Source organism: Streptomyces sp. S465 (assembly GCF_026898115.1).
Taxonomy (GTDB): Bacteria; Actinomycetota; Actinomycetes; order Streptomycetales; family Streptomycetaceae; genus Streptomyces; species Streptomyces luomodiensis.
Genome location: NZ_CP114036.1, coordinates 3,371,944 through 3,833,316 on the forward strand (window position 1 = coordinate 3,371,944; position 461,373 = coordinate 3,833,316).

General features: G+C 72.0%; 329 protein-coding genes, 6 tRNA genes, 1 other RNA gene and 6 pseudogenes (1 of these 342 only partly in view). 133 read left to right on the plus strand and 209 right to left on the minus strand.

Translation table 11 applies throughout. The features are described 5' to 3' along the window. From N6H00_RS14520 to N6H00_RS14570, 11 genes are all read right to left on the minus strand, one after another. Positions 1 to 2,527, minus strand: the start of a protein-coding gene (locus tag N6H00_RS14520) for a type I polyketide synthase (RefSeq protein WP_268972091.1). 19,898 nt of this gene lie to the left of the window's left edge; only the first 2,527 of its 22,425 coding nucleotides appear in the window; its start codon is at positions 2,525 to 2,527; its stop codon lies beyond the left edge, outside the window. A gap of 56 nt (positions 2,528 to 2,583) precedes the next feature. Further along, positions 2,584 to 12,213 (minus strand): type I polyketide synthase, encoded by a 9,630-nt coding sequence (locus tag N6H00_RS14525; protein ID WP_268972092.1) that lies wholly within the window; start codon positions 12,211 to 12,213, stop codon positions 2,584 to 2,586. 65 nt (positions 12,214 to 12,278) lie between these two features. Continuing rightward, positions 12,279 to 28,499: a type I polyketide synthase gene (locus N6H00_RS14530; protein WP_268972093.1), complete on the minus strand. Its 16,221-nt coding sequence runs from the start codon at positions 28,497 to 28,499 to the stop codon at positions 12,279 to 12,281. A 51-nt stretch (positions 28,500 to 28,550) separates the two neighbouring features. After that, positions 28,551 to 44,141, minus strand: coding sequence for a type I polyketide synthase (locus N6H00_RS14535; RefSeq protein ID WP_268972094.1), 15,591 nt, complete (start codon positions 44,139 to 44,141; stop codon positions 28,551 to 28,553). Positions 44,142 to 44,401: 260 nt separating this feature from the next. Beyond that, the gene (locus N6H00_RS14540) at positions 44,402 to 49,366 is read right to left on the minus strand and encodes a type I polyketide synthase (RefSeq protein ID WP_443073213.1); all 4,965 of its coding nucleotides are present in this window, start codon (positions 49,364 to 49,366) and stop codon (positions 44,402 to 44,404) included. Between the two features lie 100 nt (positions 49,367 to 49,466). Next, complete coding sequence (locus N6H00_RS14545) at positions 49,467 to 69,677, minus strand: type I polyketide synthase (protein WP_443072950.1); 20,211 nt, start codon at positions 69,675 to 69,677, stop codon at positions 49,467 to 49,469. A 26-nt stretch (positions 69,678 to 69,703) separates the two neighbouring features. Continuing rightward, positions 69,704 to 80,956 carry a type I polyketide synthase gene (locus N6H00_RS14550; RefSeq protein WP_443073214.1) on the minus strand — a complete coding sequence of 3,751 codons (11,253 nt, stop codon included), beginning with the start codon at positions 80,954 to 80,956 and terminating at the stop codon, positions 69,704 to 69,706. A 26-nt stretch (positions 80,957 to 80,982) separates the two neighbouring features. Continuing rightward, complete coding sequence (locus tag N6H00_RS14555; RefSeq protein ID WP_268972097.1) at positions 80,983 to 110,100, minus strand: type I polyketide synthase; 29,118 nt, start codon at positions 110,098 to 110,100, stop codon at positions 80,983 to 80,985. A gap of 349 nt (positions 110,101 to 110,449) precedes the next feature. After that, entirely contained in the window at positions 110,450 to 111,991 is a 1,542-nt protein-coding gene (locus N6H00_RS14560) for a PH domain-containing protein (RefSeq protein WP_268972099.1), read from the minus strand. Continuing rightward, positions 111,988 to 112,488 carry a PH domain-containing protein gene (locus N6H00_RS14565; RefSeq protein WP_268972100.1) on the minus strand — a complete coding sequence of 167 codons (501 nt, stop codon included), beginning with the start codon at positions 112,486 to 112,488 and terminating at the stop codon, positions 111,988 to 111,990. Before N6H00_RS14565 ends, N6H00_RS14560 begins: the two co-directional genes overlap by 4 nt. Positions 112,489 to 112,555: 67 nt before the next feature. Further along, entirely contained in the window at positions 112,556 to 113,110 is a 555-nt protein-coding gene (locus N6H00_RS14570) for a hypothetical protein (RefSeq protein ID WP_268972102.1), read from the minus strand. A 191-nt stretch (positions 113,111 to 113,301) separates the two neighbouring features. Between N6H00_RS14570 and N6H00_RS14575 the strand changes: the two genes are divergently transcribed. Then, complete coding sequence (locus tag N6H00_RS14575) at positions 113,302 to 114,546, plus strand: sensor histidine kinase (RefSeq protein WP_268972103.1); 1,245 nt, start codon at positions 113,302 to 113,304, stop codon at positions 114,544 to 114,546. Continuing rightward, complete coding sequence (locus tag N6H00_RS14580) at positions 114,539 to 115,189, plus strand: response regulator transcription factor (RefSeq protein ID WP_268972104.1); 651 nt, start codon at positions 114,539 to 114,541, stop codon at positions 115,187 to 115,189. The genes N6H00_RS14575 and N6H00_RS14580 overlap by 8 nt, the downstream gene beginning before the upstream one ends. 34 nt (positions 115,190 to 115,223) lie before the next feature. Here the strand turns inward: N6H00_RS14580 and N6H00_RS14585 are convergent, their stop codons facing one another. The 9 genes from N6H00_RS14585 to iolC form a co-directional block, all read right to left on the minus strand. Next, the gene (locus N6H00_RS14585) at positions 115,224 to 118,037 is read right to left on the minus strand and encodes a helix-turn-helix transcriptional regulator (RefSeq protein ID WP_268972105.1); all 2,814 of its coding nucleotides are present in this window, start codon (positions 118,035 to 118,037) and stop codon (positions 115,224 to 115,226) included. A 104-nt stretch (positions 118,038 to 118,141) separates the two neighbouring features. Further along, positions 118,142 to 118,903 (minus strand): thioesterase II family protein, encoded by a 762-nt coding sequence (locus N6H00_RS14590; protein WP_268972106.1) that lies wholly within the window; start codon positions 118,901 to 118,903, stop codon positions 118,142 to 118,144. A gap of 117 nt (positions 118,904 to 119,020) precedes the next feature. Continuing rightward, positions 119,021 to 121,123, minus strand: a complete 2,103-nt coding sequence (locus N6H00_RS14595) for an FUSC family protein (RefSeq protein WP_268972107.1) — start codon at positions 121,121 to 121,123, stop codon at positions 119,021 to 119,023. A gap of 81 nt (positions 121,124 to 121,204) precedes the next feature. Next, the gene (locus N6H00_RS14600) at positions 121,205 to 121,660 is read right to left on the minus strand and encodes a hypothetical protein (RefSeq protein ID WP_268972108.1); all 456 of its coding nucleotides are present in this window, start codon (positions 121,658 to 121,660) and stop codon (positions 121,205 to 121,207) included. Positions 121,661 to 121,907: 247 nt separating this feature from the next. Beyond that, positions 121,908 to 123,404 carry a CoA-acylating methylmalonate-semialdehyde dehydrogenase gene (locus N6H00_RS14605; protein ID WP_268972109.1) on the minus strand — a complete coding sequence of 499 codons (1,497 nt, stop codon included), beginning with the start codon at positions 123,402 to 123,404 and terminating at the stop codon, positions 121,908 to 121,910. A gap of 52 nt (positions 123,405 to 123,456) precedes the next feature. Continuing rightward, positions 123,457 to 125,343: a 3D-(3,5/4)-trihydroxycyclohexane-1,2-dione acylhydrolase (decyclizing) gene (gene iolD, locus N6H00_RS14610; protein WP_268972110.1), complete on the minus strand. Its 1,887-nt coding sequence runs from the start codon at positions 125,341 to 125,343 to the stop codon at positions 123,457 to 123,459. Then, a complete protein-coding gene (iolB, locus tag N6H00_RS14615) occupies positions 125,340 to 126,245 on the minus strand; it encodes a 5-deoxy-glucuronate isomerase (protein WP_268972111.1) in 906 nt (301 codons plus the stop codon). Before iolB ends, iolD begins: the two co-directional genes overlap by 4 nt. A 27-nt stretch (positions 126,246 to 126,272) precedes the next feature. Continuing rightward, entirely contained in the window at positions 126,273 to 127,160 is an 888-nt protein-coding gene (locus N6H00_RS14620) for a Cgl0159 family (beta/alpha)8-fold protein (protein ID WP_268972112.1), read from the minus strand. 87 nt (positions 127,161 to 127,247) lie between these two features. Beyond that, positions 127,248 to 128,195 carry a 5-dehydro-2-deoxygluconokinase gene (gene iolC, locus N6H00_RS14625; protein ID WP_268972113.1) on the minus strand — a complete coding sequence of 316 codons (948 nt, stop codon included), beginning with the start codon at positions 128,193 to 128,195 and terminating at the stop codon, positions 127,248 to 127,250. Between the two features lie 389 nt (positions 128,196 to 128,584). Between iolC and N6H00_RS14630 the strand changes: the two genes are divergently transcribed. The 5 genes from N6H00_RS14630 to N6H00_RS14650 all read left to right on the plus strand — a co-directional run bounded on the left by N6H00_RS14630 (position 128,585) and on the right by N6H00_RS14650 (position 133,965). Next, positions 128,585 to 129,505: a sugar phosphate isomerase/epimerase family protein gene (locus N6H00_RS14630; protein ID WP_268972114.1), complete on the plus strand. Its 921-nt coding sequence runs from the start codon at positions 128,585 to 128,587 to the stop codon at positions 129,503 to 129,505. Positions 129,506 to 129,560: 55 nt separating this feature from the next. Further along, positions 129,561 to 130,580, plus strand: coding sequence for a Gfo/Idh/MocA family protein (locus tag N6H00_RS14635; RefSeq protein ID WP_268972115.1), 1,020 nt, complete (start codon positions 129,561 to 129,563; stop codon positions 130,578 to 130,580). Positions 130,581 to 130,810: 230 nt separating this feature from the next. Continuing rightward, positions 130,811 to 131,020 (plus strand): helix-turn-helix transcriptional regulator, encoded by a 210-nt coding sequence (locus tag N6H00_RS14640; protein ID WP_268972116.1) that lies wholly within the window; start codon positions 130,811 to 130,813, stop codon positions 131,018 to 131,020. A gap of 284 nt (positions 131,021 to 131,304) precedes the next feature. Next, entirely contained in the window at positions 131,305 to 131,571 is a 267-nt protein-coding gene (locus tag N6H00_RS14645; RefSeq protein WP_311039866.1) for a heavy-metal-associated domain-containing protein, read from the plus strand. 81 nt (positions 131,572 to 131,652) lie between these two features. Then, entirely contained in the window at positions 131,653 to 133,965 is a 2,313-nt protein-coding gene (locus N6H00_RS14650) for a heavy metal translocating P-type ATPase (RefSeq protein ID WP_268972118.1), read from the plus strand. Positions 133,966 to 134,593: 628 nt separating this feature from the next. Here the strand turns inward: N6H00_RS14650 and N6H00_RS14655 are convergent. Beyond that, positions 134,594 to 135,883, minus strand: a complete 1,290-nt coding sequence (locus N6H00_RS14655) for a citrate synthase (protein WP_268972119.1) — start codon at positions 135,881 to 135,883, stop codon at positions 134,594 to 134,596. Between the two features lie 151 nt (positions 135,884 to 136,034). Next, positions 136,035 to 138,278 (minus strand): SF1B family DNA helicase RecD2, encoded by a 2,244-nt coding sequence (gene recD2, locus N6H00_RS14660; RefSeq protein WP_268972120.1) that lies wholly within the window; start codon positions 138,276 to 138,278, stop codon positions 136,035 to 136,037. A gap of 187 nt (positions 138,279 to 138,465) precedes the next feature. On the opposite strand from recD2, the gene N6H00_RS14665 reads away from it, so the two are divergent. The 7 genes from N6H00_RS14665 (at position 138,466) to N6H00_RS14695 (ending at position 145,883) form a co-directional block, all read left to right on the plus strand. Then, positions 138,466 to 139,482 carry a LacI family DNA-binding transcriptional regulator gene (locus tag N6H00_RS14665; RefSeq protein ID WP_268972121.1) on the plus strand — a complete coding sequence of 339 codons (1,017 nt, stop codon included), beginning with the start codon at positions 138,466 to 138,468 and terminating at the stop codon, positions 139,480 to 139,482. Further along, a complete protein-coding gene (locus N6H00_RS14670) occupies positions 139,479 to 141,059 on the plus strand; it encodes a sugar ABC transporter ATP-binding protein (protein WP_268972123.1) in 1,581 nt (526 codons plus the stop codon). Before N6H00_RS14665 ends, N6H00_RS14670 begins: the two co-directional genes overlap by 4 nt. Further along, on the plus strand, positions 141,049 to 142,998 hold the full coding sequence (locus N6H00_RS14675) for an ABC transporter permease/substrate-binding protein (RefSeq protein WP_268972125.1): 1,950 nt from the start codon (positions 141,049 to 141,051) through the stop codon (positions 142,996 to 142,998). Before N6H00_RS14670 ends, N6H00_RS14675 begins: the two co-directional genes overlap by 11 nt. A gap of 76 nt (positions 142,999 to 143,074) precedes the next feature. Beyond that, complete coding sequence (locus N6H00_RS14680) at positions 143,075 to 144,013, plus strand: ribokinase (protein WP_268972127.1); 939 nt, start codon at positions 143,075 to 143,077, stop codon at positions 144,011 to 144,013. Between the two features lie 375 nt (positions 144,014 to 144,388). After that, entirely contained in the window at positions 144,389 to 144,823 is a 435-nt protein-coding gene (locus tag N6H00_RS14685; RefSeq protein ID WP_268972129.1) for a hypothetical protein, read from the plus strand. A gap of 71 nt (positions 144,824 to 144,894) precedes the next feature. After that, on the plus strand, positions 144,895 to 145,527 hold the full coding sequence (locus N6H00_RS14690) for a SigE family RNA polymerase sigma factor (RefSeq protein WP_268972131.1): 633 nt from the start codon (positions 144,895 to 144,897) through the stop codon (positions 145,525 to 145,527). After that, entirely contained in the window at positions 145,524 to 145,883 is a 360-nt protein-coding gene (locus N6H00_RS14695) for a hypothetical protein (RefSeq protein WP_268972132.1), read from the plus strand. The genes N6H00_RS14690 and N6H00_RS14695 overlap by 4 nt, the downstream gene beginning before the upstream one ends. Before the next feature lie 26 nt (positions 145,884 to 145,909). Here the strand turns inward: N6H00_RS14695 and N6H00_RS14700 are convergent. After that, positions 145,910 to 146,358, minus strand: a pseudogene (locus N6H00_RS14700) (VOC family protein). Between the two features lie 46 nt (positions 146,359 to 146,404). Between N6H00_RS14700 and N6H00_RS14705 the strand changes: the two are divergent. Next, a complete protein-coding gene (locus tag N6H00_RS14705) occupies positions 146,405 to 147,016 on the plus strand; it encodes a CGNR zinc finger domain-containing protein (RefSeq protein ID WP_268972133.1) in 612 nt (203 codons plus the stop codon). Positions 147,017 to 147,128: 112 nt separating this feature from the next. Here the strand turns inward: N6H00_RS14705 and N6H00_RS14710 are convergent, their stop codons facing one another. From N6H00_RS14710 to N6H00_RS14760, 11 genes are all read right to left on the minus strand, one after another. Next, on the minus strand, positions 147,129 to 147,959 hold the full coding sequence (locus N6H00_RS14710; protein ID WP_268972134.1) for a sugar phosphate isomerase/epimerase family protein: 831 nt from the start codon (positions 147,957 to 147,959) through the stop codon (positions 147,129 to 147,131). Then, positions 147,956 to 149,125, minus strand: coding sequence for a dihydrodipicolinate synthase family protein (locus tag N6H00_RS14715; protein WP_268972135.1), 1,170 nt, complete (start codon positions 149,123 to 149,125; stop codon positions 147,956 to 147,958). The genes N6H00_RS14710 and N6H00_RS14715 overlap by 4 nt, the downstream gene beginning before the upstream one ends. Continuing rightward, positions 149,122 to 150,321 carry a Gfo/Idh/MocA family protein gene (locus N6H00_RS14720; protein WP_443072952.1) on the minus strand — a complete coding sequence of 400 codons (1,200 nt, stop codon included), beginning with the start codon at positions 150,319 to 150,321 and terminating at the stop codon, positions 149,122 to 149,124. The genes N6H00_RS14715 and N6H00_RS14720 overlap by 4 nt, the downstream gene beginning before the upstream one ends. Positions 150,322 to 150,411: 90 nt before the next feature. Continuing rightward, positions 150,412 to 152,223: a twin-arginine translocation signal domain-containing protein gene (locus N6H00_RS14725; protein WP_268972137.1), complete on the minus strand. Its 1,812-nt coding sequence runs from the start codon at positions 152,221 to 152,223 to the stop codon at positions 150,412 to 150,414. After that, the gene (locus tag N6H00_RS14730) at positions 152,220 to 152,804 is read right to left on the minus strand and encodes a hypothetical protein (RefSeq protein ID WP_268972138.1); all 585 of its coding nucleotides are present in this window, start codon (positions 152,802 to 152,804) and stop codon (positions 152,220 to 152,222) included. The genes N6H00_RS14725 and N6H00_RS14730 overlap by 4 nt, the downstream gene beginning before the upstream one ends. Before the next feature lie 2 nt (positions 152,805 to 152,806). Next, the gene (locus N6H00_RS14735) at positions 152,807 to 153,682 is read right to left on the minus strand and encodes a carbohydrate ABC transporter permease (protein WP_268972139.1); all 876 of its coding nucleotides are present in this window, start codon (positions 153,680 to 153,682) and stop codon (positions 152,807 to 152,809) included. After that, positions 153,679 to 154,641, minus strand: coding sequence for a carbohydrate ABC transporter permease (locus N6H00_RS14740; protein WP_268972140.1), 963 nt, complete (start codon positions 154,639 to 154,641; stop codon positions 153,679 to 153,681). Before N6H00_RS14740 ends, N6H00_RS14735 begins: the two co-directional genes overlap by 4 nt. Further along, positions 154,638 to 155,927, minus strand: a complete 1,290-nt coding sequence (locus N6H00_RS14745; RefSeq protein ID WP_268972141.1) for an ABC transporter substrate-binding protein — start codon at positions 155,925 to 155,927, stop codon at positions 154,638 to 154,640. Before N6H00_RS14745 ends, N6H00_RS14740 begins: the two co-directional genes overlap by 4 nt. Positions 155,928 to 156,049: 122 nt before the next feature. Further along, on the minus strand, positions 156,050 to 156,790 hold the full coding sequence (locus tag N6H00_RS14750; RefSeq protein ID WP_443073215.1) for a cupin: 741 nt from the start codon (positions 156,788 to 156,790) through the stop codon (positions 156,050 to 156,052). A 23-nt stretch (positions 156,791 to 156,813) separates the two neighbouring features. Further along, on the minus strand, positions 156,814 to 157,770 hold the full coding sequence (locus N6H00_RS14755) for a PmoA family protein (RefSeq protein WP_268972143.1): 957 nt from the start codon (positions 157,768 to 157,770) through the stop codon (positions 156,814 to 156,816). 7 nt (positions 157,771 to 157,777) lie between these two features. Continuing rightward, on the minus strand, positions 157,778 to 158,935 hold the full coding sequence (locus tag N6H00_RS14760; RefSeq protein WP_268972144.1) for a Gfo/Idh/MocA family protein: 1,158 nt from the start codon (positions 158,933 to 158,935) through the stop codon (positions 157,778 to 157,780). 206 nt (positions 158,936 to 159,141) lie between these two features. Here N6H00_RS14760 and N6H00_RS14765 point away from each other — a divergent pair, with 206 nt between their 5' ends. Beyond that, complete coding sequence (locus N6H00_RS14765; RefSeq protein WP_268972145.1) at positions 159,142 to 160,200, plus strand: LacI family DNA-binding transcriptional regulator; 1,059 nt, start codon at positions 159,142 to 159,144, stop codon at positions 160,198 to 160,200. Between the two features lie 147 nt (positions 160,201 to 160,347). Further along, complete coding sequence (locus tag N6H00_RS14770; RefSeq protein ID WP_268972146.1) at positions 160,348 to 161,298, plus strand: bifunctional helix-turn-helix transcriptional regulator/GNAT family N-acetyltransferase; 951 nt, start codon at positions 160,348 to 160,350, stop codon at positions 161,296 to 161,298. Positions 161,299 to 161,386: 88 nt separating this feature from the next. Here N6H00_RS14770 and N6H00_RS14775 read toward each other — a convergent pair whose 3' ends face one another. Further along, the gene (locus tag N6H00_RS14775; protein WP_268972147.1) at positions 161,387 to 162,094 is read right to left on the minus strand and encodes a lytic polysaccharide monooxygenase auxiliary activity family 9 protein; all 708 of its coding nucleotides are present in this window, start codon (positions 162,092 to 162,094) and stop codon (positions 161,387 to 161,389) included. 230 nt (positions 162,095 to 162,324) lie between these two features. Between N6H00_RS14775 and N6H00_RS14780 the strand changes: the two genes are divergently transcribed. From N6H00_RS14780 to N6H00_RS14795, 4 genes are all read left to right on the plus strand, one after another. Next, the gene (locus N6H00_RS14780) at positions 162,325 to 163,479 is read left to right on the plus strand and encodes a methyltransferase (RefSeq protein WP_443072953.1); all 1,155 of its coding nucleotides are present in this window, start codon (positions 162,325 to 162,327) and stop codon (positions 163,477 to 163,479) included. A gap of 186 nt (positions 163,480 to 163,665) precedes the next feature. Then, complete coding sequence (locus N6H00_RS14785) at positions 163,666 to 164,271, plus strand: DUF5980 family protein (protein WP_268972148.1); 606 nt, start codon at positions 163,666 to 163,668, stop codon at positions 164,269 to 164,271. A 499-nt stretch (positions 164,272 to 164,770) separates the two neighbouring features. Then, positions 164,771 to 165,568: a sugar phosphate isomerase/epimerase family protein gene (locus N6H00_RS14790; protein WP_268972149.1), complete on the plus strand. Its 798-nt coding sequence runs from the start codon at positions 164,771 to 164,773 to the stop codon at positions 165,566 to 165,568. A gap of 83 nt (positions 165,569 to 165,651) precedes the next feature. Then, positions 165,652 to 166,566 carry a LysR family transcriptional regulator gene (locus N6H00_RS14795; RefSeq protein WP_268972150.1) on the plus strand — a complete coding sequence of 305 codons (915 nt, stop codon included), beginning with the start codon at positions 165,652 to 165,654 and terminating at the stop codon, positions 166,564 to 166,566. A 147-nt stretch (positions 166,567 to 166,713) separates the two neighbouring features. Here N6H00_RS14795 and N6H00_RS14800 read toward each other — a convergent pair whose 3' ends face one another. Together N6H00_RS14800 and N6H00_RS14805 are read right to left on the minus strand one after the other, a co-directional pair. Next, entirely contained in the window at positions 166,714 to 167,313 is a 600-nt protein-coding gene (locus tag N6H00_RS14800; RefSeq protein WP_268972151.1) for an NAD(P)H-dependent oxidoreductase, read from the minus strand. Between the two features lie 112 nt (positions 167,314 to 167,425). After that, on the minus strand, positions 167,426 to 168,262 hold the full coding sequence (locus tag N6H00_RS14805) for an NAD(P)H-binding protein (RefSeq protein WP_268972152.1): 837 nt from the start codon (positions 168,260 to 168,262) through the stop codon (positions 167,426 to 167,428). Between the two features lie 90 nt (positions 168,263 to 168,352). On the opposite strand from N6H00_RS14805, the gene N6H00_RS14810 reads away from it, so the two are divergent. The 3 genes and pseudogenes from N6H00_RS14810 (at position 168,353) to N6H00_RS14815 (ending at position 172,009) form a co-directional block, all read left to right on the plus strand. Continuing rightward, positions 168,353 to 169,297 carry an AraC family transcriptional regulator gene (locus tag N6H00_RS14810; RefSeq protein ID WP_268972153.1) on the plus strand — a complete coding sequence of 315 codons (945 nt, stop codon included), beginning with the start codon at positions 168,353 to 168,355 and terminating at the stop codon, positions 169,295 to 169,297. Between the two features lie 157 nt (positions 169,298 to 169,454). After that, a pseudogene (locus tag N6H00_RS40520) lies at positions 169,455 to 169,595 on the plus strand (DUF7848 domain-containing protein); the annotation flags it as partial. Between the two features lie 491 nt (positions 169,596 to 170,086). After that, positions 170,087 to 172,009: a glycoside hydrolase family 3 protein gene (locus N6H00_RS14815; RefSeq protein WP_268972154.1), complete on the plus strand. Its 1,923-nt coding sequence runs from the start codon at positions 170,087 to 170,089 to the stop codon at positions 172,007 to 172,009. A 50-nt stretch (positions 172,010 to 172,059) separates the two neighbouring features. Here the strand turns inward: N6H00_RS14815 and N6H00_RS14820 are convergent, their stop codons facing one another. Then, on the minus strand, positions 172,060 to 173,463 hold the full coding sequence (locus N6H00_RS14820) for a S28 family serine protease (protein ID WP_268972155.1): 1,404 nt from the start codon (positions 173,461 to 173,463) through the stop codon (positions 172,060 to 172,062). 183 nt (positions 173,464 to 173,646) lie between these two features. Between N6H00_RS14820 and N6H00_RS14825 the strand changes: the two genes are divergently transcribed. Then, entirely contained in the window at positions 173,647 to 174,090 is a 444-nt protein-coding gene (locus N6H00_RS14825) for a hypothetical protein (protein ID WP_030841670.1), read from the plus strand. A gap of 271 nt (positions 174,091 to 174,361) precedes the next feature. Here the strand turns inward: N6H00_RS14825 and N6H00_RS14830 are convergent, their stop codons facing one another. The 5 genes from N6H00_RS14830 to N6H00_RS14850 all read right to left on the minus strand — a co-directional run bounded on the left by N6H00_RS14830 (position 174,362) and on the right by N6H00_RS14850 (position 183,385). Next, positions 174,362 to 178,873 carry an ABC transporter transmembrane domain-containing protein gene (locus N6H00_RS14830; RefSeq protein WP_268976969.1) on the minus strand — a complete coding sequence of 1,504 codons (4,512 nt, stop codon included), beginning with the start codon at positions 178,871 to 178,873 and terminating at the stop codon, positions 174,362 to 174,364. Positions 178,874 to 179,190: 317 nt separating this feature from the next. Continuing rightward, positions 179,191 to 179,865 (minus strand): response regulator, encoded by a 675-nt coding sequence (locus N6H00_RS14835; RefSeq protein ID WP_268972157.1) that lies wholly within the window; start codon positions 179,863 to 179,865, stop codon positions 179,191 to 179,193. After that, positions 179,862 to 181,235: a sensor histidine kinase gene (locus tag N6H00_RS14840; RefSeq protein ID WP_268972158.1), complete on the minus strand. Its 1,374-nt coding sequence runs from the start codon at positions 181,233 to 181,235 to the stop codon at positions 179,862 to 179,864. The genes N6H00_RS14835 and N6H00_RS14840 overlap by 4 nt, the downstream gene beginning before the upstream one ends. Before the next feature lie 10 nt (positions 181,236 to 181,245). Next, entirely contained in the window at positions 181,246 to 182,469 is a 1,224-nt protein-coding gene (locus tag N6H00_RS14845; RefSeq protein WP_268972159.1) for an acyltransferase family protein, read from the minus strand. Next, the gene (locus tag N6H00_RS14850; RefSeq protein WP_268972160.1) at positions 182,462 to 183,385 is read right to left on the minus strand and encodes an alpha/beta hydrolase; all 924 of its coding nucleotides are present in this window, start codon (positions 183,383 to 183,385) and stop codon (positions 182,462 to 182,464) included. The genes N6H00_RS14845 and N6H00_RS14850 overlap by 8 nt, the downstream gene beginning before the upstream one ends. Before the next feature lie 227 nt (positions 183,386 to 183,612). Here N6H00_RS14850 and N6H00_RS14855 point away from each other — a divergent pair. Next, positions 183,613 to 183,990, plus strand: a pseudogene (locus N6H00_RS14855) (ATP-binding protein); the annotation flags it as partial. An 85-nt stretch (positions 183,991 to 184,075) separates the two neighbouring features. Next, positions 184,076 to 184,867: an N-acetyltransferase gene (locus N6H00_RS14860; protein WP_268976970.1), complete on the plus strand. Its 792-nt coding sequence runs from the start codon at positions 184,076 to 184,078 to the stop codon at positions 184,865 to 184,867. Here N6H00_RS14860 and N6H00_RS14865 read toward each other — a convergent pair. The 4 genes from N6H00_RS14865 to N6H00_RS14880 form a co-directional block, all read right to left on the minus strand. Then, on the minus strand, positions 184,849 to 185,481 hold the full coding sequence (locus tag N6H00_RS14865; RefSeq protein WP_268972161.1) for an SRPBCC family protein: 633 nt from the start codon (positions 185,479 to 185,481) through the stop codon (positions 184,849 to 184,851). The two genes, N6H00_RS14860 and N6H00_RS14865, sit on opposite strands and share 19 nt — an antisense overlap. 3 nt (positions 185,482 to 185,484) lie before the next feature. Continuing rightward, positions 185,485 to 185,862, minus strand: a complete 378-nt coding sequence (locus tag N6H00_RS14870; protein WP_268972162.1) for an ArsR/SmtB family transcription factor — start codon at positions 185,860 to 185,862, stop codon at positions 185,485 to 185,487. 84 nt (positions 185,863 to 185,946) lie between these two features. After that, the gene (locus N6H00_RS14875; RefSeq protein WP_268972163.1) at positions 185,947 to 186,618 is read right to left on the minus strand and encodes a LuxR C-terminal-related transcriptional regulator; all 672 of its coding nucleotides are present in this window, start codon (positions 186,616 to 186,618) and stop codon (positions 185,947 to 185,949) included. 108 nt (positions 186,619 to 186,726) lie between these two features. Next, on the minus strand, positions 186,727 to 187,044 hold the full coding sequence (locus N6H00_RS14880) for a hypothetical protein (RefSeq protein WP_268972164.1): 318 nt from the start codon (positions 187,042 to 187,044) through the stop codon (positions 186,727 to 186,729). Between the two features lie 124 nt (positions 187,045 to 187,168). Between N6H00_RS14880 and N6H00_RS14885 the strand changes: the two genes are divergently transcribed. Continuing rightward, positions 187,169 to 187,969, plus strand: coding sequence for a phosphatase (locus N6H00_RS14885; RefSeq protein ID WP_268972165.1), 801 nt, complete (start codon positions 187,169 to 187,171; stop codon positions 187,967 to 187,969). Positions 187,970 to 188,484: 515 nt separating this feature from the next. On the opposite strand, the gene N6H00_RS14890 is transcribed toward N6H00_RS14885, so the two are convergent. Genes N6H00_RS14890 through N6H00_RS14900 form a run of 3 tightly spaced genes read right to left on the minus strand, consistent with a single transcriptional unit; the run spans position 188,485 to position 191,299 of the window. After that, positions 188,485 to 189,378, minus strand: coding sequence for an acyl-CoA thioesterase (locus N6H00_RS14890; RefSeq protein WP_268972166.1), 894 nt, complete (start codon positions 189,376 to 189,378; stop codon positions 188,485 to 188,487). Between the two features lie 59 nt (positions 189,379 to 189,437). Beyond that, positions 189,438 to 190,595 (minus strand): acyl-CoA dehydrogenase family protein, encoded by a 1,158-nt coding sequence (locus N6H00_RS14895; protein WP_268972167.1) that lies wholly within the window; start codon positions 190,593 to 190,595, stop codon positions 189,438 to 189,440. A 59-nt stretch (positions 190,596 to 190,654) separates the two neighbouring features. Next, positions 190,655 to 191,299, minus strand: a complete 645-nt coding sequence (locus N6H00_RS14900; RefSeq protein ID WP_268972168.1) for an SACE_7040 family transcriptional regulator — start codon at positions 191,297 to 191,299, stop codon at positions 190,655 to 190,657. A gap of 140 nt (positions 191,300 to 191,439) precedes the next feature. Here N6H00_RS14900 and N6H00_RS14905 point away from each other — a divergent pair, with 140 nt between their 5' ends. The 4 genes from N6H00_RS14905 to N6H00_RS14920 all read left to right on the plus strand — a co-directional run bounded on the left by N6H00_RS14905 (position 191,440) and on the right by N6H00_RS14920 (position 197,536). Beyond that, positions 191,440 to 193,092 (plus strand): carboxyl transferase domain-containing protein, encoded by a 1,653-nt coding sequence (locus N6H00_RS14905; protein ID WP_268972169.1) that lies wholly within the window; start codon positions 191,440 to 191,442, stop codon positions 193,090 to 193,092. Positions 193,093 to 193,169: 77 nt separating this feature from the next. Then, positions 193,170 to 195,434 carry an ATP-binding protein gene (locus tag N6H00_RS14910; protein WP_268976971.1) on the plus strand — a complete coding sequence of 755 codons (2,265 nt, stop codon included), beginning with the start codon at positions 193,170 to 193,172 and terminating at the stop codon, positions 195,432 to 195,434. After that, complete coding sequence (locus N6H00_RS14915; RefSeq protein ID WP_268972170.1) at positions 195,434 to 196,366, plus strand: hydroxymethylglutaryl-CoA lyase; 933 nt, start codon at positions 195,434 to 195,436, stop codon at positions 196,364 to 196,366. Before N6H00_RS14910 ends, N6H00_RS14915 begins: the two co-directional genes overlap by 1 nt. A gap of 3 nt (positions 196,367 to 196,369) precedes the next feature. Then, positions 196,370 to 197,536, plus strand: coding sequence for an acyl-CoA dehydrogenase family protein (locus N6H00_RS14920; protein WP_268972171.1), 1,167 nt, complete (start codon positions 196,370 to 196,372; stop codon positions 197,534 to 197,536). A gap of 366 nt (positions 197,537 to 197,902) precedes the next feature. On the opposite strand, the gene N6H00_RS14925 is transcribed toward N6H00_RS14920, so the two are convergent. Continuing rightward, positions 197,903 to 199,618, minus strand: a complete 1,716-nt coding sequence (locus tag N6H00_RS14925) for a beta-N-acetylhexosaminidase (RefSeq protein WP_443072954.1) — start codon at positions 199,616 to 199,618, stop codon at positions 197,903 to 197,905. A 205-nt stretch (positions 199,619 to 199,823) separates the two neighbouring features. Between N6H00_RS14925 and N6H00_RS14930 the strand changes: the two genes are divergently transcribed. Both N6H00_RS14930 and glmS read left to right on the plus strand, forming a co-directional pair. After that, a complete protein-coding gene (locus N6H00_RS14930; protein ID WP_268972173.1) occupies positions 199,824 to 200,099 on the plus strand; it encodes a hypothetical protein in 276 nt (91 codons plus the stop codon). 123 nt (positions 200,100 to 200,222) lie between these two features. Further along, positions 200,223 to 202,064, plus strand: a complete 1,842-nt coding sequence (glmS, locus tag N6H00_RS14935; protein WP_268972174.1) for a glutamine--fructose-6-phosphate transaminase (isomerizing) — start codon at positions 200,223 to 200,225, stop codon at positions 202,062 to 202,064. Positions 202,065 to 202,617: 553 nt separating this feature from the next. On the opposite strand, the gene N6H00_RS14940 is transcribed toward glmS, so the two are convergent. After that, positions 202,618 to 203,139, minus strand: coding sequence for a universal stress protein (locus N6H00_RS14940; protein ID WP_257632792.1), 522 nt, complete (start codon positions 203,137 to 203,139; stop codon positions 202,618 to 202,620). A gap of 521 nt (positions 203,140 to 203,660) precedes the next feature. Here N6H00_RS14940 and N6H00_RS14945 point away from each other — a divergent pair. From N6H00_RS14945 to N6H00_RS15000, 12 genes are all read left to right on the plus strand, one after another. Beyond that, positions 203,661 to 204,044 (plus strand): hypothetical protein, encoded by a 384-nt coding sequence (locus tag N6H00_RS14945; protein WP_329618532.1) that lies wholly within the window; start codon positions 203,661 to 203,663, stop codon positions 204,042 to 204,044. Positions 204,045 to 204,593: 549 nt separating this feature from the next. Beyond that, complete coding sequence (locus N6H00_RS14950; protein WP_268972175.1) at positions 204,594 to 205,925, plus strand: helix-turn-helix domain-containing protein; 1,332 nt, start codon at positions 204,594 to 204,596, stop codon at positions 205,923 to 205,925. 5 nt (positions 205,926 to 205,930) lie between these two features. Then, complete coding sequence (orn, locus tag N6H00_RS14955; RefSeq protein ID WP_268972176.1) at positions 205,931 to 206,539, plus strand: oligoribonuclease; 609 nt, start codon at positions 205,931 to 205,933, stop codon at positions 206,537 to 206,539. Between the two features lie 96 nt (positions 206,540 to 206,635). Next, positions 206,636 to 206,708: transfer RNA gene (locus N6H00_RS14960), tRNA-His, on the plus strand. Positions 206,709 to 207,454: 746 nt separating this feature from the next. Beyond that, entirely contained in the window at positions 207,455 to 208,705 is a 1,251-nt protein-coding gene (locus tag N6H00_RS14965; protein ID WP_268972177.1) for a helix-turn-helix domain-containing protein, read from the plus strand. Between the two features lie 96 nt (positions 208,706 to 208,801). Then, positions 208,802 to 209,404, plus strand: coding sequence for a hypothetical protein (locus N6H00_RS14970; protein WP_268972178.1), 603 nt, complete (start codon positions 208,802 to 208,804; stop codon positions 209,402 to 209,404). Beyond that, positions 209,401 to 210,282: a Scr1 family TA system antitoxin-like transcriptional regulator gene (locus N6H00_RS14975; protein WP_268972179.1), complete on the plus strand. Its 882-nt coding sequence runs from the start codon at positions 209,401 to 209,403 to the stop codon at positions 210,280 to 210,282. Before N6H00_RS14970 ends, N6H00_RS14975 begins: the two co-directional genes overlap by 4 nt. Then, positions 210,279 to 210,452, plus strand: coding sequence for a hypothetical protein (locus N6H00_RS14980; RefSeq protein WP_268972180.1), 174 nt, complete (start codon positions 210,279 to 210,281; stop codon positions 210,450 to 210,452). Before N6H00_RS14975 ends, N6H00_RS14980 begins: the two co-directional genes overlap by 4 nt. Further along, positions 210,449 to 210,592 (plus strand): hypothetical protein, encoded by a 144-nt coding sequence (locus N6H00_RS14985; protein WP_268972182.1) that lies wholly within the window; start codon positions 210,449 to 210,451, stop codon positions 210,590 to 210,592. Before N6H00_RS14980 ends, N6H00_RS14985 begins: the two co-directional genes overlap by 4 nt. Positions 210,593 to 210,853: 261 nt before the next feature. Continuing rightward, complete coding sequence (locus tag N6H00_RS14990) at positions 210,854 to 210,982, plus strand: hypothetical protein (RefSeq protein ID WP_268972184.1); 129 nt, start codon at positions 210,854 to 210,856, stop codon at positions 210,980 to 210,982. A 94-nt stretch (positions 210,983 to 211,076) separates the two neighbouring features. Next, positions 211,077 to 211,559, plus strand: a complete 483-nt coding sequence (locus N6H00_RS14995) for a hypothetical protein (RefSeq protein WP_268972185.1) — start codon at positions 211,077 to 211,079, stop codon at positions 211,557 to 211,559. A gap of 313 nt (positions 211,560 to 211,872) precedes the next feature. Continuing rightward, the gene (locus tag N6H00_RS15000) at positions 211,873 to 212,490 is read left to right on the plus strand and encodes a DUF4352 domain-containing protein (RefSeq protein ID WP_268972186.1); all 618 of its coding nucleotides are present in this window, start codon (positions 211,873 to 211,875) and stop codon (positions 212,488 to 212,490) included. A 15-nt stretch (positions 212,491 to 212,505) separates the two neighbouring features. Here the strand turns inward: N6H00_RS15000 and N6H00_RS15005 are convergent, their stop codons facing one another. From N6H00_RS15005 to N6H00_RS15015, 3 genes are read right to left on the minus strand one after another with little or no spacing between them, the layout of a single operon-like run. Continuing rightward, on the minus strand, positions 212,506 to 212,871 hold the full coding sequence (locus tag N6H00_RS15005) for a hypothetical protein (RefSeq protein ID WP_268972188.1): 366 nt from the start codon (positions 212,869 to 212,871) through the stop codon (positions 212,506 to 212,508). Positions 212,872 to 212,899: 28 nt separating this feature from the next. Continuing rightward, the gene (locus tag N6H00_RS15010) at positions 212,900 to 213,277 is read right to left on the minus strand and encodes a MerR family transcriptional regulator (protein ID WP_268972189.1); all 378 of its coding nucleotides are present in this window, start codon (positions 213,275 to 213,277) and stop codon (positions 212,900 to 212,902) included. Positions 213,278 to 213,308: 31 nt separating this feature from the next. Beyond that, a complete protein-coding gene (locus tag N6H00_RS15015; RefSeq protein WP_268972190.1) occupies positions 213,309 to 213,653 on the minus strand; it encodes a helix-turn-helix transcriptional regulator in 345 nt (114 codons plus the stop codon). 109 nt (positions 213,654 to 213,762) lie between these two features. Between N6H00_RS15015 and N6H00_RS15020 the strand changes: the two genes are divergently transcribed. After that, on the plus strand, positions 213,763 to 214,203 hold the full coding sequence (locus N6H00_RS15020; RefSeq protein ID WP_268972191.1) for an STAS domain-containing protein: 441 nt from the start codon (positions 213,763 to 213,765) through the stop codon (positions 214,201 to 214,203). A 25-nt stretch (positions 214,204 to 214,228) separates the two neighbouring features. Here the strand turns inward: N6H00_RS15020 and N6H00_RS15025 are convergent, their stop codons facing one another. Next, on the minus strand, positions 214,229 to 215,008 hold the full coding sequence (locus tag N6H00_RS15025; protein ID WP_268972192.1) for a Clp protease N-terminal domain-containing protein: 780 nt from the start codon (positions 215,006 to 215,008) through the stop codon (positions 214,229 to 214,231). Positions 215,009 to 215,094: 86 nt separating this feature from the next. Here N6H00_RS15025 and N6H00_RS15030 point away from each other — a divergent pair, with 86 nt between their 5' ends. Beyond that, positions 215,095 to 215,577 carry a MaoC family dehydratase gene (locus N6H00_RS15030; protein WP_268972193.1) on the plus strand — a complete coding sequence of 161 codons (483 nt, stop codon included), beginning with the start codon at positions 215,095 to 215,097 and terminating at the stop codon, positions 215,575 to 215,577. A gap of 14 nt (positions 215,578 to 215,591) precedes the next feature. Here the strand turns inward: N6H00_RS15030 and N6H00_RS15035 are convergent, their stop codons facing one another. Then, a complete protein-coding gene (locus N6H00_RS15035; RefSeq protein ID WP_268972194.1) occupies positions 215,592 to 215,852 on the minus strand; it encodes a hypothetical protein in 261 nt (86 codons plus the stop codon). A gap of 317 nt (positions 215,853 to 216,169) precedes the next feature. Here N6H00_RS15035 and N6H00_RS15040 point away from each other — a divergent pair, with 317 nt between their 5' ends. Beyond that, on the plus strand, positions 216,170 to 217,720 hold the full coding sequence (locus tag N6H00_RS15040) for a N,N-dimethylformamidase beta subunit family domain-containing protein (RefSeq protein ID WP_268976973.1): 1,551 nt from the start codon (positions 216,170 to 216,172) through the stop codon (positions 217,718 to 217,720). An 82-nt stretch (positions 217,721 to 217,802) separates the two neighbouring features. On the opposite strand, the gene N6H00_RS15045 is transcribed toward N6H00_RS15040, so the two are convergent. Then, positions 217,803 to 220,691 (minus strand): glycoside hydrolase family 48 protein, encoded by a 2,889-nt coding sequence (locus N6H00_RS15045; protein WP_443073216.1) that lies wholly within the window; start codon positions 220,689 to 220,691, stop codon positions 217,803 to 217,805. Positions 220,692 to 221,000: 309 nt separating this feature from the next. On the opposite strand from N6H00_RS15045, the gene N6H00_RS15050 reads away from it, so the two are divergent. Further along, on the plus strand, positions 221,001 to 222,188 hold the full coding sequence (locus N6H00_RS15050) for a glycoside hydrolase family 5 protein (protein WP_268972196.1): 1,188 nt from the start codon (positions 221,001 to 221,003) through the stop codon (positions 222,186 to 222,188). Next, positions 222,185 to 223,552 carry a glycoside hydrolase family 6 protein gene (locus N6H00_RS15055; RefSeq protein WP_443072956.1) on the plus strand — a complete coding sequence of 456 codons (1,368 nt, stop codon included), beginning with the start codon at positions 222,185 to 222,187 and terminating at the stop codon, positions 223,550 to 223,552. The genes N6H00_RS15050 and N6H00_RS15055 overlap by 4 nt, the downstream gene beginning before the upstream one ends. A 119-nt stretch (positions 223,553 to 223,671) precedes the next feature. Here N6H00_RS15055 and N6H00_RS15060 read toward each other — a convergent pair whose 3' ends face one another. Then, a complete protein-coding gene (locus tag N6H00_RS15060) occupies positions 223,672 to 224,730 on the minus strand; it encodes a LacI family DNA-binding transcriptional regulator (protein WP_268972197.1) in 1,059 nt (352 codons plus the stop codon). A gap of 279 nt (positions 224,731 to 225,009) precedes the next feature. Between N6H00_RS15060 and N6H00_RS15065 the strand changes: the two genes are divergently transcribed. From N6H00_RS15065 to qcrB, 5 genes are all read left to right on the plus strand, one after another. After that, positions 225,010 to 226,341 carry an ABC transporter substrate-binding protein gene (locus N6H00_RS15065; protein ID WP_268972198.1) on the plus strand — a complete coding sequence of 444 codons (1,332 nt, stop codon included), beginning with the start codon at positions 225,010 to 225,012 and terminating at the stop codon, positions 226,339 to 226,341. A 5-nt stretch (positions 226,342 to 226,346) separates the two neighbouring features. Beyond that, positions 226,347 to 227,363: a carbohydrate ABC transporter permease gene (locus tag N6H00_RS15070; protein WP_268972199.1), complete on the plus strand. Its 1,017-nt coding sequence runs from the start codon at positions 226,347 to 226,349 to the stop codon at positions 227,361 to 227,363. A gap of 17 nt (positions 227,364 to 227,380) precedes the next feature. After that, positions 227,381 to 228,292 (plus strand): carbohydrate ABC transporter permease, encoded by a 912-nt coding sequence (locus N6H00_RS15075; RefSeq protein ID WP_268972200.1) that lies wholly within the window; start codon positions 227,381 to 227,383, stop codon positions 228,290 to 228,292. A gap of 127 nt (positions 228,293 to 228,419) precedes the next feature. After that, positions 228,420 to 229,823 (plus strand): GH1 family beta-glucosidase, encoded by a 1,404-nt coding sequence (locus N6H00_RS15080; protein WP_268972201.1) that lies wholly within the window; start codon positions 228,420 to 228,422, stop codon positions 229,821 to 229,823. Between the two features lie 179 nt (positions 229,824 to 230,002). Beyond that, positions 230,003 to 231,685 (plus strand): cytochrome bc1 complex cytochrome b subunit, encoded by a 1,683-nt coding sequence (gene qcrB, locus N6H00_RS15085; RefSeq protein ID WP_268972202.1) that lies wholly within the window; start codon positions 230,003 to 230,005, stop codon positions 231,683 to 231,685. A 179-nt stretch (positions 231,686 to 231,864) separates the two neighbouring features. Here qcrB and N6H00_RS15090 read toward each other — a convergent pair. The 3 genes and pseudogenes from N6H00_RS15090 to N6H00_RS15100 form a co-directional block, all read right to left on the minus strand. Next, positions 231,865 to 232,764 (minus strand): annotated as a pseudogene (locus N6H00_RS15090) (chitinase); the annotation flags it as partial. Positions 232,765 to 233,040: 276 nt separating this feature from the next. Further along, positions 233,041 to 234,489, minus strand: coding sequence for a sensor histidine kinase (locus N6H00_RS15095; RefSeq protein WP_268972203.1), 1,449 nt, complete (start codon positions 234,487 to 234,489; stop codon positions 233,041 to 233,043). Next, complete coding sequence (locus tag N6H00_RS15100; RefSeq protein ID WP_268972204.1) at positions 234,486 to 235,199, minus strand: response regulator transcription factor; 714 nt, start codon at positions 235,197 to 235,199, stop codon at positions 234,486 to 234,488. The genes N6H00_RS15095 and N6H00_RS15100 overlap by 4 nt, the downstream gene beginning before the upstream one ends. A 42-nt stretch (positions 235,200 to 235,241) precedes the next feature. On the opposite strand from N6H00_RS15100, the gene N6H00_RS15105 reads away from it, so the two are divergent. Continuing rightward, entirely contained in the window at positions 235,242 to 235,817 is a 576-nt protein-coding gene (locus N6H00_RS15105; protein ID WP_268972205.1) for a hypothetical protein, read from the plus strand. A 26-nt stretch (positions 235,818 to 235,843) separates the two neighbouring features. Here N6H00_RS15105 and N6H00_RS15110 read toward each other — a convergent pair whose 3' ends face one another. Further along, entirely contained in the window at positions 235,844 to 236,734 is an 891-nt protein-coding gene (locus tag N6H00_RS15110; RefSeq protein ID WP_268972206.1) for a spermidine synthase, read from the minus strand. Between the two features lie 252 nt (positions 236,735 to 236,986). Further along, positions 236,987 to 237,469 carry a hypothetical protein gene (locus N6H00_RS15115; RefSeq protein ID WP_268972207.1) on the minus strand — a complete coding sequence of 161 codons (483 nt, stop codon included), beginning with the start codon at positions 237,467 to 237,469 and terminating at the stop codon, positions 236,987 to 236,989. 189 nt (positions 237,470 to 237,658) lie between these two features. On the opposite strand from N6H00_RS15115, the gene N6H00_RS15120 reads away from it, so the two are divergent. Then, on the plus strand, positions 237,659 to 239,101 hold the full coding sequence (locus tag N6H00_RS15120) for a tetratricopeptide repeat protein (protein WP_268972208.1): 1,443 nt from the start codon (positions 237,659 to 237,661) through the stop codon (positions 239,099 to 239,101). Positions 239,102 to 239,116: 15 nt separating this feature from the next. Here the strand turns inward: N6H00_RS15120 and N6H00_RS15125 are convergent, their stop codons facing one another. Beyond that, positions 239,117 to 239,710 carry a histidine phosphatase family protein gene (locus N6H00_RS15125; protein ID WP_268972209.1) on the minus strand — a complete coding sequence of 198 codons (594 nt, stop codon included), beginning with the start codon at positions 239,708 to 239,710 and terminating at the stop codon, positions 239,117 to 239,119. 309 nt (positions 239,711 to 240,019) lie between these two features. Between N6H00_RS15125 and N6H00_RS15130 the strand changes: the two genes are divergently transcribed. The 8 genes and pseudogenes from N6H00_RS15130 (at position 240,020) to N6H00_RS15165 (ending at position 247,207) form a co-directional block, all read left to right on the plus strand. Continuing rightward, the gene (locus N6H00_RS15130; RefSeq protein ID WP_268972210.1) at positions 240,020 to 241,045 is read left to right on the plus strand and encodes a phosphatase PAP2 family protein; all 1,026 of its coding nucleotides are present in this window, start codon (positions 240,020 to 240,022) and stop codon (positions 241,043 to 241,045) included. Positions 241,046 to 241,076: 31 nt separating this feature from the next. After that, a pseudogene (locus N6H00_RS15135) lies at positions 241,077 to 241,640 on the plus strand (hypothetical protein); the annotation flags it as partial. A gap of 516 nt (positions 241,641 to 242,156) precedes the next feature. After that, positions 242,157 to 242,702, plus strand: a pseudogene (locus tag N6H00_RS15140) (hypothetical protein); the annotation flags it as partial. Continuing rightward, positions 242,693 to 244,372: a hypothetical protein gene (locus N6H00_RS15145; protein WP_268972211.1), complete on the plus strand. Its 1,680-nt coding sequence runs from the start codon at positions 242,693 to 242,695 to the stop codon at positions 244,370 to 244,372. The pseudogene N6H00_RS15140 and the gene N6H00_RS15145, both read left to right, overlap by 10 nt. Further along, entirely contained in the window at positions 244,372 to 245,754 is a 1,383-nt protein-coding gene (locus N6H00_RS15150; protein WP_268976975.1) for an AAA domain-containing protein, read from the plus strand. Before N6H00_RS15145 ends, N6H00_RS15150 begins: the two co-directional genes overlap by 1 nt. A gap of 194 nt (positions 245,755 to 245,948) precedes the next feature. Beyond that, entirely contained in the window at positions 245,949 to 246,314 is a 366-nt protein-coding gene (locus N6H00_RS15155; RefSeq protein WP_268972212.1) for a hypothetical protein, read from the plus strand. Between the two features lie 115 nt (positions 246,315 to 246,429). Then, the gene (locus N6H00_RS15160; RefSeq protein WP_268972213.1) at positions 246,430 to 247,077 is read left to right on the plus strand and encodes a bifunctional DNA primase/polymerase; all 648 of its coding nucleotides are present in this window, start codon (positions 246,430 to 246,432) and stop codon (positions 247,075 to 247,077) included. A 56-nt stretch (positions 247,078 to 247,133) separates the two neighbouring features. Next, positions 247,134 to 247,207 (plus strand) — tRNA-Lys (locus N6H00_RS15165). Between the two features lie 80 nt (positions 247,208 to 247,287). On the opposite strand, the gene N6H00_RS15170 is transcribed toward N6H00_RS15165, so the two are convergent. The 5 genes from N6H00_RS15170 to N6H00_RS15190 form a co-directional block, all read right to left on the minus strand. Next, on the minus strand, positions 247,288 to 248,637 hold the full coding sequence (locus N6H00_RS15170) for a nucleotide disphospho-sugar-binding domain-containing protein (RefSeq protein ID WP_268972214.1): 1,350 nt from the start codon (positions 248,635 to 248,637) through the stop codon (positions 247,288 to 247,290). Positions 248,638 to 248,800: 163 nt separating this feature from the next. Next, a complete protein-coding gene (locus tag N6H00_RS15175) occupies positions 248,801 to 249,508 on the minus strand; it encodes an SDR family NAD(P)-dependent oxidoreductase (RefSeq protein ID WP_268972215.1) in 708 nt (235 codons plus the stop codon). Between the two features lie 103 nt (positions 249,509 to 249,611). Then, positions 249,612 to 250,562, minus strand: a complete 951-nt coding sequence (locus N6H00_RS15180) for a GlxA family transcriptional regulator (RefSeq protein WP_268972216.1) — start codon at positions 250,560 to 250,562, stop codon at positions 249,612 to 249,614. A gap of 84 nt (positions 250,563 to 250,646) precedes the next feature. Further along, positions 250,647 to 251,879 (minus strand): FAD-dependent monooxygenase, encoded by a 1,233-nt coding sequence (locus tag N6H00_RS15185; RefSeq protein WP_268972217.1) that lies wholly within the window; start codon positions 251,877 to 251,879, stop codon positions 250,647 to 250,649. 352 nt (positions 251,880 to 252,231) lie between these two features. Beyond that, positions 252,232 to 253,056: an AfsR/SARP family transcriptional regulator gene (locus N6H00_RS15190; RefSeq protein WP_268972218.1), complete on the minus strand. Its 825-nt coding sequence runs from the start codon at positions 253,054 to 253,056 to the stop codon at positions 252,232 to 252,234. Between the two features lie 183 nt (positions 253,057 to 253,239). On the opposite strand from N6H00_RS15190, the gene N6H00_RS15195 reads away from it, so the two are divergent. The 3 genes from N6H00_RS15195 to N6H00_RS15205 all read left to right on the plus strand — a co-directional run bounded on the left by N6H00_RS15195 (position 253,240) and on the right by N6H00_RS15205 (position 257,212). Continuing rightward, positions 253,240 to 253,449: a hypothetical protein gene (locus N6H00_RS15195; RefSeq protein ID WP_268972219.1), complete on the plus strand. Its 210-nt coding sequence runs from the start codon at positions 253,240 to 253,242 to the stop codon at positions 253,447 to 253,449. 7 nt (positions 253,450 to 253,456) lie between these two features. Beyond that, the gene (locus tag N6H00_RS15200; protein ID WP_268972220.1) at positions 253,457 to 255,826 is read left to right on the plus strand and encodes a TOMM precursor leader peptide-binding protein; all 2,370 of its coding nucleotides are present in this window, start codon (positions 253,457 to 253,459) and stop codon (positions 255,824 to 255,826) included. A gap of 138 nt (positions 255,827 to 255,964) precedes the next feature. Beyond that, positions 255,965 to 257,212: a sensor histidine kinase gene (locus N6H00_RS15205; protein WP_268972221.1), complete on the plus strand. Its 1,248-nt coding sequence runs from the start codon at positions 255,965 to 255,967 to the stop codon at positions 257,210 to 257,212. 28 nt (positions 257,213 to 257,240) lie between these two features. Here the strand turns inward: N6H00_RS15205 and N6H00_RS15210 are convergent, their stop codons facing one another. Both N6H00_RS15210 and N6H00_RS15215 read right to left on the minus strand, forming a co-directional pair. Beyond that, the gene (locus N6H00_RS15210) at positions 257,241 to 257,846 is read right to left on the minus strand and encodes a response regulator transcription factor (protein WP_268972222.1); all 606 of its coding nucleotides are present in this window, start codon (positions 257,844 to 257,846) and stop codon (positions 257,241 to 257,243) included. Positions 257,847 to 257,972: 126 nt separating this feature from the next. Further along, positions 257,973 to 259,241 carry a M6 family metalloprotease domain-containing protein gene (locus N6H00_RS15215; protein WP_268972223.1) on the minus strand — a complete coding sequence of 423 codons (1,269 nt, stop codon included), beginning with the start codon at positions 259,239 to 259,241 and terminating at the stop codon, positions 257,973 to 257,975. 369 nt (positions 259,242 to 259,610) lie between these two features. Here N6H00_RS15215 and N6H00_RS15220 point away from each other — a divergent pair, with 369 nt between their 5' ends. Then, positions 259,611 to 261,479: a putative bifunctional diguanylate cyclase/phosphodiesterase gene (locus N6H00_RS15220; protein WP_443072958.1), complete on the plus strand. Its 1,869-nt coding sequence runs from the start codon at positions 259,611 to 259,613 to the stop codon at positions 261,477 to 261,479. On the opposite strand, the gene N6H00_RS15225 is transcribed toward N6H00_RS15220, so the two are convergent. From N6H00_RS15225 to N6H00_RS15250, 6 genes are all read right to left on the minus strand, one after another. Further along, positions 261,476 to 262,654: an LLM class flavin-dependent oxidoreductase gene (locus N6H00_RS15225; protein WP_268972224.1), complete on the minus strand. Its 1,179-nt coding sequence runs from the start codon at positions 262,652 to 262,654 to the stop codon at positions 261,476 to 261,478. The genes N6H00_RS15220 and N6H00_RS15225 overlap by 4 nt on opposite strands. Before the next feature lie 271 nt (positions 262,655 to 262,925). Next, the gene (locus tag N6H00_RS15230) at positions 262,926 to 264,794 is read right to left on the minus strand and encodes a phospholipase C (protein WP_268972225.1); all 1,869 of its coding nucleotides are present in this window, start codon (positions 264,792 to 264,794) and stop codon (positions 262,926 to 262,928) included. A 164-nt stretch (positions 264,795 to 264,958) separates the two neighbouring features. Next, positions 264,959 to 266,179 (minus strand): iron uptake transporter deferrochelatase/peroxidase subunit, encoded by a 1,221-nt coding sequence (gene efeB / locus N6H00_RS15235; protein WP_268972226.1) that lies wholly within the window; start codon positions 266,177 to 266,179, stop codon positions 264,959 to 264,961. Continuing rightward, on the minus strand, positions 266,176 to 267,417 hold the full coding sequence (locus N6H00_RS15240) for an EfeM/EfeO family lipoprotein (protein WP_268972227.1): 1,242 nt from the start codon (positions 267,415 to 267,417) through the stop codon (positions 266,176 to 266,178). Before N6H00_RS15240 ends, efeB begins: the two co-directional genes overlap by 4 nt. A gap of 189 nt (positions 267,418 to 267,606) precedes the next feature. Continuing rightward, positions 267,607 to 268,353, minus strand: coding sequence for a maleate cis-trans isomerase family protein (locus N6H00_RS15245; protein WP_268972228.1), 747 nt, complete (start codon positions 268,351 to 268,353; stop codon positions 267,607 to 267,609). Positions 268,354 to 268,460: 107 nt separating this feature from the next. Beyond that, a complete protein-coding gene (locus tag N6H00_RS15250; RefSeq protein ID WP_268972229.1) occupies positions 268,461 to 269,447 on the minus strand; it encodes a maleate cis-trans isomerase family protein in 987 nt (328 codons plus the stop codon). A 207-nt stretch (positions 269,448 to 269,654) separates the two neighbouring features. On the opposite strand from N6H00_RS15250, the gene N6H00_RS15255 reads away from it, so the two are divergent. Together N6H00_RS15255 and N6H00_RS15260 are read left to right on the plus strand one after the other, a co-directional pair. Continuing rightward, a complete protein-coding gene (locus N6H00_RS15255; RefSeq protein WP_268972230.1) occupies positions 269,655 to 270,602 on the plus strand; it encodes a D-2-hydroxyacid dehydrogenase in 948 nt (315 codons plus the stop codon). A gap of 25 nt (positions 270,603 to 270,627) precedes the next feature. After that, complete coding sequence (locus tag N6H00_RS15260) at positions 270,628 to 272,040, plus strand: amidase (RefSeq protein WP_268972232.1); 1,413 nt, start codon at positions 270,628 to 270,630, stop codon at positions 272,038 to 272,040. A gap of 859 nt (positions 272,041 to 272,899) precedes the next feature. On the opposite strand, the gene N6H00_RS15265 is transcribed toward N6H00_RS15260, so the two are convergent. Then, the gene (locus tag N6H00_RS15265) at positions 272,900 to 273,409 is read right to left on the minus strand and encodes a DUF3830 family protein (protein ID WP_268972233.1); all 510 of its coding nucleotides are present in this window, start codon (positions 273,407 to 273,409) and stop codon (positions 272,900 to 272,902) included. A gap of 120 nt (positions 273,410 to 273,529) precedes the next feature. On the opposite strand from N6H00_RS15265, the gene ehuB reads away from it, so the two are divergent. The 7 genes from ehuB (at position 273,530) to N6H00_RS15300 (ending at position 278,532) form a co-directional block, all read left to right on the plus strand. After that, positions 273,530 to 274,453: an ectoine/hydroxyectoine ABC transporter substrate-binding protein EhuB gene (gene ehuB / locus N6H00_RS15270; protein ID WP_268972234.1), complete on the plus strand. Its 924-nt coding sequence runs from the start codon at positions 273,530 to 273,532 to the stop codon at positions 274,451 to 274,453. Then, positions 274,450 to 275,202: an ectoine/hydroxyectoine ABC transporter permease subunit EhuC gene (gene ehuC, locus N6H00_RS15275; protein WP_268972235.1), complete on the plus strand. Its 753-nt coding sequence runs from the start codon at positions 274,450 to 274,452 to the stop codon at positions 275,200 to 275,202. The genes ehuB and ehuC overlap by 4 nt, the downstream gene beginning before the upstream one ends. Beyond that, complete coding sequence (gene ehuD, locus N6H00_RS15280; protein ID WP_268972236.1) at positions 275,199 to 275,849, plus strand: ectoine/hydroxyectoine ABC transporter permease subunit EhuD; 651 nt, start codon at positions 275,199 to 275,201, stop codon at positions 275,847 to 275,849. Before ehuC ends, ehuD begins: the two co-directional genes overlap by 4 nt. A 22-nt stretch (positions 275,850 to 275,871) precedes the next feature. Continuing rightward, on the plus strand, positions 275,872 to 276,642 hold the full coding sequence (ehuA, locus tag N6H00_RS15285) for an ectoine/hydroxyectoine ABC transporter ATP-binding protein EhuA (RefSeq protein ID WP_311039878.1): 771 nt from the start codon (positions 275,872 to 275,874) through the stop codon (positions 276,640 to 276,642). A gap of 214 nt (positions 276,643 to 276,856) precedes the next feature. Next, positions 276,857 to 277,618, plus strand: a complete 762-nt coding sequence (locus tag N6H00_RS15290) for an IclR family transcriptional regulator (RefSeq protein WP_268972237.1) — start codon at positions 276,857 to 276,859, stop codon at positions 277,616 to 277,618. A 97-nt stretch (positions 277,619 to 277,715) separates the two neighbouring features. Then, positions 277,716 to 277,792 (plus strand) — tRNA-Lys (locus N6H00_RS15295). Between the two features lie 158 nt (positions 277,793 to 277,950). Beyond that, positions 277,951 to 278,532, plus strand: a complete 582-nt coding sequence (locus N6H00_RS15300) for a Uma2 family endonuclease (protein ID WP_268972239.1) — start codon at positions 277,951 to 277,953, stop codon at positions 278,530 to 278,532. On the opposite strand, the gene N6H00_RS15305 is transcribed toward N6H00_RS15300, so the two are convergent. Together N6H00_RS15305 and N6H00_RS15310 are read right to left on the minus strand one after the other, a co-directional pair. Further along, entirely contained in the window at positions 278,520 to 278,744 is a 225-nt protein-coding gene (locus tag N6H00_RS15305; protein ID WP_268972241.1) for a DUF2277 domain-containing protein, read from the minus strand. The genes N6H00_RS15300 and N6H00_RS15305 overlap by 13 nt on opposite strands. Positions 278,745 to 278,850: 106 nt before the next feature. Further along, positions 278,851 to 279,765, minus strand: coding sequence for a 4'-phosphopantetheinyl transferase superfamily protein (locus tag N6H00_RS15310; RefSeq protein ID WP_268972242.1), 915 nt, complete (start codon positions 279,763 to 279,765; stop codon positions 278,851 to 278,853). A gap of 277 nt (positions 279,766 to 280,042) precedes the next feature. Here N6H00_RS15310 and N6H00_RS15315 point away from each other — a divergent pair, with 277 nt between their 5' ends. Further along, a complete protein-coding gene (locus N6H00_RS15315; protein ID WP_268972244.1) occupies positions 280,043 to 280,954 on the plus strand; it encodes an alpha/beta hydrolase in 912 nt (303 codons plus the stop codon). A 67-nt stretch (positions 280,955 to 281,021) separates the two neighbouring features. Here the strand turns inward: N6H00_RS15315 and N6H00_RS15320 are convergent, their stop codons facing one another. From N6H00_RS15320 to N6H00_RS15420, 21 genes are all read right to left on the minus strand, one after another. Continuing rightward, positions 281,022 to 282,776: an acetyl/propionyl/methylcrotonyl-CoA carboxylase subunit alpha gene (locus N6H00_RS15320; protein WP_268972246.1), complete on the minus strand. Its 1,755-nt coding sequence runs from the start codon at positions 282,774 to 282,776 to the stop codon at positions 281,022 to 281,024. Between the two features lie 55 nt (positions 282,777 to 282,831). Continuing rightward, the gene (locus N6H00_RS15325; protein WP_268972247.1) at positions 282,832 to 283,761 is read right to left on the minus strand and encodes an alpha/beta hydrolase; all 930 of its coding nucleotides are present in this window, start codon (positions 283,759 to 283,761) and stop codon (positions 282,832 to 282,834) included. Between the two features lie 134 nt (positions 283,762 to 283,895). Further along, positions 283,896 to 284,639 (minus strand): 2-hydroxychromene-2-carboxylate isomerase, encoded by a 744-nt coding sequence (locus tag N6H00_RS15330; protein WP_268972248.1) that lies wholly within the window; start codon positions 284,637 to 284,639, stop codon positions 283,896 to 283,898. A 21-nt stretch (positions 284,640 to 284,660) separates the two neighbouring features. Next, complete coding sequence (gene fabG, locus N6H00_RS15335; protein ID WP_268976978.1) at positions 284,661 to 285,404, minus strand: 3-oxoacyl-ACP reductase FabG; 744 nt, start codon at positions 285,402 to 285,404, stop codon at positions 284,661 to 284,663. A 78-nt stretch (positions 285,405 to 285,482) separates the two neighbouring features. Next, complete coding sequence (locus N6H00_RS15340; protein WP_268972249.1) at positions 285,483 to 286,049, minus strand: 3-hydroxyacyl-ACP dehydratase FabZ family protein; 567 nt, start codon at positions 286,047 to 286,049, stop codon at positions 285,483 to 285,485. Next, positions 286,046 to 286,456, minus strand: a complete 411-nt coding sequence (locus tag N6H00_RS15345) for a 3-hydroxyacyl-ACP dehydratase (protein WP_268972250.1) — start codon at positions 286,454 to 286,456, stop codon at positions 286,046 to 286,048. Before N6H00_RS15345 ends, N6H00_RS15340 begins: the two co-directional genes overlap by 4 nt. A gap of 1 nt (position 286,457) precedes the next feature. Beyond that, entirely contained in the window at positions 286,458 to 286,712 is a 255-nt protein-coding gene (locus tag N6H00_RS15350) for an acyl carrier protein (protein ID WP_268972251.1), read from the minus strand. Between the two features lie 35 nt (positions 286,713 to 286,747). Then, positions 286,748 to 287,782, minus strand: coding sequence for an ACP S-malonyltransferase (locus N6H00_RS15355; RefSeq protein WP_268972252.1), 1,035 nt, complete (start codon positions 287,780 to 287,782; stop codon positions 286,748 to 286,750). Between the two features lie 38 nt (positions 287,783 to 287,820). After that, complete coding sequence (locus tag N6H00_RS15360) at positions 287,821 to 288,966, minus strand: beta-ketoacyl synthase N-terminal-like domain-containing protein (protein ID WP_268972253.1); 1,146 nt, start codon at positions 288,964 to 288,966, stop codon at positions 287,821 to 287,823. A gap of 50 nt (positions 288,967 to 289,016) precedes the next feature. Beyond that, complete coding sequence (locus N6H00_RS15365; protein ID WP_268972254.1) at positions 289,017 to 289,412, minus strand: hypothetical protein; 396 nt, start codon at positions 289,410 to 289,412, stop codon at positions 289,017 to 289,019. A gap of 3 nt (positions 289,413 to 289,415) precedes the next feature. Further along, positions 289,416 to 289,823 (minus strand): hypothetical protein, encoded by a 408-nt coding sequence (locus N6H00_RS15370; RefSeq protein WP_268972255.1) that lies wholly within the window; start codon positions 289,821 to 289,823, stop codon positions 289,416 to 289,418. Beyond that, a complete protein-coding gene (locus tag N6H00_RS15375) occupies positions 289,823 to 290,149 on the minus strand; it encodes a hypothetical protein (protein WP_268972256.1) in 327 nt (108 codons plus the stop codon). Before N6H00_RS15375 ends, N6H00_RS15370 begins: the two co-directional genes overlap by 1 nt. Further along, positions 290,146 to 290,937 (minus strand): SDR family oxidoreductase, encoded by a 792-nt coding sequence (locus tag N6H00_RS15380; RefSeq protein WP_268972257.1) that lies wholly within the window; start codon positions 290,935 to 290,937, stop codon positions 290,146 to 290,148. The genes N6H00_RS15375 and N6H00_RS15380 overlap by 4 nt, the downstream gene beginning before the upstream one ends. A 25-nt stretch (positions 290,938 to 290,962) precedes the next feature. Continuing rightward, the gene (locus N6H00_RS15385) at positions 290,963 to 292,162 is read right to left on the minus strand and encodes a beta-ketoacyl synthase N-terminal-like domain-containing protein (RefSeq protein WP_268972258.1); all 1,200 of its coding nucleotides are present in this window, start codon (positions 292,160 to 292,162) and stop codon (positions 290,963 to 290,965) included. Further along, positions 292,159 to 293,430 (minus strand): beta-ketoacyl synthase N-terminal-like domain-containing protein, encoded by a 1,272-nt coding sequence (locus N6H00_RS15390; protein ID WP_268972259.1) that lies wholly within the window; start codon positions 293,428 to 293,430, stop codon positions 292,159 to 292,161. Before N6H00_RS15390 ends, N6H00_RS15385 begins: the two co-directional genes overlap by 4 nt. After that, positions 293,430 to 294,431, minus strand: coding sequence for a thioesterase family protein (locus N6H00_RS15395; protein ID WP_268972260.1), 1,002 nt, complete (start codon positions 294,429 to 294,431; stop codon positions 293,430 to 293,432). The genes N6H00_RS15390 and N6H00_RS15395 overlap by 1 nt, the downstream gene beginning before the upstream one ends. Beyond that, the gene (locus tag N6H00_RS15400; RefSeq protein WP_268972261.1) at positions 294,428 to 295,960 is read right to left on the minus strand and encodes a beta-ketoacyl synthase N-terminal-like domain-containing protein; all 1,533 of its coding nucleotides are present in this window, start codon (positions 295,958 to 295,960) and stop codon (positions 294,428 to 294,430) included. The genes N6H00_RS15395 and N6H00_RS15400 overlap by 4 nt, the downstream gene beginning before the upstream one ends. Before the next feature lie 113 nt (positions 295,961 to 296,073). Next, positions 296,074 to 297,219, minus strand: coding sequence for a beta-ketoacyl synthase N-terminal-like domain-containing protein (locus tag N6H00_RS15405; protein WP_268972262.1), 1,146 nt, complete (start codon positions 297,217 to 297,219; stop codon positions 296,074 to 296,076). Then, positions 297,216 to 298,457 carry a beta-ketoacyl-[acyl-carrier-protein] synthase family protein gene (locus N6H00_RS15410; RefSeq protein WP_268972263.1) on the minus strand — a complete coding sequence of 414 codons (1,242 nt, stop codon included), beginning with the start codon at positions 298,455 to 298,457 and terminating at the stop codon, positions 297,216 to 297,218. Before N6H00_RS15410 ends, N6H00_RS15405 begins: the two co-directional genes overlap by 4 nt. 39 nt (positions 298,458 to 298,496) lie before the next feature. Further along, entirely contained in the window at positions 298,497 to 298,748 is a 252-nt protein-coding gene (locus N6H00_RS15415) for an acyl carrier protein (RefSeq protein ID WP_268972264.1), read from the minus strand. A gap of 275 nt (positions 298,749 to 299,023) precedes the next feature. After that, positions 299,024 to 299,791, minus strand: coding sequence for a helix-turn-helix transcriptional regulator (locus tag N6H00_RS15420; RefSeq protein WP_268972265.1), 768 nt, complete (start codon positions 299,789 to 299,791; stop codon positions 299,024 to 299,026). A 332-nt stretch (positions 299,792 to 300,123) separates the two neighbouring features. Here N6H00_RS15420 and N6H00_RS15425 point away from each other — a divergent pair, with 332 nt between their 5' ends. Together N6H00_RS15425 and N6H00_RS15430 are read left to right on the plus strand one after the other, a co-directional pair. Beyond that, positions 300,124 to 301,689 (plus strand): MFS transporter, encoded by a 1,566-nt coding sequence (locus N6H00_RS15425; RefSeq protein ID WP_268972266.1) that lies wholly within the window; start codon positions 300,124 to 300,126, stop codon positions 301,687 to 301,689. A 75-nt stretch (positions 301,690 to 301,764) separates the two neighbouring features. Then, complete coding sequence (locus N6H00_RS15430) at positions 301,765 to 302,781, plus strand: zinc-dependent alcohol dehydrogenase (RefSeq protein WP_268972267.1); 1,017 nt, start codon at positions 301,765 to 301,767, stop codon at positions 302,779 to 302,781. A 138-nt stretch (positions 302,782 to 302,919) separates the two neighbouring features. Here N6H00_RS15430 and N6H00_RS15435 read toward each other — a convergent pair whose 3' ends face one another. From N6H00_RS15435 to N6H00_RS15460, 6 genes are all read right to left on the minus strand, one after another. Next, positions 302,920 to 303,969, minus strand: a complete 1,050-nt coding sequence (locus N6H00_RS15435; protein WP_268972268.1) for an ABC transporter substrate-binding protein — start codon at positions 303,967 to 303,969, stop codon at positions 302,920 to 302,922. Positions 303,970 to 303,997: 28 nt separating this feature from the next. Next, positions 303,998 to 304,549, minus strand: a complete 552-nt coding sequence (locus N6H00_RS15440; protein ID WP_432280746.1) for an ABC transporter permease — start codon at positions 304,547 to 304,549, stop codon at positions 303,998 to 304,000. A 500-nt stretch (positions 304,550 to 305,049) separates the two neighbouring features. Further along, positions 305,050 to 305,979, minus strand: a complete 930-nt coding sequence (locus tag N6H00_RS15445; protein ID WP_268972269.1) for a DNA-binding response regulator — start codon at positions 305,977 to 305,979, stop codon at positions 305,050 to 305,052. Positions 305,980 to 306,032: 53 nt separating this feature from the next. Beyond that, positions 306,033 to 306,818: a helix-turn-helix transcriptional regulator gene (locus tag N6H00_RS15450; protein ID WP_268972270.1), complete on the minus strand. Its 786-nt coding sequence runs from the start codon at positions 306,816 to 306,818 to the stop codon at positions 306,033 to 306,035. A 437-nt stretch (positions 306,819 to 307,255) separates the two neighbouring features. Next, on the minus strand, positions 307,256 to 307,657 hold the full coding sequence (locus tag N6H00_RS15455; RefSeq protein WP_268972271.1) for a hypothetical protein: 402 nt from the start codon (positions 307,655 to 307,657) through the stop codon (positions 307,256 to 307,258). A gap of 49 nt (positions 307,658 to 307,706) precedes the next feature. Next, complete coding sequence (locus N6H00_RS15460; RefSeq protein WP_268972272.1) at positions 307,707 to 308,108, minus strand: ATP-binding protein; 402 nt, start codon at positions 308,106 to 308,108, stop codon at positions 307,707 to 307,709. 154 nt (positions 308,109 to 308,262) lie between these two features. Between N6H00_RS15460 and N6H00_RS15465 the strand changes: the two genes are divergently transcribed. Together N6H00_RS15465 and N6H00_RS15470 are read left to right on the plus strand one after the other, a co-directional pair. After that, a complete protein-coding gene (locus tag N6H00_RS15465) occupies positions 308,263 to 309,147 on the plus strand; it encodes a DUF5753 domain-containing protein (RefSeq protein WP_268972273.1) in 885 nt (294 codons plus the stop codon). Positions 309,148 to 309,179: 32 nt separating this feature from the next. Next, positions 309,180 to 309,389: a DUF397 domain-containing protein gene (locus N6H00_RS15470; RefSeq protein ID WP_268972274.1), complete on the plus strand. Its 210-nt coding sequence runs from the start codon at positions 309,180 to 309,182 to the stop codon at positions 309,387 to 309,389. 75 nt (positions 309,390 to 309,464) lie between these two features. Here the strand turns inward: N6H00_RS15470 and N6H00_RS15475 are convergent, their stop codons facing one another. Beyond that, positions 309,465 to 310,058, minus strand: coding sequence for a lytic polysaccharide monooxygenase auxiliary activity family 9 protein (locus tag N6H00_RS15475; RefSeq protein WP_268972275.1), 594 nt, complete (start codon positions 310,056 to 310,058; stop codon positions 309,465 to 309,467). Between the two features lie 164 nt (positions 310,059 to 310,222). Between N6H00_RS15475 and N6H00_RS15480 the strand changes: the two genes are divergently transcribed. Further along, a tRNA-Lys gene (locus N6H00_RS15480) sits at positions 310,223 to 310,296 on the plus strand. A gap of 152 nt (positions 310,297 to 310,448) precedes the next feature. Here N6H00_RS15480 and N6H00_RS15485 read toward each other — a convergent pair. Then, positions 310,449 to 311,045, minus strand: a complete 597-nt coding sequence (locus N6H00_RS15485) for a choice-of-anchor C family protein (protein WP_268972276.1) — start codon at positions 311,043 to 311,045, stop codon at positions 310,449 to 310,451. 572 nt (positions 311,046 to 311,617) lie between these two features. Further along, positions 311,618 to 312,052 (minus strand): ATP-binding protein, encoded by a 435-nt coding sequence (locus tag N6H00_RS15490; protein WP_268972277.1) that lies wholly within the window; start codon positions 312,050 to 312,052, stop codon positions 311,618 to 311,620. Between the two features lie 114 nt (positions 312,053 to 312,166). On the opposite strand from N6H00_RS15490, the gene N6H00_RS15495 reads away from it, so the two are divergent. The 4 genes from N6H00_RS15495 to N6H00_RS15510 all read left to right on the plus strand — a co-directional run bounded on the left by N6H00_RS15495 (position 312,167) and on the right by N6H00_RS15510 (position 316,106). Further along, on the plus strand, positions 312,167 to 312,994 hold the full coding sequence (locus N6H00_RS15495) for a helix-turn-helix domain-containing protein (RefSeq protein WP_268972278.1): 828 nt from the start codon (positions 312,167 to 312,169) through the stop codon (positions 312,992 to 312,994). After that, positions 312,991 to 313,311 carry a DUF397 domain-containing protein gene (locus N6H00_RS15500; protein ID WP_268972279.1) on the plus strand — a complete coding sequence of 107 codons (321 nt, stop codon included), beginning with the start codon at positions 312,991 to 312,993 and terminating at the stop codon, positions 313,309 to 313,311. Before N6H00_RS15495 ends, N6H00_RS15500 begins: the two co-directional genes overlap by 4 nt. Positions 313,312 to 313,362: 51 nt before the next feature. Then, on the plus strand, positions 313,363 to 314,046 hold the full coding sequence (locus N6H00_RS15505) for a FadR/GntR family transcriptional regulator (protein WP_268976980.1): 684 nt from the start codon (positions 313,363 to 313,365) through the stop codon (positions 314,044 to 314,046). Between the two features lie 119 nt (positions 314,047 to 314,165). Then, positions 314,166 to 316,106, plus strand: coding sequence for a kelch motif-containing protein (locus tag N6H00_RS15510; RefSeq protein WP_268972280.1), 1,941 nt, complete (start codon positions 314,166 to 314,168; stop codon positions 316,104 to 316,106). A gap of 38 nt (positions 316,107 to 316,144) precedes the next feature. On the opposite strand, the gene N6H00_RS15515 is transcribed toward N6H00_RS15510, so the two are convergent. The 4 genes from N6H00_RS15515 to N6H00_RS15530 form a co-directional block, all read right to left on the minus strand. Next, positions 316,145 to 317,173, minus strand: a complete 1,029-nt coding sequence (locus N6H00_RS15515) for a glycoside hydrolase family 6 protein (RefSeq protein WP_268972281.1) — start codon at positions 317,171 to 317,173, stop codon at positions 316,145 to 316,147. 9 nt (positions 317,174 to 317,182) lie between these two features. Beyond that, the gene (locus tag N6H00_RS15520; protein ID WP_268972283.1) at positions 317,183 to 317,887 is read right to left on the minus strand and encodes a class F sortase; all 705 of its coding nucleotides are present in this window, start codon (positions 317,885 to 317,887) and stop codon (positions 317,183 to 317,185) included. 5 nt (positions 317,888 to 317,892) lie between these two features. Then, the gene (locus N6H00_RS15525; protein ID WP_268972284.1) at positions 317,893 to 318,420 is read right to left on the minus strand and encodes a hypothetical protein; all 528 of its coding nucleotides are present in this window, start codon (positions 318,418 to 318,420) and stop codon (positions 317,893 to 317,895) included. Between the two features lie 97 nt (positions 318,421 to 318,517). Beyond that, positions 318,518 to 319,300 carry an HAD-IIA family hydrolase gene (locus N6H00_RS15530; protein ID WP_268972285.1) on the minus strand — a complete coding sequence of 261 codons (783 nt, stop codon included), beginning with the start codon at positions 319,298 to 319,300 and terminating at the stop codon, positions 318,518 to 318,520. A gap of 263 nt (positions 319,301 to 319,563) precedes the next feature. On the opposite strand from N6H00_RS15530, the gene N6H00_RS15535 reads away from it, so the two are divergent. Continuing rightward, a complete protein-coding gene (locus N6H00_RS15535; protein ID WP_268972286.1) occupies positions 319,564 to 319,752 on the plus strand; it encodes an antitoxin in 189 nt (62 codons plus the stop codon). A 9-nt stretch (positions 319,753 to 319,761) separates the two neighbouring features. On the opposite strand, the gene N6H00_RS15540 is transcribed toward N6H00_RS15535, so the two are convergent. After that, complete coding sequence (locus N6H00_RS15540; RefSeq protein WP_268972287.1) at positions 319,762 to 321,375, minus strand: hypothetical protein; 1,614 nt, start codon at positions 321,373 to 321,375, stop codon at positions 319,762 to 319,764. 119 nt (positions 321,376 to 321,494) lie between these two features. Next, entirely contained in the window at positions 321,495 to 322,610 is a 1,116-nt protein-coding gene (locus N6H00_RS15545) for an ROK family transcriptional regulator (protein WP_268976982.1), read from the minus strand. Between the two features lie 67 nt (positions 322,611 to 322,677). On the opposite strand from N6H00_RS15545, the gene N6H00_RS15550 reads away from it, so the two are divergent. Both N6H00_RS15550 and N6H00_RS15555 read left to right on the plus strand, forming a co-directional pair. Then, a complete protein-coding gene (locus N6H00_RS15550; protein ID WP_268972288.1) occupies positions 322,678 to 323,805 on the plus strand; it encodes a Gfo/Idh/MocA family protein in 1,128 nt (375 codons plus the stop codon). Continuing rightward, positions 323,802 to 324,284: a heme-degrading domain-containing protein gene (locus N6H00_RS15555; protein ID WP_268972290.1), complete on the plus strand. Its 483-nt coding sequence runs from the start codon at positions 323,802 to 323,804 to the stop codon at positions 324,282 to 324,284. The genes N6H00_RS15550 and N6H00_RS15555 overlap by 4 nt, the downstream gene beginning before the upstream one ends. 97 nt (positions 324,285 to 324,381) lie before the next feature. Here N6H00_RS15555 and N6H00_RS15560 read toward each other — a convergent pair whose 3' ends face one another. The 5 genes from N6H00_RS15560 to N6H00_RS15580 form a co-directional block, all read right to left on the minus strand. Then, a complete protein-coding gene (locus N6H00_RS15560; protein WP_268972292.1) occupies positions 324,382 to 325,248 on the minus strand; it encodes a fumarylacetoacetate hydrolase family protein in 867 nt (288 codons plus the stop codon). 133 nt (positions 325,249 to 325,381) lie between these two features. Continuing rightward, a complete protein-coding gene (locus N6H00_RS15565; protein ID WP_268972294.1) occupies positions 325,382 to 326,056 on the minus strand; it encodes a YidC/Oxa1 family membrane protein insertase in 675 nt (224 codons plus the stop codon). Between the two features lie 177 nt (positions 326,057 to 326,233). Next, positions 326,234 to 326,554, minus strand: coding sequence for a DUF6412 domain-containing protein (locus N6H00_RS15570; RefSeq protein WP_268972295.1), 321 nt, complete (start codon positions 326,552 to 326,554; stop codon positions 326,234 to 326,236). A gap of 49 nt (positions 326,555 to 326,603) precedes the next feature. Continuing rightward, the gene (locus N6H00_RS15575) at positions 326,604 to 327,398 is read right to left on the minus strand and encodes a class E sortase (protein ID WP_268972296.1); all 795 of its coding nucleotides are present in this window, start codon (positions 327,396 to 327,398) and stop codon (positions 326,604 to 326,606) included. Positions 327,399 to 327,577: 179 nt separating this feature from the next. Continuing rightward, the gene (locus tag N6H00_RS15580; RefSeq protein ID WP_268972297.1) at positions 327,578 to 328,933 is read right to left on the minus strand and encodes a DUF445 domain-containing protein; all 1,356 of its coding nucleotides are present in this window, start codon (positions 328,931 to 328,933) and stop codon (positions 327,578 to 327,580) included. A gap of 231 nt (positions 328,934 to 329,164) precedes the next feature. On the opposite strand from N6H00_RS15580, the gene N6H00_RS15585 reads away from it, so the two are divergent. Further along, positions 329,165 to 330,487 carry an SGNH/GDSL hydrolase family protein gene (locus tag N6H00_RS15585; protein ID WP_268972298.1) on the plus strand — a complete coding sequence of 441 codons (1,323 nt, stop codon included), beginning with the start codon at positions 329,165 to 329,167 and terminating at the stop codon, positions 330,485 to 330,487. A 75-nt stretch (positions 330,488 to 330,562) separates the two neighbouring features. On the opposite strand, the gene N6H00_RS15590 is transcribed toward N6H00_RS15585, so the two are convergent. The 4 genes from N6H00_RS15590 to N6H00_RS15605 form a co-directional block, all read right to left on the minus strand. Continuing rightward, positions 330,563 to 331,390: a DUF1707 SHOCT-like domain-containing protein gene (locus N6H00_RS15590; protein WP_268972299.1), complete on the minus strand. Its 828-nt coding sequence runs from the start codon at positions 331,388 to 331,390 to the stop codon at positions 330,563 to 330,565. A 38-nt stretch (positions 331,391 to 331,428) separates the two neighbouring features. Next, positions 331,429 to 332,382 (minus strand): ABC transporter ATP-binding protein, encoded by a 954-nt coding sequence (locus N6H00_RS15595; protein ID WP_268976983.1) that lies wholly within the window; start codon positions 332,380 to 332,382, stop codon positions 331,429 to 331,431. Between the two features lie 77 nt (positions 332,383 to 332,459). Next, positions 332,460 to 333,224, minus strand: coding sequence for an ABC transporter permease (locus tag N6H00_RS15600; RefSeq protein WP_329618685.1), 765 nt, complete (start codon positions 333,222 to 333,224; stop codon positions 332,460 to 332,462). A gap of 46 nt (positions 333,225 to 333,270) precedes the next feature. Further along, positions 333,271 to 334,071, minus strand: coding sequence for an ABC transporter permease (locus tag N6H00_RS15605; protein WP_268972301.1), 801 nt, complete (start codon positions 334,069 to 334,071; stop codon positions 333,271 to 333,273). A 277-nt stretch (positions 334,072 to 334,348) separates the two neighbouring features. On the opposite strand from N6H00_RS15605, the gene N6H00_RS15610 reads away from it, so the two are divergent. Then, on the plus strand, positions 334,349 to 336,649 hold the full coding sequence (locus N6H00_RS15610; protein WP_268972302.1) for a transglycosylase domain-containing protein: 2,301 nt from the start codon (positions 334,349 to 334,351) through the stop codon (positions 336,647 to 336,649). 100 nt (positions 336,650 to 336,749) lie between these two features. On the opposite strand, the gene N6H00_RS15615 is transcribed toward N6H00_RS15610, so the two are convergent. Both N6H00_RS15615 and N6H00_RS15620 read right to left on the minus strand, forming a co-directional pair. Then, positions 336,750 to 337,052 carry a GroES family chaperonin gene (locus tag N6H00_RS15615; RefSeq protein ID WP_051886695.1) on the minus strand — a complete coding sequence of 101 codons (303 nt, stop codon included), beginning with the start codon at positions 337,050 to 337,052 and terminating at the stop codon, positions 336,750 to 336,752. Positions 337,053 to 337,248: 196 nt separating this feature from the next. After that, positions 337,249 to 337,611: a DUF3618 domain-containing protein gene (locus N6H00_RS15620; protein ID WP_268972303.1), complete on the minus strand. Its 363-nt coding sequence runs from the start codon at positions 337,609 to 337,611 to the stop codon at positions 337,249 to 337,251. A 139-nt stretch (positions 337,612 to 337,750) separates the two neighbouring features. On the opposite strand from N6H00_RS15620, the gene bcp reads away from it, so the two are divergent. The 4 genes from bcp (at position 337,751) to N6H00_RS15640 (ending at position 339,933) form a co-directional block, all read left to right on the plus strand. After that, positions 337,751 to 338,218, plus strand: a complete 468-nt coding sequence (gene bcp / locus N6H00_RS15625; RefSeq protein ID WP_268972304.1) for a thioredoxin-dependent thiol peroxidase — start codon at positions 337,751 to 337,753, stop codon at positions 338,216 to 338,218. 132 nt (positions 338,219 to 338,350) lie between these two features. After that, complete coding sequence (locus N6H00_RS15630) at positions 338,351 to 338,977, plus strand: HNH endonuclease signature motif containing protein (RefSeq protein ID WP_268972305.1); 627 nt, start codon at positions 338,351 to 338,353, stop codon at positions 338,975 to 338,977. After that, complete coding sequence (locus tag N6H00_RS15635; RefSeq protein ID WP_443072960.1) at positions 338,974 to 339,828, plus strand: HNH endonuclease signature motif containing protein; 855 nt, start codon at positions 338,974 to 338,976, stop codon at positions 339,826 to 339,828. The genes N6H00_RS15630 and N6H00_RS15635 overlap by 4 nt, the downstream gene beginning before the upstream one ends. Positions 339,829 to 339,858: 30 nt before the next feature. Next, positions 339,859 to 339,933: transfer RNA gene (locus tag N6H00_RS15640), tRNA-Leu, on the plus strand. A gap of 43 nt (positions 339,934 to 339,976) precedes the next feature. On the opposite strand, the gene rdgB is transcribed toward N6H00_RS15640, so the two are convergent. From rdgB to N6H00_RS15660, 4 genes are all read right to left on the minus strand, one after another. After that, positions 339,977 to 340,612 (minus strand): RdgB/HAM1 family non-canonical purine NTP pyrophosphatase, encoded by a 636-nt coding sequence (gene rdgB, locus N6H00_RS15645; RefSeq protein WP_268972306.1) that lies wholly within the window; start codon positions 340,610 to 340,612, stop codon positions 339,977 to 339,979. A gap of 46 nt (positions 340,613 to 340,658) precedes the next feature. Then, complete coding sequence (locus N6H00_RS15650) at positions 340,659 to 341,054, minus strand: hypothetical protein (protein WP_268972307.1); 396 nt, start codon at positions 341,052 to 341,054, stop codon at positions 340,659 to 340,661. A gap of 90 nt (positions 341,055 to 341,144) precedes the next feature. After that, the gene (gene rph, locus N6H00_RS15655) at positions 341,145 to 341,876 is read right to left on the minus strand and encodes a ribonuclease PH (RefSeq protein WP_268972308.1); all 732 of its coding nucleotides are present in this window, start codon (positions 341,874 to 341,876) and stop codon (positions 341,145 to 341,147) included. A gap of 164 nt (positions 341,877 to 342,040) precedes the next feature. Then, entirely contained in the window at positions 342,041 to 342,313 is a 273-nt protein-coding gene (locus tag N6H00_RS15660; RefSeq protein WP_268972309.1) for a PTS glucose/sucrose transporter subunit IIB, read from the minus strand. Between the two features lie 192 nt (positions 342,314 to 342,505). Between N6H00_RS15660 and N6H00_RS15665 the strand changes: the two genes are divergently transcribed. Then, positions 342,506 to 343,756, plus strand: a complete 1,251-nt coding sequence (locus N6H00_RS15665; protein WP_268972310.1) for a PTS transporter subunit EIIC — start codon at positions 342,506 to 342,508, stop codon at positions 343,754 to 343,756. Between the two features lie 68 nt (positions 343,757 to 343,824). Here N6H00_RS15665 and N6H00_RS15670 read toward each other — a convergent pair whose 3' ends face one another. The 8 genes from N6H00_RS15670 to clpS all read right to left on the minus strand — a co-directional run bounded on the left by N6H00_RS15670 (position 343,825) and on the right by clpS (position 349,359). Continuing rightward, entirely contained in the window at positions 343,825 to 344,577 is a 753-nt protein-coding gene (locus N6H00_RS15670; RefSeq protein ID WP_268972311.1) for an MBL fold metallo-hydrolase, read from the minus strand. A 191-nt stretch (positions 344,578 to 344,768) separates the two neighbouring features. Further along, positions 344,769 to 345,719, minus strand: coding sequence for a PLP-dependent cysteine synthase family protein (locus N6H00_RS15675; protein WP_268972312.1), 951 nt, complete (start codon positions 345,717 to 345,719; stop codon positions 344,769 to 344,771). Continuing rightward, positions 345,719 to 345,997: a MoaD/ThiS family protein gene (locus tag N6H00_RS15680; protein ID WP_268972313.1), complete on the minus strand. Its 279-nt coding sequence runs from the start codon at positions 345,995 to 345,997 to the stop codon at positions 345,719 to 345,721. The genes N6H00_RS15675 and N6H00_RS15680 overlap by 1 nt, the downstream gene beginning before the upstream one ends. Positions 345,998 to 346,090: 93 nt before the next feature. After that, complete coding sequence (locus N6H00_RS40155; protein WP_311035950.1) at positions 346,091 to 346,207, minus strand: putative leader peptide; 117 nt, start codon at positions 346,205 to 346,207, stop codon at positions 346,091 to 346,093. A gap of 101 nt (positions 346,208 to 346,308) precedes the next feature. Further along, the gene (locus N6H00_RS15685) at positions 346,309 to 346,734 is read right to left on the minus strand and encodes a M67 family metallopeptidase (RefSeq protein ID WP_268972314.1); all 426 of its coding nucleotides are present in this window, start codon (positions 346,732 to 346,734) and stop codon (positions 346,309 to 346,311) included. 80 nt (positions 346,735 to 346,814) lie between these two features. Further along, complete coding sequence (locus tag N6H00_RS15690) at positions 346,815 to 348,227, minus strand: amino acid permease (RefSeq protein WP_268972315.1); 1,413 nt, start codon at positions 348,225 to 348,227, stop codon at positions 346,815 to 346,817. Between the two features lie 209 nt (positions 348,228 to 348,436). After that, complete coding sequence (locus N6H00_RS15695) at positions 348,437 to 349,048, minus strand: DUF2017 domain-containing protein (RefSeq protein ID WP_268972316.1); 612 nt, start codon at positions 349,046 to 349,048, stop codon at positions 348,437 to 348,439. Beyond that, on the minus strand, positions 349,048 to 349,359 hold the full coding sequence (gene clpS, locus N6H00_RS15700) for an ATP-dependent Clp protease adapter ClpS (protein ID WP_268972317.1): 312 nt from the start codon (positions 349,357 to 349,359) through the stop codon (positions 349,048 to 349,050). Before clpS ends, N6H00_RS15695 begins: the two co-directional genes overlap by 1 nt. Before the next feature lie 83 nt (positions 349,360 to 349,442). On the opposite strand from clpS, the gene N6H00_RS15705 reads away from it, so the two are divergent. Together N6H00_RS15705 and N6H00_RS15710 are read left to right on the plus strand one after the other, a co-directional pair. Next, positions 349,443 to 350,777, plus strand: coding sequence for a nicotinate phosphoribosyltransferase (locus N6H00_RS15705; protein WP_268972318.1), 1,335 nt, complete (start codon positions 349,443 to 349,445; stop codon positions 350,775 to 350,777). A gap of 129 nt (positions 350,778 to 350,906) precedes the next feature. Next, a complete protein-coding gene (locus N6H00_RS15710; protein ID WP_268972319.1) occupies positions 350,907 to 351,491 on the plus strand; it encodes an isochorismatase family protein in 585 nt (194 codons plus the stop codon). Between the two features lie 49 nt (positions 351,492 to 351,540). On the opposite strand, the gene N6H00_RS15715 is transcribed toward N6H00_RS15710, so the two are convergent. Next, complete coding sequence (locus N6H00_RS15715) at positions 351,541 to 351,855, minus strand: hypothetical protein (protein WP_268972320.1); 315 nt, start codon at positions 351,853 to 351,855, stop codon at positions 351,541 to 351,543. Positions 351,856 to 351,990: 135 nt separating this feature from the next. Continuing rightward, the gene (locus N6H00_RS15720; RefSeq protein ID WP_268972321.1) at positions 351,991 to 354,378 is read right to left on the minus strand and encodes an immune inhibitor A domain-containing protein; all 2,388 of its coding nucleotides are present in this window, start codon (positions 354,376 to 354,378) and stop codon (positions 351,991 to 351,993) included. A gap of 349 nt (positions 354,379 to 354,727) precedes the next feature. Here N6H00_RS15720 and N6H00_RS15725 point away from each other — a divergent pair, with 349 nt between their 5' ends. Further along, positions 354,728 to 355,009, plus strand: coding sequence for a hypothetical protein (locus N6H00_RS15725; protein WP_268972322.1), 282 nt, complete (start codon positions 354,728 to 354,730; stop codon positions 355,007 to 355,009). Here the strand turns inward: N6H00_RS15725 and N6H00_RS15730 are convergent. The 3 genes from N6H00_RS15730 to N6H00_RS15740 all read right to left on the minus strand — a co-directional run bounded on the left by N6H00_RS15730 (position 354,995) and on the right by N6H00_RS15740 (position 358,123). After that, positions 354,995 to 355,501, minus strand: a complete 507-nt coding sequence (locus tag N6H00_RS15730; RefSeq protein WP_268972323.1) for an RDD family protein — start codon at positions 355,499 to 355,501, stop codon at positions 354,995 to 354,997. The two genes, N6H00_RS15725 and N6H00_RS15730, sit on opposite strands and share 15 nt — an antisense overlap. Before the next feature lie 216 nt (positions 355,502 to 355,717). Further along, complete coding sequence (locus tag N6H00_RS15735; RefSeq protein WP_268972324.1) at positions 355,718 to 356,311, minus strand: RDD family protein; 594 nt, start codon at positions 356,309 to 356,311, stop codon at positions 355,718 to 355,720. A 120-nt stretch (positions 356,312 to 356,431) separates the two neighbouring features. Further along, positions 356,432 to 358,123 (minus strand): RDD family protein, encoded by a 1,692-nt coding sequence (locus tag N6H00_RS15740; RefSeq protein ID WP_268972325.1) that lies wholly within the window; start codon positions 358,121 to 358,123, stop codon positions 356,432 to 356,434. Positions 358,124 to 358,157: 34 nt separating this feature from the next. On the opposite strand from N6H00_RS15740, the gene N6H00_RS15745 reads away from it, so the two are divergent. Further along, entirely contained in the window at positions 358,158 to 358,511 is a 354-nt protein-coding gene (locus N6H00_RS15745; protein WP_268972326.1) for a hypothetical protein, read from the plus strand. A 72-nt stretch (positions 358,512 to 358,583) separates the two neighbouring features. Here N6H00_RS15745 and N6H00_RS15750 read toward each other — a convergent pair whose 3' ends face one another. The 3 genes from N6H00_RS15750 to N6H00_RS15760 all read right to left on the minus strand — a co-directional run bounded on the left by N6H00_RS15750 (position 358,584) and on the right by N6H00_RS15760 (position 362,976). After that, positions 358,584 to 360,482 (minus strand): propionyl-CoA synthetase, encoded by a 1,899-nt coding sequence (locus N6H00_RS15750; protein ID WP_268972327.1) that lies wholly within the window; start codon positions 360,480 to 360,482, stop codon positions 358,584 to 358,586. Positions 360,483 to 360,720: 238 nt separating this feature from the next. Next, positions 360,721 to 361,443 carry a creatininase family protein gene (locus N6H00_RS15755; protein ID WP_268972328.1) on the minus strand — a complete coding sequence of 241 codons (723 nt, stop codon included), beginning with the start codon at positions 361,441 to 361,443 and terminating at the stop codon, positions 360,721 to 360,723. A 69-nt stretch (positions 361,444 to 361,512) separates the two neighbouring features. After that, the gene (locus N6H00_RS15760; protein WP_268972329.1) at positions 361,513 to 362,976 is read right to left on the minus strand and encodes an MFS transporter; all 1,464 of its coding nucleotides are present in this window, start codon (positions 362,974 to 362,976) and stop codon (positions 361,513 to 361,515) included. 159 nt (positions 362,977 to 363,135) lie between these two features. Between N6H00_RS15760 and N6H00_RS15765 the strand changes: the two genes are divergently transcribed. The 3 genes from N6H00_RS15765 (at position 363,136) to N6H00_RS15775 (ending at position 366,167) form a co-directional block, all read left to right on the plus strand. Then, positions 363,136 to 363,789 carry a TetR/AcrR family transcriptional regulator gene (locus N6H00_RS15765; protein WP_268972330.1) on the plus strand — a complete coding sequence of 218 codons (654 nt, stop codon included), beginning with the start codon at positions 363,136 to 363,138 and terminating at the stop codon, positions 363,787 to 363,789. Between the two features lie 337 nt (positions 363,790 to 364,126). Next, complete coding sequence (locus N6H00_RS15770; RefSeq protein ID WP_268972331.1) at positions 364,127 to 365,116, plus strand: helix-turn-helix transcriptional regulator; 990 nt, start codon at positions 364,127 to 364,129, stop codon at positions 365,114 to 365,116. A gap of 1 nt (position 365,117) precedes the next feature. Next, positions 365,118 to 366,167, plus strand: a complete 1,050-nt coding sequence (locus tag N6H00_RS15775; RefSeq protein WP_268972332.1) for an NAD(P)-dependent alcohol dehydrogenase — start codon at positions 365,118 to 365,120, stop codon at positions 366,165 to 366,167. A gap of 123 nt (positions 366,168 to 366,290) precedes the next feature. On the opposite strand, the gene N6H00_RS15780 is transcribed toward N6H00_RS15775, so the two are convergent. From N6H00_RS15780 to hppD, 3 genes are all read right to left on the minus strand, one after another. Then, positions 366,291 to 367,658, minus strand: coding sequence for an FAD-binding oxidoreductase (locus N6H00_RS15780; RefSeq protein WP_268972333.1), 1,368 nt, complete (start codon positions 367,656 to 367,658; stop codon positions 366,291 to 366,293). 156 nt (positions 367,659 to 367,814) lie between these two features. Next, positions 367,815 to 368,852, minus strand: a complete 1,038-nt coding sequence (locus tag N6H00_RS15785) for a phage baseplate protein (RefSeq protein ID WP_268972334.1) — start codon at positions 368,850 to 368,852, stop codon at positions 367,815 to 367,817. A 204-nt stretch (positions 368,853 to 369,056) separates the two neighbouring features. Then, complete coding sequence (hppD, locus tag N6H00_RS15790) at positions 369,057 to 370,205, minus strand: 4-hydroxyphenylpyruvate dioxygenase (RefSeq protein ID WP_268972335.1); 1,149 nt, start codon at positions 370,203 to 370,205, stop codon at positions 369,057 to 369,059. A 134-nt stretch (positions 370,206 to 370,339) separates the two neighbouring features. On the opposite strand from hppD, the gene N6H00_RS15795 reads away from it, so the two are divergent. The 4 genes from N6H00_RS15795 (at position 370,340) to N6H00_RS15810 (ending at position 373,048) form a co-directional block, all read left to right on the plus strand. After that, entirely contained in the window at positions 370,340 to 370,807 is a 468-nt protein-coding gene (locus N6H00_RS15795; RefSeq protein WP_268972336.1) for an Lrp/AsnC family transcriptional regulator, read from the plus strand. 70 nt (positions 370,808 to 370,877) lie between these two features. Continuing rightward, entirely contained in the window at positions 370,878 to 371,474 is a 597-nt protein-coding gene (locus N6H00_RS15800; RefSeq protein WP_268972337.1) for an ArsR/SmtB family transcription factor, read from the plus strand. Positions 371,475 to 371,496: 22 nt separating this feature from the next. Continuing rightward, positions 371,497 to 371,715, plus strand: coding sequence for a hypothetical protein (locus tag N6H00_RS15805; RefSeq protein WP_268972338.1), 219 nt, complete (start codon positions 371,497 to 371,499; stop codon positions 371,713 to 371,715). Position 371,716: 1 nt separating this feature from the next. Further along, positions 371,717 to 373,048, plus strand: coding sequence for an MFS transporter (locus tag N6H00_RS15810; protein ID WP_268972339.1), 1,332 nt, complete (start codon positions 371,717 to 371,719; stop codon positions 373,046 to 373,048). Here N6H00_RS15810 and N6H00_RS15815 read toward each other — a convergent pair. The 9 genes from N6H00_RS15815 to N6H00_RS15855 all read right to left on the minus strand — a co-directional run bounded on the left by N6H00_RS15815 (position 372,987) and on the right by N6H00_RS15855 (position 382,098). Further along, complete coding sequence (locus tag N6H00_RS15815) at positions 372,987 to 373,772, minus strand: S16 family serine protease (protein WP_268972340.1); 786 nt, start codon at positions 373,770 to 373,772, stop codon at positions 372,987 to 372,989. The two genes, N6H00_RS15810 and N6H00_RS15815, sit on opposite strands and share 62 nt — an antisense overlap. A gap of 443 nt (positions 373,773 to 374,215) precedes the next feature. Beyond that, on the minus strand, positions 374,216 to 374,857 hold the full coding sequence (locus N6H00_RS15820) for an IclR family transcriptional regulator (RefSeq protein ID WP_268972341.1): 642 nt from the start codon (positions 374,855 to 374,857) through the stop codon (positions 374,216 to 374,218). 352 nt (positions 374,858 to 375,209) lie between these two features. After that, the gene (locus tag N6H00_RS15825) at positions 375,210 to 377,006 is read right to left on the minus strand and encodes a DEAD/DEAH box helicase (protein WP_268972342.1); all 1,797 of its coding nucleotides are present in this window, start codon (positions 377,004 to 377,006) and stop codon (positions 375,210 to 375,212) included. Between the two features lie 110 nt (positions 377,007 to 377,116). Beyond that, positions 377,117 to 377,491, minus strand: a complete 375-nt coding sequence (locus tag N6H00_RS15830; RefSeq protein ID WP_268972343.1) for a type II toxin-antitoxin system death-on-curing family toxin — start codon at positions 377,489 to 377,491, stop codon at positions 377,117 to 377,119. Then, on the minus strand, positions 377,491 to 377,688 hold the full coding sequence (locus N6H00_RS15835) for an Arc family DNA-binding protein (protein WP_268972344.1): 198 nt from the start codon (positions 377,686 to 377,688) through the stop codon (positions 377,491 to 377,493). The genes N6H00_RS15830 and N6H00_RS15835 overlap by 1 nt, the downstream gene beginning before the upstream one ends. 33 nt (positions 377,689 to 377,721) lie before the next feature. Continuing rightward, positions 377,722 to 379,173, minus strand: a complete 1,452-nt coding sequence (locus N6H00_RS15840) for an MFS transporter (RefSeq protein ID WP_268972345.1) — start codon at positions 379,171 to 379,173, stop codon at positions 377,722 to 377,724. A 281-nt stretch (positions 379,174 to 379,454) separates the two neighbouring features. Then, positions 379,455 to 380,504, minus strand: a complete 1,050-nt coding sequence (locus tag N6H00_RS15845; protein WP_443073217.1) for a YeiH family protein — start codon at positions 380,502 to 380,504, stop codon at positions 379,455 to 379,457. Positions 380,505 to 380,506: 2 nt separating this feature from the next. Next, positions 380,507 to 381,076, minus strand: a complete 570-nt coding sequence (locus N6H00_RS15850) for a cysteine dioxygenase family protein (RefSeq protein ID WP_268972346.1) — start codon at positions 381,074 to 381,076, stop codon at positions 380,507 to 380,509. 116 nt (positions 381,077 to 381,192) lie between these two features. Further along, entirely contained in the window at positions 381,193 to 382,098 is a 906-nt protein-coding gene (locus N6H00_RS15855; RefSeq protein ID WP_268972347.1) for a LysR family transcriptional regulator, read from the minus strand. A gap of 180 nt (positions 382,099 to 382,278) precedes the next feature. Here N6H00_RS15855 and N6H00_RS15860 point away from each other — a divergent pair, with 180 nt between their 5' ends. Next, positions 382,279 to 383,157, plus strand: a complete 879-nt coding sequence (locus N6H00_RS15860) for an alpha/beta fold hydrolase (RefSeq protein ID WP_268972348.1) — start codon at positions 382,279 to 382,281, stop codon at positions 383,155 to 383,157. A gap of 166 nt (positions 383,158 to 383,323) precedes the next feature. Beyond that, a tRNA-Cys gene (locus N6H00_RS15865) sits at positions 383,324 to 383,398 on the plus strand. Positions 383,399 to 383,555: 157 nt separating this feature from the next. Here N6H00_RS15865 and N6H00_RS15870 read toward each other — a convergent pair. The 16 genes from N6H00_RS15870 to N6H00_RS15945 form a co-directional block, all read right to left on the minus strand. Beyond that, entirely contained in the window at positions 383,556 to 384,419 is an 864-nt protein-coding gene (locus tag N6H00_RS15870) for a DUF6551 family protein (protein ID WP_268972349.1), read from the minus strand. A gap of 166 nt (positions 384,420 to 384,585) precedes the next feature. After that, positions 384,586 to 385,845 carry a tyrosine-type recombinase/integrase gene (locus N6H00_RS15875; protein ID WP_268972350.1) on the minus strand — a complete coding sequence of 420 codons (1,260 nt, stop codon included), beginning with the start codon at positions 385,843 to 385,845 and terminating at the stop codon, positions 384,586 to 384,588. A gap of 83 nt (positions 385,846 to 385,928) precedes the next feature. Then, entirely contained in the window at positions 385,929 to 386,156 is a 228-nt protein-coding gene (locus N6H00_RS15880) for a helix-turn-helix domain-containing protein (protein ID WP_268972351.1), read from the minus strand. Between the two features lie 624 nt (positions 386,157 to 386,780). Further along, positions 386,781 to 387,728 carry a hypothetical protein gene (locus N6H00_RS15885; protein WP_268972352.1) on the minus strand — a complete coding sequence of 316 codons (948 nt, stop codon included), beginning with the start codon at positions 387,726 to 387,728 and terminating at the stop codon, positions 386,781 to 386,783. A gap of 183 nt (positions 387,729 to 387,911) precedes the next feature. After that, positions 387,912 to 389,390, minus strand: a complete 1,479-nt coding sequence (locus N6H00_RS15890; RefSeq protein ID WP_268976986.1) for an ATP-binding protein — start codon at positions 389,388 to 389,390, stop codon at positions 387,912 to 387,914. 2 nt (positions 389,391 to 389,392) lie between these two features. Beyond that, positions 389,393 to 390,286: a bifunctional DNA primase/polymerase gene (locus N6H00_RS15895; protein ID WP_268972353.1), complete on the minus strand. Its 894-nt coding sequence runs from the start codon at positions 390,284 to 390,286 to the stop codon at positions 389,393 to 389,395. 89 nt (positions 390,287 to 390,375) lie between these two features. Next, on the minus strand, positions 390,376 to 390,852 hold the full coding sequence (locus N6H00_RS15900) for a hypothetical protein (RefSeq protein WP_268972354.1): 477 nt from the start codon (positions 390,850 to 390,852) through the stop codon (positions 390,376 to 390,378). A gap of 13 nt (positions 390,853 to 390,865) precedes the next feature. Continuing rightward, positions 390,866 to 391,060 carry a hypothetical protein gene (locus N6H00_RS15905; protein WP_268972355.1) on the minus strand — a complete coding sequence of 65 codons (195 nt, stop codon included), beginning with the start codon at positions 391,058 to 391,060 and terminating at the stop codon, positions 390,866 to 390,868. Beyond that, positions 391,057 to 391,332: a hypothetical protein gene (locus tag N6H00_RS15910; protein WP_268972356.1), complete on the minus strand. Its 276-nt coding sequence runs from the start codon at positions 391,330 to 391,332 to the stop codon at positions 391,057 to 391,059. Before N6H00_RS15910 ends, N6H00_RS15905 begins: the two co-directional genes overlap by 4 nt. Before the next feature lie 141 nt (positions 391,333 to 391,473). Next, a complete protein-coding gene (locus N6H00_RS15915) occupies positions 391,474 to 393,648 on the minus strand; it encodes a cell division protein FtsK (RefSeq protein ID WP_268972357.1) in 2,175 nt (724 codons plus the stop codon). Positions 393,649 to 393,782: 134 nt separating this feature from the next. Further along, positions 393,783 to 394,166: an RRQRL motif-containing zinc-binding protein gene (locus tag N6H00_RS15920; protein ID WP_268972358.1), complete on the minus strand. Its 384-nt coding sequence runs from the start codon at positions 394,164 to 394,166 to the stop codon at positions 393,783 to 393,785. Continuing rightward, complete coding sequence (locus N6H00_RS15925) at positions 394,163 to 395,290, minus strand: conjugal transfer protein (protein ID WP_268972359.1); 1,128 nt, start codon at positions 395,288 to 395,290, stop codon at positions 394,163 to 394,165. Before N6H00_RS15925 ends, N6H00_RS15920 begins: the two co-directional genes overlap by 4 nt. Then, positions 395,290 to 395,952, minus strand: a complete 663-nt coding sequence (locus N6H00_RS15930; RefSeq protein WP_268972360.1) for a GGDEF domain-containing protein — start codon at positions 395,950 to 395,952, stop codon at positions 395,290 to 395,292. The genes N6H00_RS15925 and N6H00_RS15930 overlap by 1 nt, the downstream gene beginning before the upstream one ends. Continuing rightward, complete coding sequence (locus tag N6H00_RS15935) at positions 395,949 to 396,239, minus strand: hypothetical protein (protein ID WP_268976987.1); 291 nt, start codon at positions 396,237 to 396,239, stop codon at positions 395,949 to 395,951. Before N6H00_RS15935 ends, N6H00_RS15930 begins: the two co-directional genes overlap by 4 nt. A 91-nt stretch (positions 396,240 to 396,330) precedes the next feature. Next, the gene (locus N6H00_RS15940) at positions 396,331 to 396,780 is read right to left on the minus strand and encodes a DUF3307 domain-containing protein (RefSeq protein ID WP_268972361.1); all 450 of its coding nucleotides are present in this window, start codon (positions 396,778 to 396,780) and stop codon (positions 396,331 to 396,333) included. A 47-nt stretch (positions 396,781 to 396,827) separates the two neighbouring features. Continuing rightward, on the minus strand, positions 396,828 to 397,640 hold the full coding sequence (locus N6H00_RS15945) for a DUF4097 family beta strand repeat-containing protein (RefSeq protein ID WP_268972362.1): 813 nt from the start codon (positions 397,638 to 397,640) through the stop codon (positions 396,828 to 396,830). 477 nt (positions 397,641 to 398,117) lie between these two features. Between N6H00_RS15945 and N6H00_RS15950 the strand changes: the two genes are divergently transcribed. The 3 genes from N6H00_RS15950 to N6H00_RS15960 all read left to right on the plus strand — a co-directional run bounded on the left by N6H00_RS15950 (position 398,118) and on the right by N6H00_RS15960 (position 404,653). Further along, on the plus strand, positions 398,118 to 398,984 hold the full coding sequence (locus N6H00_RS15950) for a winged helix-turn-helix domain-containing protein (RefSeq protein ID WP_268972363.1): 867 nt from the start codon (positions 398,118 to 398,120) through the stop codon (positions 398,982 to 398,984). Beyond that, positions 398,974 to 399,669 (plus strand): HAD family hydrolase, encoded by a 696-nt coding sequence (locus N6H00_RS15955; protein WP_268972364.1) that lies wholly within the window; start codon positions 398,974 to 398,976, stop codon positions 399,667 to 399,669. The genes N6H00_RS15950 and N6H00_RS15955 overlap by 11 nt, the downstream gene beginning before the upstream one ends. Positions 399,670 to 400,285: 616 nt before the next feature. Continuing rightward, positions 400,286 to 404,653, plus strand: a complete 4,368-nt coding sequence (locus tag N6H00_RS15960) for an amino acid adenylation domain-containing protein (RefSeq protein WP_268972365.1) — start codon at positions 400,286 to 400,288, stop codon at positions 404,651 to 404,653. 63 nt (positions 404,654 to 404,716) lie between these two features. On the opposite strand, the gene N6H00_RS15965 is transcribed toward N6H00_RS15960, so the two are convergent. From N6H00_RS15965 to N6H00_RS16010, 10 genes are all read right to left on the minus strand, one after another. Then, on the minus strand, positions 404,717 to 407,038 hold the full coding sequence (locus tag N6H00_RS15965) for a xanthine dehydrogenase family protein molybdopterin-binding subunit (RefSeq protein ID WP_268972366.1): 2,322 nt from the start codon (positions 407,036 to 407,038) through the stop codon (positions 404,717 to 404,719). Further along, positions 407,035 to 409,395 (minus strand): 2Fe-2S iron-sulfur cluster-binding protein, encoded by a 2,361-nt coding sequence (locus N6H00_RS15970; protein ID WP_268972368.1) that lies wholly within the window; start codon positions 409,393 to 409,395, stop codon positions 407,035 to 407,037. The genes N6H00_RS15965 and N6H00_RS15970 overlap by 4 nt, the downstream gene beginning before the upstream one ends. Continuing rightward, on the minus strand, positions 409,392 to 410,291 hold the full coding sequence (locus N6H00_RS15975) for an FAD binding domain-containing protein (RefSeq protein WP_268972370.1): 900 nt from the start codon (positions 410,289 to 410,291) through the stop codon (positions 409,392 to 409,394). The genes N6H00_RS15970 and N6H00_RS15975 overlap by 4 nt, the downstream gene beginning before the upstream one ends. A gap of 276 nt (positions 410,292 to 410,567) precedes the next feature. Further along, the gene (locus N6H00_RS15980) at positions 410,568 to 412,223 is read right to left on the minus strand and encodes a beta-N-acetylhexosaminidase (protein ID WP_268972372.1); all 1,656 of its coding nucleotides are present in this window, start codon (positions 412,221 to 412,223) and stop codon (positions 410,568 to 410,570) included. Positions 412,224 to 412,228: 5 nt separating this feature from the next. After that, the gene (locus N6H00_RS15985) at positions 412,229 to 413,098 is read right to left on the minus strand and encodes a carbohydrate ABC transporter permease (protein ID WP_268972373.1); all 870 of its coding nucleotides are present in this window, start codon (positions 413,096 to 413,098) and stop codon (positions 412,229 to 412,231) included. Next, complete coding sequence (locus N6H00_RS15990) at positions 413,095 to 414,093, minus strand: carbohydrate ABC transporter permease (RefSeq protein WP_268972375.1); 999 nt, start codon at positions 414,091 to 414,093, stop codon at positions 413,095 to 413,097. The genes N6H00_RS15985 and N6H00_RS15990 overlap by 4 nt, the downstream gene beginning before the upstream one ends. Then, positions 414,090 to 415,427 (minus strand): extracellular solute-binding protein, encoded by a 1,338-nt coding sequence (locus N6H00_RS15995; RefSeq protein WP_268972377.1) that lies wholly within the window; start codon positions 415,425 to 415,427, stop codon positions 414,090 to 414,092. Before N6H00_RS15995 ends, N6H00_RS15990 begins: the two co-directional genes overlap by 4 nt. A 132-nt stretch (positions 415,428 to 415,559) precedes the next feature. After that, on the minus strand, positions 415,560 to 415,970 hold the full coding sequence (locus N6H00_RS16000; protein ID WP_268972378.1) for a hypothetical protein: 411 nt from the start codon (positions 415,968 to 415,970) through the stop codon (positions 415,560 to 415,562). Positions 415,971 to 416,104: 134 nt separating this feature from the next. Next, the gene (locus N6H00_RS16005; protein WP_075200572.1) at positions 416,105 to 416,392 is read right to left on the minus strand and encodes a DUF3039 domain-containing protein; all 288 of its coding nucleotides are present in this window, start codon (positions 416,390 to 416,392) and stop codon (positions 416,105 to 416,107) included. A 21-nt stretch (positions 416,393 to 416,413) separates the two neighbouring features. After that, positions 416,414 to 417,001, minus strand: coding sequence for a YqgE/AlgH family protein (locus tag N6H00_RS16010; RefSeq protein ID WP_268972379.1), 588 nt, complete (start codon positions 416,999 to 417,001; stop codon positions 416,414 to 416,416). A gap of 255 nt (positions 417,002 to 417,256) precedes the next feature. On the opposite strand from N6H00_RS16010, the gene murA reads away from it, so the two are divergent. Further along, on the plus strand, positions 417,257 to 418,600 hold the full coding sequence (gene murA, locus N6H00_RS16015; protein WP_268972380.1) for a UDP-N-acetylglucosamine 1-carboxyvinyltransferase: 1,344 nt from the start codon (positions 417,257 to 417,259) through the stop codon (positions 418,598 to 418,600). A 206-nt stretch (positions 418,601 to 418,806) separates the two neighbouring features. On the opposite strand, the gene N6H00_RS16020 is transcribed toward murA, so the two are convergent. After that, the gene (locus tag N6H00_RS16020) at positions 418,807 to 419,088 is read right to left on the minus strand and encodes an HU family DNA-binding protein (RefSeq protein ID WP_030835861.1); all 282 of its coding nucleotides are present in this window, start codon (positions 419,086 to 419,088) and stop codon (positions 418,807 to 418,809) included. 255 nt (positions 419,089 to 419,343) lie between these two features. Continuing rightward, the gene (locus tag N6H00_RS16025) at positions 419,344 to 420,765 is read right to left on the minus strand and encodes an NAD-dependent malic enzyme (RefSeq protein WP_268972381.1); all 1,422 of its coding nucleotides are present in this window, start codon (positions 420,763 to 420,765) and stop codon (positions 419,344 to 419,346) included. Between the two features lie 268 nt (positions 420,766 to 421,033). Between N6H00_RS16025 and N6H00_RS16030 the strand changes: the two genes are divergently transcribed. Further along, a complete protein-coding gene (locus N6H00_RS16030; RefSeq protein ID WP_020870916.1) occupies positions 421,034 to 421,243 on the plus strand; it encodes a cold-shock protein in 210 nt (69 codons plus the stop codon). An 854-nt stretch (positions 421,244 to 422,097) separates the two neighbouring features. Here N6H00_RS16030 and N6H00_RS16035 read toward each other — a convergent pair. The 6 genes from N6H00_RS16035 to N6H00_RS16060 form a co-directional block, all read right to left on the minus strand. Continuing rightward, a complete protein-coding gene (locus tag N6H00_RS16035; RefSeq protein WP_443072962.1) occupies positions 422,098 to 424,653 on the minus strand; it encodes a HelD family protein in 2,556 nt (851 codons plus the stop codon). Between the two features lie 62 nt (positions 424,654 to 424,715). Then, positions 424,716 to 425,576, minus strand: a complete 861-nt coding sequence (locus N6H00_RS16040) for an anti-sigma factor family protein (protein WP_268972383.1) — start codon at positions 425,574 to 425,576, stop codon at positions 424,716 to 424,718. Then, entirely contained in the window at positions 425,573 to 426,121 is a 549-nt protein-coding gene (locus N6H00_RS16045; RefSeq protein ID WP_268972384.1) for a sigma-70 family RNA polymerase sigma factor, read from the minus strand. The genes N6H00_RS16040 and N6H00_RS16045 overlap by 4 nt, the downstream gene beginning before the upstream one ends. A 253-nt stretch (positions 426,122 to 426,374) precedes the next feature. Further along, positions 426,375 to 426,992: a CGNR zinc finger domain-containing protein gene (locus N6H00_RS16050; protein ID WP_268972385.1), complete on the minus strand. Its 618-nt coding sequence runs from the start codon at positions 426,990 to 426,992 to the stop codon at positions 426,375 to 426,377. A gap of 724 nt (positions 426,993 to 427,716) precedes the next feature. After that, the gene (locus N6H00_RS16055) at positions 427,717 to 428,883 is read right to left on the minus strand and encodes a uroporphyrinogen-III synthase (RefSeq protein ID WP_268972386.1); all 1,167 of its coding nucleotides are present in this window, start codon (positions 428,881 to 428,883) and stop codon (positions 427,717 to 427,719) included. 157 nt (positions 428,884 to 429,040) lie between these two features. Then, positions 429,041 to 430,438 carry a nitrate/nitrite transporter gene (locus N6H00_RS16060; protein ID WP_268972387.1) on the minus strand — a complete coding sequence of 466 codons (1,398 nt, stop codon included), beginning with the start codon at positions 430,436 to 430,438 and terminating at the stop codon, positions 429,041 to 429,043. Between the two features lie 221 nt (positions 430,439 to 430,659). On the opposite strand from N6H00_RS16060, the gene N6H00_RS16065 reads away from it, so the two are divergent. Further along, a complete protein-coding gene (locus tag N6H00_RS16065; RefSeq protein WP_268972388.1) occupies positions 430,660 to 431,028 on the plus strand; it encodes a hypothetical protein in 369 nt (122 codons plus the stop codon). Further along, a complete protein-coding gene (locus tag N6H00_RS16070) occupies positions 431,025 to 431,309 on the plus strand; it encodes a hypothetical protein (protein ID WP_268972389.1) in 285 nt (94 codons plus the stop codon). Before N6H00_RS16065 ends, N6H00_RS16070 begins: the two co-directional genes overlap by 4 nt. Here N6H00_RS16070 and N6H00_RS16075 read toward each other — a convergent pair. After that, positions 431,275 to 432,273, minus strand: a complete 999-nt coding sequence (locus N6H00_RS16075) for a LysR family transcriptional regulator (RefSeq protein ID WP_268972391.1) — start codon at positions 432,271 to 432,273, stop codon at positions 431,275 to 431,277. The genes N6H00_RS16070 and N6H00_RS16075 overlap by 35 nt on opposite strands. Positions 432,274 to 432,367: 94 nt before the next feature. On the opposite strand from N6H00_RS16075, the gene N6H00_RS16080 reads away from it, so the two are divergent. Beyond that, complete coding sequence (locus N6H00_RS16080) at positions 432,368 to 433,645, plus strand: MFS transporter (protein ID WP_268976989.1); 1,278 nt, start codon at positions 432,368 to 432,370, stop codon at positions 433,643 to 433,645. A gap of 12 nt (positions 433,646 to 433,657) precedes the next feature. On the opposite strand, the gene N6H00_RS16085 is transcribed toward N6H00_RS16080, so the two are convergent. Continuing rightward, positions 433,658 to 434,551, minus strand: coding sequence for an alpha/beta fold hydrolase (locus N6H00_RS16085; protein WP_268972392.1), 894 nt, complete (start codon positions 434,549 to 434,551; stop codon positions 433,658 to 433,660). 90 nt (positions 434,552 to 434,641) lie between these two features. On the opposite strand from N6H00_RS16085, the gene N6H00_RS16090 reads away from it, so the two are divergent. The 5 genes from N6H00_RS16090 to yicI all read left to right on the plus strand — a co-directional run bounded on the left by N6H00_RS16090 (position 434,642) and on the right by yicI (position 441,048). Next, positions 434,642 to 435,535: a LysR family transcriptional regulator gene (locus tag N6H00_RS16090; RefSeq protein WP_268972393.1), complete on the plus strand. Its 894-nt coding sequence runs from the start codon at positions 434,642 to 434,644 to the stop codon at positions 435,533 to 435,535. Positions 435,536 to 435,703: 168 nt separating this feature from the next. After that, entirely contained in the window at positions 435,704 to 437,008 is a 1,305-nt protein-coding gene (locus tag N6H00_RS16095) for an ABC transporter substrate-binding protein (protein ID WP_268972394.1), read from the plus strand. Beyond that, a complete protein-coding gene (locus N6H00_RS16100; RefSeq protein ID WP_268972395.1) occupies positions 437,005 to 437,919 on the plus strand; it encodes a carbohydrate ABC transporter permease in 915 nt (304 codons plus the stop codon). Before N6H00_RS16095 ends, N6H00_RS16100 begins: the two co-directional genes overlap by 4 nt. Before the next feature lie 71 nt (positions 437,920 to 437,990). After that, the gene (locus tag N6H00_RS16105; RefSeq protein WP_268976990.1) at positions 437,991 to 438,755 is read left to right on the plus strand and encodes a carbohydrate ABC transporter permease; all 765 of its coding nucleotides are present in this window, start codon (positions 437,991 to 437,993) and stop codon (positions 438,753 to 438,755) included. Between the two features lie 13 nt (positions 438,756 to 438,768). After that, the gene (yicI, locus tag N6H00_RS16110) at positions 438,769 to 441,048 is read left to right on the plus strand and encodes an alpha-xylosidase (protein ID WP_268972396.1); all 2,280 of its coding nucleotides are present in this window, start codon (positions 438,769 to 438,771) and stop codon (positions 441,046 to 441,048) included. Positions 441,049 to 441,272: 224 nt separating this feature from the next. Here yicI and dacB read toward each other — a convergent pair whose 3' ends face one another. Beyond that, complete coding sequence (dacB, locus tag N6H00_RS16115; protein WP_268972398.1) at positions 441,273 to 442,847, minus strand: D-alanyl-D-alanine carboxypeptidase/D-alanyl-D-alanine endopeptidase; 1,575 nt, start codon at positions 442,845 to 442,847, stop codon at positions 441,273 to 441,275. A 125-nt stretch (positions 442,848 to 442,972) separates the two neighbouring features. On the opposite strand from dacB, the gene N6H00_RS16120 reads away from it, so the two are divergent. Continuing rightward, positions 442,973 to 443,374 (plus strand): DUF3592 domain-containing protein, encoded by a 402-nt coding sequence (locus N6H00_RS16120; RefSeq protein ID WP_268972400.1) that lies wholly within the window; start codon positions 442,973 to 442,975, stop codon positions 443,372 to 443,374. 39 nt (positions 443,375 to 443,413) lie between these two features. Here N6H00_RS16120 and N6H00_RS16125 read toward each other — a convergent pair whose 3' ends face one another. Continuing rightward, positions 443,414 to 444,103: a TetR/AcrR family transcriptional regulator gene (locus N6H00_RS16125; RefSeq protein WP_268972401.1), complete on the minus strand. Its 690-nt coding sequence runs from the start codon at positions 444,101 to 444,103 to the stop codon at positions 443,414 to 443,416. Positions 444,104 to 444,201: 98 nt separating this feature from the next. On the opposite strand from N6H00_RS16125, the gene N6H00_RS16130 reads away from it, so the two are divergent. Then, entirely contained in the window at positions 444,202 to 445,128 is a 927-nt protein-coding gene (locus N6H00_RS16130) for a zinc-binding dehydrogenase (protein WP_268972402.1), read from the plus strand. 21 nt (positions 445,129 to 445,149) lie between these two features. Here N6H00_RS16130 and N6H00_RS16135 read toward each other — a convergent pair whose 3' ends face one another. Both N6H00_RS16135 and N6H00_RS16140 read right to left on the minus strand, forming a co-directional pair. Then, on the minus strand, positions 445,150 to 445,677 hold the full coding sequence (locus tag N6H00_RS16135) for a GNAT family N-acetyltransferase (RefSeq protein ID WP_268972403.1): 528 nt from the start codon (positions 445,675 to 445,677) through the stop codon (positions 445,150 to 445,152). After that, entirely contained in the window at positions 445,674 to 446,552 is an 879-nt protein-coding gene (locus tag N6H00_RS16140; RefSeq protein WP_268972404.1) for a hypothetical protein, read from the minus strand. The genes N6H00_RS16135 and N6H00_RS16140 overlap by 4 nt, the downstream gene beginning before the upstream one ends. A 585-nt stretch (positions 446,553 to 447,137) precedes the next feature. Here N6H00_RS16140 and N6H00_RS16145 point away from each other — a divergent pair. The 5 genes from N6H00_RS16145 (at position 447,138) to N6H00_RS16165 (ending at position 450,648) form a co-directional block, all read left to right on the plus strand. Beyond that, a complete protein-coding gene (locus tag N6H00_RS16145) occupies positions 447,138 to 447,596 on the plus strand; it encodes an ATP-binding protein (protein WP_268972405.1) in 459 nt (152 codons plus the stop codon). Positions 447,597 to 447,766: 170 nt separating this feature from the next. Next, on the plus strand, positions 447,767 to 448,033 hold the full coding sequence (tgmA, locus tag N6H00_RS16150; protein ID WP_268972406.1) for a putative ATP-grasp-modified RiPP: 267 nt from the start codon (positions 447,767 to 447,769) through the stop codon (positions 448,031 to 448,033). Positions 448,034 to 448,041: 8 nt separating this feature from the next. Then, on the plus strand, positions 448,042 to 449,031 hold the full coding sequence (tgmB, locus tag N6H00_RS16155; RefSeq protein WP_268972407.1) for an ATP-grasp ribosomal peptide maturase: 990 nt from the start codon (positions 448,042 to 448,044) through the stop codon (positions 449,029 to 449,031). Beyond that, positions 449,009 to 450,184 carry an ATP-grasp peptide maturase system methyltransferase gene (tgmC, locus tag N6H00_RS16160; protein ID WP_268972408.1) on the plus strand — a complete coding sequence of 392 codons (1,176 nt, stop codon included), beginning with the start codon at positions 449,009 to 449,011 and terminating at the stop codon, positions 450,182 to 450,184. Before tgmB ends, tgmC begins: the two co-directional genes overlap by 23 nt. A 26-nt stretch (positions 450,185 to 450,210) precedes the next feature. Next, positions 450,211 to 450,648, plus strand: a complete 438-nt coding sequence (locus N6H00_RS16165) for an NUDIX hydrolase (RefSeq protein ID WP_268972409.1) — start codon at positions 450,211 to 450,213, stop codon at positions 450,646 to 450,648. A gap of 64 nt (positions 450,649 to 450,712) precedes the next feature. On the opposite strand, the gene ssrA is transcribed toward N6H00_RS16165, so the two are convergent. The 5 genes from ssrA to ftsE all read right to left on the minus strand — a co-directional run bounded on the left by ssrA (position 450,713) and on the right by ftsE (position 454,585). Next, positions 450,713 to 451,082: a transfer-messenger RNA gene (ssrA, locus tag N6H00_RS16170) on the minus strand. 114 nt (positions 451,083 to 451,196) lie between these two features. Beyond that, positions 451,197 to 451,676 (minus strand): SsrA-binding protein SmpB, encoded by a 480-nt coding sequence (gene smpB, locus N6H00_RS16175; RefSeq protein WP_268972410.1) that lies wholly within the window; start codon positions 451,674 to 451,676, stop codon positions 451,197 to 451,199. Positions 451,677 to 451,694: 18 nt separating this feature from the next. Further along, positions 451,695 to 452,906: a S41 family peptidase gene (locus N6H00_RS16180; RefSeq protein WP_268972411.1), complete on the minus strand. Its 1,212-nt coding sequence runs from the start codon at positions 452,904 to 452,906 to the stop codon at positions 451,695 to 451,697. Positions 452,907 to 452,974: 68 nt separating this feature from the next. Further along, the gene (gene ftsX / locus N6H00_RS16185; protein WP_268972412.1) at positions 452,975 to 453,886 is read right to left on the minus strand and encodes a permease-like cell division protein FtsX; all 912 of its coding nucleotides are present in this window, start codon (positions 453,884 to 453,886) and stop codon (positions 452,975 to 452,977) included. 9 nt (positions 453,887 to 453,895) lie between these two features. Then, positions 453,896 to 454,585, minus strand: coding sequence for a cell division ATP-binding protein FtsE (ftsE, locus tag N6H00_RS16190; RefSeq protein WP_030835764.1), 690 nt, complete (start codon positions 454,583 to 454,585; stop codon positions 453,896 to 453,898). 330 nt (positions 454,586 to 454,915) lie between these two features. Between ftsE and N6H00_RS16195 the strand changes: the two genes are divergently transcribed. Then, positions 454,916 to 455,110, plus strand: coding sequence for a hypothetical protein (locus tag N6H00_RS16195; protein ID WP_268972413.1), 195 nt, complete (start codon positions 454,916 to 454,918; stop codon positions 455,108 to 455,110). 149 nt (positions 455,111 to 455,259) lie between these two features. Here N6H00_RS16195 and N6H00_RS16200 read toward each other — a convergent pair whose 3' ends face one another. The 4 genes from N6H00_RS16200 to N6H00_RS16215 all read right to left on the minus strand — a co-directional run bounded on the left by N6H00_RS16200 (position 455,260) and on the right by N6H00_RS16215 (position 460,752). Next, positions 455,260 to 455,946 carry an LPXTG cell wall anchor domain-containing protein gene (locus N6H00_RS16200; RefSeq protein ID WP_268972414.1) on the minus strand — a complete coding sequence of 229 codons (687 nt, stop codon included), beginning with the start codon at positions 455,944 to 455,946 and terminating at the stop codon, positions 455,260 to 455,262. A gap of 288 nt (positions 455,947 to 456,234) precedes the next feature. Next, positions 456,235 to 457,347 (minus strand): peptide chain release factor 2, encoded by a 1,113-nt coding sequence (gene prfB / locus N6H00_RS16205; RefSeq protein WP_268972415.1) that lies wholly within the window; start codon positions 457,345 to 457,347, stop codon positions 456,235 to 456,237. Between the two features lie 40 nt (positions 457,348 to 457,387). After that, positions 457,388 to 458,731, minus strand: a complete 1,344-nt coding sequence (locus N6H00_RS16210) for a serine/threonine-protein kinase (protein ID WP_268972416.1) — start codon at positions 458,729 to 458,731, stop codon at positions 457,388 to 457,390. Between the two features lie 335 nt (positions 458,732 to 459,066). After that, the gene (locus tag N6H00_RS16215) at positions 459,067 to 460,752 is read right to left on the minus strand and encodes a serine/threonine-protein kinase (protein WP_268972417.1); all 1,686 of its coding nucleotides are present in this window, start codon (positions 460,750 to 460,752) and stop codon (positions 459,067 to 459,069) included. Positions 460,753 to 461,373: the final 621 nt, after the last annotated feature.

The following is a 461,373-nucleotide window of genomic DNA, read 5'->3' on the forward strand; positions in this document are numbered from 1 at the left end:
CGTCGGGGCCGAGCTCCACATAGGTGCCGACGTCGTACTCCTCGAGCCGGCGGATGCCGTCGGTGAAGCGGACCGCCTCACGTACGTGCCGGACCCAGTAGTCGGGCGAGCAGATCTCGTCGGCGGAGACCGATCCGCCGGTCAGGTTGGAGATGATGGGGATGACCGGCGGGGCGTAGCTCACCTGCCGGGCGACCTCGCGGAAGGCGTCCAGCATGCCGTCCATGCGCGGCGAGTGGAACGCGTGGCTCACCGTCAGCCGCTTGGTCTTGCGGCCCTGTGCCTCGAACGACGCCGCGATCGCGGCAGCGGCGTCCTCGTCACCCGCGATGACGACCGACGTCGGCCCGTTGAGCGCGGCGATGGACACCCGCTCGGTGAGCAGCGGCGCCACCTCGTCCTCGGACGCCTGGACGGCGATCATCGCGCCACCGGCCGGCAGCTCCTGCATCAGCCGGCCACGCGCCGCCACCAGCGTCGCCGCGTCCGCGAGCGAGAGCACACCGGCCACATGCGCGGCGGCCAGTTCGCCGATCGAGTGGCCGACGAGGAAGTCGGGCCGCACGCCCCAGGTTTCCAGCAGCCGGAACAGCGCCACTTCGAGGGCGAACAGCGCGGGCTGGGTGTAGCCGGTCCGGTCCAGCGCCTCGGCGTCGTCGCCGAACATCACCTCGCGCAGCGGCCGCTGAAGGTGCTGGTCGAGCTCGGCGCACACCTCGTCCAGGGCGCGGGCGAAGGCCGGGACAGCCGCGTACAGCTCACGGCCCATCCCGGTGCGCTGGCTGCCCTGGCCGGTGAAGAGGAACGCCACCTTGCCCTCGCCGACCTCGCCCCGGACGACCCCGCCCGCGGGGCCGTCCTCGGCGAGTTCGGCCAGTCCGCGCAGCAGTTCCTCCCGGCCGCCCTCGCCGGCGAGGACCACGGCCCGGTGGTCGAGTGCGGCGCGGGTGGTGGCCAGCGAGTAGGCCAGGTCGACGAGGTTCAGGTCCGGGTCGTCCTGGACCCGGGCGGTGAGCCGTTCGGCCTGGGCGCGCAGCGCCGGTGCGCTCTGCCCGGACACCGGCACCGGCACCAGACCGCCGAGCCCGGTCCACTCCGAGGGTGTGGCGTCGCCGTCGGTGGCCCGCGGTTCGCGGTCCTCGGCGGGCGCCTGCTCGATGACGGTGTGCGCGTTGGTACCGCTCACGCCGAAGGAGGAGATGCCCGCGCGGCGCGGCTGGCCGGTCTCCGGCCACGGGGTGTTCTCGGTGAGCAGGGAGACCGCGCCCGCCGTCCAGTCCACGTCCCGGGAGGGCGCGTCGACGTGCAGCGTCCTGGGCAGGACGCCGTGCTCGATGGCCTTGACCATCTTGATGATGCCGGCGACACCGGCGGCGGCCTGGGTGTGCCCGAAGTTGGACTTGATGGAGCCGAGCCACAGCGGGCGGCCCTCGGGCCGGTTCTGCCCGTACGTGGCGAGCAGGGCCTGGGCCTCGATGGGGTCGCCGAGGCTGGTGCCGGTGCCGTGCGCCTCGACGGCGTCCACCTGGGCCGGGGTGAGCCGGGCGTCGGTGAGCGCCTGGCGGATGACGCGCTGCTGGGACGGTCCGTTGGGCGCCGTCAGACCGTTGGACGCGCCGTCCTGGTTGATGGCCGAGCCACGGACGATCGCCAGCACCTTGTGGCCGTGCCGGCGGGCGTCCGACAGCCGCTCGACGAGCAGCATGCCGACGCCCTCGCCCCAGCCGGTGCCGTCCGCGCCGTCCGCGAACGCCTTGCAGCGGCCGTCGGGCGCCAGGCCCCGCTGCCGGCTGAAGTTGATGAACGCGCGCGGGCTGTTCATCACCGTGACACCGCCGGTGAGCGCCAGCGAGCACTCGCCGCCTCGCAGCGACTGGATGGCCAGGTGCAGCGCCACCAGCGACGACGAGCACGCCGTGTCGACGGTGAGCGCCGGGCCCTCCAGGCCGAAGGTGTAGGAGAGGCGGCCGGAGATGACGCTGGCGGCGTTGCCGGTGAGCAGGTACTGCTCGACGCCCTGCGGCAGCCGGTGCAGCAGCTCCGGGTAGTCCTGGCCGTTGGTGCCGATGAAGACACCGGCCTTGCTGCCGCGCAGCGTGGCCGGGTCGATCCCGGCCCGCTCGAACACCTCCCAGGAGGTCTCCAGCAGCAGCCGCTGCTGCGGGTCCATGCCGAGGGTCTCGCGCGGGCTGATCCCGAAGAACGCCGCGTCGAACTCGCCCGCGGCGTCGAGGAACCCGCCCTTGTCGGTGTAGCTGGTGCCCTGCTGGTCGGGGTCGTCGGCGAAGAGCGACTCGATGTCCCAGCCACGGTCCGTAGGGAAGTCCGCGATGGCGTCGCCGCCCGCCGCCACGAGCTCCCACAGCTCCTCCGGAGACGTGACGCCTCCGGGGAACCGGCAGCTCATGCCGACGATCGCGATCGGCTCAGGCTCCTGCGACTCGACCTCGCGAAGACGCTGGCGCGTCTGGTGCAGATCGGCAGTTACCCGCTTGAGGTAGTCGAGGATCTTGTCCTGATCCGCCATTGGAGTCTCACCCATGCTTCTCGTCACAAACCTTGCGCCCGCGGACCCATCGATCCTTAGATTCCGAGTTCTTTGTCGATGAAGGCGAAGACCTCGTCGGGCGTCGCCTCCTGCAACTTCTCCGTCACGGTCCCGCCGTCGCCGTCGGCCGCCTCGGCATCGGCCGTACGGGGCTCCGCCCACCGCGCCGCGAGGTCCCGCAGCCGGGCCGCGATGTCGCCCCGCGTCGCGCTGTCGGGGTCGAGGACGGACAGCGCGGACTCCAGCGCGTCGAGCTCGGCGAGCCCGGGGGCCGCGGCCGTACCGCCGTCGCCCACGATCCGGCCGCACAGGAACTCGGCGAGCGCCGCCGGGGTCGGGTAGTCGAAGACCAGCGTGGCGGGCAGCTTCTGCCCGGTGGCGGCGGTCAGCCGGTTGCGCAGCTCCAGCGCGATGAGCGAGTCGAAGCCCAGCTCCTTGAACGCCCGCCCCGCGCCGACCTCGTCGGTCGAGGGGTGGCCGAGCGCGGCGGCCGCGTTGCTGCGCACGACCTCCAGGACCACCAGGGACTGTTCGGCCCGGGAGATCCCGGCCAGCCGCGCCCGCAGCGCGTCCGCCGGGGAGCCGTCCGTGGCCGCGCCGGGCTCGCCGGCCGGGCCTCCGGCCGCCCGCAGCCGCCGGACCTCCGGCAGGTCGGCGATGAACGGGCTGGGGCGGACCGCCGTGTAGCCGTGGACGAAGCGGTCCCACTGGATGTCGGCGACGGCCACCACCGTGTCGGCGTGGTCCAGCGCCTGCCGCAGGGCGGTGATCGCCGCGTGCGGCGCCATCGCCGGGACACCGCCCCGGTCCAGCCGCTCCCCGATGGCCCCGTCGGCGGCCAGCCCCGTCTCGCCCCAGCGGCCCCAGGCCACCGAGGTGGCGGGCAGACCGTCGGCGCGGCGCTGCTCGGCCAGCGCGTCGAGATAGGCGTTGGCCGCCGCGTAGTTGCCCTGCCCGGCGTCGCCGAGGGTGCCCGCGATGCCGGAGAACAGCACGAACGCGGACAGGTCCAGCTCGCGGGTCAGCTCGTGCAGATGGCGGGCCGCGTCGGCCTTGGGGCCGAGGACGGTCGCGAACCGCTCCGGGGTGAGCGCGTCCAGGACGCCGTCGTCCAGGACGCCCGCGGCGTGCATGACCGCGGTGAGCGGCTGGTCGGCCGGGATGGCGGCCAGCAGCGTCTCGACCGCCTTGCGGTCGGCCACATCGCACGCGGCGACGGTGACCTTCGCGCCCAGCTCGGTCAGCTCCGCCTGGAGCTCGGCCGCGCCCGGGGCCTTGAGGCCACGGCGGCTGGTGAGCACCAGATGCTCGGCACCCTGGCCGGCCAGCCAGCGCGCCACATGGGCACCCAGTGCGCCCGTACCACCGGTGACCAGCGTCGTACCGGACGGCTGCCACGACCGTACGGCGGGCGCGCCGGCCAGCGGGGCGTGCGCGAGCCTGCGGGCGAACACGCCCGCCGCGCGCACCGCGAGCTGGTCCTCGCCGTCGCTCCCGGCGAGCACTCCGGCGAGCCGGGCCAGCGCCCGCTCGTCGGGCGCGCCGGGCAGGTCGACCAGGCCGCCCCAGCGCTCCGGGTACTCCAGGGCGGCGGTCCGGCCGAGGCCCCAGACGAGCGCCTGCCCGGGGGACGCCAGCCGGTCCGCACGGCTCACGGAGACCGCGCCCCGGGTGGCGCACCACAGCGGCGCCTCCACCCCGGCGTCGCCCAGCGCCTGGATCAGCGCGGCGGAACCGGTCAGCCCGGCGCTGACCCCGTCGGTACCGGGGGCGGTGCCCTCGTCGAGGGCGAGCAGCGACAGCACACCCGAGACGGTTCCGGCGTCGGTCAGCTCCTCGCGCACCAGACGGGTCAGCGACGCGCGGTCCGCCTCGACGGCGGCCGGGGTGATCTGCCGCACCTGGGCGCCGCGTTCGGTGAGCATCCGCACCGCGCCGAGCGTCCAGTCGTCGGTGGCGGCGGACTCGGGTACGGCCAGCAGCCAGGTGCCGGACAGCCGGGGGGCCTGGCGCTCGGTCAGGGAGGTCCAGGTCACGCGGTAGCGCCAGCCGTCCACCGTGGACCGCTCACGGGCCTGCTTGCGCCAGGACGCCAGACCGGGCAGGACGGCGCCGAGCGAGGACCGCTCACCGTCGTCCTCGAACGCGAGGGTGTCGGCCAGCGACTCCAGGTCCTCGCGCTCGACGGCCTCCCAGAAGCGGGCGTCGACGGCGTCGGACGGCGTGCCCGACTCGTCGGCCAGGGCGTCGGCGGCCTGCGGCCAGTAGCTCTGCTGCTGGAAGGCGTACGTGGGCAGCTCGACGCGGGCCGCGCCCGTACCGTCGTACACCGCCTGCCAGTCGACGCCGACGCCCCGCGTCCACGCCTCGCCCAGCGAGACCCAGAACCGGTCCAGGCCACCCTCGTCACGGCGCAGCGAACCGATCGCGGCCGCTTCCCGGCCCGCGCTCTCGGCGGTCTCCTGCACACCCATCGTCAGCACCGGGTGGGCGCTGGACTCGATGAAGACACCGAAGCCCTCGTCCAGCAGCCGCCGGACCGCGCCCTCCAGCTCCACCGTGCGCCGCAGGTTGGTGAACCAGTACTCGGCGTCCAGCTCCGGACCCTCGACCCACTCCCCCGTCACCGTCGACAGGAACGGCACCTCGGCGGCCTTCGGCTGCACCGGCGCCAGCAGCTCCAGCAACTCGTCGCGGAGCAACTCCACCTGCGCGGAGTGCGAGGCGTAGTCCACCGGCACCCGACGCGCGCGCACGTCGTCCGCCTCACACGCGGCGACCAGCTCATCCAGCGCGGTCGGCTCACCCGACACCACCACCGACGACGGGCCGTTGACGGCGGCGACGGAGATCCGCTCCTCACCCCACGGCGCGATCCGCTCCCGCACCTGGGCCACCGGAAGCGCCACCGACACCATGCCGCCCTTACCCGCCAGCACCCGCCCAATCGCCTGACTACGCAACGCCACCACCCGGGCCGCGTCCTTCAAGGACAGAATCCCCGCCACACACGCCGCCGCGATCTCACCCTGCGAATGACCGACCACGGCCGCCGGCCGCACACCCAGCGAACGCCACAGCTCCGCCAGCGACACCATCACGGAGAACAACACCGGCTGAACGACGTCCACCCGCTCCAGTGACGGTGCGCCCTCCGCCTCGCGCAGCACATCCACCAACGACCAGTCGGTGAACTCTGCGAGCGCGGCGGCACACTCATCAATACGGGCAGCGAACACCGGTGAAGCATCCAACAGCTCCACGGCCATGCCTACCCATTGTGACCCCTGTCCTGGGAACACGAATGCGGCCTTGCCCCCGATTGAGGCCCCCTGCACCAGGTTGGGCAGGACCTGCCCCCTAGCGAGGGCGTCCAAACCACGGGCGAAATCGTCCCGGTCGCCGCCGACCAGCACCGCGCGCTGCTCGAAGGCGGCGCGGGTGGTGGCCAGCGAGTGGCCGATGTCCAGCGGGCGCTGGGCCGGTTCGGCGTCGAGGTGGGCCAGCAGCTTGGCGGCCTGGGCGCGCAGCGCCGCCTCGCTCTTACCGGATACCACCCACGGCAGCGTGCCGAGCCGCCGGGTCACCGGCTCGCTCTCCGTCTGCTCCTCGGCGGGGGCCTGCTCCAGGATGGCGTGCGCGTTGGTGCCGCTGAAACCGAACGAGGACACCGCGGCCCGCCGCGGACGGCCCGTCTCCGGCCACTCCCGCGCCTCGGTCAGCAGCTCGACGCCGCCCGCCGACCAGTCCACGTGCGGGGTGGGCTCGACGATGTGCAGCGACTCCGGCAGCACACCGTGACGCAGCGCGAGCACGAGCTTCATCACCCCGGCGACACCGGCGGCCGCCTGCGCGTGGCCGATGTTGGACTTGATGGAGCCGAGCAACAGCGGCTGTCCCTCGGGCCGGTCCTGGCCGTAGGTGGCGAGCAGCGCCTGCGCCTCGATCGGGTCACCCAGCGTGGTGCCCGTGCCGTGCGCCTCGACCACGTCCACCTCGGCCGCCGACAGCCGCGCGTTGGCGAGGGCCTGCCGGATGACGCGCTGCTGGGACGGGCCGTTGGGCGCCGTCAGACCGTTGGACGCACCGTCCTGGTTGATCGCCGAGCCGCGCACGACCGCCAGCACCGGGTGGCCGTTGCGACGTGCGTCCGACAGCCGCTCGACCAGCAGGAGCCCTACGCCCTCGGCCGGGCTGAAGCCGTCCGCGTCCGAGGAGAACGCCTTGCTGCGGCCGTCGGAGGACAGTCCGCGCTGGCGGCTGAACTCGATGAAGGTGCCCGGGGTGGCCATCACGGTGACCCCGCCCGCGAGGGCGAGCGAGCATTCGCCCTGGCGCAGCGACTGGACGGCCAGGTGCAGCGCCACCAGCGACGCCGAGCAGGCGGTGTCGACGGTGACCGCCGGGCCCTCCAGGCCGAAGGTGTAGGAGAGGCGGCCGGAGACGACGCTCGCGGCGCTGCCGGTGGCCAGGTGGCCCTCGTAGCCGTCGGTGGCGCTGCGCATGAGGATGGAGTAGTCGGAGCCGTTGGTGCCGACGAAGACACCGGACGGGCTGCCGTGCAGCGTGGCCGGGTCGATACCGGCCCGCTCGAACGCCTCCCAGGAGGTTTCCAGCAGCAGCCGCTGCTGCGGGTCCATCGCCATGGCCTCACGCGGTGAGATCCCGAAGAAAGCGGGGTCGAAGTCGGCCGCCCCGGTGAGGAATCCGCCCTCGCGGGTGTAGCTGGTGCCCTGCGCGTCCGGGTCCGGGTTGTAGAGGGACTCGATGTCCCAGCCGCGGTCGCCCGGGAACTCCGACAGCGCGTCACCGCCGGAGGCGAGCAGCTGCCACAGCTCCTCGGGGGTGCGCACCCCGCCCGGGAAGCGGCAGCTCATGGAGACGATGGCGATCGGCTCGTCGTCGGCGAGCGCCGCCGCGGTCGGCAGCGCGGCCACGGCGGCCGGCTGCCCGCCGGAGATCTCGCCGCGCAGGTGGCGCGCGAGCGCCGTGGGGGTGGGGTAGTCGAAGATCAGCGTCGGCGGCAGCTTCAGCCCGCTGGCGGCGCTGAGCCGGTTGCGCAGTTCGACGGCGGTGAGGGAGTCGAAGCCCAGCTCCTTGAAGGCCCGGCCCGCCTCGACCTCCTCGGCGCCCGCGTAGCCCAGGACGGCCGCGACGGCGGTGCGGACCAGCTCCAGCACCAGCCGCTCCTGCTCGGCCTCCGGCGCCCCGGCGAGCTGCCGCACCAGCGCGGCGGCCGCGCCCGCGCCGTCCGCCTCCGCGTCGCCCGCCATGTCCTTGAGGACGTCCCGCGCCTCGGGCAGGTCGCGCAGCAGCGGGCGGGAGCGGCCGGAGGTGAAGGCGAGGACGAAGCGCTTCCACTCCATGTCGACGACGGTCAGCACCGACTCGTCGCGGTCCAGCGCGTGCTGGAGCGCGGTGACGGCCGACCGCGGCGCCATCTCGATGACGCCGTGGCGGCGCATCCGGTCGCCGACGCCGCCCTCGGCCATCCCGCCCTCGCCCCACGGGCCCCACGCCAGCGAGGTGGCGGGCAGGCCCTGGGCGCGCCGGTACTCGGCGAAGGCGTCCAGGAAGGCGTTGCCCGGGGCGTAGTTGCCCTGGCCGGGGGCGCCGAAGGTGGCCGCGAAGGAGGAGAACAGCACGAACGCGGACAGGTCCAGGTCCCGGGTGAGCTCGTGCAGATGGCGGGTGGCGTCGACCTTGACCTTCAGTACCCGGTCCACCTGGTCCGGGGTCAGGCCCTCGATCACACCGTCGTCCAGCACGGCGGCCGTGTGGACGACGGCCGTCAGCGGGTGCTCGGCGGGGATGTCCGCGAGCAGCGCCTCGACCTGGGCGCGGTCGGCCACATCGCAGGCCGCGATGGTGACCGTGGCGCCCAGCTCGGTCAGTTCCGCCTGGAGTTCGGCCGCGCCCGGGGCCTGGAGGCCACGGCGGCTGGTGAGCACCAGACGCTCGGCGCCGTTACCGGCCAGCCAGCGCGCCACATGGGCGCCCAGCGCGCCCGTACCACCGGTGACCAGCGTGGTACCGGACGGCTGCCACGACCGTACGGCGGGCGTGGCGGCCAGCGGGGCGCGCACCAGACGGCGTACGAGCAGTCCGGTGGCGCGGATCGCCACCTGGTCCTCCTCCTCGGCCCCGGCGAGCACGGCCACCAGCCGGGCCAGCGCCCGCTCGTCGGGCGCGGCGGGCAGGTCGACCAGACCGCCCCAGCGCTCGCCGTGCTCCAGCGCGGCCACCCGGCCCAGGCCCCAGACCAGCGCCTGTTCGGGGGACTCCAGGGCGTCCGTACGGCCCACGGAGACCGCGCCCCGGGTGGCGGACCACAGCGGCGCGCCGATCTCCACGTCACCCAGCGCCTGCACCAGCGCGAGCTGCGCCGCCACCCCGGCCGGGACGGAGGGGTGGCGGGGGTGCGGATGGCCGTCGAGGGCCAGCAGCGACAGCACCCCGGCGAACGGGATGCCGTCGGTGTCCGCGAGCGCGGTGCGCAGCCGCTCGGCCAGCTCCTCCCGGCCGTCGGTGCCGGTGTCCACGGCGATCCGCCGCACGTCGGCGCCGCGTTCGGCGAGCACCCCGGCCACGGCGTCCGTCCAGGTGTCCTCGGTGCCCGAAGTGTCCCCGGTGGCCGGCGCGACGACGAGCCAGCCGCCGGACAGCCGCGCGGGCTGCCCGTCGGCGAGCGGCTTCCAGGTGACGCGGTACCGCCAGCCGTCCACGACGGACTGCTCACGGCTCTGCTTGCGCCAGGACGCCAGGGCGGGCAGCAGCGCGCTGACCCGCTCATCGCCGTCGACGTCCAGCTCGGCGGCAAGCGCCTGCCAGTCCTCGCGCTCCACGGCCTCCCAGAAGCGGGCCTCGACGGGATCGGCGGCGGGCGCGGCGGTGGCGGGGGCGCCCGCCTCGAGCCAGTAGCGCTGGTGCTGGAAGGCGTACGTGGGCAGCTCGCACCGTCGCGCGCCGGTGCCCTCGAACACCCCGGCCCAGTCCACGGTGGCGCCCCGCGTCCACGCCTCGCCGACGGAGGCCCAGAACCGGTCCAGCCCGCCCTCGTCACGGCGCAGCGAACCGATCGCGGCCGCCTCCATACCGGCGTCCTCGGCGGTCTCCTGCACACCCATCGTCAACACCGGATGCGCACTGGACTCGATGAACACACCGAAACCCTCGTCCAGCAACCGCCGGACCGCGCCCTCCAGCTCCACCGTGCGCCGCAGATTGGTGAACCAGTACTCGGCGCCCAGCTCCGGACCCTCGACCCACTCCCCCGTCACCGTCGACAGGAACGGCACCTCGGCGGCCTTGGGCTGTACGGGCGCCAGCAGCTCCAGCAGCTCGTCGCGGAGCAGCTCCACCTGGGCCGAGTGCGAGGCGTAGTCCACCGGCACCCGACGCGCGCGGACCTCATCCGCCTCGCACGCGGCGACCAGCTCATCCAGCGCGGTCGGCTCACCCGACACCACCACCGACGAGGGGCCGTTGACGGCGGCGACCGAGATCCGCTCCTCACCCCACGGCGCGATCCGCTCCCGCACCTGGGCCACCGGAAGCGCCACCGACACCATGCCGCCCTTACCCGCCAGCACCCGGCCAATGGCCTGGCTGCGCAGCGCCACCACACGCGCCGCGTCCTTCAAGGACAGGATGCCTGCCACGCACGCCGCCGCGATCTCACCCTGTGAGTGACCGATCACCGCCGCCGGGGCGACCCCGAGCGAACGCCACAGCTCCGCCAGCGACACCATCACCGCGAACAACACCGGCTGGACCACATCCACCCGCTCCAGCGACGGCGCACCCTCCGCACCCCGCAGCACATCCACCAACGACCAGTCGGTGAACTCCCCCAACGCCGCCGCACACTCCTCGATCCGCGCCGCGAAAACGGGCGAGGCATCCATCAGCCCCACCGCCATACCGGCCCACTGCGACCCCTGCCCCGGGAAGACGAACGCCGTCCGGCCGCCGACGACGGAGCCCTGGGCGACGCCCGCCGCCATACCGCCCTCGGCCAGGGCGGTCAGCCCGGCCAGCAGTGCGTCGCGGTCGTGGCCGCGCACCACGGCGCGGTGGTCCAGCTGGGCGCGGGTGGTGGCCAGCGAGAGGCCCACATCGACCGGGCGCGGGCCGGGACCGGCCTCCAGGTGGGCCAGCAGCCGCCGCGCCTGGGCGCGCAGCGCCGCCGCGCTCTTGCCCGACACCGTCCACGGCACCACGTCCAGCCGCTTGGCCGGGGCCGGTTCCCCGGTGGCTTCCGCGTCGGCCTCGTCGGCGGGTGCCTGCTCGATGATGGTGTGCGCGTTGGTGCCGCTGAACCCGAACGAGGACACCGCCGCCCGGCGCGGGTGGTCGGTCTCCGGCCACGGCGTGGTGTCCGCGAGCAGCGACACCGCGCCCGCCGACCAGTCCACGTGCGGGGTCGGCTCGTCGATGTGCAGCGTCTTGGGCAGCACACCGTGGCGGATGGCCATGACCATCTTGATGACCCCGGCGACACCGGCCGCGGCCTGGGTGTGGCCGATGTTGGACTTGATGGAGCCGAGCAGCAGCGGCCGGTCCTCGGTGTGCTCCTGGCCGTAGGTGGCCAGCAGCGCCTGCGCCTCGATCGGGTCGCCCAGCGTCGTCCCCGTGCCGTGTGCCTCGACGACGTCCACGTCGGCCGCGGAGAGCCGGCCGTTGGTGAGCGCCTGGTGGATGACGCGCTGCTGGGACGGGCCGTTGGGCGCCGTCAGACCGTTGGAGGCGCCGTCCTGGTTGATCGCCGAGCCACGGACGATGGCCAGCACCGGGTGGCCGTTGCGGCGCGCGTCCGACAGCCGCTCCACCAGCAGCATGCCGACGCCCTCGCCCCAGCCGGTGCCGTCGGCGGCGGCGGCGAAGGGCTTGCAGCGGCCGTCGGCGGCGAGTCCGCGCTGCCGGCTGAACTCGGTGAACGTCGAGGGCGTGGCCATCACGGTGACACCGCCCGCGAGCGCGAGCGAGCATTCACCGTTGCGCAGCGCCTGCACCGCCATGTGCAGGGTGACCAGCGAGGACGAGCAGGCGGTGTCGACGGTGACCGCCGGGCCCTCCAGGCCGAAGGTGTACGACACCCGGCCGGAGGCGATGCTGCCGGAGCTTCCGGTGCCGAGGAAGCCCTCGACGCCCTCGGGCACGGAGTCGAGCCGCGAGGTGTAGTCGTGGTACATGACGCCCGCGAACACACCGGTCCGGCTGCCGCGCAGCCCGGTCGGGTCGATCCCGGCCCGCTCGAACGCCTCCCAGGACGTCTCCAGCAGCAGCCGCTGCTGCGGGTCCATCGCCATGGCCTCACGCGGCGAGATCCCGAAGAGCGTGGGGTCGAAGCCGCCCGCGTCGTAGAGGAATCCGCCCTCGCTCACATAGCTGGCGCCCGCCTGGTCGGGGTCGGCGTCGTAGAGCGACTCGATGTCCCAGCCGCGGTCCGTCGGGAAGCCGGAGATCGCGTCCTCGCCGCCCAGGACGAGCCGCCACAGCTCCTCGGGGGTGCGGACACCGCCCGGGTAGCGGCAGCTCATCGCGACGATCGCGATCGGCTCCTGGTGCCGCTCCTCGACCTCGCGCAGCTGCCGACGGGCCTGGCGCAGGTCGGCGGTGGCCCGCTTGAGGTAGTCGCGGAGCTTGTCCTCGTTATTCACCATTGCGTCGGCTCCTTGCGAAGAGGGAGGTGGTGCTCATGAGTTCCATGGGTTCAGAACGCTCCCGTTCAGGAGGAGCCGAGTTCGTCGTCGAGCAGGTCGAAGAGCTCATCGTCGGTCGCGGTTTCGAGGTCGTGGTCGTCGGTGTCGCCGTCGGCGGTCGCGTCCTGGGCGTCGTTCCACTTCGCCAGGAGCGCCTGGAGGCGCATGGTGATCCTGGAGCGGGTGACGCTGTCGTCCGCGGCCACCGCCAGGGCGGCTTCCAGGCGGTCGAGTTCGCCGAACACCGACGGGCCGCCGTCGTCCCCGTGCGGGAGTTCCGCGCGCAGATGGCCGGCCAGGGCGTCGGGGGTCGGGTAGTCGAAGATCAGCGTGGCGGGCAGCCGGAGTCCGGTGGCCGCGCCGAGCCGGTTGCGGAGCTCCACGGCGGTCAGCGAGTCGAAGCCCAGTTCCTTGAAGGCCGCGCCGGGTTCGATCGCCGCCGCGCTGCCGTAGCCGAGCACGGTGGCCACCTGGCCGCAGACCAGGTTGGTCAGGAAGCGGTCCCGTTCGGCCGCGGACATGCCCGCGAGCCGCTCGGCGAGCCCCGCCGCCTCGTCCGCCCCGCCGCCACCGGCCGCGGCCCGCCGCACGGGGGTGCGGATCAGCCCGCGCAGCAGTGGCACGACCCCGGCCATGGACTGGGCGCGCAGGGTGGCGAGGTCCAGGGCGGCGGGGATCAGCACCGCGGGTCCGGCCAGGCCGGACACGTCGAACAGGGCCAGGCCCTCGGCGTTGCTCAGCGCGCCCATGCTGCCGCGGCTCATCCGCTGCCGGTCGGCGGTCGCGAGGGTCGCGGCCATGCCGCCCTCGTCCTCCCACAGGCCCCAGGCCAGGGAGACGGCGGGCAGGCCCTGGGCGCGGCGGTGCTGGGCGAGGGCGTCCAGGAAGGCGTTGGCCGCCGCGTAGTTGCCCTGCCCCGGGTTGCCGAAGACACCGGCCGCCGAGGAGAACAGCACGAACTCGGCCAGGTCCAGGCCGCGGGTCAGCTCGTGCAGATGCCACGCCGCGTCCACCTTCGGACGCAGCACCTGATCCACGCGCTCGGCGGTGAGCGATTCCACGACCCCGTCGTCGAGCACACCCGCCGCGTGGATCACGGCGGTGAGGGGATGCGCGGCGGGGACGGACGCGATGACCCGGGCCAGCGCGTCCCGGTCGGCCGCGTCGCACGCCGCCCAGGTGACCTCGGCGCCCAACGCGCCCAGCTCGGCGGCCAGTTCGGCGGCGCCCGCCGCCTCCGCGCCACGGCGGCTGGTCAGCAGCAGCCTCCGGGCGCCGCGCTCGGTCACCAGGTGGCGGGCCAGCAGCCCGCCCAGGGTGCCGGACGCGCCGGTGACCAGCACGGTGCCCGCCGGGTCGAGGCCGGGCACGGCCGCCGCGTCCAGGGCCGCCACCCGGGCGAGGCGCGGTGCGTGGACGGCCCCGGCGCGCACGGCCAGCTGGGGCTCGTCCGTCCGCAGCGCCGCCACCAGGGCGGGGAGCCAGCCGTGGACGGCGCCGTGGACCGGGTCGCCGTCCGTGTCCGCCAGATCCACCAGGACGAACCGGCCCGGGTGCTCGGCCTGCGCCGACCGCACCAGACCCCAGGCCGCCGCGTGCGTCAGATCGTCCACACCCTCGGCCCCGGCGTCCTCGCCCGTGGCCACGGCCACGGCGCCACGGGTGAGGAGAACGAGCCGGGAGTCGGCGAACCGCTCCTCGGCGATCCACTCCTGGACCAGCGCCAGCGTCCGCCGGACCACGGCGTGCGCGGCGCCCACGGTGTCCCCGGGCGTGCCCAGGTCGGGCAGGCACGGCACGAGCACCACATCGGGCGCGATCCCCTCGGCCTCGACCGCCTCGGCGAGCGCGGACAGGTCCGGGTAGGTCTCGGCCTCGATACCGGTGTCCGCGTCCGTCAGCGCGGCCGTGATCTTCAGATCACCGCCGCCGGTGCCGTCCAGGACGGCCCACAGGACGGTGTCCTCCGGCCGCTCCCGCTCCGTGGACGTGGGCAGGGCGGGCGTGGGCAACGCGGCCCAGTCGAGGCGGTACAGCGCCTCGTGGTGTGCGGTACGGGCGGCGGCCGCGAACTGCTCGGCGTCCAGCGGCCGGAGCGCGAGCGAGCCGACCGACACCACCGGGGCACCGGCCTCATCGGCGATCTCCAGCGCCACCGCGCCGCCCTGCCCGGCCGGGGAGACCCGCACCCGCAGCGCGGTCGCGCCGACCGCGTGCAGCCGTACGGCGTCCCACGAGAACGGCAGCCGGGCCTGTCCCGCCTCTTCGGCCGGGAAGAACCCGCCGAGGGCCACCGTGTGCAGCGCGGCGTCCAGCAGCGCCGGGTGCAGCCCGTACGCACGGGCCTCGCCCTGCCGCTCCTCGTCCAGCGCCACCTCCGCGAACACCTCGTCGCCGCGCCGCCAGGCGGCCCGCAGCCCCTGGAACACCGGCCCGTAGGCGAGGCCGAGCGCGGCGAAGCCGTCGTACAGCCCGGCCACGTCGAGCGGTTCGACATCGGCCGCCCCGGTGCCGGCCGGGGGCCACTCCGTCAGGCCGGTTGCGGTGGCTGCTCCAGTGGCTGCTCCAGTGGCCGTGAGCACACCGGAGGCGTGCCGGATCCACGGCTCGTCGGCGGCGTCCTCCAGCCGCGAGTAGACGGTCAGCGCGCGCTGCCCGTCGGGGCCGGGCTCGGCCACGGCAACCCGCAGCTGCACCCCGCCACGCTCGGGCAGGACCAGGGGCGCTTCGAGCGTCAGCTCCTCCAGCAGATCGCACCCGACCTGGTCACCGGCCCGGACCGCCAGCTCCACCAGGGCCGTACCGGGCAGCAGCACGGTGTCCATGACGGCGTGGTCGGCCAGCCACGGGTGCGTACGGAGCGAGAGCCGGCCCGTGAAGAGGAAGCCCTCGGAGTCGGGCAGATCCACCGCCGCGCCCAGCAGCGGATGATCAGCCGAGCCGAGACCGGCCGAGGCCACGTCGCCGACGGCTCCGGCGGGAGCCTCCAGCCAGTAACGCTCCCGCTGGAAGGCGTAGGTCGGCAGGTCGACGCGGTGGGCACCGGTCCCGGCGAAGTACCCGGCCCAGTCCGGCGTGACGCCACGGACGTGGAGGGCGGCGAGAGCGGTGGTGACGGCCTCGGCCTCGGGACGGTCCTTGCGCAGCGCGGTGGCGAAGCCCACGGCCTCGGGAGCCTCGACACACTCCTGGACCATCGCGGTGAGAACACCGTCAGGACCGAGTTCGAGATAGGTGGTCACACCCTGAGCCTCAAGGGCACGCACACCATCGAGGAAACGGACCGCTTCGCGGACGTGACGCACCCAGAAACCAGGGCTGGCGATCTCCTCAGCGGAGACGACATCGCCGGTCAGGTTGGACACGATCGGAATACGCGGAGCCTCGTACGACAGCCCCTCGGCCACCTCACGGAACGCCTCCAGCATCCCGTCCATACGCGGCGAGTGGAACGCGTGGCTCACCGTCAGCCGCTTGGTCTTACGGCCCTGCGCCTCGAAGCCCGCCGCGATCTCCACCGCCGCGTCCTCATCACCCGCGATGACCACCGACGTCGGCCCGTTGAGCGCGGCAATGCTCACACTGTCCGTGAGCAGCGGCGCCACCTCGTCCTCGGACGCCTGCACCGCGATCATCGCGCCACCCGCAGGCAGGGCCTGCATCAGACGGCCACGCGCCGCCACCAGCTTCGCCGCGTCCGCCAGCGACAGCACACCCGCCACATGCGCCGCCGCCAGCTCACCAATCGAATGCCCCGACAGGAAATCGGGACGCACACCCCACGCCTCCACCAGCCGGAACAGCGCCACCTCCACCGCGAACAACGCGGGCTGGGTGAACCCCGTCCGGCCCAGCGCCTCGGCATCCTCGCCGAACAGGACCTCCCGAAGCGGCCGTTCGAGGTGCGCGTCCAGCGCATCGCACACCGCGTCGAACGCCTCCGCGAACACCGGATAGGCGTCATACAGCTCACGCCCCATCCCGAGCCGCTGGCTGCCCTGCCCCGTGAACAGGAACGCCACCTTGCCGTCGGCCACCGAGCCCCGCACCAGCCCCGCCGCCGACTCACCACGCGCCAGCGCCTCAAGACCCGCGACCAACCCGGCCCGGTCCCCGCCCACGACCACCGCGCGATGATCCAGCGCGGCACGCGTCGTCGCCAGCGAGAACGCCACATCGGTCGGCGACAGCTCCGGCCGCCGCTCCAGGTCGGCGAGCAGCCGCACGGCCTGCGCCCGCAGAGCGTCAGCGCTCTTGCCGGACACCGCCCACGGCAGCACGGACGGCTGAACGGCCGGAAGAGCGGCGATCTCCGCCGGTTCGACGGCCGGGGCCTGCTCGATGATGGTGTGCGCGTTCGTCCCGCTGAAGCCGAACGACGAGACAGCGGCCCGCCGGGGACGACCCGTCTCCGGCCACTCCACCGACTCCCGCAACAACGACACCGCACCCGCGGACCAGTCAATGTGCGGCGACGGCTCCTGTGCGTGCAACGTACGGGGCAACACCCCATGCCGCATCGCCATCACCATCTTGATGATGCCCGCGACACCGGCAGCCGCCTGCGTATGACCCATGTTCGACTTGATCGAACCCAACAGCAACGGCTGCTCGGCGTCCCGCTCCTGACCGTACGTAGCCATGAGCGCCTGCGCCTCGATCGGGTCACCGAGACTGGTGCCGGTGCCGTGCGCCTCCACCACGTCCACCTCGGACGCCGGCACACCCGCGTTCGCCAGCGCCTGACGGATCACCCGCTGCTGCGACGGACCGTTCGGCGCCGTCAGACCGTTCGACGCACCATCCTGATTGATCGCGGAACCACGCACCACCGCCAGCACCGGATGCCCGTTCTTCCGCGCGTCCGACAGCCGCTCCACCAGCAGCACGCCCGCACCCTCGGACCAGCCCGTACCGTCCGCGTCCGCCGAGAACGCCTTGCACCGGCCATCCGCCGCAAGCCCGCGCTGACGGCTGAACTCCACAAACGGCGCCGGAGTCGCCATCACCGTCACACCGCCCGCGAGCGCCAGCGAGCACTCACCGTTCCGCAACGCCTGAACCGCGAGGTGCAACGCCACCAACGACGACGAACACGCCGTGTCCACCGTAATCGTCGGTCCCTCGAGACCGAACGTGTACGCCAGCCGCCCCGAGATCACACTCGCCGCGTTGCCGGTGCCGACGAATCCCTCCACGCCTTCCGGAAGCGCCGGCAGGGAGGAGGCGTAGTCGTGGTACATGACGCCGGCGAAGACACCGGTACGGCTGCCGCGCAGCGCACCCGGGTCGATCCCGGCCCGCTCGAACGCCTCCCACGACGTCTCCAGCAGCAACCGCTGCTGCGGGTCCATCGCCAGCGCCTCACGCGGCGAAATACCGAAGAAGGCCGGGTCGAAGTGGCCGGCCCGGTCGACGAAGCCGCCCTCGCGGGAGTACGAGGTGCCCGGGTGGTCGGGATCCGGGTGGTAGAGCCCGTCCAGGTCCCAGCCTCGGTCGGTGGGGAACTCCGAGATCACGTCCCGGCCCTCCACGACCAGCCGCCACAGGTCCTCCGGCGTCTCCACCCCGCCCGGATAACGGCAGCCCAGCCCCACGATCGCGATCGGCTCGTCATCAGCGGCGGCCACCACCACCGGCCCGGCCACCTCAGCAGCCGCGCCCACGACCTCCGCACGCAGGAACTCCGCCAACACCACCGGCGTCGGATAGTCGAAGACCAGCGTCGCGGGCAGCCGCACCTCAGCGGCCGCGCCCAGGGCGTTCCGCAGCTCCACCGCCGTCAGAGAGTCAATGCCCAGCTCGCGGAAGGAGCGGTCGGGGTCGACCGTCCCGGGGCCGGCGTATCCGAGCACCGTCGCGACGTTCGTACGGACCAGGTCCAGCACGACGTCGAGTTGTTCGGCCTGGCTGAGCCCGGCCAGCCGCCGCGCCAGCGCGCCCGACGCCGCCGCGCCCTCCGCCGTACGCCGCGCCGGAGTCCGCACGAGCCCCCGGAACAGCGGGGACAGCGCACCGCTGCCCGCTTGCGCCCGGAGCGCGGCCATGTCCAGCGACATGGGCACCAGCAGCGCCTCGCCGAGACGCCCCGCGGCGTCGAACAGTTCCAGCCCCTCGGCGGCGGAGAGCGCGAGGACACCGCCCCGGCTCATCCGGGACACATCCGCGCCGTCCAGCTCGCCCGTCATCGCGCTGGAGTCCGCCCACAGGCCCCAGGCCAACGAGGTACCGGGCAGCCCGAGCCCTGTACGGTGCTGGGCGAGGGCGTCCAGGAAGGCGTTGGCGGCGGCGTAGTTGCCCTGCCCCGCGTTGCCGAAGACACCGGCGGCGGACGAGAAGAGCACGAACGCCGACAGGTCCAGCTCACGGGTCAGCTCATGCAGGTGCCACGCCGCGTCCACCTTCGGACGCAGCACCCGCGCCAGCCGCTCCGGCGTCAGCGAACCGATCACACCGTCGTCCAGCACACCGGCCGTGTGCACCACGCCCGTCAGCGGACGCTCCGCCGGAATCGACCCCAGCACCTCGGCCAGCGCGGCACGATCGGCCACATCACACGCCGCCCAGCGCACCTCGGCACCCAGCTCGGCCAGCTCGGCACCCAGCTCGACCGCACCCGGCGCCCGCTCACCACGGCGGCTCACCAGCAGCAGATGCCGCACCCCACGCTCCGCCACCAGATGGCGCGCCAGCAGACCGCCCAGCGTGCCACTCGCCCCGGTCACCAGCACCGTGCCCTCGGCGTCGAACTCCGGCACGTCCTGGCCGGAGTCCGCGGCGGCGGCCCGCGCGAGGCGCGGCACCCGTACCTCGCCCGCGCGCAGCGCGAGCTGCGACTCGTCCGAGGCGAGCGCGGCGGACAGCGTGCGGAAGGACTCGTCCCGGCCGTCGAGGTCGACGAGCACGAGGCGCTCCGGGTTCTCCGACTGCGCCGAGCGCAGCAGACCCCACACCGCCGCCTGGGCCGGTTCGTCCAGCGGCTCGTCCGCACCGGCGGCCACGGCACCCGAGGTCAGCACGACCAGGCGCGCGTCGGCGAACCGCTCATCCGCCAGCCACGCCTGGACCAGCGTCAGCGCCTCGGCGGTGGCCCGGTGCGCCGCGTCCGACACGTCCGCGTCACCCGCGACGGCGGGCGATACGAACACCAGCTCGGGCGTCTCGGTGCCCGCCGCGACCGCTTCGGCCAGCGCGGCCAGATCCGGGTACGTCGCGATGTCGGCGCCGACCGCACCGAGGCCGAGGTCGCCCGAGCCGAGCGCCGCCCAGCGGGCGGTCGGCACGGGGGCTGGGGACACGGTGGCGGGCAGGTCAACCCACTCCAGGCGGAAGAGGGAGTCCTGACGCCCGCCCCGCGCGCCGCTGATCTGCTCGGCCGACACCGGCCGCAGCACCAGCGAATCCACCGACAGCACGGCACGCCCCGCACCATCGGCCACCGCCAGCGACACCGCGTCCGCGCCAGCGCCCGACAGACGCACCCGCAGCACCGAAGCACCCACCGCGTGCAGCGACACCCCGGACCACGAGAACGGCAACCGCGCCCCGTCCTCGCCCTCGACCAGACCACCCAGCCCCACCGCGTGCAGAGCCGAGTCCAGCAGCGCCGGATGCAGACCGAACGAACCCGCCTCGGACCGCGCGTTCTCCGGCAGCTCCAGCTCGGCGAAGACCTCGTCACCCACCCGCCACGCGGACGTCAGCCCCTGGAACACCGGACCATAGACAAGCCCGAGCCCTGCCATCCCCTCATACAGCCCATCGATCCCGACCGGCGTCGCGCCCGCCGGAGGCCACACCCCCAGATCGAACGACGCCGCAGGCGCACCCTGCGCCAGCACACCCGAGGCGTGACGCAGCCACGCCTCATCGGCAGCCGCACCCTCCAACCGCGAATACACCTCGACCGCACGACGACCAGCGTCGTCCGGCGCACCCACCGACAGCTGAAGCTGAACACCGCCCACCTCCGGAAGCACCAGCGGCGCCTCCAGCGTCAGCTCCTCCAGCAGATCACAACCGACCTGGTCACCCGCACGAACCGCCAGCTCGACGAAGGCCGTACCCGGCAGCAGCACCGAACCCAGCACGGTGTGCTCCGCCAACCACGGATGCGTGTCGAGTCCCAGTCGGCCCGTGAGCAGCAGCCCCTCGCCACCGGCCAGTGGCACGGCGGCCCCGACCAGCGGATGGTCGACGGTCGCCAGCCCCAGCCCGGCCGTACCGCCCACGCCGGCGGCCGGAAGCTCGGGCCAGTAGCGCGCGTACTGGAAGGCGTACGTCGGCAGCTCGACCCGAGCCGCGCCCGTACCGGCGAAGACGGCCTCCCAGTCCACCGCCACCCCACGGACATGCGCCCGCGCGAGAGCGGTGGTCAGCGCCTCGGCCTCGGGACGGTCCTTGCGCAGCGCCGCCACGAACCCGGCGTCCTCGCCCGTCACGCACTCCTGCGCCATCGCGGTGAGCACACCGTCCGGGCCCAGCTCGACGAACGTGGAGACGCCCTGGGCCTCGAGGGTCCGCACACCATCGAGGAACCGGACCGCCTCGCGGACGTGCCGCACCCAGAAGCCGGCCGTGGCAATCTCCTCGGCGGAGACCACGGCACCGGTCAGGTTCGACACGATCGGGATACGCGGGGCCTCGTACGACAGCCCCTGCGCGACCTCGCGGAAGGCGTCCAGCATCCCGTCCATGCGCGGCGAGTGGAACGCGTGGCTCACCGTGAGCCGCTTGGTCTTACGGCCCCGCTCCTCGAACGACGCGGCGATCTCCACAGCCGCGTCCTCATCACCCGCGATGACGACCGAGGTGGGCCCGTTGAGCGCGGCAATGCTGACCCGCTCGGTCAGCAGCGGCGTGACCTCGTCCTCCGACGCCTGGACGGCGATCATCGCGCCACCGGCCGGAAGCTCCTGCATCAACCGCCCACGGGCGGCCACCAGCGTCGCCGCGTCCGCCAGCGACAGCACACCCGCCACATGCGCGGCGGTCAGCTCACCAATGGAGTGCCCCGACAGGAAGTCCGCCTTCAGACCCCACGCCTCGACCAGCCGGAACAGCGCCACCTCGACCGCGAACAGCGCGGGCTGGGTGAACCCGGTCCGGTCCAGCGCCTCGGCGTCGTCCCCGAACAGCACATCCCGCAGCGGCCGCTCCAGATGCGCGTCCAGCTCGGCACACACGGCATCCAATGCCTCGGCGAACACCGGGTAGGCGTCATACAGCTCACGCCCCATCCCCAGCCGCTGGCTGCCCTGCCCCGTGAACAGGAACGCCACCTTGCCACCGGCCACCGAACCCTCGACCAGTCCCGGCGCACCACGCCCCTCGGCCAACGCGCCCAGACCGGCCACCAGCCCAGCCCGGTCCCCGGCCACCACCACCGCACGGCGGTCGAAGGCCGACCGGCCGGTCGCCAGCGAGTAGCCCACGTCCACCGGACGCAGCTCGGGCCGGTCCGCCACATGCGCCACCAGCCGCTCGGCCTGCGCACGCAGCGCGGCCACACCCCGCCCCGACAGCACCCACGGCACCACGGCCGGAGCCACCCCAGGAGCCGAAGCGGCCGCCACGGGCTCGGAAGCCTCCGGCGCCTGCTCGATGATCGTGTGCACATTGGTGCCGCTGATGCCGAACGACGAGACACCCGCGCGGCGCGGGCGGCCGGTCTCCGGCCAGGCCATCTGCTCCGTCAGCAGCGACACCGCGCCCGCCGACCAGTCCACATGCGGCGACGGCTGCTCCGCGTGCAGGGTCTTCGGAAGCACTCCGTGCCGCATGGCGAGGACCATCTTCATCACGCCCGCGACACCGGCCGCGGCCTGGGTGTGGCCCATGTTCGACTTGATGGAGCCCAGCAGCAGCGGCCGCTCCGCGTCCCGTTCCTGGCCGTACGTGGCCAGCAGCGCCTGTGCCTCGATCGGGTCGCCCAGCGTGGTGCCGGTGCCGTGCGCCTCGACCGCGTCCACGTCGCCGACCGAGAGCCCGGCGGCGGCGAGGGCCTGGCGGATGACGCGCTGCTGGGACGGTCCGTTGGGCGCCGTCAGACCGTTCGACGCGCCGTCCTGGTTGACGGCCGAGCCGCGCACCACGGCCAGCACCGGGTGGCCGTTCCGACGCGCGTCCGAGAGCCGCTCGACGAGCAGCATGCCCGCGCCCTCGGCCCAGCCCGTACCGTCCGCCGAGGCCGCGAACGCCTTGCAGCGGCCGTCGGCGGACAGGCCGCCCTGGCGGCTGAAGCCGATGAAGGTGCCGGGGGTCGCCATCACCGTGACACCGCCGGCCAGCGCCATGGTGCACTCGCCCGCGCGCAGCGCCTGCATCGCCCAGTGCAGCGCCACCAGCGACGACGAGCACGCCGTGTCGACCGTGACGGCCGGGCCCTCCAGGCCGAGGGCGTACGCGACGCGGCCCGAGGCGATGGAGCCCGTGCTGCCGGAGCCGATGGCGCCCTCGCCACCGCCGTCCGGGGCCTGCTCCACGAGCGTGGCGTAGTCGTGGTACATGACGCCCGCGAACACACCGGTACGGCTGCCGCGCAGCGTGGTCGGGTCGATCCCGGCCCGCTCGATCGCCTCCCACGAGGTCTCCAGCAGCAGCCGCTGCTGCGGATCGGTGGCGAGGGCCTCGCGCGGCGAGATGCCGAAGAAGGTGGGGTCGAAGTCGGCGGCGTCGTGCAGGAAACCGCCTTCGCGGGTGTACGAGGTGCCGGGGTGCTCCGGGTCCGGGTGGTAGAGCGCGTCCAGGTCCCAGCCACGGTCCACGGGGAAGCCGGAGATCGCGTCCTGGCCGGTGGACAGCAGCCGCCACAGGTCCTCGGGGGTCCGCACCCCGCCGGGGAAGCGGCAGCTCATCGCGACGATGGCGATCGGCTCGTCGTCGGCCGCGCCCACGGCCTGGACCGGCAGGCCCGACTGGGCGCGGGTGCCGGCCAGTTCGTCCCGGAGGTGTTCGGCCAGGACGAGGGAGGTCGGGTAGTCGAAGACCAGGGTGGCGGGGAGCCGCATCCCGGTGACCGCGTTCATCCGGTTGCGCAGCTCGACGGCGGTCAGCGAGTCGAAGCCCAGGTCGCGGAAGGCGCGGTCGGGGTCCACGGAGTCGGCGGTGCCATAGCCCAGGACGGCGGCGACCTGGGTACGGACCAGTTCCAGCAGTGTCCGGAGCTGCTCGGCCCCGCTCAGGCGGGCCAGCCGCTGCGCCAGGGCGCCCGTTCCGGCCGAACCCTCCGCCGTACGCCGTGCCGGGACCCGCACCAGTCCGGACATCAGCGGCGCCACCACACCGGTGGCCGCCGCCTCGGCCCGTGCCGCCGCCAGGTCGAGCCGCACCGGTACGAGCAGCGCCTCGCCGGCCCGTCCGGCCGCGTCGAACAGTTCCTTGCCCTCGTCGGTGGAGAGCGCGGCGACCCCGCCCCGGTTCATCCGGGACACATCGGCCTGGTCCAGCTCACCGGCCATACCGCCGGATTCGGCGGCCCACAGGCCCCAGGCCAGCGAGGTGCCGGGCAGCCCGCTCGCCGTGCGGTGCTGGGCGAGGGCGTCCAGGTAGGCGTTGGCGGCGGCGTAGTTGCCCTGCCCGGCGGCGCCGAAGACACCGGCGGCGGACGAGAAGAGCACGAACGCCGACAGGTCCAGCTCACGGGTCAGCTCGTGCAGGTGCCAGGCCGCGTCCGCCTTCGGACGCAGCACCCGCGCCAGCCGCTCCGGCGTCAGCGAACCGATCACACCGTCGTCCAGCACACCAGCGGTGTGCACCACGCCCGTCAGCGGACGCTCCGCCGGAATCGACCCCAGCACCTCGGCCAGCGCGGCACGATCGGCCACATCACACGCCGCCCAGCGCACCTCGGCACCCAGCTCGGCCAGCTCGGCACCCAGCTCGGCCGCGCCCGGCGCCCGCTCGCCACGGCGGCTCACCAGCAGCAGATGCCGCACCCCACGCTCCGCCACCAGATGGCGGGCGAACAGACCGCCCAGCGTGCCGCTCGCCCCGGTCACCAGCACCGTGCCCTCGGCGTCGAACTCCGGTGCCGGCCGGTCGGCCTCCGCCACGGCCCGCGCCAGGCGCGGTGCCCGCAGCACCCCGTCCCGCACGGCCACCTGCGGTTCGCCCGACGCCAGCGCGTCCGGCACCGCCGTCAGCGAATCGGCGGCGCCGTCCACGTCGATCAGGACGAACCGGCCGGGGTTCTCCGACTCGGCGGAGCGCAGCAGGCCCCATACGGCGGCATGGGCCAGATCGGCCACCGGCTCGTCCGTACCGGCGGCCACGGCACCCGAGGTCAGCACGGCCAGGCGGGCATCCGCGAACCGGTCGTCCGCCAGCCACGCCTGGACCAGCGCCAGCGCCTCGCCGGTGGCCCGGTGGACGGCGGCGGGACCGCCGTCGCCTCCGGGAGCGAACCCGACCACCACGTCGTCCGGCAGCGCGACGTCACCGGACTCGACCGCCGTGGCCAGCGCGGCCAGGTCGGCGTAGGTGTCGAACCGCTGCCCGGTCGACGCCAGGCCGAGGGCGTCCGACCCCAGCAGCGCCCAGCGTCCCGCCGTGCCCTGGGCGGACACCTCGGCCCAGTCGAGCCGGAACAGCGACTCCTGGCGGCCACCCCGCGCGCCGTGGATCTGCTCGGCCGACACCGGCCGCAGCACCAGCGAATCCACCGACAGCACGGCACGCCCCGCACCATCGGCCACCGCCAGCGACACCGCGTCCGCGCCAACGCCCGACAGACGCACCCGCAGCACCGAAGCACCCACCGCGTGCAGCGACACCCCGGACCACGAGAACGGCAGCCGAGCGCCCTCGCCCTCGATCAGACCGCCGAGCCCCACCGCGTGCAGAGCCGAGTCCAGCAGCGCCGGATGCAGACCGAACGAACCCGCCTCGGACCGCGCGTCCTCCGGCAGCTCCAGCTCCGCGTACACCTCGTCGCCCAGCCGCCAGGCGGACGTCAGCCCCTGGAACACCGGACCGTACGCCAGCCCCGCCTCGGCCAGGCCCGCGTACAGGCCCTCGACCGGCAGCGCCGACGCCCCCTCCGGAGGCCACACACCCAGGTCGAACGAGGCCGCGGGCGCACCCTGTGCCAGCACACCCGAGGCATGCCGCACCCAGGGTTCGTCGACCGCCGCGTCCTCGAACCGCGAGTACACCGTCAGCGAGCGGCGCCCCGAACCGTCCGGCGCGCCCACCGACAGCTGGAGCTGGACACCGCCCACCTCCGGAAGCACCAGCGGCGCCTCCAGCGTCAGCTCCTCCAGCACATCGCAGCCGACCTGGTCACCGGCGCGGATCGCCAGCTCCACGAAGGCCGTGCCGGGCAGCAGCACCGACCCGGCCACCGCGTGGTCGGCCAGCCACGGATGGGTGTCCAGGGCGAGCCGGCCGGTGTAGAGGAAGCCGTCGGAGTCGGCGAGCGCCACCGCGGCGCCCAGCAGGGGGTGGTCGGCCGCGCCGAGCCCGGCGGACGCCATGTCGCCCGTCCAGTAGCCGGTGTCGAGCCAGTACGTCTCGCGCTGGAAGGCGTAGAGCGGAAGGTCCGTGCGCGCCGTGTCCGTTCCGGCGAACACCGCCGTCCAGTCCGGGGACACACCGTGGACGTGGGCCCCGGCGATGGCGGCGGCCAGGCTCTGGAGCTCCGGGCGGCCGGAGCGCAGCGCGGAGACAAGGGTGGCGTCGTCACGGGTCAGGCAGTCCTGGGCCATGGCGGTGAGCACACCGTCCGGGCCCAGCTCGATGAACGTGGTGACGTTGCGCTCCTCCAGGGTGCGCACACCGTCGAGGAAGCGCACGGCCTCGCGGACGTGGCGCACCCAGAAGTCGGCGCTGGTGATCTCCTCGGCGGACACCACGGCACCGGTCAGGTTCGACACGATCGGAATCTTCGGGGCCTCGTACGAAAGACCCCGCGCCACCTGACGGAACGCCTCCAGCATCCCGTCCATGCGCGGCGAGTGGAACGCGTGGCTCACCGTCAGCCGCTTGGTCTTACGACCCTGCGCCTCGAACGACGCGGCGATCTCCAGAGCCGCGTCCTCGTCACCCGCGATGACGACCGAGGTCGGGCCGTTGACGGCGGCGATGCTCACCCGCTCGGTCAGCAGCGGCGCCACCTCGTCCTCCGACGCCTGCACCGCGATCATCGCGCCACCCGCCGGAAGCTCCTGCATCAGCCGGCCACGCGCGGCCACCAGCTTCGCCGCGTCCGCTAGCGAGAGCACACCCGCCACATGCGCGGCGGCCAGCTCACCGATCGAATGGCCCGAGAGGAAGTCGGGCCGCAGCCCCCACGCCTCCACCAGCCGGAACAGCGCCACCTCCACCGCGAACAACGCGGGCTGGGTGAAACCGGTCCGGTCCAGCGCCTCGGCGTCCTCGCCGAACAAAACGTCCCGAAGCGGCCGTTCGAGATGCGGGTCCAGCTCCGCGCAGACCGCGTCCAGCGCCTCGGCGAACACCGGATAGGCGTCGTACAGCTCACGGCCCATCCCCAGCCGCTGGCTCCCCTGCCCCGTGAACAGGAAAGCCACCTTGCCACCGGCGGTCTTCCCCTCGACCAGCCCGGTCGCGGGCTCCTCGCGGGAGAGGGCGTCCAGGGCGCGTATCAGGCCCTCGCGGTCGTCGGCGACGACGGCCGCCCGGTGCTCGAAGGCCGCCCGGCCGGTGGCCAGCGAGAAGGCGACGTCGGTGAGGCGCACCTCGGGGTGGGCGTCGAGGTGGGCGCGCAGGTTCGCGGCCTGGGCGCGCAGCGCGGGGCGGCTCTTGGCCGCCACGGTCCACAGCGGCAGGGCGGCGGCGCGGGCCTGGGCCGGGGTGCCGTCGTCGGCCGTCCGGTCGGCCGGTGCCGCCTCCGGCTCGGGGGCCTGCTCCAGGATGGTGTGGGCGTTGGTGCCGCTGATGCCGAACGAGGACACGGCGGCCCGGCGCGGCTGGCCGGTGTCGGGCCAGGCCCGCTGCTCGGTGAGCAGGGAGACGGCGCCGGCCGACCAGTCGACGTTGGGGGTGGGCCGGTCGACGTGCAGGGTCTGCGGCAGCACCCCGTGCCGCATCGCCATGACCATCTTGATGATGCCCGCCACTCCGGCGGCGGCCTGGGTGTGGCCGATGTTGGACTTGATGGAGCCCAGCCACAGGGGCTGGTCCTCGGTGTGGTTGCGCCCGTAGGTGGCCAGCAGGGCCTGGGCCTCGATGGGGTCGCCGAGGGTGGTGCCGGTGCCGTGCGCCTCGACCACGTCGATCTGTCCGGCGGAGAGCCGGGCGGCGGCCAGGGCCTGGCGGATGACGCGCTGCTGCGAGGGGCCGTTGGGCGCGGTCAGGCCGCTGCTGGCGCCGTCCTGGTTGATGGCGGAGCCGCGCACCACGGCCAGCACCTGGTGGCCGTTCTTCCTCGCGTCCGACAGCCGTTCGAGCAGCAGCATGCCCGCGCCCTCGCCCCAGCCGGTGCCGTCGGCGGCGGCCGCGAAGGACTTGCAGCGGCCGTCCGCCGCGAGCCCGCGCTGGCGGCTGAACTCGGTGAAGGTCCCGGGGGTGGACATGACCGTGACCCCGCCGGCCAGCGCCAGCGAGCACTCCCGGCGGCGCAGCGCCTGTACGGCGAAGTGCAGGGCGACCAGGGAGGACGAGCAGGCCGTGTCGATGGTGACGGCCGGCCCTTCCAGCCCGAAGGTGTAGGCGACCCGGCCGGAGGCGATGGACCCGGAGCTGCCGTTGCCGAGGAAGCCCTCGACGTCCTCGGGCGCGGAGAACAGCCGGGAGGCGTAGTCGTGGTACATGACGCCCGCGAACACACCGGTCTGGCTGCCCTGGAGCGTGGTCGGGTCGATGCCCGCGCGCTCGAACGCCTCCCAGGAGGTCTCCAGCAGCAGCCGCTGCTGCGGGTCCATGGCGAGGGCCTCGCGCGGCGAGATGCCGAAGAACGCCGGGTCGAAGTCGGCCGCGTCGTGCAGGAAGCCGCCCTCGTGGACGTACGGCTCCTGGCCGCTGTCCGGGTCCGGCTCGAAGAGGACGTCGGTGGCCCAGCCGCGGTTGGTGGGGTACGGCGTGGCCGCGTCACCGCCGCGGGCGACGAGCTGCCACAGCTCCTCGGGGGTGCGGACCCCGCCGGGGTAGCGGCAGCTCATCGCCACGATGGCGATGGGCTCCTGCTCGCGGTCCTCGGCCTCGCGCAGCCGCCGCCGCGCCTCGCGCAGGTCGGTGGTGGCCCGCTTGAGGTAGTCGAGGTACTTCTCTTCGTTCGCCGTCGCCATTACGCCGTCCCCGCGGTGCTGAGGTGAGTCGATGAGCTCTTGTGGAGCAGGTCAGGAGAGCCCGAGCTCGTCATCGAGGAGATCGAAGATCTCGTCTGCCGTAGCGGACTGGATTTCACGGTCTTCTGCGGTGCTGTCCGTAGCACTGTGCGTTTCATTCCACTTCGACAGGAGGTCGCGCAGGCGGGTGGTGATGGCGGGGCGTTCGAGGTCGTCCGGGGCGATCGTGGCGAGGATCGCCTCGAGCTTGTCGAGCTCCGCGTGCACGGGCGGGTGTCCGGCCGCGCCGGCCGCGCCGTCCAGGTGCAGCTCCTCGCGCAGGTACCCGGCGAGCGCGGTGGGCGTCGGGTAGTCGAAGATCAGCGTGACCGGCAGGCGCAGCCCGGCGGCGGCGCCCAGTCGGTTGCGCAGATCCACGGCGGTGAGCGAGTCGAAGCCGAGGTCCAGGAAGCCGCGTCCGGCGTCCACGTCGTCCGGGGTGGCGTAGCCGAGGACGGCGGCCACATGGGCGCGGACGACGTCCAGCAGTTCCCGGTCGCGTTCGGTCTCCGAGAGCCCGGAGAGCCGGGTGGCGAGCGAGCCCGCGCCGGAGTCGGCCACGGCTCCGGCGGCGGCACCGGTGGCCCCGGTGTCGGCGGAGCGGCGTACCGGGGTGCGGACCAGGCCGCGTAGCAGCGGCGGCAGCAGTCCGGCGGCGGCCTGGCCGCGCAGCGCGCCCATGTCGACGCGGATCGGTACGAGCACGGCCTCGGACAGGGTGTCGGCCAGGTCGAACAGCGCCAGCCCCTCGTCCTGCGGGAGTGCCGCGAAGCCGCCGCGCGAGATGCGGGTGACATCGGAGGTGTCGAGGCTGCCGGCCATGCCGTCGGCGGCCGCCCACAGACCCCAGGCGAGCGAGGTGGCGGGCAGGCCCGCCGCGTGGCGGTGTGCGGCGAGCGCGTCCAGGAAGGTGTTGGCCGCGGCGTAGTTTCCCTGCCCCGAGCTGCCGAAGGCACCGGCGGCCGAGGAGAAGAGCACGAACGCGGCCAGGTCCAGGTCGCGGGTCAGCTCGTGCAGATGCCATGCCGCGTCCACCTTCGGGCGCAGCACCGTGTCGATCCGCTCACCGGTCAGCGAGCTGATCACTCCGTCGTCCAGGACGCCCGCGGTGTGCACCACGGCGGTCAGCGGATGCGCGGCGGGGATCGCCTGGAGGGTCGCGGCCAGGGCGTCCCGGTCGGCGGTGTCACAGGCCGCCCAGGTGACCTCGGCGCCCATCTCGCCCAGTTCCGCGGCGAGTTCGGCGGCGCCGGGCGCGTCGCCGCCGCGCCGGCTGAGCAGCAGCAGGTGGCGTACGCCGCGCCGCGCCACGAGGTGGCGGGCGAACAGGCCGCCCAGGGCGCCGGTGGCGCCGCTCAGCAGCACGGTGCCGTCCGGGTCGCCGAATCCGTCCGGCTCGGGGGTGTCCGGCCGGGCCGGGACCCGGCCGAGCCGGTAGGCGTGGCCGACGCCGGAGCGCAGGGCGAGCTGCGGTTCGTCGGTGGCGAGCACCGCCGGCAGGGCCCGCTGGGAGGCGTCGGTGCCGTCGGTGTCGACCAGCACGAAACGGCCGGGGTTCTCCGACTGCGCGGACTTCACCAGGCCCCAGACGGTGGTGTGGGCCAGGTCGGCGATGTCCTCGCCGGGGCCCGCCGCGACCGCGCCCCGGGTGACGAGGACGAGGCGGGTGTCGGCGAGCCGCTGGTCGTTCAGCCAGTTCTGGACCAGGTCCAGGGCGTGCCGGGCGGCGGCCCTGGCGGTGTCGGGCAGCGGGGCCGCGCCGCCGGTGGCGGTGAGGGGCGCCACGACCACGTCGGGGGCGGGCGCGTCGCCGTCGAGGGCGGCGGCGAATGCCGCGAGGTCCGGGTGGTCCTCCAGCCGCTCGCCCGCGACGGTGAAGCCGGTGCCGGCGCCGAGGGTCACCCAGCGCTCGCCGAGCGGGATGTCGGTGGCGGAGGCGGCCGGTGCGGGCAGCTCCATCCAGTCGGGACGGAACAGCGACTCGTGGTGCGCGGTGCGCGAGGCGTCGAGCTGCTCGGCCGACAGCGGCCGCAGCACCAGTTGGTCGATGGTGGCGACGGCGGCGCCGGTGCCGTCCGCGAGGTGCAGCGACACCCCGTCGGCGGCGGACCGCAGCCGGACCCGCAGCGACGCGGCGCCCCCGGCGTACAGCCGGACGCCGGTCCAGGCGAACGGCAGCCGCGCCCCTTCGCCCCCCTCGCCCTCCGGGTCGAGGCCGAGGGTGTGCAGGGCGGCGTCCAGCAGCGCCGGATGCACCCCGTACGCGGCGGCCTCGGGCTCGAAGCCCTGGGGCAGCCGGATTTCGGCGAACAGTTCGTCGCCGCGCCGCCAGGCGGCGTGCAGCCCCTGGAAGACGGGGCCGTAGCCGAGTCCGGCGGCGGCCGCGCCCGGGTAGAACTCCTCGGTCGCGAGCGCCGTCGCGTCGGCCGGGGGCCATACGTCCAGGTCCGTCCGCGCGGGCTCGGTGTGCTGCCCGCCCGGGGCGAGGAAGCCGGTGGCGTGGCGGATCCACGGCTCGTCGGCGGGGGCGTCCTCCCGGCGGGAGTGCAGGGTCAGCGGACGCCGCCCGGTCTCGTCGGCCGCCGCGAGTTCCAGCCGCAGCTGGACGGCGCCCTGTTCGGGCAGGACCAGCGGCGCCTGGAGGGTCAGCTCCTCGATGGTGTCGCAGCCCGCCTCGTGGCCGGCGCGCAGCGCGAGTTCGACGAAGGCCGTGCCGGGCAGCAGGACGGTGTCCATGACGGCGTGGTCGGCCAGCCAGGGGTGCGTCGGCAGCGACAGCCGCCCGGTGAACACGAAGCCACCGGTGTCGGGCAGTTCCACCGCCGCGCCCAGCAGCGGGTGGTCCGCCGAGCCGAGGCCGGCCAGGACCACGTCCTCGACGGAGATGCCCACGTCGAGCCAGTAGCGCTGGCGCTGGAAGGCGTAGGTGGGCAGCTCCACCCGGCGGGCGCCGCGCCCGGCGTAGAACGCCGCCCAGTCCGGGGCCGCGCCGCGGACGTGGGCCTGGGCGAGGGCGGTGGCCAGCGCCTGGGCCTCGGGACGGCCGCCGCGCAGGGCGGGGACGAACACCGCGTCGGCGTCGGCGTCCTGCGCCGCCTCCGACGCGGCGAGGCAGTCCTCGCCCATCGCGCAGAGCACCCCGTCCGGGCCGAGCTCCAGATACGTGGTCACGCCCTGGTCGCGCAGGGTGCGGACACCGTCGGCGAAGCGCACGGTCTCGCGGACGTGGCGCACCCAGAAGTCCGGCATGCGGATCTCGTCGGCCGAGACCACGGTGCCGGTCAGGCAGGACACCAGCGGGATCTTCGGGGCGTTGAAGGTCAGGCCCTCGGCGAGCTTGCGGAAGTCCGCGAGCATCGGGTCCATGTGCGGGGAGTGGAAGGCGTGGCTGACCGTGAGCCGCTTGGTCTTGCGGCCCCGCTCCTCGAACGACGTGGCGAGCGCGGCAGCGGCGTCCTCGTCGCCCGCGACGACCACGGAGTTCGGGCCGTTGAGGGCGGCGATGGACACGCCCTCGGTGAGCAGCGGCGCCACCTCGTCCTCCGACGCCTGGACGGCGATCATCGCGCCACCGGCCGGCAGCTCCTGCATCAGCCGGCCGCGTGCCGCGACCAGCGTGCACGCGTCGGCGAGCGAGAGCACACCGGCAACATGCGCGGCGGCCAGTTCGCCGATGGAGTGGCCGGAGAGGAAGTCGGCCTTCAGACCCCACGCCTCGACCAGCCGGAACAGCGCCACCTCGACGGCGAACAGCGCGGGCTGGGTGTATCCGGTGCGGTCCAGGAGCTGGGCGTCGGTGCCGAACAGCACGGTCTTCAGCGGCTGTTCGAGGTGTCGGTCCAGCTCGTCGCACACCTCGTCCAGCGCCTCCGCGAAGCGCGGGAACGTCTGGTACAGCTCCCGGCCCATGCCGAGCCGCTGGCTGCCCTGCCCGGTGAACAGGAACGCCACCTTGCCCTCGGTGGCCACGCCGCGCAGCACCTGCGCCGGGTGCTCACCGCGCGCCAGGGCGTCCAGCGCGGCCAGCGCCTCGTCATGGCCGCCGGCCACCAGGGCGACGCGGTGTTCCAGCGCCGCGCGGGTCGTCGCGAGCGAGAAGCCCAGGTCGGTGAGGGTGGGCCGGGGTTCGGCGGCGATCCGCGACCGCAGCCGTCGCGCCTGGGCCCGCACCCCGTCCTCGGTGCGCGCCGACAGCAGCACGGGCACGTACGGCAGGGCCTCGGGCTCCGCCGTGGGCTCGCTCGTGCCGAGCGCGGGCGGCTGCTCGATGATGGCGTGGGCGTTGGTGCCGCTGATGCCGAACGAGGACACCGCGGCCCGGCGCGGACGGCCGGTCTCCGGCCACTGGCGCGCCTCGGTCAGCAGCGAGACCGCACCGGCGGACCAGTCCACGTGTGGCGACGGCTCGTCCACGTGCAGGGTCTGCGGCAGCAGCCCGTGGCGCATCGCCAGCACCATCTTGATGACACCGGCGACACCGGAGGCGGCCTGGGTGTGGCCCAGGTTGGACTTGACGGAGCCCAGCCACAGCGGCCGCTCCGCGTCCCGGTCCTGACCGTAGGTGGCCAGCAGCGCCTGCGCCTCGATCGGGTCGCCCAGCGTCGTCCCCGTACCGTGCGCCTCCACCACGTCCACCTCGCCGGTGGTCAGGCGGGCGTTGGCGAGGGCCTGGCGGATGACGCGCTGCTGGGACGGGCCGTTGGGGGCCGTCAGACCGTTGGACGCGCCGTCCTGGTTGACGGCCGAGCCGCGCACGATGGCCAGCACCTCATGGCCGTTGCGCCGGGCGTCCGACAGCCGCTCCAGCAGCAGCATGCCCGCGCCCTCACCCCAGCCGGTGCCGTCGGCGGCGGCCGCGAAGGACTTGCAGCGGCCGTCCCTGGCCAGTCCGCGCTGGCGGCTGAAGTCGATGAACGTGCCCGGGGTGAACATCACGGTGACACCGCCGGCCAGCGCCAGCGAGCACTCTCCGTTGCGCAGCGCCTGCGCCGCGAGGTGCAGCGCGACCAGCGACGACGAGCAGGCCGTGTCGACCGTGACGGCCGGGCCCTCCAGACCGAAGGTGTACGCCACCCGGCCGGACACCACACTGCTGGAGCTGCCGGTGCCGAGGTAGCCCTCGACCTCCTGGGGCACCGCGTGCAGCCGGGACCCGTAGTCGTGGTACATGACGCCCGCGAACACACCGGTCTTGCTGCCGCGCGCCGACAGCGGGTCGATCCCGGCGCGCTCGAACGCCTCCCAGGCGGTCTCCAGCAGCAGCCGCTGCTGCGGGTCCATCGCCAGCGCCTCGCGCGGCGAGATGCCGAAGAACGCCGGGTCGAAGTCGGCCGCGTCGTGCAGGAAACCGCCCTCGCGGGCGTAGGAGGTGCCCTGGGTCTCCGGGTCCGGGTCGTAGAGCGCCTCGAGGTCCCAGCCCCGGTTGTCCGGGAAGCGGGAGATGCCGTCCTCGCCCGCGGCGAGCAGCTGCCACAGCTCCTCGGGGGTGGTGACCCCGCCGGGGTAGCGGCAGCTCATCGCCACGATGGCGATCGGCTCGTCGTCGGTGGCGGCCGCGACCGGCACCGGTGTGTGCACCGCCGGGGACTGCGCGCCGACGAGTTCGGTGCGCAGATGGCGGGCCAGGACCTGCGGGTCCGGGTAGTCGAAGATCAGCGTCGCGGGCAGCCGCAGCCCGGTGACCGTGTTGAGCTGGTTGCGCAGCTCCACGGCGGTCAGCGAGTCGAAGCCCAGCTCCTTGAACGCGCGCCCCGAACCGATGGTCTCCGCACCCGCGTACCCCAGCACGGCCGCCACCTGGCCCCGCACCAGATCCAGCAGCAACCGCTCCTGCTCGGACTCGGACAGCCCGGCCAGCCGTCCGGCCAGCCCGGTCTCGCCGCCCGCCGGGGTCGCGTCCACCGCGCGCCGCGCCGGGATGCGCACCAGACCGCGGAACAGGGGCGAGACCGCGCCACTGGCGGCCTGGGTACGCAGCGCCGCGAGGTCCACCCGCATCGGCACCAGCGACGCCTCGTCGACGGTCAGCGCGGTGTTGAGCAGCGCCAGGCCCTCCGCCACCGGCAGCGGGGGCACTCCGGCCCGCCGCAGCCGCGTGATGTCGGCCTCGTCCAGGGTGCTGCCCATACCGGCCCCGGCCCACAGGCCCCACGCCAGCGCGGTGGCCGGCAGGCCCTGGGCGGCGCGGTGGCGGGCGAGGGCGTCCAGGAAGGCGTTGGCGGCCGCGTAGTTGCCCTGCCCCGGACCGCCGAACACCCCGGAGGAGGACGAGAAGAGCACGAACGCGGTCAGGTCCAGGTCGCGGGTCAGCTCGTGCAGATGCCAGGCCGCGTCCACCTTCGGACGCATCACGTGGTCGACACGCTCGGGGGTGAGCGAACCGATCACCCCGTCGTCCAGCACACCGGCGGTGTGCACCACGGCCGTCAGCGGATGCTCGGCCGGGACGGTGGCGAGGGTCGCGGCCAGCGCCTCCCGGTCCGCCACATCACACGCCGCCCAGCGCACCCGCGCGCCCGACCCGGCCAGCTCGGCGCCGAGTTCGGCCGCCCCCGGCGCCTGGTCGCCACGGCGGCTCACCAGCAGCAGATGCCGCACCCCGCGCTCGGCCACCAGATGCCGGGCCACCAGACCGCCCAGCGAACCGGACGCACCGGTCACCAGCACCGTGCCCTCGGGGTCGAGGCCCCGGACGTCGTCCCGCTCCGGCTCCACGGCCACCCGCGCCAGCCGCGGCACGGACACCGCGCCCGCGCGGATCGCCAGCTGCGGCTCGTCCGACGCCAGGGCGGCGGGCAGCGCCCGCAGCGACTCGTCCCGGCCGTCGATGTCCACCAGCACGAAACGGCCAGGGTTCTCCGTCTGCGCCGAGCGCAGCAGGCCCCACACGGCCGCACCGGCCAGGTCCGCCACCGGCTCCCCGGCCTCGACGGACACCGCGCCACGGGTCACCACGACCAGCGGGGCGTCCCCGAACCGCTCCTCCTCCAGCCACCGCTGGACGACGCCGAGCGCCGCGGCGGCGGCGCGGTGCGCCGCACGGGCCGTGTGCTCACCGAGTTCGGCGGACGGCGAGACGACGATGTACTCGGGTGTGGGTGCCGTGCCCTCGGCGACCGCCTCGGCCAGTGTCGCGAGATCCCCGTACGCCGTGGCCCCGAGCCCCAGCGGATCGGCGCCCAGCACCGCCCACCGGCCGTCGGCCGGACCATCCGCCCCGGCCGCGTCGGCGAGCCCGGCCGGTGTCGCCCACTCCAGGCGGAACAGCGACTCGTGGTACGCGGTGCGCGCGCTCCGCAGCTGATCGGCCGAGACCGGGCGCAGCCCGAGGGTCTCGACGGCCGCGACCGGCGCCCCGGTGGTGTCGGCGATCTCCAGCCGGACGCCCTCGGCGCCCGCGGGGGCCAGGTGCACGCGCAGCGCCGAGGCGCCGCTCGCGTACAGCGACACCCCGGTCCAGGCGAACGGCAGCCGCCCCTCGCCGCCCGTGTTGCCCAGGCCGGCCATGCCGATGGCGTGCAGGGCGGAGTCCAGCAGCGCCGGGTGCAGCCCGAACGCGGCGGCCTCCTCGGCCGTGTCCTCGTCCAGCGCCACCTCGGCGAACACCTCGCCACCGCGCTGCCACGCCCTGCGCAGCCCCTGGAACGCGGGGCCGTAGGCGAAACCGATGTCCAGCAGGCCCTCGTAGCGGCCGTCCAGCGCCACCTCGGTCGCGTCCGCCGGAGGCCACGCGCTCAGCTCGAACGACGCCTCCGGACGGCCACCGGACGCCAGGACACCGGCGGCGTGCCGGGTCCACGGCTCCTCGGCGGGCAGGCCCTCCAGCCGGGAGTGCAGCGACAGCGGACGGCGGCCCGTCCCGTCGGCCGCGCCCACCGTCAGCCGCAGCTGAACACCGCCCTGCGCGGGCAGCACCAGCGGCGCTTCGAGGGTCAGCTCTTCGAGGTAGTCACAGCCGACCTGGTCACCGGCGCGGATCGCCAGCTCCACGAACGCGGTGCCGGGCAGCAGCACCGTGTCCAGGATGGTGTGGTCCGCCAGCCACGGATGGGTCGAGAGCGCCAGCCGCCCGGTGAACAGCATCCCGTCCGCGTCCGGCAGTTCGGCGCTGGCGCCGAGCAGCGGGTGCTCGGCCTCGCCCAGCCCGACCGCGGCCACGTCGCCGAGGAACAGCGACGAGACCTTCGGCCAGTAGCGCTGCCGCTGGAAGGGATACGTGGGAAACGCGGCCAGCTCGACCGGTGCGGCACCCGTACCGGCGTAGTAGGCCGCCCAGTCCACCGCCACACCCCGGACATGCGCCCGCGCGAGAGCGGTGGTGAGCGCCTCGGCCTCGGGGCGGTCCTTGCGCAGGACGGTGGCGAAGCCAGTGGCTTCGGCGTCGGTGACGCACTCCTGGGCCATGGCGGTGAGCACACCGTCCGGTCCCAGCTCGATGAACGTGGTGACGTTCCGCGCTTCGAGGGCGCGGACGCCGTCCAGGAAGCGCACGGCCTCGCGGACGTGGCGCACCCAGAAGCCGGGGCTGGTGATCTCCTCGGCGGAGACCAGCTCGCCCGTCAGGTTGGACACGATGGGGATGCGCGGGGCCTCGTACGTCAGCCCCTCGGCCACCTCACGGAACGCCTCCAGCATCCCGTCCATACGGGGCGAGTGGAACGCGTGACTGACCGAGAGCCGCTTGGTCTTACGACCCTGCGCCTCGAAGCCCGCCGCGATCTCCAGCGCCGCGTCCTCATCACCCGCGATGACCACCGAGGTGGGCCCGTTCAGCGCGGCGATCGAGACCCGCTCGGTCAGCAGCGGCGCCACCTCGTCCTCCGACGCCTGCACCGCGATCATCGCGCCACCGGCCGGAAGCTCCTGCATCAACCGCCCACGAGCCGCCACCAACGTGCACGCGTCGGCGAGGGACAGCACGCCCGCCACATGCGCGGCGGCCAGCTCACCAATGGAGTGCCCCGACAGGAAGTCCGCCTTCAGACCCCACGCCTCGACCAGCCGGAACAGCGCCACCTCCACCGCGAACAACGCGGGCTGGGTGAACTCCGTCCGGTCCAGCGCCTCGGCATCGTCCCCGAACAGCACATCCCGCAGCGGCCGCTCCAGATGCGCGTCCAGATGGGCGCACACCTCGTCCAGCGCGTCCGCGAACACCGGGAAGGCGTCGTACAGCTCGCGCCCCATCCCCAGCCGCTGACTCCCCTGCCCCGTGAACAGGAACGCCACCTTGCCACCGGCCACGGAACCCTCGACCAGCCCGGCCGCCGTACGTCCCTCGGCGAGGGCGTCCAGGCCGGACAGCAGCCCGTCCCGGTCCTCGGCGACGAGGGCCGCGCGTTCCTCGAACGCGGTACGGCGGGTGGCGAGCGTGAACGCCACGTCGGCGATGTCGAGTCCGGGGTGGTCGTCGAGGTGTGCGCGCAGCCGTACGGCCTGGTCGCGCAGGCCCTCGGGGGTCTTGGCGGAGAGCACCCAGGGGGCGGGGACGCCGGACCGGGGCGCGGCGACCGGCGCCGTGCCCTCGGTCGTCTCGTCCTCGTGGGCCGGGGCCTGCTCGATGATGGTGTGGGCGTTGGTGCCGCTGATGCCGAACGAGGACACCGCCGCCCGGCGCGGACGGCCCGTCTCCGGCCACTCCCGCGCCTCGGTCAACAGCGCGACCGCGCCCGACGACCAGTCCACGTGCGGAGTGGGCTCATCGACGTTGAGCGTCCGCGGCAGCACACCGTGACGCAGCGCCAGCACCATCTTCATCACACCCGCGACACCCGCCGCGGCCTGCGTGTGCCCGAAGTTGGACTTGAGGGAGCCGAGCCACAGCGGCTGCCCCTCGGGCCGGTCCTGGCCGTAGGTGGCCAGCAGCGCCTGCGCCTCGATCGGGTCGCCCAGCGTCGTCCCCGTGCCATGCGCCTCGACCGCGTCCACCTCGGACGGGGACAGACCCGCACCCGCCAGCGCCTGCCGGATCACCCGCTGCTGCGACGGACCGTTCGGCGCGGTCAGACCATTGGACGCACCGTCCTGATTGATCGCGGACCCACGCACCACCGCCAGCACCTCATGGCCGTTGCGCCGGGCATCCGACAGCCGCTCCACCAGCAGCATGCCCACACCCTCGCCCCAGCCCGTGCCATCCGCACCCGCCGCGAACGCCTTGATCCGCCCGTCCGCCGCGAGACCGCGCTGACGGCTGAAGTCCACGAACGCACCCGGCGTCGACATCACCGTCACACCACCGGCCAGCGCCAACGAGCACTCACCCGCCCGCAACGCCTGCATCGCCCAGTGCAACGCCACCAGCGACGACGAACACGCCGTGTCCACCGTCACCGCCGGACCCTCAAGACCCAGCGCGTACGCCACCCGGCCGGACAGCACACTGGCCGCGTTACCCGTCCCCAGGAAGCCTTCCGAGCCGTCGGGGGCGGAGAGGATCACGGGCAGGTAGTCCTGGCCGTTGGTACCGGCGAACACGCCGACCTGCTGGCCGCGCAGTGTGGTCGGGTCGATCCCGGCCCGCTCGAACGCCTCCCAGGACGTCTCCAGCAGCAGCCGCTGCTGCGGGTCCATGGCGAGGGCCTCACGCGGCGAGATGCCGAAGAAGACGGGGTCGAACTCGGCGGCACCGTCGAGGAATCCGCCTTCGCGGACGTAGCTGGTGTACTCGCCCGTGCCCTGCGGGTCGTAGAGCGTCTCGAGGTCCCAGCCGCGGTCGGTGGGGAAGCCGGTCACCGCGTCCTGGCCGGACACCAGCAGCCGCCACAGCTCCTCGGGCGACCGCACGCCGCCGGGGAAGCGGCAGCTCATCCCGACGATGGCGATCGGGTCGTCGTCCAGGGCCACGCCCAGTGAGGACGCGCCGGTCACCGTCGGCCGGGAGCCGATGAGTTCGGCCTGGAGGTGGTCGGCGAGGGCGGTCGGGGTGGGGTAGTCGAAGATGAGGGTGGCGGGCAGCTTGAGCCCGGTGAGGGTGGCGAGCAGGTTGCGGATCTCGACGGCGGTCAGCGAGTCGAAGCCGAGGTCGCGGAAGGCGCGGCTGGGCTCCACCGCGTCCGGTCCGGGGTAGCCGAGGACGGCGGCCACCTGGGTGCGGACCAGGTCCAGGGCCAGTTGCTCGCGCTCCTCGTCGGTCGCGGCGGCGGCCAGGCGCTGCCGCAGGGACGACGGTGCGTCCGGGGCGCCCGCCCCGGTGGCCGCCGATGCCGCTTCGAGGGCGCGCCGGGCCTCGGGGAGGTCGGCGATGAGCGGGTGGGGGCGGACGGCGGTGAGGCCGGGCGCGAAGCGGTCCCATGCGATGTCGACGACGAGGGAGAAGGTCTCGTCGAGGTCGAGGGCGGTCCGCAGGGCGGCGGTGGCCAGTTCGGGTGCGAGGGCGGGGAGCCCGGAGTGGCGGAGCCGTTCGGCGACGAGTTCGTCGGTGGCCATACCGCCTTCGGCCCAGGCGCCCCAGGCCATCGAGGTGGCGGGCAGGCCCTCGGCACGGCGCTCCTCGGCGAGTGCGTCGAGGTAGGCGTTGGCGGCCACGTAGTTGGCCTGGCCCGGCGCGCCGAAGGTGGCGGCCATGGAGGAGAAGAGCACGAAGGCGGACAGGTCCAGTCCGCGGGTCAGCTCGTGCAGATGGCGTGCCGCTTCGGCCTTGGGGCGCAGCACGTCGGCCAGCCGCTGGGGTGTCTGGGCGTCGAGGACGCCGTCGTCCAGCACTCCGGCGGCGTGTACGACCGTGGTCAGCGGAAGCTGTGCCGGTATGGACGCGAGGAGGGCGGCCAGGGCGTCCCGATCGGTGATGTCGCACGCGGCGATGGTCACCTCGGCACCGAGGCCGATGAGTTCGTCGCGCAGCTCACCGGCGCCGGGGGCGTCGGGGCCGCGCCGGCTGGTGAGGACGATGTGCTGGGCACCGTGGCGTACCAGCCAGCGCGCCACATGCCCGCCGAGGGCACCGGTGCCGCCGGTGATCAGAGCGGTGCCGTGGGTGGACCACCCGCCGTCGGGGGTCTCCTGGTGCGGTGCGCGGATCAGGCGGCGTACGTGGATGCCCTGCGCGCGCACCGCGAGCTGGTCTTCGTCTCCGAGCCCGGCGAGGATGTCGGCCAGCCGCCCGAGGGCGCGGGCGTCGGCGGTCTGCGGGAGGTCGACCAGACCGCCCCAGCGTTCGGGGTGCTCATGGGCGACGGTGCGGCCCAGGCCCCAGATCTGGGCCTGGACCGCGCTGGTGAGCCGGTCGGAGCGGCCGACGGAGACGGCACCGCGGGTGGCGGCCCACAGCGGGGCGTCGATGCCCGCGTCGCCGAGCGCCTGGACGAGGGCGAGGGTGCCCGCGAGTCCCGCGGTGAGCGCGGGGTGCTGGGCGTGCGGCCGCTCGTCCAGGCCGAGCAGCGACAGGACGCCGTCGGCGTGGGGGGCCAGGCGCGGGTCCTCCCCGGCCGGGGCCAGCGCGGCACGGATCTGCCCGGCGATGTCCGCCCGGTCGGCCGTCGTGCCGTCCACGCTGATCTCGTGGACGCGTACGCCGCGTTCGGTCAGCGTCCGTACCGGCTCCGATGTCCACGGGTCGCCGGTGTGTCCCGCGGGGGTGACGACGAGCCAGGTGCCGGTGAGCGGCCGGGTCTGGGTCTGCGGCAGCGGCTTCCAGAGGGTGCGGTAGCGCCAGCCGTCGACGGTGGACCGGTTCTGGCTCTGCCGGCGCCACGCGGACAGGGCGGGCAGGACCTCGCTGAGCGGCTGGTCGCCGTCGAGGCCGAGGGTCTCGACCAGGGCGGCCAGGTCCTCGCTGTGCACGACCTCCCAGAACCGGGCGTCGGCCACGTCGGAGACGGCGGGGCCCTCGGCGGAGTCGACGTAGGAGAAGGGGTCGGACGGCCAGTAGCGCTGCCGCTGGAAGGCGTAGGTGGGCAGATCGACGCGGCGGGCGCCGGTGCCGAGGTAGTAGGCGTGCCAGTCGACGGGGACGCCGCGCACATGGGCCTGCGCGAGCACCTGGTTGAGGGTGCGGGCCTCGGGACGGTCGGGGCGCAGGGCGGGCAGGAACGCGTAGGTCCGCGTCCTGGCGCCGGTCACGCAGTCCTGGGCCATGGCCGAGAGCACCCCGCCGGGGCCCAGTTCGACGAACGTCGTCACGCCGTAGTCCTCGAGCCGGCGGACGCCGTCGAGGAAGCGGACGGTCTCGCGCACGTGCCGGACCCAGAACTCGGGGTCGGTGATCTGCTCGGCGCCCACCAGGGTGCCGGTGAGGCCGGAGACGATCGGGATCTTCGGAGCCTCGTAGGTCAGCCGCCGGGCGACCTGGCGGAAGTTCTCCAGCATCCCGTCCATGAGCGGGGAGTGGAAGGCGTGGCTGACGGTGAGCCGCTTGGTCTTGCGGCCCCGCTCCTCGAACGACGCGGCGAGGGCGGCCACCGCGTCCTCGTCGCCGGCGATGACGACCGACGTCGGGCCGTTGAGGGCGGCGATGCTCACGCGCTCGGTGAGCAGCGGCGTCACCTCGTCCTCGGACGCCTGCACCGCGATCATGGCGCCACCGGCGGGGAGCTGCTGCATCAACTGGCTGCGCGCCGCCACCAGGGCACAGGCGTGGGTGAGCGAGAGCACCCCGGCGACATGGGCGGCGGCGAGTTCGCCGATGGAGTGGCCGGAGAGGAAGTCGGGACGCAGGCCCCAGGACTCGACGAGGCGGAAGAGGGCGACCTCGACGGCGAACAGGGCCGGCTGGGTGTAGCCGGTCCGGTCCAGCGTCGCGGCGTCGTCGCCGAACACCACGTCCTTCAGCGGCCGGTCGAGGAAGCGGTCGAGCTGGGCGCAGACCGCGTCCAGCGCCTCGGCGAACACCGGGTAGGTCGCGTACAGCTCGCGGCCCATGCCGAGTCGCTGGCTGCCCTGGCCGGTGAAGAGGAACGCGACCTTGCCCTCGGCGGCCGTCCCCTCCGTCAGCCCGGTGTGGGGGCGGCCCTCGGCGAGCGCGGCGAGGCCCGCGAGCAGCTCGTCGTGGTCGGCCGCGACGACCGCGGCGCGGCGGTCGAGTGCGGCGCGGGTGACGGCCTGGGAGTAGCCGATGTCGGTGAGGCGGTGGCCGGGGTGGGCGGCCAGATGGGCGTGCAGCCGGGCGGCCTGGGCGCGCAGCGCGGCCTGGTCCTTGCCGGACAGCACCACGGGCGTGAGCGGCGGTTGGGCCTGCGCGTCCGGCTCGGAGGGCTCGGCGGGGGCGGCCGGTGCGGGGGGCTCCTCCAGGATGGTGTGCACATTGGTGCCGCTCATGCCGAACGACGAGACGCCCGCGCGGCGCGGCGTCGCGCCCTCGGGGTCCCGGGGCCACTCGCGGGGGGCGGTGAGCAGTTCGACGTCCCCGGCCGTCCAGTCGACGTGCGGGGTGGGCTCGGTGAGGTGGAGGGTCTTGGGCAGCACACCGTGCCGCATCGCCATGACCATCTTGATGACACCGCCGACACCGGCGCCCGCCTGGGCGTGGCCGATGTTGGACTTGATGGACCCGATCAGCAGCGGTTTGCCCTCGGGCCGGTCCTGGCCGTAGGTGGCCAGCAGCGCCTGCGCCTCGATCGGGTCGCCGAGGGCGGTGCCGGTGCCGTGCGCCTCGACGGCGTCGACCTGATCGGGCGTGAGCCGGGCGTTGGCCAGCGCCTGGAGGATGACACGCTGCTGCGACGGGCCGTTGGGCGCGGTCAGACCGTTGGACGCCCCGTCCTGGTTGACGGCCGAGCCGCGTACCACGGCGAGGACCGGGTGGCCCTTGCGCTGGGCGTCCGAGAGCCGCTCGACGAGCAGCATGCCGACTCCCTCGCCCAGGCAGAAGCCGTCGGCCTCCGGGGCGAAGGGCTTGGAGCGCCCGTCGAAGGCCAGTCCGCGCATCTTGCTGTAGTCGACGAAGACGCCGGGCGCGCACATCAGGGTCGCGCCGCCGGCGAGGGCGAGCGAGCATTCGCCGTTGCGCAGCGCCTGGACGGCGAGGTGGAGCGCCACCAGCGAGGAGGAGCAGGCGGTGTCGACGGTGACGGCGGGGCCCTCGAAGCCGAAGGTGTACGACAGGCGGCCGGAGGCGATGCTCGCGGCGTTGCCGGTGCCGAAGTAGCCCTCGAAGTTCTCATTGGAACTGAGGATCGCGCCCAGGTAGTCGTGGTTGCTGGTACCGACGAAGACGCCGATCTGCTTGCCGCGCACCGAGACCGGGTCGATACCGGCGCGTTCGAAAGCCTCCCAGGACGTCTCCAGCAGCATGCGCTGCTGCGGGTCCATGCCGAGCGCTTCACGCGGGCTGATACCGAAGAAGGACGGGTCGAAATCGGCGATCCCGTCGACGAATCCGCCCTCGTGCACATAACTGGTGCCGGGGTGGTCCGGATCCGGGTGGTACATCGTTTCGACGTTCCACCCGCGGTCGACCGGGAATTCGCTGACCGCGTCGATGCCCTCGCTGACGATGCGCCACAGGTCCTCGGGGGACTCGATGCCTCCGGGATAACGACAGCCGATCCCCACGATGGCGATGGGGTCGTGGTTCTTCGCCTCGGCCTCCTGCAGACGGAGGCGAGTCTGATGCAGATCCGCCGTTACCAGCTTGAGGTAGTCCCGCAGCGTCTCTTCATTCGCCATTTACGCAATCCATTTACGGCAGACGGCATCGGAAAATGCTCCACAGATTCCAACAGGGGAGCCGGTAACCAACAAACAATGAGTCGACTTCTCGCTCAGAGGCTATGCGCAAACTAATCCTCACGCCAACCCCTAACTGCCCCCTATGACCCCCTGGGGATCCAAGGAGGTATAGGGGGCAGCCGGTATTTCACAACTCTATTGAAGGGTAGGGAAAATCCTGTCCGATATCGAGAACGACGTCAATAGCGGAATTCCCGTCACGCCCTTCCGAGACCCTTGTTGATGAATGCGAAGAGCTCCTCGTCACTGGCCGACTGGAGCTCATCGGCGCCGACCGTCTCCTTCGCCGGTCCTTCCGACGGCGCCGCCGCGGGCTCGGCGGTGACCGCCGTACCGTCCGACTCGTCCCACTTGGCCAGCAACGACCGCAGCCGCATGGTGATCCGGGCCCGGGTGATGTTGTCGGGCGCGCTGCCGGTGAGCGTGGTCTCCAGCTTGTCCAGCTCCTCCAGCAGCGCGGCGCCGCCGGCCGCCTCGTCGGGCGCGATTTCGGCCCGCAGATAGGCGGCCACCGCGGCCGGCGTCGGGTGGTCGAAGACCAGGGACGGGGGCAGCTTCAGCCCGCTCGCGGCGCCCAGCCGGTTACGGAGTTCGACCGCGGTCAGTGAGTCGAATCCCAGGTCCTTGAAGGCCCGGCCCGCCTCGATCGCCTCGGCGCCGGAGTGACCCAGTACGGCGGCCACCGCACTGCGCACCAGATCGAGCAGCACCCGCTCCCGCTCGGTCTCGGGCAGCCCCGCGAGCTGTCCCGCCAGTGCCGCCCCGGCGGCGGCGTCCTCGGCCGCGTCGGCCCGCATTTCCTCGATGACCTCGCGGGCCTCGGGCAGGTCGTGCAGCAGCGGGCGCGGCCGGTCGGCGGTGAAGGCGAGGGTGAAGCGCCGCCAGTCCATGTCGATGACGGTCAGCGCGGTCTCGTCGCGGTCCAGTGCGTGCTGGAGCGTGGCCGTGGCCGGTTCGGGCGCCATCTCGTTGATGCCGTGGCGGCGCATCCGGTCACCGACGGCGCCGTCCACCGTGGTGCCGTCGCCCCACGGGCCGAAGGTCAGCGTGGTGGCGGGCAGCCCGTCGGCACGGCGCTGCTCGGCGAAGGCGTGCAGGAAGGCGTTGCCGGGCGCCTGGTTGCCCTGCCCGGGGGCGCCGAAGGTGGCGGAGAAGTGCGAGCACAGCACGAACGCGGTCAGGTCCAGGTCCCGGGTGAGCTCGTGGAGGTGGCGCGTGGCGTCCACCTTCAGCCGCAGCACCCGCTCGACCTGATCCGGGGTCAGGCCCTCGATCACCCCGTCCTCGATGACCGCGGCGGAGTGCACGACGGCCGTCAGCGGCTGGTCGGCCGGGATGGCCGCGAGGGTATCGGCGAGCGCCGCGCGGTCGGTCACATCGCATGCGGCGAGGGTGACCTTGGCGCCCAGCCCGGTCAGCTCGGCCGCCAGCTCGACCGCCCCGGGGGCGTCCGCGCCCCGGCGGCTCGCCAGCACCAGGTGGTCGGCGCCGTTGCGGGCCAGCCACCGGGCGATCTGCCCGCCGAGCCGTCCCGTACCGCCGGTGACCAGCGTGGTGCCGGTGGGCTGCCAGGCCCGTACGGCGGGCGTGGCGGCCAGCGGGGCGCGCACCAGGCGGGGCCCGTAGACGCCCGCGGCGCGGATCGCCGCCTGGTCGTCGTCGCCGTCGGACGCCAGGAGGCCCACCAGCCGGGCCAGGGAGCGCTCGTCGGGCGCCTCGGGCAGGTCGATCAGACCGCCCCAGCGCTCCAGGTGCTCCAGCGCGGCCACTCGGCCCAGACCCCAGACGAGCGCCTGCTCGGGGGAGGCCGGCCGGTCCGAGCCGCCGACGGAGACCGCGCCGCGCGTCAGGCACCACAGCGGCGCGTCGATCCCGGCGTCGCCGAGGGCCTGGATCAGCGCGAGCTGGGCGGCCGTTCCGGCGGGCAGGGAGGCGTGTCCGGGGTGTGCGCCCGCGGCCGGGGCCAGCAGCGAGACCACCCCGGCGAACGAGGCGCCGTCGCTCTCGGCGAGCGCGGTGCGCAGCCGCTCGGCCAGCTCCTCCCGGCCGTACGTCGCGGTGTCCACGGCGATCCGCCGCACGTCGGCGCCGCGTTCGGCGAGCACCCCGGCCACGGCGTCCGTCCAGGTGTCCTCGGTGGCCGGCTCTTCCCCGGTGGCCGGCGCGACGACGAGCCAGCCGCCGGACAGCCGCGCGGACCGCTCCTCGGCGAGCGGCTTCCAGGTGACGCGGTAGCGCCAGCCGTCCACGACGGACTGCTCACGGGTCTGCTTGCGCCAGGACGCCAGGGCGGGCAGGACGGCGCTCATCGGCTGGTCGCTCATCGGCTGATCGCCGGCCACGGTCAGCTCGGCGGCCAGCGTCTGCCAGTCCTCGGCCTCCACCGCGGCCCAGAACTTCGCCTCTACGGCGTCGTGCCGGGTCTCCCCCGCCGCCCGCGCGGGCGCGGCCTCGGGCCAGTAGCGCTGCTGTTGGAAGGCGTAGGTGGGCAGGCCGATACGGCGCGCGCCGGTGCCGTCGAACACCGCCTCCCAGTCCACCGCCACACCGCGCGTCCACGCCTCGCCGACGGAGGCCCAGAACCGGTCCAAACCTCCCTCGTCACGCCGCAGCGAACCGATCGCGGCCGCCTCCATACCGGCGTCCTCGGCGGTCTCCTGCACACCCATCGTCAACACCGGATGCGCACTGGACTCGATGAACACACCGAACCCCTCGTCCAGCAACCGCCGGACCGCGCCCTCCAGCTCCACCGTGCGCCGCAGATTGGTGAACCAGTACTCGGCGCCCAGCTCCGGACCCTCGACCCACTCCCCCGTCACCGTCGACAGGAACGGCACCTCAGCGGCCTTCGGCTGCACCGGCGCCAGCAGCTCCAGCAACTCCTCCCGGAGCAACTCCACCTGCGCCGAGTGCGAGGCGTAGTCCACCGGCACCCGACGCGCCCGCACCTCATCCGCCTCACACGCGGCGACCAGCTCGTCCAGCGCGGTCGGCTCACCCGACACCACCACCGACGACGGCCCATTGACAGCGGCGACCGAGATCCGCTCCTCACCCCACGGCGCGATCCGCTCCCGCACCTGCGCCACCGGAAGCGCCACCGACACCATGCCGCCCTTACCCGCCAGCACCCGGCCAATAGCCTGGCTGCGCAGCGCCACCACACGCGCCGCGTCCTTCAAGGACAGGATGCCTGCCACGCACGCCGCCGCGATCTCACCCTGCGAGTGACCGATCACCGCCGCCGGGACCACCCCCAGCGAACGCCACAGCTCCGCCAGCGACACCATCACCGCGAACAACACCGGCTGGACCACATCCACCCGCTCCAGCGACGGCGCACCCTCCGCACCCCGCAGCACATCCACCAACGACCAGTCGGTGAACTCCCCCAACGCGGCCGCACACTCCTCGATCCGCGCCGCGAAAACGGGCGAGGCGTCCATCAGCCCCACGCCCATCCGCACCCACTGCGACCCCTGCCCCGGGAACACGAACGCCGTCTGACCGGCCACCACGGCGCCCCGCTCCACACCGGCGGCCATGCCGCCGTCCGCGAGGGCGGTCAGCCCGGCCATCAGTTCCTCGCGGTCCCGGCCCTGGACCACGCCGCGGTGGTCCAGCGCGGAGCGGGTGGTGGCCAGCGAGAAGCCGATGTCCACCGGGCGCAGCGCGGGTTCGTCGTGGAGCCGGTCCAGCAGCCTACGGGCCTGGGCGCGCAGCGCCACCTCGCTCTTGCCGGAGAGCATCCACGGCAGCACACCCGGCTGCTTGGACACCAGTTCCACGGGCTCCGGCTCCTCGGCGGGGGCCTGCTCGATGATGGTGTGCGCGTTGGTGCCGCTGAAACCGAACGAGGACACCGCCGCCCGGCGCGGACGGCCGGTCTCCGGCCACGGCGTGGCCGACCTCACCAGTGCCACCTTCCCGGCCGACCAGTCGATGTGCGGGGACGGCTCGGCGATGTGCAGCGACTCGGGCACCACCCCGTGCTCCATCGCCAGCACCATCTTCATCACCCCGGCGATGCCCGCGGCGCCCTGGGTGTGGCCGATGTTGGACTTCACCGACCCCAGCAGCAGGGGCAGTTCCTCGGGCCGGTCCTGGCCGTAGGTGGCGAGCAGCGCCTGCGCCTCGATCGGGTCGCCCAGCGACGTCCCCGTGCCATGCGCCTCGACGACATCCACATCGCTCGCGGACAGCCGGGCGTTGGCCAGCGCCTGCTGGATCACGCGCTGCTGGGACGGCCCGTTCGGCGCCGTCAGACCATTGCTCGCACCGTCCTGGTTGACGGCCGAGCCGCGCACCACGGCCAGCACCTTGTGGCCGTTGCGGCGGGCGTCCGAGAGCCGCTCCAGCAGCAGGACGCCCACGCCCTCGGCCGGTCCGAAGCCGTCCGCGTCCGCCGAGAACGCCTTGCAGCGGCCGTCCTTGGACAGTCCGCGCTGACGGCTGAACTCGATGAACAGACCGGGGGTGGACATCACATGGACGCCGCCCGCCAGCGCGAGCGAGCATTCGCCCAGCCGCAGCGACTGGACGGCCAGGTGCAGCGCCACCAGCGACGCCGAGCAGGCGGTGTCGACGGTGACCGCCGGGCCCTCCAGGCCGAAGGTGTAGGAGAGCCGGCCGGAGACGACGCTGGCGGCGTTGCCGGTGCCGAGGTGTCCGCCGAAGTCGTCCTCGGCGTCGAGCGCCACCGTCAGATAGTCGGACGCGTTCATGCCCGCGAAGACACCGGTCCGGCTGCCGCGCAGGCTGGCCGGGTCGATCCCGGCCCGCTCGAACGCCTCCCAGGACGTCTCCAGCAGCAGCCGCTGCTGCGGGTCCATCGCCACCGCCTCACGCGGCGAGATCCCGAAGAACGCCGCGTCGAAGCGGGTGGCGTCGTCGAGGAATCCGCCCTCGCGGGTGTAGGTGGTGTCCGGGGTGTCCGGGTCCGGGTCGAACAGGTTCTGGAGGTCCCAGCCGCGGTCGGCCGGGAACTCCGTCTGCGCCTCGCCACCGGAGGCCATGAGCTGCCACAGCTCCTCGGGGCCGCGGACACCGCCGGGGAAGCGGCAGCTCATGCCCACGATCGCGATCGGCTCATGGGCCTGGTCGTCGACTTCCTTCAGCCGCCGGTGGGCGGCGGTGAGATCGGTGGTGACCTTCTTCAGATATTCGCGGAGCTTGGCTTCGTTCGCAGTCGCCATGGACGTTCACCTATTCGCAATGCTCTGGATCGTCGGGAGGTTCGGATGGGGGTGCCGCCGCGCTTCAGCCGTTGCCGAACCTCTTGTCGATGAAGTCGAAGAGTTCGTCGTCACTGACCTCTTCGAACGTGTCCGCCCCGGCATCCGCCCCGGCGTCGTCCGCGGTGCGACGCACATCGTTCCACTTCGCCAGCAGCGTCTGCAGGCGCACCGCGATGTTCGCATGCGCGGCCTCGTCCTCCGCCATCGACGCCAGATCGTCCGGTGTCAGCGAGGACAGGCTGTTCTCCAGCCGCTCCAGCTCCTCCAGTACGGGCGCTCCGGTGCCGTCGGCCTCCGGCGCCACTTCCTGGCGCAGATGGCGGGCGAGCGCCACCGGTGTCGGGTAGTCGTAGACCAGCGTCGCCGCCAGCCGCAGCCCGGTGGCCGCGTTCAGGCGATTCCGCAGTTCCACGGCGGTCAGCGAGTCGAAACCCAACTCCTTGAACGCCTGCTCGGCGCCCACCTGCTCCTTCGACGCGTAGCCGAGGACGGCGGCCACCTGACGCCGGACCAGGTCCAGCACGGTCCGCTGCCGCTGGGCCTCCGACTGCCGCGCCAGCTGCTGGGCCAGGGTGCCCTCCCCGGTCTCCGACACGGCCTCGGGGGCGGCGGGACCGCTGGTCGCGGCGCGGCGCACGGGAGTGCGCACCAGTCCGCGGTAGAGCGGCAGCAACTGCCCCGTGGCGGCGGCGCCGCGCAGCGTCGCCATCTCCAGCCGTACGGGCACCAGCACCGCCTCGTCCGGCACGGCGTGCGCCGCGTCGAACAGGGCGAGCCCCTCCTCGGCGGACAGCGGCAGCACCCCACCGCGCGCCACTCGCTTGTGGTCGGCCGCGCCGAGCCGCCCGCCCATGCCGCGCTCCTCGGCCCACATGCCCCACACCAGGGACAGCGCGGTACGGCCGGTGGCGCGGCGGTGTCCGGCGAGGGCATCCAGGAAGACGTTCGCCGCGGCGTAACCGCCCTGGCCCGCTCCGCCCAGCGTGCCGGCCGCGGCCGAGAAGAGCACGAAGGCGGAGAGGTCCAGATCCCGGGTCAGCTCATGCAGATGGACCGCCGCGTCGACCTTGGGCCGCAGCACGGTGTCCACGCGCTCCGGCGTCTGCATGTCGATGACGCCGTCGTCGAGGACGCCCGCGGTGTGCACCACGGCCGTCAGCGGACGGTCGGCGGGAATCGCCGCCAGCAGCCTGGCCAGCGCCTCCCGGTCGGCCGCGTCGCAGGCGGCGACGGTGGCCTCGGCGCCCAGCTCGGCGAGGTCCGCGACCAGTTCGGCCATGCCGTCGGCGGCGGGGCCGCTACGGCTGGTCAGCAACAGGTGGCGGGCGCCGTGCGCGGTGACCAGATGGCGGGCGAACAGCCTGCCCAGACCACCGGTGGCGCCGGTGATCAGCACGGTTCCGTCCGGGTCGACGGCCTTCCGGACCGGCTCGCCCGCCTCGGTCCTGGCCAGACGTGGCGCGTACACCGCCCCGGCGCGCAGCGCCAGCTCGGGCTCGTCCGTCTCCAGGGCCGCCGCGATCGCCGGGTAGGACACCTCGCCGTCCACGTCGAGCAGGACGAACTGGCCGGGGTTCTCCCGCTGCGCGGACCGCAGCAGACCCCACACCGGGGCGTTCACCAGGTCCGCCACCGCCGGGTCACCGGCCGCGGCGACCGCGCCGCGGGTGACCACCACCAGCCGGGCGGAGCCGGGCCGCCCGCCGTTCAGCCACTCCTGGACCAGGCCCAGGGCGCGGTGGGTGGCCGTGTGCGCACCGGCGACAAGGCCGCCTTCCGCGGTGCCCGGCTCGGGCGGGAACGGCACCAGCACGGTGTCCGGCGCGGGCCCGCCCGCCTCGACCGCCGCGTTCAGCGAGCGGAGGTCGTCGTGGACCGTGACGCCGAACCCGGTCGTCTCCAGGGCCACACTCAGCTTGAGTTCATCGCCGCCGACGACGGCGAATCCGGCCGGCCCGGCCTCCGCGGGCGCCACCACCGGCGTCCAGTCGATCCGGAACAGCGAACCGTGCCGGTCGGACGTGGCCGCACCGGCGATCCGGTCCACCTCCAGCGCCTCGGTGACCAGCGCGTCCACCGAGGCGACAAGCGCACCCGCCTCGTCGGCCGCCACCATCGATACCGCGCCGTCCCCGGCCGGTGCCAGCCGTACGCGCAGCGCCTCGGCGCCGACCGCGTACAGGCTCACCCCGCGCCAGGACCTCGCCGTCGTGGCACCCTCCGCACCCAGCGCGAGCGGCTGGAGCGCACCGTCCAGCAGGGCCGGGTGCAGGGCGAAGCGGGCGGCGTCGGGCCGCCGCTCCTCCGCCAGGCGGACCTCCGCGAACAGCTCCTCGCCACGCCGCCAGACGCGGCGCAGGCTCTGGAACGCCGGGCCGTGCAGCAGCCCGGCGCGCGCCATCTCCGCGTACAGCACGTCGGTCTCCACGGCTTCCGCGTCGGCGGGCGGCCAGACGGACAGCGGCTCGGCGCCGGCACCCGCCGGGACCTCGCCCGAGGCGAGCACACCGGCCGCGTGCCGCGTCCACGGCCGGTCCGCCTCCGAACGCTCCGGACGCGAGTACACGGCGAGCGGACGACGGCCGTCCTTGTCCGGCTCACCGACCGACACCCGCAGCCGCACCCCGCCGCGCTCCGGCAGGATCAGCGGCTGGTCCAGGGTCAGCTCCGCCAGTACCGCACAGCCCACATGGTCCCCGGCGCGCACCGCCAGCTCCACGAACGCGGAATCGGGCAGTACGGCCGTGTCCGCGACCGTGCGGTCCGCCAGCCACGCGTGCGAGGCGAGCGACAGCCGCCCGGAGAAGACGTACGCGTCCGCGTCGGGCAGTTCCACCGCCGCGCCCAGCAGCGGATGACCGGCCGAGCCGAGCCCCACCGAAGCGACCTCGTCCAGGTTGAGCAGGGCATCGGCCCAGTAGCGGCTGCGCTGGAAGGCGTACGTCGGCAGCGCGGTCTTCCGCGCCCCCGTACCGGCGAAGAACGCCTCCCAGTCCGGGACCGGGCCGCGGACGTACAGCCGGGCGAGGGCGCCGGTCACCGCCTCGGCCTCCGGCCTGCCCTGACGCAGCGCGGGCAGCAGCTCCGCCACGTCGGGCTCGGCAAGGCAGTCCTGGGCCATGGCGGTGAGGACACCGTCGGGGCCCAGCTCGACAAAGGTGGTGACACCTCGGGCTTCGAGGGTGCGGACACCGTCGAGGAAGCGGACCGCCTCGCGGACGTGGCGCACCCAGAAGCCGGGGCTGGTGATCTCCTCGGCGGAGACGACGTCTCCGGTGAGGTTGGAGACGATCGGGACGCGCGGGGCCTCGTACGTCAGCCCCTCGGCCACCTCACGGAAGGCGTCCAGCATCCCGTCCATACGGGGCGAGTGGAACGCGTGGCTGACCGTGAGCCGCTTGGTCTTACGGCCCTGGGCCTCGAAGCCCGCCGCGATCTCCAGCGCCGCGTCCTCATCACCCGCGATGACGACGGAGCTGGGCCCGTTCAGCGCGGCGATCGAGACACGCTCGGTCAGCAGCGGCGCCACCTCGTCCTCCGACGCCTGCACCGCGACCATCGCGCCACCCGCCGGAAGCTCCTGCATCAACCGGCCACGCGCCGCCACCAACGTGCACGCGTCGGCGAGGGACAGCACACCCGCCACATGCGCGGCGGCCAGCTCACCGATCGAATGACCGGACAGGAAATCGGGCCGCAGCCCCCACGCCTCCACCAGCCGGAACAGCGCCACCTCGACCGCGAACAGCGCGGGCTGAGTGAACTCCGTCCGGTCCAGTACCGCCGCGTCATCCCCGAAGAGCACATCCCGCAGCGGCCGCTCCAGATGCGCGTCCAGATGGGCGCACACCTCGTCCAGCGCGTCCGCGAACACCGGGAAGGCGTCGTACAGCTCACGCCCCATCCCCAGCCGCTGACTCCCCTGCCCCGTGAACAGGAACGCCACCTTGCCACCGGCCGTCACCGAGCCCTGGACCAGGCCCGGCACCTCGGACTCACCGCGGGCCAGCGCCGCGAGGCCGGCCAGCGGCCCTTCGCCGCCGTCCGCGATGAGCACGGCCCGGTGGTCCAGGGCGGCGCGGGTCGTGGCGAGCGAGTACGCCACATCGGTGGCGGCCGGCTCGGCGTTGTCGCCGAGATGGGCCAGAAGCCGCCCGGCCTGAGCGCGCACAGCCGCCTCGGACTTGCCGGACAGCACCCAGGGCACCGTCGGCAGCTGCACCACCGGACCGGCGCCGGCAGGGCGCGGCTCCGGCTCCTCGTGGGCCGGGGCCTGCTCGATGATGGTGTGGGCGTTGGTGCCGCTGATACCGAACGAGGACACCGCCGCCCGGCGCGGACGGCCGGTCTCCGGCCACTCCCGCGCCTCGGTCAACAGCGCGACCGCGCCCGACGACCAGTCCACGTGCGGAGTGGGCTCATCGACGTTGAGCGTCCGCGGCAGCACACCGTGACGCAGCGCCAGCACCATCTTCATCACACCCGCCACACCCGCCGCGGCCTGCGTGTGCCCGATATTGGACTTGATGGAGCCGAGCCACAACGGCCGGTCCGCCTCGCGCTCCTGGCCGTAGGTGGCCAGCAGCGCCTGCGCCTCGATCGGGTCGCCCAGCGTCGTCCCCGTGCCATGCGCCTCGACCGCGTCCACCTCGGACGGGGACAGACCCGCACCCGCCAGCGCCTGCCGGATCACCCGCTGCTGCGACGGACCGTTCGGCGCGGTCAGACCATTGGACGCACCGTCCTGATTGATCGCGGATCCACGCACCACCGCCAGCACCTCATGGCCGTTGCGCCGGGCATCCGACAGCCGCTCCACCAGCAGCATGCCCACACCCTCGCCCCAGCCCGTGCCATCCGCACCCGCCGCGAACGCCTTGATCCGCCCGTCCGCCGCGAGACCGCGCTGCCGGCTGAAGTCCACGAACGCACCCGGCGTCGACATCACCGTCACACCACCGGCCAGCGCCAACGAGCACTCACCCGCCCGCAACGCCTGCATCGCCCAGTGCAACGCCACCAGCGACGACGAACACGCCGTGTCCACCGTCACCGCCGGACCCTCAAGACCCAGCGCGTACGCCACCCGGCCGGACATCACACTGGCCGCGTTACCCGTCCCCAGGAACCCGTCGCCGCCGTCCGGCGTGTTGAGGACGAGCGACATGTAGTCCTGGCCGTTGGTGCCCGCGAACACGCCGACCTGCTGGCCGCGCAGCGTGGTCGGGTCGATCCCGGCCCGCTCGAACGCCTCCCAGGACGTCTCCAGCAGCAGCCGCTGCTGCGGGTCCATCGCCACCGCCTCACGCGGCGAGATCCCGAAGAACGCCGCGTCGAAGTCCCCGGCGTCGGAGAGGAATGCGCCCTCGCTCACATAGCTGGTGTGCACGGAGGCGGAGTCCGGGTCGTAGAGCGACTCCAGGTCCCAGCCGCGGTCGGCCGGGAAGCCCGTCACCGCGTCCTGGCCGGACACCAGCAGCCGCCACAGCTCCTCGGGCGACCGCACCCCACCCGGGAACCGGCAGCTCATGCCCACGATCGCGATCGGATCGTCGGCCACGGCCACGCCCATGGACGAGGCACCGCCCATCGCCTCGGCCGCGCTCTCCTCGCCCAGGATCTCGGTACGGAGATGGGCGGCGAGCGCCGAGGACGAGGGGTAGTCGTACACCAGGGTCGGCGGCAGCCGCAGCCCGGTCACGGTGTTCAGCCGGTTGCGCAGCTCCACGGCGGTCAGCGAATCGAAGCCCAGCTCCCGGAACGCCCGGTCGGCCTCCACCGCCTCCGCGTCGGAGTGGCCGAGCACAGCGGCCACGGCGGAGCGCACCAGGTCCAGCAGTATCCGCTCGCGCTCCGCCGCCGGGGCCTCCCCGAGCCGCCGGGCCAGCGCGGACTCGTCGGCGCCGCCACCGGTCGTGGCCGCCCGGCGGCCCTCGGCCTCCAGCGCCGTACGCACCTCGGGCAGCTCCAGCAGCAGCGGGCTCGGCCGGGAAGCGGTGAAGCCCGGGGCCAGCCGCTCCCAGTCGATGTCCGCGACCGTCACCGCGGTCTCGTCCAGGTCCAGGGCGCGCTGGAGCGCGGCGATGGCCAGGTCCGCCGCCATCGGCGGCACACCGGAGCGGCGCATGCGCTGCTCCAGCGCGTCGTCCGCGGCCATCCCGCCCTCGGCCCACGGGCCCCAGGCCACCGAGGTGGCGGGCAGGCCCTCGGCCCGGCGCCGCTCGGCGAGCGCGTCCAGGAAGGCGTTGGCGGCGGCGTAGTTGGCCTGGCCCGCGGCGCCGACCGAGCCCGCGAACGAGGAGAACAGGACGAAGGCCGTCAGGTCCAGGTCCCGGGTCAGCTCGTGCAGATTGGCCGCGGCGTCGGCCTTGGCGCGCAGCACGGAGGCGAAACGCTCAGGGGTCAGCGACTCCAGGACGCCGTCGTCCAGCACCCCGGCCGCGTGGACGACCGCCGTCAGCGGCAGTCCGGCCGGAAGCCCTGCGATCAGCGCGGCCAGCGCCTCACGGTCGGCGGCGTCGCAGGCCGCGACGGTGACCCGGGCGCCCGAGGCGGCGAGTTCGTCCCGCAGCCCGGCCGCACCGGGGGCGTCGAGGCCCCGGCGGCTGGTGAGCACCACATGCTCGGCACCCTTGTCGATCAGCCAGCGCGCCACATGCGCACCCAACACGCCCGTCCCGCCGGTCACCAGCACCGAACCGGCACCCGGCCGCCAGTCGCGGCCGTGCGAGGACCCGGCGGCCCGGGTCAGCCGGCGCCCGAAGACACCGGTGGCGCGTACCGCCACCTGGTCCTCGCCGCCGCCCCCGGCCAGCACACCCACCAGCCGCGACAGCGCCCGGTCGTCCACCGTCTCCGGCAGGTCGACCAGACCGCCCCACCGCTCGGCCAGCTCCAAGGCGGCGACCCGGCCCAGGCCCCAGACCCGTGCCTGCCACGGGTCCACCGGGCCGTCGGACCGGCCGGTGGAGACCGCGCCACGCGTGGCCACCCACAGCGGCCCGGCCACGCCCAGGTCGCCCAGCGCCTGCGCCAGGGCGGCCGTACGGACCAGTCCGTCGGCGCCCTCGACGCCCCCGGCGCCCCCGGCGAGGGACGGCAGCGCGAACACACCGGCCACCGGCGCGTCGGCGACGGCCTCGCCCAGCCGCTCGGCCATGCCCGTACGGTCCTCGGCGGTCAGCTCGACCCGCTGAACCTCGGCGCCGCGCGCGGACAGCGTCCGTATCACCCCCTCGGCCAGCGGGCCGTCCACCCCGCCGTCCACCGCGTCGGCCGGGGCGACGACCAGCCAGCGGCCGGTCGGCGTCGCCTCGGCGCGGACGGCCACCGGCTTCCAGGCCACCTGGTAGCGCCAGGCGTCCACGGTGGAGCGCTCGCCCTGGCGGCGGCGCCACGAGGACAGCATCGGCAGGACGGCGCCCAGCGAGGAGAGCGCGCCGTCGTCCTCGGACTGGAGCGTCCCGGCGAGGGCCTCCAGGTCCTCGCGCTCCACGGCCTCCCAGAACCGGGCGTCCACGGAATCCCTCGCCGCGACGGCCGCGCGGACCTCTTCCGGGTCCTCCACCCAGAAGCGCTGCCGCTGGAAGGCGTAGGTCGGCAGCTCGACCCCACGGGCCCCCGTCCCGGCGAAGAACGACCGCCAGTCCAGGGCGAGCCCCCGGGTGTGCAGCGCGGCGAGGGCGGCCGTCAGCGAGTCCGGCTCGGTGCGTCCCTTGCGGAGCGCCGGGACGAAGGCCGCGGCGTCGCCGGACACGCACTCCTGGGCCATCGCGGTGAGCACACCGTCGGGGCCCAACTCCACGAAGGTGGTGGCACCTTGGGCTTCGAGAGCGCGGACGCCGTCGAAGAAGCGGACCGCTTCCCGGACGTGACGCACCCAGAAGCCGGGGGTCGTGATCTCCTCGGCGGAGACGACATCGCCGGTCAGGTTGGACACGATGGGGATGCGCGGGGCCTCGTAGGTGAGCCCCTCGGCCACCTCACGGAACGCCTCCAGCATCCCGTCCATACGAGGCGAGTGGAACGCGTGGCTGACCGTGAGCCGCTTGGTCTTACGGCCCTGGGCCTCGAAGCCCGCCGCGATCTCCAGCGCCGCGTCCTCATCACCCGCGATGACCACGGAGGCCGGACCGTTGACGGCGGCGATGCTCACCCGCTCGGTCAGCAGCGGCGCCACCTCGTCCTCGGACGCCTGCACCGCGACCATCGCGCCACCCGCCGGAAGCTCCTGCATCAGACGCCCACGAGCCGCCACCAACGTGCACGCGTCGGCGAGGGACAGCACACCCGCCACATGCGCCGCCGCCAGCTCACCGATCGAATGCCCGGACAGGAAATCGGGCCGCAGACCCCACGCCTCCACCAGCCGGAACAGCGCCACCTCGACCGCGAACAGCGCGGGCTGGGTGAACCCGGTCCGGTCCAGCGCCTCGGCGTCGTCCCCGAACAGCACCGTCTTCAGCGGCCGTGCCAGATGCGCGTCCAGCGCGTCGCACACCGCGTCCAGCGCCTCCGCGAACACCGGGTAGGCGTCGTACAGCTCACGCCCCATCCCCAGCCGCTGGCTGCCCTGCCCCGTGAACAGGAACGCCACCTTGCCCTCGGCCACCGAGCCCTGAACGAGCCCGGCCGCCGACTCGCCACGCACCAGCGCTTCCAGAGCGGACAGCAGTCCGGCGCGGTCCTCGCCGACGGCCACCGCGCGCCGCTCCAGCGCCGCCCGGCCCGTCGCCAGCGTGTAGCCGACGTCCGTGGTGTCCAGCTCGGGGTGGGTGCCGAGATGGGCCAGGAGCCGCTCGGCCTGGCCGCGCAGGGCGGCCTCGGACGTGCCCGAGAGCACCCACGGCACCGCCGGCAGCTCCGTCGCCGGGCCGGCGACGGCGGTCTCCTCGGGGGCCGGGGGCTGCTCCAGGACGATGTGCGCGTTCGTACCGCTCACGCCGAAGGACGAGACGCCCGCCCGGCGCGGCCGGCCGAGCTCCGGCCACGGCCGGGCCTCGGTCAGCAGCTCGATGTCGCCCGCCGACCAGTCGACGTGCGGGGTGGGCTCGTCGATGTGCAGTGTCCGCGGCAGCACACCGTGGCGCATCGCCATGATCATCTTGATGACGGCCGCGACACCGGCGGCGGCCTGGGTGTGGCCGATGTTGGACTTGATGGAGCCCAGCCACAGCGGCCGGTCCTCGGGACGGTTCTGGCCGTAGGTGGCCAGCAGCGCCTGCGCCTCGATCGGGTCGCCCAGCTTCGTCCCCGTACCGTGCGCCTCCACCACGTCGACGTCCGCGGTGGTCAACCGGGCGTTGGCCAACGCCTGCCGGATGACGCGCTGCTGGGACGGGCCGTTCGGCGCGGTCAGGCCGTTGCTGGCGCCGTCCTGGTTGATGGCGGTGCCCCGGACGACCGCCAGCACCCGGTGCCCGTTCTTCCGTGCGTCCGACAGCCGCTCCACGAGCAGCATGCCCGCGCCCTCGGCCCAGCCCGTACCGTCCGCCGAGGCCGCGAAGGACTTGCAGCGGCCGCTGGTCGACAGACCCCCCTGGCGGCTGAAGTCGATGAAGGTGTCCGGGGTGGCCATGACGGTGACGCCACCGGCCAGGGCGAGCGAGCACTCGCCGTTGCGCAGCGCCTGTGCGGCCAGATGCAGAGCCACCAGCGACGAGGAGCAGGCGGTGTCGATGGTGACCGCGGGACCTTCGAACCCGAAGGTGTAGGCGATCCGGCCGGAGACGACACTGCCCGCGGAGCCGGTGCCCAGATAGCCTTCGAGCCCCTCGGGGACGGCGTTCAGGCGCGACAGATAGTCGTGGTACATGACGCCGGCGAAGACACCGGTCCTGCTGCCGCGCACCGCCGCCGGGTCGATCCCGGCCCGCTCGAGCGCCTCCCACGACGTCTCCAGCAGCAGCCGCTGCTGCGGGTCCATGGCGAGCGCCTCACGCGGCGAGATCCCGAAGAACGCCGCGTCGAAGTCCGCCGCGTCGTGGAGAAAACCGCCCTGGCTCGTGGAGCTGGTGCCCGCCTTGCCGGGGTCGTCGCTCCGCAGCCCGTCCAGGTCCCAGCCACGGTCGGCCGGGAAGTCGGAGACGGCGTCCACGGAGTCCATGACGAGTTGCCACAGCTCCTCGGGGGTGCTGACCCCGCCCGGGTAGCGGCAGCTCATCCCCACGATGGCGATCGCGTCGTCGTCGGCGACGGCCACGGTCGGCGCGGGGGCCGCCGTGCCCTCGTCCGCCTGATCGCCCACCAGCTCGGTCCGCAGATGGCGGGCGAGGACCGCCGGGTCCGGGTAGTCGAAGACCAGGGTGGCGGGCAACCGCAGACCGGTCACCGTGTTGAGGTGATTACGCAGCTCGACCGCCGTCAGCGAATCGAAGCCCAACTCCTTGAACGCCCGCCCGGATCCGATGGCCTCCGGGCCCGCGTACCCGAGCACCGTCGCCACCTGCCCACGGACCAGATCCAGCAGCAGCCGCTCCTGTTCCGGCCCCGACAGCCCCGAGAGCCGCCGCGTCAGATCCGGCTCGCCCGCCCCGGCGGCGGCATCCACCGCACGCCGCCCCGGTACCCGCACCAGACCGCGCAGCAGCGGCGAGATGGCACCCGCCGCGGCCTGCGTGCGCAAGCCCGCGAGGTCCACGCGCATCGGCACCAGGGACGCCTCGCCCATGGACAGCGCGGTGTCGAACAGTGCCAGGCCCTCCGCCACGGGCAGCGGGGGGAGTCCGGCCCGCCGCATACGGGCGATATCGGCCTCGTCGAGCGTGTCGCCCATACCGCCACCGGCCCACAGGCCCCACGCCAGGGAGGTGGCGGGCAGGCCATGTGCCGCACGGTGCCGCGCCAGCGCGTCCAGGAAGGCGTTGGCGGCGGCGTAGTTGGCCTGTCCCGGGCTGCCGAACACCCCGGCCACCGACGAGAACAGCACGAATGCCGTCAGGTCCAGGTCCTGGGTCAGCTCATGCAGATTCCAGGCCGCGTCCACCTTCGGGCGCAGCACCCCCGCCAGCCGCTCCGGTGTCAGCGAACCGATCACCCCGTCGTCCAGCACACCGGCGGTGTGCACGACGGCCGTCAGCGGATGCTCGGCGGGAACGGCGGCGAGGGTCGCGGCCAGGGCGTCCCGGTCCGCCACATCACACGCCGCCCAGGCCACCTCCGCACCCGAACCGGCCAGCTCAGCGGTCAGCTCGGCGGCGCCGGGCGCTGCCTCGCCACGGCGGCTCACCAGCAGCAGACGCCGTACACCGTGCTCGGCCACCAGACGCCGGGCGAACAGGCCGCCCAGCGAGCCGCCGGCACCGGTGACCAGCACCGTGCCGTCCGGACTCCATCGCGGGGCGCGGCTGTCGGCCACGGACGTGGCGCGGGCGAGCCGCGGAGTCTTGAGGACACCCTGCCGTATCGCGATGTCGGGCTCGCCGCTCTCCAGCGCCGCGGGCAGCGCGGCGAGCGATTCCTGACGGCCATCGACGTCGATCAGGACGAAGCGGTCCGGGTTCTCGGACTGCGCGGTACGCAGCAGACCCCGCACCGCAGCGCCCGCCAGGTCCGCCACCGGCTCACCGGCCCCGGCGGCCAGCGCCCCCGAGGTCAGCACCGCCAGCCGCGCGTCCGCGAGCCGCTCGTCGTCCAGCCATGCCTGCACCAGCGCCAGCGCCTCGGCGGCGGCCTGGTGCGCGGCGCCGGCCACGTCCTCGCCGCCCCGTGCGGACGGCGACGCCAGCACGACCCGCGGTACGGCCGCACCGGACTCGATCGCCGCGGTCAACTCCGCGAGATCCGCGTACGCCGCGACATCGGTGCCCACGCCTGCCGCGCCACGCGTGAGGTCGCCGGAGCCCAGCACCGCCCACCGACCGCGGTCATCGGTACCGGCCACACCCGCGAGTTCGGTCCACTCCAGGCGGAACAGCGACTCGTGGTACTCCGTACGCGCACTCCGCACCTGCTCGGCGGAGACCGGGCGCAGCCTCAACGCCTCCACCAGGGCGACCGGCACCCCAGCCGTATCCGCGATCTCCAGCCGGACGCCTTCGGTGCCCGCGGGGGCCAGGCGCACCCGCAGCGCCGAAGCACCACTCGCGTACAGCGACACCCCGCGCCACGCGAACGGCAGCCGCCCTTCCCCACCGGTATTGCCCAGCCCCTCGAGCCCCACGGCATGCAGAGCGGAATCCAGCAACGCCGGGTGCAGACCGTACCGGCCCGCCTCCTCCACCGCGTCCTCGGGCAGCGTCACCTCGGCGAAGATCTCACCACCGCGCCGCCACGCCCTGCGCAACCCCTGGAACACCGGCCCATACGCGAAACCGATATCCCACAAGCCCTCATAGCGGCCGTCGAGATCCAGCTCGACCGCGTCCGCCGGAGGCCACGCGCTCCACTCGAAGGACGCCTCCGGCCGGCCACCGGACGACAGCACACCACTGGCATGCCGAGTCCACGGCTCCTCGGCCGGCAGACCCTCCGGACGGGAGTGCAACGACAACGACCGCCGGCCCGCGTCGTCGGCGGCGCCGACGACGAGCCGCACCTGCACACCCCCCTGCTCGGGCAGGGCCAAGGGCACTTCCAGCGTCAGCTCTTCCAGATGGTCACACCCCACCTGGTCACCGGCCCGGACCGCCAACTCCACAAGAGCCGTGCCCGGCAGCAGAACCGTGTCCAAGATGGTGTGCTCCGCCAACCACGGATGGGTGGACAGCGCCAGCCGGCCGGTGAACAGCGTCCCGTCCACGTCCGGCAGCTCAGCCGTCGCCCCCAGCAGCGGGTGCCCCGCCTCGCCCAGGCCCACGGCGGCCACATCACCCAAGAACAGCGACGACACCCGCGGCCAGTACCGGCGGCGCTGGAACGCGTAGGTCGGCAGCTCGACCCGCGTCGCGCCACTACCGGCGTAGAACGCGTTCCAGTCCACCGCCACACCGCGCACATGCGCCCGCGCGACCGCCACCGTCAACGACTCGGCCTCGGAACGATCCCCCCGCAGCACCGGCACAAAAGAAACCCCGGCCCCCGCGACACACTCCTCCCCCATGGCCGCGAGCACACCATCCGGACCCAGCTCCAGGAACGTCGTCACATTCTGAGCCTCGAGCGTGCGCACACCATCGAAGAACCGCACGGCCTCACGGACATGCCGCACCCAGAAACCGGGGCTGGTGACCTCCTCAGCGGAAACCAGCTCGCCCGTCAGGTTCGACACGATGGGGATACGCGGGGCCTCGTACGTCAGCCCCTCGGCCACCTCACGGAACGCCTCCAGCATCCCGTCCATCCGCGGCGAGTGGAACGCATGGCTGACGGTGAGCCGCTTGGTCTTACGACCCTGCGCCTCGAACGACTCGGCGATCTCCAGAGCCGCGTCCTCATCACCCGCGATGACCACCGACGTCGGCCCGTTGACGGCCGCGATGCTCACCCGCTCGGTCAGCAGCGGCGCCACCTCGTCCTCCGACGCCTGGACGGCGACCATCGCGCCACCCGCCGGAAGCTCCTGCATCAACCGCCCACGAGCCGCCACCAACGTGCACGCGTCGGCGAGCGAGAGCACACCCGCCACATGCGCCGCCGCCAGCTCACCGATCGAATGACCCGAGAGGAAGTCGGGCCGCAGCCCCCACGCCTCCACCAGCCGGAACAGCGCCACCTCCACCGCGAACAACGCGGGCTGGGTGAACCCCGTCCGATCCAGCGCCTCGGCGTCATCACCGAACAGCACATCCCGCAACGGACGCTCCAGATGGGCGTCCAGATGCGCACACACCTCATCCAGCGCGTCCGCGAACACCGGATACGCCTCATACAGCTCACGGCCCATCCCCAGCCGCTGGCTCCCCTGCCCCGTGAACAGGAACGCCACCCGGCCGCCGGTCACCGACCCCTGAACCGTCCCGGCGGCGGCACGCCCCTCCGCGAGCGCCTCCAACCCGGCCAGCAACCCGTCCCGGTCCTCCGCGACCACCGCCGCCCGCTCCTCGAGCGCCGACCGGCCGACAGCCAGGGAGAAGCCGAGATCCACCAACCGGACGTCGTTCTCCCGCACGAGGTGGTCGCGCAGCCGCCCGGCCTGCGCCCGCAGCCCCTCCACCGTCTTGCCCGAGAGGACCATCGGCAGCGCACCGCCCGCCGGGCCCCCCTCCTCCCCGGCCGCTGGCCCGGCCGACTCCACCTCGACCACCGGCGCCTGCTCCAGCACCGCATGGGCGTTGGTACCGCTGAAGCCGAACGAGGAGACGCCCGCACGACGCGGCTGACCGGTCTCCGGCCACGGCCGGGCCTCGGTCAGCAACTCGATGTCGCCCGCCGACCAGTCGACATGCGGGGTCGGCTCATCCACATGCAACGTCCGCGGCAGCACACCGTGCCGCATCGCCAGCACGATCTTCATCACACCGGCAACACCCGCGGCCGCCTGTGTATGGCCGAGGTTCGACTTCACCGACCCCAGCCACAACGGCCGGTCCTCGGGACGGCCCTGGCCGTAGGTGGCCAGCAGCGCCTGCGCCTCGATCGGGTCACCCAGCGCCGTACCCGTGCCGTGGGCCTCCACCACGTCCACGTCGGCGGCCGACAGACCCGCGTTCGTCAGCGCCTGCCGGATCACCCGCTGCTGCGACGGGCCGTTCGGCGCCGTCAGACCGTTCGACGCGCCGTCCTGGTTCACCGCCGTACCGCGCACCACCGCCAGTACCGGGTGGCCGTTGCGCTGGGCGTCCGACAGCCGCTCCACCAGCAGCATGCCCACACCCTCGCCCCAGCCCGTGCCGTCCGCGCCCGCCGCGAACGCCTTGACCCGGCCGTCCCGCGCGAGCCCCCGCTGACGGCTGAACTCGACGAACGCGCCAGGGGTGGACATCACGGTCACACCGCCGGCCAGCGCCATCGAGCACTCACCGGCCCGCAGCGCCTGGACGGCCGTGTGCAGGGCGACCAACGAGGAGGAGCAGGCGGTGTCGATGGTGAGGGCCGGGCCCTCCAGACCGAAGGTGTACGCCAGCCGGCCCGAGATCACACTGGCCGCGTTGCCCGTACCCACATGGCCGTCGATGCCGTCCTGCTCACCGCCCAACAGCACCGACAGATAGTCCTGGCCATTGGTGCCGACGAAGACACCGGCCGTCGCGCCACGCAGCGTCGCCGGGTCGATCCCGGCCCGCTCGAACGCCTCCCAGGACGTCTCCAGCAGCAGCCGCTGCTGCGGGTCCATGGCGAGCGCCTCACGCGGCGAGATCCCGAAGAACGCCGCGTCGAACTCCGCCGCGTCGTCGAGGAACCCGCCGTCACGAGCGTACGAGGTGCCCGGCTGGTCGGGGTCCGGGTCGTACAGCGCCTCCAGGTCCCAGCCCCGGTCCGTGGGCATACCCGAGACCGCGTCCGTACCGGCCATGAGCAGCTGCCACAGCTCCTCGGGAGTCCGCACGCCCCCCGGGAACCGGCAGCTCATCGCCACGATCGCGATCGGCTCGTCATCGGCCACCACGGTCCCGGCCACGGCGGGGCCGTCGGCGCCGGCCACCTGTCCGCCGAGAAGCTCGGTGAACAGATGATCGGCAAGGGCGATCGGCGTCGGGTAGTCGTAGATGAGCGTGGCAGGAAGCCGCAGATCAGTGACCGCGTTCAGACCGTTCCGCAGCTCCACCGCGGTCAGCGAATCAAAACCGATCTCCCGGAACGCCCGTTCAGCGCTGACCTCCGCCACATCGGCATGGCCCAGCACACCCGCGACATGCGTACGCACCAGATCCAGCAGCGCACGCTTCCGCTCCGCTTCGGGCAGTCCGAGCAGCCGCTCGGTCAGCGCGGAAGCCGACTCGGCACCGCCCTCACCACGCCCGCCGGAATCCCGTCCGCCGGCGTCCCGCACGGGCGCCAGCTCGGTCAGCAACGGACTCGGCCGGACAGCGGTGAACGTCGACAGGAACAGCTCCCAGTCGACATCCGCCACCGTCACGACGGCCTCCGGGCCGGACAGCGCCCGCTGGAGAGCGACCAGGTTCAGATCCGGCGCCATCGCCCGCAGGCCACGGCGGCGCAGCTGCTCCTCGGCGTCGCCCTCGGCGGCCATACCACCCTCCGCCCACGGGCCCCAGGCCACGGCGGTCGCGGGCAGGCCGCGCGCCCGGCGCCGCTCGGCCAGCGCGTCCAGGAACGCGTTACCCGCGGAGTACGCGCCCTGGAAGCCGCTGCCCCAGATACCGGCGATGGAGGAGAAGAGGATGAAGGCGTCCAGGGGGTCGGACGACTCGTCGAAGATGCTGTCGAGGTGGATCGCCCCGGCCGTCTTCGCCCGCACGATACGGGCGAATTCCGACAGGTCCCCGTCGGTGCCGGGCTCCTGGGAGACACCGGCCGCGTGCACCACGGCCCGCACCGGCGCACCGCTCGCCGCAAGCCTCTCCACCAGCGCCTCAAGCGCCTCACGGTCGGCCACATCGCACGCCTCGACGTCCACGGCGGTACCGGACCCGGACAGCTCGGCCACGATCTCGGCCGCCCCCGGGGCCTCGGGGCCACGGCGGCTGAGCAACACCAGCCGCTCCGCGCCGTTCCGTGCCAGCCAGCGGGCCACATGCTGCCCCAACGCGCCCGTACCGCCGGTCACCAGCACCGTGCCACGCGGCGTCCACGGCTCGACGGGGGCCGCGTCCCGCGGAGCCCGCACCACACGCCGTACGAAAACCCCGGCGGCGCGGATCGCCACCTGGTCCTCGCCGCTCACCCCCGTCAGCACACCCGCGAGCCGGTCCAGCGCACGTCCGTCCAGCGACTCCGGCAGATCGACCAGACCGCCCCACCGCTCCGGCCACCCCAGCCCCGCGGCCCGGCCGAAGCCCCAGAGCTGCGCCTGCGTCACGCTGTCGAGCCGGTCCGCACCACCGGTCGAGACCGCACCCCGGGTCACACACCACATCCGCGCCGAGGCATAGCCGTCCCGCTGTTCCAGCGCTTCGGCCAGCGCACCGGTCAGCGCCAGGCCGACCGGCACCGCCGGATGCTCCGGATGCGGCCGCTCATCCAGCCCCAGGAACGACAGGACACCGGCCACCGGACCATCGGCCGCCGCCGACGCGAGCCGTCCGGCGAGCGGTTCCGGATCGGCGTCGGCCGCGTCCAGCTCGGCCCGCACCACCCGCACCCCGCGCCGCACCAGGTCATCCGCCACCGCGGCAACCCAGGGATCGTCCGCACGACCGGCCGGAACGGCCAGCAACCAGGTACCCGTCAGAGCGGCCGTCCCCGACGGACCGCCTCCCGAACGGGTCTGGGGCCGCCAGACGACGTGGTAGAGACGACCGCCGACCGTGGCCACATCCTGCTGCTCACGACGCCACGACGACAGGGCGGGCAGCACCGCGCTCAGCGGCTGATCGCCCTCGACCCGCAGTTCACCGGCGAGCGCCTCCCAGTCCCCGCGTTCCACCGCCTCCCAGAAGCGCCCCTCGACCACGTTGACGGCCGGGGCTCCCGACGCCGCTGCCTCCGGAGGGGCTTCAAGCCAGTACCGGCGGCGCTGGAACGCGTAGGTCGGCAGCTCGACCCGCGTCGCGCCACTACCGGCATAGAACGCGTTCCAGTCCACCGCCACACCGCGCACATGCGCCCGCGCGACCGCCACCGTCAACGACTCGGCCTCGGAACGATCCCCCCGCAGCACCGGCACAAAAGAAACCCCGGCCCCCGCGACACACTCCTCCCCCATGGCCGCGAGCACACCATCCGGACCCAGCTCCAGGAACGTCGTCACATTCTGAGCCTCGAGCGTGCGCACACCATCGAAGAACCGCACGGCCTCACGGACATGCCGCACCCAGAAACCGGGGCTGGTGACCTCCTCAGCAGAGATGAGGGTGCCGGTCAGGTTGGACACGATGGGGATACGCGGGGCCTCGTACGACAGCCCCTGCGCCACCTCACGGAACGCCTCCAGCATCCCGTCCATCCGCGGCGAGTGGAACGCGTGGCTGACCGTGAGCCGCTTGGTCTTACGACCCTGCGCCTCGAACGACGCGGCGATCTCCAGAGCCGCGTCCTCATCACCCGCGATGACCACAGAGGTGGGCCCGTTGACGGCCGCGATGCTCACCCGCTCGGTCAGCAGCGGCGCCACCTCGTCCTCCGACGCCTGGACGGCGACCATCGCGCCACCCGCCGGAAGCTCCTGCATCAACCGCCCACGAGCCGCCACCAACGTGCACGCGTCGGCGAGCGAAAGCACACCCGCCACATGCGCCGCCGCCAGCTCACCGATCGAATGACCCGACAGGAAATCGGGCCGCAGCCCCCACGCCTCCACCAGCCGGAACAGCGCCACCTCCACCGCGAACAGCGCGGGCTGGGTGAACCCCGTCCGGTCCAGCGCCTCGGCGTCATCACCGAACAGCACACTCTTCAACGGCCGTTCGAGATGCGGGTCCAGCTCCGCGCACACCGCGTCCAGCGCCTCCGCGAACACCGGATACGCCTCATACAGCTCACGCCCCATCCCCAGCCGCTGGCTCCCCTGCCCCGTGAACAGGAAGGCGAGCTTTCCGGTCACCGGCGAGCCCTGGACCAGGCCCGGCACCGTCTGTCCGGCGGCCAGGGCTTCCAGCCGGGCCAGGAAACCGTCCCGGTCGCTCGCGACGATCACCGTGCGGTGGTCGAACGCCGCCCGGGTCGTGGCCAGCGAGTAGGCGATGTCGAGGACGCCGGGCACGGTGGCCCCGTCCTCGGGGTTCCGCAGGAAGGTGAGCAGCCGTTCGGCCTGGGCGCGTGTCGCCTCGCCGCCGCGCCCCGACAGCACCCACGGCAGGACGGGGGCCACCGCGGCGGGTTCGGTCCGCTCCGCCACCGGTTCGGCCTCCGGCGCCTGCTCGATGATCGTGTGGACATTGGTCCCGCTCACGCCGAACGACGAGACGCCCGCACGACGCGGCTGACCGGTCTCCGGCCACGGCCGGGCCTCGGTCAGCAGCGACACCTCACCCGCCGACCAGTCGACATGCGGGGTCGGCTCGTCCACATGCAGCGTCTTCGGCAGCACACCGTGCCGCATCGCCATGACCATCTTGATGACGCCGCCGATACCGGCCACGTTCTGGGTGTGGCCGATGTTCGACTTCAGGGAGCCGAGCCACAGCGGCCGCCCCTCCGGCCGGTCCTGGCCGTACGTGGCGATGAGCGCCTGGGCCTCGATCGGGTCGCCCAGCATCGTCCCGGTGCCGTGCGCCTCCACCGCGTCCACATCGGCGGGGGTGAGGCGGGCGTTCTCCAGGGCCTGGCGGATGACGCGCCGCTGGGAGGGGCCGTTCGGCGCGGTCAGGCCGTTGCTCGCACCGTCCTGGTTGACGGCCGAGCCGCGCACCACCGCCAGCACCGGGTGGCCGTTGCGCCGCGCGTCGGACAGCCGCTCCACCAGCAGCACGCCGACACCCTCGGACCAGCCGGTGCCGTCCGCCGACGCCGCGAAGGACTTGCACCGGCCGTCGGCGGACAGCCCGCGCTGCCGGCTGAACTCCACGAACACGTCCGGGGAGGACAGCACGGTCACGCCCGCCGCCAGCGCGAGCGAGCATTCGCTCTGCCGCAGCGCCTGGACCGCCAGATGCAGCGCGACCGAGGAGGACGAGCAGGCGGTGTCGATGGTGGCCGCCGGGCCCTCCAGACCGAAGGTGTACGAGAGCCGCCCGGACGCGACGCTGGAGGCGGTGCCGGTCAGCAGATGGCCCTCGACGCCCTCCGGCAGGTCGTACCCACCGGCCCCGTAGGCCTGCGTGGAGGCTCCGACGAACACACCGGTGCGCGAGCCCCGCATGGTCGCCGGGTCGATCCCGGCCCGCTCGAACGCCTCCCAGGATGTCTCCAGCAGCAGCCGCTGCTGCGGGTCCATGGCGAGCGCCTCACGCGGCGAGATGCCGAAGAATCCCGGGTCGAACTGGTCCGCGTCGTACAGGAAGCCGCCCCCGCGGGCGTAGAACGTGCCCTGCCGCTCCGGGTCCGGGTCGTACAGCGCGTCGAGGTCCCAGCCACGGTCGGCGGGGAACCCCGAGATGGCGTCCTGGCCGCCCGCGACGAGCTGCCACAGCTCCTCCGGCGACCGTACGCCGCCGGGGAACCGGCAGCTCATGCCGATGATGGCGATCGGTTCCCGGGACGCGTCGGTGAGCTGCTGGTTCTGCCGACGCAGCCGCTCGGTTTCCTTCAGCGAGGCCCGCAGCGCATCAACGAGTTTGTCGTTGGGGGTTGTCATCGTGTACTCCGTGCTTCGGGTCCGCGTCAGGAATCGTTGCCGTCGAGGCCGTCGAGGTCGAGCGCCATGTCGATGAGGTGCTGGACGTCCATGGTGTCGATGGACTCGGTGTCGTCTTCGACGCGGCTGGTCTCGGCGGTGGCCGCTTGCGGTTCGGCCAGCCGGAGCAGCGTGTCCAGCAGGCCGGCTTCCCGGATCCGGCTCATCGGGAGGGTGGTCAGGATGCGGCGCAGCTCGGCGTCCTGCGGATCGATGTCCAGGTCGGCCGGGGCGTGCCCCGGGCCGTCCGGCACCAGTTCGGTCAGCAGGTGCTCGGCGAGCACGACCGGTGTCGGGTAGTCGTAGACCAGGCTCACGGGCAGCCTGAGACCGGTGGCCGAGCCCAGCCGGGTGCGCAGTTCGACCGCGGTGAGCGAGTCGAAGCCCAGCTCCTTGAAGGCGCGTCCGGCCTCGACCTCGTCGGCGGAGGCATGGCCGAGCGCGGTGGCCACATGGGTGCGGACCACCTCCAGTACCGCGTCCCTGCGGTCTGCCGGGGCCAGCCCGGTCAGCCGCTCGCGCAGCGCCGACGCGCCGTCGGCCGCCGCCCGGTCCGCCCGCTCGCCCTCGGCCCCGCCCCGCAGGGCGGCTGCGACCTGGGGCACGTCGTCGATCAGCGGGCGGGGGCGGGCGGCGGTGAAGGCCAGGGCGAAGCGCTCCCAGTCGACATCGGCCACGGTCACCGCGGTCTCCCGGCGGGTGAGCGCCCGCTGGAAGGCGACCATGTTCACATCCGGCGCCATCGGCGGCAGGCCGCGGCGGCGCAGCTGCTCCTCGGCGTCGCCCTCGGCGGCCATGCCGCCGTCCGCCCACGGGCCCCAGGCCACGGAGGTGGCGACCAGGCCACGGGCGCGGCGCCGCTCGGCCAGCGCGTCGAGGAAGGCGTTGCCCGCCGCGTACGCGCCCTGGCCACCACTGCCCCACACCCCGGCGATCGAGGAGAAGAGCACAAAGGCGTCCAGCGGCTCGGTGTCCTCGCCGAAGAGGGCGTCGAGATGGTGCGCTCCGGCCGTCTTGGCGGCCACGATGCGGGCGAACTCCGGGAGTTCCCGGCCCGTGCCGGGCTCCTGGGAGACACCGGCCGCGTGCACCACGGCCCGTACCGGGGTGCCGTTGGCCGCCAGCTTCTCCACGAGCCCCGCGAGCGCGTCGCGGTCGGTCACATCGCACGCCTCGACGGACACGGCGGTGTCGGTGCCGGACAGTTCGGCCACGATCTCGGCCGCGCCCGAGGCGTCGGGGCCACGGCGGCTGAGCAGCACCAGCCGCTCCGCGCCGTTCCGTGCCAGCCAGCGGGCGACATGCCGCCCCAGGGCGCCCGTGCCACCGGTCACCAGCACGGTGCCGCGCGGGGTCCAGGTCTCGGTGGAGGCGGTCGCCGCGTCGCGTGCGGCCGGTACGAGACGGCGGACGAAGACCCCGGCGGCGCGGATCGCCACCTGGTCCTCGTCGTCGGACCCGGCGAGCACGTCCGCGAGCCGGTCCAGCGCGCGTTCGTTGAGCGTCTCCGGCAGATCGACCAGACCACCCCAGCGCTCGGGCTGCTCCAGGGCGACGACCCGGCCGAAGCCCCAGACCTGGGCCTGGGCGACACTGTCCAGCCGGTCGGCGCCGCCGGTCGCCACCGCGCCCCGGGTGACGCACCACAGGCGAGCGGTGGCGTCGTCGCCCTGCCGCGCCAGCGCCTCGGCCAGCGCACCGGTCAGCGCCAGGCCGACCGGCACCGCCGGATGTTCCGGGTGCGGCCGCTCGTCCAGCGCCAGCAGCGACAGCACTCCGTCCACCTGGCCCTCGGCCGACGCCGACGTGAGGCGGGCGGCCACGGTCGCGGGGTCGGTGTCCGCGGCGTCCAGCTCGACACGTACGACCCGCACCCCGCGCCCCGCCAGGCCGGCGGCCACCGCGGCGACCTGGGGGTCGTCGGCGTGGCTCGCGGGGACGACGGTCAGCCAGGTGCCGGCCGGGGCCCCCGCCCGGCTCTGCGGACGCGGCTTCCACACCACGTGGTAGAAGTGGCCGTCCGCGGCGGACAGCTCGCGCTGCGTGCGGCGCCACGACGACAGGGCGGGCAGCACCGCGCTCAGCGGCTGGTCGCCCTCGACCCGCAGTTCGCCGGCGAGCGCCTCCCAGTCCTCGCGCTCCACCGCTTCCCAGAACCGGGCGTCCACCGCGTCCACGGTGGTCTCGGCCCGGGTTCCGGCCTCCAGGGTGGTGTCCGGCCAGTACCGGCGGCGCTGGAACGGGTACGTCGGCAGGTCGACGCGGTGCGCGCCGGTCCCGGCGAAGTACGCGGCCCAGTCCACCTCGGCGCCCCGGACGTATGCCTGGGCGAGCGCGGCGGTGACGGTCTCGGCCTCGGGGCGGCCGTTGCGGCAGGCGGGCGCCAGGACGGCCGCCTCGGCGTCGGTGACGCAGTCCTGGACCATGGCGGTGAGGACACCGTCGGGGCCCAGCTCGACGAAGGTGGTGACGCCCTGGGTTTCGAGCGTGCGGACGCCGTCGAGGAAGCGCACGGCCTCGCGGACGTGGCGCACCCAGAAGCCGGGGCTGGTGATCTCCTCGGCGGACACCACGGCACCGGTCAGGTTGGACACGATCGGGATGCGCGGCGCCTCGTAGGTGAGCCCCTCGGCCACCTCACGGAACGCGTCCAGCATCCCGTCCATGCGCGGCGAGTGGAACGCATGGCTCACCGTCAGCCGCTTGGTCTTATGGCCCTGGGCCTCGAACGAGGCCGCGATCTCCAGCGCCGCGTCCTCGTCCCCGGCGATGACCACGGAGGCCGGACCGTTGACGGCGGCGATGCTCACCCGCTCGGTCAGCAGCGGCGCCACCTCGTCCTCCGCCGCCTGCACCGCGACCATCGCGCCACCGGCCGGAAGCTCCTGCATCAGACGGCCACGCGCCGCCACCAGCTTCGCGGCGTCGGCGAGGGACAGCACACCCGCCACATGCGCGGCGGCCAGCTCACCGATCGAATGCCCGGAGAGGAAGTCCGCCTTCAGACCCCACGCCTCGACAAGGCGGAACAGCGCCACCTCCACCGCGAACAACGCGGGCTGGGTGAACCCCGTCCGGTCCAGCTCCTCGGCGTCGTCCCCGAACAGCACCGTCTTCAACGGACGCTCCAGATGCGGGTCCAGCGCGTCGCACACCGCGTCCAGCGCCTCCGCGAACACCGGATAGGCGTCATACAGCTCACGCCCCATGCCCAGCCGCTGGCTCCCCTGCCCCGTGAACAGGAACGCCACCGCGCCACCGGCCGTCACCGAGCCCTCGACCAGCCCCGCCGCACCGCGCCCCTCGGCCAGTGCCGCGAGCCGCTCGCCGGGGAGTTCGCCGTCCCGGCCGAGCAGCACGGCCCGGTACTCCAGGGCAGAACGGGAGGTGGCCAGCGAGTACGCGAGGTCGAGCGGGCGGGCCCCCTCGGCCCGGCCGTTCAGGAAGGCCCGCAGACGCTCGGCCTGGGCCCGTAGCGCGTCCTCCGTACGGCCGGAAACCGGCCAGGCGAGGACGGGCAGGGTCCGCTCCGGAGCGACGGAGTCGGCGGCACCGGCGGCACCGGCGGTCACCGCGTCGGGGGCCTGCTCGATGATCGCGTGCGAGTTGGTGCCGCTGAAGCCGAACGACGACACCCCCGCGCGGCGCGGACGACCGGTCTCCGGCCACGGCCGGGACTCGGTCAGCAGCTCGATGTCGCCCACCGACCAGTCCACATGCGGGGTCGGCTCGGTGACATGCAACGTCCGCGGCAGCACGCCGTGCCGCATCGCCAGAACCATCTTCATGACTCCCGCGGCACCCGCGGCGGCCTGGGTGTGCCCGATGTTGGACTTCATCGAACCCAGCCACAGCGGTCGGTCTTCGGGCCGCTGCTGACCGTACGTCGCCAGCAGCGCCTGCGCCTCGATCGGGTCACCCAGCGTCGTGCCCGTGCCGTGGGCCTCGACGACGTCGACGTCCGCGGGCGTCAGAGCCGCGTTGGCGAGGGCCTGGCGGATGACGCGCTGCTGGGACGGGCCGTTCGGCGCCGTCAGACCGTTCGACGCACCATCCTGATTGACGGCGGTGGACCGCAGGATGGCGAGGACGGGGTGCCCGTTCTTCCGGGCGTCGGAGACCCGCTCCACCAGGAAGAGGCCCACGCCTTCGCCCCAGTTGGTCCCATCCGCGTCACCGGAGAACGCCTTGATCCGGCCATCGGCGGCCAGCCCCCGCTGGCGGCTGAATTCCAGAAAGACCCCCGGGGTCGACATGACCGTGACGCCGCCCGCCAGGGCGAGCGAGCACTCGCCGTTGCGCAGCGCCTGCGCGGCCAGGTGCAGGGCCACCAGTGAGGACGAGCACGCGGTGTCGACGGTGAGGGCGGGCCCTTCGAGACCGAAGACGTAGGACAGCCGGCCGGATGCCACGCTGGAGGCGGTGCCGGTGCTGAGGTGTCCTTCGAGGCCCTGCGACTCGTCCAGCAGCAGGGTGAGGTAGTCCTGTTCGTTGGAACCGATGTAGACACCGGTCCTGCTGCCGCGCAGCGTCGCCGGGTCGATCCCGGCCCGCTCGAACGCCTCCCAGGACGTCTCCAGCAGCAGCCGCTGCTGCGGGTCCATGGCGAGGGCCTCACGCGGCGAGATCCCGAAGAACGCCGCGTCGAAGTCGGCCACATCGGGCAGGAAGCCGCCCTCGCGGGTGTAGGTGGTGCCTTCGGCGTCCGGGTCGTCGCTGTAGAGGTTGGCCAGGTCCCAGCCACGGTCGGTGGGGAAGCCGCTGATCGCGTCCTCGCCGGAGACCAGGAGCTGCCACAGCTCCTCCGGCGACCGTACGCCGCCGGGGAAACGGCAGCTCATCGCGACGATCGCGATCGGGTCGTCGTCGGCCGAGGTGGCCATGTGGTGGGGGGTGATCGCGTCGGTCACGTCGCCGACGAGCTCACCGCGCAGATGGCCCGCGAGGGACGCCGCGTTCGGGTAGTCGAAGACCAGCGTCGGCGACAGTCGCAGCCCGGTCGCCTCGCGGAGGCGGTTGGACAGTTCCACGGCGGTGAGGGAGTCGAAGCCCAGGTCCTTGAACGCCCGGCCCTCCTCGAGCGCCTGCGGGTCCGCGTATCCGAGCACCGCCGCGACGTGGGTACGGACCAGGTCCAGCAGCAGCCGGTCCTGCTCGGCCGCGCTCAGCCCGGCCAGCCGCCCGGCCAGGCCGGAAACGCCGTCACCCGCGGTGTTGTCCGCCACGCGCCGTACCGGAACGCGCACCAGCCCGCGCAGCAACGGCGCGAGCGTGCCCGCCGCGGCCTGGGTGCGCAGCGCCACGGCGTCGATCCGCATGGGGACGGTGGCCACCTCGCCCGAGCCGAGCGCCGCGTCCAGGAGGGCCAGGCCCTCCGCCGGGGACAGCGGCGGCAGCCCCGCGCGCCGCATCCGGCTGATGTCCACCTCGCTCAGGCCGCTGCCCATACCGGAGCCCGCCCACAGACCCCACGCGAGCGAGAGGGCCGGGACCCCCTCGGCGCGGCGGCGCGCCGCCAGCGCGTCCAGAAAGGTGTTGGCGGCGGCGTAGTTGCCCTGGCCGGGGCCGCCGAACAGGCCCGAGACGGCGGAGAACAGGACGAACGACGCCAGGTCCGAGCCCCGCGTCAGCTCATGGAGGTTCCACGCGGCATCCACCTTCGGACGCAGAACGCGCTCGACGCGCTCGGGCGTCAGCGAACCGATGACACCGTCGTCCAGCACACCGGCGGTGTGCACCACGGCCGTCAGTGGATGCTCGGCGGGGATGGCGGCCAGCACCTCGGCGAGCGCCTCGCGATCGGCCGCGTCACATGCGGCGACCGTCACTTCGGCGCCCAGCGCACGCAACTCGGCGACGAGTTCGGCCGCGCCCGCGGCCCGCTCACCACGGCGGCTGGTGAGCAGCAGGTGCCGCACCCCGCGTTCGGTCACCACGTGCCGGGCGACCAGGCCGCCCAGGGCACCGGTGCCACCGGTGATCAGTACCGTGCCGTCCGGGTTCCACGGGGCGGGCACGGTCAGCACGACCTTGCCGACGTGCCGCGCCTGGCTCATGTAACGGAACGCTTCCGGGGCCTGCCGCACGTCCCAGGCGCTGACCGGCAGTGGCCGCAGCGCCCCCTGCCGGAACAGCTCCAGCAGCTCGCACAGCATCTCCTGGATACGGTCCAGGCCCGCGTCGAACAGGTCGAACGCCTGGTAGGAGACACCGGGGTACTGGGCGGCCACCTCCTCCGGCTCCCGGATATCGGTCTTGCCCATCTCGACGAACCGGCCGCCGCGCGGCAGCAGCCGCAGCGACGCGTCCACGAACTCCCGCGCCAGCGAGTCCAGCACCACATCGACCCCGCGACCGCCGCTGACCTCGCGGAACGTCGACTCGAAGGCCAGGTCGCGGGAGGAGGCGATACGGTCCTCGGCCAGCCCCAGCGAGCGCAGCGTGTCCCACTTGCCCTGGCTGGCGGTGGCGTAGACATCCACACCCCAGTGCCGGGCCAGCTGCACGGCGGCCATACCCACACCGCCGGCGGCGGCGTGCACCAGCAGCGACTCCCCGCCCTGGAGGTCCGCCAGGTCGCGCAGCGCGTAGTACGCCGTCATGAACACGATCGGCACCGACGCCGCCTGGGCGAACGTCCAGTCCAGCGGCATCGGGGCGACCATGCGCCGGTCCGCCACCACCAATGGCCCGAACGCACCCGGCAACATGCCCATGACGCGGTCGCCGGGGGCCAGATCGGTGACACCGGGGCCGGTTTCCACGACGACACCGGCGCCCTCGATGCCCATGACAGGGGCATCGCCGGGGTACATCCCCAGCGCGTTCAGCACGTCCCGGAAGTTCAGACCGGCGGCCCGGACCTCGATCCGCACCTGCCCGGCCTCCAACGGCGCCGCCGCCTCAGGACACGGCAGCAGCGTCAGGTTCTCCAGCGTGCTCCTTTCCTCGATGTCCAGCCGCCACGCCCGCTCCCCGGCCGGAGGCACCATCGCGCCCTTCGACGCCACCCGCGCCAACAGCGGCGTGTGGACCGTGCCACGGCGCAGTGCCACCTGCGACTCACCCGAAGCCAGCGCGGCGCCCAGCGCCTCGTACGAGGCCTCGGTGCCATCCACATCCACCAGCACCAGCCGGTCCGGACGCTCCGACTGCGCCGAGCGCACCAGACCCCACACCGCGGACCGCGCCAGGTCCTCGACCCCGGCATCGCCCCCGGCGGTCACCGCGCCCTGGGTGACCAGAACCAGACGGGACGTGTCCAGCCGCTCCTCGGCGAGCCACGCCTGCACCAGAGCCAGCGCGTCCCGCGCGGCGGAGTGCGTGGCACCGGCCACGTCGTCCTCGGTGGTGTCCCCCGGGCCGAAGTACGCGAGAACGTACTCGGGCGTCCCCGTCGCCCCGGATTCCACCGCGTCGCTCAGCGCGGCCAGGTCGGCGTGGACCGCGGCACCGGCCCTGAGCGCGGCGGGCGCACCGGAGCCCAGTACCGCCCACGGCACACCGGCCCCTGACTTCTCGGCGGGCACCGGCATCGTGGCCCAGTCCAGCCGGAACAGCGACTCGTGGTACGCCGCCCGCCAGGTCAGCGCCCGCTCGGCCGGAGCGGCGCGCAGGACCAGCGAGTCCACGACGGCGACCGGGCTACCGGCCGAGTCGGCGATCTCCACCCGGACACCGTCCGCACCCGTGCCCCGCGGCACCAGACGCACCCGCAGCGCGGAGGCGCCACTCGCGTACACCGACACCCCGCTCCAGGCGAACGGCAGCCCTCCCTGCGCACCGTCGGCCGGGCCGAGCAGGCCGAGCGCGTGCAGCGCGGAGTCGAACAGCGCCGGATGCAGCCCGTAGTCCTGCGCGTCGGACGCCGCGGACTCGTCCAGCCGGACCTCGGCGAAGAGTTCGTCCCCGTGTCGCCAGGCGGCCGTGAGCCCCTGGAACACCGGGCCGTACCGCAGACCGGCGTCGGCGAGGGTCGTGTACAGCTCCTCGACCCCGACCGCCTCGGCGCCCGCCGGCGGCCACGCCGTCATCGCGAACGCCGGCCGGGGCGCGCCCGAGGCGAGCACTCCGTCGGCGTGCCGCGTCCACGGCTCCTCGGCCGGAGCGTCCTCCGCACGGGACAGGACGGCGACGGACCGCTGTCCGGCGCCGTCCGCCGCGCCGACCGTGACCTGAAGCCGGATGCCTCCGTGTGCGGGCAGCGTCAGCGGGACATGCAGGGTCAGCTCGTCGAGAAGGTCGCAGCCGACCTGGTCGCCGGCGCGAACGGCGAGCTCCACGAACGCCGTGCCCGGCAGGACCACCACGCCCTGCACCACATGGTCGGCCAGCCACGGATGGGTGTCCACGCCCAGCCGGCCGGTGAACACCAGTCCATCGGACTCCGCCAGCGGCACCGCCGCACCCAGCAGGGGATGCCCGGCCGGCTCCAGCCCCACGGACGCCACATCGCCCACGGACGCCGCGCCCGGCTCCAGCCAGAACCGCTCGTGCTGGAAGGCGTACGTCGGCAGGTCCACCCGGCACGCACCCGTTCCGGCGAAGAACCCGGCCCAGTCCACCGCCACACCACGGACATGCGCCCGCGCCACGGCGGTGGTCAGCGCCCCGGTCTCGGGACGGTCCTTGCGCAGGGCGGGGATGCACACCGCGTCCTCACCCAGCAGGCACTCCTGCGCCATCGCGGTGAGCACGCCATCGGGGCCCAGCTCGATGAAGGTGGTGACGCCCTTGGCCTCCAGGGTGCGCACACCGTCGAGGAAGCGCACGGCCTCGCGGACGTGGCGCACCCAGAAGTCGGCGCTGGTGATCTCCTCGGCGGACACCACGGCACCGGTCAGGTTCGACACGATCGGAATCTTCGGGGCCTCGTACGACAACCCCCGCGCCACCTGACGGAACGCCTCCAGCATCCCGTCCATGCGCGGCGAGTGGAACGCGTGGCTCACCGTCAGCCGCTTGGTCTTACGGCCCTGCGCCTCGAACGACGCGGCGATCTCCAGAGCCGCGTCCTCGTCACCCGCGATGACGACCGAGGTCGGGCCGTTGAGCGCGGCGATGCTCACCCGCTCGCTCAGCAGCGGCGCCACCTCGTCCTCCGACGCCTGCACCGCGATCATCGCGCCACCGGCCGGAAGCTCCTGCATCAGCCGGCCACGCGCGGCCACCAGCTTCGCCGCGTCCGTGAGCGAGAGCACACCCGCCACATGCGCGGCGGCCAGCTCACCGATCGAATGGCCCGACAGGAAATCGGGACGCAGACCCCACGCCTCGACCAGCCGGAACAGCGCCACCTCCACCGCGAACAACGCGGGCTGGGTGAAACCGGTCCGGTCCAGCGCCTCGGCGTCCTCGCCGAACAGAACGTCCCGAAGCGGCCGTTCGAGGTGCCGGTCCAGCTCCGCGCACACCGCGTCCAGCGCCTCCGCGAACACCGGATAGGCGTCGTACAGCTCACGGCCCATCCCCAGCCGCTGGCTGCCCTGCCCCGTGAACAGGAAAGCCACCTCGCCGTCGACGACCGCGCCCTCGATCAGCTCCGGCGCGGACTCCCCCCGCGCCAGCGCTTCCAGGCCCGCGACCAGCCCGGCACGGTCCTCGCCGACGACCACCGCGCGGCGCTCCAGCGCCGCCCTGCCGGTGGCCAGCGAGTAGCCCACGTCGGCGGTGCCGAGGGCGGGCTCGCGGTCGAGCCGGGAGATCAGGCGCCGGGCGTTGTCGCGCAGCGCCGCCGCGTTCCTGGCGGACAGGGTCCACGGCAGTACGGCGGCGGTGACCGCCGCGGTGGTGCCGTCCTCGCCCGTGGCCGGGGACTCCTCGGCCTCCGGGGCCTGTTCCAGGATGGTGTGGGCGTTGGTGCCGCTCACTCCGAAGGCCGAGACACCGGCCCGGCGCGGCCTGCCGGTCTCGTCCCACGGCCGGGCCTCGGTCAGCAGGGACACCTCGCCCGCCGACCAGTCGACGGTCGGGGACGGCTGGTCGACGTGCAGGGTCTTGGGCAGGACGCCGTGGCGTATCGCCATGACCATCTTGATGACGCCCGCGACACCCGCCGCCGCCTGGGTGTGGCCCAGGTTGGACTTGAGCGAACCCAGCCACAGCGGATGGCCCTCGGGCCGCTCCTGGCCGTAGGTGGCCAGCAGCGCCTGTGCCTCGATGGGGTCGCCCAGCGTCGTCCCCGTGCCGTGCGCCTCCACGACGTCGATCTCGGCGGCGGACAGCCGGGCGTTCTCCAGGGCCTGGCGGATGACGCGCCGCTGGGAGGGGCCGTTCGGGGCGGTCAGGCCGTTGCTCGCACCGTCCTGGTTGACGGCCGAGCCGCGCACCACCGCCAGCACGGGGCGGCCGTTCTTCCGCGCGTCCGAGAGCCGCTCGACCAGCAGCACACCGACGCCCTCGGACCAGCCGGTGCCGTCCGCCGACGCCGCGAAGGACTTGCACCGGCCGTCGGGGGCGAGGCCACGCTGCCGGCTGAACTCCACGAACACATCCGGGGTGGGCATCACCGCGACGCCGCCGACCAGGGCGAGCGAACATTCCCGCTGACGCAGCGCCTGGGCCGCCCAGTGCAGCGCGACCAGCGACGACGAGCACGCCGTGTCGATCGTGGCGGCCGGGCCCTCCAGACCGAAGGTGTAGGCGATACGGCCGGACAGCACACTGGTGGCACCGCCGGTGAGCAGCAGGCCCTCCAGCTCCTCCGGAACATCCTGGAGACCGGAGCCGTAGCCCATGGCCGACGCGCCCACGTAGACGCCGGTGCGGCTGCCCTTGACCGACGTCGGGTCGATGCCCGCGCGCTCGAACGCCTCCCAGGAGGTCTCCAGCAGCAGCCGCTGCTGCGGGTCCATGGCGAGCGCCTCGCGCGGCGAGATGCCGAAGAACGCCGGGTCGAAGTCGGCGGCGCCGTCGAGGAATCCGCCACCGCTGTTGTAGAAGGTGCCCTTGCGGTCCGGGTCCGGATCGGCCAGCCCCTCGATGTTCCAGCCGCGGTCGGCGGGGAATCCGGAAATGGCGTCACCGCCCTCCGCGACCAGCTGCCACAGATCCTCGGGCGAACCGATGCCACCGGGGAAACGGCAGCTCATCGCGGTGATCGCGATGGGTTCCTGCGCGTCCGCCTCCACCTCGGTCAGGCGGCGACGGGTCCGGCGCAGCTCAGTGGTCACCCACTTCAGATTGTCGAGAAGCTTCTCTTCGTTCGCGCTAGCCACGGAAACGTCACCTCCTGAGGTCAGTTGAAGAACTGTGGGCGGTCATCACGTCAGGACCTTCCGAATTCATTGTTGATGATGTCGAAGATGTCTTCGGCCGAGGCGGAGTCGAGGTCGAGTGCTTCCTCGTCGCCGCCGTCGGCGACCGCGGCGCTCTCGGTCTCGTTCCATGTCCGCAGCAGCGCTTCGAGCCGGGCCGTGACCCGCTCGCGTTCCGTCGCGTCGTCGGAAACGCCGGAGAGGGCGAATTCCAGCTTGTCGATTTCGGCGAGGACCGGGAGTTCCGGTGTGGTGTCCTCACCGAGCAGCTCGGCACGCAGCACACCGGCGAGCACGCTGGGCGTCGGATAGTCGAAGACCAGGGTGGCGGTGAGCTTCAGCCCGGTCGCCGCGTTCAGCCGGTTGCGGAGTTCGACGGCGGTGAGGGAGTCGAAGCCCAGCTCCTTGAAGGCCCGGCCCGCCTCGACGGCTGTGGTGTCGTCGTGTCCGAGGACGGCGGCGACCTCCGTACGGACCAGGTCGAGCAGGACCCGGTCGGCCTCGGGCCCGGTGAGCCCCGCGAGCCGCTGCCGCAGGGACTCCGCCGGTGCCCCGTCCGTCCCCTCGCCCGCGCCGTCGGCGGGGTCCGCCGCGAGGGCACGGGCGACCTCGGGCAGATCGGCGATGAACGGACGGGGGCGTGCCACCGTGAAGGTGGCGGCGAAGCGGTCCCAGTCGACGTCGGCGACGACGACGGTGGTGTCGTTCCGGTCCAGCGCCTGCTGGAGGGCGGTGATGGCGGAGTCCGGGGCCATCACCGGCAGGCCGAGACGGCGCAGCTGCCCGGCCGCCTCGTCGTCGGCGACGAGGCCGCCGTCCGCCCACGGGCCCCAGGCCACGGAGGTGGCAACCAGGCCACGGGCGCGGCGCCGCTCGGCCAGCGCGTCGAGGAAGGCGTTGCCCGCCGCGTACGCGCCCTGGCCGCCACTGCCCCACACCCCGGCGATCGAGGAGAAGAGCACAAAGGCGTCCAGTTCGGTGTCGCCGAGCAGCGCGTCCAGGTGGGCCGCGCCCGCGACCTTCGCCGAGACCACGTCGGCGACATCGCTCGGGGTGGTCTCCGCGAGCGGTGCGAACTGCCCCGCGCCCGCCGCGTGCACGACCGCGCTGAGCGGGTGGTGCGGGTGTTCGTCGCGGATGCGGGCCAGCAGCCCGGCGACCGCGTCCCGGTCGGTGACATCGCACGCGGCGACGGTCACCTCGACTCCCTTCGCGGTCAGTTCGGCCGTGAGCTGGTCGGCCCCGGGGGCCCGCTGCCCACGGCGTCCGGCCAGGACGAGGTGGTCGGCGCCGTGGTCCGCCAGCCAGCGGGCCACATGGGCACCCAGCGCACCGGTGCCGCCGGTGACCAGGACCGTGCCCCGGGGCCGCCACGGCGCTCCGGTGGCCGGAGTGCGCTCGGCGTGGGCGAGGCGGCGGGCCAGGACTCCGGCCGTACGGATCGCCAGTTGGTCCTCGTGGTCGTCGCCGTGTCCGCCGAGCACCCCCGCCAGGCGGTCGGCGGCCCGTTCGTCGAGCGTCGCGGGCACGTCGATCAGACCGCCCCAGCGCTCCGGGTGCTCCAGCGCGACCACCCGGCCGAGGCCCCAGGTCTGCGCCTGTGCGGCACTGCCCAGCGGCTCGGAGGCGGCGGTGGCGACGGCGCCGGTGGTGGCGCACCACAGCGGGGCGTCCACGCCCGCGTCCCCGAGCGCCTGCACCAGACTTCCGGTGCCCAGCAGTCCGGTGGGCACGGCGGGGTGGTCGGGGTGCGGACGCTCGTCCAGCGCGAGCAGCGAGAGCACACCGGACACCCGCTCGTCGGCCGTGGCCCGGCGGATCCGGTCGGCGAGGGCCTCGCGGTCGAGGTCGCCGCCGCCGGACGGGGTGATGCGCCGGATGTCGGCACCCCGGTCGGCCAGCGCGTCGATGACTCCGCGCACGGTGTCGGCGTGGCCGGCGGACCCGGCCGGTTCGGCGACCAGCCAGACACCGGGCACGGCGGCCAGTCGCGGCTCCTGTACCGGCTTCCAGGTGACGCGGTAGCGCCAGCCGTCGAGTGCGGACTGCTCGCGTTCACGCCGCCGCCACGCGGACAGCTCCGGGAGCAGCGCGCTCAGCGGCTGGTCCACGTCGATGCCCACCGCGTCCGCCAGCGAGGCGAGGTCGTCGCTCTCGACCGCCTCCCAGAAGCGGGCGCCGGCCGTGTCGACGGTCGTGGCCACCTGGTCGGGCGTGTGCCGCACGGCACCGTCGAGCCAGTAGCGCCGTCGCTGGAACGCGTACGTGGGCAGTTCGACACGGTGTGCACCGGTCCCGGCGAACAGCGCCTCCCAGTCCAGGGCCGCGCCCCGGACATGCAGCGTGGCCAGCGCGCCGGCCAGGGTTTCCGGCTCGGACCGTCCGCCGCGCAGCACGGGCACGAAGGCCACATCGGCCGTGGCCTCGGCTGCTTCGTCTCCGGTGGTGACGCAGTCCTGCGCCATGGCGGACAGCACCCCGTCCGGGCCCAGTTCGACATAGGTGGTGACACCCTGGGCCTCCAGGGCACGGACACCGTCCAGGAAGCGGACGGCGTGGCGCACATGGCGCACCCAGTAGTCGGACGCCATGCCCAGCTCGTCGGTCACCAGCTGTCCGGTGACGGTGGAGACGATCGGGATGCGCGGCGCACCGTACGTCAGCCCCTCGGCGACCTTGCGGAACTCGGCGAGCATCCCGTCCATGTGCGGGGAGTGGAAGGCGTGGCTGACCGTGAGCCGCTTGGTCTTGCGCCCCCGCGCCTCGAACGACGCGGCGACCTCCAGCGCCGCGTCCTCGTCGCCCGCGATGACCACCGACGTGGGCCCGTTGAGGGCGGCGATGCCGACGCCCTCGACCAGCAGCGGCTCGACCTCGTCCTCCGCCGCCTGGAGCGCGATCATCGCACCGCCGGACGGCAGTTCCTGCATCAGCCGACCGCGCGCGGCCACCAGCGTGGCGGCGTCCTCGAGCGACAGCACCCCGGCCACATGGGCCGCGGCCAGCTCGCCGATGGAGTGCCCGGCCAGGACGTCGGGCCGCAGCCCGGCGGCCTCGGCCAGCCGGAACAGCGCCACCTCGAGGGCGAACAGCGCGGGCTGGGTGAACCCGGTCTGGTGCAGCGGCTCCTCGTCGGTGCCGAACAGCACGTCGTACAGCGGCCGCGTCAGATGCCGGTCCAGTTCGGCGCAGACCGCGTCCAGCGCCTCGGCGAAGACGGGGCTGGCCTCGTACAGCTCTCGGCCCATGCCGAGCCGCTGGCTGCCCTGCCCGGTGAAGAGCACGGCGGTACGGCCTTCCGTGGGCACGCCCCGGATCAGCTGTGCGGCCGACTCGCCGCGCGCGAGCGCGGTGAGGCCCGCGAGCAGCCGGTCCCGGTCCGGGCCGAGGACCACCGCACGGTGCTCCAGCGCGGACCTGGTGGTGGCCAGGGAGTACGCCACGTCCACGGCGTCCGCCCCGGTGTCGGCCTCCAGGTGGGCGCGCAGCCGTTCGGCCTGGGCCCGCAGCGCGTCCTCGCCCTTGGCCGACAGCGGCCAGGCCACCACATCGGACCGGACCAGGGGGCGCTCCGGGTCGCCGCTCCGGTCCTGCTCGGGGGCCGCGACGGGCTCGGGGGCCTGCTCCAGGACCGTATGGGCGTTGGTGCCGCTGAAGCCGAACGACGAGACGCCCACCCGGCGCGGACGGCCGGTCTCCGGCCAGGGCCGGGCCTCGGTCAGCAGCTCGATGTCGCCCGCCGACCAGTCGACGTGCGGCGACGGCTCGTCGACGTGGAGGGTGCGCGGCAGCACCCCGTGGCGCATGGCCAGAACCATCTTGATGATGCCCGCCACACCGGCGGCGGCCTGGGTGTGGCCGATGTTGGACTTGATGGACCCCAGCCACAGCGGCCGCTCCGCGTCCCGCTCCTGGCCGTAGGTGGCCAGCAGCGCCTGGGCCTCGATGGGGTCGCCGAGCCGGGTGCCGGTGCCGTGGGCCTCGACCGCGTCCACATCGGCGGCCGACAGACCGGCGCTGGCCAGCGCCTGCCGGATCACCCGCTGCTGCGAGGGCCCGTTCGGCGCCGTCAGACCGTTCGACGCACCGTCCTGGTTGATGGCGGAGCCCCGGACGAGCGCGAGCACCGGGTGGCCGTTGCGGCGCGCGTCCGACAGCCGCTCGACCACCAGCATGCCCACGCCCTCGCCCCAGCCCGTGCCGTCCGCACCGGCCGCGAAGGCCTTGCACCGGCCGTCGGGGGCCAGCCCGCGCTGACGGCTGAACTCGATGAACGCGCCGGGACTCGACATGACCGTCACACCGCCCGCGAGCGCGATCGAGCATTCGCCCTGGCGCAGTGCCTGGATCGCCCAGTGCAGCGCCACCAGCGAGGAGGAGCAGGCCGTGTCGACGGTGACCGCCGGGCCCTCGAGGCCGAAGGCGTACGAGAGCCGGCCGGAGACCACGCTGGCCGCGTTGCCCGTGCCGAGGTAGCCCTCGACCCCCTCGGGGACCGTGTGCAGCGTGGCGTGGTAGTCCTGCCCGTTCGTGCCGACGAAGACACCGGCCGAGGTGCCGCGCAGCGTCGCCGGGTCGATGCCCGCGCGCTCGAACGCCTCCCACGAGGTCTCCAGCAGCAGCCGCTGCTGCGGGTCCATGGCGAGGGCCTCACGCGGCGAGATCCCGAAGAACGCGGCGTCGAAGTGGCCCGCGTCGTAGAGGAATCCGCCCTCGCGTGCGTAGAAGGTGCCCCGCTTGTCCGGGTCCGGGTCGTAGAGCGCGTCCAGGTCCCAGCCACGGTCGGACGGGAACTCCGCGATCGCGTCCCCGCCTGCCGTCAGCAGTTGCCACAGCTCCTCCGGCGACCGCACCCCGCCCGGGAAGCGGCAGCTCATCGACACGATCGCGATCGGATCGTCATCGGTCGCCACCGGCACGGGCACCGGCTGGGAGGTGTCGGCACCGGTGTCCGCACCCGTCAACTCGCCGCGCAGGTACCCCGCGAGGGCGGAGGCGGTCGGGTAGTCGAAGACCAGCGTCGCGGGCAGCTGGATGCCGGTGGCCGCGTTCAGCCGATTGCGCAGCTCGACCGCGGTGAGCGAGTCGAAACCCAGCTCACTGAAAGCCCGGTCCACACCGATCGACTCCGAACCGTCATGGCCCAACACCACGGCCACCTGCGTACGGACCAGATCCAGCAGCAGCCGGTCCCGTTCCGCCTCCCCCAGCCCGGTAAGCCGTGCGGCGAGCGAGGAGCCATCGGCCACGGGCTCGGTGGCGGAGTCCTCCGCCACCGCACGCGCCTCCGGCAGATCCGCGAACAGACGGCTGGGCCGGACGGCGGTGAACTCCGGCGCGAACCGCCTCCAGTCGATATCCGCGACGGTGACGGCCGTCTCGTCCAGATCCAGCGCCCGCTGTAGTGCGGAGACCGCCAACTCGGCGTCCATCGGCGGCAGTCCACCGCGTCGCATGCGCTGCTCCAGCGCCCCGTCCGCGGCCATCCCGCCCTCGGCCCACGGCCCCCAGGCGATCGAGGTGGCGGGCAGCCCCTCGGCGCGCCGCCGCTCGGCGAGCGCGTCCAGATAGGCGTTGGCCGCCGCGTAGTTGCCCTGTCCGGCGGCGCCGAACGTGCCGCTCATCGAGGAGAACAGCACAAAGGCCGACAGCTCCCGATCACGCGTCAGCTCGTCGAGATGGGCCGCGGCGGCCACCTTGGCCCGCAGCACGGCCGTGAACCGCTCGGGGGTGAGCGAGTCCAGCACACCGTCGTCCAGCACACCCGCCGTGTGCACCACACCGGTCAGCGGCAGCTCGGCCGGGAGGGAGCCGAGCAGCTCCGCGAGCGCGTCCCGGTCGGCCACGTCGCAGGCCGCCACGGTCACCCGGGCGCCGGAAGCGGCGAGTTCGTCGCGCAGCTCGACGGCGCCGGGGGCATCCAGACCACGGCGGCTGGTGAGCAGCACGTGCTCGGCGCCGCCCGCGACCAGCCAGCGGGCCACCCGCGCACCCAGCGCGCCTGTACCGCCGGTGACCAGGGTCGTACCCGCTCCCGGGGTCCACGAGCCGCGGGCGGACGACGCGGATGCCCGCACCAGACGACGTCCGAACACACCCGAGGCCCGCACCGCGACCTGGTCCTCGCCACCGGCACCGGCCAGCACCTCCGCCAGCCGCCCCAGCGCACGCTCGTCCACGACCTCCGGGAGGTCGACCAGACCACCCCACCGCTCGGGCAGCTCCAACGCCGCCACCCGGCCCAGACCCCACACCTGCGCCTGCACCGGGCTGACCGCCCCGTCCGAACGCCCCACCGACACCGCGCCCCGGGTGACCACCCACAACGGCGCGCCGATACCCGTGTCGCCCAGGGCCTGCGTCAGCGCCGCCGTGGCCAGGAGGCCGTCCCCGTCCGCCAGCGCCAGCAGGGACACCACACCACCGGTCACGGCCTCGGCGCCGGCGGCCTCGGTGAGCCGCGCGGCCACCGCGGCGCGGTCGTCATCGGCGGCCGTCACCACCTGCCGCACATCGACACCACGCTCGTTCAACATCCCCACCACACCGGCGGTCCGTGCGTCACCGACCGCGTCGGCCGGTACCACCACGAGCCAACGGCCGCTCAGGGACGCGGCGGAACGGTCGGTGACCGGCTTCCACGACACCCGGTAGCGCCAGCCGTCCACCGTCGAACGCTCCGACTGCCGGCGCCGCCACGACGACATCGAGGGCAGCAGTGCCTCCAGCGCCTCGTTGTCCTCGGCGCCGAGGTCCAAGGTGGCGGCGAGCGACGCCAGGTCCTCACGCTCGACGGCCTCCCAGAAGCGGGCGTCGACCGCGTCCCGGGCCGTGGCGTCGGCAGCCACGGTGGCCGTCGACGCCTCCAGCCAGTAGCGGCGTCGCTGGAAGGCGTAGGTCGGCAGTTCCACGCGCCGCGCACCGGTCCCCGCGTAGAACGCCTCCCAGTCCAGGCCCACGCCCCGCACCTGGAGCGCGGCAAGGGCACCGGCCAGCGTCGCGGCCTCCGAACGGCCCTCGCGCAGGAGGGCGACGAAGGCCGCCGTGTCGCCGCCGGTGAGGCAGTCCTGGCCCATGGCGGACAGCACACCGTCGGGACCGAGCTCGAGGTAGGTGGTGACACCCTGGGCTTCCAGGGTGCGGACACCGTCGAGGAACCGGACCGCCTCGCGGACGTGGCGCACCCAGAAGCCGGGGCTGGTGATCTCCTCGGCGGAGACGACGCCGCCGGTGAGGTTGGAGACGATCGGGATACGCGGGGCCTCGTACGTGAGCCCCTCGGCCACCTCACGGAACGCCTCCAGCATCCCGTCCATACGGGGCGAGTGGAACGCGTGGCTGACCGTGAGCCGCTTGGTCTTACGGCCCTGGGCCTCGAAGCCCGCCGCGATCTCCAGCGCCGCGTCCTCATCACCCGCGATGACGACGGAGCTGGGCCCGTTCAGCGCGGCGATCGAGACACGCTCGGTCAGCAGCGGAGCCACCTCGTCCTCCGACGCCTGGACGGCGATCATCGCGCCGCCGGCCGGCAGCTCCTGCATCAGCCGGCCACGCGCCGCCACCAGCGTCGCCGCGTCGGCGAGGGACAGCACACCCGCCACATGGGCCGCGGCCAGCTCACCGATGGAGTGGCCCGAGAGGAAGTCGGGCCGCAGCCCCCATGCCTCGACGAGACGGAACAGCGCCACCTCGATGGCGAACAGCGCGGGCTGGGTGAACCCGGTCCGGTCCAGCGCCTCGGCGTCCTCGCCGAACAGGACCTCCCGAAGCGGCCGTTCGAGGTGCCGGTCCAGCGCGTCGCACACCGCGTCCAGCGCCTCCGCGAACACCGGATAGGCGTCGTACAGCTCACGGCCCATGCCCAGCCGCTGGCTGCCCTGCCCCGTGAACAGGAACGCCAGCTTCCCGGCCACCGGCGACCCCTCCACCAGGCCCGTGGCCGGTTCACCGGAGGCCAGCGCCTCCAGGGCGCGCAGGAAGCCCTCACGGCCATCGGCCACCAGCACCGCACGATCCGCGAACGCGCTGCGCCCGGTGGCCAGGGTGTAGCCGATGGCGGCCAGGTCCACGTCCGCGTCGGCGGAGCGCAGCCGGTCGTGCAGACGGCGGGCCTGGCCACGCAGCGCCTCCCGGCCCACGGCCGACAACGGCCATGGCAGCACCGGCGGTACGGCGGACGGCCGCGCCGCCTCGTCCTCGTGGGCCTCGATGGCCGGCGGCTGCTCGATGATGGTGTGCGCGTTGGTGCCACTGATACCGAACGAGGAGATCCCCGCACGGCGCGGACGGCCCGCCTCCGGCCACTCCCGCGCCTCGGTCAGCAGCGCGACCGCGCCGTCCGCCCAGTCGACGTTCGGCGACGGCGCATCGACGTGCAGCGTCCGCGGCAGCACTCCGTGCCGCATCGCCATGACCATCTTGATGATGCCCGCCACACCGGCCGCGGCCTGGGTGTGCCCGATGTTGGACTTGATGGACCCCAGCCACAACGGCCGGTCCCCATCCCGCTCCTGACCGTAGGTGGCCAGCAGCGCCTGCGCCTCGATGGGGTCGCCGAGCCGGGTGCCGGTGCCGTGGGCCTCGACCGCGTCCACCTCACCGGCCGACAGACCGGCACTGGCCAGCGCCTGCCGGATCACCCGCTGCTGCGAGGGCCCGTTCGGCGCCGTCAGACCATTCGACGCACCGTCCTGGTTGATCGCGCTACCGCGCACGACCGCGAGCACCGGGTGGCCGTTGCGACGGGCGTCCGACAGCCGCTCGACCAGCAGCATGCCCGCGCCCTCGCCCCAGCCCGTACCGTCCGCACCGGCCGCGAACGACTTGCAGCGGCCGTCCGCGGCCAGGCCGCGCTGACGGCTGAAGTCGATGAACGTATCGGGTGTGGCCATGACCGCCACACCGCCGGCCAGCGCCATCGTGCACTCACCCGCGCGCAGCGCCTGAATCGCCCAGTGCAGGGCGACCAGCGACGACGAGCACGCCGTGTCGATCGTGACCGCCGGACCCTCCAGGCCGAAGGTGTACGCCACCCGGCCGGAAGCGACACTGCCCGCGGTCCCGGTGCCCATATAGCCCTCGACATCCTCCGGCACACCTGCCACACCGGTGAGGTAGTCGTGGTACATGACGCCGGCGAAGACGCCGGTCTTGCTGCCGCGCACCGTCGCCGGGTCGATGCCCGCGCGCTCGAACGCCTCCCACGAGGTCTCCAGCAGCAACCGCTGCTGCGGATCCATGGCCAGCGCCTCACGCGGCGAGATCCCGAAGAAGTCCGGATCGAAGTCCGCCGCGTCGTGCAGGAAACCGCCCTCGCGGGTGTACGAGGTGCCCGCGTGGTCGGGGTCCGGGTGGTACAGACCGTCGAGGTCCCAGCCACGGTCCACGGGGAAGCCGGAGATGCCGTCGCCGCCGGTGGCGACGAGCTCCCACAGCTCCTCCGGGGTGCGCACCCCGCCGGGGAAGCGGCAGCTCATGCCGACGATGACGATCGGGTCGTCGTCCACCGCCGGGGCCGCCTGCGTCCGCACGGGAACGAGCGGTGCGGTGGCCTCCTCAGCACCCAGCAGCTCCTCGCGCAGATGACCGGCCAGGGCAGTCGGGGTCGGGTAGTCGAAGACGAGCGTCGCCGGCAGCCGCAACCCGGTAACGGTCCGGAGGTCATTGCGCAGTTCCACAGCGGTCAGCGAGTCGAAGCCCAGCTCCTTGAACGCACGCCCCGCCTCAACGGCCTCCGCGCCCCCGTAACCGAGCACCGCGGCGACCCGGCCACACACCAACTCCAGCAGCTCACGGTCCTGTTCGGGCCGGGTGAGCCCGGCGAGGCGCTGGGCGAGCGAGGGGCCGTCGGCGGTGACGGCGGCCGCCCGGCGGGCCGGCGCCCGGACCAGACCACGGAACAGCGCCGGGACGGTACCGGTCGCCGCCGCCTCGCTGCGCAGCGCCGCGTAGTCCAGCCGCATCGGGAACAACACGGCCGCGTCGTCGGCGCGGGCCGCGTCGAAGAGCGCGAGCCCCTCGTCGGGGGCGATCGGGGCGACCCCGCCGCGCACGATGCGCCGCAGATCGACCTCGTCCAGCCCGCTGCCCATGCCCGCACCGGCCCACAGCCCCCAGGCCAGCGCGGTGGCCGGAAGGCCCTGGGCGACACGGTGCTGGGCGAGCGCCTCCAGGAAGGAGTTGGCGGCGGCGTAGCTCGCCTGCCCGGATGCGCCGAACACGGCGGCGGCACCGGAGAACAGCACGAACGCGGACAGCTCGTGGTCGCGGGTCAGCTCATGCAGGTTCCACGCCGCGTCCACCTTCGGACGCAACACCCGCGCCACCCGCTCCGGCGTCAGCGACTCCAGAACGCCGTCGTCCAGCACGCCCGCGCTGTGCACCACAGCGGTCAGCGGATACTCGGCCGGGATGGCGTCCAGGGTCGCAGCGAGCGCCTCGCGGTCGGCGACATCGCAGGCCGCCCACGTCACCGTGGCACCGGCCGCCGTCAGATCGGCGGTCAACTCCTCGGCGCCCTCGGCGTCAGCACCACGACGGCTCACCAGCAACAGATGCCGTACGCCGTGGGCGGTGACGAGATGGCGCGCGAAGAGACCGCCCAGGGTCCCCGAGGCGCCGGTGACCAGCACCGTGCCGTGCTCATCGAAGGACGGAGCGGTGTCGTTCTCGTTGTCGTTGTCGTTGTCGTTGCCGTTGCCGTTGTCGTCGGTGACCGGAACCCGGGCCAGCCGGGGCGCCAGCGCCACACCCGCGCGCAACGCCAGCTCCGCCTCGTCCATGCCCAGCGCGCCGGGCACCGCACGGTACGAGTCCTCGTCCCCGTCCACGTCCAGCAGCACCAGACGGCCCGGGTTCTCCGACTGCGCGGAGCGGAACAGACCGCGCACGGCGGCGTACGGCAGGTCCGCCACGCCCGCCCCCGGCTCGGTCTCCACCGCGCCCTGGGTCAGCAGCACCAGCCGCGCCGCGGCGAACCGCTCATCCGCCAACCACTCCTGGAGCAGGGCGAGCACGGCCTGCGTGGCCTCGTGCACAGCCGACGCGTCTCCACCGCCGAAGCCGCCTGTGCCGTCGACGAACACGGTGTCGGGCACGGGCGCCCCGGCCTCGACAGCCGTCCGCAGCACCGCCAGATCACCGAACGCGGCGAGCCGGATTCCGGGCCCGAACGCGCTCTCCAGCACGGCCGGCTCCCCGGCATCCACGCCGAGCACGGCCCACTCGCCCGTGGCCGCCCCCGTGGTGGGCGCCGGAACCGCGGTCCAGTCCAGCCGGAACAGCGACTCGTGCAGTCCGCCACGCGCCGCGCGCACCTGGTCGGCCGAGGCCACCCGCAAGGCCACGGACTCGACCGTGGCCACCGCACGTCCCGTACCGTCGGCCACCAGCAGCGACACCGCGTTCGCCGAACGCTCGGACAGCCGCACCCGCAGCGCACCGGCCCCAGCCGAATACAGCTGGACGCCGTTCCACGCGAACGGAAGCAACGCACCCTCGGCCGCACCCGGATCGGCGGTGTCCAGGCCAATGGCGTGCAGCGCCGCGTCGAGCAGGGCCGGATGCAGCCCGAACCGCTCGGCCTCGGCATCCGACGTCAGCGACGCGCCCTCGGGGAAGCCCACCTCGGCGTAGAGGTTCTCGCCCAGCCGCCAGGCGCCCTTGAGCCCCTGGAACACCGGCCCGTAGCCGAGCCCCATCCCGGCCAGCTCCTCATACAGTCCCTCGACCGCGATCGGCGTCGCGCCCTGCGGCGGCCACACCGCGAGTTCCTCGAGCTCGGCTCCCGGGGCCCCGGGAGCGAGCACACCGGTGGCATGCCGCGTCCACGGTTCGGTCCCCAGTGCGTCCTGCCGACGCGAATGCACACTGAAGGAGCGGCGACCGGACTCGTCCGGCCCCTCCACAACGAGCTGCACCCGCACCCCGATGTGCTCCGGCAGCACGAGCGGGGCTTCCAGGGTCAGTTCGTCCACCCGCGCACAGCCCACCTGGACACCGGCAGCACTCGCCAGCTCCACGAACGCCGTACCGGGCAGCAGCACCGTCTCCATGATCACGTGGTCGGCCAGCCACGCGTGCGTACGCGTGGACAGCACCCCGGTGAGCAGAAAACCGTCGGCGTCGGCGAGCGCAACGGCGGCACCGAGCAACGGATGGTCGATATCGCCCAGCCCGATCGACTCCGGGTCGCCCGCCATCAGGGCGGCCGGGCTGGGCCAGTACCGCTGCCGCTGGAAGGGATACGTCGGCAGCGAGGCCGGCTCCACACGGGCGGCGCCCGCACCGGCGAAGACGGCCGCCCAGTCCGGCGTCACACCACGGACATGCGCCCGCGCGACGGCCGAGAGCAGCGCCTCAGCCTCGGGGCGGTCCTTGCGCAGCGCGGCGGCGAACGCGACATCCTCGCCCGTCGCACACTCCTGCGCCATCGCGGAGAGGACACCGTCGGGGCCCAGCTCGACGAAGGTGGTGACGCCCTGGGTTTCGAGCGTGCGGATGCCGTCGAGGAAGCGGACCGCCTCGCGGACGTGGCGCACCCAGAAGTCGGGGCTGGTGATCTCCTCGGCGGAGACGACCGTCCCGGTGAGGTTGGAGACGATCGGGATGCTCGGAGCCTCGTACGTCAGCCCCTCCGCGACCTCGCGGAAGGCGTCCAGCATGCCGTCCATGCGAGGCGAGTGGAACGCGTGGCTGACGGTGAGCCGCTTGGTCTTACGGCCCTGGGCCTCGAAGCCCGCCGCGATCTCCACCGCGGCGTCCTCGTCACCCGCGATGACGACCGAGGCGGGCCCGTTGAGGGCGGCGATCGAGACACGCTCGGTCAGCAGCGGCGCCACCTCGTCCTCGGACGCCTGGACGGCGATCATCGCGCCGCCGGCCGGGAGCTCCTGCATCAGCCGGCCACGGGCCGCCACCAGCGTCGCCGCGTCCGCGAGGGACAGCACACCCGCCACATGCGCGGCAGCCAGCTCACCGATCGAATGACCGGAGAGGAAGTCCGGCGTCAGGCCCCACGCCTCGACCAGCCGGAACAGCGCCACCTCGATGGCGAACAGCGCGGGCTGAGTGAACCCCGTCTGATCCAATACGGCCGCGTCATCCCCGAACAGCACATCCCGCAGCGGCCGCTCCAGATGCAGATCCAGATGCGCACACACCTCATCCAACGCATCCGCGAACACCGGATAGGCGTCATACAGCTCACGCCCCATCCCCAGCCGCTGACTGCCCTGCCCGGTAAACAGGAACGCCACCTTGCCCTCGGCCACCGAACCCTCGACCACGCCCGGGGCAGCCTCGCCCCGGGCCAGCGCGTCGAGTGCCCGCAGCAGGCCGTCCCGGTCACCGACGGTCAGCACCGCACGCCGCTCCAGGGCGGCACGGCCGACAGCCAGAGTGTGGGCGACATCGAGCGGCACCGACTCCGGCCGCTCCGCGAGGTGGGTGTGCAGGCGTCCGGCCTGCTCCCGCAGCGCTTCGGCATTCTTGCCCGACAGCACGAACGGCAGCACACCGCCGAGACCATCCCGCTCGGACGCCTCGGTCTGCTCGGCGGGAAGGGCCGGGGCCTGCTCGATGATGGTGTGCGCGTTGGTACCACTGATACCGAACGAGGAGATACCCGCACGACGCGGACGGCCCGCCTCCGGCCACTCCCGCGCCTCGGTCAGCAGCGACACCGCACCCGCCGACCAGTCCACATGCGGCGACGGCTCATCCACATGCAACGTCTGCGGCAACACACCATGCCGCATCGCCAGCACCATCTTGATAATGCCCGCCACACCGGCCGCGGCCTGCGTGTGCCCGATGTTGGACTTGATCGACCCCAGCCACAACGGCCGGTCCGCATCCCGCTCCTGACCATAAGTGGCCAGCAGGGCCTGGGCCTCGATCGGGTCACCCAGCCTGGTGCCCGTGCCGTGCGCCTCGACCACGTCCACATCACCGGCCGACAACCCGGCGCTGGCCAGTGCCTGCCGGATGACCCGCTGCTGCGAGGGACCGTTCGGCGCCGTCAGACCATTCGACGCACCATCCTGGTTGATGGCCGAGCCCCGCACGATGGCCAGCACCGGGTGGCCGTTCTTCTCCGCGTCCGACAGCCGCTCGACCAGCAGCATGCCCACGCCCTCGCCCCAACCGGTGCCATCGGCCCCGGCCGCGAAGGCCTTGATCCGGCCGTCGGCGGCCAGTCCGCGCTGACGGCTGAAGTCGATGAAGCTCTCGGGGGTGGACATCACCGTGACACCACCCGCGAGCGCCATCGAGCACTCACCCTGCCGCAGCGCCTGCACCGCCAGATGCAGCGCCACCAACGACGACGAGCAGGCCGTGTCGACCGTGACCGCCGGACCCTCCAGGCCAAAGGTGTAAGCGACGCGGCCGGACACCACACTCGCCGCGTTACCCGTGCCCAGATGACCCTCCAGGCCCTCCGGCGCCTGCATCAGCAACGACAGATAATCCTGGCCATTGGTCCCGGCGAAGACACCGATCTGCTCACCGCGCAGCGCGTTCGGGTCGATGCCCGCACGCTCGAACGCCTCCCACGACGTCTCCAGCAGCAACCGCTGCTGCGGATCCATGGCCAGCGCCTCACGCGGCGAGATCCCGAAGAACGCCGCGTCGAAGTCCCCGGCGTCGTACAGGAAACCACCCTCACGCGTGTACGACGTCCCCTGACGCTCCGGATCCGGGTCATACAACCCCGCCAGATCCCAGCCACGGTCGGACGGGAACTCCGCAATCGCGTCCCCACCCGCCGTCAACAGCTCCCACAACTCCTCCGGCGACCGCACCCCACCCGGGAAACGACAGCTCATCGCCACGATCGCGATCGGATCATCGGCCACCGCAACCGTCCCGCGCGCAGCCACGCCGCCGGTCGCCGCGACATCCGCGCCCAGCAGCTCGGCACGCAAGTGCTGGGCGAGGGCGGTGGCGTTCGGGTAGTCGTAGATCAGCGTGGCGGGCAGCCGCAGACCGGTGGCCGCGTTCAGCCGGTTGCGCAGCTCGACGGCGGTGAGCGAGTCGAAGCCCAGCTCCTTGAACGCACGCCCGGCCTCGACCGCCTCGGCCCCGCCGTGCCCCAGCACCGACGCGACCTGCGCACGCACCAACTCCAACAGCGTCTGCGTGCGCTCGGTCTCCGTCAGACCCGACAGCCGCTCCGCGAGCGTGCCGGTCCCTGCGGTGACGGCCGGGCGCGACGCGCCCTCGGCAGCCGACGCCGGACGCGCCTCAGGCAGCTCACCGAACAGTGCGCTCGGGCGTGCGGCGGTGAACTCGGCGAGGAACCGGTCCCAGTCGATGTCCGCGACCGTCACGGCGGTGTCATCGAGGTCCAGCGCCTGCCGCAACGCGGCCAGCGCCGACTCAGGCGCCATCGGCGGCACCCCATCCCGGCGCATCCGCCGCGCCAACGCCTCGTCAGCGGCCATGCCACCCTCGGCCCACGGACCCCACGCAATCGAGGTCGCAGGCAACCCCTCAGCACGCCGCCGCTCAGCCAACGCATCCAGATAGGCATTGGCCGCCGCATAATTCCCCTGCCCAGCCGCACCCACCGAACCCGAGATCGAGGAGAACAGCACAAACGCCGACAGGTCCAGCTCACGCGTCAGCTCGTCCAAATGCCGTGCGGCATCGGTCTTCGCCCGCAGCACCGAGGCAAACCGCTCCGGCGTGAGCGCGTCCAGTACGCCGTCGTCCAGCACACCGGCCGCATGCACCACAGCCGTCAGCGGGAACTCCGCCGGAAGCCCGGCCAGCAACTCCGCGAGCGCATCCCGGTCCGCCACATCACACGCGGCCACCGTCACCCGAGCACCCGAAGCCACCAGCTCATCCCGCAACTCCACCGCACCCGGAGCCTCCAGCCCACGACGACTGGTCAGCACCACATGCTCAGCACCATTGGCCACCAGCCAACGGGCCACATGAGCACCCAGCGCACCCGTACCACCCGTCACCAGCACCGAACCCGAAGCCCGCCAGCCCTCATCGCCCGACGTCCGGCTCCCGACCGCCCGCACCAACCGACGCCCGAACACACCCGACCCACGCACCGCGACCTGATCCTCGCCACCAGCACCGGCCAGCACACCGGCCAGCCGCCCCAGCGCACGCTCATCCACCGACTCCGGCAGATCAACCAGACCGCCCCACCGCTCCGGCAGCTCCAAGGCCGCCACCCGACCAAGACCCCACACCAACGCCTGGCCAGGGCTCACCACACCATCGGAACGCCCCACCGACACCGCACCCCGCGTCGCCACCCACAACGGCGCACCCACACCCGCATCACCCAACGCCTGCACCAACACAGCCGTACGCAACAGCCCCGACGCACCCTCGACCGCCAGCAGCGAGAACACCCCCGCCACCGAACCGCCCACGGCCGCCGCACGCAGCTCCTCCGCCAGCCCGGCCCGGTCCCCAGCACCCAGCTCGACCACGCGCACATCGACGCCACGCCCGGCCAACATCCGCACAACGCCAGCGGCCCAGGCACCCTCGGCCTCACCCGCGGGGACGACCACCAGCCAGCAGCCACCCAACACACCAGCCGCCGACCGCTCCGTCACCGGCTTCCACGACACCCGGTAACGCCAACCATCCACCGTCGAACGCACCGACTCCTGCCGCCGCCACGACGACAACGCCGGCAACACCTCACCCAGCGGCCCCGGATCCACCGCGAGCTCCGCCGCCAGCGCGGCCACATCCCCGCGCTCCACCACATCCCAGAACCGCCCGTCCACCGCCGAGCCAGCTCCGGCGTCGGCCGCCGGGACCTCTTCCCACCAGTAGCGGGTGCGCTGGAAGGCATACGTCGGCAGCTCAACCCGCCGAGCCCCAGTGCCCTCGAAAAACGCCGCCCAATCGGGACGCCGACCCCGGACATGCAGCAGAGCAAGAGCCCCGGTCACCGACTCGGCCTCCGCACGGTCCTTGCGCAACGCGGCGGCGAACGCGACATCCTCCCCCGTCACGCACTCCTGCGCCATCGCCGACAGCACACCATCGGGACCCAGCTCAACGAAGGTCGTCACACCCTCCGCTTCCAACGCCCGCACACCGTCGAGGAAACGCACGGCCTCACGGACATGCCGCACCCAGAAGTCAGCGGTCGTGATCTCCTCGGCGGAGACGAGGGTGCCGGTCAGGTTGGACACGATCGGGATACGCGGAGCCTCGTAGGTCAGCTCCTGCGCCACCTCGCGGAACGCCTCCAGCATCCCGTCCATACGCGGCGAGTGGAACGCATGGCTCACCGTCAGCCGCTTGGTCTTACGACCCTGCGCCTCGAACGACGCCGCGATCTCCACCGCCGCGTCCTCATCACCCGCGATGACGACCGAGGAAGGCCCGTTGAGCGCGGCAATGCTGACCCGCTCGGTCAGCAGCGGCGCCACCTCGTCCTCCGACGCCTGCACCGCGATCATCGCGCCACCGGCCGGGAGCTCCTGCATCAACCGCCCACGGGCCGCCACCAGCGTCGCCGCGTCGGCGAGGGACAGCACACCCGCCACATGTGCGGCAGCCAGCTCACCGATGGAGTGGCCCGAGAGGAAGTCCGGCGTCAGCCCCCAGGCATCGACCAGCCGGAACAGCGCCACCTCGATGGCGAACAGCGCGGGCTGAGTGAACCCGGTCTGGTCGAGCGCCTCGGCATCGTCCCCGAACAGCACATCCCGCAGCGGCCGCTCCAGATGCAGATCCAGATGCGCACACACCTCATCCAACGCCTCCGCGAACACCGGATAGGCGTCATACAGCTCACGCCCCATCCCCAGCCGCTGACTCCCCTGCCCCGTGAACAGGAACGCCACCTTGCCGTCCGCGACCGTCCCCTCCACCACGGACGGAGCCGACTCACCCCGCTCCAGTGCGGTGAGCGTCCGCAACAGGGCGTCCCGGTCGCCGACGGTCAGCACCGCACGCCGCTCCAGGGCAGCGCGGCCGACAGCCAGAGCGTGAGCGACATCAAGGAGCGCCGACTCCGGCCGCTCCGCGAGGTGAGTGTGCAGGCGTCCGGCCTGCTCCCGCAGCGCTTCGGCGTTCTTGGCCGACAGCACGAACGGCAGCACACCGCCGAGACCGTCCCGCTCAGCCACCTCCACCGGTTCCTCGACCACCGGGGCCTGCTCGATGATGGTGTGCGCGTTGGTGCCACTGATCCCGAACGAGGAGATACCCGCGCGGCGCGGACGGCCGGTCTCCGGCCACTCCACCCGCTCCGTCAGCAGCGACACCGCACCCGCCGACCAGTCCACATGCGGCGACGGCTCATCCACATGCAACGTCTGCGGCAGCACCCCGTGCCGCATCGCCAGCACCATCTTGATGATGCCCGCGACACCGGCGGCGGCCTGGGTGTGCCCGATGTTGGACTTGATCGACCCCAGCCACAACGGCCGGTCCGCATCCCGCTCCTGACCGTAAGTGGCCAGCAGGGCCTGGGCCTCGATCGGGTCACCCAGCCTGGTGCCCGTGCCGTGCGCCTCGACCACGTCCACATCGCCGGTCGTCAGCCCAGCGCTGGCCAGTGCCTGCCGGATGACACGCTGCTGCGAGGGACCGTTCGGCGCCGTCAGACCATTGGACGCACCGTCCTGGTTGATGGCCGAGCCCCGCACGATGGCCAGCACCGGGTGGCCGTTACGACGGGCGTCCGACAGCCGCTCCACCAGCAGCATGCCCACGCCCTCGCCCCAACCGGTGCCATCGGCCCCGGCCGCGAACGCCTTGATCCGGCCGTCGGCGGCAAGCCCACGCTGACGGCTGAAGTCGATGAAGCTCTCGGGGGTGGACATCACCGTGACACCACCCGCGAGCGCCATCGAGCACTCACCCTGCCGCAGCGCCTGCACCGCCAGATGCAGCGCCACCAACGACGACGAGCAGGCCGTGTCGACCGTGACCGCCGGACCCTCAAGGCCAAAGGTGTAAGCGACGCGGCCGGACACCACACTCGCCGCGTTACCCGTGCCCAGATGACCCTCCAGGCCCTCCGGCGGGGTGGAGACGAGCCCGGCGTAGTCCTGGCCGTTGGTGCCCGCGAAGACACCGGTACGGCTGCCGCGCAGCGTGGCCGGGTCGATACCCGCGCGCTCGAACGCCTCCCACGAGGTCTCCAGCAACAGCCTCTGCTGCGGATCCATGGCAAGGGCCTCACGCGGCGATATCCCGAAGAACGCCGCGTCGAAGTCCCCGGCGTCGTACAGGAAACCACCCTCACGCGTGTACGACGTCCCCTGACGCTCCGGATCCGGGTCGTACAACCCCGCCAGATCCCAGCCACGGTCGGACGGGAACTCCGCAATCGCGTCCCCACCCGCCGTCAACAGCTCCCACAACTCCTCCGGCGACCGCACCCCACCCGGGAAACGACAGCTCATCGCCACGATCGCGATCGGATCATCGGCCACCGCAACCGCCGGCGCCACGGCACCGCCACTCACCACGGCATCCGAGCCCACCAGCTCCGTCCGCAGGTGGTCGGCGAGGGCGGTGGCGTTCGGGTAGTCGTAGATCAGCGTCACGGGCAGCCGCAGACCGGTCGCCCCGCTCAGCCGATTGCGCAGCTCAACAGCGGTGAGCGAGTCGAAGCCCAGCTCCTTGAACGCACGCCCGGCCTCGACCGCATCAGCCCCGCCGTGCCCCAGCACCGACGCGACCTGCGCACGCACCAACTCCAGCAACGTCTGCGTACGCTCGGCCTCCGTCAGACCCGACAGCCGCTCCGCCAACGTCCCAGCCGCAGCAGGAACGTCCAGGCGCGGCCCGCCCTCGGCAGCCGGCGCGGGACGCGCCTCAGGCAGCTCCCCGAACAGCGCACTCGTCCGCACAGCGGTGAACTCGGCAAGGAACCGATGCCAGTCGATGTCCGCAACCGTCACAGCGGTGTCATCGAGATCCAACGCCCGCTGCAACGCGGCAACAGCGGACTCGGGCGCCATCGGCGGCACGCCATCGCGCCGCATCCGCCGCTCGAACGCCTCGTCAGCGGCCATGCCACCCTCGGCCCACGGACCCCACGCAATCGAGGTCGCAGGCAACCCCTCAGCACGCCGCCGCTCAGCCAACGCATCCAGATAGGCATTGGCCGCCGCGTAATTCCCCTGCCCAGCCGCACCCACCGAACCGGCGATCGAGGAGAAGAGCACAAACGCCGACAGGTCCAGCTCACGCGTCAGCTCATGGAGGTTCTGCGCGGAGACGGCCTTGGCGCGCACCACCCGCTCCACACGCTCGGCATCCAGCGCGTCCACCAGTCCGTCGTCCAGCACACCGGCCGCATGCACGACGGCGGTCAGCGGGAACTCCGCCGGAAGCCCGGCCAGCAACTCCGCGAGCGCATCCCGGTCCGCCACATCACACGCGGCAACCGTCACCCGAGCACCCGAAGCCACCAGCTCATCCCGCAGCCCCACCGCACCCGGAGCCTCCAGCCCACGACGACTGGTCAGCACCACATGCTCAGCACCATTGGCCACCAGCCAACGGGCCACATGAGCACCCAACGCACCCGTACCACCCGTCACCAACACCGACCCAGCACCCGGAACCCACCCACCGTCCGAGGCCGATGCCGGGGCCGAAGCCCGCACCAACCGACGCCCGAACACACCCGAGGCCCGCACCGCGACCTGGTCCTCACCACCAGCACCAGCCAGCACACCGGCCAGCCGTCCCAGCGCACGCTCATCGGCCGTCTCGGGAAGGTCGACCAGACCGCCCCACCGCTCCGGCAGCTCCAACGCCGCCACCCGGCCAAGACCCCACACCAACGCCTGGCCAGGGCTCACCACACCATCGGAACGCCCCACCGACACCGCACCCCGCGTCGCCACCCACAACGGCGCACCCACACCCGCATCACCCAACGCCTGCACCAACACAGCCGTACGCAACAGACCCGACGCACCCTCGACCGCCAGCAGCGAGAACACCCCCGCCACCGAACCGCCCACGACCGCCGTCCGCAGCTCCTCCGCCAACCCGGCCCGGTCCACCGCGCTCGACTCGACCACGCGCACATCAACACCACGCCCGGCCAGCGCCCGCACCACACCCGTGGCCCAGACACCCTCGGCGTCATCCCCCGGGACGACCACCAGCCAACAGCCACCCAACACACCAACCGCCGACCGCTCCGTCACCGGCTTCCACGACACCCGGTAACGCCAACCATCCACCGTCGAACGCAACGACTCCTGCCGCCGCCACGACGACAACGCCGGCAACACCTCACCCAGCGAAAGCCCCGGATCCACCGCCAACTCCGCCGCCAACGCGGCCACATCCCCGCGCTCCACCACATCCCAGAACCGCCCGTCGACGGCACCACCCGGCGCAACCTCCGACGCCGCCGGAACCTCCTCCCACCAGTACCGGATGCGCTGGAAGGCATACGTCGGCAGCTCAACCCGCCGCGCCCCAGTGCCCTCGAAGAAGCGACCCCAATCCGGAGACTGACCCCGGACATGCAACACGGCCAGGGCAGCGGTCACCGACTCGGCCTCCGCACGACCCTTCCGCAACGCGGCAACAAACGCGGCGTCCGACGCCGAATCAGTCACACACTCCTGCGCCATCGCCGACAGCACACCATCAGGACCCAGCTCAACGAAGGTCGTCACACCCTCCGCTTCCAACACCCGCACACCATCAAGGAAACGCACGGCCTCACGGACATGCCGCACCCAGAAGTCGGCGCTGGTGATCTCCTCAGCGGACACCACGCCACCGGTCAGATTCGACACGATGGGGATACGCGGAGCCTCGTACGACAGCCCCTGCGCCACCTCACGGAACGCCTCCAGCATCCCGTCCATACGCGGCGAGTGGAACGCATGGCTCACCGTCAGCCGCTTGGTCTTACGACCCCGCTCCTCGAACGACGCCGCGATCTCCACCGCCGCGTCCTCATCACCCGCGATGACGACCGAGGAAGGCCCGTTGAGCGCGGCGATGCTGACCCGCTCGGTCAGCAGCGACGCCACCTCGTCCTCCGACGCCTGCACCGCGATCATCGCGCCACCGGCCGGCAGCTCCTGCATCAACCGCCCACGAGCCGCCACCAGCGTGCACGCGTCCGCCAGCGACAGCACACCCGCCACATGCGCCGCCGCCAGCTCACCGATCGAATGACCGGACAGAAAATCGGGACGCAGGCCCCACGCCTCCACCAGCCGGAACAGCGCCACCTCAACCGCGAACAGCGCAGGCTGAGTGAACCCCGTCTGATCCAATACGGCCGCGTCGTCCCCGAACAGCACATCCCGCAGCGGCCGCTCCAGATGCAGATCCAGATGCGCACACACCTCATCCAACGCATCCGCGAACACCGGATAGGCGTCATACAGCTCACGCCCCATCCCCAGCCGCTGACTCCCCTGCCCCGTGAACAGGAACGCCACCTTGCCCTCGACCACCGAACCCTCGACCACGCCCGGGGCAGCCTCGCCCCGGGCCAGCGCGTCCAGGCTCGCGAGGAACGCCTCGCGGTCCGTGGTGACGAGGGCGGCGCGCCGCTCCAGCGCGGCGCGGCTGGTGGCGAGTGAGAAGGCGAGGTCGGTCGCGCTCAGCTCGGGGTGGGTGCGCAGATGGGTGGCCAGCTGTGCGGCCTGGGCGTGCAGCGCCTGCCCGTCCTTCGCCGACAGCAGCCACGGCAGTGCGGTCAGTTCACGCGGCTCAGGCTGCTCGGCCGGGGCAACCGGCAGGGCCGGGGCCTGTTCGATGATGGTGTGCGCGTTGGTGCCGCTGAGCCCGAACGAGGAGATGCCCGCGCGGCGCGGACGGCCGGTCTCCGGCCACTCCACCTGCTCCGTCAGCAGCGAGACGGCCCCCGCCGACCAGTCCACGTGCGGCGACGGCTCATCCACATGCAACGTCTGCGGCAGCACACCATGCCGCATCGCCAGCACCATCTTGATGATGCCCGCCACACCGGCCGCGGCCTGGGTGTGCCCGATGTTGGACTTGATCGACCCCAGCCACAACGGCCGGTCCGCGTCCCGCTCCTGGCCATACGTGGCCAGCAGGGCCTGGGCCTCGATCGGGTCACCCAGCGTCGTACCCGTACCGTGCGCCTCGACCACATCCACATCACCGGCCGACAGCCCCGCACCGGCCAGCGCCTGCCGAATGACACGCTGCTGCGAGGGACCGTTCGGCGCCGTCAGACCATTGGACGCACCGTCCTGGTTGATGGCCGAGCCCCGCACGATGGCCAGCACCGGGTGGCCGTTCTTCTCCGCGTCCGACAGCCGCTCCACCAGCAGCATGCCGACGCCCTCGCCCCAACCGGTGCCATCCGCACCCGCCGCGAACGCCTTGATCCGCCCATCCGCCGCAAGCCCACGCTGACGGCTGAAGTCGACGAACGCCTCGGGTGTGGACATCACCGTGACGCCACCCGCGAGCGCCATCGTGCACTCGCCCTGCCGCAGCGCCTGAACGGCCATGTGGAGTGCCACCAGCGACGACGAACACGCCGTGTCGACCGTGACCGCCGGACCCTCCAGACCAAAGGTGTAGGCGACGCGCCCAGACACCACACTCGCCGCGTTACCCGTGCCCAGATGACCCTCCAGGCCCTCCGGCGGGGTGGAGACGAGCCCGGCGTAGTCCTGGCCGTTGGTGCCCGCGAAGACACCGGTACGGCTACCGCGCAGCGTGGCCGGGTCGATACCCGCACGCTCGAACGCCTCCCACGACGTCTCCAGCAGCAACCGCTGCTGCGGATCCATCGCCAGCGCCTCACGCGGCGAGATCCCGAAGAACGCCGCGTCGAAGTCTCCGGCGTCGTAGAGGAAACCACCCTCACGCGTGTACGACGTCCCCTGACGCTCCGGATCCGGGTCGTACAACCCCGCCAGATCCCAGCCACGGTCGGACGGGAACTCCGCAATCGCGTCCCCACCCGCCGTCAACAGCTCCCACAACTCCTCCGGCGACCGCACCCCACCCGGGAAACGACAGCTCATCGCCACGATCGCGATCGGATCATCGGCCACCGCGACCGCCGGCGCCACGGCGCCGCCACTCACCACGGCATCCGAGCCCACCAGCTCCGTCCGCAGGTGGTCGGCGAGGGCGGTGGCGTTCGGGTAGTCGTAGATCAGCGTCGCCGGCAGGCGCAGGCCGGTCGCCGCGTTCAGCCGGTTGCGCAGCTCGATCGCGGCCAGCGAGTCGAAGCCCAGCTCCTTGAACGCACGCCCGGCCTCGACCGCCTCGGCCCCGCCGTGCCCCAGCACCGACGCGACCTGCGCACGCACCAACTCCAGGAGCGCACTGTCCTGTTCGGCCCTCGGCAGGCCGCTCAGGCGCTCGCCGAGGGGGGAGGCGGCGTCGGCGTCGGTGACGACGTGGCCGGTGTCGGCGCCGGCCGTGGCGCGCGGTCCGGCCTCCGGCAGGTCGGCGATCAGCGGGCTCGGGCGTACGGCGGTGAGGGTGCGGGCGAAGTGCTCCCAGTCGATGTCCGCGACCGTCACGGCGGTGTCATCGAGGTCCAGCGCCTGCCGCAACGCGGCCAGCGCCGACTCGGGCGCCATCGGCGGCATGCCCTCGCGGCGCATCCGCCGCTCCATGGCGTCGTCACCGGCCATGCCGGAGTCCGCCCACGGGCCCCAGGCGATCGAGGTGGCGGGCAGGCCCTCGGCACGCCGCCGCTCGGCCAACGCGTCCAGATAAGCATTGGCCGCCGCGTAATTACCCTGTCCGGCCGCACCCACCGATCCGGTGATCGAGGAGAACAGCACGAACGCCGACAGGTCCAGGTCACGCGTCAGCTCGTCCAAATGACGTGCGGCGTCGGCCTTCGCCCGGAGCACCGAGGCAAACCGCTCCGGCGTGAGCGAATCCAGTACGCCGTCGTCCAGCACACCGGCCGCGTGCACCACAGCCGTCAGCGGGAACTCCGCCGGAAGCCCGGCCAGCAACTCCGCGAGCGCGTCCCGGTCGGCCACATCACACGCGGCAACGGTCACCCGAGCACCCGAAGCCACCAGCTCATCCCGCAGCTCCACCGCACCCGGAGCCTCCAGCCCACGACGACTGGTCAGCACCACATGCTCAGCACCATTGGCCACCAGCCAACGGGCCACATGAGCACCCAACGCACCCGTACCACCCGTCACCAGCACCGAACCCGAAGCCCGCCAGCCCTCATCGCCCGACGTCCGGCTCCCGACCGCCCGCACCAACCGGCGCCCGAACACACCCGAGGCCCGCACCGCGACCTGATCCTCGCCACCGGCACCGGCCAGCACACCCGCCAGCCGCCCCAGCGCACGCTCATCCACCGACTCCGGCAGATCAACCAGACCGCCCCACCGCTCCGGCAGCTCCAACGCCGCCACCCGACCAAGCCCCCACACCAACGCCTGGCCCGGAACCACCACACCATCGGAACGCCCCACCGACACCGCACCCCGCGTCGCCACCCACAACGGCGCACCCACACCCGCATCACCCAACGCCTGCACCAACACAGCCGTACGCAACAGTCCCGACGCACCCTCGCCCACCGCGAGAAGCGACACCACACCCGTCACCGCGGTGTCGTCCACCGCCGTCCGCAGCTCCTCCGCCACCCCGGCGCGGTCCGCAGCACCCGGCTCGACCACGCGCACGTCCACACCACGCCCGGCCAGCGTCCGCACCACACCCGCACACCACGCGCCCTCGGCCTCACCGGCGGGCACCACAACCACCCAGCAGCCACCCGGCGCACCTGCCGTCGACCGCTCCGTCACCGGCTTCCACGACACCCGGTAACGCCAACCGTCCACCACCCCACGCACCGACTCCTGCCGCCGCCACGACGACAACGCCGGCAACGCCTCACCCAGCGAAACCCCCGGATCCACCGCGAGCTCCGCCGCCAGCGCGGCCACATCCCCGCGCTCCACCACATCCCAGAACCGCCCGTCGACGGCACCGCCCGGCGCGGCCTCCGACGCCGGTGCGGCCGGGGCCGGGGCGTTGAGCCAGTACCGCTGGCGCTGGAAGGCGTAGGTGGGCAGGTCGACCGTGCGGGCTCCGGTGGTGGCGTAGGGGGCGGCCCAGTCGGCCTTCTTGCCCCGGACGTACGCCAGCGCCACGGCCGCGCTCAGGGTTTCGGCCTCGGGGCGCCCGCCGCGCAGCGCGGGGGCGTACGCGGTGCCGTCGGCGTCGGGCAGACAGTCCTGGGCCATGGCGGTGAGCACGGCGTCGGGGCCGAGCTCCAGGAAGGTGGTGGCGCCCTTGTCGGCGAGGGTCCGCACACCGTCGCGGAAGCGGACCGCCTCGCGGACATGGCTCACCCAGTACTCGGGCGAGCACAGTTCCTCGGCGGTGGCGACCCGCCCGGTGACGGTGGAGACCACGGGGATGCGCGGCGGCGCGTACTCCAGCACCTGGGCGACGCGCCGGAACTCGGCGAGCATGCCGTCCATGAGCGGCGAGTGGAACGCGTGGCTGACCGTGAGCCGCTTGGTCTTGCGGCCCTGTGCCTCGAAGCCCGCCGCGATCTCCAGAGCCGTCTCCTCGTCACCCGAGACGACGACGGAGTCGGGGCCGTTGACGGCGGCGATGCCGATCCGGTCCTCACGTCCGGCGAGCAGCGGCAGCACCTCGTCCTCGGACGCCTGCACCGCGATCATCGCGCCACCGGCCGGGAGCTCCTGCATCAGCCGGCCACGGGCGGCGACCAGCGCGGCGGCGTCCTCGAGGGACAGCACACCGGCCACGTGGGCCGCGCTGAGCTCGCCGATGGAGTGTCCGGCGAGCAGGTCGGGGCGCAGTCCCCAGGACTCGATGAGGCGGTAGAGCGCGACCTCGACGGCGAACAGGGCGGGCTGGGTGTAGTCGGTGCGGTCGAGGAGGGCGGCCTCGGGGGTGCCCTCCTCGGCGAAGAGCACGTCGAGGAGCGGGCGTTCGAGCTGTTCCTCGAGGTACCAGCAGGCGTCGTCGAGGGCTTCGGCGAAGACGGGGTAGGCGTGGTAGAGCTCGCGGCCCATGCCGAGGCGCTGGCTGCCCTGTCCGGTGAACAGCAGGGCGAGCTTTCCGGCGGCGGGGGCACCGCGGACGACGGACGGGCTGTCGCCGCCGTCGGCGAGGGTGCGCAGGGCGGCGAGGAAGCCGTCCCGGTCGCCGGCGAGGAGCACGGCGCGCTGCTCGAAGGTGGCGCGGGTGGTGGCCAGGGAGTGGCCGATGTCGGTGAGGGCGAGCCCGGGGTCCGACTCCAGCCACGCGTGCAGCCGCCGGGCCTGGTCGCGGAGGGCGTCGGGGGTCTTCGCGGACAGGGTCCAGGGCAGTACGGCGGGGGTCTGTCCGTCGGGCCGGGCGGTGGACTCGCCGTCGGCGTCCCGGGTTCCGCCGTGGCCGTCGGCGCCGTTCTGCTCCCCGGCGCCGTCCCGTGTCTCGGCGCCGTCCTGTGTCTCGGCGGGAAGCGGGGGCTGTTCGATGATGGCGTGGGCGTTGGTGCCGCTCATGCCGAACGAGGAGACGCCGGCGCGGCGCGGGCGGCCGTGTTCCGGCCAGGGCCGCGCCTCGGTCAGCAGTTCGATGTCACCGGTGGTCCAGTCGACGTGCGGGGTCGGCTCGTCGATGTGCAGGCTGCGCGGCAGGACGCCGTGGCGCATCGCCATGACCATCTTGATGATGCCGCCGACACCGGCCGCGGACTGGGTGTGGCCGATGTTGGACTTGAGCGAGCCGAGCCACAGCGGCTGGTCCGCCTCCCGCTCCTGGCCGTAGGTGGCCAGCAGCGCCTGTGCCTCGATCGGGTCGCCCAGCGTGGTGCCCGTGCCGTGTGCCTCGACCGCGTCCACCTCACCGGCCGACAGTCCGGCGTTGGCGAGGGCCTGGCGGATGACGCGCTGCTGGGCGGGGCCGCTGGGGGCGGTCAGGCCGTTGCTGGCGCCGTCCTGGTTGATGGCGGTGCCGCGGACGACGGCCAGCACCCGGTGGCCGTGCCGACGGGCGTCCGAGAGCCGTTCGACGAGCAGCATGCCGACGCCCTCGCCCCAGGCGGTGCCGTCGGCGGCGGCGGCGAACGGCTTGCAGCGGCCGTCGGGGGCGAGTCCGCGCTGGCGGCTGAAGGCGATGAACGAGCCGGGGTTGGCCATGACCGCCGCGCCGCCCGCGAGCGCCATGGTGCACTCGCCCGCGCGCAGCGCCTGGACGGCCAGGTGGAGCGCCACCAGGGACGAGGAGCACGCGGTGTCGACGGTGACGGTGGGGCCTTCGAAGCCGAAGGTGTAGGCGATGCGGCCGGAGGCGACGCTGGCCGCGTTGCCGGTGACCAGATAGCCCTCGAAGCCCTGTTCGGCCTCGTGCAGCCGGGGTCCGTAGTCCTGGGTCTCGGCGCCGACGAACACACCGGCCCGGCCGCCCCGGAGGGTCGTGGGGTCGATCCCGGCGCGTTCGAAGACCTCCCAGGAGGTCTCCAGCAACAGCCGCTGCTGCGGATCCATCGCGAGCGCCTCACGCGGCGAAATTCCGAAGAACGCCGGATCGAACTCATCGGCGTCGTGCAGGAATCCGCCTTCGCGGGTATAGCTGCGGCCCGCCTTGTCCGGGTCGGGGTCGTAAAGCCCGGCGAGATCCCAGCCCCGGCTCACCGGGAATTCGGAGATGACGTCCTTTCCGTCCGCGACGATTTCCCAGAGTTCTTCGGGAGAGCCCACCGAACCGGGGAAACGGCAGCTCATTCCGATAATCGCGATGGGTTCGTCGGCGGCTGTCGGACCGGTGCCGGTATCGGCCGAGAGGGCGTCGGCGCCGTCGTCGGCGCCCAGCAGTTCGGCCCGCAGATGGCGGGTGAGGTCGGCCGGGGTGGGGTGGTCGAAGGCGAGGGTGACCGGCAGCCGCAGTCCGGTGGCGGCGGTCAGCCGGGCGTGCAGATCGACCGTGGCGAGGGAGTCGAAGCCCAGGTCGAGGAAGGGACGTTCGGGGTCGAGGACGTCCGGCGCCTTGTCCTTGAGGGCCTGTGCGACGACCTCGCCGACCCATGCGCCGAGAGCCTCGGCGCGCTCGGCCTCGGGAAGTCCGGCGAGTCGGTCCCGCCACGGGGACACCTCTTCGGAGCTCGCGTCCTGAATTTCGGTGTGCTCGGGCGTGAAATCCACGGACTCACTCACCATCGCGCGCCCCATTACCTCGCAAGACATAACACCTAGACCGTAGGCCAGCCTTACACAGGGCAGGACGACGAGATACCCCTTCAAACCCCCTATGGACCCCTATCATCCCTTTGAGGTCCCGTATGCACTCACCCTTTCATAAGGGCCGCGCTTAACTCAGGGTGCATGAGAATTCTGGTGGCGACAAGGAGTACGGAGAAACAAGGCGTATTCAGAAGTCGAAACCGCGGCGGCGGGGAGGTCCGCGACGGCAGTTAAGTCCTCAGAGGTGGAGGGGCGGCCTTTCGGTACGCCCCTCCACCTCTCGGGGGATCGCCAGTTGGTCATTGGGTGGTCAGCCACGGCCGGGCGTCCGCTCGATGAATGGGGCGAGCAGCCCGGGTACCGAGGTCTCGGCGAGGGCGATCCCCTGGCCCTCGGTCAGATCGTGCACGTGGTAGGCGCCCTCGCCGGCCGCGGTGGTGGCGCCGACGGTGAGCAGTCCCGCCCGGCGCTGGAAGGGCGTGCGGGAAATCTTCCAGCCGATGATGGCGTCGCGCTGGAGGGCCACGGTGCGGTGCGCGAACGTCCCGGAGGAGGTGACCAGATAGCGGCCGCGGAGCCCATGGCCGAGAGTGCGGTAGGCGTTGATGGCGAACGCCACCAGCAGCGGCACCAGCACCACAGCCGTGATCACTCCGGTGGTGATGAGCCAGCTGCCCAGCCACAGTCCCAGGCCCACCGGGACGGCCGCGATCAGGGCCGACCACATGAGGGCGCGGTTGATCCGGCGCCACAGGGCGGCCCTGGGGTGCGGGAGGAGGCCCTCGCGCGCGATCAGACCGGAGCCCGCCGGCAGCACCTCGGCGGCGACCCGCAGGGCCTCGGCGCGCGGGGTGGGAGAGGTCAGGGCACGACGCCTGCGGTTCTCGTCCTCGCCCCCCAGGCCGGTGGCGACGGCGTTGAGTTTGGCGCCCTTGGCCCAGCGCAGCGGAATGGGCTCGACGAGTTCGAGGCCGCGCAGGTGTCGTTCTTCGATGGTCACCGAGCGGGTGATCAGCAGTCCGCGGCGGATGCGGAGCAGTCCGCCCTCCTCACGGCGCAGTTCGTAGCCGGCCCAGTTCTCGATGAAGGTGGCGGTGGAGCCGACCACGCCGAGGGCGACGATGACGACGACGGCCACCAGGATTCCGTACCACAGCGGAACGGAGCCGAAGCGGCGCTCGAGGTCCTTGACGATGCCGAGTTCGAGCGGGTCGATCTTCATCTCGTTCAGGGTGCGGTACGCACTGCCCGCGGCGATGAAGACGCCGCCGACACCCCAGACGGTGAGCGGGCCGTAGCGCAGCCAGGACCAGTCCAGCCGGCTGATCACACCGTCGTTGTCGGCCACCGCACGGGACCGGCCGGCGTCGCGCAGGGTGATGATCCGGCGGCGCAGTTCAAGGGCGTCGGCCTTGGTGATGCCGTCGAGGGCGAGCCGGCGCGCGGCGGTATCGCTCTGCTCGCCGCTGTCGATCCGCAGCGTGGTGAGGCCGAAGATGCGGTGGACCGGGTTGGCGGTGAGGTCGACGCCGCGGATGCGGCCGACCGGGATCGAGCGCTCGCTGCGGAAGAGCAGACCGGTGTGGATCTCGAAGCGGTCCTCGGTGAGCCGGTAGCGGGTGGTGAACAGCCGCATCAGTCCGATGCCGCTGATGACCAGGAAGGTCACGAACAGCGACGCGAAGGTGATGACGACTTGGAGGTTGGTCTTGCCTCCGGTGAGGACGAGGCTGGCGAGGAACATGGCCAGCGGCGCGCCGAGGAAGGACAGATTGACCAGCAGCAGCCGGCTGTTCAGCCGTCCCCAGTCGTGGCCGGCCGCCTGGGGCGGCGCCGTGGTGTCAGGTGTCATGTGGCGTCTCCGGGGGCCGCCTGGACGCGTGCGGCCAGGTAGTCGACCAGACCCTGGGCGACCTTGTGGTCGATGCCCTTGATCTTCACGGCGCCCGAGGAGGAGGCGGTGGCCACGGTGACACCGGAGAGTCCGAACAGCTGCTGGAGCGGACCACGCAGGGTGTCCACCGTCTGCACCCGGGACAGCGGAACGACCCGCCACTGCTGCCAGAGCCAGCCGGACGCCGCGTAGACCGCCTCGTCGGTGGCCTCCCAGCGGTGGACCCGGTAACGCCAGGCCGGCATGACGGCCATGTAGAGCAGTCCGGGGAGGCACGAGATCAGCGTGGCCCACATGAAGAACTCACGCGTCGGGGGGATGGAGGCCCACAGGATCCCGAAGGTGAGGGGCAGGGGCAGGGCGAACAGTGCCGCCTGGAGAGTCCACCAGCCCATCGCACGGCGGTCGACCCGGTGGCGAGGGGGCCGGAGCCTCAGGTTGTCATGGCGTTCCACTGCTTCACCCTGCTCTGCCTTCGGAGGGGATGCCGGGTACCCCCGGCGGGGTTGGAGGGCTATGAAATCAGGCTCCGGTCGATACCCGGTCGGCGGCCTGCCGGGGCAGCCGGCCGCTGCCGTCGTCCTGGGTCCGCAGCTTGCGCATCTTGGCCAGCAGAACGGCCGTACGGGTCAGCACCATGGCCAGCGCCATGAAGATGAAGGCGTTGGAGTAGGTGTCCTGGCCGCTGATGCCGTAGTCGATGGAGAACTTGATCAGGCCCACGGGGTACCAGTGCTCGGCTCCGTAGACGAAGATGACGCGCGCGCTGGAGAGGACGATCCACACCAGCGCGTAGCCGATGCCGCCGATGGTGTACAACTCGCCCGAGGTGGCGTCCTTGTGGGCGGGCAGCAGCACGCCGGCGATCAGGCCGCAGATGACACCGACGCCGACGCCCACGAGTTGCAGGGACACGTCGTTGTCGCCCACGGTCGGGAAGGAGTGGACGAAGATGGCGACGACCACGGCCACGGCGATGATCGAGCGCAGCATCCGCAGCGTGGTGATGCGGCGGCGGCCGAGGTCGGTCGCCAGGACGATGGTCAGGATGGTGCCGCTCGCGATCAGTGCGGCCATGAATTGGCTCATCTGTGGCATCTGCGACGTTCTCCAAACCAAGGGGACGATGTGCTTCGCGGTGTGACGGCTATGCGTCCCACCAAGGTCAACCGTAGAAGCGGGCCGTACGGCGCGAGACGACTGAACGGTGGGTTCCGGCTGTCAACCGATCGGTGGACACGGTGGACACCCGTGGTAGTACTGAGACCGTGCGCAATCACTCTCCGGGGGACGGCTCGAGGACCGGTGCGTATCTGGGTCCCGAGTCCGGCACCCGCTGGTTCGGCCTCTGGGACGGCTTCTTCGCCGTTTCCTATCTGGTCACCGCCGTCCTGCTTCTCCTCTCCAGCGGCTCCCAGGTCAGCCACTCCCTCCCGGTGGCCGCGCTGACGCTGATGGTGCCCTGGTACGCGGCGGTCGGCCGGGGGCTGATGATCGAGGCGAGCTACGGGCCCCGGAACCTGGTCTTCGCGGTGGGCCTGGTGGCGCTGTTCTGTGTCACCACGGTGTTCAGCCTGATCGGCACCTTCGCGCTGTTCGCGGTCGTCCCCATGCTGATCATGAGCCTGCCGATGAGCTGGGCGGTGGCGCTGGCCACGGTGGCCAATCTGTGTCCGGTGCTGGTGGTGGTGTTCATCGGTGAGGACCTGGGGCTGAGCGTCTGGGAGATGGTGCCGATCTCGCTGCTGAGCATCGCGCTGTCGGTACTGCTGGGGCTGTGGATCAAACGGGTGGTGCGGCAGAGCAAGGAGCGCGGGCAGCTCATCGAGGAGTTGCGGCAGAGCCGGGAGCGGGTGGCCCGGCTCTCCCACGAGGCCGGTATCTCCGCCGAGCGCGAGCGGCTGGCCCGGGAGATCCACGACACGCTGGCGCAGAGTCTGACCAGCATCATCAGCCTGGTGCAGGCGGCCGAGTCGGAGGTGCGCGACGCACCGGACCAGGCGGTGGACCATCTGTCGCTGGCCGGGCGGGTGGCCAAGGAGTCGCTCGCCGAGGCCCGTGACTTCGTGGCCGCCCTGACCCCGCCCGCGCTGCGCGGCGGCTCGCTGTCGCAGGCGGTGCGCCGGCAGGCGGAGGGGCTGATCGCCGAAACCGGCCTGGAGGTGCGGTGTTCGGTGATGGGCGAGGAGAAGGCCCTGCCGATGGCGGTCAGCGTGGTGCTGCTGCGCACCGTGCAGGAGGCCATCGCCAATGTGCGCAAGCACGCCAAGCGGGCCCGTACGGTGGATGTGATCGTGGTCTTCGACCAGGACGGCGTCCGGCTGCTGGTCCGCGACGACGGCGAGGGGTTCACCCCGGACGGCACACAGGAAGGCTACGGGCTGCGCGGGATGCAGGCCCGGGTGGAGGAGATCGACGGGGTGGCGTCCGTCACCAGCGGCCCCGGACGGGGCACCACCGTGGAGGTGAGCGTGCCGGTGACGGCGCTGACCGGGGAGGCAGCGAATGGCTGAGGGAGCGTCGAACGGGTCGGGCGGGCCCATCAGGGTCCTGCTGGCCGATGACCATCCCGTGGTGCGGGAGGGGCTGAGCGCCATGCTGGACTCCGCCGAGGGGATCACGGTGGTCGGGCAGGCCGGTTCCGGTGAGGAGGCGGTGGTCCAGGCGGTCGCGCTGCGGCCGGACATCACCCTGCTGGACCTGCGCATGGGCGGCATGGACGGGGTCGAGGCCACCGGGCAGATCCTGCGGCAGGTGCCGGCCTGCAAGGTGGTCATCGTGACCACCTACGAGGACGACTCCGACATCCTGCGGGCGGTGGAGGCGGGCGCCGCGGGCTATCTGCTGAAGGGCAGCTCACGTCAGGAGCTGATCGACGCGGTGCAGACCGCGGCGCGCGGCGAGACGGTGCTCACCCCCTCGCTCGCGGGCAAGCTCTTCCGCACCCGGGTGGCCGAGCCGTCCCCGCTCTCCAACCGTGAGCGGGAGGTGCTGCGGCTGGTCGGCCGGGGGCTGACCAACGCCGAGATCGGCGCGGAGCTGTTCGTCAGCGAGGCCACGGTCAAGACGCATCTGCTGCGCTCGTATCGGAAGCTCGGCGTCTCCGACCGCACGGCCGCGGTGCTGAAGGCCATGGAGCAGGGCCTGCTCTCCTGACCTCGGCGGTGCGGTCAGGAGCGCCGGGAGGCCCTCACACCGTGCCCGTCAGACTGCTGTCGGAGAGCTTCGCGGGCAGGTCGCGGCGGCGCTTGACGTTCAGCTTGCGGTAGATGCGGGTCAGGTGCTGCTCCACGGTGCTGACGGTGACGTACAGCTTGGAGGCGATCTCCCGGTTGGTGTTGCCGTGCGCGGCCAGTACCGCGATCCGTACCTCGGCCTCGGTCAGGGCCTCCACATCGCGCTGCGCCTCCGACCCCTGGCCCGGCTGTGCGGCGGCCGCGGCGAACTCGCCGCTGTCCGCGTGCCGGGGCATCAGCTCGCGGCACAGCGGATCGGCGCCGCAGGTCTTGGCCACGTGCCAGGCCTTGCGGACGAACACCCGGCCCCGGTTGAAGTCGCCCAGGGAGCGGTAGGCGCGGCCGAGTTCGCCGAGGGCGATGGCCAGCTGGACGCGGTCGTCGCCGCCCTCCAGGATCTCGACGGCCTCCTTGAGCCGGGGCACCCGGCGCTTGAGCTCATCGGTGCGGGCCAGGACGACCAGCAGGGCGCCGCGCAGCCGGGCGTCGTCCGGGCCCCGCCGCAGCTGCTCCTCGGCCAGCGCGCGGGCGCGCCCCGGGTCGCCGAGGGCCAGCCAGGTCTCGGCGGCGTCCAGCCGCCAGGGGGACAGCAGGGGCATGTCCATCCGCCAGGTGTCCATCAGCTCACCGGCGGCCGTGAAGTCGCCGAGCGCGGCGTGGTAACGGCCGGTGGCCAGATGACAGCGGCCCCTCGCCCGCAGGTAGAACAGCCCGGGGAGGGTCTGGAAGAGCTCGTCGGGCAGGGGCTGTTCGAGCAGCGCCATGGCCTCGTCGTAGTGGCCCATCCCGGTCTCGGCCTGGATCAGGGTGGACAGCAGCAGCCCCAGCCCTACGCCCCAGCCCTGGACCGAGATCCGCGACATCGCCGTGCGCGCCTGGTGCGCGGCGACCTGGAGATCGCCCTGGCGCAGCGCGATTTCGGCCCGTACGGCGGACAGCAGCGCCTGCCAGGTGGGCACGCGGCGGGCGGAGCACTCGCCCAGCAGCCGCTCGCACCAGGACAGGGCGAGGTCGAGCCGGCCGGCCAGGACCAGCGCCAGCAGCGCCACGACCAGCGGCTGGAGGGTGCTGTCGCTCAGGTGGTAGCGCTGGAGGACCCGTTCCGCCTCGATGACGGCCCGGTCGACCTGGCCCTCGGTGAGCGCGGCGGACATGGTGGCCGCGGCGTGGGCGTAGGCCAGGCCGGCCATGTCGCGGGGGGCGCCGGTGGCCGCCGGGCTGCCGGTGCCGACGGTGGGCAGGCGGTCGCGCAGCGGGGGGCTGAGCATCGTCAGCCACTGGGCGGAGGCGGAGACGGCGGCGGTCATCGCGGGGTCGTCGTCGCCGGCGCGGGCCGAGCGGGCCAGCGCACAGACGGCGTCGGCGGCCGCGTCCAGCCGTCCCGACCAAGCGAGGTAGGAGGTGGTCGGGGCGACGTCGCGCGGGGCGAGCCGGCCCTTCCGGGCGCCCTCGATGAGCTCCGGCAGATGGCTTTCGGCGGCGGCCGGGCCGATCCGCCAGGCGACGCCGACCAGCCGGGCCTTGAGGGCGGTGCGCTCGGGGCCGGGCTCGCAGGCGTGGTGGGCGTATTCGAGGCAGCGGAGCGCGAACTCCAGCTCCTCCTCGACCAGGGCGAACTCGGCGGCCTCGCGCAGCACGGGGACGGTCCAGGCTTCCGCGTCCTGCCGGGCGGAGACCAGCTGGCGGGCGACGTCGAGCGCGGAGGCGCCGTCGGTGTGCAGCAGCCGGGCCGCGCGGGCGTGCAGGGTGGAGCGGGCGGTCGCGGGGATCGCGTCGAGCACCGCGGTACGGGCCACCTCGTCGCGGAAGGCGTTGTGTTCCAGGAGGCCGCACTGGTGCAGGTCCTGGATGCCCTGGTGGACCGTGTTGACGCTCAGGTCGAGGAGCTGGCCGAGCAGCCGCGGGGAGCGGGCGTCGCCGAGTACGGCGATCCCGCGGGCGATCCGCAGCGCCTCGGGTTCGCCGCGGTGCAGACAGCCGAGGACGGCGTGGGCGAACGCCTCACCGGGCACGGGCCGTTGCTGGGCCTCGCCGTGCTCGCCCACGGTCCGCCAGTCCTCCAGCAGGGCGCGCAGCAGCAGCGGGTTGCCGCCGGAGACGCGGTGGCATTCGGGGGCCAGGCGGGCGGCGACGGTGGCGGACAGGGAGCCGGACAGCGCCTCGGCGACACCGGCCTCGGTGAGCATGTGCAGCCGCATGCGGACGCAGTTGGGCTGGCGGAGCAGTTCGGCGTGGAAGGTGAACTGTTCCTGGCGGAGCCGGGGCGATTCGGTGAGGACGATGAGGACCTTCGCCTGGCGCACCCGGCGGGCCAGATGGAGCAGGAATTCCAGGGACTGGCCGTCGCCGCAGTGCACATCGTCGACGAGGACGACAAGAGTGCGATCGTCGACCATGCGCAGCAGTACCGAGGTGATCTGGGACATCACGTGCATACGTCCCGCGGCGGTGCTTTCCGGTGCGTTCCCGTCAAGCAGCGCGATCGCTTCGGACCGTACGTCGGCGGGCATCGCGGCGTTGTCGAAGATCTTGCGGAGAATGCCGAAGGGAAGGTCGCTCTCGGCGCGCGAACCGGCCGCTTCCAGGAGCAGCGCGCCCTGGTCGATGGCGTGTTCGGCGAAGGTGTTCAGCAGCGTGGTCTTCCCGCTGGCCACCGCGCCGCTGACCAGAGCCAGCCGGCCTCGCCCCTGCGTCGCACCGCGCAGCATGTCGCGCAGCGCCGACAGGTGGTTCTCGCACTCGAAGAGGTTCGCAGGCAAAGAATTCATCCCCCGAGGGACGCCCTCCGATGCCCCTGACGGACCGCCGGGGCATCGAGCGTGGCGCGCGGTGTTGTGCAATGCGTCGGCTAGGTTTCCTGAAGCGGTCCGGCTCAGGGTTTCGGTCCCGAAAGCGCCTCCGCGACGAGACTCATGATCTGCGCTTGGTGTCCGGCCAGGAAGAAATGGCCGCCCGGGAACACCCGGATGTCGAACGCCCCGGTGGTGTGCGACCGCCATGCCGCGGCCTCATCGAGGCTGGTCCTGGGGTCGTTGTCGCCGGTCAGTACGGTGATCGGCGAGCGGACGGCGGCGTCGGGCGCGGAGCGGTAGGTCTCGATCGCCTTGTAGTCACCGCGGATCGCCGGCATCGCCATGCGCAGGATCTCCTCGTTTCCGAGAATGCGTGAATCGGTGCCGCTGAGCAGCTTCATCTCGCGTACGACACCGTCGTCATCACGCCGGTGCACCTTCTCGTCGCGGTAGCGGGAGGGGGCCCGGCGGCCCGAGGCGAAGAGGGCACGCGCGGAGAACCCCGCATCGGCCTCCTCCAGACGGCGGGTCACCTCGAACGCGAGCACGGCGCCCATGCTGTGCCCGAAGAAGACAATCGGGAGATCGAGCCAGGGCGTCAACTCCGCCGCGATGGCGTCCGCGTACTCCGCGATGTTGTCGATCAGCGGTTCGTGCCGCCGGTCCTGACGCCCCGGATACTGCACGCACAGGACATCGGCGGACGAGGAAAGCGTTTGGGACATCGGGAAGAAGAACGGCGCCGACCCCCCGGCGTGCGGCAGACAGACCAGCCGGGCGCGACTGCTCGGCGCCGGATGGAATCGTCGTATCCAGACGCTGTCTTCTCGCGGTGCACCCATGCGTTGGGAAAGTCTTTCACTCATCAAGCAATCCGTGGGGGGACAAGAACAGCACTGCCCCCTTCATGACTAACACGACCGATGATGTAGGGGGCACCCCTAAGTTTACGGGGATCCTCATTGACTGGGCCCTCGGGGCGTGCGCGACTGCCGGGCGCTCTTGCTGAGCGCCTCCGACAGATCGTCCAGGGCGTCCACGAGTTGCTCGGCGCCGCGCAGCGCCACCCCCGGCGGGTCCCCGGCCGTCCGCCGCCACCGCTCCAGCGACCGGTGCACCGCGGCCCAGTGCGGCGGCCGCCGTTCGCGTACCGCCTCGACCGCCTCCGGCATCTCCTGCCGCAGTGCCGCGGCGAAGTCCTCGGCCGCCGCGGACGGCGGCACATCACGCTCGGGCAGATGCGCCTCCAGCAGCATGACGACCCGTCCCATCGTGGACAGCGCCGTCTGCGCGGCCCGCGCCGCGCGCCGCGACAGTCCGCGGTGGCGCACCGGTTCCCGGTGGGCCTGTGCCTCGCTCTGCTCCCAGGCGGCCCGCGCCGCGCGGGCGTCCAGCAGGGCGTCCCGCACCTGACGGGGGCGGCGGTCGGCGGGGCGGGCGTAGACGTCGAGGACGGCGGTGGCGAACGAGCCGTTGGCGGCCAGCCAGTCGGCGAGCCGGTCCCGCAGCCGCGGTGTCTCCCAGGCGGGGAAAACCGCGTAGGCGGCCATCGCCAGCACCCCGCCGAGCAGGGTCAGCGCCACCCGCGCCTGGACGGTCTGCTGCCATGCCTCGCCCGGGATGCTGAGCAGGAAGACGACATACGCGCTCACACACGCCGAGGTCACGATGAAACCGGTGCGCAGCAGCAGATACATCGACAGCACGCACAGCACGGCCAGCGTGGTGCTCAGATAGGGGCCGGGGTGGACCAGCGCCACCAGGCCACCGCCGACCAGCACCCCCGCCAGGGTGCCGAGGAAGCGGGCGATACCACGGGAGTACGTCTGGGCGAAGTCCGGCCGCAGGACCATCGTGGAGGTCAGCGGCGCCCAGTAGGCGTGCCCCAGCGGCAGGGCCGTGGACAGCAGATAGCCGCTGACGGCGACCGCGCACAGGCGCACCGCGTGCCGCAGCACCGGCGAGGACCAGCGGGCCTCGCGGCGGACGGCGCGCAGCGCCGCGGTCACGGTGCCCGCGATACCGGGGCGGGGCAGGAAGCGGTGGACCATCCGGCCTTCGGCGGACACCTCCTCCACCGGCTCGTCGGACGCCTCCACCACGTCCGCCACCAGCGAGATGAGCCGCAGCGCGGCACGGCGGGCGGCGCCGGTCAGCTGCCCGCCGTCCTCCGGCACCCGCATCACGGACATGGCTTCGGAGGGCACCCGCACCGGTTTGCCGTGGCGGATGGCGTGGGCCACGGCGTCCAGCACGGTGCCCGTGGCGGCCAGCAGTTCCCGCACCCGGTCGCGCTCCGGCCCTTCCTCGGGGGCGCCGACCACCGGATCGGCGAGCGAGGCGAGCACCGGGCGGATCCGCTCGGCCAGCAGCCGGTAGCCCCGCAGCTGGCGGGGGCGGCGCCGGGCCTGACGCGGTGTGAGGGCGGCGGCGCTGCGGGCCTCCATCAGCGGCTTGGGGTCGAACGGCGCCACCGGGTCGTGGCGCAGCCGGCGGGCGTAGTCCGCGACGGCGGCGAGCGCGTCCGCGAGGGCGTCGCGCTGCACACCCCAGGGCCGCACCGGGAAGAGCACGATCAGCAGGGCCTGCACCACGCCGCCGACCCCGATCAGCAAGGCGTGTCCCAGGGCGCCCAGGACCGAGGTCGGCAGGGTGACCGTGATCAGCATGACGGCCACCATCTGGGTGGAGACCAGCCCGGAGACCGGGCCGACCGCCCATGACATGCCCGTCAGCAGCGTCCATACGGCGAGCATGAGGACGAAGCTGAGGGTGTGGGCGGCGGCCAGATAGCCGAGGAAGGTGGACACCGCGAGGAGGGCCGAGGCGGACAGCGCCAGCCAGGGACGGGGACGCCAACTGCGCTGGAAGGTGGCGATCCCGGCGGAGAACGCGCCGAACGCCGCCGAGACGGCGAGCGTCGTGGAGCCGAGCCACAGCGCCACTGTGACGACGAGCGCGACACCGCCCGCGGCGCGGACCGCCACCAGCGGTTCGGTCCTGGTGCGCTCGATCGCGAGTCCCGTCCGGGCGGTCTCCTTCAACGCGTGCGACCAGGTCATACGGCGAGACTACGGGGTGGTCCGGGGAGAACTGAACCACCCGTTCCGGTCTGGTTCCCCCGGGACCGCCCCTGGCGGGGATCAGTCCCCGGGGGCGCAGTCCACCTCCAGGAGCTGGAGCGGCCGGCTGCCGTCGAGGTCCACATACGCGGTGAAGGTCGCGGTCCGCGGCTCCTGAGCCCAGTGGGTGGTGATGGTCGCCCAGCCGACCCGCGCGGACTGGGCCGTGGTCACCTCGCCGACCTCGATGTCCGCCGGTTCGTTCTGCGCGCACAGCAGCAGGTCGTAGCCGGGCGTCTGGGCGATCCGCTCCTTGAGCTGGTCGGAGACCAGGTTCTCCCGCTCCCAGGGGCGCGGGCCGTGGTTGCCGTAGAAGCCCTCCAGGAAGTGGTGGATCTCCTCGGCGGTGTAGCGGCCGTTCGGGTCGGTCCGGTCGGTGGCCGAGGCGGGCGCCCCGGCGGCCAGGGCGAGTCCGAGGCCGAGCGCGGCCACGCAGCCGCCGGCCACCGCGGCGCGGGAACGAAGCGAACGAAGCATGACATATCCCCCTGTGTACGGTCGTGCGCCGATGATTCGCGCTGATTCGCCCCATGTTCGGGCGAGCACACAGGTAGACCCGTCAGCGGTCCGAAAGGTTGCCTCAACTGTCCCTGGGACATGGACACTCCCCACGCCGCCCGCTGTCCCCGTCCCCTGCCGGACCCGGGCCCGGCAGGGGACGGACAGCGGGGAGCCGGGGCGTCCCAGTGGTGCTCAGGGGCGCCTCAGTGGTGCTCAGGGCGCCTCAGTGGTTCTTCGGGAAGCCGAGGTTGATACCGACCTCCTCCGAGGGCTCCGGCCAGCGGGTGGTGACGACCTTGCCGCGGGTGTAGAAGTGCACCCCGTCGTTGCCGTAGATGTGGTGGTCGCCGAAGAGCGAGTCCTTCCACCCGCCGAAGGAGTGGTAGCCGACCGGCACCGGGATCGGCACATTGACGCCGACCATGCCCGCCTCGACCTCCAGCTGGAAGCGGCGCGCGGCGCCGCCGTCGCGGGTGAAGATGGCCGTGCCGTTGCCCCATTTGGAGCTGTTGATCAGCTCGATGGCCTCGTCGTAGGTCTCGGCGCGGACCACGCACAGCACCGGGCCGAAGATCTCGTCGCGGTAGGCGTCGGCGGTCGGCGGGACCTTGTCCAGCAGCGAGACGCCGATGAAGAACCCGCTCTCGTAGCCCTCGACGGTGTACCCGGTGCCGTCCACGACCACCTCGGCGCCCTGGGCGGCGGCCCCGTGCACATAGGAGGCGACCTTGTCGCGGTGCTCCTTGGTGATGAGCGGGCCCATTTCGGAGGCCGGGTCCATCCCGGGGCCGATCCGCAAGCGGGCCGCCCGGTCGGCGATCTTCTTCACCAGCTCGTCGCCGGTGTCGCCGACCGCGACCACGACGGAGACCGCCATGCAGCGCTCACCGGCCGAGCCGTAGGCGGCGTTGATGGCGTTGTCCGCGGCGAAGTCCAGATCGGCGTCGGGCAGCACCAGCATGTGGTTCTTGGCGCCGCCGAGCGCCTGCACCCGCTTGCCGTGCTCGACGGCCTTGGCCTGGATGTACTTCGCGATCGGCGTCGAGCCCACGAAGCTGACCGCCGCGACGTCCGGATGCTCCAGCAGCCGGTCGACGGCCACCTTGTCGCCGTTGACGACGTTGAGCACGCCGTCCGGCAGCCCCGCCTCGGTGGCCAGCTCGGCCAGCCGGTGGGAGGCCGAGGGGTCCTTCTCGCTGGGCTTGAGGACGAAGGTGTTACCGCAGGCGATGGCCACCGGGAACATCCACAGCGGCACCATCGCCGGGAAGTTGAACGGGGTGATGCCCGCGACCACGCCGAGCGGCTGGCGGATGGAGAACACATCGACCCCGGTGGAGACCTGGGTGGACAGCTCGCCCTTCAGCTTCTCGGCGATCCCACAGGCCAGCTCCACGATCTCCAGGCCGCGGGCCACCTCGCCGAGCGCGTCGGAGTGGACCTTGCCGTGCTCGGCGGTGATCAGCTCGGCGATCTCCTCGCGGTGGGCGTCCAGCAGCTCGCGGTACCGGAACAGGATCGCGCCGCGCTTGGCGAGGGACACCGACTTCCAGGAGGCGAACGCCTCCTTGGCGGCGGCCACGGCCGCGTCGACCTCGGCCACGGAGGCGAGGGCGACCTGGGTGTCCTGGGCACCGGTGGCGGGGTTGTAGACCGGGCCGTACGCGCCGGCCGTGCCCTCGGCGGTCGTGCCGCCGATCCAGTGGTTGACGGTCTTCATGGTGCGGGGCCTTTCTCCCGAAAACGTCTCTCGAAAACGTCTCTCGAAAACGTCAGAGGTGGCGGCGGCGTGCGGCGGCCTGCCGGTCGTAGTCCTCGCGGGCCTTCACGGCGGCGGGGCGGGTCGCGGTCTGGGCCACGGGCACGTCCCACCACGCCTGCGCCTCGGGTGCGCCCGGCGCCGTGCCGGCCGTCTCGGTCTCCACGTACACACAGGTGGGCCGGTCCGAGGCGCGGGCCGCGGCGAGCGCCTCGCGCAGCTCGCGCACGCTCTTCGCGCGCAGCACGTCCATGCCGAGCGAGGCCGCGTTGGCGGCCAGATCGACCGGGAGCGGATCGCCGGTGTACTGGCCGTCGGCCGCCCGGAAGCGGTAGGCGGTGCCGAACCGCTCGGCGCCGGTGGTCTCCGACAGACCGCCGATCGAGGCGTAGCCGTGGTTCTGGACCAGCACGATGTTGATGTTGATGCCCTCCTGGACCGCGGTGACGATCTCGGTGGGCATCATCAGATACGTACCGTCGCCGACCAGCGCCCAGACCGGGGTGCCGGGCGCCGCGAGCCGTACGCCGATGGCGCCGGGGATCTCGTAGCCCATGCAGGAGTAGCCGTACTCCAGGTGGTACTGGCGCGGGGAGCGGGCCCGCCACAGCTTGTGGAGGTCGCCCGGCAGCGACCCGGCCGCGTTGATCACCACGTCCTCGTCGCCGACGACCGCGTCCAGGGCGCCCAGGACCTGGGTCTGGGACGGGCGGGCGGTCTCGTCCCCGGCGGCGAAGGCGGCGTCCACCCGGCGCTCCCACGCGGCCTTGCCGGTGCGGTACTCGGCCTCGTACGTCTCGTCGACCCGGTGGCCCGCCAGCTCGGCGGTGAGCGCTTCGAGCCCGGCGCGGGCGTCGGCGACCAGGGTGGTGGCGCCCAGTTTGTGGGCGTCGAACGAGGTGATGTTGAGGTTGAGGAAGCGGACGGCCGGGTCCGCGAACAGGGTCGCGGAGGCGGTGGTGAAGTCGCTGTAGCGGGTGCCCACGCCGATGACCAGGTCGGCGGTGCGGGCGAGGCCGTCCGCGACGGCGGTGCCGGTGTGGCCGATACCGCCGATGTCGGCGGGGTGGTCGTAGCGCAGCGAGCCCTTGCCCGCCTGGGTGGAGGCCACCGGGATGCCGGTGGCGTCGACGAGGGCGCGCAGGCTGTCCTCGGCCTCGCTGTGATGGATTCCGCCGCCCGCGACGATCAGCGGCCGGCGGGCGGCGCGGATCGCCTGGGCGGCGGCGGCCACCTCGGCCGCCTCCGGGGCGGGGCGGCGGACCGGCCAGACCCGGTCGGCGAAGAACTCCTCGGGCCAGTCGAACGCCTCGGCCTGCACGTCCTGCGGCAGGGCCAGGGTGACGGCGCCGGTCTCGGCCGGGTCCGCCAGCACCCGCATGGCCTGGAGCGCGGCCGGGATCAGCGCCTCGGGGCGCACCACCCGGTCGAAGTAGCGGGAGACCGGGCGCAGCGCGTCGTTCACCGAGATGTCGCCCGCGTACGGCACTTCGAGCTGCTGGAGCACCGGGTCGGCGGGGCGGGTGGTGAAGATGTCGCCGGGCAGCAGCAGCACCGGCAGCCGGTTGACGGTGGCGAGCGCGGCACCGGTGACGAGGTTGGTGGCGCCGGGGCCGATGGAGGTGGTGACGGCCTGGGCGGCGAGCCGGTTGTTGTGGCGGGCGTAGCCGACCGCCGCGTGCACCATCGCCTGCTCGTTACGGCCCTGGAGGTACGGCATCGTGTCCGGCCCGGACTCCAGCAGCGCCTGGCCGAGCCCGGCCACATTGCCGTGGCCGAAGATGCCCCAGGTGGCGTTGATCAGGCGCCGGCGCCGCCCGTCCCGCTCGGTGTACTGGTGGGCCAGGAACTCCACCAGGGCCTGGGCGACGGTCAGCCGTCGCACTGCCGAAGCGTTCATCGCGGGTCTCCAGCGGGTGCGTGGGTCAGGGGCAGTCGGGGGTCGACGGGCTGGTCCGGCCAGGTGGAGCGGATCCAGCCGTGCTCGGGGTGGTCGCAGATCAGCCAGGCGCGCTCCGCTCCCGGGCCCGCCATGACGTTGAGGTAGTACATGTCGTGGCCGGGGGCGGCGATGGAGGGGCCGTGCCAGCCGTCGGGGATCAGGACGGTGTCACCGGAGCGGACCTCGGCGAGGACGTCGGTGCCCCGGCCGTGGCCCGAGGGGGAGACCCGCTGGTAGCCGACGCCCTCGGTGCCGTGGGCCTCGGCGATCTCGAAGTAGTAGATCTCCTCCAGCTCGCTCTCCTCGCCGGGACGGCGCTGGTCGTGCTTGTGCGGCGGGTAGGAGGACCAGTTGCCGCCCGGGGTGAGCACCTCGACGGCGATGAGCTTGTCGCACTCGAAGACGCCGGCCGCGCCGAAGTTGTTGACCTGGCGCGAGCAGGTGCCGCTGCCGCGCAGCTCGACGGGGACGGCGGAGGCCGGTCCGTAGCGCGCTGGCAGCCGGCGCTCGCAGCGGGCGCCGGTGAGCGCGAAGCGGCCGCCGGCACCGGCGGCGATCCGCGCGTGGGAGTCGCGCGGCAGGTAGGCGAAGTCGCTCACCCCGCTGAACACGCTGTCCCGGCCGTGCAGTTCGAAGGTCTCGCCCTCGGCGGTCACGGTGCAGCCGCCGCTCAGCGGCAGCACGATCCACTCGCTGTCACCGGTGTCCAGGGAGTGCGAGCCACCGGGCGGCAGCTCGAGGACGCGCAAGCTGGAGTAGCCCCAGCCGGCCCGCTCAGGGTCGATGTCCACGGTGTAGGGCCCGTCGGCCGCCTGGCCGGCCCGCAGATGGAAGCCGGGGAACGGATCGGTGGTGGTCATGGCGTGCAGTCTCTGCCTTTCGTCACGTCACAGCAGGCCGACGGCGGTGTCCACGGCGGTGGCGACACTGCCCTCCGCCGGGTAGAGCAGGGAGCGCCCGACGACCAGTCCCTGCACGGTGGGCAGGCGCAGCGCCTTGCGCCACTTCTCGTACGCCTCCTCCTGGTCCTGCGGAGACTTGCCCACGTCGCCGCCGAGCAACACCGCCGGCAGGGTGCTCGTCTCCATCACCGCCGCCATCTCGTCGGCGTCCCTCGTGACCGGCACCTTCAGCCAGGTGTAGGCGGAGGTGCCGGCGAGCCCGGAGGCGATGGCGATGGACGTGGTGACGGCCTCGGCGCTCAGGTCGTTGACGACCTTTCCGTCCACCCGGCGGGAGATGAACGGTTCGACGAAGACGGGCAGCCGCCGCTCGGCCATCTCGTCGATGGCGCGGGCGGCGGAGGCCATGGTGGTCAGCGAACCGGCGTCGGCGTAGTCGATGCGCAGCAGCAGCTTGCCGGCGTCGAAGCGGAGCCGGGTCAGGTCCTGGGGGCGGTGCCCGGTGAACCGGTCGTCGAGTTCGAAGGAGGCCCCGGCGAGGCCGCCGCGGTTCATCGAGCCCATGACGACCTTGCCGTCGAGGGCGCCGAGCAGCAGCAGGTCCTCGAGGATGTCGGCGGTGGCGAGCACCCCGTCGACCCCGGGCCGGGACAGCGCCACGCACAGCCGCTCCAGCAGCTCGACCCGGTTGGCCATGGCCAGCTTGTGGCCGCCGACGGCGAGGGCGCCGCGCGCCGGGTGGTCGGCGGCCACGATCATCAGACGGCCGCTGTCCCCGATCAGGGGGCGGCGGACCCGGCGGGCGGCCGCCTCGGCGATGGCCTCCGGGTGCCGGCTCCGCACCGTGACGAGGTCCGAGATGCTGATGCTCACAGTAGTTCCTCGCATTCGCGATTCATGAGGGTCACCCGGGACTCGGGCACCGCGTGACCGGACGGGGGGAAGGGCTGACGGCTGTGGTCAGTTCCCCGCCAGCAGGGCCTCGACCTCTGCTTCGGTGGGCATCGCGGAGGAGCAGGCGAGCCGGGAGGCGACGATGGCGCCCGCGGCGTTGGCGTACCGCATGATCTTCTCCAGGGGCAGGTCCGAGAGCAGCCCGTGGCACAGGGCGCCGCCGAACGCGTCGCCCGCGCCGAGGCCGTTGACCACCTCGACCGGGACGGGCGGGACCTCGGCGGTGGTGCCGTCGCGGTGCATGGCGAGGACGCCGCGGGGGCCCTGTTTGACGATGGCGAGCTCCACACCCGCCTCCAGCAGCCCCTGCGCGCACGCCTTGGGCTCACGCGCCCCGGTGGCGATCTCGCATTCGTCGACGTTGCCGACGGCGACGGTCGCATGGCGCAGCGCCTCGGCGTAGAAGGGGCGGGCGGTTTCCGGGTCGGCCCAGAACATCGGCCGCCAGTCCAGGTCGAAGACGGTGGTGCCGCTCTTGGCGCGGGCGGCGAGCGCGGCGAGGGTGCTGGTGCGGCTGGGCTCCTCGCTGAGTCCGGTGCCGGTCATCCAGAAGATCCGGGCGGCGCGGATGGCGTCGAGGTCCAGCTCATCGGAGTGGATCTCCAGATCGGGCGCCTTGGGGCGGCGGTAGAAGTACAGCGGGAAGTCGTCGGGCGGGAAGATCTCGCAGAAGGTGACCGGGGTGGGGTACCGCTCGACGGGGGTGACGAAGCGGTCGTCCACCCCGAAGGCCCGCAGCTCCTGGTGGATGTAGTCGCCGAACGGGTCCGCCCCGGTGCGGCTGATCACCGCGGAGCGGTGGCCGAACCGGGCCGCGGACACCGCGACATTGGTCGCCGAGCCGCCGAGGAACTTTCCGAACGATTCGACCTGCGGCAGCGGCACACCGGTCTGAAGCGGATAGAGGTCCACTCCGATGCGGCCCATCGTGATCAGGTCGTACGGCTCACTCATGCCTGCCCCTTCGGGAAAGACGCAGCTCAGGGTCTGGTGCTCAGGATCTGGTGGTGCGGAACTCCGGGACGGACCCGGCCCTACAGGTCTAGACGCGCTCCCCTTACAGTGTCAAGACTTTGTCCTTACATTATGACGTACTTCCCGCACGGACTGGCGGGCGGGCGTTATGGCGCCGCCACGTCCAGATGAAATATTGTCCTGCCAAATCCCGGACGCACGACAGGCGGGAGGACAGCCCGCGAGGCGAACGCGGTGCGCGAGGACCCCTTCTCACTGACCAGACATCCGAATGTCCTGACGAAGTCTTGACGGCCGACCGTCCGGCCGGTGAAGCTGCCCAAAGCAGTGCGACGCGGGCACCCAGCACACCGAGGAGACCCTCTGCCATGACTGCCGACGCCTCCCCCGCACCCGTCCTGGACCGCATCCGGGTCGGCTCGGCCCCCGACTCCTGGGGGGTGTGGTTCCCCGACGACGATCAGCAGGTCCCCTGGCAGCGCTTCCTCGACGAGGTCGCGGAGGCCGGCTACGAGTGGATCGAGCTGGGACCGTACGGCTATCTGCCCAGCGATCCGGCCCGGCTCACCGAGGAGACCGGACGGCGCGGCCTCAAGGTCTCCGCGGGCACCGTCTTCACCTCGCTGCACCGCGGCCCCGAGGTCTGGGACGCCACCTGGGAGCACGTCTCCCAGGTGGCCGAGCTGACCCGGGCGATGAACGCGGGACACCTCGTGGTCATCCCCTCCTTCTGGCGGGACGACAAGACCGCCGAACTGATCGAGCCCCCGACGCTCACCGCCGAGCAGTGGCACCACCTGGCCTCCGGGATGGAGCGGCTCGGCCGCGAGGTGCGGGAGCGCTTCGGACTCGACATCGTCGTCCACCCGCACGCCGACACCCATATCGACACCGAGGAGAACGTGGCCCGCTTCCTGGACGCCACCGACTCCGACCTGGTCAGCCTCTGCCTGGACACCGGCCACTACGCCTACTGCGGCGGCGACAGCGTCAAGCTGATCGAGACCTACGGCGAGCGCGTCGGCTATCTCCACCTCAAGCAGGTCGACCCGGAGATCCTCGCCGACGTGGTCAGGAACGAGGTGCCGTTCGGCCCCGCCGTCCAGCGCGGCGTCATGTGCGAACCGCCGAAGGGCGTTCCGGAGCTCGGACCCGTGCTGACCGCGGCCCAGCAGCTGGATGTGGACCTGTTCGCCATCGTCGAGCAGGACATGTACCCCTGCCCGCCCGACCAGCCCTTCCCCATCGCCGAGCGCACCCGGCGCTTCCTGCGCTCCTGCGGCGCCTGACCATCCGTTCGCCACACGGCCCGTTCGCCGGCAGAGAGAGAAGAGAGACGAGGCTATGACGCAGCAGGGGACGCTCGGGGTCGCCGTCATCGGGACCGGCACGATGGGCGCCGACCATGTCCGCCGCATCAACGACGTGATCAGCGGCGCGCGGGTGGCCGCCGTGGTCGACATCGACGAGGCGCGGGCCAAGGCGGCGGCCGACACCGCCGACGGCTGTCAGGCGTTCACCGACCCGGCCGCCGCGCTGGCCGCGCCCGGCGTGGACGCGGTGCTGATCGCCTCGCCGGGACCCGCGCATGAGGCCGCGCTGCTCAGCGCGTTCGAACACGATCTGCCGGTGCTGTGCGAGAAGCCGCTCACCCCGGACTCCGCGTCCGCGCTGCGGGTGCTGGAGGCCGAGCAGCGGCTCGGCCACCGCCGGGTCCAGGTGGGCTTCATGCGCCGCTACGACACCGAGTTCATGAAGCTCAAGGCGCTGCTGGCGGGTGGCGAGCTGGGCCGGCCACTGCTGCTGCACTGCCGGCACCGCAACGCCTCGGTCCACTCGTACTTCACCAACGAGATGATGATCAGCGACTCCGTGGTGCATGAGATGGACCAGTCGCGCTGGCTGCTGGAGCAGGAGATCACCGCGGTCACCGTGCTCAAGCCGGCCCCCAGCTCGCTGTCCCCCGAACCGCTCAGCGACCCCCAGCTGGTGATCTTCGAGACCACCGGCGGCGCGCTCGTCAATGTGGAGATCTTCGCCACCTGCGGCTTCGGCTACCAGGTCCAGGCGGAGGCGGTCTGCGAACGGGGCACCGCCCGCGTCGGCGACGCCCACGGCATGCTGGTCAACCGGCCCGGCACCTGGGGCGGGGAGATCGCCCCCGACTTCGTGGCGCGCTTCGAGGAGGCGTACGACCGCGAGGTGCAGACCTGGGTGAACGCCACCCGGCGCGGGGAGGTCGAGGGGCCCAGCGCCTGGGACGGCTATGCCGCGGCCGCCGTCTGCGAGGCCGGGATCCGGGCCCAGAGCACGGGCCGGCGCACGGCCGTCGAGATGATCGAACGCCCCGCCTTCTACCGCTGACGCCCCGCGGGCCGACCGCCTCCCCGTCCGGCCCGCCGCCGCTGTCACCCGAATGTCACAGCCGTCACATCTCCACCCGTCTTCCGTCACAGGTGCTCAACAGCCCCTGGCCCTCCTTCACGCAGCGTCGTTGACCGGGCACAGGCTGATGGAATGTGAGCAGGCGCGCCGTGGCTCCCCCGACGGCCCCACTGGGCCGTGGCCGTGGCACCTGCGGAAGGGCATGAGAGATGACCGACCGGAGGCTGTGGTCCTACAGGGAGATCGCCGCGCATATCGGTGTGCAGACCAACACCGTACGGTCCTATCGCAAACACGGCCTGCTGCCGCCCCCCGATCTGGTGGAGGGCGGCAAGCCGTACTGGTACGCGGACACGATCCGCTCCTGGGTGGTCCGCAGACCCGGCAACCGCCGCGCCCGACGCGACGCCGAGGATTAGCGGCGCTGTAGCTCAACGGTGCCTTGGCTCAGCGGTGCCGAGGTTCAACGGTGCCTTGGCTCAGCGGTGCCGAGGTTCAACGGTGCCGAGGCCGCCCCGTACCCCCGCGCCACCCCCGCCCCCCGCACACCGGGCCGAGGCGGAGTGCGCGCGGGCGTGGCACGGCGGGGTGCGCGCGGGCGCGACACACCTTTCGCGGACCGGCGCACCACCAGCTTCCGGAAATACCCCCTAGGGGTATAGAGTTGGCAGTGTCAGGAGACGCTGGGGCCATCCGGCGCCTCCTGCGCACCGACCGTCACGCTCACCCCACACAGGAGAACCCCATGAGCTCCGAGGCTGTCACCACCGTCTACCAGGTGACCGGTATGACCTGCGGCCACTGCGAAGGCGCCGTATCCGAGGAGATCGGGGCCCTCGACGGGGTCGACTCCGTCAAGGCCGTGGCCTCCACCGGCCAGGTCACCGTGGTCTCGACCGCACCGCTGGACGACGAGGCCGTCCGCGCCGCCGTGGACGAGGCGGGCTACGAGCTCGTCGGCCGGGCCTGAGCCCACCCATCCCCCGCCGGGCCGCACCGCCCTGCTCATACAGCCGCCGTACGGCCCGGCCCTCCTCCCAGGAGACCAGACATGACCAGCACGGCTCCCCATGCCGGGCCCGCCGCCGACAGCACGGCGACGGCCGGCGGGCACCCCTCGCAGGTCGAGCTCGCCATCGGCGGTATGACGTGCGCGTCCTGCGCCGCACGCGTCGAGAAGAAGCTCAACCGCCTCGACGGCGTCACCGCCACGGTGAACTTCGCCACCGAGAAGGCCAAGGTGTCCTACGCCGAGGGGATCGAGGTCGCCGACCTGATCGCCACCGTCGTCAGAACCGGGTACACCGCCGAGGTGCCGCGCCCCGCGGTACCCGAGCCACGCACCCCCGAGGGCAGCGGCGCACCGGAGACCGACCGGCGCGGTGAGGGCGAACCGGGCTCCCTGCGCCACCGCATGCTCGTCTCCCTCGTGCTGTCCCTGCCCGTCGTGGTGCTGGCGATGGCGCCTGCGCTCCAGTTCGACAACTGGCAGTGGCTGTCGCTCACCCTCGCCGCGCCGGTCGTCGTCTGGGGCGGCGCGCCCTTCCACAAGGCCGCCTGGACGGGCGTCCGGCACGGCGCGGCCACCATGGACACCCTCGTCTCCATCGGCACCCTCGCGGCCCTCGGCTGGTCCCTGTGGGCACTGTTCTTCGGCCACGCGGGCATGCCGGGGATGCGGCACGGCTTCGATCTCACCGTCTCCCGGACCGACGGATCGTCCTCGATCTACCTGGAGGCGGCCGCCGGGGTGACCACCCTCATCCTCCTCGGCCGCTATTTGGAGGCGAAGTCCAAGCGACGGGCGGGCGCTGCGCTGCGCGCGCTGCTGGAGCTCGGCGCCAAGGACGTGGCCGTCCTGCGCGGGGACGGTGAGGTACGGATTCCCGTCGGCGAGCTGGCGGTCGGCGACCGCTTCGTGGTCCGTCCCGGTGAGAAGATCGCCACCGACGGCACGGTGGTCGAGGGCTCCTCCGCCGTGGACGCCTCGATGCTGACCGGCGAGTCCGTACCGGTGGACGTGGTGCCCGGCGACCCGGTCGCGGGCGCGACCGTCAACACGGCGGGCCGGATCGTGGTCGAGGCCACCCGCGTGGGCGCGGACACCCAGCTGTCCCGTATGGCCAAGCTGGTCGAGGACGCGCAGAACGGCAAGGCCGAGGTGCAGCGCCTGGCCGACCGGGTCTCGGGGATCTTCGTGCCGATCGTGCTGGTGATCGCCGTGGGCACCCTGCTGGGCTGGCTGCTCACCACCAGCGACGCGGCCGCCGCCTTCACCGCGGCGGTGGCCGTCCTGATCATCGCCTGCCCGTGCGCCCTGGGCCTGGCCACCCCGACCGCGCTGATGGTCGGCACCGGCCGCGGCGCCCAGCTGGGCATCCTGATCAAGGGTCCCGAGGTGCTGGAGTCGACCCGCCGGGTGGACACCGTCGTCCTGGACAAGACCGGCACGGTGACGACCGGACAGATGCGGCTGCACGAGGTCGTGACGGCACCCGGCGTGGACGAGCAGGAGCTGCTGCGGCTCGCGGGCGCCCTGGAGCACGCCTCCGAGCACCCGATCGCCCGAGCCATCGCGGACGGCGCGGCCGAGCGGACGGGCATCCTCCCGGCACCCGCGGACTTCCGGTCCGAGCCCGGCCTCGGCGTCCAGGGCGTGGTGGACGGCCACGCGGTGCTGGTCGGCCGCGAGAAGCTGCTCGGCCAATGGGCCATCGAACTGCCCGAGGACCTGGCGGCCGCCAAGGCGGCGGCCGAGTCGGAGGGGCGCACGGCGGTCGCGGTGGCCTGGGACGGCCAGGCGCGCGGCGTCCTCCTGGTGGCCGACGCGATCAAGGAGACCAGCGCCGAGGCCATCGCCCAGCTGCGCGCGCTCGGCCTCACCCCGGTCCTGCTGACCGGGGACAACCGGCTCGTCGCCGAGTCGGTGGCCCGCGAGGTCGGCATCGACGACGTCATCGCCGAAGTACTGCCGCAGGACAAGGTGGACGTGGTGAAGCGGCTCCAAGGCGAGGGCCGTACGGTCGCCATGGTGGGCGACGGGGTCAACGACGCGGCCGCCCTGGCCACCGCCGACCTCGGACTCGCGATGGGCACGGGCACGGACGCGGCCATCGAGGCCGGGGACCTGACCCTGGTCCGGGGCGACCTACGGGTGGCGGCCGACGCGATCCGGCTGGCTCGCCGGACGCTCGGCACCATCAAGGGCAACCTCTTCTGGGCGTTCGGCTACAACGTCGCCGCGCTGCCGCTCGCGGCGGCCGGACTGCTGAACCCGATGATCGCGGGAGCCGCCATGGCGTTCTCGTCGGTGTTCGTGGTGACGAACAGTCTGCGACTGCGCACCTTCACAGCGTCCACATAGATTCACCAAGTCCCCATAAGCCGCACAACACCCATACGGCGGAGCCTCGATCTTCAAATCGAGGCTCTTGCCCTTTTACCGCCCATATGGCAAGAGACGCAGATCACAGACGACCCAACGTAACCATCGCGGGGGGTCGCGAGTCTAATGGGACGGTGGGGATTCGTCTTGGGGGACGCATCCTGCTACGCGTGGCCGGGGCGACGTACTCGGGGAGCTTTGAGCGGCCCTCCCGTAGGTACCCGTCCCGGCAGATCGCGTCACCATAAGGCCCGCGAGGGCCCGTGGACGCCCGGCCGGATCCCGTGGGGGGAATCCGCTCCGGGGCAAGGGAAGCGCCCCGCTCCGACCCGTGGGGGGATCGGAAGCGGGGCGCTTCTCGCTTGTTTTGGAGGCTCGGCTCGCCTCCGGGGCGCCTTAGCCGCTGTCGACGGTCGACCGTGCTCGGTCGCTCGTTCCTCGCTCCCTGCGCGCGCTCTCCCTTACGACAGCGACGCGCCCCTTCGGCTCGCTCGCCGGAAGAACCAAGGGGCCGGATGCGCAATGGCACCCGGCCCCTCAAGAGGGAACCCCGGGGGTGCCCCCACCCAGCAAAGCGGGACGGGGCACCCAGAGACGCGATGTCGCCCTAGCGCTCCTCGACCGGGACGAAGTCGCGCTCGACGACGCCGGTGTAGATCTGGCGCGGGCGGCCGATGCGGGAGCCCGGCTCCTTGATCATCTCGTGCCACTGGGCGATCCAGCCCGGCAGCCGGCCGAGCGCGAACAGCACGGTGAACATCTCGGTCGGGAAGCCCATCGCCCGGTAGATCAGACCGGTGTAGAAGTCCACGTTCGGGTAGAGCTTGCGCTCCACGAAGTAGTCGTCCGCGAGGGCGTGCTCCTCGAGCTTGAGCGCGATGTCGAGCAGCTCGTCGGACTTGCCGAGGGCGGAGAGGACATCGTGCGCCGCCGACTTGATGATCTTCGCCCGGGGGTCGAAGTTCTTGTAGACGCGGTGCCCGAAGCCCATGAGCTTCACGCCGTCTTCCTTGTTCTTCACCTTGCGGATGAAGGTGTCGACGTCGCCGCCCGAGGCCTGGATGCCCTCCAGCATCTCCAGCACGGACTGGTTGGCGCCGCCGTGCAGGGGGCCCCACAGGGCGTTGATGCCCGCCGAGATGGAGGCGAACATGTTGGCCTGCGAGGAGCCGACCAGCCGGACCGTGGAGGTCGAACAGTTCTGCTCGTGGTCGGCGTGCAGAATCAGCAGCTTGTCGAGCGCGCTGACCACGATCGGGTCGAGCTCGTACTCCTGGGCGGGGACCGAGAAGGTCATCCGGAGGAAGTTCTCGACATAGCCGAGGTCATTGCGCGGGTACACGAACGGGTGGCCGACCGACTTCTTGTACGCGTAAGCGGCAATGGTCGGCAGCTTGGCCAGCAGCCGGATCGTCGAGAGGTTGCGCTGCTTCTCGTCGAAGGGGTTGTGGCTGTCCTGGTAGAAGGTCGACAGCGCGCTGACCACGGAGGACAGCATCGCCATCGGGTGGGCGTCGCGCGGGAAGCCGTCGTAGAACCGCTTGACGTCCTCATGGAGCAGCGTGTGGCGAGTGATGTCCTCGCGGAACGCCGCCAGTTCATCGACGGTCGGCAGCTCCCCGTTGATCAGCAGGAAGGCCGTCTCCAGGAAGGAGGCGCGCTCCGCCAGCTGCTCGATGGGGTAGCCGCGGTAACGCAGGATGCCCTGCTCACCGTCCAGGTAGGTGATCGCGGATTTGTACGCGGCGGTATTGCCGTAACCGGAATCCAGGGTCACCAGACCGGTCTGGGCGCGCAGCTTGCCGATATCAAAGCCCTTGTCGCCGACAGTGCTGTCGACCACCGGGTAGGTGTACTCGCCGTCCCCGTACCGCACTACTACAGAGTTGTCGCTCACGTCATCCCTCACCGACGTCTGGTTCTCTTCTTCGAGGTGCCCTGACTCCCCCCACCTTCCCCTACTCGGGTCGTGAACGTGCACTCGGGGTCGGCTGAAGAGCCTTTTGGCGGCACTGAGTGCCGCACACACGGCCATCCTGCCCCGTTCGTCACCGTTCGGAAACCCATCTGACACGCTCGACTCGCACATCGCCGCCGAGCCGGTGATCCAGCGCGGTACAGCGCCTCCCCGCCGAGACGGTGCGCACCGCCTGCCCCAGCGCCCGGCGCGAACCGACCAGCACCACGAGGCGCTTGGCGCGGGTCACGGCCGTGTACAGGAGATTGCGCTGCAACATCATCCAGGCCCCGGTGGTCACCGGGATCACGACGGCCGGGTACTCACTGCCCTGTGACCGGTGGATGGTCACCGCATAGGCATGAGCCAACTCGTCCAGCTCGTCGAAGTCGTACGGTACCTCCTCGTCCTCGTCCGTCCGCACGGTCAGCCGCTGCTCATCGTTGTCGAGTGAGGTGACGACGCCAACCGTGCCGTTGAAGACCCCATTGGCCCCTTTCTCATAATTGTTGCGGATCTGGGTCACCTTGTCGCCGACCCGGAAGACGCGACCTCCGAAGCGGCGCTCGGCAAGGTCCGGGCGGGCCGGGGTGATGGCCTGCTGAAGCAGTCCGTTGAGCGTGCCCGCGCCCGCCGGGCCCCGGTGCATCGGGGCCAGGACCTGCACGTCACGGCGGGGGTCGAGGCCGAACTTGGCGGGGATGCGGCGGGCCGCGACATCGACCGTGAGCCGCCCGGCCTGCTCGGTGTCGTCCTCGACGAAGAGGAAGAAATCCGACAGGCCCTGAGTGACCGGCGGCACCCCCTCGTTGATCCGGTGGGCGTTGGTGACCACCCCGGACTGCTGGGCCTGGCGGAAGATCCGGGTCAGCCGCACCGCCGGGACGGGGCTGCCGGGCGCCAGCAGATCGCGCAGCACCTCCCCGGCGCCCACGCTGGGCAGCTGGTCCACATCGCCGACGAAGAGCAGATGGGCACCCGGCGGGACCGCCTTGACCAGCTTGTTGGCCAGCAGCAGATCAAGCATCGACGCCTCGTCGACCACCACCAGATCGGCGTCGAGCGGGCGGTCCCGGTCGTACGCCGCGTCCCCGCCGGGCTTGAGCTCCAGCAGCCGGTGGACGGTGGACGCCTCGGCGCCGGTCAGCTCGGACAGCCGCTTGGCGGCCCGGCCGGTGGGCGCCGCGAGCACCACCTTGGCCTTCTTGGCACGGGCCAGCTCCACCACGGACCGCACGGTGAAGGACTTGCCGCACCCCGGCCCACCGGTCAGCACCGCGACCTTCTCGGTCAGCGCGAGCCGCACCGCCTGGCTCTGCTCGGGCGCCAGATCGGCCCCGGTGCGGCGGGCCAGCCAGCCCAGCGCCTTGTCCCAGTCCACGTCCCGGAAGGCGGGCAGCCGGTCCTCCTCGGTGCGCAGCAGCCGCAGCACCTGGCCCGCGAGGGAGATCTCGGCGCGGTGGAAGGGCACCAGATAGACGGCGGAGACCGGCTCGCCGTCCTCCGGGCCGGGGACCGGCTCGCGCACCACGCCCTCCTCCTCGGCCGCGAGCTCGCCCAGACAGTCGATGACCAGGCCGGTGTCCACCTGGAGCAACTTCACGGCGTCCGCGATGAGCCGCTCCTCGGGGAGATAGCAGTGGCCCTGGTCGGCGGACTGGGACAGCGCGTACTGAAGGCCGGCCTTCACCCGGTCGGGGCTGTCGTGCGGAATGCCGACCGACTGGGCGATCTTGTCGGCGGTGAGGAAGCCGATGCCCCAGACGTCGGCCGCCAGCCGGTACGGCTCGTTCTTCACGACCGAGATGGACGCGTCGCCGTACTTCTTGTAGATCCGCACCGCGATGGAGGTGGAGACGCCCACCCCCTGGAGGAAAACCATCACCTCCTTGATGGCCTTCTGCTCCTCCCAGGCGGCGGCGATCATCTTGGTGCGCTTGGGGCCGAGGCCGGGGACCTCGATGAGCCGCTCGGGCCGCTCCTCGATGACGTCGAGGGTGTCGATGCCGAAGTGCTCGGTGATCCGGTCGGCGATCCGGGGGCCGATGCCCTTGATCAGGCCCGAGCCGAGATAGCGCCGGATGCCCTGGACGGTGGCGGGGAGGACGGTCTGGTAGTTCTCGACGGTGAACTGCTTCCCGTACTGCGGGTGGGAACCCCAGCGGCCCTCCATCCGCAGCGACTCGCCGGGCTGGGCCCCCAGCAGCGCACCGACGACGGTCAGCAGATCACCGGAGCCACGGCCGGTGTCGACCCGCGCGACCGTATAGCCGTTCTCCTCATTGGCGTAGGTGATCCGCTCCAGGACCCCTTCGACCACCGCGAGTTTGAGCATGCCCCGACCGTACCGCCGGGCGGCGACAGGCCGTTCGGGCCTGTGGACAACCCCGGCCTGTGGACAACCCCGGGCGGATCATCACGATCCGGTTTCGGCCGGTGGCCGACCCCTTGCCGCCGCCCGTGTAATCGATTCCAATTCCGTGTGATCGATCCGTGTAATCGATTCCACAGGGAGGTGTGCGGTGCCGGCCATCAAAGACGTGGCGCGGCGTGCCGGGGTCTCCGTGGCGACGGTCTCGCGGGTGCTCAACGACCACCCCTCCGTCCGGGCGGGCACCCGCGAACGGGTGCTCACCGCGGTCGCCGACCTCGGCTACCGCCCCAACGCGGTGGCCCGCTCGCTGCGCACCGCCCAGACCCGGACCCTGGGGCTGGTCATCAGCGATGTGCTGAACCCCTTCTTCACGGAGCTGGCCCGTTCGGTCGAGGACGCCGCCCGCGCGCTGGGCTACAGCGTGGTCATCGGCAACGCCGACGAGCGGCCCGACCTCCAGGACCACCATGTGCGCACCCTGATGGACCGCCGTATCGACGGGCTGCTGATCAGCCCCACCGACGGCGGCTCCCCGATGATGTCGGCCGCCGCCCGCGCGGGTACCCCCATGGTCTTCGTCGACCGCTGGATCGAGGGCGAGGGCCTGGACCGGGTGCCGGTGGTCCGCACCGACGGGCGGGCCGCCATCCGCGATCTGGTGGCCCATCTGTGCGCCCTGGGCCACCGCCGCCTCGCGATCATCGCGGGCCCGGCGGCCACCACGACCGGCCGCGAGCGGGTGGACGCCTTCCGCGCCGCGCTGCGCGCGTTCGGTCTGGCGCTGTCCGACGACCACATCGGCCAGGGGGACTTCCAGGCCGGCAGCGGCCGCCGGGCGACCGCCCGCTTCCTCGATCTGCCGCACCCTCCGGACGTGGTCTTCGCCACCGACAACCTGATGGCGCTCGGCGCGATGGACGAGATCCGCGCCCGCGGGCTGCGGGTGCCGGGCGATGTGGCGCTCGCCGCGTTCGACGACATCCCCTGGTTCCTCCACACCGATCCGCCGATCACCGCCATCGCCCAGCCGACCGGGGCGCTCGGCCACGCCGCCGTACGGGCGCTGATCGATCTCGTCGAGGGGCGGCCCGCCGAGTCGGTGACCCTGTCCGCCCGTCTGGTCGCCCGCCGCTCGTGCGGCGAGCCCGAAGGGAGCACGCCATGAGCCGGATCCCCGACGCCGAGGGCACGTCCGCGGGCGACGCCGGGGCGGAGCTGCTGCGCATGGAGGGGGTCCGGAAGACCTTCCCCGGGGTGATCGCGCTCGACGGGGTGGACTTCGATCTGCGCCGGGGCGAAGTGCACGTCCTCCTGGGCGAGAACGGCGCGGGCAAGTCCACGCTGATCAAGACGCTCTCCGGCGCCCACCGCCCCGACGGCGGGCGGATCCTGGTCGACGGCGGGCCGGTGCGCATCGCCGGCGCCCAGGACGCCGAGCGGCTCGGGATCGCCACCATCTACCAGGAGTTCAACCTGGTCCCGGACCTGACCGTGGCCGAGAACATCTTCCTGGGCCGCCAGCCGCGCCGCCTCGGCATGATCGACCGCAGGACGATGGACGCGCGCGCCGCCGAACTGCTGGCCCGTGTCGGGGTGGACGTCTCGCCCCGGGCCCGGGTCCGGGACCTCGGCATCGCCCGGCTCCAGATGGTGGAGATCGCCAAGGCGCTGAGCCTGGACGCCCGCGTGCTGATCATGGACGAGCCGACCGCCGTGCTCACCACCGAGGAGGCCGACACGCTCTTCCGGATCGTGCGCACGCTGCGCGCGGACGGTGTGGGCATCGTCTTCATCACCCATCACCTGGAGGAGATCGCCGCCCTGGGCGACCGCGTCACCGTGCTGCGGGACGGCCGCAGCGTCGCCCGGGTCCCGGCCACCACCGACCGGGACGAGCTGGTGCGGCTGATGGTGGGCCGCTCCATCGAGCAGCAGTACCCGCGGGAGCGCGGGGACGCCGGCGAGCCCCTGCTGAGGGTCCGCGGGCTCACCCGGAGGGGCAGCTTCACGGACATCGGCTTCGAGGTGCGGGCCGGGGAGGTGGTGGGCCTGGCCGGGCTGGTCGGCGCGGGCCGTACGGAGGTCGTACGGGCCCTGTTCGGCGCCGACCCGTACGATTCCGGCACCGTCGAGGTGCTCGGCCGCCCGCTGCCCCGCCATGACGTGGTGGCCGCCATGCGGGCCGGGATCGGCCTCGTGCCCGAGGACCGCAAGGGGCAGGGCCTGGTCCTGGACGGCTCCGTGCAGGAGAACCTGGGCCTGGTCACGCTGCGCGCCGCCACCCGCGCCGGGCTGGTGGACCGGGCCGGTCAGCGGCGCGCGGCGGCCGGCGTCGCCGAGCGGCTGGCGGTCCGGATGTCGGGGCTCGACCAGCGGGTGCGCACCCTCTCCGGCGGCAACCAGCAGAAGGTCGTCATCGGCAAGTGGCTGCTCGCCGACAGCCGGGTGCTGATCCTGGACGAGCCGACCCGCGGTATCGACGTGGCCGCCAAGGTCGAGATCTACCAGCTCATCAACGAACTCACCGCGTCCGGCCACGCCGTCCTGATGGTCTCCAGCGATCTGCCCGAGGTGCTGGGGATGAGCGACCGGGTCCTGGTCATGGCCCAGGGCCGGATCGCGGGCGAGCTGTCCGCGCGGGACGCGACCCAGGACGCCGTGATGGCCCTGGCGGTGAAGGACGTCAAGGGCGTCGACGAAGGCGTCGGCGCCGAGGAAAAGGAGGGCTCCCGTGGCCGCTGACACGCAACTGTCCACGAAGGAACCCGGGGGCTCGGCCGTGCTGCGCCGGGTGCTGCTCGACAATGGCGCGCTGAGCGCCCTGGTGCTGCTGGTGGCGGCCCTGTCGCTGCTGTCCGGCGACTTCCTCACCACCGACAACCTCCTCAACGTCGGCGTCCAGGCGGCGGTCACCGCCGTTCTCGCCTTCGGCGTCACCTTCGTCATCGTCTCCGCGGGCATCGATCTGTCGGTCGGCTCGGTGGCCGCGCTGTCCGCCACCGTGCTCGCCTGGTCCGCGAGTTCCCAGGGGCTGCCGGTCTGGTTCTCGGCCCTGCTGGCCGTCGCCACCGGTATCGCCTGCGGTCTGGTCAGCGGGGCGCTGGTCGCGTTCGGGAAGCTGCCGCCGTTCATCGCCACGCTCGCGATGCTGTCGGTCGGCCGCGGCCTGGCCCTGGTGATCTCCCAGGGCAGCCCGATACCCGTCCCGGACGCGGTGTCCGGCCTCGGCGACACGCTCGGCGGCTGGCTGCCCGTCCCGGTGATCGTGATGGTCGTGATGGGCCTGATCACCGCGGCGGTGCTGGGGCGTACGTACGCGGGCCGCGCGATGTACGCGATCGGCGGCAACGAGGAGGCGGCCCGGCTCTCCGGTATCCGGGTGGCGCGTCAGAAGCTCGTCGTCTACGCGCTCTCCGGCGGGTTCGCGGCCGTCGCGGGCATCGTGCTCGCCTCCCGGCTGTCCTCCGCGCAGCCACAGGCGGCCGTCGGCTACGAACTCGACGCGATCGCGGCGGTCGTCATCGGCGGGGCGAGCCTGTCCGGCGGCGTCGGTAAGGCGTCCGGCACGCTCATCGGCGCGCTGATCCTGGCGGTGCTGCGCAACGGGCTCAACCTGCTGGAGGTGTCCCCCTTCTGGCAGCAGGTCGTCATCGGCGTCGTCATCGCGCTCGCGGTGCTGCTGGACACGGTGCGCCGGCGCGCCGGGGCCGGGCCGGGCGCGCCCGGGGCCGCGGCGGGCGGACCGTCCGGTGGCGGCCGTAAGACGGCCATGGGCGCGGCCAAGTTCGCGCTGGCCGCCGTGGTCGTCGCCGCCATCGCCTTCGGCGCCTCCTTCTGGCGCTCGGACTCCTCCGATGGCGCGTCCACCAGGATCGGGCTGTCGGTCTCCACCCTCAACAACCCCTTCTTCGTCCAGCTGAAGGCGGGCGCCCAGGAGGAGGCCAAGCGCGCCGGGATCAGCCTTACGGTCACCGACGCCCAGAACGACGCCTCCCAGCAGGCCAATCAGATCCAGAACTTCACCAGCCAGAACATGAAGTCGATCATCATCAACCCGGTCGACTCCGATGCCGCCGGCCCCTCCGTCCGGGCCGCCGGCAAGGCGGGCATCCCGGTGCTCGCCGCCGACCGCGGCGTCAACAAGGCGACGGTGGCGACCCTGGTGGCCTCCGACAACATCGCCGGCGGCAGGCTCGCCGCCAAGACGCTCGCCGAGCGGCTCGGCAAGAAGGGCACGATCCTGGTGCTCCAGGGCACCCCCGGGACCTCGGCCTCGCGTGAGCGCGGTAAGGGCTTCGCGGAGGGCCTCAAGTCCTATCCGGGCATCAAGGTCGTCGGCAAGCAGTCGGCCGACTTCGACCGGGCCAAGGGGCTCGATGTGACCACCAATCTGCTCCAGGGCCACCCCGGCATCGACGGGATCTTCGCCGAGAACGACGAGATGGCGCTCGGGGCCGTCAAGGCGCTCGGGTCCAAGGCGGGCACGTCCGTCAAGGTCGTCGGCTTCGACGGCACCCCGGACGGTCTGAAGGCGGTCGAGGACGGCAGCCTCGCCGCGACCGTCGCCCAGCAGCCGAAGGAGCTGGGCCGGATGGTGGTGCGGAACGCCATCAAGGCCGCCGAGGGCCAGAAGATCGGCGGGACGGTGAAGGTGCCGGTGAAGGTCGTCGCCGCGAAGTGAGCGTCCCACCGGCGTGGATCGTTACCGGCATCAGCACCGCCACATGGGCTGACGAGCGAAGCGAAAGGACGTGCGGATGCACGACTACGACCTGCTGGTCGTGGGATCGGCCAACGCCGATCTGGTGATCGGAGTCGACCGCCGCCCCGGGGCGGGCGAGACCGTCCTCGGTTCCGACCTGGTGGTCCACCCCGGCGGCAAGGGCGCCAACCAGGCCGTCGCCGCGGCCCGGCTGGGGGCCCGGACGGCCCTGCTGGCCCGGGTCGGTGACGACGGCCACGGCCGGCTGCTGCTGGACTCGCAGCGGACCGCCGGGGTCGACACCGTGGGCGTCCTCGTCGGCGGCGCGCCCACCGGGGTCGCGCTGATCACGGTGGACCCCTCGGGTGACAACAGCATCGTGGTCTCCCCGGGGGCCAACGCCCGGCTGACCCCCGAGGACGTCCGGGCCTCGGTACGCCTGCTCGCCGCGGCGCGGGTGGTCTCCCTCCAGCTGGAGATCCCGCTGGAGACGGTCGCCGAGGTGGTCCGCACCGCGCACGCGGGCTTCGGCGGCCGCCCCGGGCCGCGCGTGGTGCTCAACCCCTCGCCGCCCGCGCCGCTGCCCGCCGATGTGCTGGCCGCCTGTGACCCCCTGGTGGTCAACGAGCACGAGGCGCGGTTCCTGCTGAGCGACGACCCGGCGGGGTCCTCCGGGGACCCCGGGAAGTGGGCCAAGGCCCTGCTGGCGCGCGGCCCGCGCTCGGTCGTGGTGACCCTGGGCGGCGAGGGCGCGCTGGTCGCCGACCGCGACCGTACGGTGCCGGTGCCCAGTGTCGCGGTGGCGGCGGTGGACACCACGGGCGCCGGGGACGCCTTCACCGGCGCGCTCGCCTGGCGCCTCGGCGTCGGCGACGACCTTCAGGCGGCGGTGCGGTTCGCGGTGCGCGTGGGCGCGGCCGCGGTGACCCGGCCCGGGGCGCAGGCGTCCTTCCCGAGCGCCGAGCAGGTGGCGGCGCTGCCACAGGGGCGGTAACGCGTTTCGAGGGGCCCGGTCCGTGGCCGGGCCCCTCGTGTCCCCCTCCCCACGAGCTTCCTCCGAATCCCCCCGGATCCCTCCCCAGGAAGCCCGATGCCCGATACGACCTGCCAGGTGCCGGAAGGGTTGTCACCCGGGTTCCGGCGGTTATCGATCCGTTATGGAGGGCCCGTTCCGGGGTGTCCGGTGGGGGGCGTCCCGTCGTGGGGCGCCGGCTCCCAGAGCGGTCACGGATTTTTTTCCGGGGCGCGACAACCTCGGGTGGGGCCGCACGTCTGGTGGGGTGAAGGCGGGTTCCGGAACGGGTCCTCGGACCCTCGGTGCGCGCCTCGCCCATCAGCGTTCGCTCAACCTTTCCGGGAGTCGTTCCGTATGCAGCACGACCGCGCCAAGAAGCCCAACCGCCGTCTGCGCCCCTGGCTCATGGGGTCGGCCGCCGGTGTCGCCCTGCTCGTGGGCGGGGGCTTCGTCGCCCAGGCCGCCACCGCCGACCACTCGCGCCCGGCCAAGCCCGCGCCCGCCCAGACCAGTACGCCCGAGCCGGTGCCCACCCGGACCAGCACCCCCGAGCCGGCCCCCGACCAGACCGGCACCCCCGCGCCGGCCCCCGACCGGACCGGCACCCCCGGGCCGGCCCCCGACCAGACCAGCACCCCCGAGCCGGTGCCCACCCGGACCAGCACCCCCGCACCCACACAGCCGCCGACCGCCGCGCCCGAGCCCACGCAGCCGCCCGCCAGCGTGCCCGAGTCCACCGAGCCGCCCGCCAGCGCGCCCAAGCCCGAGCCCGCGCGGGCCGGCCGCTAACCGCCAGCCACGGGTGGGGCGGGACCGGATCCGGAGCCGGTCCCGCCGCACCGATGAGGTGAACGAGGACGATGCAGCTCACTCTTGTCCTGCCCTGGTGGGCCCGGCTGCTGCGCCGCGCCCGGACCACCGCCCCGACGCCGGCGGTGGAACCGCCGCGCGCCGAGCGGCGGTTCCGCATCCTGCGGTCGGTGGGCGGCCGGGACGACGACGAGCCCGGCCCCACGCTGGCCGACCTGTACCAGGCCCGGCGGCTGGACATGGTCCGGCTGGCCGTCTTCCTGGTGGACGACCTGCACACCGCCGAGGACGTCGTCCAGGACGCCTTCGCCGCCGTCTGCCGCCGGCACGGCTCACGGCTGGACAGCCTCCAGGACGCCCATGCCTACCTGCACACCGCGGTGGTCAACGCGGCCCGCTCCGTGCTGCGCCGGCGGCGTACGGCACGTGCGTACACCCCGCCGTACCAGGGGCCGGGAGCGCCGGTGGACGAGCCGCTGCTGCTCGCCGAGGAGCACCGGCAGGTGCTCGACGCGATGGCCCGGCTCACCGCGCGGCAGCGCGAGGTCCTGGTGCTGCGCTACTGGTCGGAGCTGACCGAGGCACAGATCGCCGAGACGCTGGGCATCTCCCGCGGCACGGTGAAGTCGACCGCGAGCCGTGCGCTCGTCACCCTGGAAAGACTGCTGGAGGTGGACCGGTGAGCACTCCCCCGTCGCTCGAGGAACGGCTGCGCACCGCGCTCGACGCCCGTGCGCGGCTCATCAGCGCCCGTGATCTGGCACCGGCCCGTCCGCCCACCGGCCGGACGTGGGGGACGCGGCGGATCCGGCGGGTGGTGTCCGCGGTCGCCGTGACGGCGGCGGCAGCGGCGGCGGCCGTCGCGTTCGTGCTGCTGTCCGGCGCGCCGGAGAGCGGCAGGAAGACGCCGCCCGCGCGCGAGCCCTCGCCTCCGGCCACCTCGGTGCCGTCGTCGACCAGCGTCCCTTCGACCGAGCCCTCCCCCACCTCGCCGCCCTCGGCCCCGTCCGGGACGGACACCCCGTCAGTGGCGCGCTGACCCGGTGGCGGTCGCCCCGGCCCGGCTCACTGCACGTCGAACTCGTTGCCCTCGGGGTCGGCCATGGTGACGTGGTGGGTGCCCGGCTCCTGTACGACCCCCAGCACCGTCGCGCCCAGCCCGGCCAGCCGCTTCACCTCCGGTCCCGCTCTTCCGGGCCCACGTGCACATCGATGTGCAGCCGGTTCTTGCCCCGCTTGGGCTCCGGCACGGCCTGGAAGAGCAGTCTGCGGCCGAGCCCGACGCCGTTCGCGGGGTCGAACGGGTCGTCGGGGTGGCGTACGCCGGCGGCGTGCCGCCACGCCTTGTGGCCGTCGACCGTGGTGTGGTCGTCCGCGCCGATCGCCCCCACGCCCAGCAGGTGGTCGATCAGGGCGCTGTGGTCCTCGACCACATAGCCGAGGGCCTCCGCCCAGAAGGACGCGAGCCGTATCGGGTCGGCGCAGTCGACGACGAGCTTCCAGTGCACGGCCATGCGGTCCTCCGGGTCCCGATAAGCGTGCACCACTAATACTGGTTACATGAGCGTGGCGACAACCGGACTGGTCCTGCGTCCCCCTGACGGCGGCTCATTCGTCTTCGACCCCGGCGCCCTGTGCCTGGAGTTCCTCACCACCGGCGGCCCCGGCGCGTTCGCCCGCTACGAGATCCTGCACGAACCGGGCGACCTCGCCGACTGGCTGGCCCTCTCCCGCCTGCGCCTGGCCGCCACGGACCTCCGCGTCGGCCCCGACGACCTCGACGCCGGGCGCCGGCTCCGCGACGCCCTGTGGCACATGGCCCGTGCCACGGCCCATGGCCGCCCCCACCGGGCCGAGGACGTCACGGAGGTCAACCGCGCCGCCCAGCATCCGCCCCTCGCCCCGCGGATCGCCCCGGACGGCTCCCACGCCTGGTCGCTCCCGGCCGGCGGTGCCCAGGCGCTCTCCGCCATCGCCCGCGACGCCGTGGAGCTGTTCACCGGCCGCCACGCCGCTCGCGTCCGCGAATGCGCCGCCGACGACTGCTACCTGGTCTTCGTGGACACCTCGCGCCCCGGCCGCCGCCGCTGGTGCGCCATGGAGCGCTGCGGCAACCGCCACAAGGTCCGCGCGCTGAGGGCCCGCCGCGAACCGGGGCCCGCGCCGGGCTGACCGGCCCGCCGCGGCGCGGGGGTCGCCGGGCCGCTGTCCGCCACCGGCCCCCACGCCGGTGGCGGACAGCGGGTGTCGCCCAACGTGTGGGCGAACGCGCCGGAGGTGCGCGTCAGAGGACCAGGTCGCGGTAGCGGTCGACGACCTCCGCCAGGACCTCCGCGCCGTCCCGGGCCCAGAGGTCCGGGTTGAAGATCTCCACCTCGATCGGGCCGGTGAAGCCCGTCGCGTCGACCTGTTCGCGGAACCAGCGGAAGTCGACCGCGCCGTCGCCGAGCTGGCCCCGGCCCAGGAGCACGCCCTCCGGGAGGGGGGTGATCCAGTCGGCGAGCTGGAACGCGGCGATGCGGCCTGTGGCGCCCGCGCGGGCGATCTGGGCCGCCACGGTGTCGTCCCACCACAGGTGGTAGGTGTCCACGACCACGCCCACCTGGTCCGCCGGGAAGCGCTCGGCCAGGTCCAGGGCCTGGCCGAGGGTGGAGACCACGCAGCGGTCGGCGGCGTACATGGGGTGCAGGGCCTCGATGGCCAGGCGGACGCCGTGGTCGGCCGCGTACGGGGCGAGTTCGGCCAGTGCGTCGGCGATGCGCTCGCGGGCGGCGAAGAGGTCGCGGCTGCCCGCCGGGAGGCCGCCGGAGACCAGGACCAGGGTGTCGGTGCCCAGGGTGGCGGCCTCGTCGATGGCCTTGCGGTTGTCGGCCAGGGCGGCGGCGCGCCGCTCGGGGTCGAGCGCGGTGAAGAAGCCGCCCCGGCACAGGCTGGTGACGGTCAGGCCCGCGTTCCGCACCAGCGCGGCCGCCGCCTCGACGCCGTACTTCTGGACCGGTTCGCGCCACAGGCCCACGCCCGTGACGCCCGCCTTGGCGCAGCCCTCCGCCAGCTCCGGCAGCGACCACTGCTTGATGGTTTCCTGGTTGAGGCTCAGGCGGGGGACCGGGTTCATTGCGCGACTCCGTGGACGGTGAGCAGGTGTTTCATCCGCGATTCGGCCAGCGCCGGATCCGGGAACAGGCCCAGCCCGTCCGCCAGTTCGTACGCGCGGGCCAGATGCGGCAGCGAACGGGCCGACTGCAGGCCGCCCACCATCGTGAAGTGCGACTGGTGGCCCGCCAGCCAGGCCAGGAGGACCACGCCCGTCTTGTAGTAGCGGGTCGGGGTCTGGAAGAGGTGGCGGGAGAGCTCCACCGTCGGGTCCAGCAGGGCGCGGAAGCCGGCCACGTCGCCGGTGTCCAGGGTGCGCACGGCCTCGGCGGCCAGTGGGCCCAGCGGGTCGAAGATGCCGAGCAGGGCGTGGCTGAAGCCCTGGTCGTCGCCCGCGATCAGCTCGGGGTAGTGGAAGTCGTCGCCCGTGTAGCAGCGCACCCCGTCCGGCAGCTTGCGCCGCAGGTCGATCTCGCGCTGGGCGTCCAGCAGGGAGACCTTGATGCCGTCGACCTTGTCGGGGTGGGCGGAGATGACGTCGAGGAAGGCGCGGGTGGCCGCGTCCAGGTCGGTGCTGCCCCAGTAGCCCTCCAGGGCCGGGTCGAACATCGGGCCCAGCCAGTGCAGGATCACCGGCTCGGCGGACTGGCGCAGCAGGTGGCCGTAGACCTCCAGGTAGTCCTCGGGGCCCTTGGCCACGGCGCACAGGGCGCGCGAGGCCATCAGGATGGCCTGGGCGCCGGACTCCTCGCAGACGGCCAGCTGTTCCTCGTACGCGGCCCGGACCTGGTCCAGGCCGTAGGGATAGCCGATCTCGGTGACGGCCAGCTGGTCGGTGCCGACGCCGCAGGCGATACGGCCGCCGACGGCCTTCGCCTCGGCCGCCGAGCGGCGGATCAGCTCGGCGGCGCCCGCCCAGTCCAGGCCCATACCGCGCTGGGCGGTGTCCATGGCCTCGGCCACGCCCAGCCCGTGCGACCACAGGTGGCGGCGGAAGGCGAGGGTGGCGTCCCAGTCGACGGCGGCCGGGCCGTCGGGGGTCGTGTCGGCGTACGGGTCGGCCACCACATGGGCGGCCGAGAAGACGACGCGGGAGGTGAAGGGGGTGCCGGCGGCCGGCGAGAGCGGCTCGGCGCGGGGTTCGTAGGCGCGGGTGGTACCGCCCGGCGCGGGGAGGTGGATGGTCACAGGCTCAGCTCCGGTACGTCCAGCCGGCGGCCCTCCGCCGACGACTTCCAGCCCAGCTCGGCGAGCTGGACGCCGCGCGCACCGGCCAGCAGGTCCCAGCGCCAGGGCTCGTCGAGGGCGACATGGCGCAGGAACAGCTCCCACTGCGCCTTGAAGCCGTTGTCGAACTCCTCGTTGTCGGGGATCTCCTGCCACTGCTCGCGGAACGCCTCGGTGGCGGGCAGGTCGGGGTTCCACACCGGCTTGGGGGTGGCCGAGCGGTGCTGGACGCGGCACCTGCGCAGGCCCGCGACGGCCGAGCCCTCGGTGCCGTCGACCTGGAACTCGACCAGCTCGTCCCGGTTCACCCGGACCGCCCAGGAGGAGTTGATCTGGGCGATGGCGCCGCCCTCGAGCTGGAAGATGCCGTAGGCCGCGTCGTCGGCGGTGGCCTCGTACGGCTTGCCCTGCTCGTCCCAGCGGGTCGGGATGTGGGTGGTGGCCTGCGCCTGGACGGAGCGCACCGCGCCGAACAGCTCGTGCAGCACGTACTCCCAGTGCGGGAACATGTCGACGACGATGCCGCCGCCGTCCTCGGCCCGGTAGTTCCAGGAGGGCCGCTGGGCGCTCTGCCAGTCGCCTTCGAAGACCCAGTAGCCGAACTCCCCGCGCACGGAGAGGACGCGGCCGAAGAAGCCGCCGTCGATGAGCCGCTTGAGCTTCAGCAGTCCCGGCAGGAAGATCTTGTCCTGGACGACGCCGTGTTTGACGCCCGCCGCCTGGGCGAGCCGGGCCAGCTCCAGGGCGCCCTCCAGGCCAGTGGCGGTGGGCTTCTCGGTGTAGATGTGCTTGCCCGCCGCGATGGCCTTCTTGATGGCCTCCTCACGGGCGGCGGTGACCTGCGCGTCGAAGTAGATGTCGACGCCGTCGTCCGCCAGTACGGCGTCCAGGTCGGTCGAGACGTCCGCGACCGGGTCGAGGCCGTGGCGCTCGGCGAGCTCCTTGAGCGCGTACTCACGGCGGCCGACGAGCAGCGGCTCGGGCCACAGCACGGTGCCGTCGCCGAGGCTGAGCCCGCCCTGTTCGCGGATGGCGAGGAGAGAGCGGACGAGGTGCTGGCGGTAGCCCATCCGGCCGGTCACACCGTTCATGGCGATCCGCACTGTCTTGCGTGTCACGTGGGTTCTTCTCCTCACCGAGAGTCGCAGCAAGCGCATGCAGTAAGCGCTTTCTATCACACCAAGCTAACCGTCCCTGGCCGCCCCTGTACAGACCGAACACAGGGACGGCACAGGACGGTCGGCGCCTCAGCGCAGCGTGAGCCGGTAGCGCAGCGGCGCACGCCCGGTGATCAGGACCCGCTGCCCGGCCGGGGTCAGCTCGCCGCCCATCCAGCTGTAGCGCTCGCCGGGGTCCACGACGGCGGGCTGGCGCGGACCGCTGCCGTTGCCGGGCCCGAAGGTGATCACGTCATCGCCGGCCGTATAGGTCCCGTAGCCCTCGACCAGCTGGTACGTGTCCCGCTGACCGGAGACCGGCACCACTCCGGTGAGCCGTCCGCCGGAGCGGAAGCACAGTTCCAGGGCGAGCGGGACCTCGGACTCCCCCACCTCGACGTCCAGGTTCCAGCCGCCGTCCGCCTCCGCGATCCGCACCTCGGTGCGCAGCGTGCGCCACTCCTTGGGGCGGTGCGGGAAGTCCATCGCGGACCAGAACCGGCCGTCGTCCGTCAGGGGGTACCGGCCGTCGGAGCGGCGGTGCTGGGGCGGCAGCGGCAGATGGTATCCGGCCCGCACCTCCGCCCACAGCCGCCAGCCGTCCGCCGTGCGCGCCACGTCCTCGGCCCGGAAGTGGCCGAGCGAGAAGAACTGCGGGGACAGCCGCAGCGAGTCCAGGATCGCCGCGCCCTTGCGCCATTTGAAGAACGTCGGATTGGTGGACAGGCCCGAGGAGATCGCGTGCACGTCGGGGAAGTCGGTGCCGCCGAAGAGGGTGGTCCGGGTGTTCCCCTTCGCGATCCGGACCAGCCCGCAGTCCTTGTCGTGGAAGGTGAACTCGCCGGGCTCGCCGGTGGCCTTCGGCAGCGGCGCGGCCACCTCCGGATGGTCCAGCACCTCGGCGAGGAAGTCCCCGAGCGGGGTCTCGTCGAAGGTCTGGTCCGCCCCGCGCCGCTGGACGGCGGCGGCGACGGCCGCGAACCGCCCGTCCTTCTCGCGCAGCGCCAGGGCGCGGAACTGGAGCCAGTACTCGGACAGGTGCTTGACCGTCTTCTGGTCCTGCCGGCGCGAGTGCACCGTCTCCACCTCCCCGTCGGGTTCCAGGAGGTGCATGGTGGCCTCGAGGTTGCGGCGCACGTTGTCGTACAGCTGCGGGCGCTCGGTGAGCCGGGCGAGGGTCAGCAGCGAGGGGTTGGTGACGATGGGCGCGTAGGTGGCGCTGCGCTCGCTGTACTGGCCGCTGTCGTACTGGTCGATGCCCTCGGCCAGCCAGGCGTCGATCCGGCGGGTGTAGCGCGCGTCGGGCCAGAAGGAGTTGATCCGGGCCAGCGCGGCGCACACCTTCCAGCGGTGGTTGGGGGTGTGCACCCCGCCGGTGGACAGCCCCTCGCCCGCCTTGAGCAGGATCTTCTTCAGGGTGGCCCGGACGCCCTCGGTGGTGGCGTGGCCGTCGGCGGCCAGCAGCCCGTGGAGCAGGCCGAGGTCGACGATGGAGAAGGCGGTGTCCGGGGGCGAGTGCACCGCGCCCTGGTCGTAGAGGCCGTCGTCGAACTGGGCGGCGGCCAGCGCGTCCACCAGCCGGGTCATCGGCGCGATCAGCGCGCCGTCGTGGTGGTGGCGGGCGTCGGCCCAGACGTGGACGGAGGCGAGCAGCCGCAGGCTACGGGCGGCGGGGCGGGCCTGGCCGAGGTTGTTCAGCTGGTCCAGGACCGTGTCGAGGCCGTCCAGCACCTCGGCCACCCGGGCGTCGGCCGCCTTGGTGAGCAGCTCCAGGAACGGCTTGTCGGTACGGCCGCGGGCGGCGGCCGTGGCCTGGGGACCGGCGGTGGCGAGCAGGGCGCTCACGGCGGCGGTTCCGGCGAGGAAGTGACGGCGGGAGACGTGGCTCGGGGAGGGGCTCACAGGTGGTGCTCCGTGGCTCGGGCGGCGATCGCGAGGGGGCCGGGGACGAGGAAGACAAGCGGCGGATAGGCCCAGGCGCAGACCGCGGCGGTGGCCACGGCCAGCAGCAGCACGACGCTCGCGCGGGGCCTGCGCACCGCGTCGTACGCCGCCGAGCGCAGCGCGGCGCGCCAGCTCGTCGCCGACTCGGGGCGGGCGCAGGCCAGCAGCAGCACGACGGTGAGCAGCCCGCCCACGGCGAGCAGCGCGGGCCGGAAGACCACCGCGCCCGGCAGTCCGGCGCCCGCCGCGAGCGCGTTGAACAGCAGCAGGGCGCCACCGGCCAGCGTTCCGGCGCCGGCCAGCAGATCGCCGGTGCGCAGCCGGGCGCGCAGCGCGCGGAGGTAGCCGCCCGCGGTGGCGGGCGCGTCCTGGCGGACCCGCCGGTCCAGTACGGCGCAGGCCGTGGACATCGCGGCCGGGGCGGTGACCAGCGGCAGCGAGGCGGCGGCGGTGGCCAGACCCACCGCCAGGACATCGGCGAAGAGCGCGAACCGGGGGCCGAACAGCTCGCCGGGTTCGCGTTGGGTGGCGGTGGCCATGCTCATCCCTTCAGTCCGGAGCTGGCCATGCCCTCGACCAGGAACCGCTGGAAGGCGAGGAAGAAGAGCACGATGGGCAGCAGCGCGAACACCGACATCGCGAACATCGGGCCGAAGGCCGACTGGCTGGAGGCGTCCACGAAGGAGCGCAGGGCCAGGGTCAGGGTGAACTTCTCCGGCTCGAAGAGGTAGATGAGCTGGGTGAAGAAGTCGTTCCAGGTCCAGATGAAGGTGAAGATCGCGGTGGTGATCAGCGCGGGCCGGGTCAGCGGCAGGATGACGCTGAAGAACGAGCGGAAGGGCCCGCAGCCGTCGATCCGGGCCGCCTCTTCCAGCTCACGCGGCAGTCCGCGCATGAACTGCACGATGAGGAAGACGAAGAAGGCGTCGGTGGCCAGGAACTTCGGCAGGATCATCGGCCAGTAGGTGTTCACCATGCCGAGCTGGTTGAAGATGATGTACTGCGGGATGAGGATGGCGTGGTGCGGCAGCATGATCGTCGCGATCATGAACGCGAAGAGCGGGCCGCGCATCCGGAACCGCAGCCGCGCGAAGGCGTACGCGGCGAGCGAGCAGCTGATGACGTTGCCGAGCACCGCACCGCAGGCGATCAACAGCGAGTTCCACAGCAGCCGTCCGACGCTGACCTCGTTCACCCCGTCCAGGGCGGTGGAGTAGTTGCCCCACTCGAAGTGGCTGGGCAGCAGCTTGAGGCTGGCGATGACCTCGTCGGCGGGTTTGAACGAGGTCGCCAGCAGCCAGGCCAGCGGATAGAGCATCACCAGCAGCACGGCGATCAGACCGATGTGCAGGGCGATCCGGGCGGGCGCGGGACGTTTGCGCGCCGTGCCCGCGGTGGTGATCGGGGCGGTGGTCATCGGCCCCCCTCATTGGTGTCGTTGGCGTAGAAGACCCAGGCCCGGGAGGTCCGGAAGAGCACCGCGGTGACGACCCCGATGGCCAGCAGGAGCACCCACGCCATGGCGGAGGCGTAGCCCATGTGGGAGGCGGTGAAGCCGCGGTCGTACAGGTAGAGCGTGTAGACCAGCGTGGAGTCCGCGGGTCCGCCCTTGCCCCCGCTGACCGCGAAGGCGGGGGTGAAGACCTGGAACGCCTGGATCATCTGGAGCACCAGGTTGAAGAAGAGCACCGGGGACAGCATCGGGATGGTGATGGAGCGGAACTGCCGCCACCAGGAGGCCCCGTCGACGGCCGCCGCCTCGTACAGCTCGGCGGGTATCTGCTGGAGCCCGGCCAGGAAGATCACCATGGGGGCGCCGAACTGCCAGATGGTCAGCAGCGCCACCGACAGGATGGCCCAGCCCGGCTTGTTGATCCAGCCGCCGATGTCGAGGCCGACGTCGGAGAGCAGGTTGTCGACGGTGCCGCCGTCGTTGAAGATCGCCCGCCAGACGAGCGCGATGGACATCGACGCGCCGAGCAGCGAGGGGGCGTAGAACGCGGAGCGGTAGAAGCCCTTGCCGCGCTTGACCGACTTCAGCGCGATCGCCACGGCGAGCGCCAGCACGAGCTGGAGCGGCACCGCGATCACCACGTAGGTCAGGGTGGTGCCGACCGACCGCCAGTAGCGGGGGTCCTCGGTGAACATCTGGGTGTAGTTGCGGAAGCCCACCCAGCTGGGCGCGTCGAACATGTCGTAGTCGGTGAACGACAGATACAGCGAGACGGCCATGGGCAGCAGCGTCAGCACGGTGGCGCCGAGCACCCAGGGGGACAGGAACACCCAGGCGGCGCCCTGCCGCTCGCGCTTGCGAGCCCGCTTGCCGCCGGTGGCGGAGGGCGCGGCGCTCTGGGGGCGGGTCGCGGTCGCGGTCATTGCCTCAGCTCCGCCTTCGCCTCGGTGATGTAGTCCTCCGCCGCCTCACGCGGCGACATGCGCTCGTAGGACACCTGGTCGTAGTCGCGCGCGAAGGTGCCTTGCAGGGAGGCGTCGCCCTTGGGCGGCGCGGCGGGCGGGTCCTCGAACTTGCCCTCGAACTGCTTCTGGTACGCGGAGATGACCTGGTCGAACCCCTCCAGCTTGGGCAGCACCTTCTCGCGCAGCGTGTCGTTGGCCGGGATGCCCCGGGTGGCGCCGAGGATGGCGCCCGCCTCCTGGTCGTTGAGCAGGAAGTCGATGAACTGGGCGGCCTGCTTCGGGTGTGCGGTCTTGGCCGAGGCGCCGAAGAACATCGACGGTTTGAAGTACTGGCCCGGGGTGCCGTCGTCGCCGACCGGCAGTGGCGCCATCTTCAGCCCCTCGCCGACGATGGCCGAGTAGCCGCTGACGGGGGCGTCCCAGTTGAAGTCGGAGACGGCCGTCAGCCGGCCCAGCGGGGTGTTCTCCACCGTCCCGTCCATCTGGGTGGTCTGCTCGGCGCGGGACACCGCGCCCTCCTTGCGGAGCCCGGTGCACCACTCCCAGTAGCGGGTCAGATCGTCGGCGGTGAAGCCCAGCCCGCCGTCCTCGGTGTACAGGCTCTTGCCCTGGCCGCGCAGCCAGATCTCGAAGACGTCCTCGCTCTGGCCCGGGTCGGTGCCGCCGACCCGGCCGCCGGTGGCCTTGGACTTCGACAGCTCGCGCATCGCGTCGGCCCAGTCGTCCCACGTCCAGCCCGCGGTGGGCTCGGGGACGCCCGCCTTGCGCCACAGCGTGGCGTCGTACGCCATCGTCTCGGTGCCGCGGGCGACCGGGAGCGCGTACCGCTTGCCGTCGACCACGCCGGTGTCCAGCAGCCCCTTGTCGATCTGAGAGGTCCGCAGTTCGGGGTACGTGCCGAGGTCCAGCAGGATGCCGGAGGTCGCGTACTGGTTGATCTGCCGGTAGTCCAGCTGCATCACATCGGGCGCGTCGCCGCCCGCCGCCTGCGTGGCGAGCTTCGCCTTGTAGGTGTCGAATCCCGCGAAGGACGTGGTGATGTCGATGTCGGGGTGGCGCTTCTCGAAAACCTTGATGGCCTGCTCCGTGCGGGCCGCCCGGTCGGGATTGCCCCACCAGGTGAACCGCAGGGTGACCTTGCCGCCCGAGCCGCCGCCGCCATCGCCGCCGCAGCCCGTGAGGGTCCCGCCGAGTGTGAGGACGAGAGCCAGGGCGCAGGACACCTTTGTCCTGTTTCCGCGCATACCAGAGCCGACCTCCCTCCTGATGTGTCCGTTGAACGTGCGTGGTGGTGCCTGTGGCGGCCATGCGCCGTCGTACGGGGGCCATGCGCCGTCGTAGGGGGCCATGCGCCGTCGTACGGGGGCTACTCGCCGTAGTACGGGAGCGTGGCTCCGGGCAGTTCGTACTCGTCCCGGCGACCGCACATGCCGTAGCCGCCCCGGCGGCTGGGCCCGGTCGCGGTGACCCGCGCCTCGGCCAGGTGGGAGGCGTCGCCCGCGGCGAGCGCGGTCAGCTGCTCACCGGTGCGCCGCGCGGCGGCGAGCGCCCCGTCCCGCCAGCGCGGCTCCCACTGCCCGACCTTGGGCGCGACGATCCGCACCGCCGCCTCGTGGAAGGCGCGCAGCGGCCCCGCGTCGCCCTTCTCGGCGGCGGCCCGCAGCGTCAGATAGCCCTCGACCGCCAGGTCCCGGCGGCGCCGGGCGGCCGCGTCGGCCTCCGGCCCCTCCTTGGCGGGCAGCGCGGCGGCCGCCGCGTACCGCCCGGGGTCGGCCAGCACCTCGGGCGGGAAGGTGAAGACCGCGTCACCGGCCTCCGGCAGCCCGCTGTTCTGCATCAGCACGGTCACCTTCAGCCCGCCGCCCTGCACCATCCGGTGCACCGTGCCGGGGGTGAACCACACCACCGCGCCCGGCTCCAGCGGGGTCTCGGTGAACCCGTCCGCGACGGTCAGGGTCTGCACGGCGCCGCGTCCCGCGGTCACCACATACGCCTCGGTGCAGGCCAGATGGAGATGGGGGCTGCCGCCGCACACCCCGTCGGCGGCCTCCCACTCGTACGCGCTGATGTGGGAGAGCCCCACACCGCCCGGCAGCGGGGCGGGCATCGGATGCGTCGAGGTCACCGTGGTCACCATCCGTGGTTCGCGAGGTAGCTCTCGGCGCGCGCCCGGTCCCAGGCGCCGTCGGCGACCACCACCCGGTAGCGGTAGCCGAAGGACTCCCCCGGCGGCAGCTCGAACTCCTCGAAGAACGCCCAGGAGGGGGCCACCGTGGGGATGGGCTCGGAGCGCACGAACCAGTGGGAGGGGTGGATCGCGGTCGCGCTGTCCAGGTTCTCCGGGGCGTGTGCGAACAGCAGCGTGGAGTGCGCGTCCACGTCGTCGTGCTCGGCAGTGAAGGCGATCCAGGCGGCGTCGGTGGCCGGGGTGCCCATCAGGTCCGAGGCGCCGGCCTCGCCGTCGCCGCCGCGCCCGTCCGGGCCGATGACGTCGCCGCCGGTGAAGTCGCGCGGGCCGCGCCACTGGAGCCCGGTGTATCCGGCCATCTCCCGGCCCGCGGTGGTCGGGGAGCCGAAGCGCAGGGCCTCGCCACGGGTGTTGGTGAGGTGGATGGACCAGTCCAGGGCCCAGGTGCCCGCCTCCGGCTCCACCGAGTGCACTTCGACGGTGCGCAGCTCACGCGCCCACTCCTGACCGCCGTGCTCGATCCAGGTGAGCTTCTCGGTGAAGCGCAGCCGGTCCTCGTCGACGGTGAACTCCTCGAAGCCGTCGTGGCGCATCGAGCCCACGCGCTCCTCGACGCGCTGATAGCCCTGTTCGGGGCCGAGGTAGGAGTTGCCGCCCCAGAAGTTCTGGCCGGACAGGTGGCTGGCGGTCATCTGGAGGCCCTTGTGCCAGCGGTGGTCGTTGGGCCGGTAGCCGGAGACCTGGTTGCCGGCGAGGGTGCGCAGCGGATGGGCGTAGGGCTTACGGGCCTCGAAGGCGTCCGGGTCGGGCCGGTAGACGTACGCCATCAGCTCGACGCCGCCGGAGGCGACCGAGACGCGTGTCCCGTGGGTGTGGGTGACGGTGATGCGCTGGGTCATGGCGGCCTCAGCTCTCCTTCGTGGTGGCGGTCGCCGCCTTCGGCGCCCACTCGGGGTGGTCGCCGTGCATGGCGGCGTAGTACGGGTCCCCGGGCGCGATCTCGCCCGCGCGCACGGGCTGCCCGGTGAAGGCCGCCTTGTAGAGCGCGGCGATGAACTCGAGGGTGCGGCGGGCGTCCGCGCCGCTGCCCGGGGGCCGTACGCCGTCCCGCATCGCGTCCAGCAGTCCGGACAGCTGGGCCCCGTGCGAGCTGGGCAGATCGGCGGCCGGGGTGCGCCAGCGCCGGTGCCGGGCGGTGTCCTCGCGCACATGCGGGGCGGGGGTGTAGACCCAGTCGTCGTTGCGGTGGCCGTAGAGATGGGTCAGCTCGACGGTGGCGTCCGCGCAGTCGATCCGGATGCGGCTGACCTCATCGGGCGAGAGCACGCTGTTGACGACGGTGGCCATGGCGCCGCCCGCGAACCGCACCAGCGCGGTGGAGACGTCCTCGCTCTCCACCTCGTGCACCAGCCGTCCGGCCATGCCGCGGACCTCGGTCCAGTCGCCGAGGAGGTGGAGCAGCAGATCCATCTGGTGGATGCCGTGGCCCATGGACGGACCGCCGCCCTCGGTCTCCCAGCGGCCGCGCCACGGCACCGCGTAGTAGGCGGTGTCGCGGTGCCAGGTGGTCTGGCAGTGGGCCACCAGCGGCCGCCCCAGGGCGCCCTCGGCCAGCAGCTCGCGGGCGTGGACGGCGCCCGAGCCGTAGCGGTGCTGGAAGACCACCGACGCGTACGGGCCGCCCGCCTCGTTCTCCGCCGCGGCGATCTCGTCGTACTCGGCGAGGGTGAGGCACAGCGGCTTCTCGCACAGCACCCAGGCGCCGGAGCGCAGCGCGGCCACCGTCTGCTCGCGGTGCAGGGAGGGCGGGGTGCCGATGAGGACCAGGTCGGGGCGCTCGGCCGCCAGCATCGCCGCCACCTCGGTGTAGCCGGTGACATCGAAGGTCCCGCCCTCGGCGGCGGTGGCGCGGAAGGCGTCGAGCCGGTCCGTGGCCACATCGACGGCGGCGACGAGGTCCACGCGGTCGGCGTGGTCACGCAGTGCGGGCAGATGGCTGCCGGTGACGATGGCTCCGGTGCCGATCACTGCGGCACGGATACGGTGGGTGGCTGCTGCGGCCATGGGCTAAGGCTCCTCGCCGACGGAAAGCGCTTGCTGGGGAGGACCCTAGGCATGGTCCGGATGACTGGACAAGACCCTGGCGGGCAGAATCGCGCCGCCCGTGGGCTGCCCGTGGGCCGCTCGTGGGCCCCTCGTGGGGTGAGAGCATGGATGCGCCCAACCAGCGCGCGCGGCGCACCCGAAAGTGACCACTCAACGGAGGAAACATGGCAGTGACCCTGGCCGATGTGGCGGCACGGGCTCGGGTCTCGGCGGCCACCGTGTCGCGTGTCCTGAGTGGCAACTACCCGGTGGCGGAGTCGACCCGGGCACGGGTGCTGCGCGCGGTCGACGAGCTGGAGTACGTGGTCAACGGCCCGGCAAGCGCTCTCGCCGCCGCCACCTCCGATCTGGTCGGAGTGCTGGTCAACGACATCGCGGACCCCTTCTTCGGCATCATCGCGGGCGCCGTGCAGAGCGAAATGGGCACCCCGGCGGGCGAACCGGGCCGGGGCGGCGAGAAACTCGCGGTCATCTGCAACACCGGGGGTTCGCCCGAGCGCGAGCTGAACTACCTCACCCTGCTCCAGCGGCAGCGCGCGGCCGCCGTCGTGCTCACCGGCGGCGCCGTCGAGCACCCCGACCACGCCGCCGCCGTGGCCGCCAAGGCGTCCCGGCTGGCCGCGTCCGGCACCCGGGTGGTGCTGTGCGGCCGCCCGCCGATCGAGGACGCGACCACCCTCACCTTCGACAACCGCGGCGGCGCCCGCCGGCTCACCGAACACCTGCTGACCCTCGGCCACCGCCGGATCGGCTACGTGGCGGGCCCCGCCGAACGCACCACCACCCGCCACCGGCTGGAGGGCCACCGGGCCGCGCTGGCCGCGGCCGGGCTGGACAGCCTCGACGCCGACGCCGAGCGGCTCACCGTCCACGGCCTCTACGACCGCGCCTCCGGCTACGACGCGACCCTTGAACTCCTGCGCCGCCACAGCGGTCTGACGGCCATCGTGGCCGCCAACGACACCATCGCGCTCGGCGTCTGCGCGGCCCTGCGCGACCAGGGCCTGCGCATCCCCGAGGACGTCTCGGTCGCGGGCTTCGACGACCTGCCGTTCAGCGCGGACGCGGTTCCGGCCCTCACCACGATGCGGCTGCCGCTGCACGAGGCGGGCGCCCGCGCCGGCCGGCTGGCCCTGGGCCGCGACCCGCAGCCGCCGGGCGGGGTGGCGATGGTCCGCGCCGAACTGATGGCCCGCGCCTCCACGGCCCCGCCGCGCTCCTGAGCGCGCCGGCGCCCTCCTCTGCCCTCCGCCGCGCTCCCGCGCCTCCTCGGTGCCAGGGGCGAGTCCCTTTCCAGATACTTGATCTGATGCAACTATAAGGTCAAGTGTTACGGGCGTTTCGGAAGCAGGGGTACGGAGGGATGCCGGATGGAACCGCGCGACGATCTTGACCTGGCCGTGGACGAGGTCCGCGACTTCAACCGGATGTACACCCGGCTGATCGGTGTCCTCGATTACCCCGGGCAGCTCAACACCCCGTACTCGCTGAGCGAGGCCCGCATCCTCTACGAGCTGGCGCGGCGGGAGCGCACCCATGTCTCGGCGCTCCGGGAGCACCTGGGGGTCACCGCCGCGCATCTGAGCCGGACGCTGGGCCGGTTCGAGGAGCGCGGGCTGGTGACGCGCGAGCGCCATCGGCGCGACGCCCGCTACCAGGAGGTGCTGCTCACCCCGGCGGGCCGGGCGGCGGCGGAGGACCTGGACCGGCGGTCGCGGGAGGCGGTGACCGGACTGCTGGCCAAGGTGGACCGGAACGAGCTGGGGCGGCTGCGGGAGGCACTGGCGACCGCGCGGGGCGTGTTCACCGGCCCGGCCGAGCCCACGGTGCGGCTGCGCGAACCGGCGCCGGGGGACCTGGGCTGGATCGTGCAGCGCCACGGCGCCGTATACGCCCGGGAGTTCGGGTGGAACGCCGAGTTCGAGGCGCTGGTGGCCCGTATCGTCGCGGAGTTCGGCGCGGGCCATGACCCGGCGCGCGAGCGGGCGTGGATCGCGGAGCTGGACGGCCGTCCGGTGGGGTCGGTGATGTGCGTCCGGGACGAGCGGCCCGACACGGCCCGGCTGCGGCTGCTGCTCGTCGAGCCGGAGGCGCGGGGGCGGCGGATCGGCGAACGGCTGGTGGGCGCGTGCGTCGACTTCGCGCGCGAGGCCGGCTATCGCGAGCTGGTGCTGTGGACCAATGACGTCCTGACCTCGGCCCGCCGGATCTATGAGCGGGCCGGGTTCGAGCTGGTCGCCGAGCAGCGGCACCGCGGCTACGGCTCGCCCCTGGTCGGCCAGGACTGGCGGCTCGCGCTCGACGGCCCCGCGCCCGCCTGACCGACTCGCCGGCGAAGCGCCGACGCGGGGACACCGACGCCGGAACGCCGACGTTCGAACGCCGGCGCCCCGCGCCGCCTCCAGGGCGTCAGCCGCCGGGGAAGATGACGTCGCTACAGGAGTAGAACGTCTGGTCCATGTGGCTGGCCTGCCAGATCATGAAGACCACATGGCGCCCGGTGCGCCCCGGGGCGTTGACCGGGATGGAGACCGTGACCCCGTTGAGGCCGGGCTCGCTGGACGGCTCACCGACGCCGGGCGCGATCTTGCCGGTGTCGGCGACCAGTTCGAGGTCGCTCCAGCGCAACGGCTGCGTGACGGCGTCGTAGCCCTGCTTGGTGACGTAGATCCGGTAGTAGTCGGCACCGTGCAGGGCCTGGTCGTGGGTCTTGAACGTGAAGCTGTTGCCGACCGCCGTGGCCTGCCACGCCCCCGGTACGTCGAGCGCGTTGTAGCGGCCGGACCCGGTGTGTCCGGCGCTGCACAGCTGGCCGTCGGGGAGGGCGGCCTGGTGGTTCCCGGCCACGCCCTCCCGGTAGAGGCCGTTCCAGTTCCACATGGCGTTGGTGTCGGCCTGCCACGCCTGCCAGCACATGGGGTCCTCGGTCTTCATCGCCGGGTTCTGGAAGTCGCCGCCCCACCGCTTCCAGCAGCCGTAGTTGCGCGAGGCCGGGCCGATCGCGGAGCCGTGGGCGGCGGCGGTGTCCACTGCCGCCACGGTGGTCAGCAGCGTCGCGGCCGAGGCGACGGCCGCGGCGCGAAGAGCCCAGTGATGAACATGCTCATGACAATTCATGGCGCCTCCAGATCCGCTGCGAGATGCACGGGAGGTGATGCGCGAAAAGGCGAAAGGTGCACGGGAGCGCTCCCATTGCCCAGGAGCGCTCCCATCGTAGGGCGGGGTCCGAAAAGCGGCCATACGTATGACGGGGCGTCATCGGACCGGAAAACCGCTCGCGCCGGACGGGCCGCGCCGGAAGGATCACCTCATACGCACCACGGGTGCGAACCGCACAAGAGCAAAGGGTGTACCCCCTGAGTACGCAGCAGGTCATCGAGTGGACCGAGGACGGCCGGGACCGGGCCGCCCACTGGCGATCCGAGAGCGGCGCCCCACCGCCCCGGCGGGTCGGGATCGCGGACGACCGGATGTCCGCCGACACCGCCTACCGCCTCGTCTGCGAGGGCACCGCGCTGCTGTGGCGCGGCGACTACCAGGGCGCCCGCCAGCTGCTGACGGCGCTGGCGCGCCGGATCGACCGTGGTCCGCGCCGGACCAGGGAGCGGCGGGCAGCGGCGGCGTCACCGGCCGAGGCGTTCCACCGGCACCGCCAGGCGACGTCCCGGCGGGCCCGGCTGCTGGGCATGCTGCTGGTGCCGCTGGACGCCGATCTGTCCGTACCGCTGCGCCGGGCGCCGGACGTACGGGAGGCGTGCACCGAGGCGTACGGCGTGGCGCACGCCCCCTCGGTCGTCTCGCTCCGTGAATTACTCGGTCTGATCGGCGCGCACGAGTGGCGGGAGAAGGGCGTCGAGGTCCCGGCGCTGGGCGGCGACCGCGTCCATCCGCACTACGGGGTCTTCGCCCCGGTGCGCGGCGAGTACGTCGACCTGGTGGCCGAGGCCCCGCTGCCCGCCTCCCGGTCGGCCGCGTTCGACATCGGCACCGGTACGGGCGTCCTGGCGGCCGTCCTCGCCCGGCGCGGCGTCGACCGGGTGGTGGCCACCGACCAGGACGCACGGGCGCTGCGCTGCGCCCGGGAGAACGTGGTCCGCCTGGGCCTGTCCGGGCGGGTCGAGGTGGCCGAGGCGGACCTCTTCCCGCCGGGCCGCGCCCCTTTGGTGGTCTGCAATCCCCCCTGGCTCCCGGCCCGGCCCTCCTCACCGCTCGAATACGCGGTCTACGACCCGTCCAGCCGTATGCTGCGCGGCTTCCTGAACGGGCTGGCCGGACATCTGAGCCCCGGCGGCGAGGGCTGGCTCATCCTCTCCGACCTGGCAGAACACCTCGGACTGCGGCCGCGCGAGGAGCTGCTGGCCGCCATCGCCGCGGCCGGGCTGACGGTGGTGGACCGCCTCGACACCCGCCCGGTCCACCCCCGCGCCGCCGACCCCGCCGATCCGCTCCACTCGGCCCGCGCGGCGGAGGTGACCTCCCTGTGGCGACTGACGGCGGGGTGAGGCCCACCCGGTCCACGTGCAGCCGGCGTGGCGGTGGATGGGCCACGAGCCGACAGCCGGGGACCGAGGAGGCGACGAGGCGCCGAGCCGTGGGCGGCGTGCGGGGCGGACTCAGGGCTGGACTCCCCGTCAGATGCGGTTGGCCACCAGTGCGTAGTCGAAGTACAGGGGCGGCAACAGTGCTCGGTGACGGCGCCCGGAGTCTTATACAAGATTTACAACTACGAAGATATTCTTGCCATTCTCTTGGAGGTGCTCGGGGGATCCGAACCGGAGTGGGTCATGGGCCGTTCTGCGGGGGGCACTCCGGGCCTGGTGTCGGTGAAGATCAGTCACCGGAAAGGTTCACTCGTGATCTCCGTCCGTTCTTCTCGCTCCCTTGCCGGCCGTGTTGCCGCCGGTCTCGCAGGCGCCGCCGCCGTTGGTGCGCTGGCGTTCTCCTCGCCGGCCGCTGCCGCCGCGGCCGACGCGTCCTGGACAATGGGTACGGGCTACCCCGTAGATCAGGACTACTGCTTCTCGAATATGCCACTGAATCTGAGCAAGAACTATAATTCCATCATCTCGGGTTCTTGGGACAAACCCATCACCTTCGGCGTCAAAAACCTGCCGGGCGGCTACTCGTTCACCACGACGCTGCAACCGGGATCGAACGAGAACACGGTCAACGCCTGGGTCGCCTTCAACATTCCGATGCAGCCCGACGGTGTCTACCACCCGGTGGTCTATGCCACCGATGGCACGACGACCCAGAGCGTCACCCGCACGCTGACCGTCGGCCTGCCCTGCTGACGAGTTCGCCCGCCCGGTACGCGCGGCGCACGGCACCGGGCTGCCAGGACCGGACGTGACCTCGGCCAGGCGACGGTGCCCGCGGCGACGACCACCGGTGGATCGAGGCGGCATGCCCCGGCGGTACGCGCCGGGGCGCTCCGCTGAACGCCCCGGCGCAGGTGGCAGTGCCGATACCCGCACGGCGAGCGGCGGTGTACCGGCGAGGACGGTACGGCCCATGCCCCGGCGTGTGCGGGCGACTCATATCCGCCGCCCGGAGACCAGTGGGTTGGGTGTGTCGGGCTCGGAGGCAGCGTCAGTGGCAGGGCCCTGCCCCTGTCTGTCCAGCTCATCACTGCCAGGGCATGAGGCAGGGCCGTTGTCATATGAGCCGGTTCACTCACCCAGCGTGGTCCGCTGCTCTTCGGCACGGCGGGATTGACCTCGCCCGTGCCCCTGCCTAGCGTCCGGCGTGAAGATCCCCATCCTGCGGAACCCCCCACCTCACGGAGCCCGTATGAAGCTCGCCTTCTCCACCCTCGGTGTCCCCGGTATGCCCATGCCCGAGGTCGTACGGCTCGCCGCCGGGAGCGGGTACCACGGTGTCGAACTGCGCGCCCACCCCGAAGAGCCGGTGCACCCGGGGATCGGGGCGGACGAACGCGCGCGGGTGGTGGACGGGTTCCGGGCCGCCGATGTGGAGATCCTGACCGTCGCCGGGTACGTACGGGTCGCGGCGGCGGGCCCCGACGAGCCCGTCCTGACCGGGCTGCGGGAACTCCTCGCGCTCGCCCACGACCTGGGCGCGCCCTACGTCCGCGTCTTCCCCGGCGGCGGGGAGCAGAGCGCGGAGGAGGCCGACGCCACGGCCGCCCGCCGTCTGGGCGCCGCCGCGCCGTACGCCGCCGAACTGGGCGTACGGCTGCTGCTGGAGACCCACGACTCGCACCGCACGGGCGCGGACGCGGCGCGCGTCCTCGGACCCGTCGGCCACGGCAGCGTCGGCGCGATCTGGGATGTGATGCACACCTGGCTGGGCGGTGAGGACCCGGCCACCAGCTATGCCGCGCTCGCTCCGCAGCTGGGATACGTACAGGTCAAGGACATCGCGTCGGCCGACGACACCACCCCGCTGCCGCTGGGCGAGGGGGTGCTGCCGCTGACCGAGTGCGTGGAGCTGCTCAGCCGTGAGGGCTGGGACGGCTGGCTGTGCTGGGAGTACGAGAAGCGGTGGTACCCGCAGGCGCGGGAGCTGCCGGAACTGCTGCCCGCCGGCCGCGAGCACCTGCTACGACTGCTGGCCGACGCGGCCTGAGAGCGGGGGCGTCCGGCCCCCGTGATGGGATGCGGCGACTGGTTGGACGCGGCGACGATGAACAGTGGGAGGGAGAGCGGCCCATGCTGGACCTGGCCCGGCTGCGGGCGCTGCACGCGGTGGCCGTGCACGGCTCGGTCAGCGCCGCCGCGACCGCGCTCGGCTACACCGCGTCGGCCGTGTCACAGCAGATCGCCAAGTTGGAGCGGGAGACCCGGACGACCCTTCTGGAGCGGCAGGGCCGGGGCGTCACGCTGACCGACGCGGCCCGGCATCTGGCCGCCACCGCCCAGCAACTGCTCGCCATCGTCGAAGAGGCCGAGACCACCCTGGAGGAACGGCGCGGACAGCCGACGGGCCGGCTGGTGATCGGCGCCTTCGCCTCGGCGGCGCGCGGGCTGATGCCCGTGGTGCTGGCCGCCCTCGTGGCCGAACACCCCGCCCTGGACGCCCGGCTGCTGGAAGTGGACCCGCATCTGTCGGTGGACCTGGTGACGCAGGGGGTCATCGACCTGGCCGTGGCCCACGACTGGGACATCGCCCCGCAGCCCGCCCCGGACGGGCTGGACCGGGCGGTCATCGGGGACGACCTGTGCGATCTGCTCGTACCGGCCGGGCATCCGCTGGCCGCGCGGGCCGAACGGCGCCCGCTGTGCCGCGAGGACCTGCCGGGCCAGCGGTGGATCTGCCAGCCGCCCGGGTCGGTGTGCCACGACTGGCTGGTCCGTACGCTGCGCGCGTCCGGCCAAGAGCCGGACCTGGCGTATCAGGCGGCGGAGAACCACACCCAGATCGCCCTGGTGGCGGCCGGTCTCGGCGTCGCCCTCATGCCACGTCTGGGGCGCGGCCCGCTGCCGGACGGGGTGCTGGCGCTGCCCCTGGAGCCGGTCCCCGTGCGGCGGCTGTACGCCGTGTGGCGCACCGGCGCGGCCCGCCGCCCCGCCATCACCGAAACGGTGCGGCTGCTCCACGGCCTCTGGCCCCGGCGCACGGGGTGACGTGTTGCCGCACGGAGTGACCCCCTCCCCGCCCCAATACAGGGCGGCAGGGAGGGAAAAGCCATTCAACGAACTCCAGGTCGGTGGGCGAAAGACGTCGTGCGCGTGCTCACCAGACCTCACCAATGGAATGGCACTTGACACCTGTCATCCCAGCAGGCGGGCGTGAACGGCTTCGCTGATGGCCCGCACTGCGCGGTCAACACCTTGCTTCATGGATTCAGGGGAAAGCTGTTCGGATTCATAGATGAAGGCTGTGGAACCGCGCTGGCTGCCGCAGTAGTCGATGATCCCGTGCTCGATTTGCGTCCGTAGTGCCTTCTCGTATCCGTGGCGCTCATACGCACCCGAGTCGCCGCCGGCTATGGGTACAAGATGCGTGGTGAGGTCCTGTAGTTTCGGCCGCAGGCCCGAAGCGGATGAGTACTCGAAGGCCCAGCCGTTGACGAAGACACGGTCGATCCACCCCTTCAGCAGTGCGGGCATCGACCACCAGTACACGGGGAAGACCAACACGAGATCGGTGGCACGCTCAAGACGGCACTGCTCAGCCACGACGTCAGCCGGATGGTTGCCACCCTCCTGGTACGCCCGACGATCCGCTGAAGTGAACCGGGGGTCGAACCGCTCCTCGGACAGGTCGGCGATCTCGACTGAACCGGGACGAAGCGCTGCCTCGAGTCTTCCCAGCACGAAATGCGTCAGGGACTGGGGGTCCGGGTTGGCGGCAACCAGCAAGGTGTGCATCGATGGCTCCAGTTACCTGAAGAGCGGACGTTTACAAAGGCGAGGATGTGCGGGATGGCGCGCGGACTCCTTCTCCTGAATGTCCACTGCGCCGGAGCGGCCGCCGCGGGATTCAGCGCCGCCAGGCTCCCGCTGCTGCGGCCCGCAGGACGAAGTCCTCAAAGGTCCGCGGCGCGCGTCCCAGCACGGTGACGACGTCGTCCGTCGTCCAGGCGGTCACCCCGCGCTCCAACAGCACGAACATTTCGGCGAGGAGATGGGCCTCGTCCTCGCGCCAGCCCTCCTGGACCAATGCCGCGGTGTACTCGGCCGGGGAGATCTGCCGGTAGGCGATGGGCAGTCCGGACGCCCGGGAGATCAACTCGACCGCCTCCGCCCAGGTCAGCCCGCGCGGCCCCGTCAGCTCGTAGACCCGACCAGCATGTCGGCCGGGCTCGGCCAGCACTGCGGCCGCAACGTCGGCGACGTCCTCGAGGTCGATGAACGGCTCGGGCACCGCACCTGCCGGAAGCGCCAGCTCGCCAGCGGCCAGCGGGGCGTGAAAGGGGTGCCCGTCAAAGTTCTGGGCGAAGTTCGCGGCACGCAGAACGGTCCATTCCAGCGTCGAACTGCGCACGGCATCCTCGGCCGAGCGCATGTCCAGCCCGAACGCGGAGTCGCCCCAGTCGTCGGCGCCGTGCCCGGAGAGCAGGACCAGGCGCCGCACGTCGGCGGCCTCGGCCCGGGCCACGAACTCGTGCACTGGACCGGGCACGGTCGGGGGCACCACGTAGACAGTGGTGACGCCCTGCAGGACCTGATCCCAGTGGGCGGGGTGGAACCAGTCGAACGGGGTCTGGCTGGAACGGGAGGCGACGCGCACATGCGTGCCGCGCAACCGCAACCGGGCGGCTACCCGTCGACCGGTGTTGCCCGTCGCACCAAGTACCAAAGTGGTGTCGCTGCTCATGACGGCGATTCAACGGTAGGCATTCGGACGGATCCATAGGCGATAAGCCGAACCACCTAGTTGATCGTCCAGTTCGTTTAATCTTGCAGGGTGGACGCTTTCGGTGACCTCCTACGCGGGGTGCGGGCCCAGGGCTCATTGTTCGGCAGCTCGACCCTGACCCCGCCCTGGGCGCTGCACTTCGTGGACGGTGCACCGCTGACGTTGTGCACCGTCCTCTCCGGGGGCGGCTGGATCGTGCCGGAGCACCGCCCGCCCGAACCTCTGTGCGTCGGCGAGACAGTGGTTGTGCGGGGCCCGGCCCCGTTCCTCTTCGTCGACGAGGTGGGCACCCGGGCGGAGCCCGTCGCGTGCGGCGCGTTCTGTTCGACGCCCGATCAGGGCGGAACCCGACACCGGCTCGGCTGGCACGAAACCTATGACGGAGGCGACAGCGCGACGACACTTGTCGTCGGCGCCTACCCGGTGCACGGCGAGATCAGCCGCAGGCTGCTGGACGCGCTGCCCGTCGTACTGCGCGTGGGGTCCGGCGGCAAGCCCGACCCCGTGTGGGAACACCTCGCCGTCGAAGCCGCCGCCGACACGCCGGGCCAGCAGGTGGTCCTCGACCGGCTGCTGGACTGGATGCTGGTGTGCGCACTGCGCGAGTACTTCGATCGGCCCGACGGTAATCCCCCGGGCTGGTACTCCGCCGGGCGGGACCCGGTGGTCGGCGGCGCGCTGCGGCTGCTACACAGCGAGCCCGCGGCGCCATGGACGGTCGCCTCACTGGCCAAGCGCACCGGGGTGTCACGCTCCACGCTGGCCAAGCGATTCACCGACCTGGTCGGCAAGCCGCCACTGACCTACCTCGCCCACTGGCGCATGACGCTCGCGGCGGACCTGCTGACCGAGCGCGAAACGGCGACGGTCGCGGAGATCGCCCGCACAGTGGGCTACTCCGACGCGTTCGCATTCAGCGCGGCGTTCAAACGGCTCCGCGGCGTCAGTCCCAGCACATACCGCAGCGCCGCGACGTCAACCTCCCGACCTTGATGGCCACGCCCCCGGGGGGTCGGACGGTCGCGGGGGTCCGTGCTGTTCTCCTCACGCTTCCGCCCCAAAGAGTGACTGCATAGCGGCCCTCTGTACGCGGCACACCATCGAGCACGAACCACAGGGCGGCCTGACATTTTAGGCGTTCTGCACTGCGCCCGGTTGTGGTGAGGAATCCGGCCCTCAGGACCAACAGCAAGCAGCCCAGGAATGGTGTCTTCGCCATACCGGCCGGACGCGGCATGACCTATTCCGGCGAGTGGTGACCGACCATGCACGGGTGACTCGCGCGGGGTAGCCTCCGGTCGGCTGCCCCGTAGCGACTCTGGGAAGATCCAGGGTCGCTACGGGGCTTGTCGCTGGCTCATGCGCGACAGGGGCGATCGGGCCGTCGCCCGGACGCCGGGGCCCGGCTTCGCCGGCCGGGCGACGGCGCGGACCGGGTCGCACGCCCTGACACACCACACGCGGAACCGTTGCGAGCCGCCGCGCGTCGAAGCGGTGTGCTCGTGGGGAGTCCCCGTAAGGCGGTCATCGGTCTCGCTGTCGGCCGCGTCGCCGACCGCCCTCTCCGCCGCCCGCGGCCCGCAGCACCCGCCGCCGACGCGACACCCCTCCCAGAGCGTCGGCGGCGCCCCGGGGGGCCGAGACGCGTCGCACGGCCGTCGGACGGGACACACCGCCGGGCCGACAAGATGAGCAACTTTCCTTGACCGGGACCGGGTTGGTGTCCCAGCGTGTCCAGCACACCTTCGGCCGCCCCCCTCCGAACCCGTGGAAGGAGTGCGGGTGCATACGCCCACGTCCCGCCGTGCCTTGCTCACCGCCACCCTGGCCGCCGCCGCGGCCGGTGCCTGTAGCGCGCCGACGCACAGCTCGCCCGCGCCCGCCGCTCCCGCGCGCCACCCCGCCTCCGGTTCCGGCGGCGCTTCCGCGACCCCCTCCGGAGCCGCCTCCGACTCCGGCCGGGACCGCGAGCGCGACCGCCGGCGGATCGACGACCTCATCGGGCGGATGACGCTGGACCAGAAGATCGGCCAGCTCTTCGTGATGCGGGTGTACGGCCATGCGGCCACCCGCCCCGACCCCGCCGACGTGGCGGCCAACCGCAAGGAGATCGGCGTCGACAACGCCGCCGAGCTGATCGCGAAGTACCACGTGGGCGGGGTGATGTACATCCGCTGGGCGCACAACATCCGCGACCCCCACCAGGTCGCCGCGCTCTCCAACGGCATCCAGAAGGCCGCCGCGAAGGGCTCCGCGCCCGTCCCCGTCCTGATCTCCACCGACCAGGAGTACGGCACCGTCGCCCGGATCGGCGCGCCCGCCACGCTGTTCCCCGCCGCCATGGCGCTCGGCGCGGGCGGCAGCGCGGCCGACGTCCGTACGGCCGCCCGTACCGCGGGGGCCGAGCTGGCCGCGCTCGGCATCCGGCAGGACTACGCCCCGATCGCGGACGTCAACGTCAACCCCGCCAACCCGGTGATCGGTGTGCGCTCCTTCGGGGCCGATCCGAAGGCCGTGGCCCGGCTGGTGGCGGCCCAGGTGGCGGGCTATCAGAGCGCCGGGGTCGCGGCCACCGCCAAGCACTTCCCCGGCCACGGCGACACCAGCGTGGACAGCCATGTCGGCCTGCCGCTGATCACCCACTCGCGGAAGGAGTGGGAGCGGCTGGACGCGCCGCCGTTCCGGGCCGCGATCGAGGCGGGAATCGACTCGATCATGACGGCGCATCTGCTCTTTCCCGCGCTCGACCCGGCCGACGACCCCGCCACGCTCTCCCGCCCCATCCTCACCGGAGTGCTCCGCGAGGAGCTGGGCTACGACGGGGTGGTGGTCACCGACTCCCTCGGCATGCAGGGGGTGCGGAAGAAGTACGGCGACGACCGGGTGCCGGTGCTCGCGCTCAAGGCGGGCGTGGACCAGCTGCTGAACCCGCCGAGTCTGTCCGTCGCCTTCCAGGGGGTGCGCGCGGCCGTCCGGGCGGGCGAGATCGACGAGGACCGGATCGACCGGTCGCTGCGGCGCATCCTGGACCTCAAGGCGCGCCGGGGGCTGTTCGACGACCCGTACACCAGCGACCGCGCGGTCAACCGCACGGTGGGCACCCGCGAGCACCGCGCCACCGCCGACCGGATCGCCGAGCGCACCACCACCCTGATCACCAACCGCGGCGGGCTGCTCCCGCTGTCACCGGACCGCCATCGCGACCTGCTCGTGGTGGGCGTGGACGCCGCCGCGCCCTCCGGCACCGGCGGCCCGCCGACGGCCGTCCTGGCCCGCGCCCTGTCCGGGCTGGGCTTCTCGGCGGAGGCGCTGCCCACCGGCACGGACGGCTCGCCCGGCCCCTCGCCGGAGCGGATCGAGGCGGCGGTCGCGGCGGCCCGGGGGCGGGACGCGGTGATCGTGACGACGTACGACATCGCCTCCGGCTCGTCCCAGCGCACCCTGGTGGCCCGGCTGGTGGCCACCGGGGTGCCGGTGGTGCATCTGGCGCTGCGCAATCCGTACGACATCGCGCGGCTGGACGGACGCGGCACGGCCCCCGGGGCGTCCCTGGCCACGTACTGCTGGACGGACGGGGAGCTGCGCGCGGCCGCCCGGGTCATCGCGGGTCGGGCCACCCCGCGCGGCAGGCTGCCGGTGGCCGTGCGGCGCGCGGACGACCCGTCCCGGGTGCTGTACGAGATCGGGCACGGGCTGACGTACTAGCCCGTGCCCGTGGCCGTGCCGTCCCATCGGACCCAGGGTCCTTACGGACGTTACGGACGCAGCACCGGCTCGCGCTCGATCCCGCGCCGGTCGAGCTTCGCGTCGTGCCGGGCGAGCGGCTCGCGCGTCTGGCTGACGCCCGCCCACCGCTGCACCTCAGCCGTGGCCTTGGCCTTCTCCTCGGCCGACAGCTGGGCGATGTTCGAGCCGTGGTTGCCGCCGGCGACCGTGTAGACGTAAGCGTCCTTGGCGCCCTTGCCGACCCGGAACCGCTCGGCGCCCCACGGGTCGTTCTGCCCGTAGACGAAGAGCATCCGCTGGGCGTCCTGCCGCACCCAGCGGTCGATGTCCCGCATGGCGGCCGGGTGGAAGCGCATCGGGATGTCGCGCGGCACATAGCTGCGCGGGGCGTAGATGCCGGGGTAGCGCAGCAGCCCGTCCAGGTGCGGGGTCGCGAAGGTGGGCGAGCCGAGCTCGGTGCCCGCCTGGTAGTAGTACGGCGTGTAGGTCTCCAGGCCCTGGTCGGTGTAGGCGGAGAAGCCCGAGATCTCGTCGATGAAGCCGTACAGTTCGTCGGTCGAGGCGGTGGGGGCGGGGACGTCCGCGCAGTCCTTCAGCAGGTGGTACTGCCAGAAGGCCCACACCAGGTCCAGGACGACGTTCTCGTACGCCTTGTCGGCGCTGCCGACGACGGTGAAGGTCTGCCCCTCGTCGTCCGCCCACTTCTGGTAGCGCGTCACGATCTCGTCGCGCCGCACCAGCGCCTCGCGCTGCACCGCGTTCAGCTTGTCGCGGCATTCGGCCGTGCCGACGTGTCCGAAGAAGCGGTCGTAGGCGGAGTCCTCCTTGTCGACCACGTCGTTGGGCGCCACGTAGGCGATGGTCCCGTTCATGTCACGCGGATAGAAACGGCGGTAGTAGGTGGCCGTCATCCCGCCCTTGCTGCCGCCGGTGGCCAGCCAGTTCTTGCCGTAGACGGGCTTGAGGGCCCGGTAGAGGCGGTGCTGGTCGCTGGCGGCCTGCCAGATGTCCAGCTTGGACCAGTCGGCGGGCTGCGGCCGGGACGGGGTGAAGAAGCGGTACTCCAGCGACACCTGGTTGCCGTCCACGATCTGCGTCGGCTCACTGCGGCGCGGTGCGGTGGTGACGTTGTAGCCCGAGGTGTAGAAGACCGTGGGCCGGTCGGTGGCCTTGTGCAGCAGGGTGAACCGCTGCTGGAAGGTGCCCTGGGAAGGGTGCCGGTGGTCCACCGGCTGGGTGTAGGTGAAGACGAGGAAGCGGTAGCCCTCGTAGGGCTGTTCCTCGACGAAACGCATGCCGGGAATCGCCAGGACGCGTTCCTTGATGTCCGGCTGGGCGGGGGCGGCCGGTGCCGCGGACGCGCCGGTGGCACCCGCGCCGACCGCCCCCATCAGTATCGCGAGCGACAGCAGCCATCTGAGCACCTTGCGCATGCACTCTCCCCTTGTCGCCGTTATGGCCCTCGCGACCCGTGAATTCGCACAGGTCGCCGAGAACCTATCCGGGCACACACGCGGGTGGCCAGAGGCTGTTGGCTCCCCAACGCGACGCCGGATACGGAGAGTTGTTACCGTCGCCCTCTTTCGTAGCGGGCTGTGATGGCTCATGCTGCCTGTATGGACCGAGACGAACGGCACGACCGGAGTGAACGGGCCGAGCGGCTGACGCGGTATCTGAACGAATTGCAGGAACGAATCGACCCTCGCTCGCTGGAGCTGCTGATGCGGCTGCTGCGCGAGCTGAGCACCTCACCGGCCGTCCGCGGAGGGACGTACGAGCTCGGTATGGGGCCGGAGGAGAAAGAGCTGTTCACCCCCGCTCTCCAAGCCGAGTTGCTGGTGTTGTTCGGCCTGCTCACCTCCCAGGACGAGCGTGTGGTGGTCGACCTCGGCGACAGTCCGCACGCCAAGGGCATGAAGGTGCTGGTCCCTCAGGAGCGGGCCCAGGACCCCGAATTCCTGTACCGCCACAAGCAGCGGGTGGCGGCCGAGGCGGAGCAGCGGGAGCGGGACCGGCGGGAGGTGGAGGGCATAGCGCGGGCCAGCGGCATGGAACCGTGACGTTACCGTACGTAACATCGGGCGAACGCTGAGCGTTACCGGCCGTACGGCGACCGTAAGGCGACCATGCGGCAGATGAACGACACACGGTCGGCACGTGGGGCGACACACGGGCGGCATGGGGGCGGCATATGACCGGTGCACTCCCCCGCCCCCGCGCCGCGGGCCCACCCGACGCGCTGCCACGCGACGGCGGGCCCACGCGACGCGGGCCATCGGCGAGTGCCGGGCGACGGCGGAGGGCGGCGGAGGGCCGCCACCGCCCGCGGGCTCAGGCGACGGCGGGGGCCGTCTCGCCCATGAAGGTGCGCCACAGCTCGGCGTACCGGCCGTCCCGCGCCACCAGCTCCTCATGGGTGCCGTCCTCGACGACCCGGCCGTGGTCCAGGACCACCACCCGGTCCGCGCGGGCCGCGGTGGTCAGCCGGTGCGCGACGACCAGTGTGGTGCGCCGTCCCGTCAGACGGTCCGTGGCCTGGTTGACCAGGGCCTCGGTGGCCAGATCGAGCGCGGCCGTGGCCTCGTCGAGCAGCAGGACGTCCGGGTCGACCAGCTCGGCGCGGGCCAGCGCGATCAGCTGCCGCTGCCCGGCGGAGAGATTGCGCCCGCGCTCGGAGACCTCGTGCAGATAGCCACCGTCGAGCGACGCCACCATCGCGTGGGCGCCGACCGCCCGCGCGGCGGCCTCCACCTCCGCGTCGCTCGCGTCGGGGCGCCCGTAGGCGATGGCGTCGCGCACCGTCCCGGCGAACAGATACGGCTCCTGCGGAACCACACCGAGGTGGCGGCGGTACCCGGCGAGGTCCAGCTCGCGCAGATCCGTGCCGTCCACCCGCACGGCGCCATCGGTGGGGTCGTAGAACCGCGCCACCAGCTTGACCAGAGTGGACTTACCGGCCCCGGTCTCCCCGACGAACGCCACGGTCTGCCCCGCGGGGATGGTGAGCGAGATGCCCGCCAGCGCCTCCTCGCCGTCCCCGTACCGGAACCGCACCTCGTCGAACGTGATCTCGCCGCGCATCCCGCGCACCTCGCGCGGGGCGTCGGCGACCGGTGTGGTGGTGGGCTCGCGCAGCAGCTCCTGGATGCGGCCGAGCGACACCGTGGCCTGCTGATAGCCGTCGAAAACCTGGGAGAGCTGCTGGACGGGGGCGAAGAACAGGTCGATGTAGAGGAGATAGGCCACCAGCGCCCCCGCCGTCAGCGTGCCGTCCCCGACCCGTCCGGCGCCCACGATGAGCACCAGCGCGGCCGCCACGGACGACAGCAGCTGGACGAACGGGAAGTACACCGAGATCAGCCGCTGACCGCGCAACCGCGCCTGGCGGTAGGCGTCGCTGCGCGCCGCGAACCGCTCCCGGCCGGACCGCTCACGCCCGAACGCCTGCACGATCCGCAGCCCCGCCACGCTCTCCTGGAGATCCGCGTTGACCACGCTCACGCGCTCGCGGGCCAGCTGGTACGCCTTGACGCTGCGGCGCCGGAACAGCACGGTGCCGAGGACGAGCGGCGGGAGGGTCAGGAAGACCACCAGCGCCAGCTGCACGTCGATGATGAGCAGCGCGACCAGGATGCCGAAGAAGGTCAGCAGGCTGACGACGGCGGTGACGAGGCCGGTCTGGAGGAACGTGGACAGCGCGTCGACATCGGTGGTCATCCGCGTCATGATCTTGCCGGTCAGCTCGCGCTCGTAGTAGTCGAGACCGAGCCGCTGCAACTGCGCGAAGATCTTGACGCGCAGTGCGTAGAGCACCCGTTCACCGGTCCGTCCGGTCATCCGCGTCTCGCCGATCTGGGCGGCCCACTGGGCGAGGACGACGAGCAGCGCGAGCCCGGACGCGGTCCACACCGCCCCGAGCGCGAGCCGCTGGACGCCCTGGTCGATACCGTGCCGGATCAGCACCGGCAGCAGCAGCCCGGCGATCGCGTCCACGGCGACGAGCAGCAGCGCGAGCACGAGCGGCGCCCCGAAACCGCGCAGCAGCCGCCGCAGCCCGTACGCCTCCTCGGGGCGGGTGGCCCGCTCCTCGTCGATGTCGGGCGTATCGGTGGCGGGCGGCAGGGCGGCCACCTTGGCGAGCAGCTCGGGGGTGGCGGGCATCCCGGACAAGGCCCCGGCGAACCCGGGCCCGGCCACGGCCCCCGCCCCGGCCGCCGGCGCCCCCGCCTTACGTCCATCCCCATCGGACCGCACCCACAACTCGGGCGTCACACCCCGCTCGGGGGCCGCATCACGGCTCACGCCCTGCTCGGGGGCCACGCCCCGCTCGGGGGTCGCGCCATGCTCGGGGGCCACGTCACGGATCACGCCCGGCTCGCGGCCCGTCCCGGCGCCGTCGGGCCGGGGCCCCGGCGTGGGATACGGCTCGCTCGGTCCCTCGGCGCCCGCCGCACCGCCGGACGCCCCGGCGAGGCCTGTCGCCCCCACCCGGTCCCCGGCGCGGGCGTGGTCGGGGTCGTCCCCGCCGTGCGGGCGGCGCCGCCCCTCGCCACTGCCGTCGGACCGCGCCCACAGCTCGGGCATCAGCCCGCCGCGGCCCGTTTCGCCCGTGGCGTGCGCCGGGTCGTCCCCGCCGCGCGGGCACAGGTCCGCGCCCGCGTCGGGGCGACCCCCGTGGCCGTCACCGGTCCCCGCCTCCGCGGCACCTGGCTCCGCTCGGTCCGCGACCGGGGCGTCGGCCCGGTCGGCCACCTCCCGGCCACCGTTCTCCTGCCGCTCACCGTCACGGCACGGCACGGTCGGCCCCGCCGGAGCGGCCTTGCCCCCGAAGGCGCCGGTGCGGCCCGCCTCCGTCCGGCCCTGCGCACCCCCGCGATGCGCCGGGTCGTCCCCGCCGCGCGCCCGCACGCCAGCCGCCGGGTGCGGGCACCCCTCGCGGTCGTGCGCCGGGCCGTCGCCATCGCCGGAGGGCTCCCCGTCGAGGTACGGCTCGGCCAGCCCCGTCGCGGCGGACTCCCCGCCGAACGCACCGGCGAACCCCACCGCGCGCGTGGCGCCGCCGCGCGGCTCGGCATGGGCCGGGGCCGGGGCGGCCGCGTCCGCGCTCGGAGCCGCCGTGCCGTCGGCGCCCGGGGCGGCGGGCGCGGCGGGCGCGTCGTCCGTCAGCAGGTTCCGGTACACGGCGCTCCGCGCCCTCAGCTCCTCGTCCGTGCCCACGTCCACGACCCGGCCCCGCTCCATGACCGCTATGCGGTCGGCGAGGGCGAGCGTGGAGGGGCGGTGGGCGATCAGCAGCGTCGTACGGCCCGCCATGACGCCGCGCAGCGCCTCGTGGATCTCGTGCTCGACGCGTGCGTCCACCGCCGAGGTGGCGTCGTCGAGGATGAGCAGCCGGGGGTCGGTGAGGATCGCGCGGGCCAGGGCCAGCCGCTGGCGCTGGCCGCCGGAGAGGGTCAGCCCCTGTTCGCCGACCTCCGTGTCGTAGCCGTCCGGCAGTGCGGTGATGAAACCGTCGGCCTGCGCGGCGCGGGCGGCGGCCCGGATGCGCTCCTCGGACGCGTCCGGCAGCCCGTAGGCGAGGTTGGCGCGCACCGTGTCGGAGAAGAGGAAGCTGTCCTCCGGCACCAGTCCGATCGCCCCGCGCAGCGAGTCGTACGTCAGCTCCCGCACGTCGTGGCCGCCGATCCGCACCGCCCCCGACGACACGTCGTAGAAGCGCGGCAGCAGCATGGACAGCGTCGACTTGCCGCTTCCGGAGGCGCCCACGACGGCCAGGGTCTCGCCCGGTTCGATCCGCAGGGACACCTCGGACAGCACCGGGCGCTCGGGGTCGTAGCCGAAGCTCACCCGGTCGAACTCGACCGTCGCGGGTGCGTCCTCGGGGAGCTCCCGGGCGTCGGGGCGCTCGGCGATGACCGGCTCGGTGTCGATCAGCTCGAAGACGCGCTCGACCCCGGCCCGCGCCTGCTGCCCGACGGTCAGGATCATCGTGAGCATCCGCACCGGCGCCACGAGCTGGGCGAGGTAGGTGGAGAAGGCCACGAAGGTGCCGAGGGTGATCTGGCCCCGCGTGGCCATCCAGCCGCCGAGCGCCAGCATGGCGACCTGGCCGAGGGCGGGGACGGCCTGGAGGGCGGGGGTGTAGCGGGAGTTCAGCCGTACGGTCCGCAGCCGGGCGGCGAACAGCCGGCGGCCGACCTCCCGCAGCTTGTCGGTCTCCTGCGCCTCCTGCCCGAACCCCTTGACCACCCGGACACCGGTCACGGCCCCGTCGACGACCCCCGCGACGGCGGCCGCCTGCCCCTGGGCGTACCAGGTGGCGGGGAAGAGCCGGACGCGGCTGCGCGAGGCGAGGATCCACAGGGCGGGGGCGACGGCGAGGGCGACGACGGTGAGCAGCGGTGACAGCACCGCCATCACGACGAGCGAGACCAGGAAGAGCAGCACGTTGCCGATCATCATCGGCACCATGAAGAGCAGGCCCTGGATCAGCTGGAGGTCGCTGGTGGCCCGGCCGATGATCTGGCCGGTGGAGAGGTTGTCCTGCCGCCTGCCGTCGAAGCGGGTGATCGCCGCGAACATATCGGTGCGCAGCGCGTGCTGGACGTCGAGGGCGAGCCGTCCGCCGTAGAAACGGCGGATGTAGGTGAGGACGTACACCACGAGCGCGGCGACGATCAGCAGGGTGGCCCAGGGGGCGAGTGACCGGTCGTGCCGGACGATCACATCGTCGATGATCAGCTTCGGCACCAGCGGGACGAGCGCCATGACGGCCATCCCGGCGAGCGAGGCGCCCAGTGCGAGCAGCACATCGCCGCGGTACCGCCAGCAGTAGCCGAACAGCCGCCGTACCCAGCCCTGTCCGGTATCCGCGCCGCCGGCGTCCGCTCCGCCCGCTTTGACCGCTCCGCCTGTTTCGCCAGCCGCTACGTCCGCCACCCGTGAACCTCCCGATCCGCACACTCTTCCGGAAGGCGGCAACACACTGAGGTGCGGATTTCATCCTGCCGCAACAAACGGACCGGGGCGCGTCGGGCCACCGGGCCAGGCCACCGCGCACCGGACACGCCTCTTGATCCTCGGTGCACGGGCCGCACGGGCCGCTCGCGCAGACCGGACGGACCGGACACCGGGGCGGACCGGGCGCCGGGCGGACCGGGTCAGAACGCGGCCGGGCGCACCAGTCCCGTCTCGTAGGCGAACACCGCCGCCTGGGTCCGGTCACGCAGCTCCAGCTTGGCCAGGATGCGGCTGACATGGGTCTTCACGGTCTGCTCGGCCAGCACCAGCCGTTCGGCGATCTCCGCGTTCGACAGCCCCTGGGCGATCAGGGTGAGCACCTCGGTCTCGCGCTCCGTCAGGTTTCCGACGCGCTCCTTGAGCGGGGCCCGGTGCCCGGCCGTCACCCGGGAGAACTCGCCGATCAGGCGCTTGGTGATGTTCGGCGCCAGCAGCGCGTCACCGGCCGCCACCACCCGTACCGCCTGGGCCAGCTCGTCCGCCGAGGCGTCCTTGAGCAGAAACCCGGACGCGCCCGCGCGCAGCGCCTCGTAGACGTATTCGTCGAGGTCGAAGGTGGTCAGCACGAGGACCTTGACGGTGGCGTCGGCGGGTTCGGTGAGCCGGCGGGTGGCCTCGATACCGCCGACACCCGGCATCCGTATGTCCATCAGCACGACGTCGGGGGCGAGTTCGGCGACCTGGTCGACGGCGTCGGCGCCGTCCACGGCCTGGCCGACGACCTCGATGTCCGGTTCCGCGTTCAGCAGGACCGTGAAGCCCTGGCGGACCATCATCTGGTCGTCGGCGATCAGCACGCGGATGGTCGTCGTCATGCGGTGTCCTCGGCGGTCTCGGTCGCGGCGGTGCCGGTCGCCGCGGTCTCGGTCGCGGGGGCGCCGGTCGCCGCGGTGGCTCGGGCGGGGTCGTGCGTGGGCAGCACGGCGGTCACCTCGTAACCGCCGTCCGGCGTCGGGCCGGTGGTCAGCTCGCCCCCTAGCATCGCAGCGCGCTCCCGCATCCCGAGCAGCCCGTGCCCGGCGCCCGGCGAGGGCGGGGCGGGCCGGTCCGGCGGGGTGTTGACGACCCGTACGGTGAGCCCGCGCCGCTGGTACCCCAGCTCCACCCGTGCCTCGGCCCCCGGCGCGTGCCGCATCACATTGCTCAGCGCCTCCTGCACGATGCGGAACGCCGACAGCTCGACACCCGGCGGCAGCGGCCGCCGCTCCCCGGTGACCTCGGTGCCGATCGCGATCCCGGTCCCCCGCACCGTGCCCACCAGCTCGTCCAGCCGGTCCAGGGTGGGCTGCGGGGCGTGCCGGGCGGCGTCGGCCAGGGCGTCCTCGGAGCGCAGCACGCCCAGCACCCGGCGCAGTTCGGCCAGCGCCTCGACCGCGTTCTGACGGATGCCCGCGAGGTTCTCCTTCAGCTCGTCCGAGGGGTTCTCGGCCAGATGCGGGGCGACCTGCGCCTGGATGGAGATCACCGACATGTGATGCGCCACCACGTCGTGCAGTTCACGGGCGATCCGGCTGCGTTCCTCCAGCAGGGTGCGCCGGGCCCGTTCCTCCGCGGTGAGCTCCTCCTGCTCGACCAGCCGGGTCCGGGCCACCCGGCGCCCGCGCAGCGCGGCGCCCACCACCACGGCGATCGCGAACCACAGGGTGCCCGTGTTGAGGACCGCGGTGTGGGCCGCCAAGTGGTCCTCGGTGTGGCGCCGCAGGCCGATGAGCACATTGAGCGCCCCCGACAGCAGGGTCAGCACCACCGCCTCGACCACGATCCGCGGGCGGACCCGCAGCGCGAGGAGGAACAGCAGGAGGGTGTGCAGCGCCATCTGCCCGTCGTTCCAGGGCCAGTGCGCGGGATTCTCGCCGCACACCGCCGCCAGGAAGAGCACGGCGGTCGACAGCCACCAGGCGGCTATGGGCCGGGTCAGCGCGAGGAGGACGGCCACCGACTGGAGCACCACGAACAGCAGCGGATCGGGCCCCGGCACGGACGCGACGCGGGGCCCGTCCATCTCGATCACGTTGAGCTGGCCCATGAGCACGGCGCAGAGCACCACGAGCACATGGGGCGTCCAGGCCAGCCAGCGCATCCGCGGCAGCGGGTCGCGCGCCAGCGTGCACAGGTCCTCGCGCAGGACGCGCGGCACCGCCCGCAGTCCCGCCGTCAGTCGGCCCGCCCTCGTACTGCCCGTCATGACCTTGACCCTAGACATTCCGCTCCGCCACCTGCCCGGCCCCCCGCGTGGGACGTCCCCCGCGGACGGGCCGGCCCCCGCGACGGACGACCCGGCTGCCGCCCTTCCGCGGCCGCCCCGCCTCGTAGCTGTGGAACGCCGCCCAGCAGATCAGCAGCGCCACCGCGAACACCGGCAGCCACAGCAGCCGGTCGACCACCCAGCCGGGGCCGTCGGGCACGGTGTGCAGTCCGGCCAGCGGTCCGGCCGGCCGCAGGGTGGTCACGGTGACCGCCATCATCGCGGTCTGGTGCCACAGGAATATCGTCATCGCGGAGAGGTTGACCAGCGCCACCGCCGCCCACGCGGCGGGCCGCGCCATCGCCCGGCGCAGCGGACCGCGCAGCAGCAGGGCCGCGCCGCACTGGGCGAGGCCGAAGGTGACGGCGGCCAGGGTGGGTGGGTTGAGGTTGGAGACCGGGGCGCCGGGCACCCCGACCATGGCCGCCGGATAGCCGCCGACCAGGACGAGCCCGGCGGTGACGACCACGCCCCCGATCAGCAGCACCCACCCGGCCAACCGCCCGCGCGGCCGGCCCTGGCCCCACATGGCGCCCAGGCAGTACGGAACCAGCCAGCCCGCCGGCAGGTTGATCCAGCCGAGCCAGGCCGGGCCGTCGAAGCCGAACCGGACCAGGTCCACATGCAGCACGACGGCGAGCGGCCACAGCGGATGCAGCCGCGCCACCAGCGGGGTCGCGGCCGTGAGCACCGCGTAGACCAGCAGGAACCACAGCGGGGACAGGACGAGTTTGAGCAGCGTGTGCACGGTCAGCAGGCTCACCCCGGAGCCGAGCAGCACTCCCGCCGCCACGGCCCACACGGTGAGCACGACGGCGACGGGCCGGAACAGCCGGGCCAGCCGGGCCCGCAGCCACCGCCGGTAGCCGACGCCCCGGGCGCGGGCGGCGGCGTAGCCCTTGGCAGCCGTATGCCCGCCGACCAGGAAGAACAGCGCGAGGGTCTGGAACACCCAGGAGACCGGGGCGAGTTCGGGCTGGTACCGCAGCGGGCTGGCCGCGCGCAGGGTGCCGCTGTCGGCGACGAGCGCGGTCACCAGCCAGTGGCCGAGCACGACACCAAGGATGGCGACGACCCGCAGGGCGTCCACGGCACGGTCGCGGCCGGGCGGGGTGGCGGCGTCGATCCGCCGCACGAGGGCACGCACCCGGCCGAGGCCACGGAGGTCACGCATCACGGCCCGCCACGATGCGGCTCATGCTCACCAGGGCGGTGGACCCGGGCTTGAGGTAGTCGCTGTGCCCGGCGTCCCCCGCGTCGAAGACCCGTGCGCCGAACTCGCGCGAGACCGGGTCGGTACCGAAGCCGACGGTCGTGACCAGCAGCGGTATCCGCACATGCGGCACCCCGCCGATCCAGTCGCTGCCGCCCCGCCCGGCCCAGACGGTGGCCCGGGTGCGCAGTTGCCGGGCGCTGTCGAACCCGGTGCCGGGGCTGCCGTACAGGACGATGTCCTCGGCATCCAGTCCATGTGCGGCCCTGGCGCAGACCACGGAACCGTAGGAGTGGCACAGCAGCGAGATCCGGGCCCCGGGCTTGGCCGCGGTCAACTCCCGCACGAACGAGACGAGTCGGGGCGCCGCGCTGTCGGCCAGCCCGGTGGTCAGCACCTCGGGTTCCACGGTGCCGGGCGTCTTGTACCCGAGCCAGCTGACGACGGCGGCCTTCTCCCCCAGCCGACGGCTCAGCGCGAGGGCCCCGTTCCGGAGCCGCGCGTAGGTGTCCAGGCTGGTGTCCGACCCCGGTACCAGCACCGCGACGCGCCGGGCGCGCCCCAGGTCCCCGTACACCTCGACGGCACGCCCCCCGTCCCGCCCGTCGAAGGACAGAAAGCGCCGCCCCGGCTTCCGCATGGTCCGCAGGGCGGCCGCCCGCCGCCGGTCCCCGTGCCGGTCGGCCATCCGCTCGGCCGCCCGAATCCCCTCCCGGTTGGCCGCGTACCGCTCCTGGAGCCCCGCGACGCTCACCGGCCCCAGCGCCACGGGCTTCGGCGCCGGCACCTCACCGGGACCCGAGGCCCCCACCAGCGGTACCACCACCGAGGCGGTGACCAGCGCCGCGAGCAGGGCGCGACGAAGACGGGACGCCATGACTGTTCCTTCCGTACCGACCGATGTCGTGTGTACGGAAGGTATGGAGCCGACCGTGTGGTCGGCGTCCCACCAGGGAGTGCATCTGGGAGGTAGCTCTCAGGTACTACGGGTAGGGGGTCGGCCCGCCGGCGAGGCGGTCACGCCGTCCGTATTCGGCCCGCGAGCGCGTCCAACTCCCCCGCCTTGGCGGCGGCCTACGTCAGCCCTCCCTTGATTCGGCCGCCAAGGTCGCACGGGAGATGGTCTCGGGGCTGCTCTCGGCCACCGGGCACCCCTCCCTCATCGACACCGCCCGCCTCCTCGTCTCCGAGCTGGTGTCCAACGTGCACCTGCACACCAAGGTCCCGCTCCTGATGCTGGAGGCCACGGTCCGCGCGGACCAACTCCACGTATCCGTACGGGACGAGGACCCCTCCGGGATGCCCAATACGACAACGCGACCCACTCCACACGCCGAACACGGCCGCGGCTTACTCCTGGTCCAGGCGTACGCGGACGCGTGGGGCACCGTCTGGCACGGCGGGCTGCACCCGCGCGGCAAGAGCGTGTGGTTCGAGCTGGCCGACCAGCCGCGAGCACGGTCCGGTTCGTCCAACGCCTGACCCATCGGACAGATCGGGTCCGGCGTGACGCCCGGTCGCCGGACCTCAGAAGAAAATCCATGGCTGATGTGCACCGCATATGGCAATGTCCCTCGCCGTGGCAGACATCGACGGCATCACCATCACCCGGCTCTCCGAGCGCCCGGCGCTGATCGACCGCGTCTATGACATCGACGGGAACTGGCCCGCCTTCCTCCCCCATGAGCTGGTCGGGAACGCCCTGCTGAACCAGGTGCCGACGGACTTCCCCGAGTACTGCGTGGTAGCGACCGACGGCGACCGGGTGGTGGCGCGGGGGTTCAGCGTGCCGTTCAACGCCGAGCTCGACGGGCGGGAGGACATGCCCGACCAGGGCTGGAGCCGCGTGCTGGCGTGGGCGTTCCGCGATCGGCGCCGCGGGCAGCCGCCGACGGCGGCCAGCGCGCTGGAGATCACGGTGGACAGCGCGTACCTCGGCGGCGGTCTGTCCTACCCCATGCTGGCGGCGATGCGGGAGGCGGTCCGGGAGCAGGGCCACGAGTCGCTGCTGGCCCCGGTCCGCCCGACGGCCAAGCACCGGCAACCGCACGTCCCCATGGCCGACTACATCCTCCAGCTGCGCGACGACGGACTGCCGAGCGACCCCTGGCTACGGGTGCACGTCAAAAGTGGCGGCACCGTCGAGAAGGTCGCGCCCGCGTCGATGACGGTCAGCGGATCCCTGGCCCAGTGGCGGCAGTGGACCGACCTGCCCTTCGACCGCGACGGTGACGTCGAGGTGCCCGGCGCGCTGGTCCCGGTGCGGTGCGACCTCATCCATGACCGCGCGGTCTACGTCGAACCCAACGTGTGGGTCCGGCATGGCGCACGCAGCCACCCCTACCCCTCGGGCACGTAGAACTCCGTCGTCGCCCGCACCGCGGCCGCCGCCACATCCGCCGACGCGCCCGAAGCCGCGTACGCCACGCCCCAGGCTTCGCTGCTGCGGGTCATGAACTCCCGCCCCTCGGCCGAGGTCTGCCACGCCTCCGGGCCGGCGGGGAGTTCGCCACCCGACAGATACAGCCCGAGGCCGAGCAGTCCGCCGTCCCAGCCGACGCCCACCGCACCGGGGCCGAACTGGTCCCACATCTCGGGCGGTACGACCGCGACATGCTCCAGCTCGAACACGGTCCGCTCCTCGCCCTCGGCCGTCAGCCGGACCTCGACCTCGCTGAATCCGGGGTTCTCGCCGAACAGCCAGCTCACCGCGAGCAGTCGTGGCGGCTCACAGCGCAGGATCTCGCCGCCCGCATTGCCCTCCAGCTGGTAGTGGCCACCGAGCTTCAGGTCACCGCTCACCGGCAGGAACCAGCGGCCGATCCGCTCCGGGTCGGTGCACGCGTCCCATACGTCCTTGATCGCGGCGTCGTAGGTGCGCCGCACCAGGATGGTGCGCGCCTCCCCCTCGGGCACCTCGCGGGTGCCGACCTCGCGGTGGATGTGGTTGATCTGGTCGACGATCTCGCTCATGGCCTACGTCTCCCCATCGGTATCGGTCGCACGGTCGCCGCCGCGCTCCTGGTCGAGCCGTCGTCGGCGGTTGCCCCGCGCCAGTTCCGTCCCCAGCGCGTCCAGCCGCTGCTCCCAGAAGCCCCGGAACCGCTCGAGCCACCGGTCGACTTCCCGCAGGGGGGCGGCCTCGACGGCATACAGCCGCCGTGTGCCCTCGGCCCGTACGGAGGCGAATCCGGCTTCCCGCAACACCCGCAGATGCTGCGACACGGCGGGCTGCGAGATGCCGAACTCCTGCTGGATGACGGAGCTGACCTGGCCGGATGGCTGCTCTCCCGCGGCGAGCAGCTCCAGTATCCGGCGCCGGACGGGGTCTCCCAGGACATCGAGTGCGTGCACATCGGGACTCTGCCAGCTGCCGCTTATATAAGTCAAGGCTTAACAAGAGGGGGCGACGCTCCGCCGGATGCCCCGCCCCCCCCGCTACCTCGGCGGCCGCCGCAGCAGCCCCCGTTCCATGGCCACGACCACGGCGCGGGTCCGGTCATTCACATCGAGCTTGGCGAAGAGCCGCAGCAGATGGGTCTTGACCGTGGCCTCCGCGATGACGAGCCGCTGACCGATCTCGGCGTTGGTGAGCCCGTCGGCGACCGCGTTCAGCACAATGGAGGGGCTGCCGGTCTCCTCCACCAGCAGCCTCGGGTTGTCCTTCTGGACCGCCGCCGTCTGGGCGCGCAGCGGGTCGACATGCTGCTTGGCGTCCAGCTCCGAACCCTTCATGGTCACTTCGACCAGCAGGGTCTCGCCGTCCTTCGACATACGGGGCGGGGCGACGGTCCCGACCTCGCGCAGCCGCTCCATCCGGGCGACGACGTCCCGCGCGGCGGCGTCGGCCGCCGCCTTGTCCAGGGCGCCCGCGCCCGGCCTCGCCGAGATCAGCACCTGCTCGGTGGGGCGGCGCTGGAGATGTCCGTCGGCCGCCATGGCCTCGGCCCGGCCGGCCTCGCCGACCCGGTAGTCCTCGGTGGTCGCGCCATAGGTGCCGACCGCACTGCCGATGCCCAGGCACAGCACCACGAACACCAGCCATCCGACGATGGCACGCCAGGGGTGCAGAGCGCTCCGGCGAGCGGCGCGCACAGGTAGCTGTTTCATACGGCCAAGCCTTGTTGACCAGGCCCTTCGCCCAACAGCATCACCCGGTTGTACTTTCGATCCACCGGTCGGTGTACCCCCCTGGTGGGGTTATCCCCCCTCCGCACGTCACCGAGGCGGCGGGGGCGGGCCCGGGGGCCGCTGCGGGCGCGGCGGGTTCGGGGGCTGGGGCGGGCCCGGCGGGTTCGGGGCCCAGGGCCGGATGCGGCGACCCCTCCTCCGCAGCCAGTCGCGCTTCACCTCGTCCATGGCCGCGTGCCACTGCATATGGCCGCACCCGGCACAGACGAAGGCGTTGAAGACGGTGTGCTTGCTGACGAGCCCACCCGGTTTGCGCATTCCGAACTGCCCGGCCAACTCGATCTCGTAGACCTCGTCGCCCCCGCAGGCCGCACACCGGCCACCCTGCATGTTCTCCATCGCCATGCCGACCGACCCTATCCAGGCCGGTCGATGCGGCGTGTCCACGTGGCCCCGGCACGATGTCCATCGGGACCGGTTATTGGGACACCATGTCCATTTTCTCGCCGCAGGGGCGACAATAGGTCACATGCCGATACCCAGCGCCGTGCCCAGCCGTGCCGAACTGATCGACCACCTCATCCGTACGCGCATCGCGGGCGATGTCGCCACCCCCCGCGAGAACAACCTCTCCCACTACCGCAAGCTCGCGAACGGCGACCGCCACTACTGGCTGGGACTGGAGCTGGGCGACCGCTGGACTGATGAGCAGGACGTGCTGGCGGTCATGGCGGAGCGGTGCGGGGTGGTCGACGACCCGGAGCACCGCTCGGGGCAGGACACCATCGACCCGGAGCTGACGGTCGGCGCGCTGGACCGGATGGCGTCGGTGCTGCGGAAGGCGGCGGAGGCGAAGGAGCGGGTGCTGTTCGCCACCGGGCATCCGGGCGGGCTGCTGGAGGTCCACCGGGCCACGGCGGCGGCGCTGCGGGCGGCGGGGTGCGAGATCGTGGAGATCCCGGGCGGACTCCAGGCGGACGAGGGGTACGTCTTCCAGTTCTGCGACGTGGCGATGCTGGAGCGGGGCGCCACCCTGTGGCACACCCACTCCCCCGCGCCCATGGCGGCGATCCTCGACGGACTGGCCCACGAGGGGCGCCCGCTGCCCGATCTGGTGGTCGCCGACCACGGCTGGGCGGGGTGCGCGGGACAGCGGGGCATCGACGCGGTCGGCTACGCGGACTGCAATGACCCGGCGCTCTTCCTGGGCGAGTCCGAGGGCACGCTGTCGGTGGTGGTCCCGCTGGACGACCACGTCACCAGCCCGAGGTTCTACGACCCGATGACGGCGTACCTGCTGGACGCGGCGGGACTGACGGCCCAGTTCTGACCCGAGCGGGACGGCCCGTTCGGCGCCGGGCCCACGGAGGTCCCGTACGACGCGTCGGTACCGGACCCGCAGACGGCCCGCCCGACGTCCGGCCCACGCACGGCCTGTCTGCGCCCGGCACACGCACGGCCCACAGGGCGCACGGCGCATGGACGACACGCCGTGGCCGGGCCCACAGACGGCACGCAGGCGCCCGACGCACGCACGACCCGCCGCGGCCGGGCCCACAGACGACCTGGGCCCGTAGACGGCCCCCAGTGCCCGACGCACGCACGACCCGGCGGCCTCCAGCGCACGCACGGCCTGACGCGGCCGGGACCGCAAACGGCCCGCCGGTGCCCGACGCACGCACGACCCGCCGCGGCCGGGCCCGCAGACGACCCGCAGGGCGCCCCGCGCACGGACGACACGCCCGCGCCCGGCGTACCCGGGCCTACCCGGGCCGCCCCCGCGCCCCGCGCCCCTGCGCCGGGCGCACCCGGGCCGCCCCGTGCGCCCCGCCGTCGCCGCCGTGCTCACTTCTTCTCGCGCGGTACCCGCATGACCCCTTCCTGGATCACGGAGACGGCCAGCCGCCCGTCGGCGGTGAAGATGCGGCCCTTCGCGAGACCGCGCCCGCCGGACGCGGAGGGGCTCTCCTGGTCGTACAGCAGCCAGTCGTCCACCCGGAACGGCCGGTGGAACCACATGGCGTGGTCCAGGCTGGCCCCGACGATGTCGCCGACCGTCCAGCCGCCGCGCCCATGGGCGAGCAGCACGGAGTCCAGCAGCGTCATATCGGAGACGTAGGTCGCCAGGCAGACGTGGAGCAAGGGGTGGTCGGCGACGCCGTCCAGTTTGCCGTTGGTCCGGAACCAAACCTGCGACTTGGGCTCGCGCGGCCGTCCGACGCTGCCGAAGGGCGGCTCGTCCACGTACCGCAGATCGACCGCGGCCCGCGCCTGGAGCATCCGCTCGGTCACGCCGGGGCCGACGAAGAGGTGCTCGTAGCGGGGCAGCAGCTCCCCGGCGGTCGGCAGGGAGAGCGGGTCCGGTACGTCCGGCATCCGCTCCTGGTGCTCGAGGCCGTCCTCGTAGAGCTGGAAGGAGGCCGAGAGGTGGAAGATGGGCTGCCCGTGCTGGACGGCGACCACCCGGCGGGTGGTGAAGGAGCGGCCGTCCCGGATCCGGTCGACGGTGTAGACGATGGGTGCCCCGGGATCGCCGGGCCGCAGGAAGTACGCGTGCAGCGAATGTGCCGAGCGGTCCTCGGGGACGGTACGGCCCGCGGCGACCAGGGCCTGGGCGGCGACCTGACCGCCGAAGACCCGCGGTACGAGGGGTGCGGCGTCGCTGGTGCCGCGGAAGATGTCCTCCTCGATCTGCTCGAGGTCGAGCAGATCGAGGAGTCCCTGAAGTGCGTCATTCATGATTCAAGCAGTCTTGCAGACCCGTATTGCGGTCCTGTTGCCGCTGGTCATGACGGTCGTCACAGGCCCATGGACTTGGCGACGATGGAGCGCATGACCTCGCTGGTGCCGCCGTAGATCCGGTTGACGCGGGTGTCCGCGTACAGCCGCGCGATGGGGTACTCCATCATGTAGCCGTAGCCGCCGTGGAGCTGGAGGCACTTGTCGATGACGACGGCGGCGCGCTCGGAGGTGAAGAGCTTGGCGGAGGCGGCGTCGGCGGCGGTCAGCTCACCGGCGTCATGCGCGTCCAGGGCCCGGTCCACGACCGCCTCCATCGCGTCCACCTCGGACTTGCAGTCGGCGAGCACGAACTTGGTGTTCTGGAACGACGCCACCGTCTTACCGAAGACGGTGCGGTCCCGCACGTACTCGGTGGCGAACCGGACGGCGGCCGCGGCCTGTGCGTACGCCCCGATGGCGATGCCCAGGCGCTCCTGCGGCAGATTGTGGGCGAGGTAGCCGAACGCCTTGCCCTCCTCGCCCAGCAGGTCCTCCACCGGCACCTTGACGTCGGTGAAGGAGAGCTCGGCGGTGTCGGAGGTCTTCAGGCCCAGCTTCTCCAGCTTGCGGCCGACCGCGTAGCCCTCGCTCTTGGTGTCCACGACGAGGATGGATATGCCGCTGCGGCGGTCCTCGGGGGTGGGCGGGGCGGTGCGGGCGCAGACCAGCACCCGGTCGGCGAGGACACCGCCGGTGATGAAGGTCTTGGCGCCGTTGAGGACGTAGTGGGTGCCGTCCTCGGAGAGCTTGGCGGTGGTCTTCATGCCCGCCAGGTCGGAACCGGTGCCGGGCTCGGTCATGGCGATGGCGGTCATCATCTCGCCGGTGACGAAGGGGGGCAGCCAGCGCCGCTTCTGCTCCTCGTTGGCGTACTTGAGGAGGTAGGGCAGGCACAGCGCGGTGTGGACACTGCTGCCGCCGAAGCTGACCCCGGCGCGCGCGGTCTCCTCGGTGATCACCGCGTTGAACTTGAAGCTGGTCTCGCCCGCCCCGCCGTACTCCTCGGGCACCTCGATGCCGAAGACGCCGAGCTCGCCGAGCTTCTTGTAGAACTCGCGCGGGGCCTGGCCCGCCTCCCGCCACTCCTCGTAGTACGGCACGACCTCGGCCGCGATGAAGTCGCGGATGGTCTCCCGGAACGCCTCGTGGTCCTCGTTGAACACCGTGCGGCGCATATTGGCGCGACCTCCCCGAGTCTTGGCTAAGCGCTTGCTCAGCGAAAGCTACCCGCGAGTCATCGGGCCTGTCCAGAGCCGTCCGCACCGCGGGCGCCGCCGAAGGCGCCATGGGCACCGCCGAAGGCGCCGAGCGCGAGACGGCGCAGCAGCGCGGCGGTGGCCGCACGCCCGGGGAGGGCGCCGGGACGGCCGAGGTGGGGGGTGGAGTTGAGCAGCCCGAAGACCGCGTGGACACATGCGCGGGCCTCGGCCTCGGCGAGCCCGGGATAGACCTTGCGTACCACCTCGACCCACAGTTCCACGTACTGCCGCTGGAGTGAGCGCACCAGCTTGCGGTCGGTGTCCCGGAGCCGGTCGAGCTCGCGGTCGTGGAGGACGATCAGCGGGCGGTCGTCGAGGGCGAAGTCGATATGTCCCTCGATCAGCGAGTCCAGCACCTCGGCCGGGGTCTGCCCGGCCCCCTCCCCCTCGGCGACGCGCCGCTTGCCGCCCGTCAGCAGCCGGCCGCTGATGCCCACGAGCAGCTCGGCGAGCATCGCCTCCTTGCCGGGGAAGTGGCGGTAGAGACCGGGGCCGCTGATGCCGACCGCCGCGCCTATCTCATCGACGCCGACGCCGTGGAAGCCGCGCTCGGCGAAGAGGCGCGCGGCCTCCTTGAGGATCTGCTCGCGGCGGGTCGGTGCGGGTGCTTGCATGCTCATGAAATCAATTCTAGACAGCGCGGTTAGTGGTCGTTAACCTGGTGGAGAGTTAACGATGACTAACCGGATCGAGCTGGATCGAGCTGGAGCGAGCTGGGTCGACCCGGATCGAGCGAGACCGAGCGAGGGGGCTCGTAGCCATGGAGCAGGCACCGGCGCTGCGCAGCGGCGCCGACCCGGCGTCCGACACCTGGCGGGTCAATGAGGCCGCCCACCGCGAGCTGGCCGCGCGGCTGCGCGAGAAGCTGGCCGTGGCGCGGCTGGGCGGCGGGGAGAAGGCGCGGGCGCGGCACACCGCGCGCGGCAAGCTGCTGCCGCGCGACCGGGTGGACACGCTGCTGGACCCGAGCTCCCCGTTCCTGGAGCTGGCGCCCCTCGCGGCCGAGGGGATGTACGGGGGCCAGGCCCCGGCAGCGGGGGTGATCGCCGGAATCGGGCGGGTGGCGGGCCGCGAGGTGGTCGTGGTCGCCAATGACGCCACGGTCAAGGGCGGCACGTACTACCCGATGACGGTGAAGAAGCATCTGCGCGCCCAGGAGGTCGCGCTCGACAACCACTTGCCGTGCGTCTATCTGGTCGACTCCGGCGGCGCCTTCCTCCCCATGCAGGACGAGGTCTTCCCGGACCGCGACCACTTCGGGCGGATCTTCTACAACCAGGCGCGGCTGTCCGGCGCCGGGATTCCGCAGGTCGCGGCGGTGATGGGGTCCTGTACGGCGGGCGGGGCGTATGTCCCGGCCATGAGCGACGAGGCCGTGATCGTGCGCGGGCAGGGCACGATCTTCCTGGGCGGGCCGCCGCTGGTGAAGGCGGCCACCGGGGAGGTCGTCTCGGCCGAGGAGCTGGGCGGCGGCGAGGTCCACTCCCGGGTCTCGGGCGTCACCGACCACCTGGCGGAGGACGACGCCCACGCGCTGCGGATCGTCCGCTCCATCGTCGCCACCCTGCCACCGTCCCCGCTGCGGCAGGGGTCGCCGCCGTGGCCGCTGGAGCCCTCCGAGGAGCCCGCCGTGGACCCGGCGGGGCTCTACGGGGCGGTTCCGGTCGACTCCCGCACGCCCTACGACGTGCGGGAGGTCATCGCGCGGCTGGTGGACGGCTCGCGGTTCGCCGAGTTCAAGGCCGAGTTCGGCACCACCCTGGTCACGGGCTTCGCGCGGATCATGGGCCACCCGGTGGGCATCGTCGCCAACAACGGCATCCTGTTCTCCGAATCGGCCCAGAAGGGCGCCCATTTCATCGAGCTGTGCGACCAGCGCGGCATCCCGCTGGTCTTCCTCCAGAACATCTCGGGCTTCATGGTGGGCCGCAGCTATGAGGCGGGCGGGATCGCCAAGCACGGCGCCAAGATGGTGACCGCCGTCGCCTGCACCCGCGTCCCCAAGCTGACGGTCGTGATCGGCGGTTCCTACGGCGCGGGCAATTACTCGATGTGCGGCCGCGCCTATTCGCCGCGCTTCCTGTGGATGTGGCCCAACGCGAAGATCTCCGTGATGGGCGGTGAACAGGCCGCCTCCGTGCTCGCCACCGTCAAGCGCGACCAGATGGAGGCGCGCGGCGAGGAGTGGAGCGCCGAGGAAGAGGAGGCGTTCCGGGCCCCGGTCCGCGAGCAGTACGAGGCGCAGGGAAACGCCTACTACGCCACGGCCCGGCTGTGGGACGACGGCGTGATCGACCCCCTGGAGACCCGCACGGTCCTCGGGCTCGCCCTGACCGCCTGCGCCAACGCCCCGCTGCCCGGCCGTGCGGCCACCGAGACCGTGGCGCCCGGCTACGGCGTCTTCCGGATGTGAGGGGGATGCACCCGATGAGCCCTACGAGTCCAACGAGTTCGCCGACCTCGACGCCTGCGGTGAGCCCGTCGCCCGCGATGTTCGACACCGTCCTGGTGGCCAACCGCGGCGAGATCGCCGTGCGCGTCATCCGCACCCTGCGGCGGCTCGGGGTGCGCTCGGTCGCCGTCCACAGCGACGCGGACGCGGACGCCCGGCATGTGCGGGAGGCGGACACGTCGGTGCGGATCGGCCCCGCCCCCGCCGCGCAGAGCTATCTGTCCATCGAGCGGCTGCTGGAGGCCGCGGCGCTGACCAGCGCCCAGGCCGTCCACCCCGGCTACGGCTTCCTCGCGGAGAACGGGGCGTTCGCCCGCGCCTGCGCCGACGCCGGGCTCGCCTTCATCGGGCCGCCCGCCGGGGCCATCGAGCTGATGGGCGACAAGATCCGCGCCAAGGAGACCGTGCACGCGGCCGGGGTGCCGGTGGTGCCGGGCTCCTCGGGCAGCGGGCTGACGGACGCACAGCTCATCACCGCCGCCCGCGAGATCGGGACGCCGGTGCTGCTGAAGCCCTCGGCGGGCGGCGGCGGCAAGGGCATGCGGCTGGTCCGCGACGAGGCGCTGCTCGCCGACGAGATCGCGGCCGCCCGGCGGGAGGCCCGTGGCGCGTTCGGCGATGACACGCTGCTGGTGGAGCGCTGGATCGACCGGCCCCGGCATATCGAGATCCAGGTGCTGGCGGACGGTCACGGCCATGTGGTGCACCTCGGGGAGCGCGAGTGCTCGCTCCAGCGCCGCCATCAGAAGATCATCGAGGAGGCGCCCAGTCCGCTGCTGGACGAGGCCACCCGGGCGCGGATGGGCGAGGCGGCGGTGGCGGCGGCGCGGTCGTGCGGCTATGTGGGCGCGGGCACGGTCGAGTTCATCGTGCCGGGCGACGATCCGTCCGCGTACTGCTTCATGGAGATGAACACCCGGCTCCAGGTGGAGCATCCGGTGACCGAGCTGACGGTATCGGTCGGCGGACGGGCGGGCCTGGACCTGGTGGAGTGGCAGCTGCGCGTCGCCGCGGGCGAGCCGCTGCCGTTCGGACAGGACGACATCGCCTTCGGCGGCCATGCGGTAGAGGCCCGTATCTGCGCCGAGACCGCCCGCTCGGCGGCCGACGGCCGGGTGGACTTCCTGCCCTCGGCCGGCACCGTGCTGGCGCTGGACGAACCGGCGGGCGAGGGGGTGCGGGTCGACTCCGGGCTGAGCACGGGCACCGAGGTCGGCACGGTCTACGACCCCATGCTCGCCAAGGTCATCGCCCACGGCCCCGACCGCCCCACGGCCCTGCGCCGGCTGCGCGCCGCCCTCGGCTCCCTGACCGTCCTCGGCGTGGACACCAACACCGGCTTCCTGCGCCGCCTGGCCGCCCACCCCACGGTCGTCTCGGGCGAGCTCGACACGGGCCTGGTCGACCGCGCGGCGGCCACGCTGATCCCCTCGGCCATACCGCAGGAGGTCTACGCGGCGGCGGCCCTGCTGCGCCAGGCGGCGCTGGAACCCACGGCCCCGCGCGGCGGCGGGCCCGGTGCGCATCCAGAGCCCGCCGGCCCCGGCCCCGGCGGCCCGGCGCGCGGCCCGGCCGCGGACGTCTGGGTCGATCCGTTCTCGGTGCCGACCGGCTGGCGGCTGGGCGGAGCCCCCGCCTGGACCATCCACCGCCTGCGCGTGCCCGGCCACCCCCCGGTGACCGTCCGCATGCGCGGCCGCGCACACGACGCGGAACTGCGGATCGAGCACCCGGCCTCCGACACGGCGGAGGACACCACACCCGTGCGGCCCGCAGGGTCGGCCGGCGCGGCCGGGGCCACGCGAGTCCCGGCAGCCGCCGCGGACGCCGGGGGCGTGCGAGCTCGGCTCGTCGTCCTGGACGAGGGCAGCGTGCTGGTGGACCTCGGCGGGGTCACCCACCGCTTCCGCCATGCCGCCCATGGCGCGAGCCACTGGCTGGGCCGGGACGGGGACACCTGGCGCGTGGTCGGCCACGACCCCGTGGAGGAGGCGCTGCGCGGAGGGGCCGCCGCCGCGCACGCCGGGGAGCTGACCGCGCCCATGCCCGGCACCGTCACCGTCGTGAAGGCGGCCGTGGGCGACGAGGTCACCGCGGGTCAGGGCCTGCTGGTGGTCGAGGCGATGAAGATGGAGCACCTCATCTCCGCCCCGCACGACGGGACCGTCACCGAGCTCGATGTGACCCCCGGCAGCACGGTCGCCATGGACCAGCTGCTGGCGGTCGTCACACCGCACGAGAGCACACCGCACAAGAGCACCCCGCACGAGAGCACTCCGCACGAGAACGAGGAGCGTGAGTGATGACCCTCCCCATGACCGTCCCGGCCCCCGGGCTGCCCGCCCGGGTCCGGATCCACGAGGTGGGCCCGCGGGACGGGCTGCAGAACGAGAAGACGCTGGTCCCGGCGGCCATCAAGGCCGAGTTCATCCGGCGGCTCGCCGAGGCCGGCCTCACCACCATCGAGGCCACCAGCTTCGTCCATCCGAAGTGGGTGCCCCAGCTGGCCGACGCCGAGGAGCTGATGCGGCTGGTCGACGACGTGGACGCCCGGCTCCCGGTGCTGGTGCCCAATGAGCGCGGGCTGGACCGCGCCCTCGCGCTGGGCGCGCGCGAGATCGCCGTCTTCGCCAGCGCCACGGAGTCCTTCGCCAGGGCCAATCTCAACCGCACGGTGGACGAGGCGCTGGAGATGTTCACCCCGGTCGTCGCCAAGGCCGAGGACGCGGGCGTGGCCGTGCGCGGCTATCTGTCGATGTGCTTCGGCGACCCGTGGGAGGGGCCGGTCCCGGTCTCCCAGACCGTCTCGGTCAGCCGCCGCCTCTTGGACATGGGATGCGACGAGATCAGTCTCGGCGACACCATCGGCGTGGCCACCCCCGGCCATGTGCGGGAGCTGCTGGACGCGCTCAACGAGGCGGACATCGCCGACGACCGGCTGGCCGTGCACTTCCACGACACCTACGGCCAGGCCCTCGCCAACACCCTCGCGGCCCTCCAGCACGGTGTGACCACCGTCGACGCCTCCGCCGGGGGCCTCGGCGGCTGCCCCTACGCCAAGAGCGCCACCGGCAATCTCGCCACCGAGGACCTCGTGTGGATGCTCGACGGCCTCGGCATCGAGACCGGGGTCGACATCGGCCGCCTCACCGCAACCAGCGTGTGGATGGCCCGGCACCTGGGCCGGCCCAGCCCGTCCCGCACCGTCCGCGCCCTCTCCCAGAAGGAGACCTGAGCCATGTCGATCGACCACCGACTCAGCCCGGAACACGAGGAACTGCGCCGCACCGTCGAGGCGTTCGCGCACGATGTGGTCGCCCCCAAGATCGGGGAGTACTGGGAGCACCATGAGTTCCCGTACGAGATCGTCCGCGAGATGGGCCGGATGGGCCTGTTCGGCCTGCCCTTCCCGGAGGAGTACGGCGGTATGGGCGGGGACTACTTCGCGCTCTGCATCGCCCTGGAGGAGCTGGCCCGGGTGGACTCCTCGGTGGCCATCACCCTGGAGGCGGGGGTCTCGCTCGGCGCGATGCCGATCTTCCGCTACGGCACGGAGGAGCAGAAGCGCACCTGGCTGCCGGCGCTGTGCTCCGGGGAGGCCCTGGGCGCGTTCGGCCTGACCGAGCCCGGCGGCGGCTCGGACGCGGGCGCCACCCGCACCACGGCCCGGCTGGACGAGGCCACCGGCGAGTGGGTGATCAACGGCACCAAGTGCTTCATCACCAACTCCGGTACGGACATCACCACGCTGGTCACCGTCACCGCGGTCACCGGCCGCACGGAGGACGGCCGCCCCGAGATCTCCTCGATCATCGTGCCGTCGGGCACGCCCGGCTTCAGCGTGGCCGCCCCCTACTCCAAGGTGGGGTGGAACGCCTCGGACACCCGCGAGCTGTCCTTCGCCGACTGCCGGGTCCCGGCCGCGAACCTGCTGGGCGCGGAGGGCCGGGGCTACGCCCAGTTCCTGCGGATCCTGGACGAGGGCCGGATCGCGATCTCCGCGCTGGCCACCGGGCTCGCCCAGGGCTGTGTGGACGAGTCGGTGACGTACGCCAGGACGCGCGAGGCGTTCGGCCGTCCCATCGGTGCCAACCAGGCGATCCAGTTCAAGCTCGCCGATATGGAGTCGCGCGCCCATATGGCCCGGGTGGCCTGGCGTGACGCGGCCTCCCGGCTGGTGCTCGGCGAACCGTTCAAGAAGGAGGCGTCGATCGCGAAGCTCTACTCCTCCGAGGTCGCGGTGGACAACGCCCGCGAGGCCACCCAGATCCACGGTGGCTATGGCTTCATGAACGAGTACCCGGTGGCCCGGATGTGGCGGGACTCCAAGATCCTGGAGATCGGCGAGGGCACCAGCGAGGTCCAGCGCATGCTGATCGCGCGAGAACTGGGCTTCGCAAGCTGACCCACCACAGGGCTCCCCCGAACCCCCCGCCCCCGGACACCGCCCCGCGGCACCGCCCCCGCCTCGCAGGCCCGCCCCCTGGGCCGCCGCCCCGTGGGCCCACCCCTGGGGCGGTGGCCCCCGGTCCGCCCCTTCGCGCGGTCCCGAGCCCCGAGCTCGGGGCCCGCACCCGGAGCCACCATCGAGCGCCCGCCCGCCAGAGCCGGGCCCGCAATCCGGGGCAGGGCCACGCCCCGGGAGAGGGCCACACCCCAGAGGCCAGGCCCACAACCCGTCCGCAGGGTCGAGGGAACGCCCGGAGCGGCCCCCGTCCCCGCGCCCCGGGGAACGCGGGGCCCGGGGCGCGGGGGCCGTGCTGGTGGGGGGTCAGTGAGCGGGCCAGGGGATCTGCGGGGAGGGGTAGTACGCGATGCGCAGCGCGTCCCAGCGGGGGCCCTGCGCCGCGAGCCGGACCCGGTAGTCGCTCCAGTCGTGCGTACGCGCGGGCGACCAGCCGAGTTCGGCGATGCCGGGGAGGCGGGGGAAGGCCATGTACTCGAGCTGCGGGCTGGTCAGCAGGGTCTCCGACCACAGTGGCGCCTCGACACCGAGCACCGATGACGCCGGGGCGTCCTTGATGTAGGTGGCCGGGTCCCAGTCGTAGGACTGCTTCGCCTCGACGTACCCGGCCCAACTCAGCCCCAGCGGAGTATCGGCGTCGTACTTCATGTCCAGATAGGCGCGGTTGGCCGGTGAGAGGACCAGCCGGGTGCCCGCCTTGGCCGCCTCGGCGACCTCCTTCTCGTTCCCGTTCAGGCCCCAGTACTGAGCGATCGCGCCCTTCGCGGGACGCGCTCCGGTGAGCTGGTGCCAGCCGACCACCGTCTTGCCGTACTTGGCGACGACCGGCTGTACCCGGTCCATGAAGGCCGCGTAGTCCTCATGGCTGGTGGAGTGGGCCTCGTCCCCGCCGATGTGCAGATAGCGGCCGGGGGTGAGCGCGGCGAGTTCGCGGATGACGTCGTCCACGAAGTCGTACGTCACCTCCTTGGGCGCGCACAGGGAGCTGAAGCCGACATCGGTGCCGGTGTAGAGCGGCTGGGCGACGCCGTCGCAGTTGAGCCGCGCGTAGGAGGCGAGCGCCGCGTTGGTGTGGCCCGGCATGTCGATCTCGGGGACGACGGTCAGCTCACGGCTCGCCGCGTAACGCACGATCTCGCGGTAGTCGGCCTTGGTGTAGTAGCCGCCGGGCCCGCCCCCGACCTGCGTGGAGCCGCCGTACGTGGCCAGCCGTGGCCAGGAGTCGATCGCGATCCGCCACCCCTGGTCGTCCGAGAGGTGCAGATGCAGCTTGTTGAGCTTGTAGAGAGCCAACTGGTCGATGTAGCGCTTGACCTGATCCACGCTGAAGAAGTGCCGGGAGACATCGAGCATCGCGCCCCGCCAGGCGTAGCGCGGCACATCGGTGATGGTGCCTCGGGAGACCCGCCACGGGCCCGGCTGCCGGGTGGTGCGCTCGACCGACGCGGGCAGCAGCTGCCGCAGCGTCTGCACGCCGTGGAACAGCCCCGCGGAGCCACGCGCGCTGAGGGTGATCGCGCGTCCGGTGACCTCCAGCCGGTATCCCTCCGCACCCAGCTTCCGCGCCCCGGCGGCCTGGGGCAGCAGCCGCAGCCGGATGCCGTCGCCGCCCGACCGCGCGGTCACGGGCAGCGAAAAGCCGGTGGAGGGGCGCAGCACCTTCGCCAGGTAGTCGCCCACCCGGCGCGCCGGACGCGCCGAGCCGTCGGAGGCGGACACCCGGATGCGGGTGTTCGAGCGGATCGTGTACGAGCCCGCCGCGGGCCGTACGGACGCGGGCGCGGGCACCACCCGGTCCAGGGGGGCCGGGGCGGTGGCGGCCTGGGCCACCCCGGCGGCGTGCGAAGGGGAAGCGGAAAACGCGGAAGAAGCAGAAGAAGCGGAGGAGGCGGACGCGGAGGAGGCCGCGGTCCCCGCCCCGGCGACCACGGTCAGCAGCAGCGAACACAGAAGTCGGGCACGGCGTCGTCTCACAGGGGATCCCTTCACCGAAACGTCGCTCTTGGGTACCGCGAGGCCCATGTGCGGTCAAGGTGTAGACCAATGTGTCGCCATGGAGCCGCCGGAATGCACCACTCGGCGTAATTCGCCCGTATATCACCCAACAAGAGAGCATTTGCGGCCTCGACGGCGAAAGCGCGCCCCGGGACTCCGCGTTCACCCCAAGCCCTGCCCGATATCGGGCAGGATTGTTGCGAAACCCGTCTCCGCATCGCAGTATCAACGGGTGCTCGATCGCCGTATGTCCCACGATGACCTTATCGACCACCTGGTCCGCAGTACGCCGCTCAGCCGCGGCGAGGCGGCCCGGGTGGTGCTGGATGTGCTGGCGTACTTCGACGAGACGACGGAGGAGTTCGTCCGGCGCCGCCACCGCGAGCTACAGTCCGGCGGGCTGACCAACGCGGACATCTTCGAGCGGATCACCGCCGAGCTGCCGCACCGCGCGGTGGCCCCGCCCGAACTCTCGCTGCGCCAGCTGCGCCGCATCGTCTACGGCTGACGACGCCAATCCACGACACCGGCCCAGGGCGCCGGCCCACGACACCGGTCCACGACGGCGGCCGCCATCGCCGAAAACTGGCACGAGCACGCATGAGCGATCCAATGGGAGGCCCAGAACACCATGTGCGGAATCGTCGGATACATCGGAAAACGCGATGTGGCACCGCTGCTGCTGGAGGGACTACAGCGCCTGGAGTACCGCGGCTACGACTCCGCGGGCATCGCGATCCAGGGCAAGCCGGGCAAGGGCGGGCAGAACGCCTCGTCGACCGGGCTGAAGACCGCCAAGGCCAAGGGCCGGGTCCGCGAGCTGGAGGCCAAGCTTCCCAAGCGGTTCACGGGCACCACCGGCATCGCCCACACCCGCTGGGCCACCCACGGCGCGCCCAACGACCTCAACGCGCATCCGCATCTGGACGCCGACGGCAAGGTCGCCGTCGTCCACAACGGCATCATCGACAACGCCGCCGAGCTGCGCGCCAAGCTCACCGCCGACGGCGTGGAGCTGGTCTCCGACACCGACTCCGAGGCGCTCGCCCACCTCATCGGCCGCTCCCAGGCGCCCACCCTGGAGGAGAAGGTCCGTCACGCGCTCGCGATGGTCGAGGGCACCTACGGCATCGCCGTGCTGCACGCGGACTTCCCCGACCGCATCATCGTCGCCCGCAACGGCTCGCCGGTGGTGCTGGGCATCGGCGAGAAGGAGATGTTCGTCGCCTCGGACGTCGCCGCGCTGGTCAGCCACACCCGCCAGGTGGTCACCCTGGACGACGGCGAGATGGCCACCCTCAAGGCCGACGACTACCGCACCTACACCACCGAGGGCAGCCGCACCTCCACCTCCCCCACCACCGTGGAGTGGGAGGCCGAGTCGTACGACATGGGCGGCCACGACACCTATATGCACAAGGAGATCCACGAGCAGGTCGACGCCGTGGACCGGGTGCTGCGCGGCCGGATCGACGACCGCTTCTCCACCGTCCGGCTGGGCGGGCTCAACCTGGACGCCCGCGAGGCGCGCGGGGTGCGCCGGGTCAAGATCCTCGGCTGTGGTTCGGCGTACCACACGGGTCTGATCGGGGCCCAGCTGATCGAGGAGCTGGCCCGGATCCCGGCGGACGCGGAGCCCGCGAGCGAGTTCCGCTACCGCAACCCGGTCGTGGACCCGGACACCCTCTACATCGCGGTCAGCCAGTCCGGCGAGACCTACGACACTCTGGCGGCCGTCCAGGAGCTCAAGCGCAAGGGCGCGCGGGTGCTGGGCGTCGTCAACGTCGTGGGCAGCGCGATCGCCCGGGAGACGGACGGCGGGGTGTACGTCCACGCGGGCCCGGAGGTGTGCGTCGTCTCCACCAAGTGCTTCACCAACACCGCCGTCGCCTTCGCGCTGCTCGCCCTGCACCTGGGCCGGATCCGCGATCTCTCGGTCGCCGACGGCAAGCGGATCATCGACGGGCTGCGCAGGCTGCCCGAGCAGATCGCCGAGGTGCTGCGCGGCGAGCAGGAGATCGAGAAGCTCGCCGCCGAATATGCGAACGCAAAGAGCATGATGTTCGTCGGGCGGGTCCGCGGCTACCCGGTGGCGCGCGAGGCGTCCCTGAAGCTGAAGGAGGTCTCGTACATCCACGCCGAGGCGTACCCGGCCTCCGAGCTCAAGCACGGGCCGCTCGCCCTGATCGAGCCCGAGGTGCCGACCGTGGCGGTCCTCCCGGACGACGACCTGCTGGAGAAGAACCGCGCGACACTGGAGGAGATCAAGGCCCGCAGCGGCCGGATCCTGGCCGTCGCCCACCGGGAGCAGGAGAAGGCCGACCACACGATCGTGGTACCCCGCAATGAGCCCGAGCTCGACCCGATCCTCATGGGCATCCCGCTCCAGCTGCTCGCGTACCACACGGCGCTGGCGCTCGGCCGGGACATCGACAAGCCCCGGAACCTCGCCAAGTCGGTGACGGTCGAATAGACCCGAGCCCCGGTCCGCACCCCGCGCGACCTCGGCGGACCCCTCAGCGGACCGCTCGACGGGCCGCTCGGCGGTCCCCCGCGTGTGCCACCACGCACGCGGGGGCCGCCTCCCCTTCGCCGACGTCGCCCTGGCACGCCGGCGGCTGGCCGCCGCGCGGGAACCGTCACTTCCCGCACGACAGCACGATCGAACGATTTGTACCCCTCACAAACGCACAATCCACTTCTACGCATCGGTAGGTTTATCGGTTGTCAAGATGAACTTGACGCCATCTCGCCTGCGGTCCAGCGGAGTTGAAGGTGTCCGGTTCCAGGCGCTCACGCCACGTCGCAACGACGAAAGAGGTTTTGACTTGAACAACGACGCTTGACGAAGCGGCTCCGGGACACAGCGCGCCGGAGGCACAGGGACCTCGAAGGGCGCGGAAAGCCCCGGAAGGACTCGGAAGGGTCCCGAAGAGCCCAGGGAACTCCGGGCCGTTCAGGGCTCCTCAGAGCCGCTCAGCGGCCACCCGGAACACCTCGCGACCACTCACGACAGCTCACAGAACTCAGGGGATGACGATGACGGGCCGCTGCGCCCGCCGCGCGAGCCGCCCCGCCACCGAGCCGAAGATCCGCCCCACCAGCCCGTGCGTGGAGCCCACCACGATCGCGTCGGCCGCGTACTCCCGGCCGACCTCCTCCAGCTCATGACAGATGTCCCCGCCCCGCTCGACGAGGATCCAGGGCACCTCGGCGAGATGGTCGGCGCAGGCCAGCTCGAGCCCCAGCACCTCGGTGCGGTGATCGGGGACGTCGACGAAGACGGGCGGCTCACAGCCCGCCCATACGGTCGTCGGCAGCCGGTTGGCCACATGGACGATGATCAGCCCTGAGCCGGAGCGCCGGGCCATGCCGATGGCGTAGGCGAGGGCGCGCTCGCTCGATGTGGAACCGTCGAATCCCACCACGACACCGTGCTGGAACGCTGGATCGCAGGAATGACGTGTTTCTTCCGCCGCTTCGGGGTGCGCCATGTGATCGGCGACCCGCTTGCGGTCCGCGGGTTCGGGGATTTCGTGACCGGCCATCGGTGTCTCGGCGAAGGATGTCCTCGTGCGGAGGGATCGGCGGGGGCTCAGGTTGCGGGCTGTCGGGGGACGTGAGCTCCGCTGGAGCTCGGGGACGTCATCGAGGGGTCGAAATCCGTCCGGGATTCATCTTTCCAAGCCCTTACCCCCAAGGGTACGGCGGCATTCACCACCTGCCCAGAGGTTGCCACGGGAGCGGAGCCGCCCCGAAGCGTTCCCCGGAGCATGCCGGAGGGCGGCCCGTAACGCAATGCCCCAAGTGGTCCCACTCGCCCCGGGACTCGCACCGGAACCCGGCCCGGGACCCGCCCAGGCCGGGCCGCCGCGGTACGCCGTGCGGCCGCCCGGCAGTGACCTGGGGGCGGGCCGGGCGTTGTAGTAGCGGCACGGGGACGGCGGCCCCGGCCCACCCCGGCCACCTGCCCGGCCACCTGCCCGGACGCACCGCCCGCCGCCCCCTCGTCACCCCCGCGCCGACCCCCGTCGGCACCCCGCCGGCCGCTAGATGAGGAGCCCTGCCCGTGCCCGTCACCCCCGCGTACGACGCCCGTCGCGGCGCCCCCGACGGCGGCGCCGGGGCCCCCGGACGGCCGCACGCTCCAAGCTCCGCTCGAGCCCCGGTCCAGCCCGCCGCGAGCGACGCGGTGAGCGCGGTGAACGAGGTGATCCGCTGGGCCGCCTTCGGCTGCGCCGTGGTCCCCGTCGCCCTGCTGATGTGCGGAGCGCCCCTCGGCGGCGCGGTGGCGGCCGCCGCGGGCCTGGCCGCCGTGACGGCCGCCAGCCGCGCCCTGCTGCGCCATTCCGAGCGCACCGCGGCCCGGCTGGACGCGGACGGCGCCAATCCGCACCGGGGCCGCCACGGCCGTACGGGAATCGGCGCGCACCGGGGCGGCCGCCGCGCATGAGGACACGACCGGGGCACCGCCGGGACGCGGGCGTGACCGAGAACGTGACCGAGAACCCGCCCGCCGACGTGCCCCAGGGCGCGTCCGCGGACGCGTTCGGTAGCGCTCCGCACACTCAGCGCTGATCGAGTACTGCCGAACTCCTGCGGAAGTACGAGCGGGTCGTACGCCGGTCGCATGACGCATCCGCACATCTGCGCCCGCTTGTTTTCAGCCAACTTCGCGCCACAGTTCTTCCCTTGGCAAACACCGTGCTCAACCCCCGTCCGGCCAGCGTGGAAAGGGGTCAGAGGCGCATGTACCCCCTACGGGAAGTGGGTGTCCGCACAAGGCGTACTTCACAGCGAGGGCTACGAGTGCAACGCTTCGTGATCGAATGCTTCGCGCCAAGTTGTCATGTCGACATAGTGGCGGGTGGTGAACTGGTCACGGCGACCACACGCGACACAGTAGATTCGATCTTGGCCATGACCGGCGGGGGAACCGTTCAGGACCGAGGGGAAACGTGCAGGACCGAGAGGACGCGACCACCGAGGGGGGCTTAGTGCCATGAGCCAGGACTCCACGACCGTACCGGAGACCTCGCGCAAGCTCTCCGGACGCCGGCGACGAGAAATCGTCGCGGTGCTGCTGTTCAGCGGCGGCCCCATCTTCGAAAGCTCCATCCCGCTCTCCGTCTTCGGTATCGACCGGCAGGACGCCGGAGTCCCTCGGTACCGACTGCTGGTGTGTGCGGGCGAAGATGTGCCACTGCGAACGACTGGCGGACTGGAACTGACCGCACCATACGGCCTGGAGGCACTCTCCCGGGCCGGGACCGTCGTCGTACCGGCCTGGCGGTCGATAACCCAGCCGCCACCGGCCGCCGCGCTCGACGCGCTGCGCCGCGCGCACGAGGAGGGTGCGCGGATCGTGGGCCTGTGCACCGGGGCCTTCGTACTGGCCGCCGCCGGGCTGCTGGACGGCCGCCCGGCAACCACCCACTGGATGTACGCGCCGACGCTCGCCAAGCGCTATCCGTCGGTCCATGTGGACCCGCGCGAGCTCTTCGTCGACGACGGCGACGTACTGACCTCGGCGGGCACCGCCGCCGGGATCGACCTGTGCCTGCACATCGTGCGCACCGACCACGGCGCGGACGCCGCCGGCGCCCTCGCCCGGCGCCTGGTCGTCCCACCGCGGCGCAGCAGTGGAGGGCAGGAGCGCTATCTGGACAGGTCGTTACCAGAGGAGATCGGGGCGGACCCGCTCGCCGAGGTGGTGGCGTGGGCGCTCGAGCATCTGCACGAGCAGTTCGACGTCGAGGCCCTGGCCGCCCGTGCCTATATGAGCCGCAGAACCTTCGACCGCAGGTTCCGTTCGCTCACTGGGAGCGCTCCACTCCAGTGGTTGATCACCCAGCGGGTGCTCCAGGCGCAGCGGCTCCTGGAGACCTCCGACTACTCGGTCGACGAGGTCGCCGGGCGCTGCGGCTTCCGCTCGCCGGTCGCGCTGCGCGGACACTTCCGGCGGCAGCTGGGGTCCTCCCCGGCCGCCTACCGGGCCGCGTACCGCGCCCGCAGGCCCCAGGGCGGCCCGGCGGAGCGTACGGACCGCCCGGACCGCGCCGACCGCCTGGAGCGGCTGGAGCGGGCCGACCGGCCCGACCGCGCCGAGGTGATCGAACAGCGCGGCGATCACTCGCTGGCGCTGCGGCGGCCGGGCGCGCCCGGCGGCCACACGGGTCACCCGGCGCATCCCGGGCACCATCACCACGCTCCGCATCCGGAACCTGGCAAACCGGAGTCGGACACCTACGCCCCGCGCCTGCCCGAACAGGCCGCGGGTCGTGCTCCGGGCCGTCCGTCCGTGCCCGGCCAGCGGGAACGCCCCGTAGGGTGAGACGTATGAACGATCGCATGGTGTGGATCGACTGCGAGATGACCGGGCTCTCGCTGGCGAACGACGCGCTTATCGAGGTGGCCGCGCTGGTCACGGACTCCGAGCTGAACATCCTGGGCGAGGGAGTGGACATCGTTGTCCGGCCCCCCGCGGAAGCGCTGGTCACCATGGACGAGGTGGTGCGCACGATGCACACCACCTCCGGCCTGCTCGCCGAGCTCGAGGGCGGGACCACGCTCGAGGACGCCCAGGACCGGGTCCTGGCCTACATCCGCGAGCACGTCCCCGACGCCGGCAAGGCCCCGCTGTGCGGAAACTCGGTCTCCACCGACCGCGGCTTCCTCCTGCGGGACATGCCGACGCTCGAGAGCTACCTCCACTACCGGATCGTCGACGTCTCCTCGATCAAGGAGCTGGCCCGCCGCTGGTATCCGCGGGCCTACTTCAACAGTCCCAAGAAGAACGGCAACCACCGCGCGCTCGCGGACATCCACGAGTCCATCGCCGAGCTGCGCTACTACCGGGAGGCGGTCTTCGTCCCCCAGCCCGGCCCGGACTCGGACACGGCGAAGGCCATCGCGGCCAAGCACGTCCTGCCCGCCCGGCACGCCTGACCCCGTGCTCGCTCCCGACTCCCCGAAAGCCGGGAGCGAGCACCCCTCCGGACCCTGTACACTTTTTCTCGGCCGGTGCGGAAAGCGCCGGTCATGGTGGGTATAGCTCAGCTGGTAGAGCACCTGGTTGTGGTCCAGGATGTCGCGGGTTCGAGTCCCGTTACTCACCCTGAACGATCAAGGGCCTGACCTGCGAAAGCAGGTCAGGCCCTTCTTCGTCTCAAAAGACCGGGGCCGTGGGGGCCCCAGCCCTCAGGAACGTCCACCTCGCCGAGCAGCTGGAGCAGGCCCGCGAGGCGGCCAAGACGGTGCTCTGGACGAGATGGGGAGCCGGCCCGACCGCGCACTCCGCGGTGGCAGGTCACGCTCCAGGACTTGCCCTCGAGGGCTGAGGTGCCGGTGCCGATCCCGGGGCCACGGGGTGAGCAGGGTGGCCAGGCCGTGATGGCGCGCCTGGGACGAGGGGCAGCCCTGGCCCGTCGGGGCCGTCCGGCCGGCCGAGTGCGGACGGGAAGGACGGGGCCCCGGGTCGGCAGGGGCCCCGGGGCGGCAGGAGCCGCAGGAGCCGCAGGGTGAGCCTGGTCCGGCTGGGGCCCCGCACGGGGCCGCCGGGCGCGGACGGCCGGGACGGGGCCGATGGCCGGGATGGGCAGACCCGCCCGGATCGCTACCGCTACAGGCGCCGAGCTGGGATCCGGATGCGCGTTTTGTCGATCTCCGGAAGGTCTGGTGGTGGTCGAGTTCCTGTCGGATCAACAGGCAGCCCAGTACGCGGCGTTCAACGGAGCGCCGCCTCGTCTGGTTTGAGGGCCGGGCAAGGAGGCTTTCGTCATGCCTCGGAGTGAACCGTCTCACACGACAACGGCCCTGCCTCATACCCTGGCAGTGACGAGCTGGACAGAGAGGGGCAAGGCCATGCCATCTGATGCTACCCCGGACCCATTGGACCATCCGCTGGTCTTCGGCCAGCGGATGCAAGTCCTCCGCACACGCCGAGGCATGAGCCGTACCGTCCTCGCCGGTCTCCTCGGCAAGTCCCCGAGCTGGGTGAAGCAGGTGGAGAACGGCACTCTCCACACACCCGGACTCCCCATGATCTTGCGCATCGCCGAGGTGCTACGCGTCCGCGACCTCACCGAACTCACCGGTGACCAGACGCTTCCCGTTGCCCTCTTCATCGGCCCTGGTCACGCCAAGCTGCCCGCCGTGCGAGCGGCAATCGACTCGTTCCCCTTCGCTACCGACCGCGAAGCACCATCAGCCGCACACCTGAGTGCCCGCCTCGAAAGTGCCTGGTCCGCCCGCCACTCCGCGCCCAACCATCGTGAAGTGATCGGCGGCCTCCTGCCAGACCTCATCCGGGACGCACAGCTCGCTGTACGCCAGGCCGACCGTGCCCCCGAACGGCGAGCAGCCCAGGCGGTGCTCGCCGAGGTCTACAGCCTCAGCCAGTTCTTCATCGCCTACCAGCCCGACTCCGCCCTCCTCTGGCGCGTCGCCGAGCGCGGCATGGTCGCGGCCCAGGAGAGCGAGGACCCACACGCCATCGGCGTAGCTGCGTGGCTCACCGCTCAGGCCCACCGTGACAGCGGCCCGGCCCACTTCGATGCGGCCGACGCTGTCACGTTGGAGACGCTGCGTTACCTCACACCACTGCTGCCGGACGCGCCGGACGATGTCCGCGCCATCGCTGGCGCCCTGCAGTTCGAAGCCGGATACACCGCCGCTCGCCGTGGAGATACGGGAACCGCGTGGGGCTACTGGGACACCGCCCGCAAGATGGCCAAGCGGCTGCCTGCCGACTACTACCACCCCATGACGTCGTTCTCTCAAGCCATCATTGGTGCGCACGCGGTCACGGTCGCCGTCGAGCTGCACGCGGGTGGGGAGTCCGTGCGGCAGGCCGCGAAGGCGGACGCGAAGACGATCCGTTCGCGGCCGCGGCGGGCTCGGCACCGGATCGAGGAGGCGCGCGGCTACCAATTGGATGGGCAGTCGGAGACCGCGCTGGCGACGCTGGACAAGGCGTACGAGGCAGCTCCGGAGACGATCCGATACAACGGCTACGCGCGCCGCATCATCTTGGAAGAGACGGAGTCAAAGTCTCCTACGCATCGCCGTCGTGCTGCCGAGCTGGCGGTGAAGATCGGCGTATTGGCTGCCTGACCCGGTGTTCGAGGGGCAGAATCTCTGCCCCTTCTCCGCCCCCGGCGCTCTTACGGTCGGTTATCACCTGATCACCGATGACGCCCGGGGGCTACCGTGCCGACGAATCCCCAAGTCCTGCCGTGGACACCACCGAACACCGTGGACGTCGAGGCGTTACCCGTGGGCAAATGGTGGGACGCCATCTCCGCGCCCACTCCTGTCGCCGACCGCGCCCTGGAGCTGCTCGGGCGGGACTCGGGCGCCGTCATCCAAGACGACACCCACGGCAAGGCGTACTGGCTGATCGGAGTCGGCACCGCCCGCAGCTGGTGCATGCGACAGGTCCGCGTCCTCACCGAACTCGCCGACGAAAGCACCCTCCTCGGCGTACCGCCCGCGTCCTGGGGGCCTGAGCACCGGACGTACTGGCGGATCCCGCTCGGCCCGGACCGGTACCTGACCGACACCCATCGCCTGGCCCCCGCCCTGGGCCAGGCCGTTTACGACGTTCTCGGCCCGAGGCCGAACGGCCGGCAGCTGTGCTACCGATGCCAGCTGCCCACCGACGAGCCGGTCATCGTAGAAGTCCATCACAGCGTCAGCGGCGCCGGACGCACCACCTACTCCTGCCCGTCCCACGCCCCTACCTACCAGCGTGACCCGGTCGCCGAGGCCGCCGCCAGGCGCCGCGCCCTCGAACAGGGCAGGACCCGATGACAGACGACGTGACCACCCCTGATCGTGGACCCGCGCCCCTGGTCCTGGGCGCATACCTGCGGTCCCTACGGCTCGCCAAGGGCCTCACGCCCACCGCCGCCGCCGAAGCCATCCGCAGCTCACCATCCAAGATCAACCGGATGGAAACCGGCCAGGCAGCACAGCGATGGCAGGACGTATCCACCCTGACCAGGCTCTACGGCGTCACCGACATGGACACCATCACCGGCGCAATGCGCTGGACAGGCCGGCAGACGACAGACCCCACACGCTTCCCAGGCCCCATCCGCGATGACGCCGAGGGCTGGATGGACCGACTGCGCGCCTGCGAACACCACGCGTCCGAAATCTGCGTCTACGCCTCGGTCACCATGCCCCGCATCGTGCAGACCACCGGATACCCCGTCGACCACCTGACCCTGCTGACCTCGTCGGCCCAACCCCCGCGGGTCCCGGCGCACACCGTGCTCCCCGACAACCAGACGCAGGACGTCACCGTGCTCCTCGACGGAGCGATGCTCCTGCGGACGCTCGGGAACCCGCTGGCCATGGCAGCGCAGATGACCTACCTGCAGCGGCTGGGGGCCAGCGGTACCCGGATCTTGGTGGTGCCCCTGCAAGCCGGAGTCATCCCGCCCCCGGGCAGCCTGTACCGCTTCCACCTCCACGGGCAGGAGGTGTTCGCCGAGGAGACGTGGAGCGCGGTCTACGCCAGCGGAACGGACGGCCAGGCGGCGCGCGACCGCCTCGCGGCCGGGCTCCAAGCCGCCAAGGATCCCGAGGCCAGCGCCGCTCTGCTGGACGCAGCACGCCGGCGGTTCCAACTGCTGGCCGAGGACCCGGCGTCCGATCCTCTCCTCAAGGAGGTGGCGGCATGACCGCGAGTCTGCTGGGCCCGGCCGCCGAGACCGAGTGGCGCGCAGCCCTGGAGCACGCCGCAGGCTGCCCAGCCTGCCGGACGCCCGGCACCAGGTGCGAGACCGGAGAGCACCTGCTGGCCGCCTACGAGGAGGCTGCGCGTCGGGCCCGGTCAGGAGGTGCCGGATGAGGCACCGCCGACAGCCCCCCACTGAGCGGGCTGCACTGTTCGCCTTCCGCGCCGCCCGGATGGGCCTGCTGCTCAGCGCGATCCCCGCGCTGCTGACGCTCGCGGTCTGGCTCTGTGTAGCGGGCGATCCAGCCACATAGACCGGGTGGGTCGCTGGGCTCTGGGCCCCGCCAGAGCAGCGGCGCCAGCGGCCCGCCCCCAAAGAACCCCTGCCGGTCGATACAGCCAGGCACGGCCGCCGACAAGGCAGGGCGGACGGGGCTCCGGACCGGTCTGCACCGCCGGGCCGGAGTCCCGTCCAACACAGCTCGCCTCGACCTCCCGCTTGCAGGCCAGTGGCCGGGACGAGCACCGCGCAATCGCGCGGGGACACCCCTGCGCGAGTGAACTCAGGAGGCCCAATGCGATTACAGCATGTCGTCGTCCGCCAGGACCCCGAGGACAGCGACACGATGCCGGACACGGACGCCCCGACCCCAGGCGGCCAGACGCCCGGCGACTCGGACGACGGCCGCCAGTACGCGAGGTAGCCAGCGCCCGGCGCCATAGGTAAGCGGCGGCCCCCTCGGACGATTCGCCCCCCGGCCGGGGCGGGCCGCTCCCACCACGCAGGAGGTACCCCGGATGACCGCTCCGCCCCCGCCCGCTCACTGGCACTGCTACCGCTGGACCGGAGACCGCCGCACATACGACGGCGAGTCGGCCCGACGGCCACCTCACCTCGTCGTGCAGGACATCTCGCCCCAGGAGTGGAAGCAGATCGCGGCCGCCTCGCCGGCCTTCATGGCGAGCGACGTACCCCCGCTGGAGGTACCACACTGGCTGCTCCGCCCAGCCAGAATGATCAAAGCCACCTTCGACGCCCCGGACAAAGCCTCTGCCTGGTACAGAGACCAGGTCAGCGACTTAAGCCCGTCCTTCCTGACCGACCACGACAAGGACTCCTCCCGGCAAGCCGAGTGGTTCGCGGCCGCGGATGACCGGCTCGGCTGGGGCGGGGATGTCGTCGGCGGCTGGTACCTGCGCGGTACCGGCTTCGCCTCGGTCCAGGTCGTCGCGTGCAGCACGAACCGCGTCCGCCCGACGATCCCGTGCCCGATGCGCTGACGTCTTCCCATCGGCCCCGTTCGCGTGTCGCCCCGTGGCGCGCGGACGGGGCCGCCCAGAGCCTCCTCGCGCGTAACGCGTACGCGCCGGTAGTCGCCGACCCTGACGGCGCCTGACTGAACAGAGAAACGATCTCGACTCGGAGCGCGCGAGCGATCAGCGCCAAGTGATCATCGACGTGCCGCACGGCGAGAACGCAAGCCCAACCCGAGATCCTCGGCGGCCTGCCGTTCCGTGTCCCCCATACCTCATAAAAACCGATACAGTGCTCATCCCCCCACACGCCACATCCGTGCACACCCAGGGGGGAACCATGCGCGCCCGCGCCGTCGCCGTCATTGCCACCGCCGTCCTCTGCCTGTCTCTCGCCGCATGCGGCAGCGAGGACGACAAGGGCAGCGGCATCAGCACCAACCCCAAGACCGAGTCCTCCTCACAAGCCGCCTCCGCCGACGAGACCGCGGGCACCGAGGACGCCAAGGACGCCGCCGCAGACGCATCCGAGCAGCCCGCGGACGCCCGCGTCGGCGACACCATCACGCTCTCGGGCCAAGAGGACGGCGAACAGCTCGACGTCACCATGAAGAAGTGGCTGGACCCCGCCAAGAGCGCGGATGAGTTCACCACGCCCGGGGCCGGCAAGCGCTGGGTCGCGGTTCAGGTCCAGCTCACCAACACCGGCACCGCCACGTACAGCGACAGCCCGTCCAACGGTCTCCAGGCCGTGGACACCGACGGTCAGCGGTTCGACGCCACGTTCGCCGACATCACGGCCGGCCCGCAGATGACCTCCGACCTCAAGCTCCCGGCGGGTGACAAGGCACTCGGCTGGGTCGTCCTCGAGGTACCCGAGGCATCGAAGATCGCCACCCTCCAGTTCACGATGAACAGCGGCTTCGCCGACGAGACCGGTCAGTGGAAGATCGGCTAGTCGCCGCTGCCGGGGCTACTCCACCGGCTCCACCGGCTCCACCAGAAGGGTGGTGTGCTGGTTGTCATAGCCCTCCACCATCACGAGGGCACAGGCCGTGACCACCGCCTGATAGACCCGGCTCACCTGGAGGTCGCCGCGGGGGACCAGCGGATACGGGCGGAGCAGGAGGCCACCGTTGCCCCCGCGGCTCGCGTGCACGTGGTTCATGTACCGGATGCCGGTGTCCAGATCGAGAACGACTGGGTACTGGCACGGGTCGGCCCACGTCGGGGGCTTGTACCGCTTCTTCTCCGGCCGTGTGTCGGCGAACTCGGTGACCTCGATCTTGTGTCCCGCGGGTATCGCGGCGGGATAGTTCAGGGCGAGTGTTAAGGCCATGTGGTGAGCGTAGAACCGGCCCGCCCGGTCAAGCAGCGGATTGCGGGATGCACACCCCGCCGTCGACCGTGCCGTGCGCCGCCTCGATGACGGCCTCGAGGCGGTCGCGGGTCATGGCCAGGTCGGCCATCTGGGCGTTGATGCGGTCGCGTTCGGCGGCCAGGCGGGCGAGGATGTCGGGGGTGGCGATACCGGTGTGGGTACAGGGGAGGAGTTCGCGGAGGACCTTGCTCGACAGGCCCGCGGCGTAGAGGTGCTGGATGAACAGCACGCGCTCGACCGCGGTGTCGGGGTAGTGACGCTGGCCGCTGGGGCTGCGCTCCGAGGCGAGCAGCTCCTGCTCCTCGTAGTAGCGCAGCGCTCGCACGCTGACACCCGTGCGAGCGGCGAGTTCTCCGATGCGCACCGTGACTCCTGCCTCTGACGTCAGGGGGGTATCAGGATAGTCGCGGTGCGGGCTCGTCGGCGCGCTCGGTGCGCTGGACCTCGTCCTTGAGGAGCAGGGAGAGGAGCGAGGCCACGGGGAGCCCGGCTTCGGCCGGGTGGCGCAGGACCTTCCCCGGCTCGATGCGGTACGTGTTGGTGCGCCCCTCACGGGTGTGGGACAGATATCCGTCCTGCTCCAGGTCAGCGATGATCTTCTGGACGGCACGCTCCGTCAGTCGACAGTGCGCGGCGATGTCGCGGATACGCACGTTCGGGTCATCGGCGATCGCGGCCAGGACGCGGGCGTGGTTGGTCAGGAATGTCCATCCGGTGTGCGACTCAGCAACTCCTCTCATGGCTGCATGATATTGCCGAGACGACGAACGCACCTAGAAACATGAATTACATTTCGTGTAAAACAGATCGTGTGACACCGGCGCGGCGACCCCGAGGGGAGACAGACAGGTGCACGCACGAGAGGCCATCATGCCCGACTCGGGACACCACCCGCCGCACAGGCCCATGAACGACGCGGCACCCGGCACATCGGCCGACTCGACGCCGCCGTACCCGTCCACCCTCCTCACCGACAGCTACTCGGAGGGGCCCCGGAAGGTCGTCGTGGTCCGGGGCGAGGTGGACTACGAGACCGCCCCCGCCCTGACCGCCGCCGTGCGCGAGGCCCTGCGCACGTCCGCCGACGGTGTCGACCTGGACCTCGACGCGGTGCGGTTCTGGGACTGCTCGGCCCTCAACGCGCTGCTGAGGCTGCGCCGAGAGGCGCTCGCGCACGGCAAGACGGTCACCGTCCGCTCCGCGAGTCGCTTCGTCAGGCGAGTCCTCACCCTGACCGGCACATCGCCGCTGTTCCGGCTCCCGGGCGGCGGCACCGACGCGATGGCCTGAGCCGCCGGGTCCCGGGGCCGGCCGGTCACGCCTCCTTCCCGCTCCCGCTCCCGTTCTCGTTCTTGCTCTCGTTCTCGATGGCCGCGGCGATCCGGGCCAGCACCTGGGCGATGTTCTCCGCGGCGGCGGCCTTGTCGATACCGAGGCCGCTCAGCAGGCCCGAGCCGCCCTCGTGTTCGAGGAGGGCGAGGAGGATGTGCTCGGTGCCGATGTAGTTGTGGCCCAGCCGCAGGGCCTCGCGGAAGGTGAGCTCCAGCACCTTGCGGGCGCCCGCGTCGTACGGAATGAGCTCCGGCACCTCCTCGGCGGCCGGGGGCAGCGCCTCGGTGGCCGCCTGGCGGACGGTGGCCAGCGGGACGCCCTGGGCGAGGATCGCCTTCGCGGCGAGGCCGTCCGGCTCGTGGAGGAGGCCCAGGACCAGGTGCTCGGGGCGGACCTCGGCGTTGACGGCGGCGCGGGCCTCGTTCGTCGCCGCCATCACGACGTTCTTGGCCCGCGGGGTGTAGCGGCTGAAGCCCTGGCCGGGGTCGAGGTCCGACGACTCGCCGGGCGCTTTGGGGACGAAGCGCTTCTGGGCCGCCTGCCGCGTCACCCCCATGCTCTTGCCGATGTCGGTCCAGGAGGCGCCGGAGCGGCGGGCCTGGTCCACGAAGTGACCGATGAGGTGGTCGGCCACCTCGCCGAGGTGCTCGGCGGCGATCACTGCGTCGGAGAGCTGCTCGAGGGCGTCGGTGTGAACCTTCTTGATGGCCTCGATCAGATCGTCGAGGCGCACGGAATGGGTGAGTCCGACTGGATTCGTCATGTGTCAACCATAGGTTGACACTCCGGGGAGCGTCAACCCGGAGTTGACACCAGCCCGCTCCGTGCGGCTGTGACAGGGTGCGGGGTATGAACTCTGATGCGCCGACGGTCCGTTGCGACCGTTACCTGGAGGACTACCGGCCCGGAGAAAGCCACGACTGCGGCTCGGTCACGGTCACGGAGGAGGAGATCGTCGAGTTCGCGACGCGATTCGATCCGCAGTTCTTCCACGTCGACCCCGAGGCGGCGGCCGACGGCCCGTTCGGCGGCCTCATCGCGAGCGGTTGGCACACCACGGCGCTGATGATGCGGCTGTACGCCGACCACTACCTCTCCCCCGCCGCGAGCCTGGGCGGTCCGGGCGTGGACGAGCTGCGCTGGACCGCCCCGGTCCGGCCGGGGGACACGCTCCGGCTGCGCGTGACCGTCCTGGAGGCCCGGCCGTCGCGGTCCAAGCCCGACCGCGGGATTCTGCGCAGCCGGGTCGAGATGACCAACCAGCGCCAGGAGACGGTGCTCCGGCTCACCGTGCTCAATATGCTGCGCGTCCGGCCGGCGGACAGCGGCTGAGCCCGGCCGCGGCGTCACCGCGCGGAACGGCGCCGCGGCCAGAACGTGGTCCAGGTGAACTTGTCGCCGCCCACCCACCGGACCACGTCCGGGTCGTCCAGGTCCACGTCGTCCAGGCCGACCTCGCGGGCGATCTCGATGACGTCCAGCACCGAGTGCGCCTTGCCCGCCAGCTCACCGGCGATCTCGACCAGCCGGAACGGGGGGTCGTTCGGCTGGACGCCGAGCACCACGATCGGAGGCCGGTGGATGCGCGGGGCCTGGGATTCGGTCATATGTCCCAGGTTGCGCCCCACGCCCCCGCGCCGCACCTCAGACCCGCCGGGCGGGCCTCAGACCCGCCGGGCGGGCGGCTCGGAGGGGCGCCGGACGGACGGCCCGGACGCCCCGGACACCCCGGACAGGCGCCCCGGACGCCCCGGACAGGCGCCCCGGACGGCCGGGGACACTCCGTCGGACCACCCGGCTCGCCCGCGTCCACGGTGCGGCCCACGATGGCACGGTGGACGGAGAACATGGCCGCATAGCCGGCGGGCTGGGCCGCCGGGGCTTCCTCGGAGCCGCCGCCGCGGCGGGTGCCGGGGCCGCCGGGATGGCCGCGACGGGCTGCGACTCCTCGGCCGAACGGAACGGCGGCCACCGCGCCCGCCCGTCCCGTCGCGGCGACGCCGCGCGCCGCGCGGAGGAGGCGGAGCGGGCCCGGCCGGGCAATGCCGACTGGCGCATCCGCTCGACGGGGCCGCCCGATGCCATCGAGGGCTACGCCGACCGGGTGAGCGTCCTGCCTGGTGAGGAGTTCGGGCTGTACGTGTCGACCACGGCCCCCGCCTTCCGCGTATCGGCCTACCGGATCGGCTGGTACGGCGGGGCGCAGGCACGGCTGGTGTGGCGGTCGGGCCGGGTGGCCGGCCGGAAGCAGGGCGTGCCGCTGTTCCTCGACGCCACCCGCACGGTGCGGGCCGACTGGGACCGCTCGCTCCGCGTCCGCACCCGGAACTGGCCGGAGGGCGCGTATCTGCTGCGACTGGACGCCTCGAACCGCCATCAGCGCTATGTGCCGCTGATCGTGCGCTCACGGCGGGCGCGGGGCCGGACGGTGCTGATGCACGCACCGGCCACCTGGCAGGCGTACAACACCTGGGGCGGCTTCAGCCTCTACCAGGGCCAGGACGGTGCCTACGGGACGCGTTCGCTGGCCGTCAGCTTCGACCGGCCGTACGCGGGCAGCGGGGCGGAGAAGTTCCTGGTCTACGAGCGGGCCCTGGTGGTCCTCGCCGAACGGCTGGGCCTGCCGCTCGCGTACACCACGGGGGTGGACGTCCATCTGGACCCGGCCGTGCTGCGGGGCGCCTCGGCCGTCATATCGCTCGGCCACGACGAGTACTGGACCCCTCAGCAGCGGCAGTACGTGACCCGGGCCCGGGACGACGGGACCAACCTGGCCTTCCTCGGCGCCAACACCTGCTTCCGCCGCATCCGGCTGGCCCCCGGCCCCGGTGGTGCGCCCGCGCGCACCGCGATCTGCTACAAGACCGCCTACCGTGACGATCCGTATCTGGTGTCCCACCGCGACCTGGTGACCGCCGACTTCCGCCAGGCCCCCGCGCCCGATCCCGAGTCCTCGCTGACCGGCGTCCTCTACGAGGGCTATCCGACGGACGCCCCGTACGTGGTCCTGGACAGCGGCCACTGGCTGTTCGCCGGGACCGGGGTGGACGACGGCGACTCCTTCGACCACCTGGTGGGCGTGGAGTACGACCGGGTCACCCCGGGCGAACCCACCCCGGCACCGCTGCGGATCATCGCCCACTCCCCCGTGGTCTGCCGGGGGCGGCACAGCCACTCCGACTCCGCGTACTACACCGTGGCGAGCGGGGCGGGGGTCTTCGCCTCGGGCACGATGCGCTGGGTGGAGGCCCTGATGGCCGGGACCCGGGAGAACGGGCGCAACCACGGGATGGACGCGCGCACCGGGTCCTTCGTCACCCGCACCACGGAGAACCTGCTGCGCGCCTTCGCGGCGGGGCCCTGCGGCCGGACCAGGCCCAAACCGAAGGACAATGTGCGCGCGGTGTACGGGGCCGGGACACGGGTGTCCCGGCCCGAGGCCGACACGGGGACGACGGAACGGACCTCGGCGTAGAGCGAGAGCGGCGGGGCTCCCGGTCCGGGAGCCCCGCCGTGGTGCGGTGGTGACCGGCTGACGGCCTGCTCAGACGATCCGGCTATTCGAAGAGGTCCGCGTACGACCCCATCGCCAGCGCGATGTCCGCCTGAGCCCAGAACCGGTGGTACGTGAAGCTCGGGACCGCGCCGCCCTTCAGATACGCCTCGACCTTCGACCAGGCCGGGTCGTCCTCGTAGAAGGAGCGGATCGACGCGAAGGTCGAGCCGGAGTCGATCGTGTCACCGTTCGGCATGGTCCCGGTCCAGCCGCTGGGCACGTAGACCGGGTCGTCGAAGCGGTTGTAGTCGGCGCGGGTCTCCGGGACCGCGATGCCCAGGGCGTCCTGGTAGTTGTTCCACATGCCGTCCAGCAGCGCCTTCGCGGTGTCCCTGGCCTGGGTGTCGCCGGACTTGGCGGCGTAGTAGGACAGGGTCTTGGCGTACGCGGCCGCCACGCCGACGTCGTTGGTGTAGTCGGCGACGGTGACGTGCAGGCTCGCGTTGGCGCCGGGGCTGGCGGCGTTCCAGGTGTCGGGCTGGCCGGACCACTGGAGGGTGGACGGGAACCGGTAGCTGCCGTCGGCGTTGACGGTGGTCTCGGACAGCGCCCACTTGACCCACTTGTCCAGGACCGTCTTGGCGGAGGCGTCTCCGGTGCGGTTGTAGTACTCCGCGACGCGCTCCATGGACCACGCCTGGAAGCCGAACCACTGGTTGGACGGCGGGTCGTGGTAGACCGGCTTCTCGTCGTAGTACATCCCGTAGAAGGTGGACGTGCCCGACGGCGGCGTGGCGTAGCGGCCCTGCCAGCTGTTGGTGGCGCCGCCCGCGATGGCGCCCTCGCTGGACTGGAGCCAGCGGTAGAACTCCAGCTGGCGCTTGAGGCTGGTGGACCAGTCGCTCGCGCCCGTCGCGGACTTGGGCTTGAGGTCGGCGTACGAGCTGAGGGCCCAGGCCGCCATCGGGTTCTGGTAGCCGCCGTGGGCGTGGCTGGAGCCGATGCGCCAGGACCAGCCCGCGGAGGTGTCGGTGGCGCCGCCCCAGGCGTAGTACCAGGACAGCAGGTAGTGGGAGCTGTTCTTGCCGCTGCCGGCCGCGCAGGTGGTCTCCCCGACGCAGTTGCCGACCTTCTTGAAGTACTTGTCGTACATCGCGTAGCGCAGGTAGTCGCCCATCTTGGCGGCCTTGGCGATGTTGCCGGAGATCTGGCCGCCCTTGCCCTGCGCCTTGGCCCACTCCGAGGCCCAGTAGGCGGCCTGGACGACGCGGGCGTCGGCGTCGGGGGCGTTGGTGAACTTCCACTGCTTGGCGTACGCGGCGTCGCCGGTGAACAGGTCCAGATAGCCGTTCTTGCCGCCGTACTTGAAGCTGTCGCAGGTGGGCTGGGTCACGGTCTCCCAGACCGACTCCTGCGGACCGCGCTGGAAGGTGTTGACATAGCTCGGACCGGTGTCGCTCGGCCCCGCCTCGCACTTGCCGGGGGCGTTGCCGTAGCCGTAGACGTTGTCGACGTCCTGGATCCAGTGCATGCCGTAGATGTCATCGGTGCCGTACGCGCTCTTCAGCTCGGCGGCGATGGGGTCGTTCCCGACCGCCACATTGCCGTTGAGCTGCGAGGGGTACTGGGAGGGCTGGTCCCACTCGGGCGCGTAGGTGGCCGGTTTGGACGCGTTGTAGAAGCTGTTGGTGGACTGGTCGGCGTGGGTGGGGATCATGTACTTCTCCATGATGTCCCACGCGTTGTTGAACTTGGACCAGTCGCCGCTGACCTTGCCGTACATCGCCTGGAGCCAGATCAGGTAGCTGTACGCCTCGGAGGTCGTCTCATGGCCGTGGTCGGGGGCCTCGACGATCAGGGTCTCCACCGAGTGGTACGGAACGCCCTCGGGCGAGAAGTAGCCCGCCGAGGGTGCGGTGATCTTGTTGTAGAGGTCCAGGAAGCGGGCGTCGTACACCTTGGCGGCGGCCAGCTGGGTGACGGTGACCTCGGCCTTGGTGTGGCCGGCGGCGGTCGCGGTGAAGGTGGCGGCGCCGGTGCCGCTGCTCGCGGCGGCGATGGTCACCTGCTGGGCGGTGTCCCAGTTGGCGGGGGTGAAGGTGAGGCTGGCGCCCGAGGAGATCGTCAGCCCGGTGTTGCCGGAGGTACGGGCGACGGAGACGGTGACGTTCCCGGACGGCTGGGTGGACAGCTTGACCCCGAACGTCCCGGTCTTGCCCTGCTGCACCCCGAGCTGACCGGGGCTGGCCACCAGCGCGGGCCCGGCCGCCACATGGATGCCAACGGGGGTGGACTCGGCGGAGGCGCCCTGGCTGTCGTACGCCTTGGCATAGAGCGAGTAGTCGCCGGCCGGGACGTCGGTGTAGTCGAAGGCGTACGGGGAGGTGGTGTCGGTGCCGAGGAGCTTGGTGTCGCTGTAGAACTCGACCTTGGTGATCGTCGCACCGTCGGCCGCCGCGGCCGTGGCCGTCATCGGGACGGTGCCGCCGGAGGTGAAGACGGCGCCGGGGGACGGGCTGCTCAGCACCGCGATGGGCGGCTGGTGGGCGCCCCGGCAGGCCACGCCGTTGACGGCGAAGGAGGTGGGGGCGGTGTTGGTGCCGCTGTAGCTGAACTGAGCGCCGGTGGTGACATTGCCCCCGGCCGCGATCTTGGTGTTGTGCGCGGCGTTGGTGACGGTGACGGTCTTGCCGGACTGTGACCAGTTGCCGTTCCAGCCGTTGCTCAGCTTCTGGTTGCCGGCGTAGGCGTAGGTCAGGGTCCAGCCGTCGATGGCGTCGGCGCCGGGGTTGCTGATGGTGAGCTCGGCGGTGAAGCCGGAGCCCCAGTCATTGGTCTTGTAGTCGACCCCGCACTGGACCGCGGCGGCGTGCGCCGGGGCGCCTCCGGCGGCGGTCATGGCCACGGGGAGCGAGAGGGCGGCGACCAGGGCGGTCATCAGCCGTCTCATCCGTAATCGCGTCCCTGACAAGGGCGAGCCACGCTGTGCGCGCATCGGGGGACCTCCTCGCGGTTCGTGCGGGTGGTGGGGAAGAAACCGAGTGTGCGAACCAGTGGGAGCGCTCCCAAGGTTCGTGCGCGCCTGAAAGGGTGTCAAGTCTTTGAACAACACCGGGTCGTCGAACGTCTTCGACCGATAATTCGTGAACGGGATCTGTTGACATGCGCCCGCCGAGCGCTACCTTCACTTCAACCAGTGGGAGCGGTTCCAGCAGTCTGCGCCGCATCGAGCGGCGCGTGGACCTCAAGGAGTCGCTCCATGCGAGCACCACCGCGCCTTTACGCCTTGGCGGCCGCCGCGGCCCTGGCCTTGGCGGGCACCGCCCTGGTGCCGGCCGCCACCGCCACGGCGGCGAGCGCCCCGGCGACGACGGCCGCACCGGCGGCGGCCGGTCCGGCCGGCGCACCGTCGCAGCGGCTCGCCCCCGAGGCCGCACCGCCGAAGCTGCGCGCCTCGGGCAACAAGCTCGTCGACGAGACGGGAGCCACCCGGCGGCTGCTGGGTGTCAACCGCTCCGGCGGTGAGTTCATGTGCGTCCAGGGGCGCGGCATCTTCGACGGCCCGGTGGACGACGCGTCCGTCAAGGCCATCGCGGACTGGAAGGTCAACACGGTCCGGATCCCGCTCAACGAGGAGTGCTGGCTGGGCCTTTCCCACATCAACCCGGCCTATGGAGGGGCCAACTACATCGCGGCGGTCAAGGCGCTCGTCGCCCGGCTGGAGGCCCATGGCATCACGCCCGTCGTCGAGCTCCACTGGACCCACGGCAGGTACACCGGAGGGGACAACCACTGCCCCGACACCGAGTACGCCACCTGCCAGAAGCCGATGCCGGACGCGCAGTACACCCCGGCCTTCTGGACCTCGGTCGCCCGGACCTTCGGGAACGACCAGGCCGTGGTCTTCGACCTGTTCAACGAGCCGTTCCCGGACCGCGCCACCTCCGACCTCACGGCGGCGTGGAAGTGCTGGCGCGACGGCGGGAGCTGTCCCGGAATCGACTTCCCGGTCGCCGGGATGCAGACCCTGCTGAACGCGGTACGGGCCACCGGTGCCAAGAACCTGGTCCTGATCCCGGGGGTGGCCTACTCCAACGATCTGCGCCAGTGGCTGACGTACAAGCCGAACGACCCGGCGGGCAACCTGGCCGCCGCCTGGCACGGCTACAACTTCAACACCTGCGCCAGTGAGAGCTGTTTCGACCAGCAGCTGGCCCCGGTCATCGCCCAGGTCCCGTTCGTGGCGGGCGAGATCGGCGAGAACACCTGCTCCCACGGCTATATCGACCGGGTCATGGCCTGGCTGGACGCCAAGGGCGCCTCGTATCTGGGGTGGACCTGGAACACCTGGGACTGTTCCTCGGGCCCGTCTCTGATCAGCGATTACAACGGCACGCCGACCAACTTCGGCGTGGGACTCCGTGATCACCTGAAGGGAATGCAATGAGCCGCAGAATCCGAATGGCGGGCACCCTGCTCGCCGCCTCCGCGCTGACCATGGGGGCGCTGACCGGCGTGGCGTCCGCCCAGGGGGACAGCGGCAGGGCGGCCGCCGCGAAGGTCGACAACCCGTACGTGGGCGCCAAGGGCTACGTCAACCCCGAGTGGTCGGCGCACGCCGCCGCCGAACCCGGCGGCAGCAAGGTCGCCAACCAGCCGACCGGTGTCTGGCTGGACCGGATCGCCGCGATCGACGGCGTCAACGGCGGGATGGGCCTGCGCGACCACCTCGACGAGGCGCTGGAGCAGTCGGGCGGCAGTCCGACCGTCGTCCAGTTAGTGGTCTACGACCTGCCCGGCCGTGACTGCTCCGCGCTGGCGTCCAACGGCGAGCTGGGCCCGACCGAGATCGACCGGTACAAGAGCGAGTTCATCGACCCGATCGCGGCGATCCTCTCCGAGTCGAAGTACGCCAACTCCAATCTGCGGATCGTGGCCACGATCGAGATCGACTCGCTGCCCAACCTGGTCACCAACACGGGCGGTCGGGCGACCGCGACCCCCGCGTGCGACACGATGAAGGCGAACGGCAACTACGTGAAGGGCGTCGGCTACGCCCTGAACAAGCTGGGCGCCATCGGCAACGTCTACAACTACATCGACGCCGGCCACCACGGCTGGATCGGCTGGGACGACAACTTCAACCCCACCGCCCAGCTGCTCAAGCAGGCGGCGACGGCCGAGGGCAGCACGGTCGACAAGGTGGCCGGGATCATCGTCAACACGGCCAACTACAGCGCGCTGAAGGAGAACAACTTCACCATCAACGACTCGGTCAACGGCACGACCGTGCGTCAGTCGAAGTGGGTGGACTGGAACCGCTACGTCGACGAGCTCTCCTACGCCCAGGCGTTCCGCCAGGAGCTGGTCAACGTCGGCTTCCCGAGCAACATCGGCGCGCTGATCGACACCTCCCGCAACGGCTGGGGCGGCAGCGCCCGGCCGTCCGGCCCCGGCGCGAAGACCAGCGTGGACACCTACGTCGACGGCGGGCGCTACGACCGCCGGATCCACATCGGCAACTGGTGCAACCAGGCCGGAGCCGGGCTCGGCGAACGGCCCAAGGCGGCACCCGCGTCCGGGATCGACGCGTACGTCTGGATGAAGCCCCCGGGCGAGTCGGACGGCGCGAGCTCCGAGATCCCGAACGACGAGGGCAAGGGCTTCGACCGGATGTGCGACCCGACGTACACCGGTAACGCGCGCAACGGCTACAACATGTCGGGTGCGCTGGCGAACGCTCCGTTGTCGGGCCACTGGTTCTCGGCCCAGTTCCAGGAGCTGCTGAAGAACGCCTACCCGGCGCTGTAATCGTACGACCCGTCCCCTGAGGCAGGGCCGGTGAACGCGACGCGTCCACCGGCCCTGCTGCCTTTTGCATGTCAGGACGGCTGAACTTCAGGACGACCGCAGGTCAGAACGGCTGAACCTCAGGACGACTCCCGGCGCACCAGCTGGGTGGGCAGGACCAGTTGGGGCCGTTTGGAGGTGCGGTCCGACGGTTCCCCGATCTCCTCCAGCAGCACCCGCACCATCGCCCGGCCCATCTCCTCGGTGGCCTGCCGGACGCTGGTGAGCGGAGGGTCCATATGGCGGGCGACGGCCGAGTCCTCGAAGCCGACCAGCGCCACGTCGTCCGGGACGTGGCGCCCGTTCTCGCGCAGCACCTGCCGGGCGCCCGCGGCCATCACGTCCGAGGCGGCGAAGACCCCGTCCAGGTCAGGGCGCTGGTCGAGCAGTTGGCGCATCGCCCGGCGGCCGCCCTCCTCGGTGAAGTCCGCGGTCGCCACCAGTTCGGCTTCCACTTCGCGGCCCGCCGCCCGGACCGCGGCGTTGTAGCCTTCCAGCCGGCACTGGGCGACGTACATGTCCAGCGGGCCGGTGATGGTGGCGACCTTCGAGCGGCCGCGGCCGATGAGATGCTCCACGGCGGACTGGGCACCGCCGGTGTTGTCCGAGTCGACGTACGGGACCGATTCATGCGCCGAACGACGGCCGCTGAGCACCGCCGGCATCTCGATCTGCTCCAGCAGATCCGGAAGCGGATCGTCCGCGTGGACGGAGACCAGCAGCACCCCGTCGACCCGGTGCGCGGAGAGGTAGTCCGCGAGCCGCTGCCGTTCCTTGGGGGTGCGGATGAGGGTCAGCAGCAGTTGCAGGTCGGTGTCGGCGAGTTCGGCGCCGACCCCGCGGATGATGTCGGAGAAGTACGGTTCGGCGAACAGCCGGGTCTCGGGCTCGGGGATGACCAGGGCGACGGCGTCGGCACGGTTGGCGGCGAGCGCGCGGGCCACCCGGTTCGGCACATAGCCGAGCTCCGCGACGGCCTGCTCCACGGCCGTACGGGTGCGGTCGCTGACCCGGGGCGAACCGTTGATCACCCGGGAGACGGTGCCGCGGCCGACTCCGGCGCGGGCCGCGACCTCCTCCAGGGTCGGCCTTCCCCGTCCCGCGCCCCGCCCCGCGCCATGCCGCCGCGTTCCTGCCATATCGCGCCTCCAGCCGTCCGTACCCGCAGTTCCAACCCCCCGATGGGCGGCCTGCGGGGACATTCAACAGCAGTGTGGTTTCGGGAAGTTGTTTCGCGCGCTCCCTTGACACCCCAGCGGGGAGCGGCGACCCTTCAACACATCACAGCTGGGAGCGCTCCCACAGTACCTGAGCCATACACAACCCGCACGATGCCCGCCCGGCTCGATGCATCGCAAAGAACCACGTATCACTGCTTTTCGGCCGGAAGCCGTTGGGCGGGGCGCTAGGAGGACGGAATGCGCAGGAGCACTGGTAGTTACCGCAGCAGAGCGGTGGTCCTCGCGGCCGTCGCCGCTTTAGGAGCCGGGCTGCTCAGCGGCTGCGCCGACGACGGCGACGACAGCAAGAGCGGAAAGTCCGGGGGCGGGGGCGGTGGCGGGACCACCATCACCATGGGCCTCTTCGGCACCTTCGGCTTCGAGGAAGCCGGCCTTTACGACGAGTACATGAAGCTCCACCCGGACATCAAGATCGAGCAGACGGTCATCGAGCGCAATGAGAACTACTACCCGCAGCTGCTGAACCACCTCAGCACGGGCAGTGGTCTGGCCGATGTCCAGGGCATCGAGATCGCCAATATCACCGAGGTCGGCCAGACCCAGGCGGCCAAGTTCGTTGATCTTTCGAAGACAGAGGGCGTCAAGAAAGAGAACTGGCTCGACTGGAAATGGCAGCAGGGAACCACGAAGGACGGCAAGACGATCGGCCTCGGGACCGACATCGGCCCCATGGCGATCTGTTACCGCAAGGACCTGTTCGAGAAGGCGGGGCTGCCCACCGACCGTGAGAAGGTCGGCCAGCTGTGGTCCGGCGACTGGAACAAGTACCTGGAGGCCGGCGAGAAGTACATGAAGAAGGCGCCCGGCGACACCACCTTCGTCGACGCGGCCTCCGGCGTGTACAACGCGGTGATCTCCAGCAGCGCCGAGCGCTACTACGACAAGAGCGGCAAGGTCGTCTACAAGGACAGCCCGGCCGTGAAGGACGCCTGGGACATCGCCACCAAGGCGGCCACCGGGCATCTGACCGCCAAGCTCCAGCAGTTCCAGAAGACCTGGGACCAGGCGTTCGCCAACGGCAAGTTCGCCACCGTCGCGTGTCCGCCGTGGATGCTCGGCTACATCCAGGAGAAGGCCGGGGACAAGGCGAAGAACCAGTGGGACGTCGCCGCCGCCCCCAAGCCCGGCAACTGGGGCGGATCCTTCCTCGGCGTCCCGGAGGCGGGCAAGCACAAGGAGGAGGCGGCCAAGCTCGTCGCCTGGCTGACCGCGCCCGAGCAGCAGGCCAAGCTGTTCGCCAAGCGGGGCAGCTGGCCGAGCGCCGTGGCCTCGTACTCCCTGCCCAAGGTGTCCACCGCCAAGCACCCCTACTTCGACAACGCGCCGATCGGCCAGATCTTCACCCAGGCCGCCAAGGGCATTCCGGTCCAGGTACTCGGCCCGAAGGACCAGATCATCGCCTCGAACATCGCGGACATCGGCCTGCTCCAGGTCGACCAGCAGGGCAAGTCCCCTGAGGAGGGCTGGAAGGCCGCGACCAAATCGATCGACAACGCGTTGGACCAGTGACCCGGATGCCGACCACTTCCGGTACCGCCGCGCCCCCCGCAGGGCAGGGGGGCGCGGCCCCGCGCCGCGCCGCCGAGACGGCGCTCCTCGATCCCCGGGAACAGCGGCGGCGCGAACGGCTCAGCCGCCGCTACCGCCGGGACATCCGGTGGAGCCCGTACGCCTTCATCGCCCCGTTCTTCCTCTTCTTCGCCGCCTTCGGGCTCTTCCCGCTGCTCTACACGGGATGGGCCGCGCTGCACCGGGTGGAGCTGACCGACCCCACCCATATGGAGTGGGCCGGGATGCACAACTTCTCCCGGCTGTGGGACGACGAGTTCTTCTGGAACGCCCTCCAGAACACCTTCACCATCGGGGTCATCTCGACCGTGCCGCAGCTGGTCATGGCGCTGGGGCTGGCCCATCTGCTCAACTACAAGCTGCGCGGCTCGATGTTCTTCCGGGTCGCCATCCTCACCCCGTACGCCACCTCGGTGGCGGCCGCGACGCTGGTGTTCGTGCTGCTCTTCGGCCGCGACTACGGAATGGTCAACTGGGCGCTGGACGCGATCGGCATCGATCCGATCGACTGGCAGAACGGCACCTGGACCTCGCAGCTCGCGGTCTCCACGATCGTGATCTGGCGCTGGACCGGCTACAACGCGCTGATCTACCTGGCCGCGATGCAGGCCGTGCCGGGCGATCTGTACGAGTCGGCGGCGCTGGACGGGGCGTCCCGCTGGCAGCAGTTCGTGCATGTCACGATCCCCTCGCTGCGCCCCACCATCCTGTTCACCGTCGTGGTGTCCACGATCGGGGCGACCCAGCTCTTCGGTGAGCCGCTGCTGTTCAACGGCAGCGCGGGCGCCACCGGCGGGGCCGACCACCAGTTCCAGACGCTCGGGCTCTACATGTACGAACAGGGCTGGGTGAATCTGCACCTGGGCCGGGCCTCGGCCATCGCCTGGACCATGTTCCTGATCCTGCTGCTGATCGCCGCCGTCAACTGGCTGGTGTCGCGACGGCTGCGGAAGAGCCAGTGAGGGAGACGAGGACCACCATGACCACCACTGTGTCTGCCACGTCTCCCCCGGCGGCCCCCGCGCCCGCCGCGCCGCCCCCGGCCCGCAAGGGCCGCAACCGGGCCGGTAAGCAGCTGCACGGCGGCTGGATCACCTATACGGTGCTCATCGTCTTCACCGTGGGTTCGCTGTTCCCGCTGGTGTGGACCGCCATCGCGGCGTCCCGCACCAACACCCGGCTGGCCGAGACGCCGCCGCCCTTCTGGTTCGGCGGCAACCTCTTCAGCAACCTGGACACGGCGTGGAACGACGCCAACATGGGCGCCGCGCTGCTCAATACGGCCGTGGTGGCCGGCACCATCGCGGCCGGGACCGTGCTGTTCTCGACCATCGCGGGCTTCGCCTTCGCCAAGCTGCGCTTCCGCTTCAAGAACCTGCTGCTGATGCTCACCATCGGAACGATGATGGTGCCGCCCCAGCTGAGCGTCGTACCGCTGTACATGGTGGTCGCCAAGCTGGAGTGGACCGACCAGTTGCAGGCCGTCATCCTGCCGACGCTGGTGACCGCCTTCGGGGTGTTCTTCATGCGGCAGTACCTCAGCCAGGCGCTGCCGACGGAGCTGATCGAGGCGGCGCGGATGGACGGTGCGAGCAGTCTGCGGATCATCTGGCACGTGGTCTTCCCGGCGGCCCGCCCGGCCATGGCCGTGCTGGGGATGCTCACCTTCGTCCAGGCGTGGAACGACTTCTTCTGGCCGATCATCGCGCTCACCCAGACCGGCAACCCGACGGTCCAGGTCGCCCTGAACGGGCTGGGCCGCGGGTACATCCCGGACCAGTCGGTGATCATGGCGGGTGCGCTGCTGGGCACGTTGCCGCTGCTGATCGCCTTCGTCCTGTTCGGCAAGCAGATCGTGGGGGGCATCATGCAGGGGGCGGTCAAGGGCTAGCGGCTCGCGCCCGGCCCACCGCCCCTCCCCCCGACCCGCGACCGTCCGTCTCCCCTTTCCGTCCTTCCCGTCCGCCGTCTCTCCCCTCCCCTCACGCCCCACCACGACCTCGAATGGGAGCGCTTCCATGACTCTTTCCTTCCCGCCCGGATTCCTGTGGGGCGCGGCCTCGGCCGCCTACCAGGTCGAGGGCGCCGCACAGGAGGACGGCCGCACCCCGTCCATCTGGGACACCTTCAGCCATACCCCGGGCAAGGTGCTCGCGGGTGACACCGGCGATGTGGCCGTCGACCACTACCACCGCTTCCGCGAGGACGTCCGGCTGATGTCGGAGCTGAACCTGGGGGCGTACCGCTTCTCGGTGTCCTGGTCGCGGGTGCAGCCCACCGGCCGGGGACCGGCCGTGCAGCGCGGGCTCGACTTCTACCGCGCGCTGGTGGACGAGCTGCTGGGCGCGGGCATCCAGCCGGTGCTCACCCTCTACCACTGGGACCTCCCCCAGGAGCTGGAGAACGCGGGCGGCTGGCCGGAACGCGAGACGGCCGAGCGGTTCGCCGAGTACGCGGGCATCGTGGCCGGGGCGCTCGGCGACCGCGTCGAGTTCTGGACCACCCTCAACGAGCCGTGGTGCAGCGCCTTCCTGGGCTACGGCTCGGGGGTGCACGCCCCGGGCCGCACCGAGCGGCTGGCCCCGCTGCGCGCCGCCCACCACCTGAACCTCGCCCATGGCCTCGGCGCCCAGGCGCTGCGCGCCGCGCTGCCCGCCCGCGCCCAGGTCGCCATCAGCCTCAACCCGGCGGTGGTCCGGCCGCTCACCGACAAGCCGGAGGACCTGGACGCCCAGCGGCGTATCGACGCGCTGGCCAACCGCGTCTTCAGCGGTCCGCTGCTGCGCGGTGCGTACCCCAGCGATCTGATCCGGGACACCGCCTCGATCACCGACTGGTCGTTCGTCCGCGACGGCGACCTGGCCGTCATCAAGCACCCCCTGGACGCGCTGGGCATCAACTACTACACCCCGTCCCTGGTGTCAGCCGCCGACGACGAGGAATCGGCCGCCCGCAACGACGGCCACGGCGACAGCTCCCACTCCCCCTGGCCGGGCTCGGAGCGGGTCTCCTTCCACCAGACCCCGGGCGAGCGCACCGAGATGGGCTGGACGATCGACCCGAGCGGACTGCACGACCTGCTGATGCGCTACAGCCGTGAGGCGCCGGGCGTACCGCTGTACATCACCGAGAACGGCGCGGCGTTCGACGACAAGCCGGACGCCGAGGGCGCGGTCCACGACCCGCAGCGGATCGACTACCTCCAGGCCCATCTGGCCGCCGCCCACCAGGCCATCGCGGACGGCGCCGATCTGCGCGGCTACTTCCTGTGGTCGCTGATGGACAACTTCGAATGGGCGTACGGCTACAGCAAGCGCTTCGGCGCGGTCTACATCGACTATCCGACCCAGGCCCGGGTGCCCAAGTCCAGTGCCCACTGGTACGCCCGGGTGGCCCGCACCGGAGAGCTTCCGGCGGCGTAGCGGGCCCTCGTCCGCGGCGCCGCCCGCCGGGGGGCGGGCGGCGCCGCGGAGGCCGGACGGGGCGCGCGCACCCTGCGCAACCGGGCCGGTGCCTTCTTCCATCAATGGGATGACGCCCTGATCCACCCGGCCGAAGAGGGCCGTCACCGGGTGGGCACGCCTGGTAAATCCATTGAGACATGAGAGCATTTCCGGAGCGTCGGCAAAGGTTCCGTGATGAGGGATCCGGACGGCGCGCGCCCGCCGGAAAAGGCGAGACCCTCGCCGGCTGGTTCGACGGCCGGGTGGGTCTCTTCACGATGGCCAAGGCCAATCTGCGCAAGGTCTTCCCCGACCACTGGTCCTTCCTGATCGGTGAGATCGCCCTCTACACATTCATCATCATCATTCTCACCGGCGTCTATCTGACCCTGTTCTTCAAACCGGCGATGAACGAGGTCGTCTACAACGGCCGGTGGACGCCGCTGAACGGCGTCCGCATGTCGCAGGCGTACGCGTCCACGCTGGACATCAGCTTCGACGTACGCGGCGGACTGCTGATGCGGCAGGTCCACCACTGGGCGGCGGTCGTCTTCATCGCCAGCATGATCGTCCATATGATGCGGACGTTCTTCAACGGCGTCTTCCGCAAACCCCGCGAGATCAACTGGCTCTCCGGCGCCGGGCTGCTGATTCTCGGGATGTTCGACGGCTTCATGGGCTATTCGCTGCCCGACGATCTGCTGTCGGGCACCGGTCTGCGCTTCATGGAGGGCGCGATCCTGTCGATCCCGATCATCGGCACCTATCTGTCGTTCTTCCTCTTCGGCGGGCAATTCCCGGGGATGTCGATCGTGCCCCGGCTGTTCACGATCCATGTGCTGCTGATTCCGGGCATCATGCTCGGGCTGCTGGCGCTCCATATGATTCTGCTCGTCTACCACAAGCACACCCATCATCCGGGACCCGGCCGCAGGAACATGAATATCGTGGGGCCGCCCCTGTGGCCGGTCTATGTGGCCAAGTCCGGCGGTTTCTTCTTCCTGGTCTTCGCCGTCACCACCTTGATGTCGGCCATCGCCCAGATCAACCCGATCTGGGCGTATGGCCCCTACCGGCCCGACAAGGTGTCCACCGACGCCCAGCCCGACTGGTACATGGGCTATTCGGAGGGGCTGATCCGGCTGATGCCGGGCTGGGAGATCAATCTGTGGGGCCACACCCTGGTGCTCGGGGTGCTGATCCCGTTCCTGATCTTCCCCACGGTGCTGCTGGTGATCTGGCTCTATCCGTTCCTGGAGGCGTGGATCACCGGGGACAGACGCGAGCACCATTTCAACGAGCGCCCGCGCAACGCCCCGACCCGCACCGCCTTCGGCGCCGCCTGGATCGCCCTGTACGCGGTTCTGCTGGCGGGCGGTGGCAATGACCTGCTCGCCACCCACTTCCATCTGTCGATCAACGCGATCACCTGGGCCTGCCGGATCGGCTTCTTCGTGGCGCCGGTCGTGGTCTTCGTCATCACCAAGCGGATCTGCCTCGGCCTCCAGCGCAAGGACCGGGAGAAGCTGCTGCACGGCCGGGAGACCGGCATGATCCAGCGGCTGCCGCACGGCGAGTTCATCGATGTGCACGAGCCGCTGTCGCCGGCGGAGAAGTACACGCTGACCTCGTTCGAGCAGTACCAGCCGCTGGCGCTGCCGCCCTCGGTCGACGAGGCCGGGGTCACCCGCAGGCTGCCCTTCAAGGACCGGCTGCGCGTCCGGCTGTCCCGGAGCTACTTCGGCACCGACGGCCAGATCGCCAAGCCCACGCGGGAGCAGGTCGAGGAGCACGAGCGGCACGAGGAAGAGGTGCGGGCCGAGGAGCCCCAGCGCCCGTAGGGCGGACGGAAACGGCGGGGCGCGGCGGGGTGGGAGTCCGTCCGCGCCCCGCCGTGTGGGGGGTGCCGTGGGGGGTGTGTTCGTGGGGCTTGTGTGGTTCAGGCGGCTGACGGGCGGTGTGGGGCCGCGCCGGGGTCAGCCGCTACGGGCGTGTCAGCCGTTCCGGACTGCTAGCCGTGTCAGCCGTTGTACGCGCCGAGCGCCTTGGTGAACGCGAACTCTTCCTGGTCGATCGAGCTGCAGGTCGGCGACGCGGTGTCCTGGGGAGCCGGGCACGCCTTGTCACGGGTGGCGGACCACATGGACAGCCAGGCCAGCCCCTTGGACTTGGCGAACTCCACCAGCTGGGAGGCGTCGTCGACCTTGAATATCTCGGTCGACACGTCGTTGACGCCGATCATCGGGGTGACCGCGACGGCCTTCCACGCCTCGTCGTCGCTCAGCCCCAGGGCGTCCTTGATCTGGCCCTGGGTCGCCGTGGCCGCGTCGATCGCGTACTGGCCCATGTCGCCGTCGAAGGAGGCGCCGTAGTCCATCGCCATGATGTTGACGGCGGAGACCTTCACGCCGTTCTCCTTGGCGTTGGCGACGAGGTCGACACCGTCCTGGGTGAGACCGGTGGGGAGCACCGGCAGGGTGAAGGAGACGTCCAGGTCGGGGTTGCTCTGCTGGAGCTTGGCGATCGCCTGGGCGCGGCGGGTGTTGGCCTCCTTGTTCGGGAGCGCGCTGCCCTCGATGTCGAAGTCGACCTTGGTGAGCTTGAGGGCGTCCACGACCTTGCCGTAGGCCGCGGCCAGCTCGTCCGCCGAGGAGCAGGCCAGGCCCAGTTCGGAGCCGGAGGCGCCGCCGAAGGAGACCCGGACGTCGCCGCCGGCCGCCCGCAGCTGCTCGGTCTGCTTGGCCACCGCGTCGTCGCCGACCTCGGTGACGCCGCCCCACTTGGGGGTGCAGCCGCCGCCGGAGGTGATGAAAGCGAGGTTGAACTCCTTGACGCCGGTCTTCTCTGCGGTGCCCACCATGTCGTAGGCGGGGTAGAGCGAGGTGTCGATGTACGGGGCGAAGCCGCCGGTGGCCGCCGCGGTGGGCTTCGCCGAGACGGTGTCGGCGTTCGCCGCCCCGCTGAGCGCGAACGCCATGCCACCGGCCACGACGGCGGCGGCGGTCGCGCCGATCACCTTGGTGGTCCGGCTCGCCTTGCGACGGTGCGTGCTGCTCATCACGTGCCTGCCTTCGCTGTGCGGATGTGGGGGGTGGTGGTGCGGGCGCCACGCTAGCGAGGGGAAGTCGGACAAACGGCAGGATCCGTGCACTGGCCATGGATCTTATGGCTGCCTTAAGGAACTCATCGGCGCCGATTAATGCTCCGCGGGCTTGGCCGGCTCCACGGACGTGACCGGCTCTACGGACGTGGCCGCCCCCGCGGGCCCCACCGGCTCCGCCCGGCCACGGGCCTTCTTCTTGCGCCCGCGCCGCCGCTGCCCCCGGCCCACCGACCCGCCGCCGGTCAGCGAGAGCCACACCCGTACCTCGGTGCCGCCCAGCACCGACCGTCCGATGCGCAGATCGCCGCCCGTGGACTCGGCGACCCGGCGCACGATGTCCAGGCCGAGGCCGGTCGAGCCGGGGCCGCCGTCGCCGTGGCCCCGGCGGAGCGCCGCGTCCGGGTCGTCGATGCCGGGTCCCGCGTCCGAGACCAGGATGATCACGCTGTCCTCGCCGGTGTGCACGTCGACCGCCAGTGCGGTCCCCTCGGGCGTGTGCCGGAAGACATTGCCGAGCAGGGCGTCCAGGGCGGCGGCGAGTTCGGCGCGGGCGACCGGCACCCGTACGGTCCGGTCGACCCCGGCCAGCCGCACCGTGCGGTCCTCGTCCTCGGCGAGCGCGGACCAGAACTCCATCCGCTCCCGGATGACCGCACAGGCGTCACAGCCGGAGCGGGTGTGCGTCTTGTGCTGGCGCGCGGTGCGGATGATCTGGTCGACCTCGCCCTCCAGCTGGGCGACGGCGGCGCGGGTCTGGTCGGCCGCCGGTCCCTCGCCCAGCGAGGCGGCGTTGAGGCGCAGCACGGTGAGCGGGGTGCGGAGCCGGTGGGAGAGGTCGGCGGCCAGTTCGCGCTCGCTGGCAAGGAGCTGGACCACCTGGTCGGCCATGGAGTTGAACGCGGCGGCGGCCGCCCTCAGTTCGGCCGGGCCGTCCTCCGGTACGCGCACCCCGAGCTCGCCCCGGCCCAGGTCGTGGGCGGCCCCGGCGAGCCGCCCGGCGGGGCGCACCAGCCGGGTGCCGAGCCGGTCGGCGATGGCGACGGCGCCGACGATCAGCGCGAGGCCGACGCCCGCGAGCACCAGCCAGGACGTGGTGACCCCGCTGGTGACCACGCCCCGCGGGACGTACACCTCCACCACCGCGACCTGACCGGTGCTCAGCGCGGTCGGCTGGAGCAGCGCGTAGCCGCCGGGGGCGTCGGACACCGAGGCGCGGCCCAGCCGCCGCGCGGTGGTCAGCTCGCCCTTGGCGGCGCGGCTCTCCCCGATGTCGTAGCCGCTCCCCGGCCGGCCCGGCTCATCCGGGACGTGCACCGCCATCCGGCCGTCGCCGCCCGCCTGGGTGCTGGCGACCGCGCGTTGCAGCCGCGCCCGCTCGGTGGTGATGGCGAGCGCCGGGCCGATCGTGGCCGCCTGCCGCTCGGCGTCGGCGAACGCCCGGTCCCGGGCCAGCTCCTTGACGACGAGGCCGAGCGGTACGGCGAAGGCGACCACGACCATCGCGGTGACGGCCAGACAGACCTTGACCAGAGCCCATCTCACGCGTGCTCCGCCGGGGGCTCCAGTTTGACGCCGACCCCGCGCAGCGTATGGAGATAGCGCGGCCGGGCGGCCGTCTCGCCGAGCTTGCGACGCAGCCAGGACAGGTGCACGTCAATCGTCTGGTCGTCTCCGTACGCCTGCCGCCACACTTCGGTGAGCAGTTCCCTGCGCGGTACGACGACGCCGGGCCGCCCGGCGAGATACGCCAGCAGATCGAACTCCCGGCGGGTCAGATCGAGCGCCACCCCGTCCAACTCGGCCTGCCGGCGCAGCGGATCGACGGCCAGCCCGCCGACCCGGAGCACCGCCGGGGGCGCCGCCGCACCGCCCGGTTCGCCCGCCGCGCCGCCGCGTGAGCGGCGCAGCACGGCGGTCATCCGGGCGGAGAGATGCGCCACGGAGAACGGCTTGACCAGGTAGTCGTCGGCGCCGTCGTTGAGCATCCGGACGATCTCGGCCTCGTCGTCCCGGGCGGTCGCCACGATGACCGGCACATCGGTGATGCCGCGGAGCATCTTGAGCGCCTCCGCCCCGTCCAGATCGGGCAGACCGAGGTCCAGGATGACGACGTCGAATCCGATGTGCGCGACCTCGCGTAACGCCTCCAGGGCGGTGCCGACGCTCCGCACGGCATGGCTCGCCTCGGTCAACTGCCGGATGAGGGCTGAGCGCACGAACTGGTCGTCCTCGACCACAAGCACACTTGCCATGAGCGGCACCGTACGCCATTCGGGTGAGGCAAGATGAGGAAGATGCGAAGAGGTCTGGTCCAATGCCTGGCATGGGTGCTGGCGACCGGCGCCGCGGTCACGCTGTCGTGGTACGGCGTGCGCACGGTGCTGACCGGGACGGCCTACGAGCCGCCGCGCGCGCTGCCGATCGCCGACGGCTCCCAGTCGGCGACCGGGACCTGGTCCTCCTCGACCCACCGGGCCAAACCCCCGTCCCCCTCGGCGACTTCCACGTCCCCCTCGTCCTCGCCCTCGCGTCCGGCGGCGGACACGGGGGCCGAGGGGGACGCGGCCACCGGGTCGGGGCCGGCCACCCGCGGTCCGCGGCCGGCCCCGACACCGTCCCGGCCGGACGCGGCGCGGCCGGAGGAGAGCGGGGAGGTGCGCGGCTATCCGGTCAAGGGCGGACGGGCGGTCTTCGAGATGCACGCGGCATCGGCGGACCTGGTCTCGGCGACACCGGACAGCGGATGGCAGATGCGGGTGTGGAAGCAGAGCGAGTGGATCCGGGTGGACTTCGTCTCCGGGGCCGACACCACCACGATCTTCTGCACCTGGCACGACGGCCCGCCCCAGGTCCGTATCGACGGGCACTAGGAGGCGTGCTGCGGCGTGCTGCCCGGTCAGGCGAAGGCGGCGGGCGGCGGGGCCGGGGAGGGGGCGGCGGTCGCGTCGGTGACCGGGATCGCGCCCCCGGTGAAGTCCGCGAGCGCGCGCCCGTGTTCGACCCGCGCGGGGTGCGGATCGCTCGCGGCCCGGCGGGTGAGCTCGGCCAGCGGCAGCGCACGGTCGGCGGCCAGCAGCACGGCGTTGCCGAAGCGGCGGCCGCGCAGCACGGCGGGGTCGGCGGTCAGACACACCTCGGCGAACGCGGCACGGGCGGTGGCGATCTGGGCCCTCAGATGGGCCAGCGGCGGACCGTCGGCGAGATTGGCGGCGTAGTACCCGTCCGGGCGCAGGGCCCGCCGCACCTCGGCGAGGAACTCCGCACTGGTGAGATGGGCGGGGGTACGGGCCCCGCTGAAGACGTCCGCGATGATCAGGTCCGCCCAGCCGTCGGGCACCTTGGCGAGCCCCGCCCGTGCGTCGGCGCCGCGCACCCGTATCCGGTCCCCGGGGTCCAGCGGCAGCTCACGCCGGACGAACTGGACGAGCGGGGCGTCGATCTCGATGATCTGCTGGGTGGAGCGGGGCCGGGTCGCCGCGATGTAGCGGGCCAGCGTGAAGGCGCCGCCGCCCAGGTGGACCGCGTGCAGCGGACGGCCGGGAGGGGCGGCGAGGTCGGCGATATGACCGAATCGGCGCTGGTACTCGAAGTCGAGGTACGCGGGGTCGTCGAGGTCCACGTGCGACTGCGGCTTGCCGTCGAGCAGCAGCGTCCAGCCGCGCGGCCGGTCCCGGTCCGGCACGAGCTCGGCGAGTCCCCCGTCGACGGATGCGGTGACCGGCTCGGGACCGCGCCCCCGGGCCGCTCCGCGCCCGCGCGCGGCTCGCTTCTTCGTGCCTTTCGCCATGTGTCCCAGTATGCGGCGGACGACCAGGTGCCCCGGACGGTCGGGGTCGCGGACGACCGAGGGGTCGCGGACGGTCCGGGGTCACGGACAACCGAGCGTCACGGACAACCGCGCGTCACGGACAGTCCGGGGTCACGGACAACCGAGCGTCACGGACGACACGCGCGTCACGGACGGTCCGGGGTCACGGACAACCGAGCGTCACGGACAACCAGGCGTCACAGACGGTCCGGGGTCACAGGCGACCGGGCGTCACTGACAGCGGTCGACGGCCTCGATCATGCGGGCCGCCTCGCCGAGCGCCGCCCGGAGCTCGGCGGGATCGGTGGCGACCGTGTACGCGGCGTCGGGCGGCACCAGCCAGCCGGTGCCGATGCCGGGCGGCGCCTCGTCCCCGGCCGCTTCCGCTTCTTCGCCACCGGCGTCGTCGGCCGCACCGGCGTCACTGGGGGCGCCGGAGTCGATGTTTATCCGGATCCCGCGCCCAGAGGTCTGGGTGCACGCGGAGCCCGGCAGGTCCCAGCCGTCCGCCGTGCCGGGCGGCACCAGGAAGCCGAGGGTGTCGCAGGTGTGGTCGTGCAGGACGGGACCGAGGCCGTCGCACGCGCGGCGCAGGATGTCCACCGCCTCCAGCCCCTGGCGGGCGGGCACCGTGACGAGATCGCAGTCCTGGCGCTGGGGGTGCTGTGCAGTCGTCCGTGAGCGGCTGATGTCCACTCCGGCCTCCCTCTTCATCGGGTCGCACCCCATTCAACGCGCGGGCGGTGTCAACGGCTACGGCCGAATGCCGCCGTAAAGGATGGCAGTTCATGGCAGATCGTGGGCGAGATGCCATGTTTGCCGGAATTCTCCGAGTGTCGTCGATCTCACAGCCGGTACGGTTCTCCCCCCGCCCACCTGGCATCACCAAGGGAGAGGCTCAGAATGACGCCGCTTCCAGAGCCCTCGCCGCCCCGGCCGAACACCGCGTTCCGCCGGCTGCGCGGACAGCTCTCCCCCTCCGAGTTCGCGGCGTCCGTACGCCGCGCCGCCCGTGAGATCGGCGAGCAGGTCGCCTGCGACGCCCGCTATGTCGGCCGCGTCGAGTCGGGCGCGATCCGCTGTCCCAACTACGCCTACGAACGGGTCTTCCGCCATATGTTCCCCGGCCGCACCCTTACGGATCTCGGCTTCGCCCCCCGCGAGTCGGTGCGCGGCCACGGAGCCCGCGGCCCCTCCCCCGCCCGCGCCCAGGTCCCCGGGCCGCGCCCCGGCCCCGGATTCCCCGAACCCCAGGACAAAGGCATCGGTAAGGGGATCGGTAAGGGGATCGTCGACATCTTCGAGGAGTGCGAGCTGCTGCGGCGCGCGTTCATGGCCGGCGGGGCGGCGGCCGCCGCCGTGGCCGTGGCTCCGCGGGGCGGGACGCCGCCCCGGCGGGCGGGGCGGGTGGGGGAGGCCGAGGCCGTCGCCGTGGAGGAGGCCGTGCGGCGGATCCGGGTGCTGGACGACCGGCACGGCGCCAACTCCCTCTACGCGCACACCGCCAAACCGCTGAGCGCCGCCTACGCCCTGCTCGACGCGGGCCGCTACAGCCGCTCGATCGCCGAGCGGCTCTTCGCGGGCGCCGGTGAACTGGCCATCTCGGTGGGCTGGCTGGCCCATGACTCCGGGCGGCTGTCCGACGCGCGGTCCCACTACGCCGAGGCCCTGGCCACCGCGCGCGTCTCCGGCGACGCCGCCCTGGAGGCGCACGCGTTCTGCAACACCGCCTTCCTCGCCCGCGACGCCGGCCGCCCCCGCGAGGCCGTACGGGCGGCCCAGGCGGCACAGCGGGTCGCCGAGCGGCTCGCCTCGCCGCGGCTGCTGTCGCTGCTCGCGCTGCGCGAGGCCGGGGGGCTCGCCGGGCTGGCCGACCGGGGCGGCTGCGAGCGGGCCCTGCTGCGCGCCCGGACGCTGTTCGGGCGGGGACCCCATGACTCCGACCCCGAGTGGATGAGCTTCTTCGGGGAGGCCGAACTGGAAGGGCTGGAGGCGCAGTGCTGGTCGGCGCTCGGCGAGTGGAAGCGCGCCGTGGAGCACGCGCGCCGCGCCGTCTCCCTCCAGAACCCCCACTTCACCCGCAACATCGCGCTGTTCACCACGGAGTTGGCGAGCGATCTGGTGGCCGGCGGCGCGCCCGACGCGGCCGCCGTCACGGCCGGCCGGGCCCTGGTCCTGCTGGATCAGGTGAATTCGTCCCGGATTCACCGGATGCTCGACGACACGGCCCGGATACTGCGTCCTTACGGTCGCGATGAGATGGTGGCCGACTTCCTCGCCCGCCATGAGTCGCATGAGACGGCCGTCGCCCGCTCCGCGGCGACCGGCCGTACCGGCCCGGCCTGACGCCCGTAGCCCGGCTCAGCCGAGATGGCCCGTGTCGTTCCAGCGCTCGATGGCGGGTTCGCCGTACGCCCAGCCGAGCACCGACAGGGACGTCGGGTCGAGCCGGATACGGGCGGCGAAGGAGGCGTCGCAACCGAGCCAACGGGCGCCCAGTGTCCGCAGGATGTGGCCGTGCGCGAAGACCAGCACATCGCGGTCGGCCGAGCGCGCCCACTCCACCACCTCGTCCGCCCGCGCCGCGATCGAGGCGATGGACTCGCCCTCGGGCACCCCGTCCCGCCAGATGACCCAGCCGGGCCGGGCGGCCTTGATCTCGGCGGGGGTCATCCCCTCGTACGCGCCGTAGTCCCACTCCAGGAGCGCGTCCCACTCCCGCGCCCGGTCGCCGAAGCCCGCCAGTTCACAGGTCTCCTTCGCCCGCGACAGCGGGCTGGTGCGCACCTCGGCGTCCGGGAGGGCCGCCCAGGGGCCGTGGTGCAGCCGCTCGCCGAGCAGTTTGGCGCCCCGCCGTCCCTCGTCGAGCAGCGGGATGTCCGTACGGCCGGTGTGTTTCCCGGAGAGCGACCACTGCGTCTGTCCGTGCCGGGCCAGGAGGATGCGTGGTGCCATGGGGTACTGCCTTCTTTCACCGGTTTCGCACCGCCGCGCCGCCGTGCGCCATTACACGCCGCTGCCTGCGGTTTCATGCACTCTTCGGAACCGGCACTCGACCGGCCGCCGTCCGTCCATCATCGCTCACCTGATCGGAAGGCAACCTCCGGGGCGCCCGTGGCGTCTTCCAGTCCGCGCGCGGGTCGCCGGGGGATTCCGACAGGGGGCGCCGCTCGCGGATGGGGGCGGTGCGTGGATCGCCGCGCCTACACCGTACGGTTGTCCGCGCGCCTTGTTGTGGCCGCCTGAACTTTGGAGAGCGTCCGAATGCCCCACACCGTGCCCCGTGCCGGAGCAGCACAGGGCAGTCGGCCACGTTGGTGGACCGAACTGCCGCTGATAGCGGTGGTGTACGCCGCGTACTCGGCCGGTCGGCTGCTGGCCCGCGGCGATGTGTCCACCGCCGTCGATCACGGTCTGGCGATCCTCCACTTCGAACAGCGCCTGCACATCGACTTCGAGTCGCCGCTGAACGACATCTTCACGGACAACGCGGCGATCGGCATACCGGCGGACTTCGCCTACGCCTCCCTGCACTACGTGCTCACCCCGGCGATCCTGGTGTGGCTGTGGAAGCGCCACAAGGCGTCGGACTACCGCTTCCTGCGCACCTGGCTGCTGGTCTCCACGCTCATCGGGCTCATCGGCTTCACCCTGATGCCGACGTGCCCGCCGCGGCTCCTGGAGGCCGGCCACGGCTTCGTCGACACCATGGCGCAGTACGGCTCGTACGGCTGGTGGGGCGGCGAGGCCAGCGCGCCGCGCGGACTCGGCGGGCTGACCAACCAGTACGCGGCGATGCCCAGCCTCCATGTGGGATGGGCGCTGTGGTGCGGGGTCGCCCTGTGGCGGCACGGGCGCTTGGTGTGGGCCAGGATCGGCGCGGTCGCCTATCCACTGGCGATCACGCTCGTGGTGATGGGCACCGCCAACCACTACTTCCTGGACGCGGTGGCCGGCATCGCCACCATGGGGATCGGGGCGCTGCTGGCGGGTCCCGCGCTGCGGCTCACGCACACCCTCCGCACCCGCTTCGGCCCGGCCCGCGAAACCGCTCCGGCCTCCCGACACGCCGGTGCGCCCGCGGATGTCGGTGACAAGTGCGAGACTTCGGCGCGTGAACGGGAACGGATCCCCCGACAGCAGGGCAGGGGCGCGGACAGGCAACGTACCGACGGTGCCGCGGGTGAGGGCGGCCGGGGAGCCGGTGCCGACACCGGCGACCGGGGAGCCACCGCTGCGGGCGGTGCGGCCCCCGCGACAGGCGACGGGGCTGCGGCAGCGGCTCGCTGAGCTGCGCGGCCCGGACACCGTCCCGCATCCGATGGACGCCCGTGCGCTGGCGGCGCTGGCCGCCAACCCCGGCTGCCGCCGCCGCGCGCTACTGGACGGGGCCGGGGTCGACAAGGGCGCGCTGGCGCGGGCGCTGGGGGCGCCGGCGAACTTCGGGCAGTCGCAGTTCGCCCATCAGCGCGGCAACTCCTTCGAGGCCCGGGTCAAGGCGGACGGCGGCGCGGATCTGGTGCGGCTGCTGCACGAGCGGCTGCGCGACGGCTCGGAGCCGCCCGGCCCCGGCGAGGTCGCGACCCCCGACCTGTCCGCGCCAGGCCCGCAGGGCCGCACGGCCCGCACCGCGCTCGCCCTGCGCGAGGCCACGGAGGCGGGGCGCTGGGCGCTGCTGGACCATCCGATGGTGAGCCTGGACGTCGCGGGCTCCCCGGCCTTCCTGGAGCCGGACGCGGTCGTGGTCCACCCCGACGGGTCATGGACGATCGTCGAGATCAAGTCCTTCCCGATGGTGGACGGCTCCGCCGACCCGGCCAAGGTGGGCGCGGCGGCCCGGCAGTCGGCGGTCTACACGCTGGCGCTGGAGCGCGTGGCATCCATGATCGGCGAACCGCCGGAGAACGACGCCGGCACGGTAGATTCGGCGGCTTCGGTAGACCCGGCGGCTCCGGGGGACCCGGCGACTCCGACAGGTCCGACGCCTCTGGCGGCCCCGGCAGCTCCCGCGGCTTCGGCGGACCCGGAAGCTCCGGCGGCTTCGGCGGACCCGGAAGCTCCGGCGGCTTCGGCGGCTTCGGCAGAGCCAGCGGACCCGACGGCTCCGGCAACTCCAACGGCTCCGGCAGCCTCGGCAGCTCCGACGGATTCGGCAGGTCCGACGCCTCCGACGGCTTCGGCAGAGCCAGCGGACCCGGCGGCTCCGGCAGCTCCGACGCCTCCGACGGCCCCGGAAGAGCCAGCGGACCCGACGGCTCCAGCAGCTTCAACGGCTCCGGCAGCCCCGGCAGCTCCGACGGATTCGGCAGCAGGTCCGACGCCTCCGACGGCCCCGGAAGCTCCGGCAGACCCGGCGGCCTCGGTGAATTCCGCGGACTCGGCGGATTCCGCGGACTCGGCGCGGAGCGCGCGCGCACCGGTGCGCGCGCGGGTGCGGCATCAGGTGTTGCTCGTCTGTCCCAAGGACTTCTCCAACCTGCCGACCGCCGAAATGGTCGACGTACGTAAGCAGCTGGCGGTCACCCGGCGGCAGCTGGACCGGCTGACCCGGATCGAGGAGATCGCCGCCGCCCTGCCCGAGGGCACCACCTTCGACCTCCGGCTCACCGACGACGGCCGGACCCCGACCCGGCCCGTCGAGGAGCTGACCGCCGCCGTCGACGCGGTGCGGGCGGCGTACGCCCCGGAGTGCCTGTCCACCTGTGAGCTGGCCGCCCACTGCCGGGCGCGGGCCCGCGCGGCCGGCCGGGTCGAGGCGCTGGGCCGTGGCGTCCGGGGTGAGCTGGGCGGGCTCACCACCGTCGATGCCGTCCTCACGGCCGCCCTGGGCGGCCCCGCCGGGGAGGCGGCCCCCACCGGCGATCCCGCCGTCGACGCCCTGCGCCGCGCGGCGGCCCTGCGCGCCGAGGCGCTCGCCTCCCGCCCCGGGGCGGTGGCATGTCGCTGATCACCACCCTGGCCCGGATGGAGGCGGTCCGGGAGGGGCGGGCCCAGCCCCTGACCACCGTGCGCCACCGCCATCTGTCGGAGCGTCCGCTGGCGTTCGTGCCGCTCACCACGGCCGGTGAGGCGGGGGCGCCGCTCGGCGCGCTGGTGGGCACCGACCGGGACGCGCCGCGGCTGCTGATCGTGGCGCAGCCGCGCGACCGCGATCTGCGGTTCGCGTTCCTCGCCGAGCTCGCCGAGGAGATCCAGCCGTATCTGGACTCGTTCGGGGACGAGGTGGAGCTGGAGGAGCGCAGGGAGACCGATCCGGAGACCGGTAAGAAGGTGCCGGTCCAGGTCGAGCTCTGTGCGGACGCGCCACAACTGCTGGTGCCGAGCACCGCGGGCGTGGCGTTCATCCGGCTGCTGGGCCGGTCGATGCGGTTCCGGCGGACCGCGGAGCAGGACCCGGAGACGCCCTTCCCCGCGCCCGCGCGGGTACCGCTGCTCGGCCGCTGGCTGACCCACTACGGGGAGCGGTCGCGGGTGCCCGGATCGTGTCTGCTGCTCTCGCTCACCGAGCTGCTGAGCCGTCACTGGGCGACCGGGCAGAGCCATCTGGAGGACCAGCACCTGAGCTCGCTGCTGGCCTGGATCGACCCCCCGGACGGCGTGCCGGGGGCGGAGGCGGCGCTGCGGGCGGAGTCCGAGCGGGACGAGAACGGCCTGCTGCTGTGCCCGCCGGCCGGCCCGGCCACCGACCCCGCCTTCGACAACAAGCTGCTGGCCCCGGCGATGTCCCGCTACGACGCGGCGCGGGCCGAGGCGGCCCAGGGCGTGGCCGGGGCCGAGGCGCGGCTGCGGCTCGCCGAGGCGGAGCTGCGCGGGCTGATCGAGTCCCAGCTGCGGCCCACCTGGGACGCGCTGTGGCGCGGGGTGGACCTGCTGCGCGCCCTCCCGGAGGGCGCGCGGGTGGCCGAGCGCTGGAAGCGGGACCGCTGGTCCTACACCGGCCACCGGGACCGGGTCCGGGCCGGGGAGCCGCCGCAGCCCAAGCGGGACGACGCGGTGACGGCGGCGCAGAAACTGGCCGCCCGAGAGACCGCGCAGGCGCAGCTGGACGCCCATGAGGCGCTGGACGACCCGCTGGTCATGGCGGAGCGGCGGCTGGCCGGGGAGGCGTTCGCGGGCGAGGTGATCGATGTGGAGATGGCCTGGTCGGAGGCGAAGGTGCCGCGCCCGCGCCCGCTGGTCACGGTCCGCACCGAGGACCGTCCGCATCTGGCCGAGCGGGTCAAGCTGCACCGGCTCACGGCCGACGGCAGGGCGCAGAGCGGGGAGTTCGCCGGTTTCGCGAGCGCTGAGGGAGCTGAAGGAGCTGCGGGGGCTGCCGGGGCCGAGGAGGCCAACGGGGCTCAGGGGACTGATCCGGGCGATGGCGGCGACGGCCCGGTCCGCGCCCTGGTGGTGCGGCTGACCGGCGGTATGGGCCGGGGCAAGCAGCCGGAGCCGGGCTCGGTGCCCGAGAAGGGCGACCTGGTGTGCTGGACGCTGTTCGAGCACACCCCGCGCGGCGGCCCGGAGCTGCCCGACCCGGAGAGCACCCCGTGGACCCACGGCGGCCCGCCGGACGCCGCCGCCCCGGCCCAGGGCCCCGAGCCCGACCCGATGACCGAGGAGGACTATCTGTGATCGGCGCGGACCCGGCCGCCGGTGCGGCCCGCGCGGCCCGTGCCCGAGGGGGCGAGCCGTTCGACCCGTCGGCCGCGGCGGCGCGGGCGACCGAGGCGATCCTGCGGGACACGCTGCACGGCGCGGACCGCGGCGTCGTCGTGGACTCCCCGCCCGGTGCGGGCAAGTCGACGCTGGTGGTGCGGGCGGCGCGGGAGCTGGCCGCCGCCGGGCGCCCGCTGATGGTGGTCGCGCAGACCAACGCGCAGGTGGACGATCTGGTGGACCGGCTGGCCACCGCGGACCCCGAGCTTCCGGTGGGGCGGCTGCACAGCAGCGATCCGCATCCGTACGACCCGGTGCTCGACGGCCATGCGGCGGTCCGCACCTCCGCGAAGATCGCCGATCTGGCCGGGCTCGACATCGTGGTCTCCACGGCCGCCAAGTGGGCGCACATCAGACACGTCGAGCCGTGGCGGCACGCGATCGTGGACGAGGCGTACCAGATGCGCTCGGACGCGCTGCTGGCGGTCGCGGGGCTGTTCGAGCGGGCGCTGTTCGTGGGCGACCCGGGGCAGCTGGACCCGTTCAGCGTGGTGGGCGCCGACCAGTGGGCGGGGCTCTCGTACGACCCGTCGGCGAGCGCGGTCACCACGCTGCTCGCCCACAACCCGCGGCTGCCGCAGCACCGGCTGCCGGTGTCCTGGCGGCTGCCGGCCTCGGCCGCGCCGCTGGTCTCGGACGCGTTCTATCCGTACACGCCGTTCCGCAGCGGCACCGGCCACGGCGAGCGGCGGCTGAGCTTCGGGGTGGCCTCGGACGGCTCGGGGCCGGACCGGGTACTGGACGAGGCGGCCGCCTCCGGCTGGGGGCTGCTGGAGCTGCCCGCCCGGCGCACCCCGCGCACCGACCCGGAGGCGGTGGCGGCCGTGGCCCAGGTGGTGCGGCGGCTGCTGGACCGGGGCGCGGCGGCGGTCAGCGAGCGGTCGGACGAGCCGGTGCCGGTCACGGCGGACCGGATCGCGGTGGGCACGGCGCACCGGGACCAGGCGGCGGCGGTCCGGGCGGCGCTGACGGGGCTCGGGGTGTCCGGCGTCACCGTCGACACCGCCAACCGACTCCAGGGGCGTGAGTTCGACGTCACGGTCGTGCTGCACCCGCTGTCCGGGCGGCCGGACGCCACGGCCTTCCATCTGGAGACGGGGCGGCTGTGCGTGCTGACGTCGCGGCACCGGCAGGCGTGTGTGGTGGTGTGCCGGGCGGGGGTGGCCGAGCTGCTGGACGAGCACCCGTCCACGGAGCCGGTGCAGCTGGGGGTCACGGTGAAGTTCCCGGACGGCTGGGAGGCCAACCACGCGGTGCTGGCGCACCTGGCCGAGCACCGGGTGGCATGGCGGCCGTAAGGGCGCGTCCTCCGGCGGCCGCGGGGGCGGCGGTGAGGGGGCGTCGGTCCGGCCATGGTTCAGGGGGCGGCGGGGTGGGGAGACACCCCAGGTCGGCGGCGTGCGGCGGGGGCGCCCTTGCCGTACGCGCGACAATGGAGACCAGAAGACCACCGCGAACCGTAGGTGTCTGACGACCCAGGAGGAGAGATCACATGCCCGAGCCGGATGCGGCTCAAGGCCGGCACGGCTCCGCGCCCAGGCGGCTGAAACCGGCGCCCCTGCTCTTCGAACCGGCCGCCGCCGCCTCGGACGAGGCGCATTTCTTCGATCTGGAGTCGATCGAGGACCCGCGTGAGCTGCTGTCCCGCTCGACGGAGCTGGTGCTGGCGTTCCGCGCGGCCACGGACCGGGCCATGGAGTTCCAGGCGATGGCGGCCGCGCAGCTCGCCGACCCGAGGCGGTTCGACCGGCTGACCCCGGCCGTGATCGCCGAGCGTGCGGAGTGGACCGAGGACTACGCCAAGAAGATGATCGAGTTCGGGCGTGAGCTGATGCGGGGCGGCGAGGTGCCGGACTGAACGGCGGTCGTGAGCCCGGGGCATATGCGCGCGGAAGGTACCCGACTCCGCCCCACGATGTCCCGGTTTTGCCTCATCTCTCTACACCGTCGTCACCGCCGGTAAAGGTGGAAACATGAGCAGATCGCCCCAGGACTCCCTGCACACCGCCGCCTATGTCACCCCGGCCGGTGCGGACTGGCTCGCCTCGGCCAGCGCGTCCCCGCGCGGTGTGCACGCCGTGTGGGCCGGGGCCCCGACCGCGGCGGTGACGCTGCCGTGCGGCACGGCGTTCGACGTGATCAGCATGGACGCGCTCTTCGGCCGCCGGGTGGTGAGCCGGTTATGGACCGATGGCCCCGGCACCGGCCCGGTCGCGGCCCAGGGCGGCCGCGTCATGCTCTTCGCCACCCCGGGTACCGCCCAGCGGCTGCCCGCGCTGCTCGACTGGGAGGAGTGGGGCGCGGCCGCTCCCCCGCTGCTCTGCTACGGCAGGGGCGACGCGGTGACCGTACCGCCGCTGTTCCCGCCGGACGCCGATCCACCGGCGCCCCTGCCCGCGCCCGGCGAACGCGGTGCCCAGCAGCCCGGCGCCCAGGCGTCCGGCGCACCGGAGTGCACCCCGGTGCCGTCGCCGCGCTGGCTCGTCGCACCCGATGTCCGCGCCCCCTGGCTGCCGGGCCCCGAGGTGCTGCTGTGGGCCTGTGTGAGGGCGGCCCGCACGGCCGGCGCCGATCCCGAAAGCACGGCCGTGACCAGCGCACCCGCCGTATTTCCGGGCTGAAAACCATCGATTTTCACTCCGTGGCGTCCGGGTGCTAAGGTCTCCTACGTCAGCAGGCGCCGCTAGCTCAGTTGGTTAGAGCAGCTGACTCTTAATCAGCGGGTCCGGGGTTCGAGTCCCTGGCGGCGCACAGACGGTGAAAGGCCCCTCACTTCGGTGAGGGGCCTTTCGCGTGGTGCGCGCCGTTTCGCGCACGAGGGCCGTCAGCCGTCACGGGCCCGGGTCCGTGAGCCGGGTCACGGCCATGACCGCCTCGTCCGGGCCGGGCATCCCGAGCGTCTCCCGGCGCAGGGCGTGCGCCGCCGTGGCGTACGAGGGCTGCTCCAGCAGCGCGAAGAGATCCAGGGCCAGCCGGGCGCCCGCCGCCCGCGCCCCGCGCCGGGTGCCGTCGAGGGCGTCCGCGGGCAGATACATCCCGGCGCCCACCCTGGCCAGCCGCGCCCCGTTGAGCTGGTGCTCGAGGCGGGGCGCGACGACCAGCTGCGGGACCCCGGCGATGGCGGCGGCCAGCACCGCCGCACCCCCGCCCTGGTGGAGCAGAGCCCGGCAGCCCGGCAGCACCCGGTGCAGCGGCCCGGCGGGCGGCTGCCCATCGGCGGCGCTACCGACCCGGACGACCTCCACGCCCCGCGCCTCGGCAACCCGCAGCGCGGCCCGTACGGCGTCCGGCGGACCACCGGTGTCCTCCCATGCCGCACATACCCGCACCGGCCCGGAGCGCCTGGGGCCGCCCCGCGCGACGACGCGGCGCGCGGGGTGCGACAGGGCACGGCGGCCCCCGTACGGCGACGGCGTCTCGGGCGATGACGGCGAACCGTCGTACGGCGTCGAACCGCCCCGCGTCGGCGAACCGCCCCGCGAGGACGAACCGCCCCGCGATGCCGGGCCGCCCCGCGACGCCGGGCCATCCTGCGGCGACGAACCGTCGTGCCAGACGAAGCGCACCGGCAGCCGCCGTGCCCGCGAGGGCAGGGCGAGGCTCGGCGGGCAGGGGTCGAGCCACAGATCGGGCTCACGCTCCGGGTCGGCGCCGTAGCGCCGCATCAGACGGGCGTAGCCGGGCAGCGGCGGGCCCTCCAGCCGCTGCCGGTCCAGCCGCAGGACGGCCGCGCTCCCCCACAGCTGGCCGACCGCGGGCACCCCCAGCGCCCCCGCGGCCACCGTGCCCGCGTACGCGCTCGCGTCATGCACCACCAGCTCCGGCTGCCAGCAGCGGGCGAAGGCCACCAGGCCCTGTGCCATCGCCTCGGCGATCCGCACCTGCCGATCGCCGAACGCGCGCAGCACACCGTGCTGCTCCGGGGTGAGGGCGGCGGGCCGCACCGGCCAGTCCGCCGGCCAGATGCCGCGCGGCCGCCGCGCCGCGTCCGGCGCCCTGACCACCGCGGCGGGCAGGGCGCAGATCTGCACCGGCACCAGCCCGGCCCGTGCGACGGCCGCCGCGCATTCGGACGGCACCGCGACCCGCACCTGGTGCCCCGCCCCGATCAGGGCGCGCGCCAGCGGCACCATGGGGACGAGATGGGCGCCCGAGGCCCAGGTCGTGAACAGGACGCGCACGGTCACCTCCCGCAGAGGTCGAACCGGCCGGACCGACACGTCCGGCCAATGAAGCCGATGGAGCCGATGGAGCCGATGGAGCCGACGGAGCCGACGGAGCCGACGGAGCCGTTGAAGTCGATGGACAGGACGCCGAGCCGACCCACCGCGTCCCTCGGCGGGCTCAGCGGCGTCCCACGAGCGTCAGCGCTTCGCCGGTGATCGTGGCGTTGGCCGCCGAGCACAGGAAGAGCAGGGTGCGGGCGATGTCCTCGGGCGTGGCGGGCGGTCGGCCGGGCGGCGGGGGCGCCGGGCATACGGCGTTGACCAGCACTCCGTCGCCGCCCACCTCCGCCACCAGACCGCGGGCCAGACCGTGCAGCCCGGCCCTGGCCACCGCGTGGAACTCGGCCCCGCGGTCGCCGCCCGCCGCCTGCGGCGAGGCCACCAGCGCGATCCGGCCCCAGCCGCGCTTGCGCATCCCGGCGACGGCCCACTGGACGGTGCGGATCGCGGGCGCGAAGCCGTCGGCCACGAGCGGCAGCCAGTGCTCCTCCCGTACGTCCTCGAACCGGGCGTGCGGTTCGAGCCGGGGGTCCTCCCGCCGGGCGTTCGCCACCAGCACGTCCAGTCCGCCCCAGCGGTCCTCGACGGCGGCCACGACCCAGCGCGGCGACGCGGAGTCCTCCAAGGCGTACGGCACGGCGAAGGCCCGGCTCCGGTCCGGGCCGGACAGCTCGGCGGCCAGTGCCTCGGCGGCCTCGCGGCGGTGCCGGAAGGCGAGCGCGACCCGGGCGCCCTGCGCCGCGAAGGCGCGTGCGGCGGCCCGGCCGATGGCCCCGGTGGCCCCGGTGACCAGGACCGTGCGCCCCTCCAGACCGAGCTCCATCATGGGCGCTCCTCGCGGTCGTTCCCACTGAGAAGGCCATGGTCGCCGCCGTGACTCGAGCCCGCCTCGACCCGCGCCCGAGCCTGTCCGGGAGACCGCTCGGCCGCTATCCGCCGTTCCGCTGGAAGGCGGCGCGGTAGCTGTGCGGGCTGGTGCCGACGACGCGCTTGAAGCGGTCCCGGAAGGAGGTGGGCGAGCCGAATCCGACCTGGCCGGCGATGCGCTCGACCGGATGATCGGTGACCTCCAGCAGATACTGCGCCTGACGGATCCGGGCACGGTGCAGCCACTGAAGCGGGGTGGTTCCGGTGTGCTCCCGGAAGCGGCGGTTGAGGGTGCGGGTGCTCATGCCGACGTGGGCGGCGATCTCGGCGAGGGTGAGGTCCCGTCCGGCGTTGTCCTCCAGCCACCGCAGCAAAGGTTCGAACAGCGATCCGCGCGGTACGGGCGGCTGGTCGTGGACGATGAACTGGGCCTGCCCGCCCTCCCGTTCCAGGGGCATCACGGACAGCCGCGCGGCGTCGGCGGCCACAGCGGAGCCGTGGTCGCGCCGGATCAGGTGCAGACACAGGTCGAGCCCGGCCGCGGCGCCCGCCGAGGTGAGGATCTGGCCGTTGTCCACATAGAGCACGTCCGGGTCGACCTCGATCTTCGGATGGAGCTCGGCGAGCAGCGGAGCGGCGGCCCAGTGCGTGGTGGCGCGGAGTCCGTCGAGCAGTCCGGTGGCGGCGAGCACGAAGGCCCCGGAGCAGATCGAGGCGATCCGGGTGCCCCGCTCGGCCGCGTCCCGCAGCGCGTCGGCCGCCTCGGCGGGGAGCGGGAGCAGGGGGTCGGCGCGGCCGGGCACGAAGATGGTGTCGGCCTCGGCGAGCGCCTCCAGCCCGTACGGCGCCTGGAGGGTGAACGCCCCCGCGTCGACGGTGGGGGTGGGGGCGCAGACCCGGATCCGGTACGGCTCCCGGCCGTCGGGCAGCCGGGTGCGGGTGAACACCTCGATCGGGGTGGCCAGATCAGGGGCGATGACCTGGTCCAGCGCCAGGATCACGATGGTGTGCATGGCCATAATCTAGGCCGCACGGCGAAAGGCGCCGCAGCCGGGTGGCGAGAAGTATGCGGGCGGTCCATTCCAGCCATTCCGGTGTCAGATCCGGCCGCACATCCCCGCGTCGGCGATGCGGATCGACGGATTGCCGTAGGCCATGCGCTGGAGAACCTTGCGGTAGAGCGGCGTACGGCGCAGCGCCCGCGCGAGGCGGGGGCGCACCCGGGTGGTGAACGTGCCGCGCGAGAGGATCGCCCGGCTCTGGAGGGTCTGCATCCGCATCACCGCCGCGATGTCCGGGCCGCGCCGCCGCTCGAACTCCGCCAGCCGCTCGGCGCAGGTGTCGCCCTCGGCCAGCGCACGGACCAGCAGGGGGTGCAGCACCACCGCGTCCTGCACCGCGAGGTTGATGCCCTGGGCGCCGATCGGGCTGTGGGTGTGGGCGGCGTCGCCGATCAGCACCAGCCCGTCGGCGGCCCAGCGCTCGGCGCGTGCGGAGAAGACGTCGAGCACGCCGAGGTCGGCGGGGCCCCGGATCTGATCGCGGATCAGCGTGGCGTACTGCGGCACGGCACGCGCCAGCCGCTCCTTGACGTGGTCGGGGCCGAGGGCGGCGAGATGGCGGTAGCGCCGGTGCGGCAGCGTCCAGCCGATCTGGATGCGGTCCGGCCAGGAACCGTAGACCAGCACCGGGCCGCCGCCGGTACGGAACACCCGCACATCGCGGACCGGCGGCTCCCCCCGGCGCGCGATGAGCGTGCACCACAGCACATCCTGGGCGAACGGCTCGGCGCGGCCCGCTCCGATGCCCGCCAGCCGCCGGATGCGCGAGCACCTGCCGTCCGCGCCGACGACGACCCGGGCCCGTACGACACAGCGGCCCTGCGGTCCTTCGGCGATCACCCCGACGACCGTCCCGTCCCGCCGCAGCAGCCCGTCGGCCCGCCGGCCGGGCAGATAGCGGAAGCCGGGCGAGCGGCGGCAGCGGGTGAGGAGCTCATCCAGCAGATGCGGGCGCGGAACGCTCAACAGGTGGTCGTGGGGAGCCGGAAGCAGCCGGTAGTCGGCCTCCAGCAGCACCCGAGCGCCTTCGATCACCAGAAACCGGTCGTGCTGATGCGCGCCGCGGGCACGTGCTCCGTCGAGCACATCGAGCGCGTCCAACAGCGCCATCGCGCCGGGCTGGAGGATTTCACCGCGGAACGCGCGCTGATGCGCGCGGGCGCGCTCCACCACGGTCACCCGAGCCCCCGAGCGCAGCATCAGCAGCGCCAGCACCAGACCTGCCGGGCCGCCCCCGACCACGCACACATCGGTGTCGATCTCGCGCATCATGGCGCCTCCTGCGGGTCGGGCTCCAGGGCATGGGCATCGGGCGCTGCGACACCCCTGGAGGCGTTACGAACACGCCACGGCTCCGCTTGCCCGCGCGGGGGGATCGGGCAGCGGAGCCGTGACAAGCCCGGCTGAAGGGCGGCGCCGGGCGTTCAGGGGAGGGATTTCGCCGGACGGAGACGGCTGGTACGGGACTCCCGGCGAGGACGGTATCGGGGGGATCGGGGCTTCCGGAGATTCGGGGGATCGGGAGGATCGGGACTTTGGGGTCGGGGCTTCGGGGCTCTGCGGGTATCGATGCCGGCCTGCGGGCCACCGGCTGCGGGTCGTGGGCTACCGGGCGGTGGATCTATGCGGCGAACAGGTCGAGCACCGGGCGGCGCCAGTGACCGTCCACGTCCAGGTCGAGGGCCGGGTCGGAGGCGAGCACCGCCTGCTGGAGCTTCTGGAGCCGCGGCGACGGCTCGAGGCCGAGGTCCTCGACCAGTCTGGCGCGCAGCCCCTGGTAGACCTCCAGCGCCTGCCAGGGGCGGCCCGCGCGGTAGAGGGCGGCCATGCACTGGGCGTGCAGCCCCTCGTGCAGCGGATGACGGGCGGTCAGCTCGGTCAGCTCGGTGAGCAGCTCGGCATGGCGGCCCAGCCGCAGATCGGCCTCGATACGGCGCTCCAGGACCCCGAGCCGGCTCTCCTCCAGCCGGGCCAGCTCGATCTCCAGGACCGGTCCGACCTTCACGTCCACCAGCGCCGGACCGCGCCAGACGGCCAGCGCCTCGCGCAGCAGCAGGGACGCCTGGACATCGTCCCCGGCGTCCAGGGCCTCCCGCCCCGCCGCCACCAGCCGGTCGTACTCATGGATGTCCACCGCGCCCGGCTGGGCCTCCAGCACATATCCGCCGTAACGCGTGGCCAGCACGTCCTTGGAAGCCTGCGGGGCCTGCGGGCCATAGGCGGCGGCCAGCCTGCGGCGCAACTGGAGGATGTAGGTCTGCAAAGTGGTGAGCGCGCTGCGCGGCATCTGCGTGCCCCAGATTTCCTCCATAAGAGTGGGCACCGGCAGCATCTGGTTGGCGTAGACGGAAAGCAGTGCAAGGATCTGGCGCGGCTTGCCCGCGCTGGGCACGATCGACTGACCGCACGCCTCGACGCTCAGCGGCCCCAACACCTTGATGTCCATGGTCGTGTACCTCCGTCAACGGTCCGTCAAGTGCCTCCTGGCCGCGCGGCCCTGCCATCGAGGCATCTAAGAGCCTCGCTTGTGGACGACCTGTGCGGCCAGTGCCGGAATAACGAACTCGATATGAGTTCCAGAGCGCCGATCCATGACAAATTCACACCCCTGGCGATGAGAGAGTCCGCGATGATCGATACGCCCGTCCCCCATGAGCCCACGAGCCCCACCGGTCCTGCTCGTTCCGCCACAATCACCGGGATCACCGGGATCACCGGGACCGCCGAGGCCGTCCCTCCGCCCGCCGAGTACGACGACCTGGTCATCGAGGACCTCTCCGACGCCGCCTGGCCCATCGGCGCGCCCGGCATCTGCATCTGCACCGTCGGCGCCGAATGACCGGCCGATGACCGGCGAACTGGGCTTCACACCACATCTGCGGGTCGAGCCGGTGCCGGGCGAGGCCGTCTATCTCGTCTCCGAGCACGGGGTCACGGCGCTGCACGGGCGGGCGATCGCCGCGCTCGCGCCGCTGCTCGACGGGTCGAGGGATCTCGCCCACATCCTCACCGAGGCCGCCGCGCCCGCCCGCGCGGCCGACGGCCCGCCCGGCGCGGTCCCGGCCGGGCAGGCCGAGCGCGTCATCGCCCGCCTCCGCGCGGCCGGGCTGGTCTCCGAGCGGGTGCGCTCCGCCACCCCCGAGGAGGCGTACTGGGAGCTGGCCGGACTGGGCACCGTCGGCGGCTCCGCCCCGGCCCCCGTGCCCCCGGCGTCCCGTCCCGCCGTGGCCGCCGTGGTCCTCGGCTCGGCCGACCCGGGCGAGGTGGTCCGGGCGCTGCGCGCCGCGGGGCTGAGGACCGCGGCGGCGAGGACCGCGGCGGCGGAGGGGGAGCCGGCGGACGGCGAGCCGGTGACCCCAGGGGTCCCTACCCCTAGACGAGAGATATGTCAAATCGCCTCCCGTCAACATGACGCCGCAGAACTCACTCTTGTGGTGTGCGATGACTACCTCGATCCCCGGCTCGCCGCAGTGGACGCCGCGCACCGCGCCGCCGGACGTCGCTGGCTGCCCGTCAAACCGGTGGGCACCCAGGCGTGGCTGGGTCCGTTCCTCGGCGCCCCCGACGACCCGTGCTGGGCCTGTCTGGCCGACCGGCTGTGGCGCGGGCGGCAGGCCGAGGCGTATCTCCAGCGCCGGCTCGGCCGGCCCGGCCCGGTGCCGCGCCCGCCCGCCTCACTGCCCGCGAGCCGCGCCGCCGCGCTCCAGCTGGCCGCGCTGGAGGCCGCCAAGTGGCTGGCCGGGCACCGGCATCCGGGCCAGCGGGCGCTGCGCACCCTGGACAGCCTCACCGCCACCGTGGACCGCCATCCGCTGTCCCGCCGTCCGCAGTGCCCCGGCTGTGGCGACCCCGCGCTGGTCGCGGCCCGGATACGGGCGCCCCTGGCGCTGCCGTCGCGGCGGGAGCCGCTGCCCGAAACCGACACCGACATCTCGCCGCGCGAGATCATGGAGCGCTACGGACATCTGGTGGACCCCCTCACCGGGCTGATCACCGAGATCCGCCGCGATCCGCGCGGCCCCGCCGTCCTCAACTGCTTCCACGCGCGCCACCCGTCGTACGCCGCAGCGGGCCCTGTGCGCGGCCTGGACGCCGTAAGGGCCGGGCTGCGGGCGGCCGCCCACGGTAAGGGCCGCACCGCCGAACAGGCGCGGGCGAGCGCGCTGTGCGAGGCCCTGGAGCACTACAGCGGCCATTTCCAGGGGGACGAGCCGCGGCAGCGCGCCCGTTACCGCGATCTGTGCCCGGACGACGCGGTGCACCCGGACACCGTCCAGCTCTTCGACCCGCGCCAGTTCCGGGACCGGGCCCTCCCCGCGCGCCACCGGATCCACGATCCGTTCGACGAGGACGCGGAGCTCGACTGGACCCCGGTGTGGTCGCTCACCGCCGAGCGCCACCGGCTGCTGCCCACCGCGCTGCTGTATTACGGCGCCCCGCAGCCCCCCGGCCGCCGGTGCTGCCGGGCGGACTCCAATGGCGCGGCGGCCGGCGGCACGCTGGCCGCCGCCGTGGTACGGGGCTTCCTGGAGCTGGTGGAACGGGACGCGGTCGCCCTGTGGTGGTACAACCGCACCCGTCAGCCCGCCGTGGCCCTCGACGCCTTCGACGACCCGTGGCTCGCCGAAGTGCGCGCCGCCCACCGGGGCGTACGGCGCGAGGTGTGGGCCCTTGACCTCACCACGGACTTCGGCATCCCGGTGGTCGCCGCGCTCTCCCGGCGCGTCGACAAGCCCGCCGAGGACATCACCCTCGGTTTCGGCGCCCACTTCGACCGGCACACCGCGCTGTGCCACGCCGTCGCCGAGCTCAACCAGATGCTTCCGGCGGTGGTCGAGGCCCGTGCCGACGGCGGGGGTTACGGCGCCGCCGGGCCCGAGGCGCTGCACTGGTTCCGTACCGCCACCCTCGCCGGCCAGCCCTATCTGGCACCCGATCCGGCCGCCTTACCGCCACCACGGATATCCGGCCCCCCTCAGGGCGGCGCGCTGGCCGCCGTGAGGGAGTCGGTGCGCCGGCGCGGGATGGAGTTGCTGGTGCTGGACCAGACCCGGCCGGATGTGGGCCTGCCGGTGGTCAAGGTGCTGGTGCCCGGGATGCGCCCGCACTGGGCCCGGTTCGCGCCCGGCCGGCTCTTCGATGTCCCGGTGGCGCTCGGCCGGCTGCCGGGGCCCACACCCTATGCGGACCTCAACCCGATTCCGTTTTTCCTGTGATCGCCCGTGATAACCGGTAACTCTGCGTACAGCATGAGCCTTTCACGTGGCCTCTCCACCCCTGCTGAAGATCGGATACTCTCGGGCAAGCCACCCAATCCGTCCCGACCATCCGGAGGACGAGTGCAGGGAAGCCTCTTGCCCGACGATGCCGGGAACCACCCACCGCGCCACCACGACGATCTGGCGCCGCGTCTGGCCGTGGTCATCACGGCCCTGGTGCTCGTGGGCTACTTCTCCGTGGCCGTCACCTATGTGGTCGACGGCAATCGTTCGGGCAAGACGGTGGACGCGGCGATGCTCGGGCTGGCGCTGCTGCCGATGACCATGCTGCTCGGTCTCCAGCTGCTGCACTCCTTCCCCGGCCTCGCGCCCCGGCTCAGCGGCGCGCGGCGCTGGACGCTGGCCCTCCAGGCGCTGCTGACCTTCGCGCCCTTCGCGGTCTTCAAGCACGCCTGGCTGGGCATGCCGGGGTTCCTGGCGGGCTCCTCGCTGCTGGTGCTGGCTCCGGCGCTGGCGTGGCCGGCGTTCGCGGCCATCCTGCTGTGCACGGATGTGCTGCTGTTCCAGGTCGGGTTCGGCTGGGGCCAGGTGGCGTACACCTCGGTCTCCACCGCGCTGACCGGACTGGTGGTCTTCGGGCTCTCACGGCTGTCCGGGCTGGTCGCCGAGGTGTCCCGGTCCCGGGCCGAACTGGCGCGGCTGGCGGTCGCGCAGGAGCGGCTGCGGTTCTCCCGGGACGTGCACGATCTGCTCGGCTACAGCCTGTCCACGATCACTCTCAAATGCGAGCTGGTGCACCGACTGGTGCCACGGCAGAACTCCCGGGCCCAGCAGGAACTTTCGGAAATCCTCCAGACGTCCCGTCAGGCCCTGGCCGATGTACGCGCGGTGGCCAGCGGCTATCGCAAGATGTCGCTGTCGGCGGAGGCGGCGACGGCCCGCTCGATGCTGGCCGCGGCGGGTATCAGCGCCACGGCCGAGATCGACTGCGGACCGCTGCCGGAGCTGGTGGACACGGTGTTGGCGAGCGTATTGCGCGAGGGGCTGACCAATGTGCTGCGCCACAGCAAGGCCGACCACTGCGCGGTCGAGGCGCGGCGAAGCGGGCGCCAGGTGTGGCTCACCCTCGCCAACGACGGGGTCGGCCGGCCGTCCACGATCCTGCGCGCCGACAGCACGGACGGCGGCAGCGGCATCGGCAACCTCCGGGTCCGGGTGGAGAACCTCGGCGGGCGGCTGCGCGCGGGGGTGCGGACGGACGGCTGGTTCGAGTTGCGGGCGGAGCTGGAGGTGTCCGTGGACACGCCTTCGAAGAGCGGCCGGGAGCGCGGCCCGGAGGAGGAGTACGGCCCCGGGGCCGACCGTGACGGCGTGACGGCGTGAGGGCCTGATTCCTTTACAGCCGGACCTTTTACAGCCAGCCCGCCTCGCGGGCGATCCGGATGGCGTCGACCCGGTTGCGGGCGTCCAGCTTGGTCACGGCGGAGGTCAGATAGTTGCGCACCGTCCCCACGGACAGACACAGTTTGGCCGCGATCTGCGGGGAGTCCTCCCCCTGCGCGGCGAACCGCAGCACCTCCAGCTCACGCGGGGTCAGCGGCTGCGGACCGTCGTCCAGGGCGGCCAGCGCGAGCTGTGGATCGATCACCCGCTCTCCCTTGGCGACGGCGCGGATGGCGTCGCTCAGCTTGTCCGGGCTGCTGTCCTTCAGCAGGAAGCCGGAGACCTGGGCGGCCAGCGCCCGGCGCAGGTTTCCGGGGCGGCCGAGGCTGGTGAGCATCATGGTGCGGCATTCGGGGACGGCCGTGCGCAGCTCGGCCGCGGCGGTCAGCCCGTCCACGCCCGGCAGATCGATGTCGAGCACCGCGACATCGGGGCGGAGTTCACGGGCGCGGGGCAGGATGTCGGAGCCGTTGGAGAATTCGGCCACCACTTCGATATCCGGTTCGAATTCCAGCAGGGCGACCAATGCCTTGCGCAGCATATGCATGTCTTCCGCGATCAGCACCCTGACCATCCCGCCCCCTGATGTCCGCGCCCCCGCCATCGCCCCGTATGACGATTATTCCCCCGCTGCCTCGGGCATTCCATCGATTCGCGGGCAAATACGCCCGTCGCACACCTGTCCCATGGCGCGGATTCGTCAGGAGCGCGCCCGGCGGTTGACCCGGATGGTCCAGCCCCCGTCGGCGGCGCGGCCGGTCACCGTGATCCGTACGGAGTCCTCCTCGACCCACATGCTGTCGCCGACGCCGAGTGGGGCGTCGGCGAGTTCGGGGTAGACCGACTCGTTCCAGCAGGCGGAGGTGGCGGGGTGGCCGTCCAGGACCTGGACGGGGCCGTCGCCCGACGCCTTGTCGTTGTGCACGCGGTAGACCAGCACGCCCTGGGTGCAGGTGCCGGAGTCGTTGCCACGGGCGCCGCGCGCCTCGATGGCCAGCGCGGTGGTGGGCCCGGTGCGGACCACGACCAGCCGGGTGCGGGTGTCGGCACCGGACCCGCCCCGCGCCATGGGGGCGCCGATGGGCTGGAGGGTGTATCCGTGCGGGCCGGTGGCGCGGTCGCAGGCCACCTGGCGCGCGCCGAGCCAGCCGAGCTTCCACTTGTGCCAGCCGAACGGTTCGGGGGCCATGCCGAACTGGCTGCCCATCAGGTCCCAGTCGCCGACGTGGGTGTCCCATTCGGCGTTGCCGTCGGTGTCCTTGGGCCGGTGGTAGAGGTCGGGCAGGTCGAAGACATGGCCGGTCTCATGGGCCAGGACATTGCGGTCCGGCGGGTGGTGTTCAAAAACAGTCACCAGGCGCCGCAGAGCGACACCGTCCGCGCGCAGTGGCTTTTCGAAGTTGACCACTTTGGTCGCGTCGGCGTCCACACCGGGTGCATTGGGGTCGGCGACCAGATAGACGAGGTCATAGCGGCCGAAGTCGAGGTGCGGATCGGCGGCCTCGATGGCGTCGCGCAGATACGCGGCGCGGCGCTTGGCGTTCCAGTCGCGCTGTATGGCGTACGCGGTGGACCGCTGGGGCATGGTGATCCAGCGGCGCAGCGGATGCACCCGCAGGCGGAACCTCCCGTAGGAGGCCCGTGCGAAGAAGTCGGGGGTCGCGGGGATGTGGTCGGCGGCCAACCGGGCGGGGGTCACTCCGGGCCTGGCGTCCGGGAAGGACAGGAAGACCATCGCCGCGTCCAGCCCGCGCACCGGGCGCGGATAGCGGGAGTTCCAGGTGTCCAGGCCCTCCGAGTGGTGGGCTTCGGTGCGTTCCAGGTCACAGGGGCCGCCGGGGCCGGCCGCGACGGCGGGGCCCGCCACCACGGTGGTCGCGATCAACGCGCTCAACGAGGTGAGCAGGGCCCCGGTCCGACGCAGCCGAGGCTGACGGTGCACCCCCTCGGGTACCTGAGGACGCACCATGTCGACCTCCCGGGCGTAGTCGGAACACCCACTCCACCCTGAGGTGGATGGGCGGGGTACGCCCTGTTGAGATGGGCTGGTCGAGTGAAGAGGCCGCTATCCGGGTACGTAACAGACGGTCACAATCGGTCAGAGCGGCTTTTTGCCCGCGCAGAGTCGAACAGATACGACCAAACACCTTGTCAAGGCGGCGGTGAGCGCGATGACGTCGATGGAACGCCCGGAGTACGAGCCCCTATGATCGGCACATTTCCCACGGGGAATCCCCCTTCAGGCAGGCGGTTACGGTCTGCCCGGCACCCGGTGTGAGACATGCCCAAGACGTGTACGAAAGACCTGGACACAACCAACGCCACGCGGGAGCGAGCGGTGAGCGGAACCCCCGACGGGCAGGGCCGCGCGCCCGGCGCGACGCTGCCGACGATCACAGAGTGTGATGCCTTCCCCAGCGTCCCTCCCGTAGCGGAGGACGCCTGCGTACTTCCGGCCCCGGGGGCGCCCCCGGCTCCGGGCACGCCCCCCAGCGCCGGCCCCGCCCCGGGGCCCGCGCCCGGCGACTACCGCGCCGCCTTCACCGTGGCGCGCCTCGCCATGGCCGTCGTCGACCGCGCGGGCAGGGTGCTGGACGCCAATCCCGCGCTGGGCGCCCTGCTCGGCACCGACCCGGCCCTGCTGACCAGCCGGGACGCGGCGGACCTGGCCGATCTGCGCGAGGACCCGCGTACCTGGGGCGAGTACCGGGAGGTCCTGAGCGGCCGTCGCGAGCGGCTGCGCCGCACCCGCCGGCTGCTGCGCGCCGACGGCCGCGCCCTGTGGGCCGAGATCAACCTCGAGCCCGCACCGGACAGCTGCAGCCTGCTGCTGTCCATGGCCGACATCAGCGACCAGCGGGACCTCCAGGGGCGGCTGCGCCATCTGCAGATGCACGATCCGGTGACCCGGCTGCCCAACCGCAGCCTGTTCTTCGAGCGGATGGCCTCGGCGCTGGAGGCGGCCACCTACGACCACGAGGGCACCGGCCGGATCGGGCTCTGCTATCTCGACCTGGACGGCTTCAAGGCGGTCAACGACACCCTCGGCCACCGGGTCGGCGACCGGCTGCTCGGCGCCGTCGCCCAGCGGCTCACCGACTGCGCGGCGGCCGGCGGCCATCTGGTGGCGCGGCTCGGCGGTGACGAGTTCGCCCTGCTGGTCCGCAACTCCACCGGCACCGAGCAGCTGTGCGACCTCGCCCGGTCGGTGCTGGCCGCCCTCCAGGAGCCGTTCGACGTGGGCGGACAGCGGCTGTCGGTTTCGGCGAGCATCGGTGTGGTGGAACGGCCCGCGGCCGGCACCCACACCACCTGGCTGATGCAGGCCGCGGACACCACGCTGTACTGGGCCAAGGAGGACGGCAAGGCGCGCTGGACCCTCTTCGACCCGGAGCGCAACGCGCATCGGATGACCCGGCAGGCGCTGTCCAGCACCCTGCGCCCCGCGGTCGAGCGGGATGAGTTCGTGCTCGACTACCAGCCGCTGGTGGGGCTGGGCGACGGGGTGGTCCGGGGGGTGGAGGCGCTGGTGCGCTGGGACCATCCGCAGTTCGGGCGGCTGTCGCCGAACCGGTTCATCCCCCTGGCCGAGGAGAACGGCGCGATCGTGCCGCTGGGCCGGTGGGTGTTGCGCACCGCCTGTCGCCAGGCCCGCGCCTGGCAGCTGGCCCATCCGGCGCATCCGCTGGTCGTCAGCGTCAATGTGGCGGTCCGCCAGGTGTGGGACTCCGATCTGGTGGCCGATGTCGGGGCGATCCTGGCGGAGACCGGACTGCCGCCGCGGCTGCTCCAGCTGGAGCTGACCGAGTCGGCGGTGATGGGGTCGGCGGGGCGGCCGCTCCAGGCGTTGCAGCGGCTCAGCGACATGGGGGTGGCCATCGCGATCGACGACTTCGGGACGGGCTACTCCAACCTCGCCTACCTCAGCCGGCTGCCGGTCTCCACGCTCAAGCTGGACGGTTCGTTCGTCCAGGGGTTCCGGGCGGAGGAGCATCCGAACCCGGCCGACGAGACCATCGTCGAGGCACTGGTGCAGCTCGCGCACCGGCTGGGTCTCACGGTGACGGCCGAGTGCGTGGAGAGCGCCGAGCAGGCGGAGCGGCTGGGGCGGATCGGCTGCGATACGGGACAGGGGTGGTTCTACTCCCGTCCGGTGCCGCCGGACCGCATCCAGGCGATGATCACCGCCCGCCCGGCGTCCGGCTAGCGCTGTGCCCCCGTCCGCGCGGTGTCCTCCGTCGGGTCCGTCTGCCGCGTCCGGTCCGTCCTCGCCGTCGGGAGGTCGTAGGCGTCCGCGATCAGCTCGTACGAGTGCAGGCGGGCCGCGCGGCCGTGGGCATTGGCCGTGATCTTGATTTCGTCCACACCGGTGCGCTTGATCAGCCCGTCGAGCCCCTCGCGGACCTGGTCCGGGGTGCCGTACTCGACATTGGCGAGCCAGCTGTTGACGAAGTCGCGCTCGATCTCGTTGAACTCGTACGCCTCGGCCTCCTCGGGCGTCGGGATCAGGCCGGGGCGTCCGGTGCGCAGCCGGACCATGGACAGGGCGCCGGTGAGCACCTGGCGGTGGGCCTCCTTCTCGTCCTCGGCGGCGAAGGCCGAGACGCCGATCGAGGCGTACGGCCGGTCCAGCACGGCGGACGGCCGGAACGTCTCGCGGTAGAGGTCGAGCGCGGGGATGGTGTTGGCCGCGGAGAAGTGGTGGGCGAAGGAGAACGGCAGACCGAGCATTCCGGCCAGCCGGGCGCTGAACCCGCTCGAGCCCAGCAGCCAGATCGAGGGCCGGCCGACGGACGGCACCCCGCCGGGCACGGTGCTCTGCACCGGCCCCGGCACCGCGTGGATACGGGCGTACCGGTGGCCGTCGGGGAAGTCGTCGTCGAGGAAGCGGGTCAGCTCGGCGAGCTGCTGGGGGAAGTCGTCGGCGCCCTCGCGCAGCCGGTCGGTGCGGCGCAGCGCGGCGGCCGTGGCCCCGTCGGTGCCGGGCGCGCGGCCCAGGCCGAGGTCCACCCGGCCGGGGGCGAGCGCCTCCAGGGTGCCGAACTGCTCGGCGATGACCAGCGGGGCGTGGTTGGGGAGCATCACCCCGCCGGAACCCAGCCGGATCCGCTCGGTGTGCGCGGCGAGGTGGGCGAGGACCACGGCCGGGGAGGAGCTGGCGATCCCGGGCATGGAGTGGTGCTCGGCGACCCAGAAGCGGTGGAAGCCCCGGCGCTCGGTGAGCCGGGCGAGTTCGGTGGTGGTCCGCAGCGCCTCGGCGGCGGACACCCCGCTGCCGACGGTCGCCAGGTCCAGTACCGACAGCGGCACCGGTGCGCTGCCGAGGGGCCGGGCCCGGATGGGGTCGCGCTGGTCGTCTCGCCGGTCCTGCTCATCGGCCACGGTGGCCCGCCTCCCTGGTCGCACTGCGGTGCGCGTACGTCGGTCCGTCTGAAGTCCACGTGGCACGTCCACGTGTACCGGCGACATTCAACCGGAGAATGGCTCCGCTTATTCCCCACGTCCATTCCCCCTGCGTACCGGGGCTCCCCTCGCGCACCGGGGCGGTGTTCCGGCGGTCGTACGGCCGGGTCCGCCGTCACCCGGGGAGGAGGTGTGGCGGCGGACCCGACGGCGGTGTGCCGTGGCCCTCGGGCGGGCCCGGCCACCGGGCCTACCGGGCCTGGCCGGCGGTCCGCGCGGTGCGACGGCGGTGGACGGCCAGCGCCGCACCGGCGCCGCCGAGCACCAGCACGCCCGTGGTGAGGCCGATGGGCAGGGCCGCGGAGCTGTCCTGGTCGTCGGCCAGGGCCGGGACGGGGGCGGCGTTCACGATCGGGGCGTCGGCGGCCAGGGGGGAGGTCGTGTAGTGACCGGCCTTGTGCACCGACGCGACCGAGCCGTCCGGCTTGAGCAGCACCTGGGTGTTGTTGGGGTGGCGGAAGTCGAACAGTCCGGAGAGGGTGTTCGCCCGGCTGTCGAAGGAGGCGTCACCGATCCGGCCGGTGTGCCAGTTGTCCTCGATGAAGCGGGTGATCGACGTCTGCTCGGTCTGGGTGTGGTCGACCTTGTTGGCCTTGCTGAACGGGGAGATCACCAGCAGCGGCTGCCGGGGGCCGGGGCCGCAGCGGTCCTGGTACCCGCCCGCGGGCTTCGGGCCGGACTGGCAGGCGGGGCTGTCGGTGGCCTTGCCGTTCGAGCCGGTGGTCCGGTCGGTCGACCCGTTGGCGGGCTTGACGTAGGCGTGGTCGTACCAGCCGTCGCTGTCGTCGTACGCGACGACGACAGCGGTGTCCTTCCACTGCGGCGACTTCTGGATCGCGTTGATCTGCTTGACCAGGAAGTGCTGCTCGTCGATCGGGTCGGAGTAGGCCGCGTGGCCGTCCTGGTACTCGGCGGCCTTCAGGAAGCTGACGGCGGGCAGATGGCCGGTCCTGAGCGCCGCGTCGAAGTCGGTGAGGTCGTAGTTGTGGTTGGCCTGACCGCTCCGGCCGATCTCCTGGACGTTCTTCGGCGGGAGGTGGTGGGGGTTGGCCGTGGACTCGTAGTACTGGAACGGGTTGTGGTGCGGGCTGTAGTCCACCGACGCGGCACCGCCGACGTTCTTGTGGGTGGTGCCGGAGCACTTGGCGTAGTGGTCCTGTGTGCCGTCCCAGGCGGTGCTGGGCCGGAAGCCGCCCTGGAACCAGCCCCAGGTCACGCCCTTGGCGTTGAGCAGGTCGCCGATGTTCCTGCCCAGCATCCGGGCCAGGGCGTTGCTGCTGGTGTGGTCCTTGTTGGAGCAGTCGTCGAAGGCCGGGTCCGGGTCGTTGATCATCGTGCCGACGCCCTTGGCGTCCGGTGAGGCCACCGTGTACGCGTCCGGCTTGTCGGTCTGCTCAGGGTGCTCGGTGGAGGACGTGGGGTCGGTGGAGATCACACCGTGGGTCTGTCCGGAGATCAGCTCCAGCGCTCCGGGGCTGGAGGGGCCGTAGGCCGAGCTGAAGGAGCGGTCGCTCATCGCGTAGTGCTGGGCGTAGTTCCACAGCCCGGTGACGGTGTTGCCGTCGTAGTAGTCCATCACCAGACCGGGCTCGCCGAACAGCCCGCTGCACTTGCTGACCTCGGTGTTCTCCACGAACTGATCGGCCTTGCCGCCATTGGCCGCGTACTGCTCGGGGCCGTAGGAGTGGTTCTGGTCGCAGGTCATGGCCTGGTCACTGGTCAGCCGCTTGGGCCGGTAGAGATTGGGGTTCTTCTCCAGCAGACCCGCGTGCGCCAGGGTGTCGATGTCCTTGGGGGTGTCCTTGGCGGGCGTGAACGTCGTGCCGTCCGTGTTCGCCGCCTTCGGGTAGGTGCCGAAGTAGTGGTCGAACGAGATGTTCTCGTCGAAGATCACCACCACATGCTTCACCGGGGTCGCGGTTGAGCCGTCCTTCGTGGGCGCGGCCCATGCCGGGGCCACCCCGCCCACGGCCGCCAGGGCCGCCGCCCCGGCCAGGGCACCCCAGCGCGTGGCCCGGCCCCGCCGCCGGCCGCCTTCGGATCCTGCCGTGCCGCCCATGCCATGCCTCCACCTGAATCGCTTTGAGCCTGCGCCTGATCCTCTGCCGCGAGCGGACTCTCCGATGGAATCCATGGAGGCCACCGCGTGAATAGAGGGTCAGGAGAATCCAAGGAACTCTTGGGGCGTTCTTGACCGGATGGTGGGGCGACACTCGCCGCTGATCAGGACAGAAGGGTCCGGCCCAGCCAGTCGGTGCGGTCCTTCACCCCGGGAAGGGCGAAGAAATAGCCGCCGCCGAACGGAGAGATGTAGTCCACCAGCGGCTCGCCCGCCAGACGCTTCTGCACGGTCTCGAACTGACGCACGAGATCCTGCTGATAGCAGCAGAACAGCAGCCCCATGTCCAAGTTGCCGTTGCCGTCCACGCCCCGGTCGTAGTTGTAGGCACGGCGGAGTATGCGCTGGTCCTCGGTCCGGGCGGTCCGCGGATTGGCCAGCCGTATATGGCTGTCCAGGGGTATGACATCGCCCTTGGGGTCCTGGGCGTAGCGCGGGGTGTCGAACTCGTGCTGACCGTCCAGCGGGGCGCCCGAGTCCCGGCTGCGGCCGACGATGCGCTCCTGCTCGCTGATGGACACCCGGTCCCAGAACTCCACCAGCATCCGGATCAGCCGGATCACCTGATAGCTGCCGCCGGTCGTCCAGGCCGGTTCGCCGGCGTGGACGCCGGTCCACACCAGGCGGTCCATCACCCGGGCGTCCTCGGTGTCCGGGTTGGCGGTGCCGTCCTTGAACCCCAGGTGGTTGCGCGGGGTGCCGGACGGGCGCGGCGGGCTGACGAAGCCGTCGACGCGCCAGCGGATCTGTAGCGCGCCCCTGGTGTGCCGGGCGATGTCGCGCAGGGCGTGCAGCACCGTGTCCGTGTTGTCGGCGCACAGTTGGAGGCTCAGGTCGCCATGGCACCAGTCGGGGTCGAGGTCGTCGTCGGGGAAGGACGGCATCACGCGCAGCCGCCGGGGCTTGCGGTCCCGCAGTCCGTAGCGCTCGTCGAAGAGCGCGGCGCCCACGCCGACCGTGACGGTCAGCCGGTCGGCGGCCACCTGCGGGCCCAGGGTGCCGGAGTCGGCGGGCGGCGCGGTGATGCCGACCGGGTCGGGGGTGCCTCCGGCGGTGAGAAAACGGCACCGCTCGGTGAGCGTACGGAAGGCGTCGGCCAGCTCCTCGCGCCCCTCGGCCACGGCGTCGAAGGCGATGAACGCGGTGGACCGCTGGGGCGGGGTGAGGATGCCGGCCTGATGGGGGCCGTGGAAGGAGACGCGGGCGGGCCGCTTCTCCCGCTCGCCCCCCTTCGCGGCCGCCGGGCTCGCGGCCGCGCCCGCCACCGCGCCCACCGTGCCCGCGGCCGCGCCCAGCAGAAAGCCCCTGCGCAGCACCTCGCTCACCGGGTCCTCCGCACATCCATCAGCGCCGCCACCCGCGCCAGCCGCTCCACCAGCGCGCCCGCGTCCGCGTTGAGCCGCTGGCGCCCGGTGCGGCCGAGCCGGTCCAGCGGGGTCCAGCGGTCCCCGTGGTGCGAGCGCTCCAGCGTCCGCTGGGTGCGGTCCAGTTCGCTCTTCAGCTCGGGCAGCCACGGGGCACGCGGCTTCAGCAGCGGCTCCAGCCGGCGCAGCACGGCCCGGGTGCCGTCGAGGTTGGCCCGCGCGGTGGCCAGATTGGTGCCGCTGCCGTAGTCGGTGCGGCCGGTCAGCTCGAACTGCACGGTGTTCTCCATGATCTCGTGCGCCCGCAGGCCCAGGTCGGCCGGGTCCATCCGCGCCTGCGGCCAGTCGTCCCGCAGCCGCCGGACGTCCTTGACGAGCCGGTCGGCGACCGGGCGCAGGGTACGCGCGGACTCGCCGTGCCACAGGCCGTACTCAAGGCGGTGGAACCCGGTGAAGTCCGCGTCGTGGACCCCGCCGGACAGCCCCGCCGTGGTGCCGTTGATCGCCGCGTCGGCATCGCCGAAGGCGCCATAGGCGGCGCCCATCCGCTCGTACACCAGGTGGGCGGGCAGCCAGTCCGCACGCGCCGCTGTCAGATCACCGCAGTGGACGGCCGAGCGCAGCGCGTCCGTGCGCCGCACCAGCTCGTCCATCCGGCCCGTCACCCACTTCTGGTAGGCGATGGTGGGCGGGATCAGATCCTGCTGGCTGACCGGAAGCGCGGCGGGTCCGCCGCCCCGCGCCGGTCCAGGGACGGTGACGGTGGGCCCGGTCACCGCGTCCGCGTCCTCGGGCAGGCAGACGAAGGCGTAGGAGCCCCCGCCGAGCGTGACGCTCAGCGGTCTGCTGGTGCCGGGGCCCAGGCCCTCCACCTCTCCGTAGACGGCGCCGCTCGACGGATCGGTGAGATAGACCTCGGCCGGTCTGCTGGAGGTGTTCCGCAGATCGAAGACCTGTTTGCCACCGGCGGCATGGGACCAGCCACGGCCGCAGCCGCCCTCGGACACCTCGACGGAGGTGTGCCGCAGCCCGTCCGATGCCGTCGCGCTCCGGCTCGCGGAGGGGTTCGGACGAGGACCGTCGGAGGAGTCTCCGCCGACCGCCAGCGCGCCGATCCCAACGGCCGCCGCCACCGTCACCGCACCGGCGGCCAGCAGATGACGTGCCGGTGGGACAGGGGAGAGCTGTTGGCGACGCACGGCTGCATGCTAGGCGCACTCCGGTAAGCGGAATGAACCGGTGGGGAAAGTGCACCATGCAATTCCGCCGGGGTTCAGCTCCCCGTCACCGACTCCTCGGCCACTCTGCCCACGCCCGCCCGCACCCGCACCACCGCGGCCGTCCACGGCTGCCCGAGGCCGTCCACAGCTGTCCACGGCCGTCCGCCGCTATCCGCCGCTTCGGGCGAAGAGCGTGCCCAGCCGGTCGTGGACCGGATCGCGGCCCAGCAGCCGCAGGCCCTCCCAGACCGTGACCTGGTTGGCGGTGAGCACCGGCTTGCCCAGCTCCGCCTCCAGATCCGGAATCCAGGCGGCGGTGTGCAGGGCGGTGTCCGGCAGCAGCACCGCCTGAGCCTCGGGATGGTCCCCGGCGCGGGCCAGCCGCAGCACCTCCTCCCGGCCCCAGGTGCCGACCTCCGCTGCCGTGATGATCCCGCTGCCGCGCATCGAGACCACCTCCGCGCCCGCCGCCTTCAAAAATGCCCTGAAGTAATCGGCGACATCCTCCGGGTAGGTGGCGGCGATGGCCACCCGCTCGGCGCCGAGCGCCTGTACCGCGTGGGCGAAGGCGAAGGAGGTGCTGGAGGCGGGCATACCGGCCGTCTCGCTCAGCTCGCGCACCTGCTCCTCGGCGCCCTCCCAGCCGAAGACGAAGCTGGCACTGGTGCAGGCCCACACCACAGCCTGGGCACCGCGCTCGGCGAGCTCGGCGACCCCGGCCGCGAGGCGGGCCGCCGACCCCATCTCCAGCAGGGCGTCCACCCGGTGGGCGTCCTCACCGATGTCGGTATGGACCAGGGGAAGCCGGACGTCGCCGCCCAGGATGCCTTCCAGGCGCGGATATTCGTCCTCGGCGGAGTATCCGGGGTAGAGAAAGCCCACCGTGTTCGGGGTCGGCCGGGTCGAGTCCACCATGGCTGCCTCCTTGACTGGCGGCCCCCGCGAGCGCCGCCCCCTGCACTGCTGTCACTTCTCCTACACCGCGGACGCCCGGCGGGTTCCCACCCGCCGGGCGGTTCCCCTCACACCGGCGACGGACCTCCCGAATCGTCGAGGTAGGGCCCCTCACCGACGCCGGACCCGAAGCCCGGGTCGAGCCCGTCGGCCGGATCGCCGTCCGACCCCGGCGGCGCGGCCCCGGCCAGCGCCGCTTCCGGCTCCTCCACCACGGACTCCACCGCCTCCACGGCCCCGAGCACCGACCCGACGACCTGGTCCGTCACCGGGAGCGGGCCGCCCATCGGCGGCACCGACATCCCCGCCGGACCGGACCGGGCGAGCGGGTCCAGCAGCGCCTGGTACGGGCCCACGGCCTGGGCGCCGATCGCCCGCAGCGCCGCCCACATCGTGACCTGGTTCGCGGACAGCACGGGCATCCGCAACTCCGCCTCCAGCTGCGGAATCACGTCGTAGGTCGGCAGGTTGGTGCAGCTGATGAAGAGCGCGTCGGTCGCTCCGACCACCGCCTGCCGGGCCATGTCGACCACATCGCGGTACGGCACCTTCCAGATGTGCCGGGTCAGTCCGAGGTACGCCCGTCCGGTGACGGTCATCCCGGCCTCGCCGAGATACTCCTCCAGTGAGTCGGTGACCGACCGGGTGTACGGCGTCACCACCGCGATCCGCCGGGCGCCGATCTCCCGCAGCGCCTCCAGCAGCGCGCCCGAGGTGGTCAGCGACGGAACCTCACCCGCCTGGGTCATCGCCGCGCACATCGCCCGCTCACCGGCCACACCGCCGACGAAGCTGCCCGAGGTGCAGGCGTACGACACCACTTCCGGTGCGACGGCGCTCAGCGCCCGCACCGCTTCCTGCAAGGTCTCGTGCTCGCTCACGAGCCGGGCCAGGTCGAGGCTCACCTCGACGGGTACGAAAGGGGTACGGGTCAGGTGCAGGGAAACCTCGTCCGGTACCCAGCGCCACAGCTCACGGTCGAGTGCGAAGTCGAATGGTGCCACCACACCCACGCCGCGCTGCGGCCGTGGGCCACCCAGAAAAGAGACGTCCAAAGCGAGCCCCAATACAGAACGGAGGGACTGGACCATTGGCCAGAGATTTCGACGGAGAGAAGCCGGCCTGATGCCGGGACGCCGGGACAGATGCCGTTGTTGACGACGGTAGTTTCCGCTGCCTAGCGTGGTCAATCCTCAAACTGAGGCGCCTGCCCGCTTCTTCTTCAGGCAAACCCATCCACGTTTCGAAATGGTTTCCCGCCTATGTCCGAAAGCACAGTTGTCGTCTTCGGCGACCAGCCGCCCGTCCGTCTGGACCGGGTGGCCGACCGGGCCAAGATCGTCGTCTGCGACGAGACGTCGCTGCCCGAGGCGCTTCCTGCCGCGGATGTGCTCCTGGTCTGGGATTTCACCTCCGACGCGGTGCGCGACGCCTGGCCCGGCAAGGGCCATAGGCCCGCCTGGGTGCACACCGCGAGCGCGGGGGTGGACCGGCTGCTCTGCCCCGAACTCATCGCCTCCGACACGGTCCTGACGAACGCCCGCGGGGTGTTCGAACAGCCGATCGCCGAGTACGTTGCCGGTCTGGTGATCGCCATGGCCAAGGACTTTCACGGGAGTTGGGAGCTACAGCGGCAACGCCGCTGGCAGCACCGGGAGACGATGCGGCTGGCCGGGACGCGCGCCGTGGTCGTGGGCGCGGGCCCCATCGGCCGGGCGATCGGCTCCACCCTGGCCGCACTCGGCGTGGTGGTCGACCTGGTGGGCCGCACCGCGCGGCAGGGCGTGCGTGGCGGTGACGAGCTGCCCGAGCTGCTGCCGCGGGCCGACTGGGTGGTGTGCGCGGCGCCGCTCACCGACACCACCCGCGGCATGTTCGACCGGTCCGCCTTCGACCGGATGAAGCCCACCGCCCGGTTCATCAACGTCGGCCGCGGCCCCCTGGTCGTCGAAAAGGACCTCATGGCCGCTCTGGTGGCCCGACGGATCGGCGGCGCGGCGCTGGACGTCTTCGAACATGAGCCGCTGACCGCCGACGACCCCCTGTGGGACGTGCCGGGGCTGTTCGTCTCGCCCCATATGAGCGGCGACACGATCGGGTGGCGCGACCATCTGGCCGAGCAGTTCCAGGACAACTACGACCGCTGGTGCGCCGGCGAACCCCTGCTCAACATCGTCGACAAGCGCCTCGGGTACGTACCGGTGGACTGATCGCACGACCTGAACGGAGAGACGGATGACCGACCTTCACGACCTGACAGCCGTTCAACTCGTCGAGCGCTACGCCTCCGGCGAGCTCTCCCCGGTCGAGGCGACCCGTGCCGTCCTCCACCGGATCGAACAGGTACAGCCGGAGGTGAACGCCTTCAGCCGGGTGGACGCCGAAGGCGCGCTGCGGCAGGCGGAGGAGTCCGCCGAGCGGTGGCGGCGCGGGACCCCGGCGGGCCTGGTGGACGGCGTACCGGTGACGGTGAAGGACATCCTGCTGCTGCGCGGCGCCCCCACGCTGCGCGGTTCGCGGACCGTACGGCCCGAAGGCCAGGCGTGGGACGAGGACGCGCCCTCGGTGGCCCGGCTGCGCGAGCACGGCGCGGTGTTCGTGGGCAAGACCACGACCCCGGAGTTCGGCTGGAAGGGCGTCACCGACAGTCCGGTCTACGGGGTCACCGGCAATCCTTACGATCCTCAGCGGACCGCGGGCGGCTCCAGCGGCGGCAGCGCGGCAGCGGTCGCGCTGGGCGCGGGCCCGCTGAGCCTGGGGACGGACGGCGGGGGTTCGGTCCGTATCCCGGCGGCCTTCTGCGGCATCTTCGCGTTGAAACCCACCTATGGGAGGGTTCCGCTCTACCCGGCGAGCGCGTTCGGCACGCTGGCCCATGTGGGGCCGATGACCCGGGACGCGGCGGACGCGGCGCTGCTGATGGATGTGATCTCCGGCCCGGACTGGCGCGACTGGTCGCAGCTGGCGCCGGCCGAGGGAAGCTTCCGGGAGGCGCTCGCCTCCGGCGGCGGGGTGGACGGGCTGCGGGTGGCCTACAGCCCCGCGCTCGGCGGGACGGCCTCGGTCGACCCGGAGGTGGCCGCGGCGGTGCGGCGGGCGGTGGATCTGCTGGCGGAGCTGGGCGCGGTGGTCGAGGAGATCGACCCGGGGTTCCAGGACCCGGTGGAGGCGTTCCACACGCTGTGGTTCAGCGGTGCGGCCCGGGTGGTCCAGCCGCTGGGGCAGGAGGAGTGGGAGCTGCTGGACCCGGGACTGCGCGAGATCTGCGCCCAGGGGGCGGCGTACAGCGCACTGGACTATCTGGCGGCCGTGGACGTGCGGATGGCCCTCGGCCATGCCATGGGGCGTTTCCACTCCGCGTACGACCTGCTGGTCACCCCGACGTTGCCGATCACCGCGTTCGAGGCCGGGGTCGAGGTACCCAAGGGGTCGGAGCACACCCGGTGGACCGGCTGGACGCCGTTCACCTACCCGTTCAACCTGACCCAGCAGCCCGCGGCCTCGGTGCCGTGCGGACTCAGCGGTGCCGGGCTCCCGATCGGAGTGCAGCTGGTGGGCGCGCGCCACGCGGACGCGCTGGTGCTACGGGCGGCGCACACACTGTTCGAGGCGGGCCTGGCGGACGGGGTACGCCCACGGACGGCCTGAGGAGTCCGGCAGCCCGGGGATTCCGGAAACCTGGGGATTCCGGCAGCCCGGGGGTTCCGGCAACCCGGGGCCCGCGGGGCCGTACGTCGCGGCGCGCGGGCCATATGCCGCGGCGGGCCCCGACGGCCTGAAGTCCGCAGCGTTCCGAAGACCTGAGCGACCCAGGACCCGCAGCGCCCCCAAACCCGACAGCCCACGGCCGCGACGGCCCAGGGCCCCGGGACTCGCGGCTGGGCGCAGGGCGGCCCGAAGCCGACGGCCCCAAGCCCCGGCAGCCGAAGACCCCGGCGAGCGAGCCAGGCTCCCTGAAGCGCCCGAACGGCCCGGAAGGCCCCCGGACCCCAAAGCGCCCAGCGAACCGGGGGGCGGCCCGCGCCAGGGCCCCGGCGGCCCGAGAGCTCCGAGGCCCGAAGCACCCGGAGCCCGCCGCCGGGCCGGGCCCTGGGCGGAGCCGGGCCCGCAGCCCAGGGCCCCGCAGCCCAGGGACCGGCCCGAGCCCAGGACCCGGCCGGCTCCGGGAGCTGGCATGCCCCAGGAGCCGGCGTGCCCACGGGACGACGTACCCAGGGAACGCAGTGCCCAGGGACGGCGCACCCACGGAACGCGGTGCCCAGGAACGCGGTGCCCAGGGGACGACGGGCCCAGGGAACGGGGTGCCCCAGGGGACGACGTGCCCACGGCACGGGGTGCCCCGGGACGCCGCACCCACAAACCGACACGCCCACGAACCGACACGCCCACGAGCCGACGCACCCACGAACCGACACGCCCACGAGCCGCCGTACCCACGAACCGACACGCCCACGGGACGGCGCACCCACGAGCCGCCGTGCCCCCGGGCTCCGGGTCGGTCCGGGTGCTAGGCCCGGCGGAAGTTGAGGGACTCCCCCAGCGCTCCGGCGCGCCATAGGTCCTGACAGGCTTCGGCCATGCGGTCGAGGCCGTCGACGACGGTGCCCCAGACGATCCCGGGCACCCAGCCCGCGTCGCCGTTGATCAGCAGGTTGTTCCGTTCGTAGAAGAGCGCGAGGTCGACGACCTGCCTCCGCCCCTGGTGCTTGGCGTCGGTCTCGTATCCGTAGGACTTCGTCCCGAGCTGGGTGTCCGTGAAGGTGAAGTAGCACAGGTCCCCGGGGATCGGGGTGATCGTCGGGTTCTCCAGGGGCGGCTCCTCGGGCGCGAAGGGGGGCACCAGCGCGTAGATCTCATTCCGGGCGTACTTCGCGTGATATACATCACCTCCCAGCGGCAGCGCGTTCCACACCGCCTCGCAGGTGATCGGCGCGAGATCGTCAAGGAGTTTGGCCGTGCAGCTCACTCCGCGCTTGTCGAGCGAGACCTCGATGAACCGGTCGGCTCGGTCAACCATCGACTTTCCTCCAGGTCGCTTCGGAACCAGTCCTGCCGTAGGGGCCTACCCAGGCATCGCCCTCATCAAGGGCCGGAAACAGCCCGCATATATTTCATGAAGTCGGGTAGCCGCGCGCCCATGGCTCCACCACGTGGGAAAGACACCGATAACAGAGAAATAACAAAAATGGGACCAAGTCGTCGCTCGCTTCTCGCCGGCGGAGCGGCTCTGGGTCTGCTGGGCGCGGTCGGCTGTAGCCGGGTGACCGGCTCCGACGTCAAGGACGGGGGCAACCTGCTGGAGCGCCTGCGGTCGCAGGGCACGGTCCGACTGGGAATTGCGGGGGAGATCCCATTCGGCTACATCGACAAGAATGGCGACTTCACCGGTGAGGCGCCGGAGATCGCGAAGGTCATCTTCAAGCGGCTGGGCGTGCCCAAGGTCCAGCCGGTGCCGACCGAGTTCGGCTCGCTCATTCCGGGCCTTCGCTCGCAGCAGTTCGACGTGGTCTCGGCGGGGATGTACATCAACCCCGAGCGCTGTGCCCAGGTGATCTTCTCGGACCCCGACTACCGCATGCGTGACGCGTTCATCGTGCGCAAGGGGAATCCGAAGAACCTCCACAACTACCAGGACATCGTGAAGAAGAAGGCCAAGATGGCCACCGGCACCGCGTATGCCGAGATCGGCTACGCGGAGGACGCCGGGATCAAGCAGAGCGACATGCTGATCCTCCCGGACCAGCTGGCCGGGCTGCTGGCGGTGGAGCAGGGCCGGGCCGATGTCTTCGCGGGCACGACCGTGACCGTCCACAACGTGGTGAAGCAGCGGAACAGCCGGCTGGCCGAGGCCACCGAGCCGTTCCAGCCGATGGTCGACGGCAAACCGGACATCGGCGCCGGCGGCTTCGCCTTCCGCCCGGAGGAGACCAAGCTCCGGGACGCCTTCAATGTCGAGCTGCACAAGATGAAGAAGAGCGGCGAGCTGCTGCGCATCGTGCGGCCCTTCGGTTTCACCAAGGAAGAGATGACCGATCTGACCGCCGAGGAGCTGTGCTCATGACGGCCGGACTGTGGACGAACTGGCTCCTTCCCGGTGTCTGGATCACCATTCAGCTGACCCTGTACAGCGCGGTCTTCGCGGCCGTCGTCGCGTTCGGCATCGGGATGGCCCGCACCTCCCGGCTGTGGATCGTCCGCTTCCTGACGGGCTTCTACGTGGAGGTCTTCCGCGGCACCTCGGCCCTGGTGCTGATGTTCTGGCTGTTCTTCGTGATGCCGCTGGCCTTCCACTACCAGCTGGTGCCGATGTGGGCGGCGGTGCTCGCCCTGGGCCTCACCTACGGGGCGTACGGTTCGGAGATCGTGCGGGGCGCGATCGCCGCGGTGGCCCCGGCGCAGCGTGAGGCGGCCATCGCGCTGAGCTTCACCCCCGCGCAGCGGATGCGCCGGGTGATCCTGCCGCAGGCGATACCGGAGATGATTCCGCCCTTCAACAACCTCCTGATCGAGCTGTTGAAGGCGACCGCCCTGGTCTCCGCGGTGAGCGTCGCCGACATCACCTTCGCCGCCCAGCTCTCCCGGCTGGCGACCGGTGACAGCCTGCAGATCTACGCGATCATCCTGGTCCTCTACTTCGTGCTGGCCTTCGTCCTCACCCGGCTGATGCGGCTGCTGGAGCGGCGCGCCAAGGCGGGCATCGGCCAGGCTCCGGTGAAGTCCGGCAAGGGCCCGCTGCTCACCCGGAAGCTGTCCGCCCGCCAGGAGACCGAGCAGTCGTCCAACATCATCACGGCGGGAGGTGCCCAGTGAACTGGAACTGGGACGTGGCCAAGGACTTCCTCCCCGAACTGGGCAAGGGGCTGCTGATCACCCTGGAGGCGACCGCGCTGGGCTCGGTCCTGGCGTTCGCGCTCGGCCTGGTGTGGGCGATGGCCTTCCGCTCGCCGACCCGCTTCGTCCGCTGGCCGGTGGCGGCGGTCGTGGAGTTCATCCGCAACACGCCGCTGCTGGTGCAGCTGTTCTTCTTCTACTACGTGCTGCCGACCTGGGACATCAAGTTCTCGGCGCTCACCACCGGTGTGATCGCGCTCGGTCTGCACTACTCGACGTACACCGCCGAGGTCTACCGGGCCGGTATCGACGGTGTGCCCAAGGGGCAGTGGGAGGCGGCGACCGCGCTCAGCCTCTCCCACCGCCGTACCTGGACCGCGGTGATCCTGCCGCAGGCGATCCGCCGAGTGGTGCCCGCTCTGGGCAACTACGTCATCGCGATGCTGAAGGACTCCCCGATGCTCGCGCTGATCGGCGTCGTCGACATGCTGCAGAAGGCGCGCGCGGAGGGCGCGTCGTCCTTCCAGTACATCGAGCCCTACACGATGGTCGGCATCGCCTTCATCGTCATCGCCTATCCGGCTTCCCTTCTGATGCGAGCCCTGGAGCGTCGTCTTGGCCACTGAAACCGACCACACGAACCCTGCCGTGGACGGCAGTGAACTGATCCGCTTCGACCAGGTGACCAAGCGCTTCGGCAGCAATACGGTCCTGGACAACCTCGACTTCTCGGTGTCCTCCGGCAAGCACGTCACCCTGATCGGCCCCTCGGGATCGGGCAAGACCACGATCCTGCGGCTGCTGATGACGCTGATCAAGCCGGACGAGGGCACGATCAAGGTCGACGGCGACTACCTCACCCACGAGGACAAGGGCGGCGCGCTGGTCCCGGCGGGCGAGAAGCACACCCGTGAGGTGCGCAAGAAGATCGGAATGGTCTTCCAGCAGTTCAACCTGTTCCCCAATATGCGGGTGCTGCGGAACATCACCGAGGCCCCGGTGCACGTACTGGGCCTGAACAAGGACGAGGCCGAGACCCGCGCCCGGGAGCTGCTCGACCTGGTCGGGCTCGGCGACAAATGCGACGCGTACCCGACGCAGCTGTCCGGCGGACAGCAGCAGCGGGTGGCGATCGCCCGCGCGCTGGCGATGCGGCCGCAGGTGATGCTGCTGGACGAGGTGACCTCGGCGCTGGACCCGGAGCTGGTGGCCGGGGTGCTGGATGTGCTGCGTGATATCGCTCACACGACGGACATCACCATGCTCTGCGTCACCCATGAGATGAACTTCGCCCGGGACATCTCCGACGATGTGCTGATGTTCGACGCGGGCCGGGTGATCGAGTCCGGACCGCCGGAGAAGATCTTCACCGAGCCGGAGCACGAGCGGACGAGGGAGTTCCTGAGCGCGGTTCTCTAGATCGCGGTTCTCCGGATCGCCCGGCCCCTGTCGGGCGCCGGCCGGCACGCCCCCGCGAACCCCTCGCGGGGGCGTGCTCACGTCATATGCCAGGCAAATACGCCCCTGTTGAACGGGGTCGCGGCCCCTCGGCAATATCCGCGACACCCGGCCCCGGCACGGCGCTTGGCGGTTATCGTGATACAAAGCCAGGCCAACCTGCGAGGGGGAAACCGTGGCGCTCAGACCCGAGCCGACCACGCCGTTCCACTCGGTGCAGCATGCCCTCCGGATCCTGGAGGCCGTCGCCAAACGCTCGTCCGGCGTCAGCGACACCACGATCGCCCGGGAGACCCGGCTGCCGGCCCACCAGCTCGCCGATCTGCTGCGGATGCTGCGCCGCGAAGGCTATGTGGAACAGGTCGCCGACGGCGCCTATGTCGGCGGCAGGTCGCTGACCCTGCTGGGCTCCGCAGGTGCCGGCCGCGGCCACGCCGTCCAGGACAAGCTCCAGCAGTCGCTCTTCGCCCTGCGCGACTCGGTGGGCGCGGCGGTCTATCTCAGCCGCTATGTGGACGGCGAGATCAGGATCACCCAGTACGCCGACGGTCCCCGGACGCCCAAGGTCCACGAATGGGTGGACTTCCGCTCCGCCGCCCATGCGATGGCGCTCGGCAAATGCCTGCTCACCCAGCTCGACCACGACAGCCGCCGCGATCACCTCTCCCGCCACAAGACGGTGCGGCTCACCTCCCGGACCACCACCAACGAGAAGGTGCTGTTCCGCAAGCTGGACAGCCAGCCCGCCACCGTCCCCGTCCTCGACCTCCAGGAATACGCGGTCGGCACGGTCTGCGCGGCGGTCCCGATCAGCGCGGGCCGCTCGGTGGGCTCGCTGGCCCTCTCGCTCCCCCTGGCCCACGCCCACCGGCTGCGCCAGGCCGCCGACACCCTCAACCGGGAGGCGGCCCCGATGCTGCTCTCCCTCTCCATCTGAGCCCCGCCCCGGCCGGCCGGAGGGGCCCCGGCCCTGCCCCGGAGAGCGATGGTCAAAACCACCCTCTCGGACCAGGTAGTATTTCTTGTGTCAGCAGGCGCCGCTAGCTCAGTTGGTTAGAGCAGCTGACTCTTAATCAGCGGGTCCGGGGTTCGAGTCCCTGGCGGCGCACCATGGCAGTCATCTGGGGCTTCTCGGTCTTCCGAGAAGCCCCAGATGCGTTGTGCGCTCCACCGACAGGATCTTCACACCATGGAGTGATCGGACCACAGAACGTGCCCCCGTCGCGTCGATGCCCGGAACACTGGCTTCATCCAGGAAAGGGGTGCAACATGACGGTTATGACCGAGCGCACGCACATGCTGGTGGAGGAGTTCGAGGAGATCGCCTCCACGGTGCCCGAAACCGTCACGTTGGAGTTCATCAACGGGCGGATCGAGGAGAAGTGCGTGGCTGACGGAGATCACGAGACGATCATCATGTGGCTGCTCAGGCGGTGCATGCAAAGTCGTCCGGAGTTCGACCTGCATACGTCCCAGGGGCTGAAGGTCGGGGAGTATCACAAAGGCCGGGTGCGTCCGGATGGCTCGCTGGCGCCCGTCGCGCACTTCGCGGGGCAAGGCGAGTGGGCCGAGCCTGACGGGGTGCTGATGACGGTGGAGGTCACGTCCTACGACCGGGACACCGATCGTCGCGACCGCCAAGAGAAGCCAGCCGCCTACGCGGCTGCGGGCATCCCGGTCTACCTCCTCGTGGACCGCGACGCCTGCGCGGTCATCGTGCACACCAACCCTGACCCCAAGAGCAGCTGCTACCTCGACATCCACCGGGCGCCCTTCGGGGAGCAGGTGGTGCTTCCCGAGCCGGTGGGCATCACTCTCGACACGGACACCTTGAAGAACTACGTGCGCTGACGCGCCCCGCCCCGCACCTCCAGGGCGTCCAGCAGCTCTTCCGTGGCGGCGGCGATCGCGTCGACGGCCTTGTCGAACGCCTCCGCGTTGTGCGCGGCCGGGTGGCGGAAGCCGGAGACCTTGCGGACGTATTGCAGCGCCGCGGCCCGCATGTCGTCGTCGGTGACCGACTCGGCGTACGGCGGGCGGAGTGTCTTGATGGATCTGCACATACCGCCGACGGTACGCCGGGGGACCGACACCGCCCATGGCCTCCGGCCCGCGGGCATCGGCACCACCGCTCGGGCCCGGCCGCTCAGGCCGGCGAAGCCCGTGCGCTCAGCCCAGCCGCAGACCCGCCAGGGTCACCGCCGGTCGCGCCGGGTCACCGGGCGCGGACTCGTCCCGTACGGCGACCGCCGCGTAGTAGCCGGACGGTGCGTCGAGGTCGGCGAAGGCCCAGCCGCCGGGGCCGGGCGGTGCGTCGGCGGGGGCCAGGCCGTCCGCGAGGCCGACGTGGTGGGCGGCGAGCCCGCCCGGCAGTCCGGTGCCGATGCCCTTCAGATACGCCTCCTTACGGACCCAGCAGCCGAGGAACGCCTCCTCCCGCAGCGCCTCCGGAAGCGCGCCGATCGCCGCCCGCTCCCCGGGGTGCAGCTGATCGATCAGACCTGCCAGCCGGGCCCCGGCGCGCCTGGGGTCCCGCTCCTCGATGTCGGCGCCGACGGGCACCCCGGCGACGGCGCACAGGGCGGCGTCCCCGGAGTGGGAGAGGGAGAAGTGCAGCGTGTCCTGGCCCGCCAGGGCCGGGCGGCCATGCGGTTTGTCGCAGTCCGGCATTCCGCAGGTCTCCCGGGTGAACTCGACCTCGGCCGGGTCTGTGCCGAGATAGCCGCCGAGCAGCGTCCGCAGCCCCACGTGCGAGGTCACATAGCGCTCCCGCGCCACCTCCGACCGCAGCCGGGCCACGCGCTCGCGCTCCCGCTCGTCCAGCATCCCCTCCGCGACGGCGGTGGCAGCGGCGGCGGACGGCGGGATGCGCAGCAGCCATACGGCCACCTCACCGGGGCCGGGGCGGTCCTCGGGGCGGGGCAGGGCGTGGGCCGGAGCCCATTCTCCGGGCTCGCGTGCGGGCTCCTGACCGGGTTCGCGTACGGATTCCGGTCCGGGCTTCCGTCCGGATTCCGGTCCGGGCTCCCGTGCGGATTCCGGTCCGGGCTCCCGTGCGGGCTGAACCGGGCTGGTGAACGACACTGTTCCGCTTCCCCCGTGCTATCGGCCGATGATGCGCTCGCTGTGGACGTACCGACGGTACAGCGGCGCGCCCGGCGCGCCGTGCGCGCCCCGCCGTCGCGGCGTGCCGTCACGACCGGTTCGCGCGCCCCCAACACCCTTTCCACGACGCGGCGTTGCCGATCGCGGACACCCGGTGACTTAGGACACGTTCGACTCCGGGCCGACGCGGCCGCTTGCCCCTTCGCATTACGATCGCGCACGTTCGGGCACGATCGGTGATGGGGGTTTTGCGACCATGGCGACGGGATTCCTGGCGAAGGCGGCCTCGGCGGCGACCCTCCCGGTGGCGCCGCTGTACGGCGCCTTCCTCTCGTACATGATCTACCACCCGCCCCGCAGACCGCATCACAAGAAGCCCGCCGACATGGGGCTGACCAGCACCGATGTCAATGTTCCGCTGGACGGGCAGCGGGGCCGCGGACTGCACGTCTGGCTCATCCCCGGCGACACCGGGCGGGTCGTGGTCCTCGGACACGGGCTGGGGCTGAGCAAGTCCGCGAGTCTGGCGCAGGCTCGGCTGCTCAGCCAGGCGGGCTATACGGTCGCCCTGTTCGACCACCGCAACCACGGTAAGAGCGTCACGGACCGGGCGGGCTGGGGCATGAGCGACCGGCACACCGACGATGTGGTCGCGGTGGTGCGGCATATGCGGTCGATGGACGCGTACGCCACGGCGCGCATCGCCATCTACGGCTTCTCCATCTCGACCTTCCCCTCCTTCTACATGCTGGGGAGGGAGGACTGCCCGGTCGACGCGGTGGTCTGCGACAGCGGCCCGGCGCTGGAGCTGGCCCCGCTGTTCCGCAACTTCGTCGCGGCCGGTGGGGTGCCCATCCCCGGCCCGCTGGGCACCGGCCCCTCCCGCCCGGTCGTGGAGACCGTCGCCTCGTCGGCGGCGGTGGCGATGCTGCGGGTGCAGTGGCCGCCGCCGGCCGGGGGTGCGTACGAGCGCACCCCGATGCTCTTCCTGGCCGGTGAGCGCGACACCATGATCCCCGCCGCCGGGGTACGGGCACTGGCCGAGCGCTATCCGCTGGCCGAGGTGCACACCCTGCCGGACACCGAGCACCTCCAGGGGATCAAGACCCAGCCGGATGTCTACACCGACACCGTCCTGGGCTTCCTGGAGCGGACCCTGAAGGACTGACCCGGCGGCGGGCCCCCGGCCGGGGGTCCGCCGCCGTGGTGCGTTCGGACGGGTGCGGCCGGGTGGCTCAGTCCTTGAGCTCGCAGATCACCGCGCCCGCGCTGACCGAGGCGCCGACGTTCGCGTTCAGGTTCTTGACGATGCCCGCGCGGTGGGCGTTGAGGGGCTGTTCCATCTTCATGGCCTCCAGGACCACGATGAGGTCGCCCTCGGCCACGGTGTCGCCCTCGGCGACGGCGACCTTGACGATGGTGCCCTGCATCGGGGAGGCCAGGGCGTCGCCGGAGGCGGCGGAGCCCGACTTCTTGGCCGCCTTGCGCTTCGGCTTCTTGGCCCCCGCGGCCTCCCCGGGCGACACCGCCAGACCGAGGACCGCCGGGAGGGAGATCTCCAGGCGTTTGCCGCCGACCTCGACCACGACGGTCTCGCGGGCGGTGGGCTCCTCGGCCTCGTCGGTCCCGGTCGGGGTGAACGGGGCGATCGTGTTGTGGAACTCGGTCTCGATCCAGCGGGTGTGGACCGTGAACGGCTCGCTGGTGAACGCCGGGTCCTTCACCACCGCCCGGTGGAACGGAATGGCCGTGGCCATGCCCTCGACCTGGAACTCCGCCAGCGCACGAGCCGCCCGCTGGAGCGCCTGCGCACGGGTGGCACCGGTGACGATCAGCTTGGCCAGCAGCGAGTCCCACGCCGGACCGATCACACTGCCCGACTCCACACCCGCGTCCAGCCGCACACCCGGCCCGGCCGGCGGCACGAACGAGGTCACCGTCCCCGGAGCGGGCAGGAAGTTACGGCCCGGGTCCTCACCGTTGATCCGGAACTCGAACGAGTGGCCCCGCATCGGCGGGTCGTCGTAGCCGATGGCCTCACCGTCGGCGATGCGGAACATCTCCCGGACCAGGTCGATCCCGGTGACCTCCTCGGTAACCGGATGCTCCACCTGAAGCCGGGTGTTGACCTCCAGGAAGGAGATCGTGCCGTCATTGCCCACCAGGAACTCCACCGTCCCGGCGCCCACGTAGCCGGCTTCCTTGAGGATGGCCTTCGACGCCTGGCGCAGCTGGGCGTTCTGGTCCTCGGGCAGGAAGGGGGCCGGGGCCTCCTCGACGAGCTTTTGGTGGCGGCGCTGGAGGGAGCAGTCACGGGTGGAGACCACGACCACGTTGCCGTGGGTGTCGGCCAGGCACTGGGTCTCCACGTGGCGGGGCTTGTCCAGGTAGCGCTCGACGAAGCACTCGCCGCGGCCGAAGGCGGCGACGGCCTCGCGGACGGCGGAGTCGTAGAGTTCGGGGACTTCTTCCATGGTGCGGGCGACCTTCAGGCCGCGTCCGCCGCCGCCGAAGGCGGCCTTGATGGCGATGGGCAGGCCGTGCTGCTCGGCGAAGGCCACGACCTCGTCGGCGCCGCTGACCGGGTCGGGGGTGCCGGCAACCAGGGGGGCGCCGGCGCGCTGGGCGATGTGGCGGGCGGCGACCTTGTCGCCCAGGTCGCGGATGGCCTGGGGCGGGGGGCCGATCCAGGTCAGGCCGGCGTCGAGGACGGCCTGGGCGAAGTCGGCGTTCTCGGAGAGGAATCCATAGCCGGGGTGGACGGCGTCGGCGCCGGACTCGGCGGCCGCGGCCAGGACCTTGGCCTGGTCGAGATAGCTGGCCGCCGGGGTGTCACCGCCCAGCGCGTAGGCTTCGTCGGCCGCGCGCACATGACATGCGTCCCGGTCCGGATCGGCGTAGACGGCAACGCTCGCGATCCCGGCATCCCGGCAGGCACGGGCAACACGGACAGCGATCTCGCCGCGATTGGCGATGAGCACCTTTTGCATGCTCTCTCTTCCCTCTTCCGAAAAGTTCCGTCCCGGCTGAGGACGGTCAAGGTTGCTACCCCAGGGCCCGCTCGAGGAAGTCCAGCACCACGCTCGCGTAGCCTTCAGGATCGGTCTCCAGCCCGAGCAGATGCTCGGCGCCCGGCAGGACGTGCGTCTCGGCCTGGGCATAGCGCTCGGCCAGCGCGTCCACCGAGGACGGCGGCACGATCGCATCGTGCTCGCCGGACATGAACAACAGGGGGATCTTGGCGAACTTGCCCGTCGCGGGCGGCGGCCACTCGGCCCGGAGCATGGCCGGTCCCACCGCGCACAGCGCGTGCGTCACCACCGAACGGGCCGGCTCGCCCTTCAGCGGGGCGGGCAGCGGCAGCGCCTCCGCCTCCAGGAACTTGCGCAGCAGCGGCGGGACATCGTGCCCCGGCCCGCTGTCGCACACCAGTGCGTCCAGGTCGAACCCGTCGTGCGTCAGCGCCCACATGGACGAGAAGCACGAGAACGAGAAGCCGTAGAAGGCTATCCGCGCCGAGCCGTACCCCCGCCGTTCGCGCAGATGGGACACCACGGCGGTGACGTCGTCGGCGAACCGGTCGCTGAGCCCGAACAGCGCCCGGTCGTTGCTGCTCGCCCCGTGGTTGCGATGGTCGAACAGGCAGACGGTGTACCCGGCGTCGTGCAGGAACTTCGCATGGCGCAGGCTGTGGTCCTTCGCCGTCGCCATGCTGTGCCCGAGCACCACCACCTTCTCCGGGGACCCCGGGCACAGCCAGGTGTCGAGGTGCTTGCGCGCCGCGAAGGCGACCTTCAGCTCCGTGCAGGGCAGCCCGTGGTCCCGCGGGTGCTCCCGCTGCTCCCGGCGCCGCGGATGGAAGGCCAGATACGCCAGCGAGGCCCCGTACAGCGGGGCGATCGGCAGGGCCGCGACCGAGAGGACGCGGGCTCCCAAGGAGGGAGGCCGCGCCGACGTCTGGCGTGGCTCGGGCATTCGCGTCCTCCAGGAGGGGGAGTGTCCATCGGCGGTCAGGGCGGTCTCGTCTCGGTCAGGACGGGCGAGTGGAGGGGCGGAGGGACGGGCGGGTGGACGGGCGACAACGTGTGAACGAGCGGGCGGACGAAGAGTCAGCCACAGCCTCCCGCATGGCCCGGATCGGCCGAGCGGGCCGCGGCGAAGTCCGTGTCCGACGGCTCGGCGGGGGGCGTGTCCCGGGAGCGTGCGCCGGAGCCCGCGCCTGGCCGTGAGCCGGAGCGTATCGAGTCGACGAAGGCCGGCAGCCGGTCCACGCCCCAGAACTTGTCATAGCCGTGGGTGAAGAACGGCACGCCGAACGCGCCTGCCTCGCTGAGCGTGAGCAGCGCCTGGAGTCCTCGCCCCGCGCGCAGCTCCTCGTCGTCGGCCGCCGCGGCCGCCCGGTCGGCCGGCAGCCCGAGCTCTTCGGCGATGGCCGCGATGGTCGTACGGTCGCAGATGTCGCGGCCCTCCAGCCAGCGCGCACGGTAGACGCGCTCGATGTAGGCGGGGCCGAGCCCCGCGTCCAGCGCGAGGAAGTACGGCAGATGCGGCACCTCCCAGACCGGGTCGAGATCCACCGGCCAGCTGACCGCGAGCCCTCGTTCGGCCGTCAGCCGGCGCACGTCCTGGAGAATATAGAGATGTTTCTCCCGGGACATCGCCGCGTACGGAAAGTGACGGCGGTGTTCGGCCATACGGCGCTCACCGTCCGCGTCCGGCTCCCACCACGGGTGCCATTCCACCGCCTGTGCGACATCCGGATAGCGGTCCATCAGGTCACGGTAGGCGATCCAGCTGTACGGGCTGCGGAAATTGAAATAGAAGCGCGGTACTTTGCTGCGCTTGGCTGCCACGTCCGGTACCCCTCGCTTCCCTCAGATGACGATGCCGCCGTCGACCTGGAACACCGCGCCGGTCACGTACTCCGCGCCGACCAGGTACGCGACCATGTCGGCGACCTCCTCCGGACGGCCGAACCGGCGGAGCGGAATGCTCTCCTCCGCCGCCTTCCGGGCCCGGTCGGACAGCTCCGCCGTCATATCGGTCTCCACGAAGCCGGGCGCCACCACATTGGCCCGGATGCCGTACCGCCCGACCTCCTTGGCGAGCGACTTGGTGAAGCCGATGATCCCCGCTTTGGACGCGGCGTAATTGGTCTGGGTCGCATTGCCGTGGACCCCGGCGACCGACGAGATGTTGATGACGCATCCGGACTTGCGTTTCATCATTCCGAACACCACGGAACGGCACAGATGGTAAGTGCCGTCCAGGTTGACCTCCAGGACGCTCCGCCACTCCTCGTCCTTCATCAGCAGCAGCGGATTGTCCCGGGTGATCCCGGCGGAGGTGACCGCGACCTCGACCGGGCCGAGCGACTCCTCGGTGAAGGCGACGAGTTCGCGCACCGCGCCCGCGTCGCGCACATCCGCCTGGTGGCCGATCACCCGCCCGCCGCCGAGCCGCGCCGCCTCCTCCTCCAGCGCGCGGGCGGCGTCGGGGCCGGCGCGATGGCAGAACGCCACGTCGAAACCGTCCCGGGCCAGCCGCAGCACGGTGGCCCGGCCTATGCCGCGGGAACCGCCGGAGACCAGCGCGACGCGCGGCGCCGCCCGCTCCATGTCACCGGATGTGCGGCCCGTGTCGTCGTCGGATATTCGGTCGGACATACGGTGAGGTCCTTCTCCCGTGGGTATCGGTCAGCGGGGTGCGGTCACAGGGGGATCGGCCGCGGACGGGTCGGTCGCAGGGCGATCGGCCGCGGGCGGGTCGGTCACCGGCGGATCGGTCGCGGGCGCGCCGGTCAGGTCGGAGGCCGGACGCATGGTCATCGTCAGCCGGCCGATGGTGAGGGCGGTCTCGTCCCCGACCAGGCTCTCCCCCTCGAAGACGAACGTCTCGCCGACCCGGCGGGCCAGCCGCACATGGTGCTCCACCACATCGCCGGGGATCACCGGGCGGTGGAACTCGGCATCGGTGATGCCGCCGAGCAGCATCGCCTCGCCCGTGCGCACATCGGGGTTGGGCCGGTCCCAGGTGACCAGCACCCCGGCCACATGGCACCAGGACTCGATGAGCACCGTCCACGGGTAGTGATAGTCCTCCGCGGACGCGGTGTCCGGCAGCCCCTCGTACCAGGGTTCGTTGCAGGTGACCGCCTTCAGGCCGCGCACCCGCTCGCCCGGCACCAGTTCGGTGACCCGGTCCACCAGCAGCATGGGGTAGCGATGCGGCAGCATCCGCCTGATCCGATCGACGGTGATCATCTGGCGTCCGTCCTCCGGTCCTCGAAGCGCAGCCTTATCTGCGCGGCGGTCCCGCGCCCGGTGGCCGCCGAGGCCCGGCAGCGCACCGCCCCGTCCTTGCGTGACCAGACGTATTCGCTGGTCAGCTCGTCTCCGGGGTAGACCGGGCTGAGGAAGCGGGCGGACTCGACGGCCGCGAGGACCCACGTCCCGCCCGGTTCCCGCTCCGGCAGCGTGGCGAGGGCGCCGCGCTGGACGTACTCGACGACACACACCCCGGGGAAGATGGGGAACCCGGGGAAGTGCCCGGCGAACACCTTCTCCGAGGCGCCGATCACGGTGACGCACCGGGCGGGCCGCTCACCGGGCACTCCGGGGTCCACGACCTGCACGGTGCCGTCGACCGGCCCGCACGCGGTCACCGTCATCTCATTTCTCCAGCTTCGAGGCGAGCAGGTCGTGGACCTTCCGGAGCGTGGTGATGTCCTTCATCTCCCGCTCCTCCAGCTTCACCGCGTACTTCTTCTCCAGGACGACCATCACCTCGAGGGCCATCAGGGAGTCCACGCCGAGCGTCTTGACGAAGTCGGCGTCATCGGTGACGTCTTCCTCGTCCACATCGAGCACATCCGCGACGAAGGTGCGCAGCTCGTCCATGTCCAGGGCGGTGGTGGCGTCGGCCATGCGGGGTCTCCTTTCGCTCTCAGGGGAGTTGGGGTTCAGCGGGGTTCGGGGGTGGTCAGCTTGGCGAGGGCGGCGGCCGACTCGACCGGGACGGTCAGCGCGCCGTCCACGATCCGGCGAATCATGCCGGTCAGCTGGCGTCCGGGGCCCAGCTCCACGAACCGGGCGCAGCCCAGTTCGCCGGCGAGTGTCCGTACGCACTCCTCCCAGCGCACCGGGCTGGTGAGCTGGCTCAGTTCGAGGTCCCGCCAGTGCTCGCCGGTCGCGTACGGGCGGGCGTCCGTGTTGGCGACGACCGGGGTGTGCTCGGGGGCGAAGCGCACGGCGGCCAGGGCCTCGCGCAGCTCATCGGCGGCCGCGGCCATCAGCGGGCTGTGGAAGGCGCCGCCGACGGCGAGCCGGATGACCTTGCCCTCGCTCTCGACGGCCCGTTCGGCGAGCCGGTCCACGGCCTCGGGGGTGCCCGAGACCACGATGGCGCCGGGTGCGTTGGCGTTGGCGATCCAGACCTGGCCGCCGTCCGTCTGGCCGCCCTCCTCCTGGACCTGGGCGACCAGCGTCGCCACGGTCTCGGGGTCGAGCCGCACCACGGCGGCCATGGTGCCGGGCGACCGCTCGGCGCACGCGCGCATGGCCCGGCCGCGGGCGGCGACGAGGCGGGCGGTGTCGGCGAGCGACGCGGCCCCGGCGGCGTACAGCGCGGTGTACTCGCCCAGGCTGTGTCCGGCACAGGCCACCACCTCGCCCAGCAGCCCGGCGGCCCGCGCCTCGCGGTGGGCCATGACCTCGGTGGTGAAGACGGCGATCTGGGCGAGATCGGTGCGGCGCAGCGTCTCGTCATCGGCCTTCAGAAGGAGTTCCTCGACGTCGATCCCGGTGTGCTCGGAGATCTCGGCCACCAGCGCCCATGACGCGGTGTCCTGCCACGCCTGGCCCATACCGGCCTTCTGGGCGCCCTGCCCGGGGAAGACCAGCGCGGTACGGGGCGTCTGGTCCCCGGCCGGTCCGCCCGCCGCCCCCGCGTCCGTTGTGTCGCTGTCCGCCGTATTCGCCATGTCTCTGTTCGTCATCTCCACCAGCTCCTTCAGCTCATGGGCCGGCCGGCCCGTCACCGGATCCGCAGCAGGGCCGCGCCGACCACGCCGTCCCGGTCCACGGTGGTGACCAGGGCGGTTCCGCCAGCGGCGATGTCCTGGCGCTCGGCGAGCGCCAGAACGGTGGCGATCTGGAACGCCGCCGCGGCGGCGCAGGTGTCCCCGATGGTGTCGGCGGCCGTGATCCTCGGCGGCTCCTGCTCGCCGAAGACGTCGGTGAGGGCGGCGCGCTCGGCGTCCCCCTCGGCGCCGGGGGCGCCGGAGTCGGCGATGACGCTCAGCTCGCCGGGGGCCACCCCGGTGCGGTCCAGCAGCCGGCCGATCACCTTGGCGAGCACCGTACGGGCGGCCGCCGCGTCCGCGGCGCAGCCGAACTCCAGGCCCGCGACCTCGGCGAGCCCGGCCCGGCCGTGCTCGCGCGCCGAGGCATCGGGCTCCAGCAGCCATACGGCCGCGCCCTCCCCGAGTACGGCGGCGCTGTCGGCGCTGTCCCCGTCCGCGCGGGCGTGCCACTCCAGCCAGGCGCGGGCGGAGGAGAACTCCTCGACGGCCCCGCACAGCACGGCGTCCGCCCGTCCGGCCCGCTGGAGCCGCAGCGCGTACTGGAGGGCGAGCAGTCCGGTGGCGCGGCCGCCCGCGATGGTGGTGTTGGGGCCCTTGAGCCCGTGCCAGATGGCGGACTGGCCGGCCGCGCAGTTCATCACGGTGTTGGGGAACCGGGCCGGGTCCACGTAGAAGGGCTTCTCCCCCACCAGCGAGTCCCGGGTGAAGTCCATGATGCTCTGGGCGGATCCGGTGCTGGTGCCCAGCGCGAGACCGGCCCGTTCGTCCACCCCCGGCAGCCGCTCGGCCTCGTCCTGCTCCCGCTCCTGCTCCTGCTCCCGCTCCCCGGTCAGCAGGTGGCGGATCGCGGTGACGGCCAGCCCGGTGGCCCGGTCCATGGAGCGGGTGCCCTTGCGGCCGAGGATCTGCCGGATGTGGAAGTCGGGCACCAGGCCGGCCTCGCGGAACGGCACCGACCACTCCTCGGGGTCCAGCGGCCGGCCGGCCGGGCGGCCGGACCCCAGGGCCGCGGTGAAGTCGGCCCCGCGCAGGCCCAGGGGCGATACGGCGGTCCAGGCCGAGATGACCGGGGCGGCCCCGACGGCGGCGTTGACCATGGGTTCGGGTACTCCTTCGGTTGAGGCCCGGGGGCCGTGGGAGGGGCGGGTCACAGGAACCACACCTGTTCGTAGGCGGGCCACAGCGCCGCGAGGCCGTCGCCCTCGATGACGCGGACGCCAGGCAGCAGCCGTTCGGGCGCGGTGCGGCCGTACGCGGCCAGGCCGTCCTCCTCGACCAGCACGGTCACCCCGGCGGCCAGCAGCTTCGCCACGGAGGCGGACGGGTCGGGCAGGGTGTCCAGGGTGCGGGTGCCCAGGCGCAGCGAGGGCCGGAAGCCGCTGTCGAGGGCGTAGCCGGCGGCGGGGCCGCGCAGCGCCAGATCGCAGCCGCCGCTCTGCCGGTGCAGATCGGCCACCGGGTACAGGGCGTCCGCGTACTGGGTCTCGACCGAGCCCCGGTACGCCTTCTCCACGATCACCAGCCAGCGCGCCTGGTCGCCCATGGGTCAGCACACCCCCATCAGCAGTGCCTTGTCCGCCGCGTTCACATGCTCGGCGAAGACGAACGGCGCCCGCGTGCGGACCTGCGGGATCTGGTCGGCGGCGCCCCGCTCCTCGGCGCAGAACCGGCACACGTACCAGTACAGCCGGTCGGGGTGGTCGGCGATCAGCTCGCGCACCACGCGGGCGGTGGAGGGATGCTCGCGTCCCAGGTCGGTGTAGTCGCGGGGTTTGGTGTCGCCGAGGGCCGCGCCGGTCAGCCGGGTGGCGTCGCCGCAGGTCCAGATCTGCACCCGGGCGCCCCGGTCGAGCAGCGCGGTCGCCAGCCGCAGCGCCGAGGTGACCAGGTCGGTCTGATGGGGTGCGCCGAAGAGGTTGAGCAGCACATCGGTACGGGGAACGGGCCTGGCCATCAGTGCCACACCGCCCTGACCCGCGGTTCCAGCAGCTTGGCGGCCACGTCGGCCATCTCCACCAGCCGTGCCCGGGGCGTCAGGTCGGCGGCGGGGAGGGCGCGCTGGGCTGCGGAGAAGGAGTCCACCCACAGCTCGCCGCCGTCGCCCAGAAAGGTCTCGATGCCCGGCGCGCTGCCGGGCACGGCGGCGGTCACGCCATTCTCGACCAGGCACAGCACCACCTGGTGGCCGTCCCTGACCAGCCGCGCGGCGTCGCCGAGGAACCGCTCACAGGCGGGTCCGGTCTGCGGCCCGCCCGTCTCGATCAGCAGATGGGCCGTCATGTCAGCAGCTCACCGCCGTCCACGCCGATCACATTGCCGGTGATCCAGGAGGAGTCGGTGCGCGAGAGCAGGGAGACCGCCTCGGCGACGTCCTCGGGCCGGGTCAGCCGGCGGTGCGGGTTGAGGTCCCTGGCGTGGGCGGCGAGCCGGTCGCTGCCGGGGATGCGCTCCATGGACGGCGTCGGGGTCACCCCGGCGCGCAGCGCGTTGACGGCGATGCCGGAGGGGGCGAGCTCCAGGGCGAGCTGGCGCACATGGGACTCCAGGGCGGCCTTGGCGGCGGAGACGGCGCCGTAGTTGGGCATCACCCGGGCGCCCCCGGCGCTGGTCATCGCGTACACCTTGGCGCCCTCGCGCAGCAGCCCCGCGGTGAACAGGTCCTGGGTCCAGTAGACGAGGGAGTGCGCCATCACGTCGAGCGTCATGTTCATCTGGCGGGCGGTCACGCTGTCCTCGCCGTCCGCACCGACGTACGGCAGCAGGGTGCCGAAGGCGAGGGAGTGCACCACGATGCGGATGCCCGTGCCGCCGGTCAGCTCCTCGAACCGGGGCAGCAGCTCCTCGCGGGTGCGGGCGGAGGCGGCGTTGGCGTTGAAGAAGTGGGCCTCGACGCCGTGGCCGCGCATCTCCTCCCGGGCGACGGCGGCCTTCTCCTGGCCGTCGGTGGTGTCGAAGTGGACCCCCAGGATGTGGACGCCCTCGCGGGCCAGTTCATGGGCGACGGCCAGGCCCATACCGCTGGACGCGCCCAGGACCAGGCACCAGGAACCTTCGAGTGAGGTGATCATCGGTCGCTCGCCCTCCGTGGTCGGCTCATCGGCTCCCCGCTCCCGTCCCGCCGCCCCCACGGGGGCTGCCGCCGGCCGCAGTGGGGGTGGCATGGGCGACGCCGGGGGCGGTGTCGGCTCCGCCCGGGGAAACGCCCGCCCCGCCGGGAGTGGCATCGGCCCCGCCCAGGGCAGCGTCAGCCCCGCCCGGGGTGGCATCGGCCTCGTCTGCCGGGACGGCCGCCGCGGCCGGGGTGGTGCCTGTTCCGGTCGGGGTGACCAGGCATACGGCGGTGTTTCCCTCGGCTGCCGCGGTGACGACGGCGTGGGTGTGGCCGGCCGGTGCGGCGAGGGCGGCGGCTACTCTCGCCACCGGTTCCAGGGCGCCCGCGCCCGCCGGGACCCGGTCGGGCTTCCCGGTCGCCGGTTGCCCGCCCAGGGCCTGCCCGACCAGGGCCTGATCGTTGAGCGCCGCTGCCACGGCCTCGCCGACCGGGGAGCCGTCGAGGACGGCGGTGACGGTCAGGGGCCGGTCCGGCCGGTGGCCGAGGGCGTCCAGCGCGTGCCGCAGCAGCGCCGCGGCCTGCCCGGCCCCCTCGGCGGAGGCGGCCACCCGGGGCGGCAGGAAGAACGAGCGGACGCCCACCCGGCCCAGCACCGCCGCCCCCCGGCTCCGGGCGGCCGTCTCGGGCTCCAGCACCAGAGCGACGGCTCCGGCCTCCGAGCCCCCGGCGCCCGGCTCGCCCTCGGGCAGCGCCTCCTCGGTGGCCCCGGCCAGCAGCCGCCGGGCGCGGCCGGTGAGGAGGGCGCGCTGGCCGGTCTGGAGCGCTTCCAGGCCCGCGACGCGGGGGCTGGTGAAGGTGAGGTTGAAACCCTTGAGGTCGTGTTCGGTGGCCAGCCGGCTGCCGAAGAGGTTGATGGAGAAGTAGGGCGCGGTGGCCGGGGACAGATCACCGGCACTGGTGGCGGTGACCGTACGGTCCATCGTGTGGTGGAGGGCGACGGCCGCGCTGTTGGTGCCCACCGCCGCGCCCCGCTCCTCGGGCCCGACCGCTTCCAGGGCGTCCGGGCCCGCCTGCGCCAGCGCGCGCTTGGCGGCGGCGAGGAAGTACTGGGAGGCGGCGGGCAGGTACTTGTAGCCGCGCCGGCCGAGCGCCGTACGGAAGTCGAAGCCGTCCGCGCTCACGGTGCCGACACCCGTCACCACCAGGCCGACGACCGGATCGTCGCTCACGCGGTCGCTCACGCGGCGGCCTCCCCGAAGACGAGCGAGATGTTGTTGCCGCCGAAGGCGTAGGCGTTGACCAGCCCGTACCCCGCGGTCATGGGCGCGGAGCCGTACGGCAGCTCCACCGCGCACTCGGGGTCCTGCTCGCCGACGGGCACGTTCGGCGGCAGCGTCTTGTGGTGCAGCACCAACGTGGCGGCCAGCGCCGCGAACGCGCCCGCCGCGCCGCCGGTGTGCCCGATGAGCGCCTTGACGCTGTAGAGGGGCGTCCCGGGAGCCACGGCGCCCAGCACCCGGCTCTCCACCACGTCGTTCAGCTCGGTGCCGGTGCCGTGCGGCATCACGAACCCCAGCCCGCCGAGGCCAGGTCCGGCCCCTGCCCCGGTCCCGGGCTCGGCCCCCGCCTCGCGCAGCGCCTCGCGCATCGCGCGCTCGATCTGCGCGCCGGAGGGCTCGGGGGCGGTCGCGTGGTGGGCGTCGCAGCTCCAGCCGGCGCCCGCCAGACGGCCGTAGACGGTGCGCGCGCCGCGCGCGCGGGCGTGCGCGGCGGATTCCAGGACGAGTACGGCGGCGCCCTCCCCGAAGACGGTGCCGCGCCGCTCGGCGGAGAAGGGGCGGCACCGCTCGGGGTCGATGGCGCCCAGTCGGTTGAAGCAGCCGAGCGCGACCCGGGAGTACGCCTCGGCGCCGCCCGCGATGACCACGTCGGCCTCGCCGGAACGGATCAGGTCGGCGGCCACCGAGAGGGCGTAGCCGCTGGCGGCACACGCGTTGCTGACGCAGGTGTTGACGCCCTGCGCGCCGAACCAGCCGCCGACCACCGAGGCCACCGGGAAGGCGGGTGCCCAGCGGTCGGACGCGGGGGCCTTGCCGGTCCACCAGCCCTCGTGCAGATCGGTGTCGCCCATCCCGCTGCTGAGGGCGACGGCCACCCGGCGCGGATCGACCCCGGCCCCGGCCCAAACCCCGGCCCCGGCCCCGGCCGCATGGGTGTCCATGGCGTCCGGCCCCGGCGGTCCGGCGAGCCCCGCGTCGGCGACCGCCTCGCGCGCCGCCGCGAGCGCGTACCGCGAGCCGCGCCCCAGCGGCAGCCCGTCCTGCTCCTCGGGACCGTCCGGGATATCGGCCTCCGGCACGAGGTACATCAGCGGATGGTCCATGTGCGCGAGCGGATCGGGGACCCGCAGCGGCGCGGTGTCCGCCGCGTGCATCCCCCGCCAGAAGGCGTCGACGCCCGTGCCCAGCGGGGACAGTGCGCCGAGGCCGGTGACCAGTACGTCGTCCATCAGGTGCCGCTCGGCTTCCCGCCGAGCGCGTCCAGCACCCGCCGGTCGAAGGGGACCAGCCGCCAGTCACGGCGGTTCTCGATCTCCGCGTAGCCGTGGGTGATCCGGCCGGTGGCGGTGAGCGCGAGCGCGCCGTCGCGGATGACGTAACAGTCCATCCGCGCGGTGTAGGTGAGGTCCTTGAAGATCTCCTCGACCGTGTAGACGGTGTAGAGGTCCTCCTCCATCAACGCCTCGTCGACGACGCGTATCGAGGACCGCGGAACGACCGGTATCCACCTGCGGTCGTCCAACAGGGTCTTGATGGAGATGCCGCGGTCGAGGACGAAGCGGTCCTTGGCCTCCTCCATCAGCCGCAGATAGCCGGACATCTGGAGCCGCTCGGTGAAGTGGCAGTACGGGTACGGGATGGTCCACTTCCAGGCGTAGGCGTTGCGGCCCTCGGTCAGCGCGGCCAGGACGGCCCGTTCGTCACCGCGGCCGCCGTCCGGCAGCGGCACCCGGAGCGCCGCGGCCTCGGCCGCGCGTGCCTCGGTCCCCAGCCGGTCCACCACGAAGGGGGCCAATTCGGCGGGGGGCCCGCCGGGCTCCGGCAGATACGTGTCGGCGCGCAGCGAGACCCGTACCTTGGCGGTGACGGCCTTCAGCACCGAGCCGTCGCGGTCGACGCGGAGGGTCACCCGGAAGCCGAGGGTGGAGTCGCCGTCGGCGGTGTCCGGCACCACCTCGGCCTCGGCCACGTCGTCCATATGGAAGGCGTGCAGGATGCGGGTCTCCAGGGAGACGATGTCCAGCCCGAGGCCGTGCTCCTCGTACAGCCGGCGGGCGGGCACCCCGGAGTCCGCGAAGTGCACCAGCACGGCTTCCTCGACGAGGTAGTTGACGTGTTTGAAGCCGATCCAGGTGCAGATGTTCGAGCCCTCGTAGCGCGGGCGCAGCCGGACGGTGGTGGCGTCCGTCAGCAGGGCTTTGGTCGACATCGGCGGGGCGGCGGCGGTCATCGGGAACACTCCATGGCTGAAAGGGGGGCACGTGCGGCGGGGGGCCGGTGGCACCGGGCGGGCGTGGGGCGCAGCAGCAGTCCGGCCACGGCATCCGCGGTGTCGTCACCGCTGGTGATCAGCGCCTGGCGGGACGCGGGCGCGGGCGCTGACCCGGACGCCGGGTCGGAAGCCGCCGCCCACGCGGACGCTGACGCGGCCACCGGGTCCGGCGTGGCTCGGGACCCCGCGCCGAAGGCGGCTCGGTTCCCGGCACCGGACGCGGGCCCGGCGCCGAACGCGGGCCCGGCGCCGAACGCGGGCCCGGCGCCGGACGCGGCCCGGCCCTCGGCACCGTCCCCGACCCCGGAAGCGGCACCGACCCCGGCCCCGGACACGGCCCGGCCCTCGACACCGACCCCGGCCCCGGACGCAGCACCGTCCCCGACCCCGGACGCGGCCCGGTCCTCAGCGCGCACCCCGACCCCGGACACGGCACCGTCCCCAGTCCCTGGACCGTCCCCAGTCCCTGGACTGGCCACGGCTCGCGTGCCAGGCTCGGCTCCCGGCCCGGCCACCGCTCCCGTCCCGGCCACCGGGTCCGGCCCGGACACCGCTCCCGGACCGTCCCCCTCCTGGGTCAGCCAGCCGACGGCTGCCGCGCACTGGAGTACGCCGAGGGCCCCGGAGGCCCGGCCCACCGCGCGGGTGACGTCGTAGCGCGGCACGCTCCGTGGCACCGGTGCGGGCTCGGCGGGTCCCTCGGCGGGTTCCTCGGTGTAGCGCTCGGGGGTGAACCAGGCGCCGGGGGCGGCGCCGCCGGGCAGCAGGGCCGCGATGCAGCCGGTGAGTCCCGCCCGTCGTTCATACGGGCCGAGGGCGGCGGCGGCGCGGGCCCCGCGGGCCTCGGCCCACCGGGCGCCCTCGACGACGAGGGCGGCCGCGCCGTCCAGCAGTTCGTCGGCGGGCCGGCCGAGCAGGTCCTCGACGACGGCGTTGTGCGTCTCCACGCCGATCACCACCGCGCGCCGGACCCGGCCCGCCATGACCAGGGTGGCGCCCCAGTGGACGGCGTCCAGGCCGGAGGTCGCCCCGTTGCACAGCATCAGGTTGGGGCCGCGCAGCCCGTGGCGGATGGCCACCCAGGAGGCGATCACGTTGCTGGAGGCGTTGGGCAGGCTCATGGGGCTGAGGTCCATGGCCGAGCGCTCGGAGATGGCGGCGGCGGTGAGACAGGCGGTGTCGAGGTTGCCCAGGTTGGAGCTGGCGACCACGCCGACGGTGTCGCCGGGCACCGTCACCTCTTCGCCGTCGGGGGGGATCAGTCCGGCGTTGCGCAGCGCGTCGAGCGCGGCGCACAGCGCCAGCCGGGTCGCCCGGTCCTTGTAGCGGTGGCCCCGGCGGCCGATCCGGGCGGCGGGGTCGAACGGTTCCGGGGCGGGCCCGGTGGCGGGGTCGGCGGTGCGGCGCAGCAGCGCGGCGGGGGTGTCGGCGCCGGGGAGGGCCAGGCCCACGCCGGTGACGACGATGTCGCCGGGCCCATGCGTCATCGGTCGGCCTTCTCCACGTTCGCCAGGGCCATGCGCCATCCGTCGGCCCTCTCCACGTTCGCCAGGGCCATGCGCCATCCGTCGGCCCTCTCCACGTTCGCCGGGGCCATGCGTCATCGGTCGGCCCTCTCCACGATGGCGACCGCGTTGACCCCGCCGAAGCCGAACGCGTCGATCTGCGCGACCCGCAGGTCCCCGCATTCCCGTGCCTCTTCCCGGACGAACCGGAACGCCTCGGCCCCGGGCAGCGGTGCGGCCAGGCCCAGGGTGGGCGGCACCCGGCCGGAGGCCAGGGACTCCAGGGCGACGATCAGGCTGAGCAGTCCGGAGCCGCCGGAGGTGTGGCCGGTCATGGACTTGATGGCGGTCATCAGGGGTCCGCGCACCTCGGTGCCGAAGACCTCGGCGATGGCGGCCGCCTCGGCCGCGTCGTTCAGTTGGGTGCCGGTGCCGTGCAGCAGCACCAGGTCGATCTCGCCCGGTTTGACGCCCGCACGCCACTGCGCCTCGTGCACCGCCCGCGCGATGCCCTCGGGGTCGGGGGCGGTCACATGGCGGGCGTCGCAGTTCATGCTGACGGCGCGCAACCGGCCGAGCGCGCCGTTCCCCGCGCCGGGCTCCTCCCGGCGCAGCACCACGGCCGCCGCGCCGTCGCCCATCAGCACACCGCGCCGGTCCCGGTCGAACGGCCTTACGCGGTCGGGGGGTTCGCCGTTGACCCGGTCCAGCAGCCCGTACATGGACTCGGTCACGGTGTCGACGCCGGCCACCACCACGGTGTCCTCGGCGCCCGTGGCCAGCAGGTCGGCGGCGAGGGCGAGGGCGTAGAGGGAGGCCGAGCAGGCGCCGGAGAAGGTGTGGGTGCGGACCGCGCTGAAACGTTCGCGCAGTGCGGGGCCGAAGTGCAGCCGGCCGATGTCGAAGGGCGCGTCGTCGCGCCAGGCGAGCTCGGCGGAGCGCAGTTCGCGCAGCCCGGTGCCGACGAGGACGGGCACCTGGCTCAGGTCTTCGCCGAGCCCCGCCTGGGCGGCGGCCTCGCCGACCGCGCGCAGCAGCCAGGCGGTGGCGCGGCCGGGGAGGTCGGCGCCGGGCGCGGGGCGGTCGTCGATCTCGTACGCGTGCCGGGCCCGGTACCGCTCCGGGTCGAAGCCGCGCAGTTCGCCGAGTCCGCTGGTGCCCGCGCACAGCGCCCGGAAGACCTCGTCGACGCCCTCGCCCACGCTCGCCACGGCACCGGCGCCGGTCACCAGCTGACTCATGACCAGTCCGCTTGGCGCTTGCCGAAGATGACGACGGCGTTGTTGCCGCCGAAGGCCAGCCCGTTGTTCTGGACGACCTTCAGGTCGGCCGGCACGGCCTGGTTGGGCACGACGTCCAGACCGCATTCGGGGTCGGTCTCGACGTGGTTGATGGTCGGCGGGATGAAGCCCTCGGTGAGCGCGAGGGCGCAGGCGATCGAGGCCAGTGCCCCGGCGGCGCCCATGGAGTGGCCGATCATCGACTTGATGGAGACCGTGCGCGGCGGGGCGGCGTCCCCGAAGACCTGGCGGATGGCGCGGGCCTCGGTGATGTCGTTGGCCTTGGTGCCCGTGCCGTGCGCGGAGATGAAGTCGACCTCGTCCGGTTTGACGCGGGCGTTCTCCAGGGCGAGCCGCATGCAGCGGACCACGCTGTCCTGGTTGGGGGCGACCGGGTGGTCCGCGTCGCAGTTGAGTCCGTAGCCGAGGACCTCGGCGTAGATACGGGCGCCCCGGGCCAGCGCCGACTCCAGGCTCTCCAGCACCAGGACGCCCGCGCCCTCGCCGGTGAGGATGCCCTTGCGGTCCTTGTCGAACGGCTGGCAGCGCTCGGGGGCGATGGTGCCCAGGCGGTAGAAGCCGGTGAAGGTCTTGCGGCACAGGGCGTCGGCCCCGCCGCACAGCGCGATGTCCACGTCCCCGCCGCGGATGGCGTCGAAGCCGTAGCCGATCGCGTAGTTCCCGGCGGCGCACGCGGTGGGGAGGGTGACCGCCTCGGCGTGGGTGAGGCCGAACTCCTGGGCGATCGCGCTCGACAGCCGTCCGGCGGGCACCCGCCGGGCGACGGTGGGGTCCATCCGCTCGGGCCCCAGGTCCACTTCCTCCTCGACGAGCCGGTCCAGGTCCCGGGACTCGCCGTCGGTCGTGCCGATGGAGATCAGACAGGGGATGTCGCGCAGCCCCTGCTCCGGTTCGGGGAATCCGGCGTCGGCCACCGCCATACGGGCCGCCGCGACCGAGAACCGGCTCGCCCGGCCCAGCGTCCGTATATCGAGATTCCGAATCCACCGGGCCGGTTCGAAATCCTTGACCTCACACGCCGTAGAACGGTCGAAGCCCTCCGTGTCGAACGCGGTGATGGGCCCCGCCGCGCTCTTCCCGGCGCGCAGTCCGGCGAGGAATTCCGCCGCGCCGATGCCGATCCCGGAGACCGCCCCGAGGCCGGTGATGACGACCCTGCGCCCCGGTTCACCACGCATTTCGCCCTGCCTTCCGCGGAGTACGCCGAACGTCGGCGGTCACCAGCCCGCCGCGTCGGAAACAACCTCGTAGACGCCCTGGAGGTTCACCATCCGGCCGAGTTCGGACTGGTCTATGACGACATTGAAGGTCTTCTCCAAGGCCGCGAGTATTTCAATGGCCCGCAGTGAATCCGCGTCGTGCTCTTCTTTGAAGAGACTGGTATCGGTGACCTCGTCGGGGTCGATCTCAAGGATATCGGTGACGATTTCCTTGATGGTTTCACGACGCTCTTCGACGATGGCGGTCATTACCGCGCACCTCCATTTTCGGGCATGGGCAAAGCGACGAAGCTTCCGCTGACGCTAGGCGCCGGTCCGGGAGGGGACAACCCCAGAGTCCACTAGCTGTCACGCGCACGGTGAACACCAGCGTTCGACCAGTTCGGGTGTCATAAAGCTGCACAGGGCAGCCGGTTACCTCGAAGTCAGAATCTTGAATCTGCAGGAAGTTGCCAGGTCGGCGGCGGACGGAAGCGTTCAGAACCCGTTCAAACCACCGGAAACCCGGCCGCCCGGCGCTCGGCTCACCCCTCCTCGGGGTCGGCCTCCATCAGTCCGGCGCGCACGGCGCGCACTCCGGCCTGGAACCGCGATTCGACCTTCAGGTCCCGCATGATGTCGGCCACATAGCGACGGTAGGTACGCACCGAAAGGCCCAGTTTGCGGGCCGCGGCGTCGTCCTTGTAGCCCTCGGCCATCAGCGTCAGCACCTCGCGCAGCACCCGGCCGCGCGCACCGCCCTCGAACGACAGGGGCCGCATCGGCCGCTGGGCCGTGTCCCACATGCCGCACAACAGCTGGTGCAACATATCGGCCACGGTCGAGTTCTGGATCATCGAGGCGCGGGAGCCACCGGGGTCGCCCGGCGAGGTCTCGGGCGCGATGACCGCCGCGCCGTCCACGACCACCAGCTCCTGCCGCACCCCCTCGCAGACGCGCACCTCCAGCTCCGCCACCGTCCCCACCGAGCGCTGCCACGCGGCTCCCCGGATGACGCCCGGCGGGCACAGCATCCGCGTCCTGACCCCCTTGCCCGTCAGCTGGGCGAGCGTCTGCGCGACCAGCCGGGCGTGCTCGTCGCCGGCCACCTCGGGCAGGGTCCAGATCACGTCCCGCTCGGCGCGCAGCACCAGCCGCGCCACCCAGCCGGCCACGGCTTCCCCGGCCACCGGCAGTTCGGCGGACGCCGAGGCCAGCGCGGAGCGGCGGTGGTGGTGCACGGCGGACTCCAGGAGGCGTAACGCCCGGCCCAGGGTCTCCTCCAGGTTGTCCGATCCCGCGTCCCAATCCACGCGAACCGCTCCCCCCGCGCCCGCCTCTCCGTCAAATCCGTCAATAGCCACTCGCCCGTTTGGCTGAATGCCGAAATGGCTCAAAGGACACCCCCGTTCCCTTTCCGGGAACAGTAACGAGCCACCTGGCACACGGCAAGGAAGATCGTTCCTTATGGGACACTTCCCGCCGGGAAATACCCTCACGTTCCGGCCGGGACACCTCCGCGTGTCGGCAAGGGGCTGCGCCTGTGCTCGGCGGATTGGTAACTTCCTCTAAAGCCAGCACGCCATCCCCTGCCGTACGACGCGGACCCCCCACCACGCTCCGGGTCCCGAAAGGCGCCGCCCACATGGCTGCACAGAACACCGCGACCACCGACACCCCCCAGGCCGGCTCCGCGCACTCCCCCACCGGCCGCCAATGGCTCGCACTTTCGGTGCTCGTCCTGTCCCAACTCGCGGTGTGGCTCGACAACACCGTGCTCAACGTCGCGCTCAAGACCCTCGCCGATCCCACCGAAGGACTCGGTGCCAGCCCCAACCAGCTCCAGTGGAGCATCAGCTCCTACACCCTGGTCTTCGCGGTCCTGCTGTTCACCGGTGGTGTGCTCGCCGACCGCTACGGCCACCGCCGGTTACTCCTGACCGGCATGGTCCTCTTCGGCGCCACCTCCGTCTGGGCCGCCTACGCCGGCTCGGCCACCGAACTCATCGTCGCCCGCGGCGCGATGGGCATCGGCAGCGCCCTGATCATGCCCGCGACCCTGGCCCTGATCGCCCAGGTCTTCGACGAACGGCACCGGGCCACCGCCATCGCCATCTGGTCGGGTTCCAGCGCCATCGCGATCGCCACCGGGCCGATGCTCAGCGGAGCGCTGCTCGACCACTTCTGGTGGGGTTCGGTCTTCCTGGTCAACGTGCCCATCGTGGTGCTGTGCGTGGCCGGCTCGTTCGCCTTCCTGCCCGGTGTCGTCACCCGCGTCCGGCAGAAGTTCGACCCGCTGGGCGTGGTGCTCTCCACCGCCGGGCTCTTCGCCATCGTCTGGGGCATCATCGAGGGCGGCCACCGCAACGACTGGACCGATCCGGCCATCGTCGCCGCCCTGGCCGGGGGCGTGCTGCTGGTCGTGGTCTTCGTCCTCGTCGAACTGCGCGTCGCCAACCCCAGCTTCGACGTCCGGCTGTTCCGCGACATCCGCTTCACCGGCGCCAGCGTCGCCATCATGTGCACGTTCTTCGGGCTCAACGGCTCGATGTACTACACCAGCTTCTACCTCCAGGGCGTCCACGGCCAGACACCGCTGGAGTGCGGTCTTTCCATCGCCCCGGTCGCCCTCGGCGTGCTGCTGGGCGCCCCGCTCTCGGCCAGGCTGGTACGGGCCTACGGGGTGCGGCCGGTCGTCACCGCCGCCATGCTGATCGCCACCATCGGGTTCTTCGCCTACGTCCTCCTCGACGAGCACAGCGGACTCCCGCTGTTCTGGGTCTTCCTCATCCTCCAGGGCCTGGGCATGGGCGCCGCCGTCGCCCCCACCACCGAGGCCATCATGGCCGTCCTCCCCGCCGACCGGACCGGCGCGGGCTCCGCCGTCAACAACTCGCTGCGCCAGATCGGCGGTGTCCTCGGGGTCGCCGTCCTCGGCTCCGTCCTGGTCAGCGTCTACCGCGACCGCGTCACCCCCCAGCTGGACGGGCTGCCGCCGGGTGCCGCCGACGCCGCCGGGGAATCGCCCGAGGCCACCCGGCTGCTCGGCGCGCGACTGCGGCTGCCCCGGCTGTCGGACATCGCCGACGAGGGGTTCGTGCACGCCATGCACGTGGCCTCCGTCGTCGGCGCGCTCGCCGCCGCGGCCGGAGCCGCGATCATCTGGTGGGCGTTCCGCCGTTCGTCCGCCGCGGCCCGATCCACCATGTGATCCCTCTTCCTTGCCACCCCCGTCGCCCCCGCATAGCCTCCCGGCACAACTCCCGTGACCCGGAAGGCAGTTCAGATGCGTACAGCTGTCATCACGGCGGCAGGCCAGGTGGAGACCAGAGAGATACCGGTCCCCGACATCGGCGACTCCGAGGTGCTCGTACGCATCGCGGCCTGCGGTATCTGCACCATGGAGGCCAATCTCTACGCGGGCCGGATGACGGTCTACCCGGCCGCCGCCGGACATGAGATCTCCGGCTGGGTCGAGCGGATCGGCGCCAAGGCCGCCACGCTGGAGGACATGCCCGCCGTCGGCTCCCTCGTCGCCCTCGACGGACTGCCCCGCTGCGGGGCCTGCCGCAGCTGCAGGCGCGGCCAGACCGCCATCTGCGTCGCGCTCCAGGGGCACACCCGCGAGGACGGCGCCATCACCATGGGCGCGGGGCTCGCCGAATACGTCGCCCTGTCCGCCTCCCGGGTGTGGTCGGTCGGCGACACCGACCCCGCCGTCGCCGCCATGGGTGAACCGCTGGCCTGTGTGATCCACTCGCTGCGCCGGGGCGGCTTCCGCGCCGGGGACCGGGTCACCGTCATCGGCGCCGGCTACATGGGCCATCTCCACCTCGCCGTCGCCGCCCACCTCCAGGCCCGCGGCGTCGCGGTGGTCGAACGGGACGAGCACCGGCTGGCCGCCGTCGCGGCGGCCGGCGCGGACGCGGCCGTCACACCCGATGACGTCGGCCGACTGCCCCGGGCGGACGTGGTCGTCGTGACCATCGCCTCCAAGGAGGCCATCGCCACCGCGCTCGCCGCGGTCGCCGACGGCGGCACCGTCGTCCTCTACGGCGGCGGCCCCGGCGGCCCGCCCGCCGAGCTCCCCGGCTACGAGGTGCACCGCCGCCAGCTGACCGTCACCGGCTCCTTCAGCCATGAGCCGGACGACTGGCGCTCAGCCGCCGAACTGCTGCGCGGCGGGGCGCTGTCCGGGCGGCTGGAGACACTGATCACGGCGCGCTACGGCCTGGACGAGGTCGAGAAGGCGCTCCAGCAGGCCGCCGAAACCCCGGTCTACCGCGTGGTCGTCACCCCCTGATCCGCCCTCTCGGCCCATGTCCCGGCCCATGGCTCCGGCTCCACGAAGGGGCCCGCCTCCGCGGCTGCCGGAGACCGTGGGCCTGGCGGCGGGCCGGACGGCGGGCGCCTGAGCGCCCGCCCAATCCGGCCGTGGCGCTCACGACTTGGGCAGATACGAGGTGTCGTAGGCGTCCTCAGGGGTGACGGCCTTCTCCAGAAGCCCCTGGTCGTACATGAAGTCGGCCATCCGGGTCCAGGTCTGCGGGTCGATGGCGCCCAGCTCGCCCTGGTCGTTCTTCATCAGCGGCTCGGTGGCCTTGAGCACCGCGCGGGCGTTCTTCCGCTGTTTCTCGCCGCGCAGCCCCGGTACGTACTTCTCGCTGAGCTTGATGGCCTCGTCCTGGTGGTCGATCGCGTAGCGCAGACCGCGCAAAGAGGCGTCGACGAACTTCCTGATGTCGTCACCGCGCTTGTCGAGCGTCTTTTTCTTGGCGCCCAGCCCCACACCCACCAGCGGGTCCCCGGCCGCGCCCGAGTCGAGGGTAATCGCCCGGACGTCCTTACCGGCCTCCTTGAACGAGACGGCGTCATTGTTCAGATAGCCCATGACGCCCTCGACCTTGTTTCCGGTCAGGGCCGCCTGCTGGGTGAATCCGATGTTCTGCACCTTGGCGTCCTTGACGGAAAGTCCGCCTTCCTTGAGGAGCGCCAGCAAACCGAAATACGTCTCGCCGAAGGGACCGGGTGTGCCGATCTTCCGGCCCTTGAGATCGGCGGGTTTCTTGATCTTGGAATCCTCGGGTACGATCAGCCCTACCGGGTATTTCTGATAGAAGGTGGCGATGTCCACCACGGGCACATTCTGGGCGCGGGCCTGGAGCATCTCGTCGCCGCCCGCGTAGATCACATCCTCCTTGCCCGAGGAGAGGGCCCCGAAGAGATCCTCTGCCGCGCCGTGGTGGCGCAGCGTCACATTTAGCCCGGCGTCCTTGTAGTAGCCCTTTTCGGCCGCCACGTAGAACGGGGAGAACTGGATGTTGGGGGTGTAGGTCAGCCCCACCGTGATGCTCGCACCGCTCCTGTCCCCCGCCGCCTTCGGCTCCTCGGCGCATGAGGTCAGGGCGGTCAGCGCCACCACCGACGCGAGGACCGCCCCCGTGACCCGGTGTCCGCGGGCACTCCTCATGGACGTCTGCACGAAACGCACGTACTTCTCCTCTTGGATGAAAGGTGGGTCAGTCGCGCTGAACGAGCCGCTCGACCAGGCGGACCACTCCGTACAGGACGGCGGCGAGCAGGCAGAGCATGACGAGCGTCGAGAACAGTCCGATGGTGTCGGCCTCCTGGCGCTGTACGGACAGCAGCTGCCCCAGTCCGTCGCCGCCCATCACGAACTCACCGACGACCGCGCCGGTGATCGAGAGCGTGAGGCCGTTGCGCACGCCCGCGAGGATGCTGGGCAGGGCGAGCGGAAGCTCGATGTACCAGAGCATCCCCCACCATCCGACCCCGTCCACCCGCGCGGCCCCCATCACATCGGGGTCCAGCGAACGCAGTCCGAGCACGGTGTTGACGAGGATGGGGAAGAAGACCAGCAACGCGCACAGGACCGCGATGGGCAGCAGTCCGTAGCCGATCCACAGGGCCAGCAGGGGGGCCAGCGCCACCGCGGGCATGGCCTGCGAGGCGGCCACATACGGCTGGAGGGCCGCCGCGGCGATCTCACTGCGGGCGATCAGATAGCCGAGCGGCAGCGCCACCCCGATGCCGATGCCGCTGCCCGCCATCGCCTCCCACACCGTCTCCTTGGTGTAGTCGACGAGATCGCCGTGGAACACGTCGTCGAGGAATTGCCGGGCGAGGTCGAGCGGGGCCGGAAGATAGAACTCCGCAACGGCGCCAGTCCGGGTCACAAGGTCCCAGACGACCAGCAGCAGCAGTCCCAATACGAGCGGCGGCAGCACGCTCCGGGACAGCGTTCCGCGCCGTCCGGCGGAGGGCCGTCCGGCTCTTCCCCCGGTCAATTCGCGGTTGCCATCGGCCCGCGATTTTTCACCATTTCCGCTGCCGTCGCCGGTTTTTCGCGCACATACCGGTCGGGGGGAATCCGGCTCCGCCGCACCCGGCGCACCGTCCGCGCCCGCCGTGGCGGTCGCGCTCCTTCCGTGCCCTTCGGTCATCTCCAAATCCCCTTGCGTTACCGGCTGTTGGCAGATCTCGGCACGCCCGCAGGCAACCTATCGCCAGCACGCTCCGGATCACAATGTCGACGGGGGAAACGAAATTATCACGTGGATGTATTTCCCAGGATGCCGAGCTCGGTGGCGCGCACCCCCGCCTGGAAACGCGAGTTGGCCTCCAGCAGCTCCAGGATGCCGGTGACATAACGGCGGTATGTACGCACCGAGATCGCCAGGTCGCGGGCGGCGGCCTCGTCGGTGACCCCGTCGCGCAGCCGGGCCAGCACCCGGCGCACCATCTCGGTACGGGCGCGGTTGCCGAAGTCGAGCGGGCGGGCGGCGGGCACCGCACCGCCCCAGATGGAGCCGAACATGCCGTCCAGAGTGGCGACCACCACCTGGTCCTCGACGACCGAGGTCTGCCGCCCTTCCTCGTCCTCCACGCACACCAGCGCCGCCCGGCCGTCGGCGATCACCGCGGTGGGCAGCGGTACGGCCGCGATCCGCACCTGCGCGGGGCTCGGGGCCGGAGCGGACCCGGACGCCTCGGCGGACGGCGCCCCGGGGATGGGCCGCGGCACAAGCCCCGGCGGCGCGACGGGTGCGGGCCCGGAGGCGGAACCGGGCGCGGAACCGGACGGGGGCGTGGGGCCGGAGCCGGGTCCGGCGGCGAACCCGGAGGCGGACCCCGGAGCGGCCCCCGTAGATGCTCTGCCGCGCAGCACCCGCACCCGGACCGGGTCGCCGAGGTCTTCCAGCAGCGCGCCGAGCGCGGCGTGCACCGGCGCCATCCGGGCCGAGCACTCGGGGAACACCGCGTCCACGCTCCGCCCCGCCTGGCCGATCACCTCCTCGGCGGCGGCCAGGAACGCGGCGTCCGCCACCCCCACCTCGGTGAACCGGGTGTCCCGGGCCCGCCGGGCGCGGTGCTGGACCACCGTGGCCTCGATGAGGTCCCGCACCTCCCGCAAGGTGCACTCCAGCGCGTCCCCCGCGAGCGCGGCCTCCGGTCCAGGATCGCCTTCGCGGCCCTTCATGTCGTCATTCCCGCATTTCCCGCCTCGTGACGTGGTCAAGGTCTCGAGCGCCGTCAGCGACGGCCGGGCAGCAGCCCCATTTCCACCGCACGCACCCCCGCCTGGAACCGGGAGCCCGCCCCCAGTTCCCGCATGAGCTCCGCGACGTACCGGCGGTAGGTGCGCAGGGAGACCTGCATGGCGCGGGCCGCCACCTCGTCGGTGTGGCCGGTGCGCAGACATTCCAGGATGCGCCGTACGGACTCCGGGCACAGCCGCCCGCCCAGCCGCGGATGGTCCGCGAGCGCCACGGCGTTCCCCCAGGCCCCGGCGAACATCATCTCCAGGGCCCGCACCGTGGCCGGGTCCTCGACGAGCGACGCCTGCCCCGGGCCCCGTCCCGGCTCCGACGGTCCCCTTCTGAGGTAGACCACCTCGGCGTCGATCAGCAGCGCCTCGGGTAACGCCGGCAGTCCGCCGTCACAGACCCGGACCTCGCAGCGCGGATCGGTGCGCGCCAGCGCCCGCACCGCGCCCGAGGCCAGCACCGGCTCCTCGCACAGCAGCCGTACCACGACGGCGCGCCGGCCGCCCCTGACCGGACGGGCGAGCGCGGCGCAGACGGCCCGCACCTGCTCCTCGTTCCCCGACAGCACGACGCCGACGGTCCGCTCGGCGCAGTCGACCAATGTGTCGACGACCTCGTCCAGCGGCACCTTCCCCAGAGCCGTCCCCGCCCAGGAGTCCTGGGCCAGCTCCCGCCGGTGGCGGATGACCGTCGACTCGATCAGGTCACGAGCGGCCAGCAGCGCGTGTTCGACGTAGTCGATGGCGCCTGACGAGGGAGCCTCCATGCTCATGGGAGAAGGCTCGGACATCCTCACAAGACCAACCATGACTTCCCCTGCCGGGCGACAGTGACCTGGTTATGCGAATACCGGCCTGATTTCTCGTCACTTTCCTTGCCCCGAAATGCGGAGGCAGCATGGTGCGAAAGACATGGCGACACTAATTCGCACACAGCGACCGCGTCAACGCGGGGCGTGAGGTAAAGAGTTGACAAAAAAGCGTGCGAGTGTCCGCGGCGTCCGATTGCGCCGTCGATGCGCCGGGCGTGCATGTCCACAAGTTACCGGTGAGTGCGCCGCCCGGACGTGACGGGACTACGGACCGCAGCGGTTCGGCCCCGTTCGACCACGCGGAGTGGGGAGTGATGTCCGGTTGCTGCCAGCTTGTGCGTTACCCCCATTCGGGGGTGACCGCCGGTAACGGACGCAAACCGACCAGTGCGAGCCGGTTACTGCGGTCCGAAGCTGATCGGCCCGTGGAAGTCCCGGCCCTGGACGACCGGGCCGGTGATGCGGGCGTCGCCCGTGATGGAGTTGTGTACGGCGCCCTGCTCCTCGGCCGCCGCGCCGTGCGCACGCATCCAGGCGGCCAGGTCACGCCCGAACTCCTGGTCCTGCCGGGCCCGTTCGACCAGCAGATCGGCCAACTGACGCAGCCGGGGCCCGTCGTCGTACGGAATCGCCACCGGCTCCGGCTCCGGCGCACCGGCCGGGTCGCCCTCGCCCCGCCGCAGCACCCGGCGGACCAGCGTGCCGAAGGACTCCAGGGCCCGCCGCCCGGCCTCTCCGCCGGCGCCCGACGCCGCCGCGTTGACCGCCGCGACCAGCGCTCCCGTGGTCACCGGATCCATGGTCCGCCCCCTGCCCTCGATCGGACCACCACGCTACCGGCGCCCCCGGTCACGGTTCCACCGCTTCCGCGCGGAGGGTGAACCAGACGGTCTTGCCCGTCGGGGTGAGATCCGTGCCCCACGCGTCGGCGGTCTTGCTGAGCAGGAACATCCCCCGGCCGCTCTCGGAGAGGAAATCCGGCTCCTTGACGACCGGCAGCGCGGACTCGGTGTCGCTGACCGCCGCCTGGATGCCGTCCGGAAGGTTCTCGAGGATGAGGACGCATTCGGGAGAGGACGCGTGCTTGTGGACGTTGGACAGCAGCTCGGTCACGCACATACCCGCCGCGCTGATCAGCTCCTCACGCCCCCACAGCCGAAGTCGCGCCGCCACGGCGCGGCGTACGTCGGCGAGTGTCTGCGGATGGGCGCGAAGGCGCAGTTCGTATCGCTGCGAGATGTTCTCAGCCATGTGGTCCGGGGCCCCTCCAAAGCACGGCGCGCTGCCGTGTCCCCTAGCGATCCTGGCCTATGGGGCGTCCCACTCGCAATGTTTCGACCCAGTCACCCAAGACTGGCATATGCCTGGCTGGTAGGCGTAGTTGGCAATACGACAGACTGGCGACATGTCCTACTACCCAGTGCCCACCGTTCGACGCAGGCGCCTGGGCTCCACGCTGCGGAAGCTGCGCACGGACGCGGGGATGACACTGGACGCGGCGGCCGCGGCGCTCAACGCGGCCACGAACGGCTCGGCCGACGCCCGCCACTGGACCGCGCCGAAGCTCTCCCGGATCGAGAACGCCAACGCCACGATCCGGGCCACCGAAGTCGAAACCCTGCTGAGGGCCTACGCCGTCACCGACCCCACCACCCGTATCGCACTGGAGGGGCTGGCCAAGGACGCGGGAAAACGCGGCTGGTGGCAGACCTACCGTGGGGTTGTCGCACCCGCCTACGCCGACTACATCTCGCTGGAGAGCGACGCGGAGAGCGTCCGCGACTACGCCCCGCTGGTCGTCCCCGGTCTGCTCCAGACGCCGGACTACGCCCGCGAGACCATCGCGGCGAACGCCATGGCCCGCACCGCCGCCGAGGTCGACGCCCTCGCCGAGGTCCGCCTGGCCCGCCAGGCCGTCCTCACCCGCCCGGCCCGGCCGCTGCGGCTGTGGGCCGTCATCCACGAGGCGGCGCTGCGCCGCCGGTTCACCGGCCGGCCCGGCATCATGACCGCCCAGCTGCGGCGGCTGCTGGACGTGGCCGAGTGGCCCACGGTCACGCTTCAGGTGATGCCGATCGACGCGGCGCCCAACCCCGGGGACTCGGGTGCGTTCACACTCGTGGCCTTCCCGGGTCCGATGCCGGATGTGGTCACCCAGGAGAACCTGCGCGGCCCCTCGTACGTCGAAGGAGTGGATGACGTCAACGTCTTCGCCGACGCCTTCGGCCATATCGTGAACTGCGCGCTGTCCACGGATGCGACGAAGGCCCTCATCGCTGGTCTGGTATGAGAAAGAGGGCCCCACATATGAACACCTCTGACATGAACGCGTTAACAATGACCGCCCACCGCCGCCCCCACTGGCGCAAGTCCTCGTACTCCGCGGGCGAGGGCCAGTGCGTCGAGGTCGCCGCCGTCGGCGGCCGGGTCCGGCTACGGGAGAGCGACGACCCCGGCACCGTCCTGACCACCGTGCCGGCGGTTCTGGCCGCCTTCGTCAGCGGCGCGAAGGCGGGCGCGTTCGACGTCTGATCGGGCGCGTGATCGTGCGCATGAACGGTGTGGTGCCGCCCTGGGGCGGCACCACACCAGCGCTGTCGGTGACCGTCAGAACTGGACGTCCGAGCAGGCGTAGAAGGCGTTCGAGGTGTCCGCGATGGTCCACACGGCGAGGATGACGTGTCTGCCGGTCTTACCGCTCGGGAGGGTGCCCGAGTGGGAGAACGTGAGCGGCGGACGCTGGCCGTTGTACGGGACGGTCAGGAAGGGCTGCGACTCCAGGTTGGCGCGGGTGATCTTCGAGCTGGGGTTCCAGCCGTTCTTGGTGATGTAGTACTTGAAGTCCGTGGTCGCGTGGGAGACCGTGAACTTCCAGTTGAAGGTGTAGTTCGCCCCGGCGGTCAGCTTGGTCGCGGGCCAGCTGCCGCCCCGCGGGTCGTCCAGCTGGGAGAACCGGCTGTTGCCGCCCGCGCAGATGGTGCCGTCCGCGGGACCGCCCGAGGGGAAGCCCTTCGGCCCCTCGACGCTCTGGGGCTCGTACTGGACCTCGCCGCAGCCCGTCACCGTGCCGTTGGCGCACAGCTTCTGGCGGCTGATGGGTGTGTCGGTGTAGCCGTGTCCGGACGCGCTGCCGCCCGTGGAGAGGACGGAGATGGCCGCGAGACCGATGCCGATGACGGCGGCGCTGATCTTCTTGCGCATGCTTCGCTCCTGAAGACGTGGGGAGTGCTTCGACGAGCCGTGCACGGCGGTCTAGACCAGCTTTGAGAGTAGCCAGGACAGAATGGTCATGTCCATACCAATGTCGCGGGTTGTATCCGGTCCGGGGCACCCTTCGGGGTCGGGTAGGATTTCCACGTCAGCAGGCGCCGCTAGCTCAGTTGGTTAGAGCAGCTGACTCTTAATCAGCGGGTCCGGGGTTCGAGTCCCTGGCGGCGCACTTGGTTCACGCCACTGACCTGGGGCTTCTCGGTTCTCCGAGAAGCCCTAGTCGCTTTTCCGCACACTTTCCCGGCCGCCCGAACGGCCGCCCGGAACGGCCGGGAGCCCCGGCGCGTCGAGCGCGCCGGGGCTCCCCTTGTCTCGCTGTCCTCAGTCGCAGGAGGGGCAGGGCGTGCAGGCGCGGACCGTGACGTCGTCGATGACCGGTCCGTAGGCGGTGTTCTGCGTGCTGGCGAAGGCCAGCGTGGTGGAGGTGCCACGGGCCACGAAGACCACCTCCCGGGTCACATAGCCCATGTTCGTCACGGTCTTGCCCGTGACGTCGAAGCTGAAGTCCTGGAAGTTCTGCCCGTCCACCAGCACCTTCCCGGTCCGCACGGCCGGGCCGCCCCCCGGGTTGCCGGCCAGGGAGTACGTCACCACGTACCGCTTCCCCGGCACCGTCGTGAAGGTCTGCGCCACGGTGCCGGCGGTGCCGCCGTTGAGGTCCACGGACTGGTCCCCCTCGGCCGCCTGCCAGTAGCCGGCCCCGATGTGGTCCACGTTTCCGGCCGTGACCTTCCACGGCCCGATGGTCCCCCCGGTCCCCACGTTCGTGAACGTGTTGGCCGCCACCCTGGGCGTTTCGAAGCTGCCGTCGTCGAAACGGCTGAGGCTGACGGCGGCGGCCGAGGCGGCGCCGACCCCCGTACCGGCCAGCACGCCCGCGACGGCGACTGATGCGACAAAGATGCGAATAGGCGACAAGTTCCCCTCCAGTACGACACAAGCGGCAATCAACCGATGTGACTGCGCAGCCGAATCTTCCGCACCGGGCGGGCACACGCCAGGGCCCGACCCCCGGCGTACCGGGGTGCGGATGGGGGCGGGCGCCCGCGATGCGCTGGCGGCTCGCACCGGCCGCCCCTCCCTCCCTGGTGGGGTGCGGAGGTGCGGGGTTCGGGGGTGCTCGGCTCGGTCGGGTGCGGCTTTCGTCTCGCGCCTTCGGCGCACTTGAGCAGCGGCGGCGGGGGCGGGGGGCGCGGCACCGCCGCCGGGCGCCGGGTCCGTGGATGTGGGCGCCGGTGACGGCATCCGCGCTCGGGGGCCAGGGCCGTCGCCGGGCCGCCGGGACCGTTCCGGGGGGTGGGGTACCCCTCTGGAAGACGTTTGACAAATTAGTTGCGTCAGATCAAGCGTTTTTGAGGGGGGTACCCGGAGGGCCCGCACTCCGGATCGGTCCGGGCCCCCACACCGCCGAGCCGCCACGACCCCGGCACCCGGCGGCCCGGCGGCCGGCGACGCGACCCGCGCCCCCACCCCCCGACCCATGCTCAAAGTCACCTCGCCTCGGTGATCCGTGCCCATACGGTCTTGCCGGGGCCCCGCCGCTCCCGGATGCCCCAGCGATCCGCCAGCGCCTCGACCAGCAGCAGGCCCCGCCCCTCCTCGTCCTCCGACGTGGGCGCCTTCGGCACCGGGCACTTCTCGTGGGTGTCACTGACCTCGATCTCCAGGACGCCACCCCGCTCGTCGTACGTCAGCCGCACCGCGAAGTCCCGCCCCGGTACGCGGCCGTGCAGTACGGCGTTGGCCGCCAGCTCGGCGACGACCAGGACCGCCGCGTCATGGCCGCCGCCCCCTGGCGAGAGCCCCCACGCGGTGAGCTGGTGCACGGACAGCAGCCGGGCGAGCCGGGCACCGCGCCGGGTGGCGGAGAATCGCTGCGCGAACGTACGTACGGTGACGGGCACTTGGCCCTGTGGTGCGCTCATGGCGGAAGCGTCCCGGCCACGCGGCGGCCACTGCCAGGCACGACACCCACCCAGTTTCGCTTGTACCAGTTCACGGGGTGGACTGACCCGGTCACCGCCCGTGACGATAAGGAGATGACAAAGGACAGCGAACCGGAAACGTCGGAGAGCCTCAAGACCTTTGGCGCGGTACTGAAAGCACTACGGGACGAGGCGGGGCTGACCCAGGAGCAGTTCGCGCCACGCGTCCGGTACTCGGCGACGTACGTCGCGAAGATGGAACAGGGCAGGCGCTTCCCACCGAAGGAGTTGATCCCGCGCACGGAGGAGGTCCTGGGCGCCCCGGCCGCGAGGGTTCTGGGCGCGGCGTACCGCACGTTGACGCGGAAGGTGGGGCTCGCCTCGTGGTTCTTACGGTGGGCGGGGATCGAGGAGGAGGCGGTGACGCTCCTGACGTATGAGTGCGCGGTCATCCCGGGCCTGCTCCAGCCCGAGCCCTACATCCGCGCGGTTTTCGAGCGCCGCATCCCGCACATCTCGCCCAAGCAGTTGGAACAGCAGGTGGTCGCGCGCCTGGCGAGGCAACGGCTGCTCAAGGAGCGGCCGAACGCCTCGTTCTGCTTCATCGTCGAACAGGCCCTGCTGGGGCGCGACTTGGGCGGCATTGAGGTCACCAGGGCACTTCTCGACAACCTTCTTGAGCAGCAGCGTCTATGGAACGTGGAGATCCAGATCATGCCCACGCGGCAGGAGGATCACTTCGGCTCCGACGGGCCGATGTCCCTCGCCGAGACCGAGGACAACCGCTGGGTCGGTTACATCGAGGCGCATGACACGAGCGTCCTGGTCACCGACCCAAAAGCCGTCAGTGCGATGGTGCAGCGCTATGGCAAACTGCGCTCACAGGCTCTGAGCCCTCAGGACAGTACGAGCCTGCTGGAGCAGATGCGAGGAGCGCTATGAGCAGCGGCATCACTGACCTGAAGTGGTTCAAGAGCAGCTACAGCGGAAGCGGGGGCGGCAACTGCGTCGAGGTGGCATTCACCCAGCTCGACTGGTCCAAGAGCAGTTACAGCGGCGGCGGGGGCGGCAACTGCGTCGAGGTCGCGTTCACCGAGCCCGGCTGGTCCAAGAGCAGCTACAGCGGAAGTTCCGGCGACAACTGCGTCGAGGTCGCCATACGCACCGCCGCCGTCCACATCCGCGACTCCAAGGACACCGACAGGACCCCGCTGACCGTCACCCCCGCCGCCTGGGCCGCCTTCCTCGCGCACCTCTGATCGCCGCGCGCCGCCGCCGCTAAGCTGTTCGGATCGGAGGTGGCGGTGGCGGTGGCGGCGGCGCACATTCAGGAACGCATCAAGCGGCTGATCATCGACCAGCGGCTCCCCTCGGGCGCTCCGCTGCCCACCGAGACCGAGCTGATGGAGCTGCTCGGCGTCAGCCGTAACTCCGTACGCGAGGCGCTCAAGGCGTTGCAGGCGATGGGGATCGTGGAGATCCGGCACGGCTTCGGGACGTACGTCGGCCCCATGTCGATGGCGCCGATGATCGAGGGGCTGACCTTCCGTACCGTCGCCGGGCACTACCGGGGCGAGGACAGCCTGCTCCAGCTGCTCGAGTTGCGCGAGGCCGTCGAGACGGGGCTGATCGCGCGGCTGGCCGGGCGGATACCGGAGGCGGATCTCGCCGAGCTGGAGGCGGTGGTCCGGCGGATGGAGGCGGAGGCGGCGAAGGGGTCCGTGCGGGCCGAGACCGACCGGGCGTTTCACGCCGCGCTCTACGGGAGCCTGGACAACACGCTGCTGAGCGAGGTGCTGGAGGCGTTCTGGGACGCCTTCCACCGGGTGCGTACCGACCTGGTGGACGTCCCCACCGATCCGAGGGTCACCTGCGAGCAGCACCGGGAGATCCTGGAGGCGGTGCGTTCGGGGGACGCGCTGCGGGCCGAGGAGGCCGTCCGGGACCACTTCGGGAACATCCGCGAACGACTGCGTTCGGCGCATCGCGAATAGCCCGAGCCCACGCCTCGTCCCGGTCTTCTTCGGCGGGTCGCTCGCCTCTTTCTCCCGGGTTCGGCCACAGTCGTCCATGGATGACCGATTCCGCAGCCGGCCCTTGGGGACGATAAGAAGTGAAGTACCGACCGAGTCGCCGCACCCGCCGCTTCGGGTTCGGTGCGGCGGCTGTCATCGTGCTGGCCGGGATGAACGGCCCGGCCGTCTACCGTTTCAGTTCGCACAAGTACCGCGCGTACAAAATCAACCAGCCGGAGTACAAGGCGAAGAACGGCCACTGGGATGTGGTCAACGTTCCCGAGGAATACCGGATCAATACGATCCATGCCGCCCTGCTGCACACCGGAAAGGTGCTGCTGCTGGCGGGATCCGGGAACAACGCCAAGAACTTCGCGGCCAAATCCTTCCGCAGCGTCCTGTGGGACCCGGTGCGGAACACCTATACGAACATCCCCACCCCGCAGGACCTCTTCTGCTCCGGACACTCCCAGCTCCCGGACGGAAAGCTGCTGGTGGCGGGGGGTACGCAGCGTTATGAGAAGCTCAAGGGGGATGTCGAGAAGGCGGGCGGACTGATGTTCGTCCACAACGAGGACCCCGACAAGCCGAAGACGCTCCCCGCGGGGACCCGCTTCACGGGGAAGAAGAACGGCAAGACCTTCGAGTCCAAGGACCCGATCCTGGTTCCTCGCGCCAAGAAGACCACGCACCGCAAGGGGAAGGTCACCGTCACCGCGAGCACGGCGCGGGTCTATGTGGAGGCGCTGCGCAAGGGAAAGAAGTACCAGACCGGGACCGAGGACAATTACCGGATCGCCGGGCTGAAGGGCAAGGACCGGCAGAACTTCTACGGCATCGCGCAGAAGCTGTCGTTCGACAAGAAGGACTTCCAGGGCATCAAGCAGGCGTATGAATTCGACCCGGTGGCCGAGCGCTACATCCCGATCGATCCGATGCATGAGGCCCGCTGGTACCCGACCCTGACCGCCCTCCAGGACGGCAAGGTGCTCGCGGTCTCCGGGCTGGACGAGATCGGCCAGGTGGTGCCGGGGAAGAACGAAATCTACGACCCCAGGACCGGCAAGTGGAAGTACCTGCCCAAGCAGCGCTTCTTCCCGACGTATCCCGCGCTGTTCCTGACCGACAAGGGCCGGATCTTCTACACCGGTTCGAACGCCGGATACGGCCCGGCCGACAAGGGCCGCACCCCGGGCGTCTGGGACCTGAAGAGCAACACGTTCCGCGAGGTCCCGGGCATGAGCGACGCGGACGCCCTGGAGACGTCGATGTCCGTGCTGCTGCCGCCCGCACAGGACCAGCGGTACATGGTGCTGGGCGGGGGCGGGGTCGGCGAAAGCCCCAAGTCCACGGCGAGGACCCGGATCGTCGATCTGCACGACGACGAGCCACGGTTCCGAAACGGTCCGGATCTGTATGCGAAGGTGCGCTATCCGAGCAGTGTGATCCTGCCCGATGACACCGTTCTGACCACGAACGGTTCGGGCGACTACCGGGGCCGCAGCGACACCAACGTGCTCAAGGCCGAGCTCTACGACCCGAAGACCAACACCGCGCGCAGGGTGGCCGACCCGCTGGTGGGCCGCAACTACCACTCCGGAGCGCTGCTGCTGCCGGACGGCCGGGTCATGACCTTCGGCTCGGACTCGCTCTTCGGGGACAAGGCCAACACCACCCCGGGCACGTTCCAGCAGCAGATCGACCTCTACTCCCCGCCGTACCTCTTCCACGGCTCCCGGCCGGAGCTCGCCGACACTGGGCCCAGGGCCGTCAAGCTCGGCGCGAAGGCGACGTACCGGACCGCGGACGCGTCACAGATCGTCAAGATGCGGCTGATCCGGCCCGGCTCCTTCACCCATGTGACCAATGTCGAGCAGCGGTCGATCGCGCTCGACTTCAGGCGGACGAAGGACGGGGTGACGGTGAGACTGCCGGAGGAGTCGTCGCTGGTGCCGCCGGGGTGGTACATGCTGAGCGCGGTGGACGACCGGGGCACACCGTCGAAGGCGGTGTGGGTGAAGGTGCGCGCGAAGAAGTGAGCGCGCCCGACGTCGGCTGGACGCCGGCCAGACGTCGGCTAGTGGGCGTTGCGGGCGAGATCGAGCGCGTAGCGGGGCCACCACCGACCCGCGGTGGGACCGCCCTTGCAGGTGCCGTCCGACTCGCCCGGACGCTTGATCCACAGATAGGCGTCGACGCGCTTGTCCCCGGTGTCGGTGGTCGGCCTCTCGCCCAGCGCCCGGCCCTTCGGATTGCACCACGCCTGTGGGTCGTTCTTGCCGGGGGCCGGGCCATTGCCGTTACGGCTGGTGTCGATCACGAAGGGCTTGCCGCCGATCAGCGCGGACAGCCTCTTGCCGTACGCCCTGTTCGCCTGGGTCGTCTGGTAGTTGGAGGTGTTCAGCGCGAAGCCGTCGGCCTTACGGATACCGGCCCGCTTCAGCGGCTCGACCATCCGGCGCGGGTCCTTGATCCAGTGGGGGTTCCCGGCGTCCAGATAGACCGTGGTGTGCGGCAGCCCCTTGAGCTTGTCCACAGCGCTGGTCAGTAAGTCGTACCGCTCCTGGTGGAACCGCTTGGGCGTACAGCCGTCCACCACATGGGGCAGCGCGTCGGGCTCCAGGACCACGGTCGCCCGCCGGTCGCCGATCCCCCGGACCGCCTTGTCCAGCCATGCGCGATAGGCGCTGCCGTCGGCCGCGCCGCCCTTGGAGTACTGTCCGCAGTCGCGGTGCGGGATGTTGTAGAAGACCAGCAGCGCCTCCCGGTTCACCTGGTCCGCGGCCTCGGTGAAGCCCCGCGCCCGCCGCTCCGGGTCGGCCGCCCCGAGCCACTCCGCCACGGGCTGCTCCGCGATCTTCTGTACCAGCCTGGCCGCGCCCTTCGCCCCCTTCTTCCGATACGCCGCCACCTGCCGCGCCGCGCTGCCGCTCGGGTTCACCCAGTAGGGGATCGTCGCCTTGGGCCGCTGCTTCGCCTGCCCGGCGAGGGAGACGTGGCCGCCCTCGCGTTTCGAGGACCCGAAGCATCCGGAGACCGCCGCGAGCGACAGCACCACCCCGACGGCGGCGAGCGCGCGGGGGTGGGGATGGCGGCGGGGGCACACGGTGTCGTCCTAGTGCGCGTTACGGCTGCCGGCCGACACGCGGCGAGGGGAGCCCGTGGTGCCGGTCAGATAGGCCGAGACGACGACGTTCGCCGAGTACGTCTTGGTCGAGCGGTTGAACTTCCCGCCGCAGGTGATCAGCCGCAGCTCCGCACGGTCATGGGAGCGCGACCCGTACACCCGTCGCGCGTCGAACCGCTTCGCCGGCACGACCTCGACGTCCTCGACCGTGAACTCCGCCGTCGTACCGTCCGACCGCGCGACCCGCACCCGCTCCCCCCGCTTGAGGTCGCCCAGCCCGTGGAACACCGCCGGCTCGGACTTGGTGTCCACGTGGCCGACCAGCAGCGCCGTGCCCGGGGAGCCGGGCTCGGGTCCTGCGCGGTACCAGCCGACCGCGCCGGGGCGGCTGTACGGCGGGGGCTTCACCGCCCCGTCGCGGTCGAGGCCGCTGGCGACGACCGGGGCGCGGACCCCCGCCGCCTCGATCACCACCCGCTTGGGCCGGGCGGCCGCCAGCGGCGTATGCGCCGGGGGCAGCGGATGGGAGGGCGGCCGTCCGACCGCGGCCACGTCCCCCGTCGTCGGCGCCGGAACGCCTGCGCCCTCCGTGGTGTCCCGGCCCCACATCCACAGGCCGAGCAGCAGCACCGCCCAGGCCGTCCCCATGGCCAGCCGGCCGAGGCCGGCGAAGCGCCTTCCGTGCCCGTCCATGCCGGTCAGCCCGCGGTCCCGGAGGAGGGACGGCGTCGGCGGTGCACCGCCAGCCCGCCGACGGCCACGGCCGTACCGCCCGAGAGCGCCAGGCCGTACGCCTCCGCACCACCGATGTCGTCACGCGCCCGCTCCTGGGCACCGGGCGCGGTGCCGCCCCCGCCCGCGCGGACGGGCGCGACGGGCGAGGGCGGGCGTTCCACGGCGAGGGCCCGGCCGCAGTCCACGGTGACCCGGTGCGCCCCCCTGGCCGCCGTCGAGCGGATCGTCGCCTCGCTGAAGAGCGCGTCCCCCTCGGGGGTCAGCTCCGCGTCATCCACGAACACCGGTGACGAGGCCGTGGCCACCCGGTCCGGACAGCCGAAGGCCCAGACCTCGACCTCGGCGCCGGGGGCGAGGGCGCGCGGGCTGACCCGGATCGTGGTGGTGGCGGAGTGCCGGGCGTCGGCGAGGGCCGGAGCGGCGGCGGCCGTCACCGCCACGACGGCGGCGCACACTGCTGCGGTGCGGAGAGTGAGGGCGACGATGCGCATGGTGAGAACCTCCTGATACCACGAGGCTCACGCGCCCGGCAGGGGCCCGCATCCGCTGCGGGCCCCTGCTACGCCATACGGGGAGAACCCGTCCAGGTCACGCGATGCGTTCCACGAGGTCCGCGATGGAGTCGACGACCGTGGACGGGCGGTACGGGTACCGGTCCACGTCGTCCGCCTTGGTCACCCCGGTGAGCACCAGGAAGGTCTCCATACCGGCTTCGAGCCCCGCCCGCACGTCCGTGTCCATCCGGTCGCCGATCATCGCGCTGGTCTCGGAGTGGGCGCCGATGGCGTTCAGCCCTGATCGCATCATCAGCGGATTGGGCTTGCCGACGAAGTAGGGCTCCTGGCCGGTCGCCTTGGTGATCAGCGCGGCCACGGAGCCGGTGGCGGGCAGCGCGCCTTCCATGGAGGGGCCGATCTCATCGGGGTTGGTGGCGATGAACCGCGCACCGTTGTTGATCAGCCGGATGGCCTTGGTGAGCGCCTCGAAGCTGTACGTACGGGTCTCGCCGAGCACCACATAGTCGGGCTCGACATCCGTAAGGACGTAGCCGATGTCGTGCAGCGCGGTGGTCAGCCCGGCCTCCCCGATGACGTACGCGGTGCCGCCGGGGCGCTGCTCGGCCAGGAACTGGGCGCTCGCCAGCGCCGACGTCCAGATGTTGGCCACCGGGACGTCGAGCCCGATCCGGGCCAGCCGGGCGTGGAGGTCGCGCGGGGTGTAGATGGAGTTGTTGGTGAGCACGAGGAAGGGCAGGCCGGCTTCGCGCAGCCGCTTGATGAAGGCATCGGCACCGGGCACCGGTATGCCCTCATGCATCAGCACACCGTCCATGTCGGTGAGCCATGACTCGATCGGCTTGCGCTCTGTCACTGGTTGCTCTCCGCTCGGAATCGGCCTCTGACGACCACCTCAGCCTAACCGGGGAAGGGTCGGTGAGACCGGCCGCGTCCGGGAGCGCGGATACGTTCGCGAGCCGTTCGCCGGCCGTTCCAGCGGGGCCAGCGGTTGCCTCCGTTCCAGCGGTTGCCTCCGTTCCAGCGCGACAGATCCGCACAGGTGTCTGATCCTGAGGGAGGGGCGGATTCCGCCCTCCCTGGGATACCTGGCACGAGCCGGACCGTAAGGAGGCCGCGATGGGCATGATGGACAAGATCAAGGGCGCGATCAGCAAGAACCCGGACAAGACCCGGCGGGGCGCTCGTAAGGGAGCCGAGACCGCGGACAAGAGGACGGGCGGCAAGTACTCGGAGCAGATCCAAGGCGGCTCGGACAAGATCGACGACGAGCTGCGCCGCCGGGGCGAGGGGCCCCGGGGCCAGTAGCTCGGCGCTTCAGGCCCCCGCGCGCCGGGACTTCACGACGAGGACGGTGCCGCAGGTCACGAGCGCGGCGCTGATGACGCCGAGCCCCGCGAACAGGGCGGTGTGACGGCCCGTCGCGGCGAGCTCGGGCATCCGCTCCCGTTCGCGCTCGTGACCTCCGTCCTGCTCCGCTTCTTCGTCTGCTCCCTCCTCCTCCTGACGGCCTTCGGTGCCGGTGCCGGTCTCCGGGACGGTGCTGGGCTCGTCGGCTTGGGGCTCCTGTCCGGGGTCGGTCTCGGTGCCCGGGTCCAGGTCGGATTCGGCGCTGGGGTCGGTCTCCGTGCCCAGCTCCTCGCCTAGCTCCTCGGTGTCGGTGTCGGTGTCGGTGTCGAGGCCCTCTTCGTCGAGGTCGAGGTCGAGGTCGGTACCGGCGTCGGCATCGGTTTCGGTACCGGGGTCGGTTTCGGCATCGACGTCCGCACTGGCGTCCGCGTCGGTGTCCGCCTTCACCTCCGCTTCCGTCTCCGTCTCCGTGTCGGCGTTCACGTCCGTGTCGGCGTCCGCGTCGACCTCGGTGTCCGTCTCGGGCTCGGTCCCGGTGTCCGTCTTGGCGCTGGGCTCGGCGTCGATGTCGGCCTCCGTACCGACGTCGGCGCCCGCCCCCGTGTCGGCGCCCGCCTCCGTCTCGGCGTCGGCATCGCTGTCGGCACGGGGCGGCACTGCGGCCGGACGGCTCTCCTTATGGCTTGGGCTTGGGCTGGGGCTGGGGCTCTCCGTGCCGGTACTGGTGCCAGTGCTGGTACTCGCGCTCGGCGTCCGGCTCGGCGAAATGGACCGGGTCTTGCCGGGAGCCCGCGTCGGAGCGGCCGTAGGGGTCCTGGAAGGGGTGGCCGACCGCGCACCGGGCTGCGTTCCGGCATCCGCATCGGTGCCGGAGGCGGTAGCGGCCCCGGCGCCGACACCGGTGTCCGCCTCCGTATCGCCACCGGCGTCCGTACGCGCACCCGTCGTACCCGCACCCGCACCCGTGCCCACACCCGCACCCGCACCCGTCGTCGTCCCGGCGATACGGAAGTCGTAGTCGTTCGACTGCCCCACCCAGTCGCCGTCGTCCGCGCGCCGCTGTACGGCGATGGCGTTGGCCGTCACCGGCCCCTCGGGCGCGTCCGCGGTGAAACGCGTCCGCACCCGGACGTCGACGGTCTTGTGCGCGGGCACGGTGAAACCCTTGAAGTGGTCGTCGAAGACCCCGATGTTCTCATCCTCGTCGGTCGTCTGGAACGACACCGGCCGCCAGGTGGCGCCGCCGTCCGCGTACGGGTCGAGGAACTCGAAGTCGATATGGCGGGGCCGCAGTTCGCGGCCCTGGTCGATCAGGACCGCGATGGGGTGGATCGCGCGGCAGCCGGTGTCCGTGGCGTTGCGCAGTTCGAGGTGCCAGCCGTGCCAGTCGCCGCCGCGGGCGTACTGGTCCGGTCCGTCGCGCAGGCGGGCTTCGATCGGGAAGTCGGTGGTGTTCCGGTCCCCGCAGGTGGCGGGGAGGGGCGCGGCGGCGTACGCCGGAACCCCGTACAGGGCGGGGGCGCACGCGAGCGCGGCCGCCGGAAGGACGGCTCGTAGGGACAGTGCGGTGGGCAAGCGCATGAGTGACCTCTGCTGTGCTGCGGTTCATCCCCGAGCACTCCGCTACATTCCGCGTCCGCACTCCGACACACCGCACCAGGGCCGGATTGCCCCCGACTGGCCGTCCGGATCCCCCTCGATCAGCCCAGCGCGAACAGCGGTGCGAGCACCAGCCGGGCGGCGCCCTCGACAACGGCCCGCCCGCCCCGCTCCACGACGCCGACGGGCACCGTGGGACGGCTGGTGCGCGCGGAGTCCTCGGCGAGCATCGCGGCCACACCGCGTACGTAGGGGCCGGGGTCGGCCAGCACCACCCGGCCGCCCAGGAGCACCCGGTCGATGTCGAGCAGCCGTACCAGGTTGGCCGCGCCGACGCCGAGCAGCCGCGCGGCGCCCGTACGGTCGCCGCGTGCCACGGCGGCGAGGCACAGCGCCTCCAGACAGCCCCGGTTGCCGCAGTCGCAGGGCGGCCCGTCGAGCTGGATCACCTGGTGCCCGAACTCCCCCGCGTCGGTGCGCGCCCCCCGGTACACGCCGCCGCCGAGCACCAGCCCGGCGCCCAGGCCGGTGCCCAGATGGAGATACGCGGCCGACTCGGCGGTCTCGGCGGTCGTGAGCCCGAGCGCGGCGGCGTTGGTGTCCTTGTCCAGGACGACGGGCAGGGCGAGCCGCTCGGCGAGCGCGTCGCGCAGCGGGAAGCCGTCCCACTGGGGAAAGCCGGTCACGCGGTGCAGCACGCCTGAGCCGTGGTCGAGCGGGCCGGGTGCGGCGACACCGACGCCGAGCAGTCCGCCGTCCGCCCCGTCCCCGCCGCGAGCCGGCGCGGCGTCCGCGTCCGCGAGGAGCGACCTGACCTCGGCCGTGGCCGCCCCGACCGCCTGCTCCGCCCCCGCGCCGAAGTCGAAGGGCGCGGTGCGGGCGGCGACCGGTGTGCCCGCGAGGTCGACGAGGACCGCGGTCAGCTCGTCGCGGTCGAGGTGCAGCCCGATCGCATGGCGGGCGCCGGGGACCAGGCGGAGCGCGGTGGGCGGTTTGCCGCCGGTCGAGGCGCGCTGACCGGCCTCCGCCGCCAGGCCCTCCGCCCGCAGCCGCGCCGTGATCTTGCTGACGGCCTGGGGGGTGAGGCCGGTGCGGGCGGCCAGCTCCAGCCGGCTGACGCCGTCCTCGCCCGCGTCGCGCAGCAGGCGCAGGACGAGCGCGGCGTTATGGCTGCGCAGGGCGGACAGATTGGCTCCGGGCCCGGCCACCCCCGACATCGTGCTGTTCACCCACCCATTGTGGGCCTCGCTTGCGCTTCCGCAACACTGTTGTCAAAGTGGCCGCATGGATGCCAATGCCCTGGATGACAGCAGCACCTTCCGAGTGGGACTGATCGGCTACGGCCTGGCCGGATCCGTCTTCCACGCCCCCTTGATCGCGGCCACCGAGGGACTGGTCCTGGACACCGTCGTCACCTCCAGCCCGGAGCGGCAGCGGCAGGCCCGCGGCGAGTTCCCCGACGTCCGTCTCGCGGACTCCGCCGATGAGCTGTGGGGCCGGGCCGATGAGCTGGATCTGATCGTCATCGCGTCCCCGAACCGCACCCATGTCCCGCTCGCCCGCGCCGCCCTTCAGGCGGGGCTGCCGACCGTGGTGGACAAGCCGCTGGCCGCGACGGCCGCCGAGGCCGAGGAGCTGGCCGCGCTCGCCGAGGCCCGCGGGCTGCTGCTGAGCGTCTTCCAGAACCGCCGCTGGGACAACGACTTCCGCACCCTGGAGAAACTGCTCGCCGAGGGGGCGCTCGGCGAGGTGTGGCGCTTCGAGTCCCGCTTCGAGCGGTGGCGGCCGCGGCTCAAGGGCGGCTGGCGGGAGTCCGGCGACCCGGCCGAGGTCGGCGGGCTGCTGTACGACCTGGGCAGCCACCTGGTCGACCAGGCGCTCACCCTCTTCGGCCCCGCCGAATCCGTCTACGCCGAGGTCGATGTGCGCCGCCCCGGGGCACAGACCGACGACGACACCTTCATCGCCCTCACCCACGCCGGCGGGGTCCGCTCCCACCTGTGGATGAGCGCGACCACCGCCCAGCTCGGCCCGCGCTTCCGGGTGCTGGGCAGCCGGGCGGGCTATGTGAAGTACGGCCTCGACCCGCAGGAGGCCGCCCTGCGCGAGGGGCTGCGCCCCGCCGCGCGCCCCGCCGTCCCGTCCGCCCCGTCCGCCGAATGGGGCACCGAGCCGGAGAGCGCCTGGGGCCGGCTGGGAGCGGGCGAGTCCCCGCTGACCAGCGGCGGGACCCCGGTGCCCACCCTCCGGGGCGACTACCCCGCGTACTACGCCGCCGTCGCCGCCGCCCTCCGCGACGGCACCCCGCCGCCGGTCACCGCCGCCGAGGCCGCGGCCGCCCTGCACGTACTGGAGGCGGCCCGGGTGTCGGCCGCGGAGCGCCGTACGGTCCGGATCGAGGTCCCGGCATGAGCGAGCACACCGAGCACACCGAGCTGATCGCCCGCCTGGAGGAGCAGGAGCGCCGGCTGCGCCTGCCCCGCTTCGACAACGACGACGCCTGGCGTCTGGGCTGCCTCGTCGCCGACCTGGCCCAGGAGCGCGGCGCCGCCGTCACGATCGGCATCCACCGCGCCGGTCAGCGCCTCTTCCACCGTGCCCTGCCGGGCACCTCCCCCGACAACGACGCCTGGCTGGAGCGCAAGTTCCGGGTCGTGGAGCGCTACGGGGCCGCCTCCTACCTCGTCGGCACCCGCTTCCGCGCCAAGGGCACCACCTTCGAGGAGTCCTCCCGCCTCGACCCCGACCGCTACGCCGCGCACGGCGGCGCCTTCCCCCTCCATGTGACGGGCACGGGCGTCATCGGCGCGGTCGGGGTCTCGGGACTGCCGCAGGCCGAGGACCACGCGCTGGTGGTGGAGGCGCTGGAGCGCTATCTGACGACGGCCTGACCCCGAGCCGGTCGAGGGCGGCCCCGGCGGGACCGCCCTCGACCGCTCACCAGTCCACTGGTCGGGCGCCCCGTCGGACGTCCCGTCGGGCGCCCCGTCAGGCGTCCTTGAGCTCCTGCCGCTGGCGGCCCAGGCCGTCGATCTCGAGCTCGACGACATCGCCGGCCCGGAGGTACGGCTTGGGCTCGGGGCGGCCCATGGCCACGCCCGCCGGGGTGCCGGTGTTGATGACATCGCCGGGGTAGAGGGTCATGAACTGGCTGAGGTAGCGCACCACCCGGGCCACCCCGAAGATCTGGTCCGCGGTGCTGCCGTCCTGCTTCAGCTCGCCGTTGACCCACAGGCGCAGCCCCAGGGCCTGCGGGTCGGGGACCTCGTCGGCGGTGACCAGCCAGGGGCCCAGGGGGTTGAACGTCTCGCAGTTCTTGCCCTTGTCCCACTGGCCGCCGCGCTCGATCTGGAAGGCGCGCTCGGAGACGTCGTGGGCGACCGCGTAGCCCGCGACCGCGTCGAGGGCGGCCTCGTCGGAGTCGAGGTAGCGGGCGGTGCGGCCGATGACGACGGCGAGTTCGACCTCCCAGTCGGTCTTCACGCTGCCGCGCGGGACGAGGACCGTGTCATCGGGGCCGACGACCGTGTCCGGGGCCTTCATGAAGATGATGGGCTCTTCGGGAACGTCGGCGCCGGTTTCGGTGGCGTGGTCGTGGTAGTTCAGCCCTATGCACACGATCTTGCCGATACGGCCGAGCGGCGGACCGATCCGCACCCCGCCGTCCTCGATCGCCGGCAACGCGTCGCCACCCTCGGCGGCCGCCGCCTCGCGCAGCCGCGCGAGAGCGGCCTCATCGGCGAGGAGAGCGCCGTCGATGTCCGTGACCAGGGCGGACAGATCGCGCAGGATGCCGTCCTGGTCGAGCAGCGCGGGGCGTTCCGCGCCCACCGGTCCGACACGCAGCAGTTTCATCCCAAGACTCCCGAGGTCGCAGGCCGGTGCGAGACGCCTACCGGCTGCTCGATCCTCCCGTCAGGGATGTCCAGCCCGCAAGACCTCGTTCACCCACTGGGACGTCGGGGAGGAGGCGGTGTCGGGCGATGCCCTAACCCCGGTGCAGCAGGGCCCGTTCCACCGCCGTCCAGGTCGTACTGGTCGCCAGATACAGCGCCGCCGCCAGCGGAACCACGGCGGCGGTGACGAGGGTGCCGAACGACAACAGCGGCAGCACTCGGGCCACCCCGGGCGCCCCCGGGACGGTCGCCTTACGGGCACGCAGATACGTCCAGGTCGCCACGGCCGCGATCAGCGCGAAGAGCCCCAGGTAAACCAGACCCGTCCCGCCGCCGAGCGCCCCGTCCCACCGGCCGCCGAGCGGGGCCCCGGCGAGGGTGTGGTCCAGCAGGTCTCCGGCGCCGCCGCCGGTGGAGAACGCGTGGTACATGACGAAGAAGACCGGGAGCTGGACGAGGGTCGGCAGACAGCCCGCCAGCGGTGACGCCCCTTCCTTCGCCCGCAGCTCCACCATGGCGCGCCGCATCCGCTCCGGGTCGCCCTTGTGCTTGCGGCCCAGCTCCGCGATCTTCGGCGCGAGCGCGGCCCGCGCCTTCTCACCGCGCACCGCGGCACGGGCCAGGGGATGCAATGCGGCGCGGACGCACAGCGTGAACAGGACGATGGCGGCCGCCGCCGCGGACGCGCCGAAGAGCGGGTCGAGGCCGTTCGCCATGGTGGTCAGCAGGGTGCCGAGGGGGGAGAAGAGAGAGGAGAAAAGGGACATGGGAGCCCTCCGCGGGTCTCGTCGTGCCGGAGTTCCGGAATGCCGGGGTTCCGGAGTGAGGAAGTCATCGGCGTGACGGACCGCGTGGCGTGGCGTTACGGATGTACCCGGGTACGCCCGAGGGGCACGCGGGGATACGCGTGTGTCGGGTACGGGTGTGTCGGGTACGGGTGCGCGCTACGCGGCCGTCGGCAGACGACGACCCGGCGCTCGTGGCCGCGGACGTCCCGAGGCGTCGGGATCGCGCTGGGGCAGGAACGCGGTACGGCGCTCCCGGTCCCGTATCGCGGTGCGAACGCGCCCCGCGGGGGCGGGTATTCGACCGCGGGAGGCGAGGACCGCGCAGGTCAGCAGGGCCGTGGCGACGGCGGCTGTGGTCGCGACGGTGGCGGCGAGGGCGACGGCGCTCACCATCCCGCTCTCGGCCAGCAGAACCGCGGTCAGCAGGAACAGGCAGACGCCCAGATGCATCCGCAGCACTTCGAGTCGATGCGTCATCTTCGCGTCCCCTCCCCTCCGGCCGGTCTCCCCTCCTGGCGCCGCCAGTCTAATCGGCCCCACCGACAGAGTGTTCGGAACCGGCGGCGGTCCGGGGCTCGGCCGTTTTCAGGCGGGCCCAGACCACCAGGCGGTAGCGGGAGGTGAATTCGGGCGTGCAGGTCGTCAGCGTGAGGTAGTAGCCCGGTTCGGTGTAGCGGTAGCGCGGGTGGGCGGAGCTGTAGGGCACCGGGGCGATCACCGTGCCGTCGGTGGGTGAGGTGCGCGGCAGGGTGCGCTCGACGGCGTAGGTGTACCGGGCGTCGGCGGTGTCGACGCGTACCGTGTCGCCCGGACGCATCTCGTCCAGCCGGCGGAAGGGTTCGCCGTGCGTATTGCGGTGGCCCGCCAGGGCGACGTTGCCCGCCTGGCCCGGCTGGGCGGTGTGCGGATAGTGGCCCACGTAGCCCTTGTTGAGCACCGCCGCCCGGCTGGTGCCCTCGGCGATGGGCACCGTAAGGCCGATGCGCGGAATCCGGAGCACGGCGTATGCCTGGTCCCGGCGCGGGCTCTGGCTCCCGCCCCCGCCCCCGGTCGTCCGGTCGCCGTCTCCCTGGGTGCCGTCGGAGGAGTCGGACGTGCGGGAGTGCGTCGCCCCCGGCGTCGGGGCGGACTCGGCGGGCTCGTTCTCCCACTGCCGCTCCAGCACCGCCACCTCGTGCCGTGCGTCCGCCCTCGCCTGCCGGTTGGTCCACCACAGCTGGTGGACGCAGAAGAGCAGCACCACGACCCCGAGGGTGACGGCGAGCTCACCGGCCGTCCACAGCCCCCGGGCGAGCACGGCACGCCCTCGACGACGTCGCACGCGGGCACGATAGGCCAGGCCGCGCGCACCTGCCAGAGCCACGCCACGAGGACCTCCCGGAGCCGCGCCACGAGGACCCGCCAGAGGCCCGCAACCGCGCACACCCGCTCAGCCGCACCGCGCGCACCCGCCGGAGCCACACCGCACGCACTCGCCAGCAGCCACACCGTGGCTGTCCGCTATGCGCCCAGCGCCCGCGAGACCGTATAGATCGCCAGCCCGGCCAGGGCGCCCACCACCGTGCCGTTGATCCGGATGAACTGGAGATCCCTTCCGATATGCGCCTCGATCTTCCGCGAGGTGTGCTCCGCGTCCCAGCCCGCCACCGTCTCGGTGATCAGCGAGGTGATCTCGTCCCGATACGTCGTCACCACATAGACGGCGGCATCCTCGAGCCAGCCGTCGACCTTCCCCCGCAGCCGCCGGTCCGTCACCATCCGCCCGCCCAGCGACAGAATCGCCGCCCGCGCCCGCAGCCGCAGCTCGCTGCGCTCGTCCTCGGCCGCCGCTACGATCATCGACCGGACCGAGGCCCAGGTGGAGGCGATGAGGTCCTGGACGTCACCGCGCCCCAGCACCTCGCTCTTGAGCCGTTCCACCCGCGCCCGGGTGTCGGTGTCGGACTGGAGGTCCCCGGCGAAGTCGGTGAGAAAGCGGTCCAGGGCGCCGCGCGCCGGATGGGCGGGCATATCGCGCATCTCGGTCACAAACCGCAGCAGTTCCTTGTAGACGCGCTCACCGACCTTGCGGTCCACGAACCGGGGCGTCCAGCCGGGGGCGCCGCCGGCCACCGCCTGCATCACCGAGTCGTTGTGCTCCACCAGCCAGTCGTGGGCGCGCAGGCACACCAGGTCCACGGCGCGGTGGTGGCCGCCCTCCGCGACCACCCGCTCCAGCAGCTTGCCCAGGCCCGGTGCGATCTCCTGGGTGTCCGCCCGGCGGGTGATGGCCTCGCCCACCACCGCCTGCACATCGGAGTCGCGCAGCACCGTGAGCGCCCCGCGCAGCGCGGTGGCCAGTTCGGCCGTCACCCGGTCGGCATGCTCGGGCTCGGCCAGCCAGGCGCCGAGCCGGCTGCCGATGCCCACCGAGCGCAGTCGCATCCGTACGACGTCGCCGGACAGGAAGTTCTCCCCGACGAACTCCCCGAGGCTCACCCCGAGCTGGTCCTTCTTGGTCGGGATGATCGCCGTATGCGGAATGGGCAGCCCCATGGGCCGCCGGAACAGCGCGGTGACCGCGAACCAGTCGGCCAGGGCGCCCACCATGCCCGCCTCGGCGGCCGCCGCGACATACCCGGCCCAGCCGCCGGCACCGGCGGACCGCGCCCAGGTGGCGAGCACGTACACCAGTGCGACACCGAGCAGCATGCCGGTGGCGAGCGCCTTCATCCGGCGCACCCCGCGCCGCCGCTCCGCGTCGAGGGGGTCGTCCGCGGCGAACGGCACGGCCCCGCCGCCCCGGGGCGGCGGGGCCGCCGTCTCACCAGTCGTTCTCCGCTCCATACGCTCCACCCGGTCGAGCCGTTCCCCCATGCATTGTCTCTTTCCGGTCTCAGTCGCCCATGTGTGGAACGAACGGTGAGTTCCCGTCGTCTGTCTGGGGTAGCGACCCAGCACACTGGGGGCAGGCCGACAGGCGGAGCCGGGTCCCGCCATGGGATCATGAGAGACCGACCGGACCGCATCGGCACCGCCGGATGAACTCGCCGTTACCGTCCACTTCCGGAGCCTCGGGCTCCGTCTGCCCGAGGAGACAGACCGCCCATGAGCGTGCCCCCTATGCCCAGACGCACGGGGTATGCCGTGCTCGCTGCGCTGGCGGCAGTTGTGGTCCTCGTCTCCACCGCGATATTCATCGGGCTCCGCGGTGACCAGGGCGGTACGGACTCCCACGCGCAGGGGGCCCGCGGCTCGGCCGCCCCGGCCTCGGCCGGCTCCTGGGTGGGCTCCTGGTCCACCTCGGCCGCGGCCGCCGAGCCGAGGACGCTGCGCGGTCTGTCGGGCCTGTCGATACGGAACGTGGTGCACACCAGCATCGGCGGCAGCAGCGCCCGCATCCAGCTCTCCAACTTCTACAGCAGCCGTCCGCTGACGATCACGCATGCCTCGCTGGCGCTGGCCGCCGCGCCCAGCAACCCCACCGCGGCGGCCGGCACCATGCGCCGCCTCACGTTCGACAACCGCACCTGGGTGACCATCCCGCCGGGGAAGGCCGTCACCAGCGACCCGGCGCGGCTCAACGTCCCGGAGGCGGCCGATCTGCTGGTCACCACCTACAGCCCGCAGGCGTCCGGCTCGGTCACCTACCACCCGCACGCCCGCCAGACGTCGTACCTGGCGCACGGCGACCGCACGGAGGACACGGCGGGCGCCGCCTACACCGAGCAGAGCCCGTACTGGCGCTATCTGACCGGTGTGGACGTGTGGTCGAAGGAGGCCGAGGGCGCGGTCGCGGTGCTGGGCGACTCGATCACCGACGGCATCACCTCCACCGCCGGGGCCAACCACCGGTGGACCGACTTCCTCGCCGAGCGGCTGCGCAGCGAGCCCGGAGCGCCTCGCTTCGGCGTGCTCAACCAGGGCATCAGCGGCAACCGCGTGCTGAGCGACGGCACCCAGTTCCCGCCCAACAACCCCAGCGGACTGTCCCGTTTCGACCGCGATGTCCTGACCCGTACGGGCGTCAAGGCCGTGATCATCGAGCTGGGCGTCAACGACATACTGCGCATTCCCCACCAGACCGACCCCGACCGGATCGTCTGGGGCCTGAAGCGGCTGACCGAGCAGGCGCACGCCCGGGGCCTGCGGGTCATCGGAGCCACCCTGACGCCCTTCTACGGGCACCGCGGCTACACGCCCCAGCTGGACGCCGTGCGCGCGCAGGTCAACGCGCAGATCCGGGCCGGGAGGGTCTTCGACGAGGTCGTGGACTTCGACAAGGCCCTGCGCGACCCGATCAGCCCGCTGCGGCTGCGCCCGACGTACGACTCCGGCGACCATCTGCACCCGAGCGACAAGGGCTACCGGGCGATGGCGCGGGCCCTGGACCTGGACGACCTGCGGGGCCGTACGGCGGCCGAGCTCTGAGGCGGCCCAGGGGCCGGCCCCTGGACCCCCGGCCACCTGGGCATCCCCTGGTCTCACCCGCGGTCGTCCCTAGCTTCACCCCTGGTCGTCCCGGATGTCCTTCTCCAGGGACAGCCGGCGCGCCTCGCGGTCCTCGCGGCGCGTCTCGCGCTCCTCGCGCCGTGCGCCCCGCAGTTCCCGGCGCTCGGCGCGCAGCAACTCCCGGCGCTCGGCCTTGAGCCGGCGCCGCTCCTGCTTGAGCCGCTTGTGCTCCTCCTTGCGCAGCTTCCGCTCGACGCTGACCCCGCCGAAGACCGCCAGGCCGGTGACGGTCACCCGCGGGCCGGTGGGGTCCCCGTCGGCCGACCCGGTGTGGTCGAAACCCCCCATGAGGCCGATACCGCCGACATGCGTGTCCAGGTCCGGCGGGACGATGATCTGCACCCCGCCCATGAGGGCGAAGCAGCGGATCACCACCTCGCGGTCCTCGAACCGGGCCTCGCGCAGATCGATCTCGCCGCCGCCCATGAGGGCGATGGCGGTGAAGGCGCGCGGGGCGGTCCAGGTGCCCTTGCGCTGGAAGCCGCCCATGATCGCCACGGCCCACTTGGAGGTCGGGGCGCCGCCGATCCGCCCGGCCCAGCCGCCGCGGACGGCGGGGCCCGCGGCCTCCGCGGACAGCGGGGCGGGGACGGCGGTGCCGGGCACCGGGAGGTCCCGCACCAGCGGCTCCAGCTGGCCATGGGTGCGCGCCGCGTAGGCCGCGCCCAGCCGCTCCTCGAACTCCTCCATGTCCAGGCGGCCTTCGGCGACGGCTTCCCGGAGGATCTCGGCGATCCGCTCGCGCTCGGCGTCGGAGGCCCGCATTCCGGCCGGGTCCGGGAGGTCGGGGCTCGTCCCCTGGGAAGAACCAGCGCTCGTCATACGGACAGACTAATGGCGGGCCCCCGCCCTGGCCCGCCTTACGCCCCGTGCAGCATCCGCGCGATGACGTCCTCGATCTCGGGCTCGCGCACCGAGAGGTCGACCAGCGGATAGCCGTCGGCGACCGCCGCGACGATGGGCGCCGCGCTGCTGCTCGCCGGGAACGCCAGCCACTGCCGGGGCCCTTCGACCCGCACCGTGCGGGAGCCGGGGATCTCGATGGGCGGCAGCTCCCGCTCCAGGTCGACCACGAGCGTGCGTTCGCTCTCCCCCACCGCGTGCAGCCCGTCGAGCCCGCCGTCGTAGACCAGCCGGCCGTGGTCGATGACCATCACCCGCTTGCACAGCAGCTCGATATCGGTCAGATCATGGGTGGTGAGCAGCACGGTGGTGCCCTGCTCGGCGTTCACATCCCGCAGGAACTCCCGCACCTTCGCCTTGCTGACCACATCGAGTCCGATGGTCGGCTCATCGAGGTAGAGCACCTCCGGGTCGTGCAGCAGGGCGGCCGCGATATCGCCGCGCATCCGCTGGCCGAGGGAGAGCTGACGCACCGGCACGTCCAACAGCGAGCCCAGGTTGAGCAGTTCCACACAGCGGTCCAGGTTCTCGCGGTAGCGGTGGTCCGGAATCCGGTACATCCGCCGCACCAGCGCGTACGAATCGCGCAGCGGCAGGTCCCACCACAGGGTGGTCCGCTGCCCGAAGACCACCCCGATCCGGCGGGCGAGCCTCGTCCGGTCCCTGGAGGGGTCGATTCCGGCGACCCGCAGCCGCCCGCCGCTGGGCACCAGGATGCCGGTCAGCATCTTGATGGTGGTGGACTTCCCGGCGCCGTTGGGACCGATGTAGCCCACCATCTCGCCGCGCGGCACCCGGAAGCTGATGCCGTCCACGGCGCGCACCTCACGGCGCTCCCGGCGCACCAGCCCGACTCTGCGCCGCACCTGGAACACCTTCTCGACGCCGTCGAGCTCGATCAGGTCGTCCATCGGATCGCCCATCGAGTCGTCCATCGAGTCGTCCATCGGATCGTCCACGGCACTCTCTTCACGGCGCTTACTTCCCCTCAGCTTCCCGTGCTCTGATACGCCCGCAGCCCCGCCCGCCAGGCCAGCCCCGCCACCGCACAGCAGGCGCACGCGACCAGCGGTGCCGCGAAGCCGATCCAGCCCGGCAGCCCCAGCGGGTTGGGCCGGCCCAGGATGTGCAGTGCCGGCAGCCAGTTGACGAAGGCCAGCGGGACGACGAAGGTGACGCCGCGCAGCAGCTCCTTGCCGAAGACCGTCGGCGGGTACTCCAGCAGCGTGGTCCCGCCGAAGGTGAACGCGTTCTGCACCTCGGAGGCGTCCTTGGCCCAGAACTGGAAGGCGCCGCCGAGCACGAACAGCGCCCCGAAGATGGCGCCCCCGCTCAGCAGCGCCACCGGCATCAGCAGCGCCCGGTCCACCGTCCAGTCGATGTCCAGCCGGCTCAGCGACCAGCCGAGCACCAGCACCCCCTGGGTGATCCGGCCCAGCCGGCGCAGCGCGAAGCGGTCGGCGGCCACCTGGGCGAGGATCGGCACCGGCCGCACCAGCAGGGTGTCCATCGTGCCGTCGCGCACCCGGCTGCCCAGCCGGCCCATGGTGCCCAGCGTGAGATCGGCGAGGCCGAAGGCGACGCTGGTGGTCCCGTAGAGGAAGGCGACCTCATCAAGGGTGAAGCCGCCCAGCTCACCGATGTGGGTGAACATCAGCGCGATCGCGACGAAGTCCAGCCCGGTCGCGAGGAGGTTCCCCAGCGTCATGATCAGGAACGAGGTGCGGTACGCCATCGTGGAGCGCACCCACATCCCGACGATCAGGGTGTAGGCCCGCAGCCCCTGGTGCACGGCGGACTCAGCCACCCTGGACCACCACCTTCCGGGTCGCCGCCGACTGGAGCGCCCGCCCGGCCGCCAGCAGCGCCACCGCCCACCCCGCCTGGAAGACGAACGCCCGCAGCAGCCCCGGCCCCCGGTGCTCCTCCAGGAAGACGTCCGCGGGCACCTGGAGCATCGCCGCCCAGGGCAGCGCGCGGGCGATCTCGCCCAGCTGTCCGGGGAAGACGTTGAGCGGCAGGATCATCCCGGAGAAGAACAGGCACAGCAGCCCGCTCAGCATCGACAGTCCCGTCCCGTCGAGCAGCCAGAAGGCGGCGAGCGACACCAGATAGCGCACCGCGAAGCCGACGCACACCGCGAGCACCACGGCCAGCAGGAACCACAGCCAGGTCAGGGGCGAGGCGGGCAGACGCAGTTCGAAGACCAGCGCGCCGACGGCCATCGGCACCACGCCCCGCCCCAGCAGCTGGAACAGCGCCCGGCCGAGCTCGGTGGCCAGCCACCACAGTTGGAGGTCGACCGGACGGTAGAGGTCCACGGCGATGTCACCGGACCGGATGCGCTCCTGGAGCTCCTCCTGGAAGCCGCCGCCCATCAGCGCGACGGCCGCCAGCAGCGCCTGGCCGAGCCAGACGAAGGTCAGGGCCTGGGCGAGGTCGTAGCCGCCCAGGTGCGGCCGCTCGTCCCACAGCGCGGTGTAGGTGTAGGCGAGAATGAAGCCGAAAACGGTGTTGGTGAAGACCCCGGCCACCGTGGCGACCCGATACGTCGCGTAGCGTTTGAAGCCGCTGACCGCGACGGCCGCGTACAGCCGCATCCGCCCGTCCCTCCCTCCCCGACCACACCGGCCGACTGGCGCCAAAAGCCGGAGCCTAGTGGGGTGGCGGGAGAGACGGCCAGGCATTATTCACCGGATGGTGTGAGCGGAATCATCTGTCCGGCCGGTCACAGACCAGTCACGGGTGCGCGCCACGTCCCCGGCCCGGAACGGATGATGCGACAGTGTTTTATCGGGCGTACGACGCGAATCGCCCGACCGTGCACAATCCTGCCGCCGCGCAACCCTCGACGGCGGCCGAGGAGTCTCAGGAGACATGAGCGACGAGCCACAGCTGATCGACGGTGGCGCGGCCGGAACGGGCGACCGACCCGGCGCCGGCGACGGCAACCACGACACGCCGCACCGCGCGGACGGCCTCCCGGCCGGCAAACCGGCCAAGGGCAGAAAGAACCGTCCCCAGCGCACCGGCTGGCGCCGTCTGCTGCCCACCTGGCGCATGGTCCTCGGGGGCCTCACCCTGATCATCCTGCTGGTCGCGGGCGGACTCGTCACCGGCTACCTGCTCGTCGAAATCCCCGCGGCCAACAAGGCCGCCATCGCCCAGAGCAACGTCTTCCTGTACTCCGACGGCTCCCAGCTGGCCCGCGAGGGCAAGGTCAACCGGGAGAAGGTCCAGCTCAGCCAGGTGCCCAAGCGGACCCAGCACGCGGTGCTGGCGGCCGAGGACCGGGACTTCTACTCGGAGTCGGCCATCAACCCCGAGGCCATGCTCCGGGCCGCCTGGAACACCGTCACCGGCAAGGGCAAGCAGTCCGGCTCCACCATCACCCAGCAGTACGTGAAGAACTACTACCTGGACCAGGAACAGACGGTCACCCGCAAGGTCAAGGAGTTCTTCATCGCGATCAAGCTGGACCGCGAGGTGAGCAAGGACGAGATCCTCGAGGGCTACCTCAACACCAGCTACTTCGGGCGCAACGCCTACGGCATCCAGGCCGCCGCCCAGGCGTACTACGGCAAGGACATCGGCGAGCTCGACACCGCCCAGAGCGCCTATCTCGCGACCCTGCTGAACGCCCCCAGCGCCTACGACGTCGTCGCCCACCCGCAGAACAAGGGACGGGCCGTGGCCCGCTGGAACTACGTCCTGGACGGCATGGTCAAGAAGGGCTGGCTGAGCCGGGCCGAGCGGCAGAAGATGACCTTCCCCACGCCGTCGGAGGCCAAGGTCGCCTCGGGCATGTCCGGCCAGCGCGGCTATCTCGTCGAGGCCGTCGAGGACTACCTCACCAGCAACGGGATCATCGACGAGCAGACCCTGGCGCGCGGCGGCTACCGCATCACCACCACGATCGACAAGAAGCGGCAGGACGCCTTCGTGGCGGCCGTGCGCGACCGGCTGATGAGCAAGCTCAGCTCGGGCCGCGAGGTCGACCAGTACGTCCGCGCGGGCGGCGCCTCGATCGACCCGAAGACCGGGAAGGTGGTCGCCCTCTACGGCGGGATCGACTACACCAAGCAGTTCGTCAACAACGCGACCCGCCGTGACTACCAGGTGGGATCCACGTTCAAGCCATTCGTCTTCACCTCGGCGGTGCGCTACGGGTCCACCACCCAGGACGGCCAGACGATCACCGCGGACACGCTCTACAACGGCGACAACAAACGCGAGGTCATCGGCTCGGGCGGGCCCACCGGCTACGCCCCCGCCAACGAGGACGACGTCGACTACGGCGACATCGACGTCACCACGGCCACCGACAACTCGGTGAACTCGGTGTACGCGCAGATGGCCGAGGACGTCGGCGCGGACAAGGTCAAGCAGACCGCCATCGACCTGGGCGTCCCCAAGGACACCCCCGATCTGCACGCCTCCCCCTCCATCGCGCTCGGCCCCGCCACCGCGAGCGTGCTGGACATGACCGAGGCGTATGCGACCCTCGCCAACCACGGCAAGCACGGCAACTACAGCCTGGTCTCGAAGATCACCAAGGACGGTGCGCGGATAGCGCTCCCGGAGCGGGAGGAACGACAGGCCGTCCCGCGCGCCGCCGCCGACGCCACCACCGCGATACTGCAGAGCGTGGTCGACGGCGGCACCGGCACCGCGGAGGAGGACAAGGCCGCCTGGTTCGCGGGCTACACCCCGGACCTGGCGACCGTGGTCGCGGTGATGGGCCAGGACTCCACCACGGGCGTCCAGAAGTCCCTGTACGGGGCCACGGGCCTGGAGCGGATCAACGGCGGCGGCTACCCCGCCGAGATCTGGGCGCAGTACACGGCGGGCGCGCTGGACGGCCGGCCGCCGACCGACTTCGACCTTCGGCTGGAGGACGGCTCCGACTCCGCCGGCGGCCCCGAGAACACCCCGCAGTCCCCGGGCGCGCCGCCCCCGGTGGTCACCACGCCCCCGCCCGGCGTCCCGACGGACCCCACGCCCCCCACGACGCCGACCTACGAACCACCGGACCTGCCGACGTCGGATCCGACGATCGACCCGCCGACGGACTTCCCCACCGACGGGCCGTCGACCGAGCCAGGACCGGGCGACCCCGGCGGGCCCGGTGACCCGGGCGGCGACCCGGGCGGGCCGGGGGACCCGGTGGACGGCTGAGACAGCGGCAGAGGGTGGTGACGGAGCCCGTCACCACCCTCTGTCGCACCCGCGGCCTTCGCTCCTCAGAGGGAGCGCCCCGCTCCTCAGAGGGAGAGCCTCAGAGATAGAGCCCCGTGGAGTCCTCGGCCCCTTCCAGCCGCTCGGCGGCCACCGCGTGCAGATCGCGCTCCCGCATCAGGACGTAGGCGACCCCGCGGACCTCGACCTCGGCCCGGTCCTCCGGGTCGTAGAGCACCCGGTCACCGGGCTCCACGGTCCGTACGTTCTGCCCGACCGCGACCACCTCGGCCCAGGCCAGCCGCCTGCCGACCGCCGCGGTGGCGGGGATAACGATGCCGCCGGACGACCGGCGCTCGCCCTCCGGGATATCGGTGCGGACCAGCACACGGTCGTGCAGCATCCGGATGGGCAGCTTGTCATGGGTCGTGTTCGCACTCACGCCATGACCGTACCTGGCCGGACGGCGCGATGACGCCTCAGGGCGCCACCCCGGCCGTCTCACGCGGGGCGCGGACCCCACCGCTCCCCCACGACCGGCCCGTCCTTACGACCGGCCCGCCGGACGACCACCCCGTCCCAGGAGGACCGACCCGTCCTTACGACCGGCACCGCTTGCACCGCGAGGACCGGGAGGCCCTGGACGACCGGGAGGACCGCGCCGAGAGCGCGACCAGCCCCACCAGCCCCGCCACGACGAGCGCGACCGGCACGATCCGCTCCATCCGGGGCTCGCCCTCCTCCGACACCAACTGGCTCCGCACGCTGGTGACCACTCGGTTCGCGGACACGTACGCCCGCCCGGCGGTCCGGTCCACAGCCGACGCCGCCTTCGCCTTCGCGTCCCCGATGATCGTCTTCGGGTGCACCCGCACCCCGATCTCGTCGAGCGTCACGGCGAGCTGCTGCCGCCTGCGGGCGATGTCCGCCTCGATCTGCGCAGGGGTCCTGGCATCCGACACCGCGCTGCCTCCGTCAGTCTCGATGATTCGTGATGGACAGTCTGTCAGCTCCCCCTCTTCCCCGCCCCACGGCACCCCCGGACGGGAAGCTGGCTAATGTCGGGGACGTACCGCCCGATGCCACGAGGAGCACCAGACCATGAGCGAGCGACTGCAGCCCGGCGACACCGCCCCCGCCTTCACCCTCCCCGACGCGGACGGCAAGCAGGTCTCGCTCGCCGACCACGCCGGCCGCAAGGTGATCGTCTACTTCTACCCCGCCGCCCTCACCCCCGGCTGCACCAAGCAGGCGTGCGACTTCACCGACAACCTCGAACTCCTCTCCGGTCACGGCTACGACGTCATCGGCATCTCCCCCGACAAGCCGGAGAAGCTCGCCACGTTCCGCGACCAGGAGGACCTGAAGGTCACCCTGCTCGCCGACCCCGCCAAGGAGACCCTGGAGGCATACGGCGCCTTCGGCGAGAAGAAGCTCTACGGCAAGACGGTCACGGGCGTGATCCGCTCCACCGTGATCGTCGACGAGCAGGGCAAGGTCGAGCGCGCCCTGTACAACGTGAAGGCCACCGGCCACGTAGCCAAGATCATCAAGGACCTGGGCCTCTGACCCCGGCGTTCCCCCGAGGGTCCCGCACCACGCCGGTGCGGGACCTTTCTCATGTCGTGCGTGACCCCCCGGCACCTCGTTCGTTACTCAGTGCGATCGCACGACATGTGATCGCACGGGGAGGGGAGGGCAATGCCCGCGAGTTACACCTATGAGCTGCTCGTCGCAACCGCTCGCAGCGCGAAGACCATCGACGAAGCCATACGACGCTGCGGTGGCGAGCCCACCGCCGGCAGCAGGAGTTACCTCCGGCGCAAGCTGGCCGAAGCGGGCATCGACGCCTCTCACCTCCGCATGGAGCGGGTGCGGCACACCGAAACGAGACTCAGGGAGGTCGCCGCCCGCTCCAGTAGTGTGGCCGAGGTGGTTCGTCGCCTGGGAATCAGCCCCGTAGGCGGCAATCAGGCTCATATCGGAAGGCGCCTGGCGGCCTTCGGAATCGACACCTCACACTTTTCACCTCAGTCCACTCGGCAGCCCAAGAGGCCGACCCGCAACCGCCTGATTCTGGGGTCACCTTCGGACGGGAGAACTCCCGGCGAGCGGCTGCGCAGAGAGCTCATTGGTCGTGGCCTTCCGGAGAGATGCGCGATGTGTGGCGTCGGCCCGGAGTGGAACGGCAAGCCGCTGCGCCACGAAATCGACCACGTCAACGGAGACTGGTGGGACAACCGCATGGAAAATCTGCGGCTGCTGTGCCCCAATTGCCATGCGGTGACCGACACATTCCGTGGCCGCAGACGACAGGGCACGGCGTGAATCGGCGCGCCAGGTACAGCCAGGAGGTGCTGGCCCGAAGCGCCGCCCAGTCCCGCAGCCTCGTCGACATGATGCGTAGGCTCGGCGCTCCTCTGGGCAGTGCAACTCGACGCTATCTGCGCAACCGCCTCAGCCATTACGGCATCGACACCTCCCACTTCGCCGAGGAACCATTACCTGGGCGGCCACGGATGTCCTATTCGAGGGAACGCCTCGAAGAAGCCGCCGCACGCAGTCACAGTGTCCAGGAGATGCTCGCGTTCATGGGCGTCCCTCCCTACGACAGCGCCTACAGCCATCTGAGGAAGAAGCTGGAACAGTTCGGCATCGACACCGCGCATTTCACCGGCAGACGGGGCACAGCCCCGGAGAGGCTGCTCCCCCGAGCCGCGTTGACGCGGGCCGTCTCGGACTCGTACAGCGTGGCGGAGGTGCTGCGCCTTCTGGACATACCCGTGGGCGGCGCAGGACGTTCGCTGGTACGGAGGAGTGTCGCCGCGTATGGGATCTCCACCGCTCACTTCACCGGCCGAGGGCACCAACGCGGTCGTGCCTCTCCCCAGCGCAAGTCGGCGTCGATGATTCTTCAGCGGCTTGATCCCGGTAGTACCCGCACGAAGACCTCAGTATTGAGGCGGGCCCTCGATGAGAGCGGTGTGCCCCAGGTCTGCGACGGGTGCGGCACAGGCGACAGCTGGCAGGGCAGACGACTCGTTCTGGAGATCGACCACATCAATGGAGACCGGTTGGACAACCGCATCGGTAATCTGCGGTATCTCTGCCCGTCCTGTCACAGTCAGACAAAGAACTTCTCCGGCCGAGGACGGCCGGGCACCACCACATGGCGTTAAGGAATCGACACACAGTACAGTTGCGCTCGCGGGCCCGTACCCCAGCTGGCTAGAGGGCGCCGGTTTAGGTCCGGTGTGTCGTGGGTTCGAGTCCCACCGGGCCCATCGCGGAAGGCGCGGCACCACGCGGGTGCCGCGCCTTCGTTGCTCATCCCAGAAGTTCGCGCACGATCGGGGCGATGGCGCGGAACGCCTTGCCGCGGTGGCTGATGGCGTTCTTCTCGTCGGGGGTCAGTTCGGCGCAGGTGCGGGTCTCGCCGTGGGGCTGGAGGACGGGGTCGTAGCCGAAGCCGCCGCCGCCCACGGGCTCACGGCGGAGGGTGCCGGTGAGCCGGCCGGAGACCACGCGTTCGGTGCCGTCGGGGAGGGCGAGGGCGGCGGCGCATTCGAAGTGGGCGCCGCGGTGTTCGTCGGGGACGTCGGCGAGCTGGGCGAGCAGCAGGTCGAGGTTGGCGCGGTCGTTGCCGTGGCCGCCCGACCAGCGGGCCGAGAAGATGCCGGGGGCGCCGCCGAGGACGTCCACGCAGAGGCCGGAGTCGTCGGCGATCGCGGGGTGGCCGGTGGCCCGCGCCAGGGCGTGGGCCTTGAGGAGGGCGTTCTCCGCGAAGGTCACGCCGGTCTCCTTGACGTCCGGGACCTCCGGATAGGCGTCGGCGCCGACGAGTTCGACGTCGAGGCCGGACTCGCCCAGGATGGCGCGCAGTTCGGTGATCTTGTAGACGTTGCGGGTCGCGAGGACCAGGCGGCGGGGGTGCGGGGGATGTCCCTCAGTGTGTTGCTGCATAGCTCTCGATTATCGAGGGGAGGCCGGGGCGGGCGGGCGCCGGCGGTCAGGGCGAGCAGACGTCGGTCAGCTCGCCCGCCGCGTCCCTGACCGGGGTCAGATCGGGCTGCTCACCGCTGTCGATGGACTTCTGGACGTTGTCCACGGCCTTCTGGAGGCTGTCGACGGCCTTGCCGACGTCCGCGTTGTCGGTGCGGTCGCCGGCCTTGTCGATGTCCTTGTCGAGGGCGTCCAGGACCTTGTCGGCGTCCTCCGGGTTGTCGGCGGCGCCGCTCAGGGCGTCCTGGAGGTCGTCCACGTCGTTGGATATCTCGACCGCGAGCTGGGCGCAGTCGAGGGCCTTCTCCACGGCGCCGCAGCCGGCGGTGACCGGCACCGCGAGCGCGACGGCGGCGAAAGCGGTGACGGCGGTGGTGCGGCGGTGACGGTTGCGCGGCGCCATGGCGTGGGTCCTCCCCGTGAACAGCCGGAACGGTGCTGGTACCTGACTAAACGCCAGGCGCCGGGCGACGGTTGCCCGGCGCCGCCGTTCTCACGCGTCGCCGGCCAGCGCCGCGCGCTGGATACCGGCCAGGGCGTCGCAACCCGCCACGGCGAGGTCCAGCAGCCCGTTCAGCTCGTCGCGGGCGAAGGGCTCGCCCTCCGCGGTGCCCTGCACCTCCACGAAGCGCCCGTCGCCGGTGCAGACCACGTTCATGTCGGTCTCGGCGCGCACGTCCTCCTCGTAGCAGAGGTCGAGCAGGGGGACGCCGCCGACGATGCCGACGCTGACGGCGGAGACGGTGCCGGTCAGCGGCTGCCGGGTGGCCTTGATGAGCTTCTTCTCGCGGGCCCAGCCGATGGCGTCGGCCAGGGCCACATAGGCGCCGGTGATGGCGGCGGTGCGGGTGCCGCCGTCGGCCTGGAGGACATCGCAGTCGAGGACGATGGTGTTCTCGCCGAGCGCCTTGTAGTCGATCACGGCGCGCAGCGAGCGGCCGATGAGGCGGGAGATCTCATGCGTACGGCCGCCGATCTTGCCGCGGACGGACTCGCGGTCGCCTCGGGTGTTGGTGGAGCGCGGCAGCATCGCGTACTCCGCGGTGACCCAGCCCTCGCCGCTGCCCTTGCGCCAGCGCGGCACACCCTCGGTGACGCTCGCGGTGCACAGGACCCGCGTATCGCCGAAGGAGACGAGGACGGAGCCCTCGGCGTGCTTGCTCCATCCACGCTCGATGGTCACGGGGCGGAGCTGGTCAGGGGTGCGGCCGTCGATACGAGACATGGGACGAGCCTATCGGCATCGCCAAGGGCCCCGGTCCGCGTCCGGTTCGGGTACGGCACGGGGCCGGCCCGAGTACGGCGCGGGTACGGCGGCACGGCCGCGGACCGCGTCCGGCGCGCGATACGGTCCGCGGCGGGGCGGGCTCGGACGTCAGAACCGGAAGGTCACATCAGGTCTTCGATCTCGGCGGCGACGGGGTCCGCGTCGGTGCCGATGACCACCTGGATCGCGCTGCCCATCTTCACCACTCCGTGGGCGCCCGCGGCCTTCAGGAGGGCCTCGTCGACCAGGGCGGCATCCTTGACCTCGGTGCGGAGGCGGGTGATGCAGCCCTCGACCTCGACGATGTTGTCGATACCGCCGAGCCCCGCGACGATCTTCTCAGCCTTGCTGGCCATGTTCGCTCCTGTCGTCCTACTGTCCGCGTTGCGATCCACCGATCCACCGGAGTGGTCTACACCATTATGCGGGTGAGGAGGCCGACCGTCACATGGAAGGATAGATTCCTTTATCGGATCCCTACGTGTACGGGATCCCTCCGTGCTACAACAGGTCTACACCACATGTGGTGTAGACCATAACGCGGGCCGCCCCCATCCCCCGAGAGCCCGCCTCACCAGGAGGAACCGATGAGTACGGCCACCGCCCAGGCGGCGCCCGCCCAGAAGCGGGGTGCCGGTCTGTTCCAAGGGCTGCAGAAGGTCGGCCGCAGCCTTCAGCTGCCGATCGCCGTCCTGCCCGCCGCCGGAATCATGGTCCGGCTCGGGCAGCCCGATGTGTTCGGCGCCGACGGACTGGGCTGGGACAAGGTCGCCGCCGTGTTCAACAACGCCGGCGGCGCGCTCACCGGCGCCCTTCCGCTGCTCTTCTGCGTCGGCGTGGCCATCGGGTTCGCCAAGAAGTCGGACGGGTCCACCGCGCTGGCCGCCGTGGTCGGCTTCCTCGTCTACAGCAAGGTGCTGGAGGCCTTCCCGGTCGCCGACGCGGTGGTCCAGAAGGGCGCGGACATACCGGCCAAGTTCAACGATCCCGGTGTGCTCGGCGGCATCGTCATGGGACTGCTCACCGCCGTGCTGTGGCAGCGCTTCCACCGCACCCGGCTGGTGGACTGGCTCGGCTTCTTCAACGGCCGCCGGCTGGTGCCGATCATCATGGCCTTCACCGGCATCGTGGTGGGCGTCTTCTTCGGCCTGGTCTGGGAGCCCATCGGCGACGGCATCAGCAACTTCGGCGAGTGGATGACCGGACTCGGCTCCGCGGGATCGGCCCTCTTCGGCGCCGTCAACCGCGCCCTGATCCCGATCGGCATGCACCAGTTCGTGAACACCGTGGCCTGGTTCCAGCTCGGCGACTTCACCAACGCGGCCGGCGAGACGGTGCACGGCGACCTCAGCCGCTTCCTGGCGGGCGACCCGAGCGCCGGAATGTTCATGTCCGGCTTCTTCCCGATCATGATGTTCGGCCTTCCGGCCGCCGCCCTGGCCATGGCCCACGCCGCCCGCCCCGAGCGCCGCAAGGCCGTGCTGGGCATGATGCTCTCGCTGGCGCTCACCTCGTTCGTCACGGGCGTGACCGAGCCGATCGAGTTCTCGTTCATGTTCATCGCCCCGCTGCTCTACGTGATCCACGCGGTGCTCACCGCCGTGGCGATGGCGATCACCTGGGCCCTGGGCGTGCACGCGGGCTTCAACTTCTCCGCGGGCTTCATCGACTACGCCCTGAACTGGAGCCATGCCACCAAGCCATGGCTGATCATCCCGATCGGACTCGTCTTCGCGGTGATCTACTACGTGGTCTTCCGCTTCGCGATCACCAAGTTCAACCTCCCCACCCCGGGCCGTGAACCCGAGGAGGAGGTCGAGGACCTCACCAAGGCGTAGACCGCCGTCGGCGCCGACGCGTGACGAGGCCCCGGAACCGGTTCGGTTCCGGGGCCTCGTGCTGCTGCCTAGACCTCGTAGACCGCGCCCGCCTTGGCCAGCTCCACCGGGCCGCCGAAGACCTGCTGGGCATCGCGCTGGTTGATCTGGGGGTCCGTCCACGGCGGGATGTGGGTGAGCACCAGGGTCCCGACCCCCGCCCGCAGTGCGTGCTCACCCGCCTGGCGGCCGTTGAGATGCAGCTCCGGGATGTCCTCCTTGCCGTGCGTGAAGGCCGCCTCGCACAGGAAGAGGTCCCCGCCCCGGGCCAGGTCCACCAGGGCCTCACAGGGGCCCGTGTCACCCGAGTAGACCAGCGAGCGGCCGCCGTGCTCGATCCGGAAGCCGAACGCCTCCACCGGATGGCAGACCCGCTCGGTGCGGATCGTGAAGGGGCCGAGCTCGAAGCTGCCGGGCGTCAGCGTGCGGAAGTCGAAGACCTCGCGCATCGACTTCTCATCGGGCACGTCGTCATACGCCTGGACCAGCCGCCGCTCGGTGTCCTCCGGACCGTAGACCGGGATCGCCTCCGCGCGGCCCCCGTCGTGCCGGTAGTAGCGCGCGACGAAGTACGCGCACATGTCGATGCAGTGATCGGGGTGGAGGTGGGACAGTATGACGGCGTCGAGGTCGTAGAGACCGCAGTGGCGCTGCAACTCGCCAAGGGCGCCATTGCCCATGTCGAGGAGCAGCCGGAAGCCGTCGGCCTCTACGAGGTAGCTCGAGCAGGCCGATTCCGCGGACGGGAACGACCCTGAGCATCCGACGACGGTGAGCTTCATGAAGCAGGAACCTCCTTGAGGGGTCCCCATGCCGAGGGCCATGGGCGGGTGCGGGGGGTCATGCGGTGCCCACGAGCGTAAGGCGCGAAAGCCCAGGCAGCTCCTCCATGCGTCCGCGTTGTGGGCGGAATCACCAGGACGGAGCCGGGCGGCGCCCGGTCCCGCCCCCCGCCGGCCGATCGGCCCGAGGGCTAGGCCCAGAGCTGGCCGTGCAGCGTCTCGATCGCCTCCTCGGTGGTGGCCGCCGTGTAGACGCCGGTGGAGAGGTACTTCCAGCCGCCGTCGGCGACGATGAAGACCACATCGGCGCTCTGCCCGGCCTTGACCGCCTTACGGGCGACACCGAGAGCGGCATGCAGCGCGGCACCGGTCGAGACGCCGGCGAAGATGCCCTCCTGGGCGAGGAGTTCACGGGTGCGGGTCACCGCGTCCTCGGAGCCGACGGAGAAGCGGGTGGTGAGGACGGACTCGTCGTACAGCTCGGGGACGAAGCCCTCGTCCAGGTTGCGCAGTCCGTAGACGACGTCGTCATAGCGCGGCTCGGCGGCGACGATCTGGACGTCCGGCTTGTTCTCGCGCAGGTAGCGGCCGACGCCCATGAGGGTGCCGGTGGTGCCCAGACCGGCGACGAAGTGGGTGATGGAGGGCAGGTCGGCGAGGATCTCGGGGCCGGTGGTGGCGTAGTGGGCGCCGGCGTTGTCCGGGTTGCCGTACTGGTACAGCATCACCCAGTCCGGGTGCTCTCCGGCCAGCTCCTTGGCCACCCGGACGGCCGTGTTGGAGCCGCCGGCGGCCGGCGAGGAGATGATCTCCGCGCCCCACATGGCGAGCAGCTGGCGCCGCTCCTCGCTGGTGTTCTCCGGCATCACGCAGACGATGCGGTAGCCCTTGAGCTTGGCCGCCATCGCGAGCGAGATGCCGGTGTTGCCCGAGGTGGGCTCGAGGATGGTGCAGCCGGGGCTCAACCGGCCGTCCTTCTCGGCCTGTTCGATCATATGGAGCGCGGGGCGGTCCTTGACCGAGCCGGTCGGGTTGCGGTCCTCCAGCTTCGCCCAGATCCGTACGTCGGAGGAGGGCGAGAGCCGCGGCAGCCGGACGAGCGGCGTGTTGCCGACCGCGGCCAGCGGGCTGTCGTACCGCATCAGACCATGCCACCGGCGACGGCGGGGAGGATGGTCACGTTGTCGCCGTCCGAGAGCTTGGTGGAGATGCCGTCGAGGAAGCGGACGTCCTCGTCGTTCAGGTAGACGTTGACGAAGCGGCGCAGCTCACCGCCGTCGACCAGGCGCTCCTGGATGCCGGCGTGCCGGGTCTCCAGGTCGGCGAAGAGCTCGCCGAGCGTGGCCCCGCTGCCCTCGACCGCCTTCTGGCCGTCGGTGTAGGTGCGGAGGATGGTCGGGATGCGGACCTCGATGGCCATGTCTGGGCTCCTGTCGGAGGGCGGGGTGGATCCCGGACCGGAGGGGCCGGGAGGGCGTCGCCGAAAGGGCGTCGGGCGTCGCGAGGGGCGCGCTCAGGCGGCCACGGCGGGGCGCGGACACATCGCGCTGGCGAGCCGGCACAGGTCGACGTGGAGCCGCGCCACGAGCAGCATGCCCGGCGTCTTCTCGCTCACGTCATCGAAAACCATGGACACATCGTATCGATTCCCGATCCGGACTCCGGAAGGTTGTCCCGCTATACGGACCGGTAACGACCGTCATGCGGGACCGCTGTACGAGACGAAGGAGCTCAGTAGCTCTCCACGACCGTGACGTCCTCCTCGGTGACCTCACCGTCCACGATCCGGAAGGACCGGAACTGCACGGGTCCCTCGTCATTGCCGCACTCGGCCGTGGAGACCAGGACGTAGTGCGCACCGGGCTCATTGGCGTAGGAGATGTCGGTGCGGGAGGGGTATGCCTCGGTGGCGGTGTGTGAGTGGTAGATGACCACCGGTTCCTCGTCCCGGTCGTCCATCTCGCGGTAGAGCTTGAGCAGGTCACCCGAGTCGAACTCGTAGAAGGTGGGCGAGCGGGCGGCGTTCAGCATCGGGATGAACCGCTCGGGGCGGCCGCTTCCGGCCGGGCCGGCGATCACGCCGCATGCCTCGTCGGGGTGGTCGGCGCGGGCGTGCGCGACGATCTGGTCGTGGAGCGCCTGGGTGATGGTCAGCATGGCGCCAGAATAGGAGGCGGGCTCCGGACATCGGTCCGGAGCCCGCCTGATGAGACGTGCCGCCCGAAAGGCGATACGGATTACTTGCCCACGTACTCCGGCTCCGCGTCGCGGCCGGCGTCCGGCCGGCCACCGCCGCTCGACTTCAGGACGAACCAGCCGATCACCAGGACGACGGCCCAGACGGCGCCGACGTACAGACAGACCCGGGCGTCCTTGTCGGACGCGATCAGGCAGGTCACGAAGATCAGGAAGATCAGCGCCACCCAGCTGAAGACGGCACCGCCCGGGGCGGGGAAGGACGAGGCCGGCAGGCGGCCGGAGGTCACCGCCTTGCGGTACTTGATGTGGCTGACGAGGATCATCGCCCAGGCCCAGATGCCCGCGGCCGTGGCCACCGAGGTGACGTACTCGAACGCCTTCTCCGGGACGACGTAGTTGAGGATCACGCCGATGCCCATGAGCAGCACGGAGACGGTGATGCCGACGGCCGGGGTCTTGCGGGCGTTGAGCATCCCGAAGATCTTCGGGGCCTCGCTGTTGGCGGCCAGGTCGCGCAGCATCCGGCCGGTGGAGTACATCCCGGAGTTACAGGAGGACAGGGCCGCGGTGAGCACGACGAAGTTGACGATACCGGCCGCGAACGGGATGCCGATCTTGGAGAAGGCGTGCACGAAGGGGCTCTCGCCGGCCGAGAACTCGGTCCACTTGACGACCGCGAGCAGCACCAGCAGGGCGCCGACGTAGAAGATGAGGATGCGCCAGGGCAGGGTGTTGATCGCCTTGGGGAGGGTCTTCTCGGGGTTCTCGGACTCGCCCGCGGTGACGCCGACCAGCTCCACGGCGAGGTAGGCGAACATCACACCCTGGAGCGTCATCAGGCTGTCGCCGATGCCGTTGGGGAAGAACCCGCCGTGGGACCAGAGGTTGGAGGCGGCGGCGGTGTCACCGGCGTCGGAGAAGCCGAGGGTGAGCACGCCCAGGCCGATCACGATCATGCCGATGATCGCGGTGACCTTGACCATCGAGAACCAGAACTCGACCTCGCCGAAGATCTTCACCGAGATCAGGTTGACGGCGAACAGCACCACCAGGAAGACCAGGGCGCTGACCCACTGCGGGATCGAGGGGAACCAGTAGTTGATGTAGATGGCGGCGGCCGTGAGCTCGGCCATGCCGGTCACCACCCACATCAACCAGTACGTCCACCCGGTGACGAATCCGAAGAACGGGCCGAGGAACTCACGGGCGTACTCCGCGAAGGACCCGGAGACCGGGCGATAGAGGAGCAGCTCACCGAGCGCCCGCATGATGAAGAAGATGACCACGCCCGCGAGGGCGTACATGAGGACGATGCTCGGGCCCGCCTTGGCGATATTCGCCCCGGCACCCATGAACAGGCCGACGCCGATGGCGCCGCCGATGGCGATCATCTGGACCTGGCGACTGCCCAGGCCGCGCTCATAGCCCTCTTCAGGAGCCGCTGAGGTCATATTTGCTGCGCCTTTCTCCCTGTGGCGGCTGGCGATCGTGAAGATTTATCACGTCCACACAACTGATCCAGCCGACGCGGAGTGGCGCACACCACAGGAATAAGCGGACATACGTTATACGGCGCAACAAAGACAACAACCGCGGTGATGCGATCGTTATCCGGAGTTGAGCATCCTCTAAACGAACACTCAGTAATCGAGGCCGGTGACTATTCCGGCATGAGCGTTTCGACCAGGGTCTCCTGCAGCCCGCCGAGCCAGAAATACGCCATCACCATCGGCTTGCGCGGGTCGGAGTCCGGCAGCCGCAGCAGCGCGCCCCCGTCGTCCTCGTCGGTGACCTCCAGCCGGGTCCCGATGGCCAGCCGCAGATCGTTGAGGGCGCCCAGCCACTGCCGGGACTTGTTCGGCACCAGCTCCAGTACGGCCGGGGCCGGGGCGGGCGATCCGGTGGTCAGCGCGTCCAGGTCGCGCACCATCGCCAGGGCGTCGTCGCGCTTGCGCGCCCGCAGGTCGTTCTCGGTGAAGCGGCGGAACTCCGCGGACGCCTCCCGCGCCTCCCGCTCCTCACGCGGCCCGAGCTCCTGGTCCGGGGGACGGTAGGCGTCCGGGAACAGCCGGGCCAGCGCCGGGTCGGCCGGCGGTTCGCTGGGGCCCTCGGCGAACAGCTCGGCCAGCGGGTCACCGCCCTCGGCGGGCTGGTCGCCCGGCCCGATCAGCTCGGCGAGCTGCATGGCCAGGCTGCGCAGGATGGAGACCTCGACCTCGTCCAGGGCGATGGCGGCGCCGCCGTCGGGCAGCGGCTCGAAGCGTCCCGACATCAGCGCTCCTGCTGGAGGGTCGCCCACAGGCCGTAGCCGTGCATCGCCTGCACATCGCGCTCCATCTCCTCGCGGGTGCCACTGGAGACGATCGCGCGGCCCTTGTGATGAACGTCGAGCATCAAGCGGTGCGCCTTGTCCTTGGGATAGCCGAAGTAGCTCTGGAACACGTAGGTGACATAGCTCATGAGATTGACGGGGTCGTTGTGCACCACCGTCACCCAGGGAACGTCGGGCTCCGGCACCGACATCGGTGCCTCACGGGCTTCGGGACGTTCGATCTCCACGGGTGTGACACTCACACCTCCCATGCTGCCACCCGGCACTGGTCGGCGCATAAACCGGCACCCAGATCTCGTCAGTCTGACGAGTAAGGGAGGTAGCATCGTCCACCATGGACACTGCGGACTTGGGACTGCCGGTGGACGTGCCGTCGACCGCGCTCTTCACCGACCGGTACGAACTCACCATGCTTCAGGCCGCGCTGCGGGCGGGCACCGCCGACCGCCGCTCGGTCTTCGAGGTCTTCACCAGGCGCCTCCCCGAAGGCCGCCGCTACGGCGTCGTAGCGGGCACCGGGCGGGTGCTGGACGCCGTCGAGAACTTCCGCTTCGACGGCGGCGTCCTGGACTTCCTCGCACAGCAGCGGATCGTGGACGAGGCGACGCTGTCCTGGCTCGCCGACTACCGCTTCCGCGGCGACATCTGGGGCTACCCCGAGGGCGAGGTCTACTTCCCCGGCTCGCCGATCATGCGGGTGGAGGGCACCTTCGCCGAGGCGGTGCTGCTGGAGACGGTGATCCTGTCCATCCTCAACCACGACTCGGCGGTGGCCGCCGCCGCGTCCCGGATGTCCACCGCCGCCGGCGGCCGGCCGCTGATCGAGATGGGCGCCCGCCGCACCCATGAGCTGGCCGCCGTCGCCGCCGCCCGCGCCGCCTATGTCGGCGGCTTCGCCACCACCTCCGACCTCGCGGCCGGATTCCGCTACAACATCCCCACCGTGGGCACCAGCGCCCACGCCTTCACCCTGCTGCACGACAGCGAGCGGGACGCCTTCACCGCCCAGGTCGAGTCGCACGGCAGCGACACCACCCTGCTGGTGGACACCTACGACGTCGCCGAGGCGGTGCGCACCGCCGTGGAGGTGGCCGGCAAGGACCTGGGCGCCGTACGGATCGACTCGGGGGACCTGCTGCTGCTCGCCCACCGGGTGCGCCAGCAGCTCGACGAGCTGGGCGCCAAGAACACCAGGATCGTGGTGACGAGCGATCTGGACGAGTACGCGATCGCCTCGCTGGCGGCGGCCCCCGTGGACGCGTACGGGGTCGGCACCCAGCTGGTCACCGGCAGCGGCCACCCCACCTGCTCGATGGTCTACAAGCTGGTGGCGCGGGCCGGTTCGGACGCGTCGGACGCGCCGCTGCTGCCGGTGGCCAAGAAGTCCATGGGCGCGAAGTCCTCGGTGGGCGGCCGCAAATGGGCGGCGCGCCGGGTGGACGAGCACGGTGTGGCCGAGGCCGAGGTGATCGGCACCGGTGCGGTCCCCGAGGAGCTGGCCGGCCATCAGCTGCTGGTGCGGCTGGTGCGCGGCGGCGAGATCGTGGCCCGGGAGCCGCTGGACGCGGCGCGGGACCGGCACATGGCGGCGCGCGCCGGGCTGCCGCTGTCGGCGACCCAGCTCTCGCGCGGGGAGCCGGTCATCCCCACCGAGTACCTGTCGGCCTGAGACAGGCGGAGAAGACGGGGCGGGCCTGGGCGCCGGCGTGCGGCGGGCCCGAGGAGACGAGGCGTACGTGGAGGAAACGCGGCCGACGCCCACTGCCGCGAGCGGCGCGGAGTGTCTACCCTCGGTGACATGCACCGGGCTCTGATCGTCGTCGACATCCAGAACGACTTCTGCGAGGGCGGAAGCCTCGCGGTGACGGGCGGCGCGGACGTCGCCGCCGCGATCACCGATCTCATCGGGGAGGCGACGCCCGGTTACCGCCATATCGTCGCCACCCGTGATCGCCACATCGATCCGGGCGATCACTTCTCGGACCGCCCGGACTACCGGCACAGCTGGCCGGCGCACTGTGTGGCGGGCACCGAGGGCGTCGGGTTCCACCCGAACTTCGCGCCCGCCGTCGCCTCCGGCGCGATCGACGCGGTCTTCGACAAGGGCGCCTACGCGGCGGCGTACAGCGGCTTCGAGGGCGTCGACGAGCACGGCGTACCGCTCGCCCAGTGGCTGCGCGCGCGCGAGGTGACCGAGGTGGACGTGGTGGGCATCGCCACCGACCACTGTGTGCGGGCCACGGCGCTGGACGCGCGCCGCGAGGGGTTCGCGGCGCACGTCCTGCTGGACCTGACCGCGGGCGTCTCCGCGGGCACGACCGAGCGCGCCCTGGAGGAGCTGCGGGCGGCCGGGGTGGAGCTCAGCGGGAAGCCGGTCGTCTGACGGCGTGGGAGGCGCTCTGAGCGCCTCCCACCGCCTCCGGGGCCCGGACCTAGGAGGCCGGGGCCGCCGGCCTGAGAAGGGCGGCGATCGGGTGCCAGAGCTCCCCTCCGCGGTCCGGCGCGGTGCGCCAGACCAGCCCGTCGGGGTGGTGCAGCACCGCCGTCACCTCGTCGGGTGTCGGCGGCGCGATGTTGCCGCGCAGGTAGACGGCGCGGAGCCCGAGATTGCGCAGCCTGGTCAGGGCGCGCTGGCGGTTCGCGGCATGTACCAGGACGCGGACGCCGCCCTCGCCCAGCGGGCGCGGCAGCGTCAGCGCGACCACGACGCTGCCGCCGGGCAGCTTGGTGAATCCTCCATCGGCCATTGCGGGTCATGTCCCCCGTGAGACGTCGTGTCAACAAGAAGGTCGTAGGGGCATCTAAACGCGAACCGGCCGCCGCCCGCTAGTGGGCGGCGGCCGTTACCGCTCTGACCTGCGAAAACGCAGATTTTTGTGGATCTAGGAGGCGGACGGTCCGACCTGGACGGTCATCGTCGAGCCGGCCGGGAGCTCCTTGAGGATCTTGATCCGGGTGTTGGTGTCAGCAACCTGCACACTGCCGGTCGGGTTGCTCTCGTCCCAGTACGTCCCCTTGTGGTCATCGAAGACCGGAATGCCCGGCTTCGGCTTCACCTTGGCGGCCTTGCCGTCCTTGTGCAGCGTGAAGCCGTCCGTCGGGAGCCGGCTGAAGGGCGAGTCGTACGCCTGGATCCGGTTGCGCATCAGCGTGCCGTCCGCCCACTTCTCGGGGGTGGCGTGCGCGTCGATCGGCAGGATCTGGCCGCTGCCCGGGTGGACGCCGACGTTGTTGTCCGGCTGCGAGGTGTCCCACTGCCAGATCAACAGGCCGTTCTGGTACGGGTAGTGCTCGACCCAGTCGGGCCGGCTGGACGCCCAGCCGAAGTTGTACGGACCGGTCTTCAGGGTCGTGTCGTACGACACGTACTGGCGGTTCTCGGCGATGTAGTACTGCGGATAGTCCTTGCTGAAGGACGCGCCGATGCGGGAGAAGCCGTTCGCCGTCCAGCCGTTGTCGTCGCCCTCGGCACCGTCGCTGAACACCGGGGCGCCGTCCGCGGTCAGGGTGATGGCGTCGGCCGCGAAGCCCTTCTGCGCCACCCCGCCGTCGGTCTGGTAGCGGAAGCGCAGCTCGATCTTCTGGCCCGCGTAGTCGTCCAGCGGGAAGGAGAGCTTCTGGTAGGCGCCCGACGTGCCGGTCAGCGCGGGCTTGTCACCCGCGTCGCGCGGGATGGCCTTGCCGTCCGCCGTGCCGTCCACGGGCGTCCAGTTGGCGCCGCCGTCCGTGGAGACCTCGGTGTAGAGGTAGTCGTAGTTCTCCTCGATGTCCCACCAGCCCTGGAGGTCCAGGCTCGCCTTGGACGCGCCGGTGAGGTCCACGGACCGGGTCAGGGTGTTCTTCAGGTCGTCACCCATCCCGCTCCACCACTGCTTGGCGCCCTCGGCGGGGGTGGCCACCTCGGTGGTGACGGCCTTGGCGGGCAGCTCGACCACCAGCGCCTGCTTGTTCTTGGTGTTGTACTCGGCGACCCCGAGGGTGTGGGTGGACTTGGTAGCGGCCTTGGCCGTGTCGTAGTTCAGCCACCCCAGCTGGAGCTTGTCCCAGGCGTTCATGTCGCCCGGCAGATCGCCGATGGCGTCCTTACCGGTGCCGAGCCAGGACCCCGAGGACATCAGCGACCAGAACGCGACGGACGACTCCCCCTGGCCGGTGGTGTCGTACTCGTCCGGCAGGCCCAGGTCGTGGCCGTACTCATGGGCGAAGACGCCGAGGCCGCCGTTCTCCGGCTGCATCGTGTAGTCGCCGACCCAGATGCCGGTGTCGCCGATCTGGGTGCCGCCCGACTTGTTCTCCGCCGGGCCGGTCTTACCCGCGTCGGTGCCGTACGCGTACCAGCGGTGCGCCCAGATGGCGTCCTCGCCCTGCACACCGCCGCCCGCGGATTCGTCCTCACCGGCGTGCACGATCTGGAAGTGGTCGATGTAGCCGTCGGGCTCGTTGAAGTTGCCGTCGCCGTCGTAGTCGTAGCGGTCCCACTGGTCGTACTGGGCCAGGTCCGCCTTGATCTGCGCGTCGGTGCGGCCGGCCGCCTTCTGGTCCTTCGCCCACTGGTTGACGCCGTCGCGGATCAGGTCCCAGGCGTTGGCGCAGTTGGTGTCGCCGCAGTAGTTGGAACCGTAGCGGGCCTCGTTCCAGTCGACCTTGACCCAGTCGGAGACCTCGCCGTCCACGGAGTAGCGGCCCGAGGACTGCTTCTCGTAGTACTTCTTCAGGGACTGCTTCTTCTTGTCCGTGGAGAAGTAGAGGTCCTGGAAGTGCTCGCGGTTGTAGTCCGCCTGCCAGGCGGTGCTGTTGTCGTCGGCGCGGTCCGGCTCGGAGATGGTGTTGTGCGCCGGGCCCGGGTCGCCGCCGTACTTCTTCACCGGCGGTTCGGGACCGTCCCCGTCCGGGTCGTACATGGTGGTGTCGTCCACCTTGTCGCCGAACTCGACCAGGATGGTGAAGATCTTGTCGGTCTTCTCCCGGGCCAGCTCGACGTACTTGCCCTTGCCGAGCTTCACCACCTTGGACGCGCCGCGCGTGGTCGCCTTGGTGTCCCCGGCGATGACCTGACGCAGCGCCTCCTGGCGCTGCGCTTCCTGCTGTTTGCTGTACGGGCCCTCGAGGTCGTGCTCGACATGCGTCTTCGCGGGCGCCGGATCATGGCGCTCAACACGCGTAGACGGTGCATCTGCCTGAGCCATGCCCGTTGAGAGTGCCGCCGCGCCGAGCGCGGCCACCACCGTGGCTATGGCGGCCGATCTGGCCGTCCTCCGTTGGCTGTTCACTCGTTCAGTCCTCCCCTTTCCACACCGGGTGCCGGACATTTGACCGGAGTGGCAGGAGAAAAGACAGACCTTGACTTGGGCTGGCGGGACAAGTACGTTCTGCGATCCCGGTGTTCCGGTAACCGGACGTCAAGGACCGTTCCGTTCCGCACCGGTGGGACCCCGCGGTGATGCGGGCCACGCGGTGATTCCGTGCGCCCCCCGTGCAACGGCACCGTGGGTGAGGTCACGCTTACTTCCGTTCCCCTCGGGCATGCAGCACCGTAGAGTCACATCTGACGGTGCACATCAGCCTGACTCATGCCCCTCGCATATCCTCCGCATATCGCCCGTGAGGACGGATCCCGCCATGCCGCGTCCGACTCCCGCACAGCTCGCCTATGGTTCGGCCACCGTCGTTCTCTCGACCTTCGCCATGCTGCTGCTGTCCCAGACCCGATCCGGGATCGGCATGGCGGTGGTCACCGTGGCCGGGCTGACCCTGGGGCTCCTCGTCGCCGTCACCGTGCCGGTGGCCCGGACCTCCCGCCCCAGCCGCACCGTCCGCACCAACCGCCCCCTGGCGGGGTCCGGACCGGCCGACCCGGCGCGGGCCCACGCCCCCGCCCACGCCGACTCAGTGCAGGGCTGACACCACGACGGTCCGCGCGGCCTTGTCGTGCACACAGCGCTGGAACGGCTTGTCCCACAGCAGTGAGGCCGAGTTGACCAGCCAGAAGACCGTACCGACGAGCAGCGGGACCAGCATCCCGGGCAGGACGTAGACCGCAGCGCGCACCCAGCCCTGACCGGCCGGCACATTGCCGTCGGACAGCATCGCCACCCGGATGTTCAGCGCCTTCTTGCCGAGCGTCTGTCCGCTGCGGGCCAGCATGACGCCCTCGTAGCCGAAGTAGACCGCCATCGTGATGATGAGCGCGAGGAGCACCTTCCCCATGTCCTGCTCGCCCGGGTGGTCCATCGTGTACTGGAGCGCGCCGGTCGCCGTGAGCGCCACCGTCCAGATCACGCCGAGGACGACGGTGTCGATCAGCCGGGCGGCGAACCGCTGACCGGGGGTGGCCAGCGGCGCCATCCCGGCGGGGAACGCAGGCGGGGGCGAGGACAGCGGGTCGGGGGTCATGCCCCCGATTACATCAGCGCTCCCGGCGGGCCGGAAGCGCAGGGGCACCTCCGGGGCAGCAGGGGGCCCGGGGGACGGGCGCAGGGCGCGGGCCCGGGGGCCGGGAGCCAGACTCAGGGCGCGGGCCCGGGGGAACGGGCGCGCGGGCTCAAGGTGCGGGCCCGGGGAAGGGGCGCACGGGCTCAGGGCGCGGGCCCGGGGAAGGGGCGCACGGGCTCAGGGGACGGCCGCGACCACGACGGTCTTGGCCGCCTTGTCGTGCAGACACTGCCGGTACGGCCGGTCCCAGGTGCACCACAACACATTGATCAGCCAGAAGAGGAAACCGCAGCAGGGCACGATCTCGGGGAGGGCGTACACCCCGGCGCGCACCCAGCCGGTCTGGCCGACCGGCGGCTGGCCGTGCTCCAGCACCGCGACCCGGATCCTCATCGCCTTCTTGCCGACGGTCTGGCCGTCCCGGGTCAGCATCAGCCCCTCGTACAGGAAGTAGACCAGGACGTAGACCAGCGTCACGGTGGTCGACCGGGCGCTGCCGTCGACCGGGTCGTAGCCGCCGATGAGCGCGGTCATGACGAGCCCGACCGGGATGCCGATGAGCAGCGCGTCGATGATCCGGGCGATCAGACGGCGGCCGAGGTGCGCGAGCGGGGGCATCCCGGCGTACGGATCGGTTCCGGGGGTGTGGTCCCCGTACGAGGAGCCGTACGGGGAGCCGTTCGCGCGCGGATGCCCGGCGAACGGGTCGCTGCTGTCCCGGTCCCGGTCCCGGGGCTCGTCGGACCCGGGGGGCGGCTGGTCGGTGCTCATGGCCCGAGTCGACCCCGGAGCCGGGGCCGCCGCATCCGGCGGGCACCGTTCGGGCGACCAAGATCGTCCATCCGCCTCAGCCGGGGTCAGCGGGACGGCTGAGGCGGATGGGGCGGCGGGTCAGCCGACCGTCGCGACGAAGGTGCGCGCCGCCTTGTCGTGCCAGCACTGCCGCCACGGGCGGTCGAACAGGCACCACAGCACGTTCAGCACACCGATGACGAGCACCCCCAGCACCGAGTAGACCAGCCAGCGGCGCAGCGCGGCGCCGAAGGACGGGCTGTCGTGCTCCTCGATGTCCAGCACCCGCACCCCGCACAGCTTCTTGCCCAGGGTGATGCCCCACTTGGCGGTCGGCAGCGCCTCCAGGACGACGCCGAGGACGAGCAGCAGACCGAGGACGATGCCGAGATAGCCGCCGGTCGTGCCGTCCAGGAGGTAGACGGTGACGGTCTCACCGCTCTGCTTGGCCGCCTCGACCTTCCCGTCGATGTGGTCGCTCGCCTTGCCCCACAGCGGGAACGCGGCGGCGCCGACGAGGCCGAGCAGTACGACCGTGTCGATCAGCCGGGCGGCGAGGCGGCGGCCGAGCGAGGCGGGCCGGCCCAGGGCCTGGGCGGCCTGGAGGAACGGGTTGTCGACGGGCGGCTTCCAGGGGATGACGCTCTCGGGCGCGCCCGGCCCCGCGTGCGGGGCGCCCTGCGGGCCGGGCTGCGGGCCGGGCTGGTGCATCTGCTGCTGCCAGACCGGGCCGCCGCTCTGGGCGGGGATACCGCCGAAGGGCTGCGGAGGCTGGGGCGGCTGCGGGGGCTGAGGCGTCGGCGGGGCCTGCGGAGGCCGCTGGGGCTGAGGCGGCTGTTGGGGCTGTTGGGGCTGTTGGGGCTGTTGGGGCTGCTGCGGGGGCTGGGCCGGGGGTGCCGCTTCGGCGCCCTTGCGCCGGCCGCCACGGCCGATCGCCCGGATCGCCATCGTGCCGTCGTCCCGGCTGTCCCGGCCATCCCGGCCGGACGCCTGGTCCGGCCCCTGCCCCTGCCCCTGGCCCGTCGTGGGTGCCGCACCGCCGCCGCGCCCCACCGCGCGGATCGTCATCGTCCCCTCGCCCGCCGGAGCGGACGTCTCCCCGCCGTCCGCCGGGGGCAGCTCCGGGGCCCGGCGGATGGGCGGCAGGGCCTGCGTCGAGCGGTCCGTCGTCCCTCCGCCCCCGCTCGCGCGCATGGTCAACGTGCCCTCGTCACGACCGCCGCCCTCACCGGGGCCCGCGCGCCGCGGATCGGGCACCCCGGGCCACTGCCCGGCATCGGCCTGGGCGCCGCCGGGGGCGTCCGACTCCGCGCCCCACGAGACCCGGCGGTCCTGCTCACCGCCGAACCCGCGCTGCCGGGACGCGTCCGCCTGCCATGCCGACCCGGCGTCGGGGCGGGTGCCGTGCAGCCGCCGGGGGTCGTTCCAGTCGACCGAGGATGCCGTGACCCCGCCGGGCGGCACCGGCTGGGGGCCCGTGTCCCCGGCCGCCGGCTCCGGCGGCCCGCCCGCGCCCCGGACGTCCATCTCGGCGCTCCGGCGCAGCTCGGGCAGTGCGCTGCCGGTCTCCTCTGCGGCCGGCCGCGCCGGCTCCTCGTCCAGGAACATCGGGCCGGTCTCGTCCGGCGCCGGGCTGATCACCTGGGTGTGGGTGACGCCGGGCGGCGGCGCGGGCATGGCCTCCCCCTCGGCCGGGGCGGGACGGCTGGTGCCGGGCACCCAGGCCGCGCCGTTCCAGTACCGGATGTACCCAGGGATGGACGGATCGGGGTAGTACCCGACCCCGGGCATTTCTGCCGGACCCCCGCTACTAGGAGGCGTCGCCATGTCCCCTACTCCCTTCACGGCCAACACGCTTGACCTGTCCGCCGTATCCGGCATCGACGACCCAGTGAACACGCAGCTACGCGAGCGAGGCCGCACCACCACCCTCGACCTCTCTGCGGGTTACGGGCAGTACGTACCACAGCGACCGGGCGGATACCTACGTCTCTCCATGCATGACATTAACGAAGACCGGCGGGCCCGGAAGGAGGCGTCCAAGAGGAAGACCGCCATCGAACAGCAGACCGAGGACATCGAGGCCAGGCACGAGGCCCTCGGGTGGGGCGAGTTCGCCAGGCTGTACACAGCTGACGACACCAGCGCCTACGAGACGAAGGGGGATCACCCGCCCTGACGGCAGCGTCGGCTGGTCGCAGGTCGAGAGACTGGACAACCCCACCCGAGCCGTAACGTCACGGCCTTGGACCTAGACGTCGTCGCGGAGTACCGGTCGCAGCGCCTCGATCACCGCGGGGTCGTCGATGGTGGAGGGCAGTTCGGGGTCCCGCCCGTCGGCGATGTCGCGCATGGTGCGACGCAGGATCTTGCCCGAACGCGTCTTGGGCAGCGCCGCGACCACGTCGACCCGGCGCAGCGCCGCCACGGGGCCGATCCTCTCCCGGACGGCGGCGACGAGTTCCGTGGCGATGTCCCGCGGATCGCGGTCGAGGCCCGCCTTGAGCACGACGAGACCGCGCGGCACCTGTCCCTTGAGCGGGTCGGTGACGCCGACGACGGCGCACTCGGCGACATCCGGGTGGGCGGCGAGCACCTCCTCCATCGCGCCGGTGGACAGCCGGTGCCCGGCCACGTTGATGACGTCGTCGATGCGGCCCATGACGTAGACGTATCCGTCCTCGTCCTTGCGTCCGCCGTCGCCGGTGAGGTAGTAGCCGCTGTGGGCGGAGAGGTACGAGCGCACATATCGTGCGTCGTCCTGCCACACGGTGAGCAGCGTGCCGGGCGGCAGCGGCAGCCGGATCGCCACCGCGCCGTCGGCGCCCGGCGGCGCGTCGCGGCCCGTCGCGTCGAGGATGCGCACGTCGTAGCCGGGCATGGGCACGGTGGGCGAACCGGCCTTGAGCGGGTGCGGCTCCAGGCCCATGGGGTTGGCGACGATCGGCCAGCCGGTCTCGGTCTGCCACCAGTTGTCGACCACCGGAACGCCGAGGAGGTCGGTGGCCCAGCGATAGGTCTCCGTATCCAGGCGCTCGCCGGCCAGGAACAGGTGGCGCAGCGATCCGATGTCGTGGGCGTGCAGGAGCGCTCCGCGCGGGTCCTCCTTCTTCACCGCGCGGATCGCCGTCGGTGCGGTGAACAGCGCCGTCACACGGTGCTCGGCGATCACCCGCCACAGCGCACCGGCGTCCGGAGTGCCGACGGGCTTCCCCTCGTAGAGCACGGTGGTGCAGCCGGTGAGCAGCGGAGCGTAGACGATGTAGGAGTGGCCGACGACCCAGCCGACGTCCGAGGCCGCCCAGAAGACCTCACCGGGATGGGTGTCGTACACGTTCTCCAGGGACCAGCGCAGCGCGACCGCGTGGCCGCCGTTGTCGCGCACCACGCCCTTGGGCCGGCCGGTGGTGCCGGAGGTGTAGAGGATGTACAGCGGGTCGGTGGCGGCCACTGGGCGGCAGCCGACCGGCGCGGCGGTCGCCATGGCCTGGTCCCAGTCGAGGTCACGGCCGCTCATGTCCGCCACGCACTGCGGCCGCTGGCGGATGACACAGTGCTCCGGCTGGTGTTCGGCCAGGGCGAGGGCATCGTCCAGGAGCGGCTTGTACGGCACGACGCCCGTCGGCTCGATACCGCACGAGGCGGCGATGACGACCTTGGGGCGGGCGTCGTCGACGCGCACGGCCAGCTCGTGCGCGGCGAATCCCCCGAAGACGACCGAGTGGACGGCGCCGATGCGGGCGCAGGCCAGCATGGCGACGACCGCCTCGGGAATCATCGGCATGTAGATCACGACACGGTCGCCCTCGGTCACGCCGAGTCCGGCCAGCACTCCGGCGAACAGCGCGACCTCGTCCCGCAACTCCCGGTAGGTGAAAGCCGACGTGCGGCCGGTGACCGGACTGTCGCACACCAGCGCGAGTTGCTCGCCGCGCCCCGCGTCGACGTGGCGGTCCAGAGCGTTGTGGCAGGTGTTCAACCGCCCGTCCGGGAACCACCGGTACAGCGGGGCCCGTGAGTCGTCGAGGGCCCGGGTCGGCGCGACAGCCCAGTCGACGGCACGGGCGGCGTCCAGCCAGAAGCCTTCCGGGTCCTCCAGGCTGCGCCGGTACTCAGCCGCGTAGCCGTCCTGCTTCGGCGCCTGCGTCATGTCGATGCCCCTTCCCTCGTTCCGTCCGCGCCGTGCCGGGAGGTGCCTTCCGCTCGCACCCGTCCCGTGCTCGTCCCGCGCCCGAGCGGGCGGGCGTACCTGCGTACGTGCGTGCCTGCGTGTCTATGTGTCTACATACCTGCGTGTCTACATATCTGCGTACGTGCGTTCCTGCGTACCTGCGTGTGCCTGCGTGCACCACGGTCAGCCCAGCGGATGTGTCCGCCGGGCGCCAGGGTTATTTCATCAGCCATTCCGCGATGGCTTGGGCGCATGCGTCCAAGATGGCTTCGCCCTTCTCCGCGGACGCCCTCCGTGCGTCACCCGCCACCCCTGACGACGTGACCGTGTGGAACGGCCGTGGTACGTGGATCGCTTCGCTCGGATCGGACTGCAACGCGATCTCCGGGCCGACCGCCTCGGCGAGCCGTCCCTCGTCGACCAGGTCCGGCGCGATCGCCATCGCCATGGACGTCTCGCCCTCGCAGGCGTGCATCAGTGTGTCCTGGTCCTCGAGGATCTCCGCGATCCGCGCCTGACCGGCCATGAAGTAGCTGGTGACGGCGATGGGAGCGGACAGTTCCCGGGAGATTTCACCGCTGATGGCGTTCAAGGCCGTGATATTGCCCCCGTGGCCATTGACGATCAGAATCTTGCTGAAACCGGCCATGAGGATGGAGCGGCACACATCGCGCAACACCGCGTGGTACGTCGCCAGGGTGAGGGTGAAGGTGCCGCCGAACGCGACGTGATGGTCCGCCAGCCCGCACCAGAGGGACGGGGCGACGACCACGGGCCTGCCCTGGGTGACCATGATCCCGGCTGCCCGTCGGCAGGCCTCCGCGCTGAGGAAATCATCGATACCGGTGGGCAGGTGCGGACCGTGCTGCTCGGTGGAGCCCACGGGGAGCAGCACCGGTGCGTCCTGGGCTGCCAGCTCCTTGAGAGCGCGGGCTGTCATGCGGTTCCAGAGGATCTCTGGCATCTGAGGTGTCCCTTTCCTGGTGGTGTCCTGGCGGACCGGTGGGGGTCAGTGCGTGTTTTCGGGAATGACGGGGGCGGTGTACCCGGCGGCGGATGCGGACTCCGCGGAGGCATCCGGCTCGGCGCCGGCGGCGTGGACCGGAGCCGAGATGGATTCCAGCCCCAGCCCCGTGGTCCGCACACCGAAGACGACCGACACGCCCGCCAGCAGCATCGCCGCGGCGACGACGGTGAAGGCGACCGCCGCTCCGTAGGCGTCCAGGAGGGGGACCAGGTAGAAGGGGGCCGCCGCGGTCGAGAGCCGGCTCAGTGAGTACAGCCAGCCGGTGGCGGTGGTGCGCACACTCGTGGGGAACTGTTCCAGCTGGTAGATATGGCCGGCATTCGACATGACGTTGGCCACCACGGTGAAGCAGAAACCCGAAGCGATGATCGCGGCCCCCGAGCGGGCGTTCCCGTACACGAGCCCGAATACCGCCATGCCCACCAGCGACGCGGACAGGATCCATTTCCGCTCCGCCCTCTCCATGATGAGCATGGACAGGTAGGAGCCGAGCGGATAGCCGATGAACGAGAACGTCAGATAGGTCAGCGACGTCCCGAGGTCGAATCCCTTGTCGGCGAGGACGAGCGTGGCGAGGTTGCCGAAACCGTAGAAGCCGACGGGCGCGAGGAGCCACAGGAGCGCCATGATCACCGTGCGACGGGCGAGGGGGCGGCGGAAGATGGCACGGATGGGCACCGGCTCCACCGCGACGTCCCGCCGCTCGGGCTCGTCGGAGACCGCGGGAGGTATCCACCCTTCGGCCTCGGCGGCCTTCTCGAAGCGGCTGGTGACGGCGTCGGCCTCGGCCGTGCGTCCGACCGACTCCAGCCAGCGGGGTGACTCGGGCAGACCTCTGCGCACCAGGAAGGTCAGCAGGGCTCCGAGGGACCCGATGGCGAACATCCAGCGCCATCCCGCGACACCGAGCGGAGCGTCGTCCACCAGCACCAGGCCCAGGAAGCCCACGGCGGGGACGGCGAGATAGGCACCCGTGAAGGCCCATGCCACGTAGTAGCCGCGCCGGGCCGGCGGGAGGATGTCCCCCAGGAACGAGTCCGTCACCGGCAATTCCCCGCCCAGGCCGACGCCGGCCACGAAGCGGAAGATCACGAGCGTCCACAGGTCCGGGGCCAGGGCGCAGGCGAGCGTGGCCGCGGAGTACAGGGTCAGCGTGACCATGTAGGCGGTCCGCCGTCCGGCACGGTCCGCGAGCCGCCCGATCACCACGGCTCCGACGAAGGCTCCGACGAACGCCGAGGCCAGAACGAGCGACAGCTCGAAGCCGCCCAGGGCGAAGGTCGTCTTCAGCGTGGTCGCCAGGACCCCGGCGAGAAACAGCTCGTAGATCTCGAAGAAGTTGCCCAGCGCCATGACGCCGGCGAAGCGCTTGTGGAGCCTGGTGATCGGCAGCCGGTCGAGCCGTGCCGCGATGGAGGGGCCAGTCACCCCTGAGAAAGATCGCATTCTTCTCCTTCTAGGCCGAACCGCATATTCACCCCGCCGAAGTTAGACTGGACAGTAGAGTCCAGATTGGGGGGTTGGCAAGAGTCCCGACCGGTCCCGGAGCAACGCGTGGCCGTACTAGACTGGCGCGTCCAGTACAGAAAGAGGTGCTTGACGGTGGTGCCCGCGCCCTCCCAGCCCGCCCGGCAAGGCAAGGGCCGCCCCCGCAACCGGCTGAAGATCCTCGCGGCAGCGAAGGCACTCTTCCTGCGGGACGGCTACGACGGCGTGAACCTCGAACGGGTCGCCACACAGGCCGAGGTCGCCCGGCAGACGGTCTACAACCAGTTCGGGAGCAAGGAGGCGGTCTTCCGTGCCGTGATGGAGCACCACTGGTCCAGCCTGCCGCTCGGAGATCTGTCGACGCGCCTCGAACAGAGCCTGGGGAGCGACGGCGACCCGGCCGGATTCCTGCGCCAGTTCTCCGAGATCCTCCTGACCTTCATCGAGGACACGGATCAGGTCGCCTTCACGCGGCTGGTGATCGCCGAGTCCCGCCGGAGTCCCTGGATCGCCGAGGAGTTCTACCGGGTCGGCAAGGAGCCGTTGACCAAGGCACTCACCGACTGCCTGCGGCGGCTGCACGAGACAGGGAAGATCAACTGCCCGTCCCCAGGACTGGCGGCACATCAATTCCTGGGACTCATGCAGGAATTCATCATCTGGCCGCAGGTCATGGCGATCGGGCCGGACGTCATGAACATCCCGCCGTTCGACGTGGTCGTCGAAGAGGGAATCGCCATGTTCCTCGATCGCTACGGTATCCGCGACTAGCCAGTGAGCAGGAGTACCACAAACCGGAGCCAGCTGCCTTTCCGGCCTCGGCAACGGCGAGGCACACGCCGCCCGCCTCACGCGACGTAATTGCTCGACCACGGTCCAGCACCGACATCACGGAAATCGCCGCGTCGCGCCGCGTCGCGTTGCGTCATGCCACGTCACGTCATGCCACGTCACGTCGGACAACACCGTATCCCCGCAGGTCAGCGCCGTTACGGAAAATAGCTGGAGTTTGCGAGCGGCGACGGCCCGCCTGGTCCCGCCCGGCCTAGGTCCAGCAGACCTACTCTGGCACGCTCGGGTGCCGTTTCCGTTGCCAATACTGGAAGCCATGGACCGCAATACCGAGCTCAGTGAGTTCCTGCGGACTCGCAGGGCGCGGCTGAGCCCCGAGGACGCGGGCGTCAGCGCGAGCAGCGACAGCCCACGTCGGGTGCCGGGGCTGCGCCGCGAGGAGCTGGCGCAGCTGGCCGGGGTCAGCACGGACTACTACACGCGTCTGGAACAGGGCCGCCACCTCAATGTGTCGGAGGCGGTGCTGGACGCGGTGGCCCGTGCGCTGCGGCTGGACGAGACCGAACGCGCGTACCTCTTCGAGCTGGCCCGGCCGCGCCCCCGTCGTACGGTGCGCCGCCGGCCGCCCCGCCCCCAGCGGGTGCGGCAGGGGGTGCATGCGCTGCTGCGGACACTGGAGGGGGTCTCACCGGCCTTCGTCCTCGGCCGCAGGGGCGATGTGCTCGCCTCCAACCGGCTGGCCCGCGCGCTGATCATCGACTTCGAGGCGCTCCCGTACCACGAGCGGAACATGGCCCGTTTCATGTTCCTCGACGAGGCGGCCCGCGAGCTGTGGCCGGAGTGGGAGACGGTGGCGGCGGAGATGGTGGCCTCCCTCCGGCTGGAGGCGGGGCGCCATCCCGACGACCCCCGGCTGACCGAGCTGGTGGGCGAGCTCACCATCAAGAGCCCGGAGTTCCGCAAGTGGTGGGCGGACCACAACGTGCGGGAGAAGACCCACGGCGTCAAGCTCTACCACCATCCGGTGGTCGGGGACATGACGCTGGCGTACGAGAACGTGACCGTTCCCGGCGATCCCGACCAGGCGCTGTGCATCTACACGGTCGAGCCCGGCTCTCCCTCCGAGGCGGCCCTGCGGCTGCTGGCGAGCTGGACCGCGACTCCCCCCGCGAGCGCCTCCGCACCTCCCGCCGCGCCCCCTTCGCAAGCGCGTCCATCGGGGGGACCGTCCCGCGACGCTTCCCCCTCCTCGCACCCTTCATCCCCTTCATCCCGTTCCCCTCGTTCCCCCCATGGAGACAACTGATATGACCACCAGCGTCACCGCCTACGCAGCCCCCGCTCCGAAGGCCCCGCTGGAGAAGACCACCATCGAGCGCCGCGCGCTGCGCGAGCACGATGTGCTGATCGAGATCGCCTACGCCGGTATCTGCCACTCCGACATCCACCAGGCCCGCGAGGAGTGGGGCTCCGCCCTCTTCCCGATGGTGCCCGGCCACGAGATCGCCGGTGTGGTCACCGAGGTCGGCCCGGGTGTGACCAAGTACGCCGTGGGCGACCGGGTCGGCGTGGGCTGCTTCGTCGACTCCTGCCGCGAGTGCGAGAACTGCCTCGCGGGCGAGGAGCAGTACTGCCTCAAGGGCGAGGTGGCCACGTACAACGGCAAGGAGTACGACGGCTCCCCCACCTACGGCGGCTACAGCACCCACGTCGTGGTCGACGAGAACTACGTGCTGCGCATCCCCGAGGGGATCTCGCTGGACGTCGCGGCCCCGCTGCTGTGCGCCGGGATCACCCTGTACTCCCCGCTGGCCCACTGGAACGCCGGCCCCGGCAAGAAGGTCGCCATCGTCGGCCTCGGCGGTCTCGGCCACATGGGCGTGAAGATCGCCCACGCGATGGGTGCCGAGGTGACCGTGCTGAGCCAGTCGCTCCGCAAGAAGGACGACGGGCTGCGGCTGGGCGCCGACCACTTCTACGCCACCAGCGACGAGGCGACCTTCACCGAGCTGGCCGGCACGTTCGACCTGATCGTCAACACCACCTCGGCGAACCTCCCGCTGGACAACTACCTGTCGCTGCTGAAGCTGGACGGCACCCTGGTGCACGTGGGCGCGCCGGAGAACGCCAGCGCCTTCAACCAGTTCTCGCTCATCATGGGCCGCAAGTCGATGGCGGGCTCGAAGATCGGCGGCATCCGGCAGACCCAGGAGATGCTGGACTTCTGCGCCCAGCACGGTCTGGGCGCGGAGATCGAGCTGATCAACGGCGACCAGATCAACGAGGCCTACGACCGTGTCGTGGGCAGCGATGTGCGGTACCGCTTCGTGATCGACATCGCCTCGCTGAAGGCGTGATCGGCCGCTGAAGGCCACTCGGCCGCGGAGGCCGACCCCCAAGCCGAGGCCGTCCGGACCACCCCCGGGTCCGGGCGGCCTCGCCGTATCCTCACCGTCCCAGGGCCATACCGTCCCAGGGCCTCAGAACAGCTTGCCGGGGTTGAGCAGGCCCAGTGGGTCGAAGACCTGCTTGATGCCGCGCTGCAACTCCACCCCCACCGGGCCCAGTTCGCGCGCCAGCCACTCCCGTTTGAGGACGCCCACGCCGTGCTCACCGGTGATGGTGCCGCCCAGCTCCAGGCCCAGCGCCATGATCTCGTCGAAGGACTCCCGGGCGCGGCGGGACTCGTCGGGGTCGCTCGCGTCGAAGCACACCGTGGGATGGGTGTTGCCGTCCCCGGCGTGGGCGACGACGCCGATGGTGAGGCCGTACTTCGCGGCGATGGCGGCCGTGCCGTCGATCATCTCGGCGAGCCGGGAGCGGGGCACGCAGACGTCGTCGATCATGGTGACGCCCTTGACCGCCTCCAGCGCCGGAAGCGTCATCCGGCGGGCCTGGAGCAGCATGTCGGACTCGGCGGCGTCCTCGGCCGGGACCACCTCCGTGGCACCGGCCGCCGTGCACAGCTCGGCGACGGCGGCCAGGTCGGCGGCCGGGTCCGGGGTGTCGAAGGCCGCCATCAGCAGGGCCTCGGTGGACTCCGGAAGGCCCATGTTCCCCATCGCGTTGACCGCGCGGACGCTGGTGCGGTCCATCAGCTCCAGCAGTGCGGGGGTGTGGCCACGTTCCATGATCCGGCAGATGGCGTCGCAGGCGGACGTGGTGGAGGGGAACTCGGCGGCGAGGACCAGCTGTTCGGGCGGGGCGGGCTTGAGGGCGAGGACCGCGCCGACCACGATGCCGAGGCTGCCCTCGGAGCCGACGAAGAGCCGGGTCAGGTCGTAGCCCGCGACGCCCTTGGCGGTGCGGCGGCCGGTCCTCAGCAGCCGGCCGTCGGCGAGGACCACATCGAGCCCGAGGACGTACTCGGCGGTGACGCCGTACTTCACGCAGCACAGCCCGCCGGACGCGGTGCCGATGTTGCCCCCGATGGTGCACTGCTCCCAGCTGGAGGGGTCCGGCGGGTAGTACAGCCCCTTCTCCAGCACCGCACGGGAGAGGTCGGCGTTGATCACGCCCGGTTCGACCACCGCGATCCGGTCGACCGGGTTGATCTCCAGAATCCGGTCCATCTTGACCAGGGACAGCACGATGCAGCCGTCGGACGCGTTGGCCGCGCCCGACAGACCGGTGCGCGCGCCCTGGGGCACGACCGGGACGCGCAGCGCGGTGGCGGTGCGGCAGACGTGCCGCACCTGCTCGACGGTGCGCGGGAGGACGACCACGGCGGGCGCGCCCGCCTCGCAGAAGCTCGCCATGTCGTGGGCGTAGGCCCCGGTCACATCGGGGTCGGTCAGCACCGCCTCCGCGGGGAGGCCCTCCCGCAGCAGCTCGATGAGGTCCGTCATGCCTCCAGATTCGCACCCGGGCAGCGCCCGGGGAAGATCGCTGCACCGGACGGATGACGGCGGGGAGGCGCGGGCCGCGCGTCGCGGGCGGCACCACGCGTCGCGGGCGGCACCGCGCGTCGCGGCTCCCCCGCCGACGGTGGACCTACGCCTTGGTCACTGCGCCTTGTAGTAGACGCTGACCTTACGGTCGCCGGCGGCGCCCGAGGCGAAGCCCATGCACAGCCGGCGGGGGCTGGACAGCTGGACCGCCATGCCCTCGGGCTCGCGGTAGCCGAGCGAGTAGGCGGCCTCGGTGCGGGAGCGCTGGACGAGTTCGCCGGTGCGCAGGTCGACGCAGGAGAGGTAGGTGTTGCCGTGGCCGGAGGGCGGGTTGGCGCCGTCCTCGTCGGTGTAGGCGGTGCCGGTCAGCTGGTACACGTAGTCGCCGAGGAGCGTGAAGCCCTGGAAGACCTCGCCGTCCTCGATACCCACCTGGGGTATGTCGTCGTACAGGGCGGTGTAGTCGCCCGCGCTGACCCCGGACAGGCTCATCAGCCGGTAGCGGACCTCGCCGTCGAGGCGGTAGCGCAGCAGCAGCCGGCGGTTGAGCATGTCGACGGCGGGCTGGTTGCTGGTGGAGCCCGCCACGGGGCGGTGTTCGGCCAGCGAGGACGAACCGGACGACAGCACCGTGCCGTCGGCGAACTTGAACCGGCTGATGGCGCGGCCGTAGCCGGAGTCGGGGTTGGCGTCCGACTCGGTCCACAGATAGGCCGTGGCGCCGACCGGCTCACAGCCCATGGCGACGCCGTGCCCGAACCCCTTGAGGTACATGGAGCCCAGCTCCGTGCCGGCAAGGGACAGTTTGGTGACGCACAGATCGCCGCGGGCGGCGCGGTCGGCGCCGGAGACGGGGGCGGATTCCCCGCTGAGCTGGATACCGCCCTGCATCAGCTGGACGGTGTAGAGGTGCCCGTTGACGTCGTCGAACGCGAAGGACTGGAGCACGGTGGAGTTGTGCGGGGTCTTCTCGCGGATCAGCTGGGTGGAGGGCACCGACAGATCGAACCGGCCCCCCGCCACGGTGACGGCCCCCGCGCGGGCGGCGAAGGCCACGCCGAGTGCCCCGGCTGCGGCGGCTCCCCCGCCGATGGTGAACTTACGCCTGGTCAAACGGCCCGCGGCGTACTTGTCCATCTTGTCCGTGTGCATTGATACTCAACAACTCCCATGCGAACACGCCGTGTTGGAGTGAACGGATCGCCGAGAGTGTAGACGGTGAGAGAGCGCTCCCATTCAGGGGTTCGCCTTCTGGCACCGGCGGGCGCGTGCGCGGCACGGGCGGACCGGGGTACGAGGGGTGGGCGGACCCCCACGGCCCGCCCACCCGTCGCGTTCAGGGGGTGCCGCGTGTACTCAGAGGTTGCCGCGCTTGGCCTGCTCGCGCTCGATCGCCTCGAACAGCGCCTTGAAGTTGCCCTTGCCGAAGCCCATGGAGCCATGCCGCTCGATGAGCTCGAAGAAGACGGTCGGCCGGTCCTGGACCGGCTTGGTGAAGATCTGGAGCAGATAGCCGTCCTCGTCCCGGTCGGCGAGGATCTTCAGCTCGCGGAGGGTCTCCACCGGGACGCGGGTGTCGCCGACCCACTCCCCCAGGGTGTCGTAGTACGAGTCCGGGGTGTCCAGGAACCGCACTCCGGCCGCACGCATCGCCCGCACCGTGGCGACGATGTCGTTGGTGGCGAGCGCGATGTGCTGGACGCCGGGTCCGCCGTAGAACTCCAGGTACTCGTCGATCTGCGACTTCTTCTTGCCGGCCGCGGGCTCGTTGAGCGGGAACTTCACCTTGCGGGTGCCGTCCGCCACGACCTTCGACATCAGCGCGGAGTACTCGGTGGCGATGTCGTCGCCCACGAACTCCTTCATGTTGGTGAAGCCCATGACGTCGTTGTAGAAGCCCACCCACTCGTCCATCCGGCCGAGCTCCACATTGCCCACGCAGTGGTCGATCGCCTGGAAGTTCCGCCGCGCCGGCGGGGCCACGATCGGCTCGGCCTCGGCGAAGCCGGGCAGGTACGGGCCGTCGTAGCCGGTGCGCTCGACGAGGGTGTGGCGGGTGTCGCCGTAGGTACGGATCGAGGCCAGCACCACCGTGCCGTGCTCGTCCTTGACCTCGTGCGGCTCCTCGATACCGGTGGCGCCGTGCTCGACGGCGTACGCGTACGCGGCCCGCGCGTCCGGCACCTCCACCGCCAGGTCGATCACCCCGTCGCCGTGCTCGGCGACATGCTCGGCCAGGAAGCGGCCCCAGGCGCTCACCGGTTTGATGACGGAGGTGAAAACGAAGCGGGCGCCGCCCGAGACGAGGACGTAACTGGCCGTCTCCCGGCTGCCGTTCTCCGGTCCGGAGTAGGCGACCAGCGTCATACCGAAGGCGGTGGCGTAGTAGTGCGCGGCCTGCTTGGCGTTGCCGACGGCGAAGACGACCGCGTCCATCCCCTTCACAGGGAACGGGTCCGCGTGCCGTGCGTCCCCCTGCTGCAGCATTTCTGTCGTCTCAGTCATACTCCGAAGCGTCCCGCCATTACTCAAGGTGCGCAACACTTCTCGAAAACACTGGTCAGCCTGTATAGCTGGATCGCCCTTCGGCAGCGCATTCTGTGCAGAGTGACCACCATCACAGCGATCAGGGAGACCTCATGGCGATCGACGGGCTCGACGCCCGCCTCATCGAACTGCTCGCCGAGGAGCCGCGCATCGGCGTCCTGGAGGCGTCACGCCGCCTCGGCGTCGCCCGCGGCACCGCCCAGGCCCGGCTGGACCGCCTCCGGGCCCAGGGGGTGATCCGCGGCTTCGGCCCCGACGTGGACCCGGCGGCGCTCGGCTATCCGGTCACCGCGTTCGCCACGCTGGAGATCAAACAGGGGCAGGGACAGGACGTACGGGCACATCTGACGACCGTCCCGGAGGTCCTGGAACTCCACACCACCACGGGCCACGGCGACATGCTCTGCCGGCTGGTCGCCCGCTCGAACGCCGATCTGCAACGGGTGATCGACCTGGTCGTGGGGTTCGAGGGGATCGTCCGGGCCTCGACGACGATCGTGATGGAGAACGCGGTCCCGCTGCGGATCATCCCGCTGGTGCGGCAGGCGGCGCGGGACTGAAACCGGGTGCAAAGATTCCGCTGCAAAGAAATGCTTGCAACGGTTTCTTTGCACGCTTACGCTGCCGCACATGGACAAGGACGAGCAGCCCGCACCCGACGACGTCCGGGTGCTCGACCCCCGCTCCCTGCGCGGGCTCGCGCATCCGCTGCGGATGCGCCTGCTCGGGGCGCTGCGCGAGTACGGACCGGCCACCGCGTCCCAACTGGCCGACCGATTGGGCGAGTCCAGCGGCGCCACCAGCTACCATCTGCGGCAGCTGGCCACCCATGGCTTCGTCGAGGACGACCCGGAGCGGGGCAAGGGGCGGGAGCGGTGGTGGAAGGCGGTGCACAGGGGCACGCGGCTGGGCGTCGACAAGCACCTGGCCCACCCCGACCCAGCCGTACGAGGGGCGGTGAACACCGTGCTGCACGAGGTGGCCACCCTCCACACGCAGGAGACGTCCACGTGGCTGGGCACTCTGCACGGCTGGTTCGAGGAGTGGCAGGGCGCCTGGGACATCAGCGACTTCCAGATGCGTCTCACCCCTGAACTCGCCCGCGAGATGCGCGACAAGCTGCACGAAGTGATCGAGAGCTACCGCGAGAAGGAAGTGGACCCGGACACCGAGGGCTCCGCCCCGTACCGCGTCCACCTGCACGCCTTCCCGCGCGACGAGGACTGACCGATCCCTGGGGGGACCGCACATGTACGGCGACGACATCCATCTGTGGCTGCACCGCATACGCGCCGAGCGCCTCCGCGACGAAGTACGCGCGGCGGGCCGGGCGCCCCACCGCCGCACCCGCCCCGCCCGCGCCCGGGTGCTGCGCACCCGGCTCGGCTGGACGCTGGTGGAGGTCGGGCTGCGGCTGGCCACCCCGCGGCTGCCGCGGTCCGGTCTGGCCGCCCGGTTCGACCACTGAGATGGGCTCCGACGGCAGAGGTGACAGAGGGGGCGAGCGCGGCGGCCGAAGACCGCTGCTCCTCGTCCTCGCCGCGAACACCGTCTCCATCGCGGGCAATTCGCTCACCCTGATCGCCGTGCCGTGGTTCGTGCTGGAGACCACGGGCAGCGCGGCCAAGGCCGGGTTCGTGTCGTTCTGCGCGACCCTGCCGGTGGTCGTCTCGGCCGTCGTCGGCGGGCCGGTCATCGACCGGATCGGCCGGCGGCGGGTCTCCGTCGCGTCCGACTCGCTGTGCGGGGTGGCCGTCGCCGCGATTCCGGTGCTGCACTTCGCCGGGCTGCTGCGGTTCTGGCAGCTGTGCGCGCTGATGGCGTTCTCCGGGCTGCTGCACGCGCCGGGCGAGACCGCCCGCCAGGTGCTGGTGCCCTCGCTCGCCGAGCGGGCGGGTACCACCCTCAGCCGCGCGGCCAGCTTCTACGACGGGGCCTCGCGCGGGGCGCGGATGCTGGGCGCGGCGCTCGGCGGGCTGCTGATCGCGCTGCTCGGCCCGCCCTCCGTACTGCTGCTGGACGCGGCGACGTTCGCGGCGTCCGCGCTGCTGATCATGGCGGGGCTGCGCGGGCTGCCCGCCGCCGCGCCGCGCAGGCCCGTCGTACCGGTGTCCGCCCGCGCCTACCGCGCGGAACTGCGCGAGGGGTACCGCTTTCTGCTGCGCCACCGGCTGCTGCTGGCCATCGTGCTGATGGTCATGGTCACCAACGGCCTCGACCAGGGCCTGTCCTCCGTACTGCTGCCCGTGCACGCCGAGCGCCACCTGGGTGGTTCGGTGCAGCTGGGGCTGCTCACGGCGCTGTTCGGCGGCGGTGCGCTGGCGGGGGCGCTGCTGTACGGGGCGGTGGGCGACCGCTTTCCGCGCCGGACGGTCTTCGCGGTGAGCTTCCTGCTGTGCGGGCTGCCGCGCTTCCTGGTCGCCGCGTGCGTCCCCGGCGTGTCCCCGCTCGCCGTGACGATGGCGGTCAGCGGGCTCGCGGCGGGGGTGCTCAACCCGATCCTGACCACGGTGACCTACGAGGCGGTCCCCGATGAGCTGCGCAGCCGGGTCTCGGGGGCGCTCACCGCGGGGGTGTGGGTGGTGATGCCGCTGGGCGGGCTCGCGGCCGGCGGGCTGGTGGAGGGGGTGGGGCTGACCGCCGCCTTCCTGGTGACCGGCGGGGCCTACTTCCTCACCACCCTCAGCCCGCTGGTCTTCCCCGCCTGGCGCGGTATGGACGAGGGGGCGGCGGTGCCGCTCAGCAGTGCGGAACCGATCCGCCCGACCGCAGCGCCCGCAGAGCCGTCACCGCACCCTTGAGGGTGGTGACGGGGATCAGCCGCAGCCCCTTGGGCAGTTCGGCCGTGGCGTCCGCGCATTCGTCCTTGGGCACCAGGAAGACCGTGGCGCCGTCCCGCCTGGCCGCCTGGGTCTTGAGCGGGACCCCGCCCACGGCCCCGACCTTGCCCTGGGCGTCGATGGTGCCGGTGCCCGCGATCGTCCGGCCGCCGGTGAGATCGCCGCCGCGGCCGTCGCCGTCCAGCTTGTCGACGATGCCGAGGGAGAAGAGCAGTCCCGCGCTCGGGCCGCCGACGTCGGCGAGGCGCAGGGTGACCTTGACGTCGCGCGGCGAGCGGTGGAGGTAGCCGAGCGCGGCGCTGGTGGCCGAGGACTGGGACTCCCGCATCTCCTTCGCGTTGTGCCGCTCGATCTCCTCCGTGGTGCCGCCGACGTAGACCGCGTCCCGCGGCATGACCGCCCGGTCGGTGTCGAACCAGCCGCTGACCACGTCCTTCAACCGCACGGTGGCGTCCGGGCCGGTCGCCAGGATCGTCACCATCCGCAGCTGCCCGGTGGTCTTGCGGGTGCCGGTCCCGGCGACGCTGATCACCTGCTTGCCCCGGTCGGCGCCGAGGACGTTCACGGTCGAACCGGGCTGGGCCACGGTGAACGGCAGCGGGGCGAACACGGCCGCCGCGAGCAGGGCGAGCACGGGTGCGGAGCAGAGCGCGAGGAGGCGGGCGCGCGGGGAGACGGCAGGCATGGTGCGAATCTAGTTGACCGCCGGGGTGGCTGCGGCGCCACCCCGGCCCGTGGGCCCCTCACGGGCGGCGGGACCGGCTCTGCGCTCGTGGTCACGGACACGCGAGCGGGCAGGCGCTCGTCCAGGGGCCCACCACCGCGCCCGGCTCCGCCGGCGTCCGCGTGATGTCAGGCGCCCGCCGGGGCAGTCGTCGGCGGTCGGCCGGAGAGGACCCAGCGGCGTCGGCCGGCCAGGGGGCCGCGAGACATCGGCGGCGAGGGCGGCCGTCCCAGGGTGCCGTCAGTCCCGGGCCACGCCGCCAGGCGTGCTGCCCCGTACGGCCCGCGCGGACCGCCGGCGCGAGGCCCCGGCGACCACCCGCGCGGACCGCCGACGCGAGGCCCCGGCGACCACCCGCGGCGGCCGTCGGCGCGGCGTCACCGCAGCCGGCCGCCCGCGCGGCGTCACCTCAGGGCGTCCGCGACCTCCCGGGCCGCGTCCACCACCCGCGGCCCGATCCGCTCCGGCACCGAGTCGCAGAGCATCACGACGCCGACGCTGCCCTCTATCCCCGTCACCCCGACGAGCGGGGCGGCCGCGCCGCTCGCGCCCGCCTCCAGTTCGCCGTGGGTGAGGGCGTACCCGGGGTCGTCGGGGCGGCCGGCGCGGGCGGCGAGGATCGCGTGCCCGGCGGCGCCCCGGTCGAGCGGATGCCGGAATCCGGCCCGGTAGGCGACGTGGTAGTCGGTCCAGGTCGGCTCGACGACCGCGACGGCGAGGGCCTCGTTTCCGTCGACCAGGGTGAGGTGGGCGGTCGCGCCGACGTCCTCGGCGAGGGAGCGCAGCGCGGGCAGCGCCGCCTCCCGTACGAGGGGATGCACCTGGCGGCCGAGTTGCAGCACCCCGAGCCCGACGCGGGCCCGCCCGCCGATGTCGCGGCGGACGAGGGAGTGCTGTTCGAGGGTGGCCAGCAGGCGGTAGACCACGGTGCGGTTGACACCGAGCTTGTTGGACAGCTCGGTCACGGTCAGCCCGTGGTCGGTGTCGGCGAGCAGTTTGAGGACGCGCAGTCCCCGGTCGAGCGTCTGAGAGGTCTCCGCGGTCACGACGCCCCCTCCTCGGTGATGAGTGGCGGCTCTCCGTGAGGTGCCCCGCCGGTCCCGACGACGGCGCGCGAAGTGGCCGCCGGTCACGGTGGTTACGCACCGGCTGCGCTCCGCGGCAGCGCTGCCACGGGGCGTGTGCGTGCCCGAACGCTAGCGAGCCGGTCCGTTTAGCGGAAGGGTCCGTCCAGAATCCGAGCAGTTCTGGCAAAGGGAACGACACATGAGCAGGCCGGAACGTCCCGTTCCGTCCCGGTGTGGAATGCGAACCTGTGACCGGCTCATGAAATTTTTAGAAAGGGGGTTGCACGGGGCCGACCGCCCCGCGCCCGCTTCCCCCTCCTGCGCGCCCGCTTCAGCGCATCCGCGTCGCCCACTCCTGGACCTTCTTGATCCGCTCGCGGATCTGCCCGGCCGTCGCCTCCGCGCTCGGCGGGCCGCCGCAGACCCGGCGCAGCTCGGTGTGGATCACGCCGTGCGGTTTACCGCTCTGGTGGACGTACGCGCCGACCAGCGAGTTGAGCTGTTTGCGCAGCTCCAGCAGCTCCTTGTGGGTGACCACCGGCCGCCGCTCGGCCGGGAGCTCCAGCAGATCCGCCTCCGTGTCCGGCTTCTTCCGGCTGTGCGCGATCTGCTTGGCCTGCCGCCGCTGGAGCAGCATCTGCACCTGATCGGGTTCCAGGAGCCCCGGGATACCGAGGTAGTCCTGCTCCTCCTCGCTGCCCGGATGCGCCTGCATACCGAACTCGGCGCCGTCGTACAGCACCCGGTCGAAGACCGCGTCCGACTCCAGCGCCTCGAAGGGCAGCTGGTCCTGTTCGCCGGTGTCCTCGTCCTGCTGTTTCTCGGCCTCCTCGAGGAGCTTCTCCTCCTCCGCGTACGGGTTCTCCTCCTCACCGTCCTTCTTCGGCTTGTCCAGGACGTGGTCGCGCTCGACCTCCATCTCATTGGCGAAGCCGAGCAGCATCGGGATGGTGGGCAGGAAGACGGACGCGGTCTCGCCACGCCGCCGCGACCGTACGAAACGGCCGACGGCCTGGGCGAAGAAGAGCGGCGTGGAGATGGTGGTGGCGTACACCCCGACCGCCAGCCGGGGCACGTCCACGCCCTCCGACACCATGCGGACCGCGACCATCCAGCGGTCGTCGGACTGGCTGAAGTCCTCGATCCGCTGCGAGGCCGCGGTCTCGTCGGAGAGCACCAGGGTGGCCTTGGTGCCGGTGATCTCCCGGATCAGCTTGGCGTAGGCACGGGCCGAGTCCTGGTCGGAGGCGATGACCAGGGCGCCCGCGTCCGGGATGCCCTTGCGGACCTCGGTCAGCCGCTGGTCGGCGGCGCGCAGCACGTTCGGCATCCAGTCGCCGCGCGGATCGAGCGCGGTGCGCCACGCCTGGGAGACGGCGTCCTTGGTCATCGGCTCGCCCAGCCGGGCCGCGATCTCGTCGCCCGCCTTGGTGCGCCAGCGCATGTTGCCGCTGTAGGAGAGGAAGATGACGGGGCGCACCACACCGTCGGCGAGCGCGTTGCCGTAGCCGTAGGTGTAGTCGGCGGAGGAGCGCCGGATGCCGTCGTTGCCCTCTTCGTAGGTGACGAAGGGGATGGGGTTGGTGTCGGACCGGAAGGGGGTGCCGGTCAGCGCGAGCCGCCGGGTGGCCGGCTCGAACGCCTCCAGACACGCCTCGCCCCAGGAGCGGGAGTCACCGGCGTGGTGGATCTCGTCGAGGATGACGAGCGTCTTGCGCTGCTCGATCCGGTTGCGGTGCAGCATGGGCCGCACGCCGACACCCGCGTAGGTCACGGCCACCCCGTGGTACTCCCGGCCCAGCGGACCCGCGCTGTACTCCGGGTCCAGCTTGATGCCGATCCGGGCGGCTGCCTCCGCCCACTGCTTCTTCAGGTGCTCGGTCGGCGCGACGACCGTCACCTGCTGGACGACGTGGTGGTGCAGCAGCCAGGAGGCGAGGGTCAGCGCGAAGGTGGTCTTTCCGGCGCCGGGGGTCGCGACCGCGAGGAAGTCGCGCGGCTGCTCCTGGATGTACTTGTCCAGTGCGCCCTGCTGCCAGGCGCGCAGCTTGCTCGCGGTACCCCAGGGGGCCCGGCCGGGGAAGGCGGGCGAGAGGTGATGGCTGGTGGAGGCGGCAGTAGTACTCACGGTCTCCGTCGGGCTGGCTCGGCGAGATCGGTCGGAACCGCGTCAGCCTATCGGTGCGCTCGCTCGCCCTCCGGGGGACGGCCTGGTCCCACCCAAGGGTGGGACCAGGGTCACATTCCGTTCGTGAACCGGGTCAGCCCCTCCGCGATCTTCGGCACGTCCAGCTCGCCCTGGCAGACGCCCAGCACGAAGCGCTCGGCCTCGTCGACGTCGAAGGCCGCGTCCAGTGGGTGCCCGTTGATGTGCAGGAAGACCCAGGTCGCGTACCAGGACAGCCGCTTGTTGCCGTCCACCAGGGCATGGTTGCGCGCCAGCGACTCCATCAGCGCCGCTGCCTTCTGCCACACGTCCGGGTAGGCGTCCTGACCGAAAACGCTCGCCTGCGGACGGGCGAGAGCGGACTCCAGCAACCCGTAGTCGCGCACTTCGCTCTCCCCGAGGCGCTCGGCGAGGTGCAGCAGCTCGGGCAGGGTGAGGTAGTGCATCAGGCGAGCCTCCGGTTGAGCTCTTCGCTCACCCGCAACACATGGGCCGCGGCCTCGTTGAACAGCCGGGAGTGCTCGTTGATCGCCGCCATCACCGCGTCGTGGGCGAACGACTGCATGCTCCGGCCCTCCGCCTCGGCGCGCTTGCGCAGGGCCTCGAGCTCTTCGTCCGTAAAGCGTAGATTCAGCGCTGCCATGCGCGCGATGGTACCGCGTGGTACCACGTGGTGCTAACGCCTTTCGGGCCGCAACCGCGTCGTCACCCAAGCCCCCACCACCGCCACCGCCGCCATCGCCGCGTAGACCGCGCCGAAGGCGGCCGGGTGGTGGGAGGTCGTGGGGCCGGTGGCGGTGATCGAGCCGCCGCCGAACGACACGAAGAGCACACCGCTGAGGCCGACCAGGGCGATGTTGCCGAGCGCGTCGGAGACCTGGAGGGAGGCGGAGTTGCTGCCCGCGTCCTCCGGGCGGGAGAGCTTCAGCAGCAGCACGCTCCCGCTGGAGATGACCAGCCCCATCCCGTAGCCGCCGAACACCCAGGCCACGGCCACCGCCCAGGCCGGCACGGAGTCGGCGAGGGCAAGGGGCACCGCCGCGATGGACGCGGCGATGAGGAGCATGCCGAGCCCCATCATCCGTTCCCGGTGCGGCTCCAGGCGGGGGCGGCTCTGGGTCCAGGAGCCCAGGGCCCAGGTGAGCCCGCCGCCGGTGAGGGAGAGACCGGCGACGGTCGCGGACAGGCCACGCTGGGTCACCAGCATCAGCGGCACGAAGCTCTCCGCGCCCACGAAGGCCCCCGCCGCCACCCCGCGCAGCAGGATCACCGACGGCAGCCCGCGGGCGGCGCGGAAGGTGCCCGCGGGGAGCAGCCGCAGGACGCACGGGACGAGCAGGGCGAGACCGGCGGAGGCCGGGACGAGGGAGAGCCAGGAGAGGTCCTGGCCCGCGTACTGGAGCAGCCCGGCGCCGGCCGCGACGGCGAGCGCGAGGAGGATGCGGCGACGGTTCATGCCCGGGGAACGCTCGCCCGGGGGCAGGGCGCGCAGCGCGGGCAGCATCACCGCGAGCGGCGGCAGCACCAGCACCGGGATGGCGAGGAACACCCAGCGCCAGCCGGCCTGTTCGGTGACCGTCCCGGCGGCGAGCGGGCCGACGATGACCGGCAGCACCCAGGCGGCGGAGAAGGACGCCAGCACGGCGGGCTGGAGCCGCCGCGGATAGGCCCGGCCGACCACCACGTACAGCGCGACGATCACCAGCCCGCCGCCGATGCCCTGCACCGCGCGCCCGCCCACGAACATCCACATCCGCTGCGCCGAACCGGACAGCAGCAGCCCGGCACCGAACGCCGCGATCCCGGTGAACAGCGGCGCCGACGGCCCGTTGCGGTCGCACCACTCCCCCGACAGCGTCATCGCGAACAGGCTCGCGGTGAAGTACGCGGTGAAGGCGTACGCGTAGAGCTCGACCCCGTCCAGCGCACGGGCCGCGACCGGCATCGCGGTGTTGACCGCGCTCGCCTCGAAGGCGATGAGGGAGACGACGGTGACGATGCCCAGGGTCAGGGCGCGATAGCGCCGCCCCAGGATGGTGTCGCCACCGGCCGCCGGGGGCAGGGCGGCGTCCGTGACGACGGGGTCGGCGACGACGGCGTCGGCGTCATGGGAGTCGCGAGGGGTCATGGCGTCAGGGTAAGTGGCGTTCGGGCAGGTCACACCTGTCGCGGGACGGAGCCGTGCTCGGCCGTTGGCCCTAGGCACCCTGGACCCCCGGGCGGTGGGCCCGGCGTCGCGGCAGGCACGGCTTGCGCGGTAGGCATGGCTTGCGCGGCGGGCACGGCGTCGCGGCGGACGGCGTACGCGGTAGGCACGGCTTGCGCGGCGGGCACGGCTTGCGCGGCGGGCCCAGCGTACGCGGTAGGCACGGCTTGCGCGGTAGGCACGGCGTACGCCGTAGGCACCGCTTACGCGGTGAGCAGGACGCCCCCGTACGAGGCCCCCGCGATCACCACCCACGCGCACAGCCCCAGCGCCGCGACACGAGCCCCGGTGTGGGAGAGCGAGGGAAGGTGGACGGCGCTGCCCAGGCCGAAGAGGGCGGCGGCGAGGAGGAGTTCCTGGGCCGTGGCGGCGGTGTCGAGCGCGGCGGTGGGCACCAGGCCCGTACTGCGCAGGGCGGTCATCGCGAGAAAGCCGAGGACGAACAGCGGCACCAGCGGGGGCCGCCGCCGCTCCGTCCCCGGCGCCGGGTCGCCCTGGGCGCGCGCCCGCGCCCTTACGGTGGTCGCGAGCGCCGCGACCAGCGGGGCGAGCAGGGCCACCCGCACCAGCTTGACCAGCACCGCGTCGCCCAGCGCGGCCGGCCCGGCGGTCTGCGCGGCCGCCACGACCTGGCCCACGTCGTGCACGCTCGCCCCCACCCACCGGCCGAACGCCGCGTCGCCGAGCCCCAAGGGGTGCTGGAGCAGCGGCAGGACGGCGATGGCGAGCGTGCCGCACAGCGTCACCAGCGCCACGGACGTGGCCACGTCGCGTTCCTCGCTGTCCGACACCTCGCTCACCGCACCGATCGCGGACGCCCCGCAGATGGCGTAGCCCGTGGCGATCAGCAGCGGCTGATCGCCGCGCAGCCCCATCCGGCGGCCGAGCCACCAGGTGCCGCAGAAGGTGGCCGCGACCACGCCCAGGACCATCGCCACGGTGGCCCAGCCGAGGCCCAGCACATCGTCCAGGCTGAGCTTGAGCCCGAGCAGTACGATGCCCAGGCGCATCAGCCGCTTCCCGGCGAGGGAGAGCCCGGCGCGGCAGACGCCCCGGACGAGTCCGCGCGTCCCCGGCAGATGCGCGGCGACGATGCCCAGCACCACGGCGGCGGTCAGCAGGGGGACGGCGGGCAGCAGCCGGTGGACGCCCCAGGCGGCCGCGACCCCGGCCACCGCGAACCCGAGTCCGTACGCCGTGGCGGGCGGCCGCCGTCCGGCCGCCTGGCGTGCCCGGCCGGGCGCGGCGGTCAGCGTCACCGGCCGTCCGCCGTCGGAAGCTCGTAGACCCGCCGGACGCTGCTGCCGAGGCGGGCGATGTCCGCCCCGTAGACATGGATCGAGATCGCCTTCGCCCCACAGGCGTTCCACACCCTGTGGATATCTCCGGGCGGCGCGAACCCGCACACCGCGCCGCGCGGGTTGACCACGTCCTCCACCGCGATCAGCCGCGAGCCCGGCCCGTCGGGGACGAGGCGGTAGCGGCGTTCGTGCTCCTCACCCTCGTGGACGCCGGTCACACACCAGGACACATGGTCATGGATCGCCGTGCGCTGGCCGGGCAGCCACACCAGCGCGACGATCGAGAAGCTGCCGTCGGGCTCGGCGTGCAGGACGTGCTGACGGTAGCGGTCGGGGTCGCCCTCGCACTGCCCGGGGGTGAGCAGATCGGCCGCGCCCAGGTGGGGTGCGAGCCGCTCGCCCACCAGATAGGCGGTCACATCGGGCGCCAGGCCCCGTCCGACGGCCTCGCGGACATCGCCGACGAACGCGCTGAGGCGTGCGGTGAGGAGACGGGCGGGCGGATACGCGGTCGGGGTGGTCATGGCGGCAGCGTCCTGCCGCCCGCGCCATCACGTCCAACGACAGGTTGTTGACCGGTCCCCAAGCTCCGCTTATGGATGGGGCATTCGGCCCGGCGACGCGTCGTGGCGTGCCGCGCTCAGCATCCGATCCGGTTCCCGGCCACCGTCCTCAGCTCCTCCAGCACCCGCGCGGTGGCGGGGATCTCCAGATGTTCGCGCAGTACGTACGCCGAGACCCGGCGGCGCGAGGCGGGGTCCAGGGCGCGCCCGGTGACCTTCTGGTGGCACAGGAACGAGAGCACCAGCCCCGGCATCATCGCCACGCCGAGCCCCGCCGCGACCATGCTCTGCACCACCAGGTTGTCGTCGGTGGTGAAGGCGATGTCCGGGGCGAAGCCCTGCTCCGCGCATTCGTGCAGGAAGTTGGCGCGGCACCGCAGACACCCCGCGATCCAGCGCTCCTCGCTCAGCTCGGCGAGCTTGACCGCCCGCCGTCTGGCCAGCGGATGCCCGGTCGGCAGCAGCACCGTCAGCTGGTCCTCCAGCAGCGGGATCTCCACCAGTTCGGCGGGGGTCTCCTCACGCAGCCCGGGATAGGTGAAGGCGAGGGTGATGTCGCACTCCCCGCGCACCACCCGCCCCAGCGACTCCGGCGGCTCGCCCTCCAGCAGCTCCACCCGCACCCCCGGATGGGCGGCAGCGAGCCGGGCCATGGCCTCGGGGATGAGGGTCGCGTTGGCGCTGGGGAAGGCGCAGACGCGCACCCGGCCCGAACGCAGCCGGGTGATGGCGTTCATCTGCTGCTGGGCGGTGGAGATGCTGGTCAGAATGGTGTCGGCGTGCCGGGCGAGGGTCTCCCCCGCCTCGGTGAGCCGCATCCCCCGGCCGACCCGGATGAACAGCGGGCTGCCGACGGCCCGTTCGAGCGCCTTCATCTGCTGGGTGATGGCGGGCTGGGTGTAGCCGAGGGCGCGGGCGGCCCCGGAGTAGGAGCCGGAGCGGACCACCTCATGGAACGTCTTGATGTGCCGGGAATCGAACACACTCGCATCATAGGACGATGTCCATAAGCGGGATTTGGGGCGGCACAAGATCACCCCAAGCTGTGCTTTGACAGCGTGGGCATCACCCGCACCACCGTGCCATCACCCCCGCCCCACCCGGTGCACGACGCCACACGGTCAAGCACGGTCAGGTAGGCGATGCTGGGGCAAGCTGGCCCCATGCCGCACTACACCTCGTATGACGGAACCCAGCTGGCCTACCGCGTCCTGGCGGCCCGGGACGGCTCCGCGGGGCCGCCGCTGATCTGCCTGGCGGGCGGGCCGGGGCGGAACGCCGCGTATCTGGGCGACCTCGGCGGGCTGGACGCCCATCACACCCTCGTCGTCCCCGACAGCCGCGGCACCGGGGAATCCCCGCCGGCCGCCGACCCCAGCGGCTACGCCTTCCCCGGACTCGCCGAGGACCTCGAGGCGCTCCGCCGCCATCTGGACCTCGGCCGCTTCGCGCTGCTCGCCCATGACGCGGCCGCCGCGACCGCCCAGGCGTACGCGGCCGCCCACCCCGAGCGGCTCAGCCGGCTGATCCTGGTGAGTCCGGGCGCCCGGCTCCAGGGCCAACTCCCCGAGGACGCCCGGGAGATCTTCGAATCCCGCGCCGACGAGCCCTGGTGGCAGGAGGCGTACCGGGCGGTGCAGCTGCTGCCCGACACCACCGACCTCGCCGAGGTGCGCAGACTGCTGCTCCAGGCCGCCCCCATGGCGTACGGCCGCTGGGACGAGCCCCAGCAGGCCCACGCCCGGAGCGAGGGCGAGCAGCTGGGGCCGGTGGCGAGGGCCGGTTTCTGGCAGGGCGTCGACGAGGCGGGGCGGCGCGCGGTGCTGGCCCGGCTGCGCGAGGTGCCCTGCCCGGTGCTGGTGATCACCGGCGACCGGGACGCGGTGACCGGGACGCGGGCCGGGGAGGTGGTCGCCGAGTCCTTCCCGGACGGGCGGGCGCGGGCGCTGCACGGGGTGGGCCACTATCCGTGGGTCGACGAGCCGGATCTCTTCCGTCCGGTGGTCGAGGACTTCCTGGCGGACCGCCCGGCGCGACCGTGAACCGCGAACCGGGACCCGGGAACCGGCGGGAGCGCCGCGCGGGGCGCCGGACGGCGGGCGCGCCCCGGCCGACCATGAACGCGGTGTGTCAGTCGTATGGCGGCACCCGCCGATCCGTTGTGCCCGTCCCGCCCCCGCCCTATCGTCGAGAGCACAGCACGACAACGGCCGTGTGCCCGAGTGGTTTAGGGGCTCGCCTGCAAAGCGAGTTACGTGGGTTCGATTCCCGCCACGGCCTCCACGCGCTTTACCAGGCAAAACAGAAGGGCGGCACCCCGGGAAGGGTGCCGCCCTTAGCGTCGTCCGTCTCAGTTCCCGTCTCGGTTAACGATCACGAGCGAAGAAAGCGCACTGCCTACGCACCGCAGGTAACGGGCGGGGCATAGCGTCTGCTGGGGCTACTCGAAAATGTTCGGGACGGGGATGCGGTTGGTGCTGGCACGGCGGTTGGCGTTCCAGGCGGCAGCAACCGACAAGTGAGCAGCCTTGAGACGGCCTTTGGTGCCGTCGGCACGGGTGTTGTTGTTGGTGGCGATGGTCTGAATCTTGGCCTTGAAGGAGGTGGGGTCTCCCTGACTCTTGAGCTTCTTCGCCAACTCCTTGGGCTTGACCACGTCGGGGTGCTTGGACACCACGATCGCGATACCACCGATGGTGACGGAGTGCCAGGTGTCGGGGTGGCGGCCCCAGGCGTCCTCGGCGATGCTGAGCGCCAGGTCCAAGGTTTCGGGGCCGTACTCCATGACGATGTCGAGGATCCCCTTGATGCCGCGCACGCCGTTGGTGGTGCGGCTGCCGACCTTGAGCTGGTGCTTCTCCAGGACGGTGTTGGTGTCCACGAAGAGCGGGTGCCCGGCCAGCACGCCGATCCTGAACTCGTCGTTCGGACCGACCTTCGACGATTCCTTGTTCTTGATGATGAACAGGGACGCTTCGTTGGCCGTCGACAGATTGAAGTGCACCTCGCAGTTGATGGTCTCGACGGCCTCGCGGACCCTCTTCGGGACCTTGACCTCCCCAGCCAGGATGAGCTGGCAGGCGTAGACGCGGTGCATGCCGTCCACCGCGTACTTGCCATCTGCGCGCTGCGAGAGGATCAGCGTTCCGAGCGCGGTGGGGACCAGCTTCTCGGCCATGGCCCTCGCGCGCGTCTTGTTGAGTTGGCGCTGCGAGCGGGCGTCGAACTTGATGGTTCTCGGGTCCACCTTCAAGTACTTGATCGGGTGGTCCGGGATGTCGTAGCTGTAGTCCTTGCTGGGCAAGGCTTCTCCTTATACGTCAGCGCCCCAGTGGGGGCGACAGCGACTTTTTTGTGTCAGCGCCCCAGTGGGGGCGACGGCGACACAACGTCAGCTCCCGAATGCGGGAGACGGCGACTGACGATCAGAGTATCGGACAACTCGCCCGTTTGGAGGCGAATTTCATTCGTCAGGCCATGCCCTCGCCGCCGTCGTCCGCCGACCGAAGCGCGTCGGACTGCCAGATCAAGCCGTCCACCTGCCTCGCGACGTCGGCCCGCACGGCGTCCACCATGTGCTGATAGCGAGCGGCCATGGCGGTGGTCGACCACCCCATGAGGCCCATGACGGCGCGCTCGGGGACTCCGAGGATGAGCAGGACCGTGGCGGCCGTGTGGCGCGCGTCGTGCAGGCGGCCGTCACGAACGTTCGCCTCTACCAGTAGCGCCTTCCACTCGGCCCAGTCCTTCCGATGGGAAGAGATGCGGCCGTACTCGTCGGGGAACACCCACCCCCCTTCCTGCCAGCGCGTACCGGCCGCCTCTCGTTCCGCGTCCTGCGCCTTGCGGTGGGCGCGGAGCAGGTCAACGAGCTGTTCCGGGAGACCAACCGCGCGGCGGCCGGCACGCGATTTGGTGGTGGACGTCTCCGGGTTGCTACGTCGCCTCTGCGGGCAGTACCCGGCCTTGTGTCCGCAGGGTTCCGTGCACCCGTGCGCGTACTGCGGGCGGTGGCGACTGCGGCGGACCATCAGGAACCCACCGTCAAGGTCTACGTCCTCCCACTTCAGGCCCAGCACTTCCCCCTGCCTCAGTCCGAGGGCAAGGGCTACGGCCCAGCGTGCGGAGTTGCGGTGCCGGTCGGCAGCCTTCAGCAGGCGCTGCACCTCGGCTACGGTGTAGGGCTCCACCTCGTACTCCCCCACCTTCGGGGCCTTGGCCAACTGAACTGGGTTCTTGCCGAGGTGGCCACGGCGCACGGCCTCATTGAGCGCGGCGCGGAAAGTGCGGTGTGCCTGGTGGGCGGTCGCAGGCTTGCTGCCGTTGGCCTGCATCTTCGCGTAGAACGCTTCGATGTGCTCGGGCTTGAGCCTGTCGAGGCGGTGGGCACCCAAGCCGGGGATGAGGTGCTTCCGCACGGCGACGCCGTACCCGACCATCGTGTTGTCGTTAACTGTGAGGGGCGCGACGTTCTCAATCCAGTGCGTCAACCACGCCTTGACCGTCCAGGGCTTGCCCGGCTTGCGCACGGTCTTTGCGTCGCGCTGCCGCTCCAACTCCCGTACGGCTTCAGTGACCGCCGCACGGGTCTTGCGCTCGACATGACGGCGGTCCGGCTTGCCGTCGTCCCGTATGCCGACGGTGACCCGGCCGTGCCACTTGCCGTCTTTGCCGAAGTAGATGGAACTCCGACCGTTCGGCTGTCGAGTGCGCTTCTTTTCCTCTGCCACAGGCAGACTCCTGTTCATGGTGCCGGGATGGAGACCGGGGCGGCGGGCTGTCCTGTCCGGGAGTGCCGCCGCCCCGGGCGTCGTCAAGCGGCTCGTCGGGCCGCGCGTCGCCGGGCGAGGTACGCGGCCGGCGCGTCGGCAGGGACGCGGCGGAGCCGGCCGATGTCGATGGACTCCAGCTCTCCGGTGCGGATGAGCGCGAAGCAGGTGGTCCGGCCGATGCGGAGTCGGCGGGCAGCCTCTTCGACCGTGAGGAGAACCAGCGTCGTGTCGTCGTCAGCGGGGGAAGTGACGGTGCCGTGTTCGTCCAAGGCTCACTCCTGTTCGACTCAGTTCGTGGGTGATGCCGGGGTGCTCGGGGGTGGGACCGATGTTGGGAGTCCGCGTCTGTCCGAGGTGCTGATTTCTGCGTCACCTGCGTCATCTGCGTCATTCGCGCCTCTGACCTGCTGATTCCGGGTGACGCAGGACCCTGGGTCTCCGTCACCGGTGACGGAGACTTCGTCACTCGGGTGACGCAGGTGACGCGGGGTGACGCAGGAATCGGCCGTCTGCGTCACCGCTGTTTCGCCAGGTCACGCGCCGTTTACGGGGTGTGGGTGACGCAGGTGACGCAGCGTCTCTCTACTTAGGACAAAGAGGGGTGCTGTCTGTTGTGGTGCGCGGCTCAGAGAGTGAAGAAGGAGCCGCTTCGCGGCGCACCATGCAGGGCGGCGTCCGCCGCCGAACAGCAAGAGGAGCACGGGCGGCCGGGTGCTCCTCTTGCTTGTGTGAGCGGTCCCGGTGCCACGCGGTTAGAAAGCCGTTTCCTGCTCTGGCGGGGCGGCACGGCTGCCGATCGCACGGAGCTGAGCGGGGGTCATGCCTCCATCACGGATCGGCGAAGACCGCGGTGGGCTCCCAATCGCAGGGGCAGGTGGCCCGCGACGGACTGGCTACCGGGTATCGCTTGGTGGGTTGTCACCAGCAGTTGGGCCGGTCCTAGCTGTCGTACTGGTGGGCGATTGGGCTTGTCCTGGTTGGGTCGGTTGTGTGGGCACGGTGCCCTGCGGCGGCTCTCGCGAGCCGGTGGGCTGGTAGGAGTTCCGGGTCTTCCACGCGAGCCACAGCCCCAAAACGGTGGCGAGGCCTGCCGCAATGAGGGCCAACTCCTCGATCATCTTTTTGAACCAGCCGTAGGCGTCGGCAACCCAAGAGGTAGCGCCTTCCTCCTTTCGAGCTTCCTTGACCTCTGCATCGGCGGTGATCGGCGGCTTCTCGTAGAGGACCGTTGTCGTGTTCTCGTAGTAGGAAGTCACGGTGAGGGCGAAGTACACGGTCCCGGCCTCCTTGGGAGTCACCTCCCAAACCCAAGCTGGTCCGTCCTTAAATCGGGGGTCATCTGTCACGGACTGGCGCTTGGAAGAAATGGGCGTGCAGGTAGCAACGCCCGAACAGTGGAGGCTGACAGTGACCTGGCCACCCACGGTCACCTTCTCGCTCTGTACGTCCTCCTTCTTCACAACCCAGGTGCCTAGAACCGCAGCTCGAAAATACGACGGCTTGCCGACTGTCAGCCTGAGCGAAGACGGCTTGGTGTAGTCGAGGCGGCCAGTGAAGAGTTGCTTGCGAGCACGGTCTAGCTGCGCTTCGAAGTGGTCGCCGCCGCTACATGTCGCCCCCCTGTCGCAACCCTCCCGCTTCTCAACACTCGGTCGCGAATCGACCCATAACAACAGTGTCGCGGAAACTAACGCGGAAAGGAGGGCTGCGATGGTTGTCTTACGGACCCGACGGAGAGCAAGCGGCGATGCCATCCAGTCCCGGATTCGTCGCTTCGCTGTGTCATGTATCGGCCCTGCCGGAGTAGCTAGGTCCCCATCATCCTCGTTCGGTCGAAACACGCAGGCCCCCTCCCTGTGTTTGCGCTGGCGCCCACGCTGAAGAGGTTGGGTGCCGAACGAGGGGACAACATTACTGGCATGGCGCGTAGTGTGGAATTTGATGTTGATAGGGCGGTGAGATCACGTCCCTCGTCTGAGTGCCGAGGGGCGTGGTCTAGGCACGAGCGGTCGTGGTCCGCGCGGTCAGAAAGCCGCTTCCTGCTCGGGCGGGGACGATGCGGCGCACGGCCGCGAGATTTCGATGTAGCGCGACGTCTTGGTGCGTCCCCAGTCGATCAGGACGCCCCGGGCCGCGAGCGTGGGCTGAAGCCGCTTGAGACGGTCTGAGAGCACCTTGCCGGTAGTCGGCCACCCTTTAGGCAGGGGACGGCACTCCTCGCCCGCGTAGAGGCCCGTGAGGCAGTGCAGCCATTCGGCGGACGTCATCCGCTGCTCGGTTCCCGGGTCGATGCCGCCGGCGTGCTTCAGCACGGTCTGTGCCAGCAAGTCGCCCTCAATGACGTCGTCGTTGAGGTCGTCCAGACTGGCCCGATAGGCGGCGAGCGCTCCCAGACCGGTGGCCGCGTCGAGCTGCGCGCACAGGTGCGCGAAGTCGGCCATCCGCAGATCGGTCGGGATGTCCGCCTCAGCCGCGCGCACCTGCACCGTGAGGTCGAGGAGAGAGCCAAGGATGACGGGCAAAACCTCTGCGAAGTCGGACCACAGTTCCGCCTCGGTGCGCCGGACGCGGGGGCGTTCCAGCCGCAGGGGCAACAGCCGCTCCGCGAGGTCGGGCCGGATCACGCCCACGTCGATGCCGGTCAGGAGCAGGGGACGGCGGTAGCCGACGCGGAAGACGTCCCCGTCGGTGAACAGTGCGCGCTTGACGTTCTCCGCCCCGGTCACGATGCAGCACATCGCGTCGGACAGCTCCGGGGTCATGTGGGAGAGATTGTCCAGAGCGGTGACCCAACCGGCCGCCACCGCCGTGATCAGGTTCTCCTCATCCTTCGGCGCCCGTCGCAGGTCCCCGGTCATGCCCTCGATGATCCGCACGAGCATCCGCCCACCGGTGGACTTGCCCGCGCCCTGCGGTCCGGTGAGGAACGGGGCCGGGACGGGCACGGTCGGACCCAGGCAACCGATGAGCCACGCGATGGCCAGGCACTCGGTCTCCGCGTTGGCGAAGTTGCACAGTCGCATCAGCAGGTCGATGCCCTTGCCGTCGGTGTCCTTCGCCGGCAGGGGCAGTTCCCCTGTGAGCTGGGTACGCCGCCAGGAGACTTCCTGCGGGTCCGGGGTGCGAATGTCCCATCCGGTGGGGTGGATGCGTACGGACTGCCCGTCGCTTCGGCCCAGGTCCAGCCACGTGGCCCCGTCATAGCCGGGGGCGACGCGGATGTGCACGGGCTGGACGTCCTCGGTCAGCGCCAATGCTTCGATCAGGTCGAGCGCCTCTTTCATGGCGGTGCCGTTGAACACGCCCACTCCGTCGCGGAAGAGACCGACCATGAGTTCCTGCCGGTGGCTGCCGGTGGTGCCTTGGGAGCGGATCGGGCGGGCCACGGGGTGGCCGTTCCTCTGCGCGTACACGGTGCCGTCAGCGGTGCGGAAGTACCGGAAGTGGGCTTGGGCGTAGTCGGTGATGATCTCGCGTGCCGGGTTCTTGTCGTCGTCGGCCATGGTCACAGTCCCAACGTGGTGCGGGCGTTGGTCCACGCGTCCATGCAGTGCCGGACGGTCTCGCCCTTGGTCTGCGCGGCGGTGAACAGGCGGTTGACGTGGGTGTCGGTGAGGCAGCCGCACCGGCCGTGCCTGGACAGCACCGCGAGGAACGTCCGGTACACGGTCGCGTGCACCGCACTGCGCGCCTCGGTGATGCGCTGTTCGGCCATCGCGATGCCACGATCCAGGTAGACAGGCGTGCGGTGCGGGCACTCCCCGACTCCCGGCCCTGCGGGCACGGTAACGGCGTGCGGCGCCGGTCGGGCCGGGGAAGGCTTCTTCGCCGCAAGCGCACGCACGGCGTCCGGCAGGTTGACCATGTGGCCGGTGCCGGGCCCGAGATAGCGGGCGTAGGACATGGACGACTTGATGTCGACACCGGGACGCACGGCGTTGTGGGAGGTCATGGCGCCCCGGTAGATCCAGTGCTCGCCCCGCGTCGTCTGCACGGTCCGGGTGGCGGGCAGGGAACCGCGGGCCCATTCGATGGCTTCCGCGTCGTCCAGGTCGACCACGGTTAGCCCGGCCCCACCGGGGTGGTAGGCGACCGCCACCGCCTCACGCCACACCCGGCCCCATGCGGGCGAGGTGAGGACGTGCGGGTCGGTGGTGGCGGCGGCCCACGCGTGGCACGGCGCCGGGCACAGGCACGGTCCCGGCGTCTTCATGTTCGGCCGGCCGCCGCACCGGGGCGGGGCGCCCGCGCAGCTGCGGCAGTTGCCGAACGGGACCTTGCCCGCCCGCAGAGGGAGGACCGGGACACCGGCCGCCGCGAGGGCGAGGGCGGTGCGCAGGTGGCTCCCCTCCGGGTGATTCCCTCCGGCGGGGCGCCGGGCCTTGCAGTCAGGTGTCATGCTGTAGGTCTCCTGTTCTGCTACGTCGGGATTGGAGACCGTGGACGGCGGGCTGTCCTTGTCCGGGAGTGCCGCCGCCCACGGGCAAGCTAGCCGTTGAAAGTGCTGCGCTTGATCACGGCCTTGCGGATGTTGACCGTGCTCCCGTTCCGCCCGCCGCCCATGGCGCGCACGGGCATGCGCCAGGCGAGGACGGCGAGGGCAATCCACATCGCGGCGCCGGAGGTGAGCCCGGCGGCGGCGTTGATGACCTCGCCCACGCCCCAGCCGACGCCGGCCGCGAGGCCACCCCCGCCGAGCCCGGCGCCGATGAAGCGCTGTGCGATGGGGTCAAGCAGGGGCAGCGGGGTGAGGTCGCGCGGCTCCGGCATGGGCATCGGGGGCGGGGCGAGGTGCTTAGGCATGGGGACCATGCGGCCGTAGGCGTCCGGCACCCAGACCACCGGGCCGCGTTCGGCGGCGAGTTCGACCGCCGCCGCGTCGGGCGCGTGCAGCTCCAGCGATGCCGGGTCGTACGTCGCACGGGTCGGCGCGTCCGGCCGCAGGAAGGGGACGTGTTCGTTCATGGCGGGCCTCCTATCAGTTGCCGAGGGAGTTGGCCGCGTCGGCGAACGCCTTGACCAAGTCGCGGATGGGCTCCTGCGCGCCGGTTCCGGCGGCGAAGAACCCGAAGAGGAACAGCACGATGGCGGCGCCGGCGCCGGCGGACTTGGTCTTGACGGCGAGGGCGGAGGCGGCGCCGAACAGCAGCACGGCGGAGATGTCGAAGATCATCGGAATCCTTCCGGGCGGGGGGTATCGGTGCCGGCGCTGTAGATGCGCGCCCAGCGGTTGTAGAGCCAGCGACCGACGCGTATGCGCTTGCCGGTGGCCTTGCAGCGGCGGCAGTCCTTGCCGCGCTTGAGGCGTCCCTTGCGGTCGGTCTTGAGCGCGTGGCCCATGCCGTGGCACTTGCGGCAGTCGCCGAACGGCGAGGCCGCACAGAGCGCGCCGTAACCGAGCGTGATGGCGAGTAGGCAGGCGATAGCAAGAACGATGGGGGTCATGAAGGGCCCTCCGGGGCGGGTTTCGAGGCTTTCCGCAGGTGGACCGCTATCCGCTAGCGGCCTGATCAGGATGGGTTCGGGGCGCTAGCGGGGCCGCTAACGTTAGCGGGGTGTGCCGCTAGCGCTAGCGGCCCCGGAGTATCAGCCCGCGTCCCGGTTTCCATCACGCTCTGCAATCGTCGAGACGATGTGCGAGCGGTCGATGCCGCGCCGGTTGACGACCTTGCCGTTGAGGCGGCGGCCCACCTGGATGGTGGTGATGCCGTGCGGCTTCAGGGCGGCGGACAGGGACTCGGGGTCCCAGCCGTCGTAGACCTCCGGCCGCAGTTCGGCGAGACGGGCGACGACGGTTTCGGACCACACCTTGGGCTCATCGGCCGGGACGACGGCGAGGATGTCCCGCAGTAGGTCATACGCCGCGCTCTCGTCCGGCTGCGGCTCTTCCCCGAGCGCGTACCCGGACAGGGTGCCGGCCAGTTCGCGGGCCTTGCGGGCGCGGGCGCCGATGGCTTCGGCGGCCGGGGCGTCCACGTACACGGAACCGACGATGCGGGCGTCAGCGCCCTCGCCGACGAAGTAGTGAATGCCCTTGTCGGCCCAACTGAACATCGTGGCGCGCACACCCCGCTTGTAGGCGGACGTGCCGAGCACCATGTCGTTCTCCAACTGGCCCATGACCTTCAGGCAGAACCGGGCCGACGCGTTCGCGCTGATGCCCGTGGGCAGTGCCTTCGCGTCCGGGCGCTGCGTGGCGAGAAGGAGCACGATCCCGGTCGCCGGACCGCGTTTGACCAGGTCAGTGCAAATCTCTTCGAGTTCCTTGCCGTACTTGTCGTGCTCGAACCAGACCTGACACTCATCCACCCCGACCACGATCGGGTGCAGTCCGAGCGACTTCTTGTTCGCCAGTTCCGACGTCACCTTGGACTCGGGGCAGACGTCCCGGGGAAGCGAGCGGATCATCTTCGCGCGGCGCCGCAGTTCCTCACGCAGCGCGCGCAGGTCCCGCACCGCGTACTCGATGTCCTCCTCTTCGTCCCCGGCGCGGTGCCGGTAGCTCACGGCGTTGCCGACCGGGTCAAGGTCGCCGGTGCCCTTGAGGTCGTAGGTGTGCAGCTCCGCACGCGGGTCCAAGGCCGCGATCAGCAACAGCAGACGCAGAAGGAAGGTCTTGCCCATGCGCGGGATCGCGCCGATGACGGCCGCGATGTACATGAGCGTGATCTCCACCCAGCGTCCGCGCTGGTCGGTGCCGAACGCGACCGGCTTGAACAGGTCCACCGAACCCGACTTGAGCAGGGGCCATGCGGGCTTCTTGGCCTTGGACAGGTCCTGATCGCCGACCCACAGCACGAGATGCCCGGTGTGCTCGTTGGGCACGGCCTCCGGCCACACGCAGCCCAGCGGGCGGCGCAAGCCGGACGCGAGCCGTTCGCGCCGCTCGATGATGTCGGTCACCGTCACGCCGAAGGGCAAGTTGCCCTTCGCACGCCAGCCGGGGCCGTCGCGGGTGATGGGGGCGGTGAACTCGAACCCGTCCCGTCCCTTGCTCTGCGCCTGGTTGATCGCGGGGATACCGAGCGAGCCGAGTGCACGCAGCACGATGTCCGACGTGAGCTTGGTCGACGTGGGCAGTTCCACCGCCCGGTGGATGACCGGGTCATCCGCCTTGCGGCCGGCGTGGCCGAGCGCGAGCACGACCGCGCTCACCGACAGGGCTTGAAGCCATCCGGGGGCGAGGACGTAGATGGCGAACGCGGCGCCCAGTCCGATGAACATCGCGAGCACGGTGACCAGGACCCGCAGCCGGACGCGGCCGTCACGCTGCCGCGAGAGCTTCAGGTACTCGGCCGCGTCCTCGCGCCGTACGGCGGCGAGGCGGACCGGTTCGCCCTCGCGGTCGGCCGCCCACCGCATCGTGCCGCCCACGAACTTCGCGGCGCCCGCAGGGGCTTGCAGGGTGAGGCGGAGGGTGTAGACCGGGGAGCGCAGCGCGTGATAGCCGATCGAATGGGTGTAGTGGCGGGCGACCCATGCGGCGGCGGTGCGCAGTTCGGCGGTCGACCGCAGCCAAACCGGGATCACATCCCGGCGCTTCGCTGCGGCCAGTCGACCCAGGTAGCCCGGACCGGTCGCGGTCGGGGCGGGCCGGGCGACCATGACGGCGGTGGTCGGGTCGTCCGATGCCGGGTCGGTCGGGGTCGACTCACGGGCGGCACGGGCCTTGTCGAGGTCGACCACATCGGCCCCGGAGTCGGCCGTCATTTCAGCTTCCAGCCGGTTGAACAGTTCGTTGTCGTCGTCGGGGTGCTTCACTGAGGGTCCTTCCGCTTTCGGGTGTGGAGGACGGGCCCGGTCGACGCTGTAGGAGGTGGGCGGCCGAGCCCGTGAGAAGAGACTCAGCCCAGACGGACCGAGAGAGGCCACACAGAGTGTGTGGGTTGTGAGATTCAGGCAGCGCGCTGTTCCTGGTGATAGGCGCAGGTCACGCAGGTTCCGAGCGTGGGCGGGATGACGTATCCGGCATCCGTACCGCACTCGGGACAACGGCGGCGGGCGCGCATCATCGCTGCGTGCGCACGCCACCGGCCCGGGGTCATCGGGCGTACTGGGCGGGCGAGGTCGACCCGGTACAGGTACGCGGTCAGCGGTTCCCGACGGCGACGCGGGCGCAGGATTTGCGCCGCGATGTCCTGACCGCCCGGCCGTAGTCCCCGACTGCGGAGTTGGCGGCGGGTCGCGTAGCCGTCCGGGGCGCATCGCCACGGGTAGGTGGGGATGCCGAAGCGCTCCCCGGTCGGGTCGAAGCAGTCGGGAAGGGTCAGCCGCTTCACGCGGCCTTACCGCCGCTCTCGCTGCGTTCGGCAAGGATGGTGTCCCGCAGCATCCGCGCATTCGCCGGCGAGGTGCGGACCGTACGGCGGATGCCCTCCGCCGTGATCCGGTCGGCGGGCCAGTCGGCCGTAGCAGTACGAGCCTCAGCGAGCAACTGTTCGGCCGTGCGCTTCGGCCGGGGCGACCGCGCCACCTCCGGAACCCGGCCGGTCGCCCGACGGGATCGGGGGGAGTCGGCCGCCACCACCCGACGCCCGGTCGGCGCAGGATCGACCTTGACCGGGTCGACCCCCGGGGCGATCGCGGGCATCGGCTTGAGCGGGAGAGTCGGCTTTACGAAGTCGACCGCCACCGGATCGGACACCGAAAACCGGGTGAGCACGACCGACGACGCCGGGGTCGATTCCCGCAGGTCAGCCGTAGACCGATTCCTCACGGTCTCGGTAGATTCCTCCGCATTCGCGACCGGGGCGGGCACGGGGCCGGTGCCGCCGAACATCGACGCGAGCGCGGCATCCGCACCATCGGTGATCCGGTCGCGCTGGACATCCAGCAGCCTCGATCCGAGCGCCGCGTCCCCGACCCCAACCTTGCGGGCCAGACGCCATGACATGCGCTCCGACCACCACTTGATCCGATTGCTCGGGTGGTGTGCGGCGCGGGCACGGTGGTAGGCGAGGGCCTGCACGATGTCGGCAGTACGCCGCTCGTTCTCCGCGTCGCGGCCGTCGGTGTGGACGACGATCCGGCGGGCGAGGAACGCCATGCCCTCCGCCGAGACGGACATGCCCATCGGGGTCAGCGCGTAGATCACGGTCCTCCCCGGGTCCGGCGCGGCCATGGCGCCCATGACAGCGGCGGCGGCCGGCAGCGCCCACAACCCGATCCGTACGACGCGCGGCGAGGACTGCCCCAGCATGGTCAGCCCCAACAGAACCAGAGCGAGGACGGCCGTGGCGCCCTCGCCAGCACCGAGAGCACCGAGCGCGGTCCCCGTGCCGTAGGCGTGCCCGATGTTGCTGTAGGTGCCGATGCCGCCGACCACGCCCGTGGCGAGCATGGGCACGAACGCGGCCGTCAGAACACCGGTCTGAATCTTCGACAGGTTCTTGCGGGTGGTCATCACGCCACCTCCTTACGGGTGCCCGGCCGGCCGTAGCGGCGGCCGTGGACGGTGGGCAGCGCGGGCGTCGTCTCGTGCTTCGGGGCGATGCTGGCGCCCCCGCCCTCGCGCTTGGCCCGGTACATGTGCTCATCCGCCTGCCTCAGCAGGGCGGACAGGTCAGCGGTCCCGCGCCAGTAGCGGGCGACGCCGATCGAGACGGAAACGTCGATGTCCCGGCCCTCGAACGACACCGGCCGCTCAAGACTGCCGATCAGCTCCAGAACCTTGGCGTTCAGGTTGCCGGTGACGGTGTCGGCCTCGCCGGCCACGTCGGTGACGGCGGCGAACTCATCCCCGCCCAACCGCCCGGCCACGCCGTGATGTCCTGCCGCCCACGCCCCCAGCCGCAAACCGGTCGCGCGGATCACCGCGTCACCCGCCGCATGGCCGTGCGTGTCGTTGATCTCCTTGAACCAGTTCAGGTCCAGGACGAACACGGCCCGCTGCTGGCCCCGGGACAAGCTCTTTACAGCACGGCCCTCGAACGCGTCCCGCGTCCACAGTCCCGTGAGCGGGTCGCGGCGGGCCGCCTCGATCCGGCGGGTCAGCCGCAGTGCGTGCACCGACCACCCGGCCAGTAACGGCAGACCAGCGGCGGCGGCGAACATCAGTTCAGTCATGCCGCTTCTCCCGTCTGCGGCCGGTGAACACGAGCGGGACGCAGGAACGGCACCGTACGGGTCAGCGCGTCGGCGTACAGGGCGTCCCAGCCGGCGATCTCGTCTCCGGCCTCCGCCTCCGCCCGCAGGTCGGCGAGGATGTCACGGGCCGCGTCCTCACGGGCGGCGCGCTCGGCGTCCGTCTCGGACTCCAGTGGGCCCCGGAACAGGTCGATGTCGATGCCGAGCGCCAGTTCCGCGAACTCGATGTCGCCGTGCGCTTCCTGGCCGGCGACGAAGGTGCGCATACGCATGGTGGGTCTCTCCTTGAACGTCGGGAGGGGCGCGGGGCGGTCGGCTGTCCTGTCCGGGAGTGCGACCGCCCCGCGAAGAACGGGGTCAGACGGTGGCGACGATGAGCGCGGCGACCAGCAGCCACAGGTGGTGGAAGGACTGGTCAAGGGCGTACGCGCCGGTGCCGATGTGCGGGTTGTCGTCGTGGCCGGCGCGCGGGGCGCCGAGCCCGTAGAACTGGCTCTTGCCGAGAACCTTGGCCAGCCACGCGAGGGTGGTGCGGCGGTCCGCCCACCAGTGCGTCACGGCGTCGATGCCGAGCCCGGCGACGATGCCGAGCACCGACAGGTTCAGCCCCAGCAGCGCGGCGGCCGGGACCAGGACAGCGAGTTTGGTGAGGGTCAGGGTGGCGACGTGCCGGGCGCCGGCGAGGCGGCCGACCCATCCGGGGCGCCCCTTCTGCGCGGACTGATGCGAGGTCTGCACCCAGTGGTCACCCACGCTGTGGGCGACGTACAGGGCGATGAAGACAGCGGCGAAAGTGGCAGCGTGCATCGGTGACGGACTCCTGTCCGGGAAGAGTGAACGACGCGGGGCGGGTGCTAGCCGATCTGCACGTAGCCGCTGGTCACCCGGCGGCGGACGTTCAGGTGAGCCGCGCCGGTGATGCGCGCGCAGCCGGACGTGGCGCTCACCGTGAGACGGCCGGTGGCCTGCGGAGTCGCGGCCATCCGGACGTTGCCGGACGTGAGGTTCAGCCTCGCGTTGCTGCCGCTGTAGGCGCCGATGTCGAGGTTGCCGGAAGTGAGGTTGACGTCCAGCGGGCCGGTCACGTCGCCGACGATGACGCTGCCGCTGGTGACCCTGGCGTCCAGGTCGCCGACCCGCTCAGCGGTCAGGCTGCCGGAAGTGCCGTCGTACCCCAGTCGCGCCAGCGTGCCCGTGACGGCGGTGTCGGCGGTATGCGTGCTGATCAGCGCCACGGACCGGGCGGGCAGGTGGATTTCGGCGGTGATCGGTGTGACCGCGTCGCCGGCCGGGCCGGTGGCGGTGACCTCGCGGCCGTTGATGAAGACCTTGCCACCGCTATGGCCGGTGATGTGGACGTTGCCGCCCACGATCTGTACGCCGTTGCCGCCGGAGAACGTCATCGTGCTGCCGCCTATGCGGATGTTGGTGCTGCCGATCATGCCGCCGGTCACGTCCGGGACGCGGACCCGGAGGTTCTGCCCGTTGAGGCTTACGGCGGTGTCGCGGATCGCGTCGACCGACGGGCCCGAAGCGGCGTCGGTCTTCAGCACCACCTGCGCCTGCTTCAGCGCCGGGTCAACGGCGACCCGGATGCTGCCGGCGTTCATCGTCAGATCCAGGGCGATCGGGCCGAATGCGTCCACGGGGATCGTGCGCTCGGTCATGAAGGAACTCCTGACTACGTCGGGATGGAGACCGGGCGGCCGGCTGTCCTTGTCCGGGAGTGCCGCCGCGTCGGGAATGAGGGCCGAAACCGCAAAAAGCGGCAGGCCAAGTGCCCCGGCGAGGGAGTCGAACCCTGCCTACGACCATCGGGGCGGTAATGCGGTGTCTCCTTCGGGAGCGCGCTCCCGTTTCAGGCGTATGGAGACGTGACCTTTCGGTCTAAGCCCTCCGGTTGACCAGGGATCCGGGCCCCTCGGCCCGCTCTGTCCCGGGCCCCTTGGCCCCGCCGAAGCAGAGCCCATTGCTGTGCAGGTCACGCATTTGTGCAGGCCAAAGACGGCCCGTCCCCACCCGAGAGCCTGACCAACTTGGCTAGCCCGGTGGGTACGAGAACAACGTAGCCATCCTGGCTAGTCACGTCAACACCTGACTAGCCTGGCTGTCCTGATCAGGGTGGGAGGACGTAGCATCGGGGCATGAACTTCACGCCCGAACCCCTGGACCCGGACGACGACCGACCGCCGTATGAGCAGGTGGCAAGCAGTCTCGGCGCCGCCATTCGGACGAGGAAGCTAGGTCCCGGCGACAAGCTCCCGTCGCACAAAACCCTGACTGAGCTGTATGGATTCGCTCGCGCCACGATCCAGCGGGCGCTCCGGGACTTGGAGGATGAGGGGCTCGTCGTATCTCGCAAGGGCAGCGGCGTATACGTCCGTAACCGCACGGAACGGCCGGCCGGCCTCCGCCCGTACGTTGAGCAGGCATTCGCCAGCGCGGACGTCTCGATCGACTTCGCCGGGTTCTCCAGCGAGACGCTACACAGCGCTCTTCAGGAGCCCATCGACAAGATCCGCGTCGGCCGGCTGACGCCATCGAACATCAACATCCGCATACTGGTGCCGGACATGTCGGTGCCCCAGGCCGCGCCTGTGCGCCGCGAAGACGGGGCAGATGATCCGCGCCTGCGCCGCCGCATGCACGACATGATGGTCGGCTTCACACGCAGCATCACCAACTCGATCCACGAGCTGAGCGTTCTCGGGCTGGTGGCGGAGACCAAGGTGAGCGTGCGCGTACACAGCGGAACGCAGTTCTTCAAGCTGTATGTGATCAACCAGGAAGATGCGTTCTTCGGCTACTACCCCATCCGGCCGAACAAGGTGGTCACGGAGGGGGAAGCGGTCGAGATCTACGACCTCGTAGGTACCGACGCCACACTGTTCCACTACTCCGTGAACGAGGGCGAGTCGTCGAGTGGAGCCCAACAGGTCGAACAGGCGCGCATGTGGTTCGAAAGCGTCTGGAACACGATCGGAAGGGACTTCAACCCTGATGGCAAGTAACGGCCTGTCCGCGACGATCGCCGCCGCCTCGGCAGTTCTCTTCGACTTCGACGGCCCGATCTGCGACGTGTTCGCCGGTCTACCCGCCCCTGGAGTCGCGAGGGACCTGTCAGAGATCGTGGACCGCTATGACGCGCACCTAGGAGGCAAGGCGCGCGGCACGGATGACCCGATGGAGATCCTGCGCTTGGCGCCGCACGGCGGCGAGTCCGTTATCCGAGACATAGAGGACGCCCTCACCGCAGCCGAAGTCGCGGCCGTCAAGGTGGCGGGCGCCCCCGTCGCCGGGGCCGTTGCCGCCTTGAGCGCTGCTCGCGAGTCGGGCCGCAAAGTCGCGGTGGTCAGCAACAACTCCGCTGGCTGTGTCCGAGAGTTCCTAGCACAGCACGATCTAACGCACCTCGTGCATGAAGTCGTCGGGCGCGCCGCCTACCGGCCGGACCTGATGAAACCGGCGCCGTACTCACTCATGCTCGCGGCTGAACGGCTCAGCATGGCGCCCCAGGACTGCACGCTGATCGGGGACTCGGTGACAGACATCGAAGCCGCTCGTGCCGCCGAAGCGACGTCCATCGGCTTCGCCAACAAGCCACACAAGGGTCTCACTCTGGCTGAGGCAGGGGCCGACGCAGTGGTGACCGACATGACTACTGTGGCCGATGCTCTTGCATCGAGTCCCAGGTAGCAATCCCACCGAGGGCCCCAGTGAGTCGCGGCTGAAGGCTTACACGCCTGGTCAGGGGGATGGGCCCCGTCTCAGTTTCCGTCTCATTCACCGCCGTTCGATGTCGTTCACGGCGGTTCACGCCAAGGACGGGAGTACGGGACTGAACGAGCCTGAACGGCTACGGATCACGCTGTGCCTAGCAGGGACAAACCTGCAAAGCGAGTTACGTGGGTTCGATTCCCGCCACGGCCTCCACACCCACCGCGCGGGCGCCTCCTTCGGCGCCCGCGCGGTTGTTCGCGTCTCGGTCAACTCCCGCACACCCCCTGGACACGCGGAAGCGTGAGGCGCATGCTCGGACCCGGATCACGGAAATCACCACTGAAAAAGCGACAGAGTTCGTCTTTCGGGCGCTTCTGAAATGGGCTTTCACGCGGTCGCCACCGAACGCTTCCGAGTCCTCCGCAACTTGTGAAGATTTTCGGGCAATCGGTTAAGATCGCGCCAACTGCCCTGGCACGCCCGCCGCCTCGCATGGTTCCTCTCCTAAAGTCGAACAGGTGCCTGCAACCACCCCCCGTGGCCGCCAGGCATTTTTGTTTCGACCACGTTTCATGTCCCATATGGGGGAATCTTGCAGTCCGATGCCAGGGGTGCCCGCCTTCCGCTGTCGACGAGTCAGAGCGAGATCTGGCTCGGCCAGCAACTGACACCGGAGAGCACCCGCTTCCGGGTGGGCGAGTATCTGGAAATTCATGGCCCGATCGACCGAACGCTGTTCGAATCCGCACTCCGTCGGACGGTCACCGAAACCGAGCCGTACAACACGCGTTTCGGCGAGGACGGCGGGGTGCCGTGGCAGGTTGTTGAACCGGTCACCGAATGGGAGTTGCCGTTTTTCGATGTCAGCGGCGAGGCGAATCCCCGGGAGGCGGCCGAACGGTGGATGCGGGAGGAGATGACCCGGCCGACCGATCTCACCCGCGCCCCGCTGTTCGCCTTCGCCCTGTTCCAATTGGGGCCGGAGCGGTTCGCCTGGTACCAGGCGCCGCACCACATCGTGACGGACGCCGCCGGGGCGGCCCTCACCGCCCGTCGGGTGGCCGAGCTCTACACGGCCTACGCGGCGGGGGCCGGACACCGGACCGAGGCCGATCAGACCCGGCACGAGGCGGCTCCGACGACCGGCCGCGGCTCTCTGCGGGAGATGCTCGAATGGGATGAGAAATACCGCGCGTCGGAGGATTTCACCAGGGACAGAGAGTATTGGATGGAACGGTTCGGGGATTGCCCCGAACCGGCCCGGCTTTCCGGACGGCCGGGCAAGAACCTGCGTGACTTCCGGCGCGAGACGGCGTATCTGTCGGAGGCGGAAGCGGCCGGACTGCGCGGTGCCGCACGAAAGGCGGGGACCCACTGGTCCGCCCTGATGATCGCGGCGACCGCGGCTTATCTGCACCGGCTGACCGGCAAGCAGGACATCGTCCTCACCCTGCCGGTATCGGCTCGTACCGACGCCGCGACGCGCGCCCACCCCGGCATGTTCGCCAACGTCGCGCCGCTGCGTCTCGACGTCAGCCCGCATATGCGGGTACGGGATCTCATCCGGCAGGCGTCGAAGGAGATGCGGAAAGCGTTGCGGCATCAGCGCTACCGCCGTATCGACATGGTGCGGGATCTGCATCTTCCGGACGGGGGCAACAGTTTCCTGGGCCCCCACGTCAACATCATGTCGTTCGAATACGACTTCGACTTCGCGGGACATCGCGTCACCGCCCACAACATTTCGAACGGGCTGGTCGAGGACCTGTCGATCATGGCCTACGACCGGTCCGACGGCACCGGCATCCGTATCGACCTCAACGCCAACGCCGACCTCTACAGCGACGAGGACCTGGCCGCCCACCGGGCCCGCTTCCTGACGCTGGTGCACGCGTTCGCCGACGCCTCGGACCCCGAGCGCACCGTCGGCGGTATCGAGCTGCTGACCGCCGAGGAGCGGGCGCGGGTGCTGGCCTGGAGCGGTTACGGACGCGAGAACGAGAGCGGGGACGGGGACCGGAGCGAGAGCCGGGGCGAGGCCCCGCGGACGCCCCTGGTCCCGGACATACCTCCCGCCACGCTCCCCGACCTGTTCGCCGCGCAGGCCGCCCGCACCCCCTCGGCGGTGGCGGTGAGCGACGGCGCGACCTCCCTCACCTACACCGAGCTGAACCGCTCCGCGAACCGCCTCGCCCATCTGCTGATAACCCGGGGCGCGGGCCCGGAACGGCTCGTCGCTCTCGCCCTCCCCCGCTCGGCCGACCTGATCGTCGCGGTACTCGCCGTGCTCAAGTCCGGTGCCGCCTACCTTCCGCTGGACCCCGGCTATCCGCGTGAGCGCCTGGAACTGATGCTCCAGCAGGCCGCCCCCGCGGTCGTCGTCACCACCCGCGACCTCGCCGGAACGCTGACCGGGACCGCCTCCGACCAGCTGGCGCTGGACGATCCGGACATCCTCACCGCCCTCGCCGGACAGCCCGCGGACGACCCCACCGACGAGCAGCGCACCGCGCCGCTGTCCCCCGAGCACCCCGCCTACACCATCTTCACCTCCGGCTCCACCGGCACCCCCAAGGGCGTCGTGGTACCGCACCACAACGTGGTCCGGCTCTTCGGCGCCACCAACGGCTGGTTCCACTTCGGCGCCGACGACGTGTGGACCATGTTCCACAGCTACGCCTTCGACTTCTCGGTCTGGGAGATATGGGGCCCGCTGCTGCACGGCGGCCGGCTCGTGGTCGTCCCGCACGCCATCAGCCGCTCCCCCGACGCGTTCCTGCGCCTGCTGGCGGACGAGCGGGTCACCGTGCTCAGCCAGACCCCCTCCGCCTTCCAGCAGCTGATCCACGCGGACCAGGAGGACCCCGGCACCGGCGCGCGGCTCACCGCCCTGCGCGCCGTCGTCTTCGGCGGCGAGGCGCTGGACCTGCGGAGGCTGGCGGACTGGTACGAGCGGCACCCCGACACCGCCCCCGTCCTGGTGAACATGTACGGGATCACCGAGACCACCGTGCACGTCACCTACCGCGCCCTGGACCGCGAGGCCGCCGCGACCCTGCCCGGAAGCGTCGTCGGCACCGGCATCCCCGATCTGCGGGTCCATGTGCTGGACGGGGCGCTGCGCCCGGCCGTGCCGGGGACGACCGGTGAGATGTACGTGTCGGGGCCCGGCCTGGCCCGCGGCTATCTGAACCGTCCGGGCCTGACGGCAGAACGATTCGTCGCCAATCCCTTCGGGGCCCCCGGCGAGCGGATGTACCGCACCGGCGACCTGGCCCGGTGGACCGCCGACGGGGAGCTGGAGTACCTCGGCCGCGCCGACGACCAGGTCAAGATCCGGGGCTTCCGGATCGAGCTGGGCGAGGTCGAGGAGGCGGTGCGGTCGCTGCCCGGAGTGGAACGGGCGGTGGTCGTCGCCCGCGAGACACACCCCGACGACAAGCAGCTCGTCGCCTACGTCGTCCCGGCCAAGACCGAGGCAGAGGCAAAGGGCGAAGCCCAGGCCGACGCCAAGGCCGAGACAAAGGGCGAAGCCCAGGCCAACGCCAAGACCGAGGCAAAGGCAAAGGGCGAAGCCCAGGCCGACGCCAAGGCCGCCCCCAAGGCCGACGCAGAGTGCGAGGCCCAGGGCGCCTCCAAGGCCGTGGCAGAGGCCGACGCCCAGGCCGAGGCCCACGGCACCGCCGGCGCCGAAGCCATGGATCCCGCCGCGGTCCGCCGCTCGGTGGCCCGACGGCTGCCCGACCACATGGTCCCGGCGGCCGTCGTCGTCCTGGACGACCTGCCGCTGACCGAGACCGGCAAGGTCGACCGCCGCGCCCTGCCCGCCCCCGACCTCACCGGCGCGGCGGCCTCGCGCGAGCCGCGCACCGCGCGCGAGCGGGTCCTGTGCGGACTGTTCGCCGAGGTGCTCGGCCTGCCCACCGTCGGCATCGACGACGGCTTCTTCGAACTCGGCGGCCACTCGATGCTCGCGGCCCAGCTCGCCGCCAAGGTCCGCGCCGCGCTCGACGTGCCCATGGAGGTCCGTACCCTCTTCGAGGCGTCGACCGTCGCCCAGCTCGCCGAGCGCCTCGACGAGGACCGGACGGCCGGGGACGGTGCGGTGGAGCACGGCCTGGACCCACTGCTCCCGCTGCGGGCCCAGGGCCGGCTCGCCCCGCTGTTCTGCGTCCACCCCGGCGGCGGCCTCGGCTGGCTCTACACCGGCCTGCTGCGCCATCTCGACCCCGAGCGGCCGGTCTACGCCCTCCAGTCGCACGGGCTCCAGGAGGACGGCATCCTGCCCTCCAGCGTGGACGAGATGGCCGCCGACTACGTGGAGCAGATCCGCGCGGTCCAGCCCGAGGGCCCGTACCACCTGCTCGGCTGGTCCTTCGGCGGTCTGGTGGCGTACGCGATGGCGACGCGGCTGCAGAGCGCGGGCGAGCGGGTCGGGGTGCTGTCGATCCTCGACGCCTACCCCGACAACCAGTGGGAGTTCGGACTGCCCGACTACAGCAAGCGCGAGTGGCTGGGCATGCTCCTGGAGAGCCTGCGGGGCGGCGACATCATCATCCCGTGGGCCGGGGAGACCCAGCCGTCCGGCGAGATCGCCGACGCGCCGGAACGCGACGCCGACGAGCTGGCCGCGGCCCTCGTCCGGGAGTCCGGTCTGCCCGCGCGGCTGCTGGCGGGCGAGGCCACCTTCCCGCTGCTGGACATCATGCGCAGCGACATCGAGCTGACGAAGAAGTTCTCCCCGGACCCGTACACCGGCGATCTGCTGCTGTTCGCGGCGGAGTACGAGACCCCCGGCTTCCCGCGCCCGGCGCACACCCCGGAGTCCTGGCAGCCGTATCTGGACGGCACGGTGCGGGTCCACCAGGTGCCCGCGCAGCACCACCACATGATGCGCCAGGAGCATGTGGCGCTCATCGGCCCGGTCGTGGCGGCGGCGCTCGACGCGGCCGACGCCTGACGGCGCGGTGTGGCCGGGCGGGGATTCCGCCCGGCCACACCACCCCTCCCGGCCGGAGGGGCGCTACATACGGTTGACGACCGCCGACTGCGGGCGGATCGGCAGGCGGTTGACCGGCCTGCCGGTGGCCGCGCGGACCGCCGCCGCGACCGCCGCCGGGGAGGTGACCACCGGCACCGCGCTGGCCGCCTTGGCACCGAAGGGGGCCACCACGTCCCGTTCCTCGACCAGCTTGACGATGCGGATGTCGGGCACGTCCAGGGCGGTCGGCAGGGCGTAGCCGGTCAGGTCGGGGTGCCGGACCACACCGCGTGAGGTGCGCAGGTTCTCGGTGAGGGCCGCGCCGATGCCCTGGGCGACGCCCGCCTCGATACGGGCCTTGAGCTGACGCGGGTTGAGCACCCGGCCCACGTCCTGGGCCACCGTCATGTCCACGACCCGGACCGCGCCGATCTCGATGTCGACGTCCACCACGGCGCGCACCGCGCAGTAGGCGAGCCCGACGAAGGCGTCACCCTGGCCGGTCTCGTCCAGCGGCTCGGTGGGGTGCGGACGGCACTGGGCGGTGGCCCACAGCTCCTTGCCCTCCAGCGCCTCCTCGACGGTGGTGCTGAGCACCCCGTCATACGAGGTGATCTTGCCGTCGGCGATGGTGAGCAGCTCGGTCGACATGCCGAAGGTGTGCGCGAGGGGCTGTAGCAGCTGGGTGCGGACCATCTTCGCGGCGCGCTCGACCGCACCGCCCGAGACCCAGGTGTGGCGGCCGCGCGAGGCGGGCCCGGCCGGGGGCTGATCGGTGTCGATGGGGGCGACATGGACCTCCTCGATGCCGAGGACGTCCTGGACGATCTGGCGGGCCAGCGTGGTGAAGCCCTGGCCGGTCTCCACGGCGGCGCAGATCACGGTGGCCACCGGGCCGGTCACCTTGACGGTCGCGGTGGAGACCTCGTCGGCCCCCTCGGCGCCGAGCATATGGACCATGCCCAGGGCGTAGCCGACCCCGCGCCGCACCGCGGCCGGGTCGCCCGCGCCCTCGGGGCCGCCCGGCAGCAGCCACTCCTCCTCGGGGTCGTCCTCGGGGAGGGCGGGCAGCGGTGCGTCCCTTACGGCCTGGAGCAGTTCGGCGACCGGGGCCGGGCAGGTGACGGTCTGCCCGGTGGGCAGCAGATCGCCGGTCGCCATCACGTTGCGCATCCGGATCTCGGCGGGGTCGAGCCCGAGCTTGGCCGCCAGCTTGTCCATCTGGCCCTCGTACGCGGCGCACACCTGCATCGCGCCCTCACCGCGGACATGGCCGGAGGGCGGGTTGTTGGTGCGCACGGCCCAGCCCTCGATGAAGGCGTGCGGGACGACATACGGGCCGCAGGCGAAAGAGACGGCGGCGGCCAGCGTGTCCGCCGAGGAGTCGGCGTAGGCGCCGGCGTCCATCAGGATCTGCGCCTCGACCTTGACCAGCTTGCCCTGGGCGTCCGCGTGGTGGCGGTAGCGCAGCAGGGTGGGGTGGCGGTGGGCGTGGCCGAGGAAGGACTCCTCACGGGTCGCGGCGAGCTTCACCGGATGGCCGGTGCGCAGCGCCAGCAGCCCGAGCGGCAGCTGCATCCCCGGGTCCTCGCGCTCGCCCATGGCGCCGGGCACGCCGGTGACGACGACCTTCACCCGATCCGGCTCCAGGCCGAAGCAGGCGGCGGCCAGATCGCGGTCGGCATGCGGATCGGTGGAGGCGGTGTAGATCTCCACCCCGCCGTCGGGGCGCGGCACGGCCAGGCCGGCCTCGGCGCCGATGGGCGCCGGGTCCTGACGGCCGATGCGGTACAGCCCCTCGACGATGACCTCGCCGACCACCTCGGGGTCGCCGAAGGACAGCGGGATGTGGCGGACCAGATTGCCGTCCGGGTGCAGCGGCTCGGCGTGGAACGCCTGCTCGGGGTCGGTGACCGGCTCCAGCACCTCGTACTCGACGGCGATGGCGGCGGCCGCCAGCCGGGCCGTGTCGGGGTGGTCGGCGGCGACCGCGGCGATCGGCTCGCCGTGGTGCCGGACCAGGTCCTTGGCGAAGACCGGGCGGTCGGCGACCCGGCGGCCGTGGGAGGCGTCGCCGGGCACGTCGGCGTGGGTCACCACGGCCCGTACGCCCGGCATTTCGGCCGCCTGCGCGGTGTCGATGGAGACGATGCGGGCGTGCGGATGCGGGGAGCGCAGCACGGCGGCCCACAGCAGTCCCTCGGCCCACAGGTCGGCCGCGTACGGGAAGGTGCCCGAGGTCTTTGCCGCCGAGTCGGCGGGCGGCAGGGACACGCCGAGGCCCATGCGGGCCGGGGGCTGGACGGGCGTTCCGGCGGCGGGGGTGGCGGTGACGGCGCCCGCGCCGTCCGCGATTCCGGTCATGCCGATGCCCTTCCGCTGCCGCTTCCGTTGACGCTCCCGTTGCCGGTGATGCCGTGCGGTCCCGCCTGGTGCGGGATGCGGGCCGGGTCCTGGTGGGCGTCGGGTCCGCCGTCCGCGTCGGCCTCCGCCTCGCGGCTCGCGACGACCTCGCGGACGGCGTCGAGCACTCCGCGGTAGCCGGAGCAGCGGCAGAGGTTGCCGGAGATCGCCTGCCGGGTCTGCTGGTCGGTCGGGGCGTGGTTGCCCTCGAGGAGGTCGTGCACGGTCATCGCGAGGCCGGGTACGCAGAAGCCGCACTGCACCGCCCCGCACTCGGCGAGCGCCCGCTGGACGTCGGAGGGCTGTCCGCCTGCGGCGAGGCCCTCCACGGTGCGGACCTCGCTGCCCGCGGCGGTGGCGGCGGGCACCAGGCAGGAGGCGACGAGCCGCCCGTCGACCTGGACCGAGCAGGCCCCGCACTCGCCCTGCGAGCAGCCGTCCTTGGCCCCGGCGAGACCGAGCCGCTCCCGCAGGACGTAGAGCAGCGACTCGCCGATCCAGACGTCGGTGACGGGGCGGTCGGCGCCGTTGACGTGCAGCACGTAGGAGGTGAGTGGATGCTCGCTGTGACTCGGGAACTCGTCGATGGGCGAGGCGACCGGACCGGCCGGGGCCGCCTCGGCGGGGGCGGGGCCGGGAACGGGCTCAGCGGGGGCGTCAGCGGCCTCGGGAGTCTCCGCCGGGGTCTCGGGCCGGGGATCGGCCGGAGCGGGCCCCTCGGCGGCGTCAGCGGCCGCGGTGAACTCGCCCTCGGCCGCGGCCGGTTCGGGCCCGGCCGCGGGCTCGGCGGCCTCGGGCCCGGCGCCGTCCGGCACCGCCTCGGCGGAGGGCTCGGCAGGGGCCTCGGCGGCGTCCCGGCCGTCGGCGGGCGCGTCGGTGTGGCCCGCGCCGGCCTCGGGGCCGGGGTGCGGGGCGTGCCCATGGGCGTCATCCGCGAACCGGTCGCCGTCGAGCTGCTCACCTTCGAACGGCTCGCCCTCGAACTGCTCGCCTTCGAACCGTTCGCCCTCGAACCGTTCGCCTTCGAACCGCTCGCCCTCGAACCGCTCGCCCTCGAACCGCTCGCCCTCGAACCGCTCGCCCTCGAACTGCTCGCCCTCGAACCGTTCGCCCGTGAACTCGCCTTGCCAGGCCGCGTCCTGGGGCAGTCCGGGCGCCGGGCTGCCGTGCGGCGGGGTGTGGAGGCCGGCGTGCTGACCGTCGACCGGGAACTCGCCGGAGTCCCCGGCGGCCGGACCGCCGTGCCCCCAGGCCGGGTCGTCGGCGGCGGGCTGCCGCTCACCGGGCGCGAGGCCGTCGTGCTGCGGGGTGTGCGGCCCCTGGTGCCCCTCGACCGCGAACTGGCCCGAGTCCCCGGCGGAGGGACCCGGCCACGCCGGGTCCGCGGCCGGGACCGGCTCGTCGCGGTCGGGCATACCCAGCGGACGGCGGGCCGGCGGCGGTGTGGCCGCGGCCGGCGGCGCGGCCGGGCCCGGGTGGCCCTCGACCGCGTACTCCCCGGAGTCCTCCACACCCTCCTCGGCGGCCGGGACCGACCACTGGCCGATGTGCCCCTGCTGCTGCCCGGGATGCGGCTGGTGGGCCTCGTGCGGCTGGCCGGGCTGGTGGGACTGGTGCGGCTGGTGGGCCTCGTGCGGCTGGTGCTGGGGCGTCGCCCCGGCGATGAACGGCATCCGCAACTGGGCCGTCGTCTGCGGGTCCTGGGGGCCGTCCGCGTGACCGCCGTACGGAGGGGCGGCCGGGCCGGGGTGGTCGTCGACCCGGTACTCACCGGTCTCGTCCACCCCGTCGTCGCCCGCCACCGGGATGGTCCACTGGCTGGTGTGCACGGGCCCGTCGGCGCCGTCGGACGGGGTGGGCACCGGCCAGTCGTCCACCGGCTCCTCGGCCGCCGGGGCCGGCCAGTGGCCGGTGTGCTGCGGGTGGTGGCCCTGCTGGTCCTCGCCGGGCATCGCCCACTGGCCGGAGCCGTGCGGATCGTGGAGGCCGCCGTAGAGATAGGCGCCGGCGGCGTCGGCCGTGGTCCAGTGCCCGGTCATGCCCTGGTCGTGGGCCGCGCCCTGGTCGTGTCCGGCCGGCTGCCACTGGCCGCCCTGGGACGGGTCGCCGTGCCCCGCGTCCATCGGCGGGGGCGCGTAGCCCGTGCCGGGCGCCGCGAGCGGGTCCCAATGGCCCGACGGGTCGGCCGGGTTCGGATGCGCGTAGTCGGGCGGCAGTTGGACGAAGGCCGTCGACTCGGCGTCGTACTCCGGACCGTGCGGCATCGGCTGCCATCCGCTCACCGGCTCCTGCCGGTGCGGCTGCTGTTCGTCACTCACGCGAGTGCCCTCCCCAGTGCTCGGCGGGCCAGGGCTGCCACGGTACGCCTCAGATGGATCGCGGCGGGCGGCAGGGGGATCGGCTCGCCGCCGTCCTGCGAGGGCAGCGGATCGGGGATGCACGCGGCGGCGACGTACTCGCCGAAAGCGGTGATGACCTGCGGGTCGAGATGACCGCGGTCGCCGTCCCAGTCGATGAGCGAGGCGACCCAGCGCTCGGCCTCCAGGGGGCGCAGCGGCATCGGCGCGACCGCGCCGACCGCACAGCGCACCCCGCGCCGCGCCGGGTCGAGGACGAGGGCGACCGAGGCGGTGGCCCGGCCGGGTCCGGTGCGCCCGGTGGCCTTGAGGAAGGTCTGCGGGGCGTGCAGCAGCGGCACCCGGACGAATCCGACGAGTTCACCGGGGCGCAGCATGTCGACCCCGGCGAGCAGATGGCTGACCGGGGTCTCGCGGCGGGAGCCCTCGGGCCCGGCGATGACCACCGTGGCCTCCAGCGCGGCGAGCACCGGCAGCGCGTCGCCGGTGGGGGCGGCGGTGACGATGTTGCCGCCGAGGGTGCCGGCGTTGCGGATCTGCGGCGGTCCGGCGGCCCGCGCGGCCGCGGCCAGCGCCGGGATCAGCGCGGCGAAGTCGGGGCGGCCCATCCGGGCGTGGGTGAGTCCGGCGCCGAGGAGGGCGTGCCCGTCCAGATAGCGCCAGCCGCGGATTTCGCTGATCCGGCCGAGGCCGACGAGCGCGGCGGGCCGCAGCAGGCCGGAGTTGACCGCGGCCATCAGATCGGTACCGCCCGCCACGGGCACGGCGGCGGGCATGGCGGCCAGCGCCGCTACGGCCTCGTCGAGCGTGCCCGGCAACGTCACCGTGTGCGCCGCCTGCGGTGCGTGCGTGGTCAACCCAGCTGCCCCTTCCCCGGTATCCCGGCTGTTGCGCCGTACGGTACGTGCTGACAGCCCGGACGTGGCAACTCTGGCACATCTTCCGACCCCGCCGCCGTGTGGGTCCGCGATCCGCGGATCCGTCCCTGACCTGCGGGATGGTACGGGTTTCTGGCGACGTCTCCGCCAGGAGTGGATTGCCACGTTTCAGGGACCCTTGTGCGATTTGGGCGTGCGCCGGTGGGACTACGCTCCCAGGGGCGGCGGGCAGCGGTGCGCACCTTACGGGGTGGCTCACACGATCGGGGGCGCCCCCTCGCGCGGGCGTCCGAGAATCCCGGGGCGCCGCTGCCAGGGCAGCGGCCCGGCGGGCGGGCGGTAGCTCACGCCGAGCGCGTCCAGGCGCGCGTAGTGTGCCTCCATGCGTCCCTCGAACGCCTCGAAGTCCCGTGCGGGGGACGGCGGCAGGGCCGACCAGACCACCTCGGCGAAGGCGGCGAGCCGGGGGAAGGTCTGGTAGTCGACACGCCGGCGGTCCTCCATCACCTCGGTCCAGACATTGGCCTGGGCGCCCAGCACCCGGTCCGCGTCGGCGCCGGTGAGCTGCGGTGGAACGGGTTCGAAACGGTAGATGTCCTCCAGGGTGCGCACATAGCCGATCGGGACCGGCTCGTCCTCGCCCGGGGCCTGCCGGTGGTCCAGGTACACCTGCTGCTCGGGGCACATGACGACGTCGTGGCCGGCCCGTGCGGCGGCGATCCCGCCCGCGTAGCCGCGCCAGGAGGAGACGGCGGCGCCCTCGGGCAGCGGGGCGCCGGGCGCGCCGCCCTCGAGGATCTCGTCCCAGCCGATCAGCCGGCGGCCGCGCTCGGCGAGCCAGCGGCCGAAGTGGCGGATGAACCAGCTCTGGAGCGCGTCCTCGTCGGCCAGGCCCAGTGCGCGGATGCGCTCCTGGGCGGCCGGGGACGCCTTCCACTGGTCCTTGGGGCACTCGTCGCCGCCGATGTGGACGAAGCTGCCGGGGAACAGCTCCAGGACCTCGGCCAGCACGTTCTCGTAGAAGCGGAGCGTGTTGTCGGTGGGGGAGAGTACGTTCGGGTTGATGCCCCAGGTGGTCCAGACTCCGAGGGAGGCGGTGTCGATGACGTCCGTGTTGCCCAGCTCCGGGTACGCGGCGATGGCGGCCTGTGAGTGTCCGGGGATGTCGATCTCCGGGACGACGGTGATATGCCGCTCGGCGGCGTAGGCGACGATCTCGCGGATGTCGTCCTGGGTGTAGTAGCCGCCGTGCGGCCGCTCGTCCCACAGCGGGGACGCCCGGTGGCCGAGTTTGGTGCGCTCGCGCCAGGCGCCGGTTTCGGTGAGCTTCGGATAGCGGCGGATCTCGACGCGCCAGCCCTGGTCGTCGGTGAGGTGGAAGTGGAGCACGTTGAGCTTGTGGGCGGCGAGCAGGTCGATATAGGCGAAGACGCCGTCCTTGGGCATGAAGTGACGGGCCACGTCCAGCATCAGCCCGCGCCAGGCGAACCGCGGCGCGTCCTCGACCGTCCGCTCCGCCAGGTCCCAGGCCCTCCCCGCGCCCCTCAGCGGGGCGCGGCGGAAGGCGTCGGGGCCCAGCAGCTGACGGAGGGTCTGGGTGCCCCAGTGGACGCCCGCGGCCGTGCCGCCGGCGATCTCCACGCGCCCGTCGGCCACGGTGAGCCGGTAGCCCTCGGGCTCCAGCGCGGTGTCGATCCGCAGCGTGAGGGTGTCCCGGCCGCCGGGTTCGCCGTCCGGCAGGGCCAGTCCGAGCGCCTGGCCGAGGGTCGCGCGCAGCAGGCGCGCCACCCCTTCGGTGCCGGGGCCGGCGGCCAGGGCGGTGCGGAGCGGGTCGATCCGCGCGCCCGCGCGGTCCGGCCGGCTCTCGTCGTGGCGGGGTGCGGGGATCAGCCCCGCGGGGTCGTGTGTCATCCGCGTCAGTCCTTCACCGCGCCGCCGAGGCCGGAGACCAGTCGGCGCTGTACGAGTACGAAGAAGATCAGCACCGGGATGGTCATCACGGTGGACGCCGCCATGATGCCGCCCCAGTCGTTGCCCTCGGCCTTGAAGAAGACCAGCAGTGCCATCGGGAGGGTGGAGTTCTCGGTCGCGCTGATGATGAAGGACTTGGCGAAGAGGAAGTCGTTCCAGGCGGAGATGAACGAGAAGACGCTCGTCGCGACGAGTCCCGGGAAGACGAGGGGGAAGAGGATCTGCCACAGGAAGCGGGAGCGGCTGGCGCCGTCGAGGTAGGCCGCCTCCTCCAGCGCCTCGGGCACGGCCTTGACGAAGCCGCGCAGCATCCAGATGGCGAACGGCAGCGAGAAGGCGATGTGCGGCAGGATCAGCGAGCCCAGGGTGTTGAGGCCGACCCCCGGCACCGACTCCCCCAGATCGCGCATCAGGAAGAACATGGGGATGGTCAGCGCCTCGACCGGCACCATCTGGGCGACGAGGAACATGACCAGCAGCGTGGTGCGGAAGCGGAACCGGAAGCGGGCGACCGCCGTCGCCGCGAGGAAGGCGATCAGCGCGGACGCGACCACCACCACCCCGGCCACGAAGAGGCTGTTGAGGAAGTAGCGCCCGAAGTCCTCCTGCTGGAAGACGCGCCGGAAGGAGTCCAGCGAGGGGGAGGTGGTCCAGGGCCGGGGCTCGGTGGACTGGATCTCCCCCGCGGGCTTGAAGGCCGAGAGCACCATCCAGTACAGCGGGAAGGCGACCACGGCCGCCACGATCAGGGCGGTGACCTCGGCGGCGAGACGCCAGGGGCGGCGGATGCGCGGCGCGACGCGCGAGTGACTCACAGTTCTTCTCCCTGACGTCGCAGCAGCCGCAGATAGACCAGCGTGACGGCCAGCAGGATCAGCAGCATCACCACGCCGATCGCCGAGCCCAGGCTGTACTGGGAGGACGCGAACGCCTTCTGGTACGCGTACACGTTGAGCACCATGTTCTGGCGTGCGATCCCGCCGCCGTCGGTCATCACGTAGATCTGGGTGAAGACCTTGAAGTCCCAGATGATCGACTGGATGGTCACCACGACGAGGATCGGCCGCAGCATGGGCGCCATGACGGTGCGCCAGATCCGCCAGGTGGAGGCGCCGTCGAGGGCGGCGGCCTCCAGCACCTCGGTGGGGATGGCCCGGATACCCGCGTAGACCGTGACCATCACGAACGGGAACGAACACCACACGACCTCGAACAGCACCAGGGCGAAGGCGCTGTAGCGGTCGTACGTCCAGGAGTAGTCCTCGAACCCGGAGAGCCCGAACCACACCAGGACCTTGTTCACCGGTCCGAAGTCGGGGTCGAAGAGGAAGACCCAGACCGTCGAGCCGGTGATCGCGGGGGTGGCCCAGGCCCCGAGCGCGGCCAGCATCAGCGCCAGCCGCGGAACGGCCCGTACGCGCGTCAGCAGCACCGCGAGCGCGCAGCCGACCGCGAGGGTGGACACCACGCACACGGCGGCGAAGAGCAGGGTGGCCACGACGACGTTCCAGAACTCGCCGTCGCCGAACAGCTCGGCGTAGTTGGCGAACCCCTGGAAGGTGGTCGGCTCACCGCCGCTGACCTGCGCCTGGGTGTACTCCAGGAAGGAGATCAGGCCGAGCTGGTAGATGGGGTAGACGAGCAGCCCGCCCAGGACCACGAGCGCCGGGGCGAGATAGAGCCAGGGAGTCCAGTTCCCCCGCCCGCGGCCCTTCGTGGCGCGGCCGCCGGCCGGGGCGGCGGGCCCCGGCCGGGACCGGCCGGCCGCGGCCGGCGCCCGCCGCGCGTGCTGTGTGGTGCCGGGGGTCACTGCTGGAACGCCTCGTCCATCTGCCGCGCGGCGTCCTTGGTGGCGGTCGCCACGCTCTTACGGCCGCTGACGATCTCCTGGAACATGGTGGGGAGGACCAGCTGCGAGTCGATGGCCGCCCAGCCGGGGGACGTGGGCACGAACTTGGCGCTGTCGTTGAGGGTCTCCACGAAGGGCTTGACGAAGGGGTCCTTGCCCGCGACGTCGCCGCGCACATCGGTGAAGGTGGGCAGGAAGCCCATGGCGTCGAAGAGGCCGCGCTGGGTCTGCTTCCCGGCGAGCGTCTTCAGCAGGTCCACGGCGAGGGTGCGGTGCGAGGTGCTCTTGAGCACCCCGATGTTGTTCCCGCCCGCGAAGGCCGGCGCTATCTCGCCCTCCTTCACGCCCGGCAGCGGCACGACCTTGTACTTGCCCTTGACCTTGCCCGCCTCGATGGCCTGGTGGTTGAAGTCGCCACCGATCGCCATGCCCGCCTTGCCCGAGGCGAACGCCTCGATGGTGTCGTTGCCGCCCCACTGGGCGCACTTGGCGGCCGGGCAGTTGTCGTCGCCGAAGAGCGAGGTGTACGCCTTGACGCCCTTCTGGGCGTCGGCGCTGTCGATGGCCGCCTCGTACTCGTTGGAGCCGAACTTGCCCTTCTCGTTGGCGAGGTCGCCGCCGTTGGCCCAGATGAACGGCATCGCGCCGTAGGTGTAGGCGCCGCCGACCGCGAGGCCGTACAGATCCGGCCGCTCCGCGCGGATCTTCTTCGCGGTCGCAATCAACTCGTCCATGGTGGCCGGCGGCTCCAGGCCGAGGTCCTTGAAGACGTCCGTCCGGTAGTACAGCGCCCGCACGCCGACGAAGAGCGGGGCGCCGTAGACCTTGCCGCCGATGGTCAGCGAGTACTTGGCGGTGGGGTCGATGTTGGTGGAGTCGTCCCAGGCGCCGAACTCCTTGCTGATGTCCAGCAGTCCGCCGTCCTTGACGTAGCCGGCGGTGTCGGTGTTGCCGAACTCCATCACGTCCGGAGCGCTCTTGGGGTCGTTGAAGGCCGCCTTGGTCTTCTGCGCCCGGGTGTCGATCGGGATGTAGGTCACCTCGACCTCGGTGCCGTCATGCTGCTTCTCGAAGCCGGCGACCGCCTCGTCGATCACCTTCTTCTTGGGCGCGTTGTTGACCTCCTGGAAGAGCCAGACACGCAGCTTGCCGCTCTTCTCGTCCTCCGTGGAGCTGTTGTCGGAGGTGGAAGGGGCACATCCGGCGGCGGTCAGCCCCGCCAGGACCAGCGCCACCACCGGTACGGTGACGCGGGACGACAACCGGGTGAACGCGGAGAGATGGGACGGCTTCATAGGGACCCTTAACCAGTTGGCGTTGCAAGGCATGCAACGCATGTTTCGCCCAGCACAACATGGGCGAGGCTAGGGAACCTTGAGCACCCCCACAAGAGGTCTCAACCACTCCGTGACAAAGGGGCTTTGGGGCTAGCGGCGCGGCAACGCCTCGCCCGGGTAGGCGGGTTCGACATACGGCACGGCCTCGACCCGTGCCCCCGCCTCGTCCAGGCGGTCGACCACCCGGTCCCAGTCCGGCCAGGTCTTCCGGATCCGCTCCAGGACGCGGTCGCTGGCCACCAGCACCACGTCACACCCCGGGTCCGCCGCCCACTCCAGGAGTCTGGGCAGGGTCGGCTGCGCGACCGACATCACACAGCTGCCGACGGGCCGGTAGCCCCGCTCGGCGGCCAGCCGCCCGCACTGTTCCAGCTGGGCGTCCCAGTCCTTCTCGAACTGGCAGTAGGTGCTGGCGCCTTCCGCCTCGGGCTCGTCGACCTCACGCGCCCCGAACACCAGATAGGCGGCCCGCGCCGCCCCACTCTCCGTACGCCCGCTCATGGGCCGACCCTACTGGGGTCGCCCGGCGCGCGGCAGGGCGCGCACGCACCGCACGCCCGGCCCGCGACCCCGCTCGGGGGTCGCGGGCCGGGCGTACCGTCTCCGCGCGAGGCTTTCCGGCGGGGGCCGGCCGGCTACTTCTTGCCGTCGCCGTCCTTGCCCTTGTCCCCGCCGGCGCCCATGCCCTCGAAGATCTCCTTGCACATGGGGCACACCGGGTACTTCTTCGGGTCACGGCCCGGGACCCAGACCTTGCCGCAGAGTGCTACCACCGGAGATCCGGAGAGGGCGCTCTCCATGATCTTGTCTTTCTGAACGTAATGGGCATAGCGCTCGTGGTCGCCGTCACCGTGCGACACCTGAGGTGTCGGTTCAACGAGGGTCCCCGTGCCTGCCCCGCGCTCGGGCTCAAGAGTGCTCATACAGCCCTAGGGTACTCATGCCTAGTTGAGAGAAGGGTCGTCCGGATACGTGGCGACCATGGCCAGCTCACTGCGCTGGCGGCGCAGCACCGCGCGCCACAGCCGCTCGGGGGCGGGCGAGGACACATCGCCCGGTTCGGACTCCACCACATACCACGCGCCCTCGGCGAGCTCGTCCTCCAGCTGCCCGGGCCCCCAGCCCGCGTAACCGGCGAAGATGCGCAGCGACCCCACGGCCGCGGCCAGCAGCTCCGGCGGCGCCTCCAGGTCGACCAGCCCGATCGCCCCGTGCACTCTGCGCCAACCGAGTGGCCCGTCCTCGCCGCGCGCCGCGGACCGGCCCGATTCGCCGGGCACCACGGCCACGCCCAGCGCGGAGTCCAGCGAGACCGGACCGCCCTGGAAGACCACCCCCGGCTCCCCGGCGAGCGCGGCCCAGGACTCCAGGATGTCGCCCACTCCCACCGGGGTCGGACGGTTCAGGACCACGCCGAGCGAGCCCTCCTCGTCATGGTCGAGGAGGAGCACCACCGCGCGGTCGAAGTTCGGGTCAGCAAGCGCCGGTGTCGCGACAAGCAGCCGTCCTGTGAGCGAGGACACCTCGGTCATGGCCACATGATCCCCCATATCCGGGCCGGAGGGGGAGTGGAAGACGAGTCCCGTATGAGAGCAGGTCGGGGCGTACGACAGCAGATGCGGCGCACGTGACGGTGAGCTTTCCGACCGGAACGGAACGTGTTGTGACGTGTTCCGGATGACGCAAAGGGTGCAAGAGCCTTACGGAGGCGGTCTCCGGGGCCATTACTCTTGCCCTTTGGCCCTTGTGCCCTTTGGCCCTTGCCCGTCTCAGGAACGCGAGACCCGATGACCCGCTCGAACGATGTCCTGCTCGTCCATGGCGGCACCCCGCTCGAAGGCGAGATCCGTGTCCGTGGCGCGAAGAACCTCGTGCCGAAGGCCATGGTGGCCGCCCTGCTCGGCAGTGCGCCCAGCAGGCTGCGCAACGTCCCCGACATCCGCGATGTGCGGGTGGTGCGCGGGCTGCTCCAGCTGCACGGCGTGACGGTGCGCCCCGGTGACGAGTCCGGTGAGCTGGTGCTCGACCCCACACACGTGGAGAGCGCCAATGTCGCCGACATCGACGCGCACGCCGGTTCCTCGCGGATTCCGATCCTCTTCTGCGGTCCGCTGCTGCACCGCCTCGGCCACGCCTTCATCCCGGGCCTGGGCGGCTGCGACATCGGCGGCCGGCCGATCGACTTCCACTTCGACGTACTGCGCCAGTTCGGCGCGACGATCGAGAAGCGCGCGGACGGCCAGTACCTGGAGGCCCCGCACCGGCTGCGCGGCACCAAGATCCGGCTGCCGTACCCGTCGGTGGGCTCCACCGAGCAGGTGCTGCTGACGGCGGTGCTCGCGGAGGGTGTGACGGAACTCTCCAACGCGGCCGTCGAGCCGGAGATCGAAGACCTCATCTGCGTGCTCCAGAAGATGGGCGCCATCATCTCCATGGACACCGACCGCACGATCCGGATCACCGGTGTCGACAAGCTCGGCGGCTACAACCACCGCGCCCTCCCGGACCGCCTGGAGGCCGCCTCCTGGGCCAGCGCGGCGCTGGCGACCGAGGGCAGCATCTTCGTCCGCGGCGCCCGGCAGCGCGAGATGATGACCTTCCTGAACACCTACCGCAAGGTCGGCGGCGCCTTCGACATCGGCGACGACGGCATACGGTTCTGGCACCCGGGCGGCAAGCTCGACGCGATCGCCCTGGAGACCGATGTCCACCCCGGCTTCCAGACCGACTGGCAGCAGCCCCTGGTGGTGGCCCTGACCCAGGCGTCGGGCCTGTCCATCGTCCACGAGACGGTCTACGAGTCGCGGCTGGGCTTCACCTCCGCGCTGAACCAGATGGGCGCGCACATCCAGCTCTACCGCGAATGCCTGGGCGGCTCCGCGTGCCGCTTCGGCCAGCGCAACTTCCTGCACTCCGCGGTCGTCTCAGGACCCACCAAGCTCCAGGGCGCCGACCTGGTCATCCCCGACCTCCGCGGCGGCTTCTCCTACCTGATCGCGGCCCTGGCGGCCCAGGGCACCTCGCGGGTCCACGGCATCGACCTGATCAACCGCGGCTACGAGAACTTCATGGAGAAGCTGGTGGAACTGGGCGCGAAGGTGGAGCTGCCCACCGGCGCCGACCCCGCCTGACCCCCGGGACGAGCTGTTTCTCACACCGATGCCGTCTGAGGGCGCAACCGTCTCGTAGCGGCTCGTAGCCGCTCGTAGTGGCTCGTAGTGGCTCGTAGCGGCGGCTTGTGCGCCGTAAAAGGCCTCGTAGACGGGTCTCAGGGGCCGTAGGAGCGCCAAAAGGGGCGGCCACCTTCCCGGGTGGCCGCCCCTCTCGTTCGCGGGGCTTACTTGCCCTTGGCGGCTTCCTTGAGCTTGGAGCCCGCGGAGACCTTCACGCTGTAGCCGGCCGGGATCTCGATCGGCTCACCGGTCTGCGGGTTGCGCGCGGTGCGAGCGGCACGGTGGGTGCGCTCGAAGGTCAGGAAGCCGGGGATGGTGACCTTCTCGTCGCCCTTCGCGACGACCTCCCCGACCACCTCGGCGAGGGCGGCCAGAACGGCGTCGGCGTCCTTTCGGGTCACCTCGGCGCGCTCGGACAGAGCGGCCACCAGCTCACTGCGGTTCATGTTGTACTCCCGTGTTCATCTTGCCAATGAGGCGTGAGATCGAAGCCGATGCTGCCAGGGCCCTCGGATAGTCCCCGGACCCGGGTCTGCTGTTCAGACCCTCGCGCCCGGAACGCATCCTGCCCGCACCTGTGGCGGGAAAGCCAATCCGAGGCCCTGGAGAGTCACACGAAAAGCGCCGTGGCGGTCGTTTTCCTGTCCGCCACCCTATGGCCGCCTCCGGGACCCCCGAGCATGCGACGCGCCGTGCCCGGCCTAGACCGCAGTGGTCCCGGTCACAGGGCGTGCCGCCTCACGTACGGCCCCGGCGACCGCCCCTGCGACCTTGTCGTTGAAGACGCTCGGAATGATGTAGTTGGCATTGAGCTCGTCGTCGTGGACGACGTCCGCGAGTGCACCGGCAGCCGCCAGCATCATTACGGTGTTCACCGTACGCGACTGTGCGTCCAGCAGACCACGGAAAACGCCCGGGAACACCAGCACGTTGTTGATCTGGTTCGGGAAGTCCGAGCGGCCGGTGGCGACCACCGCGGCGGTCTGCCGGGCGATCGCCGGGTCCACCTCGGGGTCCGGGTTGGCCAGCGCGAAGACGATCGCGCCGTCCGCCATGGCGGCCACGTCGTCGCCGGAGAGCACGTTCGGGGCCGAGACACCGATGAAGACGTCCGCGCCCCGCACGGCGTCGCGCAGGGTGCCCGTGACGCCCTCCGGGTTGGTGTTGTCGGCGATCCAGCGCAGCGGGGACTCCGGGTCGGCGGAGACCAGGTCCTCGCGGCCGGCGTGCACCACACCGTGGATGTCGGCGACCACCGCGTGGCGCACGCCCGCGGCGATCAGCAGCCGCAGGATGGCCGTGCCGGCGGCGCCCGCGCCGGACATGACGACCCTCACGTCCTCGATCTTCTTGTCGACCACCCGCAGCGCGTTGGTGAGGGCGGCGAGCACCACGATCGCGGTGCCGTGCTGGTCGTCGTGGAAGACCGGGATGTCCACGGCCTCGCGCAGCCGCGCCTCGATCTCGAAGCAGCGGGGCGCGGAGATGTCCTCCAGGTTGATCCCCGCGAAGCCGGGGGCGATCGCCTTCACGATCGCGACGATCTCATCGGTGTCCTGGGTGTCCAGGCAGAGCGGCCAGGCGTCGATGCCCGCGAACCGCTTGAACAGAGCCGCCTTGCCCTCCATGACCGGCAGGGCGGCCTTGGGACCGATGTTGCCGAGGCCGAGGACCGCGGAACCGTCCGTGACGACGGCCACGCTGTTGCGCTTGATGGTGAGCCGGCGGGCGTCCTCGGGGTTGTCCGCGATGGCCTGGCAGACCCGGGCGACACCCGGCGTGTAGACCATGGACAGGTCGTCACGGTTGCGGATGGGGTGCTTCGCCGACATCTCGATCTTGCCGCCGAGGTGCATCAGGAACGTACGGTCCGACACCTTGCCGAGCGAGACGCCCTCGATGCCCCGCAGCTTCTCGACGATCTCCTGGGCGTGCGCGGTCGAGGTCGCGGCGATGGTGACGTCGATCCGGAGCTTCTCGTGGCCGGAAGCGGTCACGTCAAGGCCCGTCACCGAGCCACCGGAGGACTCCACGGCCGTGGTCAGCTGGCTGACCGCGGTACCGCTCGCGGGCACCTCCAGCCGGACCGTCATCGAATACGAGACGCTGGGCGCCGTTGCCATGGCCTGCTTCCCTGCTTTCCCTTGTTCATACTGTCCGGGCCACGCGATGCCCGGCCACATCCTCAGATGGTTACACCTACCTCTCGGTATGAGGTAACCCGGCCCGACTTTCGGACATATTGTTCTGACATAGCAGAGTGGGGTCAGCCGAGTGGAAAGCCCCACTCCTTCGCGGGAACGCCTGGCGAGGCGGACCGTCCGCCGCATCCGCCGCCCTAGGCTCTGGCGCGCTACAGCGTCAGAGGACAGCGAAACAAGGAGCGCGGGCATGGCTCAGGGCACCGTGAAGTGGTTCAACGCCGAGAAGGGCTACGGGTTCATCGCCCAGGAGGACGGCGGACCGGACGTCTTCGTCCACTACAGCTCGATCGACGGCAGCGGCTACCGAAGCCTGGTCGACGAGCAGCGGGTCGAGTTCCAGATCGTGCAGGGCCGCAAGGGCCCGCAAGCGGAAGAGGTCCGCGTCCTCGGCGGCTGACACCGCCCGGCGCGGACCTCTCACGGAAGAAAAGTGGCACCGACCCGCCATGCTCGCCTCGCGGCAAGTGGTCGCTCGAAGCGACGAAGGTTGGGCCCGGGGGCTTGGATCGGGCCGGTGCCACATCAAGGCTAACAAACAGGTCCGGGGAAGCAATTCCCTCCCGGGGGGTTGATTTCGAGGCCCCTTTCCGGCCACCCCCCGCTCCCGCCGGGGACTCCCTCCGATGCCCCGACGCGGCCTCCGCCGGGGACTCCCGCCGACGAGACGGCGCGGCCTCCGCCGGGGACTCCCGCCGACGGCCCGACGGCGGCGCTCCCTCCCGCGGTGGGCGGGGGCGCCCTCCGGCAGTGGGCGGGGGCTGCGGCGAGCCGCCGGGCGCCATGAAGTGGTCGGGCGCGGACACTCGGGGTCCGGCCGGGGACACCTCCGGACGGCGGCCGCAGGCACCATCTGACGGTGACGGAGGCTCCTTCAGCAGCAGCCGGGGTCCCCTTCCTGCGGTAGGCGGGTACCTACCGGCGGTAGCCGAGGCGCCCTCCGACGACCCGGCGCTGCCTCCGCCGGGGACTCCCGCCGATGCCCCTCCGATGCCCCGGCGCTGCCTCCGCCCGGGACTCCCGCCGGCGGCCCGCAGGCGGCGCTCCCTCCCGCGGTGGGCGGGGGCGCCCTCCGGCAGTGGGCGGGGGCTGCGGCGAGCCGCCGGGCGCCATGAAGTGGTCCGGCGCGGGCGCTCGGGCTTCCGGGCAGGGACACATGGCTTCTGCCGGTGCAGTGGCCAGGGAACCCCGGTGGAGGCCAAGCGCGCCGCCCGGCGGTGGCCGGGGCCCGTTCCGGCGCGGTGGCCGGGGGCGTCAGTCCCGTAGGAGGTCGGGGATGCCGTGCTGGTCCGGGTCGTCGCGGTCGCCCGCTACCACCGTCAGCCGCTGGGTCGCCCGGGTGAGCGCCACGTACAGCACTCGCAGGCCCGCCGGGGACTCGTCGGCGATCTCGGCGGGCGAGACCACGACGGTCGCGTCGTACTCCAGGCCCTTCGCCTCCAGGCTGCCCAGCGCCACCACCCGGTCGCTGAGGCCCTTCAGCCACTGACGGGCCTGTTCGCGCCGGTTCATCGCGACGACGACGCCGACCGTGCCGTCCACCTCGTCCAGCAGCCGGAGCGCCTCCCGGCGCGCGGCCGCGCCGAGGTCGCCGTCCGCGCCCGGGGCGAAGCGCGGTGCCACGCCCGTGGAGCGGACCGCCTCGGGCGCGGGGGTGCCGGGCATCGCGAGGGCGAGGACCTTCGTGGCCAGCTCGGCGATCTCCGCCGGGTTGCGGTAGTTGACGGTGAGGGTGAAGCGGCGGCGGGGGCGGGTGCCGAGCGCCTCGTCCCGGGCCTGCGCCGCCTCGTCCGGGTCGGACCAGGAGCTCTGGGCCGGGTCGCCGACGACCGTCCAGGTGGCGTGGCGGCCGCGCCGTCCGATCATGCGCCACTGCATGGGCGTGAGGTCCTGCGCCTCGTCGACGATGACGTGGGCGTAGTCGGTGCGCTCCTGCTCGGCCCGGTCGGCGCGGGTGCGGCGGGGGCCGGCCCGGTCGGCGTACGTGGTCAGCTCCTCCAGGCCGGTCAACTGGTCCAGCGGGTCCGCCTCACGGGGGGCGGCGGGGCGGGCGGGGGCACCCAGCAGGGTGTTCAGCTCGTCCAGCAGCGCCACGTCGTGGACCGACAGCGGGCCCTGCCCGTCCGGGCCGAGGCGGGCCAGCGAGCGGGCCACCTGACGGACCTCGCGGGGGTTGAGCACCCGCCGGGACCAGCGGCCCAGCCGCTTCTCATCGGCCATGGCGGCGAGGACGGAACGGGGCGTGAGCTCGGGCCACCAGGCGTCGAGGAACTCCTGGAAGGCGTCCTCGGAGGAGATGTCCTCGTCGAAGCCCTCCCGTGCCTCGGCGGCCAGTTCGGGGTCGGTGTAGCGCTTGGGGGCGCCGGAGCGGGTCCACAGCGCGTCCAGGAGCAGCCGGCGGGCGCGGGGGCGCAGCAGGTTGACGGGTGCGGTGCCGCCCAGCACGTTCTGGCGGATGCGGCGCAGCTCATCGGCCTCCAGCTCGATCCGGGCGCCGAAGGCGACCACGCGCAGCCGGTCGGGCGGGCCGCCTGGTCTGGTGCCGGAGCCCGCGCCGGGCCTGCCGTCGCTGCCGTCCTGGCCCGAGGGGGCCGCGGCCGCCAGGGTCGGGGGCGAGGGCGGGGAGTCGAGCGCCGCGTCCAGTGTCAGTTGGCCGTTGTCCGGCGTCGGCCGGCCGTCGTCCGGTGTCGGCCGGCCGTCGTCCGGTGTCGGCCCGGCGGGTGCGGCGGCGGCTCCCCGTGGTAGTTCCAGTGCGCCGCGGGCGGCCTTGCGGAGCACCTTCACCATCCGGGACGAGCCCTTGACGCGGGCCACGGCCGGGGTGTCGTACGTGGTGGCCTCGGCGCCCTCCACCAGGGAGCCCACCGCGCGGATGGCGACCTGGCCCTCCTCGCCCAGCGAGGGCAGGACGCCCTCGGTGTAGGCGACCAGCAGCGGAGTGGGGCTGACCACGAGGATGCCGCCCGCGTAACGCCGCCGGTCCTGGTAGAGGAGGTACGCCGCGCGGTGCAGCGCGACCGCCGTCTTCCCGGTGCCGGGGCCGCCCTCGACCTCGGTGATGGAGGCGGCGGGGGCCCGGATCACCTGGTCCTGCTCGGCCTGGATGGAGGCGACGATGTCCCGCATGGTGTGGCCGCGGGCCTGACCGAGCGCGGCCATCAGCGCGCCGTCGCCGACCACCGGCAGCGCCCCGCCGTCGAGGGTCGCGTTGAGCTCCGGGCGCAGCAGGTCGTCCTCGACGCCGAGCACCCGGCGGCCCTTGCTGCGGATCACCCGGCGGCGGACGACCCGGCCGGGGGCGACCGGGGTGGAGCGGTAGAAGGGCGCGGCGGCGGGCGCCCGCCAGTCGATGACCAGCGGGGCGTAGTCGGCGTCGAGGACGCCGATGCGGCCGATGTGCAGGGTTTCGGCGATCTCCGCGCGGTCGCCGTCCGGGCTGGTGCGGATGGCGTCGTCGGCGGGCTCGACGGAGGTGTAGGCGCCGTCGGGGCCGCGTTCGCCGTCCTTGCCCAGCAGCAGATCGATGCGGCCGAAGAGGAAGTCCTCGAACTCGCTGTTCAGCCGGTTGAGGTGGACTCCGGCCCGGAAGACCTGGGCGTCCCGTTCGGCGAGCGCGCCGGGCGTGCCGACCTGACCGCGCTTGGCGGCGTCGTCCATGAGGAACTCCGCCTCGTGGATCTTCTCCTCGAGGCGGTCGTACACCCGGTCCAGATGCGCCTGCTCGATCCGGATCTCGCGGTCCCGGATCCCGTCCCCGCCATTGCCTTGCGGTGCCGTCCGGTTGTCATGCGTGGCGTTCTGCGCGGCCACCCAGGCCCCCTTCTGTGTTCTTAGGGCAGCCGTCAACCGTACACCTCCGTGGCGGGGCGGACTCAGAGCCTGACCTCGGCCAGCCGCCGGCCGTCCAGGGTGCGGACCTCGAAACGCGCGATCTCGTCGGTGTTCATGGCGGCGCCGCCCTGGGCGTAGAGGGGCTCCTTGCTCCAGCGGGAGCCGTCCCCGTCCTTGACGCCGTAGCCGGAGGAGGGCACGGCCCAGGTGGTGACGGTCTCCTCGTGGCCGTCCTTGCCGATGGCGACCAGGTCGCAGCTCCGCGGCCCCTTGAGGTTGCCCAGCTTGAGGGCGACGGAGGTGCCCCAGCCCTTCTGCTGGAGCGAGACGGACGCGTCCACCTTGGTGACGGGGTCCACCGCGCTGTACTTGCGGCCCTGGTCGTACACCTGCTGGGAGGTGGAGACCGCGGCCTGCTCCTTGCCGCCGTTGTTGCCGCCGTCGTCGTCGGAGCCGGCGGTGAGCGCGGCGCCCGCGAGCGGGCCGCCGACGATGAGGACGGCGGCCGCGGCGACGAGGTAGAGACGCCGTCTGCCGGACGCTTTGCGGCCGGCCGCGACGTCGTCCAGGAGCCGGTCGAGCAGCTCGGGACCGGGGCGGGCGGTGAGCACGGCGGGGTCGGGGAGCGTGGTGGCGGGGGCGGCGGTGGCTGTGGTTGGGGTTGCGGCGTCGGTGGTGGTGGTCGCGGTTGTGGCGTCGGCGGCGATGGTGGTTGCGGTTGTGGCGTCGGCGGCGTACTCGGCCAGCAGTGGCGGGATGCCCATCAGCTCGTCGAGCTCGGCGGCGCACCGCTCGCACCCGATGAGGTGGTCCTCGAAGCGCGCCGCGTCGGCGGGGTCCAGCACGCCGAGCGCGTAGGCGCCGACCGCGGTGTGCTGCTGGTCGTCCGCTGCCGGCATCATGCCGAAACCCCCCGTTCCTCGAGCGAGAGCTTCAGGGAGCGCAGCGCGTAGAAGACCCGGGACCGTACCGTCCCGGGGGGAACGCCCAGCACTTCGGCCGCCTCACTCACCGTCCGTCCCTTGAAGTATGTCTCCACGAGCGCCGCTCTATGTGCGTCGGTGAGGTCATTCAACGCGTCCGAAATGGTCATCTGGCGCAACGCGCGGTCGATGTCGTCCGCGGCGGCCATCACATGGAGCGGTGCCGCGTCCACTTCGTGGGGGCGTGCGCGGCGTTGCCGGTGTCCGTCGATGACGATGCGGCGGGCGACGGTCACCAGCCAGGGGCGTATCGACCCTCCGGAGCGCCGCAGTTGGTCGGCGTTGCGCCAGGCGCGGAGCAGGGTCTCCTGGACCACGTCCTCGGCGCGGTGCCGGTCGCCCGCGACCAGGCGCAGGACGAAGGCGAGAAGCGGGGCCGCGTGCTCCGCGTAGAGCGCGCGCATGAGCGCGTCGTCCGGTGTCGTCCTCTCGGTCACGAGGGCATCTTTGCGTACGCAAGCCATCGGGTCGAGGGGCGTACGGACCGGAAACGTCCGGCGTTCAATGGCCGTCCTGTGACGTACATCCCCTTCGCGGACTGAACGGATGTGGGGGTGCGGTGCGTACTGGAGCGCGAGAAGGCCGATGCCGGGCGGGTGTTGGCCACCAGGAAGGGCTCCCCCCCTCAATCCGCCCCGCAGGCCCCGGTCCCCCCCAGCCGGGGCCTGCGTCATGGTTGAGGGTTGTTCAGGTTTGCTGGTGCTTGGATTTACTCATTCACTCGGTGGGGGTTGGGTTCGCTGCGGCGGGGGTTGGGTTCGCTCGGCGGCGGTGGCGGGCCACTCGTTCGCGGTTTCCGCACACCTCACTGGAGCACCAGCGCCGCCGGCGGCCGCGCGAGGTGTCGAGGTAGACCAGCGAGCAGGTCTCCCCCTCGCACCGCCGCAACTGCCCGCGCGCCACCGGGTCGGTGAGCAGCTGCACCGCGTCCCGGGCGATCTGGGAGAGCAGCGCACCGCAGTCGGGTTTCCCGGCGAGGGTGCGGACGAGGGTGCCGTCGGGGGTCCGTACGGCCCGCGGGGCGGGCGGGGCGGTGGAGGCCAGCGCGTTCATCCGCTCCAGGTCGGCGCCTGCGGCGTGGCCCTCGACCTCGGTGTGGACGATGCGGTGCAGCAGATCGCGGGCGGCCCGGAAGCGGATGAGCCAGCGGTGGTCGACGACCTCGAGCGGGGTGCCGCCGGGCACCAGGCCGGAGCCCAGCAGCCAGGCCCTGAGGGGTTCTACGCCGCCGAGCCGCTCGACGGGCGCCTCGCTGAGCCGGCCGCCGACCGTGGCCACCAGGTCCAGGCAGATCCGCCCCGAGTCGAACCGCAGGTCGTAGGCCGACGCCGCCATGTTCCCGTCACCCCTTGTGAGGCCCGATCCGGTCACCCTTCAGAGTGCCCGCCCCGCCTGCCGCCCGGAACCCCCTCGGGGGCGGGGTTGCCCTGGGGTGCGCGGTCGGTTGTGTGGTGGGTGCGGGTGCGGGGCCTCCGGGGCGGGGTCCTGGACCGTATATTTACGGCGCCGACGACAGTTGAACGTGGGGTGGGCCGGAGATTGGCGCCACAAATACACGTAAGCGTCCAGGACCCCGCCCCTCCGACCCCGCCCCCTCCCGCCTCGTCGGCGACCGCACCTGGGTGGCCCCGGACACCGTCCGGCCCTGGGTACGCCCGGCGGCACGGGTGCGGCCCCGTTCCCTCTTGCCTCGTCGACAACCGCGCCCCGGCGGCCCCGGACACCGCCCGGCCCCGGGTACGCCCGGCGACACAGGCACCGGGCCGGGGGTGGGAGCGCCCCCGCCCCCACCCGCCTCCTCGGCGACCGCACCCCGGTGGCCCCGGACACCGTCCGGCCCTGGGTAACGCCCGGCGGCACGGGTACACCCCCGCCCCCACCCGCCTCCTCGGCGACCGCACCCCGGTGGCCCCGGACACCGTCCGGCCCTGGGTAACGCCCGGCGGCACGGGTACACCCCCGCCCCCACCCGCCTCCTCGGCGGCCAACACGGGTGGGGGCGGCTCCGCGTCGAGGGTGGGCGGGGCGCGGGGCGACCGGAGCCGGGGCGGCCCGGGGGCTAGGTGTCGGCGTACTTCGTTTCGGCTGAGGGGTCGAGGGCCAGTCGGTAGCCGCGTTTGACCACGGTCTGGATGAGCTTGGGCGAGCCGAGTGCCGTGCGGAGCCGGGCCATCGCCGTTTCCACCGCGTGTTCGTCGCGTCCCCCGCCCGGCAGCGCGCGCAGCAGCTCGGAGCGGGCCACGACCCAGCCGGGGCGGCGGGCCAGCGCGCGCAGGAGTGCCATGCCGGCGGGTGGCACGGTGCGCAGCTCTCCGTCGACGACGACCGCGTGGCCGCGGATCTCCAGCCGTCGTCCGGCCACCGGCAACGGCCTGACCCGGCCGGGGAGTTCGGCGGTGAGCAGCTGGACGAGCGGGCCGAGACGGAACCGTTCGGGCTGGGCGGTGGGCACGTCGTGGGCCTCCAGTGGGAGGGCGGTGACCGGGCCGACGCAGGCGGGCAGCACGTCGTGGCGGAGCGCGTCCAGGAGTTCGGCGCGCATTCCGCGCCGTTCGGCCCGGTCCAGCAGGCTCGCGGCGGCGGGCGCGCTGGTGAAGGTGACGGCGTCCAGGGCGCGGGCGACCGTGGCGTCCAGGAGCCGGTCGACGGGCCCGATGTCCTCCGGTGGCATCCAGCGGTAGACCGGCACCCCGACCACCTCCGCTCCCCCGGCGCGCAGCGACTCGACGAAGCCGGGCAGCGGTTCGCCGTGCAGCTGGACGGCGATGCGGCGGCCCTCGACGCCCTCCTCCAGCAGCCGGTCGAGCACCTCGGCCATCGATTCGGAGGCCGGGAACCACTCCTCGGTGAGCCCGGCGGCCCGGACCGCCCCGCGCACCTTGGGCCCGCGGGCCAGCAGTCGTACCCCGCGCAGCCGGTCGAGCAGTGCGTCGCCCAGCCCCCAGCCGTCGGCGGCCTCGATCCAGCCGCGGAAGCCGATGGCGGTGGTGGCGACCACGACCTCCGGCGCGTCGTCGATCAACTGCTTGGTGGCCGCGAGGAGTTCGGAGTCGTCGGCCAGCGGCACGATCCGCAGCGCCGGAGCGTGCATCACCTCCGCGCCGCGGCGCCGCAGCAGGGCGCCGAGCTCATCGGCGCGCCGTGCCGCGGTGACACCCACGGTGAACCCGGCGAGAGGGCCGACGGACGCCTCGTCACCCGCGGCTCCGGTCTGTTCTCGGTGCATGGCTCTGGTCCCGATCTCCCGATTCCCTCGCGTATGGGCGCCTCCGTTCCCCGCATCCTGTCGCCGTCCCGTGACGGTGGCGGTTCGCGGAGGTTTCCCAGGTGTAACGGGGGGTACGGCCGGGGGCTTCCCCGGCCGACCGTACGCCCCCGGCCGCTCAGACGTCCGCGTAGGCGGGTTGCCGCTCCGAGTGCGGATCATGCGTGTCCGGCCCGGCGGCGGACGCCGGGGCCGGGCGGGCGCCGCGGAGGTATACGGCCCAGGTGATCGCGGAGCACACGGCGTAGAAGCCGAGGAAGGAGACGAAGGCGGGGGTGCCGGAGTGGGCGTTCAGGAACGACTCCCGGAAGGCGAGGTTGATGCCGAGCCCGCCGAGTGCGCCGACCGCCCCGATCAGCCCCATCGAGGCGCCCGACAGCCGCCGCCCGTACGATGCGGCCTCCTCGCCCGTCAGGCCGCGGGCGACGGCCTTCGCCTGGAAGATGCCGGGGATCATCTTGAACGTGGAGCCGTTGCCGAGCCCGCTGAGGACGAAGAGGGCGATGAAGCCGACGAGGAAGACGGACAGCGACTTCTGGGCGGAGGCGTAGACGACCACGAGGGTCGCGGCGGCCATGGCGGCGAAGTTCCACAGGGTGATCTTCGCGCCTCCGTGGGTGTCGGCGAGCCGGCCGCCGACGGGGCGGATGAGCGAGCCGAGCAGCGGGCCGATGAAGGTGAGCGAGGCGGCCTGGAGCGGGGTGCGGTCGAACTGGTTCTGGAGCACCAGTCCGAAGGCGAAGCTGTAGCCGATGAAGGAGCCGAAGGTGCCGATGTAGAGCACCGACATGATCCAGGTGTGGGCGTCCCGCGCCGCCTCCTTGGCCGCCCCGCCGTCGTTCCGCACCGGGGCCAGGTTGTCCATGAACAGCGCGGAGAGCGCCGCCGCGACCACGATCAGCGGGAGGTAGACGGCGAGCACGAGCCGCGGCTGGGCCGCCCCGGCGGTGCCGATCACCAGCAGCCCGATCAGCTGGATCACGGGCACGCCGACGTTGCCGCCGCCCGCGTTGAGCCCCAGCGCCCAGCCCTTCTTGCGCAGCGGGTAGAAGGAGTTGATGTTGGTCATGGAGGAGGCGAAGTTGCCGCCACCGACGCCGGTGAGCGCCGCGGCCACCATGAAGGTGGTGTAGGAGGTGCCGGGCTCCATCACCACGGCGGCGACGACGGCGGGTACGAGCAGCATCCCCGCGCTGATGATCGTCCAGTTGCGCCCGCCGAACGCGGCGACGGCGAAGGTGTACGGCACCCGCAGGATCCCGCCCACCAGGGTGGGCATCGCGACCAGGAAGAACTTCCCGGCCGGATCGACGCCGTACTCCGGCCCCATGAACAGGACCATCACCGACCACAGACTCCAGATGGAGAACCCGATGTGTTCGGAGAGGATGGAGAAGGCCAGGTTGCGGGTGGCGATCCGCTCCCCCTTCTCCCTCCAGAAGGTCTCGTCCTCCGGGTCCCACTGCTCGATCCAGCGGCCCCCCTTGCGTGCGGCGGTGGTGGTCGGGGCAGTCATCACGCCTCCACAGTTCTCGGTGTCGCTGCCCGACGGTAGGGACCGGGCGTTACCGGGCTGTGGCGGCAGGTGACACGGACGAAACCTTGGTCTCACCCGGCGGAGGCGAGGGCGGTGAGGGGTGTCCCCCATGCGGTGGGGGAGGCTGATGCGTCCACTGTGTTGCACGGTTCCCGGTACGGTACGCGGTGCACCACCCGTCTGCCCCGCCGGAGGATCGCATGAGCAGCCAGCCAGACCACCGGTACGACCCGGTGACCGTGCAACCGGCCAGTACGCCCGAGGCGCTGCGCGCGGCACTGGCGCAGGTCGCACCCGGGTCCCTGGCCACCTTCGACGCCGAGCGCGCGGACGCGGTACGGCAGGCCCGCGCCGATGTGAGCGCGGCCCCGCTGCGCCGCTTCACCCGGCAGTGGGCGGTCAATGTGGCGATCGCGCGCCACCCGGCGCGCGCTGCCCGGCTCCGCGAGCTGGAAGCGCTGGTCGCGGAGACGGACGACCTCGTCAAGGCCCGCGAGGCCGCCGCGGAGGTCGGCCGGATCCTGGACGCCGCGTTCGCCGAGGCCGGGGTGAAGCGAGGGCACGCGTGAGTGACGCCTGGCGCTGGGAGTACGAGCCCGACGGGACGCATGTCGTCGGCGGGCTGCCCAGCCACGTGATCAGCGAGGTCGAGCGCCTCGCGCACGAACTGGTGGACCTCGCCACCATGGGCGTCGATGTCACCGACATCGGACAGGGTCCTCAGCCAGGCGTCCCGGGCGGACTGCGCCGCCTCGGCGTCGGCGGGGACGGCTGGCTGTATTTCCTGGCCATGCCGCGCCTGCGGCTCATCGTCGTCACCCGGGTCGTTCCGCCGTACGAAGATCTCTGAGCACCATGTCCGCCTCCGGACGCGGCAGCCAGTAGCCCGGTGGGCGGGTGAGCCAGTCGGTGGCGGCGAGCGTACGGGCCGCCGTGTGGAGGGCCGCCAGGCCGGGGTGGGTGAGTCCCTTGCGCCACAGGATGGAGACCGGTGAGAGCGGGACCGGCTCGGCGAGGGGGCGCAGCACCGTGCCGGGGAGGTGCGTGAACACCTCGCTGGCCAGCACCGACCAGCGGCGTTTGGTGACCACCCGGATGAACTCCGCGTCCCCCTCGATCTCCGGGAACGGCTCCGCCATCGCGATCCCCCGCCCCGCGAAGAGCTGGGCGGCCAGGTCCGTCCACTCGGTGGTGGTGTCGTTGCCCGCCGCCGCGTACAGGGTCTCGCCCGCGAGCGCGGACAGCGGGATGCGCGCGCAGCGGGCCAGCGCGTGGTCCTCGCGCAGGACCACGGCGATGCGCTCGTAGCGGATCAGCCGGTGTTCCAGCCGGGCGAGTACGGCGGGGTCGAGGCCGTGGGCCCGGCCGAAGGAGACGTCGAGGCGGCCGGCGACGAGTTCGGCGGCGGCCCCGGCCAGTCCGCTGTGGAAGCGGGCCACCAGTTCGGTCTCGGGGCCCAGGCGTCGCCGCGCCTCCGCCAGCACCTGGCTTCCGGTGCTCACCGGGGCGCCGACGTCCACCAGCAGCGGGCGGCGCTCGGTTCCGCTGAAGGCCGCCGCCAGGTCGTCCTGGGCCGCCAGGACCCGCCGGGCGTACGGGAGCAGCCGCTCGCCCGCGGCCGTGAGGGCGACCTGGCGGGTGGTGCGGACGAAGAGTTCCGCGCCCAGTTCCCGCTCCAGGCGGCGGATGTCGCGGCTGAGGGCCTGCTGGGCGACGTAGAGGCGGGCGGCGGCACGGGTGAAGTGCAGTTCGTCGGCGACGGCGGTGAAGGCGCGCAGCAGGCGCGGTTCGAGGTCCCGGTTCACGTGGTCCATGGTCCACGGCGCCGACGCATTGACAACACGAGTGCGTGAATGGGTCCGGATCAGGTGTTGGACCGGTCCTGGGCGGGCCCGGGACCGTGGTGTGGTGATCCTCTTCCTCGCCTCCCGGCCCGTCGTTCCCCGCCGCTCCGGCCCCCGCTCCGGGGCCGCGCCCGGCCCGCCGCGCCGCCGGTCGCCGTTCGCCCCGTACCGCCGGCTCTTCGCGGCGCCCGGTGCGCTCGCCTTCACGCTCGCGGCCTTCGTCGGCCGGTTGCCGGGCTCGATGCTCGGCGTCTCCACGGTGCTCATGGTCGCCACGGTGCGCGACTCGTACGCGCTCGCGGGCGCCGTCTCGGCGGCCGGGGTCGCGGTGACGGCGGTCGCGGGCCCGCTGCTGGGGCGGCTGGTCGACCGGTACGGGCAGGCCAGGGTGGCGGTCCCCGCCGTCGTCGTCTTCGTGGCCGGGTCAACCGCCATGGTGCTGTGCGTGCACCTGGGCGCCCCGGCCTGGACGCTGTTCTGCTGCGCGGCGGGCTCGTCCGGCGTGCCCAGCCTGGGTTCGATGACCCGCGCCCGGTGGGCCGCGCTGTACCGCGACGACACGGCCGCCCGGCACACCGCCAACTCCTTCGAGCAGGTCGTCGACGAGGTCTGCTTCATGGCCGGGCCCGCGCTGGCCATGGTGCTGTGCACAACGGTCCGCGCCGAGGCCGGGCTGAGCACGGCGGCGGTGCTGCTGCTCACCGGCACGCTGCTGTTCGCCGCCCAGCGCCGCACCGAACCGCCGCCGGAACCGCGTCCCGCCCGGGGCCGCGTCCTGCTCACCCCCGGTCTGCGGGTCATCCTGGTGACCTTCCTCGCGACCGGCGCCGTCTTCGGCTCGATGGAGGTGGCGACGGTCGCCGCCGTCGGCTCGTACGGGGGCTCCGCGGCGAGCGGCGCCGTCCTCGCCCTCCAGGCGGCCGGCTCCTGCGTGGCCGGGCTGGTCTTCGGCGCGCTGCCGCCGCGCGGTACGGCCGCAGGGCGCCTGGTGACGGGCGTGGCGGCAATGGCCGTGGCCGTCCTCCCCCTGCTGACCGCGCACAGCCTGGCCACCCTGGCCCCGCTGCTCTTCGTGGCGGGCATGGCCACGGCCCCCACGATGATCACCGGTATGACCCTGGTCCACCGGCTGATCCCGGCCGCCCGCCTCAACGAGGGGATGACCACCGTCTACACCGGTCTGCTCATCGGCATCTCCACGGGCGCCGCGGCGGGCGGCTGGACGGTGGACCACCTGGGCCCCGACTCCGGCTACCTCGCTCCGGCGACCGCGGCCGCCCTCGCCTTCGCGGTGGCCTGGGCGGGACGGGGCCGGCTGGGGGCCGCCCGTGAGGTGCCGTAGCCGTGCCCGTCGTCAGGGGCGGGGCCGCGCCTCGTCAGGGACGGGCCGGGAACCGGGCCGCGCCGCGTCGGCCTCAGCCAGGAAGGGCCGGAGCAGCTTGAGGAGGGGGCCCGGTTGTTCCTCGGGGAGGAAGTGGCCGCTGTCCTCGATCACGGCGCCATGGGTGTGCGGGGCGGCCTGGCGGAGGCTGTCGAGGGGGGCCGGGCCACCGGCCCGGCCGCAGCCGACGGCCAGGGCGGGCATCGGCAGCGGGGTGCGGGCCAGGTCGGCGATGGCGGCGGTGTCGGCGGGCACGTTCCGGTAGTACGCGAAGCCGGTGGCCAGCCGCCCCGGCCGGGCGTAGCCGCGCAGGTAGGTGTCGACGTCGGCGGGGCCGATGGCCCCGCTCTCCATGGCGTGCCCGTAGAAGTGCTCCAGCAGGATCCGCTCCCGGCCCTCCGCCAGCTCCTCCGCGAGACCGGGCGCCGAGAAGAAGCCGAAGTGCCACAGCCCGGCGCGGGCGATCAGCTCGCTCAGCCCGAAGCCGTGCAGCGGCACGGCGAGCAGGGTGAAGCTGCGGACCTGGGCCGGGTGGGCGGCGGCCCATCCGTAGCCGATGGGGCCGCCCAGGTCGTGCCCGACCACATGGACCCGGCCCAGGCCCAGCTCGGCGCGCCAGGCGTCGAGGAGATCGGCCGCGATCCGGACCCCGGCACCGTGCGGGGAGGGGTCCGACTCGCCCAGGCCCGGCAGGTCCACCGCGAACACCTCGTGGTGGCGGGCGAGTTCGGGGATCACCTTGCGCCAGGCGTACCAGGTCTGCGGCCAGCCGTGGAGCAGTACGACGGGGGTACCCGACCCGGCCCGCACCCAGTGCAGCCGTACGCCGTCGATCGTCGTCCGGTGGTGCTCATACGTTTCGTCCATGCCCGCAGTGGAGCACCGGGGCGGTGGCATTTTCCTGCTCGATATATGAGTGGTAAACGGGTTATTCGCGATCACGTATAGGCTGGACTCATGGAGCTGCGCCACCTCCGCTATGCGCTCGCCCTCTCCGAGCACGCCCACTTCGGCCGCGCCGCCGCCGCGCTGGGTATCCGGCAGCCCCCGCTGTCCCAGCAGATCAAGGCGCTGGAGACCGAGCTGGGCGTGCGGCTCTTCGACCGCACCGGGCACGGGGTGCGGCCCACCGCCGCGGGCGAGGCGTTCCTGGCGCGGGCCCGGCAGGTGCTGGACCATCTCGACCTCGCCGTACGGGACGCGGCCGACGCCGGCCGGGGCGAGACCGGTTCGCTCGCCATCGGCTTCCTCGGCACCGCGCTGGCCGCCGTGCTGCCCGAGGTGCTCACCGCGTTCCGGGCCCGCCGCCCGCAGGTCCGGCTGGAGCTGCGGGAACTCCCCAGCGCCCGGCAGATCGAGGCGCTGCTGGACGGCAGCCTGGACGCCGGTGTCATCTGCGGCCCGCCGCCCGCGTCCGCCCGCCGGCGGCTGAGCAGCCTCCCGCTGGGCCGGGAGAGCCTGGTGGCGGCGGTGCCGTCGGGGCATCCGCTGACCGGGGCCACGTCCGTGCCCGTACGGGCACTGGACAGCGAGCCGCTGATCCTCTCCTCCCGGCAGGCCGAGCCGGCCGCCGCCGATGTGGCGCTCGCCGTGTGCCGGGCCGCCGGGGTCGAGCCGAGGATCGCCCATGAGGCGCACAATCTGCACACCCTGCTGGGGCTGGTCGCCTGCGGGCTGGGGATCGGGATCGGACCGGCGGGGATGCGCCGCTTCCGGCATGTGGGGGTGACCCTGCTGCCGCTGGAGCCGGCCGCCGCCGGGCTGGAGTTCCACCTGGCCCACCGGTTCGGTCCGGTGCCGAGCGTTCTGGGCGCCTTCCTCCGCACGGTGCGCCAGGTGCACCGGGGCTGAGCCGGGAGCCCGGCTCCAGCCCCGCGGCCGGTCGCCCGTGCCCGTTCCCGCCCGTTTTGTCAACGCCATTGACATATCTCGACCACCCCTCGTATACCTCTCCCCATCGAAGCGCTTCGACGAACGTTGCACGTGCGCCATTCCTTCCAACCCTCCCGGAGGCAGCGGATGTTGACGGCACGGAAACGAACGAAACGAACGGTGGCCGTCATCGCGGCCGCACTCGCGAGTGCCCTGGTCATGACGGGTTGCGGGAGTGGCGGGGACGAGGCCGGGGACGGCAAGACGCTCAAGCTGTGGCATTACGAGGCGCCCAACAGCGCCATGGGCGTCGCCTGGAAGCAGGCGATCGAGGAGTTCAAGAAGAGCCATCCGGGCGTCACGGTGAAGGTCGAGGAGAAGGGCTTCGAACAGATCCAGAAGACCGCCTCGATGGTCCTCAACTCCGGTGACGCACCCGATCTGATGGAGTACAACAAGGGCAACGCCACCGCCGGACTGCTCTCCAAACAGGGCCTGCTCACCGACCTCACCCCCGAGGTCACCAAGCGCGGCTGGGACAAGCCGCTCAGCGCAGGGGTGCGCACCACCAGCCGCTACGACGCCCAGGGCGTGATGGGCTCCGGCAACTGGTACGGGATCCCCAACTACGCCGAGTACACGATGGTCTTCTACAACAAGGCCCTCTTCGACAAGTACCAGGTGAAGGTCCCGACCACCTTCGACGAGTTCACCGCCGCCCTGAAGGCGTTCCGGGCCAAGGGCGTCACCCCGCTCGCCAGCGCGGGCGCCGAGTACCCCGCCCACCAGTACGTCTACCAGCTCGCCCTGTCCAAGGCCGACCGCTCCTGGGTGGACGCCTACGAGCGGTACAAGAGCGACCCCGACTTCCACGACGCCGCCTGGACCTACGGCGCCACCACCTTCGCCGACTGGGTGAAGAAGGGCTATATCGCCAAGAGTTCGAGCGGCGCCAAGGCCGAGGACGCGGGCGCGTCCTTCATCGCGGGGACGTACCCGATGTTCTTCTCCGGCAGCTGGTGGTTCGGCCGCTTCAAGTCCGAGATGAAGGACGAGTGGGGCACCTTCCGCTGGCCCGGCTCCCAGCTGACGCTCGGCTCCGGCGGCAACCTCTGGGTCGTCCCCAAGGGCGCCAAGAACAAGGAGCTCGCCTACGACTTCATCGACATCACGATGAAGAAGGGCATCCAGAACACCCTCGGCAACAACGGCGGAGTGCCCGTGGCCGCCGACGCGTCCGCGATCACCGACCCGAAGTCCAAGGCCCTCATCAAGGACTTCACCGCCTACTCCGAGGGCGACGGCCTGGCCTTCTACCCCGACTGGCCGGTCCCCGGCTTCTACGACACCCTCGTCTCCGAGACCCAGAAGCTGATCAGCGGCAGCGCGAAGCCCGACGCCTATCTGGACGCGCTGGAGAAGGCGTACGACGAGGGCGCGCCGAAGGGATGAGTTCCCACGGCCACGGCGTGCGACGGCGCCGCGAGTATCCGTACGCCCTGTTCCTGATCCCCGGCGCGCTGGCCTTCCTCGCCGTCATCGTCGTCCCGTTCCTGATGAACACGGGGATCAGCCTCACCCACTGGCAGGGGGTGGGCAGCCCGGAGTGGGCCGGACTGGACAACTACCGCGACCTGCTGGACGACTCCGCCTTCTGGGAGTCCTTCCGGCACAGCCTGGCGATGGTGGTGGCGATGGCGGTCATCCCCACCGCACTCGGCCTGGTGCTGGCCGCCGCGCTCTTCGACTACATCGCCCAGCACATCGGCACCCGTACCGCGAGCGTGCTGCGCGCCTGCTTCTACCTGCCGCAGGTGCTGCCGATCGCGGTGGCCGGGATCGTCTGGAGCTGGATCCTCGCCCCGGAGAACGGCGCGCTCAACGAGGCGCTGGACGCGGTCGGCCTCGGCTCGCTGCGCCATGACTGGCTGGGCGACCCGGACTTCGCGCTCTACAGCGTGATGGCCGTGATGGTGTGGGTGCAGCTCGGCTTTCCGCTGGTGGTCTTCATGGCGGGGCTCCAGCGCGCGGACCCGTCCCTGCACGAGGCGGCCGAGCTGGACGGGGCCTCGTGGTGGCGGCGGTTCTGGCATGTGACGCTGCCGCAGATCCGCCCGGAGATCACCGTCGTGCTGCTGTGGTGCACCATCGCGGCGCTCAAGGTCTTCGGCGCGGTGTACGTACTCACCAAGGGCGGGCCCGGCGGGGCGACCAATGTCCCCTCGTACTTCTCCTTCCAGTCCTTCTTCGAGAAGACGCAGGTCGGCTACGGCTCCGCGGTCTCCACCGCGCTCACCGTGATCATCCTGGCGCTGGCCCTGGTGGCCCTGCGCCTCCAGACCCGGGCGGAGGACCAGCAGTGAACGCCCTCAGACGACACCACGCCCCGGCCCGCTACCCGGTGCTGGCCGCGCTGACCGTGGCGGCCGTGGCTATGGTGCTGCCGTTCCTCGTGGTGGTCCTCAACGCGGTCAAATCGCCCGCCGAGTACTCCGCGAACGGCCCGCTGAGCCTGCCCGAAGGGATTCATCTGGACGGGCTGCGGGACTTCTGGGAGCGGGTCGACTTCGGCCGGAAGCTGGTCAACTCCGTGCTGATCTCGGGCTCGGTCGCGGTGCTCGCCGCGGTGCTGTCCGTGCTCAACGCGTATGCGATCGGCATCGGGCGGATCAAGGGCCGCCCCTGGGTGCTGGCCTTCTTCGTCCTGGCCAACATGCTGCCGCAGGAGGCCCTGGTCTATCCCGTCTACTACCTGTCCAAGCAGGCGGGGCTGTACGACACCCGGCTCAGCGTGATCATCATCTTCACCGTGATCCAGTCGGCCTTCGGCACCTATCTGCTCTCCTCCGTGCTCGGCGCCTTCCCCAAGGAGGTCATCGAGGCGGCCCGGATCGACGGCGCCAACAAGTGGCAGGTGCTGTGGCGGGTCGTGGTGCCGGTCAGCCGGCCCACCATCGGGGTGCTGCTGGTCTTCTTCTTCATCTGGACCTGGAACGAGTTCCTGCTGCCCCTGGTGATGCTGATCTCCAACGACAACCAGACCGTCTCGGTGGCGCTCGGTGTCCTCCAGGGCCAGCGGCTGATGGACGCCACCATGACCAACGCGGCCGCCCTGCTGGGGGTGCTCCCCGCGTTCTGCTTCTTCCTGATCTTCCAGCGGACCCTGACCCGTGGCATCGCCATGGGCGCGGTCAAATGACGAGGAGGGCCGCATGAAGTTCAGCGACGGCTACTGGATGCTGCGCGAGGGCGTGCGCGCCGCGTACCCCTCCGGGGTGCTCGATGTGGAGACCGGCCCCGGCACCCTCACCGTGCACGCCCCCACCCATCCCGTCCGCCACCGCGGGGATCTGCTCAAGGGCCCCGCCCTCACCCTGACCTGCACCGCCCCCATGCCCGAGGTGATCGCCATCCGGATCACCCACTTCGCGGGCGGGGTGCAGCGCGGCCCGTCGTTCGAGATCGCCCGCCAGGAGTACACCGCCGAGGTGAGCTGCGACGCCGAGGAGGCCCGGCTCACCTCGGGCGATCTGTCGGTGCGGTTCGCCCGCACCGGGCCCTGGCGGATGGACCTGGAGGCCGCCGGGCGCCCGCTCACCAGCAGCGGCGTCAAGGACATGGGCATCATGGAGACCGCCGACGGCCACCACTACCTGCGCGAACGGCTCACCCTGCGGGTCGGCACCTCCTGTTACGGACTCGGCGAGCGCTTCGGCCCGCTGCTGAAGAACGGCCAGGCCGTCGACATCTGGAACGCCGACGGCGGCACCGCCACCGAGCAGGCGTACAAGAACGTCCCGTTCCTCCTCACCGACGCGGGCTACGGCGTCTTCGTCGACCACCCCGGCCGGGTCTCCTTCGAGGTCGGCTCGGAGGCGGTCTCCCGGCTCCAGTTCAGCGCCGAGGACCAGGAGCTCACGTACTACGTCATCCACGGACCCAGCCCCAAGGAGATCCTGCGCCGCTACACCGCGCTCACCGGCCGCCCCGCGCTGCCGCCCGCGTGGTCCTTCGGACTGTGGCTGTCCACCTCCTTCACCACCTCCTACGACGAGGAGACGGTCACCGGCTTCGTCGACGGCATGGCGCAGCGCGACCTGCCGCTGTCCGTCTTCCACTTCGACTGCTTCTGGATGCGCGAGTACCAGTGGTGCGACTTCACCTGGGACCCGCGCGTCTTCCCCGACCCGGAGGGCATGCTGCGCCGGCTGCGCGAACGGGGCCTGAAGATCTGCGTCTGGATCAACCCGTACATCGGCCAGCGCTCCCCGCTCTTCGCCGAGGGCAAGGCGGCCGGCCATCTGCTGAAACGCCCGGACGGCTCGGTGTGGCAGTGGGACCTGTGGCAGCCGGGCATGGCGCTGGTGGACTTCACCAGCCCCGCCGCCCGCGCCTGGTACGCGGCCAAGCTGACCGCGCTGCTGGACATGGGCGTGGACTGCTTCAAGACCGACTTCGGCGAGCGGGTGCCCACCGATGTGGTGTACGCGGACGGCTCCGACCCCGAGCGGATGCACAACTACTACACCCACCTCTACAACCGCACCGTCCACGAGGCGCTGAGCGAACGGCGCGGCGAGCGCGAGGCGGTGGTCTTCGCGCGCTCGGCCACGGCGGGGAGCCAGCGGTTCCCGGTGCACTGGGGCGGCGACTGCGAGTCCACCTACGAGGCGATGGCCGAATCGCTGCGCGGCGGGCTGTCGCTGGGTCTGTCCGGCTTCGGCTTCTGGAGCCATGACATCGGCGGTTTCGAGGGCACCCCGGACCCGGCCCTGTTCAAACGGTGGCTCGCCTTCGGGCTGCTGTCCTCGCACAGCCGGCTGCACGGCTCGTCCTCCTACCGGGTGCCGTGGCTCTTCGACGAGGAGTCGGTCGAGGTGCTGCGCCGGTTCACCCGGCTGAAGCTGCGGCTGATGCCGTACCTGTACGAGGCGGCCCGGCAGGCGCACACCGAGGGCGTCCCGGTGATGCGCGCCATGGTCCTGGAGTTCCCCGGCGACCCGGGGTGCGCGGGCCTGGAGCGGCAGTACATGCTCGGCGGGGACCTGCTGGTCGCGCCGGTCTTCGACGACGAGGGCGAGGTGCGGTACTACGTGCCCGAAGGGGTCTGGACGCAGGTGCTCAGCGGGCGGACGGTGCGTGGCCCGGCTTGGGTGCACGAGACCCACGACTTCCTCAGCGTCCCGCTGCTGGCCCGGCCCGGCGCGGTGATCCCGTTCGGGGCGGCCGACGACCGCCCCGACACCGACTGGGCGGACGGGGTCACCCTGCGGGTGTACGAACCCTCGGCGGAACCGGTCACGGTGCGGGTGCCGCGCCCGGACGGCACGACGGCCGCCACCTTCACCGTCGTCCGGGACGGGACGACGCTGCGCGCCGAGGCCACCGGCACCTCGGCACCCTGGCGGGTGGAGGTGCCCGGCGGCCCGTCGGCGGACGCGGCGGCGGGGACGGCCACGCTGACGCTGCCACTCAGCGACGACGAGGGCTGACCCGGCGCTGACGCCACCGCTCAGCGACGACGGGGGCTGACCCGACACTGACGCTGCTGTTCAGCAGCTCCGGGGCTCTTGGTCCAGCACTGACGCTGCTGTTCAGCAGCTCCGGGGCTCTTGGTCCAGCACTGATCCTGCGGCTCAGCCGCCCCGGAGCCCGACCCGGCACAAACCCCGCCACCCAGCAGCCGCGGGGGCCGGCCCAGCACGGCCCCCGCCGCTCAGCAGCGGCGGGGCTTGGCCCAGGCGCATTCGCGTCCGGTGTCGGCCGCGCCGGCGGTGGCGCCCCGTACCGTACGCGGCGCCACCGCCTCCGCATGGCCCTCGCCGGACGTCGCGAGCGTCACCACGATCGCGTCCTCCAGGCTCTTCACCGACTCCGCGAGGTAGTTGTTGAGGACCACGCTGTAGACCAGCTCCCTGCCGTCCGCGTCGGTGACATAGCCGGACAGCGCGGAGGCGCCGGTCAGGGAGCCGGTCTTGCCGCGGGCGTTGCCCGCCGCCGGGGTGTCGCACATCCGCGAGCGCAGGGTGCCGCCCACGAACCGGTCCGGGGCGCAGGCCACCGGCAGCGATGCGTACCAGTCGGCGTACCAGGGCTGGTCCCGCACCGATAGCAGCAGCTCGCTGAGGCGCCCGGCCGCGATGTTGTCCATCCGGGACAGCCCCGAGCCGTCGACCTGGCGCACCGCGCCGGCGTCCACCCCTTGCTTCTTCAGCCAGTCGGCGATCGCGTCCAGGCCCGCGTCCCAGGTGCCGCGCCCGGCCACCTCGTAGCCGATGGCCTTGGTGAGGGCTTCGGCGTGGATGTTGTTCGACAGCTTCATGAAGGGGATCAGCAGCTCCTTGAGCGGCATGGAGCGGTGTGCGGCGAGCGCGCGGGCGTCCGCCGGGGTGGCCCTGCCCAGGCGGGTGGGCCCGGCCACGCGGACGCCGTGCCGGTGGAGCGCGTCGGCGAAGACCGAGGTGGCGTAGCCGGTCGGCTCCCAGACGCTGACCCACTCCTTGACGGCAGCCGCCCCGGCGGGAAGGGAGCCGCTGACGGTGATGGTGTTGGTGCCGTGCCGCCGTTCGACGGTGAGGCCACCGCTTCCGGTGGTGGCGCGGTTGTCGATCCGTACGTAGGCGTTCGGCGGGGTGACGGTGGTCTTCGGCCGGTCGCCGGGGGCCGCGCCCGGGGTGACCTCCACGATGACGCTGCCCGCGTCGTAGTCGGTGTCGGGGGCGAGGGTCAGGGCGGAGATCTGCGCCGCGTAGTACGAGGACTCGTCGTCGGCCGCCCAGGAGCGGCCCACCCGCTGCGCGTCGAACCGGGTGTCGTCGGCGATCAGCCGCCCGGTGACCTCGGTGACGCCCGCGTCGGCGACGCTCTTGGCCAGGCGGTCGTAGTCCGCGGCGAGCATCGTGGGGTCGCCGGTGCCCCGCAGATACAGATCGCCCCGGAGCGTATGGCCGCGGCGGGAGCCGTCGGTCAGGACATCGGTGCGGAAGCGGTGGTCGGGGCCGAGCAGCCCCATGGCGGCGGCCGAGGTGAACAGCTTGGTGTTGGAGGCGGGCATCAGCCGGTCGTCCGGCCGGTGCCGGTAGAGCACCGCGCCGGAGTCGGCGTCGGCGACCACCACCCCGGCCGCACCGGCCTTCAGCAGGGGGTCGGCGAGCACGGTGTCGAGGGCGTCGCCGAGCCCGGCGCGGGCGGCGTCGGCACCGGCCGGTGAGCTCCAGGTGAGCGTGCAGGCGAGTCCGATGACGAGGGGCCAGATCCAGCCGCTCGTACGACGGTTCATGGGTCTGCTCATGTCACGGGAGCATCCCGCACCCCGTCATTTCGCGACAGGGCGCGCGGCGCGGCAACCAAAGCTCCGGATCAGCGCGTCTCCTGTGGCGGGCGGGGGATCCGAACACGACGAGAGGCGACGCATCGATGGGCACTCCCGCGGCCGAGGCGCTGTGCATCACGATCGGGCTGTTCCTCTACGCCTGCGCCGTCCGCGATGCCCGCCTGGTGCGACGGCTGCGCCGCGAGGGGGTCCGTACGGAGGGGCTGGTGGTCGCCAACGTCGTGGACCGCCGGAGCGGGAACTCGCCCCAGACGCCGGTCGTCCGGTTCCACGACCACCAGGGCTACGAGGTGGAGTTCACGACCGCGATCCAGGGCGTCGGGATGGGGCTGGCGACCGGCCGGAGAGTGGGCGTGGTGTACCTCCCGGACAACTCGCGGAAGGCCCGGGTCTGGATGCGGCGCCAGCTGGTGGGCCCGGCGGTGGGCATGACCTTGATCGGCACGCTCTTCCTCGGCTTCGGCCTGCTGATCGCTTTCAGCTGACGGCCGGCCATCGGCGCGGCACGGCGCGGCGGTCAGCCGTCAGGCGGACGCGGTCGTGAGCGCGAGGCTTTCGGGGAGGGCGGCTATCGCCTCGCGGAGGCGGGCGGCCAGGTCGTGGCGGGGTGGGGGCTCATCCCGCGTACGGCTCGGGCCCTCCGCCCCGTCGGCCTCTTCGGCTTGGGCCACCCAGCCCGCCACCGCACCGCGGAACGCGGCGATCAGCATGTCCACCGCCAGCCGCGGCCGGAGGTCGCCCGGCGCCCCGAGGCCGAACCGGCGGTGCAGGATCTCCAGCGCCTGCTGCGTGGTGGCCTCGCAGAACTGCAAACCGTGCGCGCCCATCGAGGGCGTCCGCTCGGCCAGCCGCCGGCTGAGCAGCAGCCGCCGGGTCCACCCCTCGTCGTCCATCCGCTCCAGCGCGGCCAACAGCGCGTCCCGCCCCAGCTCCACCACCGGCAGCCCGTCCGGCTCCGCGGTCTCCAACTCCCCCAGGAAGGCCCGCCACAGGTCCTGGTCGGGGGCCATCGCGACGTCTTCCTTGCTGGTGAAGGTGCGGAAGAAGGTGCGCTTGGAGACCTCCACCTCCTCGCACAGCTCATCCAGCGTCACCCCGCCGAAGCCGCGCTGGGTGAACAGTTCCAGCGCGGTGTCGATCAGCGCCTGGCGGGTGCGCCGCTTCTTGCGTTCGCGCAGTGATTCGCGCAGTGCGGAGGGGGCAGCGGCAGTCACGGCGACGAGTGTAACCGCCATGGACGACGCCACTTGCACGCATGTGCCACTCAGTGGCATAACTGAGTCCGTCATCTCGCGTCGAAAGGCGAACCACCATGCGCGCCCTGCTCGTTGACCACTCCACCCCCTCCGGCCTGCGCCTCGGCGAAACCGCCGACCCCCAACCCGCCCCGCATCAGGCCCTGGTCCGGGTGACCGCCACCTCCCTCAACTACGGCGAGGTCACCCACCGGACCGAGGCCCCCGACGGCACGGTGCTGGGCTGGGACGCCGCCGGGGTGGTCGAGCGCGCGGCCGCCGACGGCTCCGGCCCGGCCGCCGGGACCCCCGTCGTCACCCTGGGCGCGGACGGCGGCTGGGCGGAGCTGCGCGCGGTGGACACCACCATGCTCGGCGTCCAGCCCGCCGCCGCCGACCCCGGCGCGATCAGCACCATCCCGGTCGCGGGCGCCAGCGCCCTGCGCGCCCTGCGCCGCATCGGCGACACCCTCGGCCGGCGCATCCTCGTCACCGGCGCCACCGGCGGGGTCGGCCGCTACGCCGTCCAGCTCGCCCGGCTCGGCGGCGCCCACGTCATCGCCACCACCGGCGACCCGGACGCCCACGGCGACGGCCTGCGGGCGCTGGGCGCGCACGAGGTGATCGCGGGACCGGAGGAGCTCGGCGAGCCGGTGCACGGAGTAGTGGACATGGTCGGCGGACCGCAGTTGGTAGCGGCCTACGACCATCTCGCGGCCCACGGCACCCTGGTCTCCGTCGGCCATGTGGCGGGCCGGCCCGAGGTCTTCCCGTTCGGCGCCCTCTACGGCAACGAAGGCCGCCACAACCGCTCGATCGTCACCTTCTACCTGCTGGACCGCCCCGACATCGGCCCGGACCTCGGCTGGCTCGCACAGCGCGTCGCGGCGGGCGACCTCGACCCCCAGATCGCCTGGCGCGGCACCTGGAACCGCGCCGAGGAGGCCGTCGCAGCCCTGCTGGAGCGCCGCCTGCACGGCAAGGCGGTCCTGGACATCGCCTGACCCACCGGCCGGCCGACAGCCCTACACCCGGGTGGGACGCACCATCACCGTCAGGACCGGCGCCTCCGGCGAAGACCGCGCGGTGCCCAACGCTCTGTATCCCCACGACGCGTAGAGGGCCTGCACCCTCCCGTCCTGGTTCAAAGGGTTCACCATCAACGAGACCTGCGTCTCGGGGCGCCCGGCCAGGAGCACGTCATGGAGCTTGCGAGCGGTCCCCTGCCTGCGCCACCGCTGGCGGACCATCATCTCTTTCACCGCGACCGTGGAAACCCCCGCCATGGTGGGCTCGGGCTCTGGCCGGACGCGGCGCCACCAGCGGTCATCCCCTCCGGTGAGCCGGTTGGCGTAGATGTAGCCGATGGGCTCACCGGAGTCGTACGCCACCACGGCCTCCCACCCCGGTTCGCCGGCGTGCCGGTGCAGCCGCTCCCCGAATGCCTCCGGGGCGTAGTGCGGCAGGTGGAGCTTGTGCGCCCAGCACTCCTTGTAGATCCCCACCAGGTCATCCCATACGGACTCCACATCACCGATCCGGACGCAGCTCACGATGCCTTCCACTGCTGCTCCCACGAGTCGTAGACAGGGCCGGGCGCGACGCGGCGAAGGTCACGGCTGAACGAGGCCAGCATCGACCGCACCCGAGGGTGCTCCACGTCAATGGAGGCGGCGGTGACCACAGCGCGCTCCGCCTCACCCTGCCCGAGCTGGGCGCGGGCCAAGCGGGCGGTCGTGATGGCCCGGGAGCGGACGAGATGGGGCCTGAACAGAGTGAGGGAAACGTGTGCCTGCGCCTCGGCTTCGGCCGGCCGACCAGCGGCCAGATACGCGGTGACGGCAAGGCTGTGCACTTCGGCTTCGTCGTAGAACGCGGTCAGCCACAGCGGCCGCCGCTCGCCGGGATCAGCGCGAAGCATGGCATCCCGGGCACAATCCAAAGCGCGGTCCACGCCAGCCTTGTCCCGCGTCAGGCCGAGGATCGCGGCATGCCGGGCGTGGCCGAGGGAAGCGAACAGCGGGTCACGGCGGGTGATGGACAGGCGGCGGGCGACATCGTTGGCGTCGAGGGCATCGGCAGGTCGGCCCAAGTGGCGGTAGAGACTGCCTTTGTGGGACCAGATGCGGAACAGGATGGCCTGGTCACCGGACTCCTGGGCAAGGCTGGCCGCCCGCTCGTGATGCCCTAGGGCCGCGCCGAATCGACGCCCGTCGGTGGCAGCCCACATGGCACTGGACACGCAGGCGGCGGCCGTGGCATACAGGGCGCGCCTGACGCGCTGGGAGCACGAACCGCGCTGCCGCAGGGCAACGGCTTCATCGGCCAGAGCCAGGGCAGCGGCCTCGGTCTGCTTGTCCCCGCCCTTCTTGTGGTCGGCGGCGATGAGCTTGGCGAAACGGCCTTGCAGGGCCCGTACATCGCTCATGCCGACGCGGTACGGCATGGCGGGAGCCGGTGCGGCTACGGCCGCGCCGAGGGCAACTCCTGTGGCGAGGGCTCGACGGCGGTCCACGTTGTCCTCCTGAGGGGCGACAGGGGGACGACCCGGTGGAGGAACGAATCCCAGCTCAACCGGTTCACGGCCCAGTGTCATCGTGAGGGCACGACGCTGAAGTTCATGGGGCCAGCGGGTTTGGCCGCTCAGCCACCGCCGCACCACACGGTCACCGATCCGGCCTGGCCTTCCGGTCATCCGCTCGATGGCCCTGTTCACCGACTCGGCCAACTTCTCCTGCGTTAATCCAGCATCATCCAGGGCCATTTGGAGGGCTTGGTTCCCCATGCCTCCACGGTAGACACGCATGCACAGCCCACAAAGAAACCGAGTCAAGGGGAGGCAAAAAGGTCCGGGTGCACGCGGCCAGGACGGATGGCACACGCCCTAAACACGGAGTGCTTCCAGGCGTTGACTGGGTGTTACGCAGCGCTGGGCCGCCCACATGAGCAGCCCGTCCCTCGGGGTCTCCACGCTGCCTGGCCCACTCACCAGAAGGCCGACGAGATGACCACAATGATGATCAGCAAGCCCTCACCGCTCACCCCCGCCGGCACAGGCCATCCGACCTACACCCAGTCGCTCCCGTGCTCTGAGGAGTCCGCAGGCATCGCGCGCCTGTCCGTCGCCGCAACCCTGCGCGCCTGGGGGCTGGAGGTCCTGGTGGACGACGCCCGCTTAATCGCCTCAGAGCTGGCCACCAACGCGATCCGACACGCCGCCCGCCACATCCCCGATCCCGAGCAGCGCGGCTGTTTCCGCCTCAAGGTCGAACGCCCCAGCGATCACCTGGTACGCATCTCGACTTTCGACCGGTCCCGCACGATTCCCCGCATCATCGAGGCGAGCGAGGCAGCTGAGTCCGGGCGCGGGATGGCCGTAGTGGACGCCGTCTCCTGCCGGTGGGGCATCGACCCCAAGCCGTGGGGCAAAGGCGTCTGGGCGGAGTGCGCCGCCCCGGGCCACCTGCCATGATCCGTGACCCATGACCGGCACGTCTGCCGGTGCGGCCCTCGCACCGCCCCATGAGCCCCTGTCCGCCGGACAAGCGCGGAGTCCCTCCGAGGCCTTCCGACGGCGGACGCCCGTCCCTCACTGAGCGAAGGGGGCGGGCACACCACACCACCTCACCGAATGGAGAAGCCGTGACCACGTACACCGCCCCCAGCCAACCCGAGAAAGTCCGCCCTTGGGGCCTGCGCCGACTCGGTCCGTACCCCGCGGCGGCGGAGATGCCGTTCACCACCGTCACCATCGATCCGGACACCCAGACCGGCGTGTTCCGCGACCGTGACGGCTTGGTGGTCGAGATGGGCAAGCACGGCACCAGCTCCGCCACCTCGACATCGACCGTGACGAACCTGGACTCGCGCAACGACGCGGGCTCCGACCAGGACTCCCAGCAGGACTGACAGCCCCGATGGCCGACACGAAACCGGTCCTGGTGGTCACGGAACCGCTCGACATCACCGCCGACATGGTGATCACCCATCTCAACGAGCGCGATGTTCCCGTGGTCCGCTTCAATCCTGCGGATCTCCCGGCCGGGGAGCTGACGGTCTCGGCGCGATTCGGCGGCCGCCCGGCCTCCACCCCGGTGGCCGGGCGGCTCCGTACCCCGTCAAGGACCGCCGACCTGGAACATGTACGGGCGGTGTACTGGCGCCGCCCCGCCTGGCCCGCCTTCGATCACCTGGACGCGGACGACGCACGCTACGCCGCAGCGCAGGTCCGCCACGGAATCGCCGGTGTCCTCCACGGCCTCGACGGCCCGCTATGGGTCAACCACCCTGTCCGCAACGCGGCGGCCGACCACAAACCCACCCAACTCGCCGCAGCCGCACGCCTCGGCTTCACCGTGCCCGCGACGCTGGTGACCAACGACCCTGGCGAGGCGCGCCGGTTCATCACCGCGCACGGTCAGGTGATCACCAAAACCCTGCGATGGACCCCGTACGAGCGAGACGGCATCGGCCTGACCAGCTGGGCCGAGCCCGTGACCGCCGACGAGGTGGACAACGCCGTGGCCGTGGCTCCGCACCTGTTCCAGGCCCGTGTGGACAAGATCGCCGACCTGCGGGTGCTGATCGTCGGCCGACGGCCGTTCGCCGTCCGCATCGACTCCGGCCTGCTGGACTGGCGCAAGGACTACTCCGCCCTCTCGTACCGCGTGGTAGACCTGCCGGATCGGCTGGAAAAGGCGCTCCTCGCCTGTCTCGACCACTTCGGCCTCCCCTCCGGGAGCTTCGACCTCGCCCTCGACCGCGACCGTGAACCCCACTGGCTGGAGCTGAACCCGAACGGCCAATGGGGGTGGCTGGAGGAGAAAACCGGCCTGCCGATGGCCGCCGCCTTCGCCGACCTGCTCGCTCAAGGAGACAACCCCGATGATTCCCGATACCGCGACTGAACGGCGCGCCCTCGCCGACCGGCTCCAGGAGGCCGGAGTCCTCACCCATCCGACATGGCGCGCAGCGGTCGAGGCCGTACCCCGTGAACTGTTCCTCCAGCCCGGCGTGTTCCTGCCCACCGACGGCGAACACTGGCGGCCCGTCACCGCGCTCGGCACCGACCCGAAGGAATGGTCCAAGATCGCCTATCGCGACGAGTCCCTGGTGACGCAACTGGACGGCCACCTCACCGCTGACCAGGCCGCCGAACCTGTCCCTGGCGTGCCTACGTCATCCTCCACCACGCCCGTGACGGTCATCGGCATGCTCGAGGCCCTGGGCATCGAGGACGGTCACACCGTGCTGGAGATCGGCACCGGTACCGGCTACTCCACCGCGCTGATGTGCCACCGGCTCGGCGAGGACAACGTCACCACGATCGAAGTGGACCCGGGCGTGGCGGCCCGTGCGGATGCCGCCTTGGAGGCCGCCGGATACTCCACATGGACCGTGACCGGTGACGGGCTCCTCGGCCACCCCTGCCGCGCCCCCTACGACCATGTCATCGCCACGTGCGCGGTACGCCGCATCCCCCACACCTGGGTACGCCAGACCAAGCCGGGCGGCACCATTCTCACCACGCTAGCCCCCGGCTCATGGGCGTACGGCACCGGTCTCGCCAAGGTCACCGTGAACGACGACGGTACGGCCGAGGGGCGGATCATCGGGGAGTCGTCGTTCATGCAGGCGCGCTCGCAGGCCGCCGTACCGCTCGCCGGGGACCTGTCGGCGCGCACCGCCTACGCCGACAGCGAGCGCGAGGCGAAGGTGGCGCCCACGCTGCTGGAGGAGTGGATGCCCGCCTTCCTCGCCCAGCTCGCCACGCCCGGCGCCCAGCTCGTGCGCGCCGCCAGGGGCGATGGCACTCGGCGACTCTACGTGTTCGACACCGACCGCGAATCGTTCGCCGAGTTCACCGAGAACGGCTCGGGCTGGGCAGTCCGGCAGGGCGGTCCGGTGGCCCTGTGGGACGACATCGAGCACGCGCTCACCGCCTGGCAGGCCGCCGGACGCCCCGACATCAGCACCGTGCGGCTCCGCGTCACCCCCAGCTCTCACACCTACTGGATCGACGACCGGCCCGCACTGCGCTGGGAACACCAGCTCGTCTGAGGGAGGGGCCGATAGGCTCGCCCGCCATGAGCGAGATTCCCGGTGACGGTGCGGTCCGCGATGCCTCGGTAGTGGTGGCCCGTGACGAGAACGGCCTGGTCGCGCTGTTGAGTGCCCCGTTCCCCCGGCACGGCGGCGAGTATCTGTTCCTGCCCGGCGGGCGGGAGGAGAGGGACGAGACCCCGGACGAATGCGCTCGCCGGGAGCTGGAGGAGGAAGCGGGCATCACAGCCGCGCGATGGCGTCCGCTGGGCACATACGCCATCACCCTGGGAACCGCCGCCAGGGTCCACCTCTACGAAGCCCGCGATCTGTCCGTCGGCCCACAGCGGCTCACCCCCACCGAACAGGACTTCACGCTGTCCTGGTGGCCTATGGCCGACGCGATCGAGGCCGCTGTCGAGGGCCGCTTCCTGCTCCCCGCCGGGCCGCTTGCCCTGCTCCTGGCCGATCGGAGCGGCTGAAGCGGGTCACCGCGAACACGACGAAGGCCCCGCCGGGTGGCGGGGCCTTCGTCGTACATGGGATGAGTGGAGATGGCGGGAATCGAACCCGCGTCCACCGGTGTGGGAACAGGGCTTCTCCGAGCGCAGTTCGCTGTGCTTTTCTCGGCCCCGGAGATCACGCGAACAAGTCTCCGACGGGCTCAGTCACTGTTTGATTTCCCACTACACCCCGTGACCGGGTCTAGTGGTTTAGTTCCCTAGCTGATGCCAGGATCCGGGTCGGGAACAGCCCCGGGCTGACACTTCGCAAGTCGCTACTTAGGCAGCGAGGGCGAAGGAATCGCGCTTGGTGTTGGCGATTATTGGTTTCGGCATATGGTTTACGAGATCATTGCCGCTTCCTCGGCTCGCTTCCCCTGCTTCGACAGCCGGTGTCGAAACCGATCATCCCCATGTTGTTTTTTCAAAGGTGCCGTGCCCTCGTGTGGGGCACAGAGCCATCATAGGTGAACAACGCGCGACGGGGCCACATCATTCCCGTCGCCCCGGTCGTGCCTTCCGGCCGGTCAGGCCCGCTGGCGCCGTCGTGCCGCCGAGATCGCCCGCTCGGCCTCGCGGCGGTCCTGCCGCTCCCGGAGCGTCTGCCGCTTGTCGTACTCCTTCTTGCCCTTGGCCAGGGCGACCTCGACCTTGGCCCGGCCGTCCTTGAAGTACAGGGACAGCGGCACCAGGGTGTGCCCGGTCTCCTGGGACTTGCCGATCAGCTTGTCGATCTCCGCCCGGTGCAGCAGCAGCTTCCGCCGGCGGCGCGCCGCGTGGTTGGTCCACGTCCCCTGGCTGTACTCGGGGATGTGCACGTTGTGCAGCCATGCCTCGCCGCCGTCGAGCTGGGCGAAGCCGTCCACGAGCGAGGCGCGGCCCTGGCGCAGCGACTTCACCTCGGTCCCGGTCAGCACCAGACCGCACTCGTACGTGTCCAGGATGTGATAGTCGTGCCGCGCCTTCTTGTTCTGCGCGATCAGCTTGCGACCCGTCTCTTTAGCCATAGCCAGGCCATTGTCGCACTAGGACCCGCCCCCGAGGCCACTCAATACCGTGCGTGCCCGCGCCTCCGCCGACGGGCCGTCGTCGCCCTTGACCGCGAGGTCCGGGTCGATGCCCTCGCCGTCGACGTTGCGCCCGGCCGGGGTGCGGTAGTGGCCCACGGTGAGCTCGGCGACCGAGCCGTCGGGCAGTTCGCTCGGCATCTGCACCGAGCCCTTGCCGAAGGTCCGGGAGCCGACGACGACGGCGCGGCCGCGGTCCTGGAGGGCGCCGGTGAGCAGCTCGGCGGCGCTCATGGTGCCGCCGTCGACCAGCACCACCAGCGGGTTGTCGGTGTCGCCGCCGGGGCGCGCGTTGAGCACGCGCTGGTCGCCCCGGACGTCATAGGTGGCGACCAGGCCGCCGTCGAGGAAGGAGGAGGCGGCGGTGACGGCCTCGGAGACCAGTCCGCCGGAGTTGCCCCGCAGATCGAGGAGGATGCCGTCACCCTGGGGGATGGCGCGCACCGCGCGCCCGATCCGCTCCCCGGTGCCCTTGGTGAACGAGTCGACCTTGATCCGGACGGCGCCGGCTCTGTCGCCCTCCTGATCGCTGAGCCGGTCGACGGTCACCGGGTCGGTGGTCAGCCGGGCCCGGCGGAGCGTCTGCGTCCACTCGTGGCCGCCGCGGGACAGCCCGAGCCGTACCCGGCTGCCCGGGGAGCCGTCGGCGGGGCCGCGCAGCAGGGCCACGACCTCGGTGACGGGCCGGCCGGTCACCCCGTCGCCATCGATCGTGCGCAGCCGGTCACCGGCCCGGACGCCGGCCTTCTGGGCGGGGCTGCCGGGCTCGACGCGCTCCACCGCGATCCGCCCGCGGGCGTCCCGGCGGGCGGAGATCCCGACGCCGACGTACACCCCGTCCAGGTTCTGGCGGAAGCCCTCGTACTCACGGGCGCTGTAGACCGCGCCCCACCGGTCTCCGCTGCGGCTCACCACCTCACGGGCGGCCTTCGAAGCGGACTTCCCGTCCTCCTGGGCCGCGGCAGCGGCCGCCTTGACCTGGTCGCTCTCGACCGCGCCGGCATAGGTACGGGCCGGTATCCGGCCGGCCCCGGAGGTCCGGCGCGGTCCGGGCTCGGCGCCCCAGGAACCGACGGCCGCCCCGGTGGCGAGCACGCTGACGAAGACCAATGTCAGGGCGGCCCCACGGCGAATGCGGCGGGGCTGGACGAACAAACACGGGCCCGACATGCCGGTGAGTGTAGGGCACCAACGGGCGCCGTACGGCGAGTTGTCCGGTACGGCGCCCTAGGCGAATGTCACACCTTGAGGTACTTGCGCAACGCGAAGAACGCCGCGAGCGCGGGCATCAGCAGCCCAATCGCCAGCACCAGGGGCAACTTGGCCAGCACCGCGTCCCAGCCGATGAAGTTGATCACATCGATCTTGTCCACCAGCCAGTTGTTGACCAGGAAGTACTGCACGCTCACCAGCAGCACACAGGCGAAACCCGCGCCCAGCAGCCCCGCGATGGCGGCCTCCATGATGAACGGCATCTGGATGTAGAAGCTGGACGCGCCGACCAACCGCATGATCCCGGTCTCCCGGCGGCGGCTGAACGCCGACACCCGCACCGTGTTGACGATCAGCATCAGCGCGACGACCAACATCAGCGTCATCACGCCGAGCGCCGCGAAGTTCATGCCGTTGAGCAGGTTGAACAGGTCGCCGACCAGTCTCTTCTGGTCCTGGACCTCCTGCACCCCGGGGCGGGCGGCGAAGGCGGTGGAGATGACGTCGAAGCGCTCGGGGTCCTTCAGCTTGATGCGGAAGGACTCCTGCATCTGGTCCGGGGTCAGCGAGGAGGCCAGCGGCGAGTCGCCGAACTGCTCCTTGTAGTGCTTGTACGCCTCCTCACTGGTCTCGAACTGCACCGACTCGACGATGTTCATCCGCTTGAGCTCGGAGCGGATATCCGCCTTCTGAGCCTCGGTGACCGCGCCCTTGGCGCAATTGGCCGCGGTCTCCTTGTCGTTCTTGTTGCACAGGAAGATCGAGACGTTGACCTTGTCGTACCAGTAGCCCTTCATCGTGCTCACCTGCTCGCGCATGAGCAGGGACCCGCCGAACAGGGCGAGCGAAAGGGCGACGGAGACAATCACCGCGAAGGTCATCGTGAGGTTGCGGCGGAGACCGACGCCGATCTCCGACAGGACGAACTGGGCGCGCATGGCGTCCTTTCAGTGCTGGTAGCCGTAGACGCCGCGGGACTGGTCGCGGACGAGTCGGCCCTTCTCAAGTTCGATCACGCGCTTGCGCATCTGGTCCACGATCTGCTGGTCGTGCGTGGCCATGACGACCGTGGTGCCGGTCCGGTTGATCCGGTCCAGCAGCTTCATGATGCCGACGGAGGTCTGCGGGTCCAGGTTTCCCGTCGGCTCGTCCGCGATCAGCAGCATCGGACGGTTGACGAACGCGCGGGCGATGGCCACCCGCTGCTGTTCACCACCGGAGAGCTCGCCGGGCATACGGTCGTCTTTACCGCCCAGTCCTACGAGATCGAGCACCTCGGGGACGGTTTTCCGAATGGCGGCGCGCGGTTTGCCGATCACCTCGAGCGCGAAGGCGACATTCTCCCCGACCGTCTTGTTGGGGAGCAGCCGGAAGTCCTGGAAGACGGTCCCCAATTGGCGGCGCATCTGCGGCACCTTCCAGTTGGACAGCCGCGCGAGATCCTTGCCGAGCACATGGACGGCGCCATGGCTGGCGCGCTCCTCGCGGAGGAGCAGCCGGAGGAAAGTGGACTTTCCCGACCCCGAGGAGCCCACCAGGAAGACGAACTCGCCCTTTTCGATCTCGAGCGAGACATCCCGGAGTGCGGGACGGTTCTGCTTGGGGTAGGTCTTGGATACGTTGTCGAATCGGATCACTGAAGCACCAAGGTCGACCTGGGTAGCGGTACGGGCTGCAGCCGAAGCGGCTCCCGTCGGTGAGCGTGACCATACGCGAACCGCACAGGGGCGCGCAGTCCGCCGTCCGGCGTTGGTGCGTTTCTTCACGCCACTATTGGGGTCAAACGGTTGACAATCCGCCCGTCGGGACGGCCGAAACGGCCACGGAACCGGTACGGATACGGCACGGAATCGTGCGGGGCGCGCCGAACCGGACGGAAGCTGGCACAGTGGAAGGGGAACCAACCCATTTCCCTGAGCGTTGGCCCCGTGTCTACTGCGGCACCGCCGCGCGGGAGGAGAAAGCGCATGACGTACGACAGGCTCGTCTGCGCCAACTGCGCGAGCCCCGTCAGCGAGGGCCGCTGCCCGGTCTGCCGGGCCAGCAGGGAGCGCTTGCAGCAGGACGGCCTCTTCGGCGGACTGACCCCGGCCGCGCTGATAGCGCTGCTGGTGGCGCTGATCGCGGTGGCCGTGCTCGCGCATGAGATGGCGACGGCATAACGCCGCGTCGAGGCGCGGTATACGCGGTGTGCGGGGCGTCTTCCGGACACACTGAACACACCTGAACACACTGTGCACGCACGCTGCACGCACAAGGGGCCCGGAGCTCTGCAGCGCTCCGGGCCCCTTACCGTGCGTAAGGCGCGTGATCAGGCCACGTTGTTGCGGTTCACCAGACGCGGCATGAGGCGGAAGCCGATACCACCGGCGATCATGGTCGCGGCGCCGACCAGCAGGAACGTGGTCTCGGAGGCACCGGTCTCGGCCAGCTGCTCCTTGGCCTTGCCCTGCTCCACCGGCTGGGAGCCGACATTGTCGGTGCCGGTGTTGTCGTCGCAGTTGGTGCTGTCGAGGTCCACGGTGCAGGTGCTGTCGCCGCCACCGCCGCCGCCACCCTGACCGGGCGTGCTCGGCTCACCGGAGGGCTCGCCGGTCGGCCCGTCCGTCGGCTCACCCGTGGGCTCGTCGGTCGGCGGGTCGGTCGGGTCATCCGTCGGCGGGTTGGTCGGGTCGTCCGTCGGCGGCTGGGTCGGGTCGTCGGTCGGCGGGTCGGTCGGCTCGTCCGTCGGCGGATCGGTCGGCTCGTCCGTCGGAGTCGGGATCGAGGTCGGGTCGTCGGTCGGCGTCGGGAGCTCGGTCGGCTTGCCCTTGCCCTTGCCGATGCCGAGGCCGACGTCGAGACCGTTCTCGTCCGCGTTGACCGACGCCTCGACTCCACCGATACCGACATCAACGCCAACGGCCGATGCGGCGCCGGCGGCGGTGAGCGACGCGCCGGCGGCGATCACCGCGCCGGCCGCTATTCGCGCAACGCGCAGCCGCGTCTTCTTCGTCATCTGCCTGCTACCCCCAGTAGCTGTACTCGTCAATGGAGCAGCTATGCACGGGGCAACGGCTCGGGGTGTCTGATCTCGGCGGCCCCCATCCCTCTGAGGCGGTCCGCCGGCCCCCGTTCACACGCGCCCCAGTCATACGCATGCCGGGCGTCAGCCTTCCCAGTTTTCAGATCACCGTCAAGGCCATTGCATGCGAGATGTCCGCTATGGAAGTGCTTGACGGGTACATGGGTACAGGACTGTGACCAAAACCCCGGTGTGCGCGGCTTTTTGGGGCGGCGGGCGGGGTTACTTCCCCTGCTCCTGCTGCTTGCGCCAGCGGATCCCGGCCTCGAGGAAGCCGTCGAGCTCACCGTCGAGCACGGCCTGCGGGTTGCCCACCTCGAACTCGGTGCGCAGGTCCTTGACCATCTGGTACGGGTGCAGGACGTACGAACGCATCTGGTTGCCCCAGGAGTTGCCGCCGTCGCCCTTGAGCGCGTCCATCTTGGCCTGCTCCTCCTGGCGGCGCCGCTCGAGCAGCTTGGCCTGGAGGACGTTCATCGCGGTCGCCTTGTTCTGGATCTGCGAGCGCTCGTTCTGACAGGAGACGACGATGCCGGTGGGGATGTGGGTGATCCGCACGGCGGAGTCGGTGGTGTTGACGCCCTGGCCGCCGGGGCCGGAGGAGCGGTAGACGTCGACGCGCAGATCGGACTCGTCGATCTCCACATGGTCGGACTGCTCGACGACGGGGAGGACCTCCACACCCGCGAAGGAGGTCTGGCGGCGGCCCTGGTTGTCGAACGGCGAGATGCGGACGAGCCGGTGGGTGCCCTGCTCGACGGAGAGCGTCCCGTAGGCGTACGGCACCTGTACGGCGAAGGTGGTCGACTTGATGCCGGCCTCCTCCGCGTACGACGTCTCGTAGACCTCGGTCTTGTAGCCGTGGCGCTCGGCCCAGCGCAGATACATCCGCTGGAGCTGCTCGGCGAAGTCGGCGGCGTCCACCCCGCCCGCCTCGGCGCGGATGTTCACGACCGCCTCACGGGCGTCGTACTCGCCGGACAGGAGGGTGCGCACCTCCATCTCGTCGACCGCCTTGCGCACCGCCTCCAGCTCGGCCTCGGCCTCGGCGCGGGCGTCCTCGTCGCCCTCGGCGGCGGCGAGCTCGAACAGCACGTCGAGATCGTCGATCCGGCCGCGCAGCTCCTCGGCCCGGCGCAGCTGCCCCTGGAGGTAGGAGAGCCGGCTGGTGACCTTCTGCGCGTTCTCCGGGTCGTCCCACAGGGACGGGACCGCCGCCTGCTCCTCGAGCACGGCGATGTCGGCCCTCATCTTGTCGAGGTCCAGGACGGCCTCGATCGACCCCATGGTCGAGGAGAGGGACTTCAGCTCTTCGGATACATCGACGACTGCCACGGCACCAGCGTAACCGCTGCGGAAGACTGACCGTCCCCGGTCATGGCGTACCGGGGTCGTGGGAGGCCGAGTGCTCGCCGCCCTTGGGCGGATCGCCGCCGTCGTCGCCGCCCGCCGCAAGCCATCCGCCCAGCGCCACCGCGACCAGGGCGGCCAGTGTGACGGCCGCCACCTTGAGCCGGCGGCGGCGCAGCGCGCCCGCGACGGCGGGGTGGCGGGCCGAGCCCGCCCGGCGCTGGCCGTGCACCCGGGGGGCGCGGGCGGTGCCGTGGGCGCCGCCCGCGAGCTCGTCCGGGCTGGGCACCCGCATGCTGGTGTGGGTCTCGCGGCTGGAGTCCGGCACCGCACCGGGGACCAGCGGCACCGCGCCGCGCCGCCGCGGGGGCGTCTGGGCGGGCCCGGGGGCGGGGACCGCGACGCCGCGGTGCGGGGTCTCCGCGGCCCGGCTCTCCCGCTCGGCCTCCCGCCGCTCATCGGACTCGTCCGGCTCGTCGATGTCCAGCGGCGGATACCCGGCCAGGCTGGGCAGCACCTCGCGCAGCCGGGCGGCCAGCTCGGAGGCGCGCAGCCGGGAGGCGGGCGCCTTGGCCAGGCACTGGAGGAGCGGCTGCCACAGCTCGTCGGGGATTCCGGGCAGCGGCGCCACGGTCTCGGTGACATGCCGGCGCAGGATCGCGCCCGGGTGGCCGCCGCCGAACGGCGTGAACCCGGCCAGCAGCTCGTAGAGGACCGTCGCGAGGGCGTACACATCCACGCTGGCCCGGGGCGGCAGCCCCTCGACGATCTCGGGGGCGAGATAGTCCGGGGTGCCGATCACACTGCGCGGGTTCGGCGAGCGGCCCGGGGACGAGGCCCGGTCGCGGGCCGGCTGGGCGCGGATCGGGGTCGGCTCGTCGACCAGGCGGGCGATGCCGAAGTCGGTGAGCAGGGCGGGGTGCGCACCGCCGGGGCCGAGCGGGCCCGCCATGTCCAGCAGCACGTTCTCCGGTTTGACGTCGTGGTGCACGACCCCGGCGGCGTGCGCGGCGGCCAGCGCGTCGGCGATGTCCGCCGCGATCGCGACGGCGGCCTCGGGGGCCAGCCGGCGCTCATGGTCGAGACGGGTGCGCAGATCCGTACCGCGGATCAGGTCCATGACCAGCGCCAGATCATTGCCGTCGACCACCAGGTCGCGCACCCCGACCACCCGCGGGTGGTCGAGGCCGAGCAGTGCCGTGCGCTCCTGGACGAAGCGCTCCACGAGCTCCTGGTCGGAGGAGAGGTCCTCACGCAGAAGCTTGATGGCGACGGGTCCCTCGGGGCCCTCGCCCAGCCACACCGTGCCGGCGCTGCCGCGCCCGAGGAGCTGATGCGCGGCGTACCGACTGCCGATCTTCCGTGACAAGACTGCTCCGAATCCTCCGACAAGGGGGGCACGTTGGCGACAAAGCTACGCGGCTACTGGCGCGTTGGGTGCACCGGACGACGCCAACTGTCACTTCTGCGGCGGAAAAACCCTTCGGATGTCGACAAATCACCCTGGTCGTGAGGGAGAAGCGGCCCGGCCCCGGCGCACTTTCGATGCGCCGGGGCCGGTGAGCCGCCGGTTTTCCCGGGGGCGGTCGGGCCGGTCAGCCGCCGGGATGGTCAGGGGGCGGCCGGGTCGGTGAGCCGCCGGTTACCCCGGGGGGCCGGTCGGGCCGGTCAGCCGCCGCGCTTGCCCGGAGCCGGTCCGGTCGGTCAGCTCGGGCCGCCGAGGTCGGAGATCCAGCCCTTGACGTCGTTGATCCAGCCGGTGACGGCGTCCCAGTAGCTCTGGCCCTCGGCGATCCAGTCCTTGAGCGGGGTCAGCTCCCAGACCAGCCAGGAGGCGACGACCAGGATCACGATCACGAACAGGCAGCCCTTGAGGCACCCCAGACCCGGGATCTTCATCCGGTTGGGGTTGGAGTCGCGCTGCCGGGGCTCCCGGCGCGGCTCCGGCTGCTGCGGCGGCGGGGCGTAGCGCTGCGGCTGGGGCTGCTGGGGGTGGTGCGGCGCCGGGGCGTACTGCTGCGGCTGCTGCTGGGCGTACGGCGGTGGCTGCTGGCGGCCCCGCGGGCGCTGGGGCGGCTGCTGGGGCTGCTGGTACTGCTGCGGTTGCTGCTGCTGGTACTGCTGCGGCGCGGGGCGGTGGGGGCGGCGGCGCAGCGGGTCCTGGCTCGGGTCGAGGTACTGGACCTGGGTCTGCTCATTGCGGTCCCGGGCCGCGCGCAGCTGGCTCTGCCAGGGGTGCGGATCGTCCTGGCCGGGCGGTACGGGCGGCATGGCGCGCGTCGGATCGGCGCCGCCGGCCGGTCCGGAACCGGCGGGCAGCACCTGGGTGGGATCGGCGTTCGCCCCGGTGGTGGGCATCACATTGGTGGGCGCCGCCGGGTCGTACGCGGGGGCGCCGCCCGGCGCGTTCGTGGGCAGCACCTGGGTCGGGTCGGCCGAGCCCGCGGGCGCGGTGTCCGGGACCGGGGCGGGCGCCGGGTCCGGGGCGAGCAGCGCGGCGACACCGAGCGCCGCCTCGGCCTGCGCGGCTGAGGCGTGCACCCCGACACCGGCCGCGACCACGCGCAGCGCCTGGGCCAGGTTCTCGGCGCTGGGCCGCTCCTCGGGCCGCTTGCGCAGACAGCGCTCTATGACCGTCCACAGCGGCTCGGGCACGGTCGAGGGGCGGCGCGGCTCTTCGCTGAGGTGGCGGTGGAGCACCTCCAGGGAGGTGTTCCCGGCGAACGGCGGACGGCCGGTGACCAGCTCGTAGAGCATGATGCCCGCGCCATAGATGTCCACCGCGGAGGTCTGCGGACGGCCCTCGGCGGACTCCGGCGCCACATAGGCGGGGGTGCCGACGAACTCCTGGGTGCGGGTGAGGCCGGGCGAGTCGGCGAGGCGCGCGATGCCGAAGTCCGTCAGCATCGGGTGCATCTCCTCGCCCTCGCCGGTGCCCGCGAGCAGCACGTTGGCGGGCTTGAGGTCGCGGTGCACGACGCCGTCGGCGTGGCTGGCGGCGAGCGCGTCGGCGATCTGGGCGGTGAGGAGGGAGGCGGCGACGGGGGTGAACGGGCCGTTGCTGCGCAGGTAGTTGTGCAGATCCGGGCCGTCGACCAGGTCCATGACCAGGGCCAGCAGATCGCCCTCGACCACCAGGTCACGGGTGCGGACGATATTGGGGTGGGTCAGCCGGAGCAGCACCGAGCGCTCGCGGAGGAAGCGCATCACGATCTCCGCGTCGTTCGCGAGCTCCTCCTTGAGGACCTTGATCGCGACGGTCTCGCCGGGCTGCCCGGCCACGGCGGCCTCGGCCCCCGCCGCCTCCCGCTGGCGGGCTCGCCAGACGGTGCCCGTGGCTCCGCGCCCGAGCGGCTCCTCGAGCAGGTACTTGCTGCCTACCGGCCGCACGTCATGCGCTCCCTGATCGTGGTCTTACATCGGTGGTCTGCGATGGTCTGCGATGGTCTGCTGGGTGGATCAGCTGCGTGAGTCAGCTTGATGGTCTGTGTGTGGTGCTCGTTCCGCCCCACTGTAATGGGGACACCCGGCGAGCCCTATCCGATCACCATCCGATCACGACAGGCGGTCCGCGCGGGGGAAGACGTGGGAATCGGACGGATGGTTGCCGGTGGGGCCCGGGGAGCGGGCGGGACAGCCGGCCGGGCAGGGGGCGGGACAGCCGGCCGGGCAGGGGTCCGGGCCCCTCGATCGGGCGCCGCCGGGCGCCTCACGGAGATCGCGCGGGCGTGCCTCACGGGCATTTCGCAGGCGTGCCTCACGGGCATCTCGGAGGCGTCTCTCGAGACTCTCTCAGGCGTCTCTCGGGCGTCTCTCGGGCGCCTGACGAACATCTCGCGGGCGCTCTGACGAACATCTCGCGGGCCCATCGTGGCCGTTCTCTCGGGCGTCTCAAGAGCGGCCGTTCCGGTCGTAATCAGCCAGTTTCGGCCGACCAGCCGACCAATCAAGATCATGTAAGGCCGGGCGGCGGGCGAAGTGTCGGCGGCAGGTGCGAAGATGCAGGCGGCA

Bases quoted from the DNA above. Each gene is read 5' to 3' on its own strand.
- N6H00_RS14525 (WP_268972092.1), bottom strand. From the start codon at position 12,213: ATGGTGAATAACGAGGACAAGCTCCGCGACTACCTCAAGCGGGCCACC.
- N6H00_RS14530 (WP_268972093.1), bottom strand. From the start codon at position 28,499: ATGGCGACGGCGAACGAAGAGAAGTACCTCGACTACCTCAAGCGGGCC.
- N6H00_RS14535 (WP_268972094.1), bottom strand. From the start codon at position 44,141: ATGGCGAATGAAGAGACGCTGCGGGACTACCTCAAGCTGGTAACGGCG.
- N6H00_RS14545 (WP_443072950.1), bottom strand. From the start codon at position 69,677: ATGACAACCCCCAACGACAAACTCGTTGATGCGCTGCGGGCCTCGCTG.
- N6H00_RS14560 (WP_268972099.1), bottom strand. From the start codon at position 111,991: ATGACACCTGACACCACGGCGCCGCCCCAGGCGGCCGGCCACGACTGG.
- N6H00_RS14570 (WP_268972102.1), bottom strand. From the start codon at position 113,110: ATGGCCGCACTGATCGCGAGCGGCACCATCCTGACCATCGTCCTGGCG.
- N6H00_RS14580 (WP_268972104.1), top strand. From the start codon at position 114,539: ATGGCTGAGGGAGCGTCGAACGGGTCGGGCGGGCCCATCAGGGTCCTG.
- N6H00_RS14585 (WP_268972105.1), bottom strand. From the start codon at position 118,037: ATGAATTCTTTGCCTGCGAACCTCTTCGAGTGCGAGAACCACCTGTCG.
- N6H00_RS14590 (WP_268972106.1), bottom strand. From the start codon at position 118,903: ATGGGTGCACCGCGAGAAGACAGCGTCTGGATACGACGATTCCATCCG.
- N6H00_RS14595 (WP_268972107.1), bottom strand. From the start codon at position 121,123: ATGACCTGGTCGCACGCGTTGAAGGAGACCGCCCGGACGGGACTCGCG.
- N6H00_RS14600 (WP_268972108.1), bottom strand. From the start codon at position 121,660: ATGCTTCGTTCGCTTCGTTCCCGCGCCGCGGTGGCCGGCGGCTGCGTG.
- N6H00_RS14605 (WP_268972109.1), bottom strand. From the start codon at position 123,404: ATGAAGACCGTCAACCACTGGATCGGCGGCACGACCGCCGAGGGCACG.
- iolD (WP_268972110.1), bottom strand. From the start codon at position 125,343: ATGAACGCTTCGGCAGTGCGACGGCTGACCGTCGCCCAGGCCCTGGTG.
- iolB (WP_268972111.1), bottom strand. From the start codon at position 126,245: ATGACCACCACCGATCCGTTCCCCGGCTTCCATCTGCGGGCCGGCCAG.
- iolC (WP_268972113.1), bottom strand. From the start codon at position 128,195: ATGAGTGAGCCGTACGACCTGATCACGATGGGCCGCATCGGAGTGGAC.
- N6H00_RS14630 (WP_268972114.1), top strand. From the start codon at position 128,585: ATGACTGCCGACGCCTCCCCCGCACCCGTCCTGGACCGCATCCGGGTC.
- N6H00_RS14635 (WP_268972115.1), top strand. From the start codon at position 129,561: ATGACGCAGCAGGGGACGCTCGGGGTCGCCGTCATCGGGACCGGCACG.
- N6H00_RS14640 (WP_268972116.1), top strand. From the start codon at position 130,811: ATGACCGACCGGAGGCTGTGGTCCTACAGGGAGATCGCCGCGCATATC.
- N6H00_RS14650 (WP_268972118.1), top strand. From the start codon at position 131,653: ATGACCAGCACGGCTCCCCATGCCGGGCCCGCCGCCGACAGCACGGCG.
- recD2 (WP_268972120.1), bottom strand. From the start codon at position 138,278: ATGCTCAAACTCGCGGTGGTCGAAGGGGTCCTGGAGCGGATCACCTAC.
- N6H00_RS14670 (WP_268972123.1), top strand. From the start codon at position 139,479: ATGAGCCGGATCCCCGACGCCGAGGGCACGTCCGCGGGCGACGCCGGG.
- N6H00_RS14680 (WP_268972127.1), top strand. From the start codon at position 143,075: ATGCACGACTACGACCTGCTGGTCGTGGGATCGGCCAACGCCGATCTG.
- N6H00_RS14685 (WP_268972129.1), top strand. From the start codon at position 144,389: ATGCAGCACGACCGCGCCAAGAAGCCCAACCGCCGTCTGCGCCCCTGG.
- N6H00_RS14690 (WP_268972131.1), top strand. From the start codon at position 144,895: ATGCAGCTCACTCTTGTCCTGCCCTGGTGGGCCCGGCTGCTGCGCCGC.
- N6H00_RS14705 (WP_268972133.1), top strand. From the start codon at position 146,405: ATGAGCGTGGCGACAACCGGACTGGTCCTGCGTCCCCCTGACGGCGGC.
- N6H00_RS14710 (WP_268972134.1), bottom strand. From the start codon at position 147,959: ATGAACCCGGTCCCCCGCCTGAGCCTCAACCAGGAAACCATCAAGCAG.
- N6H00_RS14720 (WP_443072952.1), bottom strand. From the start codon at position 150,321: ATGCGCTTGCTGCGACTCTCGGTGAGGAGAAGAACCCACGTGACACGC.
- N6H00_RS14730 (WP_268972138.1), bottom strand. From the start codon at position 152,804: ATGGCCACCGCCACCCAACGCGAACCCGGCGAGCTGTTCGGCCCCCGG.
- N6H00_RS14735 (WP_268972139.1), bottom strand. From the start codon at position 153,682: ATGACCACCGCCCCGATCACCACCGCGGGCACGGCGCGCAAACGTCCC.
- N6H00_RS14740 (WP_268972140.1), bottom strand. From the start codon at position 154,641: ATGACCGCGACCGCGACCCGCCCCCAGAGCGCCGCGCCCTCCGCCACC.
- N6H00_RS14745 (WP_268972141.1), bottom strand. From the start codon at position 155,927: ATGCGCGGAAACAGGACAAAGGTGTCCTGCGCCCTGGCTCTCGTCCTC.
- N6H00_RS14750 (WP_443073215.1), bottom strand. From the start codon at position 156,790: ATGCCCGCCCCGCTGCCGGGCGGTGTGGGGCTCTCCCACATCAGCGCG.
- N6H00_RS14755 (WP_268972143.1), bottom strand. From the start codon at position 157,770: ATGACCCAGCGCATCACCGTCACCCACACCCACGGGACACGCGTCTCG.
- N6H00_RS14760 (WP_268972144.1), bottom strand. From the start codon at position 158,935: ATGGCCGCAGCAGCCACCCACCGTATCCGTGCCGCAGTGATCGGCACC.
- N6H00_RS14765 (WP_268972145.1), top strand. From the start codon at position 159,142: ATGGCAGTGACCCTGGCCGATGTGGCGGCACGGGCTCGGGTCTCGGCG.
- N6H00_RS14770 (WP_268972146.1), top strand. From the start codon at position 160,348: ATGGAACCGCGCGACGATCTTGACCTGGCCGTGGACGAGGTCCGCGAC.
- N6H00_RS14775 (WP_268972147.1), bottom strand. From the start codon at position 162,094: ATGAATTGTCATGAGCATGTTCATCACTGGGCTCTTCGCGCCGCGGCC.
- N6H00_RS14790 (WP_268972149.1), top strand. From the start codon at position 164,771: ATGAAGCTCGCCTTCTCCACCCTCGGTGTCCCCGGTATGCCCATGCCC.
- N6H00_RS14795 (WP_268972150.1), top strand. From the start codon at position 165,652: ATGCTGGACCTGGCCCGGCTGCGGGCGCTGCACGCGGTGGCCGTGCAC.
- N6H00_RS14800 (WP_268972151.1), bottom strand. From the start codon at position 167,313: ATGCACACCTTGCTGGTTGCCGCCAACCCGGACCCCCAGTCCCTGACG.
- N6H00_RS14805 (WP_268972152.1), bottom strand. From the start codon at position 168,262: ATGAGCAGCGACACCACTTTGGTACTTGGTGCGACGGGCAACACCGGT.
- N6H00_RS14820 (WP_268972155.1), bottom strand. From the start codon at position 173,463: ATGCGCAAGGTGCTCAGATGGCTGCTGTCGCTCGCGATACTGATGGGG.
- N6H00_RS14825 (WP_030841670.1), top strand. From the start codon at position 173,647: ATGGACCGAGACGAACGGCACGACCGGAGTGAACGGGCCGAGCGGCTG.
- N6H00_RS14835 (WP_268972157.1), bottom strand. From the start codon at position 179,865: ATGACGACGACCATCCGCGTGCTGATCGCCGACGACCAGATGATGGTC.
- N6H00_RS14840 (WP_268972158.1), bottom strand. From the start codon at position 181,235: ATGACGGGCAGTACGAGGGCGGGCCGACTGACGGCGGGACTGCGGGCG.
- N6H00_RS14845 (WP_268972159.1), bottom strand. From the start codon at position 182,469: ATGCGTGACCTCCGTGGCCTCGGCCGGGTGCGTGCCCTCGTGCGGCGG.
- N6H00_RS14850 (WP_268972160.1), bottom strand. From the start codon at position 183,385: ATGGCGTCCCGTCTTCGTCGCGCCCTGCTCGCGGCGCTGGTCACCGCC.
- N6H00_RS14860 (WP_268976970.1), top strand. From the start codon at position 184,076: ATGTCCCTCGCCGTGGCAGACATCGACGGCATCACCATCACCCGGCTC.
- N6H00_RS14865 (WP_268972161.1), bottom strand. From the start codon at position 185,481: ATGAGCGAGATCGTCGACCAGATCAACCACATCCACCGCGAGGTCGGC.
- N6H00_RS14875 (WP_268972163.1), bottom strand. From the start codon at position 186,618: ATGAAACAGCTACCTGTGCGCGCCGCTCGCCGGAGCGCTCTGCACCCC.
- N6H00_RS14880 (WP_268972164.1), bottom strand. From the start codon at position 187,044: ATGGCGATGGAGAACATGCAGGGTGGCCGGTGTGCGGCCTGCGGGGGC.
- N6H00_RS14885 (WP_268972165.1), top strand. From the start codon at position 187,169: ATGCCGATACCCAGCGCCGTGCCCAGCCGTGCCGAACTGATCGACCAC.
- N6H00_RS14890 (WP_268972166.1), bottom strand. From the start codon at position 189,378: ATGAATGACGCACTTCAGGGACTCCTCGATCTGCTCGACCTCGAGCAG.
- N6H00_RS14895 (WP_268972167.1), bottom strand. From the start codon at position 190,595: ATGCGCCGCACGGTGTTCAACGAGGACCACGAGGCGTTCCGGGAGACC.
- N6H00_RS14900 (WP_268972168.1), bottom strand. From the start codon at position 191,299: ATGAGCATGCAAGCACCCGCACCGACCCGCCGCGAGCAGATCCTCAAG.
- N6H00_RS14905 (WP_268972169.1), top strand. From the start codon at position 191,440: ATGGAGCAGGCACCGGCGCTGCGCAGCGGCGCCGACCCGGCGTCCGAC.
- N6H00_RS14910 (WP_268976971.1), top strand. From the start codon at position 193,170: ATGTTCGACACCGTCCTGGTGGCCAACCGCGGCGAGATCGCCGTGCGC.
- N6H00_RS14915 (WP_268972170.1), top strand. From the start codon at position 195,434: ATGACCCTCCCCATGACCGTCCCGGCCCCCGGGCTGCCCGCCCGGGTC.
- N6H00_RS14920 (WP_268972171.1), top strand. From the start codon at position 196,370: ATGTCGATCGACCACCGACTCAGCCCGGAACACGAGGAACTGCGCCGC.
- N6H00_RS14925 (WP_443072954.1), bottom strand. From the start codon at position 199,618: ATGGGCCTCGCGGTACCCAAGAGCGACGTTTCGGTGAAGGGATCCCCT.
- glmS (WP_268972174.1), top strand. From the start codon at position 200,223: ATGTGCGGAATCGTCGGATACATCGGAAAACGCGATGTGGCACCGCTG.
- N6H00_RS14940 (WP_257632792.1), bottom strand. From the start codon at position 203,139: ATGGCCGGTCACGAAATCCCCGAACCCGCGGACCGCAAGCGGGTCGCC.
- N6H00_RS14950 (WP_268972175.1), top strand. From the start codon at position 204,594: ATGAGCCAGGACTCCACGACCGTACCGGAGACCTCGCGCAAGCTCTCC.
- orn (WP_268972176.1), top strand. From the start codon at position 205,931: ATGAACGATCGCATGGTGTGGATCGACTGCGAGATGACCGGGCTCTCG.
- N6H00_RS14965 (WP_268972177.1), top strand. From the start codon at position 207,455: ATGCCATCTGATGCTACCCCGGACCCATTGGACCATCCGCTGGTCTTC.
- N6H00_RS14975 (WP_268972179.1), top strand. From the start codon at position 209,401: ATGACAGACGACGTGACCACCCCTGATCGTGGACCCGCGCCCCTGGTC.
- N6H00_RS14980 (WP_268972180.1), top strand. From the start codon at position 210,279: ATGACCGCGAGTCTGCTGGGCCCGGCCGCCGAGACCGAGTGGCGCGCA.
- N6H00_RS14985 (WP_268972182.1), top strand. From the start codon at position 210,449: ATGAGGCACCGCCGACAGCCCCCCACTGAGCGGGCTGCACTGTTCGCC.
- N6H00_RS14990 (WP_268972184.1), top strand. From the start codon at position 210,854: ATGCGATTACAGCATGTCGTCGTCCGCCAGGACCCCGAGGACAGCGAC.
- N6H00_RS14995 (WP_268972185.1), top strand. From the start codon at position 211,077: ATGACCGCTCCGCCCCCGCCCGCTCACTGGCACTGCTACCGCTGGACC.
- N6H00_RS15000 (WP_268972186.1), top strand. From the start codon at position 211,873: ATGCGCGCCCGCGCCGTCGCCGTCATTGCCACCGCCGTCCTCTGCCTG.
- N6H00_RS15005 (WP_268972188.1), bottom strand. From the start codon at position 212,871: ATGGCCTTAACACTCGCCCTGAACTATCCCGCCGCGATACCCGCGGGA.
- N6H00_RS15015 (WP_268972190.1), bottom strand. From the start codon at position 213,653: ATGAGAGGAGTTGCTGAGTCGCACACCGGATGGACATTCCTGACCAAC.
- N6H00_RS15025 (WP_268972192.1), bottom strand. From the start codon at position 215,008: ATGACGAATCCAGTCGGACTCACCCATTCCGTGCGCCTCGACGATCTG.
- N6H00_RS15030 (WP_268972193.1), top strand. From the start codon at position 215,095: ATGAACTCTGATGCGCCGACGGTCCGTTGCGACCGTTACCTGGAGGAC.
- N6H00_RS15035 (WP_268972194.1), bottom strand. From the start codon at position 215,852: ATGACCGAATCCCAGGCCCCGCGCATCCACCGGCCTCCGATCGTGGTG.
- N6H00_RS15040 (WP_268976973.1), top strand. From the start codon at position 216,170: ATGGCCGCGACGGGCTGCGACTCCTCGGCCGAACGGAACGGCGGCCAC.
- N6H00_RS15045 (WP_443073216.1), bottom strand. From the start codon at position 220,691: ATGAGACGGCTGATGACCGCCCTGGTCGCCGCCCTCTCGCTCCCCGTG.
- N6H00_RS15050 (WP_268972196.1), top strand. From the start codon at position 221,001: ATGCGAGCACCACCGCGCCTTTACGCCTTGGCGGCCGCCGCGGCCCTG.
- N6H00_RS15055 (WP_443072956.1), top strand. From the start codon at position 222,185: ATGAGCCGCAGAATCCGAATGGCGGGCACCCTGCTCGCCGCCTCCGCG.
- N6H00_RS15060 (WP_268972197.1), bottom strand. From the start codon at position 224,730: ATGGCAGGAACGCGGCGGCATGGCGCGGGGCGGGGCGCGGGACGGGGA.
- N6H00_RS15065 (WP_268972198.1), top strand. From the start codon at position 225,010: ATGCGCAGGAGCACTGGTAGTTACCGCAGCAGAGCGGTGGTCCTCGCG.
- N6H00_RS15070 (WP_268972199.1), top strand. From the start codon at position 226,347: ATGCCGACCACTTCCGGTACCGCCGCGCCCCCCGCAGGGCAGGGGGGC.
- N6H00_RS15075 (WP_268972200.1), top strand. From the start codon at position 227,381: ATGACCACCACTGTGTCTGCCACGTCTCCCCCGGCGGCCCCCGCGCCC.
- N6H00_RS15080 (WP_268972201.1), top strand. From the start codon at position 228,420: ATGACTCTTTCCTTCCCGCCCGGATTCCTGTGGGGCGCGGCCTCGGCC.
- qcrB (WP_268972202.1), top strand. From the start codon at position 230,003: ATGAGAGCATTTCCGGAGCGTCGGCAAAGGTTCCGTGATGAGGGATCC.
- N6H00_RS15100 (WP_268972204.1), bottom strand. From the start codon at position 235,199: ATGGCAAGTGTGCTTGTGGTCGAGGACGACCAGTTCGTGCGCTCAGCC.
- N6H00_RS15105 (WP_268972205.1), top strand. From the start codon at position 235,242: ATGCGAAGAGGTCTGGTCCAATGCCTGGCATGGGTGCTGGCGACCGGC.
- N6H00_RS15110 (WP_268972206.1), bottom strand. From the start codon at position 236,734: ATGGCGAAAGGCACGAAGAAGCGAGCCGCGCGCGGGCGCGGAGCGGCC.
- N6H00_RS15115 (WP_268972207.1), bottom strand. From the start codon at position 237,469: ATGAAGAGGGAGGCCGGAGTGGACATCAGCCGCTCACGGACGACTGCA.
- N6H00_RS15120 (WP_268972208.1), top strand. From the start codon at position 237,659: ATGACGCCGCTTCCAGAGCCCTCGCCGCCCCGGCCGAACACCGCGTTC.
- N6H00_RS15125 (WP_268972209.1), bottom strand. From the start codon at position 239,710: ATGGCACCACGCATCCTCCTGGCCCGGCACGGACAGACGCAGTGGTCG.
- N6H00_RS15130 (WP_268972210.1), top strand. From the start codon at position 240,020: ATGCCCCACACCGTGCCCCGTGCCGGAGCAGCACAGGGCAGTCGGCCA.
- N6H00_RS15145 (WP_268972211.1), top strand. From the start codon at position 242,693: ATGTCGCTGATCACCACCCTGGCCCGGATGGAGGCGGTCCGGGAGGGG.
- N6H00_RS15155 (WP_268972212.1), top strand. From the start codon at position 245,949: ATGCCCGAGCCGGATGCGGCTCAAGGCCGGCACGGCTCCGCGCCCAGG.
- N6H00_RS15160 (WP_268972213.1), top strand. From the start codon at position 246,430: ATGAGCAGATCGCCCCAGGACTCCCTGCACACCGCCGCCTATGTCACC.
- N6H00_RS15175 (WP_268972215.1), bottom strand. From the start codon at position 249,508: ATGATGGAGCTCGGTCTGGAGGGGCGCACGGTCCTGGTCACCGGGGCC.
- N6H00_RS15180 (WP_268972216.1), bottom strand. From the start codon at position 250,562: ATGCACACCATCGTGATCCTGGCGCTGGACCAGGTCATCGCCCCTGAT.
- N6H00_RS15185 (WP_268972217.1), bottom strand. From the start codon at position 251,879: ATGCGCGAGATCGACACCGATGTGTGCGTGGTCGGGGGCGGCCCGGCA.
- N6H00_RS15190 (WP_268972218.1), bottom strand. From the start codon at position 253,056: ATGGACATCAAGGTGTTGGGGCCGCTGAGCGTCGAGGCGTGCGGTCAG.
- N6H00_RS15195 (WP_268972219.1), top strand. From the start codon at position 253,240: ATGATCGATACGCCCGTCCCCCATGAGCCCACGAGCCCCACCGGTCCT.
- N6H00_RS15200 (WP_268972220.1), top strand. From the start codon at position 253,457: ATGACCGGCGAACTGGGCTTCACACCACATCTGCGGGTCGAGCCGGTG.
- N6H00_RS15210 (WP_268972222.1), bottom strand. From the start codon at position 257,846: ATGGTCAGGGTGCTGATCGCGGAAGACATGCATATGCTGCGCAAGGCA.
- N6H00_RS15215 (WP_268972223.1), bottom strand. From the start codon at position 259,241: ATGGTGCGTCCTCAGGTACCCGAGGGGGTGCACCGTCAGCCTCGGCTG.
- N6H00_RS15230 (WP_268972225.1), bottom strand. From the start codon at position 264,794: ATGGGCGGCACGGCAGGATCCGAAGGCGGCCGGCGGCGGGGCCGGGCC.
- N6H00_RS15245 (WP_268972228.1), bottom strand. From the start codon at position 268,353: ATGGTGGACTCGACCCGGCCGACCCCGAACACGGTGGGCTTTCTCTAC.
- N6H00_RS15255 (WP_268972230.1), top strand. From the start codon at position 269,655: ATGTCCGAAAGCACAGTTGTCGTCTTCGGCGACCAGCCGCCCGTCCGT.
- N6H00_RS15260 (WP_268972232.1), top strand. From the start codon at position 270,628: ATGACCGACCTTCACGACCTGACAGCCGTTCAACTCGTCGAGCGCTAC.
- N6H00_RS15265 (WP_268972233.1), bottom strand. From the start codon at position 273,409: ATGGTTGACCGAGCCGACCGGTTCATCGAGGTCTCGCTCGACAAGCGC.
- ehuB (WP_268972234.1), top strand. From the start codon at position 273,530: ATGGCTCCACCACGTGGGAAAGACACCGATAACAGAGAAATAACAAAA.
- ehuC (WP_268972235.1), top strand. From the start codon at position 274,450: ATGACGGCCGGACTGTGGACGAACTGGCTCCTTCCCGGTGTCTGGATC.
- N6H00_RS15300 (WP_268972239.1), top strand. From the start codon at position 277,951: ATGACGGTTATGACCGAGCGCACGCACATGCTGGTGGAGGAGTTCGAG.
- N6H00_RS15305 (WP_268972241.1), bottom strand. From the start codon at position 278,744: ATGTGCAGATCCATCAAGACACTCCGCCCGCCGTACGCCGAGTCGGTC.
- N6H00_RS15315 (WP_268972244.1), top strand. From the start codon at position 280,043: ATGGCGACGGGATTCCTGGCGAAGGCGGCCTCGGCGGCGACCCTCCCG.
- N6H00_RS15320 (WP_268972246.1), bottom strand. From the start codon at position 282,776: ATGCAAAAGGTGCTCATCGCCAATCGCGGCGAGATCGCTGTCCGTGTT.
- N6H00_RS15325 (WP_268972247.1), bottom strand. From the start codon at position 283,761: ATGCCCGAGCCACGCCAGACGTCGGCGCGGCCTCCCTCCTTGGGAGCC.
- fabG (WP_268976978.1), bottom strand. From the start codon at position 285,404: ATGGAGCGGGCGGCGCCGCGCGTCGCGCTGGTCTCCGGCGGTTCCCGC.
- N6H00_RS15340 (WP_268972249.1), bottom strand. From the start codon at position 286,049: ATGATCACCGTCGATCGGATCAGGCGGATGCTGCCGCATCGCTACCCC.
- N6H00_RS15345 (WP_268972250.1), bottom strand. From the start codon at position 286,456: ATGACGGTGACCGCGTGCGGGCCGGTCGACGGCACCGTGCAGGTCGTG.
- N6H00_RS15350 (WP_268972251.1), bottom strand. From the start codon at position 286,712: ATGGCCGACGCCACCACCGCCCTGGACATGGACGAGCTGCGCACCTTC.
- N6H00_RS15355 (WP_268972252.1), bottom strand. From the start codon at position 287,782: ATGACGAACAGAGACATGGCGAATACGGCGGACAGCGACACAACGGAC.
- N6H00_RS15360 (WP_268972253.1), bottom strand. From the start codon at position 288,966: ATGGTCAACGCCGCCGTCGGGGCCGCCCCGGTCATCTCGGCCTGGACC.
- N6H00_RS15365 (WP_268972254.1), bottom strand. From the start codon at position 289,412: ATGGGCGACCAGGCGCGCTGGCTGGTGATCGTGGAGAAGGCGTACCGG.
- N6H00_RS15370 (WP_268972255.1), bottom strand. From the start codon at position 289,823: ATGGCCAGGCCCGTTCCCCGTACCGATGTGCTGCTCAACCTCTTCGGC.
- N6H00_RS15375 (WP_268972256.1), bottom strand. From the start codon at position 290,149: ATGACGGCCCATCTGCTGATCGAGACGGGCGGGCCGCAGACCGGACCC.
- N6H00_RS15380 (WP_268972257.1), bottom strand. From the start codon at position 290,937: ATGATCACCTCACTCGAAGGTTCCTGGTGCCTGGTCCTGGGCGCGTCC.
- N6H00_RS15390 (WP_268972259.1), bottom strand. From the start codon at position 293,430: ATGGACGACGTACTGGTCACCGGCCTCGGCGCACTGTCCCCGCTGGGC.
- N6H00_RS15395 (WP_268972260.1), bottom strand. From the start codon at position 294,431: ATGACCGCCGCCGCCCCGCCGATGTCGACCAAAGCCCTGCTGACGGAC.
- N6H00_RS15400 (WP_268972261.1), bottom strand. From the start codon at position 295,960: ATGACGCATGGGCCCGGCGACATCGTCGTCACCGGCGTGGGCCTGGCC.
- N6H00_RS15405 (WP_268972262.1), bottom strand. From the start codon at position 297,219: ATGAGTCAGCTGGTGACCGGCGCCGGTGCCGTGGCGAGCGTGGGCGAG.
- N6H00_RS15410 (WP_268972263.1), bottom strand. From the start codon at position 298,457: ATGCGTGGTGAACCGGGGCGCAGGGTCGTCATCACCGGCCTCGGGGCG.
- N6H00_RS15415 (WP_268972264.1), bottom strand. From the start codon at position 298,748: ATGACCGCCATCGTCGAAGAGCGTCGTGAAACCATCAAGGAAATCGTC.
- N6H00_RS15425 (WP_268972266.1), top strand. From the start codon at position 300,124: ATGGCTGCACAGAACACCGCGACCACCGACACCCCCCAGGCCGGCTCC.
- N6H00_RS15430 (WP_268972267.1), top strand. From the start codon at position 301,765: ATGCGTACAGCTGTCATCACGGCGGCAGGCCAGGTGGAGACCAGAGAG.
- N6H00_RS15440 (WP_432280746.1), bottom strand. From the start codon at position 304,549: ATGGCGGGCAGCGGCATCGGCATCGGGGTGGCGCTGCCGCTCGGCTAT.
- N6H00_RS15445 (WP_268972269.1), bottom strand. From the start codon at position 305,979: ATGAAGGGCCGCGAAGGCGATCCTGGACCGGAGGCCGCGCTCGCGGGG.
- N6H00_RS15450 (WP_268972270.1), bottom strand. From the start codon at position 306,818: ATGAGCATGGAGGCTCCCTCGTCAGGCGCCATCGACTACGTCGAACAC.
- N6H00_RS15455 (WP_268972271.1), bottom strand. From the start codon at position 307,657: ATGGATCCGGTGACCACGGGAGCGCTGGTCGCGGCGGTCAACGCGGCG.
- N6H00_RS15460 (WP_268972272.1), bottom strand. From the start codon at position 308,108: ATGGCTGAGAACATCTCGCAGCGATACGAACTGCGCCTTCGCGCCCAT.
- N6H00_RS15465 (WP_268972273.1), top strand. From the start codon at position 308,263: ATGTCCTACTACCCAGTGCCCACCGTTCGACGCAGGCGCCTGGGCTCC.
- N6H00_RS15470 (WP_268972274.1), top strand. From the start codon at position 309,180: ATGAACGCGTTAACAATGACCGCCCACCGCCGCCCCCACTGGCGCAAG.
- N6H00_RS15475 (WP_268972275.1), bottom strand. From the start codon at position 310,058: ATGCGCAAGAAGATCAGCGCCGCCGTCATCGGCATCGGTCTCGCGGCC.
- N6H00_RS15490 (WP_268972277.1), bottom strand. From the start codon at position 312,052: ATGAGCGCACCACAGGGCCAAGTGCCCGTCACCGTACGTACGTTCGCG.
- N6H00_RS15495 (WP_268972278.1), top strand. From the start codon at position 312,167: ATGACAAAGGACAGCGAACCGGAAACGTCGGAGAGCCTCAAGACCTTT.
- N6H00_RS15500 (WP_268972279.1), top strand. From the start codon at position 312,991: ATGAGCAGCGGCATCACTGACCTGAAGTGGTTCAAGAGCAGCTACAGC.
- N6H00_RS15520 (WP_268972283.1), bottom strand. From the start codon at position 317,887: ATGGACGGGCACGGAAGGCGCTTCGCCGGCCTCGGCCGGCTGGCCATG.
- N6H00_RS15525 (WP_268972284.1), bottom strand. From the start codon at position 318,420: ATGCGCATCGTCGCCCTCACTCTCCGCACCGCAGCAGTGTGCGCCGCC.
- N6H00_RS15535 (WP_268972286.1), top strand. From the start codon at position 319,564: ATGGGCATGATGGACAAGATCAAGGGCGCGATCAGCAAGAACCCGGAC.
- N6H00_RS15540 (WP_268972287.1), bottom strand. From the start codon at position 321,375: ATGCGCTTGCCCACCGCACTGTCCCTACGAGCCGTCCTTCCGGCGGCC.
- N6H00_RS15545 (WP_268976982.1), bottom strand. From the start codon at position 322,610: ATGTCGGGGGTGGCCGGGCCCGGAGCCAATCTGTCCGCCCTGCGCAGC.
- N6H00_RS15550 (WP_268972288.1), top strand. From the start codon at position 322,678: ATGGATGCCAATGCCCTGGATGACAGCAGCACCTTCCGAGTGGGACTG.
- N6H00_RS15555 (WP_268972290.1), top strand. From the start codon at position 323,802: ATGAGCGAGCACACCGAGCACACCGAGCTGATCGCCCGCCTGGAGGAG.
- N6H00_RS15560 (WP_268972292.1), bottom strand. From the start codon at position 325,248: ATGAAACTGCTGCGTGTCGGACCGGTGGGCGCGGAACGCCCCGCGCTG.
- N6H00_RS15565 (WP_268972294.1), bottom strand. From the start codon at position 326,056: ATGTCCCTTTTCTCCTCTCTCTTCTCCCCCCTCGGCACCCTGCTGACC.
- N6H00_RS15570 (WP_268972295.1), bottom strand. From the start codon at position 326,554: ATGACGCATCGACTCGAAGTGCTGCGGATGCATCTGGGCGTCTGCCTG.
- N6H00_RS15580 (WP_268972297.1), bottom strand. From the start codon at position 328,933: ATGGGGGAACGGCTCGACCGGGTGGAGCGTATGGAGCGGAGAACGACT.
- N6H00_RS15585 (WP_268972298.1), top strand. From the start codon at position 329,165: ATGAGCGTGCCCCCTATGCCCAGACGCACGGGGTATGCCGTGCTCGCT.
- N6H00_RS15590 (WP_268972299.1), bottom strand. From the start codon at position 331,390: ATGACGAGCGCTGGTTCTTCCCAGGGGACGAGCCCCGACCTCCCGGAC.
- N6H00_RS15595 (WP_268976983.1), bottom strand. From the start codon at position 332,382: ATGGACGACCTGATCGAGCTCGACGGCGTCGAGAAGGTGTTCCAGGTG.
- N6H00_RS15600 (WP_329618685.1), bottom strand. From the start codon at position 333,224: ATGTGGGTGCGCTCCACGATGGCGTACCGCACCTCGTTCCTGATCATG.
- N6H00_RS15605 (WP_268972301.1), bottom strand. From the start codon at position 334,071: ATGCGGCTGTACGCGGCCGTCGCGGTCAGCGGCTTCAAACGCTACGCG.
- N6H00_RS15610 (WP_268972302.1), top strand. From the start codon at position 334,349: ATGAGCGACGAGCCACAGCTGATCGACGGTGGCGCGGCCGGAACGGGC.
- N6H00_RS15615 (WP_051886695.1), bottom strand. From the start codon at position 337,052: ATGCTGCACGACCGTGTGCTGGTCCGCACCGATATCCCGGAGGGCGAG.
- bcp (WP_268972304.1), top strand. From the start codon at position 337,751: ATGAGCGAGCGACTGCAGCCCGGCGACACCGCCCCCGCCTTCACCCTC.
- N6H00_RS15630 (WP_268972305.1), top strand. From the start codon at position 338,351: ATGCCCGCGAGTTACACCTATGAGCTGCTCGTCGCAACCGCTCGCAGC.
- rdgB (WP_268972306.1), bottom strand. From the start codon at position 340,612: ATGCAGCAACACACTGAGGGACATCCCCCGCACCCCCGCCGCCTGGTC.
- N6H00_RS15650 (WP_268972307.1), bottom strand. From the start codon at position 341,054: ATGGCGCCGCGCAACCGTCACCGCCGCACCACCGCCGTCACCGCTTTC.
- rph (WP_268972308.1), bottom strand. From the start codon at position 341,876: ATGTCTCGTATCGACGGCCGCACCCCTGACCAGCTCCGCCCCGTGACC.
- N6H00_RS15665 (WP_268972310.1), top strand. From the start codon at position 342,506: ATGAGTACGGCCACCGCCCAGGCGGCGCCCGCCCAGAAGCGGGGTGCC.
- N6H00_RS15670 (WP_268972311.1), bottom strand. From the start codon at position 344,577: ATGAAGCTCACCGTCGTCGGATGCTCAGGGTCGTTCCCGTCCGCGGAA.
- N6H00_RS15675 (WP_268972312.1), bottom strand. From the start codon at position 345,719: ATGCGGTACGACAGCCCGCTGGCCGCGGTCGGCAACACGCCGCTCGTC.
- N6H00_RS15680 (WP_268972313.1), bottom strand. From the start codon at position 345,997: ATGGCCATCGAGGTCCGCATCCCGACCATCCTCCGCACCTACACCGAC.
- N6H00_RS40155 (WP_311035950.1), bottom strand. From the start codon at position 346,207: ATGGTTTTCGATGACGTGAGCGAGAAGACGCCGGGCATGCTGCTCGTG.
- N6H00_RS15685 (WP_268972314.1), bottom strand. From the start codon at position 346,734: ATGCTGACCATCACCCAGGCGCTCCACGACCAGATCGTCGCGCACGCC.
- N6H00_RS15690 (WP_268972315.1), bottom strand. From the start codon at position 348,227: ATGACCTCAGCGGCTCCTGAAGAGGGCTATGAGCGCGGCCTGGGCAGT.
- N6H00_RS15695 (WP_268972316.1), bottom strand. From the start codon at position 349,048: ATGTCGGGACGCTTCGAGCCGCTGCCCGACGGCGGCGCCGCCATCGCC.
- clpS (WP_268972317.1), bottom strand. From the start codon at position 349,359: ATGGGAGGTGTGAGTGTCACACCCGTGGAGATCGAACGTCCCGAAGCC.
- N6H00_RS15705 (WP_268972318.1), top strand. From the start codon at position 349,443: ATGGACACTGCGGACTTGGGACTGCCGGTGGACGTGCCGTCGACCGCG.
- N6H00_RS15710 (WP_268972319.1), top strand. From the start codon at position 350,907: ATGCACCGGGCTCTGATCGTCGTCGACATCCAGAACGACTTCTGCGAG.
- N6H00_RS15715 (WP_268972320.1), bottom strand. From the start codon at position 351,855: ATGGCCGATGGAGGATTCACCAAGCTGCCCGGCGGCAGCGTCGTGGTC.
- N6H00_RS15725 (WP_268972322.1), top strand. From the start codon at position 354,728: ATGCCGCGTCCGACTCCCGCACAGCTCGCCTATGGTTCGGCCACCGTC.
- N6H00_RS15730 (WP_268972323.1), bottom strand. From the start codon at position 355,501: ATGACCCCCGACCCGCTGTCCTCGCCCCCGCCTGCGTTCCCCGCCGGG.
- N6H00_RS15735 (WP_268972324.1), bottom strand. From the start codon at position 356,311: ATGAGCACCGACCAGCCGCCCCCCGGGTCCGACGAGCCCCGGGACCGG.
- N6H00_RS15740 (WP_268972325.1), bottom strand. From the start codon at position 358,123: ATGCCCGGGGTCGGGTACTACCCCGATCCGTCCATCCCTGGGTACATC.
- N6H00_RS15745 (WP_268972326.1), top strand. From the start codon at position 358,158: ATGTCCCCTACTCCCTTCACGGCCAACACGCTTGACCTGTCCGCCGTA.
- N6H00_RS15750 (WP_268972327.1), bottom strand. From the start codon at position 360,482: ATGACGCAGGCGCCGAAGCAGGACGGCTACGCGGCTGAGTACCGGCGC.
- N6H00_RS15755 (WP_268972328.1), bottom strand. From the start codon at position 361,443: ATGACAGCCCGCGCTCTCAAGGAGCTGGCAGCCCAGGACGCACCGGTG.
- N6H00_RS15760 (WP_268972329.1), bottom strand. From the start codon at position 362,976: ATGCGATCTTTCTCAGGGGTGACTGGCCCCTCCATCGCGGCACGGCTC.
- N6H00_RS15770 (WP_268972331.1), top strand. From the start codon at position 364,127: ATGGACCGCAATACCGAGCTCAGTGAGTTCCTGCGGACTCGCAGGGCG.
- N6H00_RS15775 (WP_268972332.1), top strand. From the start codon at position 365,118: ATGACCACCAGCGTCACCGCCTACGCAGCCCCCGCTCCGAAGGCCCCG.
- N6H00_RS15780 (WP_268972333.1), bottom strand. From the start codon at position 367,658: ATGACGGACCTCATCGAGCTGCTGCGGGAGGGCCTCCCCGCGGAGGCG.
- N6H00_RS15785 (WP_268972334.1), bottom strand. From the start codon at position 368,852: ATGCACACGGACAAGATGGACAAGTACGCCGCGGGCCGTTTGACCAGG.
- hppD (WP_268972335.1), bottom strand. From the start codon at position 370,205: ATGACTGAGACGACAGAAATGCTGCAGCAGGGGGACGCACGGCACGCG.
- N6H00_RS15795 (WP_268972336.1), top strand. From the start codon at position 370,340: ATGGCGATCGACGGGCTCGACGCCCGCCTCATCGAACTGCTCGCCGAG.
- N6H00_RS15800 (WP_268972337.1), top strand. From the start codon at position 370,878: ATGGACAAGGACGAGCAGCCCGCACCCGACGACGTCCGGGTGCTCGAC.
- N6H00_RS15805 (WP_268972338.1), top strand. From the start codon at position 371,497: ATGTACGGCGACGACATCCATCTGTGGCTGCACCGCATACGCGCCGAG.
- N6H00_RS15810 (WP_268972339.1), top strand. From the start codon at position 371,717: ATGGGCTCCGACGGCAGAGGTGACAGAGGGGGCGAGCGCGGCGGCCGA.
- N6H00_RS15815 (WP_268972340.1), bottom strand. From the start codon at position 373,772: ATGCCTGCCGTCTCCCCGCGCGCCCGCCTCCTCGCGCTCTGCTCCGCA.
- N6H00_RS15830 (WP_268972343.1), bottom strand. From the start codon at position 377,491: ATGCACTACCTCACCCTGCCCGAGCTGCTGCACCTCGCCGAGCGCCTC.
- N6H00_RS15835 (WP_268972344.1), bottom strand. From the start codon at position 377,688: ATGGCAGCGCTGAATCTACGCTTTACGGACGAAGAGCTCGAGGCCCTG.
- N6H00_RS15840 (WP_268972345.1), bottom strand. From the start codon at position 379,173: ATGACCCCTCGCGACTCCCATGACGCCGACGCCGTCGTCGCCGACCCC.
- N6H00_RS15850 (WP_268972346.1), bottom strand. From the start codon at position 381,076: ATGACCACCCCGACCGCGTATCCGCCCGCCCGTCTCCTCACCGCACGC.
- N6H00_RS15860 (WP_268972348.1), top strand. From the start codon at position 382,279: ATGCCGCACTACACCTCGTATGACGGAACCCAGCTGGCCTACCGCGTC.
- N6H00_RS15890 (WP_268976986.1), bottom strand. From the start codon at position 389,390: ATGGCCGACGACGACAAGAACCCGGCACGCGAGATCATCACCGACTAC.
- N6H00_RS15895 (WP_268972353.1), bottom strand. From the start codon at position 390,286: ATGACACCTGACTGCAAGGCCCGGCGCCCCGCCGGAGGGAATCACCCG.
- N6H00_RS15900 (WP_268972354.1), bottom strand. From the start codon at position 390,852: ATGAACGAACACGTCCCCTTCCTGCGGCCGGACGCGCCGACCCGTGCG.
- N6H00_RS15905 (WP_268972355.1), bottom strand. From the start codon at position 391,060: ATGATCTTCGACATCTCCGCCGTGCTGCTGTTCGGCGCCGCCTCCGCC.
- N6H00_RS15910 (WP_268972356.1), bottom strand. From the start codon at position 391,332: ATGACCCCCATCGTTCTTGCTATCGCCTGCCTACTCGCCATCACGCTC.
- N6H00_RS15925 (WP_268972359.1), bottom strand. From the start codon at position 395,290: ATGACCACCCGCAAGAACCTGTCGAAGATTCAGACCGGTGTTCTGACG.
- N6H00_RS15930 (WP_268972360.1), bottom strand. From the start codon at position 395,952: ATGACTGAACTGATGTTCGCCGCCGCCGCTGGTCTGCCGTTACTGGCC.
- N6H00_RS15935 (WP_268976987.1), bottom strand. From the start codon at position 396,239: ATGCGCACCTTCGTCGCCGGCCAGGAAGCGCACGGCGACATCGAGTTC.
- N6H00_RS15940 (WP_268972361.1), bottom strand. From the start codon at position 396,780: ATGCACGCTGCCACTTTCGCCGCTGTCTTCATCGCCCTGTACGTCGCC.
- N6H00_RS15945 (WP_268972362.1), bottom strand. From the start codon at position 397,640: ATGACCGAGCGCACGATCCCCGTGGACGCATTCGGCCCGATCGCCCTG.
- N6H00_RS15950 (WP_268972363.1), top strand. From the start codon at position 398,118: ATGAACTTCACGCCCGAACCCCTGGACCCGGACGACGACCGACCGCCG.
- N6H00_RS15955 (WP_268972364.1), top strand. From the start codon at position 398,974: ATGGCAAGTAACGGCCTGTCCGCGACGATCGCCGCCGCCTCGGCAGTT.
- N6H00_RS15965 (WP_268972366.1), bottom strand. From the start codon at position 407,038: ATGACCGGAATCGCGGACGGCGCGGGCGCCGTCACCGCCACCCCCGCC.
- N6H00_RS15980 (WP_268972372.1), bottom strand. From the start codon at position 412,223: ATGACACACGACCCCGCGGGGCTGATCCCCGCACCCCGCCACGACGAG.
- N6H00_RS15995 (WP_268972377.1), bottom strand. From the start codon at position 415,427: ATGAAGCCGTCCCATCTCTCCGCGTTCACCCGGTTGTCGTCCCGCGTC.
- N6H00_RS16000 (WP_268972378.1), bottom strand. From the start codon at position 415,970: ATGAGCGGGCGTACGGAGAGTGGGGCGGCGCGGGCCGCCTATCTGGTG.
- N6H00_RS16005 (WP_075200572.1), bottom strand. From the start codon at position 416,392: ATGAGCACTCTTGAGCCCGAGCGCGGGGCAGGCACGGGGACCCTCGTT.
- N6H00_RS16010 (WP_268972379.1), bottom strand. From the start codon at position 417,001: ATGACCGAGGTGTCCTCGCTCACAGGACGGCTGCTTGTCGCGACACCG.
- murA (WP_268972380.1), top strand. From the start codon at position 417,257: ATGACCCGCTCGAACGATGTCCTGCTCGTCCATGGCGGCACCCCGCTC.
- N6H00_RS16020 (WP_030835861.1), bottom strand. From the start codon at position 419,088: ATGAACCGCAGTGAGCTGGTGGCCGCTCTGTCCGAGCGCGCCGAGGTG.
- N6H00_RS16025 (WP_268972381.1), bottom strand. From the start codon at position 420,765: ATGGCAACGGCGCCCAGCGTCTCGTATTCGATGACGGTCCGGCTGGAG.
- N6H00_RS16030 (WP_020870916.1), top strand. From the start codon at position 421,034: ATGGCTCAGGGCACCGTGAAGTGGTTCAACGCCGAGAAGGGCTACGGG.
- N6H00_RS16040 (WP_268972383.1), bottom strand. From the start codon at position 425,576: ATGATGCCGGCAGCGGACGACCAGCAGCACACCGCGGTCGGCGCCTAC.
- N6H00_RS16045 (WP_268972384.1), bottom strand. From the start codon at position 426,121: ATGGCTTGCGTACGCAAAGATGCCCTCGTGACCGAGAGGACGACACCG.
- N6H00_RS16050 (WP_268972385.1), bottom strand. From the start codon at position 426,992: ATGGCGGCGTCGGCCTACGACCTGCGGTTCGACTCGGGGCGGATCTGC.
- N6H00_RS16055 (WP_268972386.1), bottom strand. From the start codon at position 428,883: ATGCACCGAGAACAGACCGGAGCCGCGGGTGACGAGGCGTCCGTCGGC.
- N6H00_RS16060 (WP_268972387.1), bottom strand. From the start codon at position 430,438: ATGACTGCCCCGACCACCACCGCCGCACGCAAGGGGGGCCGCTGGATC.
- N6H00_RS16065 (WP_268972388.1), top strand. From the start codon at position 430,660: ATGAGCAGCCAGCCAGACCACCGGTACGACCCGGTGACCGTGCAACCG.
- N6H00_RS16075 (WP_268972391.1), bottom strand. From the start codon at position 432,273: ATGGACCACGTGAACCGGGACCTCGAACCGCGCCTGCTGCGCGCCTTC.
- N6H00_RS16085 (WP_268972392.1), bottom strand. From the start codon at position 434,551: ATGGACGAAACGTATGAGCACCACCGGACGACGATCGACGGCGTACGG.
- N6H00_RS16090 (WP_268972393.1), top strand. From the start codon at position 434,642: ATGGAGCTGCGCCACCTCCGCTATGCGCTCGCCCTCTCCGAGCACGCC.
- N6H00_RS16095 (WP_268972394.1), top strand. From the start codon at position 435,704: ATGTTGACGGCACGGAAACGAACGAAACGAACGGTGGCCGTCATCGCG.
- N6H00_RS16100 (WP_268972395.1), top strand. From the start codon at position 437,005: ATGAGTTCCCACGGCCACGGCGTGCGACGGCGCCGCGAGTATCCGTAC.
- N6H00_RS16105 (WP_268976990.1), top strand. From the start codon at position 437,991: ATGGTGCTGCCGTTCCTCGTGGTGGTCCTCAACGCGGTCAAATCGCCC.
- yicI (WP_268972396.1), top strand. From the start codon at position 438,769: ATGAAGTTCAGCGACGGCTACTGGATGCTGCGCGAGGGCGTGCGCGCC.
- dacB (WP_268972398.1), bottom strand. From the start codon at position 442,847: ATGAGCAGACCCATGAACCGTCGTACGAGCGGCTGGATCTGGCCCCTC.
- N6H00_RS16120 (WP_268972400.1), top strand. From the start codon at position 442,973: ATGGGCACTCCCGCGGCCGAGGCGCTGTGCATCACGATCGGGCTGTTC.
- N6H00_RS16130 (WP_268972402.1), top strand. From the start codon at position 444,202: ATGCGCGCCCTGCTCGTTGACCACTCCACCCCCTCCGGCCTGCGCCTC.
- N6H00_RS16140 (WP_268972404.1), bottom strand. From the start codon at position 446,552: ATGAGCGATGTACGGGCCCTGCAAGGCCGTTTCGCCAAGCTCATCGCC.
- N6H00_RS16145 (WP_268972405.1), top strand. From the start codon at position 447,138: ATGATGATCAGCAAGCCCTCACCGCTCACCCCCGCCGGCACAGGCCAT.
- tgmB (WP_268972407.1), top strand. From the start codon at position 448,042: ATGGCCGACACGAAACCGGTCCTGGTGGTCACGGAACCGCTCGACATC.
- tgmC (WP_268972408.1), top strand. From the start codon at position 449,009: ATGATTCCCGATACCGCGACTGAACGGCGCGCCCTCGCCGACCGGCTC.
- N6H00_RS16165 (WP_268972409.1), top strand. From the start codon at position 450,211: ATGAGCGAGATTCCCGGTGACGGTGCGGTCCGCGATGCCTCGGTAGTG.
- smpB (WP_268972410.1), bottom strand. From the start codon at position 451,676: ATGGCTAAAGAGACGGGTCGCAAGCTGATCGCGCAGAACAAGAAGGCG.
- N6H00_RS16180 (WP_268972411.1), bottom strand. From the start codon at position 452,906: ATGTCGGGCCCGTGTTTGTTCGTCCAGCCCCGCCGCATTCGCCGTGGG.
- ftsX (WP_268972412.1), bottom strand. From the start codon at position 453,886: ATGCGCGCCCAGTTCGTCCTGTCGGAGATCGGCGTCGGTCTCCGCCGC.
- N6H00_RS16195 (WP_268972413.1), top strand. From the start codon at position 454,916: ATGACGTACGACAGGCTCGTCTGCGCCAACTGCGCGAGCCCCGTCAGC.
- N6H00_RS16200 (WP_268972414.1), bottom strand. From the start codon at position 455,946: ATGACGAAGAAGACGCGGCTGCGCGTTGCGCGAATAGCGGCCGGCGCG.